This window comes from Halostella limicola, from assembly GCF_003675875.1.
GTDB lineage: Archaea > Halobacteriota > Halobacteria > Halobacteriales > Natronoarchaeaceae > Halostella > Halostella limicola.
This window is the reverse complement of the sequence record NZ_RCDI01000003.1, coordinates 1-446390: the sequence shown is the minus strand read 5'-3', so window position 1 is coordinate 446390 and position 446390 is coordinate 1. Positions and strand designations below refer to the sequence as shown.

The window sequence follows — 446390 nt, the reverse complement described above, 5'->3', positions numbered from 1 at the left end:
GTCCTCGCGATCCTCGACATCGACGGGAGCGGTGGCGAGGAGGTCAGCATCGGGATGAACGTCCCGAGCGACCGACTCGGCCGCAAGGACATCGTGAAGGTCGAGGGGCGCGAACTCAGCCAGGACGAGGTCGACGTCCTGTCGCTCATCGCCCCGGACGCGACGATCAACATCGTCCGCGACTACGACGTGGTCGACAAGCACCGCCTCGAACGCCCGTCCCACGTCAGCGGCGTGCTGGAGTGTCCGAACCGCAACTGCATCAGCACCGACGACGAGCCGATCGACTCGAAGTTCGAGGTGCTCCCCGACGGCGTCCGATGCGAGTACTGCGAGACGATCATTCGGGAGGACATCCCCGACCACATCCGGTCCGCGTGAGTCGTTCCCCCAGTAATTCTATATACTACCGTGGCGTAATTATCTCACATGTCACGAAAGGTCAAGGTCCTGCTGGCAGTCGCGCTGGTGATCGCCGCGGTCAAGTTCTACGGCGGCGGGAGCGCCCCCGCAGACGTGGAGTACGAAGACATCGAATAACAACTTCTTACCAACTCCGCCCCCTACGGGCGGCCATGTACGGCGTCGTCACGCGCAACGAGGAAGAGTTGGCCTGGTCGGAGTTCGACCGCGGGTTCTACGAGGTGAAAGACGTCACCGGCCGAGCGGCGGAACCGGTCGCCGACGGGGTGAACATGATCTCCTGCTTCGGCGACACCGCGGCCGGCGAGTCGAACCCAGAGCTCGTCCCCGTCAGCGAGGACGGCGCTCGCGCGACCCGCGACGAGCCGTACTTCGACTGGGGGTACGTCTGCCCGTCCCGCGAGCGCTACCGGGAGGGCCTGCTCGAGATGATCGACGACTGCGTCGACGTCAACCCCGACGTGCGCCTCGACGACGTCGGCTTCCCCCGGGCGGAGTACTGCCACTGCGAGGTGTGCGACGAGCGCTTCGCCCAGAGCGATTTCGACGACCGGTTCGCGTGGCGCGCCGCCGTGATCACCGACTTCGTCGCCGAGGCCGCCGACCGGATCCCGGGAAAGGCGTACTTCACGCTGTACCCCGACCCGTATCCCGGCCACCTCTACGAGCGAGCGGGTCTCGACCTCGACGCCCTCGCGGAACACGTCGGCGAGTTCGTCGTCCCGCTGTACGACATGGCCTACGAGACGACCTACTGGCTGGAGACCATCGCCAGCGGGTTCGAGGACGCGCTCGACCGCCCGTTCAGCGTCGAACTGTACGCCGTCGACGTCGACATCGACAACCTGATCCACGCCGCGGAGGTCGCCGCCGAGTACGGCGAGTCCGTCCTCTTCGGCTACGACGCCAGCAACGCCCGCGCGACGCTCCGCCGGATGCGCGCCGACGATCAGGACGGCGAGACGTTCGGTAACTGACCCCGCTCGCACCGTGGCGAGCGGCGACCGAATGAAACCCTTTTAGTCCGCGCCCGGGCTACGTCGAGGTATGAGCTTCGAAGAGGACGACCGCGTAGTCCTGAACGACGAGCACAGCGAGCACGACGGCGAGGAGGGTACGATCACGCAGGTGATGGACACGATGTTCGGCGACAGCACCTACACCGTCAGCTTCGAGGACGGCCAGGAGACGGGCGTCCCCGAGGACTCCCTCGAATCCGCAGAGGAGTAACCCAACCAGATGTCGAGCGTCCCGTTTCACTACGTCGACCTCCGCGCGTTCTGCTACGCCACCGAGGACGAGAAGCGCGTCGAGGCGGCGCTGCGGACGTTCCTCCCCGAGGAGTACCCCGTCGACCGCGTCGAGAGCGAGGGCCATCACGGCGACCGCATCGTCGTCCTGTCCGCCCGCGTCGAGAACGCCGACGACGTCCGGCACGCGCTCGACCGGGTCATGGAACTCGACGACATCGACACCGTCGTCGACGAACTCGACGAGCGCGTCACCGACAACACCGAACTGTTCATGCATCTCGACAAGCAGGCGGCGTTCAACGGCGACATCGCCCTCGGCGAGGGGATCACCTTCCGCGCGAAGGTCGAGGCCTACCCCGCGAAGAAGGAGGCCGCCGTCGAGAACGCCCGGGACGCGCTGACCGAGGACTGATCCCGCGGAAGCACCGTGCCGCCCTCTGCCACACAGCCACTAAGGGAGGGGGCGTGGAACGGTCCGACGCTATCTCATGGACCGACGCACGTTTCTGCGCAGCGCGGTAGTGCTTTCGACGCCGCTGATCGCCGGCTGTAACGACGGCGGCGGCGAAAACGACGACGAGAGCGACGGCGGCGGGAACCCGACGGTCACCGTCGGCGAGGAATCGTTCGATCCCCGCCGGCTCGACGTCGACGAAGGGACCGAAGTGGAGTGGGTCAACGAGACCGACACCGACCACACCATCGTGAGCGGCCGGTTCCGCGACGAGTCGGAGGAGTGGGACCTCGAACTCGAGGTCGAGAGCGGCGGGAGCGGCGTCCACAGCTTCGACTCCGCCGGTATCTACGAGTATCACTGCGACGTCCACGGCGCACAGTCGATGTGCGGCGTCGTCCTCGTCGGCGACGCGACGCTTGAGGGCGACCTGCCCTGCGAGTGACGGCGGCCGCGCTCCCGCAACGTTAACGCCCGCGGCCGCCGAATCGGCGGCTATGATCACGAGCGACAGGATGGCCGCCGTCGACGAGAACGCCGCGGCGCTGGGCGTGCCGCGCAAGCAGCTCATGGAGTCCAGCGGCAACGCGGTCGCCCGCGAGATCCGCGAGACCGCCGAGCCCGGCGACAAGGTCGTCGTCGTCGCCGGACGAGGCAACAACGGCGGCGACGCGTTCGTCGCCGCGCGTTTTCTCGACGAGTTCGACGTGACGACGCTACTGCTGGGCCGTGCCGACAACATCGGGACCGACATCGCCCGCGAGAACTGGGAGGCGCTGCAAAGCGCCGAGGCGGACGCCCTCGAGGTGAAAGACTCCACGGCGGTCGACCTGCCCGAGGCGGACGTCGTCGTGGACGCGATGCTCGGCACGGGCGTCACGGGCGCGCTCCGCGAGCCGATGGCGACGGCCGCCCGCGCGATCAACGCCAGCGACGCGACGGTCGTCGCCGTCGACGTGCCCTCGGGGGTCGACGCAGACACCGGCGAGAGCGAGGGCGTCGCCGTCGACGCGGACCGCGTCGTCACGTTCCACGACATGAAGCCCGGACTGGACGAGGTCGACGCCGAGGTGCGCGTCGCGGACATCGGCATCCCTGACGCCGCCGAGCTGTTCGTCGAGCGCGGCGACCTGCTCGCGCTCTCGCGGGACCCCCAGAGCCACAAGGGCGACCACGGCGAGGTGCTCGTGGTCGGCGGAGGTCCGTACACCGGCGCGCCGGCGCTCTCGGCGCAGTCCGCGCTCCGGGCCGGCGCCGACCTAGTTCGGGTCGCCGCTCCCGAGACGGTCGCGCGGGAGATCCAGGGCTATCAGGAGAGCCTGATCGTCCGCGGGTTGCCGGGCGACCGCCTCCAGCCGGGCCACGTCGACCGCCTGCTGGACCTCGCGGCCGACCACGACGCCGTCGTGTTCGGCCCGGGACTGGGCCACGCCGAGGAGACGAACGCGGCGGCCCGGGAGTTCCTGTCGTCGTACGACGGTACCTGCGTCGTCGACGCGGACCCGCTCCGGGAGGTCCCAGAGGTGGAGACCGATGCCGACCTCATCTGCACGCCCCATCAGGGCGAACTGGAGGCGATGGGCGGCGAGACGGCCGACGACTGGCGCGAACGCGTGGACCTCGTGGAGTCGTACGCCGCAGAACTCGGCGTGACCTTGCTCGTGAAAGGCGCCCACGACGTGGTGTCGGACGGCGACACGACCCGCGTCGGCCGCACGGGCAACCCCGGGATGACGGTCGGCGGCACCGGCGACGTGCTCGCGGGGATCACCGGCGCGCTGGCGAGCGGGCACGACCCGGTGACTGCGGCGGGCATCGCGGCGTTCGTCAACGGCCGCGCCGGCGACCTCGTCGTCGACGACCAGGGGTACGGCCTGCTCCCGACGGACCTGCTCGGTCGGATCCCCGAGGCGATGTGGGGCGAGGAGGTGAATCCCCGTGAGTGACGACCTGACCCACACGGACGACGAGGGCGACGTGCAGATGGTCGACGTCGGCGACAAGCCCGACTCGGCGCGGCGGGCGGTCGCACGCGGCCGGATACACCTTCAGCCGTCGACCGTCGACGCCGTCCGGGAGGACGGGATCGAGAAGGGCGACGTGCTGGCGACGGCTCGCGTCGGGGCGGTTCAGGCCGTCAAACACACCTGGGAGACGATCCCGATGTGCCACCAGATCCCGATCACGAACGTCGACACCGAGTTCGACGTGGAGGAGGACGGGATCGAACTGACAGTCGCGGTGGAGACGACGGGCAAGACCGGCTGCGAGATGGAGGCGCTTGAGGGGGTGACGACCGGACTGAACGTCGTCTGGGACATGGTGAAGGCCGCGGAGAAGGACGCGGACGGCCAGTACCCGGACACCGGCATCGAGGACGTGCGCGTCGTCTCGAAGGAGAAGCGGACGCCGGAGTAGGGGACGCACGGCTTCCCGAAGCGGAGATGGCGAACAGGCGACGCGGGCGTCCCGCGGAGCGGTGCGTCGCGCGACCGCTCGCCGCTCCGCGGCGGGTCTCAGGTCACGTCGGACGTCGCCGCCCGATCGCTTATAAACCGTCGGGCGCGCCGGCGGAAAATATTCCACTTCGGTCGCCGTGGGACGGAGCATGGACACCGAGTTGACCGATCTGCTGGGGATCGACCAGCCCGTCGTGCAGGCGCCGATCGGGAGCGCGACGTGTCCGGAACTCGCCGCGGCGGTGTCGGACGCCGGCGGACTGGGCCACCTCGCCGTGACGTGGCGGAGCCTTGCGGAGACGCGGCGCGTCGTCGAGCGCACTCGCGACCTGACCGACCGGCCGTTCGCGGTGAACCTCGTCCTCGACGAGGCGACGACCCGACATCCGACCGACGAACACCTCGACGCCGTCCTCGATGCGGGCGCTCGGATCGTCTCGCTGTCGTTCGGCGACGCGGCGGCGCACGTCGACCGAATCCACGACGCGGGCGGGATCGTCCTCCAGACCGTCGGGAGCGCGGCGGAAGCGGCGGCGGCCGAGGCGGCGGGCGTCGACGCTGTGGTTGCGCAGGGGTGGGAGGCGGGCGGCCACGTTCAGAGCGAGGTTGCGACGATGCCGCTGGTGCCGCGCGTGGCCGACGCCGTCGACGTCCCGGTCGTCGCCGCCGGCGGCATCGCCGACGGTCGCGGGATCGCCGCGGCGCTGGCGCTCGGGGGCGACGGCGCGTGGCTGGGGACGCGCTTTCTCGCCACGGAGGAGGCGAACGCCCACCGCGCGTACCGCGAGCGCGTGGCCGACGCCGACGAGACGGAGACGGTCTACACCGACCTCTTCGAGAAGGGGTGGCCCGGGACCCCGCACCGCGTCGTCGAGAACGAGACGGTCGAGCGCTTTCGGGCGGCGGGCGAACCATTGCCGGGCGACCGCCCGGGCGAGGAGGAGGTCGTCGCGAGATCGGCCGACGGGGACCCCATCGAGCGGTACGACGAGGCGCTGGCGACGCCCGGCGTAGAGGGCGATGTCGACCAGATGGCGCTGTTCGCCGGACAGAGCGCGGGCCTGACGGACGAGGTCCGATCGGCGGGAGACGTCGTTGCCGACCTCGTCGCCGAGACCGAGGCGGCGGTCGTCCGCCTGGCGGCGGACCGCGAGTGAGCGTCGACGGAACGCCCTTTCCCTCGCGCCGTCGAAGGCCGTCCCATGTCGACGCTGCTGGACACGTACATCGAGAACCGCAACCGCGTGCAGCCGAACCACGCGAACAACTACGGCACGGCCCACGGGGGCAACGTCATGAAGTGGATGGACGAGGTCGGCGCGATGACGGCGATGCGCCACGCGGGCGAATCCTGCGTGACGGCCAGCATCGACCACATGGACTTCCGCAAGCCCGTGCCGACCGGCGACGTGGTCGTGGTCGAGGCGTACGCCTACGAGTCGGGGCGCACGAGCGTGAAGACGCGCATCCGAGCGTTCCGGGAGAACCCGAGGACCGGCGAGCGCGAGCAGACGACCGAGTCGCAGTTCGTCTTCGTCGCCGTCGACGCGGACGGGTCGCCGACGGAAGTGCCGGAACTGACGGTCGAGAGCGAGCGGGGCGAGAAGCTACGCGACGCGGCGGTGAAAGCGGAGCGAGAAGAGAACGCGGAGTAGCTACGCCGACTCCGGGATCGACAGGTCGGACGCCTTCGCGCGGGACTGCTCGACGATTTCGGGCCGGGCCTCGAACTCGATCGCCACGTCGCCGTCGCCGTAGGTGACGTCCTCGACGCGGGCGTGGTCGTGGAGCCACGACACGACACTCATCGTCCCGTCGGTCATCGGCATGACGAGCGTCTCGCGCTCCCAGTCGGGGAGTTCGCGGTCGATGCGGTTCCGGAGTTCGCCCACGCTGATGCCCTCCTTGCCGCTGACGGCGACGGGGTTGGGAGCGAGCGCGGACAGCGCCTCGCGCTTCTCCGCGAGCTCCTCGTGGTCGACCACGTCGATCTTGTTCAGGACGGTGACGATGGGCGCCTGATTGCGCTCGTACAGCGTGTCGTGACAGGTGATGAGCTTCTCGCGGATCTCCTCGATCGGCTCGCTCACGTCGACGACGAGCAGGACGAGGTCGGCCTGGTACACCTCGTCCAGCGTGGACTTGAACGACTCGACGAGCCAGTGGGGGAGGTCGCTGATGAACCCGACCGTGTCGGTGAGGAGGACGTCCCGGCGGTCCATGTCCATCCGGCGCGTCGTGGTGCCGAGCGTCGTGAACAGCCGGTCCTCGGACTCGGCCGTCTCGTCCAAGTCCGGGTGGAGGTCCTCGTTCTCGTCGACGTCCAGGTCCGCCGCGAGGCGGCGCATCAGCGTGGACTTGCCCGCGTTCGTGTACCCGGCGAGCGCGACGAGGTCGAACCCGGACTCCCGGCGCTGGGCGCGCCGGTGCTCCTCGGTCTGCTCGATCTTCTCAAGTTCGTCCTTGATCCGGCTGATTCGGGCCTTGATGTCCTGCTCGCGGCTCTCGTCGTACTCGCCGAGCCCCATGAAGCCGGGGCGCTCGTCGCGCTTGGCGAGGCTTGCTTTCGCCTCCGCGCGCGGCAGTTCGTAGCGCAGTTCGGCGAGTTCGACCTGCAGCTGCGCCTTCCGCGTCTGGGCGCGCTGTCCGAAGATGTCCAGGATGAGCGTGAAGCGGTCGACCACCTCGACGCCCTCCGGGAGGTTCTTCCCGAGGTTGAACGTCTGGTAGGGGCCGAGGCGGTTGTCGAAGACGACCGTCCCGGCGCCGGTCCGCTCGACCTTCCGGGCGAGCTCCTCGACCTTCCCCTCGCCGAGTTCTAGCGCGGGGTCCTCCTCGCGTGTCTGGGTCACCTCGTCGACCACGGTGTACCCGGCCGCGCGGGCCAGGTCCCGGATCTCCTCGGTGTCGGCGGTGCCGGAGTCGACGCGTTTGGCGATTATCGCTTTCATTGTCCTCGTGCTCGCGATGTCGGGGTCACCCGTTCCCGGAGGTACGCGTTCGACGTATTTAAACTCGGGCCGCCGCCGTCTCCGGTCCCCGAACGGCCACAGTTCGGTCGAACGGCCGACCCGACGGCGCGCCTCGGGAGGCGCGACCTCTCGGCCTTCCCACAAAACTCATAACAACGAGGACACGTCCTATCAGATATGGAAGTACTCGATCCGCAGCAACTGGGCCTCGAGTTCGGGAGCGGGGCCGTCATCGGAGCCGTCATCGGCTTCGCGGCGAAGAAGATCGCCAAGCTCCTCGCCATCATCGTCGGCCTCGAACTGGCCCTGTTCAAGTTCCTCGAGGCGAAGGGGATCCTCTCGGTCGACTGGAACCGGCTCTCGAACGGCCTGCTGAAAACCGGCGAGAAGGTCGAGGACCCCGGCTGGATCCAGCCGATCATCTCGACGCTCTCGATCGGCGTCGGCTTCACCGGCGGCTTCATGGTCGGCTTCCGGAAGGGATAGTCGGACGACTCGGTCCCGCGTTCGCATTCGTTTTCGCTCGAAATATCGATCACCGACAGACCGGAGCGCCGTTCCGGCCGCCGGTCGCTCGCCTCAGCGCGTGCTGATCTCGTCCTCGTCGCGGACGATCTGGGTCTCCGCCTCGCCGCTCGTCAGCTCGTTCACGGTGTCGTAGAAGTCGTTCTGCAGGCCGGCGGGGAAGGTGAGCACGCCGATCCACGATCCGTCGGGCTGCCACTCCTCGCGTTCGAGGTCGCCGTACTGGCGGATCTGCGCCTGGGCGCTGCCGGCGTGGTCCGGCGGGACGTTGACCGCGACGGTCACCTCGTCGAACCGGATGGGGATGACCGGCCGCAGGTCGTCGAGCGCCTCGTCGACCTGGTTCTCGACCGGCTCCATCGGGTCGACGGTGAACCCTGCTTCCTCCAGCGCGTTCTCGATTCGCTCGGGCGGGTGGGGCGCGTCGTCCATCTGAGGGTTGACGGCGTTGCGTGCGATGCGCTGGACGAGCTGCTTGTGCTTTTTCTCCTGCATCTCCCGGCGCTGGTCGGCCGTGATCTGGATCTCCCCGCGCTTGATGACCTCCGGGATGATCTCCAGCGGGTCGGTCGTCCCGAACACGTCTTCGAGGTCGTTCTCGGCCGGACGGTCCCCCCGGCTCGCGTTCTCGAAGACGTCCTCCGCGGCGATGACGTCCTCCAGCTCCCCCTCGAACTCGTCGCGCTTTATCTCCAGCGCGGCGTCGGGGTCGACGAGCACCTCGAACCGCGCCCCGTGGGATTCGAGTCGTGCCGTCACCGCGTCCTCAAGCGAAATCATACCGTGGAGTAACGCGGCCCGGTTAAAAGGTGTTTCCCGCGAGACGGGTTCGACGGGCGGGCGTCGTCACTCCTCGTCCGCGTCGCCGCCGTCGGCCGCGTCGTCGGTCGCGTCCTCGTCCGCCAGCAGGTCGTTCTCGGTCAGGTACTCCTCGATCTCGTCGTCGGTGAGCTGGATGTAGCTCTCGGACTCGGCGTCGACCGTCGCCATGCCGAGGCCCTGCGGCGAGAGCTCGCCGTCGTTGACCGAGGCGAGGGCTTCGAGCGCGAGGGAGATGCCCGAGTCCAGGTCGCCGCCCTCCTCGTAGTTCTCCTCGAGGTAGTCCTGTATCTCGCCGCGGTCGGCACCGACGGCCAGCGCCTTCCACTCGTACGGCGTGCCGCTGGGGTCGGTCTCGAACAGGCGGGGCTCGCCGTTCTCGATGCCGCCGATGATGAGCGCGACACCGAACGGGCGGGCGCCGCCGACCTGCGTGTACTGCTGGATGTGGTCGGTGACGTCCTTCGTCAGCGACTCGACGCCGATCGGCTCGCCGTAGCGGAGCTGGTTCACCTGCGCGCGCCGGCGGGCGAAGTCGATGAGCTGGCGGGCGTCGGCCACGTGGCCGGCGCTCGCGATGCCGACGTGGTCGTCGGCCTTGTGTAGCTTCTCGACGCTCGTGCCTTCGAGCAACGGCGAGCGGATGCGCTTGTCGACCGCGAGCACGACGCCGTCCGCGGTCCGGACGCCGATGCTCGCCGTGCCGCGTTTGACCGCCTCGCGAGCGTACTCGACCTGATAGAGGCGACCGTCCGGGGAGAAGATGGTGATCCCCCGGTCGTATGCCTGCTGTTGGGCTTGTCCCTGCATAGTATCACTCGAAATCGAGTTCCGTCGCGCCCGCGAACGCAGCGTCGGTCCGGACGTCGTACGCGTCGGATCGCACGACTGCGGACCGCTCCTCGTTCTCGAACACGACCTTTCTCTCCGTGGATGGTTCCCCACGCCGTCCTAAATACTTTTCTTCACAGCCTCGGATGGTGCCGCTCTGGCCCCTGACGGCGACGCCGACGGGGTGGCCGTTCACCTCGTCGACGCAGGCGAGCGCCGCCCGCGCCGGGTCGACGTGGCCGTGGCGGACGCGGACGACGGTCTCCCCGACGCCGTCGGAGAAGTCGAAGCCGAGCACGGTGAGGTCGGCGTCGGCGCTGCCGGCGTCGCCAAGCAGGTTCTGGGCGGCGTACCAGAGCTCGCGCTGGAAGTCGCCGCGGTCGATGCCGGCGTCCGGCCAGGCCTCGATCCCGACGGCGAGGTAGCGCCACCGCGGGCGCAGGTGCTTCGGGAGGTGCTTCATTCGTCGGCGCTCGGGACGTCCGCGCCGTCGACCGCGGCGGAATCGGGGACCCGCTCCGCCGCGAGCACGCCCACCTGCTCGTGGACCATCTCGACGGCCGTCAGCGCGAACCCGGCGTCGGTCAGGGCGTCGGAGAGAACGCCGACCGTCGCTGGGTCGTCGACCTCGGGGCTGTAGAACGGGGCGTCGGGGTCGGGTTCGCCGAAGAACATCACGTCGCCGAGGACGAACCGGTCGGGGTCGAGGGCGGCGATCTCGTCGATCGCCTCCCGCTTCTCGGCGTCGCTCAGGTGGTGCATGGCGAAGTTCGTGGTGACGACGTCGACGTCGGTGGGCGCGTCCGGCTCTCTGAATCGGCCCTCGCCGAACTCGGCGTTGTCGAGGCCCCGGTCCGCGGCCTTCCGCTCGGCCTGCTCCAGCATCCCCTCGCTGATGTCGCGGCCGATCACGCGGTCGGCGTCGGGGGCCAGCGCCAGCGCGATAGCGCCGGTGCCACAGCCCAGGTCGAGGACCGTATCGTCGGCGTCCGGCGCCGCGTGTTCGACCACGAGGTCGGCGCAGGCGCGGTACTCCTGCGACTCGCTCTCGTCGTACTCCTCGGCCTTCTCGCTGAAGCGCTCGGCGTGCTCGTCAATCGTCTTCTTCATACTTGCCCCGTTCGACCCCGGGCTCAATGAACGACTCGGACTGGCGCTCCCGGTTGCGCTCGGCGAGGCGGCCCCACTCGCGGAGGCCCTCGGCGACCTGCTCGCGGGAGAACCCGACCACCTCACCGAGGGCGACCAGTTCCCGCGGCGCGCGGAGCTGGAGGTGCGAGAACGGGTCGGCGCTGACGACGTACGGCGCGTCGTAGTGCTCGACGACCTCCCGGAGCTTCCGGAGGTCGCCGAGCGCCTGCACGCGCTCGCCGCCGGTCGCGCGGAGGACCGGCGAGAGGTCGAACTCGACGCGGACGCCGTTGTCGCGGGCGGCCTTCGCCAGCACGTGGTTGAAGTCGCCGTTGCCCGCCATCGGGTGGGCCAGCACGTCGACCCGGGGGTGCTCGACGGCGAAGCGGTTCAGCGCCGCGGTCCCGCCGTGGAGCGCGAGCAGCGTCACCTGCCGGCGGTAGTTGCCGACGTAGCCGCTCGCCTGCTCGGGGTCGTCGGCGCGGACCTCCAGCCCCTCGACGACGTCGACGCCGTACTCGTCGGCGATACGCTCGGCGTCGTAGTCGGCGCGGGCGTCGCCGTGGTTGCGAACGACCACCCCCTCGAAGCCGTACTCGCCGGCCGTGCGGGCGTGGCGAGCGACGGTGCTGTCGCCGTCGGGGTGGGCGTGAACCGCCTCGTACATGCTCCGACAACCGCGGCGGCAGGCCTTTGCAGTTGCGGAACTGCGGGCCGGCCTCCTGTTACGGACAGGTCCCTGTTTCGTCCTGTCAGACCGTCGTCTCCGGCGTTTTTGGGCGTCCCCGTTGTCGATCGACCGTGACCGTTGCCCCCGATCCGTCCGAGATCTTCGACCGCGCGGCGGAGGAAGGCGAACGACGCCTCGACCAGTCGACCCTCGAACTCGTCTCGACGGGCGTCATCGCGGGGTTCACGATCGTCTTCGGCCACCTCGCGCTGGGCATCGTCGAGGGCGTAGTCCACCCCGAGTTCGGCGAGGTCGCTCACGTCGCCGGCGCGCTCGCGTTCGGCGTCGGCATGGTGTTTCTCGTCGTCGGTCGAGCGGAACTGTTCAACGACAACTTCTTCGATCCGATCGCGACGGCGGTCGAGAGAGACGACGGAGTCCGATCGACGACGGGGCCGATCCTCCGTCTGTGGACGCTCACCTTCGCGTTCAATCTCGTCGGCGGAGTCCCGTTCGTGCTCCTGCTGTCGGTCGAGGGTGCGCTCCCGGCTTCGGCGGCGGAGGTGCTCTCCACGACGGCGGAGGAGATCATCCACCGGCGACCACCGGCCGAGTTCGCCAAAGCGTTCGCGGGCGGCGCGCTCGTGTCGCTGATGTCGTTCATGCTGAACGCCGTCGACAGCGTCGGGAGCCGGATCTGGGTCGCCTACGTAGTCGGCGTCCTGCTGGCGCTCGGCCCGTTCGACCACGTGATCGTCACCGTCCTCCACGTCTGCTTCGGCATCTTCTTCGGCGCGCCGGTCGGCTTGACCGCGCTGGCCGTCACGACCGCGACCGTCACGGCCGGAAACCTCGCGGGAGGGCTCGGGCTCGTCACGCTCACCCACGTCGCACAGGCGAAGGGGGCGAACGAGTCAGACGACTGATCGCGGTCGGCGCGCGACTGCGACCGGGGAACTCACCGACGGATGCGAAAGCCCTCCTCGCCCTGCGGCTCCTCGTACTCCACCTCGACGTCCTCGACCTCCGCCATCGGGCTGCCCTCGTGGCAGAACTCCACCATCGACTCGACGGCGTCCTCCGACCCCTCGAAGGCGGCCTCGACGCGGCCGTCCTGCAGGTTCCGGACCCAGCCGTCGACGCCCTCCTCCTCGGCGGTGTCCCTCGTGGTCCCGCGGAAGTAGACGCCCTGCACGCGGCCGGAGACGAACACGTGTGCGCGACTGCGGTCGCTCATGTGCGGCGGATCGCCGCGGCGCGGCAAGAAGCTACCGCGTTCGGAAAGCGCGGCCGAGAGCGGCGACGGCGCGCCCTCAGGCGCTCCGCAGGTAGTGGAAGACGTACGTCTGGACGTACCCGGCGTAGTCGCTCCCGAAGCGCTCGCGGATCGCCCGCGAGGTATCGGCGTAGTTGCCGCGGTCGCAGTCGGGGAAGTAGTCCTCGATGGAGGTCCGGATCCATGTGTCGAGCGGGACCGCTTCGAAGAAGTCGAGCGAGAACAGGAGGACGCAGTCCGCCACCTTGTCGCCGACGCCGACGAACTGCGTCACGTAGTCGCGGGCCTCCTCGTACGGTAGCTCGCGGGCGTCGGCGGGGTGGGCCTCGCCGTCAGCGACCATCTCGGCGGTCCGCACGACGTACGGCGCGCGGTAGCCGAGGCCGAGGTCGCGCAGTTCTGCCTCCGTCGCTTCGGCGAGTTGCTCGGGCGTCGGGAACGCGCGGTAGGTCACGCCGTCGAACTCGACGGGGTCGCCGTAGGCTTCCGCGAGCGCCGTCACCATCGAGTGGATGCGCGAGACGCGCATCTGCGCCGAGCAGATGAAGGAGATCAGACAGCCGAACGGCGGGTCCCGGACCAGTCGCATCCCGCGGTAGGCGTCGTACGCCTCGCGGATCAGCTCGTCGTCCGGCGCGGCCGCGACGATGGCGTCGAGGTCGTCGTCGAGGCGGAGGAGGTCGAACAGGTACGGCTCCGCGTCCGTCGTCGCCTCCCACTCCAGCCGCCCGTCGACCTGCCGCGTCCGTATCACCTCGCCGTCGACGACGGTGTGGTACCACGCCGACCCGCCGAAGGCGCGCTCCGTCTCGTACATCCGCCCGTCCTCGCGCCGCCAGAGATACGACTGGCCGCTCTCGACGGTCGCCTGGAGATCCAGCCCACCGGGCAGCGCGCTCGCGTCGATGACGCCCGTTTCCATCGTTCTTCGGGAAGGCCGGTCGACCCTTGTTCGTTTCGTGTTCGGGACAGGGCTAACCTTCTTACTGTTGGCAATAGAAGAACAATATAGACATGAACTGCAGAGTTGTCGTAGAGGCCGCGGTGCCGGTGTACGACGTTGAGACCCCGGACGAGGCGGTGCGGATCGCCATCTCGAAGACCGGCGAGATGCTGAATCCGGACCTCAACTACGTCGAGATCAACATGGGGGAGCGGGACTGCCCGCACTGCGGCGAGGAGCTCGAACCGGCGTTCATCGCCGCCGACGAGAGCCTCGTCGCGCTGGAACTGGAGATGACCGTCTTCAACGTCGAGCGCGAGGAGCACGCCTCGCGGATCGCCCGCAAGGAGATCGGGCAGCGCCTGGAGAACATCCCGCTCGAAGTGGTCGAGGTCGAGGTCGTCGAGGAGGACGACGGGGAATCGTCCGAGGCCGACGGCGATTCCGACGACGCCCTCGACGAGGAGTCGTCCGGCTCCGACGGGGACGACGACGAGGTCCTCCCCGAGTTCGAGGACCTGATCGAGTAATCGGCGGCCGCAGCACCGCCGCGACCTGCAGTTTTCTGTCTTTCGTGCCCCGATAGCCCCGCGTCCGCGACGACCGCCGGCCGGCGAGGCGACGAGAGCAGTACCGGAGAACCCGACAGCGCCGTCGCTGGGGGACGTGAGATGCGGCAGAACGCGAAGTACCGTTCAGTCGGCGGTCGCGGGGACCGTCTCGGACTCTTCGCCCTCCATCTCGGAGGTGATACCGGTCGCCAGCGCGAAGACGGCAGCCTTGTGGTCGGTCTTGGACTTGTGGATCGATGTCGGTCGGACGCCCAGCGATTCGTATTCTTCGAGGTCAACGGGCGTTCCGTTTCGCTCCTCGTAGTGGTTGGATACCTCTGCAAGCAGGCCGTGAAGGTGGATAAGCTCCTGCTTTTTCATGGACAGCAAGTTCTTGCAACTGGAGGGTTATATTATTATCTTGAGTCCCGTTAACACATATCTCCCAATATGAGGGGTATGAGGCCCAATACCAATGATCTCGGTATCGCGGGCCGCGGATCGAGAGTGAAGTTTTTATTCGGCGCTCGGTTTGGGTGAGGTATGGACTACGACGAGCAACTGGATCGCGCGATCGAGGAGACGCCGGAGATAGAGGGGACCAGCGACCGCTTCGACGTCCCGGATCCGGAGGTTCGGCAGGAGGGGAAAGCGAGCGTCTACGAGAACTTTCAGGACACCGTCGACAGGCTCGGCCGGGACGAGGATCACGTCATGAAGTATCTACAGAACGAGCTCGGGACGAGCGGCCACATCGACGAGAGCGGCCGCGCTCGCCTGACCGGCGAGTTCGACGAGGACCGCATCGCCGAAGCGCTCGACGAGTACACCGAGGAGTACGTGCTCTGTGACGAGTGCGGCCTCCCCGACACGCAGATCGAACGGGAGCAGGGCGTGCAGGTACTTCGCTGCGAGGCCTGCGGCGCTCGCTCGGCGACGAGTTCGTGAGTTACTGGAGCGACTTCAGCGTCTCCAGGTCCCGGTCCGTCCGCGTAAACTCCGCGGTGCGGCGCGTGGCGTGACAGTTCGGACAGTGGAACATGTCGTCGTACTGCGGCAGTTTACTCGGTGAGGACTCCCAGTCTTTGGTACACTCGGGACAAACAAGTCGGACGAACGCTTCCTCCATGCGACTGAGAGACACGGGGAGCGTGAAAAGTCTTGCCGGGAACTGTCAGGCCATCGCGGCCGACGTGCCGGACGCTTCGAGAAGCTCTTTGTAGCGGTTGCGGATGGTGACCTCGCTGACGTTGGCGACCGTGCCGACCTCGGTCTGTGTCACCTTCTCGTTGGTGAGCAGGGAGGCGGCGTACATCGCGGCGGCGGCGAGACCGACGGGGCTTTTCCCGCTGTGGATGCCGCTGGTTCGAGCGTCGTCGAGCAGGCGGCGGGCCTGGCGCTCGACCTCGTCGGAGAGGTCGAGTTCGCTGGCGAACCGCGGGACGTAGCTCTCGGGGTCGGCGGGCTTGACTTCGAGGCCCAGTTCGCGGACAACGTAGCGGTAGGTGCGGGTGAGTTCCATCTTCTCGACGCGGCTGACGGTCGCGATCTCGTCGAGGCTCCGGGGGGTGCCGGCCTGACGGGCCGCGGCGTACAGCGAAGCGGTCGCGACGCCCTCGATGGACCGGCCGGGCAGGAGGTTCTCCTCCAGCGCGCGGCGGTAGATGACGCTGGCGGTCTCCCGGACGTTCTTGGGGAGGCCGAGCGCGGACGCCATCCGGTCGATCTCGCCGAGCGCCTGCTTCAGGTTGCGCTCCTGGGAGTCGCGGGTACGGAAGCGCTCGTTCCACGTGCGGAGGCGCTTCATCTTGTGGCGCTGGCGCGAGGACAGCGAGTTGCCGTACGCGTCCTTGTTCTGCCAGCCGATGTTGGTCGACAGCCCCTCGTCGTGCATCATCTTCGTCGTCGGCGCGCCCACTCGCGACTTCTGGTCACGGTCCTGGGAGTTGAACGCCCGCCACTCGGGGCCGTGGTCGATCGAGTCCTCCTCGACGACGAGGCCGCAGTCCTCGCAGACGGTCTCGCCCTGTGCGGAGTCCTGCCGGAGCGAGCCGGCGCACTCGGGACAGGCGTCGACGGCTTCCTGCTCTCGCTCCTGTTCGTCGGCGCGCTCGGTTTCCGTCTGGCTAGTGGTCGTGCGTATGTTTGAGTCGCTCATGATGGGGGATTGGGGGTGATGGAAACGGGACTCGGGGGTGGGGACCGAAGAAACCCGGGTCGTCTTCCTAACAAGAAGTAAGACCGATACTATTATAAGTCTTTCGGCGATCTATATAAAGCCCCATTCGGACACGTATGAATATATCGATTATTGATCGAGTATCAGTCATGATAATTACCTGGCTGCGACGCGGGGAACGGGACGCGTCGACCACGAAGCGATCCGGCGACACTTCGACGTCAGTCCCACGTGGCCCACGTGAGAACGCCGAGGGCCGCCGCCTCCGAGACGCGAAGGAGCGTCATCGCCCGCTGAGCGGGGGGAGGGACCTGCGCGATCCAGACGCTCAACACGGGGTCGAGCGTGTAGATGTACAGGGCGAATCCGTTCTCTACCAACAGTATCGCGCTGAACAGCAGCAGTCCGAGCGTGTGTTTCGACCGGAACTTTGCGTAGTTCCTGCCCCAGACGTAGCCCAACCCGAGCAGGAGAACGAGATTGATCACGATGGCGACACGGGCCACGTCGAACCAGAGGGTCATCTGGTACCACGTTGGCCGAGACGCCGGTTATACTCTTGCCCAAATTCGTACATACTCACTCCACCTTCTCCAGGATCGTTTCGACCGTGTCCCAGTGGCGTCGGACCTTATCGGACGGCAGGTAGACGGTTCCGTAGTCGTCGCCGCTGTTCTCGACGATCTCGTTGTCCCTCAGAACGTCGAGGTGGTGACGGATCGTCTTGTAGTCCAGGTCGAGATCCTCCGCGAGCTGGTTGGCGTTCCGCGGTCGTTCGTCGAGAGCGCGCAGAATACGGGCACGGTTCTCCCCACCGCGGGTGCCAGTGAACACGTACCACAGAACGGCCTCCATTACCGATATTGACCATCTCCCCGCTTGTAAACCCCAATCAAAGCAGACCCGAGATGAGGAGGCGACCGAAGCGCCAGCGGCGAGTGACGGAGGACGATCGAGCGGACGACCGAACTACCGCCACGAGGTCCGTCAGTGGTCGTCGTCGCCGTTCGAGGAGTCGTCCATCTCCATGCCGTCGGGACACTCGGTGATGAATCCGCCCGCCGCCTCGAGGATGTCCTCCATCGGGGCCGCCTCGTCGAACGCCGCCGGGAACGGGACCTCGCCGGTGAGCAGGTTGAGGTACGACGCGTGTCGCCCCTCCACCGTGGCGATGGTCGCACCGGTGGTCTGCAGGGCGGGGTCCTCGATCATCGCGAGCGCACCGTTGTACGCCTTCACGCCGGTATTTTCCAGCAGTGCGGCGGTGTCCAGGAACTCGTGAAAGGTGCTGTAGCCGAAGTCGTAGGTACACTCCGGCACCGGCTCCCCGCCGAGTTCCTCGATGGTGGCGGTCAGCGCCTCGACGTGCGTCGACTCGTGCTCGCCGACGAGTTCGAGGTTCGCGTACAGGTCGTCCTGGATGAACTCACCGAAGCGATGCTGATAGACGCTCGAATGCATCACCTCGTCCTTGGTGTAGCGCTCCAGCCCCTCCCTGTAGAACACGTCCTCCAGGTGCTCCAGCGTGAGTGCGTAGTTGAGGATGTCGACGTCAGTCATGCCGCTCATGCCGTCGTCGCCGTTGTCGCCGCCGTGTCCGTCGCCGTGCTCGTCGTCGTCTCCCCCGGCTAACGCCGTGCCAGAGAGCGCTCCCGCGCCCAGGATCGTCCCGGTGCCGGCGAGGAAGCTTCGGCGAGTGCTGCCGAAGTCGTCGAGCGTGTCTTTGACGTGTGCAACGATCTCGTGCGGGGGCGTGTGCTCCCCGTCAGAGGTGTCTCTCATGATGGTTCGGCGTCGGAATCCCCCCGACGCGTACAACGTACACAACTGTTAGCGTATTAACACTACTTTCCAGTTAGGGCCACAGTCGACCAGTTCCCACCCAAATTCGACCCCCGCTCTCTCGGAGCGGGAACAGGTCCGACGACCGTCAGACCGTGAAGAGGTGGCCCTCCGTCGGAACGTCGAACAGCCCGACGCGCGCGCCGGCGTCCAGCCACGCGTGACCGTACGAGAACGCGGCGAGCGCGTTGACGAGGTCGCCGTTCTCACGGAAGTGCCGGCCGTCGTCGAGGTAGGACTCGGCCATCTCCAGACACTCCGCGGCCGCCTCCCCCATCGGCGTGTCCGCGGGCGGCGCCACTTCGGCCGCGTCGAGCGCCTCCGAGAGTAGGTCGTGGTACCTGTTCGTCTTCTCCTCCAGATCGGCGGCCATATCGGGGCCGACAGGTGCCGGAGGGATAGGCCCTTCGACCGGCGTTTCAGCCGCCCTGTCGCCCGTATCACTCGTCCGAGATGCCGGAAACGCGTGATGACAACGCAAGCTAAATACGCCCCGCTGGCCAATCATTCCGCATGAGCGACCAGCCTCACGTGGAGATATATACGAAAGAGGACTGTTCTTACTGCGAGAAGGCGAAGGACCTGTTCGACGCCAAGGGCGTCGAGTACGAGGAGTACAACGTCACCGGCGACGAGGACCTGTTCGAGGAGATGCTCGAGCGCGCCGACGGCCGCCAGACCGCGCCCGAGGTGTTCATCGACGACGAGCTCATCGGCGGCTGGGACGACACCAGCGCGCTCGACGAGACCGGCGAGCTCGACGAGAAGCTCGGCATCGCCGACGAGAGCGGCGGTGACGACGGCGTCGAGCACCGCAAGCTGATCGTCGCCGGCACCGGCATCGCGGGGCTGACCGCGGCCATCTACTCCGCCCGCTCGAACAACGAGCCGCTGGTCGTCGAAGGCGACGAGCCCGGCGGCCAGCTCACCCTTACCACGGACGTCGAGAACTACCCCGGCTTCCCCGAGGGGATCAGCGGTCCGGACCTCATCAACGACATGAAGGAGCAGGCCCGGAAGTTCGGCGCCGAGACGATAAACGGCGTCATCGAGTCCGTCGACGACTCCTCGCGGCCATACCGCGTCGAGCTGACCAACGGCGACGTGTACACGACCGACGCCTTCATCGCCGCCAGCGGCGCGAGCGCCCGCACGCTCGGCGTCCCCGGCGAGGACGAACTGATGGGCTACGGCGTCTCTACCTGCGCAACCTGCGACGGCGCGTTCTTCCGCGGCGAGGAGATGCTGGTCATCGGCGGCGGCGACGCCGCGATGGAGGAGGCCGACTTCCTCACCAAGTTCGCCTCGAAGGTGTACATCGCCCACCGCCGCGAGGAGTTCCGCGCGGAGGACTACTGGGTCGACCGCGTACAGGAGAAGGTCGACGAGGGCGAGATCGAGATCCTGAAAAACACGGAACTGACGGAGATCCACGGCTCCGCCGAGGACGGCGTCGACCGCGCGACGCTCGTCGAGCACCCCGAGGGCCACCCCACGGAGAAGCTCGACGACCCCGAGACCGAGGAGTACGACCTCGACGTGGGCGCCGTCTTCCTCGCCATCGGCCACACGCCGAACACCGGGTATCTGGAGGAGACGGACGTCGAACTGGACGACACCGGCTACATCCAGACCGAGGGCGGCAAGGGCGGCGGCCAGACGAAGACCGGCGTTCCCGGCATCTTCGGCGCGGGCGACGTCGTCGACTACCACTACCAGCAGGCCGTCACCGCGGCCGGCATGGGCTGCAAAGCCGCCCTCGACGCCGACGACTACCTCGAAACGCTCGAACCGACGGGGGCGGAGGCGTCCACGGACGCGGCGGTCGAAGCGGACGACTGAACGGTCGAGGACTCGTGCCGAGACCGCAGTCGCCGCTTCGTTAGAGGCCGACGATTGAACGGTGCTGAGTGGGTCGAAGGCCCCGAGATGCCGCGGTCGCCGCTTCGTTAGACGCGGACGACTGAACGCTCTCCTCCGACGCAGAGTTCTTCGAGGGCCGTCGCGGCCGACGACCCCGGGAGATCCAAAGAGGGATTAGTCGCACCGCCGAACGTCACGGCATGACGGACACTATCACCGTTTCGCTCGAATCTTCGGACGGCGGCGACGACGAGATCGAACTCCCCGCCGCCCTCGTGGAGATGCTCTCGGAGGAGGACGACGAGGCGGCCGCGACGGTCGTCGGCGACATCGCCCTGTTCGGGTGCGCCCAGCGGATCCACGGCGCGATCCACCACAGCCAGGGTGAGCCGAGCGAGGAGATCCAGTCGGTCGAGGCGGACACGATGGAGATCTTCGAGGAGCGCTTCGGCGCGACGTTCGAGGAACTGACCGGCCACGACCACTGAGGTAGTACTACTTCTCCGACGGCGGCTCCGGCACCCAGCGCAGGAGGACGCCGTCGTCCAGCCGTTCGACGCCCGCGAGCGACAGCGCCGGGAAGTCCTCGACGAATCCTTCACCGTCGGCCAGCGTCGGCGCGTCGCGCCCGCCGATTATCGTCCCGCCGACGAAGACGGTGAGCTCGTCGACCAGGCCGGCGTCGAACAGCGAGAAGATGATCTCGCCGCCGCCTTCGACCATGAGCTGGTCGATCCCGCGGCCGGCGAGCTCGTCGAGCGCCGCGGGGAGGTCGACGCGGTCCCGGCCGGCCGTGACGACCGCCGCGCCGGCGTCCTGAAGGTCGGCGACGCGCTCTGTGGAGGCGGCCTCGCTCACGAGGACGTACGTCTCCGCGGCGTCGTCGAGGATCCGCGCGTCAGAGGGCGTTCGTCCGCGGGAGTCGGCGACGACGCGGGCGGGATGGTCCGGTTCGCCGCGAGCGGCGCGCTCGTCGACCAGTTCGGGGTCGTCGAGCGTCAGGTGCGGGTCGTCGGCGAGGACGGTACCGACGCCGACCATGACGGCGTCGCTCTCGGCGCGGAGGCGGTCGACCCGGTCGAAGTCCTCGGGACCGCTGATGGCGACCTGCTCGCGGCCGCGGTGCGAGAGTTTCCCGTCGGCGCTCGTGGCGGCGTTGACGACGACGCGCATGGGCGTCCTTGCCCCGCGGCGAGAAAACCGCTTTCGGTCGCTGCGGCGCACCAGAGCGACGGCTCGGCGGGTCCACGGGAATCATTTTTACCCCGCCCCCTCGAAGTGCCGGTGATGAGCTTAGACGATCATGCCGAGGATCTCGCCTCCGACCTCGGCGTTGACAAAGAGGAGGTCAAAGAGGACCTTGAGAACCTGGTGTCGTACAGCGTGCCGATGGACGAGGCGAAACAGAGCCTCCGCCGCAAGTACGGCGACGGGAGCGAGGGCGGCGGCGCCGCGCCCAGCGAGGCGGACGTCGCCGAGATAGAGACCGACGACGGCAACGTCACGGTGACGGCGAAAGTGCTCACCAAGGGCAAGCGCTCGATCCGGTACCAGGGCGAGGACAACGTCATCTACGAGGGTCGCCTCGCCGACGGGACGGGCGTCATCGACTACACCGCCTGGACCGACGTGGACTTCGAACCCGGCGACACCGTCACGCTGGGCAACGCCGGCGTCCGCGAGTGGGAGGGCGAACCCGAACTGAACGTCGGCGAGAGCACCACGGTCGCCCACGCCGACGAGGACCTGGCCGTCGACTACGAGGTCGGCGGCGACGCCGGCCTGATCGACGTGCAGGTGGGCGACCGCGGCGTCAACGTGGAAGCCCGCGTCGTCGAGGTCGAGACGCGGACGATAGACGGCCGCGACGGCGAGACGGACATCCTGAGCGGCGTGCTCGGCGACGAGAGCGGCCGCCTACCGTTCACCGACTGGGACCCTCACCCGGAGATCGAGGAGGGCGCGGACCTGCGGATCGAGAACGTGTACGTCCGCGAGTACCGCGGCGTCCCCTCGGTGAACGTCTCCGAGTTCTCCCGGGTCGACGCGCTGTCCCGGGACGTCGACGTCAGCGCGGCGGCGCCGCGAATGGACGCCGGCGAGGCCATCCGGAGCGGCGGCGTGTACGACGTCGAACTCGTCGGCAACGTCATCGCCGTCCGCGACGGCTCCGGCCTCATCCAGCGCTGCCCCGAGTGCGGCCGCGTCATCCAGAAGGGCCAGTGCCGAACGCACGGCGACGTCGACGGCGAGGACGACCTCCGCGTGAAGGCCATCCTCGACGACGGCACCGGCGCGGTCACCGCGGTGTTAGACGAGGACCTCACCGAGGAGGTGTACGGCGGCGACGTGGACGACGCCCGCGAGCAGGCCCGCGAGGCGATGGACCAGGAGGTCGTCGCCGACACCATCCGCGAGCGGATCGTCGGGCGTGAGTACCGCGTCCGCGGCCACCTCTCGGTCGACGAGTACGGCGCGAACCTCGACGCGACCGAGTTCGAGCGGTCCGACGACGACCCCGCCGACCACGCCCTAGCGCTGATCGAGGAGGTGGGAGCATGAGCGAGAGCGAGGACGGCAACGGCGACGACGGCGGCAGCCCCGGCAACCGCGAGATCGCCTACCGGATCTTCGCCGCGGAGTTCGACGACGCCGAACTGGAGTTCTCCGAGAGCGACGAGGAGCGCGCCCCGAACTACGTGGTGACGCCGACCGGCGCGCGCGTCAACCGCATGTTCGCGGTGGGCGTCCTCACGGAGATAGAGCAGGTCAACGAGGACGTGCTCCGGGCCCGCGTCGTCGACCCGACGGGCGCGTTCGTCGTCTACGCCGGCCAGTACCAGCCCGACGAGATGGCCGCGCTGGAGCGGATGGACCCGCCCGCGTTCGTCGCGGTGACGGGGAAGGCGAACACCTTCCAGCCCGACGACTCCGACGTGGTGTACACCTCCATCCGCCCGGAGAGCATCAACCGCGTCGACGCCGACACGCGGGACCGCTGGGCGGTGCGGACCGCCGAGCAGACCCTCGAACGGGTCGGCACGATGGCCGACGCGCTGGCGATGGACGAGCGCGGGGACGACCTCGAAGCCGCCCTGCTGGACCGCGGCGTCGACCGCGCGCTCGCGCAGGGGATCCCCCTCGCCGTCGACTACTACGGCACGACGCGCGGGTACCTCGGCGACCTCTGGGACGTGGCGATCGACGCCAGCCGGGTCGTCGCCGACGAGATAGACGCCGACGAGGTCGGCCCGCTCACGCTCGGCCCCGGCGACGGGGGCGACGAGACCGAGGTCGAGTTCACCCTCTCGCAGGTGGGCGAAGCCGCCGGGACGACCCCGAGCGCGGAGGCGGACACCGAATCCGACGCGGGCGGGGCGGCGTCCGCAGAAGCGGAGCCGGAACCGACCGGCGAGGAGACGACAGCGCCGGACGAAGGGGCCGACCCCGCCGAGGCCGCGTCGGCCGACGAACCCGGTGTCGACGAGGCGACCGCTGCCGACGCGGAGGCGGTCCGCGACACCGAGACCACCGTCGAGGACTCCGAGGACGCCGAGGAGGCGCTCGGCGACTGGGACGACACGGCGGACGTCGAACCCGGCCAGGAGACGGTGACCGACGAGGAGTTCGAGCCGGAAGACGACGACGCTGAGGACCTCGGCACCGGCGACGTCGGCGACGAGATGTACGAGATGGACGAGGAGGAGCGCCAGCGCATCGAGGAGGAGTACGGTACCGAGTTCTCGACGGGCACCGAGGTCGGCGAGCCCGGCGAAGCGGACATCGACATCGTCGAACCGGACGACGCGGCGGACGCCGACGGCTCGACCGAGGCGGAGCCGACCGAGGACGAACTCACCGGCGACCAGGACGAGGCGGGCGCCGACGCCGACCAGGAGGATGCGCTCGAAGCGACGAGCGACGAACTGCCGGACGACGACCTCGCGGAGGCGGCCGAGGCGGCCGGCGCCGAGGAGTCGTCGGGTGCGGCCGCAGAGGACGACGAGGCCGGCGCGGACGAGGAAGCGGAGGCCGACGAAGCCCCCGCGGCCGACGAGCCCCTCGACTCGGTCGTCATGGACGCCATGGAGGAACTCGACGACGGCGACGGGGCGCCGCGGGAGGAACTGGTCGCCGCCGTCGTCGACCGCACGGGCGCGGACCCCGGCGAGGTCGACGACGCCCTCCAGGACGCGCTGATGGGCGGGCAGTGCTACGAGTCCGGCGAGGACACGCTGAAGCCCATCTGATGACGGCGGTGGAGCCGGTCCCGGGGACGCCCGCCGCCGTCGCGGACCTGGGCGACGAGCGCGCGCTGGTGGTCGCGGACTACCACGCGGGCATCGAGGCAGGGCTCCGCTACGAGCAGGGCGTCGAGATAGACAGCGAGGCGGAGTCCCGTCGCGAGCGGCTGCTGGGCCTCGTCGCCGAGACGGAGCCCGACCGGCTGGTCGTGCTGGGCGACCTGATGCACTCCATCGGCGAGCCCGGCGGCGCGGAGCGCGGCGAGGTCGAGGTCCTCCTGGAGTCGCTGCCGGCGGACCTGCCGGTGACGCTCGCCAAGGGCAACCACGACGGCGACGTGGAGTCGTGGGTCGGCGACGCGACGGTGACGCCGGGCCACGGCGCTCGCATCGGAAACGTGGGGTTCGCCCACGGCCACACCTGGCCGTCGCCGGACGTGCTGTCGGCCGAGGTCGTCTGCCTGGGCCACGAGCACCCCTGCGTCCGGCTGGAGGACGAGGTCGGCGGGTCCCGCGTCGAGCGGGTCTGGCTCCGCGGGTCGCTCGCGCCCGGGCCGTTCGAGGAACGCTATCCGGAGCACGACGTAGCGGCGACCGAACTCGTCGTCTTTCCCGCGTTCAACGACCTGTCGGGCGGGACGTGGGTGAACGTCGCCGGACAGGAGTTCCTCTCGCCGTTCCTCCCGGCGGGGCTCGACGAGGGGCAGGCGTACCTCCTCGACGGGACGCGGCTCGGATCCTACCGCCGAGTGTAACTGAGCAGACACGTCGGGGCGGGGCTCGGTCGCCGGGAATCGACACCGATCCAACAGATTAGCACGCCCGACACTGTCGACCCACCAAAGTGATTTGGTGAAGGATTTACCCCACAGTCGATGCAATTGTCAGACGCCTTCGAAGGGGGCACTTGGGGGAGAACTCATGTACGATCTAACCGGATTCCAGCGTGACCTGCTGTACGTCATCGCTGGGGAAGACGACCCGCACGGACTGGCGATCAAAGAAGAGCTTGAGGAGTACTACGAGACCGAGATCCACCACGGGCGGCTGTACCCGAATCTCGACACGCTGGTGGACAAAGGGCTCGTCGACAAGGGGGAACTCGACCGACGGACCAACTACTACGCGCTCACCCAGCGCGGCGAGCGCGAGATAGAGGCGCGACGCGAGTGGGAGGAGCAGTACCTCGATCAGGAAGGGGAACTGCAAGTCGGGCAGATCGCGGAAGCAGAGTGACGCGGCCGCGAGAAACGCGACTGGCACCCCGCTGTTTTCCGGGTGTCGGCCGGCGCGCGCTCCGCGTTGACGGACGCGCCGGCCGCGGACGATGCGCTTAATCCCGTCGAACCGCTAGGCGGACGCGATGAGCGATAGTCAGGCCGCGCCCGATTCTGCGGCCTTCACGCACCTCGGCGACGAGGTGCGGGCGGCGCTCTCTGAGCGCGGCTTTCACACCCCGACGGAGCCACAGAAGCGGGCGATCCCGCCCCTAGCCGCGGGTGACGACACGCTCGTGGTCGCGCCGACCGGGACCGGCAAGACCGAGACGGCGATGCTGCCGGTGTTCGACGCGATCGCCCGCGCCGACCCCCGGTTCGGCATCTCCGCGCTGTACGTCACGCCGCTGCGGGCGCTGAACCGCGACATGCGCGAGCGCCTGGAGTGGTGGGGGGAGGAGCTCGGCATCGATATCGACGTCCGCCACGGCGACACGACGGACTACCAGCGCCAGAAGCAGGCGGAGGACCCGCCGGACGTGCTGGTGACGACGCCGGAGACGCTGCAGGCGATGTTCACCGGGAAGAAGCTCCGCAGGGCGCTCGAGGACGTCGAGCACGTCGTCGTCGACGAGGTGCACGAGCTCGCCGCCGCGAAGCGCGGCGCGCAACTGACGATCGGCCTGGAGCGCCTGCGCGACCTCGCCGGGCCGTTCCAGCGGATCGGCCTCTCGGCGACGGTGGGCGACCCCGCCGAAGTCGGGCGCTTTCTCACCGGCGGCCGCGGCTGTACGATCCGCTCGGTCGACGTTGGGAGCAAGGTGAGCGTGACGGTCAGGGAGCCGGCGATCACGGACGAGGACGAGGAGCTGGCCGGCGAACTCCTCACCGACGAGTCGATCGCGAGCCACGTCCGCGAGATACGCGACGTCGTCGCGGAGAACGAGTCGACGCTGATCTTCGTCAACACGCGCCAGACGGCGGAGGCGCTCGGCTCGCGGTTCAAGGAGCTCGACCTGCCGATCGGGGTCCACCACGGCTCGCTGTCGAAGGAGGCCCGCATCGAGGTCGAGGACCGGTTCAAGGCCGGGCGGCTCGACGCGCTCCTCTGTACGTCGTCGATGGAGCTGGGCATCGACGTGGGCCACATCGACCACGTCGTCCAGTACGGCAGCCCGCGGCAGGTGACGCGCCTGCTCCAGCGGGTGGGGCGGGCGGGCCACCGCATGGACCAGGTCTCCGAGGGGACCATCGTCACCACGCGCCCGGACGACACCCTCGAAGCCCTCGCCATCGCCCGGCGCGCGAAGGCGGGCGAGGTGGAGACGACCGCCATCCACGACGGGAGCCTCGACACCGTCGCCAATCAGATCCCGGGGATGGTGATGGCGAGCGAGGACGGCGTGAGCGCGATGCGCGCCTACGAGCTGGTGACGAGCGCCTACCCGTTCCGCGACCTCACGAAGGAAGAGTTCCGGTCGGTCCTGCGCGAGCTGAAGGGCAACCGCATCGTCTGGGTCGACGAGGAGCGGGACCGCATCGAGTCGTCGGGCAGCACCTGGCAGTACGTGTACGCCAACCTCTCGATGATCCCGGACGAGGAGACCTACAGCGTCGAGGACGTGGCCAGCGGCCGCCAGATCGGGACGCTGGACGAGCGCTTCGTCGTCAACTTCGCCGAGCCCGGCGAGGTGTTCATCCAGCGCGGCGAGATGTGGCGCATCACCGAGATCGACGACGAGGAGAGCGAGGTGACCGTGAGCCCAATCGAGGACCCGGCCGGCGAGGTGCCGTCGTGGGTCGGCCAGGAGATACCGGTCCCCCGCGGCGTCGCGAGCGAGGTCGGCGAGATGCGCGCCGTGGCGGAACCGCAGTTCGAAGCCGGCGCGGACGCGGCGGGCGTCGCCCGCGAGTTCGTGAACCGCTACCCGACGGACGAGTCCACGGCCGAGCGCGCGCTGGAGGCGATCGGCGAGCACGTCGAGGCCGGCGCGCCGATGCCCACCGACGACCGGATCGTCGTGGAGCACCAGGGCCGAACGATCGTCGTGAACGCCGCGTTCGGGCACAAGGTGAACGAGACGCTCGGGCGCGTGCTGTCGTCGCTGCTGGGCCAGCGGACCGGCTCCTCGATCGGCCTCGAAGTGGACCCGTACCGCATCGAACTCGACGTGCCGGGTGGCGTCACGGGGCCCGACGCCGTCGACGTGCTCGAAGAGACGGATCCGGGCCACGTCGCGACGATCATCGAACTGAGCCTCAAGCGCTCGGACACGCTGAAGTTCAAGCTCGCGCAGGTGGCCGCGAAGTTCGGCGCGCTGAAGCGCTGGCAGGGCACCGGTAGCTTCTCGCAGGACCGCCTGCTCGCCGCGCTCGAAGGGACGCCCGTGTACGACGAGGCGGTCCGCGAGGTGTTCCACGAGGAGCTAGACGTGGCGGGCGCGAGCCAGGTGCTGACCGCGGTCCGCGAGGGCGACGTCGAGGTCGTCTCCGTCGGCGGCCGGACGCCGATCGGCACCGGCGGGCGCTCCAGCGGGCGGGAACTGCTCTCGCCGGAGAACGCCGACGCGAGCGTCATCGACACCGTCCGCGAGCGCATCCGCAACGACCGCGTCATTCTGTTCTGCCTGCACTGCCAGGACTGGGAGGTCAAGAAACCGGTCCGCCGCGTCCGAGACCAGCCGCAGTGCCCCGAGTGCGGGTCGACCCGCATCGCGGCGCTGAACCCGTGGGCGGACGAGGTGGTGAAGGCGGTGCGCGCAGAGGAGAAAGACGAGGAGCAGGAGAAACAGACCGAGCGCGCCTACCGCGCCGGGAGCCTCGTGCAGGCCCACGGCAAGCGGGCGGTCATCGCGCTGGCGGCCCGCGGCGTCGGGCCGCACAACGCCGCGCGGATCATCAACAAGCTCCGCGAGGACGAGGACGCGTTCTACCGCGACATCCTCGCGCAGGAGCGGCAGTACGCGCGGACGCAGTCGTTCTGGGGCTGACTCTCCGTAACGCCCATACTCCTCCGCGTCGGCTACTTCGGTATGAACATCGCTCCGGGCGGGTGGCGGTACGCGGTCCCGCCGGCGCTCGCCGCCGTTCCCGCGCTCATCTTCAGCACCGGGCTCGCCGCGGGGCTGCTCGCCCTCGCGGTCGGCGTGGTCGCGTTCTTCCGCGACCCGGACAGAACGCCGCCGCTCACCGGCATCGTCTCGCCCGCCGACGGGAAGGTGTCCGTCCTCCGCGAGGAGGGCGACCGCGTCCGCGTCGGCGTCTTCATGAACGTCTGGGACGTGCACGTCAACCGCTCGCCGGTCGCCGGCACGGTGGAGGGAGTCGAGCACAGCCCCGGCGCGCACCGCCCCGCTTTCTCGAAGGAGTCGGACCGCAACGAGAAGGTCCACGTCCGGTACGAGGACTGCGAGGTGACGCTCATCGCGGGCGCGTTCGCCCGGCGCATCCACCCCTACGTAGAGGAGGGCGACGAGCTCAACCGCGGCGACCGCATCGGCCACATCGCGTTCGGCAGCCGCGCCGACGTGCTCCTCCCGCCGGAGGTCGACCGCGAGGACCTCGCGGTGGAGAAAGGCGACGAGGTGACCGCCGGCGAGAGCGTCATCGCGACCGGGCCGGAGGAGGAGATACTGACGTGAGCGGCGACCCGGTCCCCGCGGACGGCGAGAGCGGAGCGGGGGACGGCGACGGCGGCTCCGTCCGCGAGCGCGTCGGCGGGATCGAGATGACCCGCCGGAACGTCCTCGCGACCGTCGGCGGCGGCGCGACGCTCGGCGCGGGCAAGGCCGTCGACAACGTCCTGATCGGCTACGGCGTCCTCGTCGGCGAGAACCTGCAGACGCAGGACCTCGCCGCGGTCGCCGGCGAGCGCCTGGACGCGACGCTCGCGGCGTCCGCGCTCCCCGACGGCCACCGCGCGGTCGTCGGCGACGACTCGCTCTCGGTGGTCGACGCGGGCGGCGACGCCGTCGCGACGGTGTCGCTCCCCGGCGACCCGGCGGACGGGGCCGCCGTCGACGCGGACCTCGGCTTCGGCGACGGGGCCGTCGAGCAGCTCGTGCGCGACCTCTCGGACCTGCGGGCGGGCGAGTTCGAGTTCGCGTTCTCGCAGCGCGAGCCGTACTTCGACCGCGTCGACGCCGCGGAGGCGCGACCGTTCACGACGGGCGCGCTGCGCGGGCCGCACTACGACGGCGTCGCCCCCGAGACGGTCGAGGCGTTCGCGGGCGTCGACCCCGCCCGCCCGCGGGCGCTGCTCGACGGGCTCGTCGAGGCCTTCCGCGAGTACTCGTCGTACGACGTGCCGCGCTATCTGGCGGGGTCTATCGAGGACAACCTGCTGTTCGGCGCGGTCGACCTCCGTCGGTACTTCCAGACGCCCGCGGACTTCGACGCGGTCCGCGAGGACGACGGGACGGGGATGTTCTGCTGGGAGTTCGCCAACCGCTCGCTGGAGGCGCTCCACGCGGTGCCGGCGCACCGCCAGCGCCGCCCCGTCGTCGGCATGAAGGTCCACGACGAGCGCCACAAGCACATGTACACGGGCGTCGCGACGGCGGTCCGCGTCGGGGGCGAGCTCGTGATCCCCGCGACCTTCGTCGACTACACGCACTCGACGCTGTACGACGACTTCCACCTGACGGGCGTACTTGGCGAGGGATTGGAGGCGTACAACGAGCGCCACCGCGCGACGGATATCTACTGGCCCTGAGCGCGGCGCGCAACGGCGGCCGGGGATCGGAGCGCAGTCACCGAACGCCGCCGCTCGGCGACACCTGCTCGATCGCGGCCGCGAAGTGCTCCTCGCCGATCACGACCTCCTCGGCGCGCTCGTTTGCCTCGTCGGGGCCGAGCTCCTCCGCCAGTTCGCGGATGGCCCGCATCGAGGCGTCGCGCACGACCGCTTCGAGGTCGGCGCCGGTGTACCCCTCCAGGTCCCCCGCCAGCGCATCCAGGTCCACGTCATCGCCCAGCGGTTTGCCCAGCGAGTGGACCTCCAGGATCTTCCGGCGCGCCGCCTCGTCGGGTTCGGGTACCTCGACGTGGGTGTCGATCCGGCCGGGCCGGAGGATGGCGGGGTCGATGGCGTCCTTGCGGTTCGTCGCCGCGAGGACGACGACGTTGGGGTTCTCCGCGAGGCCGTCGAGTTCGGTCAGCAGCTGCGAGACGACGCGCTCGGTCACCTCGTGTCCCTCCCCCCGGCGGGCGGTGACGGCGTCGATCTCGTCGAAGAAGACGATGCTCGGGGCGGACTGACGCGCCCGGTCGAACACCTTGCGGACGGCCTTCTCGCTCTCGCCGACGTACTTGTCGATGATCTCCGGGCCGTTCACGTGGACGAAGTTCACGTCGGTCTCGCCGGCCAGCGCGCGGGCGAGCAGCGTCTTCCCGGTGCCGGGCGGGCCGTACAGCAGGACGCCGGAGGGCGGGTCAGTGTTGGTCACCTCGAACAGCCGGTCGTAGGCGAGCGGCCACTCGACGGCCTCCGTGAGCGTGTCCTTCGCGCCCTGGAGACCGCCCACGTCGTCGAAGCTCGTCTCCGGGGTCTCGGCGACGTACTCCCGCATCGCGGAGGGCTCGACGGCGGCCAGCGCCGCCTCGAAGTCCCTCCGCGTCACCGTCGGCTCGTCGTCGGACTCAGCCTCTCGGAACCGAGGGAGCGCGTGCATCGCCGCCTCGGTAGTGAGGGCGTGGAGGTCAGCGCCGACGAAGCCGTGGGTGCGGGCCGCGATCCGCTCGACCGAGACGTCGTCCCCCAGCGGCATCCCGCGGGTCTGCACTTCGAGGATCTCCTGTCGGCCCGCCTCGTCCGGGACGCCGATCTGGATCTCGCGGTCGAAGCGCCCGCCGCGGCGGAGCGCCGGGTCGATGGCGTCGACGCGGTTCGTCGCGCCGATGACGACGACGTCTTCGCGGGTATCCAGCCCGTCCATCAGCGAGAGCAACTGCGCGACGATGCGGTTCTCCGCGCCGTCGCTGTCCTCGCGCGACCCCGCGATCGAGTCGATCTCGTCGAAGAAGACGACCGCCGGCGCGTTCTCTGCGGCCCGGTCGAAGGCGTCGCGCAGGCGCTCCTCGCTCTCGCCCTTGTACTTCGACATGATCTCCGGGCCGTGGACGGTGATGAACTCCGCGTCGACCTCGTTCGAGACGGCCTCGGCGATGAGCGTCTTCCCGGTGCCCGGCGGCCCGTACAGCAGGACACCCTTCGGCGGCTCGACCCCGAGCTGGTGGAACAGCTCCGGCTCCGACAGCGGGATCTCGATCATCTCGCGGACCTGCTCCAGTTCCTCGTCGAGGCCGCCGATGTCCTCGTAGGTGACCATCGCGTCACCGTCGACGCCGTCGTCGCCCCCGCCGGAGCGCTCGGGGTCGTACGGGTCCGGCGCGACCAGCACCATCGTGGTCGGGGTGATGCGGACGGGGCCGGACGGGTCGGTGTCGACGACGCGGAACGGCCGGTCGGCGACGCGTTCGAGGCGGATCTGCTCGCCCTCGCTGACGGGCCGGTCGTTGAGGTCGCGAGTGACGGCCCGCTCGACGACGGTGCCGTCGACGTCCGCGAGCGACGGCGGCGGCGCGACCGTCACCGACTGCGCGTCCTCGATGGAGCGCTGAGAGACGGTCACCGAGTCGCCGATCTGGACGCCCGCGTTCGTTCGCGTGTCCGCGTCGACGAGGACCGAGTCCGGCGGCACGTCGCCGTCGGCGGGCCACACCTTCGCGACGGTGGTGCGCTCCCCACGGATGACGACCGTGTCGCCGGAGAGGACGCCGAGCTCCCGGCGAGCAGCCTCCGGGATGCGCGCGACGCCGCGGCCGGCGTCGCGCTTCTCCGCGCCGCGGACGGTGAGTTCGACGGCGGAACCCTGCGAGTTCATGCGCCGGGGTAGCGCCCCGACGGCCTTTATTCTTCTCTCATCGGCGGGGAAACGTCGCCGCCGCCCCCAGAGAAACGCATTTATCGACGGCCGTCACACGTTGTCACATGGTCGTACAAACGGAGCGCGACGACATGACCTGGTTCGAGTGCGAGGGCTGCGGGCTGATGTTCGACGACCAGAACGACGCGCGACAGCACGAGGAGAACTGCGACGCCGAGGAGCCGTCGTACATCCAGTAGCGCCGGCCGCGACCGCCGCATTTGGCGGTTACCGGCGTTCGCGGTGCTCGGCGGCGAGTTCCTCGGCGCGCTCTCTCGTGTTCGTCGCCTCCCACCGAACCTTCGTCCCGGACCCGTACGCGAGCGCCGTCTTCAGTTCGTCCCTGAGGACGCCGGCGCCGACCTCGACGACGGTCCCGTCGTCGTCGCCGAGTTCGTACACGCCGTAACGCTCGGGCGCTTTGCCGACCGTACTGCGCTCCAGCGGACGCCACTGTTTGGGGAGGGGCATTCGACTACTCAGGCGATCTCGTAGGACCGCTCGCTCACTTCGTCCTCGGCGAAGACGAACACCCGGCCCCGGGCGACCTCCGGGTCCGCCTCGACGACGACGGCGTGCCCGTCCATCCTCGCGGTGACGCCGGGGAACAGCTCCGTCTCGTCCTCGACGTAGATCCGCCCGACGCCGGTCGTCTCCAGGATGTCGTCGTGAGTGTTGTAGTCGTTGACGTACATCATGACGCCCTCGGTCTCCGTCGGGTCGGTGACCAGCACCTGCACCTGCTTGCCGGGCGGCGTGCGGACCGAGTCGTCGACCTTCTCCGGGACTCCGTGGTAGAGGACCTCCCGTCCGTCGAGGTACTCGACGTAGACGCCTTCCTCCGCGAGTTCGACGCCGAGCGTCGACGGCGAAACGTTGTTGCGGGCGCTCATGTGCGTACGTTTCCGGGGAACGCTCAAAAGCGGCCCGCTCTCGACGCGACGGCGCCGCGGCGGTCGGCGGGGCGACCGCGGCACCGCTCCGCCGATGCGGCCGCAAGGGGCCGCCGCATCGCCCGGCTATATCCGCGGGGACCGTCAGGGGTAAGTGCGTGATCTGACTCTCCCCTGTATGGACGGTCGGGCACGCGCGCCGGCGGCGGGGACGGTGCTGAACGCTCTGGCCTGCGGCAAGGGGTCGGCGTTCGCCATCGACGAGTACACGTCCGCCGAGGTGACGTTGGACGGGAGCGACGAGGTACGCGGCGAGATAGCCGGCGCGCCGGACGCGGACACGCGCCTGATCGAGCGCTGCGTCGAACTCGTCGCGGCGGAGTTCGGCGACGGCGAGGGCGGTACCGTGCGCACCGAGAGCGAGGTGCCGATGGCCTCCGGCCTGAAGAGTTCGAGCGCGGCCGCGAACGCGACGGTGCTCGCGACCCTCGACGCGCTGGGCGTCGAGGACGTCGACCGCGAGGCGGCGTGCAAGCTCGGCGTGCGGGCCGCCCGCGACGCCGGCGTCACCGTCACCGGCGCGTTCGACGACGCCAGCGCGAGCATGCTCGGCGGGGTCACCGTCACGGACAACGAGCGCGACGAACTGCTCGCCCGCGACGAGGTCGAGTGGGACGTGCTCGTGTGGACGCCGCCCGAGCAGTCGTTCTCGGCGGACGCCGACGTGGAGCGGTGCCGGCGGGTCGCCCCGGTCGCCGAACTCGTCGCCGACCTCGCGCTCGACGGCCGCTACGGCGAGGCGATGACCGTCAACGGCTTCGCCTTCGCCGCCGCGCTCGACGCCACCGCAGAACCGCTGCTCGAGGCGCTGCCCGACGTCGCCGGCGTCTCGCTGTCGGGCACCGGCCCGAGCTTCACCGCGGTCGGCGACCGAGAGACCTTAGAGGTGCTACGAGAGACATGGGAAACACGACCAGGAACGACATGGCTGACGACGACACAGACCGACGGCGCCCGGACGAGATGAGCCTCGACGAGCTCCGCGAGGAGATAGAGACCATCGACCGCGAACTGGTCGAACTCATCGCGCGACGCACCTACGTCGCCGACACCGTCGCGGAGGTCAAGGAGGAACACGACCTGCCGACCACCGACGAGGCTCAGGAAGAGGCGGTGATGGAGCGCGCTGGAAAGAACGCCGAACAGTTCGACGTGGACGCCAATCTCGTGAAGGCGATCTTCCGACTGCTCATCGAACTGAACAAGGTGGAACAAAGGAGCAACCGGTAGCCTTATTCGGGCGTTTCAGGGCTTCTATTGCTGATCGATTAGTCAAATCTTCTTCCGGCAGTTGCGCTTTCCGTCGGTGCTATTTGAGCGGAACACAAGACTACAGAACGTGTTCTCTACCATCCGTGTATACGCTCACTGACTCACTCCGTATCGATCGTCTCATTCGTAGATCGTTTGTCGACGGTCCTCGCTGCGCAGTCGGCCTAACCAGTGGCGAACCTCGTCACCGTCTGCTGTGACCCAACCCGGTCCTATTCTCTCCGGTGGCTTTGCCTACTGCCATCGTTGGGCGTAGTTCACGTTCAACACGATGTTAGTTGGGTATGATCGGCGGATGTGAAACCGGGGCTCATCAATTAGAATGACGGCCTCACGGTGAGAGACATCGCCAACCCCTCAAGCGGTTTTTCCTGAGAAACATACTGGGACATTCCGAAGCGAGAGTCGTCGCGAGCATATCGGGGCTCCATCGTGCTCTACGAGGCCCACCGACTCAACCGACGCGCCCGAGCAGCCTTGAGAAGATCGACTCCTCCGCGCTTAGAGACGCAAGCATATGTCAACTTTCCATCATAACCCGGAGCAGATGCTGGGAATTATTACGCGAGATAGACCATTGTGAGTGAGGAGTGGTACAATGGTGTCACTACTCGCCGTAGCTGGTGTCGTTGTCGCCGTCTTCGTCGGGTTCAACATCGGTGGATCATCGACGGGCGTGGCATTCGGTCCAGCAGTCGGTTCACGCCTCGTTCGGAAGCCGACGGCAGGGGTCTTGTTCGTCGGCTTCGCCTTTCTTGGTGCGTGGACTGTTGGTCGGAACGTCATCGCAACAATGAGTAGCAGCATCGTGCCTGCAACCCAATTCACACCTGTCGCAAGCGTCGCCGTCTTGTTTTTCACCGGCGCGTCGCTACTCATCTCCAATCTCTACGGCGTTCCAGCCTCGACCTCGATGACGGCTGTCGGCGCCATCGTTGGGCTCGGACTTGCGTCTGGAACACTCAACCAGGCACTCATGTTTACCATCCTTTCGGCGTGGATTATTGCGCCGCTATTCAGTTTGACCATCGGGGTCGTGGTCGGGCGCTACATCTACCCATATCTCGATCGCTATGTAGCGTTCACGACGTTCGATCTTCATCTCATCCAGCTCGACCGCTCGGAATCGATTCCACGTCCCCGATTGAATCGGAATGCATCATTACAGGACCTCGCTGGCTCGCTCTCGGTGGTCGTCATTGGCTGTTATATGGCGTTCTCCGCCGGTGCGTCAAACGCGGCGAACGCCGTGGCTCCCCTCGTTGGTGAGGGAGGATCACTCACGGTCAATCAGGGGGTCCTGCTCGCGGTGTTCGCCTTCGGGCTGGGCAGTTTCACCATCGCCCGCCGTACGCTGGAGACGGTCGGAGACGATATTACGGAGCTTCCTATCCTCGCGTCGCTGATTGTTTCCGTCGTGGGTGGCACAGTCATCACGATCCTCTCCTATTTGGGGATACCTGCGAGTCTTGCGGTGAGTACCACATCGACGATTATCGGGCTCGGGTGGGGTCGGGCAAGTCGAGCGGCGACACTGGCAGAACTGGTGACACCTGCGCCTGAAAATCCTGACCTAGAGGTCTCGACAGGAGCGTTACTCACCTCACGCGTCGAGGAAGCCCCTGCAAGCCCGACAATCGGAGATATTGCCCGACATGAGAAACCGATGGACGAACCGAAGGAGATACCGGACGTTCCCGATATCGGCGCGGAAGGACCGGCTGACCTCGACGAGCGAAGTCTCTTTGACCCGAGAGCAGCCAAGCGTATTGTTGTATTTTGGGTGTTGACACCGGCGCTATCGGTTACCGCTTCCTATCCGGTATTCGCATTCTTATTGTGAGCGAGAGTTGGAGAACTTGCAGAAGGTGAAGCTCGTAATCCCGACGGACAGCACACTACTGGCGGGGGCGTGGCGCGAATCGGCGAGGAACGCGCCGAAGAAGTGTCTGCCGAAAGTTTATTCCAGCAAGAATTGGCTTCCGCGCTCGAGATGTGTGGATTGAAAGACGCACCCACATCTCGCGGGCACTGTTCCCGACTTGACTCGGAACTGGACCGCCTCAACGCTAGCCGACCGACTTGGATCGGTGCGCGAGGCTGTGAAGTGCGCCCGATATATCTGCGATACTTTTTGTTTATACTCGGATGCGAATCAGCCACTCTACCGGCCAGTTCTAAGGACTTCACAAACGGCAGTAGACAAAATTCCAGGAGGATACGTGCTGGATTTCAGCGACCTGAACGAGGCCGAACAACGCGAGCAGCGGTAGACGGATCGGCCGCTGCAGCCGCAGACGAACCGCGTGGAGTCGGCGAGCGCGGCGCTAGCCGACGCCGTCCCGGATCACCATCACCTTCACCCGGCGCACGCCGTCGAAGTCGCGGAGCCGGTAGGTCAGCTCGCGGACCCGTTCCGCCGACCCGCGACAGAACAGCGATTCGAGGCACCACTCGCCCTGATGGGTGTGGCTCGTGTTGAGAATGACGTCCTGGTACTCGTGCTGGACGGCGTGGAGTTCCCGTATCACCTCGTGGTGGCGGTAGTCGAACGCGACGAGGGCGACGACCTCGCCGGTCGTCGCTTCGAGGCGGGAGTGGGCCTCGACGTACTCCAGCATCGCTTCCCTGACCGCCCGAGAGCGGTTATCGATCCCCTGCTCTCGCCACACCCGATCGAACGCCGCGACGACGTCGTCGGGGATGCTAAAGCTCGTTCGCATACGCAGAAGGTCGACGCGCCGCCACAAGATACCTCGCGTATGACGATCTCCCCGATTCGGTAGTAACAACCGTTATACAGCCCGTCGTCGGAGGCTCCGGTACCGCAATGTTGCACGACGAAGCCCTCGGACTGCTCCTCGGCGCGATCGCGCTCGGCGCGGTACACGGCGTGGAACCGGGGCACGGCTGGCCGGTCGCCGCGTCGTACGCGCTCGATCGGACGAACAAGTGGGCGTACGGGTTCGCGGCGAGTCTCATCCTCGGCATCGGCCACCTCGTCAGCAGCATCGCGATGGTGGCGGCCTTCTTCTACGCGAAGGACTACTTCGACCTCGCGCGGGTCGACGAGCCGATCACGGTGCTGGGGGAGTTCCAGATCGGCGGACCGGTCAGCCTCGTGGCCGGCGTCCTGCTCGTCGCGCTCGGCGTCCGCGAGTACTTCCACGGCCATACGCACGGGGGCCACGGCGGTCACGAACGCGGCGACGGGCACGAGCACAGCCACTCACGCGACCACGGCCACTCACACGACCGAGACGAGGGGGGACTGGGTTCCCGCCTGAAGGGCTTCGTGCCGTTCCTCGGCGGACACGCTCACGCGCACGACGACCCCGGCGAGGCCGCCGACCGGGGCCTCTTCGGCATCGCGTGGTTCGCCTTCGTCCTCGGGTTCGCCCACGAAGAGGAGTTCGAGATCATCGCGCTCTGTGCGGGGTCGAACCACTGCCTCGAACTGATGAGCGCGTACGCTCTCACCGTCGTCGCCGGCATCGTCGGGCTGACGATGCTCCTGATTGCGGGGTACCAGCGCTACGAGGAGCGAGTCGAGCGGTACGCGCCGTACCTCCCAGTGTTCTCCGCCGCCGTCCTCGTGACGATGGGACTCGGGTTCGTCGTCGGGCTGTTCTAGGCTGCCGGGGGCCGCACACTGCCGCGGGGCCGCAACGGGTATACGTTCCCTCGCACGATAGGTCGAGTAAGACCGGTATGAGTTCACAGGACAGGGCGATTTTGCTCTTCGCCGACGGGGACGCGTCGCGGATAGCCGACGCGCTGTCCCAGGACGGGGCGACGGTCGTCGTCGAGCGGGACGCGACGACCGCGGCGGGACCGCGGGAACCCTCGATCGACTGCGTCGTCTCTCACACCACTGGAGAGCGGCCGCTCGACGACATCGCCGCCGCGAGCGCGGCCCTACCCGGTGTCCCGCTCGTCGCGCTCACGGCTGACGACGGGCCGACACCGGCCGCTGTGCTGGAGGCGGGGGCGACGGACTGCGTCCAGATGCGGGGCGCAGTGGACGACTGGGCGCCGCTGCTGGCGCGACGGGTCGACGCCGCCGTCGACGCCGCGGAGACCGAGATGCGGTCGGCGTACCAGTCGGCGCTCGACTTCGCGGTCGGCGACCGCCCGGCGATAGTCGCGCTGTTCGACGCCGATCGCCGGCACGCGGCGGTCGTCGGCGGCTGGGAAGACGGGGGCGTCGACCCGGCGGACCTGGAGGGCTCGCGCGTGGACGACGCCCCGTTCGACCCCGCCGTAACCGCACACCTGCAGGCGCTCTACGAGGCCGCGCTCGGGGGCGAACGCCGCTCGACGACGCTCGCGGTCGAGAACCGACTCTGCGAGGTAGAGACGATGCCGGCCGAGGGAACGGACGAGTACGGTAAGGTCCGGTATCGTCCGGCGGGGAGCGCGACGGTGTTCGACGCGGGCGACGGCGCGGCCCTGCTGGGCGAGGTGGACGGCGGCATCGACGAGAAGGTCGAGCGCCTGCACGACGTCGCCTCGGTGCTCGAGGCGACGGACCGCGAGTCAGAGATCTACGAGATCGCGATCGAGAGCGCCAACAACGTCCTCGAGTTCGACGCCTGCGTCGTCGCGGAGCCCGTCGACGGGGAGTTCGTCCCGCTCGCGGCGACCGCCGACCGGCCGCAGTCGCTGAACGAGCGACTCGGCGTCGACGAGGGCGTCATCGGCCGGACGTACCGCGAGGGCCGAACCGTCCTCGTCGAGGACGTCCGGAAGGCGTCGGAGGCGGCGCCGACCGACTCGCGGTTCCGGTCGGCGCTGTCGATCCCCGTGGGCGATATCGGAGTGTTTCAGGCCGTGTCCGACGAGCCCGGCGCGTACACGGAGTCCGACCGGGAGCTCGCCGAACTCCTCGTCGCCCACGTCACCCACGCCGTCGAGCGCGTGCGGTACGAGCAGACGGTCACGCGGGAGCGCGACCGCTTCGCCGCGCTGTTTCAGAACATCCCCGACGCGGCGATCCAGTACGTCTTCGCCGACGGGGAGCCGCGGATCGAGCGCGTCAACTCCGCGTTCGTCCGTCTGTTCGGGTACGAACCGGACGACGCCGTCGGCGAGTCCGCGCTGGACCTGCTCGTTCGGAACGACGACCGGGACGAGGCACGGGAGCTGTACGCGTCCATCCGGAACGGGGAGCACCTCGACAGGGAGGTCGAGCGGCTGACTGTCGACGGCCCCGCGCCGTTTCTCCTCCGGAGCGTCCCCGTCTCCAGCGGCGACGACAGGCAGCGCGGGTACATCATCTACACCGACATCGGCGAGCTCGTCGAGCGGGAGCGCGAACTGGAGCGTCAGAACGACCGGCTCGACGCGTTCGCGTCGGTCGTCAGCCACGACCTCCGGAACCCGCTGTCGAGCGCGAGCGGCTACCTCGAACTGGCGCGCGAGACCGGAAACGACGAGCACCTGGCGGTGGTCGAGGAGGAGCACGAGCGGATGAGCCGCATGATAGAGGACATCCTCACGCTCGCCCGGGAGGGCGAGGCCGTCGGCGAGGTCGACCCGGTGGACCTCGCCGCCGTCGCCGAGGCGTCGTGGGAGAGCGCCGACACCGCGGACGCGACGGTGTCGATCGGGGACCTGCCGACGGTCGAGGGCGACGCCGAGCGGCTCCAGCAGCTGTTCGAGAACCTGTTCCGGAACGCCGCGTTCCACGGAGGCGACGACGTGTCGGTTCGCGTCGGCGCGTTCGAGGACGGGTTCTACGTCGCCGACGACGGCCCGGGCGTCCCCGACGACATGAAAGACGAGGTGACGGAGATGGGCGTCTCGACGGCGAAAGACCGGGGCGGAACCGGCTTCGGCCTCGCCATCGTCTCCGAGATCGCCGCCGGCCACGGCTGGACGGTCGAAGTGGCGGACGCCGCGGACGGCGGCGCGCGGTTCGAGGTGTACACGGACGCGAACGGAGGTAAGGCGACGTGATCGAGGTGGAGGTGGTCGACGCGACCGTCCGCGCGGTCGACCGCCGGAACAACGCCGCGGAGGTAGAGACCGTCGGCTGGGACGAAGTCGGGCGGACGCACTCGTTCCCGCAGCAGATCGACGCGGCAGTCGGAGGGCGGGTGACCGAACTGACGTTGCCGTCGAAGTACCCGCAGCTGGCCGAGGTCGACGCCGACGGGACGCTGGCGAACCGGACAGTCCTCGATTCGAAGGGTGAGCACCAGCTGTCCCGGGGGAACTACCAGCTTCGCGTGGAGCCGCCGATCCGTATCACGGTGCGGTTCGAGGGTCCAGCGACGGTCACGACGACGGACGACGACGAGGTCTCGCTGTCGTTCGAGCAGCCGGAGCGCGTCTCGATCGGGTTCCTGAGCTTCATTCGGGTCCCGCGGCAGACGATCACCGTCCCGCCGACGACGCGGGGACTCGCCGCCGCCGTCACGAACTTCTCCGCCGCGCTGCAGCGGACCGACTCCGCGCGAGCCATGGACGAGTTCAGGCGGCACCCGCCGCGGATCGCCTTCGGCGACGAGATCGACGTCCCCGCGGCCGTCACGGACTTCGTGCCGGAGACGGACCTCGTCGTCCGGGTCCCTGACAGGATGGACGCGCTGTTTCACGTCGCGCCGCTCGCGTACTACCTCGGCGCGCGGGTCGAGGTCGGAGCGGGAGACCCGCTACTGTACTCGCCGGGAACGGACTTCAGACACTCGCTCGCGCCGCCCCCGGAGTTCCGGTACGACGCCGCGACGCTGCTCAGGCGGGTGTTCCTCCTCGACAGCCTCGTGCAGTACGACCGGAACGCGACCGCGTCGCCGGAGCAGTCCGACCTGCTCTCCCTGGTGGACCTCGACACCGCGCGGTGCGACGACTACTCGGACGTCGAGCGGCTACGGGCGTACCTGGACGTCGACTTCGGCCGCATCAGCCCGGCGCTGCCCGAGTGGCACTTCGTGAGCTACGTCGAGCCGACCCCGGAGAACGCGACGGCGCTCCCGTACCTGCTCCGGTACCTGCCCGTGATCCTCCATCCGGACTCGGATCGGGGACGCGGGACGGACGGGGCGGCCGCGGCCGGCGAGGTCGCGGACCTCCTCCCCGACCGGCTCGCGACCGGCGCCCCGCACGGGAGCGCGATCGCCTGGATGGCGGACGACGCGGAGTCGGAACCGGTGGCGGACTGGTTCCGGCCGATCCCGGCGGCGTACGAGCACGCCTCCGCCTACCTCGACCGGAGCGACGGCACCGGGCGGGTGGTCGTCGTCTGCAACGACCCGTCGCGGCGCTCGGTCCGCGACGGCGCGGCGGCGCTCTTCCGGCGCCACGGGCCCGACTCCGTCGAGGTCGAGACGCGCGACGCGGTCCCCCGGGCGGACCTCGCCGCGCTGTTCGAGCGCGGGGCCGACTTCGTCCACTTCGTCGGCGACTGCGCGGGCGGGCTCGACTGCCCGGACGGCCGTCTGCGGCCTGACCGCCTCGAAGCGTCGAACGCCCGGCTGTTCTTCCTCGACGGCCCCGGCTCGGTCGAGACGGGCTTCGACTGCGTGCGAAGCGGGAGCGTCGGCGGGTTCGCGCTCGACGGCGACCGGCCGCTCGCGCCGGCGGTGCGCGAGCGGCTCCTCGGCCTCTTCGCCAGGGGGTTCACGGTCGACCAGGCACGTCGGTACGCGGTCGCCGCCGGGGAGTCCGATCCGGCCGACGGCGCCGGACTGCGAGCCGTCGGCGACGGGTTCCAGCAGCTGGTGCGGAACGTCACGCTCTACTGCACCCCGGCGACCGTCGAACCGATCGACGACAACCTGTTCGACGTGGAGGCGTACCCGTACATCCCCGAAGCGGGGTTCGTCTGGCGGCCGGAGCTGCGGGACCTCCCGGCGCGGTTCTGCGCCGCCCCCTCCCGGTTCGCGGCGACCGGGCCCGAACTGCGGGAGCTGATCGAGACCGAGAACCTCGTGCCGACGTTCGACGGTACCGTCCACTGGCGGGGCGACGAGGACCTCTTCTACCCGTTCGTCTGACGGCGCCGGGAGCGACGCAGTGGCGATGCGTAGCGCTCAATACGCTCAGTCCGGTAGCCGAGGGCAGTGGTACCGGAGTTCGTCGGAGCGCTGCTCGCCGACCCGTTCGCAGTGATGAACACGATCGGACTGGTCGCGTTCGCCCTCGTCGGGTCGACCAAGGCGATACGCGAGGAGTTCGACCTGTTCGGGATCGCCGTCGTCGGCCTCGTCACGGCGTTCGCCGGCGGGGCCACGCGGGACGTCCTCGTGAACCGCGTGCCGCTCGCGCTCAGGTCGATGGGCGAGATCAGCCTCGGGATGCTAGGCGTGGGGCTGGCCGTCGGGGCGAGCGTCGCGCTCGACTCGCCGGACGACCACCCACTCACGCTGGTCGCCGACGCCGTCGGGCTCGCCGCGTTCGCCACGGCCGGAGCGATCGTCGCGACCGACGCCGGCGTCTCGGCGTTCGGCGTCGTCGCGATCGCGACGATCAACGCGGTCGGGGGCGGCGCGTGCGCCGACGTCCTCCTCGACCGCTCGCCGTTCGTGCTGTTCGAGGACTTCTACGCGAGCCCCGCGGTGCTCGGCGGGACCGCGTACTGGGGAGTGACGGCCGTCGCCGGCGCGGAGGGCGTCGCCGCTGCCGCCTGCGCCGCCGTGACGGTCGGGACGCGGATGGCCGCCGTCGCCCGCGGGTGGACGCTGCCGACGGCGCGGGCGTTCGAACCGACGGGCGAGGAGCTCGGCGACGACGGGTAGCGCGGGCGGAGATAGCGGGCGGAACGGTCAGCGCTGTTCGGATTGCACGGACCGCCGCGGCGTCGCCGACGACTCCGAGTCCGACTCGCGGTAAAAGGAGAGGAGCTCTTCGAGCAGCACCGCGTCCCTGTCGACGGGGTCGTAGTGGTGGTCGATGAAGTCCTCCGCATCGCGGACGTTCCCGCGCAGCGCCTGCTTCCGGACGAACAGGAGGGATTCGAGGAAGGAGATGCTCTCCTCGTCCCGGCCGACGGAGTCCTCGATGAGCTCCGCCTTCAGGTCGTCGAAGTCGAGGGTCCGCGGCTCGTAATCGTCCAGCCGCTGGGCGAGGACGTACTCCGAGCAGAAGCGGTAGAACTCCGATTTGCTCTCCACGACGCCCTCGTCGACGAGTGCTTCGATTTCCTCGACGACCGCCTCAGGAAATCGAACGGTGCTCTTAACCATGCAACACTATTCAAAGCACCGTCAAATAAACCTTGTCACGACGTATCTAGGGCGCCGACGAGCCCGCGGCGCGGGCGAACGTAGAGAAGCGACCGCCTGTGACTGTGAGAGAAACGACCGCCCGCGACGGGTCGTCTAGGCGACGACCTCGTAGCCGGCGTCGCGCACCGCGTTCGCGAGGTCGTCGTCGCTCACGTCGTCGGCGACGACCTCGACGGTGCCGCCCTCGTGGTTCGCCTCGGCGCTCCGGACGCCGTCGAGGGCCTCCAGCGCGTCCTCGACGTTCTGTTCGCAGCCGTTGCAGGACATCCCCGTGACGTCGATGGTGCGGCTCTCGGACATGGTCGACCCTTGGGCGCTCGGACGTTTTACCCTTTTGACGACGCCCCGACCATCCCGACCGCCGCGCCCGGCGAAAACGCTTTGGCGGCGATGGCCGTCGGGACGACGCGATGGCCGACGCGATCGACCAACTGACCGCCCGCGCGAGAGGGCCGGGCGGCGCGACGGAACGGACGGTCCGACCGAAGGCGAGTCAGGAGGGGGTCCGAGCGTGACGGTGGAGGAGGCGACGCTGTGTCACCCGGTCGTCGACGGCGAACTCCTCCTCATCCGCAAGCAACGCGGCGTCGGCGAGGGGAAGCTCGTCGGCCCCGGCGGGAAGGTCGAACCCGGGGAGACGCCAGCGGAGGCCGCCCGGCGGGAAGTCCGGGAGGAGCTCCGCGTCGACCCGACGGGGGTGGAGAAGCGCGGCGAGTTCGGCTTCCACTTCCGCGACGGCGACCCGGACGACGACTCGATGCGCGTCCACGCGTTCGCCGCCGACGGCGTCGACGGCGAGCCGGTCGCGACCGAAGAGGCGGTCCCCGAGTGGCACCCCGCGGACGACCCGCCGTACGGGGAGATGTGGGTCGACGACCGGATCTGGTTCCCGCACCTCCTCGCCGGCGAGACGTTCGTGGGCGAGTTCGTCCTGAGCGACGACGGCGAGTCGCTGCTGCGGTACGAGGTGGACCTCGGCGTCGAGTTCTGATGGGGCGTACCGCTATGGCGGTAGCCGCCGTACGTCCCGCATGGCGCGTCCAACCTTCGCCGAGTACTGGAACGAGATCGAACCGTCGGTGCTGATCGTGGTCGGCTTCGTCCTGTTTATCGTCCCCGAGCCGCTCTCGTCCGCGCTCGGCGCCGGGCTGTTGCTGTGGGGGCTGAGCTGGTGGTTCTACGAGTGGCGACGGTAGTCGGCCCGCGGCGAAACCGTCATGCCTCCGGCGGTCGGTTCCCGCTATATGTCCTGGTACCTGCTGATCGTCGCCGGACTGTTCGAGATAGCGTGGGCCGTCGGGCTGGAGTACTCCGACGGACTGTCGAACCCCCTCCCGACCGCGGGGACCGTCGCGGCCCTCGCCATCAGCATGGTGTTGCTGGCGAAGGCAGTCGAAACCCTGCCCGTGGGGACCGCGTACGCCGTCTGGACGGGCATCGGCGCGGTCGGCACCGCCGCGCTCGGCATCGTCCTCTTCGACGAGCCCGCCGACCTCGCCCGACTGGCGTTCGTGGGCGTCATCGTGGTCGGCATCGTCGGCCTGCATTCGGTCTCCGGGACGCACTGATCCGCGACGACGGTCCGCGCGGCTCAGAACTCCGCCTCGCGGATCACGTCCACTGCAGTGAGGACGAACCAGCCCATCCACACGGCGAACGCCACGAGGAACGCGCCGTAGGTCGCCGTCCGGGAGGCGAGCAGGGCGGCGCAGCCGAAGGCAGCGGCGACCAGCAGCGCCGCGACGGCGTGGCGCCGCCAGTTGCCGAGGGCGCTCGCGATCGCGGTCCGCGCCGGTCTGTCCGTCACGGGCCCCGTTTGGAGCGGCGACGGCATATAGCTGGTCGCCGTTCAAACGATCGAGGCGTTTCCGCTGCGATTCACCAATAGTTTATTTCCCGATCGTTCGGAACGAACTGACATGACCGGCGTCACCGCGGTTCTGTTCGGCCTCGACGGGACGCTGTGCGAACAGCGCCGCCCGTCGAGGGAGGTCCTCGCGACCGCCTTCGACAGGGTCGGGGTCGACCCGTTCTTCACCGTCGAGGAGTACCGGCGGGAGGCCCGGGAGATCGGCGGGACGGGCAGCGTCGTCGACCGGCGGACGACCTGCTTCGAGCGGCTGGCCCGCCGGAAGGGACGGAGCCCGGATCTCGGGCGGCTCGTCGCGGACGCCTACGAGGTGACGCGGGACTACACCGACGTGCGCCTCCTGCCCGGCGCGGGGAAGGCGCTCGACGCGCTCGCCGACCGGTACGACCTCGGGCTGGTGACCAACGGGGGGCCGGACACGCAGTCGCCGAAGATAGACGCCTTGCGGCTCCGATCGGTGTTCGACGCGACGGTGCTGGCGGGGTACGAGACCGCGCCGAAGCCCGACCCCGAACCGTTCGAAGTGGCGATGGCGGCCCTGGACGCGTCGCCGGCCGAGACGGTCCACGTGGGGACATCGCCCCGCGCGGACGTCGCCGGCGCGGCGGCCAGCGGCGTCGAATCGGCGTGGATCGCGTCCGAGACCGACGGGAGCACGCCGAGCGGCGAGGAGCCGGACTACGTACGGCGATCGATCCGGGACCTGCTCCCGCCGCCGTGGCGACGGGAGTCCGCGCAGTCGACCGACCGGCAGGAGTGAGAGGACCCGCAGCGGGTCAGAGCGAGCGGGAGCCGCGTCGCCCCCGCCGGGTTCGCGCCGGCTACGTCGGGTCGGCGGTCGAGTCGGCCGCCGCGATCCCGGCCGAGGGCTCGGGCGGCGCGAGCGGGCTCGACGGCAGGTCCGCCGGGACCTCCGGGTCGTTGTAGCCGCCGGGCGCCACGTCGTTGGGCGAGTCGGGGTAGAACAGCGACGCGATCGCCTGTATCTGCCGGCGACCGACGCCGAGTTCGAACTGTCCGCCGCCGTACAGGCGGACGCCCCGCTCGCTCGCGTAGTCGAGGGTGTCGAACAGCAACTCGACCGACCCGAACCGCGACGGCTTGACGTTGAGCCAGTTCGGCTCGAACGGGAGCGACTCGACGCTGTCGACGCCGGTGATCGGGTAGTCCCAGGAGACGCGGTCGGCGACGTCGTCGACGACCGGCCGCGTCTCGTCGGTTATCGCGGGGTCCTCGATCACGGCCTCCGGGAACGCGTCGGCGACGAGGCGGTACAGCTCCGGGTCGGGCGACTGGTCGACGTCGGTCCCCTCGTACTTGCCCTTCAGGTCGAGCACTCGAACCGTCGCGACTTCGGCCAGTTCGTCGACCAGAGCGGCGTCCCAGTCGGATGTCGGGTCGAGCTTGAACGCCAGGTCCGGGACGACGTCGAGCAGGTCGCGCACGCGGTCCGCGGACGGCGGGTCGCCGAGGCGCGTCGACGCGACGAACTCGACGGGGTCGTACGACCGGTCGAGGGCGCTCCCGAGCGACTCGCCGGCCTGCTTCAGCGCCAGGTCGAGCGCCGCGCTCTCGACGGCCCACCGGCGGTAGTGCCGGGCCGCGGCCATCTCAGGGTCGCGGGCCGGGAACAGGTCGGCCGCGCCGACGGCGGTGGAGAACGAGTCGACCGTGTACTCGCCCGTCACGTCGAGGTCGGCGGCGTCGAACGCGTCGTGGTCCTCGGCGTCGTACGTCACGTCCTCGCCTCGGCCGGTCTCGCCCTCGCCCGAGAGGGCGACCTCGGTCGTCACGCGCGTGAACCCGCTCGACGTGTCCCGCTCGCGGCGGGTCAGCGCGACGTCGTCGATCCGAACCGGCAGGTCGGCGACGCTGTCGTAGGTTGTCACGACAGCGGATCCGCGGCGGACGGGCAAAACCGTACCGGCTATCGCCGCCGGGCGCCGAACTTCCGGCGCAGGTACCGGCAGAAGCGGAGCGCGGCGATCGCTCCGCCGGCGACGCCGACGAGCGGCGTCGCTGGAAGCGATACCTCCGCGACTGCGGCGAGGTCGACGGACACGATGGGGAAGCCGGCGAGCAGTATCGCCGTTCCCGCGGCGACGATACAGGCGAAACTAACGTGCGAGAACAGCTTTATTTTCGCCCTGGCTTCCATAGTTGTCCAGTTAGACAACTGATACTAAATAGGTTTCGGGGCGAAGCAAACGAACCGCCGGTGTCGACAGGGATTTAATCGTCTCGTACAACTATCGGTTATATGACAGCGATTCGCACCGAGCGGCTTCGGAAGTCCTACGGCGACCTCGAAGCTCTCTCGGGACTTTCCCTCTCGGTCGACGAGGGCGAACTGTTCGGCCTGCTCGGACCGAACGGCGCGGGCAAGTCCACGACGATCGGCATCCTCACGGGCCAGCTCCGGCCGGACGCCGGCGAGGTGTCCGTCCTCGGAAGCGACCCGGCGGTCGACCCGATCGAGACGCGACGCCGGGTCGGCATCCTGCCCGAGCGGGAGTCGCCGCCGAGCTTTCTGACGCCGCGGGAGTACTTCGAGTTCGTGGGGACCGTCCGCGGCCTCGATGACGAGACCCGCGAGGAGCGCGTCGCCGAGTGGGCCGACCGCCTCTCGTTCGCGGAGAAGCTCGACACGCTCTCGACGGACCTCTCGCGGGGGCAACAGCAGAAGGTGATGATCGCCGGCGCGTTCCTCCACGAGCCGGACCTCGTGTTCATCGACGAGCCGCTGGCGAACCTCGACCCCATCGTCCAGGAGCGCACCAAGCGCTACTTCGAGTCGTACGCGGCCGACGGGAACACGCTCTTCTTCTCGACGCACCACGTCGAGGTGGCCGAGGAGATCTGCACCCGCGTCGGCATCGTCAGCGGCGGCGAGCTGATCGCCGAGCGCGACCCGCGGGCGCTAGACGGCGAGGACTCCCTGCTCGACGCCTTCCTCGCGAACGTCGACGTGCCCGAGTCGACCGTGGACGAGGCGCTGGCCCCGGCGGGACGATGAGCCTGAACTGGACGCTGTTTCGCGGCATGCTCGCCGAGGAGTGGCGGCTCCACGCCGACCTGTTCGGCGGGCGGCGCTTCGCCGCGTTCCCGCTCGTCGTGGCGGCGCTCGGCGCGGCGACGACGTGGTTCCTCTCGCTGTCGGGCGTGACGGTCGCCACGGTCGTCGCGGGCGTCCACGCGCTTGCCTTCGCGTTCGGTCTGCACACGGGGTCGATCGGCTTCGTCGGACGCGACGCGCTGGAGAACCTGCTCGGCGACGTGACCCTGCTGGTGTTCTCGGCGCGGACGCTCCCCGTCTCGCGCCGCCGACTGCTCGGGGTCTTCCTCGTGAAGGACGTGGTCTACTACGCCGTGATCTTCCTCCTCCCGTTGACCGCGGCCGTCGCGCCGCTGGCGTACGCCCGCGACCCGGCGCTGCTCGGTCGCCTGCCGCTGCTGTGGGCGACGACGAGCGCCACCTTCCTGCTCGGGATCGCCGTCACGTTCGCACTCATCGGCCTCTCGACGCGTGGGCTCCCCGGCCGTGGCGTCGGCCTCGGCGCCGCCGCGGCGGTCGGCCTCGCGTGGGCGACGGGCGTCGATATCACGAGCGTCACGCCGTACGCGCTGTACGTCGACCCCTCGCCCGTCGCCGCCGCCGTCGCGGTCGTCCCCGCGGTCGCGCTCGCCGCGGTCGGCCTGCTGGCGTACGACCCGTCGACCAGGAGCGGCGCGCGCACCGCCGACGCGACGTTCGGCCGCTGGCGTCGCCGCCTGGGCGACGAGAACGGGCTGCTGACGAAGAGCCTGCTCGACGTGGCTCGCAGCAGCGGCGGCCTCTGGAAGGTGCTGTTCTCGGGGGGCGTCCTCTTCGCCGTCAGCGCCGCGCTCATCGGCCTCACTGAGACGATCACCGGGGTCGAACCGTCGACCGGGCTCTCGTTCGGGGCCATCCTCGGACTGACGGCCTTCACGACGTACAACTGGCTGACCCAGTTCGACGACCCCGACGAGTACCTCATCTACCCCGTCGACGTCGCCGACGCCTTCGCCGCGAAGTTCCGGGCCTTCCTCGTCCTCGCGGTTCCGAACGGGCTGGCGTACTTCGCGCTCGCCGTCGTCTGGTTCGGCGCCGAGACGGCCCACGTCGCGGTCGGCGCGGTCCTGCTGCTCGGCATCGAACTGTACCTGTTCGGCCTGACGGTGCTGCTCGCCGGGTTCTCGCCGAACGAGTTCCTCTTCGACAGCGTGCTGTTCGCCGGGTTCGGCCTCGCCGTGGCGGTCGCGCTCGTCCCGATCCTGATCGTCGCGCTCGTCGTGACGCCGGTGTCGGCGGCGCTACTCGGCGGCCTGGTCGCCGCGGGACTGGCGCTCGGCGGCGTCGGCCTCGGGCTCTACCGGCGCGCCGTCCCCCGCTGGGACCGGAAGCTGCTGGAGGGCTAAACGCTCAGTCCGGACCCCAGCTTACCGTCCTCGATGTTGGCGACGACCAGCGGTTCGTTGCCGTCCGAGAGCATCTCCCTGACGTTCTCCGCGTCGTCGCGCTCCTCGGCGGAGTTGAGCATCGCCTGCCGGTGGGCCGCTCGCGCGGCCGCCACGACGTCCTCGTCGTGCGATAGCTCGTCCCGGAACGTCGACCAGATGTGCTCGCTGCCGTAGAAGTAGTAGGCGTCGTCGTCCTGCCACCCGAAGTTGTGCTGCGTGGAGTATTCGTACTCGCCGCCCTCGCGCTCCATCGACGCCTGGATGTCGTCGAGACACGACTCCAGCGCGTCCAGGTCTACTGCGTGCTCGTCGGCGACGTCCGTGACGGTTGCGTCCGGGAGCGGGTGAGTCATACGCGACCCTACGACCGCATCCGGCGTAAGTCCCCTCTGTCGGTTACCCGACCCGTCGCCGAGCGAGCACCGCGAGCGAGAGCGCTAGCGCGACGAGCGCGCCGACCGGGCCGACGCCGGGTTGCCCGTCGCTCTCGGTGTCGGCGGCCGCGTCGCCGGTGGGGTCGCCGTCCCGTCCGTCCGTCCCCGTCGTCGCGTCCGTCGTCCGGTCGGGCGTCTCCGTCCCGTCCTGCGTCGCGTCGCCGACGGTGACGACCCCCGCGGTCGCGCTGCCGACGCGCAGTTCGTGGACGCCGGGGTCGAGCGCCGGCGCGAACGACACCGTCCGCGTCTCGCCGACCACGAGCGCGACCATCCGCTCGGCGACGACGGTGCCGTTCGCGGTGAGCGCGACCGTCCCGTTCCCGCCGGCCGACCCGACGTTGGTCACGGTCGCCTCGACGGGGACCGGTTCGCCGGCGGTGCGCGCCGCGCCGAGGGTCGCGTCCGAGACGGCGAACTCGGGGTGCGCGACGCCGACGACGAACGCCGAGAACCCCGGCGTCGTCGCGGCGTACCCGGACCCGTTCCGCGCCGTCGGGAGGTCGCGCCACTCGCCGTCGCGGTAGCGGTACAGCGTCACGTCGTCCGGGTCCGCGCCGTCCGGGAGCGCGGACGGGTCGACGTCGAACCGGATCGTCGCCCGGGCGATGGCCTCGTTCTCGATGCCGTCGCGCTCGACGGCGAGGTAGCCGAGCGCGGTCGACCGGTCGTACGCCGGCGCGCCCTCGGGCGGATCGGCGGACGCACCGACGGCGAGGCCGAACTCGTCGATACCGTCGGCCAGCGTGAGGTCGATGCCGGCCGCGCTCACGCCGCCGGTCCGGACGGTCGCCGGGAGGTCCGCCGAGGCGGTGTCGCCCCGCTGGCCGCGAACGACGGTGACCGTCGCTCCGTCGGGCGTGGCGTCAACGACTGCGTCGACGCCGAGCGCCGGATCGAGGTCGGAAGGGGGGCCTCCGCCGCCCCCGCCGCCTCCGCCCCCGTCGCCGCTTTCCGGCTTCGCCGCGACCGTGACCGGCACCGTCGTGGCGTTCGAGACGCCGTACTCGTCGGTGATCGTCAGGGTCGCCTCGTACCCGCCGGCCGCGTCGTAAGCGTGGGTGACGCGCTCGCCGGTCGCCGTCGCGCCGTCGCCGAACGCCCACTCGTAGGCGACGACTTCGCCCTGCACGACGCTGTCGGCGGCGTCGAACGTCACCGCCTCGCCGGCCGTAACCGTCGCGTCGGAGACGGCGGCGCGCGCGACGGGCGAGGGCTCGTCGAGCGCCACCGAGAGGTTCCACGGCCCGTCGACCGCGACGGTCCGCTCGACCGTCCGGCGCACCAGCGTCGTGTTCGCCGGTGGTGTCACGGCGACCGTCACGTCGCCGGCGAGTTCGATGCCGTCGGGCGGAAGGCGGCCGTCGGCGGTCGTCCGGAACTCGCCGACGGGGACCGTCGTCCCGTTCGCGGTCACGTCGACCGCGACGGACGCGTTCGCCACCGGCGCGCCGGACTCGTTCTCGACGCGGAGCGTCAGCGGGTGGCCCTCGGGGAGTGCGGTCTCCCCCAGATCGCGGTAAGTGTCTGCGGATACTGTTCCGACCGGATACGCGTCCGCCACGCCATCCTCGGGGTAGAATTTCCCCGCGGCCGCATCGTACTGGCGGTGGCCGACGGCGACTGTCTCGTTCCGCAGGACCTCGACGGCGAAGGTGCCGTTCTCGTCCGTCCGCGTGACGTTCGTCCGGCCCGCGGAGTCAGTCGCCGTCACGACGTCCGCGGCCGCAGCGGTCCCGTTCGGCCCGACGACCGCGCCAGAGAGCGTCGCCGTCGGTGAGTACGTCGACCGGAAGGCGTCGTAGACGGTCGACTGCGCGAGGTTGCCCGCCGCGTCGACCAGCGCCACGTCGAGGTGGAGGGTCGAGTCGTCGACGCGGGACCCGTTCAGCGCGACGGCGTACTCGCCGTCTGCGACGCGGGTGACGGTCGCCTCGTGCCACCCTGCCGTGGTGTTCGTGACGTTCTCGCCGCCGGGCGGGGCGTCGACGGACCCGTTCGCGTACCGGACGAGCACGGTCCCGTTCCGGAGGTCGCCGTCGTCGGTCGCGGTGAGCGAGAGCGTCACGGGGTCCCTGTACAGCGCGTTGCCCGAGGCGTTCTCGCCGGGTTCGATCCCGCGGAGTTCGGGCGGCGCGACGTCCGCGCCGGGGCGGTACGTCGCCGCGTAGCGGGTGACCGTTCGCGTCGAGAGATCGTCCGACCCCTCGCCGGTGAGCACCGCCTCGTAGGTCGCGTTCTCGACGACCGGGGCGTCGCTGGCGTAGTCGACGCGGCCGTCGCCAGTCGTTCCGTTGGCCAGAAGCGACCCGTTCCGGTACACCGCGTAATGGCCGTCCGCTCCGGATCGGTGACGGAATCTGGTCGGCGACTGGTCGGCCTGGAGGCGCGCGCCGACGCTGAGGTTGTCCTCGGTCGCGCTCGCGCCGAGGTGCCAGTCGGTCCGCTCGACCGTGAACGGGTGCGCGCGCACGTCGACCGCGCGGCGCTCGCCCGGCCCGAGCGACAGCATCGGCGAGACGAGCCGCCAGCTATCGTCCGCCGCGACGGCGGTGAGGCCGTACGCGGTCCGGTACTCGGTCGTCGCGGGCGTGACGTACACGGTCTGGCTCGTTCGGTCGCGCAGGTCCCAGCGGGCCGTCGTGAGCCCCCTCGTGGCGAACGCGTCGTGGGTGACCGTCCGGACGAGGTCGTACGCCTCGTCGCCGGTCCGGCCGTAGGTGACGTTCTGGACGGCGAGGTCCGACTCGTCCGGCACGAACGTGCGCGGGCCGTCGACGCCCACGGTCGGGAAGACGAGGTGGTACGCGGACGGCGCGTCGAGGTGGTGGGCGGGCGAGGACTCGTCGTACGCGTCCTCGGGCGCGAGCAGGTACGAGACGCTGGCGTTCGCCCCGCTCGCGCCGAACCGGACCGCGGTCGCGTCGCCGAACGTCCGGAACGACTCGTAGGTGATCGCGCGGCCGTCCGCGGTGGTCCGCTGGAGCTCGCCGGCGGTCCGCAGCGCGGTCAGGTTCGCCCTGTTCGCGAGGCCGCTCGCGTTCAGGTCGTGGGCGACCGCGTCGCCCTCGTCGAACGAAACGGTCGCGTCGCCGGTCACGTCCACCGTCTCCTCCATGAGGACCGTCTCCCCGGTCGACTCGTCGACGCCGCCGGTGACGACGGTGTAGGTGTCCTCGAAGACGAGGAACTCCTCGCGCCCGCCGGAGAGGGCGGCGACTTCCGTCGTCGATCCCTTACCGTGGCGGTAGAGGACGACCTCGTCGCCGCCGACGCTGGTCGACCCGGCGGGGTCCTTCGTGACGGTCAGGCGGTGCCCGATGGCGTAGCCGAAGCTCGCGCGGTACTCGCCGCCGTCGGCCAGCAGGCGGCCGGAGTAGACGCCCGCCGACGTGGTGCCGTTCACTCTGAGCGCCACGCACGCGGTCTCGTTCGGCGCGAGCGAGAGCGTCGTGCGGTTCAGCCGCAGGTCGCCGACGCCGTCCCCCTCGATCTCCGTCGCCGACGCGGAGAGGTTCAGCGTCTCGTTCGCCGCGCCGTCGTTCGTCACCTCGACCACGCGCGTCTCGTTCGTCGTCGGGCGCAAGACGCCGTAGTCGACCGTCGTCGGCGAGAGGGTGACGTTCGCGGTCAGCGCGGCGGTCGCGTTGGCGCGGCCCGACCCGGCCTGAAACGCGTCGTAGTCGCCGGCGAGGCGGTCGGTGCGGGAGACGAGCGCGCTCCGCACATCGGTCGGCGTCATGCCCGGGTCGCGGTCGAGCAGGAGCGCGGCCATCCCGCTGACCGCGGGCGTCGCCATGCTCGTCCCGCTGTAGCCGACGTACCCGTCGCTGCCGGCCTTCGCGCTGGCGACACCGACGCCGGGCGCGACGAGGTCCGGCTTGACTCCCACGCCCGGCGTCGGCCCGCGCGAGGAGAAGGAGGCGAGATCGTCCTCGTTGTCGCTCGCGCCCACTGTCAGGGCGGCGGGGACGACGCCCGGCGAGAGGACGGTGCCGTAGCCGTCGCGGCCGTCGTTGCCCGCCGCGACGACCACGGTGACGCCGTTGTCGACGGCGTACCGAACGGCGTCGTAGTACGGGTCGTTCTCGTAGACGGGGCCGCCGAGGCTCACGCTGATCACGTCGGCTCCGGTCCGGTCGACCGCGTACTCCATCGCGTCGATGACGTCCGAGCGACTGCCGTAGCCGTCGCTCCCGATGACCCGGAGGTTCAGGACGCTCGCGTTCGGCGCGACGCCGGTGTAGGTGCCGTCGCTGGCGGAGCCGTCGCCCGCGACGATACCGGCGACGTGCGTGCCGTGCCCGTGCGGGTCGTCCGTGGTCCCCTCCCCGGTGAAGTCGACCTGGTGGGTCACCGCGTCCCGCAGGTCCGGGTGGGAGTCGTCGACGCCCGTGTCGAGGACGGCGACGCTGACGTTCTCCCCGCTGACGCCGTAGCGCTCGCGGGCCGCGCCCGCGCCGGTCAGCTCCGAGACGTCGTCGAGGCTGACGCTCACGCGCGCGTCGAGCGAGACGCGCTCGACCTCGGTGCTGGTCCGCAGGCGCTCGTAGACCGCGGCGGAGCGGTCCTTGGCGACCGACGCGGAGACGGCGTTCGCCGAGTCGAGGGTGCGCTCCGCGGTCAGGCCGCGCGTCCGGTCCAGGTCGTCGCGCAGGGCGGCGGCAGGCGTCCGGTCGGCGTTACCGTCCGTGCGACCGACCTCGGCGGGACTCCCGCGGCGCTCCACGATGACGGGGAGCGCGTCGGCGCTCGCGTCCGTCAGGTTCTGTTCGAGCAGGAGGTCCACGTCGAACAGGCGCGCGTCGAACCGTTCCAGGTCGGCGTTCTCGGGGAACACGTACGTCCCGTCGGGCGTCGAGATCCGCCGCATCGGCTCCTCGGCGTCAGTGCTGTACACCGTTTCCTCCCCGCGCCGGTCGACGGTCACCGTCTGGCCCGTGATGAGCGTCACCTCGCGGACCGATCTGCTCGACGCGTCAGGGCTGGCGGTGCCGTCGCCGTCCTCGTGACCGGTCGGCCAGTCGAGGGTTCCCGCGCCGGCGGTATCGTTCGTGACCGACACGTTCGAGGTCTGGTCCGGGTTCCGAACCGACTGGTCGAACGACGCGTCGCCTGCCGAGAGCGCGACGGCGGGTACGGCCGTCGCCGAGACGAGGAGAAGGGCGACCAGAAACATCGCAGGGAGGGACGTAGCGAGGTGTTTCGGCGCTCCCGCACCGAAACCGTCCTCGGAATAATTATCAGATAACATTCTATTCCTAGATATCAGTTTTGGTAATCAGTACCGAAATTAGCTGCAAGCGACAAGTAAGTCTTGTGGTGATACCAGTTCGAACCAGTATTTGGAAATTTATGAATTCCGGATCGATACGGCCGGATCGAGTCCGAGAAACGGGGACCGGAGCAGGTGAACCGATCCTTCTCCCGGTTTCGAGAGAACTGGGTGACTTTCCCCGACGCCCCCTCGAAGCGGAGTTCAGATCGGTTAGTTATCCAAGCTATTCAAATTATAAATAGAAACTATGCTAGAAAATTCATTTATAATGTGGTAATGAACCGGATGTTACGTGGTAGTAATTACCACGTAGAGTACAATGAGTGGGGGTATGCACGATTCAGACCGATCAGTGGAACCGGAACCGAACGAAAACCAGAGCGGAAGCGACGAGGGAGACCCGTTCGAGGGCAGTCCCATCGATCGACGGACGTTCCTCGGCGTAGCGGCCGCGACCGGTGCATCGCTCGCGCTGCCGGGCGCCGTGTCCGCCGACGAGGCGGTCACCGACCCGGCGATGACCGACCGCTGTGAGTTCGTCGTCAACCACACGCCGGACGACTACGAGGCCTCCGTCGTTCTCGAGTTCGCCGACGCCGACGCGCTGGCGGCGTTCGCGGACGAGTACGAGGAACCGGTGGACGAGGAGGTACCGCGCCCGGCCAAGGCGGTGACGCGCGAGTCGCCGACGCTCGCGGGGCACGCACGTCTGACAGCCGACGAGCTCGCGGGGGTCCTCGACGCGGGCGGCGTCGAACACGTGGACTTCTCGCCCGGTGCGAACCCCTTCTGGAAGCTGGAGGAGCCGTACGCGGACGGCGTCTTCCCACCGGTGGAGGCGGCGCGCAACTTCGTCTCGTACCGGGAGACGGGACAGGGACTTCGCTATCTCGAGTCGGAGTTCCCCGACCGCGTCCGCGTCCACACCCTCGAGGAGTCGCCCGGCTGGGCCAACCGCTTCACCGGCGAGGACCCCGACCCGCAGGAGATCTACGTCGCCGACGTCACGAACGACGTCCGCGGCGACTCGTTCGCCGAGAAGGAGAAGGCGGTGTTCTCGCTCTCGATCCACGGCGACGAGCGGGCCGGCGCCGAGACCGGGTGCCGGCTCATCGAGGACATCGCGAGGGGCGAGGCGCCCGAGTTCGAGGAGCTGCTCGACGACATCGCCCTGGTCTTCGTCTTCACGAATCCCGACGGCTGGGTGTCACGGAAACTCGAGTACGAGATCCCCTGGGTCCCGGATGGCGTCACCAACTTCCAGCGGGGGAACGCCTCCGGCGTGGACACGAACCGCCAGTATCCGACGATGGGGTGGGTCGATCCGTCGTTCTGGCCGGCCGAACCCGACGGCGCGCCCGACGAGTACTACGACGTCGTCCCGGACTCGCTGGCGGTCGTCGACCACTTCCGCGGCTACGACAACGTGGAGTACCTCTGCGATTACCACGGGATGTACATCGCGGACTCGATGGTGTTCAACCTCGAGACGAACGCGCCGTTCGACCACGACGGCACGCACGACCTCGACGAGGTCAACATTCGGATCGGCGAGGGGATGGAGTCGCAGTGGGGCGGCGTCGACGCGATCGCCGACGACATCAGCCGCGCCGCCGGAGAGATGTACCCGTGGCCGTGGGCTCCCGACGACTACGCTCCCGACAGCCTGTTCGACTACGGCACGATATACGACTCGCTCGCGTACCAAGTCACCGGCGCGTTCCTCGGCTGGGCCGGCCAGCCCGAGGAGTTCGGCGGCCTCGGCGCGATCACGGTCGCACCGGAGATAATCCTCGCGAACAACCTCACCGCCGCTGAGATCGACTGGAAGCCGTACAGCGAGCGTCACCTCGTCACCGCCTACCGCATCTCGATGCGTGAGTACGCCCAGATGGCGGCCGCCGACACGGACGCGACCGTCGCCACCGGCGGTCAGGACACCGCGTACGTCACGACCGACGAACTCACGCGGTCGTCGGCCGACCTCTCGCACACCGACGAGAGCCCCGGAAAGGGGAACGGCCGCGGGCAAGACCGCGCGACCGAGGTGCGCCGGCGCCACGACGTCGTCCAACCCGGTCCGTCGGGACGGGCGAGCGTCGCCGAGGACGCGACCGGATCGTCGCACTCGCTGTCGGTGACCCTGTCCGGCGACGGAGACGCCGCCGAGGGAACCGTTCGTCTCGAAAACCCCGGCGGTCAGGTCGTCCGGGAGATCGACCTCGCCGAGAGGGCCGATCCCGACGCGGCGGGGAGACGACACGACTTCGAGGGCTGGTACGTCCGCCGCCCCGAGGCGGGGCAGTGGTCCGTCGAGGTCGAGGTCGAGGGCGACGCCGAGATCGAGGTCGAGATGACCGTCCTCGACTCCGACGAGGAGCACCCGGACCCCGAGGAGGTGCTCGGCTACTCGCAGCGGGAGTACACGGTCAACCCGATGCAGTTCTTCGCGGACCTCTCCGAGCACCTCGAAGACGGCGACATGGACGGCCTCCGGGTTCACGACGTTCGGGTCGGCCGGTTACTGCGCGGGAACTCGGGCGAGCGCCGCTACGACAAACTGGTCCTGTCCCACGACGGCGGCATCGACGATCAGCGGTACCTCGCTGCGATCGAGGCGTTCGTCGAGGCCGGCGGCGACCTCGTGCTGACGGACTCGGGTGTGAACCTGCTTTCGGCGCTCGACGTCGGCGACGCCGCCGATATCGAGGCCTCCGACGTTCGGGACGTCGACGTCCGGTTCGCCAACCTCGACGACAGGGACTTCGACCACCCGCTCCTCGACGGGATCAGGCCGAGACAGCAGGAGATGTGGAAGGGTCCGCAGCTGGGCTACACGACGGACGTCGACCAGCCCGCGACGGTCGTCGAGCCCGACGCCTTCGAGGCGGCCGGCGGTCGCGTCGCCGGCACCACCGGCGGCGGCGTCAGCGCCGGCACGCTCGCGGCCGGCGACGCCGAAATCAGCGTCCTCGGCTCGATCCTGCCGCCCGCCCAGCAGACCGAACTCCACCCGTTCGGCATGGGCGACTACGCCGTCTCGTTCATGGGTCACACCCTTCTGTGTAACGCGCTCGGCTTCGAGCAGCGGCGATACTACGAGGGGGAACTGATCAGGACGTACGGGGAGATCCGGTAGCGTCGCGATACGCGCGGCGCTCGCCGGTGAGAGTTGCGCGTAGAAGAGCCGGTGGAGGGGGATGTTGAACCACCCCGAGACTCGCTCCGCTCGTCTCGTCTACTCCAAATCCCTCACAGGCCGCTTCGCTCTTCACGTCCGTTCGTCGCAGAGGGCAAGCCGGTGGAGGGATTTGAACCCTCGACCTAATCCTTACGAAGGATTCGCTCTAGCCAGTCTGAGCTACACCGGCTGGGTGTAACGTAACTCAACATAGGCGCGATAATCGGTTTAAGGATTGCGAATTCCGCCGCCGTTAGCGAGACAGTCGCACGTCGAGACAGACGTTCACCTCGTGGGGCGCGTACGACCGGACGGTGCGTCCCGTCTCGACTGTCACCTCGTACTCGGGGGCGGCGGCGTCACGGATGGCCCGCTCGCCGGGACCGTACGGGTCGTCCTCGTGCTGGATGTCGTAGTAGTGGAGCACGCAGTCGTCGCCGGCGACGGCGACGGCCGCGTCGAGGAACTCGTCGGCGCTGTGCGGGAGGTTCATCACGACGCGGTCGGCCCAGTTCTCGTAGTCCGGTGCTACGTCTCTGACGTCTCCCGCGATCGCCGTCACGCGGTCGGCGACGCCGTTTCGCTCGGCGTTCTCCCGGAGGTACTCGACGGCGCGCTCGTTCAGGTCGACGCCGACGACCTCCGCGCCGCGCTTCGCCGCCGGAACGACGAACGGGCCGACGCCGGCGAACATGTCGAACACGCGCTCGCCGGCCTCGACCTGCTCGGTGACGCGGTGGCGCTCCGTGGCGAGTCGCGGGGAGAAGTACATCTCCGCGATGTCGAGGGCGTACTCGCAGCCGTACTCGCGGTGGACGGTCTCGGTCTCCTCGCCCGCGAGGACGTCCCAGTCCCGGATGCGGAGCTCGCCCTCGATCTTCGACGCGCGGTTGACGACCGTCTTCACCGGGATGTCAGACTCGACGACGGCGTCGGCGACGGCCCGCGCGCGCGCCGGGTCGTCCTCGTCGACGATGACGATGTCGCCCAGACGCTCGTAGCTCGGGTCGAAACCGAGCAGTTCGGTCGGCATCACCTGCACGTCGCGCTCGGCGACGTCGCGGACGACCACGTCGTACTCGTCCGGCACCGCCGCCGCGTCGGTGACGGGGATGTAGAGGTGGCCTTCCTCGAACTCGATCTCCAAGTCCTCGGCGACGAGGTCGTCGTCCGCGAGGGCGCGGCGGGTCGCCTCGCCGTCCTCCCGCGGGACGCGCACGCACGGCGCTTCCATACTACCCCGTCCGCCGGTTGCGGGGGTAAGCCTGACGCTTCCGCCGCCGAACCCGGAGCGTTAAGCGGGCGGGCGGCCGAGTCCGGGTATGCTCACGTTCATCGGACTCGGCCTCTACGACGAGCGGTCGATCACCGTGGAGGGACGGGACGCCCTCCGCGCGGCCGACCGCGCGTTCGCGGAGTTCTACACCAGCACGCTGGTCGCCACCACCGTCGAGGAGCTCGAAGAGTATCACGACACGCCTATCGATGTTCGGGAGCGCGCCGGCGTCGAGCAGGACCCCGCCGAGATCCTCGACGCCGCCGAATCGGCGGACGTCGCGTTCCTCACCGCCGGCGACACGATGATCTCGACGACCCACGTCGACCTCCGCCTGCGCGCGCACGACCGCGGCATCGAGACCAGAGTCGTCCACGGTACGACCGCCCAGGCCGCCGCGAGCGCGCTCACAGGGCTTCAGAACTACCGATTCGGCAAGGCGACGACGCTGCCGTTCGCGTACGCCCACGGGGCCGACGGCCTCCCTGCGAGCGTCACCGAGACGATCGACGCGAACCGCGAGCGCGGCCTGCACACCCTCGTCTACCTCGACATCAAGGTCGACAACGCGGCCGCGATCGCCCGCGCCGGCGACGAGGAATTAGAGGAGTACATGACCGCCGACACGGCCGCCGGGTATCTCGCGGAGGAGTACCCCGACGCGCTCGGCGTCGTCGTCGCGCGGGCCGGGAGTCCGGACCCGACCGTCGCGGCGGACCGGCTGGACGCGCTCGCAGACGGATCGTTCGGCGGTCCGCTACACCTCCTCGTCGTTCCGGGCGATCTCCATCACGTGGAACGCGACGCGCTCGCCGACCTCGCGGACGCGCCGGCGGAACTGCTCGACTGAGTACCGAAACGCGCTCTTTCTGCCGACAGCCGCGCTATCGGACGTAGCACGCGAAAGAATGGAACCGCGTCGAAAGCCGGCGTGAGCCGGTGGTTAGTTAACCGAGTTAGTCCTGACGGCGCAGGGCCAGCAGGGCAGCAGCGATGAGCGCCACGATGGCGACGCTGATGCCGAAGCCGGGCTGACCGCCGTCGTTGTCGGAGTCACCGTCACCGTCGCCGTCGGTGGCTTCGGTGGTGGTGGTCTCTTCGGTGGTGGTCTCCTCGGTGGTCGTCTCGGTGGTGGTGTCCTCGGTGGTCGTCTCGTTGTCCTCACCGGAGTCACCAACTTCGACGTCCGCGGAGTCGAGAACTGCTTCGTCGTTCTCGTCCGTGTACGGGACGTCTTCCTCACCCTCGGAGTCGACGAAGTCGTACTCCTGGTTGTCGTTGGTGTCCTGGTGGGCCATCGGGATCAGCGTCTGGGACTCGTTGAGAGCACCGTCGAGCTCGACCTGCACGTCGCTGTGCTGGCCGGCCTCGAGGTACTCGGAGGTGCCCAGGACGCTACCGAAGGCGTCGTCCTCGGAGACGAGGGTCTCGTCGTGGACCGTGACGAAGCCGCCGTTCGGCAGGAAGACCTCGTCAACCGTCACGACAGTACCGTCGTCGCTGATGCCGCCAGAGTAGGAGATCTGAGCGGGCTGAGCCTCACCGACGGTGCCGGCCTGGGCCTCGTCGAGGAGCGACGAGCCGCTCTCACGGACGTCGACGGTGAAGTTCGTGCCTTCCTCGGCCTCGCTGAAGTCGAAGTCAGCGCTGAAGGAGCCGCCGTCCTGGACCGTTGCGCGCTGCTCCAGGAGGAACGGGTTGGCGCTGGACTGGCTCTGGACACGGATGGTGACCTGGGAGCCAGCGGCGAGCGAGCTCTGACCCTGGATGGTCTGGCCAGCGTTGGCCTCGACCTCAGGCGGCTGGACGGTCGCCGTCGGCTCGACGAGGTTGAAGGAGTCGCTCACTTCCTCGTCGCTGCTGGCGAGGACGGTCTCCTCACCAACGGTCAGCGTCGTCGTGTAGCTGCCGTCGTCAACGTCGATGTTGTTCAGCTGTTCCGAGTCGACGACGATGTAGTACGAGTCGTTCGCGGTGTCGCTGTAGATCGTCGTGTTCTGACTACCGAGCGTCAGTTCCTTCTGGGGACGGTTCGGACGCTGGCGGTCCTGCTCGACCGTCAGCGTGATGTTACCGTTGTTGGCGATGGCGTTGAAGAGGCCATCGTTCTCCGCGGCGATGCCGGCGAGACCGCTGGCATCGAGCTCGTGGACGATGTAGTCGCCCTCGGCGACGGAGTTGTCGTCCGAGATGGCGCTAACGACGTCGGATGCTTCGCTGAAGTCCTCGCTACCGGGCGCGGTGCCGATGGTAAGCTCGTCGGTCGAGCGGCTGCGCAGGTTCAGCGTCGCCACGTCACTGGCGTCAGTGCTGACGTCAGTGCCGGAGCGGACGGACATGTCGTACGTGGTGTTCGCGAGGAGCGCGTTGGCGCTCAGTGCGGACTGGTTCTGAAGCGTCACGTCGTCGTCGCTGTCGGCTGCCTCAACGACGAACGAGTTGAGGTTGCCCGACGTGTTACCAGCCGTGTACGTGTTGAACCGGACGGTAACTTCGCCGTCACCGTCGCCGTCAGTGACAGTCGCGTTGGCCTGGTAGCCGTCGCTCTCGAAGTCACCGATGGTGATAGCGCCCTGGTCACTGTTCGAGAGTTCGACAGTAACCTCGGCGACGTCACCGACGTTCTCGGTAACGACGGACTGAGTGAACTCAGCCTCGCCCGTGTCCCGGGTGAGGTTCAGGTCGACGGTGTCTGCAGCGTCGGTGTCGTTGACCTCGACGTCGAGGGTGTACTCGCCAGCGCTGATCTGGCTGAAGTTGCCCTCGATGGTGGTGCCACCGGAAACCTGAATCTGGACGTTGTCACCGACCGCAGTTGCGCCCTCGCCCGCGAAAGCGGTCTCGAGTTCGCTTGCGTCGATGTCACCGTCAGCCTCGGAGACGTTCACCGTGAAGGAGCCACGGTTCGAATCGATGTTGAACGTCTCGTTGGTGTTGTCACCGGCGATGTTGACCTCGCCGTCGTCAGCGGTGACGTTGAAGTCCTGCACTGCGACCTCGAAGTCGACGCTCTTGTTCGAGCCGCTGCTCGACGTGGTGAGCGTGTAGTCGCCTTCGAGACCCGACGTGCTGATCAGCGCGGAGCCGTCGGAGTCGGCAGTACGTTCACGGACGAGGTTGCCGTCCTCGTCACGAATCTGATAGTCTTCTCCACCGTTCGCTGTATTGAATCCGTCCTCGTAGAGGACCTGACCTTGCCAGTACGTCTCTCCGTTATTCAGGTTCTCGTCGGCATCCACCTGGTTCGCCGCGGCGGCGGAACCAGCGAATGCGACAGAGCCTGCGAATACGGAGAAGACCATAAGCGCTGCAAGGAACAGGCCACGGAACTTCTCTGTGTTGCTTGTCATGTTTGTTGTTGTCGTGTTGCACCGGCAACAGCAGCTTTCTCTGACGCGAAAGCATCCGTGAACGGGATGCGGCCATCGATAATCGCTACTGTCACCATGGGTAGGGGTACGGTAGAAACCGATGTCCCGTCGTTATAAATGCTTTGTGGTGGTTGATGTGTGTGGTAATCCTTCACAAAGCCGGAGACAGCCACTAACGCCCGATATTTGCGAAATCAGTCGTCGGGGCCGGACGGAGGAGAGTATATAAACGAAACAGCGAGAATTCGTTCAAAGAATCCGACGGGTGTCTGACGCGGCGTCAGAGGTTCGTTCTGTCGGCCGTACTCACATGACGCGTTTCACCGTCCCGGGTGGCGAATTTCCCCTCGCGGGGACGGCCGACGGAATCAGTCTTCGGTAACTATCTCGACCTCGTGCCCGTCGGGATCTTCCGTGAAGGCGTACATGTTGTCGCACGACTCGGGGTCGCGGTAGTCCTCCGCGCCGCGCTCCATCGCAGTGTCCCAGAAGCCCTGCAGGTCGTCGACCTCGACGGCGACGTGCCCCCACGCGTCGCCCAGTTCGTACGTGCTGCCGTCGTAGTTGAAGGTGAGTTCGACGGACATCTGCTCGTCGGCGGCGTCGCGGGGTTTCATGAAGTAAAGCGCGAAGGTGTCGTGCTCGCTCCGGCGGAACATCTCGTAGTCGAGCACGCGCGCGAACCAGCCGATGGAACGCTCCACGTCCTCGACGCGGATCATCGTGTGGTCGAGACTCCACCGCGCGCCGTGGTCGCGCTCGACGATCTCGATCTCGTGGCCGTCCGGGTCCGTGACGAAGGCGTACTGCCCGCCGCAGGAGTCGGGGTCGCGGTAGTCCTCGACGCCCTGGTCCATCAGTTCGTCGTACGCCTCGTACACGTCCTCGACGCGGACGGCGATGTGGCCCCACGCGTCGCCCATGTCGTAGGAACGACCGTCGTGGTTGTAGGTGAGTTCGAGCAGCGCCCCCTCGTCGTGTTTGTCCTCGGGGCCGAGGAAGACGTTGGTGAAGGTGTCGGCCTCCCAGCGGCCCTTCTCCTCGTAGTCGAAGTGGGACTGGTACCACTCCAGCGATTCCTCCATGTCCTCGACGCGCATCATCACGTGGTCGAGCGGTGCGCTCATGGGCGAACGTTTCGCGGCCGGAGCGAAAAGAATACTGGAAGGAGCGGGCTGTTCCGCTTCGCCAGCGCGCGACACGCCGACTCAAGGGGCAGTGATCCGGCGGAGGTCGCCGGCGTGGAACCACCAGGCGACGAGGAGAAGCGCCGCGGGACCGACGGGGACCGACGTGATCCCGCCGTGGTCCGTCCCGACGGTGAACCGGAGGTGCGCCACGGCCGCGACCAGCAGGAGCGCCGCCGTGACTCGCCGGTCCTCCCGCCCCGTCGTCGTCCCGATAGCGGCGCTCACGACGGCGAACGCGTAGACGAGGGTCCCCACGCCCCAGGCGAGCAGGTGCGGCGGGAGGCCCTGCGCGTACGTGTGCGTAAAGTAATACTCGGTTATCGGCACGAGGCCGAACGTCGGCGACGTCGAGAGCAGTCCCCAGGGGAAGACGAGCCCGGTGCCGCCGGGGTATATCGTCGCGGTCCACGGAAGGAACGCGAGGAGACAGAGCGACGCGAGGCGGCGGCCGTCGCCACGGCCGGTCATTTCCGGGTCGTGATGCGGAGCACGTCCTCGTCGGCGAGTTCGTGGTCCAGTCCGACCTGCTGTTCGTCGTGTTTCGCGCTCGGGCCGCTGACGCGAGCGAAGCGGAACCGCTCCTCGAACTCGCCGCCGAGCTTGTGGCAGGCGTCCTCGATCGTGCTCCCCTGTTCGAGCACGAGCGGCTCCTCGTAGTCGACGCCGCGGCCGGGCTTGTCCATGTAGATGCGCATCAGGCCGAGTTCCTCCCAGATGCGCTCGGCCAGCGCGTCGAGGCCCTTCTGCTCCTCGGCGCTGATGAAGATGGCCTCGTCCGGGTCGATGTCGTGCTCGCGGAGGTTCTCGTTGACCGTCGGGAGGTAGTCGGGGTCGATGAGGTCCGCCTTGTTGACGGTGACGACGGAGGGCAGGTAGATCCGGTTGTCCATCACGCCGTCGATGAGCCGGTCGACGTCCATCCGCTCGCCGATGGCCACGTCGGCGTTGATGTAGCCCTGTTCGCGGAGGACCTCCTTGATCACGTCCTCGGAGACGTCGAGGTCGACGCTGGCGTTGACCTTCAGGCCGCCCTTCCCCTTCTTGTTGATCGAGACGCGCGGGGGCTCCTGGTCGAGGCGGATCTTGTTCTTGTACAGCTCCTCGCGCAGGCGCTCGTACTGGTCGATCTCGAAGGCGGAGAGGACGAAGACGACGAGGTCCGCGGCCCGAACGACCGACAGCACTTCCTGTCCGCCGCCGCGGCCGCTCGCGGCGCCCTCGATCAGGCCGGGGACGTCGAGCATCTGGATGTTCGCGCCGTTGTGCTCCAGCATGCCGGGGTTGACGTCGAGGGTGGTGAACTCGTAGGAGCCGACCTCGCTGTCGGCGTTGGTCATGGCGTTCAGAAGCGTCGACTTGCCGACGCTCGGGAACCCGACGAGGGCGACGGTGGCGTCGCCGTGCTTCTCGACGTGGTAGCCGGTGCCGCCGCCGGCGGAGGACTGGTTCTGGAGTTTCTCCTTCTTCTCCGCGAGCTTCGACTTCAGCCGGCCGATGTGGGCCTCGGTGGACTTGTTGTAGGGAGTGTTGGCGATTTCCTCCTCGAGTTCCTCGATCTCCTCTTCGAGCCCCATTAGGTGTGAATCGGCCACGGACGCCGAAAAACCCTTCCTTCCGCCCCGGTCCCCGCGGAACCGCTTCGGCACCGCCGTTCGAGAGGGAACTTCGATACGTTAATACGCCGGCCAACGCTCGCAACCACTAGAGGATGCCCGATCCGTCCAGGTTGCGTGACAGTACGCAGATCGTCCTCCCCCGAGACGACCTGGACGGGCGGGCCGAGGACATCAAGGCCGAGCTCCGCGAGCGGTTCGTGCTGACGATCTACGAGGAGGGCGAGTGCTACCGGATCATCGGCAGTCCCGTCGAGATTAAGGAGGCGAGCAAACACCTCTCGCGCCGCGGTATCAGCTTGCCCTGAGGCCGGCCGGACGACTCCGTCCGGTCACTCGCCGCGCACCGCTTCTATCGCTTCGAGGAACCCCGCAGCGTGTGCGCCGTCGGTTATCTCGTCTGCCGCGGTCCGCGCCGCATCGTCGGCGTTGGCGACGGCGAAACTCCGGCCGACCGTCGCGAACGTCGAGACGTCGTTCTCGCTGTCGCCGACCGCGACGAAGTCCTCGGGGTCGTGGCCGAGGAGGTCGCAGATGGCCTCCAGTCCGGCCCCCTTGCTCACGACCGGCGACTTCACGTGATAGGCGTAGCCCGTATCGACGACGGTGAGCCCGTGGTCCGCGGCGAGCTCTTCGAGCGGTTCCAGCGGAGCGGTCCGCCGGACCGCGATCTCGGTCTCCCGCCAGCGGTTGATCAGGTCGGCGTCGCCCCAGCCGAGGTCGTGGCCGAGCGTGACGAACTCCTCGGCGACCGCCCGCGCGGCCTCGCGGTCGCCCTCGACCGACACCTCGTCGCGGGTGCAGACGACGCCGCCGTTCTCCGCGATCACCCGCTCCTCGATGCCGACGAACTGACAGAGCGCGACCGGGTAGGGGAACGACTTGCCAGTGGCGACGACCACGTCCGCGGGCCAGTCCCGGATCGCGTCGAACGTCCGGGGGTCGATGCCGCCGTCCGGCCTGGTCAGCGTCCCGTCGATGTCCAGCGCGAGCGGGGGTACGTCCATACGCACCTCTCGCGGGGGGAGGCACTTAACCTCGTCAAAAGAGAGTCGCGGCGAAACCGGACGGCGTTACGGGAGCGGCACCCACACCGACGTGGGCAGCAGGCCGACGATGGCCATGATCCCGATGATGAACGTCCCGAAGACGATTGCCGCCGCGGGCGGGTCCCAGTGGGTGTCGCCGTGGGCGTAGAACACCCGCTGGAACAGTTCGCCGAACAGCGCGCAGACGACGCCCATGAGCGCACCGATGATCACCGCAGCGGGGTCCGAGAGCCCCGCGAGTGCGGCGTCGCCGCTCTCCACGACCGCGAGCGCGATCGTACTCGACGTGAGCGTCATGTGGTGGGTGACGGGGATCTGCTCGACGCCCAGGTTGAGGAACGTGAGCGACGCGGCGCTGATGCCGAACGCCAGGAACGCGCTCCCGGTCTGCAGGGCGGTGTACGCGCCCAGAATGCCGGTCACGAGCCCGATCATGGCGACGTTACCCCACTTGTACTGGTGGGGGAGCCACGGCTCGACGAGCAGGCGGTCCGACTGCACCGCGCCGCCGTCCGCCGCGCTCTCGGGACCGTCGGCGGCGCCGCCGCCGCCGGCGGCGGCCGTCCGCATCTCCTCGCGCTCGAACGGCGTCATGTCGAGGAGCCCGTTCTTCGTCACCCCGATAATGCTGTAGCCCAGGATGAGGCGATGGAACAGCGCCGAGAGCACGACGCCCATCGCGATCGGGTCCCAGGGCATGGCGAATCCGGCCGAGACTTGACGAATCACCATGCCGAGGATCCCGAAGAGCCCCCCGACGATCAGCACGTCGGGTTTCGTCCCCAGCGCGAAGGTGATGTTCTTGGCCTCGTGGTAGTCGAAGCCGGTGTCCATGTACCCTTTCTTCGCTGCGTAAGCCGCGGCCGCCGCGCCGCCCGCGAAGGAGATGTGCGGGCCGAACACCGGGCCGAACGCCACGGAACCGGTGATCCCGGTGCCGACCGCCTCCTCGATAGCGCCGGTCTGGGCGAGTTCGCCGGTGACGAGGTTGCTCGCCTCGCCGGCGATCACCATGAAGCCGGTGAAACAGAACGCGGGCAGCGCCCCGAGCGCCGCGCCGAACGCCCCGCCGGCGAAAGCGGCGATGATGAGCGACAGCGTGACGCTGTCGATGATCGCCTGGATACCCATCGGTCACTCACCCCCGTCGCGCGCCCAGTCGCTCGCGCGCTCGATCGCGTCGTCCCAGCGGCTGTACATCTTGTCGGCCTTCGAGTTCTCCATCTCCGGCTCGAACTCCCGGTCGATCTGCCAGTTGTCGCGGAGTTCGTCGACCGTCTCCCAGTAGCCCGTCGCCAGCCCCGCGGCGTACGCGGAGCCGAGCGCGGTCGTCTCGTCGACCTCGGGACGGACGATGCCGGTGTCGATGATGTCGGCCTGCAGCTGGCAGAGGAAGTTGTTCTTGACCGCGCCGCCGTCGACGCGCAGCTGACCCATCTCGATGCCGGAGTCCGCCTCCATCGCCTCGGCGACGTCGCGGGTCTGGTAGGCGATGCTCTCCAGCGTCGCGCGGACGATGTGCTCCTTGCGCGTGCCGCGGGTCATCCCCACGATGGTGCCGCGGGCGCGCTGGTCCCAGTGGGGCGCGCCGAGGCCCGTGAACGCCGGCACCATGTAGACGCCGTCCGTCGAGTCGACGCTGCGGGCGAGCGACGCCGTCTCGGCGGCGTCGTCGATGAGGTCCACGTCCTCCAGCCACTCGATCGCCGCGCCGGTGACGAAGATGGCCCCCTCCAGCGCGTACTGAACGGGTTCGCCGGAGCGCTGGAAGCCGATCGTCGTGAGGAGACCGTGGTCGCTCTCGACGGCCTCGTTGCCGGTGTTCATCAGGAAGAACGAGCCGGTCCCGTAGGTGTTCTTCGCGTCGCCCTCGTCGAAGCAGGTCTGGCCGAACAGCGCGGCCTGCTGGTCGCCGAGCGCGCCCGCGACCGGGATCTCGGCTTCGAGGAAGCCGTCGGGGTCGGTGTGTCCGTAGTAGTCGTCGTCGCTGGACGGGCGCACCTCCGGTAGCATCTCGCGGGGGACGTCGAACTCCCGGAGGAGGTCGTCGTCCCACTCCAGGTCGCGGATGTTGTACAGCATCGTCCGCGACGCGTTGGTCACCTCCGTCACGTGGTTGCCCGTCAGGTTGTAGATGAGCCAGGTGTCGATCGTCCCGAAGAGGATCTCGCCGCGCTCGGCGCGGTCCTCGATGTCCTCGGGACGGCTGCGCTCCATCTTGATCGGATCGGCGTTCTCGAGCAGCCACTCGGCCTTCGTCGCCGAGAAGTACGCGTCGGCCTCCAGCCCCGTCTTCTCGCGGATCTCCTCGACTTTCCCCTGATCTTCGAGTTCCTCGACGCGGTCGGTCGTCCGCCGGTCCTGCCAGACGATGGCGTTGTGGACCGGCTTGCCGGTCTCCGCGTCCCACAGGAGCGTCGTCTCGCGCTGGTTCGTGATGCCGAGTGCCTCCAGTTGGTCGGCCTCGAGGCCGGCCTCTTCGAGCGCGCGGGTGACGACTTCCTTCGTGTTCTCCCAGATCTCCATCGGGTCGTGCTCGACCCAGCCGGGTTCCGGGTAGATCTGTTCGTGTTTCTCGTACGCGTTCGCGACGACCTGCCCGCTGTGGTCGAAGACCATAAAGCGGGTCCCGGTCGTCCCCTGGTCGACCGCTCCTACGTATGTGTCGTTCGTCATTTGCTATCACCAGTGGTTAGCGCCGGCCACTGCCGGACGTACGGCCCCGCACTGTCTTTACGTGCAGTGCCGCTCTACGAATAAACAGTAAGCACTTTCATTATAAAACTTTCCCTGACACGCGTCTTCAGCGGGTTATATGGCCTTTCCCTCGCCCCAGAAGGTTATGAAATCGGATAATTTACTAGTTATCGAGTAGGGGCGGTAAAGTAAAGTGGTAGCATCACAACCTTCGATAAAACGGATGACTCACACAACTGAGGTACTGGTGATCGGCGGGGGGTCGACCGGCACCGGCATCGCTCGGGACCTGGCGATGCGCGGGGTCGAGGTCACCCTCGTCGAGAAAGGGAACCTCACGCACGGCACGACCGGGCGGATGCACGGCCTGCTCCACAGCGGCGGGCGCTACGCGGTCGCCGACCAGGCCAGCGCGGAGGAGTGCATTGAGGAGAACTACGTCCTCCGGGACATCGCGAGCCACTGCGTCGAGGAGACGGGCGGCCTCTTCGTCCAGCGGCCCGAGGACTCGGACGAGTACTTCCGGGAGAAACTGGAGGGCTGTCGGGAGTGTGGCATCCCGGCCGAGGAGCTCACCGCCGAGGAGGCCCGCGAGGTCGAACCGTACCTGGCGAAGGACGTGAAACGCGCCATCTGGGTGCCCGACGGGGCGATCGACCCGTTCCGTCTCTGCGTCGCCAACGCGGTCAGCGCCGAGAACCACGGCGCGCGGATCGAGACGCACGCCGAGGTCGTCGACCTGCTCGGCGACGAGGACCGCGTCACCGGCGTGACGGTGCGCCACGAGAGCGGGCCGGGCAAGCGCGAACACCAGAAAGTCGGGTCGACGGAGGACATCCACGCCGAGTACGTCGTCAACGCGACGGGCGCGTGGGCGGGACAGATCGGCGACATGGCCGGCGTCGACATCGAGGTACGCCCGTCGAAGGGCGTGATGACGATCATGAACTGCCGGCAGGTCGACACCGTCGTCAACCGGTGCCGGCCGAAAGGCGACGCGGACATCGTCGTCCCCCACGAGACGACGGCGATCCTCGGTACGACCGACGAGGAGGTGGAAGACCCCGAGAACTATCCCGAGGAGCAGTGGGAGGTCGACCTGATGATAGACACGCTGAAAGAACTCGTCCCCATCTTGGAGGAGGCCCGCACCATCCGGTCGTTCTGGGGCGTCCGACCGCTGTACGAGCCGCCGGAGGTCGGTAGCGACGACCCCACGGACATCACGCGGGACTACTTCCTGCTCGACCACGAGGACCGCGACGACCTGAACGGGATGACCTCCATCGTCGGCGGGAAGTTCACCACCTACCGGATGATGGCCGAGGAGATCAGCGACCACGTCTGCAACCAGCTCGGGGTCTCCGCGGAGTGTCGCACCGCGGACGTGCCGCTCCCCGGGAGCGAGGACGCGTCGGTGCTCGACGAGGGGATGGACCGCTTCGGCCTGCGCTCGCCGATCGCCCGCCGGAGCGCGAACCGCCTCGGCTCCCGCGCCGAGGAGGTGCTCTCCAGCGTCGACCCGAACCCCGTGGTCTGTGACTGCGAGGCCGTCACGCGCGCCGAGGTGCAGGACGCCATCGAGCAGTCCGGGACCGACCTGAACGCCGTCCGCATCCGCACCCGCGCGTCGATGGGCAACTGCCAGGGCGGCTTCTGCTGTCACCGGATGGCGGCGGAACTGCACCCCGAGTACGACGAGCCGACGGCCCGCCAGGCGCTCGACGAGCTGTACCAGGAGCGGTGGAAGGGCGAGCGCCACGCCCTCTGGGGCGAACAGCTCTCGCAGGCGATGCTGAACTACGCGCTCCACGCGACGACGATGAACCGCGACGCCGACCCCGCGGCGACCGGCGGCGTCGACTACGCTGCCTTCGACGACGGAACCGACGCGACGGCCGGCGGGGAGGGGGAGCGCGGCGTGGCGACCGACGGGGGCGACCATGGCGATTAGCGACGACGTGCTCGTGGTCGGCGGCGGCGTCGCGGGTGTCGCGGCCGCGCTCGCCGCGAGCGACCGCGCGGACGTGCGACTGATCTCTCACAAGCAGAGCACGCTCCGGTCCGCGAGCGGTCTCGTCGACGCGCTCGGCTACGCGCCCGACGGCGACGGCCCGATCGTCGACCCGTTCGACGCGATAGACGACCTCCCCGAAGGCCATCCCTACGAGCGCGTCGGGAAGACGGCCGTCCGCGAGGGGTTCTCGCTGTTCGACGACACGGTCGGCGATATGTATCGGGGGAGCCACACCGATACGAACGCCCTCGTGCCGACCCACGGCGGGACGGTGAAGCCGACGGCGCGCTACCCGGCATCGGCCGCGGCCGGCCTCGCCAGCGACGGACGGGACGCCCTGCTGGTCGGCTTCGAGGCGCTGACGGACTTCGACGCGCCGATGGCGGCGAGCCACCTCGACGCGGCGGGCGTCCCGTTCGACGCCCGCGGCGTCACGGTGCGGTTCCCCGGCGAGTTCCGCGCCGACGCGAAGGTGACGCGGTACGCCCACGCGCTCGACCGGGACGAGAACCTCGACGGAACGCCCGCGCGGACGGCGCTGGCGGAGACAGTGAAGCGGTACCTCGGCGACGAGGAGCGCGTCGGCTTCCCCGCCGTCCTCGGCGACGACGACCCCGCCGGGGTCCGTGCGGACCTCGAAGCCGAACTCGGCGCGGACGTGTTCGAGGTACCGATGGGGCCGCCGAGCCTCCCCGGCCTCCGCCTTGAGGACCGACTCTACAAAGCGCTGGAGGAGGCGGGCGTCCGCGTCGAGTCCGGAAACCCGGCGGTCGGCGCGGAGACGGACGGCGACCGGGTGGAGGCCGTGTACGTCGACCGGGGCCGCCGGAAGGTCCCCTACCACGCCGACCAGTTCGTCCTCGCGACGGGCGGACTCGTCGGCAAAGGGATCGACTCGGACCGGGACGGGGTGCGCGAAGCCGTCTTCGACTGCTACGTGCCACAGCCCGCGGACCGGTACGACTGGTTCGAGGACGACGCGTTCGACGACCACGCCTTCGCCCGCTTCGGCGTGGACGTCGACCGCGACCTGCACCCCCTGACTGCGGACGGGAGCATCGACTACGACAACCTCCGGGGCGCCGGGAGCGCGCTCGGCGGCTACGACTTCGCGGCCGAGAAGTCCGGCGGCGGCGTCTCCCTCGCGACCGGGTACGCCGCGGGGGACGCGGCGGGCGCGGCCGTCGCCGGCGCGACGGACGGAGCGACGATCCACGGTGATACACAATGAGCGACGCAGAATCTCCAGACGACGAGTTCGAACCGGTACAGGTGTTCGGCGACGAGACGGAGATGGACCTCCGCCCCGGCTCCGACGACTGCTACAAGTGCTCGACCTGCGATACGAACTGCCCCGTCGCGGAGGTCGACGACGACTTCCCCGGGCCGAAGTTTCAGGGCCCGGAGCAGTGGCGGCTCAAGCGCAAGGAGGACCGCGACATCGACGACTCCGTGATGAAGTGCTCGAACTGCATGCGCTGTGACGGCGCGTGCCCGTCGAACGTCCCCCTGAGCCAGATGCACAACACGGCCCGCGGGGAGTACGTCGACGAACAGATGGACAAGCTCTCGCGGGAGTACGTCCGCAACCGGATCCTCTCGAACTACCGTTTCTTCGCGAGCATCGCGAGCAAGATGCCCCGCGTCGCGAACTTCGTCGCCGGGCTCGGCGTCACGACGTGGCTCGGCGAGAAGGTGATGGGCATCTCCGGCGAGCGCGAGATGCCGGAGTTCGCCACCCAGACGTTCCGCGAGTGGTGGGAGGACCGCGGCGGCGCGCAGGTGTCGAACCCGGACAAGCGCGTCGCCTACTTCCACGGCTGTTACTCGAACTACAACACGCCGGAGGTCGGCAAGTCGATGGTCCGCGTCTTCGAACACTTCGGCTACGAGGTCATGGTGCCGCCCCAGCGCTGCTCGGGGACGCCGATGTTCGCGAACGGGATGCTCGACGACGCGCGCCGCGCCGCCGAGACCAACGTCGAGGAGCTCGTCGCGGCCATCGGCGAGGGCGCGGACGTGGTCGCCTCCTGCACCTCCTGCTCGATGTCGCTGCGCCAGGAGTACCCCGAACTGTTCGACATCCACGGGATCGAGGACCTGGCGGCGCACACCTACGAGGCCGTCGAGTACCTCCGCATCCACGAGGACCTGGACGGCGCACTGGAGGACGCCGACGCCGACTTCCCCGACCTCGCCTACCACGCCCCCTGTCACGCCCGCAACCAGGGGCTGGAGGGGCAGGCGGTCGAGGTCGCGGACCGGATCGACGGCGTCGAGGCGACCGACGTCGGCGACTCCTGCTCGGGCATCAGCGGCACGTACGGCTGGAAAGAGGAGAATTACGACACGTCTATGAAGATCGGGGAGGAGATGTTCGAGCACATGGAAGCCGCCGACGCCGAGACGGGGTTGACGGAGTGTCCGACCTGCGCGATGCAGATGGAACACGGGACGGGGTACGACGTCCGTCACACCCTCGAACTGCTGGACGCCGCCATCGTCGAGGAGTGACCGCGGAGCGATCCATGGACCTCACAGACCGCATCGCCAGGCGGCAGACGAGGACGCGAGAGGGCGGCCTCGTCGTCGACTGGAGCCCGTTGAACCCCGCCGTCCACATGGCCGAACCCGTCGGCCGCGGGCCCGTCCTCGAACGCCTGCTCGACGTGCTCGACCCCGTGTTCCACCAGGGGCTCCCCGACGACGTTGCGGTCTACGGTCCGAAGGGGTCCGGGAAGTCCGGGCTGGTCTCGGCGCTGTTCGCCGGCCTGAACGACCAGGTCGGCAGACAGCGCGAGCAGATCGGGACCACAACCCGCGCCGGGAGCGCGGAGCGGACCGTCCAGTTCGTCCGCGTCGACGCCTACGGCGCGACCAGCGAGTTCCGCTTCTACCACACGCTGCTCAACGCCGTCGTCGAGGAGTCGGTGCCAGAACGCGGCGTCGGCACCGATACGCTCCGCGAGCGCCTGCGCGGGCAGTTCCGCTCGCCGACGCGGCGGGCCGTCATCGCGGTCGACCACGTCGGTGAGACCGAGGACGTGTCCGTGAACGACGTCCGGGAGTGGCTCGCCCCCGTCGACGACGCGGTCGCCCTGCTCGCCATCGGCCGCGACGTCCCGGAGGACTGGACGGGCGAGACCGTCCACGTCCCCGAGTACCGACAGCACGCCCTCGTCGATATCCTGACGACCCGCGCCTCGCAGGCGCTGACCAGCGGCGCGCTCAGGCACGGACAGGCCCGGCGGATCGCGGAGTGGGCCGAGGGCGACGCCCACGACGCGCTGGCGGCCGCGTTCGGCGCCGCCGCCGTCGCCCACGGCGACGCCGCCGAGCGTATCCGCGCGAGCGACGTGGACGCCGGCATCGACGCCGTCCCCGAGAACTGCGTCCACGTCGGGCGCGTGCTCACACTTCCCGAGAACCGCCGGCGCGTGCTCTCGGAACTGCTGCGGCTCGACGGCACGCCGACGCTCCGCGAGGCCGCCGCCGCGGTCGCCGACGGGTCCGAACTCACCGAGGGCACCGTCGAGCGGTTCCTCTACGAACTCGCAGAGAGCGGGATCCTCGAACGCGTCCGTGCGGGCGACGCCGACGGGAGCGGCCGGCGACCCAGCCGCGTCGAACCGCGGTTCCCGACGCTCGTCTTCCGCCGCGTCGGGTAGGGTGAGTGCGGTGTGGTCGCGGTTCGAGAAAGGCGATCGGGCGGTTTCTACGCGTACTCCAGATCGTCAGTGAGGTGATCGACCGCGAACACCAGCGCCGCGCCGGCGACGAGACCGACGGCGACGAGCGTCGCGCTCGCGGACTCCGCGGCGAGTACCCGCTCGGCGGGCAGGCGAAGCCCGCCGACCATCAGGCTCACGAGGAAGGTCAGCGTCGCCGCCCGGTGGTTATCGAGCGCCCAGTCGACGACGTGCGCGAGCGTGAGCAGCCCCGCGAGCGCGCCGACCACGAACGTGACGACGGGCGGGGCGGCCCCGAGCACGTCCGCCGGCGTCCCGCCGCTTGCGAGGCCCACGATGGACCCGGTGAACCGGTTGAGCGCGCCGAGCATGTACTCGTACTGGCCGACCAGGATGAGCAGGAAGGAACCGGAGACGCCCGGCAGGATCATCGCGCAGACGGCGAGCGCGCCCGAGAAGAGGATCATCGGGAGCGCGTGGGAGACGCCCGCCGACGCCTGCCCCGTCACCGCGGCCGCGAACGCGACCCCGAAGACGGCGACGCCGAGTCGCCGCGGCGTGCTCACGTCGACCTGCTCGTAGAGGACCACCGCCGACGCGCCGATGAGGCCGAAGAAGAAGGCGTACGTCGGTGCGGGATACTGGTGGACGGCGCGCTCGAGCGCGTGCGCGAGGCTGACGAACGCGGTGATCATCCCGAGACCGAGCGTGAGCAGGAAGACCACGTCCATCCGCACGAGCTGGACTCGGACTCTCTCCCGCGCGTCGGCGTCGTGGGGGCGGACAACGTCGCGGAGTATCCGCGGGTCGATCGCCGTCAGCGCCGCGATGAGGCGCTCGTAGATCCCCGTTATCAGGGCGATGGTGCCGCCGGAGACGCCGGGGACGGTGTCGGCGCTCCCCATGAAGAACCCCTTCAGGTATATCGACGCCCACTCCCGGAGCGAGCCGACGGTACCCGAGACGGTGCTCTCGGCGTCGACGGAGCCGCGAACGCTCCGCTCGGAGTCCTCGGGGCCCCGGACCATCAGGCGATGAGCGTCCGGGCGCCGAGCGCCGCGTTCGTCCCGTCGTCCGAGGCGTTACCGTCGGTGTCGTTGCCGTCCGAGGTGTTACCGTCGCTGGTGTCGCCGTCCGTGGTGTTACTGTCGGTCGCGTTCCCGTCAGTGCCGTTCTCGGAGGCGTTCGGGACCATGTCCTCGCTGATCGACTCCATCTCGACCGTGACGGTGTCGCCCTCGTGGATGGCGGACTCGGGCACGTCGACGCGGCCGGTCTGGCCCGGCTGTTCGAGGTTCTGGAAGACCTGCCGGGCGCTGAGCGTCTGGACGTTCTGGTCGACGCTGCCGGTGAACACGGTGTAGTTAGTCGTCGCGCGGACGCTGGAGTTCGTGTACCCGTCGTCGGGGCCGAGCTGCTCCTCCGTGGCGTACGGCACGGTCACGTTGAAGTCGCCGTTCTCGTCCGTCTGAACGGTCTGGTAGTAGGTGAACTGGCGCTGGTCGTGAGTGCCGTTGAGGTGGACGAACGCCGTCACGTTGGTCGCGTTGTCGGCGTCGACGCTCCCCTCGATGGTGGCACCCTCGACGCGCTCGAAGGTCTTGACGCGCGACTCCTGCCGGACGTCGTAGTAGCCCAGGTCGGCGCGCTGGAGCAGGTTCGCGAGGCGGGTGGTGTACCGCCGGTTGATGATCCCCGTCGCCTGCGTCGTCGACTGGCCCCGCTGGGCGATGCTGAGGATGACCGAGTTGTCGCGGGTCTCGTGGACGAGGCGGTAGTGCGAGAGCCCCTGCGCGTCGTGGTAGTACAGTCGCGCGAGCATCGTGTTCTCGAACCGCTCGTTCATCGAGAGCACGTTGGCCTGCTGTTGGACGCCCTGGTTGGGGTAGGTGACGGTCTGCTCCTGTGTGCTGTAGTACTCGGAGCGGTCCGGGCCGGCCCATCGGGTGATCGGTCCGAACTTGTCACTCGCCATCTGGTCGTCGATCATCACGTAGCGGGTGTCCTCTCGCTGTTCGACCTCGTTCTGATTCTCGATTATCTGCCGGAGCTCGTCGTTGGAGAGGTTGCTGATGTGCTCGTCGCGCTCGTCGAGCGAGGGGAGCGCTTCGAGGACCAGTTCGGCGCGCTGTTCGGAGTTCGTCTGGAGGAACTCGGAGGCGGGCCGCGGGCCCTGCTGGAACGGGTTAGCGTTCGGGATACGCTCGCCCTCGACGGTGATCCAGTGCCCGTAGTCCCACCACGACATGACGCCGTAGGCGCCCTCGGGATAGTCGTAATCCTCGGTCTGCTCGAAGCCGTCGTTGTACTCCATCGGTTCGCCGTCCGGGTTCGCGTAGGTCCCCGGCGCGGGCGTGTTGTTCTGCATCCAGTCACCGCTCTGCGACCAGTAGACAGAGTCGCCGGGACCGGTGCTGTTCCCGGCGGCGACGGCCGTCGTCGGGGCCAGCGGCGGGGCCAGCGGGACGGTCACCAGCAGCAGGATGGCGAACAGCGTCAGCACCTGATAGCCCTCGACGTCCGAGAGGCGGTCGACGGTCGTCGGGAAGTCGATGAGGCGGATCGCCTGCCCGAACAGCCACGCGTTCAGCACGACGACGGAGATGGCGAGGTAGTAGTTGAAGCGCCGCTGGGTCAGCGCCATCAGCGTGAAGAAGACGGTGAGGACGACGAGGAACAGGTTCTCGGACCGGTAGCTGCGGCCGGAGAAGGCCACCTGTGAGGCCAGCCAGAACAGCGCGAACACCGCGGTGAGATACGTCAGGCCGTACTGGCCGGTCATGAAGTTACCGACGCTGTCGAGCGGCACGGACTGGACCTCGCCGACGGTTCGGGCGGTGTCGCTCTGGCCGAACGCGAGGACGCGAGTGACGTTTCGCTGGATGAGCGAGAAGGCGTCCGGGAGGACCACCGCGAACAGGCCGGTCCCGACGACCAGGATGCCGCCGATCGCGACCGGGTAGAGCAGGCGGTCGATCTCTCGGTCGTCCCACTCGCGGGCCAGCCACGCCATGAACGCCGTGCCCGCGGCGACCGCGAACACGATGAAGTACTGGATCAGCGAGATGGTCGTCGTCTCGAACCCGAGGGAGCCGGTCTTGAAGACCAGCAGCGGGAGGGTCGTCAGGAGGCTGACGACGCCGACGAACGCCGCGTGGTCCGGGCTCCGGCCGCGGACGTAGTCGAGAGTGAGCGCGACGGTGAAGAAGACGCCGAGGATGCCTACGAAGATGATCCCCGGCGGCCAGGTCCAGAGGTACAGCGCGATGGCGACGCCGGCCAGGACGCTGTAGAGACCGGGCTCGCGGAGCGCCGCCCAGTCGCGGTCCTCGACGAGTTCGTACACCGGCTTCTCGCGCTGGGCGACGCGGAGCGCCTTGACCACCGCGAGAATGGCGATAGAGACGAAGAAGGCCTCGGCGATGTGGTGGTCGCCGAACCCGACGGTCGAGCGGGAGAGGACGGTCCCCGGGAGCAGTGCGAGCACGAACACGCCGAAGACGCCGCCGATGCGCCCGGCGTAATGCTTGCCGAGATAGTAGATCGGAATCGCCATCAGCGTCCCGAAGACCGCCGGCGCGTACAGGAGAGTCAGTCGGACCGTCTCGGCGGAGGGGTCGCCGAGGCCGACCACCAGCGCGGCGGTCGCCACGATCTGGTCGAACAGCGACCCGAACTGACCGCCGGAACTGTTCCCGTAAGGGAAGTACGTCCACGGGTCGAAGCTCATCGTCCAGGGCCAGTTCGCGACCGTGTACTGAACCTCGCGGAGGTGGTAGTACGCGTCGTTACCTCTGAAAAGGACTTCGCCGGTTCGCGTGAAGTTATCGCGCGCCTGGATGCGGACCCAGAACATGAACGCGATAAGCACGGAGAGCACCGGCACGTGGTACCAGTCCTCCCAGATGTCGAGGACCGAGCTCTCGCTCGTGGACTCGTCCTCGACGGTTTCGGTCTCGCTACTCATTAGCTTGAGCAACTGCTAAGGCGCCTATAGGCCTTGTGATACGGACCAGAATTCCTGTACTTTATCTGGTACTGCAGCGGGGTCGGACGCGGTCGTCTCGGAGGGAAAACGACTACTGTCGCGGGGTCGAACCGAGTCGTAATGAGGGTTTCAGTCGTTCTGTGCACGTACTCCCTGGAGATGTACGACCACTTCCGGGAGGCCGCCGACGCCGTCCTCGACCAGACGCACGACGACGTGGAACTGGTCGTGGTCGTCGACGGCACCGAGGAGGTGTACGAGCGTGTGCGGGAGGACTACGGCGACCGCGACGGCGTCGTCCTCCACTGCAACGACGAGAACCTCGGGCTCCTGAAGTGCCGCAATCGGGGCGCCGAGATGGCCTCGGGCGACGTCGTCGCGTTCATCGACGACGACGCCGTGCCCGACGACGAGTGGGCCGCGGAACTCGTGGACACGTACGAGCGCCGCGACGCCGTCGCCGCTGGCGGGAAGATGACCCCCGCCTGGGTCGCCGGGAAGCCCGCCTTTCTCCCCGCGGAGTTCTACTGGCTGGTCGGCGTCACCCACCGCGGATTTGCTGACGGCGAAACCGAGGTGCGCAACACGTTCGGGTCGAACATCTCCTTCCGTCGCGACGCCTTCCTCGAACTCGACGGCTTTGACCCCGACATCGGTGGCCGGAAGGGCGACAAGAACCTGCAGGGCGGCGAAACGGAACTGTGCGCCCGACTGGAGCGCGAGTACGGCGAAGGCGTCTGGTACAACCCCGACGCAGAGGTCGCACACAAGGTGTTCGAATACCGCACCGACCCCGTCTGGCTCCTCGAACGGGCGTTCTGGCAGGGCTACTCGAAGCGCGCGATGGAGACGCTCGTGCCCGACTCGACCGGCGAGGAGAGCGAGTTCCTCGGCGACCTCTTGTTCCGGTTCGTCCCGGATCGGGCGAAGCGGACAGTGACGACGCGGTCGGGGACGGCGGTGCTCCAGTTGGTGATGCTCGGTGTCTTCACCGGCGTCGTCGGCCTCGGGTACCTCTACGGAGTGCTCAAATGGTGAGGAACGCACGCGGGGCGGAAGACGACCCGGGCGTCTGCGTCGTCACCCATCCACTCTCGGCTGCCGGAGAGAACGCAACCCGGACGCTTCTGGAGATCCTCGCCGCCGTGACGAGCGTCTCGCTGGTGACCGCCGATCTCCCGGCGGACTCGGTCATCCGCGACCGCCACGAAGTCGTCGAGATCACTCGCAAGGGCGCCGGCGACAACATCGCCGTCGCCGCCGGGCGGTTTCTGTTGAACCAGTTGCGGATGTGCCGCACGATCTCCTCCCGCGAGGAGGAGATCGTGCTCTTCTTCGGGGCCACATCCTACGTTCTGCCCGTTCTCGCCGCCAGGCTGCTCGGGAAGACCGTGGTCGTCGAACCGCGCGGCGACGTGCCGCTGACGCTCCGTCTCAACTGGGAGGAGTTGGTGCCGTCGCCAGTCGCCCGAACGCTCGCAGGGGGCGTTCGGGCGCTTGAGCGCTTGAACTACCGCCTCGCGGACGCCATCATCGCCTACACGCCGTCGATGGCCGAACAGTTCGACCTCGACGCGTATCGCCACAAGCTCTACCCGAACGGGGCCCGGTACGTCGACACGGACGCGTTCGACGTGACCGTCCCTTACGAGGAGCGCGATCGAACTGTCGGCTTCCTGGGTCGAATCGACGAGGAGAAAGGGGTTCGGGAACTCGCCGACGTCGCCCGCCGCCTTCCGGACGACGTGACGTTCCGGTTCATCGGCGACGGCGACCTCTCCGATTGGCTGGAGCGGGAGCTCGCGACGGAGATCGAGAGCGGGACCGTCGAACTTGCCGGATGGGTCGACCACGACGACGTGCCGTCGGAGCTGAACGACCTCCGCCTGCTCGTCATGCCGTCGCAACCGACGGAGGGGCTGCCGACGACGATCCTCGAGTCGCTCGCCTGCAGTACGCCCGTGTACGCGACGCCGGTGTCCGGCATCCCGGACGTCGTTCGGGATGGCGAGACCGGCGTCCTGATGACTGAGCAGTCGCCGCAGGAAATGGCGGCGGAGATAACCCAGGTATTAAACGAGGAGGACATCGCCGAGATGAGCGAGAACGGGCGGGAGCTGATAGAGGACGAGTACTCGTTCGAGGCCGCAGTCGAGCGGTACAAGGCGATCCTCGACGCTATCGCGCAGTGACATCTTCCGGGAGTAGCGCGACGGCCTTCTGTCGGACCCTATTCGAGAGCCCTACGAGAACGCCCGCGTATACGGCCCCGCCGACGAGGACGAGCGCGAGGGTTGTGTAGTGCGATCCCGGAAGCATTCCGGCCATCGCGTACACCGTACCCGCCATCACGAGACTCGCACTGAATTCGCGAGCGATCTCTCGGTATGGTATCTCCGGTCGACCGATGAGGGAGACGAGCGCAAGATAGCCGAGAGTCAGCGTTATCGTCGCAGAGAGTGCTGTCGCGGCGGCGGCGCCATACCACCCGAACTGCGAGATGAGGACGACGTTGAGGACGACGTTCGAGACGACGAAGACGAGGTTGATCCGAAAGGCGACATCGGGCCGGTCGATGGCATTGATAGCGCTGAGGAACTGCGTTCCGAACGCCGCGAGCGTGCGGGCGACGATGAGCACAAGTAGGATTGACGCACCGCGGGTGAACTCCGGCCGGTAGATCTTCAGGATTCGTGGGCCGATAACGGCGGCGCCGAATAGTCCGGGAATCGCGAATATCCCGGTGAACACCAGCCCCTCGTTGAGAAAGTGGTGAACGCGGTCGTAGTTTTCTTCGACGGAGAGTTCGCTCAGTTCCGGAAAGAGCGTCTTTTGGATCGAGTTGCTCACGAGCGCCAGCGTCGACGCGAGCGTCCACGTTACTTCATAGATGCCGATGAGGGCAGACGGTACGAAGAACGCGAGCACGATCGTGTCCATCCATCCGAACGCGCGGGTCTTGAGCGTACCGAGCCAGGAATACCGCGCGTACTTGAGCAGACTGCGTAGGTGCTCGCGAGCGGGCATCGAGGGCCGCACCTCGAATAGCACGACACCAAGGAGTGCCGCCACCGCGAGCGACGCGGCGTGGCCAACGAGGAGGCCGGTCAGGCCGTAACTGAGTAGGATGAGCGCCACCTGGAATCCCGTCCGACCGACGCGCTCGATGGCGCGGAGGACGCCGGTTTGGGCGACCTTCTTCTGACCGTTGAGAGCACCGACGACGGTTATCAGCGCGACGTTGCCGATGACGAGCGCGGCGACGAGATCACTGACTGACGCGCCGACGTAAGCATCCACCTGACCCGCGAAGATGACGATAGCGACCGCGACTACGGCCGCAATCGCGGCGTTCAGCACGAAGCCGGCCGTGAGATACGAGCCGCGGTCGATCCCCTCGCTGACGCGCTTGTTGATCGCGTTGCCGACGGCGCTCGCCGGCACGTTGAGCCAAAACAGGAGAGCGACGGCGATGGCGTACGTTCCGAGGCTCGAAGCACCGAGAAGGCGAGCGATCGCGAAGGTAGCAATAAATCCCGCGAGTGAAACCCCGACCTGCGACGCGAAGTGGATCAGCGTAGTTCTACCGAGGCGCATTATTCCATGTAGCCGAGATCCTGGAGTTGTTTCTGCATTTCGTCGGTGAGACGGGATTCTTCTCCGGTCGTTATCGGCTGACCGTCGGTAGCGAGCCACTCGGAGAGCTTGTTGTCGAAGTCGGCAGCCACGTCGGGGTACTGATCGGTAGTGTCGGTCGTCTCGTCGGGGAGTTCGAATAACTGCGAACTTCCGTTGCTCTTTTCATATCTGAACTCGCGAGTCCGTAGGCTCGTGAGCATGCCGGTGTGGTATCCGGACGTGTCGAAGTCGGGGTTGTGTTCCAGATAGGGATCGAAGTTCGCTTCTTGGCGTTGTGAGAGGACGTACTCGCGGGTTGTTTGTCGCATGTCGATCCCTTGCAGTCCGTCGGTTGACACCTCTGCGAACTCGGCGAGCGTCCGTACGAGATCAAGGTGTTGAATCAGTCCGTCGAACGGGTAGTCGACATCGGCGAGACCGTGTACCACGAGCGGTACGTGCGTCACCGCGTCGTTGATAGCGATGCGATGTGCGAGTAGACCGCGTTCACCGAACAACTCACCGTGGTCAGAGGTAATGACGACGACAGTGTTGTCGAGATCGAGTGACTGAACATGGTCGAACAGTTGACCGACCATCTCGTCGGTATAGGCGATTTCGGCGTCGTACATCGCTTCGATCGCACGCTGTTCCATCTCTGTGAGATCGTAGTCGTTCGCAACGATCTCATCCATCCGGTAGTGGACACGCATCGCGATATTAGCTGCCTCCTTGGCAGAGATCGCCAGGTCGTCAGTATACCTGCTGAGATACGGCAGAGGCGGATAGTATGGGCGATGTGGCTCGTTGTAGTGAAGGTAGAAGAAGAAGGGTTCTTCGCCTTCGAAGTCGGCGAGCCAGTTCTTCGTAACTTCGTTGAGCAAGTAGGGCGTCGCGTGTTTCGCCGTATCGGTCGTAACCCCGGCGGAGTGACGACGGATGTTTAGGAGGTACTTCGCTATCGTCATCGGATCTAGGACGTCGAGAAGCGTCGATGCGGCGAGCCATTCGAACCTGTCGAAACCCCTGTTGAGGCCGGTGCCGGAACTGACGTAGGAGTTACGGGAGAGACCGGCTGTCGCGTAACCGGCGTCCCGAAACCGTTCCGGAACCGTTTCGAGCACCTCGGGGATCGCCTCGTTGGAGATCTTTAACCCGTGGTGCGAGGGATACGTCCCGGTCAAAATCGAGGCGGCGGATAGCGCTGTCGCGTTTCCCGCAGCGAAGCAGTTCGAAAAGTACTCCCCACCCTCCGAATCGGCGATCCGCTGGAGGTTCGGCGTCGTGTCTCGATCGTACCCACCGACGGTGGTGTGGTCCGCGCGGACGCTATCGAGGGTTATCCAAAGGACGTTAGGGCGGGGCTGCATCATTGTCTACTGCACCGGGCCGTCATTTCCGTCTTTTCCTTCGGGATCATCCAGATCATAGGTAGCCCAGGTCGGAGAGTTGATCGCGCACGGCCTCCGCTTCGCCCGTCGTCGACGATGTCTCGCGGCGATAGGGGTCCCTGACCTCCGGAACGCCGGCATCGGTCCGAGATCGAGTAACCTCGTCGATGGCGGCCGCGACATCAAGGACGGTCTCCGTCTCCCGGGTCACGCCCTCGTCGTCGGCGCCGAAGAACGCGCTGTGGCTGTGGGTGCCGTCCTGAAGTCCGTGGTCGGACACGCAGAGCAACGTGTCCGCGTCGGTGAGATCGGATCGGACCTCTCGAGTCCACTTCGCCGCCTGTTCGTACGCCCGACGCTGCCATCCGTCTTCGTCGACAGTCGGAGCGAGATGGCCGACCGTGTCGAGGTAGCCGAGCCACACGAACACGAGGTCGTACTCCCGCTGGATCGCCGATCGAACCACGCCGAGTTTCCGCATCGCCTCGCTGACCAGCCGCTGCTCCAAGCGGTGGATCGGGACGGACGGCTCGTGACGTGTCCGCCCCTGCTCGTCGGTCGTGATGTTGAGGTACTCGCCGAGCTGCGCGCCGCGGTCGAAGTGCATATCCAACGCGTCGTCCGCGGTCGTTCGGTAGTTCGGAACGGCGAGCGACAGCGACTGACGCCCGTCGAACACCGTTTCGATCCCCCGGTCTCGGTAGTAGGCCGGCGTCTTGTAGTCGAGTTCGGCTCCGGCGTTTCGGATGGCCTTCCCTATCGAGGTCCGGATACGCTCTGGGACGACACCGTTGGTCAACCGCGCGGCGAGAGCGACAGTACGGCTGTTCCAGGCCGCACCTTCGTCCTCCGTCTTCGCGTAGATGCCGTGGTCTTCGGGCGGACGGCCGGTGATGATCGACGGCCATATCTCGTGGGTATGGGGTTTTCCGAGGAGGTCGTTGTCGAACGTTTCCAGTTCGCGAGTGTGTTCCCCGAACGCGCTGGCTACCTCCCACTCCGTGGCGAGTTCGTTGTCGATCCCGTCCCAACCGAGGACGACCGTCAGTCCGGAGTCGCTGCTCATTTGACGACCTCCAGCTTGAACTCGATCGGTCGCGACTTCCAGAACTGGAGGCGACGGACGCGCTGCGACCGACGGACGCGGAACTCGACGTCGAAGTACTCGAGGTCGCCGTATTCAGTCGTCGGATCCCAGTAGTCGAAGGTCCGCTCGTCGAAGAACCGCTTGTGAGTGGGGTCGATGTACGCGTTTCGATCCTTCCAGTGGGGAACTTTCCCCTCGACCACGGCGCCGTCCTCGGCGATTCGGTGGATCTTCTCCATCACGCTCGGCAAGTTTTCCATGTGTTCGAGCACCGAATACGTTAGAATCCGCTCGAAGCGATCGCTCTCGAACGGCAGTTCCTCCCGGTCGATGTCTGCGACCACGTCGACAGGGTCGTAGTCACGAATGTCGAGTCCGACCGCTTTCGGCTCCCGTTTGTTCTTCCCACAGCCGATATCGAGTATTTTTCGCGAATGGGCCTTAGACATAGTCTCCCTTGACGTAGCGAACGATACGCTCCTAATTATGACTGTTGACTCCCACCCTCTGCAGGAGAACGAAGTCGGAAACGAGTAAGCGGCCGGTCGTTCGCCCCCGTTACGGTCACTGGCCGATCGACGATAGCTCCCGAACGGCCCTGCCGACGACCCATCCCGCTGTCCGTCGGAGATGAGCGCCGGGATCACGACGAGTGAGGAGAGCGTACGGGACGTTGAGGGCGACGGTGTGGAACTGCGAGAGGTCGTACTTCCCGCCGAGGTACCCTTCGCACCACCCGATCGGATGACGGTCCTGGTTCGCGTGGTCGAACCGCGCTTGGTGGTTGAACACCCACAAGTAGCCACGGTCTTCCACGTACCGTCGCGTGTACTCGTCTTCGAGGACAGCGAGGTCGTCCGGATACGAGAGTCCGTCAACCGCCTCTCGGCGCACGAGCGTCGCGTGCGTTCCCCCGCGTCTCGACCGGCGCCGGACCCAGTCGGTGTTGCGCTCCGTTCGGGAGGACTTCCGGCCCTGTACCGCTCCGATCGTCGGTGCGGCCGTCGTCGTGAGCGTCCGAAGGTACGTCTCTCGGACTCGCGTGTCGTCGTCGAGAAACAGGAACCAGTCGCTCGTCACTCGATCGATAGCCATCTCACGCGCTTGGGGGAGGTTGCTGGACTCCGAGACGAAGTCGAGGTCCCAGTCGTACGTGTTGGTCCGTTCGCTCACGATCGCTTCGGTGTCGTCCTCGCTCTGGTTGTCGATGACGATTATTCGGACGATTCGACTGTCGCAGTTCCGTTCAGCGCACGCCAGCGAATCGAGCGTTCCCTTGAGAACGTCCCCCGAGTTGTACGTCGGTATTGCAACGTCGATCTCAGTGGGCACTGCCATTGATGGTATATTTCTGGGTCGACCGATAAACCTCTGGGAAAGACGGCAGCCGAAATTTGTAAGAGTCACGTTCGCGAGGACATACGTATGCAAGCCGTCATCCTCGCCGCGGGCAAGGGCACCCGGCTGCGCCCGCTCACCGACGACAAGCCGAAGGTCCTCGTCGAAGTCGACGGGAAGCCGCTGATCGAAGACGTCTTCGACAACCTCGTCGACATCGGCATCGACGAGTTCATCGTGGTCGTCGGCTACAAGAAAGAGCAGATCATCGAGCGGTACGACGACGAGTACCGCGGCGTGCCGATCACCTACGCCCACCAGCGCGAGCAGCTCGGCCTCGCGCACGCGCTCCTGCAGGCCGAACCTTACGTCGACGACGACTTCGTCCTCATGCTCGGCGACAACGTCTTCCGGGCGAACCTCGGCGACGTGGTCCGCCGCCAGCAGGAGGAACGCGCCGACGCGGCGTTTCTCGTCGAGGAGGTGCCGATGGAGGAAGCATCGCGGTACGGCGTCTGCGACACGAACGAGTACGGCGAGATAATCGAACTGATGGAGAAGCCGGACGACCCGCCGTCGAACCTCGTGATGACCGGTTTCTACTCGTTCACTCCCGCGATCTTCCACGCCTGTCACCTCGTCCAGCCCAGCGACCGCGGCGAGTACGAACTGCCCGACGCCGTGGACCTGCTGATCCAGTCCGGCCGCACCATCGACGCGATCCGGATGGACGGCTGGCGGATCGACGTGGGCTATCCCGACGACAAGGACGAGGCGGAACGGCGGATCAGCGAAGGCGAAACGCCGGAGCAGTAGGCCACGACCGATCGAACCGGAAATCACAAACCGGTCCCCGCCGAGGGTCCAGACATGAACGTTCTCGTGACAGGCGGTGCGGGTTTCATCGGCTCACACATCGCCGAGCGACTGCTGTCGGACGGTCACCGAGTAACGGTACTCGACAACCTCGATCCGTACTACGACGTCCGGATTAAGGAGCGCAACCTCGAGCGGTGTCGCGACACCGGCGGCGACCGGTTCCGGTTCGTCGAGGGATCGATCACGGACGAGGAACTGGTCCGTAGCATCGTGGCGGACGACGACGTTGAGTTCGTCTACCACGAGGCGGCGAAGGCGGGCGTCCGCACGAGCGTCGAGAACCCGCACGCGTACAACAAGAACAACGTCGGCGGCCTGCTGAACGTCCTCGAAGCGTCGGCCGACCACGGCGTCCGTCGAGTCGTGAACGCCTCCTCGTCGTCGGTGTACGGGAAAGACGACTACCTGCCGTACGACGAGGACCATGCGAACTATCCGCAGAGCCCCTACGCGATCACGAAGCTCGCCTCCGAACACTACTGTCGCGTCTGGGACAATCTCCACGACGTCGCGACGGTAAGCCTGCGCCACTTCACCGTTTACGGGCCCCGGATGCGGCCCAACATGGCGATCACGAACTTCACGTCGCGCTGTCTCAACGGGGAGCCACCGATCATCTACGGCGACGGTCAGCAGACGCGGGACTTCACGTACGTCGACGACATCGTCGACGCGAACCTCGCGCTGCTCGATACCGACGCGGCCGACGGCGAGGCGATAAACGTCGGGTCCAGCGGGAACATCACTATCCAGGAACTCGCGGAGCACATCGTCGCCGAGACGGGGGCCGACGTCGACATCGAGTACACGGAGCCGAACGAGGCCGACGCGCGACACACACACGCCGACGTGACGAAAGCCAGCGAACTCCTCGATTACGAACCGAGCGTGAGTATCCGGGACGGCGTCTCCCGCTTCGTCGACTGGTACGTCGAGAACCGCGAGTGGTACGAACCGCTGGTGATCGAGTCGTGAACGTCTCGATCGTCGGCAGCGGCTACGTCGGGACGACCGTGGCCGCCTGCCTCGCCGACCTCGGTCACGAGGTGGTGAACGTCGACATCGACGAGGAGGTCGTGGGGACGATCAACGACGGAGAAGCGCCGATCCACGAGGAAGGGCTGCAGGAGCGGATCGAGCGCAACGCCGGCGATCGACTGCGCGCGACGACCGACTACGGCGCGGTGGTCGACAGCGACCTCACGCTGCTGTGCCTGCCGACGCCCTCCCAGGAGGACGGCAGCATCGACCTCGCGGTGATGGAGGCCGGCGCGGAGGCGCTGGGCGACGCGCTGGGCGACAAAGCCGGGCGCCACGCCGTCGTCACCAAGAGCACAGTCGTGCCGGGGACGACTGACGAAGTGATCGGCCCCGCCGTCGAGCGGGCGTCCGGCAAGACCGTCGGGGAGGACCTCGGTCTCGGAATGAACCCCGAGTTCCTCCGGATGAGCACCGCGGTCGAGGACTTCCTCCATCCGGACAAGATCGTCGTCGGGTCCGAACAGGAGTGGGTTCGAGACCTGCTGCGGGACCTCTACGCCGACCTGCGCGAGCGGACGACGGTGGTCGACACCGGCCTGCGCGAGGCCGAGATGATCAAGTACGCCAACAACACGATGCTCGCGTCGAAGGTGTCGCTGGTGAACGAACTCGGCAACGTCTGCAAGGATCTCGACGTGGACGCCTACGAGGTGTTCGACGCCGTCGGCCTCGACGACCGCATCTCGGCGAAGTTCCTCCGGTCCGGCCTCGGCTGGGGTGGCTCCTGCTTCCCGAAAGACGTCGACGCCGTCCGCGCGCTCGCGCGGAAACAGGGGTACGAACCCGAACTGCTGAACGCCGTCGTCTCGGTCAACGACCTCCAGCCCCGACGGATGGTGGACCTGCTGGCGGGACACGTCGATCCCGAGGGCGCCCGCGTCGCGGTCCTCGGCGTCGCGTTCAAACCCGGCACCGACGACGTCCGCGGGTCCCGGGCGATGGACCTCATCGGCCACCTGCAAGAACGCGGCGCGGACGTCGTCGCGTACGACCCCGTCGCCACGGAGAACGCCCGCGAGAAGTACCCCGACGTGCGCTACGCCGCGTCCGCCGAGGCGGCGCTCGACGGGGCCGACGCCGCGATGGTCGCGACCGAGTGGCCGGAGTTCGCTGACCTCGACTTCTCGGGGATGGCCCGGAAGGTGCTGATCGACGGCCGCCGGATCGACGTGGATACGGACGCGCTCGACGCGTACGAGGGGCTGACCTGGTAGCGAGCGGGAAACGAGAAATCGAGAAACCGGCGGGGATCGCAGCAGTGAGGCGCGCTACTCGACGGTAACGCTCTTCGCAAGGTTCCGCGGCTTGTCGATGGAGCGGCCCTTCAGCTTCGCGACGTGGTAGGCGAACAGCTGCAGGTAGATGTTCGCCAGCAGCGGTTCGAGGCGGCCCAGGTCGGGAACCTCGAAGCTGGCGTCGAGGAACTTCTCCGCGGGGTCGTGCGAGGTGACGCCGATCACCGGCGCGCCGCGGGACTCGACCTCCTTCACGTTGTTGAGCGTCGCCTGCGGGTTCGCGCCCTCGGTGAGGACGGCGAGCACCGGCGTCTCGGGCGTCACCAGCGCGAGGGTGCCGTGTTTCAGTTCGCCGGCGGCGAACCCCTCGGCATGGGCGTAGGAGATTTCCTTCAGCTTGAGCGCCCCCTCCAGCGCGACCGGGCAGCCGAGCTTCCGGCCGATGAAGAAGAAGGCGTCGCCGTCGACGTACTCCTCGGCGACCGCCTTGATCTCGTCCTCGACGTCCAGTATCTGTTGGATCGCCCCCGGGAGGCCCCGGGCGTTCTCGAGCAGTTCGCTCGCCTCGTCGGCCGACAGCTTGCCCCGCTCGCGGCCGAGGTAGACGGACAGCAGCGAGAGCGTCGTCACCTGCGCCGCGAACGTCTTCGTCGCGGCGACGCCGATCTCCGGGCCGGCGCGGATGTAGACCACGTCGTCGGCCTCGCGGGCGGCCGTGCTCCCGACGGTGTTCGTGACCGCGAGCGTCCGCGCGCCGGCGCGGGCCGCCTCGCGCATCGCCGAGAGCGTGTCCGCCGTCTCGCCGCTCTGCGTGACGGCCATCACGAGCGTTCGCCACGGGTCGCGGCCCCCGTTGAACTCGTACTCGCTGGCGACGTGGACGGAGACGCGGACGTTCGCGAGCTCCTCGATCAGCTGCTGCGCGTAGAGGCCGGCGTGGTAGGACGTGCCGCAGGCGACGATCTGTATCTCCGTGACTGACTGGAGGTACTGCTCGGGCATGTCGAGGTCCAGGTCGACGTCGCCCTCGACCGCGTCGACGCGCCCGGACAGGGTCTGGCGGAGCGACCGGGGCTGCTCGTGGATCTCCTTGAGCATGTAGTGGTCGTAGCCGCCCTTCTCGGCGGCGTCGGCCTCCCAGTCGACGGTCTGGACCGCCCGGTCGACGACCCCCTCGGCGTCGTAGACGGTGACGCCGTCTGCGGTGACGGAGACGACGTCGCCGTCCTCCAGGTACGACACCTCGCGGGTGTGTTCGAGAAACGCCGTCACGTCGCTGGCGACGAAGTTGCCGTCCTCGCCGCGGCCGACGACCAGCGGGCTGTCCATCCGCGCGGCGACCATGCCGTCGTGGCCGGCGGCGGTCACCGCGAAGGCGTAACTCCCCTCCAGCCGTGGGAGGATGGCCTGCACCGCCCCGACGAGGTCGTCGCCGTCGTACGCCTCTTCGAGGAGGTGTGGGATGACCTCCGTGTCCGTCTCGCTGGTAAACTCGTGGTCGGAGAGCTCGTCCTTGAGGGCGTCGTAGTTCTCGATGATCCCGTTGTGGACGACGGCGATCCGGCCCGAGCAGTCGGTGTGCGGGTGCGCGTTCGCGTCGGTCGGCTTGCCGTGGGTCGACCAGCGGGTGTGGCCGATCCCGCAGGTCGCGTCCGACGATTCGGGGAGTTCGAGGTCGTCGATCTCGCCCTCCTGTTTGTACACCTCGATGCCGCCGTTGTTCAGCGCGATGCCCGCGGAGTCGTAGCCGCGGTACTCCAGGTTCTTCAGCCCCGTCGCGACAACCGAGAGCGGCGATTTCGTGCCGATGTAGCCGATGATTCCACACATGGTTATCCCCTCCGCACCTCCGCGTCCGTCGGGACGCGTCCCGAGACGGTCACCCCGTCCTGTACCGTCGCGCCGTCGCCGATGATGGTGCCGCCCACGAGGACGGACCCGCCGCCGACCGACGCGTTGTCGCCGACGACCGCGCCTAGATCGACCGACTCGCAGTAGGTGTCGTCGACGACCACGTCCGCCGGCCCGCCGGGCACCGTGGTGTTCGGCCCGACCGTCGCGTTCTCGGCGACGATGCAGTCACGCAGGACGGCGCCGTCGCCGATCGTCGCGTCGTCGAAGGCGACGACGTTCGACAGGACGGCGTTCGCGCCGACGGTGACGTTGTTCCCGAGCGCGGTCCCGCGGCGGATCGTCGCGTTCGCGCCGACGCGCGTGTCGGAGCCGATCCGGACGTCGTCGGCGACCCGCGCCCCCTCGTCGACGACGCCGTTCTGGATCGGGTCGTCGAGCTCGTCGAGTACCTGGGCGGTGACCGCAGTGACGTCCCAGAGGTAGGAGACGTCGACCCAGAGGCCGCGGTACCGCGCTGCCCGGACGGGTTCGTCGTCCAGATGGCGCTCGATGGCCGCGGTCAGCGCGAGCTCGCCCGCGGGATTGGGTTCGATCTCGCGGATGGCGTCGAACACGGACTGGTCGAAGGCGTACACGCCGGCGTTGACGATGTCCGACGGCGCGGCCGGCGCCCGCGGCTTCTCAGTGATCCCGGTGACGCGGTCGCCGTCGAGCGTGACGACGCCGTACTCCGTCGGGTCGTCGGCGCGGGTGACTGCCATCACCGTCTCGCTCGTCTCCGAGCGGGTCTCGACCAGTTGCTCGACCAGGTCCGCGGTGATGATCCGGTCGCCGTTGAGCACGAGGAACTCGTCGTCGACGTAGTCCTCGGCCTGCAGGACGGCGTGACCGGTGCCGAGCTGTTTCTCCTGGACCGCGTACTCGATGTCGACGCCCCAGCGGTGGCCGTCGCCGAAGTACGTCTGGATCCGCTCGCGCTTGTAGCCGACGACGAGGACGATCTCGTCGATCCCGGCGTCGGAGACGGAGTCGATGACGTACTCCAGCAGCGGCTGGTTCGCGATCGGCACCATCGGCTTGGGGCGGCGGTTCGTCAGCGGTTCGAGCCGCTGGCCCTCGCCGGCCGCCAGGATGACGGCCTTCATAGCGACTCACCCCTGTCTTCCATCACGCTCTCCCCGGGACGCGTCATGGCCCCGGCGCCGAGCTTCGTGCCGGCGTTGAGGCTGGTGTTGATGCCCGTCTTCACGCCGTCGGCGAGGACGACGCCGAGCTTCCGGCGGCCGGTGTCGACGCGCTCGCCTTTCACGTCCATCGCCACGTTCGCGTCGTCGTGACGGAGGTTCGCCACCGTGGTGCCGGCACCGAGGTTCGCGTCGCGGCCGATCACGGAGTCGCCGACGTACGAGAGGTGGCCCGCGGAGGCCCCCTCCATCATGATCGAGTTCTTCACCTCGACGGCGTTGCCGATCCGGACGTCCGGACCGATCACCGACGCGCCGCGCACGTAGGCGTTCGGGCCTACGTCCGCGCCGGACTGGATGACCGCCGGGCCCTCGACGTACGCGCCGTTGCGGACGCGCGCGCCCGCCTCGACCACGACGGACCCTTTCAGCGTCGCCCGCTCCTCGACCTCGCCCTCGATTCGGGGCTCCAGCCCCTCCAGTTCGGCCTCCGTGGCGTCTAACAGTTCCCACGGGCGACCGACGTCCAGCCAGCGGCCGTCGTGTTCGACGACGGCGACCGGGTGGTCGTCGTCGAGCAGCATCTCCAGCGACTCCGTTATCTCGTACTCGCCGCGCTGGCTCATCCCGGTGCGCTCGATGTAGTCGAAGATCACCGGATCGAACGCGTAGAGGCCGAGGTTGGCGAGGTTCGACGGCGGGTCGTCCGGCTTCTCGACGATGCTCGTCGCGCTCGGGCGGCCGTCGCCGGCGTCGTCCGTTCCGACCACGCCGTACGACGTGGGGTCGTCGACCCGCATCGTCGCGATGGCGGTCGTCCCCGTCTCGGCGAGCTGTTCGACGAGCTCGGGGTCGAAGACCACGTCGCCGTTCAGCGCGAGGAAGCGCTCGTCGACGTGCGCCTCGGCGCGCCCGATGGCGTGGGCCGTGCCCAGTTGCTCCTCCTGCTCGACGTAGTCGACGGGGAGCCCGCGAAACGACTCGCCGACGTGCTCGCGGATGGCGTCGGCGCGGTAGCCGACGACGAGCACGTAGCCGTCGACGACCCCCTCACAGGCGCTCATCACGCGTTCGAGCATCGGCGTCCCGGCGACCGGGAGCATCGGCTTGGGCCGCTCGGCGGTCAGCGGGCGCATCCGCGTCCCCTCGCCGGCGGCGACGACGACGGCCTTCATCGTACCATCTCCCTGACCGCGCGCTCGATGTCGTACTCCGGCTCGAAGCCGATCTCCTCGGCGGCCTCCGACGTGTCGACGGTGAAGTCGCTCACCTCCGTCTCGCTCTCGCGCGGGTTCTCGACCATCTCGATCGGCACTTCGTAGCCGCGCTCATCGGCGACGGTCTCCTGAACGACCTCCGCGATGTCGAGCACGCTCCGGTCGTCGCCGCTCGCCAGGGTGAACGTCGTCGCGCCGGGGTCGCTCCCGACGAGTTCGTCGAGCGAGAGCGCGTACGCGCGGGCGACGTCCTTCACGTGGATGAAGTCCCGCGCCTGCGTCCCGGGCTCGTGGACGGTCAGCGGCTCCTCGTTCAGCGCCTTGTCGACGAAGATGTTGATCACGGTGTTCTTGCCGATCGTCTGCCCGCCCAGCTCGTGGTGGCCGTAGAGGTTGGACTTGATGTACACGTGCGCGGGGAACTCACCCGCCGCGAGCTGGTGCACGTCGTCCTCCGAGAGCGCCTTGCTACGGCCGTAGAAGTTGAGCGGCTGTCGCGGGTGGTCGGCCGAGATAGGGAACTCGACGGGGTCGCCGACGGTCGCCATGCTACAGGGGAACACGAGCGGGACGCCCCACTCCCGACAGAGCCAGGCGGCGTTCTCCGTGCCGCCGACGTTCACGTCGAACGCGTGCTCGGGATCGTCCTCGCAGTCCGGCACGCCGCTTATCGCGGCCAGGTGCATCACGGCGTCGACGCCGGAGAGGGCCTCCCGGAGGGCGTCGCGGTCGCGGACGTCGACCGCCTCGACCGCGCGGCCGTCGATCTCCTCGACGGACCCCTCGGAGAAGTCGTCGACGGGGACCACCTCGTGGCCGTCGCCCTGGAGGATCTTGGCGACGCGGGAGCCGATGTAGCCGGCCGCTCCGGTCACGCCTACGGTGTACGTTTCTGTCATATCTTGTCCCTCAATGTGAGATCGGAAAGGCGTTCGGTCGCCGTCATTCTGTGATCTGCGAACGTGTCATCCATCGTGATCGAATCGTCGTTTCAGGTCGCGGATGCCGTCGTGGAGGCCGTACTCGGGTGCGAACTCGCGGTTCGCCATCCGGTCGAACGTCACGCTGTAGGACGGCCCGGGGTTCTCCTCTTCGAGGTAGTCCGTCTCGACGGGCGTGCCGACCACGTCGGAGACGGCCGCGGCGATCTCCTCGATGCGGTAGTTCCCCTCGCCGACGTTGTACACGCCCTCGGGCCAGTCGAGCGCGGCGGCGAACGCGCGGGCGGTGTCCTGGACGTGCAGGAACGGCCGCCAGTTCGACCCGTCGCCGTAGACGGTCAGGGGCTCGTCCATGACCGCCCGGAACACGAACGAGTTGACGACGAGGTTGAACCGGACGCCGGGGCTCCAGCCGTAGTTGGTCGCCAGCCGGAGCGCGACCGTCTCCACGTCCGCGTCGAAGCAGGCCTCCTCGGCGGCGAGTTTGGACTCGGCGTACGGGTTGCCCGGGTCCGTCGGGGACGACTCCGTCAGGTCCGTCTCGTAGGTCTCGCCGTACACGTTGCACGAGCTGGCGAGCACCACGCGCTCGACGCCCGCGTCCTCCGCGGCCGCGAGGACGGTCGCCGTCCCGCCGAGGTTGATGTCGAACGTCCGCTCCGGGATGTCGTGGGTCTGTGCCGCGCCGGTGACCGCCGCGAGGTGGATCACGGCGTCGACGCCGGCCATCGCCTCCCGGACCGGCTCCTCGTCGCGGACGTCGCCCCGGACGAACTCCACGGCCGGCGCGTCGATCAGGTTCCGCGGCGAGGACAGCGAGAAGTCGTCGAGGAGGGTGACCGCGTGGCCCTCCTCGCGGAGCACCGGGATCAGGGCGCTCCCGACGTAGCCCGCGCCCCCGGTGACCAGAACGTTAATCGAGCAACACCTCCGGCAGGAACCGGTCCTCGTGGGCGGTGATGCGGTCGCTGTGGCGGGTCAGCGTCGTCAGCACGTCCCGGATGCCCGCCTCGAGGGACTGCGGCTCGCCGACCAGGTCCTCGTACTTCTCGTTCTCCATCTCCATCTTGTGTTCCTCGTCCTCCTCGCGCGGGTTCTCGACGTGGGTGATCTCGACGTCGAGGTCGAACTCCTCGCCGACCTCCTGGATGGTCTCGGCGAGTTCGACGATGGCGACGGGGCGGGTGACCTGGTTGTACACCTCGACGCCAGCGTCGTCCCGGCCGCGCTCGACCAGCGTGGCGAGGCTCTCGACGGTGTCGCGGAGGCCGACCATCGGCTTGCGCTGCTCGCCCTTCCCGTAGACGGTCAGCGGGTAGCCCGCGACCGCCTGCGCGCAGAAGCGGTTGACGACGGTGCCGAAGTAGTAGTCGAAGTCGAACCGCGTCGGTAGCTCCGTCTCCTCGGTCTCCTCTGTCTCCGTACCGTAGACGATGGCGGTGCGGACGTCGCTGACGGGCTGGCCCCACTGCTTGGCGGCCAGCCGCGCGTTCGCGTTGTCGAAGGACTTGGTGACGTGGTACCAGGAGCCGCCCATCGCGGGGAACGGCACGTCGTCAGACTCGCCCTGGTTCTCCATCGTCGACCCGCCTTCAGGGATGGGGAACTGGGGCGCGCCGTAGACGCCGGTCGTCGTCGTCTCGATGAAGTGCGCGTCCTCCAGACCGGCCTCCTTCAGGCCGTGGAGCAGGTTGACGTTCATCGACACGTTGTTGCGCTGGGTGTACAGCGCGCGCTCCCCGTTGATCTGGGAGTAGGGGGCGCTCGGCTGGGCCGCCGCGTGGACGACCGTGTGGGGTTCGTGGACGTCGAGCAGTCGCGTCACCTCGTCGCGGTCGGCGAGGTTCGCGTAGACGAAGCTCAGGTTCGGCTCCGCGTCGAAGCGCCGCTCGGGGTCGTGGACGGGGACGGCGGAGACGCTCCCCGCGTCCTCCACCCAGTCGCGCCGCGCGAGGTTGTCCACGCCGACGACCCGCTCATCGAGTCGTCGCGCCAGTCTGAGAGCGGTCGGCCAGCCGACGTAGCCGTCGGCACCGGTGACGAGTACCGTCATAGTTACTCAGAAGGTGAGTAACTACCGGCATAAGCCTTTCGTCGCCGCGCTGATAGGCCGGGAAGACGGCGGTAGTCGACGCTACGGGATGAGGTGGCCGTCGGAACGCGTTCGACCCGGAAATAGCGGCTCAGCGCGCGTCGCCCGACCCGGTCCCGCTCACCGCGGGTACTCGTCCGCGCTCTCGTACTCCCAGACGAGGTCGAAGTAGCGCTTCATGCCGGCGACGAACGAGCCGTTCTCCGTGATGGCGGCCTGTCGCTTGTGGTTCGGCACGTCGCGCTCTTCGACGAGGAAGATGGCCTTGCCGGAGTCGTACTCCATGCTCGGGTCGACAAACGTCCCGCGCCAGGGGAGCCGCTCCTCCGAGAAGCGGACGCCGACCGACGGGTACTCGTCGATCAGGCGGTCGACGATCGCCGCCTGCTTCTCCCGTTTCTCCTCCGGGAGGTGTCGCGGGTGGAGGAAGAGCACGTCCACGTCGACCCGGTCGACGGCGTCGCTGAACGCCGGTTCGACCCCGTCGAAGTACTCGAAGCTGTTCGTGATGACGTGGACGTGCTCCTCGGCGGAGGCGTACAGCTGGCGGGTCTCGGACTCGCTCGGCTCGCCGACGTCGACGACGTAGAACAGCTCCGCCGTCGGCGAGAGGTCCTCCCCGGCCTGCTCGTAGCGCGGCTGGAACTCCGAGAGGAACTCCTCGCGCATGTCCTCGATCTCCTTTCGGAACTGCTCGTACTCCTGTCGCCGGTTCTCCTTGACTCGCTCCAGGATCGCCGCGGGCGACTTCGGCTGGTACTCCTTCGGCCGGCCCGGGTACACCTTGATGTAACCGAGGTCGGCGAGCGAGTCCAGCACGCCGTAGATCCGCGCCTTGGGGATCCCCGTCGCCTCCGAGATGTCCGGCGCCGTCGTCCGGCCGGCCGACAGCAGGTGGGTCAGTGCCGTCGCCTCGTACTCCTTCAGGTCGAGCCGTTCGAGGAGCTCTGACGGGTCGCGCGCGCTCATTGCTGGCGGGTTTCGGCCCCGATACCGTAAAACACGCGCCTCCACCCAAAGCCTTATTTCGAGCGGGTCCGATCGGTTACTCACGAACTGAGTAACTATGTCCGACGGTACACCCGAAGACGAATCGGAAGCGTGCAGGGTCGACGACCACGTCAGCGACGTCGCTGACGGTTGCGGGTGTACCGAGATTTGGGAGCATCTGAGCGAGCAGCGGGAGCAAGCCGACGACTGAGCGGTCGAGGGGTTCATCCCGAGACCGCGGTCGGCGGCTTGTAGTGGTCGACGACTGATCGGCCCAGACGATCATGTCGGCAATACGGCTATCGACTTTGCGGGGAAGACGTCTTCATGGAGCGCCGAATTTCACGTATCAGTTCTATCTCACTGGAACCACACACGTTATAAGATGTCAGCGTAATGTAACGGTAACCGTCCGGCCGGGCCCGGCGCCCGGCGCGGGGCGTCACCGAACACATGCAACTGAAACGACTCTTCACGGACGACGGTGCCGTCTCTTCGGTGCTGGCCGTCGTTCTCATGATCGCCGTCGCGATCGTCCTCGGATCGCTCGTCGGACTGTTCGTCTTCGACATCGCCGACAAGTTGCGAGCGTCGCCGCAGATGACGTTCGACTTCTCGCAGAACGAATCGGGCGGAACGCACGTCGAAATACTCTACGAGAGCGGCGACAACGTCGAGGAAGACCAGGTGAACGTGACGGTGAACGGGTACGACGCGGTCGACGACGCGGGCGCTCCCGTCTGGGACGGGGGCGGCGAAGTCGGGGCGGGAGACAGCGTCGTCGTGCACGGGTACGACGACGGAAGCGTCCAGAACCTGCAGTCGGACGACGAGATCCGTATCACGTGGACATCGAACGACGGCGACTCGTCCGCGACGGTCGGCGAGTACACCGTGGACTGACGCCGTCGCGGTCATCTGCGACGGCACAGTCCGGGCGAGCGGAGCGTTCGCGGCGGCCGTGAAAGCAAACCTTTTGCGCCTCTGCCGTGGAGTTCACGGCAATGGCGGACTACCGGGACGTCTGCGTCCTGATCCCGACGCTGAACGAGGCGGCGACCATCGGTGAGGTGATCGACGGGTTCCGCGAGCAGGGGCTCGACGACATTCTCGTCGTCGACGGCAACTCAACCGACGGCACGCGCGAGATCGCCGAGGAGCGCGGCGCTCGCGTCGTCGTCCAGTCGGGGTCCGGGAAGGGACAGGCGATCCAGGAGGCGATGGGCTACGTCGACAGCGAGTACGTGCTGATGCTCGACGGGGACGGCACGTACCGCCCGGAAGACGCGCCGACGATGCTCGAACCGCTGCTCTCGGGCGAGGCCGAACACGTCATCGGCAACCGGTTCGCCGACATGGAGGAGGGGGCGATGACCCGCCTCAACCAGTTCGGCAACGGGATCATCGACCGCGCGTTCCACTACATCCACGGCGAGGAGCGCTACGACATCCTGAGCGGCTACCGTGCGTTCACCCGCGACTCGGTGAGCCGACTCCGGCTGGAGTCGGAAGGGTTCGGCATCGAGACGGAACTCGCCGTCGAGTGCGTGAAAAACGGTATCGAGATGACTGAGGTGCCGATCACCTATCTGGCCCGGCCGGAGTCGTCCGAGACGAACCTCCACCCACTCTGGGACGGCGGGACGATCATCCTGACGCTGTACCGCCTCGCGAAGACGAACAACCCGCTGTTTTACTTCGGCAGCGTCGGGGCGACCGGCCTCCTCGTCGGCGGCGTCCTCGCCGCCTACGTCGGCGTCGAGTGGTTCACGCGGAGCGTGAGCCACGAGGTGATCGCCGTCGTCTCCGCGTTCTTCCTGCTGTTCGGCGTCCAGTTGCTCATCTTCGGCGTCCTCTCGGACATGATCGTGTCGCTGCACCGCGAGCAGATGCACCGCATGGAGCGCATCGAAGCGGAGCGGCGAGAACGCGTCGAGGCCGGCCGTCGAGAGACGGCGGAGGCGGAAGCCGACGGCTCCGGCGACTGACTCAGCGCGACAGCAGCGCCTTCACGCGGTCGATCAGCCCCATCGGCGACGAGCGGCGCTCCTCGAACACCGGGTGCAAGGCGTCGAGGAGGTCGCTCTCGGAGTCGAACTCCCGCCGACCGGTCCGCTCGATCGCGTCGTCGAACTGCATCGTCCTGCCGCGACCGTCGTACGGCACGCCGCCGTCGAGTTCCTCGACCAGATCCGCCCGAGTCGCCGGGAACGAGACGTCCGCCTCGTCGAGTCGGGCGTCCACAGCTGCGATACCGAACTCGATCGCCTCCGGGTCGTCCCCGCCGTCCGCCGGGGGCCGTACTCCCATACCCGCCGGTACGGGCAGGTGGTCCAAAAAACCTGTTCAGACGGCGATCGCCTCTCCCCGGCGGGGATCGTCACCGGTGACCGTGTCGCAAAGTCTTTCGGCCGGCCGTCCCCCAACACGGGTATGACCGAGTACACGACGGTCTCGATCCCGAAGGACCTCGCCGACCGCGTCGACGAGACGATCGAGGGGACGAGCTTCCAGAGCACGAGCGACCTCGTTCGCTTTCTCCTCCGGAGCATCGTCATCCAGCACCAGCAGGAAGGCGAGCTCACGGAGGCGGAGTTCGAGAACATCACCGCCCAGCTCAGGGACCTGGGCTATCTGGAGTGAGGAAGCGCCGCCGCGACCGGTGACCGGCGAACGCTCGCCCGCGGGAATGATCGCCCGTCCGCGGTGAATGACCGCCCGCAGTGAACGAACCCTCGCCTGCGGTCAGGCGAGCGACTCCTGCGGCGGTTCGGCGTCGATCACCGTCAGGTCACGGCGGCGGCCCCGGCGGTCGAACGCCGCGAGGTTCGACTCCTCCCACGGCGGCACGGCCACGAACACCGCCTCGTGGAGGTCGTCGGTCCGGGAGACTTCGAGGTTCCCCTGCGGGTGAGAGACGAACCGCCCCTGCGTCTGGCGCGACGGCGTCGAGAGGTCGACGCCGAAGACGGCGGTGACCGACTCCCCGCTGTCGGGGAGGTAGAAGTCCGTGAACACGGGCGCGTCCGCCGGGAGGTCCTCCGCGCCGTCGAGTTCGCCCGCCGGCGTGACCGCGATCCCGGCGGTGAGCGACGACGGTTCGGCGTCCACGGCCAGTTCCAGGAGGACCGTCACGAGTCCGCGCGTAGCGTATACCACGATCAGAGTTGGACGGGCGACGACAAAGGTGCACCGGCTCCGCGAACGAACGCGGCGGATAGGCGGGGATTACCCCGACCTCCGTCGCGGGCGGGAACGTTTTACGACGGATAACTACGTGTCTCACCGTCGGCATTGGATCCGTGATGACGACGATCGTCGCCGAGGTACTGGTCTGGGCGCTCCTCGCGGGAACGGTGTGGGTGATCGTGACCGCCGGGAACCGCCATCGCTGAGTCCGCTAACGGCGGCGTCCACGGCCGTCCAACCGCACGACCTCGGCGGAACGAATCCGAAAACCTATGTCCGACTGGTGACGGGAGTAGCGCATGGACCGCGCAACGCTCGTCGCCGTCGTCGCCGGCGCACTCCAGGGCGTCTTCGAGTGGCTGCCGATCTCCAGCGAGGGCAACGTCGCGGTCTTTCTCACCGCAGTCGGGGCCTCACCCGACGCGGCCGTCCGGTTCTCCCTGTTCCTGCACGTCGGGACGGCGTTCTCCGCCGCCGTCTACTACCGCACCCCGTTGCAGGACGCCCTCGCCGGGATCCCGTCGTGGCGACCGAGCGCCGCGTTCGACGACGAAACCGCTGACCTGTCCTTTCTCGGCATCGCGACCGCCGCCTCGTTCGCGGTCGGACTGGTCGCCTATCTCCTGATCGATCGCTTCGTGAGCGAACTCGGCGGCGGCGCGTTCGTCGTCATCGTCGGAATCCTGCTGATCGCCACCGGCGCGTTCCAGCGACTCGCCGACGACCGGTCGCTCGCCGGCCGACGGTCGCCGGATCTCGTCGACGCCCTGCTGGTGGGCGCGCTCCAGGGCCTCGCGGTGCTGCCCGGCGTCTCCCGCTCGGGGACGACCGCCGGGGCGCTCCTCCTCCGGGGCCACGACGGACCGGACGCGTTCCGACTCTCGTTCCTTCTCAGCGTCCCCGCGGCGCTTGGCGCCGGCGCCGTGACCGTCCTCGACGAGGGCGGCGTGCCGAGCGTCGACCTCGGCCCCGCGCTCGTCGCGCTGGCGACCGCCGCGGTCGTCGGCTATCTGACCATCGACGCCCTGATGCGGGTCGTCGAGCGCGTCGACTTCTGGGCCGTCTGCGTCGGCATCGGCGCGCTCGCCGTCCTCGGCGGCGCGCTGCTGGTCGTCTGAACCCGGAAGACATATCATCGATCCGTTGAGACTCGGCGGTATGACTCCGGCCGAACGCGGCGTCCTCGCGCTCGTCCTCCTCGGTGCCGTCTTCGGCCTGTGCGTCCACTACGACGCGACGGAAGAGCGGCGCTGGGCGTCGCCTACTGCCGAACAGGTCGCGGCGGACTACGAGGGTCAGGTCGGCGAAACCGCACTCCTGTTCGGGACCGTCGAGTCGGTCGACCGGGACGCGGGGACCGCGACGATCCGCGTCGAGCACGACGACGGCGAGTTCGCGATGGTGCTGGTCGGCTTCGACGCCGACGCGGCGCCCGGCGGCGTCGTTCAGGCGTACGGCACCCTCGAACCCGACCGACGGATGTCCGTCCGCGAGACGGTGGTCGTCAACGAGAGCGGCGGGGCGGAGCTGTACAAGTTCGTCGTCTCGATCCTCGGCGCAGCGCTCGTTCTGGTGCTGTTCTTCAGACACTGGCGGATCGATCTCGACTCCCCCGGATTCGAGGTGAGAGACGATGCCTGACCTGCTCTCGCACGTCCTCCTCGCGTACGCCGGTATGACGGCGGCGAGCTGGGTCGTCGACCCGCTGACCGACGAGTGGGTCGCGGTCGGCGCCGCCGGCGCGGCGATCCCGGACCTGGTCAAGGTCGAGATGGTGATCGGGTCCGGAACGGTCGGATCCCTGCTCGGCGTCCCGTTCGACTTCGGGGCGATCGGAACGCTAGGCGGGGTCCTCCTGGTCGCCGGCGTCATCGCGCTCTGTTTCGGCAGCCACCGCCGTCGCGCGTACGCGTGTCTCGTCGCCGGGGGCTTCACGGGGCTGTTCTTCGACGGGCTGCGAGCCTACGCCGGCGGCAGAGCGGGCTTCTGGCTGTACCCGGTCACGTGGCGGCCGCCGACGCCGAGCCTCTACGTCTCCTCGGATCCGCGCGTTCTGGGCGCGGCGATCGTCGTCGCTGCGCTCGTCTTCGTGCTGGACCGGCTCGCGCTCGACCGGCTCGCACTCGACCTGTGAAACGTCGGCGACGGCCGGTAGTCCGGGTCCGCGCCGGCGGCCGCGTGCGGAGTAGTTGGATTTAAGCGAGTGTGAGGACTCGCCGTGAACATGAGTCGATCGCGTGAGGAGATAGCAGCCCTCCTCACCGACCGCCCCGAGTTCGAACCCGCCCTCCGAGCGATCCTCGCCGCGAACGAGCGGCGCGAGACCTGGACGTTCGACGACGTGGACGTGGACTCCGGCACGTTCGGCGAGCTCGTCTCCCGCGGCGTCGTCGAGAGCGCGGGCGACGAGTACCGGCTGGCGGACCCCGACGCCGTCCGGGCGGCGCTCGACGGTGACGCCCGCGATCCCTCCGGAGGTGGTGCGGACGACGGCGCCGGGTTCGCCGCGGGACTCGGCGACAGAACGGGGCTCGCCGGGTCGTCATTCGGGCGCGCGCTCCCGACCGTCAGCCGCGACGCTGCGGTCGGCCTCGTCGCCGCGCTGGCGCTCGTCGCGCTCTTCCGGCTGATCGCCTACGCGAGCGTGTTCCGGAACGGCGACGTGGTGCTCCTCGCGAACGACCCCTACTTCTACCGACACTGGCTCCTCGTGCTCGCGGAGCGCAGCGCCGACGCGTTCGCCGTTCCTGACGGCATCCGGGAGGGGGAGCCCCTCCTCGTGGCCGTCCTGTGGACGGCCGCCCGAACCGTCGGTGCCGACGCGCGCGCCGTCGACCTGGTGCTCGCGTGGTACCCCGTCGCCGCCGCGCTCGGGACGGGGCTGGCGGTGTACGGCACCGCGAAGCGTCTCACGTCCGACGCACGCGTCGGCATCGCGGCAGTCGGTATCCTCGCCGTCACGCCGGTGCACGCCTACCGGTCGGCCGTCGGGTTCGGCGACCACCACGCGTTCGACTACCTGCTCGTCGGCGTCGCGCTGTACGCGCTCGTCGGTGCCGCCGCAGTGGACAGGGAGCTGTCGGGGCGGGAACTCGCGACCGCCGCCGGTCCGTGGGCGCTCCTGCTCGGCGCGAGCGTGGCGGCGCAGGTGCTCGCCTGGAACGCCGGACCGCTGCTCGTCCTGCCGGTCGGCCTGTACGCGGTCGGCCGCGCCCTTGCCGACGTTCGCGCCGGTCGGTCGCCGCTCCGCGGACTCGCGCCGACGGTCGTCGGCGTCGGCCTCGCCGCCGCGCTCGTCGCGGCCGCTCACGAGTCGTGGGGGTGGCAGGCCGACTACGTCGCGCTCACGCCCGCGCTGCTTCTCGCCGGCGTCGTCGCGGCGGCGCTGGTCGCGGAGGGCGCTCATCGCGCCGGGATCTCCTGGAAGATCGGCGGTGGCGGTCTCCTCGCGGCCGCGGGCGCGGTCTTCGCCGTCGCGTGGACGCAGTTCCCGGACTTCCGGGCCGAGTTCCGGCAGGAGGTCGAACGCCTCGCGACAAAGCCGGGACAGAGCGACATCACGGAGACTGCGTCTCTGTTCGACCCGGATCTGGGCGGCCCGCTCGCACCGATTTTCTACTTCGGGTTCGCGCTGTTCCTCGCGCTCCCGTACGTCGCCTGGGGCCTGTGGGCGGCCGCGTCGCGGGACCGGTTCGACTGGCTGGCGGCCTGCTCGTACGCCGCGGTACTCGTCGTCCTGGGCGGGATGCAGGTCCGCTTCGCGGGCGCGCTCGCCGTCGTCGTCGCCGTCTTCGCCGGTCTCGGGTTCGTCCACCTCGCGAGCGTCGTCGACCTCGCGCGGCGCCCTGCGGTGTTCGGGGAGAGTGAAGAGACGACGTCCGGATCGTCGTCCCGGGGGTCGTCGGGGTCATCTCGGAAGTCGACGGGGTCGCCCCGAGAGTCGACCGAGCGGTCGTTCCGGCTCGATCTTCCCGACAACCGCTCCCTGGGCCTGCTCGTCGCGCTCGCCGTCCTCGTCGCCGGTCTCGGGGCGGTGCTCACCCCGCCGCTCACCGACGACCTCACCGTCGAGGAGGAGTCCTACCGGGCGGCGTCGTGGATCCAGGACGACGTCGACGACCGCGGGCTGGCCGAGGACCGACGCTACGTGTTCAGCCGCTGGGACCGCAACCGTATGTACAACGCCTTCGCGAGCGGAAACTCGCTCTCCTACGGGTACGCCCGGTCGAGCTACGACGGGTTCCTCGCCGGGACGAACGAGACCGCCTGGTACCAGCGCCTCGACAGGCGCGGGGAGTACGTCGTCACCGGAGACAGGGAGACCGACGGCGCGCTCCGCGACGCGTCGCTGTACAACCGGCTGCACGATAACTACGGCGCGGACGCCGCGCACTTCCGCGCGGTGTACGCCACCGACGACGGCTCCCGGAAGGTGTTCACGCTCGTGCCGGGCGCGACGATCACCGGCGAGGCGGGATCGAACGAGACCGTGACCGCGACGACCGAAGTCGACATCGGCGGCACGACCGTCACCTACGAACGGACGGCGTCGGTCGAGAACGGGACGTACGCGGTGACCGTCGCCCAGCCCGGGGAGTACTCCGTCGGGAACGACACCGTTCGGGTGTCCGAAGAAGACGTGCGGAACGGTACGACCGTCGAACTACACCGGTAGCAGGTCGCGGACGGTTTTCGCGTAGAGCTCCGGTGCGGTCCGGCGCGCGTTGCGGAGCGCGGCGTCGAGCCGGGCACTCGCATCTGTGAAGACGCCCTCGCCGTGACCGACGAGAATGCGGTCCGCTGCCAGCCCGCCCAGCGCGGCGCGCGGCGGGAACGCCCGAAGCGCGGGATGGACGCCGAGCGTCGCGGCGCCCGCGGTGAAGTACTCCACTGTCCCCACAGCCTCGGGAACGACGAGGGTGGCCGAGTCGGCGTCGTACAGGGCGACTTCCGTCCAGAGCCTGTTGTCGACGACGGGGATCGTTCGGTAGCCCGTCTCGCCGAGCGTGTCCCGGAACGTTCGCGTCCGCGCGTCGACGTCGCCGGCGACGTCGCGGAGCCGCCGCGGGAGGTAGACGGAGGTGTCGTGTCGGCGCGCGATCGTCGCGGCGTCGCGCTTGTGGCGGTCGAGGAGGATGACGACGCCCGCCACCTCGCCGAACGGCGACACGAGATCGTCCAGCCCGTCGCAGTCGACCGGATCGACGAGCCAGACGCCGTCGTCACCCGCGAGGGCGTGGCTCGCGCGCTGCATCTGCTCGTCGGGATGAGCGATCCAGCCGACGCCGCCGTCCCAGCGATCGATCTCCATAATTTCGTCCCCCTCCGTCGTAGATTTGAACGGCATACTGTTGTCGAGGGGCTCGACAACTATAAACGTCAGTCTCGTGGGAAACGGGGCGAAAGCGTGCGTGAGGGATCGAGCGGCCCGCTCTTCGCCGTTCAACTTTCCCCGTGGCACGATCACGCTCGAAACTAAGTTCCTCCCGATAGTAGTCGAGGTATGCTCAGCGGACTGCGGTGGCTCGCCCTGGAAGTGAAGTCTCTGGACCGCGCTCGTCGGTTTTACGCGGACGCGCTGGACCTGACGGTCAAACGGGAGGGCGACCGCGAGGTGGTGCTCCGAGCGGGGGAAACCGAGCTGATACTCCGCCGGCCGCGAGCGGTCCCGCGCGGCGGGATACACACCCACTTCGCGTTCTCGATCCCCGAAGACGAGTACGACCGCTGGTGGGACCGACTCTCGCGGGACCACGACCTCGAGGAGCACCAGTTCGGTTCGGCGAAATCGCTCTACCTGTACGACCCCGACGGGAACTGCGTCGAACTGGGCCAGCGGCGGGTCGACGGCGAGGGGATCCGCGGCGTCTTCGAGGTCGTGCTCGAAGTGGCCGAGCTCGACCGTTCGGAGGCGTTCTACACGTCCCTCGGGTTCGAGGTGGTCGACCGCGGCGACGACAGGCGGCGGGTCCGACTCAGCGGTCCCGTCGACCTCGAACTCTGGGAACCGCAACTGGGGATCGCCGACGGCCGCGGCGGCGTCCACGTGGACCTCGGATTCGACACCGACGACAACCCCGGCGTCGCCGTCGACGCGGTGCTCGACCGCGCCTCGAAGGTGACCATGATAGGCGAGAACGTCCGGATAACCGATCCGGACGACCACGTTCTCACGTTCTGTTGACACAGCAACACGTAGACTGTTGATACAGTAACACGTAGACGCCGACGACGCGACGGCGAATCGGCCCGGTCGACCCCAGGCTTTTGCCAACTTCCGTAGAAGGGGCGGACACATGCGCGTGACTCTCTTGGGGACCGGTACCGCGTTGCCGACGAGCCGTCGAGTGCAAAGCGGCGCGCTCGTCGAGTCCGACGATCGGTCGCGACGGGTGCTCGTCGACTGCGGCAGCGGCGTCCTCCACCGGCTACCGCAGGCGGACACGGGCGTCGAAGACGTCGACGCGGCCCTCATCACACACACCCACCTCGACCACGTCGCCGACCTCGCTTCGCTCGTCAAGGCGCGAGTGCTCGCGGGAACGGCCGAGTTTCTGGTCGTGGGACCGCCCGGGATCGACGCCGCGCTCGACAACCTGCTCGCGGTCGACGACGTTCGCGAGCGGGCGGACCTGACCGTGCAGGAGATCGACGCCGGACCGGTCGACGTGGCCGGGTTCGACGTGACGGCGTTCGAGGCCGACCACTCGAAGCCGACGCTCGGCTACCGGTTCGACGGCGACGGGACGAACGACGGAGACGCCGCTGACGGGAGAGACGGCGGGGGCACGAGCGGTGGAGGAACGAAGGGCGGAGTCACGTTCAGCGGCGACACGACGCCCTCGGAGACCGTCGCGGAGGCGGCGGACGGGTCGGCGGTGCTGGTTCACGACTGCGCGCATCCGGACGGAGGGGACGTCGAGAACCACGCCACGCCGTCGGGGCTGGGCGGGGTACTCGCAGGTCGGGACGTCGGACGGGTCTACCTGACGCATCTCTATCCCGACACGCACGGGATGGAAGGCGCGATGACGGCTACCGTCGAGGGGCGGTTCGACGGCGAAGTGATGATCGCGAACGACCTCGAGACGTTCGAGGTGTGAGAGGCGTCGGAGAGAAAGTCTCCCGGGTAGTCGGAGGAAGGGAAACTAGAGACGTTGAGAGAAGGAAAGCTGGAGTCGTTGGGGCAAGGAACTCTGGGGAAGTCGGATAGCGAAGGCGGTCTGACGGGCGTACGAGGCGGCGATCACTCACCTTCGTCGTCGGCCCACTGCGACATCCGGGTGTCCTCGAGGAGGATCTCGCGGACGATGTCGGGGTCCTCGATGAGGCGGTTCTTCAGCGTGACACCGCCGGCGAGGCCCTGGTTCAGTTTCTCGACGTCGACGATGCCGAGGAACGCCTGCTCCTTGAGGATGTCCCGGAAACGCCGCTCGGAGAGGGTGTCCATGTCGATGGCCTCGCAGATGACGCGGTACTGCTTGAATACTTCGCGAGTGGGAAACGCCTCCGTGTCGTTGTTTAGGGACAGCTCGGCCAGCGCGAGCAGGGCCGTCTTCGCCTGCGTCGGCGCGCCGTCGATGAGTTCGCGGAAGCGGTCCTTCTCGGCGAGTTGCTGGGCGTCGCGGACGTGCTCTTCGGTGACCACGTCGGAGCCGTTCTTGTAGGCGATCTTCCCGGCGTGGCGGAGGATGTCGATGGCCTTGCGCGCGTCGCCATGTTCCTGCGCGGCGAACGCGGCACAGAGCGGGATCACGTCGTCGGTGAGCACGCCCTCCTGAAAGGCGTCCGCGCGGTTGCGCATGATTTCACGGAGCTGCGTGGCATCGTAGGGCTGGAAGAACAGCTCCTTGTGCTGGAGGCTGGACTTGACGCGCTCGTTCAGGTTCTCGGCGTACTGGATCTTGTTGCTGATCGCGATGACGCCGATGTGGCAGTCGACCTTGTTCGCCTCCTCCGCGCGGGAGAGCTTCATGAGGAGGTCGTCGTCGGCCATCAGGTCCACTTCGTCCAAGATCACCATCATCACGTCGTAGCGCCGGTCGAGGATCTGCCAGAGGCGCTTGTAGTACTTCGACGTGCTGAGGCCCGTCTGGGGCACGGAGATGTCGGTCTCGGCCTCGTCGTTGAGCGTCTTCGCGAGCGAGGAGACGGCCTGCGTCTCGGTGTTGTCCTCGGAGCAGTCGAGGTAGGCGGTGCCGACGGCGATGTCGGACTCCGAGAGGTCCTGCGCGCGACCCATGACGTACTTCGAGACGAGGGACTTTCCGGTCCCGGTCTTCCCGTAGACGATGACGTTGTCCGGGGAGTAGCCCTCGATGGCCCCCCGCAGCTGTTCTGCGAGGTCGCGGATCTCGTCGTCGCGGCCGACGATCCTGTCGGGCTCGGGGACGTGTCCGATGCTCAGGAGTTGCTTGTTCGCGAAGATCTGATCCTCCTGCTCGAACACTTCCTTCGCGATATCGGCTGACTCTCGACTTCCCATCGTATCCCTCGTTTGGACCCCCGGACATAAGTTGCGTGGTTTCTCCCACCCCGCGTTTCCGATGCTTCGGGCACGAAACCACTCGCTGAGGCTCCCTGTCCCTTCGCGACGGCACATTGCGCCACACAGTTCGGTCGGGACGACTCCGAATCCACCCTGGGTTTCCAATGCTGCCGACGGCCCGCAGGCCGCGTGAGAACCGGTTGCACCCACCCCGCGTTTCCGATGCTACCGGCGAGCGTTGCCGGCGCGTGCGGTAACGGGTTACACCCACCCCACGTTTCCGATGCTATTCGGCGCAAAGGAGGGACGCTTCCGTTCGGACCCTCTCGTTAGTGGTATCCCCTCACCCACCCCACGTTTCCGATGCTTTCCGGGTGAATAGGCGGGTGTCCGTGGCTTTACCGTACGCTTTGATATTGGTTAAATACGGATTCGGAGCAGCACTTATCAGACGAGCGGTAATAATTCGCCGACTGGGGCCGAATTTCGTCGAACTGTTTCATCGAACGCGTGCTCCGTCAGCACGCGCTCGAGCTGCGGAGTAAGTGAAATGATCTCAGTGATGCGATCGAACCTCATCTCGCGGATCACTCTTCCACCTCGATCTCGTGGCTGGGTCACGGACGAATTGCGATCTGATAACGATCAAATAGAGCCGATCAACTAGACGTCTGTTCCGATACTCCCACATTCTCTAGAATATCTCAATTAAGCTAGTGGACTGTTTCCTGACTGGGGTAGTAAAAGTTTTCTAAATAATATACGGATTATCGAGTTATTATCGGAAACCGGCGGTACTGCCGACCCATACGACTACGCGGCTCTCTACCCCCTCCCCTGCTATCGAGCAAAGCATCGGAAACCTCGGGTGGGGGAGTCGGCGGTAATCAGGAACAGTTAGAGCGACGGTCACAGCGTCGACCACTGCGAACTACGGGATCAGGGGCCGCAAACGACCTCAACTATCCGCTCGGATTCGGCGCTCGGCGTCCTCGATATCCGCTTCGGCGTTGACGTTCACCCGCCAACCGTCCAGTTCGACCGTCTCGACGCGGCGGCCGCTTCGCAACAGCAGGTCGATCGCGTCGGTGAGCTCGTATTCGCCGCGGTCGCTCGGCCGGACGAGGTGACAGGCGTGAAAGACCGCGGGCGAGAAGACGAAAAAGCCGGTCTGGACGAGCGTCGAAGGCGGGTCGTCGGGTTTCTCCACCAGCGAGACGACCTCTCCGTCCGGCGCAGTCTCGACGACACCGGTCGTTCCGGCCTCCGCTTCTGACACCTCTTCGACGAGCAGCGTCGCGTCCGCGCCGGTGTCGCGGTGGCGGTCCACCGCGGCCGTCAGATCCGCACGGAAGACGTTGTCGCCGAGCATCAGCGCGAAGTCGTCGTCGACGTGGGGTTCGGCCCGCAGGAGGGCGTGAGCGAGCCCGCGCTGCTCTCGCTGGTGGACGTACGTTATCGGCACGTCCCCGTACGCGTCGCCGTAACGGTCCACGATATCCGATTTCCGATACCCGACGACGACCACGAGTTCGTCGATCCCCAGTCCGTGCAGCGCGTCGAAGCAGTGGGTCAACAGCGGCTTCCCGGCGACCTCCACGAGTCCCTTCGGGCGCGTTTCGGTCTGCGGCCGAAGCCTCGTTCCCTCGCCGGCGGCGAGCACGACGGCGTCCATGAACGACAGACGGTCCTCGCGGGAGAAATAGGATCGGGGTAGGACGCGAGTTTCGGAACGAGAGCCTCGGATACTGGAACGCGAGCCTCGGATGAGGATACCGGAACGCGAGTTCCGGACGCGGATATCGGTACCCGGGTCGCGGCTATCCCAACCGGTCCGTGTCGATGCTGACGCCCGGCGGCGCGACGAGCAAGAACCCGCGGAAGTGAACGAGTTCGCCCCCACCGTCCTTCACGTCGCGCGCGAATCCCGCCGCCAGCTCGTTCACGTCGCCGTCCACGTTCAGCACGAGCACCGCACCTTCCTCGACGGTGTCGATCCACTCCCGGTCAGGCGTCGTTCCGTCGAGGACGCCGAGTTCGATCCGGTTCGGGCCCTCCCCCTCTTCCTCCTCCTCGATGTGGTCCTCGACCGACCGAAGGTCGAGACTGAAGTCGCTCATACACCACGGGTGCACCCCATCCGAGAAAAACCCTCGCCTCCGTGGAACGTTGCGGTGCGGGGCGCGTCGCCGCCGAACGACGAACCCGCTGTCCGCGGCGTCAGCCGTTGCGGTACTCCTTCCGGAAGCCGCGGAACTCGGTGCGGTGGGCCTCCTCGTCTGCCAGTATCGTCACGGCCAGGTCCTCCGTCACGGGGTCGTCCTCCTCGGCGGCGTCGATGAGCGACCGGTACGTCTCGATTGCGTCCTCCTCCGCCTCCAGAACGCCGTCGATGACCGAGAGGACGTCCGTCGAGTCCTCGGGCGGCTGAAGGCTCTGCTGGTTCGCCTGAAAGTCCATCGACGCGGGCGGCCGTTCGTCGAGTTGCTTCAGGCGACGACCGATGATCCGGGCGTGGTCGAGTTCCTCCTGGATGTCTGTCTCCAGGCTCTCCTTGACCTCCTCGGCGCTGACCCCGTCGAGCACGATGGAGTTGGTCAGGTAGTTCATCACCGTCTCGATCTCGTCCCCGTACGCCTTCTTGAGCAGTCGGGTGACCTCTTCGTTCGTCATGCCTCCGCGAGTAGCACGTCCAGCGGCTTATTTGCCGGCCCGACCTCCCGTCGCTCGAACAAAACGAACCCGTCACCGGTCGCAGCCGATCGATCGAAGCGGCGACGTCACCGCTCCGAACTCGTCATCACCACTCCGAACTCGTCATCACCACTCCGAACTCGTCACCACCGCTCCGAGCTTTTCCACCTCTTCGATCTCCCGATCACCACTTCGAGAGCGCCTGCTTCCCGTGGTCGTAGGTGAGGATGCCGACGAAGGCGGCGATCCCGCCGAACGCCGCGGCCGCGCCGACGTAGAATACCCACGCCATGCCGGCCCCGGTCATCAGCAACCCGCCGATCATCGGCGCGACGATGCTCCCCGGACGCCAGACGAGCTCGCGGACGCCGAAGCTGCTCGCGATGCCCCCGTTGTCGCTGCCCTCGTCCGCGAACAGCGCCATACTCGCGGGCTCGCGCAGGCTGTCGGCCGCCCCGAGCAGCCCGTTGAGCGCGACCAGCGGCAGGAACGCGGGGCCGAGTTCGCCGAGGAACGGTATCGCCGTAGGTACCGGCAGGAGCGCGCCGACGGCGGGCGAGAACGGCACGGCGAGCGCGACGAGACCGTAGAGGCCGCCGCCGACGAACACGAACCACGACCGACCGATCCGGTCAGAGAGCCGGCCGGTGTACGGCTGGCACAGCATGTTCGTGAACTTCTCCGCCGTGATCACGACGCTGACGGCGAGGGCGCTGTACGCGAGCCCGCCGCGAGCGGCCTCGACGCCAGCATAGATCGGTACCCACGTCCAACGAGCGTCACCGCGAGCGCGTACTGCGCGCGGAAGCTGGTAATGGTCAGGATGCGCCGGTTGAGTGCAAGATCCGTGAAGAGGAACCCGTGCACCCGCGTCTCGTCGTCCTCGACGAACAGCAGCACCGCGGCGAACGCTACGACGACGAGCGCGACGAGGACGCTGAACACGGCGTCGAACCGGAAGTTGTCGTAGAGGTACCCGGCGCTCAAGGTCCCGGCGATGGCGGCGGCGAACCGCCAGGCGTTCGCCGTCCCGATGTAGTTCGCGCGTTGACCCGACGGCGCGAATTGGCCGACCAGCGCGAGGCTCATCAGGCCCGCGCCGGTGACGGCGACGCCCTGCAGTCCGCGGGTCAGGACGAACCCGGCGCTCGACCCGACGAACGCGAATGCCGCGTAGGCCGCGGCGCTGAGGGCGAGACTCGAAAGCAGCACGAGGCGCTTGTCGTGCCGGTCCCCGGCCCAAGTGTATGGCACGACAGCGACCGTCTGGGCGAGGGTGAGACCGGTGGTGAACAGCCCGATGACGAATCCGGAGGGATCGAAGAGGTTGATGTACTTCGGGAGGAGCGTCAACAGCGTCACCAGACCGAAGCCGCTCGCGAACCGCGCGAGATAGAGCGCATGCAACTGTCGCTTCTCTGTTGTCACCGGAGGACTTCCCGATAGGGCGGAAAAAGTAGTTCTGGTCTCTCCGTCGGATGCCGTCTCTCACGGCGAACCCTCCCAGCACGTTTCAACTGATCACTCCCCGCCGGCCAGAGCGCGCGCGAGACCACGAACGGATTATTCTGGTTCACTCAGTGGAAAATATTCAATATCATCATCGACAACTCTGTTCATCGACCACTTATCCCCCGGTAGTGTATAAGGGGATATGCAGAACACAAGGGCGACTACGTCTTGCGATTAGCCGATATCGCGGTTCCTTGCGATAATATATATTAACATACATTTCCTGTCGCAGGGACAGGCTTATATACCGGAAAGGCCCCCAGTCCAGATACCATGCCTAAGCGCAACACGCAGTCCATGGGTTCGTCCTCCGGTACAAGCCGGGGGGATCGAGTTCTTCCAGGGCACGTTAGATTCCACTAGCGAGATCGACAGCGCACGAGTTTTCGACACGACGCTCCGCGACGGGGAGCAGTCGCCGCGCACGTCATTCTCCTACGAGGACAAACGCGAGATAGCCGCGGCCTTAGACCGGATGGGAACCCACGTGATCGAAGCCGGGTTCCCCGTCAACTCCGACGCCGAGTTCGAGGCCGTGAGCGACATCGCTAACAGCACAGACACGACGGTGTGCGGGCTGGCCCGCGTCGTCGACAAGGACATCGAGGCCGCCCTCGACGCGGGCGTCGAGATGGTGCACGTGTTCGCGTCCACCAGCGACGTCCAGATCGAGGACTCGATGCACGCGACCCGCGAGCAGGTCGTCACTCGCTCGATCGACGCCGTCGAGCGGCTGGCCGACGCCGGCGTCGAAGTGATGTACTCGCCGATGGACGCCACGCGGACGGACGAGGACTTCCTGATCGAGGTCATCGAGGCCGTCACGGAGGCGGGCACCGACTGGATCAACATCCCGGACACCTGCGGCGTGGCGACGCCGCGGCGGTTCCACGACCTGATCGAGATGGTCTGTGACCACACGACCGCCCGCGTCGACGTCCACACGCACGACGACTTCGGGATGGCGACCGCGAACGCCATCTCCGGCATCGAGGCCGGGGCCGACCAGGCGCAGGTCAGCGTCAACTCCATCGGGGAACGCGCGGGCAACGCCGCCTACGAGGAGTTCGTGATGGCGATCGAGAGCGTCTACCAGGTCGACACCGGCATCGACACGACCGGCATCACCGCGCTCTCGCGACTGGTCGAGGAGAAGTCGGGCGTCGACGTGCCGGGCAACAAGCCCGTCGTCGGCGACAACGCCTTCGCCCACGAGAGCGGCATCCACGCCGCGGGCGTCATCGAGAACTCCGACACGTTCGAACCGGGCGTCATGACCCCGGAGATGGTCGGAGCGAAGCGCGAGCTGGTGCTGGGCAAGCACACCGGCAACCACTCGGTACGGGAGCGCCTGCAGGACGCGGGCTTCGCCCCGACCGACGACGAGGTACGCGCCGTGACCCGCCGCGTCAAGGACTACGGCGCGGAGAAACAGCGCGTCACCATGAGCGACCTGAAGGAGTTCGCTCGCGAGGAGGGCGTCGAGCGGGACCAAGAGGAGGTCCGCGCCTAATGACGCCAGCCCGGTTCGCCCTCGCCCCGCAGCGGCAGGTAGACCGCACCGCAGTCGACGGGGAAGCGCGCGGATCGGGCCCGCGCAATCGTTGCACCTCGCACAAGAGTTATATCGCCGGCAAACATGAGAGGACTAACAATGAGGCGGCAACCGACCACCGTTCGCACGCAGTCGGCGAGCGGCGGGGCCGTCCTTCCGATCCTTCTCGCGATCATTGTAGGGGCTCACTAGCCCCTGCAACACCTCCTCTCCGACCCGCGTTCGTATCGATTTCCGACCCAGCACGCGCTCCAGCAATGTCCAGCACACATCCACTAACCCGGCAGTATCGACCGACGAGCAGCCACCCGGCAACAGCGGCCGGAGAACCACGATGACCGAGCAAGTTCCCCCGACGACCCAGACCGAAGCCGAAGCGGCCGCCGAGGACGCCGACGCCGAGGAGGTCGCCGACAGCTCGGCCGGCACCGGCGCGGCGTCGGTCGTCACCGCGCTCGAAAACGCCGGCGTCGAGTACCTCTTCGGCGTTCAGGGCGGGGCGATCATGCCCGTCTACGACGCCCTGTACGACTCCGAACTGAGCCACGTGACGATGGCGCACGAGCAGGGGGCCGCCCACGCGGCCGACGCGTACGGCATCGTCTCGGGCGACCCCGGCGTCTGCCTGGCGACGTCCGGTCCCGGTGCGACGAACCTCGTGACGGGCATCGCGGACGCGAGCATGGACTCCGACCCCATGATCGCGCTGACCGGGCAGGTCCCGACGGACTTCGTCGGCAACGACGCCTTCCAGGAGACCGACACCACGGGCGTCACCGACCCGATCACGAAGACGAACTACTTCGCCAGCGACGAGGACACCGTCGGCGACGTGGTCGGCGAGGCGTTCGCCGTGGCCGACGAGGGCCGACAGGGACCGACGCTGGTCGACCTGCCGAAGGACGTCACGCAGGCCGATACCGAACGGGAGCCCGGCGAGGCGAAGACGCCGGACACGTACAACCCGCCCGAGGAGGCCGACGCCGAGGCCGTCGAGGCCGCCGCGGACGCCATCGCGGCCGCCGAGAAGCCCGTCGTCCTGGCGGGCGGCGGCGTCATCAAGGGCGAGGCGACCGACGAACTGCGGGCGTTCGCCCGCGAGTACGAGATCCCGGTCATCACGACGATGCCGGGCATCGGCGCGTTCCCCGAGGACGACGACCTGTCGCTGGAGGTCGCCGGCATGCACGGCACCGGCTACGCCAACATGGCGATCACCCACTGCGACGTCCTGGTCGGTATCGGCACGCGCTTCGACGACCGCCTCACCGGCGGCGTCGACTCGTTCGCGCCCGAGGCCGAGGTCGTCCACGTCGACATCGACCCCGCGGAGGTGTCGAAGAACGTCCACGCGGACTACCCGCTCATCGGCGACGCCGGCCGCGTCATCGACCAGCTGGACGACGAGCTCGACCGGCGGCCGGACCCGTCCGACCGCTACGCCCAGTGGCGCGAGCAGGTGCAGGCGTGGAAGGCGGAGTACCCGATGGACTACGCCACGCCCGACGACGAGCCGCTGAAGCCGCAGTTCGTCGTCGAGGTGTTAGACGAGGCGACCGGCGACGACACCGTCGTCACGACCGGTGTCGGCCAGCACCAGATGTGGGCGTTCCAGTTCTGGAACTACACCGAGCCCCGGACGTGGGTCTCCTCTCACGGCCTGGGCACGATGGGCTACGGCCTGCCGGCCGCCATCGGCGCGCGCCTCGCCGCGGACGACGACCAGTCGGTCGTCTGCTTCGAGGGCGACGGCTCGTTCCTGATGACGATCCAGGAGCTCTCCGTCGCGGTCCGCGAGAACATGGACATCACCGTCGCCGTGCTCAACAACGAGTACGTCGGCATGGTCCGGCAGTGGCAGGACGGCTTCTTCGAGGGCCGCCGGATGGCCTCGGAGTACTCCTGGTGCCCGGACTTCGCAAAACTCGCCGAGGCGTTCGGCGCGCGCGGGTTCACCGTCGCGGACTACGACGGCGTCGAGGAGGCCGTGCAGGAGGCCGTCGACTACGACGGCCCGTCGGTCATCGACTTCCACATCGACCCCGAGGAGAACGTCTTCCCGATGGTTCCCAGCGGCGGGAAAAACGGGAAGTTCGCGCTGCAGACCGAACACCTGGACCAGCTCTAACCATGACAGGAGGACTACCCGGCCCGTCGCCAGACGAGCGACCACACCCCGACGGCCGCCGCAACTCCCAAGGCGTCCGCATCGACCCCGCAGTCGAGGCGGAGCCGGAGCCCCGGCGAGCGGTGCTGTCGGCGACGGTCAAACACGAGCCCGGCGTGCTGGCCGCCGTCTCGGGGCTGTTCTCCCGGCGGCAGTTCAACATCGAGAGCCTCACCGTCGGACCGACCGAGGAGGAGAACCGCGCCCGGATCACCCTCGTCATCGAGGAGCCCGAACCGGGCATCGAACAGGCGAAGAAGCAACTGGAGAAGCTCATCCCCGTCGTCTCGGTGACGGAACTGGAGACCGACGCGACCCAGCGCGAGCTCGCGCTGATCAAGGTCGAGGGCGACAAACCCGACCAGGTCCAGTCCGTCGCGGAGATGTACGGCGGCGAGGCCGTCGACGTCAGCCAGGAGACGGTCACCGTCGAGATCACGGGGAGCAGGCAGAAGGTAGAGGCAGCGGTCGAGACCTTCCGGCGGTTCGAGATCCTGGAGGTCGTCCGCACCGGCACCGCAGCGCTCGAACGCGGCGCGGAGGAGACGAAATGACGAACGCGTTCACCCCCTATCGACACCAATGACGGAAGAATTCACCACGACGGTATACTACGACGAGGACGCGAACAGTGCGGCGATCGAGGACAAGACCGTGGCCGTCCTTGGCTACGGCAGCCAGGGCCACGCCCACGCGCTCAACCTGCACGAGAGCGGCGTGGACGTGGTCGTCGGCCTGCGCGAGGACTCCTCCTCGCGCGAGGCCGCCGAGGACGCGGGACTGAACGTCGCGACCCCGGACGACGCGGCGGCGGCGGCGGACGTCGTCTCCGTCCTCGTGCCCGACACCGTCCAGTCCGCCGTCTTCGAGGCCATCGAGGACGAACTGGACGAGGGCGACACCCTGCAGTTCGCCCACGGGTTCAACATCCACTACAACCAGATCGAGCCGCCGGAGCACGTCGACGTGACGATGGTCGCGCCGAAGTCACCGGGCCACCTCGTGCGGCGCAACTACGAGCAGAACCAGGGGACGCCCGGCCTCATCGCCGTCTACCAGGACGTCACCGGCGAGGCCAAGGAGGAGGCGCTGGCGTACGCCGAGGGCATCGGCTGCACCCGCGCGGGCGTCATCGAGACGACGTTCCAGGAGGAGGTCGAGACCGACCTCTTCGGAGAGCAGGCCGTCCTCTGCGGCGGCGTCACCAGCCTCGTCAAGCACGGCTACGAGACGCTCGTCGACGCTGGCTACAGCCCCGAGATGGCGTACTTCGAGTGCCTGAACGAGCTGAAGCTCATCGTCGACCTGATGTACGAGGGCGGGCTCGGCGGGATGTGGGACTCCGTCTCCGACACCGCCGAGTACGGCGGCCTCGTCAAGGGCGACGAGATCGTCGACGACCACGCACGCGAGAAGATGGAGGAGACGCTCGAGGAAGTGCAGACGGGCGAGTTCGCCCGCGAGTGGATCGCGGAGAACCAGGCCGGCCGCCCGAGCTACACCCAGCTCCGGCAGGCCGAGAAGGACCACGAGATCGAGGACGTCGGCGCGCGCCTGCGTGACCTGTTCGCGTGGGCCGAGGAAGAGAGCGAATCAGACACCGAGAAAGAACAAGTGAGAGCCGATGACTGATATGAAAAACGTCGACCACACGCACCCGTACAACGACCGATCCGCCAGCACCGTGTTCCGGCGCGGACCGACCGTCGTCGCCGACGGCGGTGAAGCGGAAGCAGAACCAACGCCGGAGGAGGACGCACAGCCCGAAGACGAGATGCGCGACGTGAGCCACGACGACCCCCACGGCGAGGGCGCGAACCGCGTCTTCGAGCGGGGTCGGGAACACGACGACGGCACAGGAGACGTAGCCGAAGAATGAGTGACGGCACGCTGTACGATAAGGTCTGGGAGCGACACAAGGTGACCGAACTGCCGACCGGACAGGACCAGCTGTTCGTCGGCCTCCACCTCATCCACGAGGTGACCAGCCCGCAGGCGTTCGGCATGCTCCGCGAGCGGGACCTGGAGGTCGCCTACCCCGAACTCACCCACGCGACGGTCGACCACATCGTTCCGACCGCGGACCAGTCCCGCCCCTACGAGGAGGACGCGGCCGAGGAGATGATGGCCGAACTGGAGGAGAACGTCCGCGACGCGGGCATCGACTTCTCCGACCCGACGACGGGCGACCAGGGCATCGTCCACGTCATCGGCCCGGAACAGGGGATCACCCAGCCCGGCAAGACGATCGTCTGCGGCGACAGTCACACCTCCACCCACGGCGCGTTCGGCGCGCTGGCGTTCGGGATCGGCACCAGCCAGATCCGCGACGTCCTCGCGACCGGCACCGTCGCGATGGAGAAACAGAAGGTCCGCAAGATCCAGGTCGACGGCGAGCTCGGCGAGGGCGTCGAGGCGAAGGACGTCATCCTGGAGATCATCCGCCGCCTCGGCACCGAGGGCGGCGTCGGCTACGTGTACGAGTACGCCGGCGAGGCCATCGAGAACCTCGGCATGGAGGGGCGGATGTCGATCTGCAACATGTCCATCGAGGGCGGCGCCCGCGCGGGCTACGTCAACCCGGACGAGACCACCTACGAGTGGCTGAAGGAGACGGACTACTTCCGGGAGAACCCCGAGAAGTTCGACGAGCTCAAGCCGTACTGGGAGTCGATCCGTTCGGACGAGGACGCCGAGTACGACGACGTCGTCACGATCGACGCGAACGAGCTCGAACCGGTCGTCACGTGGGGCACCACGCCCGGACAGGGCATCGGCATCACGGACCCGATCCCGTCGCCCGAGGAACTGCCCGAGGAGAAGCGGGACACCGCCCGGCGCGCGCAGGAGCACATGCGCGTCGAGCCCGGCGAACGGATGGAGGGCTACGACATCGACGTGGCCTTCCTCGGGTCCTGTACCAACGCCCGCCTGCCAGACCTGCGCCGCGCGGCCCGCATCGTCGAGGGCCGCGAGGTCCACGACGACGTCCGCGCGATGGTCGTCCCCGGCAGCCAGCGCGTCCAGAAGGCCGCCGAGGAGGAGGGTCTGAAGGACGTCTTCGAGGAGGCCGGCTTCGAGTGGCGCAACGCCGGCTGCTCGATGTGTCTCGGCATGAACGAGGACCAGCTGGAGGGCGACGAGGCCTGTGCGTCCTCGTCGAACCGGAACTTCGTCGGCCGGCAGGGGAGCAAGGACGGCCGCACCGTTCTGATGAACCCCCGGATGGTCGCCGCCGCGGCGATCACCGGCGAGGTCTCCGACGTGCGCGACCTGAAGGAGGTGACGACGGCATGAGCGACGAGGTCGAGATCCCCGAGGTCGACTACGTCTCCGGGTCGGGCATCCCGATCCGCGGGAACGACATCGACACGGACCAGATCATCCCCGCGCGGTTCATGAAGGTCGTCACCTTCGACGGCCTGGGCGAATTCGCCTTCTTCGACCTGCGGTTCGACGAGGAGGACAACCAGAAGGACCACCCGTTCAACGAGGAGCGGTTCCAGGACTCCTCGGTGATGGTGGTCAACGCGAACTTCGGCTGCGGCTCCTCCCGCGAGCACGCCCCGCAGGCGCTGATGCGCTGGGGCATCGACGCCATCATCGGCGAGTCGTTCGCGGAGATCTTCGCGGGCAACTGTCTCGCCCTCGGCATTCCGACCGTCACCGCCGACAGCGAGACTATCGAGGACCTGCAGGACTGGGTCGACGAGAACCCGGACGGCGAGATCGCGGTCGACGTCGAGGCGGAGACGGTCACCTACGGCGACGAGACCGTCGACGTCACCGTCGACGACGCCCAGCGGAAGGCGCTGGTCGACGGCGTCTGGGACACCACCGCGCTGATGAAATCGAACGCCGGCGCGGTGCGCGAGAAGGCCGAGGAACTGCCGTACGTCGAGGACTCGGCCATCCCCGAGGCGGAGTAGCGCCGTACTACTTCGGTACCCACACCGTCGGCGCGTGCCGCCACGCCCACCGCTTCTCGGGCTTGTCGGTCACTTCCCAGAAGCTCCTCGGCCACGTGCCGAGCGCGTCGCGTATCCGCCGGTACGAGAGCGTGCTCTCCCCCTCGCGGACGAGTTCGAACCGCTCTCGACGGCGTTCCAGCGCCGCTTCGTCGGCCTCGTTCCCGTCGGCTTCGGCCTCGGCTTTTCGGAGGACGCGCCGGTGGTGCGCGCGGCGAGTCGGTTCATGTACCCGAGAACCAGATAGCCGCCGGGCGCGACGGCGTCGTACAGGTTCCGGAGCGCGCGCTCGGACTCGGAGACGTAACAGAGCGTGCCGTAACAGAGCACGCAGTCGAACGCCCGGCCGGGGTCGAACTCGGGGAGGACGGCGCGCTCGAACCGCACGTTTTCGACTCAGTCTTCGCGTGCCCGCTCGCGGTTCTCCGCCAGGATCGGTTCGGCGGCGTCGTACCCGACCACGGTCGTCGCGGGGTGGCGTTCGGCCACGTCGAAGGCGACGACGCCCGGGCCGCACCCGACCGACGCGAACGAGTCGGGGGCGCCCTTCTCGGCGAAGAAGTCGGCGAGCATCCCGCGCACGTGGTGCGCGCTCGGGACGGCGCTCTCGCGAGCGTCGTCGTCCGCCTCGCGCCAGAACTGGTTCCAGTCGATCGTGTCGTCGTGGGTGTCGTCAGTCATGAAAACGGGGGTGGAGTCGCTGGTCGTCGCGCAGTGCCGAAACGGCCCTCAGTCGAGGAACCGGGCGACGTCGTTCGCCGACTGCATCCCGGCGTTCGCGAGGTCTTCCGGTAGCTCCGAGAGCCAGGTCGCGGTCACGTCCGCGTCGAGGTCGGCCGCCGCCGAAGCGGCCGGTTTGGGGTTATCTGTCGCCGGCGTCGCCCGGAAGACGACGTGTCGCGTCGTCTCGTCGAGGGCGTCCTCGTCCTCGATCCTGTGGCGCACCGTGCGGACGTACACCGGCGCCTCGATACGGACGGGGACGCCCGTCGCCTCCTCGACGGCTCGCTCGCCGGCGGCGACGTAGTCCTCGCCGGGTTCGACCTTCCCGTTCGGGAGCACCGCGGCGGGTTCCTCGGCGTCGACGAGGGCGAGGACCCCGTCGTCGGTCACGACGCCGACGATCGCCCGGCCCGCGTAGCCGGCCTCGCAGTAGTCCTCGCTCTCGTGGACGAACGTCTCCTCGCTGTGCTCGACGGCGGGGAGGTCGGCGAGTTCGGCGGGGTCCGTGATCTCGTCGAGGAAGGCGGTATCGTCAGCGGGGCCGTCGGACGCGGATGTGTGTCGTTCCATGGGTTGTGAGTCGCGGGTCGTTCGGGGAGCGATACGCCTCGGCGGCCGACCGGCGCAGTAGCCGTCCCGGTCCGGTCCAGCGTCGCCACTCCGCGGTGGACAGCGCGGTCACTGAACGCTGCTCGACGGCCGATCGAGGCCGTGACGGGTCGGGTTTCGAGCGCCGGAGCAGTAGCTACAGGGAACTCCTACAAGAAAACACCGGTTTCATTCCGACTGCACTCTCTGTGTAATAATTCGGCACCCGGGGATAAATAGCTTGGGGTGAGATACCCGTTTCGACCGTCGCGGACGGGCGAGCGCTGCGGTGGCCAACCGAACCACCGCCGGCGACCCGCCCCGTCGCGGGCAGAACACCTGCCGATACCGAACCCCTTTCCAACCCCGAATGCGTCGGAGAGAGCAATGACCCACGAAATTGCCGTCATCCCCGGTGACGGGATCGGCCAGGAAGTGACGCCCGCGGCGGTCGCGGTGCTCGAAGCGCTCGACGTCGACTTCGAGTTCGTCGAGGGCGAGGCCGGTGACGCGGTGAAGGAGGAGACGGGCGAGGCCCTGCCGCAGGAGACGCGGGACCTCGCCGCGAACGCCGACGCGACGCTGTTCGGCGCGGCCGGCGAGACGGCTGCCGACGTGATCCTCCCGCTGCGCGACGTCGTCGGGTCGTTCGCGAACGTCCGCCCGGCGGTGACCTACCCCGGCCTCGACGCCGTGCAGGCGGACACCGACCTCGTGTTCATACGGGAGAACACGGAGGGCGTGTACTCGGGCATCGAGTCGGAGATAACCGAGGGCGTCACGACGCTCACGCGCGTCATCACTGAGGAGGCGTCCCGCGACATCGCCGAGTTCGGCTTCGACTACGCCGAGGAGAACGGCTACGACGACGTCACCATCGCGCACAAGGCGAACGTGATGCGCACCACCGACGGCCTGTTCCTCGAAACGGTGGAGGAAGTCGCCGAGGAGCGCGGCGCGGACTACGACACGGCACTGATGGACGCGCTGGCGATGCACCTCGTCATGCACCCCGAAGACTACGGCGTCGTCATCTGCCCGAACCTCGCGGGGGACGTGCTCTCCGACCTCGCCGCGGGGCTCGTCGGCGGCCTCGGCCTGCTCCCGTCTGCCAACGTCGGGTCGGACAACGCCCTGTTCGAACCGGTCCACGGTTCCGCGCCGGACATCGCCGGTCAGGGCGTCGCCAACCCCACTGCGATGATCCTCTCGGCCGCGATGCTGCTGGACCACCTCGGCCACGGGGACGCGGCCGAACGCGTCCGCGACGCGACCGAGACCGTCCTCGACGAGGGGCCGCGCACCCCGGATCTGGGCGGGGACGGGACGACCGAGGACGTGACGAACGCTATCGTCGACGAACTCTGAGCGCGCCGGCACCCGCGGACCGCTCGCGGAGACGAGAAAATACTACTTTCCTCAGGACGTAGTACGTCGTGGGTGTACGACAGTGATAGAGACAGCAATGCCACTGTTTGCGGCGCCCGGCGGCGTCGAACTCGTCGCGATACTGCTGCTCGCGGCGCTCCTGTTCGGTGCGCAGAAGATCCCGAAGCTCGCCCGCTCCAGCGGGGAGGCGATAGGCGAGTTCAAGAAGGGTCGCGAGAAGACCCGTCAGGAGCTGGAGGAGCTCCGCGAGGAGGAGTGACGCCGCCGCCGTTTTCGACGCCGGAACGCCCCGGCAGCGACGCCGCTCCTCGTCGATCCCCTCTCCCGTCGCCCGCTAACGCGGGCCACGCTTAAGGCGGTCCCCCGCGTTAACTCAACCATGCCCAAGGTGCATCTGGACGAGGAGACCGTCGAGCGTCTGGACGGCCTGCGCGTCGACGACGAGACCTACGACGACCTCGTCAACGAACTGATCAACATCTATCAGGCCGAGGAGCTGACCCTGTTTCACTCGGGCGACGGCTAGCGCTGGGCGACCGTCCGGATCTCCTCCCACTTCCCCCGCTGTTCGAGATGGGACTGTAACTCGTCCGCGTAGTCCTGTGCGAGCGACACGGCGGCCCGCTCGCGCTCGTCGTTCCCGCCGCTGCCGCCTCCGAGGCCGAGCGCGTTCTTGATCCCGTCGAGGAAGCCGCCGCCGGAGGAGGCCCCGCCGGCCCCCCCGCCGCCGGCGCCGCCCATCTGGCCCATCTTTGAGCGCGACTCCTCGATGGCCGGCAGCACCTGCCCGATTTTGCTCGTGTCGGCGACGATGCGGGCGGCCTCGGGGTCGTCCGGGTTCTCGATCTCCAGTTCGACGGCGGTCATGATCATCCCCCACTCCTGGTTGGAGAACTGAGAGTTGCGGACGTGCTGGGAGAACTCCTGATCGACCGTCATCCGATCGCCGACGATGCGGTCGGTCCACTCGCTGTCTGCCATACCCGTCGGTTGGGAGAGAAGCAGTATCAGGGTTTCCCCCGGCGACCGCCGACCGCTGACCGCGGACTTGCTCGCCGCGGTCGGCCGTTCGGCTATCCGGTCGGCAGGTCGGTCACTGGATCGTCACGTCGGCTTCGAGGCTCTCCTTGAGCGCGTCCCCGACCTTGCAGAGCTCGTGGGCGCGCTCGATCACGGCCTCCTTCTTGTCGCCGTCGAGGTCCCCGTCCGTGCTGACGTCGAAGCTGATCGACTCCAGCTTGTCGTCGTCGTTCAGTTCGCCCGTCGCGTCGATGTCGATCCGGCCGAGGTCGCCGGCGTCGCGCTGCTGCGCGCCGACGCGGAGCGCGGGCACGTAACAGGCGGCGTACGCGGAGAGGAGCGCCTCGAGCGTGTCCGGCCCGTCCTCCCCCTGCGCGTCGATGGTCGACTCGAAGTCTCGGATCTGGCTCGTCGTGCTGTACCCCTCTTCGGAGACGCTGTGGACTTCCTTCGCCATGGCAGTTCGAGTTGTCAACGGCGGCCGTCGTAAGCGTTGTTCCACCGGCGGTACCGGCAGGTTCGCGGCCTCAGTACCCCTCGCCCAGATCGAACGTCTCGTCGCCGTCGAGCACGTGGACTTCGGCGTCGCTGCCGGTGCCTTTGACCTCGTTCACGAAGTCCTGCGTGTCGATCTCGATCGGCGGGAAGGTGTCGTAGTGCATCGGGAACGCGTGGTCGACGTCGAGCCAGTCGACCGCGATAGCGGCCTGCATCGGCCCCATCGTGAAGTGGTCGCCGACGGGGACGGCCGCGGCGTCGGGTTCGAGGAACGGGCCGATCACGTCGCGCATCTCGGTCATCAGGCCGGTGTCGCCGGCGTGGTAGAAGGTCGTGCTCTCCTCGTCGGCGACCTGCGTCGGCTTCGTGTCGCTGATGACGAAGCCCGCGGGCATGCCGCCCGAGGTGCCGTAGCTCGTGTCCATGCCGTTGGTGTGGTCGGCCCGGTGCATCGTGACGAAGGCGTCGCCGACCTCGACAGTGCCGCCGAGGTTCATCCCCATCCCGCCGACCGCGTCGAAGTCGCCGTACTCGTCGCGGCAGTACTCGACGACCTCCGGCGAGGCGATCAGGGTGTTGCCCTCGTAACGGTCCACGTCGCCGATGTGGTCCGCGTGCCCGTGCGTGAGCAGGACGTAGTCCGGGTCCAGTTCCTCCGGATCGGTGTCCGTCTTGGGGTTGTCGAAGAACGGGTCGATCAGCAGCGACGTGTCGCCGACCTCGACGTGCCAGGTCGAGTGTCCGTACCAGGTGAGTTGCATGGTTCGTTTCGAGGTACGGTCGATCGACACTTAAAGCCGGACGGTGGCCGGAACGGTTTGCCGCGTCCGCTCGGCCCCGCCCATCGTTATACGGGCCCCCGCCGAAGACCCGGTATGCTCACGCTCCAGCTGGACGACTTCATGGTGGAACTGAAAGACGGCGCTATCAAGAACGTCGGCCCGGCGAACAAGTCGGCGTCCGCGAAGCTGTTCGACGTGACCGACGCTCGTGCGCGGGAGTTCGGCGACAAGCGGGTCAAGCTCGTCTTCGAGGACGAGGACGGCAACGAGGTGCAGGTGGCGCTGTTCCCGGAGGACGTCCGCTCGATAGTCGCAGACGTGGAGGCCATGGAGGACGACAGCCCGGTGTTCGAGTGAGGCGCGGCGGCGAACGCGTTTCGACAACCGTTTTAGGCCGGGGGTATTTATCTCCGGCAAATGGGTACCTGTATCATCTGCGGTACGCCCGCGGACGGGCGGATCTGCAGTAGCCACGAAGAAGACGTCGCTTTCGAGTTCAGAGGCGACGACGCGAACGAACTGACCACCGGCCGCTACTACCGCGGCACCGTCGACGGCTTCGCCGACTTCGGCGTCTTCGTCGACATCGGCGACAGCGTCACCGGCCTGCTCCACAAGAGCGAGCTCGACCAGCGCCTCGAGAGCCTCGACTGGGACTCGGGCGACACCGTCTACGTGCAGGTGACGGACGTCCGTGACAACGGCAACGTCGACCTCGGCTGGTCCATCCGCCAGTCCGAGGACGAGTTCCGCGGCTCCCTGGTCGACGACCCGAACGGCGACGCGCCGGAGGCGAGCGCGGCGGGAAATGAAGACGCGGCCGCAGAGCCCTCGGGGGGCGGTGCGGCCGCAGCGTCGGCGAGCGCGGTGACGGCCGAAACGGTCGACGATCCCGAGGCCGTCGAGGAGGAACCGGAGCCGGTCGACGAGCCGGAAACCGAGGAGGAGACCGAGGAAGCGCTCGAGGAGGCCGACCCCTCGCGGGTCGCCATCGGGTCGCTCTCCGACCGCGTCGGCGACGTCGTCCGCATCGAGGGCGAGGTCACCGGCGTCCGACAGACCAGCGGTCCCACCGTCTTCGAGCTCCGCGACGAGACGAGCACCATCGAGTGCGCCGCCTTCGAGGAGGCCGGCGTCCGCGCCTACCCCGAGGTCGACGTGGACGACTACGTCCGCTTGGAGGGCGAGGTCGAACTCCGCCGCGACGACCTGCAGGTCGAGACCGAGACGCTGGTCGTCCTCGAGGGCGAGGACGCCGCCGCGGTCGAGGGCCGCCTGACGGCCGCGATGACCGACAAGGCGCGTCCCGACGAGGTCGCGCCGCTCGCCGACGACGACCCCGTCGCGGTCATCGAGAGCGAGGTCCGCGACGCCGCAGAGGCGATCCGCCGGGCCGTCTTCGAGGCCCGTCCCGTCGTGATCCGCCACAGCGCCACGGCCGACGGGTACGCCGCCGGCGCGGCCATCGAGCACGCCGTCCTGCCGCTGGTCCGCGAGGAGCACGTGCAGGCCGACGCCGAGTACCACTACGTCGAGCGCCGCCCGCTCGACGGCGAGGTGTACGACATGGACGCCGCGACGAACGACGTCACGCAGATGCTGGAGGCGCGCGAGCGCCACGGCGAGCAGCTGCCGCTGGTCGTCCTCGTCGACGCGGGGAGCACGCTGGAGTCCCGCGACGGCTACCGCCTGCTGGACATCTACGGCGCGGGCCGCGTCGCCATCGACGCGAGCCACCCCGACGAGGAGATCGTCGACGAGGTCGACAGCATCGTCAACCCCGCGCTCGCCGGCGACGGCGAGGGCGACGGCATCACCACCACGGCGCTCGCCGCGAACGTCGCCGCGAACGTCTACGGCGACGTCCGCGACGACCTCCGGCACCTGCCGGCCGTGAGCTACTGGGCGGACGCCCCCGGGCAGTACGTCGACCTCGCCGAGGCGGCGGGCTACGACGAGACGGCCGTCCGCGAGCGCCGCGAGGCCATCGCGCTGGAGGCGTACTACCAGTCCTACGACGACAAGCGCGAACTCGTCGCCGACCTGTTGTTCGGCGACGGCGCCGACGCGCCCGGCGACGCCGAGTCGCTGGCCGCTCACGTCAGCGAACAGTTCCGCGAGAAGCTCGACACCGAGGTCGAGACCGCCGACCGGAACCTCTCGCTGCGCGGCGAGAACGGCGTCACCTTCGCGGTGCTCGACACCGACTCGTTCACCCACCGCTTCGACTTCCCGCCGACGACGCTGCTGCTCGACGAACTCCACCGTCGCCGCCGGGAAGACGCCGACGAGCCGTTCGTCACGCTCGGCATCGGCGACGACGAACTGCACGTCCGCAGCACCGCGCCCGTCGACGTCCGCGCGGTCGGCGAGACCGCCCGCGAACACGCCGACGAGGCCGGCATCACCGTCGTTGGCGGTCGCGACGGTCACCTCGAATTCCTCACGGGCGAGCGCGACGCCGTCGTCGACGGCGTGGTCGCCGCCGTCGCCGAGGAACTGGGCGAGTAACCCGCATCGCTTCTCTCGCGCGCAACGCCAGACAGCGGTAGCACCGTCCTCCGCCGAGCGACACGCTTAACCCCGAGACGCCGCGAAAACTCAGTAATGAGTATCGAGTCGGACGCCACGGAGTCCGAGGCGTTCAAGCGGGTCTGCGAGGAGCTCGTCGACCGCATCCTCGCGGGCGATCTGGAGCGCGACGACGTGGAGTCGGCGAAGCTGGAGGTCTGCTCGGAGTACTCCTCCCCGAAGGTGCCGAAGAACTCCGAGATCCTCGACTACGCGCCGCAGGAGCGCCGCGAGGAGCTCGAATCGGTGCTGCAGCGAAAGCCGGTGCGGACGGCGTCGGGCGTCTCGCCGGTCGCCATCATGACCAGCCCGCACAACTGCCCGCACGGGAAGTGCCTGTACTGCCCGGGCGGTCCCGACTCGGAGTTCTCCAGTTCCCAGAGCTACACGGGCAACGAGCCCGCCGCCGCCCGCGGCGTGCAGAACGACTACGACCCGTACGGGCAGGTCCGCCTCCGCCTGGAGCAGCTCCGGGAGATCGGCCATCCCGTCGACAAGGTCGAGCTCATCCTGATGGGCGGGACGATGACCGCCCGGAGCCACGACTACCAGGAGTGGTTCGTGAAGCGCGCCCTGCAGGCGATGAACGAGTACGACGTCGACAAGCAGCCCGAACCCGCGGAGGGCGAGAGCTTCGCGCAAGCGCCCGAGGAGTACGACTTCGAGTACGTCGAGGACGTCATCGCCCGCAACGAGACCGCGGACGTCCGCAACATCGGGACGACGTTCGAGACGAAGCCGGACTGGTGCGACCAGGAGCAGATAGACCGGATGCTCCGCCTCGGCGGGACGAAAGTCGAGGTGGGCGTTCAGACGACCTTCGAGCGGATCAACCGCGAGATGCACCGCGGTCACGGCGCGCAGGCCTCCATCGACGCGAACCGACGCCTCCGCGACGCCGCGTTCAAGGTCGGGTTCCACATGATGCCGGGTCAGCCGGGCATGACCAAGGAGATGTGCCTGGAGGACTTCCGCCGCCTCTTCGAGGACGAGAAGTGGAAGCCCGACTACCTGAAGATCTACCCCACCCTCGTCGTCCGCGGCACGCAGACCTACGACATGTGGCACGAGGGCGACTACGACCCGCTCACAAACGAGGAGGCAGCCGAACTCGTCGCCGAGATCAAGTCGATGATCCCGAAGTACACGCGCCTCCAGCGCGTCCAGCGGGACATCCCCGCGGACTTCATCGACGCCGGGGTCTGGAAGTCCAACCTCCGCCAGCTCGCCAGACAGAAGATGGACGAGCACGGATGGACCTGCGACTGCATCCGCTGTCGCGAGGTCGGCATGAACGACGAGGCGCCCGGCGACGTGGAACTCGACGTCACGACCTACGAGGCCGCGGGCGGCACGGAGCACTTCATCAGCTACGAGGACCCGGAGAAGGACCTGCTGATCGGCTTCTGTCGCCTGCGGTTCCCGGGCGACCCCCAGCGCGCGGAACTGCGAGACGCCGCGCTCGTCCGAGAACTCCACGTGTACGGCCCGATGGTAGAGGTCGGCGACGAGAGCTACGACTGGCAGCACAAGGGGTACGGGCGGAAGCTCCTCCGGAAGGCCGAGGAACTCGCCGCCGACGCCGGCTACGGGAAGGTGAGCGTAATCAGCGGCATCGGCGCCCGGGAGTACTACCGGGAGAAGCTCGGCTACTACCAGGACGGCCCGTACGTGAGCAAGCGGCTGTAGCCCACGTGAGCGGCCGGAGGTGCGGGCCGAGACCGCCGGCGACGAGAGCCTACTCCTCGTCGGGCGCCCGAACGACGACGCGGCCGTCGCCGTGGACGGTCACGTCGCAGCCGTTCAGTCGGAACGAGAGCGTCGCCCCGTCCCTGCTGTTTCCGCCGTACGAATCGGCGAAGAGCGCGTTGAGCGCGTCGGGATCGACGGTCTCGTTGAGCGCGTCGACCGACGTCGGTTCCAGGTCGCGAACCGCGGCGACCGCGGTGACCACCGTCGCGCTGAGAGAGTCGTCCTCTCCCCAGTCGTGACGGACGATGTGGACGTTCTGCCCGGTGAGCGTGTCTTCGGCATTGGCGTCTGTCATGTGTCGGAGTAGTTTCCTTACGGATCCGCGATCCCCTGTCCGCCGGCCCCGTCGTCTAGTCGGCTGCGAAAACAGTTAAGAATTATGGCAAATGTTAACGTGTGAAAATGATAGGTCGGTCGGCAGAGCGATCACACCGTGAACGTCGTGTCGATGAACGTCATCACGGCGAACCCGGCGATGAAGGTGAGCGTCGCCGCGTCGGCGTAGCCGTGGGCGTGGCTCTCGGGGATCATCTCGCGGAAGATCACGGCCATCATCGCGCCCGCGGCGACGCCCGCCGCGAGCGGGAAGGCGTCCACGACGAACTCGACGAGCAGGAAGCCGACGATCGCCGCGATCGGTTCCGGGATCCCGCCCGACAGCGTCGTGTAGAACACCGTCTTGAGCTTCGAGACCCCGGCTTGGTTGGCCGGCACCGCCATCGCGAAGCCGTCGGGGACGTTCTGGACGGCGATGGCGCTTGCGATGGCGAAGCCGATGCCCTCCTGTCCGCTCGCGAACGCGATGCCGACCGCCAGCCCCTCCGGGATGTTGTGGATGGTGATCGCGCTCCCGACGAGGATCGCCTTCCGTATCTTGTCGTCCACGTCGGGGTCTTTCGGGACGTCGACGACCGCCTCCGCGTCCATCGGCGTCGCGTCCGTCCCCCGGCCCTCCCCACGCTCCCGGTCGAACAGCAGGTGGATGTGGGGCACGAGGCGGTTCGCGGCGAGCAGGAACAGCCCCCCGATGCCCAGCCCGGCGAGCACCTCCGACATCGACCCGATCTCGAGGCCGGGGATGACGAGCGTGAACACCGCCGCGCCGAACATGATCCCCGCCGCGAACCCGAGCGCCGAGTCGTACATTTTGTGGCTGATCCGGGACGTGACGAGGACGGGCAACGCGCCGATACCGGTCGCGCTCCCGGCCAGAACCGCGACCACGACCACTTCGCCGAGCGTCGACATGAGTGCGGCAACGATAGCCACAGATAAAAAGGGCAACGGCACGGCGTTTGGAGTCCTCTCCGCCGCTCTACAGGCCGAACCAATTTCGACTCACAGGGAGAGAATGTTAGATGACTAACTCTAATAATTAATATTTTTATTCGTGACGTGGCACCCCCGCCTGTCTCTCGCGGGAGAGGCTGACTACCATGACAATTCAAAGACGAGACTTCATCAAGGGAATCGCCGCCAGCGGCCTATCGCTCGCGTTCACCGGCCTCGTCGGCGCGCAAGACGACGCGACGTTCCTCGTCGTCGCGGACGGAGACGTACGTCGGGGGATCGAAGACGCCGGCTTCGCGGTACGGCAGGAACTCGCAGACGGATCGGTGTACGTCGTGGTCGGGTCAGAAGACGACCGAGACGACCTCGACGCGGTCGAGGGCGTGAGCGAAGTGGCCCGCGACGTTCGGTTCGAGTTCGAGGGCCCTGAACGCGTGGAACAAGCTGATACCACCACTGACGAAGATCGCTATCCGCTGCAGTGGGACAAGCAAGTCACCGATGTGGCGGAAGCGCACGAAACGACAGCGGGCGAAGGAACACGTCTGGCTATCATCGACACCGGGATCGACTTCGATCACCCCGATCTCAAAGATAATGTCAACGCAGAAGTGAGTCGACTGTTCAGATACGGTGAAGTAACGAGTGACGCGGAAGACGTCCACGGGCACGGCACTCACGTCGCCGGTATCGCAGCGGCCTCGGACGAGGGAACTACGGGCATCGTCGGCACCGCACCGGACGCGGAGCTGGTGTCGCTTCGCGTGTTCTACTACGACGACGTAGACGGTGACGGCGATCAGGAACTCACCACCACTACCGCCGACATCCTCACGGCCATCGACCACGCGGCGTCGCTCGACGCCGACGCCGCGAACCTCAGCATCGGGACGCCGCCGCTGCCGCCGGAGACCAACGCCACCGGCATCAAGGTCGCCTACCAGCGCGTGGCACAGGACGCCGTCCGCCGGGGGACGCTCGTGGTCGTCAGCGCCGGCAACTCCGACGCGAACCTGCAGCAGGGCGGGTACTTCACCGTCCCGAACAGCGTCGCCGGGGCGATGAGCGTCAGCGCGACCGGCCCGAACGACGAGCGGGTGTTCTACTCGAACTACGGCACCAACGAGATAGACGTCGGCGCGCCGGGCGGCGGGTACGAGACGCTGGAGAAGACGCTCGCGGACGATACCGAGTGGCCGTTCCCCACGAATCTCGTGCTGTCGTCGGTGCCGCCCGAACTGTACGATGGCGACTACTACGCCTACTTCGCCGGCACGTCGATGGCCGCGCCGCAGGTGACAGGCCTCGCGGGTCTGATCCGCGCCGCGGACTCGGGCCTGAACGCGAATCAGGTGGAGCAGGCGATCAAGGATGGGGCGGAACTGGTGGACGGCCAGAGCGACCCGGACCTCGGCGCGGGCAGGATCAACGCTGCGAACTCGCTCGACGAACTGTAGATCCGCGCCGGCGACCGCCAGCGAGGCGTAGCGACACGCCTTTCTGCCGGCGAGCAGACCGATCCCGTATGGACCAGAAGCGGGAACTGACGAGCGTCGACCTCGCGGCGCTCGTCGGCGAACTCGGCAGTTACGAGGGGGCCAAACTCGACAAGGCCTACCTCTACGGCGACGATTTCCTGCGGCTCAAGATGCGCGACTTCGACCGCGGGCGGGTGGAGCTGTTGGTGGAAGTCGGCGACGTGAAACGCGCGCACGTGGCGGCCCCCGAGAACGTCCCGGACGCGCCGGGGCGGCCGCCGAACTTCGCGATGATGCTCCGGAACCGCCTGTCGGGGGCCGACTTCGCGGGCGTGGAGCAGTTCGAGTTCGACCGGATCCTCCAGTTCCACTTCGAACGCGAGGACGAGGACACGACGATCATCGCGGAGCTGTTCGGCCCGGGCAACATCGCCGTCCTCGACGGCAACGACGAGGTGGTTGACTCGCTGGACACCGTCCGGCTGAAGTCCCGCACCGTGGCGCCGGGGTCGCAGTACGAGTTCCCGGACACGCGCGTGAACCCCCTCGACGTCGACTACGAGGGGTTCGCGGCGCTGATGGACGACTCCGACACCGACATCGTGCGGACGCTGGCGACCCAGCTGAACCTCGGCGGCCTCTACGCGGAGGAGGTCTGCACCCGCGCCGGCGTCGAGAAGGCGACCGACATCGCCGACGCCACCGAGGAGCAGTACGAGGTCGTGTTCGACGCGCTAGAGCGCCTCCGCGACGAGATGGAGAACGCCGAACTCGACCCCCGGATCTACGTCGAGGGCGACCGGTACGTCGACGTGACGCCGTTCCCGCTTTCGGAGCACGAGGACCTGGAGAGCGAGTCCTACGACACGTTCAACGCCGCGCTGGACGAGTACTTCCACGAGCTCGACCGCTCCGACGACGAGGACGACGCGGTCACCGACGACTCGCCGGACTTCGCGGGCGAGATCGAGAAGAAAGAGCGCATCATCGAGCAGCAGGAGCAGGCCATCGAGGGGTTCGAGCGGCAGGCCGAGCAGGAGCGCGAGCGCGCGGAACTGCTGTACGAGCGCTACGAGCTGGTCGACGACGTGCTCTCGACGATCCAGGACGCCCGCGAGCGGGACACGCCGTGGGACGAGATCGAGGAGCGCTTCGAGGAGGGCGCCGAGCGCGGCATCGAGGCTGCGGAGGCCGTCGTCGGCGTGAACGGCGACGAGGGGACCGTGACGGTTCGGCTCGACGGCACGGACGTCGAACTCGACGCGAGCGAGGGCGTCGAGCACAACGCCGACCGCCTCTACACCGAGGCCAAGCGCGTCGAGGAGAAAAAGGAGGGCGCGCTGGCGGCCATCGAGGACACCCGCGAGGAACTGGAGGAGGTGAAAGAGCGCAAGCGCCAGTGGGAAGAGGACGGTCCCGAAAGCGGGAACGACGATGACGAGGACGGGGAGACGGAAGACGTCGACTGGCTCTCCCGTCCGTCGATCCCGGTCCGCCGGTCCGAACAGTGGTTCGAGCGGTTCCGCTGGTTCTACACGAGCGACGACTTCCTCGTGATCGGCGGGCGCGACGCCGACCAGAACGAGGAACTCGTCAAGAAGTACCTCGAACCCGGCGACCTGTTCTTCCACGCGCAGGCCCACGGCGGTCCGGTCACGGTCCTCAAGGCGACGGACCCGTCGGAGGCGGCGAAGGACGTCGACATCCCTCAGCGGAGCAAGGAGGAGGCGGCGCAGTTCGCGGTGTCGTACTCCTCGGTGTGGAAGGACGGCCGCTTCGCCGGCGACGCGTACATGGTGACCCCTGACCAGGTGAGCAAGACGCCCGAGAGCGGCGAGTTCCTGGAGAAGGGCGGCTTCGCCATCCGCGGCGACCGGACGTACTTCCGGGACGTGGCCGCCGGCGTCGCCGTCGGCATCACCTGCGAGCCGTCCACCCGCGTCGTCGGCGGCCCGCCGTCGGCCGTCCGCGACCAGGCCGAGACGCACGTCGAGGTCGAACCCGGCCAGTACGCCCAGGCCGACGTCGGCAAGAAGCTCTACCGCGAGTTCCGGGAGCGTTTCGCCGACACCTCCTTCGTCCGGAAGGTGGCGAGCCCCGACCGCATCCAGCACTTCCTGCCGCCGGGCGGTAGCCGGATCAAGGAGGACTGATGGCGGACGGAGGTGAGGCCCGATGATGGCCGAAGACGCCCTCAAGTTCCCGTTCCGCGGCGACCGGACGGCGGACACGTTCGCCGTCGGCGGCGTCCTCGGGATCGCGACGCTGCTCCTGCTTCGCGTCGCCGCCAGCCTCTACCCGACGTGGCCCACGCTCGTCGCGGCGGCGCTCGCCGCAGTCCCCGCGACGGCGTTGTTCGGCTACCTGCTCAGGGTCGGCGACGCCACGGTGCGCGGTGACGAGTCGGTGCCTGAGTTCGGGAGTCCAGGTGACCTTTTCCGGAGCGGTCTCCGTGCCTGGGCCGTGGCGGCCGTCTACCTCGGTCTGCCTCTGCTCATACTGCTGGTGACGGTGCAGGGAGTGCTCGGATCGGGGATCGGTCCCGACGCCGGCACCGGTCAGCGGACCGCTCTCCTCGTCGGGTCGACGATGACGCTGTTTCTCGCGCTCGCCGTCGCGTACGTGTTCCCGGCGGCCCTGCTCAATGTCGCGCGCGGCGGAAGCCCGGTCGCGAGCCTCGACCCGCGCCGGGTCAAGCCGCTGCTCTCCAGCGGCGCCTACTTCGCCGCCTGGATGGCGGCGTTCGTCGCGGGCGTGCTCGGCTGGGGGCTCACGCTCAGCGCGCTCCGGAGCCACAGTCTGGGCGGCGTTATCGCCGTCTTCGCCGCGTTCTACTTCCACCTCGTCGCCGCGCGGTACGTCGGTCTCGCCTACGCGCGGGCGGTCGGCAGGGACGGCGGGCCGCTGTGACCGACCGCCGGCCTCGAACACGGTACCGCGCGAAAAAAACCGCGGCGACGGATGCCTACGGACCGAACGGCGGTTCTGACTCGACGCCCGTCAGGTCCTCCCAGGCGACCGTACCCTGATCGAGGACGTTCCCCGGCTCGAGCTCCGGGGCGTCGAGGACCGTCTGGGCGATCTCCGACGGCCCCATCTCGCCCTCGCCGGGGGCGGCCGGCGCTTCCGGTGCCTCGCCGCTCCCGTCGTCGACGACGACACGCATCACCATCCCCAGGGTCTCGTGCGGGAGGCACTGGAGGTCGTACACGCCCGGTTCGTCGAACCGGTAGTACCAGGCGTCGTTCTCCACGAAGGGCGGGGACGTGAAGCCCGGGACGCCCTCGGGAACGCGCTGTTGCACGCCGAAGAACCGCGGGTGGTACGCGGTGACGGTGTGGAAGTCCTCCACGGTGACGAACTCGACGACGTCCCCCGACTGGAGGCTGACGCCGACCGGATCGAAGTAGAAGTCGGGGAAGCCGCCGGGGCCGGCGAGCGGCCCCTCTGGCCCTTCGCCCGCCGTCTCGTTGCCCGCGGTTTCGTTGCCGCCGCCCGGCCCGTCGTCGACGGTTTCGTTGCCGGCCGGAGTCTCGTTCCCGTTCGCGGTCTCGTTGGGGACGGTCTGGTTCCCCTCCGTCTGGTTGCCCATCGGCCCGCCCGGTTGCTCCCCCTCCTCTTCGACGAACACCACGTCCGCGTCGGTCACCCGGAGGTCGACCGTCTGCGCGACGTCGAACGGGACCTCTTGCATCTGCCCGTTCGTGTCCGTCTCGTTGTCGGCCCCGGTCTGGTTCTCGGCGGTCTGATTCGTTGTCGTCTGGTTCTCGGTGACGTTCCCGCCGTCTGCCGTTTCCGCGTCGGCTCCGGGGCCAGCCTCCATCGGTGCGGGCAGCAGGTAGCCCGAGTACGCGTCGATGCACGGGTCGCACCGTTCCGCGACCGGTCCGCCGCCTCCGCCGTCGCCCTCGCCGTCGTCCTGCGCACCGACCATCCCCTGGCCCGCGAGCCCGATGGCAGCCCCGCCGCCGAGCGCCATCAGCATCTTCCGCCTGTTTACGCTGCCGATACGCCGCCGGTCGCCGCTGTCGTCGCGGGACATTGCGTCGATTCCTTAGAACGTTCACATGAATAGGTATGTGCTAACTATTCGCATGAAATTCGTGGTTAGCGGGCGGCGGCGACGGGGGGCGACTTGCCCCCGGGCCGGTGTGATCGGGTGACGTGACAATCATGAATTTCGCCGGAGTATAGGGCTGTTTCGGACGCGAAGTCGCCACAGTTCGCTTCGATCGATGAAGTCCAGAGCGGCGGTGAGTTTCGTTTCTGAGACGGGGCACTGCCGAAAGCGGGGCGAATTGGTGAAACGCGGATTACAGGAAACGGGGCGCTAACCGGAGCGCGAACGCGCGGCCGGCGGGAAAGTCCACGCTATTCCGCGGACGGTCGGAGCGACCCCGGACGGAACCGCCCGCGCGGAATGGCAGGGCACTTATCCGGGTAGGCCGGAGGTGAGGACATGAAGATACAGAGCCGGAGCCCCGCCGAGGAGGGCAAGGAGCGGGTCTCCCTGGTCCCCGAGAGCCTCGACGACCTCTGGCACCTGCAGTACGTGCTGGAGCCCGGCGACCTCGTCGCGGGCGACACGACACGGCGGATTCAGCGCGACGACGACAAGATGCGCGACACGGGCGGCCAGCGCGAGCACATGCACGTCACCATCGACGTCGACACGGTCGAGTTCGCCAAGTTCGCCAACCGGCTCCGGGTCGGCGGCGAGATCGTCGACGCCTCCCGCGAGGACCAGCTCGGTTTCCACCACACGATCAACGTGGAGGAGCGCGACGAGATCACCGTCACGAAGCGGTTCAAGCCGGACCAGATGGAGCGACTGGAGGAGGCCGCTGAGGCGACCGACGCGCCGGACGTCGCCATCGCGACCGTCGAGGAGGGCGAGGCTCACATCCACACCGTCGCCCAGTACGGCACCGACGAGTACGGGTCGTTCACGGGCACGACCGGGAAGGGCGAGTACGCCCGCTCCCGCGACGAGCTGTTCGGCGAAGTCACCGCGGCGCTCGGCCGCATGGACGTCGACGCGATCATCCTCGCCGGCCCCGGTTTCACGAAGCAGGACGCCCTCGACTTCATCGAGGACGAGGCCCCCGAACTGGCCGAGAAGATCACGACCGTCGACACCAGCGCCGTCGGCGACCGCGGCGTCCACGAGGTGCTCAAGCGCGGCGCGGTCGAGGACGTGCAACAGGAGACCCGCATCGCCGAGGAGGCGGAGCTCATCGACGAGCTCACCCGCCGAATCGGCGAGGGCGCGAAGGCCGCGTACGGCCCCGTGGAGGTCGCGAAGGCGGCGGACTTCGGCGCGGTGGAGACGCTACTCGTCCTCGACGAGCGCCTCAGGAAGGAGCGCGGCGCGGTGAGCGAGGACGAGGAGGGCCGGGAGTGGGACGTCGACGTGAACGAGATCGTGACGAACGTCGAACAGCAGGGCGGCGACGTCACGGTCTTCTCCTCGGACTTCGCGCCGGGGGATCAGCTCGCCAACCTCGGCGGCATCGCGGCGCTGCTGCGCTACCGGATGGAGTAGACCGGCAGGGGGCGAACGCGCCGGTTACCGGTCCGTGAGCGTCTCCGCACAGGACCGCTCGAGCGACCCGACGCTGTTTTCCATCAGCTCGATGAGGACCGACGCGAAGTTCGTGCCGACGCTCCAGAACGCCGTCTCGCTGTCGATGCCGGGGATCTCACCTTCGCCGAGCACGGAGAGGAGGACGCCGTCGCCGTCGACGCGGACGATCCGACCCGTGCTCGACCCGTCTTTCTCGAACATCGCCGGCGGCGTGGTGACGACGACGTTCTCGTCGCCGGCGAACGCGCCGCGGACCTCGTCGTCGACGCTGACGACCGTCGTCGGGATCCCGTCGGCGGCCCGGTCGCGCAGCGCCGCCGCGATGTCGTCGGTGAGCAGGTCGGCGTGGGGGGTGCCGAAGACGACCGACTCCTCGGCGTCGCCGATCAGTTCGACGATCCGGTCCTCGACCTGGTCGCGGCCGCGGATCGTCCAGATGTCCTCCTGCTCCTCGCCGCCGTCGCTGTGTTGCTCGCGGACGGTCTCGACGTAGTCGAACGCCTGCTCCTGTTCCCGCTCGAAGCGATCGCGCAGCGTCGAACGGGCCGCGTCGATGCTGACGGGGCGGTACCGCATCGGGTTCGACTGCTGTACCTCGACGAGCCCGCGCTGCTCCAGGCTCTCGGCTGCGCTGTACACCTGCGAGCGCGGGACCTCGGCGACGCGGTGGACCTCGCGGGCCGTGCCCGCGCCGAGTTTCTGCAGCGCGATGAACACCTTCGCCTCGTAGCCGGTGAGGCCGAGGCGTTCGAGCGACTCGACGGCGTCGCTCTCGTCCATCAGTTCTCACCACCGTCGGCTTGCACCGTCGCGTCGGCGTCCCGCTCCTCGGCGCCGACCCCGTCGGGCGCGAGATAGCGCAGCCACACGACGAGCAGGCTCGGCAGGACGACGACGCTCGCGACGAACGCGTAGATGATCGTCAGCCCGGTGATGACGCCGAACTGCTGGAGCGCCGGGAAGATGGCGAGCGAGAGCACGCCGAACCCGCCGACGGTCGTCGCGGCGCTGCCGAGCAGCGCCCCGCCGGTCCCCGTGACGCTCCTGTCCATCGCCTCCCACACCGATCCGGAGCGGTCGAGTTCGAGGTTGAACCGCTCGCTCAGGTGGATGCTGTAGGCGACCCCCAGCCCGATCGTCAGGCTGGTGATCATCCCCGTCAGGACGTTGAAGGGCATCCCGATCAGGTACATCGTGCCGAGGATCCACGAGACGGACAGCGCGACCGGCAGCAGCGTCACGACGCCGAGCGTCGCGCTGCCCTCGGTGATCCGGTAGGCGACCATCAGGAACCCGAACACCGCGATGAGCGTGATGATCAGGCTCTCGATGACGGTGTTCAGCAGCTGTTCCTGCACGATCTCGTTGATGATGGGGCTCCCGGTCGCGGTCGCGGTCCAGGCGTCGCTCTCGCCGTCGTCGTCGACAGCGGCCGCGGCCGTGCGCATCCGGTCGGTGGTCTCCGCCGTGGTGAGACCGCCCCTGACCGAGACCTCTATCTGCACAGCCCGGTACTCGCCGCCGTCGCGGTAGATCACGGTCGACGCTTGCTCCGGCGCCACCTCGTACAGCGTGTCGTACACGGCGGTCAGGTTCTCGTCGGGGAGCCCGTCGCCGTCGGCGTCGGTCCGGTTCACGACCGCCGCCATCGTGTCGTTCTGGGCGGCCACGTCGCTGATGACGGTGTTGGGGCTCGTCACAGCCGGGTTGCCGCCGGAGGTGACGAACGCCACCTCGTTCTCCTTCACGCTCTCCTCCGCGCGGTCGACGCGTTCGAGCGTCTCCGGGTCGGTGACGTCGCCTTCCACCAACAGGTTGGCGGTCTGGTCCTCCCGCTGGAAGTTGTCGTTGATGTACTCCAGGTTCTGCTTCACGGAGTACTCGCCGGGCCGGAACGGCTCCGGCAGGTCGTACATGTAGTCCGGCGGGTCGTCCGCGATGAAGTCCTCGTTCGAGAAGCTGGTGTCGACCTGCGTCGCGCCGTACGCGCCGGCGACGCTGACCGCGAGCGCCAGCGCGATGACGACGACGGGAGCGACCTTCGCGGCGGACGACCCGACGGCGAGGACCTGGCTGAAGCGGCCGCCGCCGGTACCGAACGCTCGCTTCTTCCGGTCGAAGCCGCGGCGCTCGAGGAAGCCGTCGAGTTCCACCTTCAGCGCGGGGATGAACGCCCCGAACACGAGCAGGGCGACGGCGATGCCGAAGGAGCTCACGATCCCGAAGTCCTGGATCGGACCGAGGGGGCTGGTGAGGTTCGACAGGAACCCGATGACGGTCGTCGCGGTCACCCACACCAGGGCGATGCCGACGCCGGCGAGCGCGGCCCGCATCGACCCGCGGACGCTCTCGCCCTCGACGGCGACGTTCTCCTGGCGCTGCTCGCGGTGGCGCATGAAGATGTGGATCGCGTAGTCGATGGAGAGCCCGATGAGCAGGACGGGCACCGCGATCATGATCTGGTTGAAGGTGATGTCGAACCAGCCCATGAAGCCGAACGTCCAGATCAGCACGGTGAAGATGCCGACGAACCCGAGGACGATGTCGAGCAGGTCGCGGTAGGCGACGAGCAGCGTCACGAGGACGAAAAGCAGCGCCAGCGGGCCGACGATGGCCAGGCTGTCGCTCATCGACTGATCGGTCTCCTCGCTGATGATGCCGAAGCCGAAGACGATGTACTCCTCGTCGCCGGCCGCCGCCCCGGCCTGATCCTGGATATGTAGCTGCGAGTTCGTCAGGTCCTCGGAGACGGCTCCGGGCGCCGCGGCGGCCGAATCGGTCGACTGGAACACGACCATCAGCCGGGCGTCGGCGGTCGTCGACCCCGGATCGTAGCTCGCCGACATGAAGCCGAGCGGGCCGTCACCACCGCCCTCACCGTCGGAGAGGAGCGTCTCGACCACCGACTCGACCTCCGAGGCGTTCATCTCCTCCAGCTGGCTCGTCTGCTCGTCGAGCGGCGGCAGATCGCCGGACTGGATCGCCTGATTCAGGTCGCGGAGCTCTTCGCCCTGCGCCTGAACCTCCTCCTGTCTGTCTTCGAGTTCCGCGGAGCGCTCCTGCAGCGCCGCGTACTCCTCGCTGAGGACGCTCTCGTTGCCCGGTTCGGCGTAGGTCGCGAGGGCGTACGCCGCCCGCCGCTCCCGTTCGGACTCGGCGTCGCGGACCATCTCGGCCGCCCGCTCGAACGTCGCCGCGTCGTCGTCGGAGAGGTTCGCCGGCGCGTCACTTCGCACCTGTTCGAACACCGCCTGCGGGTCGGCGTCGGGGTCCTGTTCGACCCGACCGAGCCCGCGCTGCAGGCGGTCGGACGTCTCGTTCAGCGCCTCTTGCCGTGCCTGCAGGGCCGCGTAGTCCTCCCGGAGGCTCTCGTTCATCGACTCGAACTCCCGCCGTTCCTCCTGGAGCATCCCGAACGCGGCGACGTAGTTCGAGACGCCGACGATGGGGTTCTCCTCGGCGAGGGAGGCGTTTATCGACTCGTTCTCCCGGAAGGACTCCTGGAGGCGAAGCGAACGCAGCAGCGACGCCTTCGAGAGGACGTTGCCGCTCTCGTTCCGGACGATCACCTGTACCGTCGTCGTGTTCTCGCGTCCGGACGTGAAGTTCTCCTCGACGTAGTCCTGCTTCTCCTCCTCGACCGACCCGGTCTCGAACTGGTCCAGCGAGGACGACTGTTCGACCATCCCGGCGCCGCTACCCACGATCACCGTGAGAACGAGCATCACCGCGATCAGGGACTTCGTGTGGCCCGTGATCGCCGCGGTGAGGCGGTCAGTAACGCTCACGACGCGACACCTCCGTCGTCGACTGAATCGTTGTTTCTCTCATACGACAGTTCTGTTGTTATAGCTCTACTAACAGCATGCTGGACTTAAGGGTGATGGTTTCGGCCACCGATGACGGAGAATTATCCGTTCGTCTACTCTATCCGAAGGGTCGTCAGGTCCGACGCGATCCGCACGTCGCCGTCGTACCCCTCGCGGACGGCATTGATCATCTCCTCGTGGTGTCCCTCCGCGTGCGGGTAGAAGTGCGTGAGGTAGACGCGGCCGATCTCCGCGCCGGCGAGCGCCTCGCCGAGCTGGGTTGGCGTCGGGTGGTTCGACACGTCCACGTCGTCGGGGAACGAGCAGTCGTGGGCGAGCACCGCAGCGCCGTCGGCGAAGTTCGCCAGCCCCTCGAACGCCTCGGAGTCCCCGCTGAAGACGAACGCGTCGCCGAACCGGTAGGCGAGACACGGCATCGAGTGACGGGTCTCGTAACCCTCGACGTCGAACCCGGCGACGGTGAACTCCTGCGCTCCGATCTCACGCACCTGCAGGTCGACCTTCCCCTTGAGGTAGTCGTGAACGTCGAGCATGTCGTCGACAAGCGCCTTCGTCCCGGTCGGGCCGACCACCTCGAGATGCTCCTCGCCGGCCAGCCAGCGCGCCTTCAGCAGCGGGAGTAGGTCGGCGACGTGGTCGAGGTGGTGGTGCGTGAGGAGCACCGTGGAGACGCCCTCGTACCCGGCATCGGTCCGCGCGAGGCGGTTGAGGACGCCGCTCCCGCAGTCGACCAGCAGCCGCCGGTCGCCGTCCTCCAGGAGGATGCCGGTCTGGGCCCGCTCGCCGGTCGGCATCGCGCTCCCGGTTCCGAGAAAGGTCACGTGCATGCCCGTACCTGCGGCCAGACGGGCGAAAAGGGTTGCGTCGTCCGGCCGACGGGGTGTCTCGTCCGACCGACCCGGAGCGTCGTCCGGCGAGCGCCGTCCGCCGCGATCGCGCCGGAGGGCCGACCTCGTCCGTCGCCGCGCCGTTTCACTTTCACTCCGCCGTCCAAACCCTCTTGCCTGACGGGACCAAGTAACCCCTGATGGACGAGAACGGGGTGCCGGTCGACGAGAGCGATCTGCCGTTCGACCCCGCCGACGCGACGATCACGGACGGGGACGTTCTCGAACTGCTGGAGCCCGCGGTGCGGGAGTGGTGGGTCGAGGAGTTCGGCGAGTTCGTCCCCGAGAACGACGGCTTCTTCACGCCGCCGCAGGAGGGCGCGATCCCCCTCGTCCACGAGGGGACGAACGCGCTCATCGCCGCGCCGACGGGCAGCGGCAAGACGCTCGCGTCGTTCACGTCGATAATCAACGAGCTGTTCCGACGCGAGAAGACGGCGGGGCTGGAGAACTCCGTCTACTGCCTCTACGTCTCGCCGCTGAAGTCGCTGGCCAACGACATCCACCGGAACCTGGAGGTGCCGCTTGACGGGATCACCGAGATCATGGAGCGCCGCGACGAGTCGGTCGGCGAGGTGCGCCACGCCATCCGGCACGGCGACACCAGCGACAGCGACCGCCAGAAGATGCTGACGGAGACGCCGCACATCCTCAACACGACGCCGGAGACGCTCGCCATCCTCCTCAACTCGCCGAAGTTCCGCGAGAAGCTCCGCACCGTCGAGTACGTCGTCGTCGACGAGATACACTCGATCGCCGACGGCAAGCGCGGGACGCACCTCTCGGTCAGCCTCGAACGCCTCGAACGGATCGCGAACACGTCGCCGACCCGCATCGGCTGTTCCGCGACGATCGAACCGCTCTCGGACGTCGCGGAGTTCCTCGTCGGCCAGGGCGACCCCGGCGGCGATCACCGCGACTACGAGATCGTCGACGCCCGCTTCGCCCGGGAGTTCGACATCGAACTCCACTGCCCCACGGACGACCTCATCAACACGCCGCGGGAGGTGGTGCAGGGCCGGTTCTACGACGAACTGCACGACTTGGTGCAGGCGAACACGAACACGCTCGTGTTCACGAACACGCGGTCGGGGGCGGAGCGCGTCCTCCAGAACCTCCGGGAGCGATACGACGCCTACGACGAGGGGAACTCCGGCTGTCACCACGGGAGCCTCTCGAAGGAGGCCCGCCAGGACATCGAACAGCGGCTGAAAGACGGGAGCCTCGACGTGGTCACCTCCTCGACCAGCCTCGAACTCGGCATCGACATGCCCCACGTCGACATGGTGGTGCAGGTCGGCTCGCCGAAGAGTGTCGCCGCCCTGCTCCAGCGGATCGGTCGCGCCGGCCACCGCGTCGGCCAGACCGTGACCGGGCGGGTCGTCGCGCTCGACCGCGACGAACTCGTCGAGTGCGCGGTCATGCTGAAGAAGGCCGAGGAGGGGTTCGTCGACAGCGTCTCGATCCCGGAGAACGCACAGGACGTGGCCGCCCAGCACGTCTACGGGATGGCGATCAACGAGGTGATGCCCGAGGACGAACTCCGCGGCGTCCTCCGGCGGGCGTACCCCTATCGGAACTACGGCGACGACCGGTGGGAACAGCTCATGCGCTATCTCACGGCCGACTACGAGGGGCTGGAGGACAAGAACGTCTACGCGAAGGTGTGGCGCGACGAGAACGACCCGCCGGACGGCGAGCACCACTACGACGACTTCCCGGTAGGCGAGCCGCTGATCGGCAAGCGCGGCCGCCTCGCCCGCGTCATCTACATGACGAACATCGGCACCATCCCGGACTCGTTCACCTGCGACGTGTACACCCGCGGGAGCAACGAGTGGGTCGGCAACCTGGACGAGAACTACCTCGACACGCTGGAGAAAGGCGACGTGTTCGTCCTCGGCGGCCAGAACTTCCAGTTCAGCTATCGCCGCGGGTCGAAGGTGTACGTCGACCGGACGAGCGCGCGCCCGACCGTCCCCTCGTGGTTCTCCGAGCGCCTGCCACTGTCGTACGACCTCGGCAAGGAGATCCTGGCGTTCCAGGGCGAACTCGTCGAGCGCCTGGAGGCGGGTGGCGCGCCCGCCGTGCGGCGCTGGCTCCGGGAGTACCCGCTGGACGACGACAGCGTGCGGGCCGTCGCTCGGATGTTCGATCAGCAGACCCGCTACGCCGGGCGCGAGAGCGTCAGCACGGACGAGCGCATCGCGATCGAGGAGGAGAAAGACCGCGACGAGTACGAGCGCCACTACTACGTCCACTCGAACTACGGCCGGCGGTTCAACGACGGCCTCTCGCGGGTCCTCGCCTACCGGTGCGCGCAGGAGGCGAACGCCAACGTCTCGGTCGCCGTCGCGGACAACGGGTTCACGCTCTCGATGCCGCTCAACCGGAAGGTGAACGTGGCGGGCATCCTGCGGGACCTGAAGGCCGACGACGTGCGCTCGCTCCTGCGCGAGAGCATCGAGGACACCGAGTTGCTCCAGCGGTACTTCCGGATCAACGCGACGCGCTCGCTGATGATCCTGAAGCGGTACAAGGGGTACGAGAAGTCCGCCCAGGAGCAGCAGGTCTCCAGCGAGATGCTGCTCGGCTTCGCGGAGGACCTCGACGACTTCGCCGTCATCGAGGAGACCTACCGCGAGATACTGGAGGACAAGCTGAACGTCGCCGGCATCGAGGAGGTCGTCGCGGCGATCTCCGCGGGCGACGTGACGGTCGCCGAGCGGTCGGTCGCGTCGCCGTCGCCGCGCGCGTTCGGCCTCGCGACGCTGATGGCCAGCGACGTGGTCCTCGCGGACGACGAGAGCGCCGCCCTGCAGGCGTTCCACGAGCGCGTCGTCGACGCCATCGGCGAGGAGGTCGACACGACGAGCGTCCTCGCCGGCGACGAGTGAGCGGTCCGGCCGCACCCGACCGACCTCTAAATGCCTCGCGGCCCTTGTGACGGTATGGGACCGTCGCTGCTGTCCATGGAGTGGCGCGACCTCCTGTTCGCACACTACCCGCTCGCGCCGGACCGCCTCCGCGCGCGACTGCCCGAGGGCGCCTCGCTCGACACCTACGACGGCCAGGCGTGGCTGGGCGTCGTCGCGCTCACGATGGGCGACGTGCGGCCGCGGTTCGCCCCGTTGGGTCTCACGTTCCCGCAGGTCAACCTCCGCACGTACGTCACGATAGACGGGGAGCCGGGCGTCTACTTCCTCAGCATGGACGCCGACGAGCGCCTGGCGGTCACCGCCGGTCGCCGCGCGCTCGGCGTCCCGTACTTCCTCGCGGACGCGTCCGTCAGCAGGCGTGGCGCGGAGGTCCGTTTCGAGAGCGAGCGGATCCACGCGGGCGAGGCTGACGCAGCATTTCGCGCCACCTACGGGCCCGACGGGCCGCCGGAACCCGTCCGCTCGGGGACGCTGGCGGAGTTCGCCATCGATCGCTACCGGTTCTACCTCCCCGGGCGAGACGCCGTCTACACAGGGGTCGTCGACCACGACCCGTGGACGCTCCGGACGGCGTCGGTGACGATAGACGAGAACACGCTGTTCGCCGCGAGCGACATCGGCCGCCCCGCGGCGGAGCCGCGCTGTCACGTCGCGCCCGCCCGGGAGGTGACGCTCGGCGACGTCGGGCGACGCAGGATCGAAGCGGAGCCGCGACAGGAGCCGGTCAGGATCTGACTACGCGCGGGCCCACTCGACCATGCGGGCGTACACGTCGTCGGTCGCGAGCGCGTCGGCGTCGCCGACGAGCACGAGCGCCCGCTTCGCCCGGGTCAGCGCAACGTTGACGCGGCGGTAGTCCTCGAAGATCGGGCTGTCGAGGTCGCCGCTGGCGACGAAGGAGACGACGATGACCTCCTTCGAGGAGCCCTGAAACCGGTCGACCGTGTCGACGGTGACCGCGTCCGGGACCCGCCGGGAGATCTCGGCGACCTGCGCGCGGAACGGCGCGATGACGCCGACGTCGCCGCGGTCGACCCCCGCCGCGGCGAACGCCTCGACCGTCTCTGCGACGCGGTCCGCCTCGACGGCGTCTGTGTGGCGCGACCCGTCGCCGGGCACGTCGATCATGGTGACGGGGTCCCGAAGGTGGTCTGGGAGCGCGTTCACGTCCACGTCCGGGAGGTCCGCGAGACGCTGGGCGGCCACTTCTCCGGTCGCGGGCCGGAGTTCGCCGTCGTAGAACTCCCGGGAGGCGTACGCCTGAATGCGCTGTGCCATGCGGTACTGGCGGTCGAGCATCACGCCCGCGTCCGGGTGCTCGTCGATGAGGCGCTCGAACAGCGACTCCGTGAGGTCGTTCTCGGCGCGGACGACGGGCGGCAGTTGCTCGTGGTCGCCGACGAGCACGAACCGGTCGGCGAGGTTGATCGCGGCGAGCGTCTCCGGCTCGGTGAGCTGGGCCGCCTCGTCGACGACGGCCACGTCGAACGACTGCTCGCGCATCACCCGGGACCCGCAGGTCGCCGTGGTGGCGGCGACCACGGGAGCCTCGCGGAGCTCGCGGACGCGCTCGCCCGGGTCGCCGCGCTGTTCGAGGCGCACGTCCTGCATGTCCTCGCGGACGCCGGACTTCGTCCCGACCCGGAGGACGTCGGCGGTCGCACCGCCTCCGTCTCGTCGGTCCTCCGGACCGACGCCGTCTTCGAACCACTGGTCCCGCACCGCCTCCAGCGCGTTGTCAACCGCGCGGTTTGTGAACGCCGACAGCAGGACGCGGTCGCCGCGCTCGACGAGCGCCCGGATCGTCCGGGCGATGGTGTAGGTCTTCCCCGTCCCCGGCGGCCCGTGGACCAGCGCGAAGTCCTCCGCGGCGACCGACTTCGTCACGGCCTCGTCCTGCGCCGCGTTGTTGTCGATGAACGTCTCGCTCACGTCGCGGAACTCGGGTTCGGCGCGGTCGAACAGCACGTCCTTCCGGCGCTCGCTCCCCTTCAGCAGCCCGTCGTGCAGCGCCGTGAGCATCCTGTCTGCGGAGAGCTCCGAGGGGTAAACGTCGAGCCGGCACAGGTCGACCGGCTCGTCCGCGGTGACGACGACCTCCTCGTCGAGGCGCTCGACGCGGGCGAGTTCGGCGTGCCCCGAGACGGGGTCGCCGTCGCTGGCGAGCACCACGTCGCCCTCGCGGATCTTCGAGACCGCGTCGTCCGTGCGCTCGGCGCGGAGCTCCCACCGGCCCCCGTCGAGCTGGCGGCGGTCGGTCGGTTCGAGGTTGATCAGCGCGCGGTCGTCGTCCGCGCGCTCCGCGCCGGTCTGCTCCCACAGCTTCGCGTACTCGCGGTGGGTCTCCCGGCGCTCCTCCTCGATAGCCCGGTAGAAGCGGTCGAAGTAGTCGCGCTCCTCCTGCGGGATGGGCCGACCGATCTGGCCGGCCTTCGACTCCTGGTCGAGGCGGCCCGACACCACCTGGCAGGTGTCCTGCTCGAAGCAGTAGTCGCAGGTGGCGTCCGCCTCGTACCCCGTCGGCACGTCCATGTCGTGCTCCATCGCCGCGATCTCGTTGCGGGTACGGACGACGAACTTCAGCAGGCCGTCGCCGACGGAGAACTCCTTTGCCGGCGAGAGGTCGCCGGTCGCCTCCGAGCGGTCGAGCGCGGAGTTCTTCGTGTACAGCAGAGTGCCGGTGTCCGTGGGGACGCCACGCTCCCGCAGGATGAGCGCGTAGCAGGCCGCCTGTATCTTGTCGTGGAACCGCGGGTCGCGCTTCGTGTTCTTCCCGGTCTTCAGCTCCACGGGCATGCCGCGCCGGATGGCGTCGGCCCGGCCCTTGATGCCGAACGTCTGGCTGATGAGCGTCTGCTCGCTGCGCCACTCGCTCTCCGCGGGCGCGAACGCCCGCTCCGAGGATTCGTCGGCGGCGGCCGACCTCTCCTCGTCGGTGAGGACTCCCTGATTCAGCCATCCCTCGATCGCCATCGCGTTCTGTCGCACCTCGTCCGCGACCTCCTCGCGGGTCTTCCCGAGCAGGCCGAGTTCGAGGCCGACCTCCTCGACGCGGTCGGCGATGGACTCGTCGAGGTCGCGGCCGCGCAGGAGGTCGCCGAACACCTCGTGGACGATCGTCCCCTTCACGACGGGGTAGACCAGCGGAATGCCCGACAGCTTGTTCAGGTAGTACATCCGCGGGCACTGCACCCACGAGCGGACGTCGGTCACGTCCACGAGGAAGTCCGGTTCGAGCACGACGTAGGAGTCGCCCGTCGTGGCGTAGCCGCCGTCGTAGTCGTCCTCCTCGGCGTCCGTGACGCGGAGCTCCATCCCCGGTTCGACGAGTTCGGCCGTCTCGGTCCACTTGCCCCACAGCGTCACCGGCACGGGGTCGGCGCCCTCCTCGAGCCGCAGGTCGACCTCCGCGAGGTCGCTCTCGCCGTACTGCGTGGAGACTGTCCGTACCTCCGCCTCGCCGACGGCGGTCCCCCGTATATTCACAGTACCGATACAGACGCGGCGGTCGAAAAACGCTGTCGGTTGGGGCGAGCGCCGCCCGAGATAGCGGCAAAACCGCACGAGTGCGGAAGGGAATCCTTTTCCGACCGACCGGCCTGACGACGGGTCGTGTCGCGTTCGCTCGTCGCACTCGGACTGGCGCTGCTGGGAACCGCCGCCGTCGGACTGACCGCCGTCGGGGCAGTGGACGCGCTGACGGGCGCGTCGCCGGTCGCCCTCGGCGGCGTCGCCGGCCTGGCTGTGCTCGGCCAGCTCCGCGTCGTTCGCGCGGAGGGGGGCCGACTGTACCGGACGGGCACCCGTTCTGGGTTCGGCCGCGGCGACGCGTTGACCGCCGGCGCGGTCGTCGCCGGAGCGCTCGTGACCTACCCCCTCAGCGTCGACGCGGGCCTCGGACCGGTCGTCGCCGCGGCGCTGGTCGGCATCGTCGCCCCCTTCGTCACCGACTACGACGTGCCGGCGTACTGCGGCGCGTTCGTCGGGATGGCCTCGGAATCGCTCGTCGGCTACGGGGGACTGGCGCTCGCGGCCGTCGTCGCGGGCGTCGCGTACGTCGTCTCCGGCGACGCGTTCGGCGGGTTCGGCGGCAAGCTCGGCACCGTCGCGTTCGTCGGGTGCACGGCGGCCGTCGCGGCGACCGGCGCGGGGTACCCCGAGGTCGCGACCGACTGGCGCGTCGGCTGGCCGCTGCTGCTCGTCACGACCCTCGCGGCGGTCGCGACCTACCTCGCGCACGCCCGACTCGGCTACAGCGTCGTGCTGTCGTCGGGCGCGGTGGGACTCGCCGGTGGCCTCTTGCTCCCCGCCGCCCCGCGGGGCGGACCGCTGGCGGCGGCCGCCTTCTGTGCCACGTTCGCCGGGATGTCGAGCGTCCGCCGCCTGCCGACGGTCGTCCACGCCGCGACCGCCGGCCTCCTCTGCGGCGTGCTGTTCGCGGCCGTCGCCGCGCGGTTCCCGGGATCGGGCGGGAAGCTCGGCACCGTCGCGTTCGCCGCCTGCCTCGGCGTGTACGGGGTCGACGACCTCCGCTCGGACGTCCGGACGGGGTCGTAAGCGTCTCTCCGACCGATACGTTCTTTCCCGTCGATTCGCAACGTCCTGCTATGCGGGTTCGAGAGTGGGACGACATCATGGAGGACGTCGTGGAACAGGACGTCGACCCCGAGGGCTGGCGCGCCGTCGCCGGCGACCGGGCCGGCGGCGTCGGCGAGGACCTCTACCTCGGTCACCCCCGCGGCGGCGTGTTCCACGTGAAGACCTACGCCAAGAACCCATTCGACGTCAGGGGCGTCGGCGCGCGCGTCGCGCGGAAGCTGGACGACGAGATCGGGTCGTACCTGCCAGAGGAGTCCGAGACGGGCCGCTTCGCCGTCCAGTCGCCGCCGGAGGACGAGGACGAAGCGAAGGAGCAGGCGACGCACCTGAAAGGCGTCGTCGAGGCGCACAGGGACGCACCGACGACGCCCGGTGACTTCTTCGACGACGTGATGGAGGCGCTCGACAGCCCCGCGTTCGGACCGATGGAGTACGACCAGTTCGACCGTCCCGACGAGCTCGACGGCCTCTCGGAGACGTTCGAGGAGGCCGAGGACCTCCTCGAGGCCGAGTTCGAGGACATCGTCGAGGAGGACGGCGTCGGTCGCGGGTTCCAGTAGCCGCGCACCGCGGCGTGACTCGCTTCGGGACGCTCCGTCTCCCCCGGACGTTCCAGTGCGTTCAAGCGCCCCCGCGGCGTGGATACCCGTATGACCGCCGCCGACACCGTGCGCGAGTACTACGAGTCCCTGCGACGGGGGGAACCGCTGTACACCTACTTCGCGGAGGACGCCCAGACGACCAAGTTCGGCATCGCGGAGTCGCTGGTCGGCTACGACGACGTGGCCGAGGGGCTGCGGGAGCAGAGCCGAACCACGGAGGAGTGGACGGTGGACACCCGACGGCTCAGCGTCACGGAGCGCGACGACTTCGCGTGGTTCAGCGACGAGGTAGACCTGGCCTGGACCGACGCGACGACCGGGCAGCGCCGCGCCTACGCGACCCGCTGGAGCGGGGCGCTGGAGCGCCGCGACGGCGAGTGGCTGTTCGTCGAACTGCACGTCAGCGCGCCGGACCGAACTCTCGCGAACGCCGGGAACGGGGACGGCGACTAAGATGGTCGGCCCGTCGCTCTCCGACGAGGAACGGCAGCGGCGGCGAAACCGCCTGAAGGCGGCGTTCGTCCTGCTGGTCGGCGGCTCAGCCGGGATGATCGCGGTGCAGGGCGGCGCGGACCCGGTCAGCATCGCGGTCGTGACCCTCGCCGGCCTCCTGCTGGGCGTGGTGCTCATCTACTACCTGTCGAGCATCGCGCCAGACCCGCAGTCCGGCAGAAAGACGGCGGAGGAACGCCGGACGGTCGACTTCGGCAAAGACGAGGACGACCGGCGCGACGATCGCTGAGCGTTCCGCGGGGAGAGCGGCCCGCCGATACTCGCTCCCCGCCGTCCCGACCCCTACTTCTCAAGTGCTGCCAGGAAGAACGGCTTCTGCGCCCCCTCCTCGTCGGCGAGCGTGTCGTCGACGGCCCACTGGTCGAGCACGTCGAACCCGGCCGTCCGCAGGTGCTCGCGCGTCGCCTCCGCGCCGGCGATGTGCCACTCCATCGCCGCGCCGGAGTCGAGCCAGTCCGGGTTTCTCCCCTCCCACTCCGTCAGGCCCTCTGAGACGAGGACTCGCCCGCCCGGCCGGAGGACGCGGGCGAACTCGTCGACGACCGTCTGGTGGTCGTCGAGCGGGACGTGGATCAGCGAGTGAAAGGCGGTGACGGCGTCGAACGAGTCGGCGCCGAACGGGAGCCGGCCCATGTCGCCCCGCAGGAGGGCGGCGCCCGGGGCGTTCTCCGACGCCAGCCGTAGCTGCGCGGGGGAGAAGTCGAGCCCGACCGCCTCGACGTCGGCGCGGGCGAGCACCGGCGTCCCCTGTCCGCACCCGGCGTCGAGCAGTCGCCCGTCGTCCGGGAGGTCGGCGAGCAGGTCGTCGAGCAGCGTCGTTCCGAGCGTCTCGTCGTCCGACCGCTGCCCGGCGTACGTCTCCGCGAGGGCGTCGTACCCTTCGCGCACGGCGTTCCGTTCGTCCATTTCCGACGACTGCCGGGGGAGCGCGCAAGTATCTTGTGGGGCTTCGAGAACGAGTACCGCGGGGACCGCCGCGAGAGATGACCGGTTCCGGAGACGGGGCGTCGGGCACCGCGCCGACCGTCAGTCGTCCGCGGGGACCGGGGGGAGGGACGCGTCGGTCGCGGACTTCGAGCAGTCGGTAGCGTGCACGCGGGGGCGCCGGAGGACCGCCGGTCGCCGTCGGTTCCGGATCACTCGACGGAGGTGACGGACTCGGCTGCGGAGGAGACGGCCTCAGCCGGCGCGACGACCACGCTCCGATCGCCGCGGACCGTGACCTCGCACCCTTCGTAGGTGACCGTCACCCGGTCGACGGCGGCGTCGCCCGTTTCGCCGACGAACCGCTCCAGCGCGTCGGGGTCGACGCTCTCGTAGAGCGGATCCAGATCGAGCGGGTCGACGCCCTTGGCGTCCGCAACCGCGATCGCGATGCTCTCGGTGAGCGTTTCGTTTCGGGCGCTTCGTTCGACGGTGGAGGGGGAGTCCGGGGTCATCGTACGCTTTCACTTACGGTCCTTCCCGTATGGGTCCCGTGGCTACAGTGATATAGCTCCCGTCTCCGCACCTTCTATATGTATAACCCGCGGCGGGTGACGGCCGGCCGCCCGCCGGGGCGGAGAGAAACGAAAACGAGAGTCTACGGCCGTTTCAAGGGTCGACGCGTCGGATCCACGTTCGCGGCGAGTCGATCTCGTCGGGCGTCGGCAGGTGCTCCGGACGCTCCCACACCGCGCCGGCGGCGGCGACGCCGCGCTCGTCGGCGACCGTCTCGAAGAAGGCCTTGCCGCGCTCGTACTGGCGGCGCTTCAGCCCGAGGCCGAGCGCGCGGCGGACGAGGCGGGCGAGGGGGCCGCGGCCCTGCCGGCGCTGGTCGAGCTTCTGCCGGAGGTCGGCGTACTCGTCGTCGAACGCGTGGTCCATCAGGAGTTCGGCGTACCCCTCGACGACTGTCATCACCGCGTCGAGTTCCCTGAACGCGTCGCGGTCGAGCGACCCGTCGGCCACCGCGCCGATGCCCCGTTCCATGTGCTCCTCCAGGTGGTCGGAGAGCCACGGCGCCGCGCCGAACTCGGCCGCGTGGGTCACCTCGTGGAACGCGATCCAGCGGCGGAACCGGGCGTACTCGACGTTCAGCGTGTCGGCCGTCCGGCGGATGTTCGGGCGGACGAAGTACAGCGCGTGGTCGTCCGGCTCCTCGGCGAGCAACAGCGGGTCGTACTGCCCGAGGACGTTGCGGGCGAGAAAGCCGAGCATGAAGCTCATCGACCCGGTGTTGACGACGCGCGCCGCGCCGGGGAAGATCTCGGCCGTCTCCTCCTCCAGAGGCTTCATCAGGCGCCCGAACGTCTCGACGTTGGCGTCGATCCAGTGGTGGCGGTTCTGGATCTCGACGGCGCGGGGCACGTCGAACTCGAGGGCGGCCACCTCGCGGACGCGGTTGCGCGCGTCGCGAACGTCGTCCGCGTAGCCGTCGGCCTCGGCCTCCGAGACGTCGATCGACCCGGCTTCCGTCGACGCCTTCGCGGCCTCCGCGACGGCGCTCCAGTCTATCGGTCCCTCGCCGGAGGCCGACGTGACGGCCCGGACGCTACGGTAGAGATTCACGGTAGATTCAATTGCGTCCGAGAGGACAAAACGCTTCTCCCGGCGGGAGGCGAGGATCGCCGCCCTTGACGGCGGTTACGCCGGCTCTTCGACGGTGTACTCTGGCTCGGTCTCGAACTCCTCCTCGTCGTCGCCGCCGCGGACCTTCCGGACGACCGCGGCGACGAGCATCAGCGCGACGAGGCCGATCAGGACCTTGCCGCCGTTGCCGCCCCCGTCCTCGCTCTCGACGTCGACGGTCGTTCCCCCGTCGGCGTGGGACCGGTCGTCGTCGCCGCCCAGCCAGCGCGGTGAGAACTGCGGATTGCCGTCAACTTCCACCTTCAGCAGGGTAATGTCGACCATGTACCGACCTTGAACGGGCACGGCCTTAGACGTGGGGGACGCCGCGAGCGACCCGCGCGCCGGACGGAAAGCGTTTCGTTCGCGCGGCGGCAAGCCGCCGGCATGGACGATTCCCGACGCGCCTTTCTCGACGACCTGCTCTCGGCGTCCACTCCGTCCGGCTACGAGGCCCCCGGACAGCGGGTGTGGGTCGACTACGTAAGCGACTTCGCCGACGAGGTCCGCACCGACGATTACGGCAACGCGGTCGCCGTCAGCGAGGGGAGCGGCCCCGAGATAGCCGTCGCCGGCCACGCGGACCAGATCGGCCTGCTCGTCCGTGAGATAGACGACGAGGGGCACCTCCACGTCTCCCCCGTGGGGTCGATGGACGCGACGGTGACCCGCGGCCAGCAGGTGACCGTCCACGCGGACGACGGCCCGGTCCCCGGCGTCATCGGACAGACCGCGATCCACGTCCGCGAGGACGAGGACGGTGACGACGAGGGGGTCGCCGACCAGCACGTCGACGTGGGCGCGGCGGACGGCGAGGCGGCCGGCGATCTGGTCGCCGTGGGCGACCCGATCACGATCGACGGCAGCGTGACCGACTTGCAGGGTTCGCGCGTCGCGGCTCCGGGGTTGGACAACCGCGCCGGGATGTGGACAGCGGCCGAAGCGTTCCGCCGCGCGGTCGCGGCCGACGCCGAGGCGACGGTGTACGCCGTCAGCACCGTGCAGGAGGAGGTCGGCCTGCAGGGCGCGCGGATGGTCGGGTTCGATCTGGACCCGGACGCGGTCGTCGCCGTCGACGTCACGCACGCGCTCGACTACCCGGACGCGCCCGACGACCGCGCCAGCGACGTGGCGCTCGGCGACGGCCCGGTCCTCTCGCGCGGGAGCGCGAACCACCCCGCGCTCGTCGACGCGCTCCGCGCGACGGCGGCCGACACGGGCGTCGGCGTGCAGTTGCAGTCGTCGCCGACCACCACGCGGACCGACGCTGACGCGTTCTACACGTCGAGAAGCGGGATCCCGTCGACGTATCTCGGGGTCCCGAACCGGTACATGCACACGCCGGTCGAGGTCGTCGACGCCGCCGACCTCGCCGCCGCGGCCGACCTGCTCGCGGCGTTTCTCGCCGACGCGGGGGATCACGCCCCCTTCACCGTGGATATCTGACCGGTCTTTCCGGTACGTTTAAGCACGAGTCGAAAGCCGTTCAGGGTATGAGCGAACGTCCGCTCGACGTCCTCGAGGCGTCCGTCGGCGAGGAAGTGACCGTCCGTCTCAAAGATGGCGAGGAGTACGACGGCCATCTCACGGGCTACGACCAGCACATGAACCTCGTGCTCGAAGACGCCGAGGGCGAAGACACAACGATTATACGCGGCGATAACGTCGTGTCGATCATCCCATGACTGGTGCAGGAACCCCGAGCCAGGGCAAAAAGAACACCACGACCCACACGAAGTGCCGTCGGTGTGGCGAGAAGTCGTATCACGTCAAGAAAAAGGAGTGCTCGTCGTGCGGATTCGGCAAGTCGAGCAAGCGGCGCGGCTACGAGTGGCAGTCGAAGGCCGGCGAGTAACCGGCGTCTGACGAGCTCTCCCTTCTCTCGAACGCTGCCCGCGTAGCGACCGCTCCGTCGCGAGCCGGGGGCCAGTCTCGTTCTCGTTCAGTCCCTCGGCTCTCCGTCCGCACGCGGTATGAGACGCGCTAACCCTCCCCTCGGTATTGCACGATCGTGCGTATTATAACCAGAAGAGACGGACGATAGCACACGATTGCGAGGATTTATCCCCGGTGGCTCTCTACCACCGACTATGTCAGACGGGCATGCCGAGAGGCAGTCCCAGACCGGAATGACGGAAAAGTGCGGCGTGGTCGGCATCTCGCTCGCCGACCGCGACGCGGCGCGCCCGCTCTACTACTCCCTGTACGCGCTCCAGCACCGCGGACAGGAGTCGGCGGGGATCGTCACTCACGACGGGTTCCAGCAGCACAGCCACGTCGAGATGGGGCTCGTCGGCGACGTCTTCTCCGAGGACGACATCGCGGGTCTGAACGGGTCGACCGGCATCGGTCACGTCCGCTATCCGACGTCCGGCAGCGTCGACTCCTGTTGCGCCCAGCCGTTCTCCGTCTCGTTCAAGAGCGGGTCGCTGGGGCTCTCGCACAACGGCAACCTCGTCAACGCCGACGAGATACGGGACGAGCTGGCCGAACTCGGCCACGCGTTCACCTCCGACGGCGACACCGAGGTGATCGCCCACGACCTCGCGCGCAACCTGCTGGAGGAGGACCTGGTCCGCGCGGTCAAGCGCACCATGGGGCGCATCCACGGGTCGTACTCGCTGACGATCACCCACGACGACACCGTGATGGGCGTCCGCGACCCGCAGGGCAACCGACCGCTCTGCATCGGGAAGCTCGACGACGGCTACATCCTCGCCAGCGAGTCCGCGGCGATCGACACGCTGGACGGCGAACTCGTCCGCGACGTGAAACCCGGTGAGCTCGTCGTCCTCCAGACGGACGGGCAGGGGTTCGACACCTACCAGCTCGTCGAGGAGGAGAACACCGCGCACTGCTTCTTCGAGCACATCTACTTCGCCCGCCCGGACAGCGTCATCGACGGCAAGCGCGTCTACGAGGTTCGCCGCGACCTCGGCCGCAAGCTCTGGGAGGAGAGCGGCATCGACAGCGACGTGGTCCTGCCGGTGCCCGACTCCGGGCGCGCGTTCGCCTCGGGTTACGCCGAGGCCGCCGACGGCGTGGAGTTCGCCGAGGGGCTGATGAAGAACCGCTACGTCGGCCGGACGTTCATCATGCCGACGCAGGACGAGCGCGAGCGCGCGGTGCGCCTGAAGCTCAACCCCATCAAGAGCACGGTCGAGGGAAAATCCGTCACGATCATCGACGACTCCATCGTCCGCGGAACAACGTCGACCCAGCTCGTCAAGCTCCTCAAGGACGTCGGCGCGGAGGAGGTCCACGTCCGCATCGGCGCGCCGCCGATCGTCGCGCCCTGCTACATGGGCATCGACATGGCCAGCCGCGACGAGCTCATCGCGGCCGACCGGACGGTCGAGGAGATCGCCGACGAGATACGGGCCGACAGCCTCGCCTACCTCTCGAAGGACGCCGTCGCCGAGGTACTCGAACAGTCACGCGACGACCTCTGCATGGGCTGTGTCACCGGCGAGTACCCCTACGAGATCGAGGGCGAGGAGACCGATCGCGACGTGTCGCGGCCGACGGCCCCGAGCGACGACTGAACCCCGGTTCTCGACGACGCCCGTTCTCTCGATACGGTAGCACACCTCAAACACGGATTTAGTGCGAGCCGACCGACACCGTTCCATGCCAGGCCCGGCGTTTCTGGAGGGCGAGACAGTGACGCTCCGAACGGTCGAGGAGGAGGACGTGGAGTTCCTCCGCGACGGCGTGAACGATCCGGACGTGTGGCGCACCACGCTGATGGCGGAGCCGCAGAACACGGAACAGGAGCGGGAGTTCTTCGAGGAAATCGTCTGCGAGGACGGCTCGGTCGACCTCATCGTCGCGGACGACGAGGACCCGGTCGGCATGATCGGACTGAACGGTCTCGACGAGGGCAACGGCGTCGCGGAACTCGGCTACTGGATAGCGCCCGAGCACTGGGGGAACGGCTACGCGACCGACGCGGCGCGGACGGTGACCGAGTACGCCTTCGCGCAGCGCCGCCTGCACCGCGTTGCGGCCCGCGTCGTCGACTTCAACGAGGCCTCGGCCCGGGTGCTGGAGAAGGCCGGCTTCGAGCGCGAGGGCGTCCACCGCGGGGCGGCGTTCGTCGACGGCGAGCACCGCGACGTCGTCTGGTACGGCCGCCTCGCGACCGACGAGTGACCCGTCTCCGCCGGGGTCAGTAGATCACGTAGAGCATCGCGTACACCACCTCGCCGAGCGCGAACGACACCAGCCACAGCGCGGCGGCGGCGCGCCCGACGCGCGCGTGGCGGGTCTCCCGGAGTTCGCTCACCGACCGCGTCCACGCGAGCAGGAGGGCGTAGTAGACGAGCGGCAGCGTCAGGATCGCGAGCAAGATGTGGATCGCCAGTATCGGGAGGTAGACGTACGCGTAGACGCCGTCCGGTCCGGGGAACGGCGCCGGCCCCTCCAGCGTGATCCGGTACAGGTACAGCACGAGGAAGCCGAGAAACAGGGCGAACGAGGCGAGCATCAGCCGCCGGTGGCGGTCGACCCGGCCGCGCCGGATCGCCCGGACGCCCGTCAGGATCGTCCCGATCGCCGCCGCGCTGATGACCGCGTTGACGTGCGGGATCGCCGACAGCACCGCGTCGGGCGCTCGCGGGAGCGCCGCCCCCGGCACCGCGCCGAGCGCGGCCCCGAACACGAGCGCGAGCGAGACGACCGTGAGCAGGCCCGTGGCCGCGGGGACGTGTCCCCTCATTCGGCGTTGCATGGGCGGGAGTTGGGACCGTGCCCCCAAAGACGTTCCTTTCGCGGACGCCGCGGCCGGTCCCCGGCGGAGGATCCTCGGATTTTGAATAGTCGAGGCGTTCATCGCACTATGATTAAGATACGAAGAAAAACTGCTACGTCATTTGGCACGACCGCACCCATTTGGGCGACCGTATCGTCGTCCAAGGTATGGTACGCGGTCACCGTGTCGTGCTCGCCGCGCTCCTCCTCGTGTTCGCCGGATGCGCCGGGGTCGCGGCCCCCGATATCGGGGCGGGGTCGACCGACGGCGGGAGCGCGACGACGGCCGACGACGGCGCGGGCGGCAACGGCACCGACGGGACGCTGTCGGTCCACTTCATCAACGTCGGGCAGGCGTCGGCGACGCTCGTGGTCGGGCCGACCGGGGAGACGATGCTCGTCGACACCGGCGACTACAGCGACGACGGGGAACACGTCCTCGACTACCTGCGCGACCGGGGGATCGACCGGATCGACTACCTGGTGACGACCCACGCCGACGCCGACCACATCGGCGGGCACGCGGCGGTCATCGAGTACTACGAGACGCAGGCCGACGGCGTCGGGGCCGTCTACGACCCCGGTATCGCGGCCAGTACCGCCACGTACGACGAGTATCTCGACGCCGTGGAGGAGCACGACGTGAGGCTGTACGAGACCAGAGCGGGCGACGCGATACCGATGGAAGGCGCCGTCGTCGACGTGCTCGGTCCGCCCGACCCGTACCTCGACGGCGGCGCGCGCAACGAGAACAACGTCGCCCTCCGCGTCGCGTACGGGGACACGTCCCTGCTCCTGCCGGGCGACGCCGAGGACGACCAGGAGCGACACCTCGTCGAGACCTACGGCGACGACCTGAACGCGACGCTGCTGGCCGCCGGCCACCACGGATCGCGGACAAGTTCGAGCGGCTCCTTCCTCGACGCCGTCGACCCGGAGGCGGCCGTGATCTCGAGCGCGTACGACTCGCGATACGGCCATCCGAACAACGAGACGCTCCGACGGCTCGACGAGCGGCTGATCCCGACGTTCTGGACCGCGGTCCACGGCGACGTCGTGGCCGAAAGCGACGGGGCCGAGATCACCGTGCGGACGAGACAGCCGGCGACGACCGAACCCCTCCGCCTCCGTGGCGAACCCGCGGTCGCGCCGGGGAACGAGAGCGACTTCGTCACGCGCGCGACCCTCGTCGACGGAGGCGGAGGGGAGCGAACCGCGACGGAGACCACGACGACGGACGCAGCCACCACGACGGAGTCCGCCACGACCACTGCCGCCGACGGCGGGACGGACGTGCGGATCGCCGAGATCAACGCCGACGCCGCGGGCGACGACTGGGAGAACCTGAACGACGAGTACGTCGTCTTGGAAAACGCCGGCGACGAAACGCTGGACCTCTCCGGATGGACGATATCGGACGGGTCGGGAGAGACGTACAGGATCCCGGACGGCGTCGCGCTCGACCCCGGCGAGACCGTCACGGTCCACAGCGGCGACGGGACCGACTCCGAGACGGATCTCTACTGGGACGCCGGCCGCCCCGTCTGGAACAACGGCGGCGACACCGTGACGATCCGAAACGACGAGGGCGAGCGCGTGGTACGGAGGTCGTACGAATGACCGAGTACACCGGAGTCGTCGACCGGTTCGAGGAGGACCAGGCCGTCGTGTTGCTCGAACGCGACGGGAGCGTCGTCGGCGACGTCGTCCTCGACCGCGACCGACTGCCGTCGGACGCCCGACGCGTCGACGCCGTCCTGACGGTGCGCGTCGAGGACGACCGCGTCGTCGAACTCACACACCGACCCGACGAGACCGAGGATCGGAAAGAGAGCGCCCAGGACCGGTTCGATCGGCTGTCTAGCCGACCACCGGACGAGGAGGACGCCGACGAACCTTAATTACTCAATAGTTTCGACGACCAAATTATTAGTAACATAATACATTAATTTATAGGAAAGATTAAGATATATTGATATTATCGCCCACCGAGGTACGAAGTGCAATGTCATCCACTGACTCATTCAAGGCGTACCTCGCAGACCACCCGCGAATGATCGGCGCGCTCTTCACGATCACGCTGCTGTTATCACAGGCCGGCTCCGTTGCGGCCAGCGGCGCTCAGGCACAGCCCGGACCGTAGAGGTCAAAAGTCGAATTCCGACATCTCGTCGTTCCAGTGTAGTTCTGAACGGAACTGTATCGGGAACTGATGTGAGGAGAGATACTCCTTCAGTTCCGATTTAGTTAGTTCGATCGTCTTCGTTTTCCCGGGCAACAAGATATTCTCGTCAATGCCTTCTACCGTCGGAGTGACGAACGATCCCAGCTGATACTCTTGGGTAGGATACGCCGCGATCTGGAGGTCGTACGTCTCTTTTCCGTTCGCGCTGATATCGCAAATGATGGTCGCTCCTCCACCCGATTGGGCCATATCCGCGCTGCCGTCCCCAACGATGAGGTACTGATCGCCGATCGACGTGTGGTCTCGAACGAGTTGCAGCGCCACGCGGAGCGGGAACCCGACGTGCAGAAGCCGAGCCATCGCCTTTCCGATCTCGACCGCGTGCTCGTTGACGATGTCGCTCAACGTGCCGACGCCGCCTGTTGCACCGCGTTCTGCCAGCGCCTTCGCCTGATTGTACGAGCGACAGGCGTTGAGCAGGAACACCTCGACGTCGACGGAGTCCAGTTCTCTCACGTCGAGCTTTCCGTCGGCACAGCGCAGCCCGTCGGGCGTCGCGTGGCCGATGTAGTGGAGGAAGTCGTGACCGCCGTCCCGAAGCACTGCGGCCAACTCCTCTTTCGACAACTGGGTGTGCGATTCGACGTTGAACGGGAGCTCCTCCCGGCTGCCGTAGACGCCGTCGAGCGAATCGTACTCGTCGAGCATCCGTTCGTCGTTGCAGACGACCGCGATGTCGATCTGGTTCGTCCGCTCGTCCCGGGACAGGCGGTTCTCGAACGCCTCGACCGTCGCCTTCGTCGCGCCCCGCGGAACGTGGTCGCCGAACCAGGCGTGTTCGATCGACTCGTTCGTCGTCTCCGGCTCGACCAGGACATTCGAATCGGTCACGTCCTGAGCGTCGGAGCGCAACAGCGGTTTCGAAGCGGTCTGCTGTCCCGCGCCGGCCGCGTTCCCGGGCGAACGGGAGTACGACGCCACGGGCGTTCTCGGCTGGGAGATCCGCGTCCCGCGGGGCTCCCGAACGATCCCGAGATCGTTGACGACGAACGGTAGCGGCCGGATGCCGTCGGGGCTCGACGGGATGTGTGCCGTGAGACTCCAGTCCGGGACGTACTCTGTCACGAGGTCGTACGGGACCTTCAGATACTGCTGGATCTGCTCTCGCAGCGGACGGCCGTACAGGTCCGACAGTTCGAACGGCAGGTGGGGTTCGACCATCTGCCGCTCCCGGAGGTCGATCTGGTACAGGCCCTCGGTGCGAACGATGCAGTCGAGGAAGAAGATCTGCTTGAGGACGCGGGCCACCTCGTCCTCGAACCACCGCCTACTCGCGAGTTCCCACTCGAACCCGCCGGCGGTCTCGATGCGCGGGACCTCGCCGGGTACGACGTCGGCGCCGAGGTAAAACGCCAGCGACGAGACGGTGTAGATGTGCCTGTACTCGGGAGGGACGTAGATCCGGATCCCTGTGTTCGGCGATTCGAGTTCGTCGGGAACGTGGAGTTCCTCACCGGGTGTGAGAAGCGGGGGATGGCCCCGGAGCGTGGGGTACGACCGCTCGCAGGAGGTCGTCTTCAGTGCCGAGGACAGGGCGCTGACGGCGGCCATCAGGTCGTACGGGTCGTCGGGAACCGTGATCGTCGCCGCCGGGGTTTTGTGGTACGACCGCGAACCGAAGTCGATCGTCGGCGTCCCGCCGAAGTCGATGTAGAGGTGGTTGGCTCCGGTTTCGAGGACCATCGAGTCGGCGACGCGGAAGTACACTTTGACGGGGCCGCCGATATCGACGCTGTACGACCCCGAGTCGAACGCGTGCCGTTCGTGAGAGTTTACCGTCGCGAGGAAGTCGCCGTCCGCGTTGCGAACGCAAACGCCGTCGAGCCTGTCGAAATACAGGCCGCCCGTTTCGAACCGACAGGCGTGCGTGACGGGGAACCGGAACCCGTCCGTGTCGATCGTCGACGGATCGACGGGATCCGCGGTGCGGAAGGTGAACTGGCGCTGTTCGACGCGGTCGACGATCTTGACGCCAGTCGGGTCGGTCGTCGCGGAGTAATTGATAGTCATTGCCCGATGTACCTGCAGATACGTCTCCTATTGCAGCGCAACGATAAAAGACTATTCCAGACATGAAGACAAATTATCAGTAATGCCGATCCGGGACCGGCTCCCGTCCCCGAGTTGTTGTTTCGTGGATACCGCCGTCGGCAGTCGTGCGCGAGTGGCGTACCGCGACGGCCGGCACCGCGTCGGCTTTTCAGACAACGACAGCCGACCCATCAGTTGTCACTTATCGAGTAGCTCCGTCAGAAGTTGTGCGTGGGTGATGTCCGCGAAGGGAGATCACCTGCATCGACTTCGGCGGCAGAGCCGCCTCAGTTCTGGCGGGCTTCGCCCGCCCATGCGATGCGTGGGACCGGATTTGAACCGGCGGACCCCTACGGGACAGCGCCCTCAACGCTGCGCCGTTGGCCTAGCTTGGCTACCCACGCTCGCGGCGTCTTGCTGCATTCTCTCCTATCCGGTGAAGGAATTAAAGGGCTTTCGTTTCGCTCCCCGGCGTCGGCGGCGGAGGCCGACGGATTTCGGTCGCTGGTATCACCTGACACGGAAAAGCGGACACTTAAAAACGCCTCGGCGTTAATCCCCGGTATGGCAAAGTACTCGACGGGCGGATCGTCGGGCTCCGGCGACGGCGACGCCTGCGAACTCTGCGGTACCGAGAGCGGGTCGCTCCGCGAGGCGAACGTCGCGGGGGCGCAGCTGCAGGTCTGTCCCGACTGTGCGCCGCACGACGACAACGCCTACAAGGACGAGAAGAAGCGGTCCGGGGGCGGTAGCGACGGCGACCGGACGCGCGAGGCGGTCCGCAACGCCGCGAAGGCGAGCCCGGCCTGGAACGACGACTCTGAGCACTGGGAGGAGGAAGGCACCAACTACGACGACGACCAGTTACCGTACCTCGTCTCGAACTACGGCGACGAGCTTCAGGCGGCCCGGCAGGACGCCGGGCTGCAGCGGTCGGAACTCGCCGAGGAACTCGACGCCGACGAGTCCGACCTCCTGGCGATCGAACAGGGGCGCGCGACTCAGGCCGGCGTTGGGGGGAGCCTCGTCCGCGCGCTCGAACAGCGCCTCGACGTGACGCTGGTCGAGTCGACGTAGCGGTCAGGTTTTTGCCCGTCGGCCGCGTGGACCCGTCCGATGACCACGTTAGCCGCCGCGGAACCGTACACGACGCGGTTTCAGACGGAGATCGCGGCAGTCGACGGCAGAGACGTGACGCTGGAGACGACGTACTTCTACCCCGAGAGCGGCGGCCAGCCGGCCGACCGCGGGAAGATCGACGGCGTCGACGTCGAACACGTCCGCAAAGACGGCGAGGCGGTCGTTCACACGCTGGCGACGGCCCCGGAGTGGAGCGCGGGACACCGCGCGCTCTGCGAGGTAGACTGGACGTTCCGCATGTACTGCATGCGGGCGCACACGGCGAGCCACGCGCTCTATGGCGCGGGCCGTCGCCTGCTGGACGACCTCGGCTACGGCGGCTTCGGTATCGACGAGGAGAAAGTGCGGATCGACTTCCGCACGTCGTCCGACGTGACCGACGAGACGCTCGTGGAACTGGAGCGACTGGTCAACGAGGCCGTGTGGGACTCCCGCGACGTGTCGTGGGAGGAGATCCCGCTCGCGGAGGCGCGCGACCGCGACGACGTGGCGTTCAACACGAAGACCGAGGAGGGCGTGTTCGGCGAGGCCGACACTGTGCGGATCGTCACGATCGAGGACTGGGACGTGGCCGCCTGCGGCGGGACGCACGTCCGGAACACGCGGGAGGTCGGCCCGGTGACGCTGCTCGACCGATCGAATCCCGGGGAGGGGCTCACTCGCGTCGAATTCGCCGTCGGGGCCGCCGGTATCGAGCGCCGCGCGACGGAGAAGACCGCTGCGCTCGACGCGAGCGCGGTGCTGGGGACGAACGTCGACGACCTCCCGGCGGCGGCCGAGCGCCTGCGGGAGGAGAACGCCGACCTGAAGGACGAGGTCGAGCGGCTTCGAGCGGAGGCGCTCGACAGGCGGTTGGAGCGACTGTGCGAGGACGCGGTAGAACGGGAGGGACGGACCTGGGTCGTAGGTACGGTCGACGGCGTGGGTCCGAACGACGTCGACGACCGCGCGAGACAGTTGGCGGGCGACCGCGCGGACGTCGTGGCGCTCGTCGGGAGGGACGACCCTCCGTTCGTGGTAGTGGGTGCTACGTCGGGCGCTGACGCCGTCGTCGACGACGTCACCGCCGCGTTCGGCGGAGGCGGTGGTGGTTCGGACCGCGTCGCACAGGCTGGCGGACTGACGGGCGATCCGGAGACCGTGGTCGCCTACCTGAAGTCGGGCGAGATGCCCGACGGGTGAGGGCCGTTACGGCAGGGTCGGGCGGCATCGGTGCCGCCACCACCGCCACACTGCAGAGGCATGACCTGACAGCAACTGTTACCTCTTCGTCCCCCGTTCTAAATTTTTTTATTCCGGGAGCAGTAAAACGGTCCAACGCGATCGGAAAGAAACGGTAGCGCCGGTTACAATGAGGATCAGAGTAACGACACGATCATCGATGATGGTCCCGGGCGATCGAACGAACGTGCAACGTCCCTCCGATGGATAGCCTGAGTTTCGTCGTCGGTTCCGCGGCCCGCCGCGAGGTGCTGGCCGCGCTCGCCCCCGGCCCGGCGACCCGCGGCGAGGTGCTCGACGCCGCGCGGTCGAGCAAGTCGTCGGTGTACGACGCGCTGAACAAACTCGAGGAGCACGGTCTCGTCCACCAGCGCGCAGACGACACCTGGGCGACCACGTCGGCCGGACAGGTGCTCTCGGACGCGATAACGCGGTGCGAGCGGACGGGGGACGTGCTCGACAGCGAGGCCGCGTACTGGGAGGAACACGACGCCACCGATATCCCGGAACGGTTCCGCGCCGAGTTCCACGCGCTGGAGGGGTACGAGGTCGTCCGATCGCCCGATACCGACCCCTACCGAGCGTCGCGGGTCGTGGCCGACACGATCGCGTCGGTCGGTCGCGTCTCCGTCGTCGCGCCGGTGTATCACGACCGGTACGCGGACGCGATGAACCAGTCGCCGGACGCGGACCGCCGCCTCGTCATCACGCCGGACGTGCTCGAACAACTCGTCGAGGACGCGCCAGACGGCCCGGAAGGGGCGGACCACGTCGAGAGCAGGGTGTACGCGGCGGAGTTCGCGATGGTCGTCTCCGACGATACGCTCCTGTTGTCGCTCCCGACGCTCGACGGGTCCTACGACCCGCACACGGAGGTCGTCGCCGAAACCGACGCCGCGATCGACTGGGGAGAACGCCTCTTCGAACGGATCTGGGAGCGAGCCACCGACGCCGAGCGGTTCGTCGCGGACCGCTACGGCGAGGCCGCCCTCGACGAGTAACGTTCACCTTTTTTAATCCACCATCGAAGTGGGTGGTATGGAGCTATCCGAGGAGCAACGCGCGGTCCGGGACGTAGTCCGGGAGTTCGCAGAGGAGGAGATCCGTCCGCTGGCGCGCGAGGCCGACGAGACCCAAACGTTCCCCGAGGAGGTGTGGGACGGCCTGGCCGACCTCGACCTCACGGGCCTGACCGTGCCCGAGGAGTACGGCGGCTACGACGCCGGCCGCCTGACGTACAGCGTGGTGAACGAGCAGGTCGCCTACGGGATGCTGTCGGTCGCGACGGCGCTGTCGGTCCACTGCCTCGCGACCTCCTGCATCGCGACGTTCGGGAGCGAGGACCAGAAGGAGCGCTGGCTGCCGGAGATGGTCGACGGCCGACCGGTCGGCGCGTTCGCGCTCTCGGAGCCGGAAGCCGGGTCGAACCCGGCGGAGATGACCACCGAGGCGCGAAGGGAGGGCGACGAGTACGTCATCGACGGCGACAAGCAGTGGATCACGAACGGGGAGCGCGCCGGCGTCGTCGTCCTCTTCGCCAAGACCGACCGCGACGACCCGAACAGCGTCACGCAGTTTCTCGTCCCGAAGGACGCGGACGGGCTGGAGGTCGGCAAGAAGGAGGACAAACTCGGCCTCCGTGCGAGCGACACGACCTCGCTCACCTTCGACGGCGTGCGGATCCCCGCCGAGAACCGCCTGACTGAAGAGGGGAAGGGACTGAGCGCCGCCCTCGAGATCCTCACCGGCGGACGTATCGGCATCGCCTCGCAGGCGGTGGGCCTCGCACAGTCGGCGCTCGACGAGGCGGTCGAGTACGCGGGCGAGCGCGAGCAGTTCGGCAAGCCCATCGGCGACATCCAGACGATCCGCCACAAGCTCGCGGACATGCAGACGCAGGTGCGGGCGAGCCGCCTGCTGACCCGGGATGCCGCCGCCCGCGAGGACCGCGGCGACGACGTGCGTATGGCAGCGAGCATGGCGAAGTACTTCGCCAGCGAGGCCGCGATGGACGTGACCAACGAGGCGGTCCAGATCCACGGCGGCTACGGCTACGTCACCGAGGGCGACGTCGAGCGGCTCTACCGCGACGCGAAGATCACGACGATCTACGAGGGGACGAGCGAGATCCAGAAGACCGTGATCGCCCGCGAGATGCTGGACTAGTCGGGCGGAGAAGGGCCGTTCGGAGAGAGCGGCCTACTCGGAGACGGGCGATTCGTCGGGGTCGACGGGACCAGTGCCGATCTCACCGGACACCTCGGAGCCGTCGTCGGCCGACGACTCGCCACCCGATTCCGAGCTTTCCTCCGTCTCGGCCGACTCGTCGCCGCCGACCGGACTGGCGGGGACGCCGACCATCGTCTCGCCGGGGGCGACGTCGTCCACGACGACCGCGCCCGCGCCGATCGCCGCGTCCTCGCCGACGATGATGTCGCCGACGAGCGTCGCGTTCGCGCCCATGACGACCCCGTCCTCGACGGTCGGGTGGCGCTTCACCGGGCGGGGGTCGTTCCCGCCGAGCGTGCAGCCGTGGTGCATGTGCACGTCGTCGCCGACCTCGGCGGTTTCGCCGATGACGACGCCCGCGCCGTGGTCGATGAACAGGCGGCGACCGATCTCGGCGGCCGGGTGGATCTCGACGCCCGTGAGAAAGCGGCTGAACTGGGAGAGCACGCGCGCCGTCAGCCGGAACCCGCGGTTCCACAGCGCGTGGGCGATCCGGTGGAACCAGACGGCGTGTAGGCCGGCGTAGCAGAGCGCCACCTCCAGCCTGCTCTTGGCGGCGGGGTCGCGCTCAAGCGCGGCCCGCACGTCCTCTTGGGGGCCCTCAAGCATATCGGGTTCTCCGTCGGGGCGACGGCGTTCCGGCGCGCTGGGCGACCGCGACCCGTCCCGACGGCTGGCACCCGCAGCGACACCGCTTCCGGCGAGCGCTCTCGCGGTCGACGACGGTGCTCGCGGTGCGGGTGAACGACACCATGCGTTACGATCGACCGTTCGGCCCCAAAACCTGTTCGGTTCGTCGTGTCGACCGCAGTGCATTTGCGCCGGCGGCGCGTACGGGCGGACGTGCCGTACGAGGAGTACGACGGCGTCGTGTACGACCTGGACGGAACGCTCGTCGACCTGGTCGTCGACTGGGGCGTGGTCGCCGCTGACGTTGAAGCGGTGTACGAGGAGGCGGGGATCGACCCCGGGCGGCGGAGCCTCTGGGACCTGCTGGAGGCCGCCCGCGGGCACGACCTCTTCGACGAGGTGAACGAGGCGATCGCCGCGCACGAGCGCGAGGGGGCCCGCGAGTCGCGTCGCCTACCGCTCGCGGACGAACTGGCGGCGCTGGACCGGCCCGCGGCGGTCTGCTCGCTCAACTGCGCCGAGGCCTGCACCGTCGCGCTGGCCGAACACGGGCTGGAGGAGTACGTCGCGGCCGTCGTCGGCCGCGACACCGTCGCGACGTGGAAGCCCGACCCCGAATCGCTGCTGGCCGCCGTCGAAGCGACCGGGGCGGACCCGTCGCGCGCGGTGTTCGTCGGCGACTCCGAGCGCGACGCGCGGGCCGCCGAACGCGCCGGCGTCGACTTCGTCTACGTGGACTGAACCCGCCGGCGCTCGCGCAGGAACATGCCGATTCCGGTCGCGAGCCAGACGAACGCGCCGACCCGGACGGCGAACTCCGCGCGGGCGGCCCACGTGGGGAGCGTGACGAACAGCGACAGCGCGACGACGAGCGGGACGCCCGCGAGGATGGTCGTGACGAAGGTGAGCTGCATGACCCGCGTGTAGTCGACCTCGTCGGGGGGCGTATCGGACGCCGCATCGTCCGCGTCCGCGGTGTCGACGCGTTTTGGCACGCCGACAGCTTCGGAGCCAGCGGTATAATGCGTGGCGGTTCGCGGCGGGGACTCACAGCATCGGGCGGGCGAGGATGTACAGGCCGACGACGACGGCGGCCGCGCCGAACGCGCGGATAACGCGCGTGTACGTTGCGGGCGGCTCGTAATCCCGCCCGTACTCGCCAGGGTCTCTCGGCCCGCGGCCGACCATCTGCATCCTGAGGAACGCCTCGGGGAACCCGATCAGGATCAGTCCGAGGCCGACCGACAGCACGATAGCGAGGATCTCGCGAACGCCGTACATATTCGGGCGCTCGCGCCCCCGCACTGAAAAGGTATCCACGATGGAAGACGATGACTTTTATCGCGAGGGGGGCGAAGGTGGACGTATGCCAACCGTTCCGGAGGTCCGAGAGAAGGCCGGGTCGGAGCCGATCACGATGATCACCGCGTACGACGCGCCGACGGCGTCGCTGGTCGACCGGGCGGACATCGATATCGTTCTGGTGGGCGACAGCATGGGCAACGTCTCGCTGGGCTACGAGACGACGCTCCCGGTCACGGTCGAGGAGATGGCCAGCAGGACCGGCGCGGTCGTCCGCGGCACGGACGAGGCACTCGTCGTCGCCGACATGCCGTTCCTCTCTATCGGCGCGAGCCGCGAGCAGAGCGTCGAGAACGCGGGACGGATGATCAAAGAGGAGGGCGCGGACGCGGTGAAACTGGAGTGCGGACCCCACACCGTGGACCTGACCGAGCGCCTCGTCCAGTTAGGCGTCCCGGTGATGGCTCACCTCGGGCTCACGCCCCAGCACGTCAACCGGCTCGGCGGCTTCACGCGCCAGGGGACAAGCGACGACGCCGCGCAGGAGATCGTCGATCTGGCGGTCGAACACGAGAGGGCGGGCGCGTTCTCGCTCGTCCTCGAACACGTCCCGTCGAACCTGGCCGCGGAGGTCACCGAGGCGATCGACATCCCGACGATCGGCATCGGCGCGGGGCCCGAGACGGACGGACAGGTGCTCGTGTTCAACGACGTCATCGGCCTCAGCGAGCGCGCGCCGCCGTTCGCGGAGCAGTTCGGCGACGTCCGCAGCGAGATCGAGGGGGCGGTCGGCGACTACGCGGAGGCCGTGCGCTCAGGCGAGTACCCCGCCGAGGAGCACAGCCACGAGACGGAGTACGACGATCTCGGCTACTGACCGCGGATCGTCTGCGTCGACTACTCCAGACCGCTCAGGAAGTTCTTCACCGCGGCGTTGAACGACCCCGGCTGCTCCAGCATCGCGAGGTGCGCCGCGTCGTCGACGACGGCCAGCGCGGCGTCCGGCAGTTCGTCCGCGAGGAACTCGTGGAACCACGGTGGCGTGAGGCGGTCGTTCTCGCCGACGATCGCGAGCGCGGGGACCGCTATCTCGTCCACCCGATCCCTGACGTCGAACCCGTGGCAGGTCCGGAAGTCCCGCGCCGTCACCGCCCGGCCGCACTCGCGCATGGCGGCCTCGGAGAGATCGACCAGGTCGTCGTCGGGGTCGTCGAACAGCTTCCCGGGTTCGTGGAGGAACTCGACCGCGCGGTCGAAGTCGTCCGCGAGCCAGCCGAGCAGGTCCTCGTTGACCGAGAGCCGCGCGCCCGTCCCCGCGAGGACGAGCGCGTCGGGGTCGAAGTCGCGCTCCAGCGCGACGTGCATGACGACGGCCCCCCCGAGCGAGTTGCCGACGAGGACGCCGGCGTCGGTCTCCTCCGCGACGGCGATCACGTCGTCCGCGTACGCGGAGAGAGTACTGTACCCCTCGTCGGCGTCGATGTCGTCGGAGTCGCCGTGGCCGGAGAGGTCCATCGCGACGACGGGGCGGTCGTCCGCGAGCCGGAACTGCGACTTCCAGACGCCCTTGTTGCCGCCGCTCCCGTGAACACAGAGAAGCGGTACGCCGTCACCGCCCCTGTCGGAGCGCCGGTAGGCCGTCTCGCGGCCCTGATGCGTGACAGTTTCCATACCGATAGTTCGGCGGGGAACCCCTTAAATCTCGACGGGGATGCCCGGCCTGGGCGCGTGTGAACCGCAATTCAGCCGTTGTTCGGATATTCCGCCACGTAACGCGGTTTTCAGCGACAGGCTTATATACTACTAGAACTAACTTTGGGTTAGTCACATGAACATCAACCAACTTGCAGAGAAAGACGGGCGGGTCGTCCGCGAGTACCGCTACGACGACGGCGTGGTCGTCGCGGCCGACCTCGGCCCGTCGGTTGCCGACGCCCACGTCGACGTGCTGGCGGACACCGCTATCGTCGTCACCGGCGCGGACGACGAGGAGTCCCAGATCGAACTGGATCTGCCCGACGAGAACGCGGAAGTGTTTATCAAAAACGGCGTCCTCACTATCGAACTGGAGGAGGAGGAAGCATGAAACTCACTGTCAAACCACTCAAGCAGAAGGACGCGGGGCGGGGACTGGCGGCGATAGACCGAGGAACGATGCAGGAACTCGACCTCGAAAACGGGGACTACATCCTCATCGGTGCCGGCGAGGACCGCGCGGTCGCGCGCGTCTGGCCGGGCTACCCCGAGGACGAGGGCAAGGGCATCGTCCGAATCGACGGGCGCCTCCGGCAGGAGGCGAACGTCGGCATCGACGACCGCGTGAACGTCGAGAAGGCGGACGTGAACCCGGCGACCAGCGTGACGGTCGCGCTCCCCCAGAACCTCCGCATCCGGGGCAACATCGGACCGCTCGTCCGGGACAAGCTCTCCGGACAGGCCGTCACCGAGGGCCAGACGGTGCCGTTCCCCCTCTCGTTCGGCCCCATGTCCAGTAGCGGGCAGTCCGTCCCGCTGAAGATCGCGTCGACCGAGCCCAGCGGCACGGTCGTCATCACCGACTCGACCGACATCCAGATCAGCGAGAAGCCTGCCGAGCAGATCACCGGCGCGGAGGCGGGCGCCGGCGGCGGCGACACTCCCAACGTCACCTACGAGGACATCGGCGGCCTCGACGACGAACTGGAGCAGGTCCGCGAGATGATCGAGCTGCCGATGCGCCACCCCGAGCTGTTCCAGCAGCTCGGCATCGAGCCGCCGAAAGGCGTCCTCCTGCACGGCCCGCCCGGCACGGGGAAGACGCTCATGGCCAAGGCCGTCGCCAACGAGATCGACGCCTACTTCGACACCATCTCCGGCCCGGAGATCATGTCGAAGTACTACGGCGAGAGCGAGGAGCAGCTCCGCGAGGTGTTCGAGGAGGCCGAGGAGAACGCCCCCGCGATCATCTTCATCGACGAGCTCGACTCCATCGCACCCAAGCGCGAGGAGGCCGGCGGCGACGTCGAACGCCGCGTCGTGGCGCAGCTGCTCAGCCTGATGGACGGCCTCGACGAGCGCGGCGAGATCATCGTCATCGGCGCGACGAACCGCGTCGACGCCATCGACCCGGCGCTCCGCCGCGGCGGTCGCTTCGACCGCGAGATCGAGATCGGCGTGCCCGACAAGGAGGGCCGCCGGGAGATCCTGCAGGTCCACACCCGCGGGATGCCCCTGGTCGACGACATCGACCTGGAGCAGTACGCCGAGAACACCCACGGCTTCGTCGGCGCGGACCTGGAGTCCCTGACGAAGGAAGCGGCGATGAACGCGCTCCGGCGCATCCGGCCGGAACTCGACCTGGAGTCCGAGGAGATCGACGCCGACGTCCTCGACAAGCTGCAGGTCACCCAGGAGGACCTGAAGGAGGCGCTGAAGGGGATCGAGCCCTCCGCACTCCGGGAAGTGTTCGTCGAGGTCCCCGACGTCACGTGGGACCAGGTTGGCGGACTGGAGGACACCAAGGAGCGCCTCCGCGAGACCGTCCAGTGGCCGCTCGACTACCCCGAGGTGTTCGAGCAGATGGACATGGAGGCCGCCAAGGGCGTGCTGATGTACGGCCCGCCCGGCACCGGGAAGACGCTCATGGCCAAGGCCGTCGCCAACGAGAGCCAGAGCAACTTCATCTCCATCAAGGGGCCCGAGCTGCTCAACAAGTTCGTCGGGGAGTCCGAGAAGGGCGTCCGCGACGTGTTCAGCAAGGCCCGCGAGAACGCCCCGACGGTGGTGTTCTTCGACGAGATCGACTCCATCGCCGGCGAACGCGGCCGCGGCTCCGGCGGCGGCAGCGAGGTCAGCGAGCGCGTCGTCTCGCAGCTACTGACCGAACTCGACGGCCTCGAAGAGCTGGAGGACGTCGTCGTCATCGCGACGACCAACCGCCCGGACCTCATCGACAACGCCCTGCTCCGGCCGGGCCGCCTGGACCGTCACGTCCACGTGCCCGTCCCCGACGAGGAGGGCCGCGAGAAGATCTTCGAGGTCCACACCCGGAACAAGCCGCTGGCCGACGACGTCGAGCTCGAGTGGCTGGCCGGCGAGACCGAGGGCTTCGTCGGCGCCGACATCGAGGCGCTCGTCCGCGAGGCCTCGATGGCCGCGTCCCGCGAGTTCATCAACTCGGTCGACCCCGACGAGATCGGCGAGAGCGTCGGGAACGTCCGCGTCAGCCGCGAGCACTTCGAGCAGGCGCTCGACGATGTGACCCCCAGCGTCACCGAGGAGATCCGCGAGCAGTACGAGGAGATCGAGGAGCAGTTCGACCAGACGGAGGTCGAACCCGAAGAGAACGTCAGCCGGACGTTCCAGTAGTCCGACCTCTCCCCGTACGAGCGACCTCCGCAGTTCGCGGCGGCGATTCGGTTTCACCCGCCCCGCGTCTTTTTTGAGTCTGCGTCATAGAGCATAGAACATGAGCAGCACGAGCACAGACGCCCTCCTGAAAGCTATCGGCGCGGTCGTGGCCGCGCTGGTCCTCCTGAGCGTCGTGGGGACCATCGTCTCCGTCGTGATGGGGGTGGTCGCGACGGTCGTCTCGCTGGTCCTGTCGCTGATCGTCCTCGGGGTCATCGCGTGGGCCGTCCTCGGCCTGATCTCCTTTTTCACCGAGGACTCCGGGTCGTCGACCGGATACCGCGGGGAGCCGTGGGACGACACGGTGAGCCGGACTGGGGGATGGCGCGACCACCTCCCCGGCAGGACGGACTCGACCGCGTCCGGCCGCGCCGACCCGGCGGACCGGCTCCGCGAGCGCTACGTCGCGGGCGACATCGACGAGGCCGAGTTCGAGCGCCGGATGGACCGGCTGCTGGAGCGGGATTCCGCCGACAGCGCTGGTCGAAACGTCGGCTCCGGCCGGTCCCGGAGCCGCGACCGGAACTGGGAGCGATAGCCGCCGCGCGGGACCGCCCGTCGCTCGGGCCCGCTAGTCGTCGCTGGGAGCCGCCGCCACGTCCAGGTCCGCGAGGACGTCTTCGGCGTGGTCCTCGGGCGAGACGCCCTCATAGGCGCGCTCGACGGTGCCGTCCGGGCCGATGACGTACGTGTTCCGGAACACGCCGTCGAACGTGTTGCCGAACATCCGCTTCTCGCCGTAGGACTCGTACAGCGTCGACACCTCGCCGTACTCGTCCGACAGCAGCGTGTGCGGGAGGTCGTGGTCCTCCTCGAACTCCTTCAGGTCGTCGACGTCGTCGTCGCTGACGCCGAGGACGGCGACGTCGCGGTCCTCGAACGCGGCCCAGTTGTCGCGGAAGCTACAGGCCTGTTTCGTACACCCGTCGGTGTTGGCGCGCGGGTAGAAGTACAGCACGACGCGTCGGCCGCGGAAGTCGGAGAGCGAGACGAGGTCGCCGTTCTGGTCGGGGAGTTCGAACTCGGGGGCGGGTTCGCCTTCGTCGAGCATAGCCTCCGTCAGCGCTCGAAATTATAAACGAGTTGCGGTTTTCAGTCGAGGCGCTCGGCGGCGTCGCGCTGGACGAGCGGTTCCACGTTCTGCTCGGGGAGCGTGACCACGTCCTCGGCGGTGAGGTCGTACTCCCGCTCGTCGACGCCGAGGATCTGGCCGACGTCCTGCGTGATCCGGACGGTGGCCCGATCGGTCTCCGGTGCGACGCCTGATCCGCCGCCGGCCGCCGATCCGCCGGGTGCGTCGCCGCCGTCCCACTCGCCGTCCGCAACCGTCTCGTCGGCCGCGGGATCGCGTCCCGTCGGCGCGGGGCCGTCGGAACTGTCGGGGTCGGCAACGTTGGACGCCGTATCCGAGACCGGCGGCGCCTCGGACGGTGCGTCAGGGTCGGTCGGCACGCCGTCCGTCGGCGGTTCGGCACCAGCCGAGACAGGATCGTCCGAGGCCGAGTCGGTCGTTTCCGCGCCGGTCGCGTCCGCCCCGTCGTCCGCCGCGGCGCGCTGGCGCTCCGCCTCGGCGACGGGGTCCGGCACGTCGCTCCCGGCGTCCGACGTCGGGTCCGGCGGTGCCGGGTCGGGATCGCTCGCCGCGTCCGCCCCGTCGCCCATCAGGTCCGCGGCATTGACGCCGCCGTCGTCCGCCGCAGAGGGGTCGGTTGGGGGTGCGGCGTCGTCGGTACCGCCGCCGGACGCCGCATCCCCGTCGCCGGCCAGGACGTCGAGGACGCGGCCCTTGTTCGCCTCGATGCGGTCGACGATGTCCGCGAACAGCTCCTTCTCCTCGGTCGTCAGGCCCTCCTCGTCGGACGGCATCCCGGCGGCCGCGAGGCTGGCGCGTTTGACGATCTTGCCCATTCGGCGCTCGTACACCGCCTCGACGACCTCCTCGGCCGTCTCGATCTCGTCGGTGAGGCGACCGACCTCGGGGTTCGAGAACGGGTCGTCGGCCTCCTCGGCCGCGCGGTCGCGCTGGGCCTTGAGGTCGGCGACGTACTGCCCCACGTCCTCGTAGAACGAGTCGCGGAGATGCTGCAGGCTGTCCTTCTGGCGTTCCTTGTTCTGGACAGACCGCAGTTCGTCTAAGTTCATTCTTCACCTTTCTCCGCGGCGCCGCGGGCCATCAGGAAAACGCCCACGTGTTCTGGTACGGTCTGTGCACCCTCCGAAACCGTAAAAGTATCGCCGCCCAGAGAGACGTCGCCGTAGTCGGGGTTGCCGACCGGCGGCAGGTCGGTCACGTTCGTCACGTCGACGTTGATCGCGTTGCCCGTGAACGTCTCCGGGACGGCGTGGACCAGCGGGTCGAAGTCGTCGAGGTCGTCGCGGTCGATCCGCTGGACCTCCAGGCCGCTCCCGCCGTGGAGGCTCCCGGGCAGGCGGATGAGGCGGTTCGTGTCGGTGGTGACCGGCTCGTCGATGGGCGCGCTCTCCGTCTCCAGTACGTCCTCGGCGAGCGTCCGGGCGAGCTGAAAGAACGCGGGGTGGACGTCGACGTTGCCGGCCCGGATCTCGTCGGCGTTCGACTGCGCAGCCGTGAGCACCGCGTCGGCGCGGCCCTCGCCGATGCCGTCGAACTCCTGCAGGCGCTCCAGCGCCTCGCCCTCGTCCAGTTCGAGCAGGTCGTCGACGAACGCGCAGATCCGGTCGTTGACGCGCCTGCTCCAGCCGCCGCTCGGGTCGAGCGTCCGCTTCTGTGCCGGCGTCTCGCGACCCATCCCCGCGACCGCTTCCGTGTCGACGAGGTCCTCGAACTCGACGTCGATGCCGCGGACGTAGTCGACGATCTCGCGGCGGCGCTCGCTGTCGAGGCCGCGGACCCCATCGTCGCGGACGTGGACGTGGTAGCCGCGGCCGCCGGAGAAGACGACCGTCAGGTCCTCGAAGCCGAAGTCGTTCTCGAGGAAGTCGAGCAAGCGTACCAGGGCGTCCTTGCAGGCCGCGAGCATCTCCGGGTAACCGGTCTCCTCGGGGTCGACGCTCGGGAGGTGGTCGGCGTCCAGGTCGAAGACGAGGTCGGCGGAGCGCCACCCCTTCTCGCCCATCGAGTTCGCGCTCGGGTCCTCGTACCGCCCGGCGGAGAAGTAGACGTGCCGCGGGCGCTTGCGCCGGAGGAAGTCGTCGAGGGACCCCACGTCGAACAGCGACCGGTGGCGGACCATCGTCGTGCCCGGCCCTTCGGTCCAGGGGATGAACCCCCACTCGCGGTCGGGGGCGTCCGGCGGCGGGGTGATCGACGCGCGGCGGTAGTGGTCGCGGAACCGGCCGCGGAGATACCCCCGGGTGTGCTCCTCCATGTCGTCACCTCGGTTAACAGTGCGGCGATAAAACAGTGCCGAACCGGTCGTCGAACGGGGCCGTCCTCGGTGGTCGCCCGCGAGGAAGTCCACCGAGAGAATCGCTACCCGCGGATGATGTCCGAGAGGCGCTCCGCGATGCCGGCGTCGGTGCCGAGCTTCAGGTAGTACGCGTCACCGCCGTCCTCGTAGTAGTTGTCGATGCGGCGCTTGATCTCGAAGCCAAGGTGCTCGTAGAACTCCAGGGCGTTCTCGTTGGTCGTCCGCGCGTGGCAGGTGACGGTCGCGTGGTCGTCCGCGACGCGGGCGACCAGCTGCTCGCCCAGCCCCTCGTCGCGGTGTCCGGGCGCGACGGCGAGAAAGAGGATGTAGCCGTCGCGGCGGGCCGCGGCGAAGCCGACGAGTTCGTCGTCGGCGAAGGCGACGTGGACGGTCGAGCGGCGGTAGGCGTCGGTGAAGAAGCCGCGGCGCTGCTTGAGCACGCCGTCGCGGGTCCGGATCTGCTCTTTCAGGTCCCACGCGTCCTCGACGTACTCGTCGCTGCCGGCCCCGACGACCCGGATGTCGACCTTGACGCTCACTGCCTGCCACTAGTGGGCTCGCAAATATAATTCCACCGGCCCCCTCCCGCAGTCATGCGACAGCCAGCCCTCGACCGTCGGCGGCGAGACCCGAACCCACAAGCGGACGGCCCGGGAACCCCGACGTATGCCATACGAACTCCGTGACCACACCGCCGACGTCGCCGTGGCGGCCACCGGCGCGACGCTCGGCGATGTCTTCGCGGCCGTCGCCGACGGACTGGCGGCGGCGATGTGCGACGAGGTGCCGGCGAGCGGGGAGCGCTTCGACGTGACTGTCGCCGCCGAGAGCCGCGAGGCGCTCCTGTTCGACTACCTCGACGACCTGATCTACCAGCGCGACGTGCGGGGCGTCCTCCCCGTCGACCACGAGGCGACCGTCGAGCGCGCCGACGGTGCCGGCGGTGAAGCCGGCGAGACGCTGAACGGCGACGGCGAAAACGCCACCGAGTGGACGCTCTCCGGGAGCGCCCGCGGCGTCCCCCTCTCCGAGATCTACGCCCGGGAGATCAAAGCCGTCACCTACTCCGAGATGGACCTCTCCCGGACCGACGACGGCTGGCGCGCGTACGTCGTCTTCGACGTGTGAGCGAGGGGATCTTCGACGCGTGACGCGGACCGCGTGACCGCCCGAGACGAAACCTATTCCGGGCCAGCGGCGCGACTATCGCGTATGACCACCTACGACGCGGACGGCATCACCCTGCACAAGGTGCGGGACTACGTCTGGGAGATCCCGCAGGAGGGAGGCATGCGAGCGCCGGCGCGCGTGCTGGCCAGCGAGGCCCTGCTGGACGAGATCAGCGACGACGACACGCTCCAGCAGATCAAGAACACGACCCACCTGCCCGGAATCACCAAGTACGCCATCTGCATGCCCGACGGCCATCAGGGGTACGGCTTCCCCGTCGGCGGCGTCGGTGCGCTGGACGCCGAGAACGGCTGCATCTCGCCCGGAGCCGTGGGCTACGACATCAACTGCGGCGTCCGGATGATGACGACGAACCTCACGTACGACGACGTGAAGGGCAAGGAGGAGGAGCTCGTCGACTCGCTGTTCGCCAACGTCCCGTCTGGTCTCGGCGGCGGCGGCATCGTTCAGGGCGACGCCGAGACGGTCGAGCAGATCCTCGCCCGCGGCGTCGAGTGGGCCGTCGAGGAGGGGTACGGCGTCGAGGACGACCTGCGCGCCTGCGAGGACGAGGGCCGGCGGCCGGACGCCGACCCGTCGGCGGTCTCCCAGAAGGCGAAAGACCGCGGCCGCAACCAGATCGGCAGCCTCGGGAGCGGCAACCACTTCCTGGAGGTCCAGCGGGTCACCGACGTGTTCCGCGAGGACGTCGGCGCGGCGTACGGCCTCGAAGCGGACCAGATCGTCGTGCTGATCCACTGCGGGAGCCGCGGGCTGGGCCATCAGGTGTGCAACGACTACCTGCGGAAGATCGAGAAGGAACACGGCGACCTGCTCGCGCAGTTGCCCGACAAGGAACTCGCCGCCGCGCCCGCCGGCTCCGACCTCGCCGAGGAGTACTACGGCGCGATGTGCGCCGCAATCAACTTCGCGTGGGTGAACCGCCAGCTCATCATGCACCGCACCCGTCGGGTGTTCGAGCGCGTGTTCGACCGGACGTGGGAGCAGATGGAGATGGAACTGTTGTACGACGTGGCGCACAACATCGCGAAGAAGGAGACGCATAGCGTCGACGGCGAAGACAGGGAGCTGTACGTCCACCGCAAGGGCGCGACTCGGGCGTTCCCGGCCGGGCGACCGGAAGTGCCGGCAGCGTACCGCGACGTGGGGCAGCCCATCATCATCCCCGGGAGCATGGGCGCGGGCAGTTACGTCCTCCGCGGCGGCGAGGAGTCGATGGACCTCACGTTCGGGTCGACCGCTCACGGCGCCGGTCGCCTGATGAGCCGCACGCAGGCCAAGCAGGACTACTGGGGCGGCGACGTGCAGGACGACCTCGAACAGCAGGGCGTCTACGTGAAGGCCCAGAGCGGCGCGACGGTCGCCGAGGAGGCCCCGGGCGTCTACAAGGACGTGGACGAGGTCGTCCGCGTCTCGGACGCGCTGGGCATCGGCGACAAGGTCGCCCGGACGTTCCCGGTCTGCAACATCAAGGGTTAGCCGATCCGGAACTCGCTGATGTCGTCGTCACCGTCGCCGTCGTCCGACTCTTCTTCGAAGAGCTTCCGGGCGGTGAGCGACACCGTCGCCTCCGGCGAGTCGTCGTCCTCCCAGGGGCTCTCGTAGACGGACACCTCGGCCTCGGTGACGTCCCAGCCGGCGTCTTCCAGTAGCGATACGAGCTCGCGCTGTTCGTCGAGTACGTCGTCGTTCATGGGTTGAAGTCGAACCGCGGGGTGTCTTCGAGCGACGGACCGTCGTCGACCTCACGCCCGTCCTCGTACTTCACGTAGTTCAGGTAGAAGGTTCGCCCGCAGCCGTCGTCCGGATCGTCCGGATCACCGATACAGACGAACTCGATGCCGTCGGCGTCCTCGTAGTCGCCGGTCGTCGCGGCGTACTCGCGGTCGCCCTGCGGGTCCATCGTGACGGACTTGTCCCGCAGGTAGGGGTCCCGGTCGATGGACACGACGGCGTCGCAGTACGGGCAGGTGTAGGTGACGGAGACCACGACGACCCGTACGGGCCGCGCGAAGTTATCTCCGACGGGTCGGGTGCCGCTCGCAGACCGCTCCCTGACTGTAGTAGAAATTGAACGCGATGACACACTCGAACGGCACCCGGAGAGCCGTTCGATGTGTAACTGGTTTCAATTTCTACGATAGCGAACAGACGGCTCGTGAGTCCGCGAGGGGGATCGCCGTACACCCGCCTCGTCCGCCCTCGCGGCGGTTCGTCAGATCACGGCGGGTCTGGTCCCGGCCTCGTTGATAAACCCTCGGTGACCAGCACCCTCGAAGAGCCGAACGGCCGTGCTCGAGTGCGAAGGGTGGGAGGCAGTGACGCCGGACTATCCGAGTGCCTCGTGGTCCGACCGAAAACCCCGGCAGGGGGTCGCAAGGGCTTTGTCGGGCCGCGGTCAGGATCACGGTATGATCGACGAGACGGTCGAGGAGATCGAGGAGATGCAGACCCACAGCTCCTCCGTCGTCGCCGTCAAAGCGACGCGCGCGCTGGGGGAGCTGCTCGACCGGGAGTTCGCCACGGTCGAGGAGTTCCACCGCGACCTGGAGCGAAACAGCAGCACGCTCCGCCGGGCGAACCCCTCGCACGCCTCGCTTCAGAACGCCCTCCGCGAGGTCGAAGAGTCGGTGCTCGACGCCGACGACGAGACCGTCGGCGCGGCGAAAGATCGCCTCGCCGACGTGATCGAGCGGGTCGTCGACGACGTGGAGTCGGGCAAGAGACAGGCGGCGGCCAACGCCGCGTCGATGCTGCAGGACGGGACGACGCTGCTGACCCACGCCTACTCGTCGACGTTCCTCGAAGCGCTCGAACTCGCCGTGCAGGAGGGCAAGTACTTCGAGGTGTACGTGACGGAGGCGAGGCCCCGCTACCTCGGCCGGAAGACGGTGCGGACGCTGGCGCAGATGGACCGCGTCGATCCGACGCTCGTCGCCGACGCCGCAAGCGGGCACGTCCTGGAGAAGGTCGACCGGGTCGTCACCGGGATGACCTGCATCGCGGACGAGAAGCTGTACAACCGTGTCGGCACCTTCCCCATCGCGGCGACGGCGGAGCGGGTCGGCGTGCCGATGACCGTCGTCGGCTCCGGCGCGAAGATCATCGAGGAGGGGTTCGTCTTCGAGAACGAGTTCCGCTCCGCGAGCGAGGTGATCCGCGAGCCGACCGAGGGGTTCGACGTGGTGAACCCGAGCTACGACGCGACGCCGGTCGACCTGCTCGACGTGGTGATCACCGACACCGGTCGGCGCGAGCTTTAGGCCTCCTCCCTTTTCTTCCTGCCGCCCGTACACTCGAACGATGAGCGAAGCACTCGCGCGGACGGCCTGGACGCACGAACACGCGGCGGTCAACGGCGTTCGCCTGCACTACGTCGCTGCCGGGCCCGACGAGGGGACGCCGGTCGTGTTGCTCCACGGTTTCCCGGAGTTCTGGTACTCGTGGCGCCACCAGATCGACGCGCTCGCCGACGCCGGCTACCGCGTCGTCGCGCCGGACATGCGCGGCTACAACGTCTCCGAGAAGCCTCGCGGCGTGAGCGCCTACCGCGTCGGGACCTTGGCGCGCGACGTGGCGGCGCTGGTCGATCGGGTCGCGGGCGGCGAAGCCCACGTGGTCGGCCACGACTGGGGCGGCGTCGTCGCCTGGGAGACGGCGATCCGATACCCGGAGACGGTCGCCTCGCTGACGGCGATGAACGCGCCGCATCCCGGGCCGTTCCTGCGCGAACTCCGCACCCTCGACCAGGCGAAGCGGTCGTGGTACACGCTGTACTTCCAGCTGCCGCGGCTTCCGGAAGCGGGGTTCCGCGCAGGGGACTTCCGCGTGCTGGAGACGATGTTTCGCGATGGGGCCGTCCGCGCCGACGCGTTCACCGACGAGGACGTGCGCCGCTACAAGCGGGCGCTCGGCCGGCCCGGAGCGCTGACGGCCGCGCTGAACTACTACCGCGCCCTCGGCCGCGGCACGATACGGCAGCGGGTCCGGAAGGCCGTGTACGGCGGCGACGGCAGCGACGTGACGGACGCCACGCTGTCGCCGGTGCGGGTCGATCAGCCGTCGCTGGTGCTGTGGGGCATGGAGGACGAGGCGCTGTCCCCGCGGCTGCTCGACGGCATCGAAGAGTGGGTCCCCACCGTCCGGATCCAGCGGCTGGTCGACGCGAGCCACTGGGTGCAAAACGACGCGCCGACGGAGGTGAACGACCACCTCCTGTCGTTCCTCGACGGCGCGGCCGAGGCGTGACGAGCGTCGCCGTTCAGGCGACCTCAATCCACTCCCCGCTCTCTACCGAGAGTGGACCGGTGCGGTCGCCACTTAGGCGACCTCGATCCACTCCCCGCTCTCATCACTCCGCGCGATGGCGTCCAGCACCGTCTGCGCGGCGTAGCCCTCCTCGAAACCGGGAGTGAACTCGCCGTCGTTCGCGACGGCGGAGAGGAACTCGTAGTTCTCGTGGACGAACGTGTGCTCCCAGCCGATGACGTGGCCCGGCGGCCACCAGTGGTCGACGTAGGGGTCGTCCTCGTCCGTGACGAGGATCGTCTCGTACCCGCGGTCGCCCTCGCGGAGCAGTTCGAGTTCGTTCAGCCGCTCCAGCGAGAAGCGGAGGCTCCCCTCCGAACCGTGGATCTCGATCCGGTTGTCGTTCTTGTGCCCGGTCGCGAACCGCGAGGCCTCGAACGTCCCCATCGCGCCGTTCTCGAACGCCGCCTGCGCGCTGTAGGCGTCGTCGACGGTGACCGGGCGGGTCTCGTCTTCGCCCTCGACGGGCCGTTCGTCGACGAACGTCTTCAGGTGTCCGCTCACGCGCTCGACGTCGCCCACGAGGAAGCGCGCGAGGTCGACCGTGTGGGCGCCGAGGTCGCCAAGCGCACCGCTGCCGGCCATCTCCTCGTCGTTGCGCCACGACCACGGCGCTTCGGGGTCGACGAGCCAGTCCTGGAGGTACGTCCCGCGGAAGTGCCGTATCTCGCCGAGTTCGCCCGCCTCGATCAGGTTCTTCGCGTACTGGATCGCGGGGACGAAGCGGTAGTTGAACGCGCAGCCGGCCGGGACGCCCGCCTCGCGCGCGGCGTCGCGCATCTCGCGGGCCGACTCCAGCGTCGGCGCGAGCGGCTTCTCGCAGAACACGGGCGTGCCGGTGTCGAGCGCGGCGATCGAGGGCTCGGCGTGAACGTGGTTGGGTCCGAGGTTGTAGAAGACGTCGACCTCCTCGATCACGTCGCGCCAGTCCGTCGCGGTGCGGGAGAAGCCGAGGCGGTCTGCGGCGTCAGCAAGCGCCTCCTCGTCGCGGCCGACGATCACGTCGCGCTCGACGTCCGGCGCGTCCGGGAAGAACATCGGCAGGCGCGCCAGCGCGTTCGCGTGGGCCTTGCCCATGAACCGGTACCCGAGTACGCCGACCTGTAGGGTCATGGCCGTTGGTTCGGCGGGGCGGTCTTTCAGTGTTTCCTCGGTGGCTATCTGTGAGGATCGCACGCAGCGAGTGTAAGTCGCCGTGCCACGCGATCAGTCGGGGACGCACTCTACCGTTACTTCTCGTTCGAGGCCGACTCCCACGTTCGCGTCGCTCGCCTCGAAAGAGATGACGACCGTAGCGGCGGCTGATTGCTGGTCGCCACTGCCGAAACTACCGCTCGACGGACACCGGAAGTCACCGAGGACGACACGGAGCCCGTCTTGCGTCGACTCCGCGCGCACGCCGTCTCCGCCGGTGATGTCGTCGCCCGTTACCTGTACGTCGACGTTGTCGACCGACAGGTTCCCGGTCGGCGTCTGGTCAGAAAACAGGGCGACCTCCACATCGTCGTAGCGGTAGTTGAGGCAAATCCCGAAGAAACACCCCCCCGCCGCCGTCCGCGTTCTCGCTACGCAGTCGGACGGTTCTCGACTGGTCGGCCGCGGGATAGTCGACGCCCACGTACGCGCTCTCGTCGGGCACCGTCTCCACTGCCGTTCCCCGGTCAGCGGCCACGCCGTCGAACGCGCCGCTCCCCGCGACGATGCAGAGAGCACCGGCGAGCAGAAACGCCATGCCGATCGTTCGGAGAACTCTCATGGATCTATCTCCGTGTCTCCCGACGTCAGGGCGCCTGTGAGCGTCGTTCCGCTCTTGTCATTTTACTATCTTCTGTACCGCTCCCGTTATTCCTTTCGAGATGAGGATACTAAATAATACCTTAAGAATCAATTCCTCGTTCTGTTCAAAGGGAAAATAAAAAGTGCTAGTAGTTTCTGTAGTGACACAGGAGCGAGGTAATATTACCTTACCCGCTCGGCGAAATCATGAGAACGAATCGACGTAACCTTCTGATCGGACTGGCAACGGCAACGGTCGGCGGCGGCGCCGCGTTCGGCTCCGGCGCGTTCAGCCAAGTGGAGGCTGACCGAACGGTGAACATCTCCGTCACTGACGACAACAACTCGTCCACCCTGCTCCAGCTCAGCGCGAACGCGGACACCGCCCTCGTGACCAACGACGGCAACAGCAGTAGCGAACTGAAGTTCAATCTCGACAACCTGAACGACAACGCCGTCACGACCGTGGCCCCGGCCTTCACGGTCACCAACAACGGCGGCCAGAACGTCGCGGTCCGGGTCCGCGCGATGGACACCGACAATAATTCGGAGGTGTCGGCTTTCTCCTTCACCTCGAACACGAACAGCCATGACATGACCACCTACCCGGCATCGGGCGACGACAACAACCTCACCTCCGGTGGAAGCGTCACCGTCGACATGGAAGTCGACTCCGACACCGGGACGCCGACCAACGCGAACGTCATCCGGATCGAGGCCGACGAGTCGAAGTACCAGGCCTGACGGGACCGACTCGTCCGATCAGCGACCCGAGCAATGAAACGACGGCAACTCATCGTCGGACTCCTGGTTCTCGCGGGGATAGCCGCCGCCGTCGGCGGAGCCGTTTCCACCGGTGCGAGCAGCGTCGGCGAGGACCGAAACGAGGCGGTCACCCTCGCCCCGCACGACGGGCCGAACGGCGAGTACGCCAGCGTCGAGGACGGCGAGATCGCCGTCACGCTTGAGTCGCTGAACGACGAGGCGGAGACGACCGTCGACGACGTGTTCACGGTCACATCGACCTGCGACGAGAGGGCGCGGATCGCCGTCGTGCACGACGCCGAGGGCGTCACGTTCTACCGCGGCGGCGACCCGTCGCGGTCGATCGACGGCCGTTCGAACGCCGCTGGGGTGTCGCCGGGCGAGACGATAGCCGTCGGCGTTCGCGCGGACGCGCGCCACGGAGACGAACTCTCGCTCGATTCGGTCACCGTCGTCGCTCGGTGCGGAGAGCGCGACCCGGGCGACGCCGAGGACGAGGTCGACCGCGAGATAACGGTTGACGCGCGGTTCAACCGAACCGCGGTCCGGGCCGGCGAGGCCGTCGAAGTGACGGCGACGGTCTCGAACGTGGGCGAGCGGATCGTCCAGCACCCCGTCCGGCTCCGCGTCGACGGCGTCGTCGTCGACGAACGCCTGGTGTGGGTCGCGCCCGGCGAGACGCGCGAGGTGACCTTCGTCCGGCGGTTCCAGGGGGCCGGGGAGTACGAGGTCGGCGTCGTCGACGCAGACGCGACTGTCGTCACGGTGTCGCCGGCGAGCGACCCCGCGCCGTCGTTCTCGGTGACGAACGTCACGGTGAGCGACCGCGACCTGCGACCCGGCGACCGCCTCGCGGTCGCGGCGACGGTCGCGAACGAGGGGAACGCGAGCGGCGTCTTCACCGCGGAGCTGGCGGTCGCCGGGACCGTCGTGGAGACGAAGCGCGTCGCCGTGCCGGCCGGCGAGCGCCGCACCGTCGACTTCGAGCGTCGCGTCGAGCGGTCCGGGCGGTTCGCGGTGAGCGTGAGCGGGACGGACGCCGGGACGGTCGCGGTCGGGGACGACGCCCTGCTTCCGGCCGACGGACCGACGAGGTACGGGGCGTCGGCGCTCGCGCTCGTGCCGCTCGCGGCGTCCGGTTTCGCACTGGTGAGGTGGCGGAAACGATGACGGGGGGACGACCGTGACGCTCCGGTCGGCCGCGACCGCGGCGTTCGAGGCGGTCGCCGTCGTCGTGATCGTCTCGCTGCTCGTGGGGCAGGCGCTCGGCCAACCGATGCTGCTCGGCTACGTGGCGACCGACAGCATGGAGCCGACGATAGAGGCCGGCGACGGCTTCGTCGCCGTGCCGTCCGCGCTGGCGGGCGACGTCGAGGAGGGCGACGTGATCGTGTTCGAGGCACGGACCCTCCACGGCGGCGGCCTGACGACCCACCGCGTCGTGGACGAGACGCCGGAGGGGTACGTCACTCGCGGCGACGCGAACCCGTTCACGGACCAGGATTCCGACGAGCCTCCGGTCGGCGACGCACAGGTTCGCGCGAAGGCACTGCAGGTCGGCGGCAGCGTGGTCACGATACCGCACCTCGGAACCGCGATCATGGCCGTCGAGGGGGCCGTCGCGACCGTCGCCGGGCCGGTCGCCGGCGCCGGCGTCGGGGGAGTGCTCGTCGCGGTCGGTCTCCTGCTGTTCGCCATCGCCGGCGTCACCGGAAAGCAGGAGCGCGCCACGAGCAGGACGCGGCGCCGTCCCGGGGTGATCGACCGTCGCGTGCTGTTCGGCCTCCTGCTGCTCGTCGTGGTCGTTCCGACGACGGCGGCGATGCTGGTCCCCTCGGGCGCGACCGAGTACGGCGTGGTCGTCGGCGACCGGACCGAGGAGGACCCGCTGGCCGTCGAACCGGGGGAGCGAGCCACGGTGACCTACGAGGTGCACAACGACGGCGCGGTCCCGACCCTCGTCCTGCTCGAACCGGCGAGCGACGGGGTGTCGATCGAGACGCGCCGACACGGCGTCCCGGCAGGCGGGACGGCGGCGACGACCGTCACGCTGGACGGTGGCGACGCCGAGGGCGAGTATCGCCGGGCGGTGTCCGAGCGTCGTTACCTGGCGGTGCTGCCCGCGTCGACGCTGACGGCGCTGCACAGGGTCCACCCCCTGCTCGCCGTCGCCGCGGTCGACGCCGTGGTCGGGGCGCTCGCGGGCGTGCTCGCCGCGGCGGCCGTCGGCGTGGGGGACCAGCGACTCCGGTCGACAGCCGGGGCTCGGTCGGCGGTCGCGCGGCTCCGACGGAGGTTGATGTAACATGCTACGGGACGACACCGACACGACGGTTCGCAGTCCGCGCCGAACGGCGGACGCCGTGGTGATGCGATGAGCGGCGACCTCCCGCCGCGGGTTCGACTCCTCGCGGCGCGGTACGGGCGGGAGCTGGCGGTCGCGCTCGCCGTCGTCGCGCTCGTAGCGCTCGCCGCCGCCGGCGCGGCGGTCGCGAACTCGTCGACCACGGTGACGGAGGAACGGAACGTCCAGACGGTGTCGACGTCGGTGGAGACGAGCGCGGTCGTCACGGCCGAGGACTCCGCCTGGGAGACGGGGACGCGACTGGAGAACAGCCCGCGATACCTGCGGCGAGACGCGCCGGAGCTGACGCTGACGCCGACGACGCGTGCCCCCGATGGGACGAGCGTGACTCACGAGGTCCGCCTGGAGCTCCGCGCGACGGCAGACGGGGAGCCGTACTGGAACAGTTCGCGGGTGCTCGTCTCGGAGACGACGGAGGCGACGAACGGGACGGCCACCGCGACCGCCACCGTCGACGTGCCGGCGCTCGCCGAGCGCGTCAACGAGACCGCACACCGGCTCTCGCACGTCGGGTCGATGGAGGTCCGGCTCCGCGTGGTGACGACGTACGACACCGGCGACTACGTCGGCGAACTCGCCGCGAGCGCGCCCCTGCAGGTGACCGACCGCGCCTACTGGGTCGACGGCGACCTCGCGGCCGACAGAACCCACCGGACGACGGTTTCGCGTCGGGCCGACGCGGCCCCCGACTACCCGACCGTGCTGTCGCTCCTCGCGCTCGCCGGGGGCGCGGCCGCCGCCGCCGCGACCCTCTGGCGGCGCCGCGAGGCGGCGGTCGACGTCGACGCGATCCGACAGGAGATCCACCGGAAGCGTCACGCGGAGTGGATCTCCGCGGGGTCCATCCCGATGTGGATCGACCGGGACCGCGTCCGACTGAACACCTTGGAGGACGTGGTGGACGTGGCTATCGACGGCGACGGGCGGGTCGTCCACGACGAGCGGTGGGACCTGTTCGCCGTCTTCGACGGCGACGTGGTGTACTACTACTGCAGGACCGGCGAGTGGGAGGAGATCGCGTGGCCCAGCGTCGGCGCGACGGACGGCGTCGCCGGCGCTGGAGAGGGGCCGCAGGGGATCGGCGGCTCGGGGGGCGACCCGCCCGACGACGACTCTGACGACGGGCTCCCCGTCGACGAGGACGCGTGGGGACGGGTGTGAAACCGGGGAGCTGGCCGCGACTCACTCGGCCCAGTACGCGTCGCCGGGCTGTGTCTCGAAGACGGCCCGCCGGAGCACGTCGACCGCCTTCTCTAACCCCTCGGTCGAACTGGTGAGCGAGTCCTCGTGCTCGATCGAGAGCGCGCCGTCGTAGTCGACCATCCGGAGCGTCGAGACGACGTCCTTCCAGTGGCCCTCGCCGTGGCCGTAGCCGATGGAGCGGAACAGCCACGAGCGATTCGGTTCGTCGGTGTACGACGTCGTGTCGAGCACGCCCTTCTCGCGGGCGTTCGCGTCGTACACCTTCGTGTCCTTTGCGTGGAAGTGATGGATGGCGTCTTCCTCGCCGAGTAGGCGGATGGCGTCGGTCACCTCGATCCCCTGCCAGTAGAGGTGCGAGGGGTCGAAGTTCGCGCCGATGCGCTCGTTCGTCGCCTCCCGCAGGCGGAGCAGGCCGTGCGGTTCGTACACCAGCATGTTCGGGTGCATCTCGATGGCGACGTCGACCCCGCGGTCGGCGGCGTACTCGGCGATCTCCTCCCAGTAGGGGATGGCGACCTCCTCCCACTGGTACTCGTGGGCGTCGGCGTGCTCGCTCGGCCACGGCGCGGTGATCCAGTTGGGCACCTCGTCGTTCGGGCCGCCGGCGGGCAGGCCGGAGAAGGTCGTGACCGTGTTCACGTCGAGTTCGGCGGCGAGGTCGATCGCCTCGCGGAGCTCCCGGTCGGCCTCACTCGCCGTCTCCTCGTCGGGGTGGATCGGGTTGTTGTGGGTCGCGAGCGCGCTGACCCGCATGTCGTGCTGGGAGAGCAGCGCGTGCAGGTCCGTCTGGGCGTCCTCGTCGCCGAGGTACTCCTCGCGCGGCAGGTGGTCGTCGCCCGGGTGTCCGCCGCAGCCGAGTTCGACCGCGTCGACGCCGATGTCGTCCAGATACGCGAGCGCGTCGTCGAGGTCGCGACCGCCGAGCGGGACGGTCAGTACACCGATGTCCATGTGTACCCGTTCCGTCCGCGCTCAGCAAAAAGCAGGGGGGTGACGGCAGCGCTCTCAGCGGCTGCGGTCGGGCGCCGGGCGTTCGCCGAGGGTCACGGTCACAGTCGTCCTGTCCCCGTCGCGGATCACAGTCAGTTCGATCTCGTCGCCGGGCGAGGTCTCGGTAGCCAGGTAACTGCCGAGCTGCTCCTGCGAGGCGATCTCCCGGCCGTCGACGGCGACGATGACGTCACCACCCACCGGAGCCTCCTCGCCGGACACCGACGTGGTGCCGTTTATCCCCCGCAGCGTGCCGTCGGCGGGGCCGCCCTCGGTCGTCTCGATCACCATCACGCCCTCGCTCGCGTTCAGGTCGTTCGCCTCGGCGACGGTCGACGTCACGGGGACGGAGCGGATTCCGAGGTAGGGGTGGCTGTAGTTGCCTTCTTCGATGAGAGCGGGCACGACCCGCTCGACGAGTTCGGGTGAGATAGCGAAGCCGACGTTGTCCCCGCCACCGGCGCGGTTGACGCCGACGACCTCGCCCTCACAGGTCACCAGCGGTCCGCCGCTGTTCCCGGGGTTTATCGGCGCGTCGGTCTGGACCGTGTCGGGGATCGAAAAGCCGGCGCCCGTCGGCATGGACCGGTTGACCCCGCTGATGATGCCGTGCGTCATCGTCCCCTCCAGCCCGAAGGGGCTGCCGATGGCGGCCACGCGCTCGCCGATGGGCGGCCCCTCGTCGGCGACCGGCAGCGCGGCGGCCGACTCGGGCACATCGTCGACGCGCGCCACGGCGAGATCGGTGTAAACGTCGGTTCCGGTCAGGTTGCCCGTCCGCGTCGCGCCGTCGCTGAAGCGCACGTCGACCTGCTCGGCGGGTTGTCCCGACGCGGTTCGCTCGGGCCCGCCGGCGACGACGTGTTGGTTCGTCACTACGTACGCGGTGCCGTTGTCGAGTTCGTACACGAACCCTGACCCCTGCCCGCGGTCGGTCATTACCTGTACGACGCCGGGGCTCGTGTCGCGGTACAGGTCGGTGTAGTTGCAGGTAGCGGAGCCGTTCGTCGACTCGTTCTGTACGATGACTCGCTCGTCGGTCGACAGCTCCGCCAGCGCAGGCACAGCGACAGCGCCGAGGACGGTGAGAAGTACGACGGCTACGGCGACGCCGAGCGCCTTCCGTGACATAGTGACAACCCAGGGACGAAAGGGCGATAAACCGGGTCTATCGTTCCGTAGCGTTTCGGCCGTAACCGCGTCTTACCCCGCGGCGTCGGACAGCGTTGCCACTCTCGGGCGATCGAACGGCGTCCGAGAAGGCGGACGCCGGGTCTCACAGAGGCAGTCGCAGTCGTTCAGTCGGCCTGTACTTCGTCGGCCGCCCGGAGCTGGACGGCGCGGTTCTCCTCGCTGGAGCGGTAGATGGCGTCGATGACGCGCTGGACGGTCAGCGCCTGGTCCATGGTGTTGCGGTCGGGCGCCTCGCCGGCCTTGACGGCCGCGAGGAACGCCTCCTGCTCGGCCTTGTGCGCGTCGTTGGGGCGGGTCTCGACCTGCGTGTCGGTCAGGTGGTCCGTCCCGACGCCGCTGGACTCGTAGATGGTGAGGTCGCCGTTCGCCTTGTCGAACTTGGCGCCGGCCTCGGTGCCCCGGAGGATGAAGTCCTGGTTGTTCGTGCGATTCGTCGCCCACGCGGACTCGAGCGAGACCGTCGCTCCGTTCGCGCAGCGGATGAACGCGCTGGCGGAGTCGTCGACGTCGAACCCTTCAGGGCCGATGTCCTCCCCCCACATCTCGATGAAGGAGTACTCCTCGCGGTCGCCGAACTGGGCGCGGGTCTGGCCCGAGACCTCGACGACCTCGGGGAAATCGAGGAAGTACAGCGCGAGGTCGATCGCGTGGACGCCGATGTCGATCAGCGACCCGCCGCCGGCGACCTCCTTCGACGTGAACCACGACCCGCGACCGGGGATCCCCCGGCGGCGGATGTAGTTCGCCTCGACGTGGCGGACCTCGCCGAACCGGCCCTTCTGCTGGTGGCCCTTGATGACCTCGACGGGGCTCGCGAACCGGTTGTTGAACCCGGCCATGCAGAACGCGTCGGCCTCCTCGGCGGCGGCGGCGATGCGCTCGGCGCTCTCCATCGAGTGCGCGAGCGGCTTCTCCAGCAGCACGTCGATCCCGGCCTCGAGCGCGTCGGTCGCGTACTCCTCGTGGAACTTGTTCGGCGTGGTGATGATGACCGCGTCGGCCACCTCGAACAGCTCGTGGTGGTCGTCGTAGGCGGCGATACCGTACGTCGCCGTGAACTGCTCGCGGGCCTCGGCGTCGATGTCCATGCCGCCGACCACGTTCGCGCCGAGTTCGCGGAGCCGGTCGACGTGATACTGACCGATGTTCCCCAGCCCGATGATCCCGACCCGGGCCGACGTATTCTCGCTCATAGTTATGCTTCACCGATACCCGTGTTTAACTCTTTCACGTCGTCTCGTCGCGTCATACGTCGGTTCTGACAGGTCTTCGTCGGCATCTCAGTACAGTTGACGCTCCTGCTCCTCGCGCTCCTCCTCCTGCTCGGCCTGTCGCTTCAGTTTCCGCCGACCTCGCCGGTACTGGCGGATACCGGGGACGACCTTGTTTTTCAGGTCCAGAAAGAACGACACGATGCCGTAAATCCAGAAGAAAAACAGGATCGTCCCCCCGCCGAAGTAGACGAGTTCGGCGGTGCCGACCATCTCAGACGTCACCCCCGGTCTCACCGGTCTCCCGGCCGGCGCGCTCGCCGGTGACCTGTCGCGACGGCATTCCGTGGATGATCGCCTCGCCGGTGCCCGAGTCGAACAGGTGGACCTTCGACCGGTCGAGCACGACCTCGATGTCCTCCTCCTCGTGGACGTCGGAGTCCGGGTCGACGCTCATCAGCAGCTGGCCGGCGCCGCGGCCCTCCATGTCCATCGACGCGTCGCCGTCGCCGAGCAGGAGGTAGACGAATATCTCGTCGCCCATCGGCTCGAGGACGTCGGTGGTCGCGCCGATACGCTTCGTCGGCTCCGGGAGCGATCCCGCGGTGTCGATCGGGTACACGTCCTCCGGGCGGATCCCCATCGTGACGTCCTGCCCGGCCGCGATGCCGTCGACCGTCGCCGGGTCGAAATCGAGGTCGAAGTACTCCGTCTCCAGTCCCGTGTCGGTGATGGTGCCGCTCATGAAGTTCATCGAGGGCGACCCGATGAACCCGGCGACGAACAGGTTCGACGGCTCGTTGTAGCAGGTCAGCGGCGGGTCGATCTGCTGGAGTTCGCCGGCGTCCAGCACCGCGATGCGGTCGGCCATGGTCATCGCCTCCGCCTGGTCGTGGGTGACGTAGATGATCGTCGTGTCCAGTTCCTTGTGCAGGCGCTGCAGTTCCGTCCGCATGTGGACGCGGAGCTTCGCGTCGAGGTTGGCGAGCGGTTCGTCCATGAGGAACACGTCCGGCTCCCGGACGATGGCGCGGGCGATGGCGACGCGCTGGCGCTGGCCGCCCGACATCTCGTCCGGCATGCGGTCCAGCATCCCCTCCAGCTGAACGATGTCCGACGCCTTCTCGACGCGGCGGTCGATCTCGTCCTTGTCGTAGTCGCGGAGGCGGAGGCCGAAGCTGATGTTGTCGTACACGTCCATGTGGGGAAACAGCGCGATGTTTTGGAACACCATCGCGACGCCCCGGTCTTTCGGCGGCAGTTTCGTGACGTCCCTGTCGCCGATGTAGACGTTCCCCTCGCTGGGCTTGGTCAGTCCGGCGACCATCTCCATCGTGGTCGACTTGCCGCAGCCGGACGGGCCGACGAGACAGATGAACTCGCCGTCTCGCAGTTCGAGGTTCATGTCGTCGACGGCCGTGACGTCCTCGTACCGTTTCGTGATGTGTTCGAGTTTGACTTGTGCCATTGTGTATCACTCCTTGAGTGCTCCTGCGGTGAGGCCGCTGACGATCCGCTCCTGCGCGACGACGACCAGAATGACGACCGGGAGTACGCCGACGATGCTCGCCGCCGCCATCAGATTGAACGACGTGGTGTACTGCGTCTGGTAGCTCAGGATGCCGCCGACCAGCGGCGACCACTGGTCAGGCTGGTTGCCGAGCGCCATGATCGAACTGAAGAAGTACTCGTTGTACACCGAGATGAACGTCAGCACCGCCGCCGTCGCCACGCCGGGGGCCGACAGCGGGATGATCACCCGGAACAGCGCGCCGAGCCGCGTCGTCCCTTCGACGCGGGCGGCGTCCTCCAGTCCGTCCGGTATCTGCCCGTAGAACGTGGTGAGGATGAAGATCGACAGCGGCATGAACAGCGCGCTGAACGGTAGCACCATCGACGCCGGCGTGTTCACCAGTCGCGGGGGCTTGAACAGCTCTATCCCGAGGAACGGTATCTCGACGACGTTCCCGGTGAACGCGTTGAACAGCGGCACCAGGAACGCCGCCGGCGGGAAATAGGAGATGGCCAGGATCCCCAGCATCAACACCCCGCGGCCCGGGAACTCGAGCCGTCCGAAGACGTAGCCGGCGAGGCTAGCGATCGCTAGCACGATGATCGTCGTGATGATCGCCAGCACGAAGCTGTTGAAGATGTAGAGGTGGAACGGGATCTGCTGGAACACCTCGATGAACGCCTCCCAGTTGTACCCCTGCGGACGGAGGAACGGCAGGTCCCAGTTCCCGCTGGTGATCAGGCTGTTTGGCGTCAGTGCCAGCACGAGCAGCCAGTAGAACGGGAACAGCGTCGTCACGAGGAAGAAGGCGGTAACGACGTAGAACAGCGCACGGTACAGCCGCTTGCGCTTGTCTGCGTCGTTGACGACTCCCTGTGTCCACCGTGCGAGCGGTCCGTCGGACGTGTCTGATGACATCTCAGAATCCCTCCCTGTACTGCTGGTAGATCACGCCGGCCACCGCTATCGCGATGACGCCGGCGGTGACGAATGCGACGGCCGATGCCAGGCCGCGCTGTGTCGTGAACGTCGACACGACGATGCAGGACAGCGACGGGACCACGGTGCAGTCCGACGAGACGTCGATGAGTCCGTAGACCCGCATCGCCTGAATGGTCCGGAACAGCACGGCGACGCCGAGCGTCGGCAGGATCAGCGGGAACGTGATCAGTTTGAACTGCTGCCAGCGGGTCGCGCCGGCGACCCGCGCGACGTCGTAGAGGCTCCGGTCGATGCTCTGCAGCCCCGCCAGGATCAAAAGCGCCATGAACGCCGACGTCTTCCAGATGTCAGCGACGATCACGATGAGCAGGCCGCTCGCCGGGTCGTTGAGCGTGTTCCGTGCAGCCACGATGCCGTACGGCGCGAGGAACTGCGTCGCGAACCCGGCGCTCGGGTGGAACATCAGGTAGAAGATCATCCCCTGGATGACGATGGGGATGGCCCACGGGATGATGATCGCGACGCGCACCCAGCGCCGGCCGTAGAAGTCCTGATCCAGTACCAGCGCCTGTCCGAAACCGATGAGCGTCTCGAAGAAGACGCTCACGGCGGCGAAGATGAGCGTCACCGCGAGCGCGCTACTCAGGAGTCCCTGGACGTGGATGAACGGGAACGAGCTCTGTAGCGTCACCTCGCCCCAGAGGAAACGCGGTCCGCCGAAGTAGCGGTTGGCCTCGCCGGTGAACAGGTTCACGTAGTGCTGGAGGCCGACCCACTCCGGGTCGCCGGTGCCGATGATGTTCGTGTACAGCGACAGTTCGAACGTCCGTAACAGGGGGTACAGCGCCATCGCGCCCAGCAGGATGAACACGGGCGTCAACAGCAGGTACGCGAACCCCGTCTCCCCGAGGTTCTCCATCCAGCGTACGGCCGAGGCCATCGGCCCGGACTGCCGGGATTCGCGGGCGGTAGCCCCCTGTGGTCCTTCGGCGCTCATCGGTTACCCACTCTCGATGTCCTCGAGCTCACTTTGCAGGTCCGCCATCGCCTGAGAAGCGCTCTTCGAACCCGCGACCGTGGTGTTCGCCTGCTGGGCGATGACGCTCGCCTCGTTCGGCCACACCTGGGTTACGGGACGAGGCATCACGTTCTCGCCGGCGAGCTTCAGCGTGTCCATGTACTGCCCCATGGGTTCGATGTTGGTGGCCGTCTCCGACTCGAACAGTTCGGGCTTCGGCGGAAGCCAACCCCACAGCTCCAGCATACCGAGGTAGGTGTCGTCTTTCATCGCCGTCCGCATGACCTCCAGCGCCGCCTCCTTGTTCTCGGAGTTCGGATTGAGGACGATGTGCCATCCGCCGAGCGCGGAGGTGGTCCCTCCGGTGCCCGGTTGGGCCGCTTCGCTCTCGGGGACGGCGTAGGGTATCGGCATCGCGCCGTAGGCGTCCGTCCCGAGTTCGCCGGCGTTGAGGTTGATGGCGTACGGCCAGTTACGCTGCATCACCGCTTCTCCGTTGAGGATCCGCTGACGGGCGTCCTCCTCCTGCCAGGACGTTATCTCGGATGGAGCGATGTTGGTGGCGTAGTTCTGGAAGTTCTGGTCCACGCCCTCGGTGAACGTGCGCATCATCCGCAGCGAGTTGATCACTTCCGGCTCGTTGACGGTGACTGGCCGCTCGCCGACCGGCCCGAAGAGGTTGTCCCGGCCGCCGAAGTACGCCCCGCCCCAGGAGGACATCACCTCGTTGAACGTACAGCAGGAGGTGCCGTTGTAGTTCGCCCACTGCGTGGCTAAGCCGAACTGGGCGTCGGAGTTCTCCGTTATCTCCTTGGTGAGATGCGACCACTCCTCCCAGGTCATCGGCTCGGTCGCCCACTGCTCGAAGTCGGAGTCGGAGTATCCGGCCTGTCTGGCGAAGTCCTTCCGGTACTGCATCGTCGGGAAGTCGGGGAAGTACGGTACCCCGAACAGGTCACCGCTATTCGGGTCACGTGCCGTGGCGGTGAACCCCTCGAAGAACTGGTCCTCGATGGTCTGGAGTTCGCTTTCGTCGAGTTCCTCGCTCAGGTTCGCGATGAGGCCGTTCTGAATGAAGACGTTCACCCAGCCGTTGTCCATCAGCATCAGGTCGGGTTCGGTCTCGCCGGCGTTGAGGAGTTCCACGTAGTTGCTCCGACGCGCGCCGGTGTCGTTCGCGCCGGCGCGGAACTCGATCGTGATGTCGTCGCTGAGTCCGTTGTCGTGGTACAGTTGTTTGATGTCCTCGGACGCCTCCTGCACCGCGGTCGGGTCGTATCCCCAGACGACGGTGTTCCCGTCGCCGCCGCCGTCGTCGCCGTAGATACACCCGGCCAACCCCGTTGCGACGCCCGATGCCCCTGCAGCCTTCACGAACGTGCGTCGGGAGACGCCGCTGCGTCGCCCCGTGTTCTCGCTATTGCCAGCCATTGCCATGGAAATATGTGCTACATTGATACTTATAATTAATGGAGCAGATACTACAGGTGTTGTTAAAATATTCTAGGGGCGGACGGTTATCGAGGGAGGACTCCGGGGCGGATCGCCGCGACGGACCCGATCGAAGGAGCTCGGGGAGCGCGTCGACGCGAAAGGTAGCGGCCGCTGGGGAAGGTATCGATCCACGGGACGGCGACGATTCGGACGAGGATAGGCACCAAACCGGGCGGAACGGACGTCGACCCGGGCGAACCAGGTGCGGCGAAGCGGGCGGAACGCGGACTCAGGCGGAGACGTCGGTGACGGTGATCCGGACGGCCTCGATCTCCTCCAGCATCGCCCCCCAGCCCCCGACGACCCACTCGCGGTCGCCCGTGTCGACGACGACGTGCACCTGCCCGGCGAGTTGCGAGAGCGGCGGCTCGGTGGCGTCAGGCGACGAGACGCCGGCGTACTCCGTCTCGACGATCCGCCCGGAGAGCTGGACGCGTTCGTCGGTCGCGGTCTCGAACCCCTCGACGGCCACCTCGACTGTCGCCCCGTCGTCGAGCAGCGGCTCGACGTCGCGCACGCACTGCCGGATGTCGACGTACGTCATCGGCGGCCCGTCGCTGTTCTGCGCGTACAGGGGCTCCCACACCTCCCACAGGCAGGTGAGGAAGTACCAGTGAAAGACGTAGGTGTGCGTCCGGTCGTCGACGAGGATGCCGTACTCGTTGACGGATCTGGTGTGGGGCGTGAAGCACGTCCACGTCCGATCGACGAGGGCCACGAACGGCGAGGGGAGCCGCCTGTGGCGCGCCTGGGTACAGGTCTCGGCCAGGTCGGCCGCGTCGGGGAGGCTCGCGTCCGACCCGTCCGGCGTGTACAGGGAGAGCTTCACGTCGACGCCGTTGTCGAGGGCCGTCCGGAGCGCGGGCGCCAGTCGCTCGTACTGCTCGGGGTTCGCCGAGAGCTGGATCTGGTTCTCCGCCGTCTCGATCAGCGACTCCGCGTGGTCGAGCACGGTCTCGAACCGCTTGACGATGCTCACGCGGTGGTTCTCCATCGCCGGCTGGTTCCACCGCTCCTCTATCTCCTCGGCGGCCGACGAGAACCGCTCGGCGCGGGTCTGGAGGTCGTCCAGCACGTCGGCGGGGCTGTGCGCGCGGGCGTGGAGGCTCCCCTGCTCGTACGTCTCGATGTACCCCTTCCGTTCGAGGTCGCGAAGGACGTCGTAGATCCGCGGGTCCGGCACGGAACTCGCCTCCGCGATGTCGGTCGCGGGCGAGGCGCCGAGTTCCAGCACCGCGACGTACGCGTCGGCCTGATACGGCGAGAGGCCGGCGTCTTCGAGGACTTCGGTGAGTTCGTCGCTGTCCATTACCGTACGATTTCCAGCGGCGTTCGGTTCAAACCTCTGGTGGTTCGTCCCATCAGTCCTTCCCCTCCGCCGGCCACGAGGGCCGTTTCGGCTCCTCGATCCGGGCGATCTCCTCGTCGGTCAGGTCGACGTCGATCGCCGCGACGTTCTCCTCGAGGTGGTCGATCGTCCGCGGGCCGATGATCGGCGCGTCGACGACCGGCTTGTGCAACAGCCACGCGAGGCTCACCTGCGCCGGCGAGGCGTCCTTCTCGTCCGCGATCCCGCGGATCTCGTCCAGCACCGCCCAGTTCTCCTCGATGAAGCGGTTCCGCGTGTACTCGTCGGCGTCGGCCCGCAGGCCCTCCTCGGGGTCGGAGTCCCGCTCGTACTTGCCCGTCAGGAAACCCCCGGCAAGCGGCGACCAGGGGATCACGCCGACACCCTCCTCCTCGCAGACCGGCAGGAGGTTCGCCTCCTCGTGGCGGTCGACGGCGTTGTACTCCGGCTGCATGCAGACGAACCGCTCGTAGTTCTCCACGTCGGCCGCGTACAGCGCCCGCTGGAACTTCCAGTTCGGCATCGTGCTCGCGCCGATGTAGCGGACTTTCCCCTCGCTCACGAGGTGGTCCAGCGCGGACAGCGTCTCCTCGATCGGTGTGTTCTCGTCCCAGCGATGGATCTGGTAGAGGTCGACGTAGTCGGTGCCGAGGCGGTCGAGGCTCTTCTCGGCCTGTTCCAAGACGTGCTTGCGAGAGAGCCCCTGCCCGTTCGGCCCCTCGCGCATCGGCCCGTACACCTTCGTCGCGACCACCAGTTCGTCCCGTCGTCCGTCGATGGCCTCGCCGACGATCTCCTCGCTCTCGCCGCGCGAGTAGACGTTCGCGGTGTCGAGGAAGTTGATACCGAGGTCGATCGCGCGGTCGATTATCTCCCTGCTCTGCTCTCTGTCCCCGATCATCCACGGCTCCCCGGAGCCGAAGTTCATGCAGCCGAGGCAGAACCGCGACACCTCGAGGCCCGTGTCGCCGAGGTACGTGTACTCCATGTCAGTGTCTTGCACGAGATTAGGTACCACACCCGTAATTAAAAATTCTGCCGACTGGTACGCCGAGCGGGATCTCCGGCGTCGGAACGCTGAAAGGGCCGGGCTGACGAGTGAGAGAGCATGACGAGGTTACTCGACGCCGTCCGCCGGCCGGAGTACACCGGCGAGCGGCGGTGCTGGCCCTGCACGATCGTCAACGCGGCAGTCGTGGCGGTCGCGAGCGCCGCGGTGCTGGTCGTCTCGCTACCCGCGGCTGTAGTCGTCGCGGCGCTCGGCGGGGCGGCCGTCGCGCTGCGCGGCTACGTCGTACCGTACACGCCGCGGTTCGCGCCGAAACTCGCCGCCGCCCTGCCGGGCGACCTCTTTCACGAGGACGCCGGACCGAGCGACTCGCTCGGGGACGGCATCGACGGCGAGGCGGTGCTCGGCGCACTGGTCGACGCCGGCGTCGTCGTCCCAGAGGGAGATCAGCTGTTCCTCGACGACGAGTTCCGGGCGTCGTGGCGCGGGGAGACCGCCGCGCTCCGGGAGATGGACGACGACGCGCTCGCGGCGGCCGTCGACGACGCGGCGGTCCGGACCGACGGCGCTCGCGTCGACCGCCGTCGAAGGCGACCGACGGTCGTCCTCGAAGCGGACACGGGACAGACGATCGACCAGCGCCGGCTCTCCTACCCCGTCGCGCTCGCGGAGACCGGCGCGGCGAGGGCGCTCGCGGACCGGCTCCCGGACCCCGAACTCCGCGCGGCGGCCGCTGAACCGCTGCGGACCTTCCTCGAAGCGTGCCCCGCGTGCGGCGGCGACGTGGAGGAGACGACGGAGGCGAACTGCTGCGGGGGGCCGTCGCACCCCCGCGAGGGGCCGCGGGACGTGCTCGCCTGCGCGGACTGCGGCGAGCGGCTGCACACGTTCTGAACCGGAAAACAGCGAACTCCGAGCGGCGAGCCCCGCGCTCGGTCCTCAGGGCTCGTACTCCGGCGGCTCGTCGCGCCCGATCCGAATTTCGTGAGCCTCGACGTCCTCGAAGGCGGCGACCTGCCCGCCGATCTCGACCTCGCCAGCGTCCGTCTCGACGGTGAGCCCCGCGACCTCCTCGCTTGCCTCGAAGGCGATGTCGACGACTTTCCCCTCGACGAGGCGCGACTCGCCGGTCTCGACGTCACGCCCCTGGATCGTCGCGTAGAACTCGCCGCCGGACTCGATGAGGTGTTTCACGCACCGGCGGATGGAGGCGTAGCGCCGGGGGAACGGCCGGTCGTTGCCGTCCGCGGCCAGGGTCTCCTTCGCCGTCGTCCAGAGGACGGTGCCGAAGAACCCGCTGACGAGGAAGCCGAGCGCGGAGCGGTTGAAGATGACGCCGTAGCGGTCCTGGTCGTCCCGCAGCGCGTCCTGCGTGGCGTAGATGGAGTACTCGCCGTCGGCCACCGCGATGACCGGCGTCGTGATGCCGCGGCGCGCGCGGGCGGTCGTACAGACCTGCAGGTAGTCGAACTCGTCGGGGTCCGGCGCGGCCGCCGCCGGGGTCATCAGGAGCTCGATGCTCACACCCCGGCGCTGCGCGGCGACGAGGTCGTCCTCGAACCGCTCCAGCAGCTCCGGCGTCAGCGAGAGCGACAGCTCGTACTCGGCCTCCTCCACGATCTCCTCCAGGTAGCGAAGGATGGTCGAGCGGGACTTCACGAGCGACACCGCCTCGGTGTCGCGGGCGGGGGCGGTGTACCGGGATTCGAGCTCGGACACCATCTCCGACAGCGACGACTGGACGTCCGCGTAAGCGTCGTCCGGGTTCACCGCGATGATCTTCATCGGACGGGACTCGCGAAGCTCGACGAGGCCGCGGTCGCTCAGGCTCCGCACCGTGTCGTACACCCGCGGCTGGGGGATCTCCGTCCGGTCGGCGATCTCGCTCGCCGTCAGCTGACCGTGCTCTAACACCGTCAGGTAGGCCTCTATCTCGTACTCCCCGAGGTTGAAGCGTTCGCCGACCCGCTCCATCGTCGAGCGGAGGTCGTTCGTGGTCATGTCGCACACACCGTGCTCCCCCATTAAATGATTTACCGAAAATCGAGTAGCACGTCGTTTCGAAAACGAGTTTGTTCGGACCGATTACATGAACATCCGGTCGTCGGGCCGGTCCGCCTCGGCCTCCTTGTCGAGACGCTCCGAGAGGCCGGCGTAGTACTGCTTCACCCGGTCCGAGAACTCCCGGAGCGGGTCCGTGTCGAACTCCATCCCGTGGACCTCCTGGACGGTTTCGAGCAGGCGCAGCGCCGCGTCCGCGTCCGGTCCCTGAGCGTGGACCGGCGTGATGAGGACGCCCACCCGCATGTCGGTGGTCATCCCGTGCTCCACGAGCGCCGCTTCGACGCCGTCGAGGAAGCCGCTGCGCATCGGCGGCACGTCGGCGTCCGCGAGGCGCGCCTCGCGGTAGTCGTCGGCGGCGACGTGGAACGTCCTGTGGTCGTCCGGCCCGTGCGCGATCGGGATGCCCGACAGTATCGTCACCTCCTCGACGCCGGCGTCTTCGGTCCACTCGATGACGGCCTTCCCGAACCGCTCCGCCGCCCACACCGGGACGAACAGCTCCGACTTGAGCACCGCCGCGTCGAAGTCGTCGCCCGTCAGGATCTCCGTCGCGTGGCGCGGTCGCCCCTCCTCGAAGGGGGTGATCGTCGGGAGGCCCTCGGCCCGGACGTACCCGCTCGCCGCGAGGTCGAGGTGGTCCGCGAGGTAGTCGACGGCGGTCAGGCCGGCGAGGCCGAACGACGAGAAGCCGGCGATCACCGTCTTCGGTACGTCGCTGTCGGCTCGCACGTCGAAGCTCGGATCGCGTCGCGGTCCCGAAGGCATGCGTACCAGTACGGCGGGAACCCATATCAAGCGGTCGGGCCGTTTCCGGCGCTCCCCGGACCGTCCTCCGGAAGCGGCCGGAGCCGGGCATCTCGCCGGGATCGGACATCTCTTTTATCCCCCGGGTAGAGACGGTAGACGTGCGAACGTACGGCGTCCTCCAGTCGACCGTCGTCCGCTGGCTCCGGGACAACGTGCCGGGCTACCTCCTCGACACCGTGGCGGCGGCGCTCATCCTCGTCGCCGGCTGGTACGTCTCGAAGCTCGCGGTCCGCCTCCTCGGGCGCACGGTGGCGCGGCACTTCCGCCGCCCGAGCGTCACCCGGACCGTCCTCCGGTCGGTCCGAACCGCGATACTGCTCGTCACCGTCAGCGTGGCCGCCGTCCAGATCGGCTGGTTCCGCCCCGGCGACGTGCTCATCTCCGTCACCGTCTTCTCCGCGGTCATCGGTGTCATCCTCGCGCCCATCGTCGGGAGCATCATCAACGGCCTGTTCGTCCTCGCCGACCAGCCCTTCGAGATCGGCGACATGATCGAACTGGCCGACCGCGGCGAGCGGGGGTTCGTCGAGGACATCACGCTCCGGTACACGAAGATGTTCACGCTCGACAACACGTTCATCGTCATTCCGAACTCGACGGTCCGCGAGCGCGACGTGATCAACCACTCGGCGGAGGACGAGCGCACCCGACTCGCGCTGACGATACAGGTGACCTACGAGAGCAACGTCGAGCGCGCCCGAAACCTGATGGAACGCGCGGCCCGCGACGTCGACGACGTCATCTCCGGCGGCCCGAACATCCGCATCGGGGCCGCTCGCTACCCGGCCAGTCCGACCTGCTACATCGACGAGTACGCCGACAGCGGGGTGAACCTGACCCTCCGGTACTGGGCGAAGCAGCCGTACAAGCTCCTCACCGTCCGGTCGAAGGTCAACGAGCGCCTCCGGGCGTCGCTCGCGGACGCCGAGGACGTGGCGATCGCCTACCCCCATCAGCACCTCGTGTTCGACGAGACGAGCGGCACCGCGGACGTGCGTGTCAGCGGAGCGGAGGGCCCCGCCGACGGCGAGGGGCGCACGGACGACCCGACCGACGGCGAGCGATCGCCCCCGGGCGACGAAGTCGCAGACGGCGGTTCGGCGTCCTCACCGGACGCGGACTCTTCGGGCGACCCGAAGTGATCACCGCAGGCCGACGGTCACGATCTCGCAGGAGAGCCGCTGGTTGAGGTAGGTCTCGATGTCGGGTTCGCCGACGATCCGGCGGAGCATCCGCCGCCACCGGCCGACCTGCTTGTGGCCGATGACCACCACGTCCGCGTCCTCGGCGGCCACCTCCTCCAGGATCGACTCCTCGATGAGAAAGCCCGTCCGAACGGCGTAGCGCGCGTTCGGCAGGTCGCCGAACGCTTGCTCGACCGCGCGTTTCAGGTCTGACCGCCTGACGCTCTTCCCGTTCTGGTAGAGGTTGACATGAAGCACCGTCAGTTCGGCGTCGCGCTCGTCGGCGATCGAGACGGCCTCGGAGAGCGTCTTCTGTGAGTGTTCCGTGAGAGGGTAGCGAACGGGGACGACCACGCGATCCATTATGGAACAGTTCCGCATCGCAGTCGGTAAGTCTTCTCAATACTCGGCCGAGGCGACAGCATCCCGACGACCCGCGGCTCGCCGACCGCGTCGGCGTGCGCGTCACCGACCGGGCGTCGCCCAGTCGTCGAACAGCAGCGCGCAGAGCTTGCGCTGGGCGGCGCGCATGTGGTTGTTGAACGTCGGTTGCGAGACGTCGAGCGAGGCGGCGACCTCGCTCCCGGTGCGCTCGCGCGGCGACTCGAAGAACCCGCTGAAGAAGGCCACCTTCAGGACTTCGAGCTGGCGGTCCGTCAGCGTCTCCTCAAGGTCCGACCGGAACCCCCGACGCGACCGGAGGGTGCGCTCGCGCTCGCGCTTGCCCACGAGTTCGGACTCGGGATAGGCGTTTTCGAACGTCTCGACGAACCCGCGAACGTCGCTCTCGCTGCCGACGGTGATCGTGGCGGTGACCTCTCCGTCGGCGCCCTCGATCTCCTCGACGACGCCGCCGTGCTCGAGCACGGTCTCGAACACGTTGCCGCCGGTCAGCGTCGCCTCGAAGAGGCACTGGGGGCCGTCCTCGCCCGCGTACTCGGAGACGAGCGAGAGGTCGCGGACGCAGAGATCCGGGATGTGCTCCTCGACCGTCGCCGCCGGGACGCCGCGGGTCGAGAAGAACACGCGGAAGCCGCCGTCGGCCCCCGGAACGATCCGCTCGAAGGCGAACTCGCACCCGGTCTCCTCGGTCAGCGGGACGACGCCGAGCCCGGAGTCGCGGACGTCGAGTTCCAGCTCCACGACGCGCTCGCCGACCAGCGCCTTCTTGCTCTCGACGGCGTTGATGGCGTACGCGACGGTGTCCGACAGCTCCTCCAGGACGGCGCGCTCGATCCCCCGGAACGTCTCGGGGTCGGCGGCGTAGACGTTCAAAACGCCGTAGAGCGACCCCTCGTACAGGAGCGGGAGCGCGATGCTCGACCGAAAGCCGCGGTTCAGCGCCGCCTGCCGCCAGGGCTCGAACGGCGGATCGGTGAGCGCGTTCTCCGTCGCCTGCGGTTCGCGCGTCGCGACCGCCCGCCCGGTCGGGCCCTGTGCGGTCGGCTCGTCCCCGACCGTCACCGTGATCTCGTCCAGGTAGCCTCCGTTGGTTCCGGCCCACTCGGACGGCACCACCTCGCCGGTGACCTCGTCGTGGGTCCCGACCCAGGCCAGCTCGTACGGCCCCACGTCCGCGAGGTACTCGCAGACGACCCGCTCTATTTCCTCCCTGCTCGACGCGCGGACGAGCCCCTGATCGATGTTGCGGATGACGGTGTTGATTCGGTTCAGGCGCTCGAGCTTCTCGTTTTTCTCCTCCAGGGTCCGCTCTCGCTGCTGGATGAGCCGGGAGCGCTCCGAGCGCTCGAGCGCCGCCTGCAGGGTGGCGCCCGTCGTCTCGATGCAGTCGCGGTCCGTCGCGGCGAATCGCTCCCCCGTCGCGGTGAGGAAGGCGCCGTGCTTGCCCAGCGGGACGGCGACGAGTTCGCTGACGCCCTCGGGGAGCGACGCCTCGCCGTCGGTGACGGTGCGGACCTCGCTCGACACGAACGCGTCCCAGGCGAGCCCGTCGCCCGGGGCGCACAGCTCGGAGAGCGGCAGTACTTCGTCGCCGCACTCAGTCGTCGCGGCCGGTTTCAGGTCCCCGTCGTCGGGGTCGTACAGTACGACCGCCGACAGCGGCAGGTCGAGCGGCCCCGCGGCTCCCGCGATGACCCGTTCGCCGATCGCCTCCGACGTCTCGGCGCCCATCAGGTCGCGGCTCATCTCGTTGAGCGCGGCGAGTTGCGTCCGCCGGCGCTCGCGCTCCAGTCCCTGGCTCACCCACTGTCGCATCAGGTCGAGGAAGGTGATCTCGACCTCCGAGAACTCCCGATCCCGGGCGTCGTCGTCGGTGAACACGAGCGTCCCGTAGACGTCCTCGCTGACGGCGATTCCGGCGCCGAGGAAGCAGCCGAGGCCGTACTCTTCGGTCAGGGGGTCGTCCCCCCAGCCCGCCTCGCTCACGTCCTCAACGGCGACGGGGCCGTCCCCGCCGACGGTTTCGTGACAGTAGTTGCCGGGCGCGGGTCGAACCGTCGTGTCGCCCGCCTCGAACTCGTCCGGCGCGCCGCGGGAGTCGACGAGCCGGAAGCGGTCCCCCTCTTTTTTCCAGAGCATCCCCATCCCGAGGTCGAACATCTCGCAGCCGAGCGCCAGCACGCGGTCGAGTTGCTCCTCGAAGTCGAGGTCGGGATCGGACGTGATCTCGTACAGTTCGCGGAGGTGCTGCTCCCGTCGTCGCCGCTCGCGCGCGTCCTTCCGGAGTTCGGTCACGTCGCGGACGACGCAGACGAGCCCGCCGTCGTCGGTCTCCGCGAGCGAGTGGTCCTCCGGGAACGTGCTCCCGTCCGCGCGGAGACCGGTCGTCAGGCCGCGCCAGGTCCCCTGACCGTACACCTGCGGTAGCACGTTGTCGTGGATGTCGTCCGTGTGGCCCTCGGGGTACAGCGACTCCCAGGGCTCGCCGATCATCTCCTCGCGGTCGTATCCGTAGATGTCGGCGTACTCCTCGTTCACGTAGACGAAGTCGCCGTTCTCGTCGAGGATGCTGATCCCCTCCTGTGCCGTTTCGAGCGCGCGATACCCTCGCTGGAGTTCCCGCTCGGTCCGGTAGTTCTCGACGGCGCTGACGATCTTTCCGGCCAGTACCGTGACCTGCTCGTCGCTCCCGTCGCACGGGAGGTAATCGGTCACGCCGGCGGAGATGGCCCGGCTCGCTATCTCCTCGGTCCCGAACTGCGGCACGAGGATGAACGGGAGCTTCGGAACCCGTTTCCGGACCTCTTCCAGCAGCGACAGCCCGTTCTCGCTCCGGAGGCGGTACGGGCTGACGACGCAGTCCACGCCGAACTCCTCGAGGGCGGAGAGCGCTTCAGCCGCGGTCTCGACGCCGAGTACGTCGATGCCGCGGTCCCGCGCTACTGCCGTCGCCCCGATGCGAGCGGCGTGGTCGTCCGACCGGACGCCGTTGACGCAGACGACGGTTATCTCCTCGCCCGAACCAGGACGACGGAGACCGGCCCCGACGTTCTCCTGTACGACTGTCTCTGTAGTGGGTTGTGCGGTCATGGTACTTGTTCGCGGCGGGTCATTACCGTATCGGTCGATCCCTCCCCGTAAGCGACCGTTACGGCCCCGTAGTCCCTGAAACACCGCGCGAACGGGTAGTCGATGTGGGATTCAGTCCCCGGACAGGCATAAACTCGATGGTCGCGAAGACTGTCGAGACGCCGGTATTACCGGATATACGGACTCTTCCCGGCCTTCGGGGTCGGCGCGGCGTCGGCGGTAGTCGCCGCACAGGCAGGTCTTAAGCGACTGGCGCTCCTACCCCGGACCCATGGAGACGCGAACGACGCCGGAGGGCGACACCGTACACGTCGATCGGGAGGCGGCCGAGCGCGGCTCTGACGGCCCCTTCTTCGTCGCCTACCTGACGCCGGACCGCGAGCGCAAGTACGGCTGGTTCTGCGCCAACTGCGAGACGTTCGACAACGCGATGGACTCGATGGGGCGCATCGAGTGCAATGTCTGCGGCAACTTCCGGAAGCCGACCGAGTGGGACGCCGCCCACGAGTGATAGGGACTGCTGTAACTGTTCAGTGGTATTCGGCGACCCGGTCGCCGAAATACCGAAATGCCTTACAGCAGTCCCTATGACAGCCGTCGGATGCTTTCGACAGCTGTCGTGTGAGAAAACTTATTACCCGAGACGTGGTATCCGGTATCGAATGGGACCTGTTAGCACGCCCCTCGACGAACAGGCCAGATCGATCTTCAACGACCTGGGGTACACCGTCACCGGCGACGGCGAGGAGTTCCGCGCCGAACGCGAGTGGAAGTCCGTCCGCGTGACGGTAACCGAAGACGCCGACGAGACCCCCGACTCCGGACGACTCCGCTGTTTCGTCACCTACCGTGAACAGGCCCCGCGTCTCCGCGACCGCCTCCAGCGCTCGGAGCCGGAGTACGAGTGGGCGATCATCTGCGTCGAGGACGACGACGAGTACGAGGTCGTCCGCGCGCCGCCCTGCCGCGACACCGCCGTCTAGCCGAGGCGGTCGCTCGTCGCCGAGAGGCCGGCGTCGACGTCCACGTCCGCGCCTTTTCTGTCTAGCACGTCGCCCAGCGCGCTCATGAGGAACGAGACGTTCTTCGGGCTCGCGGAGTGACCCATACAGCCGATGCGGAAGATTTCGCCCGACAGGTCGCCGAGGCCGCCTGCTATCTCCAGGTCGTAGTCGTCGAGCAGGGCCTCGATCACCTCGCCGTCGGTGACGCCGTCGGGGACGCGCACGGCGTTGAGGCTCGGGAGCCAGTAGTCGTCCGGCGCGTTCATCTCCAGGCCCATCGCCTCGACGCCGGCCTTGAGCGCGCCGGCGACCTCCAGATGGCGCTCCCAGCGGCTCTCGATGCCCTCCTCGGCGACTAGCCGCAGGGACTCGCGGAGCGCATACACGTTCGTGATCGGCGCGGTGTGGTGGTAGGCGCGCTCGTCGCCCCAGTACCCCTCCAAAAGCGAGAGGTCGAGGTACCACGAGCGGGCGGGCTCCTCGCGGGAGAGCACCTTGTCCATCGCCCGGTCGTTCAGGGTGAGCGGGCTCGCGCCCGGGGGACAGGAGAGGCACTTCTGCGGCCCGGAGTACGCGACGTCGACGTCCCACTCGTCCACGCGCAGCTCGACGCCGCCCAGCGACGTGACGCAGTCGGCGATCACGTACGCGTCGTGCTCGTGGGCGATCCGGGTCAGTTCCGGGACGTCCGGCTGCTTCACGCCCGTGCTCGTCTCGGCGTGGACGAACCCGAACACGTCGGGCTGGTGCTCGGCGAACGCCGCCTCGACGTCGGCGGGATCGAGCGGTTCGCCCCACGGTGCGTCGACGTGGACCACCTCGCCGCCGGCGCGCTCGGCCATGCTCTCCATGCGCCCGCCGAAGTAGCCGTTCGTCGGGACGAGCATGGTGTCGCCGGGCTCGACGAGGTTGCCGATGGCCGCCTCCATCGACGCCGATCCCGTCCCGGAGACGGGGATGGTCCACTGGTTGTCGGTGCGGAACGTGTATCGGAGCAGTTCCTGCACCTCGTCCATGATCTCGACGAACGACGGGTCGAGGTGTCCGACCAGCGGGGTACTCATCGCCCGAAGCACCCGGGGGTGTACGTCGCTCGGTCCGGGCCCCATCAGCGTCCTGTCCGGCGGTGTGAGCTCACCGACCTCCGGCGGGTCGTCGGGATTGCGATCCATGCTCCCACGTGCGTCGGAGTCTGTCAAAAACCCTCGTCTCGCGGAAGCGATCGGGGCTTAACTGTCTGGCCCGCGACGCGTCCGGCATGGCCATCGCACAGACCGCCGGCGATCCGGCGGGCATCGTGGAGCAGGCGATCGAACGGTTCGTCGGCGATCTCGCGGCCGCGCTGCCGCGCGTCATGGGGGGACTGGTGTTCCTCGCGCTCGCCGTGGTCGGGGTGAAAGTGGTCATGATGGTCGTCCGCGCGTTCCTGCGGCGGGCGTTCGCGAGCGAGGATCCGGTGTACCGCCAGTTCCTCGCCCGCGTCGTCGGCATCCTGCTGTGGTTCGCGGTCGCGCTCGCCTTCCTCTCCGTGCTCGGCCTCGGTCGCATCGCCGCGGCGCTCGGGACGGCGAGCGGGTTCGTCGCGCTCGGCGTCTCCTACGCGCTCTCCGGGATGATCGAGGACGCAGTCGCCGGGATCTACCTGCTTCGCGACCCCGACTTCATGCCCGGCGACAGGATAACGTCCGGCGAGAAGACGGGCGAGGTGAAAGCGATCGAACTCCGCAAGACGCGGATCGAGGTCGACGGCGACACGCTGGTCCGGGCGAACGGGAAGATAGAGTCCGAGTGGACGAAACACGAGGGGGCAGCGCTGACCGCCGACGACTGACCCCGGTCACCTCTCGTTCAAGGGGTCCGACAGTGCGGCTTCGATCGGGTCGTCGTCCGAGAGCATCTCGAAGGTACGCCCGTACGTGCTCTCCATCGGGAGCGCCGCGACGAGCGTCCGGGCGACGTCCTCCCGGGGAACGTCGCCGTCCTTGCGCTCCAGGTCCGCGCCGGTCCTGATCCGGCCGGTCCCGTCCTCGTTCGTCAGCGCTCCGGGGCGGACGACCGTGTACGTCAGGTCGCTCTCCCGGAGCCGCTCGTCGGCCTCCGCCTTCGCCCGCAGGTACTCGCGGAGCGCCTCTGGGCTGTCCTCGGGCGCGTCGGCGTTGATCGAGCTCAGCATGACGAACCGCTCGGCGCCGGCCGCCTCCGCGGTCTCGACGAGGTTGATCGCGCCGTCGCGGTCGACGCCCCACACGTCCTCCCCGCCGGAGCCGGCGGCGAACACGACCGCGTCGCAGCCCTCCACCGCGTGCGAGACGTCCTCGGTGAGGTCGGCGACGACCGGTTCGACCCCGAGAGCTTCTACGTCCTCGACCTGCGACTCGTCGCGGACCATCCCGCGTGCGTCGTGGTCGCTCTCTCCGAGGATCCGTGAGACGTGCTGTCCGACCTGCCCGTGTGACCCCGCTACGAGAACTCGCATGGTCGCTAGTGGGGTCGGCGTCCCGAAGTGGTTTGCGACGACTCTTAGCCGGCGCCCCCCTCGCAGTCGGCCGACTCCCGCCGCGTCGAGCGAACGCCGACGCGAGCTAACCGCCCGACGGCGGGCGCGGCGTGTGCTATCAAGCCGCCGAGGCACTTATGCGTCGGCACCCCCAACTTAAACTGTCATGATGGTCGGTCACGCGCTGCTCGCGTTCGCCCTCGTCGCCGGAGCGCTGTCTCTGGCGGGGTACGACCGCGAGCGGGCGCTCTCGGTCGGCCTCGTCGCCGGCGGGTTCGCCGCCGCCCCGGACGCGGACATGGCGTACGCGCTCGTCGGCTTCCTCGGTGCGGACTACGGGAGCGTCTTCGCCGTCACGGAGTCGTTCTGGGCGACGAGCACCGTCGTTCACCGCTCGGTGACGCACTCGCTGGTCGTCGCGGTGCCCGCGGCGCTGGCGTTCGCCGGCTGGACCGCAGACGTGCGAGAGTTCCGTGCCGCCGGCGCGGCCCTCGCGCTCGCCCTCGTCGTCGCGGCGTACTGGGTCACCGGGCCGCTCGCGGCGGTCGTGATGGCCGCGTTCGTCGCCGCGGGGCTTCTCGTCGCGTCGGTCGCTGACGCCTACGGCGACCTCGGCCCGCGCGCGGTGCTCGGGGCCGCACTCGTCGGCCTCTGGTCGCACCCCTGGGGCGACCTCGTCACCGGCGAGCCGCCGCGAGTGCTCTACCCGCTCTCGGACGGCGTGCTGGTGGAGCGCGTCGCCCTGTCGGCGGACCCGACGCTGCACCTGCTCGGCGCGTTCGGCCTCGAACTCGCGGCGATCTGGCTGGCGGCGGTCGTCTACTGCCGCCTGTCCGAGCGGTCGCTCCCGGGCTACGTCCGCCGCCGGGCGGCCGTCGGCGCCGGCTACGGCGTCGCAGTCCTGCTGATCGACCCGCCGACGCTCGCCGTGTCCTACCACTTCGTGTTCAGCATTCTCGCGGTCGGCGTCGCCGTCGCGGCGCCGTACCGATGGCCGCGCTCGCCCCTGTCGCGGCTCCGGCGCGACGACTGGATAACCGGATCCGACGACATCCGCACCAGCCTCCACCCCGCCGCCTGGCCCGCGAGCACCGACGACGCCCTCGCGGCGTCGCTGACCGGCCTTGCGGGACTAACCGCGGCCCTCGTCGCCTACGCCCTGGCGTACGGGTTGCTCGCGTAGCGCGATTCCCCTCTGGAGCGTTCCCGTCGGCGAGAAATAGTAAATATCTCGTCAATATCGAGATACAAAACCTTTTACAGCGATCCGCGCCATGGGAGTGTATGGCAGATGCGGACATCGATCGGCTGTTCCGCGACCGCCGGCTCAACGCCGGCCTCGCGTGGGTGCTCGTCGCTTTCCTCGCCCTCGTCACCGTCGAGGAGGTCGTCGCCGGCGAACTCCTCTGGGCGGGGTTCGCGGGCGCCGTCTGCGTGCTCACGCTGCTTCCCATCGTCGCGTACCGCGACCCCGAGGTGATGCTTCCATGGGAGGTCGTCGCGGTCGCCGCGCTCCCGGTGCTCGGGCGCGCGGTGGCGACGGTGCCGGTGACGGGGAACCTCGCCACCTACCTCTCGGTGGCCGCCGTCGCGCTCATCATCGCCGTCCAGTTGCACGTGTTCACGACCGTCGAGATGACCTACGGCTTCGCCGTCCTGTTCGTCGTCGTCACGACGATGGCGGCCGCCGGAACGTGGGCGGTCGTCCGCTGGGCCGCCGACCTCCGCCTGGGAACGGGCTTTCTCGCCGGCCACGCCGACCCCGAACACGCGCTCATGATCGAGTTCGTCTACTCGTTCGTCGCGGGGATCCTCGCCGGCGTCGTGTTCGAGTTCTACTTCCGCCGCCGGGTTAAACCGGAGGAGCGTCTCCCCGAGGAAGTCATGGAGGAGATAGCATGAGGGTCCGCGACCGCCTGGGTATCACCGATCAGCGGCAGAACCAGGTCACCCACGTCATGGAGATCGGGCTGATCGTGCTCTTTTTCCTCGGGATGGAGCGCGGCAGCGTCGGCGTCATGGTCAACTGCGCCGTCGGCCTGCTCGTCATCCAGTTGCCGCCGCTTTTAGAGCGCGACTACGGCGTCCCGATGGACCCCGCGCTCACGCTGTGGATCACGTCCGCCGCGTTCCTGCACGCGCTCGGCACCGTCGGGATCCCGGGGACGGGCGCGACGTTCTACCGGACGATAGGGTGGTGGGACCACATGACCCACGCGCTCTCCTCCTCGCTTGTCGCGGGCGCCGGCTACGCCACCGTCCGGGCCATCGAGGAGCACAGCGAGACGATCTACCTCCCGGGGCGGTTCATGTTCGTGTTCATCCTCATGTTCGTGATGGCCTTCGGCGTGTTCTGGGAGGTCGTCGAGTTCGCCATCGCGGAGGTCGCGCTCGCGACCGGCGCGCCGCGCGTTCTCACGCAGTACAGCCTCGAAGACACGATGAAGGACCTGCTGTTCAACTTGATGGGCGGCGTCATCGTCGCAGTGTGGGGGACGGCACACCTCACAGACGTGGTCAGCGCCATCGAGCGCCGCCTCGACACCCGTTCCGGGACCGAGTGAGCGAGTCGTATTCGCGCGTATCGGCAAGGAAACAATCAAATAGCACCCGGTTTTTCGTTAGGCCATGGACGGATGCGGAGCTCTCAGTAGACGAGAGTTGCTTGCGGGCCTCGGCACAGCGGCCGCTGCAGGCTCCGCAGGATGCGTAACGGAGCTGTGGGCGAGTTCGACGCGGGACGCTCCGCAACAGATATCCCTCAACGTGAAGACGCTTCCGGCCGACGCCGACTCGGCGTCGGTCCAGCTGGCGAGACAGTACGCGGAGCGACTGCAGGACGTCGGCATCAACGCGAACATCGAACTGAAGGCGGAGTCGGAACTGCTCCAGGACGTCCTCATCAACCACGAGTTCGACATCTTCGTCACGCGCCATCCGGGCGTCGACGCCCCCGAGGAACTGTACCCTCTGCTCCACTCCGTGTTCGTGGAGGAACAGGGGTGGCAGAACCCCTTCGGGATCACCAACGTGACGCTCGACGACAGGCTTCAGCAGCAACGAACCTCGGAAGGGAAGACCCGCGAGATGGCGATCGCGAGCGTTCTCCGGGGCGCCGTCTCCGTGCAGCCGTTCTCGGTCGTCGCCTACCCCGAGTACCTCACAGCGGTGGACCTGGAGTTCGACTCTGAGTGGAACACCACGCCGCTCCAGACGACGCTCGACTACCTCCGCCTCCGCCCGGAAGACCCGATGGCGGAGGACCGCGAGGAACTCGGCGTGGCCATCATGGACGGCAACATCACGTCGAACCGGAACCCGATCGCCGTCGAGTACCACGACCGCGGCGAACTCGTGGGGCTGCTGTACGACCAGCTCGCCGAGCGGATCGACGGCGAGGTGGTTCCCTGGCTCGCCGAGGACTGGCGGTGGCTGGACGAGGAGAGCGAAGCGGACGACACCCCGACGGCGGTCGTCACGCTGCGGGAGGACCTGCAGTGGCACGACGGTGAATCGATCACCGCCGAGGACGTCGCGTTCACCTTCGAGTTCCTCTCGGACACGTCGATGGGGAACGCGAACGGCACGGTGCCCGCGCCGAAGTTCCGCTCGCAGTCGAGCCTGGTCGCGGAAACCTCGGCGCTCTCGGAGCGCGAGTGCCGCCTCGACTTCGAGCAGTGCAGCCGGGAAGCGGCGACCCACGCGTTCACGGTCCCCCTGCTTCCGAAGCACATCTGGTCGGAGCAGACCGAACTGATGCAGGAGTACCTGACCCGCGCGATGGTCTGGGAGAACCGCCAGCCGGTCGGGAGCGGCCCGTTCGCGTTCGAGAGCGCGACCCAGGGGGAGTCGGTCACTTTCCAGCGGTTCGACGACCACTTCCTCCGGAGCGAGGCGAACTTCGACGACCCCGTCGCGGAGTTCGCCGGCGCGCCGCGGTACGAGTCGCTCACGCTGACCGTGACGCCGTCCGGCGCGGCGGCGATCGAACTCGTCGAGGAGGGCGACATGCAGATAGTCGGGTCGACGCTGGAGTCCGGCGACGCGCCGCGGGCGAACCGCTCCGACTCCGTTCGGCTGCTCGTCGGCGACCCCCGTGAGTTCTACATCGTCGGGTTCAACACCCGGCGGTCACCCCTGACGAACCCCCGTTTCCGACAGGCGCTCGGTCGACTGTTCGACCGCGACGACATCGCACAGGAGATGTTCGACGGGTACGCCTTCCCGGGAGACACGCCGCTCCGCGGGTCCGGCTACGTTCCGGACGACCTGGAGTGGGACGGGACGAGCGCCGTCGGCGCGTTCCCGGGCGAAGACGGCGAACTGGAGGTCGAGGCGGCGAAACAGATGTTCAAGGACGCCGGCTATCGCTACAGCAGCGAGGGGGAACTGCTGATCCGAGGGCAATCGTGATACGGTATCACGTCGCAACCACCGGCCTTAACCGCTCGCAGGCGAACTGATAGATATGGGCTTAGCAGACGTCGTGATGCGGCTCACGGTGATGGTCGTCATCCTGCTGAGCGTTAGCGCCAGCGTGATGGTCGGCCCGCGCCGCATCGTCCGCGCCGTCAGGGACTACCGCTGGCGCCTCGCCGAGATCGGTCCGTACCTGTCGGTGCTGCTCGTCGTTCTGGCCGTACGCAAACTGACGATGGACTACACCGGGCTCCTCTCGTGGGCGCTCGACTGGAACATCACCCTGATTATCTACAGTCTGGAGGGGGCGCTCGTGGCGGACGTCCAGTCGCTTCGCTCGCCGCTGCTCACCGATTACTTCGTGTTCATCTACCTCTACGGCTACGTCTTCCTCCTCCTCTTCCCGTTCGTCGCGTACTTCGCTCGCAGCGACATGACCTCGATGAAGGAGCTCATCGTTGCCTACACGTTCAACTACGGCGTCGGGCTGGTCTGTTACGTCCTCTTTATCGCCTACGGGCCGCGGAACCTCATCCCCGACATCGTCGACTCACTGCTGTACGTCACGTACCCGCAGTCGCAACTGCTCACCGGCGAGGTCAACCACAACACCAACGTCTTCCCGTCGCTACACGCCTCCCTCTCCATGACGACCTTCTTCCTCGCGTGGCGGACGCGGGACGAGTACCCTCTGTGGGCCCCCGTCTCGTTCGTTCTGGGCGTCAGCGTTGCCCTCTCCACGATGTACCTCGGGATCCACTGGGCGACCGACGTGGTCGCCGGCACGCTACTCGCGGTGTTGAGCATCCTCGTCACCGAGTACGTCGTCGAGCACGACCTGCTCGCCGAGTGGGGCCCGTTCGGCCGGGAGTGGGACCTCTTCGACAAGGCGCGGCGGTAGTCACCCCGAGCCGCCGCCCTCCGCTTCGTCGTCCTCTATGATCCGCTCCCGTTGCGGCGCTGGTACTCGTCGTCCTCGCGGACCCTGTCGAGGTACTCCTTGTACACGAGCGACACCTCGCGCTTCTTCCCGTCGTACCAGCGCTGCGGCTTCCGTTCCTCACCCTCGTCGCGCTTGCGGCCGCCGGGGTACTTCGCGTACCGGAGGCTCCGCGTCCACCCCATCTGGAGGTACTTGCGCGCCATGTCCATGCCGACGAAGTCCCCGTCGGCCCGGTACTCCCGGTAGCGCTCGTAGATCGCTTCCGCCGCCTCTCTGGCTTCCGACAGCGACTTGATCCCCCACAGTGGGAGGAGCTCGTCCTTGTAGGGCTGCACTTTGAACACCCCTTGCTCGCCGCGGCCGATCTCGTACTCCTCGGGGTGCTCGCGGAAGTCCACGTCGTACGACGGGTCCTCGCCCATGCCCGGACGTGCGGACCGTACGCAGTTAGGGCGACCGGGAGCGCACTCGATCGCGTCGGGCGGCCTCGCCTACGCCCCCCGCTATTAACAGGGACGACGGTGAAGTGAAACGCGTCTATGGTCTTCAAGAAGATCACGCTCATCGGCACGAGCCCCGAGAGCTTCGACGCCGCGGCGGACGACGCCATCGACCGAGCGGAGGACACCCTCCAGAACATCCAGTGGATCGAGGTCGACGAACTCGGCGTCGAAGTGGCGACCGCCGAGAACCGCGAGTACCAGGCCGAAGTGACGGTCGCGTTCAGGCTGGAAGACTAACCGTATCGACGCTGTCGGGTCCGTCCCGCTGACGGGCCTTGCCCGCGCGGCCCCTCGGTTCGGACCCCGTCCGACAGCGTATTCCGATCAGCGACGGAAGTACCGACAATGCCTGTAGCTGCCGGCGGCGACCCGCCGAGCGCCGTCGCCGCGACGCGTCGCGGGCCGGACGAGCGTCGACCGACCGGTGAGCGATGAGCGCGGACGGCCCAGAGAGCGGCGATAGCGGCGGCGACGGACGCGACGGCGGCCGCGCCGTCGTCCTCGCGGTTATCGCCTGTACCTTCTTCGTCGGGTTCGGCGGCGGCGTCGTGTTCCCCATCCTCCCGAACCTCGGGGCCGTCCTCGGCATCTCGCCGTTCATGGTCGGCCTGATCCTGAGCGCGAACCGGTTCACCCGGCTGTTCGCCAACGCGCCGTCCGGCGCGCTGGTCGACAGGGTCGGGACGCGGACCCCCTTCATCGTCGGCCTGTTCGTCGAGGGCGTCGCGACCCTCGGGTACAACGTCGCCATCGCGTCCGCCGCGCCCGAGGTCTGGTTCCTCCTCGCCCGGATCGCGTGGGGCGTCGGGAGCGCGCTCGTGTTCGCGACGGCGTACACGATCACCGCCGACGTGAGCGAGGCCGGGTCCCGGGGAACGAGCATGGGTCTCGTCCGGGCCGGTATCACGTTCGGCTTTCCCGCCGGCCTCGTGCTCGGCGGCGTCGTGAGCGACCGCTACAGCGTCGCCGCGGCGTTCGCGCTGGCGGCGGCGTTCGCGTTGGTCGCCAGCGTGCTGGCGTACGTCACTGTCCCCGAGACCCACGTCGAGGGGGGCCAGTCGAGCGTGAAGCCGTGGAACGTCGACCGGAGTCTCCCGGCGCTGACTGCGGGGCTGGTCAACTTCGGACTGTACTTCTCGTACGTCGGCGTGCTGTTCGCGACGCTCGTGCTCTTTCTCGACGCCAGAGGCGTCGCGCTGTTCGGCTACACCGCGCAGGGAACCTCGGGGTTCCTGATGGCGATCACGGTACTCGCGGGGTCGGTGTTCATGCTCGTCGGCGGGAAGGCGAGCGACGTGATCGGCGCGCGGGTGCCCGTGCTGCTCGCCTTCCTCGGCACGGCCTGCGTCGGCTTCCTGCTGCTCGCGGACGCGAACTCCGCCGCGACGCTCGCGGTCGCCTGCCTGTTCGTCGGCGCGGGACAGGGCGGCGTCGGCGGCCCCCTGATGGCCCTGCTCGCCGACCTGACGCCCGAGGACCGGATGGGCCGCGCGACCGGGACGAACAACGTCCTCGGCGACGTCGGCGGCGGCCTCGGCCCAATGGTGTCGCTTCCCGCCGTCGAGGCCGTCGGCTTCGGCCCCGTCTACGCGGCCTGCGCGGTCATCCCGGCGGCGGCGGGGCTGGTGCTGCTCGCGGGCGTCTACTCGCATACGGGGTCGCTGAATCCGCGGGTAGAAACAGGGACGGAGACGGCCGACTAGGTCCGGAACGACTCGCCGCACCCGCACTCGCTGACGACGTTCGGGTTCTCCACGTTGAACCCCTCGCCCTGGAGGCCCGTCTCGTAGTCCAGTACGCTCCCCTCGATGTAGTTCATGCTAGCGGGGTCGACGAACACCTGCAGGCCGTGGTGCTCGTAGATGGTGTCGTCCTCCTCGGCCTCGTCGTCGAAGCGCATCCCGTAGGAGAGGCCGGCACAGCCGCCCTGCTGGACGAACAGCCGGAGGCCCGCCTCGCCGGTGTCCAGATCCTCCTGTTCGAGCAGTTCGATCGCGCGCTCGGCGGCCTGTTCCGTGACGGTGATCTCGGGGCGGCTCTGCCCCTCACCCGCGGCGTCCGTGCTCATGCGTTACACGACGTAGCCGAACGTGTTAACCCTGACGCCGGTTGCGGAACGACCGACGGTATCCCCCGCCGCGCTCGGGGACGCCGCTCTCACGAACAGTCGCAGTCGCCTGAACAGCCACAGCTCGGCATCTGCGCGTAGAGCAGCCCGCCAGCGACGAGTCCGACGCCGCCGACCGCGACGCCCGGTACCGTCCCGACGAGCGGGACGGCCACCGGGTCCGGCGAGAGCAGCGTGCCGACGCCGAGGCCGATGAGCGCCGCGGCGAGGAACTTGACGAGCGTCCCGGCGTTCGCCCGCTTCCGGATCGTTTCCATGAGCGGTCGTTTCACCGGATCCGTATTAAATTCTGCGCGGCGCGAACAGAGAACATAGCATTTCGAGCGGGGCGAGCCCTTACCGTTCCGGAAGCACCCGCCGCTCGACCGTCAGGAGCGTCGCGGCGACGAGCGCGTACGCGACACCGACCGCGAGCACGCCCGGGGCCGGCGGGTCGCGAAGCAGTCGCACCGCGCCGAACGCGTATCCCAGACCGAGCAGCGCGCCCGTCGCGGTCCGGACCGCGTTCCCGCCGTCGGCCCCGGCGAACGCCGACGCCGCCCAGTCGACCAGCGCGAACGCCGGCAGGACCGCGATCAGCGACAGCGGAGCCGCCCACCGACTCCCCCCGGCGATCCAGAGCCCGAGCGCGATGCCCGGGTAGATCCCCGCGCACCGCGCGCAGAGCCGAACCGTCCGGCCCCGGACGCGGAGCGCGTGGCACCGGTCGCGCTCGTCGGCGTCGTGGTGCGAGAGGAGGTACGGCGCGGTCCGTCGCAGTCCGGCGGCGAGTTCCCGACGGAGCGACGCCATCTCAGTTGACGTACTGCGCCTGGAACTCCGCGTCGGACTTCGTGAGGTAGATGATGCCCTCGACCAGCGCGACGAGGCCGGGGATGAGCGTCCAGGAGAAACAGAGGTACAGCAGCCCCATCTTCGTATCGCCCATGTAGAACTTGTGCGCGCCCAGCGCGCCGAGCAGGAGCGCCAGAACGGCCGCGGGCACCCGCTCGACGTCGTTGCTCGCGCTCGCCTGCCGGACGCCGCACTCGGGACAGATCTCCGCCGCCTCGTCGATCTGGTCGCCGCAGTTCGAGCAGTACTTCTTCCCCGGCGCTCTGCCGCCGGACGACCCGCCAGCCGTCTTCTGTTCCACGCCGCACGCGACGCAGACGTCCGCCTCGGGATCCATCTCCTCGCCGCACGAGTAGCAGTAAGCCGTGTCGGAGCTCATACCGTCCGCAACTGAAGGAACTGTGATAAGTTTTCTTCATCGGTCAGATCGCGTCGCGGGGGGCGACGCGCTCCGACCCGATCCGTCTCGCAACGCGACGAGAGTCGGATCGCTACCGCTCGTCAAACCGCTCCCGCACGCTCTCGGCGTGAGCGTCGAGGCCCTCCGCTTCGGCGAGCGTCGTGATCGTGTCGCGCAGGTCGCCGAGCGCCGACTCGTCGAGGCGCTGGACGGTCGTCGACCGCAGGAACGTGTCGACCGAGAGGCCGCCGTGGCGCTTCGCGCCGCCGTTCGTCGGAAGGACGTGGTTGGTGCCGCTGGCGTAGTCGCCCGCGGCGACGGGCGTGTGCGGCCCGAGGAAGGCGCTGCCCGCGCTGTCGATGCGATCGAGGACCGACTCGTCGTCCTCGGCCTGGATCGAGAGGTGCTCGGCGGCGTACTCCTCCGCGAACAGGATCGCCTCGCTCATCGACCGGGCGTGGAAGACGCCGCTGGCGTCGTTGTCAAGCGCCGCGCGGATCGTCTCCGCGCGCTCGCGCTCGTCGACGCGCGCCTCGACGGCGTCGGCGACGGCCTCGGCGGTCCCCTCGTCGTCCGTGACGGCGACGACGGAGGCGTTCTCGTCGTGTTCGGCCTGCGCGACGAGATCCGCCGCGACGTACTCGGGGTCGGCCGTCTCGTCGGCCACGACCAGGATCTCGCTCGGCCCGGCGAGGAAGTCGATGTCGACGTCGCCCCGGACCTCCGCCTTCGCGGCGGTGACCCAGCGGTTGCCCGGGCCGACGACCTTCTGGACGCGGTGGACCGTCTCCGTGCCGTAGGCCAGCGCCGCGATCCCCTGCGCGCCGCCGACGCTGTACACCGCGTCCGCGCCGGCCGCGTGGATGGCGGCGAGCGTGACGGGGTTCATCTCCTCGGCCGGCGGGGTGACGACCGACACCTCGTCGACGCCGGCGACCTTCGCCGGGACGACGCCCATGATGGCGCTCGAGGGGTACGCCGCGGTGCCGCCGGGGACGTAGACGCCGACGCGCTCGATAGGGCGGAACCGCCGACCGAGCTCCCGGCCGTCGAAGTCCTCGCGCCAGTCTTCCGGCACCTGCGCCTCGTGGAACTCGCGAACGTTCGCGGCGGCGCGCTCGATGGTCTCGCGCATCTCGTCGTCCAGTTCGTCGTACGCGCGCTCCGCGCGGTCCGTGACGTCGATGTTGGCGACCTCGACGTCGTCGAACTCCCGCGAGAACTCCCGGACGGCGACGTCGCCCTCCGTCCGGACGCGCTCGACGATGTCGCGGGCGTCGCTCCGGACGGCCTCGACGCCGGCGTCGCGGTCGAACAGCGCCGCGCGGTCGTCCGGCCCGAGGTCCGCCACGCTTCTGACGTTCATACGGCCCGTTCGGTCGGCCGCGCGAAAGAGCGTTTCCCTCTCAGCCGGCGGCGGCCGCGTCTGGCCGGTTCAGCCGGGGAACCGCATCGCGACGCTGTACATCGTCCCGACCGATTCCTCGCTGATCCGGTCCGCGAGGCGGTCGGCCGACGAGGCAAGCGGGTCGCCGAGTTCGTCCGGGAGCGCCGACGCCGATCCGCGCGCCGCATCGGCGTGGGCCTCGACGTGGCGCTCGGTCCACGGCACGGGGTCCAGCAGCGTCCGCTCTCGGTCGAACTCCCAGCCGTATCCGGCGAACAGTCGGCGGAGCGCCTCGGCCGGGTAGAACGTCAGTGCGGGGCGTCCGTCCGCGAGTTCGGCGGCCGCGTTCTCGACGGCGAACAGGTCGCGTACGGCGGCGTCCTCTGGCGGCGGTTCGTAGTCGTCGACGACGAGGTGACAACCCGGGGCCGCGACGCGTGTCAACTCCGCCGCGACGGCCGGGAGCGACGCGGGCGAAATCACGTTGAACAGCCCGTGGGCGGTGATCACGTCGACGGACCCGGTCGGAAGCGGCGTCTCGAGCAGGTCCGCTTCGATCACCGCCGCGCGGTCGGCCGCGTCGCGACCGACTCGCTCGCGGACGGTCCGGGCGTGGTCGCGGTCGTCCGTGACGGCGTACACGCGGTCGGCACCCGCGGCGAGCAGTCCCGCGGTCGCGTTGCCGACGCCGGCCCCCGCCTCGAGGCAGGTCTTCCCCGCTACGGGGCGGTCTTCGAGGGCCGTCTCGACCGTTCGCGGCACGTCCATGGTCAGATCGGTCGCCGCTTCTCGGCTCAGTGATGTAACTGTTCGGGAACGGGACTGTCGTCGTGGCGCAGCCGTTCGATCAGCGAGCGCTGGGCCGCCTCGTCCATCCCGTCGTAGCGGGCGGCGGCGTCGAGGACCATCGCGACGAGCTTCGGGTCCCCCGGACTGACGACGCTCGTCAGCCCCTGCGCGGCGGCGAAGTCGAACCGCTCGCGGACCTCGTCGGGGCGGTCGACCGGCTCGTACCAGTTCGCGTACGGCCGGTCCGCCTCCGGCAGGTCGTCCGTCGACGGCCACGGCCCCTTCGCGAACGCCTTGATGCCGAGCGTGCCGATGCCCTCGGCCTCGGCGCGCTCGTACACCGCCTCGTAGTCGTACTCGTCGCCGTCCTTGCCGGCGACGACCGGGTTCATCGGGAACATCAGCGATTCGAGGTCGTCGATACGGTCGATCGCGTCGAGGATGAGCCGGGGAGTCCCGTGACTCGTGAGGCCGATGTGGTCGATCAGCCCCTCCTCCCGGGCGTCGCGGAAGGCTTCGAGCGCACCGCCGTCACCCGTGATCGTCTCCAGTTCCTCCTCGTACTCCAGCCCGTGGACCTGGTAGAGGTCGATGCTGTCGACGCCGAGGCGGTCGAGCGACCGTTCGAGCTTCCGCCGCGCCCCCTCGTACTCCCGCTCCTGGGTCTTGCAGCCGAGGAATATCTCCTCGCGGTGCTGGCGGAGTTTCGGCCCGAGCTTCAGCTCCGCGTCGCCGTACGTCGGCGCGACGTCGAAGTGGTTGACGCCGCGGTCGAGCAGCAGTTCGACCATCTGGTTCGCGCCCTCCTGCTCCAGCCAGTTCAGCGCGATGGCCCCGAACGTCATCACGGTGCTCTCGTGCCCGGTGTCGCCGAGTTCGCGCGTTTCCATAGGAAGTGATCGGGGGTAACGAACAAAAGGGTGTGTCATCGACACGCAAGCAGCGGTTCCGCGAAGCGTCGCTCTGGGGTGTGAAATGTGGGCCCGGAACACTAACGACCGACGTCATCCCTGGCTGCGTGCCGAGTCCGCCGGGAAACCCTCGTGCCGGGCCAGCGTCGCGCGCTCGCGACGCCGAGTGTATCGCGCGCCTGGGTTCTCCGCGCTCTCATCGCTCCCTGACGGGACTGCTCGGGCGGGGACTTGTGGCGCGCGTGAGGGAGTTGGCGGCGAACGGGTTAACCGCTTTCGGACGCCCGCGGTGGATCAGACCGTGTACTCCGACTCCTCGAACTGGACGTACTTCCCGTCGCGGTACTTCCGCTTCGTCTTCTTGTACGTCGCGAAGAGCTTCGCGCCGCGGAGCCCGCTCCGGAACCCGGACTTGAGCAGGCTCCCCTCGTCGCTGGCGGCGAGCATGTCGTCGACCATCCCGAACGCGCGGTCCCAGTCCGCGGGCCCGTAGTCGGCGACGATGTCGGCGAAGGAGACGTTCCGCAGGATCTCGTCGCCGATGGCCGCCTTCCAGGCGTCGTTGTACCGGTCGAGCGAGTCGGTCGCGGCGAGCTCCCCGGCGATCTTCCCCGAGCGGATGGCGACGTGGTAGCCGCCCTCGTGGAACGCCGAGGTGGTGCCCATCGCGCCGCCGGCGACGGCGACGTTGGCCGCCGTCGGCGAGTCGATGGGGCGGGTCGAGGAGATGGGGTACGTCTCCGTGCCGCCGGACTTCCCGCGGTCCTCGACGAGGGGGAAGTCCGTCTCGACGTCGTACTCGTCGCCGTACTCGCGTTCGAGCAGGCGGCGGACGTACTCGCCGGCCCGGGGGAGTTCGTCGTCCTCGGGGCGCAGCAGGTCGTACTTCTCGGGGTTCGCCACGTCGTCGAGCGTCATCCCGATCGGCATCGTCAGGCCCACGCGGGCGACCGTGCCGTCGTTGGGGAACACCCACGGGTACGCCGTCTCGCCGGGCATCACGCCCCACCAGAACTTCAGCGTGTCGTCGTCGAAGACCTCCTCGGGGAACTCACGGTACTCCTGGTAGGCGATGTGGTTCGCCTCGGTCGATTCGAGCACGTCCGCGATCCGCCGGTCCTCGGGGGTGAACTGGTCCAGCACGCGACCGGTGACGGTCCGCTGCGGGCCGTCGGCGAGCACCAGGTACTCCGCCTCGAACTCCGTCCCGTCGGCGAGCGCGACGCGGTGGGTCGGGGTCCCGGAGAGGTCCGTCTCGACGCGCTTGACGCTGGTGCCGACGCGGTACTCCGCGCCGGCTTCTTCGGCCCGCTCGCGCCACCAGTCGTCCATCCGGGCGCGGTGGAAGGTGAAGCCGAAGCCGGGGTACGAGGACTCGATGCCGGTGCTGTCGAGCGTGCACGACTCGGTCGGCCCGAGGAAGTCGACGTCGTCCAGCTCCCGCAGGATCACGTCGTCGGGGATGGTCTCGTGGTCGACGTCCATGATGTCGACCCAGTAGTCCAGCATGCCCGCGGCGTCCGTCGAGTCCGGCCCGAGTTCCTCGCGGTCCTCCCGTCGGACGCCCTTTTCGAAGACGACGGCGTCCGCGCCGTGTCGCGCCGCCTGAAACGCCGCCGCGGTGCCGGCCGGGCCACCGCCCACGACGGCAACGTCTGTCCGTTCCATACGCCCACCCGACTGGTTGCCCGGTATTAAATTCCCCTGACTCCGCCGCGTTCGTCCGCTCGCATCGGTTCCCGGGCTGACTCACTGCTTTCCCCTCCTCCGTTCGCCGCGTCGGCGGGCGTCCGACGCCGGGACTTTTGTCGGTCGGCGGCGCAGGATCGCGCATGTCCGATCACGACCACGTCACCGTCGAGCGCGTCGACGGCGTCGGACGGATCGTCATGGACCGGCCCGACCACCACAACGCTCTGAACCGGGAGATGGCCGCGGAGCTCCGCGACGCCACGGCGGACCTCGTCGAGGACGACGACGTGCGGTGTCTCGTCCTCACGGGCGAGGGGACGGCGTTCAACACCGGGGCCGACCTCTCGACGCTGGAGGGGGACGCCTCGGACGGCCGCCGCCTCCGGGGGCTGGCGTCGCGTCTCCACGGCGCGGTCCGGAACCTCGCCGCCGCGCCGATGCCCACGGTGACGGGGGTGAACGGCGTCGCCGCCGGCGGCGGGTTCGGCCTCGCGCTCGCGGCCGATCTGGTGCTGGTCGCCGACGAGGCGCGCTTCGAGTTCGCCTATCCCGAGATCGCGCTCTCCGGGGACGGCGGGTCGACGTACTTCCTGCCGCGGCTCGTGGGGCACCGCCGGGCGCGAGAGATCGCCCTGCTCGACGAGCCGATCCCTCCCGAGGAGGCCGTCTCGATGGGCCTCGCGACCGAGGTCGTCCCGGCCGGCGACTTCGACGACCGGCTCGCGGAACTGGCGGCGACGCTCGCCGACGGTCCGACGCGGGCCTACGGCGCGACGAAGCGCCTGCTCAACAGGAGCTACTCGCGGGAACTCCCCGCACAGCTCGCCGCCGAGACGGACAGCATCTCGTCGCTGGCGAGCACCGGGGACTACGCTCGCGGTCACGCGGCGTTTTTCGAGAAGGAAGATCCGCAGTTCGAGGGCCGCTGAGCGCTCGTCGGGGACGACGGGCGCTATTCGAGCGTCTCGGGGAGGTCGGTCGGGTAGACGACCTTCCGGTCGACGTCGTAGGCGATCAGTTCGGCGTCGGCCAGCATCGGCAGGTGCTGGTGGTGCAGCGAGATCCGGATCCGGTCGACGGCGTCCGGCTCGCCGGGCGAGGAGGCGGCCCCTTCCTCGGTCCGGTCGGCGACGGCGTGAGCGAGTTCGGTCAGGCTCGCGGGGCCGTCGCGGTCGGACAGTTCCGAGAGCGCCGCGCGACGGCGCTCGTCGGCGAGCACGTCGTAGGGGTCGACCGACGATTCGTTCTCGAACTCGGGACCGCGGACGACGGCGAAATCGGGCTGGCTGCTCATTGTCGTTACCGTAGGAAGACCCCTGCAGGGGTTAAGATATATCCCAACGTGATTTGGGTCTCCGGAGCGGCGGAGCGGATCGAAAGAAACCGTCCGATGATAGGTTGGTGTCTGCGACGCCGTCTCACAGGGGCGACTTCCGTCAACGGAACCCTTACAAGCGCGAGTCCGTTGCGTCCCCCATGACCCCGGATGACGGTCGGGAGTCGGCGGAGGAGGCGCTCGGCGCGGTCGCGGCCGCGGGAGGCGAACCGCTGACGACGAGCGAGGTCGCGGACGCGCTCGACTGTTCTCGACGCACGGCGTACAACCGACTCGAACGGCTCGCCGAACGCGACGAGATCGAATCGAAGAAGGTCGGCGCGCGCGGGCGGGTGTGGTGGCTGCACCGGGACGCCGAGCCACGCGACGACGCGCGGCCGGACGACGCACGGCCGAACGACGACGGTCCGCCGTTCGAACCGCGCGGCGAGACGGACCCCGTTCGGTACCCGGAAGCCCTCATCGACGCCGTCGACGACCTGCTGTACGTGATCGACGATTCGGGGGCGCTCAAGTGGTGGAACCGCTCCACCGTCGACGTGGCGGGCTACGACGACCACGAGATCGAGTCGATGCCGGCGACGGCGTTCTTCGAGGGCGACGACCGGGAGCGGATCGCCTCGGCCATCGCCGAGGGGTTCGAGACGGGAAGCGTCCGCGTCGAGGCGGACATGGTGACGAGCGCCGGCGAGCGCATCCCGTACGAGTTCGCCGCCACGCGGTTCGACGACCCTACCGGCGACACCGTCCTCGCGGGGATCGGGCGGGACGTCACCGAGCGGCGGGAGCGCGAGCGCGAACTCGAACGCCAGCGCGAGCGCCTGGCCGTGCTGAACGACCTGAACGCGGTCGTCAGGCGGATCAACGAGGCGATCGTGGACCAGTCGACGCGGGAGGGGATCGAGCGGACGGTCTGTGAATCGCTCGCTGCCGCGGACACCTACGAGTTCGCGTGGATCGCCGAGGTCGACCCCCGGACGGACGCGGTGACGATACGGGCGGAGGCGGCGACCCGCGGGTACACCGACGAGGTAACGCTCTCCGCGGACCCGGACGACCCGGCGGGACGCGGCCCGACGGGGAAGGCGGTCCGGACGCAGGAGGTACAGGTCGTCAGGAACGCGTTCGAGGACGAGTCGTTCGAGCCGTGGCGCGAGAAGGCCCGAGAGTACGGCTTCCGAGCGTCCGCCGCGATCCCCATCGTCAACGAGGGAACGCTGTACGGCGTCCTCGGCCTGTACGTCGACCGCGGCGACGCCTTCGACGAGGCGGAGTGCGAGGTGGTGAGCCAACTCGGCGAGGTCGTCGGGCACGCCATCGCCGCGGGCGAGCGCAAGCGGGCGCTGATGAGCGACGAACTCGTCGAGGTCGAGTTCCGCGTCGAGGACGTGTTCGACCGCCTCGACGCCGACGTGCGCGCGGCGGGAGCGATCGACCTCGACAGGACGGTGCCGCTGGGCGACGACGACTTCCTGGTGTTCGGAACCGCGGCCGCCGACGCCGTCGAGACGCTGGAGGCCGTCGGCGCCGAACTCCCCCACTGGGAGGATGTGACGCTGGTCGACTCGGACGAGGGTGACGAAACCCGCTTCGAACTCCGCCTCACGGATCCGCCCGTGCTGACGGCTGTCGCCGCCCAGGGCGGCTACGTCGAGCGGGCGACCTTCGCGGGCAGCGACTATCACCTCTCGCTCCGGCTGCCCCACAGCGTCGACGTTCGGCGGGTCATCGACACGGTGCGGGAGACCTATCCCGGGGCCGAGATGCTCTCCCGGCGGCAGGTGCGGGCGTCCGACGACGCTCGGATACGGGCGGGCGAGACCGTCCACGAGGACCTGACCGAACGACAGCGGAGCGCGCTCGAAGCCGCGCTGTTCTCCGGGCTCTTCGAGTGGCCCCGCGAGAGCGCCGGCGAGGACGTCGCTGCGTCGCTCGACGTGGCGCCGGCCACGTTCCACCAGCATCTCCGCAACGCCCAGCGGAAGGTGTTCGAGTCGGTCCTGACCGATCCGGCGTCGCGAGGGGAGTGATCGGACCGTACGGGGCCGGACGGGGGGTGAGAAGAACCAGCGGCGATTGCCCGTCGCGACCGATTTAACCGGCCGCCCGAGGAGGTTCGACCATGAGCGACGCACCGGCAGTGCTCGTCCTGCGCAAGGGCACCCACGGCACGCCGATCGAACAGTACGCCGACGCGCTCCGGGAGCGGCTCCCCGACGCCACCGTGACGCTCGCGCGCACCCCCGACGAGGAGCGGGACCTGATCGGCGACGCGCGGTACGTCACCGGGATGGAACTCGACGAGGACCTGCTGGCGCGGGCCGACGCGCTGGAGGTGTTCGCCTGCGCCTACGCCGGGACGGGCCACCTGCCGCTCGACGCGCTGGAGGAGCGCGGCGTCGCCGTGACGAACGCCTCGGGCGTCCACGGCCCGAACATCGGCGAGCACGTCCTCGGCGCCGTCCTCTCGTTCGCCCGGCGGTTCCACGAGGGGTGGCGCCGCCAGCGCCGCAGCGAGTGGCGCCATTACCAGGCGCACGAGCTTCAGGGGAGCACCGTCACGGTCGTCGGGATGGGCGCGATCGGTCGGTCCGTCGTCGACCGGCTGGAGCCGTTCGGCGTCGACACGGTCGGCGTCCGCTACAGCCCCGAGAAGGGCGGCCCGACCGACGAGGTGGTCGGCTTCGACGACCTCGGCGAGGTCGCGGCCCGCACCGACTACCTCGTGCTCGCCTGCCCGCTGACCGACGAGACGCGGGGGCTGGTCGGCCGCGAGGAGTTCGTCACGCTCCCGCCGAACGCCGTCCTCGTCAACGTCGCCCGCGGGCCGGTCGTCGACACCGACGCGCTGGTGACGGCCCTGCGGAGCAACTGGATCCGCGGCGCGTCGCTCGACGTCACCGACCCCGAACCGCTCCCGGAGGACCACGACCTGTGGAACCTGGGCAACGTCCAGATCACCCCGCACAACGCCGGCCACACCCCCGAGTACTACGAGCGGTTGGCCGACGTGGTCGCCGGCAACGCCGAGCGCCACGCCGCGGGCGAGGACCTGGAGAACCGCGTGATCTGAGGGCGCGACCGATCCCCCGGATTCGCCGCGTCCGACCCTGACGACCCCCAACGATAACCCGATCGACGGCGTAGGGGAGTGCCATGGCCGTCGACCGGGAGTGGTGGAAGGAGGGGGTCGTCTACCAGCTCTACGCGCAGAGCTTCAACGACAGCGACGGCGACGGCATCGGGGACCTGCCGGGGATCACCGAGAGGGTCGACTACCTCGACGAGCTCGGCGTCGACGTGGTCTGGTTGACCCCCGTCTACGACTCGCCGCTCGCGGACAACGGCTACGACATCCGCGACTACCGGTCCATCCACGACGATTACGGCACGATGGCCGACTGGGAGCGCCTGCGCGACGCGCTCCACGCGCGGGACATCCGGCTGGTCATGGACCTCGTCGTCAACCACACCTCCGACGAGCACGAGTGGTTCGAGCGCTCCCGCCGGCGCGAGGGGAAGTACGAGGACTACTACTACTGGCGCGAGGAGCCGCCGAACGACTGGGAGTCGCTGTGGGGCGACTCCGCGTGGGCCTACGACGAGGAGCGCGGGGAGTACTACCTGCACCTGTTCGACGCGAAGCAGCCGGACCTGAACTGGCGCAACCCCGACGTCCGCGAGGACGTCCACGAGATGATGCGCTGGTGGCTGGAGAAGGGCATCGACGGGTTCCGGATGGACGTCATCAACCTGATCGGCAAGCCCGACCCCATCCCGGAGGACCCGAACGGGCCGCGCTGGGGCGTCGACCACTTCGCGACCCACGAGACCACCCACGAGTTCATCCGCGAGATGTACGAGGAGGTCCTGTCGGACTACGACGTCATGACGGTCGGCGAGACGCCGCGAGTCACGATCGAGGACGCCCGGAAGCTCACCACGGAGGACGGCCTCGACATGGTGTTCCAGTTCGAGCATATGCACGTCGACCAACACCCGGAGGACCCGTGGGCGCGCACCGAGTTCGACCTGCGCGAGTTCAAGCGGATCATGTCGCGCTGGCAGACGGGCCTCGGCGAGGGGTGGAACAGCGTCTACCTCGGCAACCACGACCAGCCCCGCATCGTCTCCCGGTTCGGCGACGACGGCGAGTACCGCACCGAGTCCGCGAAGGCGCTGGCGACGTTCCTGCTCACCCTCGGCGGCACCCCCTTCCTCTATCAGGGCGACGAGATCGGGATGACGAACGTCCCGTTCGACTCGCTTGACGAACACCGCGACGTCTGGACCCACGACGAGATCGAGACCGCGCTCGAGACCGGCCGGATCGACTCGTTCGACGACATCGCGGACCAGGTCAACTACTGGACGCGAGACAACGCCCGGACCCCGATCCAGTGGACCGCAGCGGAGAACGCGGGCTTCACCGACGGTGAGCCGTGGATCAAGGTCAACCCCAATTACCCCGAGATCAACGTCGCCGACGCGCGCGGCGACCCCGACTCAGTATGGCACTACTACCGCGACCTGATCGCCGTGCGGGCCGAACACGACGCCATCATCTACGGGGATTACAGCCAGATCGCGGCCGAGAACGAGGACGTGTTCGCCTACGTGCGCTCGCTCGACGGCGAGCGGATCCTGGTCGTGATCGACTTCATCGGGCGCAGCGGCACCTTCGAACTCCCGGACGGCGTCGACCGGGAGGGGCTCGAACTCCTCGTCGCCAACTACGGCGTGTCGGACCCCGACCCCGCGGAGATCGACCTGCGGCCGTGGGAAGCGCGGGTGTACCACGACGAGTAGCTACTCTCGCCAGGCGATCCAGAGGAAGAGGGCGTTCGAAACCGACTTCACCAACTGGCCACGCTGGCGTTTCATCGCCAGCGTACGGGGAAGGGCAGGCACTCAAAGCGTGTCCTCGCGACCACGAGGACTCGCGCAAACTTGCGGACCTGGAACGAGCGCCGGAGGCGCTCGTTGGCGGACATTGAAAGGGCGAAGCGAGCGCTGCCAAGCGCTCGCGAGGGCTTTCAGAGGTAACCTTGTTCGCTCAGCAGTTCCCCGTTCAGCACGCTCGCGCCGGCGGCGCCGCGGATGGTGTTGTGAGCGAGGCAGTCGTACTGGATGCCGTCGCTGGTCTCCTGAACCGGCCCGGCCGCGATCCCCTGGCCGCCGTCGATGTTGCGGTCGAGGCGGGGCTGGGGGCGGCTCGGGTCATCGAAGACGCGGATGAGGTTCTCCGGCGAGGAGTGGAGGTCGAGGCCGGGCATCTCGCGGAACGCGTCCTCGGCGTCCGCGGCCGAGACGTCCTCCTTCGTCTCGGCCCAGACGTTTTCGAGGTGGCCGTCGAGCGTCGGGACGCGGTTGCACGAGGCGGCGACGTCCATTCCGTGCCACGAGACCTCCGCGCCGTCGAACTCGCCCAGCAGCTTGCGCGACTCGGTCTCCATCTTCTCTTCCTCGCCGCCGATGTGCGGGAGGACGTTGTCGATGATCTCCATCGAGGTGACGCCGTCGTAACCCGCGCCGGAGACGGCCTGTAGGGTGGAGACGGTGACCTTCTCCAGGCCGAACTGATCGAGCGCGGCCAGCGTCGGCACCATCGTGATCGTCGAGCAGTTCGGGTTCTTGATGAGCGCGCCGTCCCAGCCGCGCTCGTCGCGCTGGACCTCGATCAGGTCGAGGTGGTCGTGGTTCACCTCGGGGATGACGAGCGGCACGTCGTCGGCTAGCCGCGCGTTCGAGGAGTTCGAGGAGACGACGTAGCCCGCCTCGGCGAACGCCGGTTCGACCTGTTCGCCGACGCTGGAGGGGAGAGAGGAGAACAGCAGGTCGACGTCGTCCGGTACCGAGTCGGGCTCCGTCGCGCCGACGGTGATGTCGGCGGCCCCCTCGGGGATGGGGCTGTCGACGCGCCACTTGGCGGCGTCGCGGTACGTTCGCCCGGCGGAGCTTTCGCTCGCGGTGAGCGCCGCGATCTCGAAGTCGGGGTGCGGGTCGAGCAGTTGGATGAGGCGCTGACCGACCGCGCCGGTCGCGCCGAGAACGCCTACGGATACAGACATTGGCGTACCTACGACAGCGACGACGCAAAACCATTTGGATCAGGCCACCTTTTGCTGGCGATTCCGTACCGAACGATCGTCGGTATCCGCCCGAGAGCTCCCGGAGAGGCAGTCGGCTCGCGTGGGGGAGCAGCGAGACGGTGCGCGGCCGCAGAGTTGCCGAGCGCAGCGGCTGGTCGGCGCTACGTTCGCGGAGAACGACGCGACCTTACGCCTCGACCGTGCCGCTTTCCTTCCGCGTGACCCAGCCGGCGATGCGGTTGCGAACGCCCTTGGCCTCGATGTTCGTGAGCTCCTGCACGCTCTTTTTGTTCTGCTCGAAGTCTTCGTTGAACGCGTCCGGGTACCGCTCCAGGAGGATGTTCCCGGTCTTCTTGACGTAGTCGGGTTTGATCGGCATACCGAACCCTTACCCGGACTGGCCCTAAAATGATTCGTTCTGCGATTTCCACTCGGACAGTTCCGTCACGCGCCGGATGGCGGCGCGCTCGCGCTCGCCGCCGCAGGTCTCGACCACCTCCTCGAAGTACGCGAGGCGGTCCCGCAGGGCGTCGGCGTCGTAGGCGTCGACGCCGAGGCGGGAGGCGGCGACGGTCGCCTCGACGACGGCGTAGTAGCCGCGGTTGGTCGTCGGCACGGTCGTACGCTCGATTGCCGAGTCGACCGGTCGGAGCGCCCACTCCTCCCACCGCGTGCCGCCGTCCTCGCCCGCGTCGACCCGCTCCGCGTCGACCTCGGCCCAGGCGTCCGCGGCGTCGAGCACCGGCGCGTCGGTCTCGCGAACGGAGAGCGCGGCCTCGGCGAACAGCAGCGGGTCGCGCGCGAACTGGACGTAGCCTCCCCCCTGCCGGCGGAAGTTCCGGCGGGTACGGGTGTTCCCCCACGTCGTCGCGGTGACGGGGTCGCCGGCGTGGAGGCCGAGCGGGGCGACGTTCCAGCGGTCGTTCGGGCCGAGCGTGGCGACGAGCGACTCCGTCACGCCCCGCAGCTCGACGGGCCAGTCGCCGTCGCCGCTCATACCTCGATCCCGTCGCGTTCGAGCGCGACGAACAGGCCGGCGGCGACGATATCCGCCGTCGTCCCGGGGTTGACGCCGGACTCGACGAGCGACTCCGCGAACGCGTCGACGAGCTGGGGGCCGTCCTCCCGCGCCTCCTGCGCGCGGACCATGACGCTCCGGGCCGCCTCCGGCCCGTGCTGCTTTGCGACGAACGTGTCCGGTCGGCGCGAGAGCAGCCAGAGGAACGTCTCGGCGGCGCGCCCCGGGACCGGCCCCTCGCCGTCGGCGATGCGGTCGGCCGCGCGGAACGTCCGCTCGAAGCCGTCGACCCACTCGCGGGCGACGCCGTCGCGGTCGGCGCTCTCCGCTATCACCTCGTACAGCGTCAGGCCGCGTTCGCGCACTTCGGGGACGGCGTCGCTCCCGCGGCGCACGTCCAGCGCGTCGGCGTCCGCCGGCAGGTCGCCGGCGAACACGTCGACGTGGTCGAACGCGCGGTAGAAGTTCGCGGCGTCCTCGACCGTCGTGTCCTCGACGACCGCGGTGACGGCGTCGGGAGTGAGGTCCTCCGCCGCGCGGACGAGCGGCGTCAGGAGCAGCAGCGCCCCGAACTGCGTGTTGCCGCCGCGCTGCTGGCTCATCCCCTCGACCGCGCTTTCGAAGGCCTCCCCGACGGGCGCGCCGTCGGCCGCCGCGTCGAGGCCGTCGCGGGCGCCCACTGCGCCCGCAAGGAAGTGTTCGAACCGCAGGTCCGGGTACTCGCGCTCGCGGTCGACGTTGCCCGGTTTCGGCGTCCCCGCGACTTCGAGCAGAAGGGCGAGTTCGGCGTTCTGCGCCGGCGTTCTCATGGCCGTGGGTTTTCTCCCGCGGCCACTTAGGAGTGGGCTTCCGGCGCGAGGAGGTCGTCCGCAGCCGCGCGGACGCGCGACAGCACCGCCGGGTCATCGCTCGGCCGGCCGACGCTGACGGCGTCCGCGCCGTGCTCGACGTACTCGGCGACGGTCTCCCGGTCGCGCACGCCGTTGTTGGCGATCACGAACGCGTCCGTCGCCTCGACCACGTCGGCGACGACGCGCTCGGAGTCCATCGCGTCCACGTGGACGACGTCGGCCCCCGCCTCGTCGATCCGGCGAGCGGTCTCGGGCAGGTCGACGCCGCCGACCTCGGTGCGGACTTTCACGCTCACCGTCGCGTCGGTCTCCGCCGCCGCGCGGACGTACTCGCAGACCCGGTCCGTGTCGCGCAGGAGCGTCTGGCCGCAGCCGGCGGCGCAGAGTTCCTCCTGCCGGCAGTGGGCGTTGACTTCGAGGACGGCGTCGTGGGCGGCACAGACCGCGGCCGCCTCGCGGACCGGTTCCGGGGTCGCGCTCCGGACGTTGAACCCCGTCAGCAGCGGCGCGTCGTCGAGCGCCGCCAGTTGCTCGTCGATGAACGCGAGCGGGTCCGGCGGCAGGAACTCGGTCCGGTCGCGGCTCTCGACCATGTCGCGGGCGGCCGCGCGGGAGCGCTCGTCCAGCGCGATGCCGCCGAGGAAGGCGGCGCCCGCGAACTCGTCGGCCGCGCGGGCCCACTCGGCGTCGGCCTCGCCGCTGAGGCTCGCCAGGGCGACGCGGGGCGAGAACACTACGCGACCTCCGTCGCCTTCGCCTCCTCCAGGGCCTTCGCCGTCGCCTTCGCGACCCGGGCGGCGTCCTCGCGCCCGTTTATCTCCGTGTCCGTGCGGACGACCGGGCGGTCGAACTCCGTGCCGTCGTCCTCGTCGAGGACGAACGCGTCGGCGAAGGGGTACGCCGTCGTCAGGCCCGCGGTCGACGGCTCGCCGCCGACGGCCTCCATGAGGTCCCCGGCGGGGCCTGAGAACACCTCGTCCTCGACGAACGGCGAGACGGCGACGACGGTCGTCTCCTGGAGCTTCCCCCCGATGCCCTCGATAGAGAGCATCGGTCCGATGCTCGTCACCGGGTTCGACGGGCCGATCACGACGTCGTCCTCCAGCGCGTCGAGGACACCCGGCGCGGGCTCGGCCGCCGACGCGCCGCGGAACTCCACCTGCTCGACCTCGGGTTCGCCGCGGCGAGCGACCCAGTACTCCTGAAAGTGCATCTTCCCGTCGGGCGTGTGGATGAGGCTCGCGACCGGGTCGTCGCTCATCGGCAGGAGGTCGACGGAGAGGTCGAACCCGTCCGCGAACGTCTCGGTCACCTCGGAGAGCGTCTCCCCCCGGTCGAGCAGGCTCGTCCGGGTGATGTGGACCGCGCGGTCGCGGTCGCCGATCGTCATGAACTCCGCGACGCCGGAGAACCTGCGCCACGCGGCCAGGTCCCTGCCGGCGGTCTGCAGGTCGTCGGGGAGGTACTGCGGCCCCGTTTCGAGGCCCATCGCGCCGGCGATGTCGCCGAGCGCGCTGTGCGTGCGCTCCGTGTCGCCGCCGATCCCCCACCAGCTTTCCCGGTCCAGGATCCCTGCCCCCTGAAAGAGGAGGGTGTCGAGGTCGGGACAGACCATCAGCCCGCCGAGTTCGACGTCGTCGCCCGTGTTCGCGACCACTGTCGTGTCGTCCGGCGAGAACGCGGCGGCGGCACCGTCGAGGAGCTTCGGCGTGCCGGTGCCGCCCGAGAGAAACGTCACCATATATCCCCGTATTTCACCCGGGTGCCATATCGCTTCCGGCTAGCGCGGTCTCAGCGGTCGTCCACCCAGTCGGCGAAGCTCCCGTCGATCAGGGAATCGCGCTGGCGGTCGACGTACTCGCGCTGCATCCCGTAGACGGCTGCCTCGAAGGTGTCGCCGTTGTAGAGGCGCTTCCGGACCTGCTCGTGCTTCCAGTCCGCGGGGGTCAGCCGGTGGCGGGCGCGCTGGCGGAGCGGCCAGAGGTACTTCGCCGCCTCCTCGTCCGACAGCCCGCGGGCCTGCAGGCCCGCCTCGGCGTGGTCGAACAGGTCGGCGTACATGGCGTCGAACTCCGTCGTCGGCTCGCCGTCGTTGGTGATCCAGCGGAGGTCCGCGTCGAGGCCGTCCCGCATCGCGGCGTAGAAGTTGTCCCGCGCCACGTCCCAGTCCATGTCGGAGACGGGGTGTTCGAGCCGCGGCAGGCTCTCCATGAGGCCTGCAAAGGTAGCGAGCACGGCGACGGAGTCCCGGACCGTCGGCTGCGCCGCGACGGGGCGGAACTCGATGCGCGCGTTCGCCGACGAGCGGTCCGGCCCGCCGAACACGGGGCGGACCCACCGCCAGAACGTCCCGTGTTTCAGCCGGAAGTGGGCGAACTTGTCGTCGAAGCGGTCACCCTTCTCGACGGGCATCGGGACGAACGTGTCGTCCTCGGCGATCCGCTGGACGGCCTCCTCGACGGTCGAGATGTCCCGGGGGAACCGCACCTTCCCGGCCGTGTCGTGCTCGGCGTTGAGCACCGTCTCGAACACGCTGATCCGGTGTTCCATCCACGCGTCCGAGAGGATCGCCTCCGGGTCGGCGTCCTCGTCGTACAGGTCCGGCGGGAAGAACGGCGAGTTGACGCAGAGCGCGAGGATGGGACCGGCGACCCGCAGCGCGTACCGGAAGTAGCCGGGGAGGTCGACAGCCTGCGGCACCTGGTAGTGGGGCTGGATCGACGTGATGAGGCTCTCGGGCATCACCGTCGACGCGTCGAGGGTGACGTGCGGGGCGTCGAGGCGCATCCCGGCGACGTCCGCCCGGTCGGTGTTCGCCATCGCGTGGTACCGGACCGAGTCGCTCATGTTCGAGGCGATGCGGACGCCGCGGTCCTCGACGCTGTCGGTGAGGTACGACGCGGCCGTCTCCCCGGCGGGCGGGATGGTCCACATCCCGTCGCTGACCAGCCGCATCCCCTCCGCACCCGCCGTCTCCAGCGCGGTTGACAGGCGCGCTTTCACCTCCTCTTCCTGCGCGGCGATGCCGTGGGAGTTCATCGGCTGGGGGCTGACGGTCATCTCCGCGTTGTGCAGCCCGAGCTCCTTCTCGAAGCCGATGAGTTCGAGCAGTCGCCGGGGGACCCGCATCAGCGCGCAGGTGTCGCCGGCGTCCTGCTCGGAGCGGGTCTGCCGGGACTCCGGGCGCGGGTCGGCGACGGCGTAGAACTCGTACTCCAGCCCCAGAATGGCCTGCGGGTTGTCGAAGGTGCCGTCGCGTAGCTCTTCGACGATGACCTCGACCTCCTCGTCGACTCGCTCCTGAAACCGCTCGGCGTCGGTCGCCAGCACGTCGTCGACCGCCGCGGCGAGGTCCTCGTTCATTACCGTCTCCTGCGCCCGCGACGCTCTTGAAACCCGCGGCTGGCGTAGTTCTACGAGGTACGGACGTGCAGGCCGCGTGCGGCGACCTGGAAGGCAAAGTTCACCTGCGCGCTTCGACTACGAGGTGGTGATGGAGTTCGACGAGTTCGCCGAGCGCGCCGGAGAGATAGAGGCCGAGGCGGCCGACCTCGAAACCGTCGACCTGGTGACCGACCTGCTCGCGGCGGCCGGCGACGACCTGCCGACCGTCACCCGGTTCGTCCAGGGCCGGGTCTTCCCCGCGTGGGAGTCGACGACGCTCGACATCGGCCCGAACTACTGCTACGAGGCCATCGCCCGGGCCGCCGGACAGAACGTCTCCGCGGACGACGTCGAGGACCGCCTGGCGGAGCGCGGCGAGATCGGGGACGTGGCCGCCAGCTACGACTTCGGCGGGCAGCGGGGGCTCGGCGCGTTCGCCGGCGGCGAGGAGGCCGGCCTCACGGTCGGCGAGGTGGCCGACGAACTGGAGACGCTGGCCACTGCCGAGGGGGAAGGGAGTCAGGACAGGAAGATCGACCTCCTGTTCGGCCTGTTCAACCGGTGCGATCCGGAGGAGGCCCGCTACGTCGCGCGCATCGTCCTCTCGGAGATGCGCATCGGCGTCGGGGAGGGCACCGTCCGGGACGCCGTCGCGCAGGCGTTCGACGTGCCGGTCGAGTCCGTCGAGCGCGCCCTTCAGGTGTCGAACGACTACGGCCGCGTCGCGGTGGTCGCCCGCGACGAGGGCGAGGAGGGGCTGGACGCGATGCACCTCGACGTCGGCCGTCCCGTGCAGTCGATGCTGGCGCAGGCAGGCACCGTCTCGGGGGCGCTGGAGGACTGGGAGGAGGCCGCGGTGGAGTGGAAGTACGACGGTGCGCGGGTACAACTACACCACGACCCCGAGGGCGAGACGTGCGTCTTCTCCCGCAACATGGAGGACGTGACTGGCGCGCTCCCCGAGGTCGTCGAGTTCGCCGATGAGCGCGTCGACGAACCGGTCATCCTCGACGGCGAAGTCGTCGCCGTCGACGAGGACGGCGATCCGCTCCCCTTCCAGGAGGTCCTGCGGCGCTTCCGACGCAAGCACGACGTCGCCGCCGCCCGCGAGGAGGTCGCGGTGCGGCCGGTCTTCTTCGACTGTCTGCACCGCGGCGGCGACGACCTGCTCGACGCGCCGCTGACGGAGCGTCACGCGGAACTGACCGAGGTGCTCGGCGGCGGCGAGGGTCTCTCGAAGCTCTGGGTCACCGACGACCCCGACGAGATAGCCGATGTCGAGGCCGACTCCCTGGAGTCGGGGCACGAGGGGATCATGCTGAAGAACCCCGACTCGGCGTACTCGCCGGGCCGCCGCGGGAAGAACTGGCGCAAGCGCAAGCCCGACGTGGAGACGCTCGACCTCGTCGTCACCGGCGCGGAGTGGGGCGAGGGGCGCCGCGCGAACTTCCTCGGCACCTTCCTGCTCTCGGCGCGGACCGAAGACGTGTCCGAACAGGGTTCGGACGCTCGTGAGACCTCGTCTCACGGTGGGTACGAGACGCTCGGCAAGGTCGCGACGGGCATCACCGACGAGGAACTCGAGGAGCTGACCGAGCTGCTCGAACCCCACGTTCTCTCCGAGGACGGGCAGGACGTGGACGTCGAGCCCGCGGTCGTCTTCGAGGTCGGCTACGAGGAGATACAGGAGTCGCCCACCTACTCATCGGGCTACGCGCTCCGGTTCCCGCGCTTTCTGGCGGTCCGCGACGACGTTGACCCGGACGACGCGGACTCGCTCGAACGCGTGGAGCGACTGGCCGAGCAGCAGTGAGGCCGCCCCCGAACCCTTCCGCTTCGATACCGAACCTCACCCATGGTCGACCGAACCGATCAGGTGTACGATCGCGAAGCGGAGGGGTGGCAGCGGGGACTGTACGACGACGTGAAAGCGACGTTCCGCGCGCCGGTCGTCAACTGGATATTCCGGACCGCGGTGGCGAACGTTCCGGAGGTCACCCGCTACGCGTGGGGACAGGTGAAGCCCGTCTTCCAGACGCGGGCGTTCGCGGAGTTCACCGCCGAGTACCGCGACGCCGTCCTCGGGCCGCTGGAGGTCGGGGACGGCCTGCCGTCGTACCGCCGGGTCGACGTCGACGTATCGCCGGCCGAGTTCCGCGAACTGCGCGGCCAACTGGCGTCGTTCGACGTCGTCGCCCCGCGGCTCGCGGTGCTGTTCGAACTGCTCGACCGCGGCCTGTACGGCGACCTCTCGCCCGAACCGTCGACGGAGCGGGCGGACACTGCGCCGTTTCCGGAACACGTCGACCGCGACCGCGGGCGGTCACCGACGATGATCGACCCCGGAGACGTGCCGGACGGGGCCGAAGACGCGGCGTCCGGCCTCCGGTCGTTCCACGGCCTCGACTCCCTGCCGAGCGTCTACCGCTGTCTCGCGCAGTGGCCCGCCTACTTCGACCGGGCGTGGGGCGACCTCGAACCGACGCTGACCGGCGACGCGTTCTCCGACGCGCGGGAGCGCGCGGACGAGACGACCGCCGTGTTCGTCGACGGGATCGCCTACCGCCCTCGCATCGCCCCCGACGACCTGCGCGGGGCGGGGTTCACCGACGAACAGGTCGACGACTGCCTCGAACTGTTCCGGCCGTTCGTCGACGGCCCCGTCGGGAGCGTCCTGCCGGCCATCCACGCGTTCGCGGCGACGGTGGGCGTCGTCGGGGACCGCGGGACGGACTGACCGTCCGCGTCTGGGTCGCGCCGGGCCGTCGCCGATCCGGATCGTTATGGGGCGCTCGTCCCTCCGTTCGGGTATGACCGTTTCCTACGACGACCTGACGATCGACTGGCTCGGCTACGCGACCGCCAGGATCGAGGCGGACGGGACGGTGGTCTACGTCGACCCAGGCCGGTACGGCGTGCTCACCGGCGAATGGGAGCCCTCCACGCCCGGCGTCGGGCACCCGGAACCCCGGGACTACGCGCCCGGCGACGCCGACCTCGTCTGCGTCACCCACGACCACCACTACGACTCCGACGGGATCGAACGCGTGGCGAACGAGGAGACGACCGTCGTCGTGTACGATGCGGTGTACCCGCCGGGGATCGACCGCGACGTAGCGCCTCTGGACGACCTCCCCGGCGAGGTGGTCCGGGTCGGCGAGCACGACGACGAGCTGTTCGCCGACGTGGTCGTGCGGACCGTCCCCGCGTACAACGACCCCGACGGGCCGCACACCCGGACCGACGGCGAGCCGTACCACCCCGAGGGGTTCGGCGTCGGGTTCCACCTGACGCTCGGCGACGAGCGGGTGTTCTGGCCGGGCGACAGCGACGCGCTCCCGGGACACGAGGAGCTCGACGTCGACGTGTTCCTCCCGCCGATCGGCGGGAGCTTCACGATGGACCGCCGCGAGGCGGCCGACCTCGCCGCGGCGCTGGCGCCCGACCTCGTCGTGCCGATCCACTACAACACGTTCGAGGCGCTGGAGGCCGACTCGCGCGCGTTCGCCGCCGACATCGCCGCGGCCGGGGTGCCCGTCGCGCTGGACGAGCGCGGCGGCCGGCGATAGTTTCAGCGCGCCGTCGGAACAACTAAGCGGGGGACGGGCGTTCCTCGACGTATGGAAGACGGCGGGAACGAACGGGCCGGCGCCGACCGGGCCGGACCGAACGAGGCGTACTGCACCAGCTGCGGCGCCGTCGTGAACGCGAAGGCCGTCATCTGCCCCGAGTGCGGCGTCGAACAGGGGCCGAACGCCGGGAGCGACGGCGACTCCGAGTTCCAGCAGCGCCTCGTCGACGAGCAACTGCGCGGCTGGGAGGTGCAGGACCGCTACCGCGACAGCGTGGTGCTCGTCAAGCGGTCCCCCGGCAGCCTCGGGATGCACGCGCTCGTGTTTTTCCTCACGATCTGGTGGACCGGCGGCCTCGGCAACGCCCTCTACGCGGCCTACAAGTACTTCGTCGACGTCGACAGGAAGGTGATCCGCCGCGACGCGGACTCGGCGAGCGACCTCTCGGTCGCCGACGAGATCCACTGTCGCTCCTGCGGCGAGCAGATAAACGCGAGGGCGGACATCTGCCCGCACTGCGGCGTCCGCACCGTCACCACGGGCGAGACCGACCGGAGCCGAGTCGACGAGACGCTGTCGCCCGCCGACATCGAGGACTCGTCGGACACCGACGTCGTCTCCTGGATCCTGGGCGTACTGCTCACGATCGGCGGGATCGGCGCGGCGACCAGCGCAGGGATCGGTTCGATCCTCACTGGCATCTTCATGCTCGCCCTCGGTCTCTATCTCATCCCGCCGATCCGCGAGCGGGTCCGGAGCACCTACCCCCCGTCCGCGTTCGGTCGTCACCAGCGGGTCGAGGAGACCGTCCTCCGCGGCGGCGAGCGTCCCTGCTCCATCTGTTTCGACCCCGTCGAGGAAGGCGTCGAGCGGGAGTACCACGACGAGTTCGTCCTCTTCGGCGTCCCCGTGTACACCTACGAGAGCGGGACCAACGAGTACTGCCGCGACTGCGTCAGCGGCCGTGCCGTCGACGCCGGCGTCGGGGACCTCTCGGACGCGACCACCGCGAGCGACGGCGAGCGCGCGGTCGAGTTCGAGACGGAGTAGCTCGACCGCGATCGGCAGCCTCGTCCAGTGGTAACGATTAACGTGATATGTGTCGCCGCGATAGATGTACGTATGTCGGAATTCGATCTCGTAGAGGAACTACGAGACAGCGTCGGGGACGAGTTACGAATGGCGCTCGTGTACGGAGAAACGGAGTACGAGAACCTCTACCTCCGGGACGACATCCGCGACGAGTACACGGAGGCGGACCTCGAAGGGCTTCGACGCGAGATCATCGTCTTCGGTCTCGGGAAAGAGCGGATCGGGGACGTCACGCACGTCGGGGAGCTCCGGCACATCATCTACGACACGGAGGGCGCGCTGTCGATCCAGTTCCCGCTCGGCGAGTACGAGGGGGTGTTCGTCAGCATCGGAAACGAGGCCCAGAGCGAACTGTTCGACGTCATCGAGGCGACGCGGGCGTGGATCGACGTGTAGTGATCCGCGACCCGTCTCGCGGCCCCGCCCGTCACTCGTATCCGCTTTCCCGCTCCGCCCGAATCCACCGGTAGTCGTACCCGTCGAGGTCGAACTCGTACCGGCCGTCGTTCCGCCGTCGCCCGCCGTCGCCGAGGATCGCGCGGACCGGGCCGGCGGCGCCCGGATCGACGGCGACGGTCGTCGGGTCGTCGGCGAGGTTGTGCACGGCCGCGACGGATGCTTCACCGCCCTCGCAACGGTGGGCGAAGACGTTCGTGGCGTCGACGTCCGCTACCGCGAAGTCCCCGACTCCGATCCCCGGTGCGTCGTTTCGCGCCTCGATCAGGCGCTCGAAGAAAGCCAGCAGCGAATCGTCGTCCGCCCGCTGGTCGGCGACGTTGACGCGATCGTAGGCGAACGGGCCGTCGGATACCACGGGACGGACGAGATCCTCCGGGTCCGCTGTCGAGAAGCCCGCGTTCTCGTCGTCGCTCCACTGCATCGGCGTCCGGACGGCGGTGCGCCCCGCGAGCGAGAGGTCTTCGCCCATCCCGATCTCGTCGCCGTACACCAGCATCGGCGCGCCGGGGAGCGAGAACAGCAGGCTGTACGCGAGCTCGATCCGCCGACGGTCGCCGTCGAGCATTGGTGCGAGGCGCCGGCGGATCCCTCGACCGTAGATCCGCATCGACGGGTCCGGGGCGAACGCCTCGAAGACGGTCTCTTTCGCCGCGTCGTCGAGCGATCCGATGTTGAGCTCGTCGTAGTTCCGAAGGAAGTTCACCCAGTCGCCGCCGTCGGGGAGGTCGGGCAGGCCGGCGAGCAGCTCCCTGATCGGATCGCCGGACTCCGCCGCCAGCGAGTGGTATAGCGCGGCGTTCAGCACGAAGTTGAGGAGGAGATTCAGCTTCTCTGGGCCGGCGAACGACGGCAGCTCCTCGGTCGGCACGTCGGCCTCCCCCAGCAGGACGGCGTCCTCGCGGTACGCGGCGGCGGCCGACCGGAGGGTCCGGAGGAGGTCCGTCGGGTCTTCCGGGGCCGGCATACCCGGGCGCTTCTCCTGCACCATCAGTCCCGCGGCGTCGACCCGGAACCCCGATACGCCCAGCCGGAGCCAGAATCCCATGATCTTCCGGATCTCCTCCCGGACGTCCGGGTTCGTCAGGTCGAGGTCGGGCTGGAACGGGTAGAACCGGTGATGGTAGTACGCACCTGCCTCGGCGTCGAACGACCAGACGCGCTCGTCGTCCACCTCTCCGGGGAACACCTGTCCCCGCGACGGGTCGGCCGGCGGCGGGTCCGTCGACCAGACGTAGTAGTCGCGGTACTTCGAGTCGGGGTCCTCCCGGGCCCGCTTGAACCACGGGTGCTCGTTCGACGTGTGGTTGACCACCAGATCGATCAGGACGCGAACGTCCCGCTTCTCCGCGGCGCGGACGAACTCGACGAAGTCGCCGAGGGTCCCGTGTCGGGGGTCGACCCCGTAGTAGTTGGCCACGTCGTACCCGTTGTCCCTGTTCGGCGTCGGGTAGAAGGGAAGCAGCCAGAGGCAGTCGACGCCCAGCTGCGTGAGGTGGTCCAGCCGGTCGGCGAGCCCCTGAAAGTCCCCGACACCGTCGCCGTCCGAGTCCTGAAACGCCTCGACGTCGACCGCGTACACCGTCGCGTTCTCGTACCAGCCGGATCCGTGTTCGGCCACGCTCGGTCGTCCACGCCGAGGGTGAAAAACGGTCGCCCGTCGCGACGCGCGGACGGCCGTCGACGCGTGCCGCGCGTCCTTACTGGACGCCCATCTGGCTGAGACGCTCGGGCATCACCTTCCGAAACCTCTACTCGGTGCGCGTCCTTACAGGACGCCCATCTCGCTGAGACGTTCCGGAAGGTACGTCTCCGTCACGAAGTCCAACCCCCTCGACGCGAGCGCCTGCTGCTCGGCCTTCTTCCCGATGTCTAACTGCAGTTCGATCTGCTCCTCCCAGTAGTCGGTCTGGAAGCGGGGATCCTCGAGTTCGCTCTCCAGAGCGTTGATGTCGGAGTCCGAGAGGGGGTCCGTCGGCAGGTCGTACTCCACGATGTCCTCCGGCTGGATGCCGATGAACTGGGCCTCCGGCGTGGCGAGGTACTCCGAGAGGTGCGCGCTCTTGATCGACCCGTAGGAGACCGACCCGAAGATGCGGTACGACCAGGGGTCGCCGTCAGTGAACACCGTGACCGGGAGCTCCAGTTCGTCGTGCAGGCGCTTGATGAGCCGCCGGGTCGCCCGGGCGGGCTGGCCGCCGAGGTGGACGACCAGCGCGTCGTACTCGTCGTCGAAGCCGTTCTCGACCAGCCGGTCGCGCATGCCGCCGGTCTCCACGCAGAGGACGAACTCCGCGTCGTTGTCGAGGAACTCGATGGTGTCCGGGTTGTTCGGGATCTGGTAACCGCCCTGCCCGACGTCCTTCTGGCAGTGGATCTCCCGGTCGCCGCGGTTCGTCTGCTCGCGGAGAAGCAGCGGCCCCATCACCTTGGCCCCGGACTCCTCCGGGCGCATGTGGAAGTCCTCGCGTTTCACCTCCGAGACGATCTCCAGGTCCTCGATGAGCTGGTTCGACTCGTCCTGGTTGTTGAACTGCGCTTCCTCGGTCTCCCACGACTCCGAGAGGTAGTAGAGTTCACGCAGGGTCGACGAGCGGTCCTCGTCCAGTTGCTCGGCGAGGAAGTCGATCGTGTAGATCGCCTTCAGCAGCTTGCGCGCCCCGCGGACGCTTTTCGCGGACCGGGTGCTCTGGCGGTCGCCGTACACCCAGACGTTCTCGTTCTCGTCGTACTCGATGTTGCTCTTCGTCCGGGTGGGCAGCGTCATCTCCGGGACGTCGCCCTCCTCGAACTGGTCGTAAAACTCCGCCGCGAGTTCGATGAGTTCCTCGCGCGCGTCCGCGTCTGTGTCAGTGCTCATTGTTGATAGTCAGTTTCTCCGTCTCGACCCCGTCCACGTCGAGGTCGAACGATGCGTCGTCGGCCGTCTCGTAGGCGAGCGTCGCCTCGTCGCCGCTGCCCACGTCGACCGACCACTTGACGAACCACTCGCCGTCCATCTCGACGGCGGTGGCGTCGTCCGGCAGGTCCCGCGGTTCGGCGGTGACGATGTCGGTCAGCTCCAGGGACTCGCTCGCGTTCGAGTGGTTCTCGACGGTCACCTCGACGACGTTCCCGTCGCCGTTGGCCTTCACGTCGCGGCCGACGCGGACGTTGTTCATGATCCGGGCCATCGCGTCGCTGATGTCCGGCTCCTCGTTGTCGGTCACCGAGGCCACCTTCTCCGCCATCTCCGGCAGGATGGTCGCGAGCACGTCCTGTTTCTTCCGGCGTTTCTCCATCGACCGGCGCTTCTTCAGGTAGCTCTTCAGGTCGCGGGCTGCCTCCCGGATGGCGAGTTCGATCTCGTCCTCGATCTCGGGGATGTTGGCGATGGCGTCCTTCGACTCGCTGGTGAAGGGGACGTTCGTCGAGGCGACGTGGACCATGATGACGACCGGGCCGTTCGGGATGCCGCTTCCGCCGGGCTGGTCGAGGTTGTAGTTCCGCCAGCCGATCTGCTTGACCACGTCGGTTGTCGCGCAGGCCCCGCGCTGGTAGACCAGCGGCACGCGGTTGGCGAAGCGCATCACCTCGGCCTTGCCCTCGTCGGGCAGTTCGCCGCCGTAGGCGATGCCCGCCTCGACGATGAACGGGTCGCCGCCGGTGACCTCCGCGTCGCGGGTCGCCGCGGCGTAGAAGTCCGCGTCGAACTCCTTTTTCAGGCCCGCCTCGACCAGTTCGTCGGTGATGGGCGCGAGGCAGTTCGTCGGCGGGGCCATGATGTCCGTCGCGCGCATCGCTTCGAGCAGTTCGCTCGCCGCGTCCCGGTCGTCCGCGAGTTCGCGGACCTTCGGCACGTCGTCGGGCACGGTCGCCATCACGGACCAGATCGCCTCGACGACGTTCTCGCGGGCCGTCTCGCCGATGCTCACGTCCTCTCGCTCGGCGGTTCGGTCGGCCGCCCAGCCGACGTACTCGGCCAGTTCCTCGCGGGTCAGGCGGTCGCGGGCGTCCTCGTCGTTGCGGAAGCGGTTGGCGATCCGCGAGGCGAGCGACTCGACCGTCGCGTCGTCTTTCCGCCTGCTCGTGGCCTCGTCGACGAGGCCGTAGAGGTCGGCCGCGCGCCGCCCCTCGGGCACCTCGTCGTCATCGTCCGCGCCCAGGATCGCCGACCAGGCCGCCTCGACGGCGTTTTCCTGCACCGTCGAACCGAAGGTCGCGGCGAAGCCGTCGCCGACCTGCTCGGCCGCCTCGGCGACCGCGTCCCGTAGCTGGTAGTGGGCGATCCGGTCGTGGCTCGCGACGCGTTCGGCGACGGCCGCGCCGAAGGCGTCGGTCGCGTCGGCTCCCTTGTTCGCCGTGGCGTTCGCGACAGCTTCGGCGACGTCGGCGTCTTCGTGGTCGCGAGGCGGTTCCCACGTCATCTCGCGGCCGAAGTGCCGGTCCCGGAAGTTGTCGATGACGCTGTCGGAGGTCTTGGCGCCGACGCGGGTGAACTCCTCCTGGAGGAACCCGGAGACGGAGTGGGAGTTCGTCGCCGCTAGCATCTTCAGGACGGTGCCGAGTTCGACGCCGTGGGGATGCGGGCGGATCTCCTCGGTCTCGTCCGGGAGCTGGTCGGTCGCGCGCTCGAACTTGAAGTGCTCCTGGGGCTCGCGGAGTTCGAGGCGGGCGTGCGGGTTGACGACTGCCGTGTGCTTGATGTAGTCGTGGAGCTGCTGCCGGGCGCGCATGTTCGCCTCCATCTCCATCTCGATGCGCGTCCCGTGCGGGCGGTCCCACGAGGTGGTCTCCTCGACGCTGATCTCCGGCTCGTTCTCGTCCGTGTCGATGATCAGCTCGAAGTACTCGGCCTCGCTGGACCCCTGGGTGCGGCTGGTGATCTTCGCGGGTTTCCCGCTCGTCAGCTGAGAGTAGAGGACGGCGGCGGAGATACCGATACCCTGCTGACCGCGAGACTGCTCCCGGGCGTGGAAGCGAGACCCGTAGAGGAGTTTCCCGAAGACCTTGGGCAGTTGCTCTTTCGTGATGCCCGGCCCGTTGTCCTCGACGACGAGCTTGTAGTAGTCGCCGACCTCCTCTATCTCGACGTAGATATCGGGGAGGACGCCGGCCTCCTCCGCGGCGTCCAGCGCGTTGTCGACCGCCTCTTTGACCGCAGTTACCAACCCTCGGGCCCCGCTGTCGAACCCGAGCATGTGCTTGTTCTTCTCGAAGAACTCGGCGATGGAGATCTGGCGCTGGCTCTCGGCCAGCTCCTCCGCGATCTCCGATTCCTCGCCGAGCGTCGACTGGAACGAGGTCATCGTGTGCCCTCTGTTAGTCGTGGGGAGTTTAAAACCTGTATGCTACCGCGGTGAAAGTGAAGCGGGGCGCCGCCGTCCCGGGCCGCACGCGCCGCGGTGGGATCGGCCGTCGTCTCGCAGTGGAGGACATACTTCGCGGCCGCCACGTCGAGGACCGGGCTCGGCTCGCTCGTTCGTGCCGTCGAGGAGACACGTCACGGCCGACCCCCGGGAGACGGCCCCGGTTCCGCGAGGTACGCGTCCTGTCACGAATCCGCGCACGCGCGAGCGCGTACGTGACTTTTATTACCCCCGCAGGCCTAACCGGAAACAGATTTTATGAGCGAAGAGACAGAGTACGGTGCCGGCCAGATCCAGGTACTGGAAGGCCTGCAAGCCGTACAGAAACGTCCCGCGATGTACATCGGTTCTACGGACTCGCGAGGCCTACACCATCTCGTCTACGAGGTCGTCGACAACTCGATCGACGAAGCCCTCGCCGGTCACTGCGACGAGATCACCGTCACGATCCACGACGACGACTCCGTCAGCATTCACGACGACGGCCGCGGCATCCCGGTCGACACCCACGAGGAGTACGACAAGCCCGCCCTCGAGGTCATCATGACCGTCCTCCACGCGGGCGGGAAGTTCGACAACAAGTCCTACCAGGTCTCCGGCGGCCTCCACGGCGTCGGGGTCAGCGTGGTCAACGCGCTGTCGAAGTGGCTCGAAGTCGAGGTGAAACGGGACGGCGCCGTCTGGAAGCACCGCTACGACCACGGCGAACCCGAGTACGACATCGAGCGCGTCCGGGACATGGAACCGGACGAGGACACTGGCACCACCATTCGCTTCTGGCCTGACGACGACATCTTCGAGCACACCGACTTCACGTACTCGACGCTGGAGAGCCGCCTCCGAGAACTCGCCTTCCTCAACTCCGGCGTGGCGATCACGCTCCGCGACGAGCGCGACGAGACCGAGGACACGTTCCGGTACGAGGGCGGTATCCGCGAGTTCGTCGAGTACCTGAACGAGACCCGGACCGCGCTCCACGAGGACGTCATCTACTTCGAGGACGAGGAGGAGGGCATCCAGGTCGAGGTGGCGCTGCAGGCCACCGACGAACTGCAGGGCTCGCTCCACGCCTTCGCCAACAACATCAACACGCGCGAGGGCGGCACCCACCTCACCGGGTTCAAGACGGCCCTGACCCGCATCGTCAACGACTACGCGAGCGACAACGGCCTCCTCGGCGACTTAGACGAGAACCTCAAGGGCGAGGACATCCGCGAGGGGCTGACCGCGGTCATCTCTATCAAACACCCCGACCCGCAGTTCGAGGGGCAGACGAAGACGAAACTCGGCAACAGCGAGGTCCGCGGCATCGTCGAGAGCACCATGCACGACGGGCTCGGCACCTTCTTCGAGGAGAACCCCGACACCGCCGAGGCCATCGTCTCGAAGGCCGTCGAGGCCGCGAAGGCGCGCAAAGCCGCAAAGAAGGCCGAGGAGCTCACCCGCCGCAAGAGCGCGCTCGAGTCCACGGCGCTGCCCGGAAAGCTCGCCGACTGCCAGACCAAGGACCCGAGCGACTCGGAGCTGTTCATCGTGGAGGGCGACTCCGCGGGCGGCAGCGCGAAGCAGGGCCGCAACCCCGAAATACAGGCCATCCTCCCGCTCGGCGGGAAGATCCTCAACGTCGAGAAACACCGCCTCGACCGGATCCTGGAGAACGACGAGATCCGGAACATGATCACCGCCATCGGGACGGGGATCGGCGACGAGTTCGACATCGAGGACGCCCGCTACGAGAAGATCATCATGATGACGGACGCGGACGTCGACGGGGCCCACATCCGGACGCTCCTGCTGACGCTGTTCTACCGGCACATGAAGCCGCTGCTGGAGGCGGGCTACGTGTACGCCGCCCAGCCGCCGCTGTACCGCGTCCGGTACCGCGGGAACACGTACGACGCAATGACCGAGGCCGAGCGCGACCGGATCGTCGAGGAGAAGTGCAACGGCAATCCCACGCAGGTCCAGCGGTTCAAGGGCCTCGGCGAGATGAACCCCCAGCAGCTCTGGGACACGACGATGGACCCCGAGAACCGCGTCCTCAAGCAGATCACCATCGAGGACGCGGCCGCAGCGGACAAGATGTTCTCCGTGCTGATGGGCGACGCCGTCGAGCCGCGAAAGCAGTTCATCAAGGAGCACTCCCCCGAAGCCGAATGGGTGGACATCTAACATGAGTTCGGAATCGCCAGATCCGACGGACGTAGACGCCGACGCGGCGCGCGTCGAGCGCGTCCGCATCGAGGACGAGATGGAGCAGAGCTACATCGACTACGCGATGAGCGTCATCGCCGGCCGCGCCCTGCCGGACGTCCGGGACGGCCTCAAGCCGGTCCACCGGCGCATCCTCTACGCGATGCACGAGATGGGCGTGACCAGCGGATCGAGCCACCGCAAGTCCTCGTCCGTGGTGGGCGAGACGATGGGTGACTACCACCCGCACGGCGACGGCCCCATCTACGACACGCTGACGCGGATGGCCCAGGACTTCTCGATGCGCTACCCGCTGGTCGACGGCCAGGGGAACTTCGGCTCGATGGACGGCGACCCCGCGGCCGCAATGCGGTACACGGAAGCCCGGATGAGCCCCATCTCGGAGGAACTGCTCGCCGACATCGAGAAGGACACCGTCGACTACCAATCGAACTACGACGACCGGCTCATGGAGCCCGAGGTGCTGCCCTCGGCGTTCCCGAACCTGCTGGTCAACGGCTCGTCGGGCATCGCCGTCGGGATGTCGACGAACATCCCCCCGCACAACCTCGGCGAGGTGATCGACGCGACTGTCCACCTCATCGACAACCCGGACTGCGACGTCGACGACCTGATGGAGCACGTCAAGGGCCCCGACTTCCCGACCGGCGCGAACATCGTCGGCCGCGACGCCATCTACTCCGCGTACTCGACCGGTCGCGGTCGGGTCCGCGTCCGCGCCGAGTTCGAGGTCGAGGACGACGAGCGCATCGTCATCACGGAGGTCCCCTTCCAGGCGAACAAGGCCCGCCTCGTCGAGCGCATCGCCGAGGACGTCAACGAGGGGAAGATCGAGGGCGTCCGCGACCTGCGCGACGAGTCCGACCGCAACGGCGTCCGCGTCGTCATCGAACTCAAGCGCGGCGCGAACGCCGAGGTCGTGAAGAACCAGCTGCTCGAACACCACCTCGAAACCACCTTCGGCGTCATCAACCTCGCGCTGGTCGACGGCCAGCCCCGGGTCCTGACGCTGAAGGAGACCCTCGAGGAGTACGTCGCGCACCGCAAGGAGGTCGTTCGCCGGCGCAGCCAGTACGACCTCGACGAGGCCGAGGACCGCGCGCATATCCTCGAAGGCCGCCTGACGGCGCTGGAAAACGTCGACGACGTGGTCGACCGGATCCAGGACGCCGAGGACCGCGACGCCGCGAAGGAGGCGCTGATCGAGGCGTACGACTTCTCGCAGGACCAGGCCGACCACATCGTCCGGATGCAGCTCGGCAGCCTCACGTCGATGGAGGCCGCCGAGATCAAAGAGGAGTACGAGCAGGTCCAGGAGCGCATCGAGCGCCTCGAAACCATCCTCGGCGACGAGGACGAGCTCCTCGCCGTGATCAAAGAGGAGCTCCGCGAGATCAAAGAGGAGTACGCCGACGACCGCAAGACGAGCATCGTCGAAGACGAGGGCACCGTCACCCACGAGGACCTCATCCCCGAGGAGGACGTGATCGTCGTCGTCACCGAGGACGACTACGTGAAACGGATGCCTCTCGACCGCTTCGACCCGCAGAACCGCGGCGGGAAGGGGATCATCGGCGTCGACGTGAAGGAGGGCGACCGCGTCTCGAAGGTGTTCCGCGCGAACACGCACGACTACCTGCTCTGCTTCACGAACCAGGGGCAGGTGTACCGCCTGAAGACCTACGAGATCCCCGAGATGAGCCGGACCGCTCGCGGCAAGTCCGCGGTCAACCTCATCGACTTCGACGACGGCGAGGAGATAACCGCCGTCGTCGCCACCGACGAGTTCGAGGCCGACGAGTGCGTCACGACCGTCACCCGCGACGGCTACATCAAGCGCACCGCCGCCGCGGAGTTCGAGAACATCCTCTCGACCGGCATCATCGCCGCGGACTTAGAGGACGGCGACGAGCTCGTCGACGTGGCGGTGACCGACGGCAGCGAGGACCTCGTCGTCGCCACGCGGAACGGCATGACGATCCGGTTCGACGAGGCGGAGGTCCGCGAGATGGGCCGCAACGCCCGCGGCGTCGGCGCGATCAAGCTGGAGGGCGACGACGAGGTCGCGGGCCTCGTCGCGACCGACGAGGGCGACGACCGCGCCCTGCTGACCGTCACCGAGAACGGCTACGGGAAGCGCACGCCGCTGTCGGAGTACCGCACCCAGTCCCGTTACGGCAAGGGCCTCATCGACATCAAGACCGGCGAGCGCAACGGCCGCGTCGTCTCGGTGAAGTCCGTCGGCGAGGCAGACGACCTCGTCGCCATGAGCGACCGGGGCCAGATCATGCGCACCCGCGCGAACGACGTCTCCTCGGTCGGGCGGAACACGATGGGCGTCACCGTGATGGACGTCGTCGAGGGCGACACGGTCGCGAGCGTCGACGTCATTCCGGGAAGCGACGAGTAACGACCGCCGTCTTTCCGTCCGTTCTTTTTCGCCTTCACTGCCGGTCGCGCGCCCGCTCTATCGCCACGAGCAACGCGTCCGCGTCGGCCGTACCGACGAGCAGGGCGCTTCGTTCCGAGCGCCTTTCCGCGAGGCGGTCGTAGCGCGCGCATGCTCGTGCTCGGCGACGCGCACGCGTCCGACCCGGAGAACCGCGAGGCGCTCCTCGCCGCCTACGACGCCGCCGGCGCGGACGTCGCGCTTCACGTCGGCGATCTGGAGCACTACGACCTGCCGGTCCCGACGTACTTCGTCGCCGGCAACAACGAGGACTTCGACGTGATAGCGTCGATGCGGGAGAACGCAACGCTCGGGGAGCGAAACGCCCGCCTGTTAGCGAGCACCGCGGCGGACGTGGAGGGCATCAGGGTCGCCGGCCTCTCCGGCAACTACGCGCCGACGCAGTACGAGAAGTCGCGCGACGACCTCGCCGGCGACCGGCGCCGGCACTTCACGCACGAGGACGTGCGGGCGGCGATGGCGCTCGACGACGTCGACGTGTTCCTCACGCACGAGGCGCCGCAGGGGCTCATGGGGCGGGGGAGCGCCCACGTCGACGACATCCTGCGGACCCTTCGGCCGGATCTGTGTCTCGTGGGCCACCACCACCGCCACGCAGAGGGACGGTTCGAGGAAACACGGCTCGTCGGCCTGGAACCGGTCTGGGAGAGCTACTACCGGCTCGATCCGGCGACGCTGGAACTGGAGCGCTTCGACGCGCCGGACTAGAGGATACGGTCGCCGAACGCGCTGGCCGCCAGTTCGACGGCGAGCTGCGCGGTCTCGTTGTGCTCGTCGAGGATGGGGTTGACCTCCACGAGTTCCATCGACCGGAGGACCCCCTCGCGCTCGTCGCGCTCGGCGACTTTCTCCATCGCAGAGTGGGCCTCGCGGTAGCTGACGCCGCCCCGGACGGGTGTGCCGACGCCCGGCGCTTCCTTGGGGTCGAGCCAGTCCAGATCGAGGCTGACGTGGACGCCGTCGGTGCCGTCCGTCGCCACGTCGAGTGCGTCCTCGACCACGTCGTTGACGCCGCGATCGTCGATGTCAGACATCGTGAACGCGGTCACGTCGCTCTCGCGGATCGCCTGGCTCTCGGCGTCGTCGACGCTCCGCAGACCGACGATGGCGACGTTCTCCTCGGTGAGGCCGGGCGCGTGCGCCCAGTCCGTCGCGCCGAGTTCGCCGTGGCCCAGCGCCGCGGCAAGCGGCATCCCGTGGACGTTCCCGCTGGGGGAGGTCGCCGGCGTGTTGAAGTCGCCGTGGGCGTCGAACCACACGACCCCGATCGACGCGTCGCGGGCCGCGCCGCCGATGGTCCCCATGGCGATGGAGTGGTCGCCGCCGAGAGCGAGCGGCGTGTCGCCGTCGGCGATCGCGTCGGCCGTGGCGTCGGCGAGGCGGGTACAGACCTCCTCGATCTCGTTGACGTACTTCGCGTCGCCCGTGTCGGGTTCGATGTGGTCGGGGTCGCGCTCCTCCGCTCGCGGCGCCGGGAGGTCGCCCGCGTCGGCGACGTCGCCGCCCGCTCGCTCGATCGCCTCGGCGAGGCCGGCGTACCTGATAGCCGAGGGGCCCATGTCGACGCCCCGACGGTTCGCACCGTAGTCGGCGGGGACGCCCGTCACTCTGACAGTGTCGTTCATGGAGAGTTCTCCGCCGGCGGAGGGATTAAAACCCGCGAAACGCGCGGGAGCCGTCGCCGGAATCGAACGGATTCAGCGGTACGGTTCGCAGACCTGGCGGACGCCGACCTAACCGAACTATTTTGCGCCATTGGTCTTGATTCCGTACTACGACAGCATCGTTCGAACCGCTTCGCACCGCGTGGGTTGCTGTGACGATTACGAGTCGAAGCGACTGCAGGGGTTCGTCGCCGTCGCCTCCGTGGTGCTTGGATTCCTCATGTCGTGGGTACTCAGCCTCATTTGGATAGAAATATTCGGATTCCCCCGGATCATGACGACGCTCACGAGGTACGTTGCTATCTTCACTTTCTTCTTCCTCCTGAGCTATCCGGTCAACGAAACGTCACTGCTTGAATGAACGACTCCGAAGAGCGTCGAGCGAGGAGTATTACTCGTAGTGCGAGCAGACCCGCTCGAGACCTTCTCCGAAGCTTATCTCGGGTTCCCACCCGGTCGCCGCTTTCATCTTCGAGATGTCGGCCATCGTGTCGTGGACGTACACCTTCTCGGGAATGGGGTTCTCGACGTACTCGGGTTCCACGTCCGTCCCGAGTTCCTCGTTCAGGCGCTCGACCAGCTCGTTGATACTGTAGGACTCGCCGGTGCCGAGGTTGTATATGCCGTCGAGTTCGTGATCGGCCGCGAGCTCGAGACCGCGGACGATGTCGTCGACGTGGGTGAAGTCACGGGTCTGCGTACCGTCGCCGTAGATGACCGGCGACTCGCCGTGGGCGATGTCGTCGGCGAACTGCGCGATGAGGTTGGCGAACTCGCCCTTGTGTTCTTCCGCCCCACCGAACCCCTCGTAAACGCTGAAGAAGCGCATCCCCGCCATCGACATGTCGTAGTGGTACGAGAAGTAGTCGCCGTACTGCTCGCGCGAGAGCTTCGAGGCCTCGTAGCCGGTTCGAGCGTTCACGTCCATGGCCTCGGGCGAGGGTTCGGTGCGGTCCCCGTAGATAGAGGACGTCGAAGCGTAGACCACCGTGTCACACCCCTCCTCGCGGACCTGCTCCACGGCGTTGACGAACCCCTCGACGTTGACTCGCGCTCCCCGTTTCGGGTCCTCCTCGTGCATCTTGTACGACGACAGCGCCGCGAGGTGGAACAGCACGTCCACTCCTTCGGTCGGCAGGTCCTCGTCCAGCACGCTCGCGTCGCGAAACTCCACGTCGTCTCTGAGGTTCTCGGGCGTGCCGAGATAGAGGTCGTCGACGACGACCACGTCGTTCTCCTCGGCGAGGTGGTTCGCCAAGTTCGACCCGATGAATCCGGCACCGCCGGTGACGAGCACGCGCTTGCCGTTCATACTTCCGACCCCGGCGACCAACCGCAAAGGAGTATCGTTTCGTCCCGGCGGCGGCCCGGCTCGCGTCCCGCATCAGAAAGATTCACTACGCCGGTAGTACCTTCATAGTTGTACAGGAAACCCGGTGTTACCGCGGGATTTAAGAATATCTATTACGAAGGATTCCCCATGTCATCGATCGAGCTCACCCCTAGTCAGAAAACTATCCTAAACGCTTTGATAAATCTCCACCGGGAGACGGAGGACGCTGTAAAGGGCGAGGACATCGCCGAGGAGGTCGACCGGAACCCCGGCACCATCCGCAACCAGATGCAGAGCCTGAAGGCGCTCCAGCTGGTTGAAGGCGTCCCCGGTCCGAAGGGCGGCTACAAGCCGACCGCGACGGCGTACGAGGCCCTGGAGATCCAGCAGATGGACGAGCCGGCCGCGGTCCCGCTGTTCCACGAGGGCGAGGAGGTCACCGAGGCCAACGTCGAGGAGATCGACCTGAGCAGCGTTCACCACCCCGAACTCTGTCGCGCCGAGATCCACCTCCAGGGCTCCGTCCGGGACTTCCACGAGGGCGACTCGGTGACGGTCGGGCCGACCCCGCTCTCGAAGCTGCTGATCGACGGCGTCGTCGACGGGAAAGACGACACCAGCAACATCCTCATTCTCCGGATCGAGGGAATGGAGGCGCCGGCCGGCGAACCCGATCACTGATCGTCTCCGCTCCTTTCTCTCTTCTCCCCGCCCGTGCAGCGGCGGCCGTCGCGGCCGCGGACCGAGCAGTGTGGTACCACTAACCACCGGATGCGTGTTTCAAAGGCTTTGTATCAGAGGGTGCCCGATTTCGAGTCATGACAACGAAGGTCGTCGTGCTCGGCGCGGGTTACGCCGGTGCGGGCGCTATCAAGCAACTCGAAGAGGAACTGGATAGCACTGCGGAGCTGACGTGGGTGTCGGAGACCGACTACCACCTCGTCCTCCACGAGTCCCACCGCTGCATCCGCGACCCGTCGGTCCAGGAGAACATCACGATCCCGGTCGACGAGATCAAGTCGCCGACGACCCGCTTCGTTCAGGACGAGGTCACGGGCCTGGACGTCGACGACCGAGAGGTGGAGCTCGCGAGCGGCGACACGATCGACTACGACTACGTCCTCGTCGGGCTCGGCAGCCAGACCGCGTTCTACGGCATCGACGGCATGCGCGAGAACGCGCTGACGCTGAAGAGCCTCGACGACGCCCTGGAGATCCACCAGTCGGTCAAGTCCGCCGCCCAGAAGGCGACGCGGAACGACCCCGCGCAGGTCGTCATCGGCGGCGCCGGCCTCTCGGGCATCCAGAGCGCCGGCGAGGTCGCGGAGTTCCGCGACAAGCACCAGGCACCCATCGACATCTACCTCGTCGAGGCGCTGGAGGAGATCTTCCCCGGCAACGACCCCGAGGTGCAGGGCGCGCTCCGCAAGCGCCTGCAGCAGGCCGACGTCGAGATCCTCACCGACGACCCCATCGTCGAGGCCAAAGAGGACGCCATCCACTTCGACGAGGGCGACCCGCTGGAGTACGACGTGTTCGTCTGGACCGGCGGCATCACCGGCCGCGACGCCCTGGACGACGCAGACCTCGACAAGGAGCACAACCGCGTCAACGCCGACGCGACGTTCCAGACCAGTGACGAGCGCGTGTTCGCCATCGGCGACTCCGCGATCATCGAGCAGAACGACAACCCCGCCCCGCCGACGGCCCAGGCCGCCTGGCAGGCCGCCGAGGTCGCCGGCGAGAACATCGCCCGCGCCGTCCAGAACCGCCCGCTCAAGTCCTGGACCCACAAGGACAAGGGGACGGTCATCTCCATCGGCGACAAGGCCGTCGCCCACGACGTGCAGGGCGTCCCGATCAACACCTTCGGCTCGTTCCCCGCCGAGACGCTGAAGAAGGGCATCGCCGCCCGCTGGATCGCCGACATCGCCGGCGTCGGCCGCGCGGCGAAGGCCTGGGGCGATCTTTAACGACCTTTTGCGCTGCGTGACGGGAAACACGGCGCTATCGCGCCGGTTTCCCGAGACTCGGCAAAAGCTCGACCAAAATCACTTCGTCACCGCCTCGCGACGGCTTCGCCGTCCCTCGACGGTTCCTCGGACCGTTCGTTCGCTTCGCTCACTCACGGGTCTATCGGTTATCCGTAGGCCTGCCCTCCCCCGACTCGGAACACGCTTCGCGCGGCGAAGCGGTTCCTCGCGGCCGAACGACGGTAGAAGAGCCGTCAGTCCAAACTCAGCTCGGCGTGCCACTCGTCGACGCCGGCTTCGGCCTTCTTCTCGTCCATCTTCGCGAGGAGTTTGACGGCGAGCGAGGCCGTCTCGGCGGCGCGGCTCTCGCCTTCGGTGCGGAACTCGCCGGTCTCGCGGTTGGCGTAGACGGAGCAGACCGCGCCGGCCCGGAGGCCGTAGATGTTCGCGAGCGTGAGGATGGCGCTCGCCTCCATCTCGAAGTTCGTGACGTTCGCCTCCTTCAGGCTCTCGATCAGTTCGTCGCTGCCGGCGGCCTCGAACCCCTCGAACCCGGGGCGGCCCTGGCCGGCGTAGAAGGAGTCGGTGCTCGTCGTGATGCCGGTGTGGTAGTCGTAGCCGAGGCGCTCGGCGGCGGCGACGAGCGCGGAGACGACTTCGTGGTTCGCGTTGGCGGGGTAGTCCTCGCGGACGTACTCCGCGCTGGTACCCTCCTGACGGACCGCGCCAGTCGTGATGACGAGGTCGCCGACCTCGGCCTCGGGCTTGATGGAGCCGCAGGAGCCGACGCGGATGTAGGTGTCGACGCCGATGCGGGCGAGCTCTTCGACGGCGATGGCCGCGGAGGGGCTGCCGATGCCGGTCGAGGTGACGCTGATCGGCGCGCCGTCGTAGGAGCCGGTGACGGTGCGGTACTCGCGGTGGTGGCCGCGCTCCTCGGCCTCGTCCCACAGGGCCGTGATCTTCTCGATGCGCTCGGGGTTCCCGGGCAGGAGAACGGCGTCGGCGACGTCGTCGGAGGCGACGCCGAGATGGTACTGTACGTCTTCGTTCGGGTCCTCGCTGTCCCCTGGCATGCGCGGGGTTTCGAGAGGGACCGCTAAATAGCCCTGCGGTCGACGCCGCGTCACTCGGCCGCCTGCGATTCCTCGGCCCGGCGGCGGTACTTCTCGCGGAACTCGTGGATGAGCTGGCCCATCTGCGCGTACCAGTCGTTCAGGAGCCGCTGCATCTCGTCGGCCAGCTCGTCGGGGTCCGTGGGGTAGAAGACGTGGTAGTAGCCGCCTTGCTTGTAGTTCACCTGCTCTTTCTGGACGAAGCCGGTGTTGACCAGCCGCTGGATCGACCGGTAGGCCGTCGACCGCTCGCGGTCGACCCGCTCGGCGACCTCGTCGACCGTCAGCGGCTCCGCGCTGTCGACGAGCACCAGAAAGCACTCGCGGTCGAGTTCCTTGAGGCCGTGGAGGCAGTGCAACAGCCCCTCGCACTCCATCTCCCGTTCGAGGTGGTCCGACATCGAACCAGCCATTTTACGCCGGGGATACGGTCCTGCCCGGTAAAGGACTTGCGACGAACGGGCACAACCACGCCCGCAGCGCCCCCGACGACTGCGATATTCACGCCCAAACGTCTCGACGGCGTCGTGTACCGATGCCCCCGGCACACCGACTGATCGCGTGTGGGTGCGGGAAGCAATACTCCGTCGCCGGGCGCCGTGGACTACGCTGAGCGCCGCAGTCGCCACGATACCCAGTCCGCCCGACGGCGGACGGTGACGGTCGTGCGCGAAAGCTTACCACCAGCGCGGTGCTTATACGTGGGCGGCCGCTTAGGATTATCTGAAGATATACTCTCACGGCAGAGTATAACTGATAGTATTAGAATGTTCGACGATGACCCCATCCCTGTTCGCGAAGAGCCCCCCGAGTACCCCGCCGAGTTCCGCGGTCAGCGGCTGCTCGGCGTCGACGCCTACCACTTCGCTCACTACTGGCGCGGCGACCGTATCGAGATCGTCGAGCGGACGAACGTCCTCCGCACCGAGGACGGCGACGCCCGGCTCGAAGCCGAGTTCGAGACGAAGGGGTTCGTCGCCGTCGACCGCATCCCCGGCGGGCCGGCGACGTACCTCCGCGAAATCGGGACCTACCTCGACGGCGTCGCGGACGACGCCGACCCGGTGTACGCCGCCGACGACTCGCAGTGGGAGCGAGTCACCGACTACGCCCGGTCACTGGCGTCGTCTTCGACCGATCCGAGTGCCGCCGACCGGTCGTACGGGGCCCGCTCGCGGTTCGGCCGGAACCACGGCTGAACGGGAACTCGCCGTCTCCCGACCGGTGGTCCGCGTCACGAAGGCAACGCACAGTGAACCGTAGCTATCCGGCCGGCAGGCGGTAACGACTCGGCGGTTTCGCATACGACCCTCGGCGTCGTAGTTCGACGGGCATGGTTCAGCACCTCACTCGCAAAGCGATACTCGCGGTCGCACTGTGCAGCGTCCTCGCCGTCGCCCCCGTCGCCGGGCTCGGAACGGCCGGTCCGGTCGACGCCGCGATACAGGAGGACGGTAACGAGACCGACGGTAACCAGACCGCCGCCAGCACCGAGGGCACGATTACGGTCACGGCGACCGGGGAGGCACAGGCCCAACCCGACGCCGCGGTCCTGTTCCTCGCGGTCGCCGCGACCGCCGAGACGCCGGAGAACGCCACCCGACAGGCTGCGGAGAACGCGTCTCGCCTCCGGACCGCGCTCACCGAGGCCAACGTCTCCGAGGATGCGGTCCGCACCACCGACTACAGCGTCTATCAGGAGGGGCGCTTCGACCCCCGTAACGCGTCCGGCGACTACGTGGCCGAACAGGGCTTCGCGGTCGAAGTGGACAACGTCAGCCGTGCCGGCGAACTCCTCGACGTGGCGACGTCGAACGGTGCGTCCGCCGTCCGGGGCGTGCAGCTCACCCTCTCAGACGAGACCCGCAGCGAACTCCGCAACGAGGCGCTCTCGAACGCCGTCGACAGCGCTCGGTCCCAGGCCGACGCTATCGCCGCGAGCGCCGACCTGCAGATCGACGGCGTTCACTCTGTCTCGACCGTCGAACCCCGGTTCGGGCCGTTCGAAGCGATGACCGAGGACGCGGCGCGTGAAGGCGCCAGTACCCAGATAGATCCTGGCCCGCTCACCGTCAGCGCGACGGTCGAGGTGACGTACCGGGCGACCAACGGAAGCGCGGCGTAACCGTCGGACGCCGCCGGCGTCGCGGCGTTTCGCTGCCGTCGCAGTTCACCCGCTGGCGCGGCCTTCGCGGCGCGTCGTGCGCCACCGACGCATTTCCTGCCAAGAATTAACACGCTTCTGGGCCGTAGTCGCGAGTATCAGATATGGATCTCGGGAGCTACTTCGAGGGGTTCACCCGCCGCGACTGGGAGACGACCGACGGGGGGACCGTCCGGATGGCGGTCGTCGGTCTCGGGGGGTTCGCGCGGAACCGCGCGCTGCCGGCGATCCGGGACGCGGAGTTCTGCGAGACGACGGTCCTCGTCAGCGGTTCGCCGGAGAAAGCCCAAACCCTCGCCGACGAGTACGGCGTCGCTCGGACGCTCACTTACGAGGCGTTCGAGGACGGGGAGGGCGCCGACGCCTACGACGCCGTCTACGTGTCGACACCGCCGGCGTACCACGACGACTACGCCGAGGCCGCCGCGCGGCTCGGCAAGCACGTCCTCTGCGAGAAACCGCTCGCGGCGGACGTCGACGCCGCAGAGCGGATGGTCCGGGCCTGTAATGACGCCGGCGTCGTACTGATGACCGCCTATCGACTCCGCACGGAGCCGTCGATCCGGCGGATGCGCGAGGCGATCCGCGACGGGGTGATCGGCGACCCGGTGCAGGTCCACGGCGGTTTCTCCACCCGATTGCTCGAAAACGTCGGGCGGGACACGTGGCGGCTCGACCCTGCGGTCGCTGGCGGCGGCGCGCTGATCGATCTCGGCATCTACCCGCTGAACACGAGCCGGTTCCTGCTGGATGCCACCCCGGTCAGCGTGCAGGCCGACACCACCTCGCCGGGCCCGCCGTTCGACCTCGTCGAGGAACACGCCGCCGTGCTCCTGACGTTTGTCGGGGGCACGACGGCCTCCTGTACCGCCAGCTTCAACGCGCACCCGGACAGCCGACTGCAGGTGCTCGGCACCGACGGCCAGGTCCTGATCCGCGACCCGTTCGGAGGTCACACCGCCCAGGAGATCGTGATCGAGCGCGGCGACTCGCGCACGGAGTACACCGGTCCGGTCGTCGACGAGGTGCGCGAGGAGTTCGACTACTTCGCCAACTGCGTCCTCGACGGCGGCGGCTGCGAGTCCGACGGCGAGGAGGGCCTCGCCGACCTCCGGATCGTACAGAACGCCTACCGGGCCGCCGAAACCGGCGAGGAACGACTGCTCTGAGTACTGCTTCTCCCGCCAGCCTACTCGGCCGCGGTGCCGCCCTCCGCGCGGGTCAGGTAGGTCACGTACAGCAGGGCGTCCGTCTTCAGTTCGTAGTCGACGTCGACGTGCAGGTCGTTGTAGTTGAACGGCTCGGCGACGACGTGGTAGCCGTTGGGCGTCTCCCGCCACGTGGCCACCGTCGTCCGCTCTGACAGCGCCGAGACGATCCGCTCGCGGTCCGCCGCCGACGCGTCGTCGAGGTCGAAGACGAACCGCGTCTCGTCTCTCGCCGCCGGCTTCTGCAGTTCGGACTTCCAGTACCCGTCCACCCGCTTGAACTTCCGCGGCGCGACCTCGTCGCCCTTGAACCGGTCCCGGACCCAGTCGTCGGTGCGCTCACGGAAGTTGAAGAAGGCGTCCACGGCGTTTCGCGCGTTGGCGGTGACGTACAGGCGGAAGGTCAGCGACTCGCCGAATTCGGTCTGGTATCCCCGCGTCAGGGTCCGGAGCCTGTCGTACTTGCGGCGGACGTCCGCCTCGTCCCTGACCACTTCGCGGAACGTGACCTCGGACCCGCCGTCGACGTGTGGGTTCTCCTTCGACCGCGCGATGGCGAGAAACAGGTACACGCGGTTCTCGTCGAACTCGCAGTACGCCTCCAGGTCGGCGACGGCGTCGTCGGCGTCCTCCATCGCTCGTCGGTTCCGGGCCGTCGGTCTTGAAGCTACCGCGGGGACGAGAGGCGGTACCACGCCGCGGCTCTCGCCGCCTCAGACCAGTTCGGGCTGGCTGAGCATGACGGCCATCTGCTGCTCGGCGACGTACTCGTCGTCGATCTTGTAGTGCGCCCGCCGGATCGCTTCGGTCTCCCAGCGGTGCTGCTCCAGGAACCGGACCGCCTCCTGGTTCGTCGCCGGCAGGCTCTGGTACACCTTCTCGTAGCCGCTCGACTCGGCCCACTCGAGGCCCCGCTCCATGAGGTGGCTCCCGATGCCGTGGCCGCGGTACTCGTCGAGGACCCCGATCGTCAGCTCCGCGGTGTGTTGCAGCTTCTCGAAGTTGGGCGACTGGAGGTGGACCCAGCCGACCACGTCGCCCGCGACGGTCGCGACGAAGAACGTCCGCGACTCGACGTCGTTGTTCCGGAAGACGACCTCCTCGTGGTCGAGCAGGTCCACCACGGTCTCGGCGGTCAGGTAGGCGTCCTCCTCCGCGACCTCGCGCATGACTCCCACCAGCCCCGTGAGGTCGGACTGCTCCGCCGGGCGGATGGTCACTTCGACCCCGTCGGCCTCGTAGGTCAGCTCCTCCCCGAGGTCGACCGCGATGCGATAGATCCCGTCGCGCTCTTCGAGGTATCCGTCCGCCTCCAGCGCCGAGAGCTCCTCGTCGATCCGGTCCCGGTCCATCCCGAACGCCTCGTCCAACTCGTCGCGCTCGACGGCCCCGTTGCGCTCGACGTGCTCGTACAGGCGCTTTCGGTCCTCGCTGTCGAACTGCAGTCGCTGTTGGGCCTGCATGGCGCGGGGAACTAGTTCGCGATGCAACATAGTCATTGTTGGTTGTTACCAAACACCAAGATTGCGGGCGGCGGGAACACAGAACGGGAGAAACGCTGTAGGGGGCCGACTCGAAGCAGAACTGATCGGCAGAAAGTGCGCCGGCCGGGGTTTGAACTCGATGGCGAGACTCGCTACGCTCGTCTCGCGTAGTTCAAATCACCGGCGTGACGGTGATGTCTCTCACGTCCGTTCGAGACAATCATGCGCCGGCCGGGATTTGAACCCGGGCCATGAGCTTGGAAGGCTCAGGTCCTGCCACTAGACCACCGGCGCTCGTTCGCTATGCTCACTCGCGCCGTGGATCGACGGACTCCGTCCGTCTCAACACCGGCGCGCTTCGCTCACTCGCGCACGCAAGCGCTCACCCACCGCTAAATCGCCCTGCAATAAGGGTGTTATCCTTTTCAGTCGTCGCCGTGGGCGCGGGCGGTCTCGCGGAGGTCCGGCGAGATGGCGGGGACCTCGGCCTCGTCAACCGCCTCGTCGAGTTCGTCCAGCGACTTCGGGAAGGTCCGGAGGTCCTTGTGGATCGCGATGCCGGCCTTCGCGCCCTGGCCCATCGCGACGGGGATCTGGTTGTGGCCGGGCGTCAGGTCGCCGACGGCGTAGAGGCCGTCGACGCTGGTGCGGCCGTGGTCGTCCACCGCGACGGTGCCGTCGTCGTTGATGTCGGCGCCGAGGTCGGCGGCGAGGTCGTTGTTGTAGTTCGACCCGTACATCGGGAACCCGCCGCGGTACTCGCGGGTGGTGCCGTCCGAGAACTCCAGTCCGCCGAGCCAGTCGGGGTCGTCCTCGTCCTGGAACGTGCCGGTGACTTCCTCCTCGACGACGTCGACGGGGTGGGCGCGGAGGAGTTCGTCCGTCTCGTCGCTCCACGTGGGGTCGTCGCCGTCGAGCAGGAGGTCCACCTCGTCGGTGAAGTTGAGCATGATCATCGCCACGTAGGCGGCGCTGTCGCCGTGGCCCATCACGAAGACGGACTCGTCGACGAACATGTAGGCGTCGCAGTGGAGGCAGTAGTGCAGGCCGCGTCCCGTCCGCGGGAGCGGCGGGTCGGGCCGGGCGTCCGTGAACCCCGTGGCGAGGACGACGCGGTCCGCGGCGTACTCCCCGTCGCCGGTCTCTAACCGGAACAGCGGGTCCTCCGAGCCCCCGCTCACGTCGGTCACGTCCGTGACGAGTTCCTGACGGATGTCCGCGCCGTAGCCCTCGATCTGCGCTCTCGCGCGACCGAGGAGGTCGTTGCCCGACACGTCCTCGGTGACGCCGATGACGTTGTGCGTGTCGAGCATCATCGCGGCGCGGCCGCCGCCCCGGTCGATCAGGACGGTGTCGTGGCCGAGTCGCGTCGCGTACAGCGCTGTCGTCAGGCCGGCCGGTCCGCCGCCGACGACCGCCACCTCGTACTCCCGGAGTTCCTGGCTCATAACTACCAGATCGTAGACGTTCGGGAGGGATAAACCCAGAGCGGTCGTGCGGCGAGCGCGACCGGCCGCCGCGGTCGGCCGCCGTCTCACTCGACGACGGCGTAGCAGTTCCCGCTGGAGACGAACGATCTCCGGACGCCGAGGGCGCTCTCGCGGAGGTCCGCCTCGAACTCGTCGGGCGCGTAGATGTGGTAGAAGCGCGGCACGGTCTCGCCGCCTGGGAGCGTCCAGTCGACCGTCGTGTCGAACCCCGCCTCGGCGTCGAAGCGGTCGTGGGCGGTGCTCCACGCGCTGACGAGCGCGCGCCCGCCGGGAGCGAGGACGCGAGCGAGTTCGTTCAGGCTCGCGACGCGGGCGTCGCGCTCGGGCAGGTGGTGGATCGTGGCGACGTACACCGCGACCGAGACGGCGCCGTCGCGGATCGGCAGCGCGCTCGCGTCCGCCTGCACGAGGTCGGCGTCGAAGCCGCGTTTCGACGCCCGCTCGCAGGCGGTTTCGAGGAGCCCCCGACTGAGGTCGCAGGCGAGGACGCGGTCGCGCCGCTCGGCGAGGAGTTCCGCGTGGCGGCCGTTCCCGCAGCCGAGGTCGAGCGCGACGCCGCCGTCGGGGGCGTCACCGAGGAACGACTCGACCTCCGGCCAGGGGTACTCGCGGGTCTCGGCGAAGTGGCCGGCGATACGGTCGTAGGTGTCGCGCACCGCGGCGGGGTCCCGGTCCATGGACGGCGTTCGGGCCGAAGGGGCCTAAAGGATGACGAGGAAGGCCGCGTACGCCAGCGCGAGCAGGATGGCGGCGTGTTTCGCCCCGTCGCGCACGTCTCCCCCGCTCATCTGGCCTGCGACCATGCCGGAGAGCACCCCCTGGATGAGCGTCGTGTGGAAGAACACGAGCGTGTACGCACCCTCGTCGATGCTGCCGAGATTGCTGACCGTCTGGATCGCGCCGATGTTGCCGGCCCGGTCGCTCGTGGCGTTCGGCACGACGCTCCCCTCGGGGAGGTTCGGGATCAGCACGTTGTTCAGCGCGGCGATGATGACGAGGAAGACGCCGAACGAGACGTACACGACCACGAGGTAGGTGAGCATCTCCTGTCGGCGCTCGCGCTTGAGCCGCCGGTCGGCCTTCGCCTGCGCGGCCGAGATCCGCAGCACCGTGCCGAGGTTGCCGCTGGCGTTCATCGCCTTCGTCGTGAGCGTGACGACCCGCGAGACGGTCGGCGTGCGCATCCGCGCCTCGAAGCGCCGCAGCGCGGTCTCGACGTCCGCGCCCCACTGGATGTCGGCCCACACGCGGTCGAGTTCACGGTTGAGCGCGCCGAGTTCGCTCGTTCGGACGCGGTTCAGGCTCTCGACGACGGTCATCCCGGCCTCGTTGACGCTCGCGAGGCGGTCGAGGAAGTCGGGGATCGACGCCTCGATCGCCTCGATGCGGCGCTTGTGGACCTCGTAGGCGAGCGCGAACGTCCCGATGACGAACAGCCCAGCCTGGATGAGCAGGTCGTCGACGGCGGCGGGCGTCAGCCCGCCGGCCGCGACCGCCTGCGGGAGTCGCCACGCCGTGACGGCGACGGCAAGGGGGACCGTCACCCACAGCAGCGCGACCGGGCGGTCGAGCACCGTCTGGAGCGGTTGGCCGAGCCGGGTTCGCACCCACCGGAACCGCTGGTAGGCCCGGAGCCGCTCGACGTTGGGGTCGGCGGTGCGACCCTCCGTCGGCCCCCGTCCTCCGTCGGTCCGGGGTCGCGGCCCCTCGACGCGGCGGATGCCCGAGAGGTCGGACAGCGCCGACTCGATCTTCTCGGGGGTCGTCGCGCCGGTCATCGAGGCCATCACCGTGTCGAGATAGAGGATGAACCCGAGGTTGGCGAGTGGCAAGAGGAAGTACGCGAGCAACTGCAACACCGGGAGCGTGTCGTTGACCGTGATCCCGATGATGACGAGGATGGTTATCAGAAACAGCGGGCCGGCGACGAGCACCGTCACGTACGCCTCGGCCATCGTCGCGAGCAGGTTGAGCAGCTGTTCTTGCTGGGCCTCGGCCTCCTCCCGGTACTCCTCGTACTGCTGGCGGAGGAACTCGGAGAGGCTCCGTCCGCTCTGGAGGACGCCGGTGAGGTTCTCGCCGAACTCCCTGAAGTTCTCGCTGGGCGTCCGGCGGGACATCGTCTTGATCGCGGAGATCATGTCCATGCCGAACATGTCCATGTTCCGGACGGCGACCTGGACCTCGTCCGCGGCGGCCCCGTACACCCGGCGGTTGTCCGAGAGGATCCGCAACACCTTCGGAAACGCCATTCCGCTCCGGGAAAGCGCGTAGACGAACGCCACGGTCTGGGGCATGCTGGCGTCGATCCGCTCCGCGCGCTGTTCGGCCCGGTGGCGCGGGAACCACCAGCGCGCCCAGTAGGTGAGAACGCCCCCCGCCGTCCCGAGGGTGAGACCGGCGATGAGCAGGAGGCCGAACAGCTGTTCCAGCGGGACGGTCGTCACGCCGCCGAACGTCGCCAGCACGGAGAGACGGTCGGGCAGCACCGCGCGGAGGGTCTCGGGGTCGAGCGCGAGCAGGCGAAGGATCGCCCAGATGACGTACGTCGCGAGGACGCCACCCGCGAGCGCGGCGAGCGCGGCGTACAGGGCGGTCTTCGCCGCGTACACGCGAAACGTCGTCGGCATGTGCGCCGCGCGGAGCATCTGTCGGCGGCGGGCGCGCTTGCGACCCGTGTCGCTGACGTAGTCGCCGAAAAGCACCATCGCGAACCGCGTGACGATCCGTTCGGCGCGGGCGCTCAGCGGCGCGAGCAGCGCGGGCAGGAACGCGGCGACGGCGACGACCAGCGGGAGGTAGTTCGCGAGCGCCATCAGTCGGTCGGGAGGAGCTCCGACTCGGCGCCGTCGTCGATCGAGGCCATCGCGGCGTCCGGGTCGGAGTAGTACTCGTTTATCATCGCGGTGAACCGCCGGTAGTCCGTCACGTCGTTGTCCCAGAGGTATCGCAGGAACTCCCGGCGTCGCTGCAGTTCGCGCAGGAGCTCGGACTGGTCCCACCCGTTGTCGTCGCGGATCTCGTCTAAGACCTCGCTGTCGCCGCCCTCGAACGAGTCGTCGTCGGGGTTCCAGGAGTAGGCGTTCGAGTAGTCGAGCTCGCCGGTCCGCTGGTCGATCCCCTCTATCTCGGCGATCGTCTTGTTCCGGCGGACGCGCTCGTCCTCGAAGCGGGTGAGCGTCTGGACGCAGAGGACGTCGAGGCTCTGAACCATCGCCCGCGGGACGTTGATCGGCTCGTTCTCCAGTCGGTTGATCACCGTCCGTACGCTGTCGGCGTGCATCGTCGAGTACGTCGTGTGCCCCGTGTTCATCGCCTGGAACAGGGTGATCGCCTCCTCGCCGCGGACCTCGCCGACGACGATGTACTCCGGGCGGTGGCGAAGCGCCGACCGCAGGAGGTCGTACATGGTGATGTCGCTGCCCTCGGACATGCGGTCGCGGGTGACGCTGGAGAGCCAGTTGTCGTGGTACAGCGCGAGCTCGCGGGTGTCCTCGATGGTCAGCACCTTCGAGCGCGGCGGGATGAACATCGAGATGGCGTTCATCGACGTCGTCTTCCCCGACGCCGTGCCGCCGGCGAAGATGAGGCTCTTGTTGTTCTCGATAGCGAGCCAGAGATAGGCCATCTGGTCGACGCTGAACGTGCCGTACTCCAGCAGATCGACGGGCGTGAACGGCTCGTCGGCGTACTTCCGGATGGTGAACGCGGAGCCGCGGGGCGTCACTTCCTCGCCGAGCGCGAGCTCCGCGCGGCTCCCGTCCGGCAGCGTCGTCTCGACCATCGGGTCGCCGATGGAAATGTGCCGGCCGGAGTGCTGGGCGAGGCGGATGACGAAGTTGTCGAGTTCGTCCTGTCCGAACGAGACGTTCGTCTCGATGTCTGTGTACTCGTCGTGGTAGACGAAGATGGGGAGGTCGTAGCCGTCACAGGAGATGTCCTCGATGTGGGGGTCCCGCATGATCGGGTCGATCTTGTTGAACCCGCGGAACGCCCGGTAGAGGTAGTAAAACAGCTTGTAGAACGTCTGCATGTCGACCTCGGCCCCGTAGCGTTCGAGGTGTTCACGGAGCTCGTCGGCGAGCACCGACTCCACGTCGCCGTCGTCGACGTCCTGCCGGTAGACCAAGGGGTCGCGGATGTCGTCGAACAGCGCCTCCAGGAGGGCGTACTCGTACTCCTCCAGCTGCGGTTCGACGGCGTGGTAGACGTGCTTGTTCTCCTCGGGGTCGCGGTTTATCGACACGAACGCGAAGGGGGCGTTCACCCAGTACCGGTCTATCTCCTCGTAGCCGTCGAGGCCGTCGAACGTGACGAGGTTGCCGTGGCGGTCGGGGTCGTAGTTCTCCGGGTCGACGTTCGACCCGCGGAGCATCTCGACCGCGCGTCGGATCCGTCGTCTGACGGCGTCGAAGCGGCCGTCGTCGGAGTCCCGCGGCTCGGCGGCGGTCTCGTCGCGCGACGGCGCGTCGCTCGGCTGGGAGTCCTGGGTGTCGTCCATCTGTATGATCCGTATCTGAGAGGTTGCTACCGGATATTGCAGCGAGAGGACTTAAATTAGGCGGCCGACCGCTCACCGGTCGATCGTCAACAGGGTGCCGGCGAAGACGAAGTACAGCGCGGGGCCGAGCGGGACGAACAGCCCCGGGTAGTTCCGCCAGAGGAGGACGGTCGCCGCCGAGTACAGGACCGCGGCGACGAGGAGGAGGACCCCCATCAACCGCACCACGTCGACCGGGGCGGCGTCGAGGGCGTCGACCTCGAAGTACATGAGCAGGCTCAGGACGACCGCGGCGAGCAGCGCGAGGATGCCGACGGTCCACGCGACGTAGGCCCAGACCTGTCCGGCGTTCCCCGTCCCGAGGGCGTCGACGAGCGTCTCCACGGTCAGGCCGGTGTCCGTGGACCCGTAACGCGACTCCAGTTCGGCGGCGGCGTACTCCTGCTGGAGGCCGAGTTCGACGGCCCGCTCCAGCGCGTCGAACGGCGTGATGAGCCGGGTGCCGTCGAACTGCTCGGAGAACCCGCGGAGGTTCTCGTAGAGGAGGACCGGAAACCTGATGACGACGAACCGGGAGCCTCCCGGCGACCCGTAGGTGAACGACCACGGCAGCAGGGCTGAGAGCCAGGCGAAAAGCACCGCCGCTTCCTCGGCGTACTCGGAGCGAACCAGTTCCATGGTGGGTGGGGATACCCGCCGGACAAAAAACCTTCGAGGCGTTTGCGCGGCCGCGGCCTCGTCGGCGACCGGGGACCGCCGTTCCCGGCGACCGACCGACTGGGTCGGTCCCGACTGCCGGATCGGGCGACGCCGTCGAACTGTCAGCGTTCCGCGAGTCGGGCGTTCCCACCTCGGGCGTTACGTTCATACCCGCTGAGACCGTACAACGTGGTAGGGAATGAGGCGCGATTATTTCACGCTTGACGTGAGCGACGTGGACTGGGTGGACGAGGACGGCGAACCCGCGCAACCGACGGTCGAGATCGACTTCGAGGGCCCGGCGTCGACGCTTCGGGAGCGCCTCACGGGGCCCGACGGGGAGTTCCTCGACGCGGAAGGGACGGACGTCGCCTACCGACTCCAGTCCTCGCTCGACGCCGACGACGCAAGCGGCGTCGTGAGCGTCACGAACCGCATCACCGGCGACTTCATCATCGAACTGAACGAGGACGCGGACGACGTCCTCACGTTCATCCGCGCCGCCCGGCGCTACGGCGAGGAGTCGTCGGAGTCCGACGGTCGCTACGAGGTCCGCATCTACGTCGACGGGGAGGAGCTCGTCGTCTACGACAAGCGGACCTTCCTCGTGTACAACAGCGAGGGGAACCTGCTCCGACAGCACAGCCTCATTCCGAGCGGCGTCGAACTCTAAAACGACGTCCACTCTCCGTCCGCGTCGCCGAGGCCTCGTAGCCGGAACGACCGGTCGCCGTCACCGTTTCTCGTCTCTATCACCCCGTCGAACAGCTGCCGGACCGTGTGGTCGGTCTGGTCGTCGTGTGCCTCGCTGTCGAGGGTACAGACGCCGAGCCCGTTCGCCGAGCTGATCCGCCCCGTGAGGATGTGCAGGAAGCGGAAGACGGTCTTGACGTCGGCGTACATGAGCAGCTGGGACAGCGAGTGTAGGCCCGTCCGGACACCCAGTCCGCGGTCGGCGAACGTCTCGATCAGCCCGGAGCTGGCCATCCCGATGCCCGTCAGGTCTGCCGGTGAGGAGACGTAGCGGATCCGGTCGTCCCCGGACCGGCCGCCTTCCCGACCGGTGCAGTCGACGACGCCGAGCTCGGCTACCGAGTCGACGCCGGCGCGATCGGTGACGTGTGCGTGCACGCGGTCCGGTCCCTCCTTCGTCGTGACGACGACCGCGCCGTCGCCGTGGCGGAATCCCTCGGCGAGCAGCCGGATCAGCAGGTCGTACTTGCCCGTCATCGGCGGCCCAGTGACGAGCAGGTTCGTCCCGGGGGGGATCGAGTCGACTGGAAAGTCAGCGTCGACGGTGTACATGCCAGGTCAGTCGCGTACCGACGGTGGTCGCTTACCGACCCCCTACTAACCACACCCGCTTAAACCCAGGTGGTACACGTTAACGGTAATACTGGCCGACGGCGTGGCGTCGTCGCGCGGAGCACACTGCCGTGCGGGCGAAGTGTCGCCGTGGACGTGCGGCCGCGAAATCGCCCCAACCTAAGTACTCGGGACCGAAACGGGCAGGTATGACTCTGTTCGGAACTGCAGGTATCCGTGGCCCCGTCCGCGACGACGTGACGCCGGAACTCGCGCTCGCGGTCGGTCGCGCCGCGGGCGTGGACGGCGAGACGTTCGTCGTCGGCCGGGACGGCCGCGTCAGCGGGCCGGCGCTCTCGGCCGCAGTGGAAGCGGGACTGGAGAGCGCCGGCGCCGACGTGCGACGACTCGGGCAGCTACCGACGCCGGCGGTGGCGTTCGCCTCGCAGGGGCGACGCGGTGCCATGATCACAGCGAGCCACAACCCCCCGCAGGACAACGGGATCAAGCTGTTCGTCGACGGCGTCGAGTACGACCGCGAGGCCGAGGAGGCCGTCGAGCGCCGCGTCGAGGAGGGGACGTCGCCGGCCCCCTGGGACGAGTGGGGCGACGGCGAGGACCTCGACGTGCTGGGCGCCTACCGCGACGCGGTCGTCGGCTACGCCCGGGAGGCCGTCACCGACGCGGCGGAACCGCTCGACGGCCTCTCCGTGGCCGTCGACTGCGGCAACGGGATGGCGAGCCTCGCCACCCCGCAAGTACTCCGCGAGCTCGGCGCGCACGTCGTCGCGCTGAACGCCAACGTCGACGGCCACTTCCCGGGCCGCGAGAGCAAGCCGACGCCGGAGTCGCTCGCCGACCTCCGGGAGTTCGTCGGCGACGACGACGCGTTCGACTTCGGGATCGGCCACGACGGCGACGCCGACCGCATCGTGATCGTCGGTCCGGGCGGCGACGTGATCCACGAGGACACGGTCCTGGCGATACTGGCGCACCACTACGTCGAGACGAGCAACGCCGACGACCCCGTCGTCGTGACGACGCCGAACGCCTCGGCCCGCATCGACGACCGGGTGCGGGAAGCCGGCGGCCGCGTCGAGCGGGTCCGCCTCGGCTCCCTCCACGAGGGGATCGCCCGCGAGCGGGAGGCGGGCGACGAGTCGACGGAGATAGCCTTCGCCGCCGAGCCGTGGAAGCACATCCACACCCGCTTCGGCGGGTGGATCGACGGCGTGACCAGCGCCGCGGTGTTCGCGAGCCTCGTCGCGAGGGAGGGCGGCACCGCGCCGCTTCGCGATCCTGTCACCGAGCGCCCCTACCGGAAGGTCAGCGTCGAGTGCCCCGACGACCGCAAGGCGGCCGCGATGGAGCGGCTGGCGGAGAGCCTCCCCGAGCGGTTCCCGGAGGCCGACGCGAACACCGACTACGGCGTCCGGGTCGAACTCCCGGACAGCTCCTGGGTGCTCGTCCGTCCCAGCGGGACGGAGCCGTACGTCCGCGTCTACGCCGAGAGCGACGACGTTGACGACCTGATCGATACGGCCACCGACGCCGTCGAGGCCGCGGTCGAGGACGCCGGCGCGGCCTGAACTTCGGGCCCGGCCGTCGGCGGACCACTCTTCACCCGGCAAGGCCGTCGCACGTCGGTGCCTACTTTTCCCCGGCCCGCGAACCCCGTCCCATGGACGAACTGATCGAGGCGGCCCGCGAGGCCCTCGACGAGGCGTACGTCCCGTACTCCGAGTACCGCGTCGGCGCGGCGCTCCGGACCGAGGACGGGACCGTGTACACCGGCTGCAACATCGAGAACGCGAACTACTCGAACAGCCTCCACGCCGAGGAGGTTGCGATCGGGTCGGCCGTCAGGGACGGCCACACCTCGTTCGACCGCGTCGCGGTCACGTCCGACCGGCGCGACGGCGTCACGCCCTGCGGGATGTGCCGGCAGACGTTCGCGGAGTTCTGCGACGAGTCCTTCGTCGTGATCTGCGACGAGGGCGGCGAGACGACCGAGTACGAGCTCGGCGAGCTCCTGCCGAACACCATCACGCAGGACATGCTCGACTGACGGTCGTCGCGCGCCGCGGCGGCCCGTGCCGCGGCTCGCCGTCGACCCGCTCCGTTACCCGGTCTCCGGCCTGACGGAGTCGACGGTCGGCGGCGCGTGCAGGTCCGCCAGCTCCCCGGGGTCCGCGTCGACGCAGTACGTCGTGACGCGCTCCTCGTCGGCGTCGAGGCGGCCGGTCCAGGCGATCCTGCCGCCGCCGACCGCCTCCCAGTCGCCGCTCCCGCGGTCAGCGAGCGCGACGCTCGCAGGCACGGTCTCCTCGATGCGGACCGTCACCGGCTCGTCGTGGAGCGAATCGACCGAGAGCGCGACCGCGGGCTCCGGAAACGCGTCGGTGACGAGGCTCTTCTCGACGCGGACCCCCGCGACGACCACCGTGATCGACACGGACGGTTCCGCGGCGTCCGTCAGGTCACTGCCGGAATCGCTCGTAACCCCCATGTACCCCGCTGCACCGACCACGACCATTGTTATGGAGCGTTTACGCCCCGGATCCGAGTTCCGTTTTGGTATCGAAAATGAACTCGTGAAACGCCGTATAGAACGAAAGAATTCGCGGAGGGAGGTTCGGTATCGGGACCGAGGCGGCCCGACGGCGGTCAGGCGATGTCCCGGCTGTTGTCGACCGTGACGCGCCGCCGGAAGTCGAGCTTGAGCGCGGCCCGCGGGGCGTCGCCGCGGCGGAACTTCGGCACCGTCAGCCGCGTCCGGAGGCGGTCGCGCTCCACCTCCACCGACAGGTCGAAGATCAGGTCGGCCATGTACTCGGTCACGTCCCGTCCCTCGGGGACAGCGCGACCGTCGACGCAGTGGAGGACCGCGGCGCTCCCCTTCTCCCGGAGCACCTTCCGGAGGTCGACCAGCGCGGCGCGGTACTCCGACTCGCGCTCCAGCGGTGCCGCGGGGTCGACGACGATCAGCGTCCCGTCGGCGACCGCTCGGGCCAGTTCCAGTAGCTCCCGCAGCGGGTCGTCACCGCCGACGCCGCGGACGCGGACGGCCCCGGGGTCGGCGGTCTCGCGCAGGGCCGCCTCGACGGGCTCCGGTGCCCGTTCGGTCGTCACGTACAGCGTCCGCTGCTCGTTCGTGAGTTCGTACAGCAGCCGTTCCGACTGGCTGGCCGGCGGCGCGGACAGCGCCGCGACGCTGCCCGCCGGTATCCCCCCGTCGAGTTCCCTGTCCAGCATGTCGACGCCGGTTGCGAAGCACCCTCCCATCTCTACCACCGGTACCACGAATGTTACTATAGTTACACGCCGTTTAACGGCGCCGAGGGCGCCGGTATCGTAGTGATGAAGCGAGTCGAGTGACCGCGAACCGGCGGCCCGGGACTGCAACGACCGCCAGCGTGAAACCGGGCGCGGACGAACGGCCGCCATGGAGTTCGAGGTCCTCGGCTGGCCGCCGGACGGTCCCACGCTCGATCTCGACCACCGGGAGTTCAGCTACGCCGGCAAGTTCGTCATGTCGAACACGGGGAAAGCCGTGGTTCGCGACGGCGGATCGGTGGTCGCCGCCGCGGCGTTCAACGAGGACCGGACCGACGACTCCGTCCTCTGGATCCGGTACATCACGGCGAGACAGGACCGGCGGGGCGACGGGATCGGCCCTCGACTGGCCGACTTCGTGGCGGACGCGGCGGCGGACCGCGGCTACGACCGGGTCCGGATCGCGGTGAACAACCCGTTCGCGTACCGCGCGCTGTACAAGGCGCGGTTCGGCTACACCGGCGAGACGACCGGCATCGCAGAGGTCGTGCTGGAGCGCCCCGGCGACCCGAGCGAGGAGCGCTACCGCGCCGGACTGGACGAGTTCCGCGGCCGCGAGTCCCTGTCCGAGAGCGAGCGGGCGCTGCTCGCCGACGCGTCGGGGCCGCCGGATCCGGTCGCGTGACGATCCATTACCATTGTTAACGCGTGACAAATTTTATGTCCGGCGAGGTGAAACAGGTCCGCACGCGCGCTGCGAGCCTCGCAGTCCGACCGGCGCTCGCGCGAGCGCTCCCCGAGGTGATCCCCGATGGCAAACGAGGACGACCTTCCACCGGCCGAGACCACGAAACCGCCCGACGAGTGCGTCGACAGCGCCTTCCGGCAGGAGGCGTCGGTGTCGCCGGCGGACCTGTTCGGCGTGCTCGCTGACGACCGTACCCGGTACGCGCTGTATTACCTGATCGAGAGCGACGGCGCCGCGTCGGTCGAGGAGATCGCGTCGCGGGTCGCGGAACGAGAGCGCGCCGCGAGGCCGGCGACCGCGGACGCGACTCGACGCGTCCACACGAGCCTCTACCACGCGAAGCTGCCGAAGTTAGAGGACCACGGGTTCGTCGAGTACGACGTCGACGCCGGGACGGTAGAGACGACCGACCGGGCCGCGGAGCTCACGCCCTACCTGCGCGTCGCCGAGCGGTTGGAGAGCGACGAGTTCACCGAGCGCCCGTAGCGGTCGCTCCCCGCGGACGGTTCCCGCCGCTCCGACGCCGTCAGAGGCGTTCCAGGTTGACCGCTCGCGGCCCCTTGTCGGCCTGCTCGATGTCGAACTCGACCTCCTGTCCCTCCTCCAGGTCCGGGCCGCCGACGTCCTCCATGTGGAAGAAGATGTCCTCCTCCTCCTCGTCCGTCTCGATGAACCCGTAGCCCTTCCGGTCGTGGAAGAAGGCCACCGTTCCTTGTGGCATGTGAACTTCGTGCACAGTTCTCGCCACGGACGTATATAGCCATCGCCGGAAGTGCGACCTTTCAAACCGTTCCCGCCCCTACCCCGGCACAATGGGTAACTCGGACCTGCGCGACCTCGCCGTCATCGAGCCGGTCCCGTTCGACGACCTGAGCGGGGCCGTCGTCGGCGTCGACGCGCACAACTGGCTGTACCGCTACCTGACGACGACGGTCCGCTGGACGAGCGACGACGCCTACACGACCGCCGACGGGACGGAGGTAGCGAACCTGATCGGTGTCGTCCAGGGCCTCCCGAAGTTCTTCGATCACGACGTGACGCCCGTGTTCGTCTTCGACGGCGGCCCCTCGGAACTGAAGCAGGCGGAGATCGAGGAGCGCCGCGAGGCACGGGCCGAGCGCGAGGAGCGCCTCGAAGACGCCCGCGAGCGCGGCGACGCGGTCGAGGCGGCGCGGCTCGACTCCCAGACCCAGCGCCTCACCGACGTCATCCACCGGACGACGCGGGAACTGCTCCGTCGCCTCGACGTCCCCATCGTCGAAGCGCCCGCCGAGGGCGAGGCGCAGGCCGCCCACATGGCCCGACAGGAGGCCATCGACTACGCCGGGACGGAGGACTACGACGCCCTGCTGTTCGGCTCGCCCGTGACGCTCCGGCAACTGACCAGCAAGGGCGACCCCGAGCGGATGGACTTCCAGGCGACGCTCGACCGACACGACCTCACCTGGGAGCAACTGGTCGACGTGGGCATCCTCTGCGGGACGGACTTCAACGAGGGCGTCACCGGCATCGGCCCGAAGACGGCGGTGAAAGCCGTCAAGGAGCACGGCGACCTCTGGGGCGTGTTGGAGGCCCGCGACGCCTACGTGGAGAACGCCGACGTGGTGCGGACGCTGTTTCTGAACCCGACGGTGACGGACGACTACGAGTTCGACCGGGAGATCGACCCGGACCTCGCGGCCGCCCGCGAGTACGTCACAGAGGAGTGGGGCGTCGCTCCCGACGAGGTCGAACGCGGGTTCGAACGGATAGAAGAGTCGGTCAGCCAGACCGGGCTCGACCGCTGGACCTAGATCTTCGGTTCGAGCGTCTCGACGGAGTCGAGGCGGCGGTTCCGCAGGGCCTCGCCGGTGTTGCCGTCGAAGATGTGGATCGCCTCCTCCGGGATGTGCGCGACCGCCGGCTGCCCGGCTTCGACGTGACGCATCCCGCTGACCGTCACGGTGAACGTGCGCGTGCCGGCGCTCCCGTCGAACGTGAGGTGGATGTTGTTCTCGTCGCCCATCGGTTCGACGACGTCCACCGTCGTCTGGAAGTAGTGGTCGCCGCTCCCGTCGGACGTGAGTTCGATGTCCTCCGGCCGGATGCCGAGCGTGAGGTCCTTCTTCCCCTCGACGGCCTGCGCCGTCTCGGTGGAGAGCGGGTACTCGAAGTCGTCGTGGACGAGCGTCCGGTCCCGCTTCTCGACGTCGAAGAAGTTCATCGACGGCTCCCCGATGAAGCCGGCGACGAACTCGTTGTTCGGCTCGTGGTAACACTCAAGCGGCGTGCCGACCTGCTGGAGCTGGCCGTCGTCGAGGACGGCGATCTGGTCGCCCATCGTCATCGCCTCCGTCTGGTCGTGAGTGACGTAGATCGTCGTCGTGCTCAGGTCCTCCTGGATGCGCTGGAGCTCCGTCCGCATCTGCGCGCGGAGCTTCGCGTCCAGGTTCGACAGCGGCTCGTCCATCAGGAACACCTCGGGGTCGCGCACGATGGCGCGGCCCAGCGCGACGCGCTGCTGCTGGCCGCCGGAGAGCTCGCTCGGCTTCCGGTCGAGCAGTTCGGCGATGCCCATCATCGAGGCGGCCTCCTCGACGCGCGCCTGTATCTCGTCGTCGGGCATGTCCGTCGACTCCTCCAGCCCGAAGGCCATGTTGTCGCGGACGGTCATGTGCGGGTACAGCGCGTAGGACTGGAACACCATCGCGATGTCCCGGTCCGACGGCTTCTTCTCGTTCAGCAGCGTGCCGCCGAGGCGGATCTCGCCGCTCGTGACGGTCTCGAGCCCGGCGACCATCCGCAGCGTCGTCGACTTACCGCAGCCCGAGGGGCCGACGAGCACGAGGAAGTCCCCGTCGTCGATGTCGACGGACACGTCGTCGACGGCGACGATGTCGCTGCCGTCGTCGTCCGTGAATACTTTCGTCAGGTGGTCCAGTGTGAGTTCTGCCATGGTTGTTATCTCCGAAGTTCGATTTCGTGGGTCATAGTCATGTTGCCGCTCCCTCGGCGAACTCCTCGCCGAACAAGACGTAGACGATCAGGGTGGGCAGCGCCGTGAGCAGCGCCCCGGCCATCCGGAGCGCGAAGTCCAGGCCTTCCTGGGACTCGCCGAGACCCGCCAGCACCAGCGTCACCGGCGCGGCCTCGCTGGTTCCGCTGGATATCAGGATGAGCGCGAACAGCAGCTCGTTCCAGATCTGGGTGAACTGATAGATGAGGACGACGGCGAACATCGGCGTGGACAGCGGCAGGACGATCCGCCGGTAGATCCGCCGGATGCTCGCGCCGTCGAGGCGCGCCGCCTCGATCATCTCCTCGGACATCCCCTTGTAGAACGACCTGAACAGGATCGTACAGATGGGGATCCCGTAGGCGATGTGCGTGATGATCAGCTTGAGCAGTTCGCCGTACTCCTCTGAAATGCCGAGGCCCGCCCACACGAACCACAGCAGGTCGGTCAGCGGGAAGTAGATCGACCAGAACTGGGTCAGCGGCACCAGCACTGCCTGGTACGGGATGAAGATCGCGGCCACGAACAGCGAGAGGATCGGGATCTGCCCCTTCCAGCTGATCTGCGTGAGGCCGTACGCGGCCATGCTCCCGAGCAGCGCCGAGAACACGGTCGCCGGCACGGCCATGATGACGCTGTTGAACAGGCCGGACGAGAGCGCCTCGAACGCCGTCCCCCACTTCTCGAACGTGAGCCCGCTCGCGGACGGCGGCAGGAACGGTACGCCCGCCGTCGGGTCGGATTTCAGCGAGGTGACCAGCCCCATCTCGATCGGCCCCAGGAAGAAGCCGACCAGCAGGGCCAGCGTCGCGTAGAGGCCGAGGCGCTTGGCGTCGAAGTCGAAACCGCTCTCGGTCCGTTCGTCGGTCGTCGTTTCCCCTGTCATAGGTTACCGTGTTTGTGCTGGTGGTAGAGGTACGGTGCGACGATGCCGAGCGCGAGCAGGAACAGCAGGATGGCGATCGCGGAACCGTACGCCCACTCGTTGTTCTGGTACGCCATACGCACCATCAGCGTCGGCAGGATGTCCGCCCCCTTGGGCGGCCGGTACCCGCCGACGAGCGCGTACAGGAAGTCGAACGCTTTGAGCGCGAACACCATCAGTACGACCGTCGCGCTGATCATCGCGTTTCTCAACTGCGGGATGATGACCCGCCAGTACATCTTGATCGTGCTCGCGCCGTCGACGCGAGCCGCTTCGTAGTGCGCGTTCGGGATGGACTGGAGCGTGGCGAGGTAGACGACCATCGTGTAGCCGCTGAACTGCCACACCAGCGCGAAGATCACCGCGCCGAGAATCAGTTCGGGGTTCCCGATCCAGTTGTAGGGCCCGAGGCCGACCAGGCCGAGGATCTGATTGATGATCCCGCTGTTGACGTTGTACATCCAGAGCCAGAACTGCGCGGTGACGACGAACGACAGGCTCATCGGCAGGAGGTAGATCGTCCGGAATCCGTTCTTGAACCGGATCTGGCGGTCGAGCAGGATCGCAAGCAAGAGCCCGATGACGAGACACACTCCGATGAACCCGACGATCAGGACGACCGTGTTCCTCGCCGCGAAGATGAACTGCGGGTCGCTGAACGCCCGCGAGTACATCTCGAAGTCGAGGCTCGAGTAGTCGATCTCGCCGAACCCGGTGTGGTCCGTCAGCGAGATGAGCAGGTTCCAGGCGATCGCGCCGTACACGAAAAAGCCCATCAGCAGGAACGGCGGCAGCCAGAACGGACTCGACTCTACGAGGTCGCTGTCGAACAGCCCGCTGCCGTCGTCCCGAGCGGCCTGCTCGGACCCCTCTACGGTACCGCCGTCCGCGCGCACCTCCTCGTTGCGTTTGCTTGCGAGTAGCCGTCGTATTGCTGTCAATAAATAACGCATTTGAGGTTTGTCCCCGTGTTACTGCTGGACGACGTCCAGCATTCCCTGGGTTGCTGCGTCGACGTTGTAGGGGCCGGTGAACTCCGACGTGATGACCTCCTTGAGGCTGGTCATCTGCGACGGGCTCACGGCGAGACCGTGCGCGAGCGTCGGCGGGAGCTCCTCCGCGTTGGCGAAGTCCTCCATCGTCTCGGTGAGGAACGGCCCGAACTCATCCGCGGAGACGTCCGTCCGCGTCGGGATCGACCCCTTGCGGCTGTTGAAGTCGATCTGGGCCTGCTTCCCGCCGGCGTAGCGGAGGAACGTCTTCGACACCTCGGGCGTGGGGTTCTCCTCCCCGTCGGTCGGGTAGATGAACGAGTCGATGTGGAACGTGTACATGCCCTCGGTGCCGGGGAACGGGACGAAGCCCCAGTCCTCGTCGTAGGTCATGTCGTCGTTCTTGTAGGCGCCGGCCGCCCAGTTACCCTGGTGGATGAACGCCGCGCTCCCGTCCATGATCATGCCGTTGGACTCGGTGAGACCGATGGAGGAAGCGTCGGAGTTGATGTAGTTCTCCAGGATCTCCCTCGTCGTCTCCAGCGCGCTGCTGACCGCGCTCTCGGCGTCGCCGCCCTCGACGAAGTTCATGTAGGAGTCGTAGCCTTCCTGCCCGAGCAGGACGACCGCGAACAGCTGCAGGGTCGTCCACGGGGCCTTCATCGCGTGGGCCATCGGCGTCGCGTCCGTCTCGGACGAGACCGTCTCCAGCGCATCGACGAGGTCGGAGACCGACGACAGCGAGTCGGGGTCGACGCCCGCGTCCTCGACGACGCTGACGTTGTAGAACAGGCAGTTCAGCCTGTGGGAGCCGATCGGGACGGCGGCGTAGTTGCCGTTATACTGGCAGAGTTCCGCCGCTTCGTCGACGTGGGCGTCGCCGATGTCGTTCCAGACGTCCTCGACGTCGCCGAGCACGCCATCGTACTGCTCCAGGTTACGACCGGGCCATCCGGCGAACGAGCTCGGCGGGTCGTTGCTGCTAAGCCGGTTGCTGACGACCGTGTCGAGGTTCTCGTTGCCGCCGCCGCCGATGGGCTCGATGTTCGTTTCGACGTCGGAGTGCTCCTCCTCGAATCCGCTGAACAGGGCCTCCGCGGCGGTCGCGCCGTCGCCACCGGTCCAGCCGTGCAGCACGTTGAGGGTGCCGTCGCCGCCGCCGTCGCCGCCACTGCCGGTGATGTTGCTGAGGCAGCCGGCGGTGCCGACGAGACCGACCGCACCCGCTGCTCCTGTCGTTTGTAGAATCCTACGCCGCGAAACGTCGTGATTTCCGTTGTCCTCTGTCATGCTCCTGCCTCTGTGAGAGACTCACAAGTAGCATCTTATGGCAATCACATAAAGGTTTCCCAAATTAATTCGTGAACGAGTGAACTTTCAACCCCGATACGGGCGCGTCGCTATCCGCCCAGATGAGCCGATAGAATGTTTCTGTCGGCGTATATCGGGACCTCTCGGATAAATGACTTTCGGCGAATCGCGGCGTGCGCGGCGAGCCGTTCCGGTGGCTTTTACCCCCCACCCGTCCCTGTCTCAGGTATGTCCGACGACTACCGCACCGAGCGGGACAGTCTTGGCGAGATGCGCGTGCCGGCGGACGCGTACTGGGGCGCACAGACCCAGCGCGCGGTCGAGAACTTCCCGATCAGCGGGCTGACGTTCGGACGGCGGTTCGTCCGCGCGCTCGGCGTCGTGAAGAAGGCTGCCGCGAAGGCCAACCTCGACCTCGACCTGATCCCCGAGGACAAGGGCGAGGCCATCGTCGAGGCCGCCGACGAGGTCATCGCGGGCGAGCACGACGAGCAGTTCCCCGTCGACGTGTTCCAGACGGGGTCCGGCACCTCGACCAACATGAACGCCAACGAGGTCATCGCCAACCGCGCCACCGAGATCTACGGCGGCGAGGTCGGCACCCGCGAGATCCACCCGAACGACCACGTCAACTTCGGCCAGTCCAGCAACGACGTGATCCCGACGGCGATGCACGTCGCCGCGCTCGAGGCCGTCGAGAAGGACCTGCTCCCAGCGCTGGACACGCTCCGCGAGGCGCTCGAAGCCAAGGAGGAGGAGTTCGACGGCGTCGTCAAGACGGGCCGCACCCACCTTCAGGACGCGACGCCCGTCCGCCTCGGGCAGGAGTTCGGCGGCTACCGCACGCAGGTCGCGAAGGGTCTCGCGCGCGTGGACAACACCCGGGAGCGCCTCGCGGAACTCGCACTCGGCGGCACCGCCGTCGGCACCGGGCTGAACACCCACGAGGACTTCCCCGGCCTCGCCGCCGAGTACATCACGAAGGAGACGGGCGTCCAGTTCCGTGAGGCCGACGACCACTTCGAGGCCCAGGCCGCCCACGACGCGATGAGCGAGGCCCACGGCGCCCTGCGGACGGTCGCCGGGTCGCTCAACAAGATCGCGAACGACCTCCGCCTGCTCGCGTCCGGCCCGCGCAACGGCCTCGGCGAGATCGAACAGCCGGAGAACCAGCCCGGCTCCTCGATCATGCCCGGCAAGATCAACCCCGTCGTCGCGGAGGCCGTCAATCAGGTCCACAAGCAGGTCGTCGGCAACGACGCCGCCGTCTCCGCCGGCGCGGCCGAGGGCCAGATCGACCTCAACCTGTACAAGCCGGTGCTCGCGTACAACTTCCTGCAGTCCGCGGAGCTGCTCGCGAACTCCAGCGAGGCGTTCGCCAACAAGTTCGTCGCCAAGCTGGAAGCCAACGAGGAGCACTGCGAGACGCAGGTCGAGCAGAGCATGGCGCTGGCGACCGCGCTCAACCCCGCCATCGGCTACGACAAGGCCAGCGACGTGGCGAAGACGGCGCTCAAGGAGGACAAGACGGTCCGCGAGGTCGTGCTCGAAAAGGGCTACCTCGACGAGGACGAGGTCGACGAGGTGCTCGACCCCGAGAAGATGACCCACCGCGGCATCCTCGGCGACGACGAGTAGCCCGACCCGACCGCCGGCCCGCGGTTCCAGTTCGACCGACTCACGCCTCGTGCTAGCCGTTCTCGGGGCGTAAACGAACAGGAGATGTTTTGAGTGATGACGTAATATCCACGAGTATGCACACCTGTCGCAACTGCAATCAGAGCTTCTCCACCGAACTCGCGCTCGACCTCCACCGGGACACCTGCGCCGACGCTGACCTGTTCTGCCGGGTCTGCGGCGACCGGTTCCGCGAGGGCGCGGCTACGCGAGACGGCTGGCACTATCGATGTCCGAACGAGGACTGCGAGGGCGAGGGCCGCGGCGAGGACGTCCTCGCCGTGGAGGACGCGAAGGTAGCCACTCACTGAGCGGGCTTCTGACCGCCGCCCGGGCCGCTACACGGCTCGCCTACAGGTATCCGTCGTCCCACTCGTCTGCGCGGTGCACGTTGCCGCACTCCGAGCACTCCAGTCGGCCCTGGTCGTCGCCCGCGGCGACGACGTTCTCGGAGTGCGAGCACCAGTAGGCGTAGAGGTCCTCCAGCGCCTCGTCCGAGTACAGTTCGAAGAACGGCCCCTTCTCCCCCGGTATCTCGTGGTCCCGTTTCACGTACTTCGTCTCCCCCTCGTCCTCCACCGTTTCCGGTATCTCGCCCGGGTCTAGCCGCTGGTCCCCGGCGTCGCTCTCTGACTCGTCCTCTGGCACGAACACGTTGACGGCGTGGTCCTCGCCGTCGATCTCCACGTCGGAGGTGTGGTCCTCGGCGTAACCGAACCGCTCGAAGAACTGCGCGCCCTCCATGTTGTCCGAGAGGACGTTCGCGCGGATCGACTCGCCGCCGCGGTCCTGTAATGCCGCCTCGATCTCCTCGAAGAGTTCCGTCCCGACGCCCTGGCCGCGCGCCTCGGGGGCGACGTGGTGCCAGTTCACCTCGCCGTGACCGTCGTCGGCCAGTTCTCCCTGGGCGAACCCGACGACCTCCTCCTCGCCCTCGAACTCGTCCTCGGCGACGACGAGCACGCTGTCCTCGTCGTCGATCAGTTCGTCGAGGCGCTCGTCGTCGTGGAACTGTCGGACCGTCGCGTCGATGGTGTCCGGACTGAGTCCGTAGGACGCGCGGAGCGACCGTCCCGCGATGTCCCTGATGACCTCGCCGTCGACCGAGTCGGGTTCGCGAACTTCCATACCCATCTGTAGCCCGTCCGGGCGAATAAACGCCCGTATCAGCCGACTTATACTCTCCCCGCGGCGACGAATGGCACGGTTTAATCATCCGTCCGCTGCCATGCCGTGACATGGAGAAGCTTCACTCGCGGGTCCGCGTCGTCTGGGCCGTGGGCGCGGCGGTCGGCGCGGCGGTGCTGGCCGGAGTTATCGCCCTCGTCGACCGGTTCCTCCTCGAACTCGGACTCGCGCTCCCCGTCGCGGCGGGCGCGGTCGTCCTCGTCCTCGGGATCGTCCACGCGCTGGCGCGGTACCGGATCTGGCGGTTCGACATACAGGACGACGCGCTGTACCTGGAACGCGGCGTCGTCACGCGGGTCGACACCGTCGTCCCGTTCGTCCGCGTCCAGCACGTCGACACCCAGCGGGGCCCCCTCGAACGCGCGACGGGGCTGGCGAGCGTCGTCGTCTACACCGCCGGCTCCCGCGGCGCGGACGTGACGATCCCCGGCCTGACCCCCGAGCGCGCACAGCGCATCCAGACCGAACTGCGCGAACTCGCCAGGGAGAGCGAGCGGACCGACGCCGTATGAAGCTCCACCCCATCTCCGTCCCGTACCGCGCGGTCTCCCGGGGCGTCACCTTCGCGTCCACGCTGTTTTTCGTCGGCGTGGTCGCGTCGGGGGCGTTAGACGCCGTCGACGCGGCGGCGACGGTCCCGCTGCTGATCGGGGGCTTTCTCGCCGGCGGCGCGTACGAGGTGGCGTACTACCGCCGGTTCGAGTACGACCTGACCCCGGACACGTTCGACATCAGGTCCGGCGTCCTCGGGCGACGCGAGCGGGAGATCCCGCTCCACCGGATCCAGAACGTCGACATCAGCCAGAACCTCCTCCAGCGCGCGCTCGGCGTCGCCGTCCTCACCATCGAGACGGCGGGCGGCGGCGAGACGGAGGCGTCCCTGCAGTACGTCGGCTACGACGAGGCCAAGCGCCTCCAGCGCGACCTCCGTCAGGACGCCGACCGCCGGGAGCCGGAGCCCGCGAAGGAAGGAGCGACGCCGGCGACCGGGGGCGCCGACCGAGAGCCGGGCGCCCCGGCGACGACCGCCGAGTGGTCGCGAGAGGAATCGGAGGAGCTGCTCTTCTCCATCAGGCCCCACGAGCTCGTCCTCCTGAGCGTCGCCTCCGTCAACCCCGGGGCGCTCGTGCTGTCGGTGATATTCTTCCCGTACGTCGAGCTCGTGGACGTCTCGACGCTGGTCGCGTTCATCGTGCCCGGCGGGGCGCGGCCGGCCATCACCCTCGTCGCCACGCGACTCGCCGCCCTCGTCCTCGGCGCGTGGCTCATCAGCGCCGCGATGACGCTGGCGCGCTACTACGACTTCACGCTGTCGCGTGTCGGCGACGAGCTCCGGTACGAGCGCGGCCTGCTCCAGCGCTACAGCGGCTCGATCCCGCTGGAGAAAGTCCAGACGATCACCGTCACCGACAACCCCGTCACCCGGACGGCGGGGTACGCCACCCTCGTCGTGGAGACGGCGGGCTACACGGCCGGGCAGAGCGGGGCGGAGTCGGCGGTCCCGCTGGCCGACCGCGAGCGGGTGTACAGCCTCGCGCAGTCGATCGAGTCGTTCGAGGACCCCGAGTTCACCCGGCCGCCGAAGCGCGCCCGCGAGCGGTACGCCGTCAGGTACTCGCTCGCCGTCGGGGCGCTGACCGCCACGCTGTACGCGCTCTCGCTCGCGTACGAGGGGTTCGAGCGGTGGTACGCGGCGGTCGCCCTGCTCGCGGTCGTCCCCGTCGCGGCCCACGTCGCCTGGCGCAACCGGGGGTACCAGACCCAGGGCGAGCACGTCCTCACGCGGGTCGGCTTCTGGACCCGGACGACGAAGGTGGTGCCGTACTACCGGCTCCAGACCGTCGTGCGTAGCCGGAGCCTCTTCCAGCGCCGGCGGACCCTCGCGAACCTCACGGCCGACACCGCGGGGTCGTTCAGCCTCCGCCAGCGCGACGCGACGGCGGTCGACATCGACGACGAGGACGCCGCCCGCCTGCGCGAACTGCTCCGCGACAGGCTGCAGGAGAGCCTACGCACCCGGCGCCGGAAACTGCGCTCGGCGGCCGAGCGACGCGAGCGGGACAGCCCCGAGACCGGCGACAATCCGCCACGCGACGCCGAACGGGACGACGAATCGCCGCGCGACGTCGACCCGGACGGCCTCCCCCCGCGCGACCGCGACGACGAGTCTGACGAGTCGCCGCCGAACTGAACGGTTTTTTACTCCTCGCCCTCTGACTGTCCGCCAATGACCGACTACGACTACGAGGACCTGGGTCTCGTGGCCGGCCTCGAGATCCACCAGCAGTTAGACACCGCGACGAAGCTGTTCTGCGAGTGTCCGACGGACCTGCGCGACCCCGCGGAGTCCGGGCGCTCGTTCACCCGCTACCTCCACCCCACCAAGAGCGAACTGGGTGAGATAGACGAGGCCGCTCTGGAGGAGAGCCAGGTCGAGCGCGAGTTCGAGTACCTGGCGTACGACACGACCTGCCTCGTCGAGGAGGACGACGAGCCGCCCCACCGCCTCGACGAGGAGGCGACGGAGGTCGCCCTGGAGATCGCACAGCTGCTCGACATGAACGTGGTCGACCAGGCCCACGTCATGCGGAAGATCGTCGTCGACGGGTCGAACACCTCCGGCTTCCAGCGGACGACGAAGGTCGCCAGCGACGGCGCGATCGAGACCGACGAGGGGACGGTCCGCATCGAGGACCTGATGCTCGAAGAGGAGAGCGCCCAGCGCGTCGAGGAGACCGGGGAGGGCGTCCGCTACAGCCTCGACCGCCTCGGCATCCCGCTCGTCGAGATCGGCACCAAGCCCGACATCCGCTCGCCCGAGCAGGCCCGCGCCGCCGCCGAGCGGATCGGCATGCTGCTGCGCTCGACCGGCGCGGTCAAGCGCGGCCTCGGCACCATCCGACAGGACGTGAACGTCTCCATCGCGGAGGGTGCCCGCGTCGAGATGAAGGGCGTCCAGAGCCTCGACGACATCGACGACCTCGTCCGCAACGAGGTGCGCCGACAGGTCGAGCTGCTGGATATCGCCGACGAACTGCAGGCCCGCGACGCGAGCGTCGGCGAGGTCGTCGACGTGAGCGAAACCTTCGCGGACACCGACAGCGGCGTCATCCGCGGCGCGCTCGACGCCGGCGGCGCGGTGAAGGCCGTCCCGCTGTACGGCTTCGACGGCCTCGTCGGCCGCGAGATCCAGCCCGATCGCCGCCTCGGAACCGAACTGTCGGACCACGCGAAGCGACACGGCGCGGGCGGCATCTTCCACACCGACGAGCTGCCGGCCTACGGCGTCACCGAGGAGGAGGTCGAGGCCCTGCGCGAGGCCGTCGGCGCGGGCTCGGAGGACGCCGTCGCAATCGTCGCCGACGACGAGGCGACGGCCGCCGGAGCCATCGAGGCCGCGGCCGAGCGCGCCGAGGTGGCCGTCGAGGACGTGCCCGAAGAGACCCGCGGCGCGAACGAGGACGGCACGTCGCGGTACCTCCGCCCGCTCCCCGGCGCGGCGCGGATGTACCCCGAGACGGACGTGCCGCCGGTCGAACCCGACGTCAGCGAGGTCGAGACGCCGGAGCTGCTCACCGAGAAGGTCGACCGCTACCAGGAGGAGTACGGCCTGGACGCCGGCCTCGCCGAGCAGGTCGCCTACGGCCGCCGGATGCCGCTGTTCGAGGACCTCGTCGCGGCGGGCGCGGACGCGACGCTCGCCGCACAGACGCTGGAGTCGACGCTCACGGCGCTCCGGCGCGACGACGTGCCCGTCGAGAACCTGACCGACGACCACCTCCGCGACGCCGTGACGCTCGTGGACGGGGGCGAGGTGCCGAACGAGGGGATGGAGGACCTGCTGACCGCGCTGGCCGAGGACCCCGACCTCACGGCCGAGGAGGCCGTCGAGGCCGAGGACCTGGGCGGCGTCGACGAGAGCGAGGTTCGCGACGCCGTCGTCGAGGTCGTGGACCGCAACGAGGAGCAGGTCGCCGAGGAGGGGATGGGCGCGTTCTCCGGCCTGATGGGCGAGGCGATGGGCGCGCTACGGGGGAAAGCGGACGGCGACCTCGTTAGCGAGGTACTGCGCGAGGAGATCCAGAAGCGGGCGTAATCACTCTTCTCCGTCGTCCAGCCGCGCCGCCGCCTTCCTGAACAGGCCGGTCATGCGTGACGCCTCCCGCTCGGTGGGGTGCGCGCGCCCGACGACCCGGCGGAGCATCCGCTCGGTCTTGGGGCGCTTCTCCTCGGGGTGGGAGACGGCGGCGAGGAAGTTCGAGAACTCGTCGTACAGGCGCTCGACGGCAGGCTGGGCGGCGCGCTCGCGCTCCCGGTCCGGAAGCTGCGTCTCGTCGAGGGTGAGGTCCCGCAGTTCGTACAGCGTCACCGTCGCTGCCTGCCCGAGGTTGAGCGACGAGTACTCCGCGCTTGCGGGGATCGCGCCGATCTGGTCGACGCGTTCGAGCTCGTCGTTCGCGAGGCCGTTGTCCTCGCGGCCGAACAGCAGGGCCGTGTCCGTCTCGACGGTCGCCAGCTCCTCGGCGAGTTCGTCGGGCGTGGCGAACGGGAACCGGGTGTGCTTCCGGCAGTCCTCGTTCGTGATGGCGGTCATCCCGACAGTGTGGTAGTTCTCGACGACCTCGTCGAAGGTGACCTCGTCCGCGTTCGGGAGCACGTCCTCGCGGGCCTGCCCGGCGAAGCCGTACGCCTCGCCGTCGCGGTCCAGTTCCGGCGGGTCGACGAGCTTCAGGTCGGAGAACCCGAAGTTCTTCATCGCCCGGGCGATGGTGCCGACGTTGCCGGGCGTCTGCGGCTCGACGACGACGACCGTCGGCGCGCTCATGACGACGGGTAGTCGGTCGAGAGGTCGAGGTCCCCCAGGTCCACCTCGTCGATGTCGCCCCCTCCGCCGTCGCGGTCGAGCCCCTCGCGGAGGTCGATCCGGTAGCGGTCCTCGTTGTCCTCGTTGGGGTTCGGCGGATCGGGCAGCGTCTCGGGGTCGGTGTCGACGTGGTCGACGCCGCCGTAGCCCTCGGGCGCGCGCTCGCCGGCGGCGAACCACTCGTGGAACTCGTCCTGCAGTTCGTCCTCGCCAACGTGGGCGTCGCCGCCCGCCTCGCGGAACCAGTAGAGGAAGTCGGCCTCGTGGTCGTCGCAGAGGACGACCTCGGAGTACGGTTCGCCGTAGACGATCGCCGCCTCGCGACAGCGTTCCATCTCCTCCTCGCCGTGGATCAGGAAACAGCAGTCGCAGGGCTTGTTCACGAGCGTCCGGAGCCGGATGAGCCGCTCACGCGTCTCGTCGGGTATCTCCTCGAACGGCCGCCAGTCGCCGTCCTCGGCGAACACTTCGGACTCCTCGAAGCGCCACCCGCGGAGCCCGATGCTGACCTTTGCCATGTCCGGCCCTTGCCGTCGGGAGGGTAAAAAGCGATTGAAACGACCGGCGACGAACCGCGAAGAGCCGTATCGTACGCGATGTCGAGAGCAATCTCACTCGAATTACAGCGATAACCAATCTGTTGAGGTAGGATACCTAATCCCGGGGACCGACTATTAGAAGGTACGATGGATCCCAAATCGTCGAAGAGGCAGGTGCTGTTTCTCGGGTTCCTGTCGATCGCCGTCGCCGGACTGACCGTCGCACTCACCGACATCATGGGCAAGTGGCCGACGGAGTTCGGACCCTGGGGGGCCGCCTTCTTCCTCGTGATCGGCGTCGTTCTCGTCGGACAGTACGCCGGAGCGTACACGACCGAGGACGAGACCGCCGTCAGCGACGCCGACTGACCGCCGCGTCCCGCCGGGAACGCACGCCTTTTGGTCCAGTAGTCCTGCGGTACAGCCATGCGAAACGTTGAGGCCGCGGGCCTCGGGATCGGGGACGACCACCCGCCGCGGATCATGGGCGTGCTGAACGTCAGCGAGGAGTCGCCGTACGACCCGAGCGTCTACGACGACCCCGGCGAGGCGGCCGCGTACGTCGACGACGAACTGGTCGGCGAGGGAGCCGACATCGTCGACGTGGGACTGGAGTCGGCGAACAAGCGCTTCGAGGTGCTCTCGGCCGAGGAGGAACTCGACCGCCTGGACACGGCGGTCGAGGCGATGGAGAGCGTGAGCGGCGACGCCGTCTTCTCGATCGAGACGCGCTACGCCGAGGTCGCCGACGAGGCGCTCGCGCGAGGGTTCGACATGGTCAATGACATCTGCGGCTTCGCCGACCCGGCGATGCCCGACGTGTGTGAGGAGTACGACGCCGCCGTCGCGAAGATGGCGAGTCCGCCGGACCTGGAGCGCCCCGGTGCGATCGAGGACGTCGACGACATCTACGAGGCGCTGCAGCGCAACGGCCTCACCGACAAGACGATCGTCGACCCCGCCTTCGGCGGGTGGAGCGAGGAGAAGACGCTCGAAGACGACCGCGAGACGCTCCGCCGCCTCCGTGAGTTCCGCGGGCTGGATCGTCCGATCCTCGTCTCGATCAACCGGAAGAACTTCCTCCGGGAGATCGCCGACCGCTCGACCGAGGAGGCCCTGCCCGTCAGCCTCGCGGCCACCTCGATGGCCGTCGAACGCGGCGCGCACGTCGTCCGGACCCACGACGTGGCCGAGACGCGAGACGCGGCGCTGATCGGCGACGCCTTCGCCTGCGAGCGCGTCCGCGGCGGCGACGGCGTCACCGTGGAGGAACTCGACGTCACCGGCACCGCGGAGGCGCGGCGTCACATCGAGCGCATCGGCGGCGATCCCGACGGGGCGGCGGACTGTGCGACCCGCGTGTTCGAACTCGGCGGCCTGACCCCCGACGTCCGGCGCGAACTCGCCGCCGCGGCGGACGAGCGCGGCGCAGCGTTCGTTCCGGGCGACGACGCCGCCATCATCGCCGGTCCGCCCGCGCGCGTAGAGGCCGTCGCCGCCGCCGTCGCGGAAGTTGCACCCGAGTTCCGATCGGTCGAAGAACAGATCAGAAACCCTCCGAATTAAGAGAAAACTTATGCCGGATGGGTGTCAAAGCACGCGTGGTAGCCGGAAGGGCCCCTCGGGTAGGGGTACTTGGAGGAGCCACTCCGGCTCACGAAACATCGGCGTTCTACCGACCCAAACTCACCAGCGACGGCCATGAACTTCGAGGAGTGGACCCCCGCCTACGAGGCGATCCTGGCGGACTTCGGATTCGACCGCGCGGCCGACGAGCGCGCTCGCGACCTGCTCGCCGACCTCGCGACGCCGTTCGACTGCGACCGCCTCGCCGCCTTCGACGGCGCGACGGTCGCCGTCGCCGGGGCCGGCCCCTCGCTTGACGAAGAGGCCGATCGGGCCCGCGACGCCGACCTCGTCGTCGCGGCCTCGACCGCCGCCGACGTCCTCGCGGACCGCGGCGTCGCCGTCGACCTGATGGTGACGGACCTCGACAAGAACGTCGACACCGCCGTCTCGCTCTCGGAGCGCGGCGTCCCCGTCGCGGTCCACGCCCACGGCGACAACGTCCCGGCGCTTCGCTCGGCGGTGCCGGAGTTCGACCCCGAGTACCTGCTCCCGACGACGCAGGCCGAACCGGCGGGTCCCGTCAGGAACTTCGGCGGGTTCACCGACGGCGACCGGGGGGCCTTCCTCGCGGATCACCTCGGCGCCGCGGAGCTCCGCTTTCCGGGCTGGGACTTCGACGACGAAGCGGTCGGGCCGACGAAGGCGAAGAAACTCGACTGGGCGGAGCGACTGCTGCGCTGGCTGGAAGTGCGCCGCGACGAACGCTTCGCGGTGCTCGACGGGCGGCGGGACGGCGTCGAACCGGTGCCGCGGCCCTAGCTACCGAGACGACGCGTCGTCCAGTTGCTCCTGGAGTGTCGCGCAGGTCTCGATCGCGCTTCCGTACTCCAGATGTTCCGCGTGTTCGCGAAGCGGCACCCACTCCAGTTCGGCGTACCGCTCCCCGTCCTCGACCGTGTGGTCCGGCACCGTCCCGTTCCAGTCGGTCACCGCGTAGGAGTGAAACCAGATAGCCGGCTCTTCGACCCTGTACTCGCACATCTTTTCGATGTCGGTCGCCCGCACTCGCCCGGCGAACTCTTCGTCGATCTCCCGGTGTAGCGCCGCCAGCACGTAGTCCTCGTGCCGGTCCGACGCCGTGTCCCGCTCCTCTATCGTGCCGTTCGGGATGAACGTCTCGGTGCCGTCGCCGTCGGGACGGTGCTCTATCAGGATCGACCCGTCGTCGTGGAAGAGGAAGATCACGCCCTCCTTGTACCCGTCTCGGTAGGAGTCCGTCACGACGACGGTTGTCGAACCGGGCCGACTAATACTTTCGCGAGAGGGCCTTAGCGAGCGAGAAAACTGAGTCTCCGCCTCCGCGGGCCGCTCAGGGCGTCAGGACGACCTTCCCCGTCGACCCGCGGTCCTCGATGAACTGGTGGGCCTCGGCGGCGTCCTCCAGCGCGAACGACTCGCCGACGATCACTTCCAGTTCGCCGGACTGCAGGCCCTCCTGCAGGTCCGGGACGGCCTTGAGTACCCGGTTGGGGTCCTCCACCATGGCGCGGCCGAGGTGGTAGCCGATGACCGACTTGTTGCCGAACAGGAGCGTCCCCGTGTCGACCTCGCCGGGTCGGCCGCTCGCCGCGCCGTAGGCGACGATGCGCCCGAACTGCGGGATCGCGTCGAGGCTGTCCGAGAACGTCTCGCCGCCGACGCCGTCGAGCACGAGGTCGACGCCCTCGCCGTCGGTTATCTCGTGCACCTCGTCGACGAAGTCCTCCTCGGTGTACTGGATGGGGTGGTCGCAGCCGAGTCGCTCCGCGAGGTCGAGCTTCTCCTCGGTGCTCGCGGTGCCGAACACTTCCGCGCCTGCGCGCGAGGCGAGCTGGACGGCCGCGGTGCCGACGCCGCCCGCGGCGGCCTGAATCAGCACGCGCTCGCCCTCCTCCAGCCCGCCCCACTCGAACAGGCAGCCGTGGGCGGTGAGGAACTGGACGGGGAAGCCGGCGGCCTCCTCGAACGACATCCCGTCGGGGATGGGAAACAGCGACTGCGGGTCGGCGATGGCGTACTCGGCGTACGCGCCGCCGTTCGTCATCGCGACCACGCGGTCGCCCTCGTCGAGGCCGACGCCCTCGCCGACGGCGTCAATAGTCCCCGCAGCCTCCATGCCGGGGACGTAGGTCGGCTCGGGGCCGCCCTCGTAGTGACCGCGGCGCTGCATGATGTCGGCGAAGTTGATCCCCGCGGCCTCCACCTCGACGCGGACCTCGCCCTCGCCAGGTTCGGGCGTCTCCCGCTCGACGACCGCCAGTTCGTCGCTCGTTCCGAACGCCTGAACCTCGATGGCCTTCATGAAACCTGGATACGGGCGGCACGTGGAAAAAAGTCCGTAAACCTCGTGGAACTCCTCTAGGGTTCTTTCAGGCGGTGAATTCGCCGCTCACGCCGTCGAGGTGGTCGATCCCGACCACGGCGACGACGTTTCCGTCGGCGCTCAGCTCCCGCAGGCGGGCGGCCATGCACTCCTCTCGGGTGGCGTCACGGAGGTGCATCGGCTCCGGCGTCTCAAACGCGCGAAGCAGCGAGAGGCTCTGGCTCGCCTGCTTCCGCTCGTCTTCGGCCTGTGCGGTCGGGGCGTCCCGGAGGGTGCACTCGTGGTCGACCGGGCGGTCGAGTTCGACGGTCCGGCCCGTCCACCGGGCGATACTCGCGCCGATCCGACACGTCAGCGCGTGCTTCGTGACGCTGGCGACGCCGCGCAGGACGCGTGCCACGGTATCCCGTTCGGGGCGTTCCTCCCGGATCCGGCCGAAGAGGCGGCGCAGGAACGAGAGGCTCGGCGCGTCGATACCGACGACGTCGCAGTCGGCGGCCTGGATCGCGGCGCTCATCTCGCCGCCGAGCTCGGGGGGCGTCTTCTCGTCCTCCGCGTACGCCTCGAACAGCGGGAGCGCGAGGGGGGAGAGTTCGAGCGCCACGGCGTCGGGCGCTCGCGTCTCGACGAGCGTCCGGACGCGGTGGACGCTCGCGGGGTGGTCGTGGACGACGCCGACGAGGGTCACGTCGCCGTTCTCGGTGGGGAGGGTCCGAACGTAGTCGTCGTTGATGCGGGGGTCGTCGGTGGAGGGTGCCATTCGCTACCAGCCTCTACGGTCGGAGGTTGATAATCCTTTCTTTCTCCCGGACCTTATCGTCTTTCGACACATATGGAATTGTGGAAATAAGCGAACTCGCCGTCGAACCGCCGGTAATCCCCCGTTACCGGCCGCCACGGTCCGTTCGGAGAGCGCCGCAGGAGCGGTAACGGACTGCTTCGTCGGCGAATGATCGGAAACGATTCTCGCCCCTTATTGGGTCACCCGTCGGCCTTCCGACCGTCATGCGAACGAACATCACCGACGACGACGAGGGGAAAAGCGTCGTGAACGCGGACGGCGACACGGTTGGGATGGTCACGGAAGTGAGCGGCGGCACCGCCCACGTCGACCCCGACCCCGGGATCACGGACAAGATCAAGTCCAAGCTGGGCTGGGGAGACACGACCGAAGACACGTACCCGCTTCAGGAGGCGAACGTCGACGCAGTGACGGACGACGAGATCCGCCTGAAGCGCGACCTGTAGGCGACCGCTGGCGACGACCGCCGCGATCTTTTCAGGGAGCGAGCGCGTCGAGCGTCTCGCGAGCCTCGTCGACGCTCGCGCCGCGCGGGAACCCGACGGCGATGGCGTCGACGCCGTCGATGTCGGCGAACGTCCGGAACCGCTCGCGCGCCTCCTCGGGCGTACCGACAGCGGCGAGGTCGTCGAGCAGTTCCTCGTCGACGAGTTCGTTCGCCCGCTCGCGGTCGCCGCTGGCCCACGCGGACGCCACCTCGTTGGCGACCTCCTCGTGGCCCTGCCGGGCCAGCGAGTCGCGGTAGTAGGTGCCCATGCCGCCGATGTAGAACGAGGAGTGCTGCGCGCCGAGTTCGCGGGCGCGCTCGCCGTCCTCCAGCGCACAGCAGGTCAGCGACAGCGTCACCCGGACGTCGTCGGGGTCGCGGTCGCCGAGGTCCGCCCCGCGGCGGAGGTCTTCGAGGCGGTCGCGCATGCCGTCCGGCGTGAACACGGTCGCGTGCCAGCCGTCGGCGAATCGCCCCGACAGCTCCACGGCTTTCGGTCCCATCGCCGCGACGTCGATCGGCGGCGTCGGCTCCGGTGCTTCGGACCGCAGACGGAAGCCGGCGAGGTTGAAGATGTCCCCGTCGTAGTTCAATTCCTCGCCAGCGAGCACCGTCCGCAGGATGTCGATGTACTCGCGGGTACGCCGGAGCGGCCGGTCGAAGTCGATCCCGTGCCACCCCTCGATGACGGCGGGGCCGCTCGGGCCGATGCCCATGCGGAGGCGGCCGTCGGAGATCTCCTGCAGCGTCGCCGCGGACTGGCCCATGAGCGCGGGGGAGCGCGAGTAGACGTTGAAGATGCTCGGCCCGATACCGATCTCCTCAGTCCCGTGGGCGATGCTCGTGAGCGCGGCGACGCCGTCGCGCCCCCACGTCTCGGGGAGCCAGGCTCGCTCGTAGCCCAGGTCCTCGGCCCGCCGCGAGAGGTCGACCAGCGTCTCGACGCTCGGCTGGGCGGCCACCGGCAGGTGGACGGTCCTGTCGGTCATCGGTTCCACCCGTCAGACATCGGGGTTCTCCATGATGTCGGGGACCCCGGCGGGGGTGATCGTCTGCCCGACGACGTACGACGAGGCCGGGCTGGCGAGGAACTGCGCCACGTCCGCGATCTCCTCGGACATCCCGATGCGGCGCTCGACCTCCGAGCGGTCGATCCCGTCGGCGGAGACGCCCATCTGGCTCTCGACGCCCGGCGTCGCGACGAACCCGGGCGAGATGCAGTTGACGCGGACGCCCTCGTCTGCCCACTCGTGGGAGAGCGTCTTCGTGAGGTTGACCACGCCGGCCTTCGCGGCGGCGTAGTGGCTCATGTACGGCGCGCCCTTCTCGCCGGCGACGCTCGCGAGGTTGACCACCGCGCCGCCGCCGTCCTTCAGGTGCTCCGCGGCGGCGTGGGTGCAGTGGTAGGTGCCCGTGAGGTTGATGTCGACGATGGTCTCCCAGCCGTTCGGGGAGATGTCGTCGAAGTTCGCCATGAACGACGCGCCGGCGTTGTTCACCAGCACGTCCAGGCCGCCGAACTCCTCGACCGTGGCGTCGACGAGCGCCTCGACGGCGTCGCGGTCAGTCACGTCGCACTCCACCGCGAGCGCCTCGCCGGGCCGTTCGCTCTCCTGGATACCGTCGGCGACCGGCTCGACGTTGTCGATGTCCCGCGAGCAGACAACGACGTCGACGCCGTCGTCCGCGAACCGCTCCGCGATCACCTTTCCGATGCCGCTCGACGCGCCCGTTACGATCGCCGTCTCGCCGTCGACGTGGAACTGCTCGACCGTCACGCCGATCCCTCCGGTTCTTTCGTGTGCATTGTTCGCACGGCATCGTACACAGTCAACTCACATAAAGTTGGACGATAGCGTGAAACGATAACCGTCCCGGAAGTTTATTCGGGATGCGCGCCTACCGGAGGGTATGGCGGACGACTACTACGAGCGCCTCGTCGACGAGGACGCGCTCCGGGCGTACCTGGAGTCGCAACTCGGCCCGGCGGACGAGTTCGAGGTGGAGCGCCACCGGGAAGGACACTCCAACGAGACGCTGTTCGTCCGGTGGGGCGACCGGGACTTCGTCGTCCGGCGGCCGCCGCCGGGCGAGACGGCCGACAAGGCCCACGACGTCCTCCGCGAGTACCGCGTCGTCGACGCGCTGCAGGACGGCCCCGTACCGCTCCCGACGACGGTGCTCGCCTGCGACGACCACGACGTGATCGGGAGCGACTTCTACGTGATGGAGCGGCTGGACGGCGACGTCATCCGCGACGAGGAGCCCGACCGGTTCGCCGCCCCGGACAAGCGCCGGCGCGTCGGCGAGGAACTCGTCGACGGCCTGGCGAAGATCCACGGGGTCGACGTCGAGGCGGTCGGCCTGGCGGAGTTCGGCTACCCCGAGGGGTTCACCGAGCGACAGGTGAAACGCTGGTCCGAGCAGTTCACGTGGGCGTTCTCGAAGACGGCCGACGAGCGCGAGGTGCCGGTCATCTACGACGTGATGGAGTGGCTGACCGAGAACGCGCCGGAGGACCACCCCCATACGCTCGTCCACGGCGACTACAAGCTCGACAACGTAATGTACGGCCCCGGCGACGAGCCGGAGCTGGACGGCGTCTTCGACTGGGAGATGAGCACGCTCGGCGACCCGCTCACGGACCTCGGCTGGCTGCTCTCGTTCTGGCGCGACCCGAAGGATCCGGCCCCCGCCGCGCCCGGCATGGGCACGCAGGTGATGGAGCGCGAGGGCTACCCGACGCGGCGCGACCTCGTGGAGCGCTACGAGGCGCACACGGGGATCGAGTACGAGAACGACCGCTTCTACCGGGCGCTCGCGGTGTACAAGCTCGCCGCGCTCGGCGAGATGTTCTTCGCGCGGTACCTGCAGGGCGACGGCGACGACCCGCTGTACCCGAAGATGGAGGAGGCGGTGCCGGCGCTCGGCGAGCGCGCGATGCGAATCATCGAGGGCGACGAACCGCTGTAGCGTCCGCTGCCCGTCCCCGCGACCGGCGCTGCGGACAGTCACCGGGCGTCGGCCGCGCCGACTGAACCCCGGCAGCCGCACCGATCACCGAACGTCCGCCGTCGCGGTCAGCGCGAGGTGCGGTTCGACCGCCGCCACCGCGTCGGTGGCGGAGACGACCCTGTCAGAGACCGTGACCAGCCCCGCGTCCTCAAGCTTCGGCAGGTCCACGTGGCGCAGTCCCGTCAGGAGGCGCTCGCGGCGCTCCCGGACCTCGGCCCCGTCAGACGCCGTTCCGGCGACGCCCGCCGCGAGCTCCTCGACGCGGAGAGCGTCGCCGACCCGCAGGAGGTGGCGGAGCGCCAGGCGGCGACGGCGCGTCGAGAGGACGTCGAACAGCTCGTCGGCCGAGGGGCCGCCCGGGTACTCGGCCGGCCGGGAGCGATCGGCGTCGAGTTCCAGCACCGCGTCGAACGCCTCGGCGACGGGGCGGAGGGTGCGCTCGTCGCGCCCCTCCGTCTCGAACGCCGCACAGGCGACGGCGTCGGCCGCCGCCAGCGTCGAGCGGAGGCGACCGAGAAACGCCGTGACGGACGGAAGCGGGACGCTGTCGAGGAGCGCCCCGCCCGCGTCGAGGTAGACGACCGTCGGCGTCGCGGCGTCCCAGGCGTCGAGGTACGCCGTTATCGCCTGGCGGACCGCGGGGAGGTCGGCGGCGTCGGGGACCGCTCGGATCCGGTCGAGCGCGGAGGGTTCGGACGCGGAGAGGTCGCCGTGCGCGGTGGGACGTTCGGCCGGCTCGCTGCCGACGTCGATCACGCCGCACCGGGCCGGCGCGGCGTCGGCGTGGGCGCGCCACCGGTCGACGAACTCGGGGGCGGAGAGGTCCCAGGTGACGGCGAGGACGTTGCGTTCACCCGGGGAGCAGCCGGCGACCACGTCGAAGCACGCCTCCCTGCTCCTCGGCTCCAACTTCCGAGTCAGGACGGCGGCGTGACGGCCCGTGGCGGAGAGCATCTGGTGGGTTACGGACATTGCTTCGATCGGCGTTATATTCTCCCCTATATGTCATAAAACTATCTGTACGAGGGGCGTATCGGATCTGTCGAAAGGGGCGTCCCGGGCCCAGCGCCGTCAGCGTCGCAGAGATCCGGACCGCGCGGTGGTCCGGTCGAGCGCTCGAGGCCACGGACCTTTTTGAACGGTCCGTCCTCAGCGGGCGTATGCGAGTTCACTGGCACCGGCGCGACCTCCGGACGGCGGACAACCGAGCGCTGTCTCGCGCGGCGGAGGAGGGACCGGTCGTCCCCGTCTTCGTGTTCGACCCGGACGTGCTGGCGTACGGGTCGTCGCCCCGGGTCGCCTTCATGCTCGACGCGCTGGCGTCGCTCAGGGAGCGCTACCGCGAGCGGGGGAGCGACCTGATCGTTCGCCGCGGCGACCCGCGCGAACTCCTGCCCGCGCTCGCGGCGGAGCACGACGCCGACGGCGTGACGTGGGCGAGGGATTACTCCGGACTGGCCCGGGAGCGCGACGCCGCGGTCAGGCGCGCGCTGGACGACGCCGGCGTCGCCCGCGAAGCGGTTCGCGATACCCTCCACCACGACCCGGGATCGATCACCACGGCCGACGGCGACTCCTACCAGACGTTCACCTACTTCGGACGGAAGTGGCTCGACCGCGAGAAGGAGTCGCCCTACGAGCCGCCGTCTCCGGGCGATCTGGCCGACGTGAGCGGCGACCCCCTGCCGACACTCGACGAACTGGGGTTCGACTCGCCCGAAGCCGACGTTCCGCCGGCGGACCCGGACCGCGCCCGCGAGCGCCTCGACGCGTTCACCGACGACGCTATCTACCGGTACGACGAGCGACGGGACTACCCCGCCGACGCGGCCACCTCGCGGCTGTCGCCGCACCTCAAGTGGGGGACGATAGGGGTGCGAGCGGTGTACGCCGCCACCGAGGCCGCGATGGCCGACGCCGAGAGCGAGGCGGACCGGGAGTCGGTCGAAGAGTTCCGGCGACAGCTCGCCTGGCGGGAGTTCTACGCGCACGTCCTCTTCTACGACCCCCAGACGGTGACGGAGAACTACAAGACCTACGAGAACCCGATCGAGTGGCGGGCGGACTCGACGGCCCTGCGGGCGTGGAAGGACGGCGAGACGGGCTACCCTATCGTCGACGCCGGGATGCGCCAGCTTCGCGAAGAGGGGTGGATGCACAACCGCGTGCGGATGATCGTCGCCTCGTTCCTCACGAAGGACCTCCTGATCGACTGGCGCGAGGGGTACGACTGGTTCCGCGAGCGACTCGTCGACCACGACCCGGCGAACGACGCCGGCGGGTGGCAGTGGGCCGCCTCCACCGGCACCGACGCGCAGCCGTACTTCCGGATCTTCAACCCGACGACACAGGGCGAGCGCTTCGACCCCGACGGCGAGTACGTGCGGGAGTACGTCCCGGAACTCGCCGACGCGACCGCCGAGGCGATCCACGACTGGCCCGAGCTCTCGCCGGCGGAGCGCGAGCGGGTCGCGGCGGACTACCCCGCGCCGATCGTCGACCACGCGGAGCGCCGCGAGGCGGCGCTCGCGACGTTCGAGGCGGCAAGGGGGGAGTGACCGAGGCCGTCGCTGCGCCTTTCCCGAAACCGCTGACAGGCTGGCCAAGCGTTAGGGTCTCGGAACCCCACGAAACCCCATGGGGGAAGGCGTTACCGACTCCACCGACCAGCGAAGCGTAGCATCGATCAACAGGCGGACGTTTCTCGCAGGCGTCGGAGCGACGGCAGGGGGTATCGGGCTGACGGCGGCAACGGCGGGGGCACAGGAATCACAGGGCCAGCGGGAAATGGTGATCGAGGAGCAGGGGGAACCCTGGGAGGGGAACTACCGGGACCAGTTCGTGGTCGTGACTTTCAAACCGGGCAACCAGACGAACGCTCCCGACTCGATCGCGAACTGCGACGTGGAGTGGGCCGACCGAGCGGTCCAGTACCACGGGATCCTGGTCGACCGCGTCAGCGATGACCCGCAGAAGACGAACGTGACGGTCTTCACCGACGGCGAAGCGCCGTCGATAGAGCGGGGGACCCCGTTCCGCGTTACCGCCGTGGGCGACTGCGGGGACACCTGGGTCCGTCTCACCGGAGAGCCGGTGCCGGAGGCGGAAAGCAGAGGAACCGAGACGACGACCGAGGGCGAGACTACGACGGCGACCGAGACGACCACGGACGAGTCGGAGGGCGAAGGGGGATCGCTTCGGACGCGGGAGCTGCTGATCGAGGAACAGGGCGGCCCCTGGGAGGGCAACTACGCCGGCCAGTTCGTGGTCGTCACGTACAGGCCGAACGACCAGCCCGACCCGCCGCAGTCGATATCGAACTGCACGGTGGACTGGTCCGTCGAGGAGTCGGTCATGTACAACGGACTGCTGATCGACAACCTCCGGGACGATCCCCAGCAGACCGAGGTGAACGTCTTCACCGACAGCGGTGCGGACGATATCGAGCGGGGAACGCCGTTCATCGTCTCGAAAACGGGTCCCTGCGAGAGCAGCATGATCCGGCTGACCGGGGAGGCGGTCCCGAACGCCCCGAGCGTCGAGGGGACCGCCGGTCCGGCCGTCGAGAACCCGAACGAGACCGACGACACCGACACGGGAACCGGTATGCCGGGGTTCGGCGCGCTCGTCGGACTAGGCGGGCTCGCGGGCGGCACGTTGCTCCGCGCGATGCGAGGCGACGGCGGTACCGACGACTGAGCGCAGGAGCACCGGAGGGGTTCGACCACTTGTAAAGTTATTTACTGAAATATATTTTCGGATAGGGTGACCGGTTCATGTAGTTTTAACAAGCGATGCGGAGAAGAGACTCGTGGAGGAATTTACTATGTCCGACCACGAACTACCACCACTGCCGTACGATTACGACGCTCTGGAACCGGCGCTCAGCGAGCAGGTACTCACCTGGCATCACGACACCCACCATCAGGGGTACGTCAACGGGCTCAACAGCGCCGAGGAGGAGCTCGAACAGAACCGTCAGGAGGGCGACTTCGAGTCGACGCCCGCCGCGATGGAGAACGTCACCCACAACGGCTGTGGCCACTATCTCCACACGCTGTTCTGGGAGAACATGAGCCCGGACGGCGGCGGCGAGCCCGAGGGCGAACTCGCCGACCGCATCGAGGAGGACTTCGGCTCCTACGAGGCCTGGAAGGGCGAGTTCGAGGCCGCAGCGGGCGCCGCGGGCGGCTGGGCGCTGCTCGTCTACGACCCCGTCGCCAAGCAGCTGCGCAACCTGAAGGTCGACCGCCACGACCTGCACGCGCTGTGGGGCGCGCACCCGATCATGGCGCTCGACGTCTGGGAACACTCCTACTACTACGACTACGGTCCGGACCGCGGTAGCTTCATCGACGGCTTCTTCGACGTGGTCGACTGGGACGAGGTCGCGAGCAACTACCAGGACGTCGCCCAGCTGTTCGAGTAAGCGACGAGTCGGTAACCTACGCTTTTTTTCGCGCCGGAGCGGTCGGTCGTCGATAGTCGGTTCGAGCGCGATCCGTGCTACCGGTAGGCATACTTTCATGACCGTGGACGGCGTGCCGCGACTATGGCCGCCGACGACCGCGCTCCAAGCTTCGCCGGTCCCGACGTCGACGAGTTCGCCGCGCTCGCTGAGGACCTGCGGGCGGCGGTGGACGGCGAGGTCCGCTTCGACGAGTACTCGCAGGTCCTGTACGCGACCGACGGCAGCGTCTATCAGGCCCGCCCCGCCGGCGTGGCGTTCCCGCGGGACGCCGACGACGTGGCGGCCGCCGTCCGGGTGGCCGGCGACCACGAGGTTCCCGTCCTCCCGCGGGGCGCCGGCTCCTCGCTGGCCGGGCAGGCGGTCGGTCCGGGCTGTCTCGTCCTCGACCTCTCCCGGCACATGGACGCCGTCGTGGACGTGGACCCCGAGGCGATGGAGGCGACGGTGCAGCCGGGGGTCGTCCAGGACGACCTCGACGCCCACCTCGCGCAGTACGGACTGAAGTTCGCGCCCGACCCGGCCTCGTCGAACCGGGCGACGGTCGGGGGCGGCATCGGCAACAACTCGACCGGCGCGCACTCCGTCCGGTACGGCATCACCGACGCGTACGTGGACGAACTCCGGGTCGTCCTTGCGGACGGGACCGCGATCCGGACCCGCGACGTCGCCCTCGACAGCGACGAGTGGGACGCGATCGTGGGAAAGGACGACCGCGAGGCGGCGATCTACCGGACCGTCCGCGCCGTCGTCGAGGACAACGCCGACGAGATCGCGGACCGCTACCCCGACCTGAAGCGGACGGTCAGCGGCTACAACCTCCAGAAGGTGATCCGCGAGGAGGACGGGGATCGGGTGATCAACCTCTCGAAGCTGCTGGTCGGCGCGGAGGGGACGCTGGGCGTCGTCGTGGAGGCGACGCTGTCGCTCGTCTCGAAGCCCGACGAGACGGCGCTGGCGCTGTACTGCTACGACGACCTCGTCGACGCGATGCGCGCCGTGCCCGAGGCGCTCGATCTCGACCCCAGCGCGGTCGAGTTGATGGACGACGAGGTGTTCCGCCTCGCCGGCGAGTCGGCGGAATACGCGGAGTACGCCGACCCGATCCCCGACCGCGCCGCCGCGGCGCTGATGGTCGAGTTCGACGACGAACTGCACGACGACCTCCCCGCGGCGGTCGACGCGGCCGACGAGCGACTCCTCGCGGGCGGCCCCGCGTTCGACGCGCTGGCCGCGTTCGAGCCCGACGAGCAGGAGAAGATCTGGAAGCTCCGGAAGGCGGCCATCCCGCTGCTGATGAGCCTCGACGGCGACCCGAAACCGTACCCGTTCGTCGAGGACGCCTCCGTGCCGCCCGACGACCTCGCGGAGTACGTCGAGGGGTTCCGGGAGATACTCGACGACCACGGAACCTCGGCGGCGTACTTCGCCCACGCCGGCGTCGGAACGCTCCACATCCGGCCGATCCTGAACCTGAAAGAGGAGGAGGGCGTCGAGACTATGCGCGCCATCGCCGAGGACGTCACCTCGCTCGTCGCCGAGTACGACGGCTCCTTCTCCGGCGAGCACGGCGACGGCCTCGCCCGGACGCAGTTCAACCCGAAGCTGTACGGGCCGCAGCTGTGGAACGCGTTCAAGGCGGTGAAGTCCGCGTTCGACCCGGACTGGCGGCTGAACCCCGGCAAGGTCGTGTTCCGCGACGACGACCCCACCGACATCCGCGAGCACCTCCGCTACGGCCCGGCGTACTCGACGATCGAACCGAAGACGGTGCAAGACTTCTCCGAGGAGGGCGGCTACGGCGAACTCGTCGAACTCTGCAACGGCTGCGGCACGTGCCGGCAGACGGAGTCCGACACGATGTGTCCCACCTACCGCGCCACCGACGAGGAGATCGCCACCACGCGCGGCCGGGCGAACCTCCTCCGGGCGGGCATCAGCGGCGAACTCCCCCGCGACGAGCTGTACAGCGACCGGTTCCAGGAGACGGTGCTCGACCTCTGTGTCGGCTGCAAGGCCTGCAAGAGCGACTGCCCGACCGGCGTCGACATGGCGAAGCTGAAGGCCGAACTGAAACACGAGCACCACGAGCGCGAGGGGACGAGCCTCCGCGAGCGCCTGTTCGCCAACGTCGACCGCCTCGCGGCGCTGGGGAGCAAGACCGCGCCGCTGTCCAACTGGCTCCAGAAGGCCCCCGGTGCGGACGCACTCGCGGAACGGGTCGGGCTGGCGAGCGAGCGTCCGTTCCCCCGGTTCCGCCGGAAGAGCCTCGAAGACTGGTACGAGGCGCGGGGCGGTCCGCGCGTCGACCCCGGCGACGCCGTCGACACCGTCGTCCTGTTCCCGGACACGTACACGAACTACAGCTATCCGGCGCCCGGGAAAGCGGCGGTGCGGGTCCTCGAAGCGGCGGACGTCAGGGTCGAGCTGACCACCGTCGGGCCGACCGGGCGGGCGGCCTACTCGCAGGGGGTGCTGGACGTCGCGGCCGACCGCGCCGGTGCGCTCGTCGACGCCGTCGCGCCGCGGGTCGAGTCCGGGCGGTCGCTCCTGTTCGTCGAACCGTCCGACGCCGCGATGGTACAGGACGAAGCCCCCGACCTGGTCGGCGACCGGCGGCGCGAGGCGGCGGAGGCGGTCGCCGCGAGCGCGCGCGGCGTCTGCGAGTACCTCGACCGGGCGCGGGTCGACGAACGGGTGGTGTTCGACGCGCCCGACGAGTCGCTCGCGTACCACGGCCACTGCCACCAGAAGGCGCTGGGGACGGACCACCACGCCGTCGGCGTCCTCCGCCGCGCGGGGTACGCCGTCGACCCGCTCGACAGCGGCTGTTGCGGCATGGCCGGGAGCTTCGGCTACGAGGCCGAGCACTACGACCTCTCGAAGGACGTCGGCCGGATCCTCTTCGACCAGGTCGCCGAGAGCGACGCCGACACAGTCGTCGCGCCCGGCGCGTCGTGTCGGACGCAACTCGGCGACCGCGAGGGCGAGTCTCGCCCGCCGCACCCCGTCGAGAAGCTCGACGACGCGCTGTGACTCCCGAGCGGATCCCCCCACTCCGTTGTCCTATATGGATTCTGACCGATATACTTATGCCGTCGAAACCGACTGGATCCGTGTGCGGACGCGGCGCACAACCGTCCGCCGGTGGTCGAGGTCGTCCGCCGACGTTCGGTCCCGCTCGCTACTGTCAGCCGCTCCGGGGCTGTCCGCCCCGGCTCCTGCCCTCGACATCGCACGATTTACCCGGACACCGCGCGTAGCCGGGTGCATGCCCGTTTCGAAAGACGAGTTCGACCAGCTCCACCCCTGTGACTTCTACACCGCCGAGGAACTGCTGGAGCCGGACCGGATGTACACCGTCTACGAGATCGCCCGCATGCTCCAGGAGCTCGACCCCGACGCCGAGATCGACGTCGAGACCGAGGACGTCCTGCTGGACTGGGCCATCCCGTGGATCATGCGCAACGCCGACGACCTCGTCGTCGGGGAGCCCCGCGACGAGGAGGAGCCGGGGTACTACGGCCTGAAGGAATGAGGGTCCTCGTCGTCGGAGGCGACCGCGTCGACGCCGGCAAGACGACGTTCTCGACCGCCCTCTTGGAGCGGATCGGCGGCGTCGGCTTCAAGCCCCGCGCCGGCAACGACTACTGGTTCGACCACGACGACGTCCGCCGAGCGGTCGCGGACGGCCGGCTCTACGGGAAGGACGCGAAGCGCCTCGCGGCCGCGAGCGCGGCCCCGGTCGCGCCGGAGGAGATAAATCCCGTCCACCGCCTGTGGCGGCCGTCACCGGGACCGGGAACCGGCCTCGTCGGGCGGGCCCGCAGGCGGTTCGTGCTCGACCGGGTTCGCCCGTCGTCAGCTGAGGGAGACCGGACGGACGGCGCGCGGGCCGACGAGTTCGTCGTCAACGCCGCCGCGGACGTCCCCGACCCCGTCGCAGCGGGACTTCCGGTGGGGGACGCCGCGGCGGTCGACTCGGTGGAGGCACTCGACGCCGTCACGCGCGAGCGATACCTGCCGTCGTTCGAGCGCCTCGCGGACCGCGTCCGCGACCGGGACCGCGCCGTCGTCGAGTCCTACGCCGACGTTGCCCGGCCCCTTACCGGCGTCCCCTTCGACGCCGTCGCGGCCGTCGAGCCCGCTCGGGTCCGGGTGTACGACGGCGACCGCTACCTGACGGCCTGCGATGTCGCCGGCGGCAGCGCGCGCGAGGGGTCTCTGGAAGAGACCGTCCCTGACGTGGTCGATCACCTCTCCCCCGCGGCGACCGTCTCGCTCCCTGCGCTCCCGGACGCCGAACGGTCGGATCCGGCGGCCGCCGCCGACGCCTACGAGGTCGCGCTCGATGCGGTGATCGCCGCCGCGCTGGAGTGAGGTTCCATCCTGACCTCGGAAAACAGTCAAATATCGGATATCGACGGAGGGAACCGCGCTCGGCGGCCCCGAAAACGCCGTTCAAGCACTGATTGTAGGTGGTCAGAAACCGGGAACGTTCAACTCATTTTAAACCCATAACCGTCGGTGTTGCTCGTAATGACGTCACGAAGCGACGCAGTCGCGCCGACCTCTCAGTCGCCGTCGAACATCACGGTAAGGCACGATTTCGAGAGCGCCCACTCAATCAGCACGACCGTCGTCACCGCGGTTTCCGATGCGGTGGACGTATCGGCGCTGGATCTACCGCCGCTCTCCGAGACGATCGACGCGGACGCCCTGAACGCCCTGTTCCGGACCGAACTGGACCGCACCCCGGACCGGGTATCGTTCACCTACGTCGGCTGCCGGGTCACCGTCCGCGGCGACGGGACGGTCGCCGTGACCGAAGCGTCGGAGTAATCAGGCACCCCTCGCCATCTTCGCCGCGAGTTCCACGTGGTTGTACGGGTCGTCGACGACGCTCGGCCCGTGTCCGGTGTGCATCTCGCGGAGGTCCTCGTCGACCGCCTCGACCACGCGGTCGATGCTCTCGATCAGCGCCGCGCGGTCCCCTTCTTCCAGATCCGTCCGGCCGAAGCTCCCGTTCTGGAAGATCAGGTCCCCGGCGAGCAGGACGCTCGCGTCCGCCGAGTAGAAACAGAGGTGGTCGTCCTTGTGGCCGGGCGTGTGCATCGCGTCGTACTCGTGGTCGCCGAGCGTTACCGCGTCACCGTCGGCGATGACGCGGTCCACGTCGTCGCGGTCGCCGTCGAACCCCCACACCTCCACATCGAACGCGTCGACGACGTCCGGAAGGTTGCCGACGTGGTCCGGGTGGGTATGAGTCAGGACGACGGCGTCCAGCCCGTCGACGCGCTCTCGCACCGTCGAGACGACGTCGAAATTCGCGCCGGGGTCGACCAGCACGGTCCGGTCGCCGACGACGAGAAACGCGTTGCTCGTGAACGCCTGTACGCCCTGAGCCAGGTTGTGGATCATGCGCCGAGCTACGGCCGTCGATCGCTTCGGTCTTCTGTTCGACGGCATACGGAAGCCTTCTTATCGAGAGAGTGCGACTCAGGAGGCAGTGATAGCATGGAAGTCGAACTCCTAGAGGCGACCGACGACCCCGAGCGCGTCATCTGCTCCGCGGCGCGCAACGACTACATGGGCGAGTTCGTGGGCGACCAGTCCTTCGAGGAGACGATGTCGACCATCGAGGGCGACGACGTGGAGGAGAAAAAGCGGACCCTCATCGGCCACCTGCTCGACCACGGCCACTTCGGCCCGTTCGAGCACCCGCAGGCCACGTTCGCGGTGAAGGGGATCAGCCGGTCCTGTATGGCCCAGATCACTCGGCACCGCCACGTCAGCTTCGACGTGCAGTCGATGCGGTACGTCGCCTTCGACGACGTCGACCCGGCCGACGTCGAGGAGGGAGCGATGGTGGTCACGCCGCCCTCCGCGTCGGACCCGGACTGGGTGGGTCGCAATCAGCAGTCCGGTCCCGTCGACGAGGAGACGGTGGAGCAGCGCGAGGAACTGTTCCGACGTTCGGTCCGCCGATCCGTCGAGGATTACCAGGAACTGCTGGAGATGGGGATGCCCCCGGAAGACGCCCGCTTCGTCCTCCCCATCGGGACGGAGGTGAACATGGTGATGTCGATGAACGCCCGGATGCTAATGCACGTGGCCGACATGCGGGCGGCCGCGGACGCCCAGTGGGAGATCCGCGAGATGACCGAATGCGTCCTCGACCTCGCCAGTGAGTGGTGCCCCATCACCTTCGACTACTACGAGGAGAACATGAAAAATCGGAAGAATCGGCTTGCACCGTAATTCCGACAGATTCCGGCCGGTCGGATCGAAAGTGACGGTTAACGTTTCGAGAAATTGAACCGACCGCGGTCGCAAGGCATTTGACAGCGCCCCGTTTGCACTTACACGAATGAAACGGGCGTTCGGTGTCGCTCTCGCGTTCGCGGTCTGCGTCGCGGTACTCGCCGGCGCGGGCGCGTTCGACCCCTCCCCCGCCGCTGATCGAACCCCCGTGAGCGCCGACACTAACACCGGCGCGGAGACCGCTTCGATCGGCGCGCAGCAGTTCGACTACACGGAGTTCCGAATCGAGGTGCACGCGAACGGCTCCGCGCGCTGGACGTTCCACTACGAACGCCGCCTGACGAACGACTCCGAAACCGAGCAGTTCCGGACGTTCGCCGACCGGTTCGAGGAGAACGAGACGCAGCTGTACGACGACTTCCGGCGGCAGGCGAACGCGCTCGCCGCCGCCGGCGAGAACGAGACGAACCGGACGATGGACGCCGTCGCCTTCTCGCGGACCGCCGCGGTCGAGGAGGAGCTCGGGACCAGCACGAGCTCCGGCGTCGTGGAGATGTCGTTCACCTGGACCGGGTTCGCCAGCGTGGACGGCGACCGCGTCGTCGTCGGCGACGTGTTCGAGGACGGCCTCTACGTCGGCCCCGACCAGGCGCTCGTCGTCGACGCGGGCGACGGCCTCGCGTTCGACGAAGTGACTCCCTCGGGGGAGCCGTCCGCCGGATCGCTCGAATCGAGCGACACCGTCACCTGGACCGGCGAGCGACGCTTCACCGACAACCGCCCGCGAGTCGTCCTCGCGCCGCCGGACGCGGTGACGACGACCGAGACTCCCGACGAGAACACGACCGCGGCGACCGGATCGGACGACGCGAACGACGGATCCGGCTCGGACACGCTGGCGAGCGACGCGCTCCCCGTTCTGGCGCTCGTCGCCGCGCTCGCGCTCGGCGCGGTCGCCGTCGTCGCGCTGCGGCGCAACGGCGCGATCCTCGGCGACGACGACTCCGCGTCGGCGGGCGCCGGCGGGACCGACTCGCCCGGCGCCGGCGGAGCGGCGGCGGCCGAACCGGCCGTCGAGGACGAGGAGATGCTGTCCGACGAGGACCGGGTCGTCAAGCTGCTGAACGAGAACGGCGGCCGGATGAAACAGGTCAACATCGTCGACGAGACGGGCTGGTCGAAGTCCAAGGTCAGTATGCTCCTCTCGGACATGGAGGACGAGGGGACGATCAGCAAGCTCCGGGTCGGTCGGGAGAACATCATCAGCCTCGACGGCGACGAGCCGGCCGCGGCGGGGTCGCCGTTCGACGAGGACGAGTGACGACAGTTGCGTAGGCGGGTTTTCGGGTGTTCTGCGGCGTGTTCTACCGCTTCCGATGGCGAGACGCATCGCCGTTTTCCGCGCGTCGTTCGGCCGAGTTCGGTCTCGCCGACCCTGTCCCGATAGAGAGTCGCTCTCGAACGGCAAACTGCCCCACGGCGTCTTCGAAACGCAACCGTTAAATTACCATACCTTCTTACAATCGAATGCGCTCTGGTGGTGTAGTCCGGCCAATCATCTTGCCCTCTCACGGCAAGGACCAGGGTTCAAATCCCTGCCGGAGCATTTCTGTCGACGCAACGCTCCGAAGCGACGCGTAGCGTCGCGAGCGTCGGTCACTGTCTCCTCCACCCGATCCGGACGGTAGCCGCTCGGCAAAGATGTAGGACCTCAGGTCCGAACGATCGAGTATGGCGGATGGAGGCTCAGAGACGGAGACTGAACCGGATCTCGTTCGGGAGTTTCGAAAAAACACGTCGGACACCGCTTCTCTAGTCGGCGACCCGTACCGCGGAGAGGTTGATCGGACTACCGCTTGACGAGCGCGGCTTGATCAGACGACTAACTGGGCGGTGGTCGTCGTCGCAGCGATCCTGACGTGGGCGTTCTCCAGCCCGGACAACCCCCACTATGTCTTGCTGGTCGCGATGATCGCGGTGACGGCGTTTCTCCTGACCGAAGCCCACCGGTTCCGTGAGTACAACATCTGGCGGTCGCGGGTGAGAACGCTGCAGCGGAATCTCTTCGTCGGCATTCTGACCCAGTCCGGAGCATCCGACGACGGCTGGCAGGCGGAGTTGAGCGACAGTCTGGTCACCCCGACGGTGACGATGCCGTTCTGGAAAGCGGTAGGGCATCGCCTCCGTCGCATGTACTTGGGGTTACTACTTCTCCTTCTGCTCGCGTGGACCGCCCGGATTACCCTCTTCGAACCGACGGATCACTGGCGGCAGACGGCCGCGATACCCGGAGTGGACGGGGAGACTGTGGTGATCGCTGTCGCTATCGTCTACGCGGCGTTCGTCGTCCTCGCCGCGTGGTCGGCTCGCGGCGCGGTGATTGGGGAGTCGCAAACCTGATCGGCGGTTACACCGGTCCAGACGAGTCGTCCTCCGGATCAGCGGACGCGCCCGTAAGGCGCAGTGCGAGCGGGAACAACAGTCCCTGCCCGACGATGCTGAGAAGGGCCACGCCGAAGACGAGGACGACGAGGTCCTCTCGGAACGGTAGTTCCCGCGGAACGCTCAACAGGAGAGCGATCGGAATGACCGTGTGCATTCCACCCCAGACGAGCACGTGCTGGAAGCGGAAGGGAATCGGATCGATTCCCGAAAAGGCCACCGAGTTCGTGATCCCGTAGATGATAATCGCCCGGACGAGGAGAACGAGGACGGTTGCGAGGACGATGGTCTGTGCGTTCCAGAGGAGCCGTCGCCAGGGGGCCTGGATCCCGATGAGGACGAACACGAGCGTGAAGACGAAAAACGCCGCCGTGTCCCACGTCTGTTCGATGAACTCCACGTTCTCGGCGGCGATCGCGTCATCCTTCCCGAACAACCCGATGACGAGTCCCGCGGCCACAGTCGCCAGGACACCGCTCACGTGGAGGTAGTGTTCGGCCAAGAGGAAGCTCCCGTATGCGAGGATGACGGTCGCGAGGAGTTCAGCCATCCGGTCCTCTATCACGTGGAGGGCCCCGTACGCTACCGCACCAGCGAGGAGACCGACGATAACACCGCCGAAGCTCACGACCGTGATCTCGACGGCGATGTCTACCAGATCCGCTAGTGACAACAGTTCTTCCAGGTCTTGGCCAGTGGTGAACCGATCCGAGACGACCGCGAGCATCACGCCGAACGTGACGACTGCGAACCCGTCGCTGAAGTGGCTCTCGATCTCCGCGATGACGGCGAGTCGTTCCGGGGCATCAGCCTCTCGAAAGAAAGCGACGATCGCGACCGGGTCCACCGGATAGATCATGACTGCGAACAGCAGTGTGACCACCAGGGGCAAGCCGAAGACTTCTGACCCCAGGAGACCCAGCAACCCGACCGCTATCGGCAGCCCGGCGATCGGAATCAGCAGCGATAGTGGTAGAACTTTGATAAACGTGTCAGACTTCGTTCTCTGTGCGCCCTGGAAGAGAACCGTAGGGACGAGGACTATCAAGATGAGCTCCGAGGAAAGCCGAAACTGGGGGTCCACCCCGCTTACTGTGGCGACGATGCCGATGAGAACTAACAACACCGGATAGGCGACTCCGCTGATCCGCGTAGCGATTACTCGTACGACGACTGCGGCAAACAGTATCAGGAGGACGCCGCCCAGCGTAACGATTATCTTGGCCATGGAACACGATGTACGTTTCCCTCACGAGGTTCGGTTCTCCCGCAGAGCTGTACCGACTGTACGGCAGGTCGATATCCTACGAACGATCACACCGTGATCCCACATAAGCCTCCAGAGCTTTCTCTCAAGAGACAGGAGACCGTAGTACCTCGTCGAACGCTGACGGTTAACGGGCCGCTGAACGGCGGAAACGCGGTCGTAGGGGGCATTCGCACCGTCTGGGAAGTTCTCTGCGCGTTACAGAACCCGGCTCACTCCGTGAACTGCCGCAGGCAGTGCTCGACGGCGGCGGGGTTGAGTGAGCACTCGATCGCACCCGTCGAGACGCCGAACGCGGAGAGGCGGCTGGTGACCGTCGCATCCCTCCCGACCTGCCGGCGGAACGCCCACTCGTAGGTCGCGAGCTGGAGCTGGTAGCGGGCCTCGGCGGCGTCGTCGTCCGCGAGCGCGACCTTGGCGTCCTCGATGGCCCACGAGCCGTCGGCGAACCGGAGGAGGAAGTCCGCCTGCCCGTGGACCTCCACTTCGACGCCGCCGACGGTCGCCAGCCCCTCCAGCGGCTCTTCGCGGTAGACGGCCTCGGCGCGTTCGAGGCGGTCGCGCAGCCCAGAGTCGGCGAACTGCGGGACGAGGGTACGTTCGAGGTACTCCCGGACGGCTCGGCGTTCCGCCGGCGCGGCGTCGTCGGCGTGGTAGTCGAGCTCGCGGTCGAGGACGTCGTCGACCGGGTCCGCTCCGGGCCGAAGCTCCGCGTCCGCGAGGTCGGTCCCGGCGAACGCCCCGATCACGTCGTGCGCGAGCCGACCGACGGCGTCGGGGCCGAGCGCGTCGAACGGCAGGTCCACGGTCGGGGCGTCCGTCTCGGTGTGGAGCGCGCGGCCCATGAAGTGGTCGACGGCGTGCTCGGCCGGGTTCCTGACGAGCGGGCGGAACGTGCTCGGTCGGACGAACCGCGGGGTCCACGACTCCTCGGGGCCGACGATCCGCGCTGTCGGCGGAACGGCGCGGTCGCGGGCGCCGGTGTCGACGCGCTCGGCGAACGCCACGTCGTTGACGGCGACGGAAAACGAGCGGTCCGGTGCCTCGCCGTCGGACGCCGCCGCGTCGGCGACGGCGTCCTCGTCGAGCGTCGCGGTGTGGGTCGCCCCCGGCGCGCCCCGGTCGAGGTCGAACGCGTCGTAGAGGACGGCGGCCCAGTTGTCCCGGGCGGACCACCGGGGACGCGAGGCCGGAAGCGGAACGACGAGGTGGTGCTGCGCGCGGCTCAGGGCGACGAACAGGAGCCGCCACTCCTCCGCGCGGCGCTCGGCCGCGGCGTCGCGGAGCACGGGGTCGTTGACGAGGTCGTTCCCGCCCCCCGGCCAGTGCTCGGCCGTCCAGCGCAGACCGGCGTCGCCGCCCTCGTCTGCGTCGGGGTCGTAGAGGCCGTTGTCGAAGCCGGGGACCGACGGCGGGTCGCCGGCGTCGACGTTCGTCGGCGGGGCCAGCCCGACCCCGTCGCCCGCCGTCACGAGGCGGTCGCTCCCTCTGGAGTGCGCGCCGACCGACGACGCCGGGTCGGCGAGGACGACGACCTCGTCCTGGTCCCCCTTCATCTGGTGGATCGTCTTGAGCACCACGTCGGCGTCGTCGTCGACGAGCGGGCGGACCGGGCCCTCGCTCGGCGACTCCAGGAACGGGGAAAGCAGCGAGACGAGTCGGTCGAGCGAGACGCGGTCGTCCCCCTCCCACTCCGCGACGGTCGCGACGAACGCGTCGAGCGTCGCCGTTCGCTGGGCGCGGTCCGTCCCGGAGTCGAGGCCGAGCGGGTCCCGCTCCAGCGCCAGCGCGTCGACGACCCGGCGGGCGACGACCGCGGCCGGTTCGGCGCGTCGCCGCGGCAGGTCGCTCGCCAGTTCGCGCAGACCGAAGAGGACGCGCGCCGCGCCGGACGCGGCGTCGTCGGAATCCTCGGCCGACGCGCCGTCGTCGTCGAGTTCCGCCGCGACGGCCGCGACGTCCCAGTCGGCTCCCCGGAACCGGTCGGCGTCGAGGCCGGCGGCGAGCGGCGAGTCGGTGACGAGGTCACGGGTCCGTTCGGGGTCGGTCGGGTTGACGAGCCAGTCGAGGACGGCGGCGGCCGCGCGGACGCTCGGCGTGTCGAACAGCGGGACGCGGGCGTTGCCGACGCTGATGTCACGGGCCTCGAGCGCCGCGCGGTAGTCGTCCATGTGCTTCGTCCGGCGGAACAGGAGCGTGACGCCGGGCGGGTCCGGTCCCGGCGTCTCGAAGGTCCCGTCCGCGAAGCCCCCCGCGAGGAGGGCGGCGACCGCATCGGCCTCGCCGCCGTCGTCGGTCACCCACGGCTCGCTGCCGGGGGTGCCGCCGTGGCGGAACTGCGCGACGTGGACGTTCGCCCCGTCGTCGGCCGAGAGCGTCGGCCGGAGCGGCGGGTACTCCACGTCCAGAGCGCCGACGCTCCCGCGCGCCGGGTCCGGGAGCGTCTCGGTCGCGACGGCGTTGATCGCGCCGACGACGTCCGGCCGGGAGCGGTAGTTCCGCGTCGCCCGCTCGGCGACGTGGTCGTCCCAGTCGACCCCGAAGTAGTCGCCGTCGCGGACCGCGGCCTCGAACAGCTGCGGGCGGGCGTTCCGCCACGCGTAGACGCACTGCTTCCGGTCGCCGACGAGCAGGACACGCATCTCCGGCGTGACGAGGTGAGAGAGCGCGGCGTGCTGGACCGTCGAGACGTCCTGCGCCTCGTCGACGACGACGCTCCGGACGGCGGTGTGGAACCGCTCCCTGACGCGCTCGCGGGCCGGGTCGTCGCCCCCGCGGGAGAAGTACCGGTCGACCCAGTGCGCGCAGTCGGTGTGGGAGATCACGCCGCGGTCCCGGCAGCGCTCGTCGTAGCGCTCGCGGTACGCCCCGAGGAGTTCGCAGAAGTCGTCGACGCACCGCACCCACGAGTCGTGGAGATCGCGGTCGGTTGCGGTCAGTTCGTCCAGTTCCGCGGTCGACAGCTCGTCCAGCCGGTCCGCCGCGTCCCGGTCGCGGAAGCGCCGCACCGAGTCCCGTATCGCCTCGACGGAACCGGGGTCGCCGCCCCGGTAGGCCTCCGCCACCGCAGTGCGGAGACGGTCGCGGAACTCGTCGACCGAGAGCCGCCGCTGTCGGCAGGTTTCGAGCGCGTCCCGGAGAAGTTCGCGGAGTCCGGCGTCGTACCGTCCCGCAGGATAGGCCGCTTCGAGCGCGCTGACGGCGGGACCGTGCTCGGGGTCGTCGGCGAGGTCGTCGTAGCAGTCGCGGCGGAGCCGCGCGAGCAGCGCCTCGTTCCCGACGGTCGGCATGCCGTCGAACCCGGCCGCGCCGGCGATCTCGCCGAACACCGACCGGAGCACGCCGTCGATGGTGCCGACGGTCCCGTCCCGCCGGAGGCGGCGTTCGAGCGTCCGCACGTCCTCGGGCGTCGCGGACTCGTCGGTCGGCGTCTCGCCGCGGTGGTACAGTTCCCGCAGCCAGTCGACGACGTCCGGGACGAGGACCGCGGCGTCGTCCCTGCCGAACGAGGTGACGAGGAGCCGGCGCTCGGGCGTCGGGTCGCCGCCGAGGTAGCGCTCCCACAGCAGGCGCGCGGCCGCCTTCCCGGTCGCGGTCGACTTCCCGGCGCCGGGGTGGCTGTCCATCGCGAACAGGCCGGCGTCCGCGGTGCAGAACCCGTCGACGACGCGGCGCTGCGTCTCGTCGAGCCGCGGGAGGTCGGGGGTCGGGACGGCGTCGTCGGCCTCTCGGCCGGGATCGAAGCTCATCGCGACGCCCCCTCCGCGGTCGCCGCCAGTCGCGGGGGAAGGCGACAGTCGGCGATCAGTTCGCCGACCGCCGGCCGGTCGACTGGCGTCGGATCGAGCGCCCGCAGGTACGGCGACGGGCGGCGCTCGACGCCGTCCGCGTCGTACTCGTGGCGGGTGACGACGAGGGCCTCGCTCGCCGCGGCGACCGCGTCCGCGAACTGGTCGAACTCGCGGCCCTCGGTCCAGCCCGACCGCGGGCGGACGTTCCTCGCCGCCCCGTCGGCGCCGCGCAGTCGCTCCCTGAAGGGCGCCGGGAACGCGCTCTCGGGCGGCCGCGGCCACTCCCCGTCGACCAGCCCCCCGGCGACGACGTACGGGAGGTCGAGCCCCCAGACGTCGTTGGCCTCCATCACGTCGACCGACCGCGCGGCCGGGTACTCGCGGCGCCCGGGGACGGTCGTCGCGAGCGCGTCGCAGAGGTCCCGGACCGTCGCCCACGACCGCTCGCCGTAGTCGGCGTCGAGCCACGACCCGTACTTGCTCGCGAGTTCGGGGACGAGACCCTCGTCGCCGTCGTGCAGGCGCGCGAGCGCCCTCGCCGTCCGCGCCGTCTCCGAGTACGTCGCGTCGTCCGCCGCCCGCCGCGCCGGCAGCACGCGCTCCCGGTAGGCGTCGAGCAGTGGGACGACCGCCACCGGGACGTCGTCCGGGTCCGGCCGCGCCGGAAGCCCGTCGAGCCAGTCGAGGTAGGTGCCCAACCGTGCGCCAGCGTCGCTGACCGCCGCGACGCGGTCACGCCAGGCGTCGATACCGCGACGCTCGCCGTCGACGCTGCGGGCCAGCGCCGCGACCGTCGCGGCCGGCAGCGGCCACCCTGCGTCCGGGTCGGAATCACCGGGGCCGGTGGTCCAGCCCGTCCCTCCACGCTCGACGGGCGGCACCCACTCGAAGCGAAGCGGGTCGAGGAGCGCGTCGGCCGGCACCGTACCGGATTCGCGGGCGACAAGGAGGTCGAGGACGGCGACCAGCAGCCGGTAGGGCAGCGTCCGCTTGAGCCGGAGCTGGATCCAGAAGTTCGGCCTGACGCCGTACCGGTCCGCGGCCCGCGACAGGGGCTCCTCGTACGGGTCGAGGTCCCGGACGACCACGGTCACGTCGCTCGGCGAGACGCCGCGGTCGACGAGCCCGGCCACTACGGCCATCGCCGCACGGGCCTCCGCGGCCCTGGTGCGCGTCGACAGCGCGAACGTCGGGACGCCGGGGGTTATCGCCGCCGCGCCGCCTGTCACGACACGTCCACCCCCGGATCGAACGCGGCGTCCGCCCGCCGGAGCTGGTCGGCGATGGCCGGCCCGGATCCGGCCCTGAGGTAGAGGGAGACGTCGACGGCCGTCCGGACGCTCACCGTCCGGAGGAAGTCCTCGACCGTCGCGGTGAGCATGCTCACGCCCGCGACAGACAGCGTCTCTATCTCGGGATACGCCGCCTCCCAGACGGCCGGCGTCGCGGCCAGATGTCGGGTCGCGACCCGCAGGAGTTCGGTCTCGGAGACCGCCGCGTCGGCGCGCTCGCCGAGCGCGGCCTGCAGGGCGACCAGCCCCTCCAGCAGGTCGCGGGCGTCGTCGCCCGCCGCGCCGCCGGTCTCCTCGGCGACGGCGCGCAGCGCGTCCAGTCGATCGGGGTGGTACCCGGTCACCATCCCGAGACTGGTTCGGGCCCGCTCGATCCGCTCCGCGTGGTCGGCGGCCGGTGCGCCGACGACCCTCGCCAGCGGCTCGCTCGGGAACGCCTCGTCGCGGAGGACCCGGCGGGTGAGCGCGAGCCGGTCGATGCGGTCGAGCGTCTCCGTCGTCGGCTCCGCGTCGGTCTCCTTTCGCGCGGCCCCCGCGAGGTCGCGGGCGACGTCGACGAGCCGGGCGAACGCGAACTCGCTCCGGGGGCGGGCGGCCTCCCTGAGCCGCCGCTTCACGTTCCGACGGTGGAGCCGGACCGGCGTGACCAGGAGGTGCCGCGGCGTCCGCGCACGGCTCGCGGTCTCCCACAGTGCGTCGGTCTCGCCGACGCGGACGGCGAACGGGAGGTCGTCCGACGGGCGAGGACGGGGGTCTTTCCGTGTCACGAGAGATCCGCGTTCGGAGTCCGCCGCCCGGCGGTCGACGGTCGCGACTGACGGCGGCGGCCGAACTGTTTCCGTGACTGACTCGCCTCCTCGCAGTTCAAGGTATCGGAAAACCTACCGAAACGAGGGCGACGGGGCGGTCCGCCGGTCGCCCGCCGTTCCCCGCGTGGCGGCCCGTCCTCAGCCCTGCTCGTTCCCGCAGTCAGTGCAAGTGAGCGCGAACTGCCCCTCGACCATGTCCACGTCCTGAGTCGTCTCCTCGTCGCACTCCGGGCAGTAGGCCCGCGACTGCAGTTCGTCCCAGTCGTGGCTCGCGCCGGGCGCGCCCAGCGCCCACCCGACGACGCCGTCGTCGCCGCCGTTGTACCCCTTCTGGAACTCGCCGGGCGGGAACCGGATCAACTCGCCGGCGTCGACCTCGACCTCCTCGCGGTCGACGCCCACCTCGAACGTCGCCGTCCCCTCCTCGACGTAGAACACCTCCTCCTGGTCGTGGTGCGCGTGGAGGCCGCCGGAGAACGACTCGCCCGGCTCGAGTTCGAAGTAGTTCATCGCGAACTCCTCGGTCCCGAGCTCGCGCGACACCGGCCGCCGGACGCTGTGGACCTTCATCGGGTTCACCTGGTTCTCGACCTCGTCGATGGCCACTTTCTCCATGTGCTGTGCCACGACCGCGGGGACGTAAACTTTTGCGTCGGTGAGAGTTTCCGGCCGGCCGTCGCTCGCCACGTCTCCCGTCGTCGTCGGTACCGCGGCGCTTAAGACCCGCGCCGGGACAGTACATCGCGAGAACCCCATGGCTGACGAGTACGGGTACGACCGGACGCGGCGGATCGTCGAGGGCGGCGTGATCGGGATCATGCGCGGCGTCGACCGAGAGAAGGCGGTCGACGTGGCGGCGGCGCTGCGGGACGGCGGCGTCACCGCGATCGAGGTGACCGCGGACACCCCGGGCGCGCTGGACATGATCGAGGACGTCGCCGGCGCGATGGGCGACGACGTGCTCGTCGGGGCGGGCACCGTCCTCGACAGCGAGACCGCCCGGGCGGCCCTCCTCGCGGGCGCGGAGTTCGTCGTCACGCCGTCGCTGAACGAGGGCGTCGTCGAGACGTGCAACCGCTACGGAGCGCCCGTCGCGCCGGGCGTCGCGACGCCGACGGAGGCCGTCCGGGCGTTCGAGGCCGGGGCGGACCTCGCGAAGGTGTTCCCGGCGGCGAGTCTCGGCCCCGACCACGTCGCGAGCATCGGCGGACCGCTCGGACAGATCCCGCTCGTCCCGACCGGGGGCGTCTCGCTCGACAACGTCGAGGCGTTCGTCGAAGCGGGTGCCGTCGCCGTCGGCGTCGGCAGTTCGCTGGTCGACGACGAGGCCGTCGCCGCGGAGGACTACGACGCGCTCCGGGAACGCGCGTCCGCGTTCGCCGACGCCGTCGCAGACGCGAAGTAGCGCCGAACGCCGGCGGCCGCGCCGCCCCGAACCGACCACTCTAAGAGGGTGCCCCCGCGAAGCGCCGGTATGGAGATCACCGACTACGAGCTGTTCGAGGTGCCGCCGCGCTGGCTGTTTCTGAAGGTGACGACGAGCGACGGGACGGTCGGCTGGGGCGAACCGGTCGTCGAGGGGCGCGCCAGAACCGTGCGGACCGGGGTCGAGGAGCTGATGGACAACTACCTGCTCGGCGAGGACCCCGCCGCCATCGAGGACCACTGGCAGACGATGTACCGCGGCGGGTTCTACCGCGGCGGCCCCGTCCTCATGAGCGCCATCGCCGGCATCGATCAGGCCCTCTGGGACATCAAGGGCAAGCGCTTCGGCGCGCCCGTCTACGAGCTGCTCGGCGGCAAGGCCCGCGACCGCATCCGCGTCTACCAGTGGGTCGGCGGCGACCGCCCCGCCGACGTCGGCGAGGCCGCCCGCGAGAAGGTCGACGCCGGCTTCACCGCCCTGAAGATGAACGCCACCCCCGAGATGGAGCGCGTCGACTCCCCCGCCGCCGTGCAGGCGGCCGTCAACCGCATCGCCGAGGTCCGCGAGGCGGTGGGCGACGACGTGGACATCGGCGTCGACTTCCACGGCCGCGTCGCGAAGTCGATGGCCAAGCGCCTCGCCGAGGCGCTGGACCCGTACGACCCGATGTTCGTCGAGGAGCCGGTCCTCCCTCAGAACAACGAGGCGCTGCCGAACATCGCTCAGCACACCTCGACGCCGATCGCGACCGGCGAGCGCATGTACTCGCGGTGGGACTTCAAGGAGATCTTCGAACAGGGCGTCGTCGACGTGATCCAGCCCGACCTCTCGCACGCGGGCGGCATCACCGAGGTGAAGAAGATCGCCTCGATGGCCGAGGCCTACGACGTGGCGATGGCCCCGCACTGCCCGCTCGGCCCCATCGCGCTCGCCTCCTGCGTCCAGGTCGACGCCTGCTCGCCGAACGCCTTCATCCAGGAGCAGAGCCTCGACATCCACTACAACGAGACCAGCGACGTGCTCGACTACCTCGCCGACCCCAGCGTCTTCGAGTACGACGAGGGGTACGTCGACCTCCCGGACGGCCCCGGACTGGGCGTCGAGATCGACGAAGCGGTCGTCCGCGAGCGCGCCGGCGACGTGAACTGGCACAACCCCGTCTGGCGCCACGAGGACGGCAGCGTCGCGGAGTGGTGAACCGCCGGAGAAAGGTTCGGGACCTCAGTCCATCACGACGAGCACGTCGCCCATGTCGACGCTGTCGCCCTCGCCGATGGCGACCTGCGTGACGGTGCCGCCCTGCTCGGCGACGACGTCGTTCTCCATCTTCATCGCCTCCAGTACGCAGATGACGTCGCCGGCGGCGACCTCGTCGCCCTCCTCGACGTTCACTTCGAGGATGGTCCCCTGCATCTCGGCGGTGACCTGCTCGCCCTCGCCGGTGATCTCGGTGCCGCCGCCCGAGTCCCCGCTCGACCCCGCGGACTCGGGGCGCTGCGCGGTTGCGCCGCCACCGCCGCCGCCCGACGCGGCCGTGATCGGCGCCGCGCCGCGCTCCTCGAGGTTGACCTCGAAGCGCTTGCCGTTGACCTCGACGGTGAACTCGCGCTCAACGACCTCCTCGTCCTCGTCGCCGCCACCGCCGACGTCCTCGGGGCCCCACTGCTTCTGGGCCTCCTCGATCCGGCTCTTGTCGATCTGCTCATCGAGGTACTTCGTCGTGTGCGTCCCGTTGGTGAACCGCTCGTCGGTGAGCATCAGGCGGTGGAACGGGATGATCGTGACGACGCCGTCGATGTCGTACTCACGAAGCGCCCGGAGGCTGCGGGAGATGCACTCCTCTCGGTCCGAGCCGTGGACGATCAGCTTCGCGATCATCGAGTCGTAGTCGGTGACGACCTCGTCGCCCTGCCGGAGCGCGTCGTCCATCCGAACGCCGATGCCGCCCGGCGGGTCGTACGTCTCCAGGTCGCCGCCCTGCGCGGGGGCGAACTCGTTGGCCGCGTTCTCCGCGTTGATGCGGAACTCCATCGCGTGGCCGTCGAACGTCACGTCGTCCTGGGAGAACTCCAGTTTCTCGCCCGCGGCGACGCGGATCTGCTCCTTGACGATGTCGATGCCCGTGATCTCCTCGGTGACGGTGTGCTCGACCTGGATGCGCGTGTTGACTTCGAGGAAGTAGAAGTTTGCGTCCGGGCCTAGGAGCTCGTCGCCGCTCCGGTCCTCCTCCTCGACGAGGAACTCGAACGTCCCGGCGTTGTAGTAGCCGGCCGCGTCCGCGCCGCGGCGGGCCGCCTCGCCGATCTTCTCGCGGAGTTCGTCCGACAGCGCGGGGCTCGGCCCCTCCTCGATGACCTTCTGGTGGCGGCGCTGGAGCGAGCAGTCGCGCTCGCCGAGGTGACGGACGTTACCCTGTTTGTCGGCGATGATCTGCACCTCGATGTGGCGGGGGTTCTCCAGGTAGCGCTCCAGGTACACCGAGTCGTTGGAGAAGTACGCTTCGCCCTCGCGGCGCGCGCTCTCCAGTTGCTCCTCGGCCTCGTCGGCGCTCTGGACGACCTTCATCCCGCGGCCGCCGCCGCCGCCCTCAGCCTTGATGGCGATCGGGTAGCCGTGTTCGTCGCCGAAGTCGGTGACTTCCTCGACGTCCGTGACGGGGTCGGTCGTCCCGGGGACGATAGGCACGTCCGCCTCCTGCATCACCTTCCGGGCCTTCGTCTTCTCGCCCATCTGCTCCATCGCGTCGCTGGCCGGGCCGATCCACGTGACCTCGCTCTCCTCGACGCGCTCGGCGAACTCGGCGTTCTCCGCCAGGAACCCGTAGCCGGGGTGGATGGCGTCCGCGTCGGCCTTCCGCGCGGCCTCCATGATCGCCTCCTGATCGAGGTAGGACTCGCTGGCCTTCGCGGGTCCGACGTTGTACGCCTCGTCCGCGTACCGCACGTGCCCCCCGTTCTTGTCGGCGTCGCTGTAGATGGCGACCGTGCCGATGTTCAGTTCCTCGCACGCCCGCATGACCCGAACCGCGATCTCACCGCGGTTCGCGACCAGAACCTTCCTGAACATTCCTACACGAAGCCTCAATAGGCGGGTACCTTACTTTTTCGCAACTCCCCCGCCCGTGGCGACGACGCGTCCGATGCGCGGGCGATCGACGTAGGCCCGTCACCAACCGACCGCCGCGTCGACGAGCGACGCCTGGGCCTTGCGCAGCAACGCGGACGCGGTGCTCTCCGAGCAGTCGAGGGCGGCCGCGACCTCGGCGAGCGACGCCTCGCGCGGCACCTCGTAGTAGCCCAGTTCGCGGGCGACCGACAGCGCCTCGAACTGGCGGCCGGTGAGCCGACCGGCGAGCGACCCGGCGAGGCCGCGGTGCGTTCCGACGCGCTCTATCTCGACGTCGACCCCGTCGGGCAGGCTCGCGACGACCTCGCGGAGCTCCCCGGGCTCGCCGAGGACGGTCATCGCCACCTCGCCGCCGGGGCCGAACACGACCGGCGGGACGACCACGACGCGTCGCCCGTCGAGCGTCTCGAACAGCGCGCGGTCGGCCGGCCTGAGGGCCATCTCGACGTAGGCGTAGAACGCGTCTCCGTCCACCGGCGCGACGTCGAACGACCGCACCGCGTCGATAGCCGCGAGCGCCTCGCGGCATGTCGCCCGCTCCCCGACGACGAGCGAGAGGAAACAGACCACGTCCCGCGACTCGTCGACGTTCCACGTCAGCAGCTCTTCGCGGACGAACGCCTCCTCGACGTCGACCCCCTCCGGCGAGGGCAACCGCATCGACTCGGGCAGGTAGACGGTGGCGTCGAGCGACTGCACGAGCGTACGGGCGACCGCCGTATATAAAAAAGCTCAGTACTTCGCGGCAACGCCGAGGGCGACGCGCCGGCAACGTCCACGTGATGGCGTCCACCGACCCACCGGCGAGCGAGGGCGAACCGCGGAGCGAGCGGCAGTCGCCGAGCGAGGCCTCCGACGACGGCGTCTCTCCCGAGAACGCGCCGCTCCCGCCGGGGCCGAACGGCCTCCCGGTCGTCGGCTCGACGTTCCGCGCGACCCGCGACGGCGTCGCGTTCGCCGAGTCGCTGGGGAAGTACGGCGACGTGGTCTCGTACGACGCGTTCGGCACCACGTTCGTCGCCGTCTCGCGACCTGACCTCCTCGAAGCGGTGCTCGTCTCGCGGAACGACGAGTTCTGGAAGGGGGAGTACGAGCGGGCGTTCGGCGAACTGATCGCCCCTGAGGGGCTGGCGTTCACGGAGGGCGAGCGGTGGCGGCGCCAGCGCACGCTCCTCCAGTCGACGTTCACCCCGGACCGCGTCCGGTCCTACGGGGACGTGATGGTCGACCTCGCCGCGGCGACCGCGGACAGGTGGGCCGACGGGGAGGTCGTGCGCGCCGACGAGGCGTTCGCGTCGCTCACGCTCCGGATCCTCACCCGAACGCTGTTCGACGTGGACCTCGGCGGGGAGCGCGGCCGGGCGGTCCGGGACTTCGCCGCGGCGCTGCGCGAGTACGTCGACGCGATGGGGGTCAACACGCTCCTCCCGGAGTGGGTGCCGACGCCGAGCAGGCGGCGACACGACCGCGCGACGGCGGCCCTCGACGACCTCGTCGAGACGCTGATCGCGGAGCGCGACGGAACGGGAGACGACCTCCTGTCGACGCTGGTCGACGCGGAGTTCCCGGACGGGACGACGATGGACCACGACACGGTCCGCGACCAGCTCGTCACCTTCCTCTTCGCCGGCCACGAGACGACGGCGACCGCGCTCACCTACGCGTGCTGGCTGCTCGCGGGTCGAGACGACGTCCGCAAGCGCCTCGACGCGGAACTGGACGCCGTCCTCGGCGACCGCGACCCGACGGTCGCGGACCTGCCGGAACTGGAGTACCTCGACAGCGTCGTCCGCGAGACCCTCCGCCTCTACCCGCCCGTCTACGCCGTCTACCGCGAACCCCGCGAGACGACAACGCTCGGGGGGTATCGGATCCCCGCTGACGCGACGCTCCAGCTATCGATCTACGGCGTCCACCGGGACGAACGCTGGTGGGACGACCCCGAGTCGTTCCGGCCCGGCCGCTGGACCGACGACGGAAGCGACGCTGACGCCGCGGGTGGCTCTGACTCCCGTCCGGAGTACGCCTTCTGCCCGTTCGGCGGCGGCCCGCGCCACTGCATCGGGATGCGCTTCGCGACGATGGAGTTAAAGCTCGCGATGGCGACGCTCGCCCGGCGTGTCGAGTTCGATCGCGTGACTGAGACCGTCGACCCGGAGATGAACGTCACGCTGGACCCCGGCGAGGTGCGGCTACGCGCGAGAAAGCGCCGCTGACCGGTGGCCGTCCACTCGTCGGTCGGCGCGGCCGAGCCGCTCAGAACCGGTCGGTCCGGCCGGTGGCCGTCCACTCGTCGGTCGGCGCGCTCGCGGGGACGCGGTCGCGCGCGCCCTGCGTCGCCTCGACGCGGCCGGCGAACCGCCAGCGCTTGCCCTCCCAGGTCGGTTCGCTGTCGGCGGCGGCGGCCGCCGCGGCGCGGTCGCGGTCGTGCAGGTGCGCGCCCACCGCGGCGACGATGGCCGCCGCCTCCTGCGTCGAGGCGTCGTTCGGGATGTCGACGGAGACGTCGTCCGGGAGCAGGTCCGGCACCTCGCCGTCGGCCTCCTCCGCGGTCGCCTCAGAGCGGGATGTTACCATGTTTCTTGTCCGGCTGGTCCTCGCGCTTCGAGCGCAGCATCTCCAGGTCCTGGATGAGCCGCGGCCGCGTCTCGGTCGGTTCGATCACGTCGTCGACGAACCCGCGGTCGGCCGCGGTGTACGGGTTGGCGAACTCGTCGCGGTACTCCTCGATGAGCTCCTGGCGGAGCGACTCGGTGTCCTCGGCGGCCTCCAGCTCGTCGTCGTACAGCAGGTTCACCGCACCCTGCGGCCCCATGACGGCGATCTCGGCGGTCGGCCAGGCGTAGTTGACGTCCGCGCCGAGGTGCTTCGACGCCATGACGCAGTACGCGCCACCGTAGGCCTTCCGCGTGATGACGGTCAGAAGCGGCACCGTCGCCTCGCTGTAGGCGTACAGCAGCTTCGCGCCGTGGCGGATGATCCCGCGGTGCTCCTGGTCCGTGCCGGGCATGTAGCCGGGCACGTCGACGAACGTGACGATCGGGATGTTGAACGAGTCGCAGAAGCGGACGAACCGCGACGCCTTCATCGACGAGTTGACCGTCAGCGTGCCCGCGTTCACGCGGGGCTGGTTGGCGACGACGCCGACGGAGTGGCCGTCGAGCCGGCCGAACCCGACGAGGATGTTCTTCGCGAAGTTGGCGTTCACCTCGAAGAAGGATCCCTCGTCCACGATCGAGTCGACGACGTTCTCCATGTCGTAGGGCTTTTGCGGGCTGTCCGGGACGATCTGCTTTAGCTCGTCGTCGCGGCGGTCGGGGTCGTCCCACGGCTCGACTCGGGGCGGGTCCTCGACGTTGTTCTGCGGGAGATACGAGAGGAGCCGCCGGATCCGGTCGAGCGCCTCCTCGTCGTCCTCGCAGGCGAACTGCGCGACGCCGGTCTCCGAGGAGTGGGTCATCGCGCCGCCGAGTTCCTCGTGAGTGACGTCCTCACCGGTGACCGTCTTCGTGACGCCGGGGCCGGTGATGTACATGTGGCTCGTGTCCTTCACCATGAAGATGAAGTCCGTGATCGAGGGGGAGTACACCGCGCCCCCCGCGCACGGCCCCATGATCCCGGAGATCTGCGGCACGACGCCGCTGGCCTTCTGGTTGCGGTGGAAGATCTCCGTGAACCCGGCGAGCGACTGGACGCCCTCCTGGATGCGCGCGCCGGCGGAGTCGTTCAGGCCGATGATCGGCGCGCCGACCTCCATCGCCATGTCCATCACCTTCGTGATCTTCTCGGCGAACACCTCGCCGAGCGACCCGCCGAACACGGTGAAGTCGTGGGCGAAGACGAACACCTTCCGGCCGTTCACCTCGCCGTAGCCGGTCACGACGCCGTCGGTGAGGATCTGCTTCTCCTCCATCCCGAAGTTGTGCGAGCGGTGCGTCCTGAACTGATCGAACTCGTTGAACGTCCCGTCGTCCAGGAAGTACTCGATCCGCTCGCGGGCGGTCATCTTCCCCTTCTCGTGCTGGGACTCGATGCGCGCCTCGCCGCCGCCTTTCTCGGCCTCCGCGCGCAGTTCGCGGAGCTCTTCGATGCGATCCTCCATCGTCATTGATAGGACCACCCGTGTGTCATCATTGACCGATCGCACTACCAGCGGAGGGAAAAGGTTTCTGTAAGCCGCAGACCGTTCCCCGCTACAGCACGGATCGAGACCGGCGCAGGGCGACGAACGCCGCGGCCGCCAGAACGGCGGTCAGGGCGACGACCACCGTCGACCCCAGCGAGACGTTCACGGCGCCGAGGATCCCGGTGACGACGGTGAAGATGAGGAAGACGGGGAGCGCGACGCCGACCACGTACAGCCACGGCGACCCGAGCGAGCGCCCGAGCGGCCCCGCGCCGTTCCGGAACTCCTCTACCGCCTCCGTCCCCAGCACCCACCCGGCGAACAGCAGGAAACAGAGCAGGCCGAGCGACAGGAGCAGGTCGACGAGCGTTGAGGCGACGAAGTCGAAGATCGCCGGGCGGAGCGCGTTGACGGTCCCGAACACGAGGAACGCGGACGACATCGCGGCGGTCGCCCGCCGCCGCCCGAACCCGTGTTCGTCCACGAGGTAGGCGACGGGCAGTTCCAGCATGCTGATCGAACTCGACAGCGCCGCGAGCGTCATCACGCCGAAGAAGACGACGGCGACGAGGCGGCCCGCCGGCAGCGTCGAGAAGGCGCTCGCGAGGCTGACGAACAGCGCGCCGGGGCCGCTCTCGCCGACGGGGAGGCCCTGCGCGAACAGCAGCGGGAAGACGACGAGGCCGGCCACGACGCCGACGCTCGTGTTGAACACGGCGATGACCGCGCTGTCGGCCGGGAGCGACCGGTCCTCGCCGATGTAGGAGGCGTAGGTGATCATCGTCCCCGCGCCGACCGAGAGGGTGAAAAGCGCTTGCCCGGTGGCAGCCCCAAGCACGTCGAAGAAGTTGTTCCGCAGGTACGCGGCGTCGAACGAGAGGAAGTAGGTCAGGCCGTCGCCCGACCCGGACAGGGTCGTCCCCCACGCCGCCAGGCCGACCAGGAGCACGACGATGGCGGGCATCATCACCTTCGTCGCCGCCTCGATGCCGCGCCGGACGCCCGCGACGACGATGGCCGCCGTCAGCAGCAGGAACACGACGTGGTAGGCGACGGCCGACGGGCCGAAGGCGACGGCGTCGAAGTACGCGCCGGGAGCGTCGAAGTACGCGCCGGTCGCGCTGGCGACGAAGTACCGGAGGATCCAGCCCCCGACGACGCTGTAGAACGAGAGCAGAAACACCGTCGTGACGACCGGGAGGAGGCCGACGATCCCCCACCGATCCGACTCCGAGAGCGTGGAGAGCGCGCCGACGGGGTTTCGTCTGGAGCGTCGACCGATGACGAACTCAGCGACCAGACCGGGGACGCCGACGAACAGGACCAGTCCGAGGTAAAGCACCAGAAAGGCGCTTCCGCCGTTCTCGGCCGTCATCCAGGGGAACCGCCAGACGTTCCCCAGGCCGACGGCGCTCCCGACGGCGGCGAGGATGAAGCCCGTCCGCGTCGTCCAGGATTCGCGTGTCACTGGTGATCAATCCCTCGGGTGCGTAAAAGAGAGTTCCGAACCGCGTTCCATCAACTACGTGATGGTATTATCCGATGTTATGCGTGTGAGTCCGGTTTCGGCGGTGCTATCGGCGAGGAATAGACATCAAAAATAGTGTGTTTACGTCAGATCGGCGGGAGGATGCCCGGGTCGTCCGCGAGCCCCTGCACGCCGAGCACGAGCGTCCCCAGCACGGCGACGAGCACGACGACGCGCACCGTCCACAGCCAGACGGGACCGAGCGTCGGGATGCCGGCCGTTCCCTTCTGGAGTTCGTCGAGCGCCTCGTCCGCCAGAACCCACCCGACGAACACGAGGACGAGGAGGACGGACAGCGGTAGCAGAGCGCCGTACGCCACCGCGTCGAACCAGGTGAACACCGCGATGTCAAGCGCCGACGGGACGCCGAGGAGGAACAGCACCAGGCCGAGACCGGTCGCCGTCACCGGCCGCGAGACGTCGTAGTTGTCGACGACGTAGGACGTGACGACCTCCAGCAGGCTGATCGCCGAGGAGAGCGCGGCGATGAGCACGACGCCGAAGAAGACGACGCCGAGGAACCGGCCGGCCGGCAACTCCGAGAACGCCTGCGCGACACTGATGAACACTGCCCCGGCGCCGCCCTCGCCGGGTTCGACCCCCTGCGCGAACAGCAGCGGGAACACGACGAGGCCCGCGAGGACGCCGACAAACGTGTTGAACACGACGATCGAGAGGCTGTCCTGTCCGAGGTTGTCGTCGGCGCCGAGGTACGAGGAGTAGGTGATCATCGCGCCCATCCCGAGCGACAGCGAGAAGAACGCCTGACCCACCGCGAACGGGACGATGTCGCGCCAGTTCTCGGCGATGTCGCTCAGGTCCGGCGAGAGGAAGAACTGGTAGCCCTCGGCGCCGCCCGGCAGCGTCGCCGCCCACGCCGCGAGGCCGAGCAGCAGGACGACGATGCTCGGTACCATCACTTTCGTCGCCTTCTCGATACCGTCCTCGATGCCGAACGCGACGATCCCGACGGTGATCGCCATGAAGGCGGCGTGGAAACCGACCGTCACCATCCCGGAGCTGATCGTCCCGAAGTACCCGGCGGGGTCGCCGAAGTACGCGCCCGTCACGCTCCCGAGGAGATAGCGGATCACCCAGCCGCCGACGACCGAGTAGTACGAGAGGATCCAGAACCCCGTCAACAGGCCGAGGACGCCAACGAACCGCCACTTCCGGTACCCTAACCCGCGGAACGCGCTCACGACGTTCAGGTTCGACCGCCGGCCGATGACGAACTCCGCGAGCATCGCCGGGAGGCCGATGGCGACCGCAGCGAGCAGGTACACGACGAGGAACGCCGCCCCGCCGAACGTTGCCGTCTTGAAGGGGAACTGCCAGATGTTGCCCAGCCCGACGGCGCTGCCGACCGCCGCCAGGATGAACCCGATCCGGGTGCCCCATACTTCTCGTTCTGCCATAGCTATACGAGAGAACCAGCGTTATCGGTGATATATCTGGCCTTCTCCGGGTGATTTGGTAATCAGGAACACACGACCACGCACCGCGCGCTCCGACGCGCCGGTAATCCGCCGGTACGGCGGCCGAGGGACAAGTTGTCGTAACGACCCCGGATTATTTTTAGTAAGGGCTGGGATCCTTCTGGGAGTGGGTATCGAACTGATCGAACTCGACGTCGGATCGCAGACGTACGAAGCGCGGCTGACAGCGCAGGAAGAGTCCGCCGACGAGGGGTCGTGATGCTCCCGGGCGCGGGTCACGGTCCGTTCGGCAACGTCTTCGACATCGTCGCGTACGAACTCGCCGGGGCCGGAAAGCGGGTCTTCCGGGTCGAGACCTGGGAGTCCCGCGAGGAACTGGAGGCGAAGTCCCTCGACGAGTTGCACGCGGAGGTCGACGCTGCCGTCGACTACCTCCGGTCGAACGGCTGTTCGACGGTCGACCTGATCGCGAAGAGCTTCGGGGGCGGCGTCGCGCTGAGCCACGACCTCGACGCGGTGGACCGGCTGCTCTTGTGGGCTCCCGCCGTCGAGGTCGGCGTCGATGCGGCCGCCGCGAACGATCCCGGAGAAGAGGTCGGCGAGAGCGAGGACGTCCTGATCGGTATCGAGGACCTCGACGTCGACGTTCTCGTCCGGATACTGGTCGGCGACGAGGACCGCGGCGTCTCGGTCGACGACTGCCGGCGGATCGCCGACGCGGTCGGGGACGGCGACATGACGGTGATCCCGGGCGAGAACCACTCGTTCAACGAGAACCGCACGGCCGTGGTCGAGCACACGCTGCGCTACCTGTCGTCGTAGGCGGCGAGACAGGACGTCGAGGCCGGACTCGACGGCCCCGGTCCTCGGGGGAACCTCGGATCCTCCCTGGGAGAACTACGCCTCTACGAAGCCTGAATCCCTCGGACTCACATTCGTTCGTCCGTGTGTCATTCAGGCTTCGCCGTACACGGGCACCGCGGCCCCGCTCGTCACGCTCGCGCCGTCGCTGCAGAGGAACGCGACGACGTCCGCGATGTCCGCGGGGTCGACCCACGACTCGTGGTCGGCGTCGGGCATCATCTCGCGGTTCATCGGCGTGTCGATGACGCTGGGCATGATAGCGTTGGCCCGCAGATCCCCCTCGTTCTCCTCGGCGACGGTCTCGGTGAGCAGGCGGATGCCCGCCTTCGAGATGCGATATGGGCCGTCGCCTTCACCGCCCTCCAGCGAGGAGCGGGCGCTGACGCTGACGATCGCGCCCTCCGACTCGCGGAGGTGGGGGATGAGGTGTTTCGACGCGAAGAACGCCGACTTCAGGTTCACGTCCAGCAGGAAGTCGAACTCGTCGGCGTCGGTCTCCTCGATCGGCGTGCCGCCGCGCCAGGTGCCGGCGATGTTGGCTAGCGCGTCGACGCGGCCGTGGTCGTCGATGACGGATTCGACGACCGACTCGACGGCGTCCTCGTCGGTCAGGTCGGCCTCGTAGAAGTGGGTGTCGTCGTCGGGGTCGAGCATCGCGTCCTCCTCGTCTGGCGCTACCACGTCGAGCGCGCAGACGGTCGCACCGGCGTCGCGGAAGCGGTCGACGACAGCGCTGCCCAGCGCGCCGCTCGCGCCGGTGACGACGGCGACGCGACCGTCGAAGTCGAAGCTCACGGACATGTCCTTCACGACGGCCGCGAGCGGAATAAAACGGTGGGCTCAGGGGGACCGTTGTAACTGTTCACCGGCATTCGCCGACATCGCGTCGGCGGAGTACCGGAACGACCTGGAACAGTCCCTCTCAGGGCTCGACGACGAGCTTGCCGAACACGCTGTCCTCGACCACGGCGCGGTGGGCCTCGCCGACCTCGTCGAGGTCGTAGATCCCGGCGATTTCGGCGGTGAGGTCGCCCCGCGCCATGAGCGTGGCGAGCCGGTCCAGCACGGCGCGGAAGTCCGGCGTGTTGAACATGCTCATCAGGTGGATCCGGAGTTCCTTCGAGCGCGCCGCGGGCGTGTTCGAGAAGCCGCTCTCGGGGCTGTTGCCGCCGATGCCGACCACGCGGGCGTGCTTCGCGGCGACGTCCGCGTCGAACTGCAGGTAGTCGTCGAGGCGGTGGTCGAGGATCGCGGCCGGTTCGCCGGCCGCCCGGACCGCGTCCGCGAGGTCGTTGCGGTCGTAGTCGAGCACGTCGTCCGCGCCGAGCGCTTCGATGCCGGAGTGGTACTCCGGCGCGGCGGTGGTCGTCACGCACGCGCCCGCCGCAGCGGCGATCTGGACGGCGACGTGGCCCACGCCGCCGCTCCCGCCGTGGACGAGGCAGCGCTCGGCCGGTTCGAGGCCGGCGTGGTCGATTAGCGCGCGCCACGCCGTCACGCCGACGAGCGCGACGCCCGCGGCCTCGCGGAAGCCGATACCGTCGGGCAGCGGGGCGACCCGGTCCGTCGGCGCGACGGCGTACTCGGCGCAGGTCCCCTGCCGGTCGTTGCCGAGGCCGGTGCCGAACACGCGGTCGCCCTCCGCGAACTCCTCGACGCCGTCTCCGACGGCCGCGACCTCGCCCGCGAAGTCCGATCCCGGTACCATCGGGAGTTCGGCGGGTTCGTACGAGCCCTCACGGAAGTAGGTGTCGACGGGGTTGACCGCCGCGGCCGACACCGCGACGAGCACTTCTCCCCGGCCCGGTTTCGGTCGCTCGACGCCCTCGTCGACCTGCAGTACGTCCCGACCGCCGTGCTCGTGATAGCGAACTGCGCGCATACCCGTGGATCTGTCGGCCATCCCGATAAGCGTGTGCGCATCGGCCGTCTCGGCCGTAGAAAAGCGACGAACGGCGCTATCGATCGACGACGTCGGCGTCGGCCGCGGTCCGCTGCACCGCGGCGATGCCTTTCTTCGCGTTCTGCTTCGACGAGTAGCCCTCGCCGCCGTCGGCGACGACGTTGCCGTTGCGGTGGCGGAGCCGCCAGCGGTACTCGCCCGCCTTATCGACGTACACCACGAAGCCGAGGGGGTCGAAGGTCAGCGTGTCGGCCTCGGGCGCGTACTCGCGGACGCGCTCGAAGCCGTTCTCCGCGCCGCGCTCGGCGGCGTACCCCTGGCTGCTGTCGGCGACGATCTCGCCGTTCCCGGCTTTCAGCCGCCAGCGGTACTCGCTCGCGGCGTCCTCGTAGAACTCGGGCTTGGCCTCGACCCGGTCCCGGACGCGGTCGACCGCCTCGGCGGCGTTGCTCCGGGAGGCGTAGCCCTCGCCGCCGTCGGCGAGGATCCGGCCGTTGCGGTGGCGGAGCCGCCAGCGCCACTCGTCGGCGTTGTCGCGGTAGATCTCGAACGCCGCGGGGTCGTGTTCGAGCGTGTCGGCGTCGGCCACGCGGCCGGTCAGGCGCTCGACCGCCGCTTCCAGCGCGCGCCGGGAGGCGTAGCCCTCGCCGCCGTCGGCGATGACGTTCCCGTTGTCGTGGCGGAGCCGCCAGCGCCAGTTGCCGCCGCGGTCCTCGTAGATCTCGACCGTCGACCCGTCGGACGGCGAGTCGTCGGGGTCCGGTAGCGCATCGGCCGGGTCCTCGGCGGCGTCGTCCTCGGTCGCGTCGCCCGTCGCGGCGTCGCCGGCGTGCGCGGCTTCACCAGCCGGCGCGTCGGTCGCGGCGCCAGCGTCGCTCGCCGCGGCGGGCGGTGACTCCAGGCGCTCGAGGTCCGCGCCCGGCGCGTTCCGTCGGACGCTCTCGATGCCCTTCTTCGCGTTTCGCTCGTCGGTGTACCCCTCGCCGCCGTCGGCGATCACGTTGCCGTTGTCGTGGCGGAGCCGCCAGCGGTACTCGCTCCTGCGGTCCTCGTACAGTTCGAACGTCGCCTTGCTCTCGGGGGGCGCCGCGGTCGTTTCGGCCGCCGTAGGGCCGGTCGCGGCCGCCGGTGCCGGTTCGTCCGAGACGGCGGGGAACAGGAAGGCGGCGACGACTTCGATGCCGATGCCGAGCGCGTACCCCGAGATGATGATCGGGCTCAGGTCCCCGGTGTCCACGTTCCAGCTGCTCGGATATGCGAAGAGGAAGCCGATCACCGAGAGGAGACTGACCGCCAGACCCAGATACGCCACTCGCGTCGCTCGCTCGCGCAGCGGGAGCACGACGATGAACCCGTACATCAGCACCGGCAGCGCGAGCGCGCCGATAGAGAAGGACAGCGACCGATACGTCCAGAACGCGCTGGTCCCTTTCGTCGCCGTCGTGGAGAGGAGGAAGAGGGCGAACCCGATCACCCCCAGCACCGACCCGACGACGAACGCCCAGTAGCCGTACGCCTCGTCGGAGGTGTGCGGCTCCGCGATGTTGTCCGTGTACCAGTCGACGAGCGCGCCGTCAGCGGGTCGATCCGTACTCATACGTACATTTATATCACCTTCGGATGGTAAGTGTTTGGGAAAAGATAACAAATCACTAATCACGGTAAGCTACAACACGCCGCCCGCCGAACGCCGAACCGATGGACCCCCGCTCGACGGCTGCGAGCGCCGCTCGCCGAGCGTTTTACCGGCTCCGACGCCTCGGATACGGGGCGTACTACGGGCTCGCCCGGCTGAACTACGAGCGGGAACTCCTCGCGACCCCGAAACGGACGGCAGCGGGCGAGATACGGACGTACGACCCGCTCAACCGCCACGGGCGCGATGCCGCGCTCGCCCGCCTCGCCGAGGCGGCCGGTCCTGACGACGTCGTCGTCGATGCCGGCGCGAACGTCGGCGCCTACGCGCTCGGCCTGGCGAGCGACCCGGGCTGTCGCGTCGCCGCGTTCGAACCCGCCCCGGAGACGTTCCGCCGGCTGGAGGCGAACGACGCGGCCACGGACCCCGTGGGGCGAGTGACTACCTACCGAGTCGGCCTCTCCGACGAGGACGGGACGGCGACGTTCTACCGCTCCACGTACCCCGAACTCTCCTCGTTCGAGCGGTTCAACGCGAGCCGCTGGGAGGCCGAAGCGCGCGACGCCGTCGAGGTGCCAGTTCGCCGCCTCGACGGACTGGTCGCCGACGGCACCGTCCCGCCGCCGGACTTCCTGAAAGTCGACGTGGAGGGCCACGCCCTCGAACTCCTCCGGGGCGCTCGCGAGACGCTGACCCGCCACCGGCCGACCGCGGTCGTCGAGGTACACCCCGTCGAGGGCGGGCCGGGGCCGCGGACGAGCGACCGCGAGGACGCGGTCCGGGCGCTGTTCCGCGATCGCGGGTACGCCGTCGACGCGGACGGCGACCTCTGGTTCTGCCGCCCCGACGCCGAAATTTAACACCGATCTCGTCGTACAGTAACGGGTGAGTGGATTCCGGAACCGCGACGCGTCACGCCGGTCCCGGCGCGCGTCGCTGTGGCTCCGCTGGACCGGAACGGCGGCCCTCGCGGCGTGCGCGCTCGGCGCGGCCGCGGTCGCCCTCGATGCCCTCTGGCCGTCGGGCCGCGTCGCGCGCTGGACCGCGGTCACGCTCGCGCTCGTCGCCGTCGAACTGGCACTGCTCGGTTACGGCCTCGGCCGGAACCGGCGCGGCCCGGGCGGGCCGTTGCTCCCCGACCTCGGCGTCGCCAACGCGGTGACGCTCGCTCGGGGGCTGCTCGTCGCCGGCGTCGGCGGCTTCCTCCTCGTCGACGCGCCCGGCGGCCTCGTCTGGGTCCCGGGGACTCTCTTCCTCGCCGCGGTCGCCCTCGACGGCGCGGACGGCGTCGCCGCCCGGCGGCTCGGCCGCGTGACGGAACTCGGCACCTTCCTCGACGTGGAGTTCGACTCGCTGGGGCTGCTCGTCGGCGTCCTCGTGGGGATCGTCTGGGGACAGCTGCCGCCGTGGTACCTTCTCGCCGGCCTCGCACGCTACGCCTTCGCCGCCGGCGCCGCGGCGCGACGCCGGCGCGGCCTGCCGGTCCACGACCTGCCCGACAGCGCCCGGCGGCGGGTCCTCGCGGTCGTTCAGATGCTCGTGGTGGGTGCCGTGCTCCTGCCCGTCGTCGGGCCGCCGGCGACGTGGGCAGTCGCGACCGCGGCGCTCGTCCCGTTCCTCTGGGGATTCTGGATCGACTGGCGCGCGCTCTGCCGGGGTGCGGACCGATGACCGACGGCGACACGGTCCGACGGTGGCTCCCGCTCCTCTTCCGCGCGGTCGTGCTCGCCGTGGTCGGCCCGGCCGCCCTCGAAAAGGCGATCGACTACGGCGGGCAGGTCGCCTTCTTCGAGAGCCTCGGCGTCCCCGCCCCGACCGCGATGGTCGCCGTCGTGGGCGCGACGGAGGCGGTGACGACGGCGCTCGTCGCCGTCGGAACGCTCGGGCGGGTCGCCGGCCTCGTCCTCGCCGTCGTCATGGTCTCGGCGGCCGCGTTCGGCGGCCCGAACGCGGCCAACCTCGCGGCGCTGGTCGCCGCCCTCGGCGTGGCCGCCCTCGGCACCGGCGCGTACTCGCTCGGCCCGTCGACCGCCGAACTGCTCGGGCGCGGGGACTAGAACAATGGTCGGCGAGGCCGTAGGACGGTGCGTGACGGGTTCGCACCGCCGCAGACGCCGCACCGGATACGACCGCCGTGCGCCGGAACGGGGCCGATGACCGGGACAGCGGCAACGAGGGGAGGGGGACCGATGACGGGAGAGAGACGACGGGAGAGGACGCGACGGGAAGAGACCGACGGCGGGGGCGTTCGATGACGGGCCGGTCGCTCCGTTTCACTGCGTCGCGGTCGGTCGAAGTGCGCGAGCGTCCGGTTCCCGACCCGGACGACGACGAAGTGCTCGTCGAGACGACCGCGTCGGCGATCAGCCCGGGCACCGAACTGCTGATCTACCGGGGCGAAGCGCCGACCGAGATGGAGGCCGACGAGACGATCGACGCGCTGGCGGGCGACCTCTCCTTCCCGCTGTCGTACGGCTACGCGGCCGTCGGTCGGGTCGCCGAGGTCGGCCGCGAGGTCGACGAGGCGTGGCGCGACCGCCGCGTGTTCGCGTTCAACCCGCACGAGAGCCACTTCGTCGCCGGCCCGGACGACCTGATCCCCGTGCCGGAGGAGCGCTCCGACGCGGAGGCGGCGATGCTGCCGAACGTCGAGACCGCGGTGAACTTCGCACTGGACGCCCGTCCGCGCGTCGGCGAGCGGGTCGCCGTCTTCGGCCAGGGCGTCGTCGGCCTGCTCACCACCGCCGTCCTCGCTTCGTTCCCGCTGGCGTCGCTTCGCACCGCCGACTGCTACGAGACGCGGCGCGCGACCTCGGAGGCGCTCGGCGCGGACGAGAGCGTCGACCCCGCCCGCGACGACGTGGTCGAGCGACTGCGCGGCGACGACGGCGAGGGGGCAGACGGCGCCGACCTCTCGGTCGAGCTGTCGGGCGACCCCGCCGCGCTGGACCGGGCGATCGACGTGACGGGGTTCGACGGGCGCGTCGTCGTCGGGTCGTGGTACGGCACCAAGCGCGCCGACCTCGATCTGGGCGGCCGGTTCCACCGCAGCCGCATCGAGCTAATGAGCAGCCAGGTGAGCACCGTCGACCCGGAGCTTCGCGGCCGCTGGACGAGCGAGCGCCGGATCGAGACGGCGTGGGACCGGCTCGACCGGATCGACGTGGACCGCCTGATCACGCACAGAGTGCCGATCGAGGACGCGTCCGAGGCGTACCGCCTGCTAGACGAACGGCCGGACGAGGCCATCGGAGTCCTCCTCACGTACTGATGTACACAGTCACCGTCTCCGAGACGTTCGTGGCACAGCACTACCTGACCGTTCCCGACCCCGGACCGGAGGGCGACCTCCACTCCCACACCTTCACCGCGGCGGTGGAGTTCGCCGGGTCGGAACTCGGCGAGTACGGCTACCTGCTCGACATCGACGACGCCGTCGAGGCCGTGGAGGCCGCCGCCGAACGCTACCGCGACGCGACGCTGAACGACCTCCCCGAGATAGAGGGGAACCCGAGCGCGGAGCGCCTCGCTGCCGCGTTCGGCGACCGCGTCGCCGACCGCGTCGACGCGCCGGCGGCTGAGACGATGACCGTCACCGTCCGCGAGGACGACGTCGCCGAAGTGAGCAATCGGCGAGCGCTCTGATGCGCGTCGGCCTCGTCGTCTACGGCGACCTCGGGGCGACCTCCGGCGGGTTTCGCTACGACCGTCGCCTCGCCGCGGCGCTCCGGGACGCGGGCCACGCAGTCGAGCCGATCGAACTCCCGTGGCGGCCCTGGAGCGCCGCGCTCGCGCACAACCTCTCGCCGCGGGTACGCCGCCGCCTCCGTGGGTACGACCTGCTGGTCGTCGACGAGCTCTGTCACCCGTCGCTCGCGGGCGTCGTCGCCCGGGTCGACGCACCGACTGTCGCCGTCGTCCACCACCTGCGCTCCCGGGAGCGACACCCGCGGCCGCTCCGGGCGGCCTACCGCGCCGTCGAGCGCCGGTTCCTCCGAGGAGTCGACGCCGCGCTCTGCGTCAGCGAGGCGACCCGGCGCGACGTGCGCGCCCTCGCGAACGTGCCGACGGCGGTCGCCCCGCCCGCGGTCGACCGGTTCGGCGACCTGCCCTCGCGCGAGCGGATCCGCGAGCGCGCCGGCGAGGACCCGTTTCGGATCGCCTTCGTCGGCAACGTCGTCCCGCGGAAGGGCCTCGACGCGCTCCTCAGGGGTGTCGCGCGCCTCCCGCGGGAGGGCTGGCGGCTCGACGCGGTCGGGGACCTGACCGTCGATCCGGCTTACGCCGAGCGCTGCCGCCGACTCGCCGCCGACCTCTCCGTCGCCGACCGGACGAGGTTCCGCGGCCGCCTGTCCGACCGCAACCTCGCCGGCGTCCTCGCGCGGAGCCACGTTCTCGCCGTCCCCTCCCAGTACGAAGGGTTCGGCATCGTCTACCTCGAAGGGATGGCGTTCGGCCTGCCGGCGCTGGCGACGACCGCCGGCGGCGCGTCGGCCATCGTCGAGCACGGCGAGACGGGGCGGCTCCTCCCGCCCGACGACCCCGCCGCGCTGGCGGCCGCACTCCGCGACCTCCGGGACGACCGCGGCCGCCTCCGCGATCGGAGCCTCGCTGCCCGCGACCGCTCCGAGGCCCATCCTTCGTGGGACGAGAGCATGGCTCGTGCCCGGGACTTCCTCCGTTGCGTCGCGAACGGGGAGGCGTCGACCGGGGAGACGACCGCGGACGCGGCCGGGGCATAGACATTTGCCGCCGCCGGTCGACGGACGCCTATGGACGACGCGCCCGCCGACGCGTCAGAGGACCGCCCGCGATACCTCGCCGCCAAGGGCCCCGTCGACGACCGGGCGCGCAACCGCCGCGTCGAGGAGCGACTGGTCGAGGAACTCGGCGACTGCGAGGACTTCACGACCCTCTCGGTCGGTGCGGGCCTCTGCAACGCGCTCGACCGCCTGCTGTCGCTCCCGCTCTCCGTCGGCGAGTACGTGGCGGTCGACGCGGACCCGGCCGTCGTCGACGCGGCCCGCGAGCGCGTCCCCCGGCGCCTCGCGGCGGCCGGGTTCGAGATCGCCGCCCGCGACCCCCTGCGGGTGCGCCGGGGGGACCGCGAGACGACCGTTCGCTTCGAGACCGCCGACGCGTTCGCGTTCGCCGCCGACAACCGGTCGCGGTTCGACCTGCTGGTCGGCCAGTCGTTCGTCGACCTCGTCGGCGCGGAGCGGGCGCTCACCGATCTGAGCGCCGCACTCGCGCCCGGCGGGTGCTGGTACTTCCCGCTCACCTTCGACGGCGGAACGATCTTTCAGCCGACCGTCGACCGCTCGCTGGACGACGCGATCGAGCGCTGCTACCACGAGCACATGGACCGGATCCGCGACGGCGAGGGGAGCAGTCGCGCCGGCCGGAACCTGCTCGACGCCGCGCGGCGGCGCGACGGCGTCACCCTGCTCGACGCCGGCGGGTCGGACTGGGTGGTCCGCCCGCGATCGACGGGCGAGCGGGCGACGTCCGGCGGCGCGTACCCCGACGACGAAGCGTACTTCCTCCGGCGCATCCTGGGGTTCGTCGACGACGCGCTCGCCGAGCACCCGGCGGTCGACGACGCCGACAGGGAGCGCTGGGGCCGCCGGCGCAGGGAGCAGGTCGCCGCGGGCGAACTGACGTACGTCGCCCACCAGATCGACGCGTTCGGGCGGGTCGAGTGACGGGACGCGCTGATTACTCCGCCGTCGCGACCGCCACCTCGCGCGTCCGCGGGCCGTCGCACTCCACCAGCAGTATCGACTGCCACGTGCCGAGTTCGAGGTCGCCGTCCGCGACGGGGACGCTCACGTCCGGGCCGAGGAGGGTCGCACGGAGGTGCGAGTCCGCATTGCCGTCCAGCCGGTCGTGGGCGTGGCCCTCGTCCGAGACGAGGTCCGACAGGAAGTCCTCGACGTCGCCGCGGAGCCGCGACTCGTCTTCCTGCACGACGAGCGCGGCGGTAGTGTGGCGCACGAACGCCGTGCACACCCCGTCGGCGTCGTCGGGCACGGCCGCGGCCACGCGGTCGGTCACGTCGACGGTCGTCAGGCGGGCGTCAGTCTCCACCGAGAAGCGGTCGGCCATGTCCGGGAGGACGCCCGGCGACGGGAAAAGGTTAGTTCAGGCCAGCCACTCGTCCGGCTTGGTGTCGTAGTCGACGTCGCTCGCGGCGATGTCCTCGACCTCCTCCCATGGGAGGTCCTCGACCGTGTGCTCCTCGCCGTCGTAGCGCAGCAGCTTCCCGGTCTCCTCGGGGTCGGGCTCCTTGTCGCGGCGCTTCGCGACCTCCACGTCGTGCTCGTCGACCTCCTTGACGATGGTCATGAGGTTGACCGGGCGACCCCACAGCTCGAAGACGCGTTCGAGCGTTCGCTTGGCCTGCTGGACGTCGAGCATGACGCCGTTGTAGTGATGCCCCAGCAGCAGCTCGTTCCGGTTGTTGTAGTTGCCGTCGTAGACGGCGATGGTCGGCTTGCCGAAGTTGGTGAACTGCAGCAGCAGCTTCTTCTTGACGTCCTCGTAGTCGGTGCTGGCGACGCGGTTCTGCCCCGCGGCCTGTGAGTACTCGTAGGTGAAGTACTCGTTCTCGTCGACGAACTCCTGGGTGAGGAACTCGTCGAGGAACGTCACGTCGTTGTGGCTCTCCCGGATCTCGCGCATCCGGTCCCAGCCCCGCGTGAAGTTCACGTCGGCGAGCGCCTCGTCGACGTCGTCGTACACCGCGTCGTCGAACATGTACCGCCCGATGTGTTCGAGGTCGCTCTGGCTGATCTGCCCGAGGAAGCCGCGGTACTGGCGCTTGACTAGCGAGTAGTGCCGCCGGGCCAGCCCTTCGTAGGTCAGCACCTTCCAGGGGTGGCGGTCGACGTCTATCTCCCCCTCGCGTGCGCGGTCGAGTGCCTCGCGGTCGACGTACTCGTCGGGCAGGTCGGCGACTTCGTCGAGCGAGTCCGAGGAGATCGAGTCCAGCGCTTCCGGCGGCTCTAAGGCCTCCAGCACGCGCCCGAAGTCGACGGTGTCGGTGAAGTTCCGCCAGGAGATGCCGTCGACGCGGAGCAGGGTCTCGACGACCTCGCGCCGGTTCGTCGTGTTCTCGATGTACTCCCACAGCTCCTTGCCGAGGCTGTACGGGTTGAGGCCGGGCGACCCGAGGACGCGGGCCTGGTGGTCGGCGTAGCTGATGAACTCGTCGGCGTCGGCGAACGCCTCCTCGCCCATCATCATCGACTCCCAGTAGGCGGCCCACCCCTCGTTCATCACCTTCGACATCTTCTGGGCGGCGAAGTAGTACGCCTCCGCCCGCAGCATGTCGAGCACGTCGCGCTGCCACGGCTCCATCTCGGCGGCCTTCCCCGCCTCCTCGTCGTACTGCTTCCCGTGGGCCCGGAGGAAGGCGAGCACGTCCTTCTCCGGCTCGTCCGGGAACGACACCGGCTCGCCGTCGTCGCTCTGGCGTTCGAGCCACTCGTCGCTGAACACCTCCTCGCGGACCTCGTCGGAGAGGTCGAGCTCCGAGAGCTGCTCGCTCAGGTCGCCGTCGGGGTCCGCGCCGGTGTCGGTCTCGGCGAGCACCTCGGGGTCGAACACCTGGTGCTGGTCGATGTTGTCCTCGAGCGTCAGCAGGTTGTCGATCCACTCCTCGACCGCCGCGCGGTCGATGTCGGGGTCCTGCATGTAGTCGCTGATGTTGCGCGCGTGGCGCTCCAGCATCGCCGCCGCGTCGAGGTCGTCGGCGAACATGCCGAACCACTCGTTGTTGGCGAAGAAGTCGGCGTGGGCCTCGACGTGGGTGATCACCGCCTTCTGGTCGGCGAGGTCGTTCGACTCCTGCAGGAACGCGTGCGAGGGGTTGTCGTTGTTGACGATCTCGAACGCCTTCCCGCCGCCGTAGCGGTCCTGCTTGCGCTGCTTGTCGTACTTCATCCCCCAGCGCCAGTGCGGGTAGCGGCGCTGGAACCCGTCGTAGGCGATGAGCTGGTTCATCTCGTCGTAGTCGACGATCCAGTAGTTCACCGGGTACGGGTCGAGGCCGAGCCGCTCGGCCAGTTCGTTGGCGTCGTCGACCGGCTGCTGGAGTTCGGCGGCGATCCGTCGCGCCTCGTAGCGGTCGAAGCTCATGGGTCCTCCGTGGTAGTCACGATTCTTCCTCCTCCGTGCTCAGGATCTCGTAGATGGCGTCGGTCACGTCGTCCGGTCCGGTGACGTACGCCACCGCGACGTCGTTGCTGTCCTCGCCGAAGTGGCGCTCGACCTCCTCGGCGTGGGTGGCGTTGATGGCGTTCCCGCTCGGCTGGGTCTCCACGTAGGCGTGGAGGTTCGCCGGGATCTGCTCCATCAGCGGGATGACGCCCTCCTCGGTGTCGTTCGAGGAGTTCTCGCTGTCGCCGGCCGCGAACACGTAGCGGTTCCAGTCGCTCCAGGGGTACTCCTCCAGGAGCTGGTCCGCCAGCTCGTAGGCCGACGATATCTTCGTCCCGCCGCCCGACCGGATGCCGAAGAAGTCGTCGCGCTCGACCTCCCAGGCCTCCGCGTCGTGGGCGATGTAGACGAACTCGGCGTTGTCGTACTTCCCCTGCAGGTACCAGTCCAGCGGCGTGAACGTCCGCTCGACCAGCTCGCGTTTCTTCTCGCGCATCGAGCCGCTCACGTCGCGGATGTTCACGACGACGACGTTCTTCTCCTTCTCCTCGATGATCTCGGGGTGGCGGTAGCGCTCGTCCTCGCGGCGGAACGGGACGTGGTCGATCCCGTCGCGGCGGATCTGCTCTTTGATGTCCTCGCGCTCGACGTTGGCCTCGACCTCCTCGATGCTCTCCCACTCGCCCCGCTCGCCCTCGGGGATGTCGGAGTAGCGCTCGTCCAGCCACGCCTTCGAGACGGGGATCGACTCGCCGCGGGCCCACTCGAACGCCCGCTGCGGGCCGACGCCTTCCACTTTTAGCACCTCGGTGATGAACTCCTCGTCGAAGTCCATCGCCAGCTTGCGCTTCAGCCCCTGTTTGAACATCCGCTCGAAGTCGAGCGTGCTGTCGGGGCCGGTCTTCGTGAGGTCCTTGTAGGGTCCCTCCTTCTCCTCGACGACGCTTTTCCCCTTGGGTTCGAGGTCGAGGCCGAGCTCCTCGTCGAGCTCCTCGGCGAACTTCTCGGGGTCCATCTCGTAGTACTCGTGTTCGCCGCCCTCTTCCCCGGGCTCTCCCTCCTCGTCGCCGTCGCCGGGCTGTGGCTGCGGCTGGCCGACGGGGTCGCCCACGTCGGCGTCGCCCTGCCCGACGCCGCCCTGGTCTCGCTGGTCGTACTGGAACTCCGGGAGGTCCACGATCTTGATCGGGACCCGGATCTCCGACGGCAGGCTCTGTCCGAGGTCGCCGTACTGGATGAAGTCCGCGAGGTCCTCGCGGCGCTCCTCCCCGACCTCGTAGAACCGTTCCAGGTCGTCTTTCAGTCCCATTTGTAGCTCACCTGTGCCATGACGTGTCTGCTCGTCAGCTCGGCCGACGCCTCGGTGTAGTCGAACATCTCGACCATGTTCTCGATCGTCTCCTCCTTGACCGCGGCCGTCTCGGTGCCGCTCGGCGGGTCGTCCCACTGCCGCGGGTCGAAGTCCTCGAAGATCCGCGCCACGTCGTCCCAGTCGTGGGACTCGAGGACGCTCCTGATGATCGGGATCTCCGTCAGGTCGACGTCGGCGACGGAGAAGTCCTCGTCGCGGTGCTCCCAGGCGTGGCGGTTCAGCGCCGTGATCACCTTGTCCGTGCGGAACTGTCGGACCGCCGGCGAGGGCTCGTTGCCGTCGTAGCTCTCCGGCGAGAACCGACCGAGGTGCTCGGTCTCGAACACCTTCATCGCCAGCGGGTCCGGGTCGACGCGCTCGCCGCGGTCGTTCTCCAGTTTCTCGTCGGTCGCCCACGCGTACACGTGCTCGACGTACTCGGCGACGGTCTCCTCGTCGACCCGCCGGTCGCGCATCATCGCGTCGACGACGTCGGTCTCCTGCTCCTGGAAGACGTGGTTCTTGACGGGCACGACCCGGTTCTCGAACTCGGTGCGCTCCCCCGGCGAGAACACCGGCGCGTCGGTCAGCCCCTCGGCCATCGCGTTCAGCACGTCGCGGGGCATGATCACGTCCTCGACGTTCAGCTCGGGGTGGTGCCGGTCGCGCACCTCGTGCAGCAGGTCGGCGATCGCGTCGCGGGTGTACGTGACCGGGATGCCGTGCTCGCCGTTCGTCGCGTCGTCCTCGAACTCGAAGTCCTCCTTCTCCAGGCGCTCGTCGCCGTCCTGGAGGTACCCGCGGTCGAACAGCATCGCCTTGTCCACGAGGTCGAGCCCGGCCGGGAGGTCCTCATCGTCGAGCCTAGTGACGACGCTGTACAGCGCAGCCGCCTCGACGGCGTGGGGCGCGAGCTCTCGCTCGCGGAGGGTCCCCTCGGCGTCTTTCACCTCGATCGTCAGTGGCTCCGCGATCTTCCGCTCGACGACGTCGTCGGCCTCGGCGTCCCAGACCTCCGTCTCGTTGGTCAGTTCGCGCCGGATCAGCTCGGTCTCCAGGCTGAGGTTCGTCAGGTACGTGAACTCGTGCTTGTCGAGGCGGCGCTTGAGCGCCTTCAGCGGGTCCATCCCGTTCTTCTCGGCGTGCTGGTTCAGCTTCGCCTCCAGGTCGGGGTTCGAGATGATGACCAGTTGCGTGTCGATGTCCATCCCGATCCCCTTGTCGAGCTTGACCGTGCGCTCGTCGGGCACGTTCAACAGCTTCTGGAGCAGGTCGGCGTGCTGAGCGGCGTCCTCGACGACCGTGAGGAGGCCGTTGCCCTGCGAGAGCACGCCGTCGTAGGAGAACGCCTGCGGGTTCTTCCGGCCGCGGGAGTCGAGTTCCTGGAGCATCCCGTGCATCCAGGTGCCGACCAGCCGCTCCTTGGGCTGGCCCTCGTCCTCCGAGTGGAGGACGCCGATCCCCTGCCCCACGTCGACGACGTAGTTCTTCACGCGCAGGTGCGACGAGTCCGCGACCGTCGAGAACAGCTCCGCGTCCCCGCGGCGGCGGTACTGCTCCTCCAGGTACTCGTACGCCTCCCGAGAGAACGGGTCGAGGCGCTGGTCGACCCGGATGTCGAGGTGATCGTCGTTGGACTCGTTGAGGTCTTCGAGCAGCTTCTCGCGGACCTCCGCCGGGAACACGGAGAGCGGGTGGGCCTGCACGGGGCTCTCGTACCAGTGGTCCTCGTCGACCGGCGAGTCGCCGCCGTAGCTCAGCCCGCGCGTGTCCTCGGCCGTGTCGACGTTCCACTCGACGGTGTAGCGCCGCCCCTCGGGCGTCTTGGAGTACTCCCGCAGGCCGTTGATCAGACACCGCTTGAGCTCGGACTTGCCGGTCGCGGTCGGCCCGTCGAACCAGACGATCTTCTCGTCTTTGGCGCGCTCGGCCGCGATGGAGCGGAGGTCGTCGACGAAGGCGTTCAGCACCTCCGTGTTGCCGAGCACGGCGTGCTCGCCGTCGTTGTGCGGGTCGTCGAAGAAGCGGTAGCGCTCCTTCTCCTCGCCCTCTTCGACGACGGTCCGGGTGCCGGCGGCCTCGATCGCTTCGAGGAGGTACTTGCTCGCGTGCGAGGCGATCCGCGGCGTCTCGAACACCGCGTCGACGTACTCGTCGAGGCTCATCGGCTCCTCGTACGTGTCCTCGAGCGCGCGGTCGGCCTCGCTGACGAACTCGTCGCCGCGACTCATCAGTCCTCCATCTCGGCTTTGGCGACCTCGGCGCCGGCGAACTCGAGCACTTCGCGAGCGCCCTCCTCGCTGTACCCCTGCTCGATGAGCGCGTCGATCCACTCGTTGCGCTCGTCGTCGTCGAACTCGTTGCTGGAGACCAGCGCCGAGAAGTTGATGTTGTGCTTCTTGTCCTCCCAGAGCTTCCGCTCCAGGGCGCGGCGCAGGCGCTCGTTGTCCTGCGGGTTGAACGCCTCGCCCTCGCGGGCGCGACGGGACACCCAGTTCGACACCTCCTGGCGGAAGTCGTCCTTGCGGTCCTCGGGCACGTCGAGCTTCTCCTCGACCGCGCGCAGGAACGTCTCGTCGGGCTCCTGCTCGCGGCCGGTGAGCTCGTCCTCGACGGTCTGGTCGTCGATGTAGGCCATCACGTGGTCCATGTACTTCTCGCCCTGGCGCTCGATCTCGTCGATGTCGTAGGCCAGCGCGTGGCGCACGTCCTCGATCGCCCGCTCCTTGTACTCCTCGCGGACGATCTCGAGGTAGCGGTAGTACGTATCGAAGTTCTCCTCGGGGATGGAGCCGTGGTGTTCGAGGTTCTCCTCGAAGAAGTTGAACACCGTCAGCGGCGAGAGGAACCCGCGCTCGCGGTGCTTCGAGTCCATGATCGCCTCGGCGATCTCGTCGCCGATGAACCGGGGCGAGACGCCCTCCATGCCCTCGCCGATCTCGGCTTTCGCCTCGGCCTCCTCGCGGAGTTTCTTCTCGTCGATGTCGTCGCCCTCGTCGACCTCGCCGTTGTACGCCTTCGCCTTCTGGAGGAGGTCGACGGTCTCGGTGTCCGGCTCCTCGATCCGGGTGAGGACGCCGAACAGGCCGGCCATCTCGTGGGTGTGGGGCTCCACGTTGATGTCGGGCACGTCCGCGTTCGACAGCATCTTCCGGTAGATCTCGGCCTCCTGCTCGTAGGAGAGGACGTACGGGAAGTCGATCCGCTTGGTGCGGTCGTTGAACGCCTCCATCTTCTCGTCGCCCTTCTTGTCCTTGTACTCGGGCATGTTCGTCCGCCCGACGATCACCTGGTCGATGTCGATCCGGGGGTTGTTCTTGGGCTTGATCGTCTGCTCCTGGGTCGCGTGCAGGAAGTCGTAGAGGAACTCCCGCTGGAGCTTCAGCAGTTCCTCGCCGGAGAAGATGCCGCGGTTGGCGTTACAGAACGCCCCCGAGTAGTCGAACGCCCGCGGGTCGGACTCGCCGTAGACGGCGATCTTCGAGTAGTTGACGTCGCCGGTCAGTTCCGTCTCGTCTTGGTTCTTCTTGTCCTTGGGCTCGAACGTCTCCAGCCCCTGGCGCTTGTTCTCGTCGGCGACGAGGCGGACGACCTCGACGTGGTTCGAGAGCACCTGCTGGAGGTCGTCCTCGTAGTGGGCCAGCAGCCGGTCCATGTAGAACTCCGACTCCGGATCGAGGCTCTGCTCGTTGCGGATGGAGTAGGGCGCGTCGAGGCGCTCGTTGAGGTCGTCGATGATCGACTCGCGCTGCTCCTGCGGGACGAGCACCAGCGGGTCCTGGTTCATCGGCGACCGGACCGTGTCGTCGGCGGGGTCCTGGTCGTCGATGACGTCGCAGAGGTTCGTCCAGCGGAACGTGTACATCCGGCCCTCGTCCCGCATCGTGTAGTCCTCGTAGTACTGGCGCACCTGCTGGTCGAACGCGGACTTGCCGGACCCGACCGGACCGAGCAGGAGTTTGATGCGGCGCTCCGGTCCGAGGCCGCGTGCCGAGGACTTCACCTTGTTGACGAACTCGTGGATCGCCTGGTGGATCACCTTCCCGTAGAAGGTGTTCTCGCCGTCGTTGACCGGGTCCTCGGACACCATCTTGTACTCGACGACGCCGGCTTCCTCGTCGTACTCGGTGCCGTAGTAGTCGAACATGTCCGCGACGCGCTGGTGTGCGTTGCGGGCGATCTTCGGGTCGTCGTACACCTCGTCGAGGTACCAGTCGAACGACTTCGTGTCGCGCAGGTCCTCCGGAACCGATTCCTGGTACTCCTCGCTCAACGCTTCGAGTGTGTCGATGTCTCCTGTCATTGTATCACGGTCGGTTGGTTGCCCACCCCGTTGCCGGCCGCCGCCGCGGTCCTCCGCGCGGTGTACCGACCCGTCGCCGTCGCCGACGAGGGGAGAGCGCGGGGCCGAACCCGCGGTGTCGGGACGCGTCCGCCCGGGTGACCACCGCTCCCCGACGCCGCAGTCGCGGCTCCCGCCAGGGGCGGACGCGGCGGGGCGACCGAACTTCGATCGGAGCGTGACATGTGTGGTCTTTTACCACACCCGTGCGCGTAACCGCTGCTTCTCCCGCGGGGAGCGACTGAGAACGTCGTCGACGACTGAACCGATGCGGGGCGCCAGGGTGGGTACGGCGGCGGACGGCCACCGATAGTATTTAATTAGTGAGTTTCCGATACACTTAAGCCTAACTCCAAAAGGTATTTGTCTGTATAAATATTCCGATATAGATCGGGTGAAACCGCAGGGCCGACGCCGGACGACGGACGGCGCCGGTCCGGAGAACTGGCCGTTTTTATATAGTCGGGGTGGATCTCGGCCACTTCGTAGCCTGCAATCGGGAGGTCCTTAATCGTCGGGGGGCAATCGGGCGCCATGACCGACGTCGACGCGCCCGAGGGCTGGGTCGTCTGGAACGAGGAGCCCGACGGGCGACTGATCCTCGCTTACCGCCCCGACGTGTTCGACTCGGACGCGTTCCCGGCCGAGTGCCTCCCCACACTGTACCTGACCCGAGGGCGGCGCAACGCGCGCCGGCCCGGGACCTCGCCCGCCGCGAACGCCGACTGGCACGTGACGCTGTACCTGGAGCCGGACGTCGACCACGGCGGCGACCGCTACGAGAGCCGCGACGCCGCGGTCGCCGGCGCGATGGACCTCGCCGAGTCCTTCGCCGACGGCGAGGTGGACTACCGCGACCTGTACCAGGTCCCCCGCGAGGACTACTTCGAGCGTCTCGACGAACTGACCGGACGAGAAACTTAACCACCGCGACCGCTTACGGGCGGCCATGAGCCAGGTCACGCTCGTCGGCACGCGCCTCGCGTCCGTCGGCGAGGAGTTCGTCTACCACGGGGAGGCCCCCGGCTGCGAGGGCTGTCCCTACCGCAGCCAGTGTCTCAACCTCGACGACGGCGTCAGGTACCGCGTCACGGGCCTCCGCGACAACGCCCAGACGCTGGAGTGCGCCGTCCACGACGGCGGCGTCCGCGCCGTCGAGGTCGAACCCGCGCCGGTCCGCGCGAACGTCCCGTCGAAGAACGCCTACGCGGGGAGCAAGGTGAGCCTCGCCGGCCCCTGCCCACACGTCGAGTGCCCGAGCCACGAGTACTGCGTCGCCGACGGTGCGAGCGACACCGAGGAGCGACAGATCGAGGAGGTCGTCGGCGACCCGCCGCACGACCGCTGCGAACTCGACCGCGACCTGACGCTCGTGGAGTTCGCGCCCGAGGAGTAGCCGACCGACGCGGCGTGACCGACGGGGTTCTCGCGTTTCATTCGATACCGTTCACCGGCCGCGCTCGGTTCGACATTGCCAAGCGGCCGCGCTGGCGTCTCGTCGCCAGCACCGTGACGCGTAGCGTCACGATCCTCGAGGCGTAGCCGCGAGACGCACGGGGAAGGGCAGGCGCTCCGAGAGCGTGTCGCCGCGACCACCGGCGTCTTCACGAGCGAAGCGAGTGAAGGCTCGTGAGGCCTTCGGTCTCACGGCGACTCGCGCAAACTTGCGGCCTGGAACGAGCTCCGGAGGCGCTCGTTGGCGTCTTCGCGAACGGAGTGTGGGACGGCTCGGAGCGGCGAAGCCGCTCCGGTGGACATTGAAACGGCGCAGCGCGCCAGCGGCGCGCAAGGTCATTCTCTTATAGGGTGTCTATCTTCTCCGCCGCGTAGCCGAAGACGTTGGTGTAGCCGTACGGCGACAGTAAGACGGGGTAGAAGTCGTCCTCGGCGGTGAGGGGGTCGCCGTCGGCCGCCGCGAACCGCTCGCCGGCGGCGACGCGCTCGAAGTTCTCCGCGAACACCTCGTACTCGTCGGCCGGCTCCTTGTTGATGGGGCGGAGCAGCTTGTACGCCGGAAGCTCGCGCCGCACCGTGTCGCCGGGGAGGACGCCGGTCGCGGTGAGGAACTCCCGGACGATCCGGAGCGCGTTCTCCTCGGACTGGTCCGACCCCTGCAGCCCGGTCTCGATCTCGATGGCGTCCGCGGCGACGAAGATGCGCCCCTGGATGTACTCGCTCGTCTCGACGACTGCCGCGACGGAGAGCTGCGGGCAGATCTCGCGGGCCATGTCGTCGATGCCGTCGACGACCGCGAACGGCTCGGCGTACGACTGCGTGGAGTGCAGCGCCAGCGTCAGACAGCCCTCGATCTCCTCCGCGATCGCCGCCGCGAGGCGGCGCTCGTGCTCGTCGGCGTCGGGGTCGCCGGGGAACGAGCGGTTCAGGTCCGCTTCGAGGTAGCGCTCGCCGGCCTCGATCGCCTCCTCGTTCGCGATGATGAACTTCACCGGCCGGTCGACGGTGAGCGGTTCGTCGAGCAGTCGTTCGACGGCGCGCACGCCGCCCAGTTCGTCGCCGTGGATGCCGGCGACGACCGCTATCTCCGGCGTCCCGTCGCCAACCTGTTCGACTCGCATTGGGTAGTGTCAGAACCCCCGGGGTAAAGTGCGTTGAGATTCAGTGCTCCATCGCCTCGACGAACGCGAAGTCCTCCTCGCGGGCGGTCGGGCGCTCGCCGTCGAGCGGGATCTTCCAGCCGTGAAGCGCTGTAGGGTCGTTCAGCGCGTTCGTCAGCGTAGTGCGCACGTCCAGCAGGTCGACGCCGTAGAAGTCGCTCGGCACGTCGTGGAAGTACTGGAGCGCGGTGTCGAACAGCGAGCGCATCCCGTCGTCGTCCTCGAAGTCGAAGTGCTTGTACGCGCCGGCGGCGACCTGCACCATCCCGTGGAGGAACGCGCTCTCCGTGGAGCCGCGGCCGTAGTTGTACCACTCGTCCTCGAAGCAGTCGTGCGACTCGTGGAACTCCCCGGCGTTGTAGAGGCGGACGCCGTGGACCGTCGCCCGGCGGAGCGTGGCGTGCTCCCACTGCCCGTCCTCGCGCCACCCCGTGGGGTCCCCCGCGGGCGGGCCGACGGAGGCGTCCCGCGTGTGGTCGTCCATGCCCCACACGACGTTCCGGACGCGTGTAACTCCGTCGGCGAGGGTCGGCGTCCCGTCAGTTCGCCTCCGCCGGCGGTCGCGGGCAACGCGCCGCCACGAGCGATCAGTACGCCTAAGTCACGGCGGGAGGACGTTGTATCAACTATCCGATGCGATACGACGCGATCCTCTTCGACCACGACGGCGTCATCACCACGCCGCCCGCGCTCGACCTGCTTCACGCCGCCGCTCGCGAGACGTTCGCCGAGGCCGGCGTCGAGTCGCCGCCGGACCAGCACGTCGAGGGCCTCGCGCTGGGCGTCACCGTCGACTGGCTGGACGGCGTCTGCGCGGAGTACGGGCTCGACCGCGACGAGTTCTGGTCGCTCCGCGACGGCACCGCCGCCGCCTTCCAGCGCGAGGCGATCCGCGACGGGGAGAAGACGCTGTACGACGACGTCCCGGTCATCGGCGCTCTCGACCACGACCTGGGCATCGTGAGCACGAACCAGCACGAGACGATCGAGTTCGTCCTGGAGCACTTCGACCTCGCCGACCGGTTCGAGACGTACTACGGGCGCGAGCCGACCGTCGAGAGCGTCCGCCGGAAGAAGCCGAACCCCCACTACGTGGAGCGGGCCATGTCGGACCTGAGCGCCGAGCGTGCGCTGTTCGTCGGCGACAGCGAGACCGACGTCGAGGCGGCCCGCAACGCCGGCATCGACTCGGCCTACCTCCACCGCCCTCACTGCGACGGCGCGCTGACGGTCGAGCCGACGTACGAACTCGACTCGCTGACGGACCTGCACGACCTCCCCGGCGTTCGGACCGCCGACGCCGAACGCTCCGAAACGGTCTCGGAGTCCTGACCTCCTTCCCCACCGTTTAGTGGCGCGGCGGCGTACTCTGGGTCATGAACGGTCTTCTCCGGCGGTGGTGCGGGTGGTAGATGTCGTCTTCTCGGCGGGGCGCGTCCTCGCCGCGCTGTTCCTGGTCGCGCTGAACGGCTTTTTCGTCGCCGCGGAGTTCGCCTACGTCCGGATCCGATCGACGGCCGTCGACCAGCTCGTCGAGGAGGGGAAGACGGGGGCGAAGCTGCTAGAGGACGCGATGAACAATCTGGACGACTACCTCGCGACGACCCAGCTCGGGATCACCATCGCCTCGCTGGGGCTGGGGTGGATCGGCGAACCGGCCGTGGCGGCGCTGATCGAGCCGGTGGTGGCGCCGTTCCTGTCGGAGAGCATGCTCCACCTCGTCGCCTTCGCCGTCGGGTTCGGCACCATCACGTTCCTCCACGTCGTCTTCGGCGAACTGGCGCCGAAGACGATCGCGATCGCGAGGGCGGAGCACGTCGCCCTGCTCGTCGCGCCGCCGATGAAGTTCTTCTACTACATCTTCATCCCCGGGATCGTCGTGTTCAACGGGACGGCCAACTTCTTCACGCGCCTTATCGGCATCCCGCCGGCCTCCGAGACGGAGGAGACGCTCACCGAGGAGGAGATCCTGACCGTCCTCACCCGCTCCGGCAGCAAGGGCCACGTCGACAAGGGAGAGGTCGAGATGGTCGAGCGCGTGTTCGCGCTCGACGACACGACGGTCCGCGAAGCGATGGTCCCGCGCCCGGACGTCGTGACCGTGGCGGCCGACCTCCCGCTGTCGGAGCTCCGGTCGCGAATAGTCGAGGCCGGCCACACGCGATACCCGGTGCTCGACGAGGACGACGACGACAGGGTCGTCGGCTTCGTCGACGCCAAGGACGTCCTCCGGGCGAACGAACCCGCCGGCGACCAGACGAAACAGGTCACAGCCGGCGACATCGCTCGCGACATGCCGGTCATCCCGGAAACTGGCAACGTCGACGACCTCCTCACCGAGTTCCAGAACGAACGCGTCCAGATGGCCGCCGTGATTGACGAGTGGGGATCGCTGGAGGGCGTCGCCACCGTGGAGGACGTCGTCGAACTGATCGTCGGCGATATCCAGGACGTGTTCGACGCCGCCGAGCCCGAGCCAGCGATCGACCGCATCGGCGCCGGCACCTACGTCGTCGACGGGAGCGTACCCCTCTCGCAGGTCAACGAGAACCTCGACGCCGAGTTCGAGGTCGAGGACTTCGGGACGATCGGCGGGCTGGTGCTCGACCGACTCGGGCGCGCGCCGGAGATCGGCGATACCGTCGACGCGGACGGCTACGCGCTGGAAGTGCAGGAGGTGGAGGGAGCGCGGATCGCGAGCGTCATCGTCCGCGAGGGGACGGCGAACGACGGGGCGGCGGACCCGGACGACCGGGAGTCCGCGACCGAGTGAGACGCCGCTTCACCCGTTCCCGTCGCGCCACTCCTCGCGGAGGAGCCCGTACTGCACCATGTCGCGGTGCGCGCCGTCGACGAACATGAACTTCCGGCGGCGCCCCTCTTCGGCGAAGCCGAGCGACTCCAGCAACCCCCGGGAGGCGTCGTTGAACCCGAACGCCCCCGCGCCCACGGCGGGCGCGTCGTACGTTCGGAACGCGTAGTCGACGAGGAGCGAGACGGCCTCCGTCCCGTAGCCCTCGCCGTGGACCTCCGGGACCAGCCAGTAGCCGAGCTCCGGGCGCTTGTAGTCGGCGTCCTGCACGGCGACCATGCCGATCCGCCGCACGGCGGCGTCTTCGGCGTGGTCGTCGGGCGACTCCCCGAACTCCACTACCTCGTCGGGCTGGCCCGGCCCTGTCTCGTCACCGTCGAGACAGACGATGAATCGGTCCGACCCGGCGTCGTCGTCCCAGATCTCGATCTCCTCCTGATTCCTGACCGGTGTGCCGAGCGGATAGCGGATCTCGGGGTCGGTACAGCCGCGCTGGAGGAAGGGGACGTCCTCCTGCTCGGCCGTCCGGAGCGTGACTCGCTCGCCGCTCGCGACGCGTGCTCCAGGCATGTGCCGGGGGTCGCGGAGACCCGAAATATGCTTTGTGTCTCGTCGCGGGCGGGAGACACTCGGGTCGCCGGCGGCCGGGTCTCGACCGGTCGGCACGGCTCCGAGACCCACCGAGCGCAAATCGGAGCCTTCAACCCCTCCAAGGGCGTCAGCCCGAGTTGCGTGCGAGGGTAGCCAAGCCTGGAAACGGCGGCGGACTCAAGATCCGCTCCTGTAGAGGTCCAAGGGTTCAAATCCCTTCCCTCGCATCGCCGGGGACCCAACCCCGAGATGCGGAGGGCGCTCTCGGAGCGCTCTTCCCTCGCAAAACTTCTCACGACGCCGCGCCGTCAGCGACGGCCTCAGTCCGGACACTCGCAGGCGAACACGTCCTCGTGGAGGCGCTCGCACACCGTCTCCATCAGCGTTTCGAGGTTGACGGCGTCCTCTCGGTTGTAGGAGACGAGCGTCTCCAGCGCCTCGTCGTCGCCCGCCTCGTACTCCCGCCAGAGGCGGACGGCGTCCTCGCCGGAGATATCGGGGCGGTCGCGTTCGAGGCCGATGTCGCGCTCGACGGCCTTCAGGCCGCCCGAGAGGCCGAGGCGCTTGCAGGGGTACATGAGGTCGACGTGGGGCACGTCGATAGAGAGGTCGAACGACTGCTCCAGGAAGGGGACGTCGAAGCGCTTGCCGTTGAACGTGGCGACGAGCGACGCGCCCTCGAACTGTTCGCGGACGCGCTCGGCGGTGAGGTCCTCGCCGCGGACGAGCGTGGTCGTCTCGCCGTCGCGGTGGAAGCTCACGGTCGTCACGTCGTTGTAGTCGGCGCTCAGGCCGGTCGTCTCGATGTCGAAGTAGCAGGTCTCGTCTCGGAAGTTCTCGTAGAGCCTCCAGTGCTCGCCGCCGGGGAACTGCTCGGCGAAGAACTCGGCGTTCCCGTCGTCCAGGTGCTCCCAGGCGTCGGCGATGAACGACTCGACGCGCTCGCCCGTCGTCGGGCCGAGGGCGTCGGGGTCGAACTCCTCCCAGCGCGTGATGCCGTCGCGCCAGAGGCGTCGCTCGGTCGTCTCGCCCACGCCGCGGACGGGGATGAAGCTGTTCTCGATTCGCACGTGTCGGTGAGGGAACCACGGCGACTAAATCCTTTCTACCGGAGGGCGGACGGGCGGCAGTATCGTTATGGTGATGGATCGTCATGGGACGGACGATGGAAAACGCACTCCTCGCCGACGAGTCGGCCGACCGGATCGTCACGCTCTGTCGCACGGCTATCGGGGACAGCCTGCGCTCGATCACGTACTTCACCCGCGACGACTTCGAGCAGCTGTACCTCCGGGACGACCTGGAGCAGGACGCGGACCTGACGGGCTTCATCGGCCACGAGTGGCAGGACTTCAAGAACACGCAGACCGCCTACGAGGGCTCCGAGCTCGGCGACTACGAGTACACCATCCGCGCGTTCGAGAACGGCTATCTGGTGCGCGTGACGACCGACCGCGAGGGCGTGTTCGCGACGACCGGCAGCCTCACGCTCCAGCAGTACGAGGAGGTCGCGGCGGCGATCTCGAAGGTCCTCCGGGAGCGGTAGCGACCGCCGGCACGCCTTTCGGGTGCGGCGTCGACAGGGGCGATATGGACGATCAGGCCAGAGCGGAACTCGCGGAGCGGGCGGCGGCCGCCGGCGCGACGGTCGCCCGTGACGCGTTCCGCACGGCGGTCGAGGTCGAGACGAAGGCGGACGCCGAGCCGGTCACGCAGATCGACAGGGACGCCCAGCGGCGCGTGGCCGAGGTGATAGGCGAGGAGCGTCCCGGCGAGACGGTCGTCGGCGAGGAGGGCGAGACGCCGAAGTCGATCCCCGAGGGCGAGCCGGCGTGGGTCGTCGACCCCATCGACGGGACGAAGAACTTCGTCCGCGGCGCGCGGACGTGGGGGACGAGCGTCGCGGCGGTCACCGCCGACGGCGTCGCCGGGGCCGCGAACGTCTTCCCGGCGCTCGAGGACGCGTACGTCGCCGGCGGCAACGACCCGATTGCCGGGAGCGCCGGGGCGACGCGCAACGGCGAACCGATCTCGGTGAGCGACGTGTCGACGCCGGAGCGCGCGCTCGTCGGCCCGCTGATGCTGTGGACCCGGGACCGTCGGGACGAGTTCGCGACGGCGCTCGGCGAGGTCGCGCGGCGGTTCGACGACGTCCGCCGCGTCGGCTCCGCGCAGGCGATGCTATCGAGGATCGCCGCCGGCGAGATCGATGGGACGTTCACTAACCTCTCGCCGCCGCCGTGGGACACGGTCGCCGGCGTCGCGCTGATCCGGGCGGCGGGCGGCCGCGTCACCGACCTCGACGGGGACCGCTGGTCGCCGGGCGACCGGGGTCTCGTCGCCTCGAACGGCGACCTCCACGACGCCCTGCTCGACGCGGCGCAGCAGCTTCCGCGGGGCGTCGACCAGGGGTAGATTCACGGGGACGGGGTCTGAAGCCGGCGTATGGACCTCGACGACACAGATCGGGAGATCCTGCGGATCCTGCAGGCCGACGCTCGGACGCCGTTCAGCGAGATCGCGAGGGAGATCGACATGTCCAGCGCGACGGTCCACGACCGCGTCTCGCGGATGGAGGAGGCCGGCGTCATCGAGGGGTACCACGCGAGCGTCGACCCGCGGACGGTCGGGCTCGGCATCTCGGCCATCGTCGGGCTGCGCGTCGAGCAGGGGCGGGAGCAGGACACCCTCGACCGCCTCGCGGCCATCGACGGCGTGCAGGAGGTCCACCTGACCACCGGCGAGTGGGACGTGATGGCGCGGGTGTACGCCGAGGACGCCGACGAACTGCGTGAGATGATGTTCGAGCGGATCGCCCGGATGGACGGCTTCGCCCGGTCCCAGACGATGGTCATCCTCGGCACGCACCACGAGGACGAGCGGCTGCCGGTCGAGTGAGAGGCGGTGCGAGAGCCGGCGGCGGTCGTCGAACATCGGAAACGTGAAACCGTCCCGCCCCGCGTGTTCCCGCTATGGACGAGGTCCTCGACAGGGTCGACCCCGAGCGAGCGTGGGCCGCGCTCGTCGCAGGCGTCGTCGCGATACTGGGCGTCGGATCGGTCCTGTTCCCCCGGCGACTGTACGCGAACTTCATCTGGCACTACTTCTGGGGACCGGTGTACGCCGACTCCGAGGGCGCGAGCTGCGTCGCCTGGGCGAACGGGGAGCGCCGCCTGCTCGGCGGCAGCGAGTGCGCGTCGCTCAAGAACGACCCCGAGCGGCTGTCGGAGCTCGGCCCGGTCGCGGAGCCCGGCTACACCGTGGTGTCCGAGATCGGGTACGTCGTCATCCTGCTGGTCATGCTCATCGGCGTCATCTTCCTGCTCCGCCGGCTCGACCTGGAACGGTACCGGTCGCTGTTCTACGCGCTGTTCCCCTTCATGCTGTTCGGCGGGGCGCTCCGCGTCGTCGAGGACGCGAACGTCGCCGCGATCCGGGCCGGCGTCGGCCAGCCGATCAGCTACCCGCTCAACACCCTGCTCATCAGCCCGCTCATCTACTTCACGATGTTTTTCATCGCGCTCGGCGCGCTCGTCGTCGCGGTGTGGCTCGAACGCGGCGACTACGTCGACCGCTACGAGTACCCGCTCGCGGGCATCGGGACGGCGGCGCTGGTCGCCTGCGTCGGCTACCTCGCCGCGCTCGCCGCGACGACCGACTACGTGTACTTCTACCCCGCCATCCCCGCCGTCGTCCTCGTCGGCGCGACGGCCGCGGCCGCCGCGACCTGGCTCGCCGTCGAGCGGTACGTCCCCGAAGTCAACCGCGGAACGGGCCTGATCGGTCTCGTCGTGATCTGGGGACACGCGATAGACGGCGTCGCGAACGTCGTCGGCCTCGACTGGGCCGCCGAACTCGGCGTCCACTACGGCGACCTCGGTCCGAAACACCCGGTCAACGCCGGCATCGTCGACCTGACTGCAGCGGTGTTGCCGGCCAGCATCACCCACTACACCGGCACGGCGTGGCCGTTCCTGCTGGTCAAGCTCGTGGCCGCGGTGCTCGTGGTCTGGGTGTTCGACGACGAGATATTCGAGGAGAGCCCGCGCTACACCACGCTCCTACTGATCACGGTGCTCGCGGTCGGCCTCGGACCCGGGACCCGCGACATGCTCCGCGCGACCTTCGGCATTTAGCCGCTCCAGCGCGCTCTCGGGGAAGTACCGGCTCCCGCAGTCCGCACACACCGCGACCTGTACCGGTTCCGTCACGTCGACGCCTGCCACCTCCGCGCCCACCGACCGCTCTCTGAGCGCGCCCCCGCACGTGGCGCACCCGAGGTCGAACTCCGTCGTCATACTCGCACCGTCGAGATAACACAGTCGTTCATGATAATTGTTGGCACACCGCTAGATTGTACGGCGCTCCGCGCTATAAAACTACGGTATCAGTGCCCACACCGGACGCGAGGCGGTTCGAATCCGTCGAGATCGACTGTCCCTTCGGCGATCAGGGGTACGGGTGGTGCTCGCGGTCCAGGCGGGGCTCGAAGCCGAGGTCCGCCGGGACCGTCCGCGCGCGCTCGCCGAAGACGGGGTCGCCCGTGAACAGCGGCTGGGCGCCCGGGACGAGAACGCGGACCGCCTCCAAGTCGACCGCCGCCACGTCCCGCGGCGTCAGGCGGGCCGCGTACGGCGTCAGGTCCGCCTCGCCGAGGCGGTCGATCAGGGCGTCGAGTTCGGCCTCGCCATCGGGAGCGTTCGCGGGCCCAACGCGCTCGCTCGGCACGGCACCGCCGGGGTCGACGAACGCCTCGGCCGCCGGCGGGTACTCCGCGTAGCGGGCGATGGCGCTCGGGTCCTCGGCGGACTCCTCGGGTCCCATCGACCGCAGTTCCATCCAGTTCTGGACGGCCTCCGCGAGCGCCGCCGTCGCCGCCCGGTCCGGGTCCAGATCCGCGTCCGACCCGACGGCGAAGCGCGGCCACTCGCCGTCGCGGTGGACCGCCACGCTCACCACCGGCACGTCCACGTCCTGCGTGACGAGCAGCGGCGTCACCGAGAGCCCCTCCGAGCGCGCCCGCCTCGCCAGCGTCTCGAAGCGCTCGTCCTCGACCCGCAGTTCGAGCGGGTCGAACGTCGAGTACCACGCGAGCATCGTCGCGTCGCGCTCGACGACCTCGTACAGGCCCGACAGCAAGGCGCCGACGCCGGAACTCCCGAGGCCGAGCCCGGTGGTGATAGACCGGAAGTGCCGCTCCTCGGGCGGCGGGAACTGGACGGCCTCGGCGGGCAACTGCGCGGCCTCGCCGGTCGCGAGATCCTCGCCCGGCACCCACGGGATCGGCTCGTCGACCGGGTCGTCGCTCCCCCGGACCAGGTCGACGGGCCGGACCGCCCCCTCGACCGCTTCCGGCCGGGCGACCTCGAACTCGCTCTCGCGGTAGACGCCCGCGGCGTAACGCTCGATCGCCTCCCCCAGCGCCTTCATGAACGCGCCGTCCCAGTCGGCGTCGACGCCCGCCGCCTTCCGCGCCGCCGTCGCGTCGCTGAACCCGCTCGTGTCGCAGTTGGTCGCGAGGTAGTACGGTGCCGGGAACGACTCGAACTCCCCGACGTTGCCGACGATCCCGAGGCGCTCGTCCAGCGCACGCTCGGCGCGGGCGAGCGCCTCGTCGAGGTCGATCGACTTGTACCCCTGCCGCAGGTCGCGGTCCCGCCCGTCGTCGCACTCGCAGTGCGGCACCGGCAGGAACTCCCGACGAGCGTGGGGCACCTCGACGACCCCGCCGAGCACGGACGAGTTCTCGCCCGAGAGCAGGGCGACCGCCTCGCGGCCCGCCACCGCGCCGGCGACCCGGACGGCGCTCCGGTCGGCCGACGGCGAGTCGGCGACCGCCGCTTCCTCGGCGTTCGCGACGACCCGCTGGGAGAGACACCGAAAACAGCCGGTCGACGCGCCGAACCCCGAAACCGCCGCGTCCACGTCGGTCAGCGGCACGCCGCCGACGCCGCCGACTTCGACGGCCAGCCACGGCGTCTCGCCCTCGCGGGCCGCGCTGTTCGCCGCCGCGAAGACCTCGTCGCCGGTGACCCCGCTGACGACGGCGAAGTCGGCGTCGACAACGTCGTCCGGGTCGCCGGCGGCCCCGTCGACTCCGACGTCAGAGAGCGCGGCCTCGACGGCGTCTATCCCGGGACCGCTCCCGACGAACGTGACGTTCATGCCCGAGAGGTTTCGGGGAGGGAGCAAAAACGCGGCGGCTTCGCGGCGGCGGTCGGGTAGCGGAGCGGCGGAGTCGCTCCGGAGGACATAAAAAGAGCGAAGAGAGTAGCGAGGCGGCTTCGCCGCCTCGGACAATCGATCGCCTCGGCCCGCAGAAGCGCCCGCCAGGCGCTCGCGAGGGCTCTTTAGTTGAGGATAGACTGCGCGACGCTCGCGACCTGGTCGTCGTCGGCGCCGGTCAGGCGCTCGTCGCCGAGTTTGAGGCGCAGGCGCGGGCGGCCGACGTCGATCGGGACCTTCTCGGTGTCGATGAGGCCCATGTCTTCGAGCTTCGTCTTGGTGCGGGAGAACGTCGCCTTGGAGGCGATGCCCACGTCCTCGCCCCACTTGCTGATGTCGTACAGGAGGGCCTCGTTCTTGGCCGCGACGAGGAGGCTGATCGTCACTTCGTCGAGCCCGTCGCCGTCGCCGCGGGCGGTTTCGAGGGTGTCGAGGATGCCCGTGAAGTCGTCTCTGGCCTCGGGGCTGATCTCCTCGGCGAGGGTCTCCCGGACCTGCGTGATCGGGGGCGTCCGGAGGTGGAAGTCGTCGGCCTCCTCCCACTGCGTGTTGTAGGTGTCGTAGGCGGCGTCGACGAACTCGTCGTCGTCGGCCGTGAGGCCGCCGACGTGGCTGCCGGCGTCGACGAGCGCGACGACCGTCTCGCCCGTGACGAGCAGGGAGTTCTGCTGGGCGTCCTCGGTCGTGCGCAGCGTCATCGTGCCGGCGTCGATGAGGTCGGCCGCGTGACTGGCGACGATGAAGTCGTCCATCACGCCCTTGAGCGTCCGCTCGTCGGCGAGCATCCGGATCTCGGGGGCGTCGCCCTCGAAGTCCGTCGCGACGCGGATCACGTCTTCGATCGCGTCCGACGACGGGTTGACGACGATGACTTCGTCGTCAGCGTCCGCCAGCACCTGTGTCAACAGATCGCCTAGTTGTTTGTCGAGTAAATTTGAGGTCATGCCTGTAAGAGAGAAAAGGCGTTCGGCGTACTTAATTTTACTGGCCGTTCCGAAAGCAAATCTTGCTTGTGTACCGCTAACGCGATATTTTAGACGAAGAATTGCTAACATATCTCCGGGAAAATAAAGTTGGTGGGCACTGTTACCGCATATCGAGATGTCGCCCAGTGCCCTCCACCCGTCAAGCGCCCGCATCGCTTCCGCCCTGGCTCCGTCGCCACCGCTTCTGCGTTCCGGTGGCGGGGGTTACACGGGGCCCTAGATCGCGCTGCAGAGTTCGCCGGACCAGTAGAGGTCGCCGTCGTAGACGACCGGCATCTCGGCCCGGCACAGGAACGACCGCGTCGTCTCCCGGTCCAGGGCGAACTCCGACTCGTTGCCACAGAGGTAGGAGTAGTCGTTGCCCTCGATGTACGGGCGGTAGAACGCGCCCAGGTTGCCGGCCGAGAACTGGTCGTAGGTGAGCAGGAAGCCGCCGTCGCCTGTCTCCCGGAGCGTCACCGTCGCGGGAAGGCGGTTGCTGCTCTGGGTCAGGACGTGGGTCCCGTCGCCGACGACGGCGTAGTCCTTCCCCATCATGATCCGCCGGCGCGCGAGCCGCATCGCCCGTTCGATGCTGAACCCGTGGACCAGCAGCCGGGCGAACATCGACCCGACCTTGACCGCGTGGTCGTTGAGCACGCCGGAGAACGTCACCGCGCCCGCGACGCTGCCCTTCTCGACGAGCTCCATCCCCTGGTGGAAGGAGCCGCAGGCGTTGAGAAAGAACGTCTCGGCGTTGCACTCGTCGAGGCTGCTCGCCGAGAGGTAGCCGTCGGGGCAGCGCAGCCCCTGCTCCTCGCAGTGCCCGATGTAGTGGACGAAGTCGGTGTGGGACTCGAACTCGCGGGCGAGTTCGGCGCGCGGGAGGTGCTCGCGCACCGTCACCTCGAGGGAGATGTCCTCGCCGCGCTCCCGGTAGATACGCTCGACGTCGGCGTGCTCCGCGGCCATCTCGTCGTCGTTGAGGACGACGGTCACCGAGGTCTCGTCGCTCTCGCGCCGGAGGTACGACAGCCGGTTCTCGTACGCCCGGCGGGAGGACTTGAACACGTCTATCGGCGTGCCCTCGGCGAGCCAGCCGTGGATCCGCCCGCCGCGCAGTTCCGGCTTGACGACGTCGACCGACGCGACCTGTCCCGCCCCGCCCGGGACCGACGGGCCGCGGTAGAAGTCGTCGAGGGAGCGCTCTATCAGTTCGCTCCCCTCCAGCTCGGAGGTGCGGGGGCGGTAGACCAGACTCATGTCGTCGAGCAGGAACGGCAGGCAGTCGACGCGGTCGGGCACGGGGTCGACGTACGTCGAGAGATGCCAGTCTGGGAGCCGGTGTTCGATCGCGCCGTAGGGAACGTCGAGATACGCCGCCAGCCGCGCGGCCGGCGAGCGGTCGTACAGCGCGTCGGCGTCGAGCCCGAGGGCGTCGAGCAGGCTGGCCTCCGCGAGGTTCGTCGCGTACGGACCGGCGTTGCGGACCAGGCAGTCGAGGAAGAACACCTTGCGGAGGAGCCAGGTCGCGTCGCGTTCGAGGTCGGGCAGGGGGTCGAGGGCCCTGGAGACCCCCTCGGACGGCGCGCGGAGGACGGGCGACTCGCGGTCCTCGGTCACGACCGACGCCTGCAGGTAGTACGCGAGCGGGGAGAGGACGAACAGCTCCTCGAACGAGGGCGGGACGGCGAGCTCGATCCCCGTGTCGGGCGTCTCGGCGGCGATGGCGTCGGGGACCGACGCCTCCTGCTCGTCGGTCTCCACGAGTGGCGGATGACCTCGGAGCGTCGGAAACGAGCGGTCGGTCCCCGTGGTCTTGTGCGACGACGGGAGGTGGGTGAGCGCCGTCGCCAGCCCCTCGGGCGTCGGCGGCACCGTGATCACGCCCACCGGCCGCTCGTGGCGGCTCCGGAACCCCGCGACGCAGCGCTGGGTCTCGGAGAACGAGACGACGATCTCGTCGAACTCGTCGGTCGTCCGGACGGTGACCGACCCCTCGAACTGGAGGTACACCTTGATCTGGGCGTCGATGTCGGCGACGTACTCGTCCTCGGGGAGCTCCAGCGGCGAGGTGGCGTCGCCGAGCTCGTAGCGCTCGTCGCCGGTCACGGAGGTGAGATAGACGATAGACACCGGAAAGCGGAGCTCGTCGGCCGCGAACTCGACCGCCGTGTCCACCGGCCGGGGGAGGTCCGCGTCGCCGGACCGGAGCTCGAAGCCCGACGTTTTCACCGAGAGTTCGGAGTTGTCGTTGCCGAACACCCGGAGGCCCGTCTCCGTCACCTCCCACTCGATCATTCGACTGAGAACATGACGTAAAGACAGGTTATTCTTTCGGAGAGACACTGGTTACCACGCTGACTCGTCCCACGGCAGTGGCCGACGCAGGAAAGGTACACTTATGGACGGCGCAGACGGCGAATGAAACATGAACTACGACCGCGTCCGCGAGGTCGATCCGGCCGTCGCCGACGCCCTCGGCGGCGAAGTAGAGCGCCAGCAGGACACGCTGGCGATGATCGCGAGCGAGAACCACGCGAGCGAGGCAGTCATGGAAGCCCAGGGGAGCGCGCTGACGAACAAGTACGCCGAGGGGTACCCCGGCTCCCGCTACTACGCGGGCTGTGAACACGCCGACGAGGTCGAGGAGCTGGCGATCGAGCGCGCGAAGGAGCTGTGGGGGGCCGAGCACGTCAACGTCCAGCCCCACAGCGGCACGCAGGCCAACATGGGCGTCTACCTCGCCATGCTCGAACCCGGCGACAAGATCCTCTCGCTGGACCTGAACCACGGCGGCCACCTCAGTCACGGCCACCGCGCCAACTTCACCGGCCAGCTCTACGAGGTCGAGCAGTACGAGGTCGACGAGGAGACCGGCTACATCGACTACGAGGGCCTCCGCGAGCAGGCCGAGGAGTTCGATCCGGACATCGTCGTCTCGGGCTACTCCGCGTACCCGCGCGAGGTCGACTTCGAGCGCATCCAGGAAGCCGCCGACGCGGCCGACGCCCTCCACCTCGCCGACATCGCCCACATCACCGGGCTGGTCGCCGCCGGCGTCCACGAGTCGCCGGTCGGCGTCGCCGACTTCGTCACCGGCAGCACGCACAAGACGATCCGCTCCGGCCGGGGCGGCATCATCATGTGCGACGAGGAGTACGCCGACGACATCGACCCCTCCGTCTTCCCCGGCGCGCAGGGCGGCCCCCTCATGCACAACATCGCGGGCAAGGCGGTCGGCTTCAAGGAGGCGCTCGAACCGGAGTTCGAGGACTACGCCGAGCAGGTCGTCGAGAACGCCGAGGTCCTCGGCGAGACGCTGAAGGACCGCGGGTTCAGCCTCGTCTCCGGCGGGACCGACACCCACCTCGTCCTCGCGGACCTGCGCGACTCCCACCCCGACGTCACGGGCAGCGACGCCGAGGAGGCCTTAGAGGAGGTCGGCATCGTCCTCAACGCGAACACGGTGCCCGGCGAGACGCGCTCGCCGTTCGTCGCCAGCGGCATCCGCGCCGGCACCCCCGCGCTCACGACGCGCGGGTTCGGCCCCGACGAGATGGAACAGGTCGGCGCCTGCATCGCTGACGTCGTCGACAACATCGGCGACGAGGACGTGATGGCCGAGGTCAGCGAGCGCGTGCAGGACCTCTGCGAGGAGCACCCCCTCTACGAGTAGGCCGGCCGACGGACTACGCCTTTTTTCGCCGTCGCCCCCGTAGCGTCCGGTGTGACCTCCAGACGCGCTCTCCTCGCCGGCGCGGCGGGGCTTCTCGCCGCGCTCGCTGGCTGTTCGACCGGCGACGGCGGTAGCGGCGGGGACGACAGCGACGGCGGCGACGATACCGACGCGACGACGGAACCGGGAAGCGGGACGGACGAGGCGTCGAACGGCGGGTCGAGTGACGAGGAGGACGACGCGGACGGCGCGACGTCCGCCGATCCGGACGACCTCGACCTCCGCGAGGCGAACGTCACCGGCGTGGCGGTCGCATCGGAAGGCGACGGCGAGTACCGCTTCGACGTGACCCTCGTTCACGATGACGACGGCGAGGACGGCTACGCGAACTGGTGGCAGGTCGAGACCTGCGGCGGCCAGCGCCTCGGCCGACGCGACCTCGCGCACGCGCACGGGACGGAGGGGTTCACCCGGTCGACCACCGTCTCGGTGCCGGACGACGTCGACCGAGTGGTCGTCCGCGGCCACGACCAGACCCACGAGTACGGCGGGCAGGCGGCCGTCGTCGCGGTCGAGAACGGCGAGACGCGGTTCGTTCGGCAGGGTGCCGACCCGGAGCGGAACGTCTGTTGACGGCTCGGCCCGTCGCGGCCGCGACAGATCCGATCCACGATCGAGTATAGAAGGTGGTTTTTGGCGTTGAATATGAGCACGAACCCGAGGGTTGAAGGGCTCCGCGCTCCCTCGTTCACCCAATGACGCACGTCATCGACGGCAACGCCGTGGCCGACGATATCCGCGACGACCTCTCTGACGCCATCGACTCGCTCGCCGACGGGGGCGTGACGCCCGGTCTCGCCACCGTCCTCATGAGCGACGACGGCTCCAGCGAGACGTACGTGAAGATGAAACAGCGCGCCTGCGAGGACGTGGGCATCAACGGCATCCACGTCGAGATCGGCGCCGACGCCCCCGCCGAGGAGCTGTACGAGACCATCGACGACCTCAACGACGACCCCGAGGTCCACGGCATCCTCGTCCAGATGCCCGTCCCCGACCACGTCGACGAGCGCGAAGTGCTCCGGCGGGTCGACCCGATGAAGGACGTGGACGGCTTCCACCCCGAGAACGTCGGCCGCCTCGTCGCGGGCGACGCCCGGTTCAAGCCCTGCACGCCCCACGGCATCCAGCGCCTCCTCGCCGCCGCCGACGTGGACCCCGAGGGGAAAGACGCCGTCGTCGTCGGCCGCTCGGAGATCGTCGGCAAGCCGATGGCGAACCTCCTCGTACAGAAGGCCGAGGGCGGCAACGCGACCGTCACGGTGTGTCACTCCCGCACCGACGACCTCGCCGAGAAGACCCGGAACGCGGACATCGTCGTCGCGGCCGCCGGCGTCCCGGAGATGATCGACGGATCGATGATCGGCGAGGGCGCGGTCGTGGTCGACGTGGGCGTCAACCGCGTGGACGCCGACAACGACAAGGGGTACGAACTCGTCGGCGACGTGGAGTTCGAGAGCGCGAAGGAGAAAGCGAGCGCCATCACGCCCGTCCCCGGCGGCGTCGGCCCGATGACTATCGCGATGCTCCTCTACAACACGGCGAAGGCGGCGGGGATGCAGGAAGGGGTCGAAGTCGAACTCCCCTGACCGCCGCCGCCCAGTCCGCGACGCCCCTGCGCCTTTTCCCCCGCAGCCCGTAGTGCGGAGTAGATGGCGCCGAAACTCGAAACCGACGACCTCACCAGAGTCGTCGACGGCGAGCGCATCGTCGACGGCGTGGACCTCCGGATCCGCGAGGGGGAGGTGGTGGCCGTCATCGGCTCGTCGGGAGCGGGCAAGTCGTCGTTTCTCCACCTGCTCAACCGCCTCGACGAGCCGACCGCGGCGGCGTGGATCTCCCGCGAGCACGGCGACGCGATCCCGGGGGCGTTCAGCGCCTCCGCCGCGGGCTATCGGCGAGTACGTCTCGCCCAGCGTCTACGCTGCCCTGATACCGGGCTCGACCGGATCAAGAGCCTCGGCATCGTGACGATCCCGGGGCTGATCATCGCGGGGGAGAACCCGGTGTACGCGGCCCAGTACCAGTTCGCGATCATGCTGCTGCTGTTCGCCGCCGGCGGCCTGACCAGCGCGGCCAGCATGCTGCTGGTGCGGCGCCGCGTGTTCACCGACGCGAAGCAACTCGACGACGCGGTCCTCGACGCCATCGACGCGTGAGGCGCCGGCGTCCCCGCCGCTCGGTCCGGACCGTCGAAGCGGCGCGACCTGTACGACAGAAAATGTAAGCCGAGGTTATTTTCTAGAAGAAGCTCAACAATATTTATTGAGGGGTACGTTGGTTCATCTTACACAGAGAGATGCGAGACGTTCGATCAGCTATATTACTGTTGGAGCGGTAACAGATAGCGCCAACACGTGGAACTATGAGCGACTCGATCGACCCCGGACGAGGCGGAGAGCGGTCGGCGGCGTCCCCCGGGCCCCGGGCGGTGATCCACAAGAAGATCCTGGAGGCCGCCGAGGCGCGACCGGACGCGTCGTACGACGAGCTCGCGGACGCCGTCAGCGGGGCGTCCGCCGACCTCGTCGAGCGGGTCATCGACGAGTACGGCGACCCAGCGGACGAGGACGGGCAGGCGGACGAGGACGGCGACCCGACGGCCGAGGGCGGACAGGACGACGCGAACGACCACCAGAACGGCTCGGCGGAGCCGCCGACGGACACCGACGAAACCATGAGCACGACAGACGCCCACACCACCGACGACGCCCACCCGGACCTCGAACAGCTGACCGACCGACAGGAGCGCGTCTTTCGCGCGGTCTACGACCGGCCGGACGCGACCCAGGAGGAGATCGCGGCGCAGTTCGACGTCAGCGCCGCGACGATCAGTCAGCGAGTCAACGCCATCGACGGGTTCGACTGGTCGCGCCGGCGGGCGTTCGTGGAGTCGCTGTTCGAAAACGGCACCGACGCGCCGCCCGAGGGCGGTTCGGCGTCCCGGTCCGCGGCCGAGTCGGAGTCCATTGAGGCCCGGCCGGGGACCGAGGCAGGGACGGAAGCCGACTCCGACCCGGCGTCGCCCGGTTCCGAACGAGAGTCAGCCGGTTCCGAAACCGCAGCCGCTGATCCCGAACCGCACTCGGACGACTCCGAAACCGCACCCGCCGGTTCCGAAGCGCAGCCCCGAGATCCCGAACCAGCGTCCGTCGATCCCGAAACGCACCCGAACGGCGACACCTCCGCGGACGCGGACGCTATCGCGGATCTGTCCGCACAGGTCGACGACCTCGCCGAGCGGGTCGCCGCGCTAGAAGGGCGGATAGCGGAGCGGTCGCCACCCGAGGGAGCCTTCTCCGACCCGGACCTGGTGAGCAAGATGGTGCACGCGTGCATGGAGTCCGAGCGCGTCACCGAGGAGGAGGAACTCCGGATACTCCGCGGCGTCATGACGACGGCGGAACCGACCGACTCCTGACCGGCGCCTCGCCGGGGGAGTCGGTCACTCCGCCAGCCGGTCGAGCCGGTCCCGCGCGTTCGTCAGGGCCAGTTCGTCGTCGTCCCGCAGGTACCGCGCGAGGTCCCGAATCGCGGCCGCGAGCGCGTCCGCCGTGCTCGGTTCGACGTCACCGCCGAGGGCGCGCAGGCGCTTCTGGTGCTCGCGAACGCCCTCCAGCGCGTCCTCCGCCGCCGGGTCCTCGCCGTCGTACCACCGGCGGAGCTCGCTCCGGTACTCCTTCACGGCGTCGGCGACGCCGAGCCCGCGCGCCTCGCGCATCGAGTCGGGCACGTCGACCGGGTCCGGCCGTTCGCCCCGGTCCGCGCTGCGGAGCAGTTCGAGGAAGTAGTACTCCTCCTCGTCGGTCGGCTGGAACGACCGCCCGAACAGGTCGGCCGCGTGCAGGAGTTCGTTCGCCGCCAGGTACGTGTCGTCGAGGTCCTGGAGGTCGCCGGCGTGGACGAACCCCCGGCTGCGCACGTACTCCCGGCACGTCTCCTTCGCCGCCGTCGCGACCCGGTGAAGCGGGTCCGCGTCCACCCGCTCGCGCGCCTCGGTCAGGTCGAGGTCGACGGGGGCCGCGGTGTGGAGGGTGCGCTCCTCGTCGACGCCGACGCTATGCATGCTCCCGCAGTCGGGACAGGTGACGCTCCCGGTGTCGTAGTACGACCACCGCGTCCCGCAGTTCTGACACTCGCGCTCGCCGCGGATCTCCATGGTCGCGGGTTCGCGTCGCTCGGTCAAAACTCCGGCGACGGCGAGTGCGGTCCGACAGGCCGACCTGCGCGACCACCGGGGTTTATGCGCCGCGACCCGCTAACTCCGGGCGCAATGTCGTCTCACACTGCGTCCGACGGGGATAGAGTAAGTCGCCACGCGGCGGCTGGTCGAGAAATTCTCGACCAACAGTGACCACTCGGTAGACGGTGACTCGTTCTCGCGCGAACGCCGCGCCGACCAGCGACCGGTGTCGGTCGCGACGGACGGCGACGCGGTCGTGCTCGACGCCGGCGGCGTCAGCCGCGAACTGACCAGGGAGCAGGCCAGAGAGTTGCGCGCGGCGCTCGGGGACGCGCTCACGGAGCGCCGCGAGTTCGTCCGCACGGTCGGTACCCGCCGGGACGACGGCGCGTACGTCGTCGAACGGCGGGGCGCGGACTCCGCGGGCCACCGGAAGGTGTTCGACGGCTTCGCGGAGTGTCGCCGCCTGTACGACCGGCTTCCCGACGAGTTCACGGCCGACGACGTGCGCCACGCGGGCGTGACGGGCGGCCGGCGACACATGCTCGTCTGGCACTTCGCAGAGCACGACGCCTTCGACTGCGCGCTCGTCTCGCGACAGCCGCTCACAGCGAGAAAGGGAGGGGAGTAGGACCGGGGTTCTTACCGCAGGGGTCCGTACCCCCGGCCATGCGATCGGAAGAGGAGATCCGGGAGCAGTACGAGTTCCTGAAGGAAGAACTGGACGACGAGGAGATGAACCACGAGGGCGTCCGGCAGATGTTCAGCTACTACCGCCGCGCCCTCGGGTGGGTGCTCGAAGAGGAGCACATGTAACCCGCCCGGAACCTACCAATCGCTCGTCCTGTGTCGTTACATTTAAGGTATCGTGGCATCTTCGTTCAGGTGACGCTTCGCTTGGAGGGCCGAAGCGTCAGCGGGGACCAATTCAGGGCGGCAAGCGACCCACGCGCGCTTTTCACTCGCGTGGGTCGCTTTCCATTTCCTATTCGAATCACTACGTCGCGAGCGACGGCCGCTCGTACTGTCGATCCATCTCACCGGAGAGCGGTCGCGCTGCGAAAAGAGCTGTCGGCTACCTCGTGGCGCGCGTCACTCGATGCGTAAGTCGCCGTCGGAGCCGTCGCCGCCGCTCTCGTTCTCGTCCCACTCCAGTTCGAACTCGATGCTCATCTCGTCGGGGCCGGACCCCGTCTCCCGCTCGGCTTTGACCTCGAACGTCGGCGAGGACGGCGGGTCGACCGTGATCGAGCGGTCGCCCTCGGAGACCGTCACCGGCTCGCCCGCTTCCAGTTTGTCCGCGACGCCACGGAGCATCGCCGCCACGTCCGATCGGCTACGCTTCCCCTCGGATTCGAAGAGTACTTCCTCTGCCATACCTCGCCTACGTCGTCCGTCGAGATAAGCGTACGTGCCCGCCCGGAGAAACGGCTCGCGCGTTGTAAACGACGTGTTACCGCTCGCTCTACGCGCTTCAGTCAGATACGTTAGGGTTGATACCCGCGCAAAACTCGGCGTAAGAAGCCCTATCGACCCGATCTCGGGGAAGAGTCGTTATACTTATTTTATTCCAATAACAACATCAGTGCGTACTTAACCAATGTACGACCTGACAGGATTCCAGCGAGACCTGTTGTTCGTCATCGCGGGGGAGGAGGAACCACACGGGCTCGCGATCAAAGAAGAACTCGAAGCGTACTACGAGAAGGAGATACACCACGGGCGCCTGTACCCGAACCTCGACACGCTCGTCGACAAGGGGCTCGTCGAGAAGGGACAGCGTGACCGGCGCACCAACTTCTACACGCTCACCCGCCGCGGGCGGCGCGAGATAGAGGCGCGTCGCGACTGGGAGAGCCAGTACGTCGACGTATAGGCCCGGTTTCCGCGGTGGCGGTCGGCGATCGCGAGAGACGGGGAGCGGCCATCCCGGCGCTCCGACGGGGGCGGCAGTCGCTCGGGACGGATCGACGCTCAATACTTAACTTTCCGAACACTGTAGGGCCAACAGTGTCGGTACTCGTCGCTCAGGTCGCGTCCGATCCGCTACAGAGCACCGTCGCTCGTATCGTGCTCGCCGGAGCGCTCGGGCTGTTCCTCGGTCTCGAACGGGAGTGGTCGCACAAGTCGGCCGGTATCCGGACGTTCTCGCTAGTCGGCCTGCTCGGCGCGGTGTTCACCGTGCTCGACCAACCGGCGCTGCTCGTGGTCGGCGGCGTCCTCGTCATCGTCCAGGGGATACTGCTCGCCTCGCAGGGGCTGCTCACCGACCCCGAGGAGGCGGGCCTCTCGCTGACAACGTCCGTCTCGATGCTCGTCGCCTACGGCGTCGGCGTGCTGGTCACCGCGGGCCACGTTCTGGAGGGCGTCACCGTCGCCGTCCTCTCCTCGCAACTGCTCGTGTTGAAGCGGGAGCTCCACCGCTTCGCGGGGAACCTCTCCCGCGAGGAGATGCAGTCCGCGACGGAGTTCGCCATCCTCGCGTTCGTCGTCTACCCGCTGCTCCCGTCCGGCGAGGTGACGGTGGGCTACGACCCCGTCACGGTGGCGTTCGAACCGCGCGTGGTGTGGCTGATGGTCGTCACCGTCGCCGCCATCGGCATCGTCAACTACGTCGTGGTGCAGACGTACGGCGGCCGCGGCATCGCCGTCACCGGCTTCTTCGGCGGCCTCGCCTCGTCGACGGCCGTCGTCGGGACGATGCTCGACCACGTGCGACAGACGCCGAGCGCCGCCTCGTACGCGGTGGCCGCCATCCTGCTCGCCGACGCGGCGATGGCGGTTCGCAACCTCGCCATCGCCGTCGCGTTCACCTTCCCCGACGTGCTCGTCGACGCGGTGTTGCCGCTCGGGGCCGTGATCGTCGGCAGCTTCGCCATCGCGGCGTACACCGCCGACTGGTCCGAGTCGGTCGAGATGGACCTGGAGGACCCGTTCTCCCTGCGGAACGCGCTCGGGTTCGGCGCGATCTTCGCGCTCGTCATCGTCGCCGGCGCCGTCGGCCAGCAGCAGTTCGGCTCGGCGGGGTTCTACGTCGCGACGTTCATCTCCGGGCTGGTCTCCAGTGCGGGCGGCACGACCTCTGCCGTCGTGCTCTACCGCGGCGGCACGGTCGACCAGACGACGGCCGTGTTCGGCATCCTGCTCGCCACCGCGTCGTCGATCATGGTCAAGGCGTTCCTCACGCTGATGGGCCCGAGCCGGTCGTTCGCCTACCGCGTCGCGCTCTGGAGCGCCGTGTTGCTCGTCGGCGCCGGGGCCGTCTCGCTCGTCGCGGTGCTGTAAGAATTGCGGGAACCGTAACGAATTATTTAAAAGATACCTCCCTGTACTGGGACCTATGGACCGCCACACCGCGGAGCCCCAGGTCACGGAGATGCCGGGCGAACGAGCCCGAGAGTGGGCAGCACACCATCGCGACGCCGCCGCGACCACGACGTACGTCTACGACTTCGTCTGGGACGTGACGGCCGACGCGGAGGGTCCCTTCTGCACGGACGTCGACGGAAACGTGCTGCTCGACTTCACGAGCCACGTCGCCGCGGCGCCGCTCGGGTACAACAACCCCAAGATCATGGACAAACTGCGAGAGTTCGACCTCGTCGACCCCCTCAAGTTCGCCGGGCAGGACTTCTACGCCAGCGGCGGGTGGCCGCCCGAGGACCCGGAGTTCCCCGGTCCCACCCAGCTGATGCACCGGCTCACCGACCTCACGGACCACTACGACATGGACACCGTGTTCCTCTCGAACTCCGGCGCCGAGGCGGTCGAGAACGCCATGAAGGTCTGCTACGACAACCGGGACGGCGCGAAGTACGCGATCACCTTCGACGGCGCGTTCCACGGCCGCACGCTCGGCGCGCTCTCGCTCAACCGCTCGAAGGGGAAGTACCGGCGCGATTTCCCCGAGGTCTCGACGGTCCACGACGTTCCCTTCTGCGGCGACGAGGACTGCGCGCCGGGTAACTGCACGTGCGGGTTCTTCCCCGGCGAGGCCGACGACCCCTCCGTCCTCCGCCGGAAGCTCGACCCCAGCACCGGCCACATCGACCCCGACGAGGTCGCCTTCCTCATCATGGAGCCGATCCAGGGCGAGGGCGGCTACCGCTTCCCCAGCGACGCGTTCATGCGGGAGGTCCAGGCGGTCTGCGACGAGCACGGCATCCCGATCGTCGCCGACGAGATCCAGGCCGGCGTCGGCCGTACCGGCGAGATGTGGGGGTCGGACCACTACCCGATCGAACCCGACGTCATCTCCAGCGCGAAGGGTCTGCGCGTCGGCGCGACCATCGCGAACGACGACATGTTCCCCGACGAGCGCGGCCGCCTCTCCTCGACGTGGGGCGCGGGCGACGTGGTCGCCGCGATGCAGGGCGTGCTCACGCTCGACGCCATCGAGGAGCACGACCTCATGGACAACGCCGTCGAGCGCGGCGATCAACTGCAATCCCGGCTCCGCGAGGCCGACGGCGAGGTCGTCACGGACGTCCGCGGCAAGGGCCTGATGGTCGCCGTCGACTTCGACAGCGAGGGGTGCCGCGACGACGTGATGGAGGCGGCGCTGAACCGCGGCCTCCTCACGCTCGGGTGCGGTCACCGCACGCTCCGCCTGCTCCCGCCGCTCGACGTGACCGAACGGGAGATCGACATCGGCGCTGACCTGCTTCACGAGGCCATTGCGGCCGCGACGCCGGCGGCGAGCGTCTGAGACCGGGGCGCCGAAGAGTCGCTCCGCGATCGCCGGCTCGGTCCGTCTCGGCGGTCACTCCGCGCCGTTCGCCGTAGCGGGCTCGTCCTCGTCGTGGTCGAACAGCCAGTACAGCGCGACCGCGAGGACCGCTTCTAGCGGGCCGATAAAGACCGCAGCGATCAGGAACGCGACGTAGGCGAGGACCCCCGCGTCCCCATCGGGATTTCGGTCAGGCATCGTCCGCCGGACAGACGCGGGACGGCTTCGCGTTTTCGGTTCGGGACGTTCGATCGCGCCCTCACCGGTCGGCCGTCTGCGAGAGCACGATCAGATTCGCCACGAACCCACCGACGGTCAGCGTGACGACGCCCGTGCCGAGCACGAGCAGCGCGAACCCGACCGTCGCGAGGGTGCCCCCGACGTACCGGTCGCCGAGGACGCCGACGAGGCCGAGCGCCATCGCCGGCGCGCCGACGATCAGGCCGGCGCGGAAGGCGGCGTCGACGCGGCCGTCGAGGCGGTTGACGCCCTTCTCGTCGTGCGCGAACACGCGGTACGCGAGCACTGCGCCGACGACCACGAGGGCCACGAGCAGCGCGAACAGCGCGAGGCCGCCCTCGACCGCGTTCAGTTCGGGAAAGTCGGGGTGGAACACGCCTAGAACTGGTAGCGCCGCTCGTCTTTCTGCTGGGGCTGGGGGAAGCTCCCGCCGGTCATCTCCTCGAACGTCATGCCGGAGAGGTACTCGTCGTACGTCACGTCGTAGGTGCTCCGCAGGTGGAAGTCGAGCTTGCCCGACTCGACCGTCGACTGGAAGAGCAGGTGGACGGCGCGGCGGACCAGGTCCTCGGGTTCTTCGGGGTCGAGGGCGGCGACGAGCATCGTGAGTTCGCGCTTGGTCTCCTCGTCGAGCGCGACGTCGAGGCCCTCGTCGATGTCGGCGTAGGCGGCTTCCACGTCGTCGTTCAGGTCGTCGAGGCTCATACCGGGGGAGTAGGGGGCGCGCGGCATACGGTTTTCGAGTCCCCGCGACCGCCGACGCTACGCGTCGAGCGAGCGCCCGCAGTGGCCGCAGGCGTCCGCGTCCGGGTCGTTCGGACTGCCGCACCCGGGGCAGTTCGTCGGGGTGACTCGGTCCGCGCCGTCCGTCTCGCTGGCTACTTCCGTCAGGATGCCCGCGACGACGAGCGCGCCGCCCAGGCCGATCCAGAGGAGCGGGCCGGCCGCGAGAAACAGCGACAGGGCGAACGGGAGGATGGCGACGACGAGGCCCAGAACGATCAGGTCGGTGCCTTCCATAGCCGTATGAGGTCAGCGACGTGAAATAAACGTTCCTCCCGGCCGCGACCGGCAGGCGTATGCCGGTCGCGTCGTAACTCGACGCCGATGAGCGAGGCCGACGAGTCCCCGTTGTCCGCGGACGTCGACGCCGTCCGGGACGCCCTGATCGAGTGGTACGAGGCCGACCATCGGGACTTCCCCTGGCGGCGGACCGAGAACCCCTACGAGATCCTCGTCTCAGAGGTGATGAGCCAGCAGACCCAGCTGAGCCGCGTCGAGACGGCGTGGGCGGAGTTCCTGGAGCGCTGGCCGACCGCGGCCGACCTCGCGGCGGCCGACCGCGCGGACGTGGTCGGGTTCTGGACCGACCACAGCCTCGGGTACAACAACCGGGCGCGCTACCTCCACGAGGCGGCCGACCAGGTGACGGAGGCGTTCGGCGGCGAGTTCCCGCAGACGCCCGAGGAGCTACAGGAGCTGCAGGGCGTCGGGCCGTACACCGCCAACGCCGTCGCGAGCTTCGCGTTCGACAACGGCGACGCCGTCGTCGACACCAACGTCAAGCGGGTGCTGTACCGCGCGTTCGACGTGCCGGACGACGACGGCGAGTTCGAGCGCGTCGCGCGGGAGCTGATGCCGGCCGGCGAGTCCCGGGTGTGGAACAACGCCGTCATGGAGCTCGGCGGCGTCGCCTGCGAGAAGACGCCCGCCTGCGACGCGGCGGGGTGTCCGTGGCGCGACTGGTGTGCGGCCTACGAGACGGGGGATTTCACCGCGCCGGACGTGCCGACCCAGCCCTCGTTCGAGGGGAGCCGCCGGCAGTTCCGCGGGAAAGTCGTCTCCCTGCTCGGCGAGTACGACGAACTCGCGCTGGACGAGCTGGGGCCGCGCGTCCGCGTGGACTACAACCCAGACGGCGAGGGCGAGGCCACGCGGGAGTGGCTCCGCGACCTCGTCCGCGATCTGGAGGACGACGGCCTCGTCGAGTTCGACGCGGAGCGCGGTGTCGCGCGGCTGCGGCGGTGACCGCTCAGAGCTCGCGGGCCATCATCACCTCGTCGACGAGGTCGCCGTCAAGCGTGTAGTGGTTCCGGCGGATCCCCTCGGTGTGCCAGTCGTGGGCCTCCAGAAACGCCATCGCCTCGTCGTTGACGGCCGGCACGCTGTTGTACACCTTGCGGTAGCCGTTGGCCCTCGCCCACTCGGCGGCACGCTCGAGGAGATGGCTGCCGATGCCCATCCCCCGATACGCCTCGCGCACGCCGACGGTCAGCTGCGCGACGTTGTCGAGTTTCTCGAGCTGGGGGAGGTCGAGGTGCGTCCAGCCGATCACGTCGCCGCCGTCGACCGCGACGAAGAACACGCGGGACTCGACGGTGTTGTGCCGGGTCACGGTGTCCTCGTAGAGGAGCTGTTCGGCGACGGTCTCCGCCACGACGTAGTCGGACGTCTCCGTCACGTCGCGGATGGCGTCCACGAGCGGCTCGAAGTCCTCGCCGTGCGCGGGGCGGATCGCGTACGTGACGTCGTCGGTCGCGTACTGCTCGGCGGTCCCCGCGTCGACCGCGATCCGGAGCGTCCCGCCCTCCTCCGCGACGTACCCGCTGTCGGTGAGCCGCTCCAGTTCCTCGCGGAACTCCTCGGCCGGGAGCGAGACCATCTCCCGCACTCGGTGTCGGGCCGCGGTGCCGTGACGCTCCACGAACTGGTAGATCTCCTTGCTTTCCTCCGTCTCGAACGAGAGGCGGTCGAGGGTCCGCATGTCCGGTGAGTACGAGCACCACCGCCTTAGCGTTGGTGCGATCCGGCGTCCGAAGCCCGGCGTCGTGACCGACCCGCTCACCGACACCGATCCGTCGGGGTCGGTGCCTCTTAGTGCGTCTCCGTCGAACTCCCGGCCATGTCCGAAGACGTACGCGTCGTCGGTATCGCCGGGAGCCTCCGCGAGGCGAGCGCGTCGCGCAGGGCGCTCGACAGCGCGCTGGACGCGGCCGACCGCGCCGGCGGGACGACGGAACTGCTCGACCTCCGGGAGTACGACCTACCGATGCTCGATCCGGACGAGGCCGACCCCGAGGACGCGAAGCGGCTGAAGGCGTCGGTGCGAGAGGCCGACTCCATCCTGCTTGCGAGCCCGATGTACCACGGCTCGTACTCGTCGCCGCTGAAGACGGCGCTCGACTACTGCGGGTTCGACGAGTTCGAGAACAAGACCGTCGGCCTGCTCGCGGTGGCGGGCGGGAGCTTCCCCATCACCGCGCTGGAGCACCTCCGGTCGGTCTGTCGCGCGCTCGACGCCTGGGTCATCCCCCATCAGGCCGCGGTGCCGAAGTCCCACAGCGCGTTCAGCGACGGCGCGTTCGTCGACGACGGGGTCGAGGAGCGTGTCCGCGAACTCGGGGAGCAGGCGGTGCAGTACGCGAACATCGAACCGGACCCCGAGTCGTTCGAGAGCGAGGAGAACGTCGGCGCGGTGAACCGGTAGGCGGTCGACGAGGGCGCTTCGGCGGCATCCTCAGCGCGGCGAGTGGTCACTGAATCGCCGTTTCCCGACCCTTTCGGCCGTCCGCGTCCTACGACGTTACGTGACCGAGCTAACGAGCGACGGCGAGCGGTCGCTCCGCGACCGCCTCACCCAGCAGGTGTTTCTCGATCTCCATCGGGAGACCCTCGCGGCAGCGCTCCTCGTCGGCGTCGTCCTGCTCACCCGCGGGCTGATATGGATCGACCTCCTCACGGTCGATCCGAAGAGCCTCGCCGGGACGGCGTTCGGCAGCGGCGCTGTCGCCGGTCTGTTCACTCTGATCACCGTCGTGCTGTCGATCAACCAGCTCATCCTCTCGCGGGTGTTCGGGTCGCCGAAGGGGCTCCGCGACGAGTTTCAGGGGACCCGCGAGGTTCGCGGGACGGTAGCGGACATCACGTCCGAGGCCGCGATCCCCACCGACCCGGGGCAGTTTCTCGCCCGGATCGGCGAGGGGCTGATGGCCCACGCCGATCGGCTCGGCGGGGACTACGCGCCCGACCTCCAGTCAGAGGTAGACGAGTACGGATTGGCGGTCGCGGAATACGGCGAGCGGATCGCCGCCGTCACGGAGAACGACAGGGCGACGAACGTCCTGACGAGCATGCTCGGGGCGCGGTACGCCGACCTCGTCGCCGAGACGGAACGACTCCAGCGGGCCCGCGGCGACGACCTCGACGACGCCGACCGTGAGACGCTTGACGAGGCGCTGCAGCTCCTGGAGGCGACCTCCATCGTCCGGCAGTACTTCAAGACGCTGACGATCCAGCAGAACCTCGCGAAGGTGTCCCGGCAGGTCGCTATCACGGGATTCGTCGCGCTTCTCGCGGCGTTTTACGTGGGGTTCGTCTATCGGACGGGGGCGGACACGTCAGTCAACCCGACCGCGCTCCCCTGGGTGGTGAGCATCGCGCTCGGGGTGGTTCTGAGCCCCCTGATAGTGCTGCTCGTCCACATCTTCCGCATCTCGACGATCATGTGGTACACCGTCTCGGTCGGTCCGTTCGTCCGCCCGGAGCGCTGAAGGGGAACGGCTTTACTCCCCGCCCCGACGTGTGTCACTATGGACGTGTTCGCCGCCGGACCGCACTCCCGCGAGGTGGTCTCGTGACCCAGTGGATCGAGAACCCGACGGGCGGCCGGGACCGCGGCCCCCGGGCGCTCGTCCGCGCCTGGGCGGAGGTGCTGACGCGCCCGAAGCGGTTCTTCCGGACCGCCGTCGCGCCGGGGGATCAGGCTCCCGGACTCGTGTTCGCGATGGCCGTCGTACTGGTCGAGGAGTTGCTTCGATACGCGCTGGTCGCGGACCCCTACCCCGTCGTCGCCGGCCAGCGGGCGCTGTCGGCGGTGCTGTGGCTCGGCGTCGCCGTGGTCCTCGTCGCCCCGGCGGCGCTCCACCTGACCGCGGCGCTGGAGACGGTACTGCTGATGCCGTTCGTCCCGGACCGGGCCGGGATCAGCCAGACGGTACAGACCATCGCCTACAGCGCCGCACCCTGCGTCTTCGCGGGCGTCCCGATCCCCGAGGTGCGGGCGCTCTGTGGCTTCTACGCCGCCACGCTGCTGGTCGTCGGGATCGCCACGGTCCACGACGCGAGCACCGACCGGGCGGCGCTCGCGAGCCTGGTTCCGGCCGCGCTCGTCTTCGGCGTCGGGTTCCGTACGTTCGACGCCGTCGAGACGCTGCTCAGGCAGTGGTACATCATCTAGCCGACACGGGTCGCCGCGGACCGCCCCGGGGGACGGCCGTTCCGTCCGTCAGAACGGTTCGTGCGTCGCCGCGTACCCCGTCTCCGTCTGCCGGACGTCCGCGGCGGAGTACAGCCGGATCTCCCGCTCCTGTTTCGTCCGTACCGGCGCGTCGTAGTGCTCGGCCTCGTAGCCCAGCGAGTCGCCGTCCGCCCGGACCTCCGCGACGAACTCGCGGTGGTCGGCGAGGCGGCGCTCGTTGATCGCGTTCGAGAGCGCGGGGACGTCGTCGACGTAGTCGTCGAACGCCTCGACGAACGACGGCGAGAGCTCGTAGCCGACGGAGTTCCGCGCGCTCGCCATCGCCGCCGCGGTCGTCGTGCCCGTGCCCCAGAAGGGATCGAGCACGGTGTCGCCGCGCACGGAGTACATGTTGACGAGGCGGTACGGGATGGCGAGCGGGTAGGCGCCGGAGCGCTCGCGCAGTTCCGGATCGACCGCGTCGTCGAGCTCCTGCGTCCGGCCGCGCACGTCGGTCCACACGTCGGAGAACCACTCGTTGCGCTCCTCCCAGAAGTAGGCGCTTTCGTAGCGCCGCGTCGCGTTCGGCTCGAACCGCCGGGAGCCGCCGTTGCGGAACACGAGGACGTACTCGTGCTCCAGGGTGACGTAGGCGTTCGGCGGCAGCATGCCGGAGCCCATGAACTTGCTCGCCTTGTTCGTCGGCTTGCGCCAGAGCACGTCCGGGAGCGCCTGAAAGCCCAGATCGCGGAACGTCTCCGTGACCTGCACGTGGTTCGGGAACTGCTGGAAGCTGTCGCCGATAGAGCGGGTGGCGTCGCCGACGTTGACGCAGGCGATGCCGCCCGGGACGAGCACGCGGGCGACCTCCGCCCACACCTCATCCAGCAGGTCGTGCATCAGGTCGAACGCCCGGTCGCCGTCGGCCGCGTCAAGCGCCTCGCCCACGGCCGGGTCGAGGCTGGCGAACGTCTCGTCCCACATCTCGATCATCGGGTACGGGGGCGAGGTCACCACCAGTTCGACGCTGTCGTCCGCAAGCTCCGCCATCGAGCGGGCGTCGCCGACGTGCACCTCGTGTGTTGTCTCCACGTCGTCACGTCCGACGCCGCGCCGCCCCGTAAAACGGTCGGTTCGCGAACCACTCGGTGCGGCCGGTATCAGAGCCGGTCGTCTAGGCCCGTCATCGCGGACATCGCGGCCTCCAGCACCTTGCGTTCGCCGCGCCGGAGGTTGGTCGAGACGGCCGTCTTCGAGACGTCGAAGTGGTCAGCGAGGTCGCCGAGCGTCGTCTCTCGGGGGGACTGGTAGTAGCCGCGTTCCGCCGCCGTCTGCAGGGTTTCGAGCTCCGTGTCGGTGAGCGACCGGCAGCCGTCGAGGAGGTTGAGCGCGCTGTCGGAGTTCTCGATCAGGTCGAACAGCGTCGTCGCGTCGAAGTGGTCCCTGGTCTCGACCCGGAAGTCGTTGTGTCGGTCGAGTTCCGCGAGGGTCTCGTCCTCGGTGGCGTCGTCGTCGAAGCCGACGTGCCAGTGCTCGCGGCCGTCCTCGATCTGGAACGGCCCGGTGATGTAGCCGCCGTTGCGCTCTATCGTCCGCATCGCGTTCGTCTCCTCGATCGCGGTCGCTATCTGGGCGACGTTCTCCCGCTTCGAGAGGATGGAGCACTGCTTCATGTTCCGGTGGTCCCGGAGGGTGTGCAGCCCCTTGTCGAGGGCGCCCCGCGAGTCGGCCTTGGCCACGAGACGGGTCTCCAGTCGCTCGGCGTCCGTGTCCAGTTGCCACTGCACGGCGGAGAACGCGATGTCCTCGTCGTCCGTCGTGTCGATGAACGGGCAGTCGTACTGCCGCATGTCGATATCGAGGTCTATCATCGCGCTATGGCCCGTGGTACCGTCTTACACTTTATAACGTTTGTCATTATTTACCGGAACTGAAACGCGGGAGGGAACGCGCCCGGCGAGGTCGAACGGCAAGCGTTAAACGGCTGAATGAACGTTTATTCAACAATGGGGACGGACCTGTTCGAGGACGCGCCCGACGACACCCGGGCGGCCATCATGCAGGCGACCTACCGAGCGCTCTGCGAGCACGGGTACGCGGGCCTGACGATCCAGCGGATCGGCGACGAGTTCTCGAAGAGCAAGTCGCTGCTGTACCACCACTACGACGGCAAGGACGACCTCCTGCTCGATTTCCTCTCGTTCATGCTCGACCGTTACCGGGAGACGGTCCCGCGGTGGGAGAGCGAGGATCCCGAACCCCGGCTCCGGTCGCTGATCGACTACGTGGTCCCGGTCGACATCGACGACGAGCGCCGCGAGTTCCGCAAGGCGATGGTCGAACTCCGGGCGCAGGCCGCTCACGACGAGGCCTACCGCGACCACTTCACCGAGAGCGACCGGTTCTTCCGGTCGGAGGTGGCGAAGGTCGTCGCCGAGGGGATAGAGCGCGGCGACTTCCGCGACGTCGACCCGGACGCCGCCGCGGCCCACCTCCAGACGACGTTCGAGGGGGCGATGGTCCGCGGGGCGACGACCGAGTTCGGCGACGAGGCGGCGGCCGTCCGCGAGGAACTGCACCGCTACGTCGATAGGCTGGTCGCGGAGGACGACGAATGAGCGGGGCCGGCGACGACCGCGCCGTCGACGTGGTGAACGGCGCGCTGGTGAAGCCGCTCGTCCTCCTCTCGCTTCCCATCGTCGTCACGAACCTGCTGCAGGTGGGGTACAACCTGGCCGACACCTTCTGGGTCGGCCGCCTCGGGCAGGCGGCGGTGAGCGCCATCTCCTTCTCGTGGGCGATCGTCTTCCTCGTCATCGCGCTCGCGGCCGGCTTCACCGTCGCGGGGACGGTGCTGGTCGCCCAGAACAAGGGCGCGGGGAACACCGACCGGATCGCGAGCGTGGCGGGCCAGACCATCACCTTCGTCGTCGTCGTGTCGGCCGTCCTGTCGGTCGTCGGATACGCCGCCGCGCCGTGGCTTCTCCAGTTGGTCGGCGCGCCTCCCGGCTCCGAGGAGTTCGCGCTGTCGCTCGCGTACACCCGGACGATGTTCCTCGGCCTGCCGTTCGTCTTCGGCTTCTTCATCTTCCAGGCGCTCCTGCAGGGGTGGGGCGACACCCGGACGCCGCTGTACCTGATGGCGTTCGGCGTCTTCCTCAACGTGGTCGCCGACCCCTTCTTCATCCTCGGGTTCGAGGGGAACGTCCTGTTCGCGTGGACCGGCCTCGAATCGCTCGAAGCGTCGCTGTACGCGGCGACCGGCTTCTCGGGGTTCGGCGTCCGCGGCGCGGCGCTGGCGACCATCATCACCCGCGGGATCGGGGCCGCGATCGGCGTCGCCCTGCTGCTGTCCGGCCGCGTCGGCATCAGCCTCTCACCGTCCGACTTCGTGCTCCGGTCCGACACCGTCCGGAAGATCGTCCGGATCGGCGCGCCCGCAAGCGTCGAGCGGAGCATGGTCGCCGTGAGCACCACCGTCGTGACCGCTCTCGTCGCGCTCGTCGGCGCGGACGCCGTCGCCGGCTACGGTATCGGCACCCGCGTCACCTCGATGGTCGTCCTGCCCGCGCTGGGACTGGCCCGCGGCGTCGAGACGGTCGTCGGGCAGAACCTCGGGGCCGACCAGCCGGACCGCGCCGAGCGCGGCGTGTACGCGGCGACGGCGATCATCGTCGTCTGTCTGCTCGCGCTGTCCGCCGGCGTCTACGCCTTCGCCGAACCGATCGTCGGCGTGTTCATCACCGGCGAGAGCGCCGCCGAGGTGATCGCCATCGGGGGCGACTACCTCCGGGTGGTCGGCGCGTCGTACGTCTTCATGGGGGTGTTCTACGTCGTCCAGGGGGGCTTCCGCGGCAGCGGGAGCACGCGCCTCGCGATGGTGTTCGCGTTCTTCGGCTTCATCGTCTTCCGGGCGTCGCTCGCGTACGCGCTCGTCGGGCCGCTCGACATGGGCGCGATGGGCGTCTGGTACGGCGTCGCCGCGGCGAACGCGCTCATGGCCGCCGCGGCCGGGCTGTACTTCCTCCGGGGCACGTGGGCCGACGGCGTCGTCGACCCGACCAGTCCGAACGCGGCGCCGAGCGACGACTGATCGGACGGCCGCTCGCGGCCGCTACCTCCCGCGGCCGATCACTCGCCGCAGCCGACTCGGCCAGCCGCTCCCCGCCCCGGTCCACTGAAACCCCTGCTTGTCCAAGGGGACGTATGGGATTTCACACGTACGACCCCGAGAACGCCGACCGACTGGAGGACGCCGCCTTCCGCTACCGCCACTGCTCCGTCGAGGAGCTGCTGGGTCCGATCCCCGACGGCGGGACGGTCGTCGACCTCGGCAGCGGCACGGGCTTCTACACCGACGACGTCGCGAAGCGCGCCGACCGCGTCCACGCCGTCGACGTGCAGGAGGCGATGCACGACCGCTACCGGGAGAAGGGCGTCCCGGAGAACGTCGACCTCGTCACCGCCGACGCCGCGGACCTGCCGTTCCCGGACGACGAGGCCGCAGCCGTCGTCTCGACGATGACGTACCACGAGTTCTACGGCGCTGCGGCGCTGTTCGAACTCCGGCGCGTCCTCCGGCCGGAGGGCCGACTGGTGCTCGCGGACTGGTCGGCCGACGGCGCCGGCGAGTCCGGCCCGCCGACCGACGAGCGCTACGGTCCCGACGAGGTTCGCGGGCACCTCGACGCGGCCGGCTTCGTCGTAGAGCGCCTCGACGAGCGGCCCGAAACGTGGTTCCTCGTGGCGGCTTCGCCGTAGCGATGCGAGCGCGGCGGCGGAGTCGCCTGCGGCGGATGGTCGGTCGCGCGGCGAGAGAAAGGGCGTGGGAGAAGAACGGCGGTTGTCGAGAGAGCTGAAGAGAGGCGTCAGCGGGGAGCGGGCGGAGCGGCGCGGTGGGGAGGGCGGAGGGAGGGGAGACGGCGTCAGCGAGGGCGGATCGGGGGGCGAAAGCGTCAGCGGTGTGGACCGGGGAGGGGACGGTCGGGGGAGCGCGGAGGGCGCAACGGCGTGGTGGAGGGCCGGAAGCGTCAGTGGGGGAGGGGAGCGGGCGTCAGCGGGCCTCGGAGGGCAGCGTCAACGGGGAGCGGTGACCGAATCTCGGTCGACGCGGGGGCGGCTCAGTCGGAGATGACCGCTCGCGCGGCGCCGGCGGTCTCCTCCGCGACCGGAACGACGTCCACGGTCCCGTCGGCGTGGACGCTCACCTCGCAGCCCGCGTACGCGAACTCGAAGCGGCCGCCGAGGCGCTCCGTCCCGTCGATCCGGTCGGCGAAGAGCTTGTCCAGCGCGTCGGGGTCGACCGTGTCGAACAGCGGGGGGAGCTCCAGCGGGTCGTCGCCGGTCGCGTCTGCGACGGCGAGGACGACGGTTTGGCTGACGGGATCGTTCTCGGCGGTGCGTTCGGTGTGGGTAGGCAGTTCGACGCTCATCGTCTACTACCTCCAACGATCCCTCTCGGTATGGGCCGAGTGGCTAGAGACATTCCCTCTCCGGGACGGGGGAGCTATGTGTATTCAGCGGCTCGGTCGTCATATCAGCGATACCGACGAGTCGCCGAACGGCCACAGAACCGCGTGGTGTGGCCGGAAGCGGCCGTTTCCGATCACGGTGCCGCTCCGCCGCCTCGATCCGCCGCGGCGATCGAACGCCGACAGCCGTCCCCGCGGCAAGCGATCGAGCGCGCGGGCGGAAAGCGGGAGGATTCGCGGTGATGGGGACGGCGCGGGCGCCGCGGAACGTCGACTCAGCTGGCGCGACCGAGAGAAAGGGAGGCGGCGAACAGTGCGGCGAGGCAATAACGAGAGAAAAAGCTCGGAGAAAAGCGGCCGGAACGGGAGCAGGAGAAACTCAGTCGGAGGTGACAGCGGGTGACGCGGCGGCGGTTGATTCCGCGCCGGGGACGACCGTGACGCGGCCGTCCGCGCGGACGCTCACGTCGCAGCCAGCGTACGCGAACTCGACGGTACCGTCTCCACGCTCGGCGCCGAACGCCGACGAGTCGAAGAGCTTGTTCAGCGCGTCGGGGTCGATCGCGTCGTAAAGCGGGGGAAGCTCGAGCGGGTCGTCGCCGATCGCTTCGGCGACGGCGAAGAGGACGGTCTGGCTGACGGGGTCGGCGTCCGCGGTTCGCTTCGTGATGAGATCGTTCATCGTATACCTCCTCTAACGATCTCTTTCGGTATGGGTCAAGTGGCTACACGCATATACTCGCCCCGTCCGCGCGGGTTATATGTATTCAGACGAGGCCTGCTATATCAGCCGTAAAACAGGTTCTCGGGTCGATTTCGGCCGGTTAGAGGTTTCGATGGCGTTTTCCGACGCGTGAGGATCCGCAGACCGAAACGAGTCGGATCTGAGATATGCGGTCCGCGTTGCCACGCGGGCGCCGACCGCTGGCGGAGTCCGACGGCTCGCGATCGGTCGTGAGAGATAGAGTGGGGGAGTGTTCCTCGGCGATCGGAGAGTGACGGGCGCGGCAAGCGGTGCGCGCAGAGACTGGATGGCTCGAATCAATCGGAGGAGATCGTCGGCGCGACGCGGGCGGACTGTTCCGCGACGGGGGAGACGGCGACGCGCTCGTCACCGCGGACCGTCACGTCACAGCCAGCGTAGGTGAACTCCACCTGTCCCTCCCGCCCGTCCGCCCCGAACGCCGACGAGTCGAAGAGCTTGTTCAGCGCGTCGGGGTCGATCGTGTCGAACAGCGGGGGAAGCTCCAGCGGGTCGTCGCCGGTGGCTTCGGCGACGGCGAGGACGACGGTCTGACTGACGGGCTGGGAGTCGGCGGCGAGTTCGGTGGTGGTGAGTGTGGAGTTCATCGTCTACTACTTCCAACGATCCCTCTCGGTATGGGTCAAGTGGCTACAGGCATATCCTCGACCGGCCGTCGCGGGTTATATGTATTCAGCGGGCGCCGTAGTGTCGACATCGCGAACGGTATCGCCGCCACTGGCCCGAACATGTGCCGGGAAACTGCCTTTATGAAGGGCTGAAAAACGGCCCCGCATGGCATCGACGTCGGTACAACTCGCTCTAACGGCGGTTACCGGACTCTTCCTGTTTCTCGTCTTTCGATGGATCGGAACGATCGAAGAGTGGCGGTCGTACAACCCTGCGCGGTCCGGCGGCGGCGGAGCGACGGAGCGCGAGCACGTCGAGAAGCCGGGCGGTCTCGTCCGGTGGCTGACGACGGTCGACCACAAGGACATCGGCCTCCTGTACGGGGCCTTCGCGCTGCTGTCGTTCGCGTGGGGCGGCATCGCCGTCATCCTGATGCGGACGGAACTGACCACGCCGGGCTCCGCGGTGCTCTCGACGGGGACCTACAACGCCCTGCTGACGAGTCACGGCATCACGATGCTGTTCCTGTTCGGGACGCCGATCCTCGCGGCGTTCTCGAACTACCTCATCCCGCTGCTCATCGGCGCGGACGACATGGCGTTCCCGCGGATCAACGCGATCGCGTTCTGGCTGCTGCCGCCCGGCGCGCTGCTCATCTGGGGCGGCATCCTCCTCGAACCGTTCACCGGGATCGAGGGCGCGCAGACGGCCTGGACCATCTACCCGCCGCTGTCGGCCGAACAGACGAACCCCGGCGTCGACCTGATGCTGCTCGGCCTGCACCTCACCGGCGTCTCGGCGACGATGGGCGCGATCAACTTCGTCGCGACCATCTTCACCGAGCGCAGCGAGGACGTCGGCTGGAGCAACCTCGACCTGTTCTCGTGGACCGTGCTCGTCCAGTCCGGACAGATCATCTTCGCGTTCCCGCTGTTGGGTAGCGCGATCGTCATGCTGCTGCTGGACCGGAACTTCGGGACGACCTTCTTCGCCGCGGAGGGCGGGGGCACCATCCTCTGGCAGCACCTGTTCTGGTTCTTCGGCCACCCCGAGGTGTACATCCTCGTCCTCCCGCCGATGGGCCTGATAAGCCTCATCCTGCCGCGCTTTTCGGGCCGGAAGCTGTTCGGGTTCAAGTTCGTCGTCTACTCGACGCTGGCGCTCGGCGTCCTCTCGTTCGGCGTGTGGGCCCACCACATGTTCGCGACGGGCATCGACCCGCGGCTCCGCGCCAGCTTCATGGCCGTCTCCATCGCCATCGCCATCCCGAGCGCCGTGAAGACGTTCAACTGGATCACGACGATGTGGAACGGGGCGCTGCGACTGACCGCGCCGATGCTGTTCTGCATCGGCTTCATCGCGAACTTCATCATCGGCGGCGTCACGGGCGTCTTCGAGGCGGCGATCCCCGTCGACCTCGTGCTCCACGACACGTACCACGTCGTCGCGCACTTCCACTACGTCATCATGGGCGCCATCGCGTTCGCCGTCTTCGCGGGGATTTACTACTGGTTCCCCCTGGTCACCGGCCGCTGGTACCAGCGGACGCTCGCGAAGTGGCACTTCTGGCTCTCGATGGTCGGCACGAACCTCACGTTCTTCCCCATGGTCCTGCTCGGCTACGGCGGGATGCCCCGCCGGTACGCGACGTACGAGCTGACGACGGGCCCGCTCGGGTACTTCGTCGACCTGCACCAGGCGGCCACGCTCGGGGCGTTCGTGCTCGCGATCGGCCAGATAATCTTCGTCTGGAACCTCGTCCAGTCCTGGCTCGAAGGCCCCCGCGTCGGCTCCGGCGACCCGTGGGACCTCGGCGAGCACGGCCTCCGCACGAAGGAGTGGGACTGGTTCGAGGAGCGCCGGGAGACGATGCTCGCGGACGGCGGCGAGCAGTCGGACTGACCGCAGTCGTTTCGCGCCGCGGTCGTTCTTATTTCGAGACGGTCCGCAGCATGCTCGTCAGTGACTTGCCGAGGAAGAAGCCGAACAGCGCACCGAAGGCGGCGTAGTCGGTCCCGCCGACCGCGCCGCCGGCGGCGAGGCCGACCGCCGCGATCGCGTACTCGGAGCGGCCGCTGACGATTCGGCGGAGCGACGAGAGATCTTCGCGAGCGGTTTCGGACCGACGGGACATGGATCCGGTGAGACGCCACGTCCCCGGGCTGCTTTCGCCGAACCGGTTCGGTCGGTCAGTCCATCCGCGACAGCACCGCGTCGAGGATGCGCACCGTCGCGGGCGAGTGCAGCGGTTCGTTGCCGTTGCCACACTGCACGTCCATCAGGCAGGCGGGACAGCCGTTGACGCCGTCGCAGTCGCAGGTGGCGACCCGCTCGCGGGTGCGGGCCATCACGGCCTCGGCGTGCTCGTAGATGCCCTTCGCGAAGCCGATGCCGCCCTCGACCGTGTCGTGGATGAACCACGTCGGCACCTCAGTCTCGGGGTGGCGATTGATGCTCAGGCCGCCCATGTCGCCCTTGTCCATCCGCAGTTCCAGCGGCGCGAGCTTGATCATGCCGTGCTCCGCGCCGTGGAGGCCGCCGAGGAACGTCCACTCCTTCGTGCCGAGCGACGCGGAGCCGGAGGGCTCGGCCAACTGCTCGTCCGGGATGTCGTCGACGACGCGCCGGAACAGGTCCCGCGGCGTCTCGATCCACATCAGTTGCGTCCGGAGGTCGATCGGCGGGAGGCCGGTCGGCTCCGGCGGGCCCTTCGTACGACCCGTCGCGATCTCGATCCGCTTGTAGTGGCTGTAGTGGATCCGCACCGTCCCGGTGCCGAAACAGAGCCGGTAGCCGTCGCCGAGGTCGCGTTCGCGCTGCACGTCGAGGTCGGAGACGGACTTCTCGGAGAGGGTCTGCGTGTACTCGTTGGTGCGGGCCTCGCGCACGGTGACGTAGGGGTGGGGAACGTCCTCCTCCAGTTCCACCACCTCGTACTCGGTGCCGTCGTGGAGCGTGATCGCGCCGGGGTGGAAGTCGCGGTACGCGCGCTCGCGGTCGATCGGCTCCATGTCTATCTCGCCGTCCTCACACCGGACGTCGAACTGCTCGCCGGAGGTGGCGTACATCGAGATGTCGGCCTGCGGTCGCGGCGCGCCGTCGTACTGGACGCCGTGGTCGAGGTGGCCGACGAACCGGCCGGCGTCCTTCCACATCTCGACGGCGCGTTCGAGGCGCTCCTCGCCGCCGAACCAGCGCGAATCGTCGCGCGTGAGCGGCAGTTCCTCGGCTGCGCAGAGCAGGTGGCGGGCGTACACGACGTTGTTGTCGAGGTCGACGACCGCGTCCTCCATCGCGTCGCCGAGGAGGTAGTCGGGGTCGTCGAGGACGTACTGGTCGATGGCGTCCGCGCGGGCGACCAGCACGGAGAGCGCGTCCGCCGTCCCGCGGCCGGCGCGGCCGACCTGCTGCCAGAACGACTGGCGCGTGCCGGGGTAGCCCGCGACCACCGTCGCGTCGACGGAGCCGACGTCGATGCCCAGCTCCAGCGCGTTCGTCGAGACGACGCCGTCTACGTCGCCGGACTTGAGCCGGTACTCCGTGCTCCGCCGGCTCTCCTTGCCGTGGCCGGCGTGGTACGGCTCGACCGAGAGGTAGCCGCCGGAGGGGTGCTCGCCCGCGGCGCGCTCCGCGGACTTCGCGGCGAGTTCGGTGCCCTGGCGCGACCGCGCGAACATGAGCGTCTGGACGCCGTTCAGCCCGAGGTGCGCGAGCACGTCGCTGGCCTCGCTGTTGGCGCTGCGCTTCGCGCCGAGGAACTCCTCCATGTCGAACTCCTCGGCGAGGTCGTCGTCGAACGGCGGGTCCCAGAACACGATGCGGCGCTCGCCGCGGGGGCTGCCGTCGTCGTCGACCACCGAGAACGCCTCGCCGGTGAGCGCCTCGGCGTGCTCGGCGGGGTTGCCGATGGTCGCGGTGGTACAGACGAGGCGGGGGTCGCTCCCGTAGTAGTCGAGCACGCGGCGGAGGCGGCGGAGCGTCCACGCGACGTGCATCCCGTGGACGCCGGTGTAGGTGTGGGACTCGTCGACCGCGAGCAGCTCGCAGTTCGCGAAGGCGTCGCGCCACTTCTCGTGGTGGCCGAGGTAGACGTTGATCCCGGCGAAGTTCGAGACGATCACGTCCGCGTTCTCGCGGACCGCCCGCCGGCGGTCCCGCGGCGTGTCGCCGTCGTAGGTCGCGACCGTCACGTCGACGTTCAGGTCGTCGTAGAGGTCGTTCAGCGCCTGCTCCTGGTCTCGCGACAGGGCCTTCGTCGGGTAGCAGAAGAGCGCCCGCGCGTCGGGGTTCTCCCGCTTCAGGAGCGCGAAGTACAGCGCGTAGACGTAGGTCTTCCCGGAGGCCGTCGACGTGGCGACGGCGACGTTCTCCCCGTCCAGCAGGCGCTCGATCGCCTCGGCCTGGTGGGTGTAGAGGTCGTGACCGAGGTCCGCGGCCAGGTCGGGGCCGAGCACCGACGCCGCGTCGACGTACTCCGCGTCCTCCGCGGGTCTCGTCGCCGCGTGGACGATCTGGTCCTCGTACTCGGGGAACTGCTCGCGGAGGCGGTCGGGCGACAGGACGTCGACCTGCTCGCTCCAGCCGATGGGGTCGTTCTCGGACATGGTCAGAAGTCGGTGAGGGTGCCCTGCGAGGTGTTCCCGCCCGTCGACGGGCCGGACTCGCGGCCGGGCGCGTCCCCGCCCGCGTCGGCGAGCGCGTCGTACACGAACGCGAGCGACCGGACGTCGTCCTCGCAGTAGCGCTCGTGGCGGTCCCAGTCCGGTTCGCTCTCGGGCGTCCGCTCGCGCATCCACCGCCGGTACGCCCGGCCGACGGCGGCGCCGGTCAGGCCCGTTCCGGCGGCGTCCCACCCGAGCGCGGCCGCCACGTCGCCGAGTTTGTTCGTGCGACCCGGGAGGACGGCGTTGTCCTGCCGGGACGCCCAGTCGTACGGGTCGAAGGTGTACGCGCTCTCCCAGTCTTCCGCGTACTGCGGACAGTGGCGCTCGGCGTGTTCGGCGATGGCGGGGAAGTCGAAGTTCAGACCGTTGTACGCGACGACCGGCCGCCCCCTCGCGTTCGCGGCGTACCACGATAGGAAGGCCTCGACCGCCCGGCCGGGGTGGTCCGGGTCGCGGTTCAGGAACGACATGTACGTCTCCTCCCCCTGCCTGTCGAGGACGCCGATCAGCCAGATCACCGTCGGCGTGAGGCCGTCCGTCTCGATGTCGACGAAGACGGGCTCGCCGTTCGGGAAGTACTCGTCGCCGTAGCGGACGACCTCGCCCTCGACCAGCGCCCGCGCGTGGTCACTGATCGTCTCGGCGGTGTCCCGGCCGACGCGGGGAACGTCGAGGAGGTCGGCCGCCGTCGCGTCGGCGACGGCCGCCCGGTCGGGGTAGCCCGCCTCGCGGAGACGCTTCGCCGTCGCCTCGCCGACCCCCGAGAGCGCCCGGAGGCCGAGCCGCGACGTTCGGATGGAGGTGGTGCAGACGGTGCCGTCCGGATGGAGGTAGAGTGTCGATACCGCCGCGCCGCCGCGGTCGCCCCCGCCCGCGTCGTCGGCGTCCGGGCCGGCCCCGGCGACGGTCAGGCGGTCCCACTCGCGGTAGTAGTCCACGGGGGCCGTCGTCGAGAGGTGAGTGTAGGACCCGTCGAGCGAGTCCGGCGACAGCGCCGCGCGGTAGCCGTCCGCGCCAGAGAGCGTCGCGTCGAGACTCGTCAGGCGGACGCTCACGTCGAGCCGGTCGGTGAGGACGTACGTCTCCGTCGCGGTGTCGAGCGTCTCGTCCGCCTCCAGCGCGGCGATGGCGGCGAGGCCGTCGTCGCTCGCGGGAACGACGACGTCGACGCCGCCGGACGCCGTTCCGTCGGTCGGCGGGCGGCGCTCGCCGTCGCCGCCGAGGCGGTAGTGCTCGGGGTCCGATCCGCGCGAGTCGTCGCCCGGGACCAGGACCGGTCCGTACGCATCGACCAGATCCGGCGCGACGGCCCGGAGGCGGACCAGCGCCCCGGGGTCAGTCAGGAGGAGGGCGTCCGGGTCGGCGTAGTCGAGCGCGTCCCGCAACTGCGCGGCGCGACAGCGCTCGACGAGGCTGGGGGACAGAACCGTCACGCTGACCGGGGGCGACATGAGTGTTCAGTCAGGTTGAGGATCCGGGCGTGTAAAAAACGTCCGTCGGCGGTCTTTCGCTCAGTCCTCCACGACGGTCCCGTGGTTCGCCTCGATCAGGCCGAGGCGTCGGCTTGTCTCCCGATCTACCTTCGAAGAGATGTCGTACGGTTCGAACTCGTCGTCGAGGATCCCGTCGAACCGCACCGATTCGAGCAGCGCGTGAAGCAGCGCCGCTTTCCGCTCCGTCAGCCGCTCGTAGTTCCAGAACCCGTCGAGCGATTTGGGCGGGTCCTCGCTCCGAAGCCTGTCGATGTCCGTCTCTGTCAGTTCACCGCGCCCCATGGTGAAGTACTCGTTGACACTGATCGCCTCGAAGTCCGTCTCCTCGTAGTACGTGAGGATCTTCTCCGAGAAGGGCTTGTTGCCGAGGCTGAGGTTGTCCTCCGATTCGAGAAGGACCATGTTGCCCAGGTCGTGGATGAAGTAGTCCGCGATCTCCTGGAGTTGCGAATCGCGGTTCTCGATCGCATCGTCGGCGATCAGTCGCTCGATGATCGTCGCGACGGCCGAATCCCCGTCGTCGGTCCGGAAGAAGTGTTGGAGCCAGTCGTACCGCTCGTCTGCGGGCGCATCGCTTCGGATCGGGGACTGCGGCAACACGTGTTCGAGGTGAATGGTACCGACGTTCAGCCGGTTCTCGACGGCACCGTCTTCCGAGTAAAACGTTTCGGACGTCATCTTCCAGAGTAGGACCCGGGCGTACGTGTTGCTCCAGTCGTAGTTCTCGTTGACAGTGTCGACGAACGACTCGAAGAAAAGCTGTTGCGCCCGGTCCTTGACGTCGTCGACGATCTCCTCAAACAGGGATCGGTCGAACGGTCGCTGTCTGAACGACTGGCACGCCGCGACATACACCGGGTCCTGTTTGCTCGGGTAGACGTTGGTCAGGGAGATACGACAGCTCACGTTCTCGATCACCTTGAGGAGGTCCACGAAGAAGGCCTCGTTCTCGTCGGTCGCGCTCTCTCGGACGCGGGAGTAGACGAGAAGTACCAGCGGCCGCCACTGCTCGTACCCCAGCTTGTTCAACCGTGTTATGATCTCGTTCACCTGCTCCTCGCGGGTATCGTCGCGAAGCTGGATGCGTCGGTCCGGGTCGATGATCCGGTGGTAGTAATCGGAGTACGTCTCGACGTCGTTCAGGAACTCTCGAGTTTCCTCTTTGGTCGTCAGCAGCGGGTCGATAGTTCGGTTCCCGTTGGCGCCCTGTTCGAACGCTTCTAACAGGTTCTTCGTGACGTCGGTTTTCGACCTGATACCGTCCTCGTTCGCGGTGATGTAGTCGGTCAGGAAGTCCTCGACGTCGCCGTAGTCGTTGTCCAGGGTCTCGATCATCGCCTCGAACTTCTCCACGTCCTCCGCGTCCTCGTTCCCGTTTTCACGGAGTCGACTCACGATCCGGGCCCTGATGATGTCGACTTTCTTCAAATTCATCCCGCGGTCGTTGAGGATCTGGAACACGTTCATCATGAGCGACGACCGGTTGGACGTGATCTCGAAGTATCCGACGATAAACGAGTTGAGAACGTAGTTTACGACGTTCGTGAGCGCTCGCACCCGCTCGTCGTCGGTTTCGAACGTATCGGCCAAGGTCTCGGAGAGACGCTCGTAAAAGTACTCGTACGCCCGGAGTATTCGGTCGTTCGCGTTGTCGAAGTGTTTGTTGTCGTTTTCGTACGTCTCGTACAGTTCCGGCGGGAGGTTCAGTTTGTCGGCGTAATCGTGAACCCGGATGGCGTGTCGCTTTCGATTCCCGTGGACGCTTTCCCGTTCCTGGATGAACGAGAGCCGCGTCTCCGCGTCGCCGACGAGCGCCGCGTAGAACTCGCTGTTGTGTTCGTTCAGGTTCAGCGCCGGCCGCTGTCGTCCCGGAATACTGGAGGGGAGATACAGCACGCTCTGGATGGTGTTGCGGAGCGCGTCCGCCATCCCGCGACAGTCACCGCTCTCCGGGTCGAGCGTGTCGAGAATGTCGGTGATGACCTTGAAGAAGATAGACAGCGTCGTGAGCCGCTGTTGACCGTCTATCACCTCGACGACGTCCGTGCTACCGCCCTCGGACGTTCCGCGCTTCGCGAAGAACATCGATCCGAAGAAAACGTCGGCGGTCCGCTCTCCCTCCGTCGAGAGCGACGCGCTGAACAGTTTCTCGATCTCGATCCAGAGGTCCTCCCACTGCGGCTCCTCCCACTCGTAGTTGCGTTGGTACTCCGGGATCTGGAACTCGTACTCGTCGATGAACTTCGCTAGCTTGTACTGATTGATGTCGATCTCGTTTTGCGCAAGCAGATCTATCACCGAACCGTAGTAGATCAGCTCCTCGTTATAATTCTCCTCGTCGTAGTCGATGAGGCGGTTTCCGATAGTGTAATCGCTATCCGGCATACCGCTCCTGTTATCCCTACAGTGACATAACTCCACGTCTATCAGTGCGGCCACGTTCCGCGGACAACAGTGACCAATCCGTCGACAGATTTTATTACGACGGTTAGCTAATTAGTAGCGTTGCTCACAGAACGGCTCGTAGACGGCTACACGGTCTTCCTGGCCGGCGCGATAGCGACGCACGCGCTGGTCGGCTACGTCCTCGGCCGCTCGGCGTTCGGGGCCGGAGCCGCGGGACTGGTCGGCGGCGTCCTCGCAGACGCCGACTTCCTCTTCCCCGGCGCGTGGGGGTTCCCGCTGGTCCACCGCGGGATCACCCACTCGGCGCTGGCGCTCGGCGTCGCGGCGGCCGCCGTCGCCGTCGCGCGGGACCGGCGGGCGGGGGCGGCGCTCGCACTGGGATACGCCTCGCACCTCGCCATCGACGCGACGACGCCGAAGGGCGTCCCCTTGCTGTACCCGGTCGCGGACGCGTCGTACGCGGTGACGATCAACCTCCACTCCGCGCCCGCCACCGCGGCGCTGTGGATCTGCTGTCTGACGGCGCTCGCGGCGGGACGTCTGTGCGGGCGACCGACGCCGTCCTGATGGATCTCGCCGCTCAGCGGTACTCTTCCCGGGGCGACGTGACCGTCACGTGGACCGTTTCCCGGTCGTCGCCGCGGAGGTCGACGCGGAGGTCGCCGACTTCGAAGGACAGGGCCGTCCCCCGACGCCGCCCGCGGGCGAAGACGGCGTCGAGCGCGTCCGGGTCGACGCTCTCGTAGAGGACGAACTCCGTCTCTCTCGGGTCGTCGCGGGCGGCCGCCGCGATGGCGTCGATGACGGCGTCGCTGAGCGTCCCGTCGTCGTCCGTCCGGTACACCTTCTCGACCCTCCCCGGGCGATCCTCTCCCGATATCACGTGACCGAATTGCACGCCACGGGGGATAAACCGACTACCGGAACAGTGGGGTCCCGGTTGCGGAGGTGGGACCACTCCGAAGTAATTTGGTGGTAGATTCAAGCGGTTGATGTGAGTAATGTTACCAAGGATGGAGCCAACGGTGTGCGAACCGGGCGGCATCAGGGTGGTGAAACTGTACGAGAGCGACCGCGAGCGGGAACGGGTGGCGTCTATCGAGGCCGCTATCGAGCGCGTTCGGGAGGCGCGTTCGGAGGACGCGGTCAGCGTGAAGATCGTCGCGCGCGACGGGTCGGTCGTCTACGACTCGGCGACGACTGGCGACATCGACGCCTGGGCGGCGGAGTGGCGACTGGCGAAGCGGCGTCTGGACTCCGCGGACCCCGTCCACGAGTGTCCGCACGGGAACCCCGGCTGTACCGAGGAGGGCCTCTGCGTCGAGTGCAAGATAGACAAGGAGAAGGAACGGGCGGCCCCCGCGTAGCGGACGGCGACGGACCGGCGGATTTCTCTCCTCATCGCGATCGACCGCGTCGGGCAGCGACGCCGACGGTCGGTTCGTCGGTCTCGCGGCGTCAGTCTCAGATTCTCCCTCGGAGGTGCTTAAAATAGGTCCGCAGTTTCGCTGTCTGTAACTCCGACAGTTTTTTTTTAACCACTCCGTCCACCGGTCGTACGTGTTCGACCGACAGACGCCTTCCACCGTCCGAGCCGAGGGTTCGCCGTCCCCGCACAGGATCGCCTTCTCGCCGGACGCGACGCGGAGAAAGAGACCATGACGAGAAACCCGCTCGACGGACTGATCGAGTTCGTCACGACCCACAACCGGATCGTCATCCTCCTCGTGCTGGCGCTGACCGGCGCGGTCGCCGTCGGCGTGACGGACCTCCAGACAGGGAGCGAAGCCGCGGACGACGATACGTTCAACGATACGGAAGTCCGCCAGAAGCAACAGTACATCGAGTCGAACTACGACGCCCGCGGGTCGGAGAACGTCTCCGTCTCGTCGGTGTTCGTCAGGGAGGAGGGCGGCAACGTCCTCTCGAAGGCCTCGCTGCTCGACTCGCTGCGGTACCAGCGGTCGGTGCGAGAGAACGACTCGGTCAGCGAGGCCCTCGCCGACGACCGCGGAACCGTCGGCGTCGCCAACGCCGTCGCGAAGCGCGCCGCCGAGAACCCGAACGCGAGCCTCGGCGAACAGATCGAGACGCTCGAATCGATGGACGAGAGCGAGGTCCGCGAGGCCGTCTCGGCGACGCTCACAGAGGGCTCGCCGGCCCTGCAACTGCTGCCGAACGACTACGAACCCGGCACGGCGAGCGCGGAGAGCCGGCGGATCGTCTTCCGGTTCGACGCGCCAGCCGAGTCGACCGACGACGACGCGGTCACGGCCGCACAGTACGCCCTGCACGACGAGGCCACACAGCGCGACTCGGCCGAGTACTTCACCCTCGGTGAGGCCGCGCGGATGGACGCCAACGACCAGTACATGCGGAACACGACCGAACTGATCCTCCCGGTCGCGCTGGCGCTCATCCTCGCCGTCCTCGCCTTCTCGTACCGGGATCTGACCGACGTGATCGTCGGGTTCGCCGGCGTCCTCCTCTCGCTCGTCTGGATGTTCGGCATCCTCGGCTGGCTGCGGGTGCAGGCGGGCATGACGCTCATCATCGGGCCCGTGCTCATCGTCGGGCTGAGCATCGACTACGGTCTCCACGTGTTCATGCGCTACCGCGAGGAACGAGCGGAGGGCGAGGCCATCCGGCCGCCGATGTTCCGCTCGCTGCGTTCCGTCGCCGTCGCCCTCGCGCTGGTGACGGTCACGACCAGCATCGGGTTCCTCGCGAACGTGACGAGCGCGTGGCCCTCCATCCGGAACCTCGGCATCGGCATCACGCTCGGCGTGGCGTCGGCGTTCGTCATCTTCGTGACGATCGTTCCGGCGCTGAAGGTCAGCGTCGACGGCCTCCTCGAGCGCGTCGGGTTCGACCGGCGCAAGCGAGCACTGGGCCACGGGGACTACCTCCGACCGGTCCTCGCCAGCGGGGCCGCGGCGGCGCGGAAGGCCGCCCCCGTCGTCATCGTCCTCGCGCTGGTCGCCGGCACCGCCGGAGCCGCCGCTTGGTCCTCGCTCGACAGGCAGAGCTTCCAGCAGCAGACCGACGAGGTCGCCGAGTGGAAGCAGGACCTGCCGGAGCCGCTGGGCTGGGAGCGCACGGCGCTCAGCGAGCGCTCCGAGTACGTCGACGAGCGCTACCGCGTGGCCGACGAGGCCGACCGCCGGCAGTCCCAGGTGCTCGTCGAGGGCGACGTGACCTCGCCGGCGGCGTTACAGCGGGTGCAGGAGGGATCCGAGGTCGCCCGCGACAGCGACGTCGCCTTCGAGCAGTCCGGGTCGGTGCCGGTCGTCACGCCGCTCACCGTCATGGAGTCGGTCGCCGCGGAGAACGACGAGTTCGCGGCGACGCTCGCCGAGGCCGACACCGACGGCGACGGCGTCCCCGACCGGGACGTCGAGGCGGTGTACGACGAACTGTACGAGGTCGCGCCCGAGGAGGCCGGCCGCGTGATCGAGCGGACCGACGGCGAGTACCGCACCCTCCGGATGATCGTCCCGATCGAACAGCGCGCCACGGTCGACGCGCAGGCCGACGCGATGTACGAGGTCGAGGACGCGGTCGACGGCGGCGAGGTCTCCGCGACGGCGGTCGGCGGGGGGACCATCTCGCGGACGATCGCCTTCCGGATCGCGGACAACATCCTGGAGACGATCGTCCTCGCGCTGTCGGCGGTGCTGGTCATGCTGATGGTCGTCTACCGGTTCGCGACCGGTCACGCCTCGCTCGGCGCGGTGACGGTCGTCCCCATCGCGCTGGTGACGGCGCTGGTCGTCGGCGGGATGTACCTGCTCGACGTCCCGCTGACCCTGCTCACCGCGCTGCTGATGAGCCTGGTGATCGGGCTGGGGATCGACTACAGCATCCACGTCAGCGACCGGTTCGCGCACGAACTCGACCGCGGGCTGGAGCCGGCCGCCGCCCTCCGCACCGCCGTCACCGGCACCGGCGGGGCTCTGCTCGGGAGCACGCTCACCTCCTCCGGGGCGTTCGCAGCGCTCACGCTCCACCCGCACCCGCAGTTCCAGAGCCTCGGCACGCTGGTCGTGCTCGCGCTCGTCACGTCGTTCCTCGTGGGCGTGTTCGTCCTGCCGAGCCTGCTGTACGTCTGGGCGCGGTACGTCTACGCCGACCCGGCCGACGCCGACGCGACCGGGACGCCGGCGTCGACCGACTGAGCGGTCCGCCGCTCAGTCCCCGCCGTACCCGCCGTAACCGCCATCTGACCCGTCGTCGGAGCCGTCGTCGTCCGAGCCGCCGCCCCCGGACTCGTCCCCGTCGTCCGGCTTGACGAGGCTCCCGTCGGGGCGGAGCAGCCACCAGACGTCGTTTGCCCCCTGCCCGTTCGCGTCTCCCGGTTCCTCGTCGGCGGCGAAGTAGTACAGCGGCCAGCCGGCGGCTGCGACCTGCGTCGATCCGTCCTCGCGCTCGAACGTCGAGAGGTCGGCGATCACGTCCTCGCCGGCGGTCGGCTCGCCGTCGACGGTGAGCGGCGGCCAGTTCTCCGCGCAGCCGTCGTAACAGGCGCTCTCTCCCGTGCCCCGCGCGTCCTGATCGAAGTTGTACAGCGACATCCCGTCCGGCCCGACGAGGACGTCGCCGTGCTCGTCGTGCGCACGGACCTGCACGGTCGCGTCGCCGTCGCTTCCGTCGTCCCCCTCTGCGGCCATCTCGTCCGTCCCGTTCTCGCTCCCCGTTTCCTCCGTCGTCTCGGTCGCCGCCGTCGTCTCGTCGCCGTCCCCCTCCCCGCCGCCGAGACAGCCGGCGAGGGCGGCGACCCCCGCGCTCGCGCCGATGAGTGTGCGCCGTGTTAACTCCATACGTGGATGGTCGTCCAGTCGGTAGTTGAGGGTTTTCCGAACTGCGTCCGAAATTCGTCCGAGGTCAGCGCCAGGTGACCCGGACGAGAAAGAGCAGCGCCGCCAGTTCCAGTCCGCAGAGGAAGGTGACGCCGACCTGTACGTCCGTTCCGGAGGCGAGGAACCAGCCGACGAAGTCGTCGTGGAGCACGTAGAAGTAGAGCCACAGCGCGTTCTCGACGGCGAGGAAGCCGGCGAACACGAGCAGACCGAGCGTGTGACTGGCCCCGTGGCTGCGGTAGTTCCGGAGCCAGACCGACCCGAGCGCCAGCAGTAGCGCCAGGTTCGCCGCCGCGGCGACTCTAGCCGCCTGCAGCCAGAGCTCCATCGTGTCCCCCTTCGGAACTCGCCGTTATAGCTCCTGTCCAAACTTCGTCCATCATTCCCCCTCCGCGTCGCTCTCGACCGCGTCGAGCACCTCCTCGGCCGTCTCCCAGTTCGCCCGCACCTGGTCGGTGAGCAGGTAGACGGCGGCGTACTCGTCGCCCGACTTCTCGACGACGTTGTTCTCCATGAGGACGTCCATGTGGTGGCGGATCGTCGTGTAGTCGAAGCCGAGATCGTCCGCGAGCTGGTTCGCGTTCCGCGGCCGCTCGTCTATCGCCCGGAGGATGCGCGCCCGCGTCTCCCCACCGCGGGAACTCGCGAGCAGATACCACAGTACACCCTCCATTCACGGCGGGCTTCACCGGGCGGGATTGTAAACACTCGGTGGACGGACAGGGACTCCGACGGCGCCGGCGTCACTCGTCCCGATCTCCACCGCCGTTCGCGCTCCCGCCCTCGTTCTCGCCCGATAGCGACAACTCGCGGCCGACGCCCGCCCCCTGCGCCCGTTCGTACACCGCGGTCGCGGCCGCCAGATCGAGCACCGCGCTCCCGACGCTCTCGACGACGACCAGGTCGCCCGCTTCGCCCGTCAGCGCGGCCGCGAGCGGCACGAGGTCGTCGGGGCCGAGGTCCGTGGGAAGCACGTCCCCGGTCTCGGCCGCCTCCACCGGCACGCCCGCGAACACCGTCGCGGCGCGTTCCAGCACGGCGGCGTCGAGCTCCCGCGTGTCTGCGTCGTACGCGCCGACCGCGATGACGAGTTCGGCGGTCAGCGCGTCCGGCGGGAACACCGGTTCCGCCGCGGTCGTCGCCGTCACCACGACGGTCGCGCCGCGGACGGCGTCCGCCGCGGAGTCGGCCGCCGACGCCGGGATCCCCTCGTCGCGGAGGTCGGCGGCGCACTCGAACCGCGAGTCGCTCGGTGAGTAGACCCGCACGTCCTCTACCGTCGCCGCGGCCGCGATAGCGCGCGTCTGCCAGCGCGCCTGGGCGCCGGCGCCGATCACGGCCAGCCGAACCGGCTCCGACGCCAGCGCCCGGACCGCCAGCCCGCCGACACAGCCCGTCCGGGCGTTCGTGATTCGCGTGCCGGCCATGTACGCCGCCGGACGGCCCGTCCGCGCCTCGGTGAGCACGATCTGGGCCTGCACGGCGGGGAGACCCCGCTCCGGGTTCTCCTCGTGGACGCTCGCCAGTTTCGTCACGTAGTGCTCCTCGCCGTGCACGTAGGCCGGCATCGTGAGCGCCGTCCCGTGCGGTTCGTCCCCGTCAAGCCCCGCGCCGACCGGGAAGTGCGGGCGCTGGGGACGTTCGACCGCCCCGGCGGCCTGCTTGACGAGGGCGTCCCGCACCGGATCGAGCAGCGACCCGACGTCGAGGAGCGAGCCGATCTCGCCGTCGTCGAGGATCAGGACCATACCGATCGGTTTTCCCGGGGGAGTATGAGTGTACGTCCCGACGCATGCGGACGCACCGCCTGTGAGGGAGTCTGATAAACCCATCCCGCACGTCCGGGGAAATCGCTATGCTGCGTCCCGTCGTACGCTGATCCATGCAAGAGACCGCCGAGCACGAGCACTCCTCCGTCTCCGACGGCTCCGATCGCATCGACCGCCGGCCGATGTCGCTCGACGAGATCCGGGGGATCTACGCCGACCAGGCGAAGTGGATGGCGCGGATGGACTGGGTCAACCGCCTGTTCACCGGGCGATACCGACGCCGCCTCTTCTGGAACGCGCGCGGCCGCGTCCTGGACGTCGCCTGCGGGACCGGGACCAACCGCCGCTATCTCCCCGATGCCGTCGACTACATCGGGGTCGATCTGAGCCCGGCGATGCTCCGGGAGGCCGAAGCGCGCTTCGAGGAACTGGAGCGCGGCGAGTCGCTGTTCGAGATGGACGCCGCGGCGCTCGAGTTCCCCGACGACAGCTTCGACACGGTCGTCTCGTCGCTCTCGACCTGCACGTTCCCGGACCCCGACGCGGCGCTCGGGGAGATGGCGCGGGTCTGCAAGCCCGACGGCCGAGTCCTCCTGCTCGAACACGGCCGGAGCGACGTCGGCGCGATCGCCCGGTTCCAGGACTGGCGGGCCGACGCTCACTACGAGAAGCACGGCTGCCGGTGGAACCAGGACCCGGCCGCCGTCGTCGCGGGGACGGGACTGGAGATCCTCTCGACGCGGTCGGCTGCGCTCGGGATCGTGACGGCGATCGAGGCACGGCCCGGTCGGTGACGCCCGGACGACCGGATCGCGGTCTGGGGCGGACGCAGACCGACGATAGCTCGACGCCGGGTTTATCCTCCGTCCACGCGAATTGCTACCATGGTAGACCAGGGCGTCGATGCAGAGACGACGGGTCGGAACGTCGCCGGGGAGACGCCCGCGGAGGAGCCGGAGGCGGTGACCGACGACGTCACCATCCACGACGAGGGCGTCGAACTCGAACGGACGATCGGCCTCGTCGGCGGGTTGGCGATCGGTATCGGTACGATGATCGGCGCGGGTATCTTCGTCTTCCCCGGCCTCGCGGCCAGTAACGCCGGCCCCGCGGCGGCGCTCTCGTTCGCCATCGGCGGCGTGATCGCGTTGCTCGTCGCCCTTCCGACGTCGGAACTCGCCACGGCGATGCCGCGAAGCGGGGGCGGCTACTACTTCATCTCGCGGGGGATGGGCACGGCCTACGGCGCGGTCGTCGGCCTCGGCCTGTGGCTGGGTCTGGTGTTCGCCTCCGCGTTCTACCTCGTCGGGCTGGGCCACTACGCGACCGCCGTTCTCGACGAGGTCGGCGTCGCGATCCCGTTCGACCCGGTCGTCGGGATCGGGCTGTTGTTCGGTGCGGGACTGACGGCGTTGAGCATCGGCGGCACGGAAAACACCGCGAAACTGCAGAACGGAGTGGTGGGGATCCTCCTCCTGGTCCTGACGGCGTTTCTCTCGTACGGCGTCCTCGACGCCGTCGGGATCTTCGGCGGCGGGAGCGTCCCGGAGGCGTTCTTCTCCCGGGGGTACTTCCCGGTGCTGACGACCGCCGCGCTCGTCTTCACCTCGTATCTGGGGTTCGCCCAGGTCGCGACCGTCGCCGGGGAGATCAAGCGACCCGGCCGGAACCTCCCGCTGGCGATGGTCGGGTCGGTGCTCGTCGTCACCGGGTTCTACGTCGTGACGATCTTCGTCGCGACGAGCGCGTTCGGCGCGGAGCGGCTCGGCGACTTCGGGGAGACGGCCATGGTCGAGGTCGCCCGCGACTTCCTCGGGTTCCCCGGCGCGGTCGCGATCCTGTTCGCGGGGCTGCTGGCGACGTTCTCCAGCGCGAACGCGTCGATCCTCAGCGCCTCGCGGGCGGTGTACGCGCTGAGCCGCGACGCCTTGCTCCCGCGGAAGGCGAGCGAGATCAATCTCCGGTACGGAACGCCCCACGTCGCCCTGCTCACCGCTGGCGGCCCGATCCTCGTCCTCGTCGCGACCGGACAGGTCGAACTGCTCGCCGAGGTCGCCTCGTTCCTCCACCTGATCATGTACGGCCTGATCTGCGTCGCGATGATCGCGTTGCGCCGGTGGGACCCGGCCTGGTACGATCCCAGCTTTCGATCGCCCGGCTATCCGCTGGTACCGGCCGTCGGCGCGCTGGCCAGTTTCGGCCTGATAGCGTTCATGCGTCCCGCTTCGATCGCCATCGGGTTCGCAGTCATGATCCTCTCGTACCTGTGGTACCGGTACTACGCCGGCGACGTGACGCTCAAAGGAGACATCTGACCATGACAGACCGACCATCGATACTCGTCCCGGTTCGCGTGCTCGAAGGAGAATCGATCCCGGAGGGAGTCCCCGAACTCCTTGCGAACGCCCACGTCGTGCTGCTGGGGTATCACGTCATCCCGGACCAGACCGCTCCGGGACAGGCCCGGATGCAGTTCGAGGAACGGGCGACCCAGCGCCTCGACGAGTACGAGACGATGTTCGAGGACGCGGGGGCGACCGTCGAGCAGCGACTCGTGTTCACCCACGACGGACAGAAGACGATCGACCGGACTATCGCCCAGTACGACTGCCTGGCCGCGCTCGTCCCGAACGCGACGGGACCGCCCGACGACGTGCTCGTCGCCGTCCGCGGCGCGGTCGGGATCGACCGCCTCGTCCGCGCCGTCGCCGGCCTCTTCGCCGACACGGGGACAGCCGTGACGCTGTATCACGCCGCCGATGCGGACGAGACGGACGACGACGTCCGAACCATTCTCGACGGAGTGGTGGACCGCCTGGTCGACCTCGGGATGGACGGATCGGCGATCCGGACGCGGATCGAGCGCGACCGGGAGCCCCTCGACGCGATTGTCGACGCTGCCGAAGCGTTCGACGCCGTCGTCATGGGCGAGTCCGACCCGTCGCTGGCGACGTTCGTGTTCGGAATGCCCGCGGAACAGGTCGCCGAGCGGTTCCTCGGCCCGGTGCTCGTGGTGCAGCGCGAACCTGCTGCCGCCGACGAGGAGCAGTAAGCGACCGTCTGACTCCGCTCGTCTCGACGAACGCGGCGGCGGCGGATGTATCCGCTCGGAACGGCCGCCGCGTCGATCACCGGTGGGCGGCGTCGGACGCCGGCAACGGACGACCGGTGGTGGAGAAGCGGGAGACTCGGTGGCGACCGGTCGACCCCGGGCGAGAGCGGGGTTCGACTAACTGATCCGAGTTTCGATCACTCGGCGTCGCCGAGCGTCCCCGTGTCTTCGCAGGACTGGACGGCATCCGAGAACTCGCCCGGTCCGATCGGCTTCCTGATGTAGGCGTCGGCCTCCGGGATATCCGCTTCGAGGTCGGCGCCCTCCTTCAGCGACCCCGTGAGCAGCACTACCGGGATGTCGTCGAGTCCGTCGGTTTCCTTCACCGTTTCGACTACCTCGTCGCCGTTCATCCGGGGGAGGTGCATGTCGAGCAGGACGGTGTCCGGCCGCGGCGCGTCGGCGTATTCGCCGCGCCGGTGGAGGAAATCGAGCGCCTCCGTGCCGTCCGTCACCACGTGAAACGTGCCCCGGTATCCACCCTCTTCGAGCATCTCCTTCGTGAGACGGATATCGCCCGGGTTATCCTCTACCAAAAGTATGTCGCCCAGATGCTTTGGTATACCCATTACCGTCCGCAGGAGACGGAGAGGGATGAATGATGCGCCACCTGTACGCCGCTAGTTGAACGGAGCCTTTCATAAGGCGGTTGTACGGGCCGGGAATGTCCGATTTCGGGTTTCGCCGCGCCCGTCGGTACCAACTACCACAGAGAGATGATAGCTACGAACCGAAAGCTCTCGCTTCGCTCGTCGTTGCGAGGAATCAGAAGTGGGTTGGGGCGGATTCGAACCGCCGGCCTGCTCGCCGCCTTCGGGCGATTTCGTCGCCCTTCGGCGGCAAAATGAGGAAGGAATTCACACGTAATCGCCCAAATTCGGTGGATCGTTGCCCGCTGTCCGAACCCCCAGGGCGTGTGGTTCAGAGTAACCATGAGTCGAAGTATGCGCCCTCAGCGAGCAGTCGAACGGTATCTGAAAGAACGAAAGCCCGAAGTCTCAGAATCCACTTATCGCAATCACAAGTACGCGCTCAAACGCTTTGTGGAGTGGTGCGATGAGGCCGGCCTCGAGGATGTGACCGAACTGGACGGTTTTCACATCCACGATTTTAAGATTCACCGCCGGGAGAACGGTGGGGTCAACGAGGTTACGCTCTACAACAATCTCTGCGCACTCCGAGTTTTCATCCGATGGATGCAATCTATGGATCTTGTAGAGGTGGGGCTTGCAGAGAACATGATTCTCCCTAACCCCGATGACGACGCTCGGAATACTAAGATAGAGGCCGATACTGCCGAGGCAATCCTGGAATATCTGGAGAAATTCGAATATGCTACGCTTCGCCATTCACTATTTGCCTTATTGTGGGATACCGGCTTCCGACTCGGTACAATACGTGCCATTGATCTCCGAGACTACTATCCCAAGGAACAGTATGTGGAGATCCATCACCGGCCGAAGACCGGAACACCACTAAAGAATAAGCAAAACGCTGAACGTGAGGTGAACCTACACGAGTGGGTTTGCGAGATACTGGATGACTACATAGCGATACACCGCGAAGAAGTCAAAGACGATGAGGGACGAAAGCCACTTCTCACGACTCGATACGGTAGGCCTGCCGGAACCAATTTGAGACAAAACATCAACGCACTCACGCGACCTTGTCACTACTCCCAGGATTGTCCTCATAATCGAGACGAAATCAATTGTGAAGCTGCACAGAACCACGATTATGCACAACGATGTCCTTCCTCGGTTCCACCACACGCACTTCGCCGTAGTGCAATCACGGCATGGTTGAACAAAGGACACTCAAAAGAGTTGCTCTCAGACCGGATGAATGTTAGTACGAAAACATTGGAGAAACACTACGATGCACGGACAAAGAGCGAAAAACGCGTTTTGCGCCGTGAAGCCTTTGAGATGAGCAGAGACTAATTCGATGACGCGAAAGGAAAAATAGACATAGCAAGACAGTATTTTTTCTTCTAACACACTGAAAACAATCCTTAGGCACAGTCCTGCAACTACATCACTAATCACATTATGCGGGGAGAATCTGAGGATGATTATCGGCGTTTAGTTTTTATCCTTTTCCTCTGTTCTATCACCTATGTCGTATCCAAAGAGAGAAAATGACCTCCAAGATTACTTACAAAGTGCATATGAATTTAGGTATGATGAAATAAAGGAAGTTCATACTCGTGTCAATCTTGGATCACATGACATTAGTGGTCATATGGGTGAATGGTTTGGTAGGAATGCGTTCGTATCCAGTGAGATAGATCTACTTGTCATCTATAATGATAGGAATATTGAAGCGATAGAAACAAAATATTTCGATTCAAAGGAAAGTGGTATAGAGCCGCATTTTTACGATGGAATAGGGCAGGCTACGTCTCTCAGTTATCTCGGTGTAGACTATATCAGCCTTCAGCATTATTTCTCCCCGAATGTTGAAGAGAAATTTATAGTTGATTATGCCGGTCTTGTACGAAAATTGACTGAATATCATAACTTACCTTTCCGATACGAAGTTTTTCGACTATCAGAGGATTGTGTATCGGATAGAGGAGAGTTTGTAGATATTAGTCCAGAAATAGTTAGGGCATTAAATAAAGAGAAGGGTGAATACAAATCAGGCGGTACGGCATCATTACGGTGGAGCGATGAAGACTGGAATAGACGGGGGAAACCTAATCCCCTTCTGGAGAACGCAACATCGGGAAAGGATATTGAAAGGGTGAAAGATTTCATTCATCATAAATTCGGAGTTCCTACAGTTGACTAAACAGAGTCAACTCAATAGAGGATGCAATTTGCAACATTTTAAAAAGGATTCATTACGCACAATCTGACAATGGATCAGGACGAGATAAACGAGTATGTTCAGCGATGTAAGCAACTTATCGAATCTTCACCGCAAATGGACGAGGAAAATACGAAGGTAAAACTTGTCCAGCCGTTTCTTGAACTTCTTGGTTGGGACCTCTATTCAACTGAAGTCGCATTGGAGTACACTATCCCCATGGCATCGGGAAGTACCCATGTTGATTACGCCCTTCTTGTTGGGGACTCCCCCGTGGTGTTCGTTGAGGCAAAGCCGATCCGATCTACTCTCACCGATAGCGAAGTTCAGCAGTTGCGAAGTTACATGAGACAGGAACTCGACGTAGACTGGGGTATCCTAACCAACGGCAAATCATTTGAGGTCTTGACCAAGAATCGACACCAGAATGGCGGAGAGGAGGTATCCGTCGTACAATTCAACCTTGATGACCTCGCTGATAATCCAGGTGTACTTGAACTACTCACAAAAGAGTCAATTCGATCAGGGAAATCTGACGAGATCGCCGAGCAGGTCGCAGAAACTAACCGAGCCATTCGCCATCTAAAAGAAAAGGAAAACAATGTCACCCAGGCAGTCACTGAAGCTGTAGAAAACGAAGTTGGACACCTTACAATAGATCTCGAAGAACAAGCCCGTGAATTCGTGCAAAGTCTCATCTCAGTCCTTCGTGAACAGCGCCAATTTGTTAGCGAAAACACACCATCAGAATTCGATGAGGCCGCGGGACAAGCACGGAATGAGCAAGATACTACTGTCCATTCGTCAGATATTGTTAAAGAATCTCACGAGTGGCAAGGTTATGTCATTCGATTTTCTGACGGTAAAATAATCCCAGAAAATGGTAGTGGAGCCCACACGCTACAAAAACGGAATATGGGATCAGCAGTTGATTATTTGATAGAAGAACACGATTTAATGGATACCATAGAGATCCCGCATTTTCCACCACGTGCTCGGAAGAATTGCTCTATCAACAGTAAACCAGAACACCCCAATGGGGAGGATATGAGGAGTCCGTATGAACTGATCAACGGAAACTATCTCCACACATCACTTAACACCGAGAATAAGAAGAACCGGGTGAGAGATCTTACAGAGAAAGTAGATCTCTCGGTTGAATTCTTAGGAGAGTGGTAATATATTGGAATTGGTGAGGATATATTCTGTATTGTTGTAAACATAAAACAGAGATCAATATTGGAGGCCGTACAGGAGGCAGAGCGTTTATCGGTCACCGGCCGAGGCAAGACTCGCTACTCACCTTGGGTTGAACTTATGCTACTACTCACGGTTCCTTTCCAATATGCCAAGTAATCATGGTACTGTAACTCTGGGGATGGACTTCTTCAAATCGCTAAATTCTAACGACAAGGGCTATTTTGGCGAGAAAATTGTCGGTTTTTATCTCCGTGATCAGTTGAACGATTCCCCAGAAAAACTCTTTCCGATCTTCGCTGATATAGATCCCACCTCTATCTACCTCCCAACACCACAGCAGTACAACTACTCATTTTTAGAACACGGTGACGAGGTAATCGAGCTGGAAGCCCGCGAAGATTGGGATATCAACCAGTACCTCATTGATGAAGACGGTAATCGGGAATCTATTGGTGTGCTAAAAGAGTGGCCCGACGAAAACAAGCCTTGGATGCCAGATATTACACTGAAAATCACGAATCTCTATGGCGACGACGATATCGAACGAACAGTGCTCTGTGAGGTGAAGACGGGTCCATATGCTGAATTTCGAGATGACCAACGAGACGTGATGGAAATTCTCAATCGAAGTCCAGACCGATTGCTCCTCCGAGCGAGAGTCATCTTTGATACTGACGAAGGGGCGATCAAAATCCAATTTCAAAAACTCGAATCAACGGATCTTGATAACAAGATACATTGGACCGCCTGGTGATTCGAAATCCGAGATTCCAATTATCTGTATTCGTGCTATCGCTGGGGAGAAATATCTACATCAATTGGTTTGATCAGTTGTTACACCAGCGAACTTCCCCAGGGACAATTATTGGTAACCCGCCCCGCAATGAGTGGGCTGTTTTGACTGAATTCTTCCCTGAACCGTCGAAAACCACCTCGTGTAGATAAAGAAACGTAATGTATGGAAGAATAACTGGAACGAAACATTTATTGTCGTACGTCTTCTTTAATTGAGTGAAGGCAACTACCTGAGAGAGGAATTGCCGCTTTTCTCATAATAGAGGAGATACAGCTTCTCTGGGCCGTTCAGTGGCGAACGCTCCTTCCGCAAAGTAATTAATTGGTGAGTGGCATCTCGTTCGTCCTTCATCAGGTAGTTGTCTGATCAACTCAACCATGAGTAACTCCAATGAAGAGAACCATGCGTATAGCGACTTGCAGAATTGTGATACAAACAACGCTACACGAATAGGTTGGTATAGATGGCAGTGTGAGGATGAGTGGCCTGCTGATTTCCGTCCTCAAAATAAGCGTGCGTACTTCTGTCATCTTGACCGCCATAACTCGGGCTTACAGAACGGACATGAACGACAGAATAAATCTTACAACACCTACGTAATGAATCGGCATCTCATCTTATGTCTCGGTAATAGGCTCAAGATGGATGAATGGGAGAAAAAGAAAGCAACGAGACTATTTGACGGACTTCAGCGAAATAATATGGGCCACTCATCAGATATTGTTGGGTTCTCCACATGTGCTTACGTTGTACATCAGTACCACGACCGTCGAGAATGTCATCCTCAAACGGAGTCAGATGATCTTGACCCCTTCTTCCAAGAATTAAGACAGGATCTCGACATCACCAAGGAACAGTTTGAAAGTGTGTACGGAAAAGTAGCTCATCGCGTAAGAAATAACGATCTGAAAATGTTGAGGCATGACAAATATGAAACTGATGTTAACTCTCAGCAGACTTGGCGGTCATCAGATAATGGAACTATGGAATGGCTCTGATCGGGGGAGGGGGGTATATAAACCTCTTTCCATTTAATTGGGTAGGAACCCCGAGGAGAAACACAGTGTGATTGAAAGGAAGATCTCTACGAGTCCAATCATTCTGGGTTTAACCGCGATGACGCCAGGCAGCGAGACAGCCCGGCATCGGAACGACCGAGGAGCGTAGCGACGAGGGAGTGAGAAGCCCGGAACTCGCCCAGTACGCCCTAACAAGGTACCACAGGAGACACTTTCACACCGCGTCGTCATCGGTATTAAACGCGGCAGAGTGAAACGACCTAACTTAAGAACGAAAACGAATAAAGGACGACAAAGGAGACATAGAGTATATCACATGGAAGGAAAACAATCTCTTAGAGAATATGTTCCGGATAGTTGTCGAGATCTATTAGATAAATCGAGTATTGAACTACGATCTGAAATCCCTGAGCTTGCACGTGATAAAAAACGAATGAGAGATGTGGAAGAAGCTGTTAAATCGATCCCGTCTCACCATAATCTCTATCAAGCAGATTCTCGAGATTTGAGTATGGTTGAAGACGAGAGCGTCCACCTTGCCCTCACGAGTCCACCTTATTTTAACCTAAAGGATTACGGAAATGCATCGGATGGACAGTTAGGTGAGGTAGACGAGTACGCTCAATTCAACCAACTTGTAGATCAAGTTTGGGAAGAAGTATATAAGAAACTCATTCCCGGAGGTCGTCTCTGTATCGTTGTGGGTGATGTCCTTCGGTCACGAAGTGAACATGGACGACACCGTGTCCTCCCCCTTCACGCGACAATTCAGGAACATGCCACACAGATAGGATTCGATAACCTTGCCCCGATTATATGGTATAAGATAGGGAATGCTTCTCTTGAAGCAGGAGGAAATGCTCGGTTCCTCGGTAAGCCTTATGAACCGGGTGCAGTAATCAAGAATGATATTGAATATATTTTACTGTTCCGGAAGCCCGGTGGATATCGGTCTCCCTCCGTAGAAGAAAAAATATTGAGTGTTATTGAAGCTGATAAACATCAAATGCTCTTTAGGCAGATATGGGACGATATAAAAGGTGAATCTCGAGAACAACATCCTGCTCCTTATCCAGTGAAACTGGCCAAGCGATTGATTCGTATGTTTTCTTTTGTAGGAGATACCGTTTTAGATCCCTTTGCAGGTGTAGGGACAACAAGCATAGCAGCTTCCCGTATAGGTCGAAATTCAGTCAATGTAGAGATTGAAGAAAAGTACATCGATATTGCAAAAGAAAGACTGGAAAAAGAGCAAGGATCTATTCCCCATATTTCTTTGAATAGTGGGAAAATTATTTAAAAGACTGGTATCCTTTTATCAATCAATAGTACCCCTCTTCTTCTAACTTTTCTTTTGTCAAATGTTCTATAGCCTCTCGTTCTGTCACTCCTCTTGTTTTAGCGTATTTCTTTACCGCTTCAGCATCGTCACCGACTAAGTATACTCTCTCTTGTACATGATCTCTACTCTTTGTGACTTTCTCTTGCATTTCGTCTAATTTTTCATCGAATTCATCGGCATTAGAAGCCCGAGAAGCTGCCTGCTTTACAGCTTTGGTCGGGATCTTTTCTTCAATAATTCGAATCGCGAATTCTTCTGCACGTTCTCCTTCTGTTACCTTTCGAATAGTTCTCAAAAGCTCATCGGATAATTGTTCAGGATCAACTTCTCTCTCTCCTTCATACTCGGGGTGAAATATGGTGTTTTTCCATTCATCTCTATAGGGTTCGAGCCAATTACGAACGGTTCCGGGACTTAACCCAGTGGCATCAGCGACTTCCTTTTTTCCTCCTTGTTGTTCAACCAGCCATTGTATTGCTTTTGCCCGGTCCTCTCGAGATACCTCTTTTTTCAGTTGAGTAGTATTCTCAACTATAGATTCTATCAACGCATCCTCATCATCAAGATCCTTAATTAATACTGGTACCTTATCTATTTGCTCCGCTTGAGCAGCCAATGTGCGACGTTGACCAGCATACACCTTCAGCTCTCCATTTCCGTCTTGACGAGCTTTTATTACCTCTGTTACACCTAATTCTCGGATTGACTCGCGCAAGGAATCATTTGAATCTGGATCAGCCCCGATATCAGAACGGCGTTCATTCTGTTCATCAATCGTTAATTCATTAGGGTCAACAAGCGCAAAATCCATGGAATCCCTTTTACCCTTCCTGCACCCACTCTTCGTCGGCCTCCCAGATGAACGTCTTCGTGGACGTCATATCAGTGGAATGTAGGTTCCTCCATCGATTAATGAAGTCTGCATTATGCATGAGTCCTACGTATGATTCTTCCTCATTGAAATAGTTCATAATATAGTCCTCTAACCGGCGAGGCGTCCAATCATACTCTCGGTCTCCGTCTCGAGTTGTAAGAATAGGGTTCCGTTTATCGATAAAGCCTTGATATGAATATATTGCTTCTAAGTCAAGGGATCGGACAGTCCAACCTAATCCGTCGTGACCATCAGCAACGTGACTCTTGGGAATATAGTAAAATTCCTCGTGAGCATCACGGATGTGGTCTCTTGCGTCCGCTTCTCCGGGGTCCTTAGAATTCAATATTGCATAGAAAGGCCCCTCAATCCACTCCGTAGGGAAGGGATCATGATCTATAGCCTCTACTATTGCCTCCTCCCAATCGCTCTTAAACTCCTCTGATTCAAACCGGACAACCATTCTCCGAATGGGGACGTCGTAAACCGTGGAGGGACGATTGAGGAGATCATTTACCCCAGTCCAAGGGAACGAGGAGTGGCTCCCGCCGTGTTCAGCCCGGTCATAATCAACATCGAAAATCATGCCCTCGGTTTCTTGTGCTGTAACGACGTCAGACACGCTGGAACTTGCTACTGCGGGAATATCCTCTCTATTTGTGCGAAAGTTTCGCTCTGCCTTCAATTCCTGTATTTGTACCGGGTCGAGATACGACATAGATTTCCGTAGGCCCTGCGAGAAAGAATATCCCTTGTAACGTCGAGTACTCTTATCTGATTGGTTTCTAAAATGACTATCCGTCACGATGGTCCGTAGCACGTTCGTAGGCAGGGGATCACTCATAGGTTATCGTTATGTTTCCCTATTCACATCCCCCTTTGATAAAACCACCTACAGCGGGGTGGAAGTAATAGCCCGCCTGCTATAGATATCCTTCTCTCTTGAGATAATCCTCAATAGCCTCCCGAACTATCTGATCTTCAGAAGTTCCTCGGGTCTTTGCTGCTGATTGCAGGCCTTCTGCATAGTCCCCAGTGAACGTTACTTGTGTACTCACTCGCATATCGCCTTCTGCAGATTGTTGCGAGTGAACCTCTTCAATCGCTTTCTCGAAATCTTCACCTCGGTCTGCTCGCTTTTTTGCCTCTAATACTTCTCGCTGGCTGATGTCATCTTCTGATACTTTCTTTACTAATTTTTCTCCTTCCTCCCCTCCTCCAGTAGCACGACGGATAGCAGAAAGCTTCTTGTCGTCTACTTGATCAACCTTTGCCCGTGTTTCAGAATCAGTCTCACCATTACTGGAAACGTGAACGTCTGTTCCCTCCCATGCGTCACGGGTCCGTTCTAACCACTCTCCTACTTGAGCACTGCTGATACCTAACTGTTCAGCAGCTTCTTCTTGCGTCCAATCATTGATTTTCATCAATTTCAAGAGAGCCTCGGAACGGTCTGTTCGGGAAACAGATTTCCGAAAGGCATCTACGTTTTCCGTGATCGAGGCCTCGATCGCCTCTGCGTCATCCCAGTCTACGATCCTGACAGGAATCTCATCCAAACCTGCTGCCTGTGCTGCAAGCGTTCGTCGTTGGCCGACGATCACCTTGTAATTACCATCACCTGAGTTTCGAACAATAGGAGCTTCAATAACCCCTTGCTGACGAACACTTTCTTCAAGCGACTCTATCCCCTTATGCGGACCAACGTCTTCTTTCCGTTCGTTCAATTCATCAATTTCCAGCTCGTTTGGGTCTATTTCAGTATATTCGACCATGATTATTTGTCACCCATCAGTCGGAGAGCGATATTCTGCCAAGGCATTTCAGCAATCGTCCAGTCTTCTCCTTCAACAGATACCTCGATAAGCGAAACCTCATCGTTTTCGGGATCGAGGTTCTCCGCATTCTCCTTTAAATGATTGATTGCTGCATCTTCAGATTCGTGTAACGTCTTTTCCTCCGGTAACTGTACCAGGTAGAACGTATTGTCCTCTATCTGGAGACTCATCTCGATGTATTGTCGTCACGGACCTCTAATCAATTTTTGGCATAAGTCGGAACTCAATCCAGCACTGTATGAGCAAGACACATTAGATAGATACCGATCGAAGGGGGAAAACCATGATGTTAGCAAGGGTTAAATTCTAATATCCTTAGCACGTCCTTCTGAATGAACCCCGCGGCCTCATCGGGTTTGGACACAAACGACCGCCGAACGTGTGGGTCCAAACTAATCTAAAGCGAAAAATCGCAGGAAGGCTGCTTGCCCATCAACTTGCGAGGCAACCGCCGAGCAAGTGGGTTGGGGCGGAGTCGAACCGCCGACCTGCTCCGTGTGAAGGAGCCGTCATAACCGGGCTAGACCACCAACCCGCACGAGGACGTACCGCCGGCGCAATAAAAAGCGTTCCGAAAGGTGCTGATCAGTTGCGGAGCCGGCGTCGGGCCCCGGAGACGGCGCGCTTCGCTCGGTACTCGGCGCGGTCGCCGAGGGCGCCGAGTTCGCGGCGGACCTTCTCCGCGCGGTTCGGCTCGGGTTCGGCCTCGCGGCCGGTCAGTTCCCGGACGCGGCGTTCGACGGGATCGAGTTCCTCGCCGAGACCCTTCTTCACGTGGTAGCCGGCGCGCTTCAGGTAGTACCGTGCGTCGTCGAAGTGACGGTTCATGTATGTCTGTTGTCTCTGAGAGGTTATAACCTTTTCGCGAGGTCAGAATGAGTGATGTTTTAGGACGACCAAAATCGGTGGTTTTAACAAGTTCTTAGGCATACCTAAAACTGCGCGGGGCGCGAAGGTGAGATGCGCCAGCCGAGGTCACGCCGCCCAGTACTGCGTTCGTCCCGCCACCGTCCCGCCATCTCTGTAAGGGTACCAGACCGTGGGCATCGGTTCGGTGCCGACAACTCGTATTTTGGCGTTCCCGGTTGCACAACCGTTTAGCCGGGGCCGGTCGTACGCTGGGGTAATGTTCTCACGGCTCTCGATCCCGACGCCGTTTCAGGTCGGGCCGGTCAACGCCTACCTCGCCGGCCGGACCCTCGTCGACCCCGGTCCCGACAGCGAGGAGGCGTGGTCGCAGTTGCTCGAAGAACTGGAGAAGCGGGACCTGACGCCCGCGGACGTGGAGCAGGTGCTGGTCACGCACCCGCACCCGGACCACTTCGGCCTCGCCCGGCGGTTCCGCGACGAGGGAGCGCGCGTCCTCGCCAGTCCGGCGTCGTCCCGGATCATCGAGGACTTCGCGGCCAGACTGGAGTACGAGCAGACTTTCTTCGTCGACTGCTTCGAGCGCCACGGGATGGCGCGCTCGACCGCGAAGACCGTCACAGAACTCCCGGAGGCGTACCTCCAGTACGCGCCGGACTGCGACACCGACCGCCTGCTAGAGGCCGGCGAGGAGGTCACCGTCGACGACGAACCCATACGGATGCGGGAGGCCGAGGGCCACGCCCCGGGCGAACTCGTCTTCGAGTACGACGGGGCGGAGGGGCGCGAGGCGATCGTCGGCGACCAGGTGCTCCCCGACATCACGCCCAACCCGCTCCTCCAGCCCCCAGCGGAGGAGGGCCGCGAGCGCCCGCGCGTCCTGCCGGCGTTCAACGACTCGCTGGACGCGCTGCGCGAGGTCGGCTACGACCGGCTGCTCCCCGGACACCGCGAGATCATCGACGACCCCGGCGGCCGCATCGCCGAGATCCGGGCGTCCCACGAGGAGCGCACCGAGAACGTCCGCGACCTCGTCGACGGGAAGACGACGGCGATGGAGGTGATGGAGGAGCTGTTCGGCGACCTGCCGGCGACGGAGCTGTTCCCCGGGATGAGCGAGGCGATCGGTCACCTCGACGTGCTCGAAGCGCGCGGCGAAGTCACCCGGTCCGAGCGCGGCGGCGTCGTCGTGTACGAGCGAGCATGAACGGGATACAGGCGGTCGCGCTTGGCGCGGGAACCGCCGACCTGGTCGTGAGGAACGGCCGCGTCCTGATCGCGCACCTCGGCGAGTTCCGCGAGCGCGACGTGGCGGTCGTCGGTGACCGGATCGCCGCCCTCCCGGCCGACGCGAGCGGGGTCGTCGGCGACGACACGACCGTGATCGACGCCGACGGGCGGGCGGTCGTCCCGGGCTTCGTCGACGCGCACACGCACGCGGACTTCTTCCAGACGATCGAGACCGCGTACCACCGCCTCCTCGAGGGCGGGACGACGGCGGTCGTCACGGAGACGTCCGCGCTCGGCGGCGCGTTCGGGGCCGATGGCGTCCGCGAACTGCTCGCGGCCGCCGAGGACCTGCCGCTCGCGGTCCGGGCGACCGTCCCGGCACAGCCCTTCTTCGACACGTTCGACGAGCCCGCCGACGAGGCGACCCGGGAAGCCGTCCTCGACCTGCTCGGCGACGACCGCGTGGTCGGCGTCGGCGAGTCCGACTGGATCCACGTCGTCGGCCGGGACTCGCCCGCGGAAGAGGTCTACGAGCGCGCCCGGTCGCTCGGCAAGCGGGTCGTCGGCCACGGCGCGGGCTGTTCGGACGAGAAGCTGACCGCCTACGCCGGGGTCGTCGACAACGACCACGAGGCGATCGCCGCCGACGAGATCCTCGACCGAGTGGAGCGCGGGATTCACCCCGTCGGCCGCACCGGGTCGGTCCGCGACGACAGCGACGCCTTCGCCGAAGCGCTGCGGGAGCGCGACTTCGACGCCTCGCTCTCGACCGACGGCGTCTGGCCGGACGCCCTCGTGGAAGGGGAAGCGATGGACGGCGCGGTCCGCCGGGTGATCGACGCCGGCGTCGACCCTGCGACCGCGCTCCGCACCGCGACGCTCGGGCCGGCGCGGCACTTCGGCCTGGACGACCGCGGCGCAGTCGCGCCCGGTAACGCGGCGGACCTCGTAATCCTCGGCGACGTCGAGACGGTCGCCGTCGACGCCGTCGTGGCCGGCGGCGAGGTCGTCGTCAGCGACGGCGAGGCGACCGTCGGCCCGCGCGAACACGGCTACCCCGCCGAATACCGCGACTCGGTGTCGGTCGACGCGCCGCCGGAGCGGTTCCGCGTCCCGGCCGGCGCCGCCCGCGACGGGGCGGTGCGCGCTCTGGAGTACCGTCACGGCCTCATCACGACGGAGACCGCGGTCGAACCGGCCGTCGACGGCGACGCGCTCGCCGCCGCGCCCGACGACGACGTGGCGAAGGCCGCCCTGCTCGACCGCCGGCCGGGGGTCGACGACGGGTTCGTCGGGTTCCTCACGGGGCTGGGGATCGAGGAGGGCGCGGCCGCGACCACGCTCACCTGGGAGGCCTCGGCCGTCGCCGCGGTGGGCGTCGACGACGAGGCGATGGCGGCCGCCGTCGACCGCGTCGCCGAGATGGGCGGCGGCTGGGCGGTCGTCAGCGGCGGGGAGGCGACGCCGGAGTCCCGGAACGCGGCCGGCGCCGCGACCGGCGACGTCGTCGCGGAACTGCCGACGCCGATCGCCGGCTTCGCGACGGACGCCCCCGTCGCAGAGACGGCTACGAGACTGGACGACGTTCGAGACGCGCTCCGGTCGATCGGGGTCGGCGTCGAGCGGCCGCTGCTCGCGGTCCAGACGCTCTCGTTCGTCGGCGTCCCGTCGCTGAAACTGACCGCGCGGGGCTACGCGGACATCTTCGACCGGTCGGTCGTCGGCCTGACGCCCGACGCCGAGTGACGACGGCCCCGTCGGGATCCGGCCGGACGGGTCAGTACGACGGGTTCTCCTCGCGGACGCCCTCGCGCTTGTTGACGACCCGGCCGAGGGTGAACAGCGCGTCCGAGAGGCGGTTCAGGTACTCGACGGTCTGCCCGTTTATCTCCTCTTCTTCGGCGAGCGCCACGACGCGGCGCTCGGCGCGCCGGCAGACCGTCCGCGCGTGGTGGAGGCGCGCGCCCGGCTCCGAGCCGCCGGGGAGGACGAACTGCTCCAGCGGGTCGAGCTCGTCGTCGTAGGAGTCGATCCAGTCCTCGACCTCGTCGACGTGTTCGGCGCGGACGACGGGGTCGCCCTCGTCGGGGTCCGGGTTCGCGAGGTCCGCCTGCACCACGTGGAGGTGGTTCTGCATCCCGGAGAGCTGCTCGTCCACGTCGTCGTGGCCCGTCGGCACGACGGTCCCGATCAGGGCGTTGAGCTCGTCGACCGTCCCGTACGCCTCGATGCGGGGGCTCGTCTTGGAGACGCGGGTCATGTCTCGCAGGTCGGTCTTCCCCTCGTCGCCGCGACCGGTGTATATCTTCATGGGGTGACCGTCGTCCCCGGCCCACTTAGTCTTCAATGCGAACGCCCATCGCCGGGCCGCTGGGCGCCCCGCCGGCGGCTACTCCTCGTCGTGGTAGGCGCTCTGCGGGACGATCCGCGGCCCGTTCATGCAGTAGTTCACGGTCGCCTCCACGCGGAACACGTCCCGCAGCAGCTCCTCCGTGACGACCTCCTCCGGCGGGCCGCGGGCGAGTATCTCGCCGTCTTTCATGGCCAGCACGTGGTCGGCGTGGCGGGCCGCCTGGCTGATGTCGTGGAGGACGAGGACGACGGTGGTGTCGCTCTCGTCCCTGAGCGTCTCGACGATCTCCATCACTTCCAGCTGGTGGTGCAGGTCGAGAAACGTCGTCGGCTCGTCGAGCAGGAGGACGTCCGTCTCCTGTGCCAGCGCCATCGCGATCCACGCGAGCTGCTTCTGTCCGCCGCTGAGACTGCCCACCTCGGCGTCGCGGAGGTGGTCGATCCCGGCCAGCGAGACGGCGCGGTCGACCGCGGCCACGTCGTCCTCGTCCACCGACTCGAACGTCCCGCGGTGAGGGTAGCGCCCGTGCGCCACCAGGTCCTCCACGGTCAGGCTCCCCGGCGCGACGTTCTCCTGGGAGAGCAGCCCGACCTTCCGCGCGAGCTCCTTCGTCCCCATGTCGTGCACTTCGCGGCCGTCCACCCGGACAGTCCCGGACTCGGGGGACAACTGGTCGGCGAGCGCCTTCAGCAACGTGCTCTTCCCGCTCCCGTTCGGCCCGACGAGCGCCGTCACCTCGCCGGCCGGAACGGCGACCGACTCCCCGTCGACGACGGGGTCGTCGCCGTAGCCGACGACGAGGTCCTCGCCCTCGAACTCGCTCCCGTCGGTCGATCCGGTCGCGTCCGTCGTTTCGCGGTCGTCGCTCCCCTCCGTCCGCCGTGGTATGATTCGTTCGCTCATCTTAGAGTTCACCCAGTTTCTCTTGACTCCGCATCAGGTAGAGGAAATAGGGCCCGCCGAGCAGCCCCGTCACGATGCCGACGGGCATCTGCACGGACCCGAGCGCGAGGCGCGCGCCGACGTCCGCCGTGACCGTCAGCGCGGGGCCCGCGAAGGCGCAGCCGACGATCAGTCGCCGGTAGTCGCTCCCGACCAGCGTCCGGACGACGTGGGGGACGATCAGGCCGACGAAGCTGACGATGCCGGCGACGGCGATCGCCGCCGACGCCGCGAGGATGGCGACGCCCGAGAGCGCGAACCGCATCCTCTCGACGGGCATCCCGAGCGAGGACGCCGTCTCCTCCCCCAAGAGCAACACGTTCAGCTGTCGCGACCCGGCGAAGGCGAGAAGGACCGAGATGGCGGCCCACGGGGCTGCGAGTCGCACCTCCTCCCAGTCGGTCCCCGTCAGCGACCCCGTCGTCCACGCGATGGCCTGCCGGGCGACGCCGACGTCGTCGACGAAGAAGAACACCCCCATCTGCAGGGAGTGAAACACCATGTTGACGATGACGCCGGCGAGCACGAGGCGGACGGGGCTCGTCCCGCCCTTCCAGGCGATCGCGTAGACGACGATGAACGCCGCCGCGCCGCCGAACGCGGCGAACAGCGGGAGGTACGCCGCCAGGCTGCTGAACACGACGAGCACGAGGAGCACCGCGAACCCCGCGCCGGAACTCACCCCTAGCACGAACGGGCTGGCGAGCTCGTTCCGCGTCACGGCCTGGAAGATCGCGCCCGACACCGCGAGCGCCGCCCCGACGACGATCGCGACGAGCACCCGCGGGAGGCGCATGTTCCAGGCGATGACGCTCTCTTTTGACATCGGTGGGAGCTCCGTTCCGAACGCGAACGCCCGCCACGCGTCGGGGTTGAGGATCACCTCGCGGGCGAAGACGGCGCGCCAGGCCTCGACGACCGTCATCGAGAACGGGCCGAAACTGACCTGCACGAGGCCGGCCGCGACGATGAGAGCCGTGCTGACCGCGACGACGACCGCGAGCGAGCGGTCGAACCAGCCGAACCGCTGCTCGCGCACCGCCGCTCCGGCCCCGGTTTGCGAATCGCTAGCCATGACCCGTTAGCCCTCGCTCGCGACGATTTCGGCGCCCTCGGACGACGTCTCGACTGCCCGCGGTGTCCCGCGGCGACGCCGCGCCGTCTCCCTGATCTCACTCATGCGTTATCTTTAGGCTTGCCTAAACCGGGATAAAAGTTGCTATTCGTGGCAGTCCGAAACATCCGACGGTGGACGTAGGCTGGCGGGGCGACCGCGGACGTTACTCCGCCTCGTCGTCGACGGACACTTTCCCGGACGGCTCCTCGCCCTGCGGGTTGGAGTCCTGCGCTTCCACGAACACCGCCTGCTCGACGTACTCGACGCCGCCGCCGAGGCGGAGCTGGATCGTCTTTCCGGGGAGGTCCGGATCGTCGTCCTCCGTCGGCTCTCTCGGGACGGAGACGGCGGTGACTCCGGAGACCGTCACCTGCCGGCGCTGGATCGGATCCCCCTCGTGCTCGACGGTCTCCCAGGTGTCGCCGTCGAACTGTTCGACGTCCTCGCCGAAGTACTCTTCCGAGCCCTTGTCCAGCGAGTCCTCGGTCTGGGACTCCCCGGCGGTCCGCTCGTCGTCGAAGTCGGCCTCCTCGCGCTTGTACTGATAGAGATCAACTAACATGACTATCCGGTACGACGAGGAACGGCTAAAGCCTTGACGAGACCCCCAGCGGACCGATACGTTTATGCGAACGAGGCGTCGCTGCCCGACCGCCTAGGGGGCCTCGGAACCAAGATTGCATATATCGAAATGTGATTTACCAGGGGCGGATCGCCGTCTGAAACCAGTATGTTAAACATCGCGCCGCCTGAACGCCCGGACATGGCCCAAGAACTCGACCACTACTGTCCGTCGTGCGAGGAGGACCACACCTTCTGGCGAGCCGCGAGCACGAACCTGCACCTCGGCGAGAAGAAGAAGTGGCGCTGCCCCGAGTGCAACTACGCGTTCGTCACGATCAACGGCATCGACTCCAGCGAAGCCGACACCGAAGCGTAACCGGATCACGAGCGGATATTCTCGCGTCCGTACCGTCGATCCCCAGGCGAGGGCTTGGTTTTCACGTCCGATCAGCCTCGCCTTCTTCTTCGGTGCGACGCCGTTCGGGGACGGCACGCCTCGGATCGCAGGCCGGTTTCGGGCGGTCGAACCCCCGGGGACACGCGTTCAGAGTCCGTTCGATCGAGGGCGGGGTCGTCGTCGCGACGCGTTCCGCTCGCTTTTCGGTTGCTCCGGCAGCTGCCAGGGCCGGTGATCGTTTCGAACTGTCGGACGGCGAAGCGGTTCCGGTTCCGACGCCGGCCAGACGACGAGTTCCCCCGATCGAACCTAGAGCACGCTCCGAGAGCCGTTTTTCCCGATACACTCCGCGATCGCGCACAGCCTATCGGCATTCGCTTTCGCTGTGACCTCGATCGACGACCCACAGCCACCTGATGAATTGAATATAGCTATATCAAATTAGACCGCCACGCCGAACCCCGGAGCTCCAAACGAACACTCGGTTCAGCGTCCCTGATGGCGGTTAGCTGCAACTGGAGAGCGCTGCAGGTCGGTCCGTCGCGTCCCTAGCCTTCCGCCTCGCCCGCCCGCCGTTCGCGACCGTGTCGCTCGCAGAGTATCTCGCCGGCGTCGGCGTCGAAGAAGAACGAGTCGCCCGCCGCGACGGCCTCGTCACAGACCGCGCAGCCGTCGCCGTGGCGGAGGAAGTACTTCCCCTCTTTCTGTCCCGTCACCAGCCGGTCGGCCTCGACCGCGAATCGGACCAACCCCTCGCCGATCTGCGTTCGATCGTCGCGGTCCGCGGTCTCGAAGCGGATGATCGGCACGGCGGAATTACGTGGGGGATCGAGATAAACGATCGCGGGCGATAGCGAACAGTTCCGGAGAACGGGCGCGGCCGGCGGTTCGGCCGCGCTACTCCTCCAGCGACTGCCAGGAGAGACGCAGGTCCCGCGCCGCGGAGGTCTGATCGATGCGGCGAGCGGTGGTGCGCTCGGGCGCGGCGGCGAGCGTCCCGTCGTCCTCGACGCTGACCGCGTTGAACGCGGCGGCCAGTTGGTCGAGCGTCTCGCGGTTCTCGATCTCCGTCGGCTCGGTCATCAGCGCCTCGGGGACGATCTCCGGCCACTTCGTGGTCGGCGGGTGGACGCCGTAGTCGAGCATGCGCTTCGCCACGTCGGCGGCGTCCTGGTCGCCGGCGCTGGCGACGAACTCGTGGTGGTACGGGCCGTACGGCACGTCGTAGTCGACGCGCTCGCCGAGGTAGTTCGCGTTCAGTACGGCCTTCGCGCTCGCGTCGCGCAGGCCGGGGTCGCCGAGGCGGGCGATGTAGGCGTAGGCCTTCACGAGGACGAGCCAGTTGCCCTGGTACCCGTGGACCTTCCCGACGGTCTCCTCGGGTTCGAACAGCTCGTACCCGTCGTCGGCCTCGCGAACCCGGGGCGTCGGCAGGAACGGTTCGAGGTCCGCGACGACGCCGACCGGGCCGGCGCCGGGTCCGCCGCCGCCGTGGGGCGTGGCGAACGTCTTGTGGACGTTGTAGTGCATGATGTCGAAGCCCATGTCGCCGGGGCGGGCGCGGCCGAGCAGGGCGTTCAGGTTCGCTCCGTCGTAGTACAGCAGGCCGCCCACGTCGTGGACCATCTCGGCGATCTCCTCGATGTCGCGCTCGAAGAGCCCTAGCGTGTTCGGGTTCGTGAGCATCAGCGCGGCGGTGTCCTCGGAGAGCGCCGCTTCGAGCGCGTCGAGGTCCACCCGGCCGTCGTCGCCGCCGGGGAGTTCGACCACGTCGTAGCCCCCCAGCGCGGCGCTGGCGAAGTTGGTGCCGTGGGCGCTCTCGGGGACGATAACCTCGTGGCGGTGGCCCTCGTCGTTGGCCTCGTGGTACGCCTTCGCGACGAGGATTCCGGTGAACTCCCCGGCGGCCCCCGCGGGCGGCTGGAGCGTGACCGCGTCCATCCCGCCGATGCGCGCGAGGTAGTCCTGCAGGCCGTGGAGCAGTTCGAGCGTCCCCTGCACGGAGCCCTCGGAGCGGTCCGGGTGGACCGCGGCGTCGGGCAGGGCCGCCACGTCCTCGGTGAACTTGGGGTTGTACTTCATCGTGCAGGACCCCAGCGGGTAGGGGCCGCTGTCGATGCCGTAGTTCATCTCCGAGAGCCGGGTGTAGTGGCGGGCGAGCTCCGGTTCGGAGAGTTCCGGCAGTTCGAGCGAGTCGCGAGTGAGGTCGTCCGGGAGCGGCGAGTCGCCGTCGATCTCGACCTCCGTGGAGTCCTTCTCCGAGAGCAACGGCTCGTACTGGTCGTCCTCTTCATTCGTCCAGCGCGCTTGATCGAATTTGGTCATCGCGCCACCTCCTCGAGCGCCGCGACCAGTTCGTCCGCCCGCCCGGCGTTAGCGTCGGTGACACAGATCTGCAGTTCGTGGTCGCCGACCGCGTGGACCGCGTACCCCTCGGCTTCGAGGTCGCCGGCGACGGCCGGCGCGGGCTGGTCGGTGTGCGCGACGAACTCGCGGAAGTGATGGCGATCGTGAACCGGAGCCTGCACGCCGTCGACGTCGTCGACGGCCGCCGCGAGGTCCCGCGCTTCCGTCACGCAGGTCTCCGCGAGGTCGACCAGGCCGGACGGGCCGAGGTCGGCCGCGTGGATGGCGGTGCGGAGCGCGACCCACGCCTGGTTCGTGCAGATGTTGCTCGTGGCGCGCTCCTTGCGGATGTGCTGCTCTCGGGTCTGGAGGGTGAGCGTGTAGGTCCGGTTGCCGGCCCGGTCCTCGCTCGCGCCGACGAGCCGGCCGGGCACCTGCCGGACGAAGTTCTCCCGCGTCGCGAACAGGCCCAGCCCCATCCCGTAGCTCGTCGGGAGGCCGAGGACGCTCGCGTCGCCGACGACCACGTCGACCCCCACGTCCGCCGGGCGCTTGAGTAGCGAGAGCGCCACGGGGTCGGTGCCGAGCGTGAACAGCGCGTCGCGCTCGTGCGCGAGGTCGGCGATGCGACCGAGCGACTCCTCTATCGTGCCGCGGACGGTCGGGTTCTCGGCGTACACCATCACCACGTCGTCGTCGATCCGGTCCGCCAGGGCGTCGATGTCGAGGTTGCCGTCGTCGTCCGGGACGGTCTCGACGGTCATCTCGGTGCCGGCGACGTAGTTCTCCAGCACGTCGCGGCGCTCCTCGCGGAGCAGTTCCGGGACGAGCACGCGGTGGCCGTCGGTGCTGCGGACCCGGTCGGCGAGCGTCGCGGCCTCGCCCAGGGCCGTCGCGGCGTCGTACATCGAGCAGTTCGCGATCTCGAGGCCGGTCAGTTCGACCAGCAGCGACTGGTACTCGAACAGCACCTGCAGGAACCCCTGGGTGATCTCGGGCTGGTACTGGGTGTACGAGGTGAGAAACTCCGAGCGCAGGGAGAGGTGGTCCACGAGCGACGGCACGTAGTGGTCGTAGTGGCCGCGGCCGAGAAACTCCGTCAGGTCGGCGTTCTCGCCGAGCGTCTCGCGCAGTTCGCGCTTGATCGCGCGCTCGCTTCGCTGCTCGATCCCGAACTCGCCGTCGAAGCGGACGGGGTCGGGGATGTCGAACAGGTCGTCGACGTCGTCAGCGCCGACGACCGAGAGCATCTCAGCCGTCTCGTCTGGCGTATGCGGCGCGAACGGACTGCCGGTGGCTGTGTGGTGTCCGGTCATGGTTACGGTCGGGCCCCCTCTGTCGGGGGAGAATGCGGCGTCACCCGCGGCGACCCGCGGGAAGTAGTCGAAAGCACGGGTAGGCAGTAATTGCGTCCGCCCCCTTATCACATCCCCGGTTCGAGGGGTGTTCGACCCGTGGATCGGCCGAGCGGACGCCCGGGCCTTGCTTCCCAAACGCATAAGTCCGTAATCATCGTGGGGGAGCGTATGATCCGGCAACGTTCGCCTGAAGCGGATCCGAACCCGATCGTTCGCGAAGCGTACGACGAACTCGGCGAACTGCTGGCGGAGGGCGACGACGCGTTCGTCGAGGAGGGCCCCGCTCTGCTGGCGGACGCCGTCGAGCGCGACGGGTTCTTCGAGAACGTCACCACCGACCCCGCCGCGCCGGACGAGTACACCCGCGAGAAGGTCATCGGCGACCCCGGCGAGCACGTCATCCGATTCATGGAGTGGCCGCCCGAGTACACCCTGATGCCCCACGAGCACCACGGTCGCCCCTGCTTCGAGGTGCTCGTCGAGGGCCACCTCATGCTGGCGAACCTCGAACGCACCGAGGTCGGCGACGGCGAGTACACCTTCGACGTGGTCGACTCGGAGGTCACCCGCCCGGGCGAACCCGCGGTCGTCGACCCGCGGGAGAACGAGATCCACGCCGTGTACAGTCCCGTCCGGAGCAAGTCGCTCCACGTCTACCCCAGCGACAACTGGCGCGCGTTCGGCTACGTCCCGAAAGACGACAGCGCCGACAACGACGTGTACGAGCGCCGCGAGTTCCAGCTACGGGACCCGGCCGAGTGAGGTGTCGCCACACGACAGTAGTCATCACGCGACAGTAGTCGGTCATCACGCGAGCGTACAACGGCCTCGGCGCCGTTTCACCGCGGGTGAGTGGAGCGAACGAGGCCCTTTTTTCGTCGACATCTTTCGGCCGAGCGGTTCGCTCGCAGGGCGAGCGAACCCGAGGCGAGAAGAGGTCGCGCTACTCGACCTGTTTCCGGTACTGGTCGGCGGACATGAGGTCGTCGAGTTCTCCGGGGTCGCTGGCCTCGATCTCCATCATCCAGCCCTCGCCGAACGGGTCCTCGTTGACGAGTTCGGGCGCGTCGAACAGCTGCTCGTTGACGGCCGTCACCTCGCCGGAGACGGGGGCGTAGAGGTCGGAGACGGCCTTGATGCTCTCGATGACGCCGAACTCGTCGTCCTTCGCGACGTCGTCGCCGACGTCGGGGAGTTCGACGAACACGACGTCGCCGAGTTCGTCCTGGGCGAAGTCCGTGATGCCGACGCGGACGGTGCCGTCGTCGTTGCGCGCCCATTCGTGCGATTCCATGTAGCCGAGGTCGTCAGGTACGTCGAAGCTCATTGGTCGATGAAAGGTGTGGTGGTGATTTCCGCGCGCTTCGGTCGGTCCCGGACGACGACGTTGACGTCGGTGCCGGGATCGTCGTACTCGACGGGGACGTAGCCGAGGCCGATCGGCTCGTCGAGCGTGGGACTCATCGTCCCGCTGGTGACGGTGCCGATGCGGTCCCCGTCGGCGTTCGTGATGTCGTAGCCGTGCCGCGGGACGCCCCGCTCGGTGAGCCGGAAGCCGACGAACGTCTCGTCGACCCCGTCTTCCTTCGCACGGGCGAGCGCGTCGCGCCCGACGAACTCCGTGTCGAGTTTGACGGTGAAGCCGACGCCGGCCTCGTAGGGGTTCCGCGGGTTCTCCTCGGGGTCGAAGTCCTGCCCGGAGAGCAGGAACCCGGCCTCGATGCGGAGCGTGTCGCGTGCGCCGAGGCCGCAGGGCTGACAGTCGAACGCCGCCCAGACGGTCTCCGTCTCGTCCCACGGGACGATAAGTTCGAAGCCGTCCTCGCCGGTGTAGCCGGTGCGGGCGACCCAGCAGTCGACGCCGTCGACGGCGGCCCAGCGGGCCTCGAAACGCGAGAGGTCGGCGACCTCGTCGCTGGCCGCCGCCGTCACGAGCGACTCGGCCTCGGGGCCCTGCACGGCGAACATGCCGTACTCCTCGGTGCGGTTCTCGACAGTCGCGTCGAGGCCGCGCTCGTCGCGGTAGCCCGTCCAGCGGTCGTACGCCTCCTCGTCGTGGCCGGCGTTGGGCACGAAGAGGTACGACTCGCCGTCGTCCTCGGCGGTCGCATCGCTCTCGTCAGCGAGGCGGTAGACGACCGTGTCGTCGAGGACGACGCCGTCCTCGTCGGTGATCATCGCGTACTGCGAGTCGCCGACGTCGAGGGCGGTCACGTCGTTGGTGACGAGCCGCTGCATCAGCGCCGTCGCGTCGGGGCCGCTGACGGTGATCTCGCCCATGTGCGAGACGTCGAAGATGCCGGCGGACTCCCGTACCGCGACGTGTTCCGTCTTGATCGAGTCGAACTCGACGGGCATCTCCCACCCGCCGAAGTCCGTGAACGACGCGCCGCGGTCGTCGTGCGCCCCGCGCAGAGGCGGCGTCCGTAGGGGCATACGCCTACGGTCGACCGCCTGTAAGTAATGTTTTGGTATTACGGATGCGCGGCGACGGGTCGCCCGCTCCGGTCGGACGGCATGTCGTCGCCGTCGTGCGAAAAAAACGGCCGCCGTCGCGGAGATAGCCGAGTCCTGCAGACCGCGTCGGCGATGCCGGGGCGCGTTCGCCCCGGCCGGCGCTCACTGGTGACGCGACGAGGGGAACGCGGCGATCAGCTCTTCTCAGTGATCGTCAGCGTGTACTCGCCGCTGCCGCTGTAGGAGTCGACGAGGACGTGCAGGTCCGTCGACGTGTCGGGGTTGTCGACGGTGATCGACTCCTGGCTGTCGGTGGTCCACGAGCGGTAGTCGTAGTCGCTCGTGGTCGGGCACTCGGCGCGGCCGTCGTTGACGTACAGGTCGAAGTCGGCGTCGCTGGGACCGTCCAGTTCGACGACGACCTGGCTGGGGTCCGAGAACTCCCAGGGGTACGTCCAGCAGTCGGAGTCCGCGTAGCTGGAGAGCGAGTCCGTGACCGACGACGTCGTCGAGTCGCCGCCACCGCCCCCGCCGGGTTCGGTGTTGACGGCGTTGTCGGCGTCGACGCGGCCCGACCCCTGCTGGTTCTCGGGGAGGCCGACGTCGACCGCCGTGCTCTTCAGGTGGCTCCGCAGGTCGGCGGCCGAGAGGTCCCACGCCGAGAGCGCGAGGCCGGCGACGCCCGAGACGACCGGCGTCGCCATGGACGTGCCGGAGAGCCGCTCGTAGTTGCCGAACGGCACCGTCGACAGCACGTCGGTGCCGGGCGCGCAGAGTTCGATCTCGTCACCGTAGTTGGAGTAGTTCGCGAGCGACTCGTCCTGATCGAGGGCGGAGACGGCCAGGCACTCGCTGTACGCGGCCGGGTAGGAGACGGCGCTCCCGTAGTCGTTGCCCGCCGCGGCGACGGGCAGCGAGCCGTTGTCGTAAGCGTACGAGACGGCGTTTTTCATCGTGTCTGTGTAGCCACCGCCCCCGAGCGAGAGGTTGATAACCTCGGCCCCCTGGTCGGCCGACCAGGTGATCGCGTCGGCGATGTCCGAGAGCGACCCGCTGCCGCTCTCGTCGAGCGCGCGGGCGCTGAGCATCGAGACGTTGCTGATGCCGGCGTGACCCGTGCCGTTGTCGGTGCCCCCGGCGGCGATGCCGCCGACGTGGGTGCCGTGGTTCTCGTCGGCGTTGACGGGGTAGGGGTCGCCGTCGCCGTCCGCGAAGTCCCGGCCGTAGTTGGAGACGCTCCCGTCCATGTTCTCCTCCAGGTTGGCGTGGTCGTACTGCACGCCCTGGTCGACGACCGACACCGTCACGCCTGGGTCGCCGAGCGTCGAGTCCCACGCGCCCTCGCAGTTGACCTGCTGGGGGGCGTACTGGTCGCCGTACCGCGGGTCGTTCGGCGTGTACAGCGCCTCGAACGTCGCGTTCGGCTCGGCGTACTTCACCTCGTCCTTCCGCGTGACCGCCTCGATGAAGTTCTCGCGCGCGTGATCGGGCGCCTGGCTCGGGAACCGCACCGCGACGTAGCGCAGCGTCTCGTTCTTGTGAACGACGCGTGCGTTACCCGGGACGGCCGTCCGGACCGGCCGTTCGAGGTCGTCGGCGCTCGCCGCGACGCCGACTAACACCTCGTCTTCCTTCGGGCCGGGCGGCCTGCCCGGCGTCGCGGCGGTGACCCCACCGAGAGCGCCGACGGCTCCCGCGGCGCCGGTTGCTTTGATGAACGTACGTCGTGACCATGATGTAATGCCATCATCTGACATGGCAATCGGAAATTATTGACAATGAGTAATTTAAACATTTCTTTTCTGTGCTAAAAGTTATAATATTTCTAAATATTAACTCACGGTGGCGTGCAACACGGGTCCGGACCCACGATCGGCGAAAAAGAAACGGAATGACAGTTGGAGGACGTGAACGAGCCGGCGTTACCGGCCGACCTCCTCGATGGAGAGCGTGTAGCTACCGCTCCCGCTGTAGGAGTCGACGAGGATGCCGAGTTCGGTGCTGCTGTCGACGTCGTCGACGACGACGGTCTCCTGACTGTCCTGCGTTATCGACCGCTTGTCGTAGTCGCTCGTCGTCGGGGTGCGGCCATCGAGCGTGACGTACAGGTCGAAGTCGGCGCCGGACGGGCCGTCGAGCGAGACGGTGATCTGGCAGGGAGCGCTCGTCCGCGCGGCGTACGAGTAGCTGTCCGAGTCGTAGTACCCGGACAGGGTGCCGTCGGCGCTCCCGCCGTCGGTCTCGGCGCCGCAGTTCCCGCCGCCGTCGCCGACGGTCACGGCGACGGAGTCGGTGGTGGACGCGCCCTGGTCGTCGGTGACCCTCAACGAGACGGTGTACTCGCCGGTGGCGTCGTAGATCTTCGTGACGACCTCGCCGGTCGCGCTGGTGCCGTCGCCGAAGTTCCACTCGTAACTGACGACCGTGCCGTCGGGGTCGTCGGAACCGCTCCCGTCGAACGTGACCTCCTCGCCGACGGCGACGGACGCGGAACTGGCGTCGATGGACACCGTGGGCGACTCGTTGCCGCCGCCGGTACCGACGATGTTGGCGGCGTCGACCCGCCCCGCGCCCTGTCGGTCCGCGGAGAGACCCACGTCGACCGCGGTTTCCTTGAGGCGCTGGCGGAGTTCCGTCGCGGACAGCGACGAGTCGACGGCCTTGCCGAGCGCGGCGACGCCCGCCGCGGCGGGACAGGCCATCGACGTGCCGGAGATCCGGTTGTAGTCGCTCGTCGTCCAGGCGGAGAGGACGTCGACCCCCGGCGCGGCGACGTCGACCTTGTCGCCGTACTGCGAGAAGTCCGCGAGGTCCTCGTTCTGGTCCAGCGCCGAGACGGCGACCGTCTCGTCGTACGCGGCCGGGTATGAGACGCCGCGGGAGCCGTCGTTGCCCGCCGCGCAGACGACGAGCGAACCGTTGCTCGTCGCGTACGAGACGGCGTTTTTCATCGTGCTCGTGTAGCCGCCGCCGCCCAGCGACATGTTGATCACGTCGGCGCCCTGGTCGGCCGCCCACTGCACGGCGTCGGCGATGTCCGCCGTGGACCCGCCGCTCTGGGGGCTCAGCGCGCGGGCCGAGAGGAGGCGGGAGTTACTCATCCCCGCGATTCCGGTCCCGTTGTTCGTCGTCGCCGCGGCGATCCCGGCGACGTGGGTGCCGTGGTACTCGTTGCTCATGTCCGTCGGGTACGGATCGCCGTCGTCGTCGACGAAGTCCCGTCCCTTGTTCGCGCCGAACTGGTCGGCCAGGTCGGGGTGGTCGTACTTGACGCCCTGGTCGACCACGGCGACGGTGACGTTCTCGGAGCCGAGCGTCGTGTCCCAGGCCGCGGGCGCGTTGACCTGCTGGGGGGCGTACTGGTCGCCGTACCGGGGGTCGTTCGGCTGGGCCAGCGCGTGGTATGTCGCGTTGTCCTCCGCGTAGCGGACGCCGTTTCGGTTCGCCATCGCGGACTTGACGGACTCCCGCGCCTGCGTGCTGGCGCGGTCGGGCAGGCGAACCGCCATATAGCCAAGCGTCTCGTTGCGGTGGACGACCTCCGCGTCGTCCGGTATCTCGCGTTCCACCTGCGCCTGCACGTCGTCCATCGTCGACGCGGCGGAGACGCCGACGAGGATCTCGTCTTCGCGTGGACCGGGCGGTCTGCCCGGAGTCGCCGACGCGACTCCGCCGAGAGCGCCGGCCGCTCCCATCGCACCGGTGGTTTTGAGAAACGAACGTCGTGACCATGAGGGGGTGCCATCGTTTGACATGGCGTCGGCAATTTTTGCTATCTATTAATTTAAAATTTTCTAATTCATATATAAAATGATAATGGGAATAAAAATTACCTGTATGTTTACCAGAATCCCGCTCGTGTACGACGGACGTCTCCGACTGTGAACGGGGGGTGCGTTTTTAACCGCGCCAAGGTGTTCGGGGAGCGGTCGTCGGGTGCGGACGACGCGACATCGCTACGCCTATCGTGTTCAGCGGTCAACCGCGAATCATGAACGGACTACTGCGTCGGCTGGTGGGGGAGGGCGACGGCCGGACGCGCGTCGGCCTGTTCGTGGACGGGCCGAACGTGCTCAGAGACGAGTTCGACGTCGACCTGGACGACGTGCGCGACGCCGCCGCGGCGGAGGGGGACCTCGCGATCACGCGACTATACGTGGACGAACACGCGACGCCCGGCCTCATCCAGGCCGCGGAGGCGCGGGGGTACGAGGTGGTCGTCACCAGCGGCGACGTGGACGTGAAACTCGCCGTCGACGCGACCGCGGCGGTGGTCGAGGGCACCATCGACGCGCTGGCCGTCGCCTCGCGCGACACGGACTTCAAGCCGGTCGTGGAGACGGCCGGCCGGCACGGGGTGCAAACGCTCGCTATCGCGCCGGGCGAGCACGGCCGGTCGGACGCGCTCGGCAACGCCGCGGACGAGGCGGTCGTCGTCGAGGGCTGACGGGCGGCCGCCGCGGGCCGACCGAAACTGAATCTTTTCGGCGCTCGAACGCGGAGGGAGAAGCGATGACGGATCTCGACACCCCGGTGCTGGACAACCACCTCCACCTCGACCCGGACAACGCCCGCGGCGTCGAGGCGGCGAAGGACTTCGGGCGCAGCGGCGGCACCCATCTGCTCGTCGTGAACAAGCCGTCCTGGCACCTCGGCGTCGAAGCGCAGGTCGGCGAGGACTTCCGGGCGGTGTTCGAACGGACAATCGAGGTCGTCGAGCGGGCGAGCGAGGAGCTCGACGGCACCGCGTGGCCGGTGCTCGGCGTCCATCCCGGCCTGATCTCTCGCCTCGTGGACGAGCGGGACTTCTCCCCCGACGAGGCCCGCGACCTGATGCAGGCGGGTATCGACGTCGCCGCGGAGTACGTCGCGGACGGCCCCGCCGTGGCGCTGAAGTCCGGTCGCCCGCACTACGACGTCTCGGACGCGGTGTGGGAGGCCTCGAACGCGGTCATGCGCCGCGCGTTCGAACGCGGGGCGGAGGTCGGTTGCGCCGTCCAGTTGCACACCGAGGCCAGCGAGGACCTCACCGAGGTCGCGGAGTGGGCCGAGGACGCCGGCCTCGCGCGCGAACGCGTCGTGAAGCACTACGCCGCGGGACGGCTGGCCGGGCCGACGCCGAGCGTGATGAGCGAGAAGGACCGTCTGGAGGTCGCCGCCGAGTCCGGCGCCCCGTTCCTGATGGAGACGGACTACGTCGACGACCCGGACCGCCCGGGCGCGGTGATGGGGCCCCGGACCGTCCCCCGCCGGGTGCGCTGGCTGCTGGAGGAGGGGTACGACGACGCCGTCCGGCGCGCCCACGTCGAGACGCCGAAGCGCGTGTACGGAATCGACACGGAGGCGACGCTCGACGGCGACTAAGGCGGAGCGAAGCGGCGCGTGACGACGAGAAACGCCGATCGCCGAATTTTGTTGCCCGCCGTCCGACACACCGCTGAGAGAGAAAGGCATTTCAGGCGGCCAATGTACCCTCAAGTATGAGCGAGCCCCCGCAGGAGTTCTACTCCGAGGACCGCTGGCAGAACTGGGTAGACCGCATCAAAGACGAGGAGATCGACCCCGAGGACGAGGACTCCGCCCGCCTGCTGCTCAACCTGCAGGACGACGCGGCCATCGCCGTCGCGAAGGTCGTCGCCGCGTACGACGACGGCACCCTCAGCGAGGAGGAGGCCCTCGAGGAGATCGCCGACATCCGCGACATCGTCCTGAGCGAGGTCGAGTTCGATGACGAGGAGAAGCTGATGCTCATCGACGGCGTCCAGACGAGCCTCGTCTGCGTGTTCTACGCCGCGGAGGAGTTCGTCGCCGACGGTCCCGCCGAGGGGGCGAGCGTCGAGGAGTACGTCCGCGCGGCCGCGGACGCCGAGGCCGAGGAGGACGTGGACGCCGCGCTGGGCTACGTCGCCCAGGCCGGCACCCTCATCATCGACGGCGAGGAGCTCGACATCTCGATCGCCGAGGAGGTCGACTACGGACTCGTCACCGAGTGGGTGAACGGGCTCGACAGCCTCCAGAGCGCCATGAGCGACCCCGAGGTCGTCGAGGAAGAGGACGAGAGTTAACTCCTCGTACTGACCTGTCTCGGCAGCAAGGGTTTTTACAGCTCCATTGCTAGGGGCGGGTATGCAGTTCGGGGACGACGAGCGCGCCGCGGCGATGCAGGTCGGAGCGGTGCTTCTCTTCGGTATCCTCATCATCTCGATGGCGACGTATCAGGCCACCGTCGTCCCCGACCAGAACAAGGGCGTCGAGTTCAACCACAACCAGGAGGTGCAGGGCCAGATGCAGGACCTGCGAAACTCGGTCGTGTCGGTGCCCCGCGGCGGCGGAGGCTCGGTCACCGTCGACCTCGGCACGACGTACCCCTCGCGCACGCTGTTCGTCAACCCCGGGCCGCCGTACGGGTCCCTGCGAACCGTCGGGACGAACGAGGAGCGCGTGAACGTCAGCATCGAGAACGCGAACGCGACGGACGCGGAGGTACAGGACTTCTGGAACGGGTCCACTCGCGCGTTCGAGACCGGCGCGATCGTCTATCGACCCAACTACCACGAGTACGAGAACCCGCCGACGACGGTGTACGAGCACTCCCTCCTGTACAACCAGTTCCGCAACGCGAACCTGACTATCACCGACCAGAGCCTCGTCAGCGGCGACGAGATAACGCTAGTCACCATCGACGGGAACCTCTCGGAGAACGGGATGGGGGCCGCGTCGGTGACGGCCGACCCCGTGAGTGCGTCGACGAACACGGTCACGGTGCGCAACGACAGCGCACCGATCAACGTCACCGTCGCGACGCGGCTCAACAGGAGCACGTGGAACGAGACGCTATCCGACGAATTCGACGATGGGAACGTCGTCGGTATCGATTATGACCCCGACGGACCCGGCGAGTTCGCGTTGCTGACGATCTCACTTAATCAGAGCCGGACGTACGACCTCCGGATAGCGAAAGTCGGTGTCGGATCGGGGGCGAGCGACTCCACCGACGAGCTATACCTCGCCGACCCGATGCTACAAGGAACAACAGCCTCCGCGGAGGTGCGCGACCGGTACAACAACCCGGTGGGCGGAGCGAACGTCACGGTGTACGTGGACGGTACTGAAACGGCGACGAAGGAGAGCGGTTCTGATGGACGCGTCAGTTACGAAGCTAACAGCGGCGACACGGTCAAATTCTCGATCGGACACAGTGAGGCCGACAACGTGACGATAACCGTTCCCAGCGGTGGCAGCGGAAGTGCGTACAGCATCGACTGGCAGGACCCGGAACTTAACTCCTCGAACGTCGGACTGGACCTACGTAACTGTACGGACGAGCAGTGTACCTGGGACGTCGGTGCGAGCGACGACAACGTGATGGCTCTGACTGGGATCGCGAATGACCAGATTGACAACGTCGACGTCGACTTCCGGGTGAACGACAGCAATGTTGCCACGGTCGACCCGTCGAGTACGTCTGACACGGGCGACGGGCGGGTCTGGACGAACCTGACCGCGAGTGCGAACGGCACCGTCAGCGTGTACGTCCTCAGTAGCGGGAGCAGCGACCGGATCGACGTCGCGGTTGAGAACGTTAGCGGCGGGACGAATTCTCCGCCGACAGCCGACTTCACGTATTCGCCGTCGAGCCCCTCGACCGCGGACGTCGTGAACTTCACGGACCAATCGAGCGATCCCGACGGATCGATCGTCTCGTGGTCATGGAGCTTCGGCGACGGTACGAGTTCGACGGCGCAAAACCCCGACCATAGTTACGCCGACGACGGCACGTACACAGTGACGCTGACTGTCGAAGACGGCAACGGGTCCACCGACAGTTACAGCGACACCGTCACCGTTTCGAATCAAGCGCCGAACGCGACGTTCACGGCGGACTGTAACGGCGACACCTGCCAGTTCGACGCGTCGAACGCCAGTGACCCCGACGGCAACGTCCAGTCCTACGACTGGGAGTTCGGCGACGGGACCACGGCGACGGGCGAGACGGTGAACCACACCTACAGCAGCGGCGGCGATTACACGGTGAACCTCACCGTCACCGACGACGACGGCGCGACGGATACGGCGTCGAAGGTCGTCTCCGTGTCGTCCAACAGTCCGCCGACGGCCGACTTCACGTACTCGTGCACGGGTCGCGACTGCGTGTTCAACTCGACCGCGACCGACGACAGTGGCGTGACTGGATACGAGTGGGACTTCGACGGCGACGGCACCGTCGACGCCACTGGCGAGAACACCACGCACACGTACTCCACCGGCGGCACGTACGACGTGAACCACACCGTCTACGACCAACAGGGCCTGTCTGACTCGGTCGTGAAGCAGGTGAACGTCACGGGCGAAGTGGTCATCAACGCCGACGCCACCGCGTCGTCGGGGAGCAAGAACAAGAACTCCGTCGTCACCTTCAGCATCGGGAACAACCGGGGTGGAGCGGTCGACGTGACCGACGTGACCCTTAATAGCACTAGCAACGGTAAGGTCGTCGAACTGGAGGACAGCGCCTACGGCTCGAATGGCGAAGTGGAGGTCGATGTCGGCGAGACAGGCACCGTCGACGCCGTCGCTGACGCAGCGAGTTACCCGATCGGAACGGCGATGACACTCGGCAACGCGGCGACCGTCTCCAGCGGAACGAACGCTTCGATCCAACTCGCGGAATTCGACAGCGACGGTCGTGACAACAAAGTGAACGTCGAATCGATGACGGGCGAGACGATCACCGTCACAGTCCACTACACGTACGACGGTCAACGGTACACGGTGACAAAAACGCTCACCGTCTCGTAACGCTTCCTTCGACGTCCGTCGAACTCATAGACGACAATAACTTATACGGTCCCCCCGTTGGTCGGCGTATGACTTCAGTCGGCATCGACGCCATCGAGATCCGAACGGGGAGCCTGAAACTCGACCTCCCCGGCACCTTCGCGCCGGCGAAGGACGAGGACCCGGGGAAGTACACGAAGGGCCTCGGACTGAACGCGAGCTCGTTCCCGGACAGCTACGAGGACATCGTGACGATGGCGGCCAACGCCGCCCACCGCCTGATGGAGCGCAAGGGGCTGGTCCCCGAGGACGTCGGCCGCATCGACGTCGCGACCGAGAGCGCGTTCGACAACTCCAAGCCCGTTTCGACGTACGTCGCGGGCTGTCTGGAGCAGGTGTACGACGGTGACTTCCACCACGCGAACAAGGGCGAGCGGAAGTTCGCCTGCGTCGCCGCGACGCAGGCGGTCGACGACGCGTACAACTGGATCCGCGCGGGGCGCAACCGCGGCCGCGCGGCGCTGGTCATCGCGACCGACACCGCGCTGTACGCCCGCGACGACCCCGGCGAGGCGACCCAGGGGGCCGGCGCGGTCGCCATGCTCATCGACGAAGACCCGTCGGTCGTCGAGATCAGCACGGAGCAGGGGTACGGCAGCGCCGACGAGACCGACTTCCTCAAGCCACAGCAGCAGTTCCCGAGCGTCGACGGCAAGCGCTCGATGCAGGTGTACCTCGCACGCATGCGCGAGGCGCTGGAGGACTTCGAGAGCGTCGCCGGCGACACGCACCCCGACGACTACGCGTACATCCCGTTCCACACGCCGTTCCCGGGCATGGTCCGCAAGGCCGGGCTGCTGGGCTATCGCCACATGATCCGCGATACTCCCGTCGAGGACGACCTCGCCGAGGAGATCGGCCGCCAGCCCCGCCGCGAGGCGTTCGACGACGACGAGGCCTACGAGGACGCCGTCCGCGAGTACATGGACGCGCTGAAGGAGACCGACGCGTACCGCGAGTGGTACGGCAACACGATCGAGCCGACGCTCACCATCTCTCGGGAAGTCGGGAACTGGTACACCGGCTCCGTCCACGTCGCACGCGCTAGCGCGCTCCAGCACGCGCTCGAGAACGACGTCGACCTCGCCGGGCAACGCCTGCTCGTCGGCTCCTACGGGAGCGGCGCGCAGGCCGAGATCCACGCCGAGACGGTCGTCGACGGCTGGGAGGACGAGGTGCGCGCGTTCGACGTCGACGAGCAGCTCGCCGACCGCTACGACCTCGCCTTCGAGGAGTACGAGGAGATCCACGACGCCCACAACCACGAGAAAGACACCGACGTCGACCCGCTCACCGTCCCCGAGGGCGAGTTCGCCTTCACCGGCTGGGGCCGCATGGGCGAGCGCCAGTACGAGTACGTCGAGTAGCGCGGTCGCCGACGGACGCGGTTTCTCGGGTTTTTGTCGACGGTCGGCGAGCACGCGGACCCGTTCGACCGGACGGCGTGCTCGGTCCTCCGCCACGAAGGATCTCGCAATCGTTATACCGTCCGATAATGGCTTCTTACGCCATCAATGGAACGGGAATTAGGACCCCTCGCCCGAGAGCTGTCGGAGCCGTACTACGAACCCGCCCTCCCGGCACACGACCGCTTCCACGCGAAGCGGGTCCGCGATCTGGCGGTCCGGTTGGCGAACGAGTCGGACGCCCGCGTCGACGAGGGCGTTCTGTCCGCCGCAGCCTGGCTGCACGATATCGGTCGGCCGCTGGAGCGAACGGGTGCGATCGACGACCACGACAGGTGGGCTGCGACGGAAGCGGCGGACTTACTCGAAACCGAGGGCGTGGACCCCGACAGGGTCGACGCCGTGACGCGCTGCATCCGAGCCCACAGCATCCGGTCCAGCTCTCCGGAGCCCGAGGCCCCGGCGGCGAAGTTCCTCTTCGACGCGGACAAGCTGGACGCGACGGGGGCGGTCGGTATCGTTCGCATGGCCTGTATCGTCGGTGAACGGTCGGGGAGGGCAGGCGAGAGCTACGCCGTCCTCGATAACTCGGCGGAGTCCGCGGACCGTCCCGACGTCACGCTGCTCCGAGAGTGGGCGCGGGAGCGACTCGACGCGCTGTACACCGTTCCCGGCCGCCGACTCGGAGAGTCCCGGTGGGAGTTCATGGGCCGGTTCTTCTCGCAGTACGACGCCGAGATAGGGGTCGGCGCGGAGCGGTAACTCGGCGCGATCTCCGTGTCCCGCGCAGACAGACTCCGTTCGCCGGGGAGTCCACAACGGAGCGACCGGCGGGACGAACGACGGCGCTACGGGAGCTCCCGCATCGCGTCGAGCATCGCGTCGAGGTCCATGTCCGTCACGGCGAGCGAGAAGTCGTCGATGGTGGCGAGGTCGGGCGCGTGCTCCCACAGTTCCTCTTCGGTGATGCCGTGGAGGACGACGGCGTTTGGCGTCGGGTTGACGACGCGCATGGCGACCAGCGGCGACTCGCCGCGGGTGATCCCCGTGAACACGAGCGCGCGGTTCGTGCTCTGACCGTAGAGGCGGTAGAACTCCTCGCTGGAGAGAGTGGTTATCGCCCCGATGGAGTCGATGACCGTGTGTCCGCTGATGCGGTCCTGCGTGCCGCGGACGAGTTCGGTCGCCCCGACGGCGTCGTAGAAGCGCTCCATCGGGATCATCGTCGAGTACTCGCGGAGGTCCTGGACGATTTCGCTCTCGAACCCCGCGGAGAGGACCCGAGCGTACTGCCGGATGCGCCCGCCGCCGCGGCGCTCGTCGATGTCGAGCAGGCCGGTGACCACACGCTCAATGACGCCGATCCCGGGGCTCTCCCGGCGTCCGCTCTCGTAGTCGCTGATGACCGACGACGAGACGTCGAGTTCCTCCGCGAGGTCCGTCTGCGAGACGTCGAAGTCGGTGCGCCACTTCCGTAGCGTGGCCCCGGGGTCGTCGCTCAGCGTGATCTCGCCGGCGATCTTCTCCGCGAGGTCGCGTCGCGGCCCGTCCGTCCCATCCATGGTCCGCAGGTCGGAACTGCGGGTATTAGAACTACCGAAACGAGAGTTCGACGCCCGTCGAAGACACGCGAACGCTGATAGGTCCGCGGACCGTCCGTTTCGGACATGCCATCGACCGTCTTCCACGCGGCGCTGGCCGGGCTCGTCGCCGCCGCCCTCCTCGGCGACGAGTTCGACGCCCGCGCCGTCGCCGTCGCCGCGGGTGCGACGGCCCTTATCGACCTCGACGTCTTCCTGGGGTGGTACGTCATCGGCGCGCACCGCGCGGCGTTTCACACGCTCCTCCTCCCGGGCGCGGCCGCGGCGCTGCTGTACTACGACACCCGGATCCGCCGGGAGTCGCGACTCCGCTCCAAGTGGGGCACCTACGGGAGCCGCGTCGCCTGGACGGCCGTCGCGGCCGTGACGTTCGCCGGTATCGGCCCGGACCTGACGTTCAACGGCGCGAACCTGTTATACCCGCTGCACGACCAGTTCTACGCGTTCGACGGCGAACTGTACTACTCGACCGACCGGGGGATCGTTCAGACGTTCGTCGACCTCGAAGAGTCGGCGCGCGGGACGACCCGGGAGACGCAGTTCTACACCGGCGTCGACCCCCAACCGGGGAGCGCGGGCGCCGACGCCGGCGGCGAGCGATCGCCCGAACGCATCTTTCCGGTCGTCGCGAACGGCGACCAACTGATCGTCGTCGTGACGAGCCTCGTCGCGGTCGCGGGGCGGTTGCTGGGACAGCAGGGGTGACGGGTCCGACCGCCACCGAACCTGCGAATCGGGCTATGCGACGTATCTCGCGGGGATTGACAGCCCGAACTCTTCGGCCGTTTCCGCGACGATCCCTTTCGTCGTGTAGATGTCGGGTTTGTAGTACAGCTCGTGAGTTACGCCGTACTCGTTACGGAGGTGCTCTCTGACGCGGTCGACGTCCCGTTTCTCGAAGTAGTTCGGCGTGTAGACGGTCAAGACGTACTCGTCGTACATCGGCAACTCCGCGTGTCCGAACGCGGTCATCGCCTTCGCTCCCCAGACCACTCCCGCCTCCGCGTCGGCAACCAGTTCGGGCCAGAGTTCCTCGATCCGTTCCGCTGACCCCGTTACCTGCCATTTACCGATGAGCTTCCCCCGTTCAAGCGCCTCCCGATCGATCTCACGAACCGCCGCGTCGTCAGCGGGCGGGAGGTCATCCGCCGTGACCGCATTCGGTCTCGCCACGCTGTGTTCCGTGAAGTACTCGTCTCCGCCGATCATCGGCGAATCGCTGACATCTCTACTGCGTAACCAGTACTTCTCCTCGTCGGTGATTTCGACCGGTGACTGCATGATTTCGCTTCGGCGATGGCGTACTTATTGGTCCGCCACGCGGGGCGAAAGTGAAACATCCAGACGCCGGTCGACACCTCGCACTGGTGCCGAACGGTCCATCAGAATCGGCCGAGTAAACAGGGACGAGCGACGAAGAGGAGGCATGGAAATCAGATCCTACGACCCCGACACCGACGGGAGCGACCTGTGGGAACTCAAGCGCGCCTTCGAGCGCGGCCTCGGCGCGAACACCGGCGGCGAGGAGAAGGAAGCCGCCTACGAGGGCAAGCTCACCGACGACTACCGCGTGCGGTACCTCGACTGGGTCGAGCGCTGCACTGACAGCGATCCGGACTGCGTGACCGTCGCGTCGACCGACGACGGCCTCGCGGGCTACGCTTTCCTCCTGCCCGAGCGCCTGTCGATGATCTGGGACGCCGCCGTCCTCAACGAGATATACGTCGACCCCGACCACCGCGGAACGGGCGTCGCCGACGACCTCATCGAGGCGGTTCTGTCGACCGCCCGCGAGCAAGATCTGCCACTCGATCGGATCGTACTCGACGTCGACCCGAAGAACGACCGCGCGCAAGCGTTCTACGACCGTTACGGCTTCGAGCAATGGGGCGAGATGGTCGCCCGCTCGCTGTGACGGCTCCCCTCGTTCGATAGCGCGGTCGGCCGACGCGGCTGCCGCTACGTCGTCGCCTCGCGGTAGTCCTCTCTGCGGATCGTGTAGCGGCGCTGGTCGCGCGCCTCGCCCGCTTTGACGGCCCAGTTACGGAAGGTACCGTCGTAAGTTCCTCCGAACCTGTCGACGTACTTCTCGATCGCGCGCCGGGACTTCTCGTTTCCTGCCTGGTGCTCGACCGCGACCACGTCGAGGTCGAACCGGTCGAAGGCGAGTTCCACGAACGCCGCCGCGCGCTCGCCGGAGTAACCCCGCCCCCAGAAACGCTTTCGCAGCCACACGCCGAGGGTGCCCGTCTTCTGTTCCCAGTCGAACGTCATCCCGGCGCCGCCGGCGATGTCGCCGGCCCCGTCCTCCGACCCACGCGGTCGAAGCAGATAGGCGGCGCTCTCCCCGTTCTCCCACTGGCGCTCGACCATGTCGACGAACTCCTTCGTCTCGCGGACCGACTCGTGGGGGTCCCAGGAGAGGTACCGCGTCACCTCGTCTATCCCCTCGTCCGACGAGCAGATCCGGTAGTACTTCAGGAGGTCCACGGTGTCGTGACTGAGCCGCTCGATGCGCAAGCGCTCGGTCTCGATCGCCTCCGGAAACAGCGCGCTCCGGTCTGGATGGAGGAGTTCACTCATCCCCGAACACCACACGGTCGTCCGGCCGGTTCCGCTCCCACTGCTCGCGCGTGACCGTGTAGCGGTGGAGGTCGAGCACCTCGTCGCCGTGAGGCACCCAGTTTCGCAGGCGGCCCTCGTACTGACCGCCGACGCGGTCGACGTACCGCTCGATCGCCTTCCGCGAGTTCTCGTTCCCCTCGAAGTACCCCGTCGAGACGAGGTCGAGGTCAAGGTGATCGAACGCCAGCCGCATGAACGCGATCGCGCGCTCGCCGGCGTACCCTCGCCCCCAGAAGCGCTCCTTGAGGACGAGGCTGAACCGGGCGCTCCGCCGGTCCCAGTGGGGCGTGAGCGCCGCCATTCCGGCGAACTCGCCTGCGCCGTTCTCCCCCTCGCGAGGGTAGACGGCGTACCGGGCTTTCTCTCCCTCGTCCCACCGCCGTTCCGCCTCGACGAACCGGTCCCACGTCTCCTTCAGCGTGTCGTCCGGCGACTTGGTCACGTGGGCCAGCTCGCGCTCGGTCTGCTCGTCGCGGGAAAGCGCCTCGTGGACCGCGTCCAGATCGACGCGGTCGCGGCTAAACCGCACGAGGCGCAACCGTTCCGTCTCGATCGTCTCCGGAAACATCGGCTGATTTCGGGGGTTCACCGCCCGGTGTGTTAAACGTTCGGGAGGTGAAACGACAGCGAAACGATGCGAACGGGTACCCTGCCGTCCGCGGGTTTCGACGGGACCCCCGCCCAAGTGAAAACGAGGTAGACGCGTCGTTGGCGGGCTCTGCTGAGCGCTATCGTTCGACGTTCGTACACGCGCGTCGCGCCCCCGACAGGCACCGATTACCGCTCGTTCGGGCTGCAAGTATACTAATTCGTACGTGTGCGAAATCACGGGACGGGGCCGCGCCCGCGTCACGGGGTCTCTACCGAATGTCACTCGTGGTATCGCGTATCGAACGCCGTTCGATTCGACGGCCTTTTATGCACATGCCCCATTCGATGTGATGTGACGAAGATGCTGCCCGTCGAGGGCGGCAGGAAATGAGGATTCCACCCCTGCGGTCCGCCGTACACGATGGAATCTGATGTTAGCCTTGGTAGTTCGGTGACACCCGGCCGTTCAGACGGCGCGGTGGTCGCCGAATTACGGACCACGCAATAGGTGTACACTCTTACGAGTGTACCCGCCAGACCCCCCGGCCCACAGTGGCCGGGAGCATTCCGGTTGATCCTGCCGGAGGCCATTGCTATCGGGGT

Annotated in this window: 442 protein-coding genes, 6 tRNA genes and 3 pseudogenes (1 of these 451 running past the window's edge); 225 read left to right on the top strand and 226 right to left on the bottom strand. The window is 68.0% G+C overall.

Annotation, left to right across the window (positions count from 1 at the left end; all coding sequences use genetic code 11):
* The 9 genes from pyrI to D8670_RS15465 form a co-directional block, all read left to right on the top strand.
* A protein-coding gene (pyrI, locus tag D8670_RS15505; protein WP_121819029.1) for an aspartate carbamoyltransferase regulatory subunit crosses the window boundary here: on the top strand, positions 1-381 show its 3' portion. It extends 81 nt beyond the left edge of the window; 381 of the gene's 462 nt are visible here — the last part of the coding sequence; its start codon lies beyond the left edge, outside the window; it ends in the stop codon at positions 379-381.
* A gap of 194 nt (positions 382-575) precedes the next feature.
* Positions 576-1400 carry a hypothetical protein gene (locus D8670_RS15500; RefSeq protein WP_121819028.1) on the top strand — a complete coding sequence of 275 codons (825 nt, stop codon included), beginning with the start codon at positions 576-578 and terminating at the stop codon, positions 1398-1400.
* Positions 1401-1470: 70 nt separating this feature from the next.
* Entirely contained in the window at positions 1471-1653 is a 183-nt protein-coding gene (locus D8670_RS15495; RefSeq protein WP_121819027.1) for a tudor domain-containing protein, read from the top strand.
* 9 nt (positions 1654-1662) lie between these two features.
* Positions 1663-2088 carry an RNA-binding protein gene (locus tag D8670_RS15490; RefSeq protein WP_121819026.1) on the top strand — a complete coding sequence of 142 codons (426 nt, stop codon included), beginning with the start codon at positions 1663-1665 and terminating at the stop codon, positions 2086-2088.
* A gap of 76 nt (positions 2089-2164) precedes the next feature.
* Positions 2165-2575: a cupredoxin domain-containing protein gene (locus D8670_RS15485; RefSeq protein WP_121819025.1), complete on the top strand. Its 411-nt coding sequence runs from the start codon at positions 2165-2167 to the stop codon at positions 2573-2575.
* Between the two features lie 52 nt (positions 2576-2627).
* Complete coding sequence (locus D8670_RS15480; RefSeq protein WP_121819024.1) at positions 2628-4076, top strand: NAD(P)H-hydrate dehydratase; 1449 nt, start codon at positions 2628-2630, stop codon at positions 4074-4076.
* Between the two features lie 37 nt (positions 4077-4113).
* Positions 4114-4548 carry a cyclic pyranopterin monophosphate synthase MoaC gene (moaC, locus tag D8670_RS15475; RefSeq protein ID WP_121819299.1) on the top strand — a complete coding sequence of 145 codons (435 nt, stop codon included), beginning with the start codon at positions 4114-4116 and terminating at the stop codon, positions 4546-4548.
* 178 nt (positions 4549-4726) lie between these two features.
* A complete protein-coding gene (locus tag D8670_RS15470) occupies positions 4727-5746 on the top strand; it encodes an NAD(P)H-dependent flavin oxidoreductase (protein WP_259370043.1) in 1020 nt (339 codons plus the stop codon).
* Positions 5747-5791: 45 nt separating this feature from the next.
* Complete coding sequence (locus tag D8670_RS15465; RefSeq protein WP_121819022.1) at positions 5792-6244, top strand: acyl-CoA thioesterase; 453 nt, start codon at positions 5792-5794, stop codon at positions 6242-6244.
* Here the strand turns inward: D8670_RS15465 and hflX are convergent, their stop codons facing one another.
* Entirely contained in the window at positions 6245-7540 is a 1296-nt protein-coding gene (hflX, locus tag D8670_RS15460) for a GTPase HflX (RefSeq protein WP_121819021.1), read from the bottom strand.
* A 198-nt stretch (positions 7541-7738) separates the two neighbouring features.
* Between hflX and D8670_RS15455 the strand changes: the two genes are divergently transcribed.
* Positions 7739-8047: an FUN14 domain-containing protein gene (locus tag D8670_RS15455; protein ID WP_121819020.1), complete on the top strand. Its 309-nt coding sequence runs from the start codon at positions 7739-7741 to the stop codon at positions 8045-8047.
* A gap of 93 nt (positions 8048-8140) precedes the next feature.
* Here D8670_RS15455 and D8670_RS15450 read toward each other — a convergent pair whose 3' ends face one another.
* From D8670_RS15450 to D8670_RS15430, 5 genes are all read right to left on the bottom strand, one after another.
* Complete coding sequence (locus D8670_RS15450; RefSeq protein WP_121819019.1) at positions 8141-8866, bottom strand: ribosome assembly factor SBDS; 726 nt, start codon at positions 8864-8866, stop codon at positions 8141-8143.
* Between the two features lie 66 nt (positions 8867-8932).
* On the bottom strand, positions 8933-9715 hold the full coding sequence (psmA, locus tag D8670_RS15445; RefSeq protein ID WP_121819018.1) for an archaeal proteasome endopeptidase complex subunit alpha: 783 nt from the start codon (positions 9713-9715) through the stop codon (positions 8933-8935).
* A gap of 4 nt (positions 9716-9719) precedes the next feature.
* On the bottom strand, positions 9720-10199 hold the full coding sequence (locus D8670_RS15440; RefSeq protein WP_121819017.1) for an Rpp14/Pop5 family protein: 480 nt from the start codon (positions 10197-10199) through the stop codon (positions 9720-9722).
* Positions 10196-10846 (bottom strand): class I SAM-dependent methyltransferase, encoded by a 651-nt coding sequence (locus D8670_RS15435; RefSeq protein ID WP_121819016.1) that lies wholly within the window; start codon positions 10844-10846, stop codon positions 10196-10198. The genes D8670_RS15440 and D8670_RS15435 overlap by 4 nt, the downstream gene beginning before the upstream one ends.
* Positions 10830-11534: an RNase P subunit p30 family protein gene (locus tag D8670_RS15430; protein ID WP_121819015.1), complete on the bottom strand. Its 705-nt coding sequence runs from the start codon at positions 11532-11534 to the stop codon at positions 10830-10832. The genes D8670_RS15435 and D8670_RS15430 overlap by 17 nt, the downstream gene beginning before the upstream one ends.
* A 134-nt stretch (positions 11535-11668) precedes the next feature.
* Between D8670_RS15430 and D8670_RS15425 the strand changes: the two genes are divergently transcribed.
* Positions 11669-12463, top strand: a complete 795-nt coding sequence (locus D8670_RS15425) for a formate/nitrite transporter family protein (RefSeq protein ID WP_121819014.1) — start codon at positions 11669-11671, stop codon at positions 12461-12463.
* A gap of 32 nt (positions 12464-12495) precedes the next feature.
* Here the strand turns inward: D8670_RS15425 and D8670_RS15420 are convergent, their stop codons facing one another.
* Together D8670_RS15420 and D8670_RS15415 are read right to left on the bottom strand one after the other, a co-directional pair.
* Positions 12496-12774: an acylphosphatase gene (locus tag D8670_RS15420; RefSeq protein ID WP_121819013.1), complete on the bottom strand. Its 279-nt coding sequence runs from the start codon at positions 12772-12774 to the stop codon at positions 12496-12498.
* Positions 12775-12850: 76 nt separating this feature from the next.
* A complete protein-coding gene (locus D8670_RS15415; protein WP_121819012.1) occupies positions 12851-13735 on the bottom strand; it encodes a DNA-3-methyladenine glycosylase family protein in 885 nt (294 codons plus the stop codon).
* A gap of 92 nt (positions 13736-13827) precedes the next feature.
* Between D8670_RS15415 and D8670_RS15410 the strand changes: the two genes are divergently transcribed.
* Positions 13828-14286, top strand: coding sequence for a DUF555 domain-containing protein (locus D8670_RS15410; protein WP_121819011.1), 459 nt, complete (start codon positions 13828-13830; stop codon positions 14284-14286).
* 165 nt (positions 14287-14451) lie between these two features.
* On the opposite strand, the gene D8670_RS15405 is transcribed toward D8670_RS15410, so the two are convergent.
* Entirely contained in the window at positions 14452-14688 is a 237-nt protein-coding gene (locus D8670_RS15405; RefSeq protein WP_121819010.1) for a UPF0058 family protein, read from the bottom strand.
* 162 nt (positions 14689-14850) lie between these two features.
* On the opposite strand from D8670_RS15405, the gene D8670_RS15400 reads away from it, so the two are divergent.
* Complete coding sequence (locus D8670_RS15400; protein WP_121819009.1) at positions 14851-15255, top strand: translation initiation factor IF-2 subunit beta; 405 nt, start codon at positions 14851-14853, stop codon at positions 15253-15255.
* A gap of 1 nt (position 15256) precedes the next feature.
* Here the strand turns inward: D8670_RS15400 and D8670_RS15395 are convergent, their stop codons facing one another.
* The 6 genes from D8670_RS15395 to D8670_RS15370 form a co-directional block, all read right to left on the bottom strand.
* Entirely contained in the window at positions 15257-15436 is a 180-nt protein-coding gene (locus tag D8670_RS15395; RefSeq protein WP_121819008.1) for a DUF7836 family putative zinc-binding protein, read from the bottom strand.
* A 45-nt stretch (positions 15437-15481) separates the two neighbouring features.
* Complete coding sequence (locus tag D8670_RS15390; protein ID WP_121819007.1) at positions 15482-16465, bottom strand: transcription initiation factor IIB; 984 nt, start codon at positions 16463-16465, stop codon at positions 15482-15484.
* A gap of 242 nt (positions 16466-16707) precedes the next feature.
* Positions 16708-17010, bottom strand: coding sequence for a DUF8036 family membrane protein (locus D8670_RS15385; RefSeq protein ID WP_121819006.1), 303 nt, complete (start codon positions 17008-17010; stop codon positions 16708-16710).
* Positions 17011-17065: 55 nt separating this feature from the next.
* Positions 17066-17341, bottom strand: a complete 276-nt coding sequence (locus tag D8670_RS15380; RefSeq protein WP_121819005.1) for an ArsR/SmtB family transcription factor — start codon at positions 17339-17341, stop codon at positions 17066-17068.
* Positions 17342-17473: 132 nt separating this feature from the next.
* Positions 17474-18268: a ferritin-like domain-containing protein gene (locus tag D8670_RS15375; RefSeq protein WP_121819004.1), complete on the bottom strand. Its 795-nt coding sequence runs from the start codon at positions 18266-18268 to the stop codon at positions 17474-17476.
* Positions 18269-18416: 148 nt separating this feature from the next.
* Positions 18417-18701, bottom strand: a complete 285-nt coding sequence (locus tag D8670_RS15370; RefSeq protein WP_121819003.1) for a DUF357 domain-containing protein — start codon at positions 18699-18701, stop codon at positions 18417-18419.
* 140 nt (positions 18702-18841) lie between these two features.
* Between D8670_RS15370 and D8670_RS15365 the strand changes: the two genes are divergently transcribed.
* Both D8670_RS15365 and D8670_RS15360 read left to right on the top strand, forming a co-directional pair.
* Positions 18842-20170: an FAD-dependent oxidoreductase gene (locus D8670_RS15365; RefSeq protein ID WP_121819002.1), complete on the top strand. Its 1329-nt coding sequence runs from the start codon at positions 18842-18844 to the stop codon at positions 20168-20170.
* Between the two features lie 221 nt (positions 20171-20391).
* A complete protein-coding gene (locus tag D8670_RS15360; protein WP_121819001.1) occupies positions 20392-20679 on the top strand; it encodes a DUF7545 family protein in 288 nt (95 codons plus the stop codon).
* A gap of 7 nt (positions 20680-20686) precedes the next feature.
* Here the strand turns inward: D8670_RS15360 and D8670_RS15355 are convergent, their stop codons facing one another.
* Positions 20687-21364, bottom strand: a complete 678-nt coding sequence (locus D8670_RS15355) for a 2,5-diamino-6-(ribosylamino)-4(3H)-pyrimidinone 5'-phosphate reductase (protein WP_121819000.1) — start codon at positions 21362-21364, stop codon at positions 20687-20689.
* Positions 21365-21478: 114 nt separating this feature from the next.
* Between D8670_RS15355 and D8670_RS15350 the strand changes: the two genes are divergently transcribed.
* The 7 genes from D8670_RS15350 (at position 21479) to D8670_RS15320 (ending at position 30366) form a co-directional block, all read left to right on the top strand.
* On the top strand, positions 21479-22753 hold the full coding sequence (locus D8670_RS15350; RefSeq protein ID WP_121818999.1) for a Single-stranded DNA binding protein: 1275 nt from the start codon (positions 21479-21481) through the stop codon (positions 22751-22753).
* Positions 22750-24441, top strand: a complete 1692-nt coding sequence (locus D8670_RS15345; RefSeq protein ID WP_121818998.1) for an RPA family protein — start codon at positions 22750-22752, stop codon at positions 24439-24441. The genes D8670_RS15350 and D8670_RS15345 overlap by 4 nt, the downstream gene beginning before the upstream one ends.
* Positions 24441-25190 (top strand): metallophosphoesterase, encoded by a 750-nt coding sequence (locus tag D8670_RS15340; RefSeq protein ID WP_121818997.1) that lies wholly within the window; start codon positions 24441-24443, stop codon positions 25188-25190. The genes D8670_RS15345 and D8670_RS15340 overlap by 1 nt, the downstream gene beginning before the upstream one ends.
* 166 nt (positions 25191-25356) lie before the next feature.
* On the top strand, positions 25357-25671 hold the full coding sequence (locus tag D8670_RS15335) for a PadR family transcriptional regulator (RefSeq protein ID WP_121818996.1): 315 nt from the start codon (positions 25357-25359) through the stop codon (positions 25669-25671).
* Between the two features lie 127 nt (positions 25672-25798).
* Entirely contained in the window at positions 25799-28642 is a 2844-nt protein-coding gene (locus D8670_RS15330; protein WP_121818995.1) for a DEAD/DEAH box helicase, read from the top strand.
* Between the two features lie 42 nt (positions 28643-28684).
* Positions 28685-29293: a protein sorting system archaetidylserine decarboxylase gene (locus D8670_RS15325; RefSeq protein WP_121818994.1), complete on the top strand. Its 609-nt coding sequence runs from the start codon at positions 28685-28687 to the stop codon at positions 29291-29293.
* Positions 29290-30366 carry a hypothetical protein gene (locus D8670_RS15320; RefSeq protein WP_121818993.1) on the top strand — a complete coding sequence of 359 codons (1077 nt, stop codon included), beginning with the start codon at positions 29290-29292 and terminating at the stop codon, positions 30364-30366. Before D8670_RS15325 ends, D8670_RS15320 begins: the two co-directional genes overlap by 4 nt.
* A gap of 37 nt (positions 30367-30403) precedes the next feature.
* Here the strand turns inward: D8670_RS15320 and D8670_RS15315 are convergent, their stop codons facing one another.
* The gene (locus D8670_RS15315; RefSeq protein ID WP_121818992.1) at positions 30404-32536 is read right to left on the bottom strand and encodes a CDC48 family AAA ATPase; all 2133 of its coding nucleotides are present in this window, start codon (positions 32534-32536) and stop codon (positions 30404-30406) included.
* A 107-nt stretch (positions 32537-32643) separates the two neighbouring features.
* Between D8670_RS15315 and D8670_RS21670 the strand changes: the two genes are divergently transcribed.
* A complete protein-coding gene (locus D8670_RS21670; protein ID WP_255459051.1) occupies positions 32644-32778 on the top strand; it encodes a DUF7128 family protein in 135 nt (44 codons plus the stop codon).
* A 28-nt stretch (positions 32779-32806) separates the two neighbouring features.
* Here D8670_RS21670 and D8670_RS15310 read toward each other — a convergent pair whose 3' ends face one another.
* Positions 32807-33049: a DUF7508 domain-containing protein gene (locus D8670_RS15310; protein ID WP_121818991.1), complete on the bottom strand. Its 243-nt coding sequence runs from the start codon at positions 33047-33049 to the stop codon at positions 32807-32809.
* A gap of 8 nt (positions 33050-33057) precedes the next feature.
* Positions 33058-33471: a DUF5796 family protein gene (locus D8670_RS15305; RefSeq protein ID WP_121818990.1), complete on the bottom strand. Its 414-nt coding sequence runs from the start codon at positions 33469-33471 to the stop codon at positions 33058-33060.
* Between the two features lie 178 nt (positions 33472-33649).
* Here D8670_RS15305 and D8670_RS15300 point away from each other — a divergent pair, with 178 nt between their 5' ends.
* The 3 genes from D8670_RS15300 to D8670_RS15290 all read left to right on the top strand — a co-directional run bounded on the left by D8670_RS15300 (position 33650) and on the right by D8670_RS15290 (position 36646).
* Positions 33650-34498 (top strand): shikimate kinase, encoded by an 849-nt coding sequence (locus D8670_RS15300; protein ID WP_121818989.1) that lies wholly within the window; start codon positions 33650-33652, stop codon positions 34496-34498.
* Positions 34456-34761, top strand: coding sequence for a chorismate mutase (locus D8670_RS15295; RefSeq protein ID WP_121818988.1), 306 nt, complete (start codon positions 34456-34458; stop codon positions 34759-34761). Before D8670_RS15300 ends, D8670_RS15295 begins: the two co-directional genes overlap by 43 nt.
* Positions 34762-35401: 640 nt before the next feature.
* Positions 35402-36646: an inorganic phosphate transporter gene (locus D8670_RS15290; RefSeq protein ID WP_121818987.1), complete on the top strand. Its 1245-nt coding sequence runs from the start codon at positions 35402-35404 to the stop codon at positions 36644-36646.
* A gap of 484 nt (positions 36647-37130) precedes the next feature.
* Here the strand turns inward: D8670_RS15290 and D8670_RS15285 are convergent, their stop codons facing one another.
* Entirely contained in the window at positions 37131-37526 is a 396-nt protein-coding gene (locus D8670_RS15285) for a CopG family ribbon-helix-helix protein (RefSeq protein ID WP_121818986.1), read from the bottom strand.
* A gap of 107 nt (positions 37527-37633) precedes the next feature.
* Here D8670_RS15285 and D8670_RS15280 point away from each other — a divergent pair, with 107 nt between their 5' ends.
* The 4 genes from D8670_RS15280 (at position 37634) to D8670_RS15265 (ending at position 43544) form a co-directional block, all read left to right on the top strand.
* The gene (locus D8670_RS15280; RefSeq protein WP_121818985.1) at positions 37634-38437 is read left to right on the top strand and encodes a hypothetical protein; all 804 of its coding nucleotides are present in this window, start codon (positions 37634-37636) and stop codon (positions 38435-38437) included.
* A 77-nt stretch (positions 38438-38514) separates the two neighbouring features.
* The gene (locus D8670_RS15275; RefSeq protein ID WP_162994316.1) at positions 38515-40764 is read left to right on the top strand and encodes a sensor histidine kinase; all 2250 of its coding nucleotides are present in this window, start codon (positions 38515-38517) and stop codon (positions 40762-40764) included.
* Entirely contained in the window at positions 40761-42803 is a 2043-nt protein-coding gene (locus tag D8670_RS15270) for a hypothetical protein (protein WP_121818983.1), read from the top strand. The genes D8670_RS15275 and D8670_RS15270 overlap by 4 nt, the downstream gene beginning before the upstream one ends.
* A gap of 114 nt (positions 42804-42917) precedes the next feature.
* Positions 42918-43544 (top strand): trimeric intracellular cation channel family protein, encoded by a 627-nt coding sequence (locus tag D8670_RS15265; RefSeq protein WP_121819298.1) that lies wholly within the window; start codon positions 42918-42920, stop codon positions 43542-43544.
* 27 nt (positions 43545-43571) lie between these two features.
* On the opposite strand, the gene D8670_RS15260 is transcribed toward D8670_RS15265, so the two are convergent.
* Together D8670_RS15260 and D8670_RS15255 are read right to left on the bottom strand one after the other, a co-directional pair.
* A complete protein-coding gene (locus tag D8670_RS15260; protein ID WP_121818982.1) occupies positions 43572-43991 on the bottom strand; it encodes a hypothetical protein in 420 nt (139 codons plus the stop codon).
* Positions 43992-44126: 135 nt separating this feature from the next.
* Positions 44127-44333 (bottom strand): heavy-metal-associated domain-containing protein, encoded by a 207-nt coding sequence (locus D8670_RS15255; RefSeq protein ID WP_121818981.1) that lies wholly within the window; start codon positions 44331-44333, stop codon positions 44127-44129.
* 211 nt (positions 44334-44544) lie between these two features.
* Here D8670_RS15255 and D8670_RS15250 point away from each other — a divergent pair, with 211 nt between their 5' ends.
* From D8670_RS15250 to D8670_RS15245, 3 genes are read left to right on the top strand one after another with little or no spacing between them, the layout of a single operon-like run.
* Positions 44545-45024: an 8-oxo-dGTP diphosphatase gene (locus D8670_RS15250; RefSeq protein WP_233752249.1), complete on the top strand. Its 480-nt coding sequence runs from the start codon at positions 44545-44547 to the stop codon at positions 45022-45024.
* Positions 45025-45064: 40 nt separating this feature from the next.
* The gene (locus D8670_RS21045) at positions 45065-45229 is read left to right on the top strand and encodes a hypothetical protein (RefSeq protein ID WP_162994315.1); all 165 of its coding nucleotides are present in this window, start codon (positions 45065-45067) and stop codon (positions 45227-45229) included.
* 48 nt (positions 45230-45277) lie between these two features.
* Positions 45278-45601 carry a DMT family transporter gene (locus D8670_RS15245; RefSeq protein WP_121818980.1) on the top strand — a complete coding sequence of 108 codons (324 nt, stop codon included), beginning with the start codon at positions 45278-45280 and terminating at the stop codon, positions 45599-45601.
* A gap of 23 nt (positions 45602-45624) precedes the next feature.
* Here the strand turns inward: D8670_RS15245 and D8670_RS15240 are convergent, their stop codons facing one another.
* Positions 45625-45840, bottom strand: coding sequence for a hypothetical protein (locus tag D8670_RS15240; RefSeq protein ID WP_193569435.1), 216 nt, complete (start codon positions 45838-45840; stop codon positions 45625-45627).
* Positions 45841-45952: 112 nt separating this feature from the next.
* Between D8670_RS15240 and D8670_RS15235 the strand changes: the two genes are divergently transcribed.
* Positions 45953-46663, top strand: a complete 711-nt coding sequence (locus D8670_RS15235) for an HAD family hydrolase (protein ID WP_121818979.1) — start codon at positions 45953-45955, stop codon at positions 46661-46663.
* A gap of 61 nt (positions 46664-46724) precedes the next feature.
* Here the strand turns inward: D8670_RS15235 and D8670_RS15230 are convergent, their stop codons facing one another.
* Positions 46725-47792, bottom strand: a complete 1068-nt coding sequence (locus tag D8670_RS15230) for an enolase-like domain-containing protein (RefSeq protein ID WP_121818978.1) — start codon at positions 47790-47792, stop codon at positions 46725-46727.
* A 38-nt stretch (positions 47793-47830) separates the two neighbouring features.
* A complete protein-coding gene (locus D8670_RS15225) occupies positions 47831-48061 on the bottom strand; it encodes a hypothetical protein (RefSeq protein ID WP_121818977.1) in 231 nt (76 codons plus the stop codon).
* Positions 48062-48163: 102 nt separating this feature from the next.
* On the opposite strand from D8670_RS15225, the gene D8670_RS15220 reads away from it, so the two are divergent.
* Both D8670_RS15220 and D8670_RS15215 read left to right on the top strand, forming a co-directional pair.
* A complete protein-coding gene (locus D8670_RS15220; protein WP_121818976.1) occupies positions 48164-48919 on the top strand; it encodes an ABC transporter ATP-binding protein in 756 nt (251 codons plus the stop codon).
* Positions 48916-50343 (top strand): hypothetical protein, encoded by a 1428-nt coding sequence (locus D8670_RS15215; protein WP_121818975.1) that lies wholly within the window; start codon positions 48916-48918, stop codon positions 50341-50343. Before D8670_RS15220 ends, D8670_RS15215 begins: the two co-directional genes overlap by 4 nt.
* Here the strand turns inward: D8670_RS15215 and D8670_RS15210 are convergent.
* Together D8670_RS15210 and D8670_RS15205 are read right to left on the bottom strand one after the other, a co-directional pair.
* Complete coding sequence (locus tag D8670_RS15210) at positions 50340-50738, bottom strand: DUF8048 family protein (protein WP_121818974.1); 399 nt, start codon at positions 50736-50738, stop codon at positions 50340-50342. The genes D8670_RS15215 and D8670_RS15210 overlap by 4 nt on opposite strands.
* A 43-nt stretch (positions 50739-50781) precedes the next feature.
* Complete coding sequence (locus D8670_RS15205) at positions 50782-55998, bottom strand: S8 family serine peptidase (RefSeq protein ID WP_162994314.1); 5217 nt, start codon at positions 55996-55998, stop codon at positions 50782-50784.
* Between the two features lie 418 nt (positions 55999-56416).
* Here D8670_RS15205 and D8670_RS15200 point away from each other — a divergent pair, with 418 nt between their 5' ends.
* Positions 56417-59236: a M14 family metallopeptidase gene (locus D8670_RS15200; protein ID WP_121818972.1), complete on the top strand. Its 2820-nt coding sequence runs from the start codon at positions 56417-56419 to the stop codon at positions 59234-59236.
* A gap of 157 nt (positions 59237-59393) precedes the next feature.
* Here the strand turns inward: D8670_RS15200 and D8670_RS15195 are convergent.
* Positions 59394-59468: transfer RNA gene (locus tag D8670_RS15195), tRNA-Thr, on the bottom strand.
* Positions 59469-59531: 63 nt separating this feature from the next.
* A complete protein-coding gene (locus tag D8670_RS15190; protein ID WP_121818971.1) occupies positions 59532-60512 on the bottom strand; it encodes a class I SAM-dependent methyltransferase in 981 nt (326 codons plus the stop codon).
* A gap of 88 nt (positions 60513-60600) precedes the next feature.
* Between D8670_RS15190 and dph5 the strand changes: the two genes are divergently transcribed.
* Positions 60601-61404: a diphthine synthase gene (dph5, locus tag D8670_RS15185; protein ID WP_121818970.1), complete on the top strand. Its 804-nt coding sequence runs from the start codon at positions 60601-60603 to the stop codon at positions 61402-61404.
* A gap of 106 nt (positions 61405-61510) precedes the next feature.
* Here the strand turns inward: dph5 and D8670_RS15180 are convergent, their stop codons facing one another.
* From D8670_RS15180 to D8670_RS15165, 4 genes are all read right to left on the bottom strand, one after another.
* On the bottom strand, positions 61511-63904 hold the full coding sequence (locus D8670_RS15180) for a DUF7282 domain-containing protein (protein ID WP_121818969.1): 2394 nt from the start codon (positions 63902-63904) through the stop codon (positions 61511-61513).
* A 389-nt stretch (positions 63905-64293) separates the two neighbouring features.
* A complete protein-coding gene (locus D8670_RS15175) occupies positions 64294-65052 on the bottom strand; it encodes a VOC family protein (protein ID WP_121818968.1) in 759 nt (252 codons plus the stop codon).
* An 81-nt stretch (positions 65053-65133) separates the two neighbouring features.
* Positions 65134-65583, bottom strand: coding sequence for a TIGR04206 family protein (locus D8670_RS15170; RefSeq protein WP_121818967.1), 450 nt, complete (start codon positions 65581-65583; stop codon positions 65134-65136).
* Complete coding sequence (locus D8670_RS15165; RefSeq protein ID WP_121818966.1) at positions 65580-66689, bottom strand: OBG GTPase family GTP-binding protein; 1110 nt, start codon at positions 66687-66689, stop codon at positions 65580-65582. Before D8670_RS15165 ends, D8670_RS15170 begins: the two co-directional genes overlap by 4 nt.
* A gap of 134 nt (positions 66690-66823) precedes the next feature.
* Between D8670_RS15165 and D8670_RS15160 the strand changes: the two genes are divergently transcribed.
* Positions 66824-67036, top strand: coding sequence for a VNG_1110C family protein (locus tag D8670_RS15160; protein ID WP_121818965.1), 213 nt, complete (start codon positions 66824-66826; stop codon positions 67034-67036).
* 24 nt (positions 67037-67060) lie between these two features.
* On the opposite strand, the gene D8670_RS15155 is transcribed toward D8670_RS15160, so the two are convergent.
* The 3 genes from D8670_RS15155 to glpK form a co-directional block, all read right to left on the bottom strand.
* Entirely contained in the window at positions 67061-67735 is a 675-nt protein-coding gene (locus D8670_RS15155; protein WP_121818964.1) for a phosphoglycolate phosphatase, read from the bottom strand.
* Between the two features lie 66 nt (positions 67736-67801).
* A complete protein-coding gene (locus D8670_RS15150) occupies positions 67802-68908 on the bottom strand; it encodes a DUF7973 family transport facilitator (protein WP_121818963.1) in 1107 nt (368 codons plus the stop codon).
* Positions 68909-68911: 3 nt separating this feature from the next.
* Entirely contained in the window at positions 68912-70453 is a 1542-nt protein-coding gene (gene glpK, locus D8670_RS15145; RefSeq protein WP_121818962.1) for a glycerol kinase GlpK, read from the bottom strand.
* A 244-nt stretch (positions 70454-70697) separates the two neighbouring features.
* Here glpK and glpA point away from each other — a divergent pair, with 244 nt between their 5' ends.
* Genes glpA through D8670_RS15125 form a run of 4 tightly spaced genes read left to right on the top strand, consistent with a single transcriptional unit; the run spans position 70698 to position 76159 of the window.
* The gene (gene glpA, locus D8670_RS15140) at positions 70698-72428 is read left to right on the top strand and encodes an anaerobic glycerol-3-phosphate dehydrogenase subunit GlpA (RefSeq protein ID WP_121818961.1); all 1731 of its coding nucleotides are present in this window, start codon (positions 70698-70700) and stop codon (positions 72426-72428) included.
* Positions 72418-73722, top strand: coding sequence for a glycerol-3-phosphate dehydrogenase subunit GlpB (glpB, locus tag D8670_RS15135; protein ID WP_121818960.1), 1305 nt, complete (start codon positions 72418-72420; stop codon positions 73720-73722). The genes glpA and glpB overlap by 11 nt, the downstream gene beginning before the upstream one ends.
* Entirely contained in the window at positions 73719-75005 is a 1287-nt protein-coding gene (locus tag D8670_RS15130; RefSeq protein ID WP_121818959.1) for an anaerobic glycerol-3-phosphate dehydrogenase subunit C, read from the top strand. Before glpB ends, D8670_RS15130 begins: the two co-directional genes overlap by 4 nt.
* Positions 75006-75019: 14 nt before the next feature.
* Entirely contained in the window at positions 75020-76159 is a 1140-nt protein-coding gene (locus D8670_RS15125; protein ID WP_121819295.1) for a Cdc6/Cdc18 family protein, read from the top strand.
* A gap of 47 nt (positions 76160-76206) precedes the next feature.
* Here the strand turns inward: D8670_RS15125 and D8670_RS15120 are convergent, their stop codons facing one another.
* Positions 76207-77208, bottom strand: a complete 1002-nt coding sequence (locus D8670_RS15120) for a DUF368 domain-containing protein (protein ID WP_121818958.1) — start codon at positions 77206-77208, stop codon at positions 76207-76209.
* Positions 77208-80147 carry an oligosaccharyl transferase, archaeosortase A system-associated gene (locus D8670_RS15115; RefSeq protein WP_121818957.1) on the bottom strand — a complete coding sequence of 980 codons (2940 nt, stop codon included), beginning with the start codon at positions 80145-80147 and terminating at the stop codon, positions 77208-77210. Before D8670_RS15115 ends, D8670_RS15120 begins: the two co-directional genes overlap by 1 nt.
* A 141-nt stretch (positions 80148-80288) precedes the next feature.
* Here D8670_RS15115 and aglG point away from each other — a divergent pair, with 141 nt between their 5' ends.
* Entirely contained in the window at positions 80289-81206 is a 918-nt protein-coding gene (aglG, locus tag D8670_RS15110) for a glucosyl-dolichyl phosphate glucuronosyltransferase (protein ID WP_121818956.1), read from the top strand.
* Positions 81200-82360: a glycosyltransferase family 4 protein gene (locus D8670_RS15105; RefSeq protein WP_121818955.1), complete on the top strand. Its 1161-nt coding sequence runs from the start codon at positions 81200-81202 to the stop codon at positions 82358-82360. Before aglG ends, D8670_RS15105 begins: the two co-directional genes overlap by 7 nt.
* Here the strand turns inward: D8670_RS15105 and D8670_RS15100 are convergent.
* The 5 genes from D8670_RS15100 to D8670_RS15080 all read right to left on the bottom strand — a co-directional run bounded on the left by D8670_RS15100 (position 82347) and on the right by D8670_RS15080 (position 87602).
* Positions 82347-83765, bottom strand: coding sequence for a lipopolysaccharide biosynthesis protein (locus D8670_RS15100; RefSeq protein WP_121818954.1), 1419 nt, complete (start codon positions 83763-83765; stop codon positions 82347-82349). The genes D8670_RS15105 and D8670_RS15100 overlap by 14 nt on opposite strands.
* Entirely contained in the window at positions 83765-85159 is a 1395-nt protein-coding gene (locus D8670_RS15095) for a sulfatase (RefSeq protein WP_233752247.1), read from the bottom strand. The genes D8670_RS15100 and D8670_RS15095 overlap by 1 nt, the downstream gene beginning before the upstream one ends.
* A gap of 52 nt (positions 85160-85211) precedes the next feature.
* Positions 85212-86243: an alkaline phosphatase family protein gene (locus D8670_RS15090; RefSeq protein ID WP_121818952.1), complete on the bottom strand. Its 1032-nt coding sequence runs from the start codon at positions 86241-86243 to the stop codon at positions 85212-85214.
* Positions 86240-86713, bottom strand: a complete 474-nt coding sequence (locus D8670_RS15085) for a methyltransferase domain-containing protein (protein WP_121819294.1) — start codon at positions 86711-86713, stop codon at positions 86240-86242. Before D8670_RS15085 ends, D8670_RS15090 begins: the two co-directional genes overlap by 4 nt.
* 115 nt (positions 86714-86828) lie before the next feature.
* Positions 86829-87602: a glycosyltransferase family A protein gene (locus D8670_RS15080; RefSeq protein WP_205254098.1), complete on the bottom strand. Its 774-nt coding sequence runs from the start codon at positions 87600-87602 to the stop codon at positions 86829-86831.
* 87 nt (positions 87603-87689) lie between these two features.
* On the opposite strand from D8670_RS15080, the gene aglF (D8670_RS15075) reads away from it, so the two are divergent.
* Genes aglF (D8670_RS15075) through aglM form a run of 3 tightly spaced genes read left to right on the top strand, consistent with a single transcriptional unit; the run spans position 87690 to position 90736 of the window.
* Positions 87690-88418, top strand: a complete 729-nt coding sequence (gene aglF, locus D8670_RS15075; protein WP_121818951.1) for a UTP--glucose-1-phosphate uridylyltransferase AglF — start codon at positions 87690-87692, stop codon at positions 88416-88418.
* 54 nt (positions 88419-88472) lie between these two features.
* Positions 88473-89456, top strand: a complete 984-nt coding sequence (locus D8670_RS15070) for an SDR family oxidoreductase (protein WP_121818950.1) — start codon at positions 88473-88475, stop codon at positions 89454-89456.
* Positions 89453-90736: a UDP-glucose 6-dehydrogenase AglM gene (gene aglM, locus D8670_RS15065; protein WP_121818949.1), complete on the top strand. Its 1284-nt coding sequence runs from the start codon at positions 89453-89455 to the stop codon at positions 90734-90736. Before D8670_RS15070 ends, aglM begins: the two co-directional genes overlap by 4 nt.
* 54 nt (positions 90737-90790) lie before the next feature.
* Here aglM and glmS read toward each other — a convergent pair whose 3' ends face one another.
* The 7 genes from glmS to D8670_RS15030 form a co-directional block, all read right to left on the bottom strand.
* On the bottom strand, positions 90791-92587 hold the full coding sequence (gene glmS, locus D8670_RS15060) for a glutamine--fructose-6-phosphate transaminase (isomerizing) (RefSeq protein ID WP_121818948.1): 1797 nt from the start codon (positions 92585-92587) through the stop codon (positions 90791-90793).
* 2 nt (positions 92588-92589) lie between these two features.
* Positions 92590-93756, bottom strand: coding sequence for a bifunctional sugar-1-phosphate nucleotidylyltransferase/acetyltransferase (glmU, locus tag D8670_RS15055; protein WP_121818947.1), 1167 nt, complete (start codon positions 93754-93756; stop codon positions 92590-92592).
* Entirely contained in the window at positions 93753-94970 is a 1218-nt protein-coding gene (gene glmU, locus D8670_RS15050) for a bifunctional sugar-1-phosphate nucleotidylyltransferase/acetyltransferase (RefSeq protein ID WP_121818946.1), read from the bottom strand. The genes glmU (D8670_RS15055) and glmU (D8670_RS15050) overlap by 4 nt, the downstream gene beginning before the upstream one ends.
* Positions 94967-95911 carry an NAD-dependent epimerase/dehydratase family protein gene (locus tag D8670_RS15045; RefSeq protein WP_121818945.1) on the bottom strand — a complete coding sequence of 315 codons (945 nt, stop codon included), beginning with the start codon at positions 95909-95911 and terminating at the stop codon, positions 94967-94969. The genes glmU (D8670_RS15050) and D8670_RS15045 overlap by 4 nt, the downstream gene beginning before the upstream one ends.
* A 66-nt stretch (positions 95912-95977) precedes the next feature.
* Entirely contained in the window at positions 95978-96871 is an 894-nt protein-coding gene (locus tag D8670_RS15040) for an NAD-dependent epimerase/dehydratase family protein (RefSeq protein WP_121818944.1), read from the bottom strand.
* Positions 96867-98006 carry an NAD-dependent epimerase/dehydratase family protein gene (locus D8670_RS15035; protein WP_121818943.1) on the bottom strand — a complete coding sequence of 380 codons (1140 nt, stop codon included), beginning with the start codon at positions 98004-98006 and terminating at the stop codon, positions 96867-96869. Before D8670_RS15035 ends, D8670_RS15040 begins: the two co-directional genes overlap by 5 nt.
* Before the next feature lie 159 nt (positions 98007-98165).
* Complete coding sequence (locus D8670_RS15030; protein ID WP_121818942.1) at positions 98166-99014, bottom strand: TrmB family transcriptional regulator; 849 nt, start codon at positions 99012-99014, stop codon at positions 98166-98168.
* Positions 99015-99111: 97 nt separating this feature from the next.
* On the opposite strand from D8670_RS15030, the gene D8670_RS21665 reads away from it, so the two are divergent.
* The 3 genes from D8670_RS21665 to aglJ all read left to right on the top strand — a co-directional run bounded on the left by D8670_RS21665 (position 99112) and on the right by aglJ (position 101023).
* Positions 99112-99246, top strand: coding sequence for a hypothetical protein (locus D8670_RS21665; RefSeq protein ID WP_255459048.1), 135 nt, complete (start codon positions 99112-99114; stop codon positions 99244-99246).
* Between the two features lie 242 nt (positions 99247-99488).
* Positions 99489-99938 (top strand): type IV pilin domain-containing protein, encoded by a 450-nt coding sequence (locus D8670_RS15025; protein WP_121818941.1) that lies wholly within the window; start codon positions 99489-99491, stop codon positions 99936-99938.
* 101 nt (positions 99939-100039) lie between these two features.
* Positions 100040-101023, top strand: coding sequence for an S-layer glycoprotein N-glycosyltransferase AglJ (aglJ, locus tag D8670_RS15020; RefSeq protein WP_121818940.1), 984 nt, complete (start codon positions 100040-100042; stop codon positions 101021-101023).
* Position 101024: 1 nt separating this feature from the next.
* On the opposite strand, the gene D8670_RS15015 is transcribed toward aglJ, so the two are convergent.
* Positions 101025-101345 carry a hypothetical protein gene (locus D8670_RS15015; protein WP_121818939.1) on the bottom strand — a complete coding sequence of 107 codons (321 nt, stop codon included), beginning with the start codon at positions 101343-101345 and terminating at the stop codon, positions 101025-101027.
* A gap of 123 nt (positions 101346-101468) precedes the next feature.
* Here D8670_RS15015 and D8670_RS15010 point away from each other — a divergent pair, with 123 nt between their 5' ends.
* Positions 101469-101678 (top strand): ribbon-helix-helix domain-containing protein, encoded by a 210-nt coding sequence (locus tag D8670_RS15010; RefSeq protein WP_121818938.1) that lies wholly within the window; start codon positions 101469-101471, stop codon positions 101676-101678.
* Between the two features lie 102 nt (positions 101679-101780).
* Here the strand turns inward: D8670_RS15010 and D8670_RS15005 are convergent, their stop codons facing one another.
* A complete protein-coding gene (locus D8670_RS15005; protein WP_121818937.1) occupies positions 101781-102194 on the bottom strand; it encodes a JAB/MPN domain protein-containing protein in 414 nt (137 codons plus the stop codon).
* Between the two features lie 329 nt (positions 102195-102523).
* Here D8670_RS15005 and D8670_RS15000 point away from each other — a divergent pair, with 329 nt between their 5' ends.
* The 4 genes from D8670_RS15000 (at position 102524) to D8670_RS14985 (ending at position 106899) form a co-directional block, all read left to right on the top strand.
* Positions 102524-103342, top strand: a complete 819-nt coding sequence (locus D8670_RS15000) for an undecaprenyl-diphosphate phosphatase (RefSeq protein WP_121818936.1) — start codon at positions 102524-102526, stop codon at positions 103340-103342.
* Between the two features lie 40 nt (positions 103343-103382).
* A complete protein-coding gene (locus D8670_RS14995) occupies positions 103383-103865 on the top strand; it encodes an OB-like fold-containing membrane protein (RefSeq protein WP_121818935.1) in 483 nt (160 codons plus the stop codon).
* Positions 103858-104358 (top strand): hypothetical protein, encoded by a 501-nt coding sequence (locus D8670_RS14990; RefSeq protein ID WP_121818934.1) that lies wholly within the window; start codon positions 103858-103860, stop codon positions 104356-104358. The genes D8670_RS14995 and D8670_RS14990 overlap by 8 nt, the downstream gene beginning before the upstream one ends.
* Before the next feature lie 90 nt (positions 104359-104448).
* A complete protein-coding gene (locus D8670_RS14985; protein ID WP_121818933.1) occupies positions 104449-106899 on the top strand; it encodes an STT3 domain-containing protein in 2451 nt (816 codons plus the stop codon).
* On the opposite strand, the gene D8670_RS14980 is transcribed toward D8670_RS14985, so the two are convergent.
* Entirely contained in the window at positions 106888-107571 is a 684-nt protein-coding gene (locus D8670_RS14980; protein WP_121818932.1) for a hypothetical protein, read from the bottom strand. The two genes, D8670_RS14985 and D8670_RS14980, sit on opposite strands and share 12 nt — an antisense overlap.
* A 156-nt stretch (positions 107572-107727) precedes the next feature.
* Between D8670_RS14980 and D8670_RS14975 the strand changes: the two genes are divergently transcribed.
* Both D8670_RS14975 and D8670_RS14970 read left to right on the top strand, forming a co-directional pair.
* Entirely contained in the window at positions 107728-108408 is a 681-nt protein-coding gene (locus D8670_RS14975) for a VOC family protein (protein WP_121818931.1), read from the top strand.
* A gap of 112 nt (positions 108409-108520) precedes the next feature.
* Positions 108521-109327 (top strand): MBL fold metallo-hydrolase, encoded by an 807-nt coding sequence (locus tag D8670_RS14970; RefSeq protein ID WP_121818930.1) that lies wholly within the window; start codon positions 108521-108523, stop codon positions 109325-109327.
* Positions 109328-109470: 143 nt separating this feature from the next.
* On the opposite strand, the gene D8670_RS14965 is transcribed toward D8670_RS14970, so the two are convergent.
* From D8670_RS14965 to D8670_RS21850, 5 genes and pseudogenes are all read right to left on the bottom strand, one after another.
* The gene (locus D8670_RS14965) at positions 109471-110709 is read right to left on the bottom strand and encodes a Cdc6/Cdc18 family protein (protein WP_121818929.1); all 1239 of its coding nucleotides are present in this window, start codon (positions 110707-110709) and stop codon (positions 109471-109473) included.
* 961 nt (positions 110710-111670) lie between these two features.
* Entirely contained in the window at positions 111671-112387 is a 717-nt protein-coding gene (aglF, locus tag D8670_RS14960) for a UTP--glucose-1-phosphate uridylyltransferase AglF (protein WP_121818928.1), read from the bottom strand.
* Between the two features lie 145 nt (positions 112388-112532).
* Positions 112533-112832, bottom strand: a complete 300-nt coding sequence (locus tag D8670_RS14955) for a DUF5779 family protein (protein ID WP_121818927.1) — start codon at positions 112830-112832, stop codon at positions 112533-112535.
* Positions 112833-112932: 100 nt separating this feature from the next.
* Positions 112933-113385, bottom strand: coding sequence for a ferritin-like domain-containing protein (locus D8670_RS14950; protein WP_121818926.1), 453 nt, complete (start codon positions 113383-113385; stop codon positions 112933-112935).
* Between the two features lie 205 nt (positions 113386-113590).
* Positions 113591-114834, bottom strand: a pseudogene (locus tag D8670_RS21850) (MFS transporter).
* Positions 114835-115186: 352 nt separating this feature from the next.
* Here D8670_RS21850 and D8670_RS14940 point away from each other — a divergent pair.
* The 7 genes from D8670_RS14940 to leuD all read left to right on the top strand — a co-directional run bounded on the left by D8670_RS14940 (position 115187) and on the right by leuD (position 122569).
* Entirely contained in the window at positions 115187-116431 is a 1245-nt protein-coding gene (locus D8670_RS14940) for a LeuA family protein (RefSeq protein ID WP_121818925.1), read from the top strand.
* 376 nt (positions 116432-116807) lie between these two features.
* The gene (gene ilvB, locus D8670_RS14935) at positions 116808-118601 is read left to right on the top strand and encodes a biosynthetic-type acetolactate synthase large subunit (RefSeq protein WP_121818924.1); all 1794 of its coding nucleotides are present in this window, start codon (positions 116808-116810) and stop codon (positions 118599-118601) included.
* Between the two features lie 2 nt (positions 118602-118603).
* Positions 118604-119194, top strand: a complete 591-nt coding sequence (gene ilvN, locus D8670_RS14930; protein WP_121818923.1) for an acetolactate synthase small subunit — start codon at positions 118604-118606, stop codon at positions 119192-119194.
* 28 nt (positions 119195-119222) lie between these two features.
* Positions 119223-120272, top strand: coding sequence for a ketol-acid reductoisomerase (gene ilvC / locus D8670_RS14925; protein ID WP_121818922.1), 1050 nt, complete (start codon positions 119223-119225; stop codon positions 120270-120272).
* Positions 120265-120519, top strand: a complete 255-nt coding sequence (locus D8670_RS14920; protein WP_121818921.1) for a DUF7989 family protein — start codon at positions 120265-120267, stop codon at positions 120517-120519. The genes ilvC and D8670_RS14920 overlap by 8 nt, the downstream gene beginning before the upstream one ends.
* Positions 120516-121937 (top strand): 3-isopropylmalate dehydratase large subunit, encoded by a 1422-nt coding sequence (leuC, locus tag D8670_RS14915; protein ID WP_121818920.1) that lies wholly within the window; start codon positions 120516-120518, stop codon positions 121935-121937. The genes D8670_RS14920 and leuC overlap by 4 nt, the downstream gene beginning before the upstream one ends.
* Complete coding sequence (gene leuD / locus D8670_RS14910; protein WP_121818919.1) at positions 121934-122569, top strand: 3-isopropylmalate dehydratase small subunit; 636 nt, start codon at positions 121934-121936, stop codon at positions 122567-122569. Before leuC ends, leuD begins: the two co-directional genes overlap by 4 nt.
* Before the next feature lie 69 nt (positions 122570-122638).
* Here the strand turns inward: leuD and D8670_RS21345 are convergent, their stop codons facing one another.
* The 3 genes from D8670_RS21345 to D8670_RS14900 are packed head-to-tail and all read right to left on the bottom strand — an operon-like array spanning position 122639 to position 123901.
* Complete coding sequence (locus tag D8670_RS21345; protein WP_205596927.1) at positions 122639-122995, bottom strand: class I SAM-dependent methyltransferase; 357 nt, start codon at positions 122993-122995, stop codon at positions 122639-122641.
* Between the two features lie 9 nt (positions 122996-123004).
* Positions 123005-123289, bottom strand: a complete 285-nt coding sequence (locus tag D8670_RS21340) for a class I SAM-dependent methyltransferase (protein WP_205254097.1) — start codon at positions 123287-123289, stop codon at positions 123005-123007.
* Between the two features lie 48 nt (positions 123290-123337).
* Entirely contained in the window at positions 123338-123901 is a 564-nt protein-coding gene (locus D8670_RS14900; protein ID WP_121818918.1) for an NUDIX hydrolase, read from the bottom strand.
* 405 nt (positions 123902-124306) lie between these two features.
* On the opposite strand from D8670_RS14900, the gene D8670_RS14895 reads away from it, so the two are divergent.
* From D8670_RS14895 to D8670_RS21040, 3 genes and pseudogenes are all read left to right on the top strand, one after another.
* Positions 124307-125287 carry an isocitrate/isopropylmalate dehydrogenase family protein gene (locus D8670_RS14895; protein WP_121818917.1) on the top strand — a complete coding sequence of 327 codons (981 nt, stop codon included), beginning with the start codon at positions 124307-124309 and terminating at the stop codon, positions 125285-125287.
* Positions 125288-125384: 97 nt separating this feature from the next.
* Positions 125385-125558 (top strand): annotated as a pseudogene (tatA, locus tag D8670_RS14890) (twin-arginine translocase TatA/TatE family subunit); the annotation flags it as partial.
* A 129-nt stretch (positions 125559-125687) separates the two neighbouring features.
* Positions 125688-125834, top strand: a complete 147-nt coding sequence (locus D8670_RS21040; RefSeq protein ID WP_162994313.1) for a DUF7557 family protein — start codon at positions 125688-125690, stop codon at positions 125832-125834.
* On the opposite strand, the gene D8670_RS14885 is transcribed toward D8670_RS21040, so the two are convergent.
* The 3 genes from D8670_RS14885 to D8670_RS14875 all read right to left on the bottom strand — a co-directional run bounded on the left by D8670_RS14885 (position 125831) and on the right by D8670_RS14875 (position 127587).
* On the bottom strand, positions 125831-126289 hold the full coding sequence (locus D8670_RS14885) for a DUF5799 family protein (RefSeq protein ID WP_121818915.1): 459 nt from the start codon (positions 126287-126289) through the stop codon (positions 125831-125833). The two genes, D8670_RS21040 and D8670_RS14885, sit on opposite strands and share 4 nt — an antisense overlap.
* Positions 126290-126401: 112 nt before the next feature.
* Positions 126402-126785 (bottom strand): OsmC family protein, encoded by a 384-nt coding sequence (locus D8670_RS14880; RefSeq protein ID WP_121818914.1) that lies wholly within the window; start codon positions 126783-126785, stop codon positions 126402-126404.
* Between the two features lie 70 nt (positions 126786-126855).
* On the bottom strand, positions 126856-127587 hold the full coding sequence (locus D8670_RS14875) for a metal-dependent hydrolase (protein WP_121818913.1): 732 nt from the start codon (positions 127585-127587) through the stop codon (positions 126856-126858).
* Between the two features lie 114 nt (positions 127588-127701).
* Here D8670_RS14875 and D8670_RS14870 point away from each other — a divergent pair, with 114 nt between their 5' ends.
* The 3 genes from D8670_RS14870 (at position 127702) to D8670_RS14860 (ending at position 131868) form a co-directional block, all read left to right on the top strand.
* Positions 127702-127965, top strand: coding sequence for a hypothetical protein (locus tag D8670_RS14870; RefSeq protein WP_121818912.1), 264 nt, complete (start codon positions 127702-127704; stop codon positions 127963-127965).
* 60 nt (positions 127966-128025) lie between these two features.
* A complete protein-coding gene (locus D8670_RS14865; protein WP_121818911.1) occupies positions 128026-130119 on the top strand; it encodes a DHH family phosphoesterase in 2094 nt (697 codons plus the stop codon).
* Between the two features lie 96 nt (positions 130120-130215).
* Entirely contained in the window at positions 130216-131868 is a 1653-nt protein-coding gene (locus D8670_RS14860; protein ID WP_121818910.1) for a tRNA uridine(34) 5-carboxymethylaminomethyl modification radical SAM/GNAT enzyme Elp3, read from the top strand.
* Between the two features lie 49 nt (positions 131869-131917).
* Here D8670_RS14860 and D8670_RS14855 read toward each other — a convergent pair whose 3' ends face one another.
* Both D8670_RS14855 and D8670_RS14850 read right to left on the bottom strand, forming a co-directional pair.
* Positions 131918-132226 (bottom strand): DdfA family disk-determining factor, encoded by a 309-nt coding sequence (locus D8670_RS14855; RefSeq protein ID WP_121818909.1) that lies wholly within the window; start codon positions 132224-132226, stop codon positions 131918-131920.
* A gap of 131 nt (positions 132227-132357) precedes the next feature.
* Positions 132358-133179 (bottom strand): ZIP family metal transporter, encoded by an 822-nt coding sequence (locus D8670_RS14850; RefSeq protein ID WP_121818908.1) that lies wholly within the window; start codon positions 133177-133179, stop codon positions 132358-132360.
* Positions 133180-133367: 188 nt separating this feature from the next.
* Between D8670_RS14850 and D8670_RS14845 the strand changes: the two genes are divergently transcribed.
* The 3 genes from D8670_RS14845 to D8670_RS14835 all read left to right on the top strand — a co-directional run bounded on the left by D8670_RS14845 (position 133368) and on the right by D8670_RS14835 (position 137609).
* Positions 133368-134678 carry a S8 family peptidase gene (locus D8670_RS14845; protein WP_121818907.1) on the top strand — a complete coding sequence of 437 codons (1311 nt, stop codon included), beginning with the start codon at positions 133368-133370 and terminating at the stop codon, positions 134676-134678.
* 68 nt (positions 134679-134746) lie between these two features.
* Positions 134747-136852: a ribosome rescue protein RqcH gene (gene rqcH, locus D8670_RS14840; RefSeq protein WP_121818906.1), complete on the top strand. Its 2106-nt coding sequence runs from the start codon at positions 134747-134749 to the stop codon at positions 136850-136852.
* A gap of 22 nt (positions 136853-136874) precedes the next feature.
* Entirely contained in the window at positions 136875-137609 is a 735-nt protein-coding gene (locus tag D8670_RS14835) for a DUF4013 domain-containing protein (protein ID WP_121818905.1), read from the top strand.
* Positions 137610-137664: 55 nt separating this feature from the next.
* On the opposite strand, the gene D8670_RS14830 is transcribed toward D8670_RS14835, so the two are convergent.
* On the bottom strand, positions 137665-138741 hold the full coding sequence (locus tag D8670_RS14830) for a cupredoxin domain-containing protein (RefSeq protein ID WP_121818904.1): 1077 nt from the start codon (positions 138739-138741) through the stop codon (positions 137665-137667).
* 417 nt (positions 138742-139158) lie between these two features.
* On the opposite strand from D8670_RS14830, the gene D8670_RS14825 reads away from it, so the two are divergent.
* On the top strand, positions 139159-140244 hold the full coding sequence (locus tag D8670_RS14825; RefSeq protein ID WP_121818903.1) for an mRNA surveillance protein pelota: 1086 nt from the start codon (positions 139159-139161) through the stop codon (positions 140242-140244).
* A 24-nt stretch (positions 140245-140268) separates the two neighbouring features.
* Here D8670_RS14825 and D8670_RS14820 read toward each other — a convergent pair whose 3' ends face one another.
* From D8670_RS14820 to D8670_RS14810, 3 genes are all read right to left on the bottom strand, one after another.
* Positions 140269-141066, bottom strand: coding sequence for a TrmB family transcriptional regulator (locus tag D8670_RS14820; RefSeq protein WP_121818902.1), 798 nt, complete (start codon positions 141064-141066; stop codon positions 140269-140271).
* Positions 141066-144074: an MMPL family transporter gene (locus D8670_RS14815; RefSeq protein ID WP_121818901.1), complete on the bottom strand. Its 3009-nt coding sequence runs from the start codon at positions 144072-144074 to the stop codon at positions 141066-141068. The genes D8670_RS14820 and D8670_RS14815 overlap by 1 nt, the downstream gene beginning before the upstream one ends.
* 134 nt (positions 144075-144208) lie before the next feature.
* Entirely contained in the window at positions 144209-144943 is a 735-nt protein-coding gene (locus D8670_RS14810; RefSeq protein ID WP_121818900.1) for an MBL fold metallo-hydrolase, read from the bottom strand.
* Positions 144944-145143: 200 nt separating this feature from the next.
* Here D8670_RS14810 and D8670_RS14805 point away from each other — a divergent pair, with 200 nt between their 5' ends.
* Together D8670_RS14805 and D8670_RS14800 are read left to right on the top strand one after the other, a co-directional pair.
* Positions 145144-147900, top strand: a complete 2757-nt coding sequence (locus D8670_RS14805) for an ATP-dependent helicase (RefSeq protein WP_121818899.1) — start codon at positions 145144-145146, stop codon at positions 147898-147900.
* Between the two features lie 54 nt (positions 147901-147954).
* Positions 147955-148677 carry a YqjF family protein gene (locus tag D8670_RS14800; RefSeq protein ID WP_162994312.1) on the top strand — a complete coding sequence of 241 codons (723 nt, stop codon included), beginning with the start codon at positions 147955-147957 and terminating at the stop codon, positions 148675-148677.
* On the opposite strand, the gene D8670_RS14795 is transcribed toward D8670_RS14800, so the two are convergent.
* A complete protein-coding gene (locus tag D8670_RS14795; RefSeq protein WP_121818897.1) occupies positions 148678-151428 on the bottom strand; it encodes an AAA domain-containing protein in 2751 nt (916 codons plus the stop codon). It abuts the gene before it with no gap.
* Between the two features lie 126 nt (positions 151429-151554).
* Between D8670_RS14795 and D8670_RS14790 the strand changes: the two genes are divergently transcribed.
* From D8670_RS14790 to D8670_RS21335, 4 genes are all read left to right on the top strand, one after another.
* Positions 151555-152499, top strand: a complete 945-nt coding sequence (locus D8670_RS14790; RefSeq protein ID WP_121818896.1) for a hypothetical protein — start codon at positions 151555-151557, stop codon at positions 152497-152499.
* Positions 152500-152549: 50 nt separating this feature from the next.
* Positions 152550-153101, top strand: a complete 552-nt coding sequence (locus D8670_RS14785; RefSeq protein ID WP_121818895.1) for a hypothetical protein — start codon at positions 152550-152552, stop codon at positions 153099-153101.
* Positions 153102-153191: 90 nt separating this feature from the next.
* Entirely contained in the window at positions 153192-153596 is a 405-nt protein-coding gene (locus tag D8670_RS14780) for a nuclear transport factor 2 family protein (RefSeq protein ID WP_121818894.1), read from the top strand.
* Between the two features lies 1 nt (position 153597).
* Positions 153598-153885, top strand: coding sequence for a hypothetical protein (locus D8670_RS21335; RefSeq protein WP_205254096.1), 288 nt, complete (start codon positions 153598-153600; stop codon positions 153883-153885).
* A 53-nt stretch (positions 153886-153938) separates the two neighbouring features.
* Here D8670_RS21335 and D8670_RS14770 read toward each other — a convergent pair whose 3' ends face one another.
* The 4 genes from D8670_RS14770 to D8670_RS14755 form a co-directional block, all read right to left on the bottom strand.
* Positions 153939-154562, bottom strand: a complete 624-nt coding sequence (locus D8670_RS14770; RefSeq protein ID WP_121818893.1) for a class I SAM-dependent methyltransferase — start codon at positions 154560-154562, stop codon at positions 153939-153941.
* A gap of 230 nt (positions 154563-154792) precedes the next feature.
* Complete coding sequence (locus D8670_RS14765; protein WP_121818892.1) at positions 154793-155095, bottom strand: HalOD1 output domain-containing protein; 303 nt, start codon at positions 155093-155095, stop codon at positions 154793-154795.
* 154 nt (positions 155096-155249) lie between these two features.
* Positions 155250-156206, bottom strand: a complete 957-nt coding sequence (locus D8670_RS14760) for a zinc-dependent metalloprotease (RefSeq protein WP_121818891.1) — start codon at positions 156204-156206, stop codon at positions 155250-155252.
* Between the two features lie 75 nt (positions 156207-156281).
* Complete coding sequence (locus D8670_RS14755; RefSeq protein WP_121818890.1) at positions 156282-156551, bottom strand: hypothetical protein; 270 nt, start codon at positions 156549-156551, stop codon at positions 156282-156284.
* A 102-nt stretch (positions 156552-156653) separates the two neighbouring features.
* Between D8670_RS14755 and D8670_RS14750 the strand changes: the two genes are divergently transcribed.
* From D8670_RS14750 to D8670_RS14730, 5 genes are all read left to right on the top strand, one after another.
* Entirely contained in the window at positions 156654-157712 is a 1059-nt protein-coding gene (locus D8670_RS14750; protein WP_121818889.1) for a M20/M25/M40 family metallo-hydrolase, read from the top strand.
* A 47-nt stretch (positions 157713-157759) separates the two neighbouring features.
* The gene (locus D8670_RS14745) at positions 157760-157951 is read left to right on the top strand and encodes an LSM domain-containing protein (RefSeq protein WP_121818888.1); all 192 of its coding nucleotides are present in this window, start codon (positions 157760-157762) and stop codon (positions 157949-157951) included.
* The gene (locus D8670_RS14740) at positions 157948-158121 is read left to right on the top strand and encodes a 50S ribosomal protein L37e (protein ID WP_121818887.1); all 174 of its coding nucleotides are present in this window, start codon (positions 157948-157950) and stop codon (positions 158119-158121) included. The genes D8670_RS14745 and D8670_RS14740 overlap by 4 nt, the downstream gene beginning before the upstream one ends.
* A gap of 274 nt (positions 158122-158395) precedes the next feature.
* Complete coding sequence (gene purF, locus D8670_RS14735) at positions 158396-159811, top strand: amidophosphoribosyltransferase (RefSeq protein WP_121819293.1); 1416 nt, start codon at positions 158396-158398, stop codon at positions 159809-159811.
* 85 nt (positions 159812-159896) lie between these two features.
* The gene (locus D8670_RS14730) at positions 159897-160421 is read left to right on the top strand and encodes a GNAT family N-acetyltransferase (RefSeq protein ID WP_121818886.1); all 525 of its coding nucleotides are present in this window, start codon (positions 159897-159899) and stop codon (positions 160419-160421) included.
* A 16-nt stretch (positions 160422-160437) separates the two neighbouring features.
* Here the strand turns inward: D8670_RS14730 and D8670_RS14725 are convergent, their stop codons facing one another.
* Positions 160438-160998 (bottom strand): DUF420 domain-containing protein, encoded by a 561-nt coding sequence (locus D8670_RS14725; protein WP_121818885.1) that lies wholly within the window; start codon positions 160996-160998, stop codon positions 160438-160440.
* A gap of 188 nt (positions 160999-161186) precedes the next feature.
* On the opposite strand from D8670_RS14725, the gene D8670_RS14720 reads away from it, so the two are divergent.
* From D8670_RS14720 to D8670_RS21035, 3 genes are all read left to right on the top strand, one after another.
* A complete protein-coding gene (locus D8670_RS14720) occupies positions 161187-162638 on the top strand; it encodes a lamin tail domain-containing protein (RefSeq protein WP_121818884.1) in 1452 nt (483 codons plus the stop codon).
* The gene (locus D8670_RS14715; RefSeq protein WP_121818883.1) at positions 162635-162919 is read left to right on the top strand and encodes a DUF3006 domain-containing protein; all 285 of its coding nucleotides are present in this window, start codon (positions 162635-162637) and stop codon (positions 162917-162919) included. Before D8670_RS14720 ends, D8670_RS14715 begins: the two co-directional genes overlap by 4 nt.
* 104 nt (positions 162920-163023) lie before the next feature.
* On the top strand, positions 163024-163161 hold the full coding sequence (locus tag D8670_RS21035) for a DUF7503 family protein (RefSeq protein WP_162994311.1): 138 nt from the start codon (positions 163024-163026) through the stop codon (positions 163159-163161).
* A gap of 3 nt (positions 163162-163164) precedes the next feature.
* On the opposite strand, the gene D8670_RS14710 is transcribed toward D8670_RS21035, so the two are convergent.
* Together D8670_RS14710 and D8670_RS14705 are read right to left on the bottom strand one after the other, a co-directional pair.
* Positions 163165-165273: a hypothetical protein gene (locus tag D8670_RS14710; RefSeq protein ID WP_121818882.1), complete on the bottom strand. Its 2109-nt coding sequence runs from the start codon at positions 165271-165273 to the stop codon at positions 163165-163167.
* Positions 165274-165613: 340 nt separating this feature from the next.
* Positions 165614-165698: transfer RNA gene (locus D8670_RS14705), tRNA-Leu, on the bottom strand.
* Between the two features lie 160 nt (positions 165699-165858).
* Between D8670_RS14705 and D8670_RS14700 the strand changes: the two genes are divergently transcribed.
* From D8670_RS14700 to D8670_RS14685, 4 genes are all read left to right on the top strand, one after another.
* The gene (locus tag D8670_RS14700; RefSeq protein WP_121818881.1) at positions 165859-166371 is read left to right on the top strand and encodes a helix-turn-helix domain-containing protein; all 513 of its coding nucleotides are present in this window, start codon (positions 165859-165861) and stop codon (positions 166369-166371) included.
* A 39-nt stretch (positions 166372-166410) separates the two neighbouring features.
* A complete protein-coding gene (locus D8670_RS14695) occupies positions 166411-167616 on the top strand; it encodes an alanyl-tRNA editing protein (protein WP_121818880.1) in 1206 nt (401 codons plus the stop codon).
* Positions 167617-167858: 242 nt separating this feature from the next.
* Complete coding sequence (locus D8670_RS14690) at positions 167859-168656, top strand: helix-turn-helix transcriptional regulator (RefSeq protein WP_121818879.1); 798 nt, start codon at positions 167859-167861, stop codon at positions 168654-168656.
* 37 nt (positions 168657-168693) lie between these two features.
* On the top strand, positions 168694-169821 hold the full coding sequence (locus tag D8670_RS14685) for an acyl-CoA dehydrogenase family protein (protein WP_121818878.1): 1128 nt from the start codon (positions 168694-168696) through the stop codon (positions 169819-169821).
* 33 nt (positions 169822-169854) lie between these two features.
* Here the strand turns inward: D8670_RS14685 and cysE are convergent, their stop codons facing one another.
* A complete protein-coding gene (gene cysE, locus D8670_RS14680) occupies positions 169855-170493 on the bottom strand; it encodes a serine O-acetyltransferase (RefSeq protein WP_121818877.1) in 639 nt (212 codons plus the stop codon).
* A gap of 234 nt (positions 170494-170727) precedes the next feature.
* Here cysE and D8670_RS14675 point away from each other — a divergent pair, with 234 nt between their 5' ends.
* A complete protein-coding gene (locus tag D8670_RS14675) occupies positions 170728-171255 on the top strand; it encodes an HAD family hydrolase (RefSeq protein ID WP_121818876.1) in 528 nt (175 codons plus the stop codon).
* Here D8670_RS14675 and D8670_RS14670 read toward each other — a convergent pair.
* The gene (locus D8670_RS14670) at positions 171243-171509 is read right to left on the bottom strand and encodes a DUF5822 domain-containing protein (protein ID WP_375137279.1); all 267 of its coding nucleotides are present in this window, start codon (positions 171507-171509) and stop codon (positions 171243-171245) included. The genes D8670_RS14675 and D8670_RS14670 overlap by 13 nt on opposite strands.
* 52 nt (positions 171510-171561) lie before the next feature.
* Positions 171562-171795, bottom strand: a complete 234-nt coding sequence (locus D8670_RS14665) for a DUF6199 family natural product biosynthesis protein (protein WP_121818875.1) — start codon at positions 171793-171795, stop codon at positions 171562-171564.
* A gap of 85 nt (positions 171796-171880) precedes the next feature.
* On the opposite strand from D8670_RS14665, the gene panB reads away from it, so the two are divergent.
* Positions 171881-172693 carry a 3-methyl-2-oxobutanoate hydroxymethyltransferase gene (panB, locus tag D8670_RS14660; protein ID WP_121818874.1) on the top strand — a complete coding sequence of 271 codons (813 nt, stop codon included), beginning with the start codon at positions 171881-171883 and terminating at the stop codon, positions 172691-172693.
* Positions 172694-172713: 20 nt separating this feature from the next.
* On the opposite strand, the gene D8670_RS14655 is transcribed toward panB, so the two are convergent.
* On the bottom strand, positions 172714-173487 hold the full coding sequence (locus D8670_RS14655) for an alpha/beta fold hydrolase (protein ID WP_121818873.1): 774 nt from the start codon (positions 173485-173487) through the stop codon (positions 172714-172716).
* Positions 173488-173644: 157 nt separating this feature from the next.
* Between D8670_RS14655 and D8670_RS14650 the strand changes: the two genes are divergently transcribed.
* From D8670_RS14650 to D8670_RS14640, 3 genes are all read left to right on the top strand, one after another.
* Positions 173645-173902 (top strand): DUF7127 family protein, encoded by a 258-nt coding sequence (locus tag D8670_RS14650; protein ID WP_121818872.1) that lies wholly within the window; start codon positions 173645-173647, stop codon positions 173900-173902.
* Positions 173899-176163, top strand: coding sequence for a CDC48 family AAA ATPase (locus D8670_RS14645; RefSeq protein WP_121818871.1), 2265 nt, complete (start codon positions 173899-173901; stop codon positions 176161-176163). The genes D8670_RS14650 and D8670_RS14645 overlap by 4 nt, the downstream gene beginning before the upstream one ends.
* 100 nt (positions 176164-176263) lie before the next feature.
* The gene (locus D8670_RS14640; protein ID WP_121818870.1) at positions 176264-176743 is read left to right on the top strand and encodes an SHOCT domain-containing protein; all 480 of its coding nucleotides are present in this window, start codon (positions 176264-176266) and stop codon (positions 176741-176743) included.
* A gap of 33 nt (positions 176744-176776) precedes the next feature.
* Here the strand turns inward: D8670_RS14640 and bcp are convergent, their stop codons facing one another.
* From bcp to D8670_RS14620, 4 genes are all read right to left on the bottom strand, one after another.
* Positions 176777-177256 carry a thioredoxin-dependent thiol peroxidase gene (bcp, locus tag D8670_RS14635; RefSeq protein ID WP_121818869.1) on the bottom strand — a complete coding sequence of 160 codons (480 nt, stop codon included), beginning with the start codon at positions 177254-177256 and terminating at the stop codon, positions 176777-176779.
* Positions 177257-177297: 41 nt separating this feature from the next.
* Positions 177298-178347: a DNA replication complex subunit Gins51 gene (locus tag D8670_RS14630; protein WP_121818868.1), complete on the bottom strand. Its 1050-nt coding sequence runs from the start codon at positions 178345-178347 to the stop codon at positions 177298-177300.
* Positions 178344-179552 (bottom strand): DNA primase small subunit PriS, encoded by a 1209-nt coding sequence (gene priS / locus D8670_RS14625; RefSeq protein ID WP_121818867.1) that lies wholly within the window; start codon positions 179550-179552, stop codon positions 178344-178346. Before priS ends, D8670_RS14630 begins: the two co-directional genes overlap by 4 nt.
* A gap of 104 nt (positions 179553-179656) precedes the next feature.
* Entirely contained in the window at positions 179657-180133 is a 477-nt protein-coding gene (locus D8670_RS14620) for a GNAT family N-acetyltransferase (protein ID WP_121818866.1), read from the bottom strand.
* A 127-nt stretch (positions 180134-180260) separates the two neighbouring features.
* Here D8670_RS14620 and D8670_RS14615 point away from each other — a divergent pair, with 127 nt between their 5' ends.
* Entirely contained in the window at positions 180261-180722 is a 462-nt protein-coding gene (locus D8670_RS14615; protein ID WP_121818865.1) for an archease, read from the top strand.
* A gap of 84 nt (positions 180723-180806) precedes the next feature.
* Positions 180807-182264: an RtcB family protein gene (locus D8670_RS14610; RefSeq protein WP_121818864.1), complete on the top strand. Its 1458-nt coding sequence runs from the start codon at positions 180807-180809 to the stop codon at positions 182262-182264.
* Here D8670_RS14610 and D8670_RS14605 read toward each other — a convergent pair.
* Positions 182261-182479: a hypothetical protein gene (locus D8670_RS14605; RefSeq protein WP_121818863.1), complete on the bottom strand. Its 219-nt coding sequence runs from the start codon at positions 182477-182479 to the stop codon at positions 182261-182263. The two genes, D8670_RS14610 and D8670_RS14605, sit on opposite strands and share 4 nt — an antisense overlap.
* Positions 182476-182775, bottom strand: a complete 300-nt coding sequence (locus D8670_RS14600; RefSeq protein ID WP_121818862.1) for a DUF7969 family protein — start codon at positions 182773-182775, stop codon at positions 182476-182478. Before D8670_RS14600 ends, D8670_RS14605 begins: the two co-directional genes overlap by 4 nt.
* A 421-nt stretch (positions 182776-183196) precedes the next feature.
* Here D8670_RS14600 and D8670_RS14595 point away from each other — a divergent pair, with 421 nt between their 5' ends.
* Positions 183197-184048, top strand: coding sequence for an eIF2B alpha/beta/delta subunit family protein (locus D8670_RS14595; RefSeq protein WP_121818861.1), 852 nt, complete (start codon positions 183197-183199; stop codon positions 184046-184048).
* Between the two features lie 40 nt (positions 184049-184088).
* Positions 184089-185033, top strand: a complete 945-nt coding sequence (locus D8670_RS14590) for an alpha/beta fold hydrolase (protein ID WP_121818860.1) — start codon at positions 184089-184091, stop codon at positions 185031-185033.
* 72 nt (positions 185034-185105) lie between these two features.
* Here the strand turns inward: D8670_RS14590 and D8670_RS14585 are convergent, their stop codons facing one another.
* The 3 genes from D8670_RS14585 to D8670_RS21030 form a co-directional block, all read right to left on the bottom strand.
* Complete coding sequence (locus tag D8670_RS14585; RefSeq protein WP_121818859.1) at positions 185106-186206, bottom strand: Gfo/Idh/MocA family protein; 1101 nt, start codon at positions 186204-186206, stop codon at positions 185106-185108.
* 93 nt (positions 186207-186299) lie between these two features.
* The gene (locus D8670_RS14580) at positions 186300-186593 is read right to left on the bottom strand and encodes a hypothetical protein (protein ID WP_121818858.1); all 294 of its coding nucleotides are present in this window, start codon (positions 186591-186593) and stop codon (positions 186300-186302) included.
* The gene (locus D8670_RS21030) at positions 186571-186849 is read right to left on the bottom strand and encodes a hypothetical protein (protein ID WP_162994310.1); all 279 of its coding nucleotides are present in this window, start codon (positions 186847-186849) and stop codon (positions 186571-186573) included. The genes D8670_RS14580 and D8670_RS21030 overlap by 23 nt, the downstream gene beginning before the upstream one ends.
* A gap of 227 nt (positions 186850-187076) precedes the next feature.
* Between D8670_RS21030 and D8670_RS14575 the strand changes: the two genes are divergently transcribed.
* The 4 genes from D8670_RS14575 to D8670_RS14560 all read left to right on the top strand — a co-directional run bounded on the left by D8670_RS14575 (position 187077) and on the right by D8670_RS14560 (position 191160).
* Positions 187077-187613: a hypothetical protein gene (locus D8670_RS14575; protein ID WP_121818857.1), complete on the top strand. Its 537-nt coding sequence runs from the start codon at positions 187077-187079 to the stop codon at positions 187611-187613.
* Positions 187614-187646: 33 nt separating this feature from the next.
* Entirely contained in the window at positions 187647-188804 is a 1158-nt protein-coding gene (locus tag D8670_RS14570) for a CARDB domain-containing protein (RefSeq protein WP_121818856.1), read from the top strand.
* 13 nt (positions 188805-188817) lie between these two features.
* Entirely contained in the window at positions 188818-189939 is a 1122-nt protein-coding gene (locus D8670_RS14565; RefSeq protein ID WP_121818855.1) for a signal peptidase I, read from the top strand.
* Between the two features lie 69 nt (positions 189940-190008).
* Positions 190009-191160: a DUF5305 family protein gene (locus tag D8670_RS14560; RefSeq protein WP_121818854.1), complete on the top strand. Its 1152-nt coding sequence runs from the start codon at positions 190009-190011 to the stop codon at positions 191158-191160.
* A 21-nt stretch (positions 191161-191181) separates the two neighbouring features.
* Here the strand turns inward: D8670_RS14560 and D8670_RS14555 are convergent, their stop codons facing one another.
* The 10 genes from D8670_RS14555 to D8670_RS14510 all read right to left on the bottom strand — a co-directional run bounded on the left by D8670_RS14555 (position 191182) and on the right by D8670_RS14510 (position 201900).
* A complete protein-coding gene (locus D8670_RS14555) occupies positions 191182-192153 on the bottom strand; it encodes a sugar phosphate isomerase/epimerase family protein (protein WP_121818853.1) in 972 nt (323 codons plus the stop codon).
* A gap of 54 nt (positions 192154-192207) precedes the next feature.
* On the bottom strand, positions 192208-193323 hold the full coding sequence (locus D8670_RS14550; RefSeq protein WP_121818852.1) for a S1C family serine protease: 1116 nt from the start codon (positions 193321-193323) through the stop codon (positions 192208-192210).
* Between the two features lie 167 nt (positions 193324-193490).
* The gene (locus tag D8670_RS14545) at positions 193491-194579 is read right to left on the bottom strand and encodes a Gfo/Idh/MocA family protein (RefSeq protein WP_121818851.1); all 1089 of its coding nucleotides are present in this window, start codon (positions 194577-194579) and stop codon (positions 193491-193493) included.
* 87 nt (positions 194580-194666) lie between these two features.
* Entirely contained in the window at positions 194667-194870 is a 204-nt protein-coding gene (locus D8670_RS14540) for a DUF8005 family protein (protein WP_121818850.1), read from the bottom strand.
* A gap of 1 nt (position 194871) precedes the next feature.
* The gene (locus D8670_RS14535) at positions 194872-196065 is read right to left on the bottom strand and encodes an ABC transporter ATP-binding protein (RefSeq protein ID WP_121818849.1); all 1194 of its coding nucleotides are present in this window, start codon (positions 196063-196065) and stop codon (positions 194872-194874) included.
* 6 nt (positions 196066-196071) lie between these two features.
* Positions 196072-197028, bottom strand: a complete 957-nt coding sequence (locus D8670_RS14530; protein WP_121818848.1) for a carbohydrate ABC transporter permease — start codon at positions 197026-197028, stop codon at positions 196072-196074.
* A gap of 1 nt (position 197029) precedes the next feature.
* Positions 197030-198049 carry a carbohydrate ABC transporter permease gene (locus D8670_RS14525; protein ID WP_121818847.1) on the bottom strand — a complete coding sequence of 340 codons (1020 nt, stop codon included), beginning with the start codon at positions 198047-198049 and terminating at the stop codon, positions 197030-197032.
* A gap of 3 nt (positions 198050-198052) precedes the next feature.
* Complete coding sequence (locus D8670_RS14520; protein ID WP_121818846.1) at positions 198053-199501, bottom strand: substrate-binding domain-containing protein; 1449 nt, start codon at positions 199499-199501, stop codon at positions 198053-198055.
* A gap of 292 nt (positions 199502-199793) precedes the next feature.
* The gene (locus tag D8670_RS14515) at positions 199794-200873 is read right to left on the bottom strand and encodes a TrmB family transcriptional regulator (RefSeq protein ID WP_121818845.1); all 1080 of its coding nucleotides are present in this window, start codon (positions 200871-200873) and stop codon (positions 199794-199796) included.
* Between the two features lie 52 nt (positions 200874-200925).
* On the bottom strand, positions 200926-201900 hold the full coding sequence (locus D8670_RS14510; RefSeq protein WP_121819291.1) for an aldo/keto reductase: 975 nt from the start codon (positions 201898-201900) through the stop codon (positions 200926-200928).
* 120 nt (positions 201901-202020) lie between these two features.
* On the opposite strand from D8670_RS14510, the gene D8670_RS14505 reads away from it, so the two are divergent.
* A complete protein-coding gene (locus tag D8670_RS14505) occupies positions 202021-202815 on the top strand; it encodes a DUF8054 domain-containing protein (protein WP_121818844.1) in 795 nt (264 codons plus the stop codon).
* Between the two features lie 45 nt (positions 202816-202860).
* On the opposite strand, the gene trmB is transcribed toward D8670_RS14505, so the two are convergent.
* Together trmB and D8670_RS14495 are read right to left on the bottom strand one after the other, a co-directional pair.
* A complete protein-coding gene (trmB, locus tag D8670_RS14500) occupies positions 202861-203922 on the bottom strand; it encodes an HTH-type sugar sensing transcriptional regulator TrmB (RefSeq protein WP_121818843.1) in 1062 nt (353 codons plus the stop codon).
* Positions 203923-204006: 84 nt separating this feature from the next.
* Positions 204007-204750, bottom strand: coding sequence for a proteasome assembly chaperone family protein (locus tag D8670_RS14495; protein ID WP_121818842.1), 744 nt, complete (start codon positions 204748-204750; stop codon positions 204007-204009).
* Between the two features lie 140 nt (positions 204751-204890).
* On the opposite strand from D8670_RS14495, the gene D8670_RS14490 reads away from it, so the two are divergent.
* A complete protein-coding gene (locus D8670_RS14490; RefSeq protein ID WP_375137277.1) occupies positions 204891-205934 on the top strand; it encodes a mechanosensitive ion channel family protein in 1044 nt (347 codons plus the stop codon).
* On the opposite strand, the gene D8670_RS14485 is transcribed toward D8670_RS14490, so the two are convergent.
* Positions 205935-206339: a universal stress protein gene (locus D8670_RS14485; RefSeq protein ID WP_121818840.1), complete on the bottom strand. Its 405-nt coding sequence runs from the start codon at positions 206337-206339 to the stop codon at positions 205935-205937. It lies immediately after the preceding gene.
* 102 nt (positions 206340-206441) lie between these two features.
* Positions 206442-209468 carry a bacterio-opsin activator domain-containing protein gene (locus D8670_RS14480; RefSeq protein ID WP_121818839.1) on the bottom strand — a complete coding sequence of 1009 codons (3027 nt, stop codon included), beginning with the start codon at positions 209466-209468 and terminating at the stop codon, positions 206442-206444.
* Positions 209469-209739: 271 nt separating this feature from the next.
* Here D8670_RS14480 and D8670_RS14475 point away from each other — a divergent pair, with 271 nt between their 5' ends.
* Positions 209740-209979: a DUF5816 domain-containing protein gene (locus tag D8670_RS14475; protein ID WP_121818838.1), complete on the top strand. Its 240-nt coding sequence runs from the start codon at positions 209740-209742 to the stop codon at positions 209977-209979.
* A 151-nt stretch (positions 209980-210130) separates the two neighbouring features.
* On the top strand, positions 210131-210451 hold the full coding sequence (locus tag D8670_RS14470) for a DUF7116 family protein (RefSeq protein ID WP_121818837.1): 321 nt from the start codon (positions 210131-210133) through the stop codon (positions 210449-210451).
* On the opposite strand, the gene D8670_RS14465 is transcribed toward D8670_RS14470, so the two are convergent.
* Positions 210448-211644 carry a pyridoxal-phosphate-dependent aminotransferase family protein gene (locus D8670_RS14465; RefSeq protein WP_121818836.1) on the bottom strand — a complete coding sequence of 399 codons (1197 nt, stop codon included), beginning with the start codon at positions 211642-211644 and terminating at the stop codon, positions 210448-210450. The genes D8670_RS14470 and D8670_RS14465 overlap by 4 nt on opposite strands.
* An 86-nt stretch (positions 211645-211730) precedes the next feature.
* On the opposite strand from D8670_RS14465, the gene D8670_RS14460 reads away from it, so the two are divergent.
* Positions 211731-212303, top strand: a complete 573-nt coding sequence (locus tag D8670_RS14460) for a mechanosensitive ion channel domain-containing protein (protein WP_121818835.1) — start codon at positions 211731-211733, stop codon at positions 212301-212303.
* A gap of 6 nt (positions 212304-212309) precedes the next feature.
* Here the strand turns inward: D8670_RS14460 and D8670_RS14455 are convergent, their stop codons facing one another.
* Positions 212310-212948 (bottom strand): SDR family oxidoreductase, encoded by a 639-nt coding sequence (locus tag D8670_RS14455; RefSeq protein ID WP_121818834.1) that lies wholly within the window; start codon positions 212946-212948, stop codon positions 212310-212312.
* Between the two features lie 187 nt (positions 212949-213135).
* On the opposite strand from D8670_RS14455, the gene D8670_RS14450 reads away from it, so the two are divergent.
* From D8670_RS14450 to D8670_RS14430, 5 genes are all read left to right on the top strand, one after another.
* Complete coding sequence (locus D8670_RS14450) at positions 213136-214152, top strand: metal-dependent hydrolase (protein ID WP_121818833.1); 1017 nt, start codon at positions 213136-213138, stop codon at positions 214150-214152.
* Between the two features lie 101 nt (positions 214153-214253).
* Positions 214254-214871: a hypothetical protein gene (locus D8670_RS14445; RefSeq protein WP_121818832.1), complete on the top strand. Its 618-nt coding sequence runs from the start codon at positions 214254-214256 to the stop codon at positions 214869-214871.
* Positions 214868-215533: a DUF2238 domain-containing protein gene (locus D8670_RS14440; RefSeq protein ID WP_121818831.1), complete on the top strand. Its 666-nt coding sequence runs from the start codon at positions 214868-214870 to the stop codon at positions 215531-215533. The genes D8670_RS14445 and D8670_RS14440 overlap by 4 nt, the downstream gene beginning before the upstream one ends.
* 202 nt (positions 215534-215735) lie before the next feature.
* Positions 215736-217382 carry an ABC transporter substrate-binding protein gene (locus D8670_RS14435; protein WP_162994309.1) on the top strand — a complete coding sequence of 549 codons (1647 nt, stop codon included), beginning with the start codon at positions 215736-215738 and terminating at the stop codon, positions 217380-217382.
* Positions 217383-217437: 55 nt separating this feature from the next.
* A complete protein-coding gene (locus tag D8670_RS14430) occupies positions 217438-218289 on the top strand; it encodes a phosphatase PAP2 family protein (protein ID WP_121818829.1) in 852 nt (283 codons plus the stop codon).
* Positions 218290-218324: 35 nt separating this feature from the next.
* Here D8670_RS14430 and D8670_RS14425 read toward each other — a convergent pair whose 3' ends face one another.
* The gene (locus D8670_RS14425) at positions 218325-218753 is read right to left on the bottom strand and encodes a DUF4385 family protein (RefSeq protein ID WP_121818828.1); all 429 of its coding nucleotides are present in this window, start codon (positions 218751-218753) and stop codon (positions 218325-218327) included.
* Between the two features lie 117 nt (positions 218754-218870).
* Between D8670_RS14425 and D8670_RS14420 the strand changes: the two genes are divergently transcribed.
* A complete protein-coding gene (locus tag D8670_RS14420; RefSeq protein WP_121818827.1) occupies positions 218871-219071 on the top strand; it encodes a dodecin in 201 nt (66 codons plus the stop codon).
* A 194-nt stretch (positions 219072-219265) separates the two neighbouring features.
* Positions 219266-220537: an MFS transporter gene (locus tag D8670_RS14415; protein ID WP_121818826.1), complete on the top strand. Its 1272-nt coding sequence runs from the start codon at positions 219266-219268 to the stop codon at positions 220535-220537.
* Here the strand turns inward: D8670_RS14415 and D8670_RS14410 are convergent.
* The 8 genes from D8670_RS14410 to D8670_RS14375 all read right to left on the bottom strand — a co-directional run bounded on the left by D8670_RS14410 (position 220534) and on the right by D8670_RS14375 (position 226951).
* The gene (locus D8670_RS14410; protein ID WP_121818825.1) at positions 220534-220902 is read right to left on the bottom strand and encodes a HesB/IscA family protein; all 369 of its coding nucleotides are present in this window, start codon (positions 220900-220902) and stop codon (positions 220534-220536) included. The genes D8670_RS14415 and D8670_RS14410 overlap by 4 nt on opposite strands.
* A gap of 89 nt (positions 220903-220991) precedes the next feature.
* Positions 220992-221219, bottom strand: coding sequence for a hypothetical protein (locus D8670_RS14405; RefSeq protein WP_121818824.1), 228 nt, complete (start codon positions 221217-221219; stop codon positions 220992-220994).
* Positions 221220-221298: 79 nt separating this feature from the next.
* Entirely contained in the window at positions 221299-221754 is a 456-nt protein-coding gene (locus D8670_RS14400) for a DUF2085 domain-containing protein (protein WP_121818823.1), read from the bottom strand.
* Position 221755: 1 nt separating this feature from the next.
* Positions 221756-222175, bottom strand: a complete 420-nt coding sequence (locus D8670_RS14395; RefSeq protein ID WP_121818822.1) for a TM2 domain-containing protein — start codon at positions 222173-222175, stop codon at positions 221756-221758.
* Between the two features lie 112 nt (positions 222176-222287).
* A complete protein-coding gene (gene hisD, locus D8670_RS14390) occupies positions 222288-223562 on the bottom strand; it encodes a histidinol dehydrogenase (protein ID WP_121818821.1) in 1275 nt (424 codons plus the stop codon).
* A 69-nt stretch (positions 223563-223631) separates the two neighbouring features.
* Positions 223632-224351: a class I SAM-dependent methyltransferase gene (locus D8670_RS14385; RefSeq protein WP_121818820.1), complete on the bottom strand. Its 720-nt coding sequence runs from the start codon at positions 224349-224351 to the stop codon at positions 223632-223634.
* 26 nt (positions 224352-224377) lie between these two features.
* A complete protein-coding gene (locus tag D8670_RS14380; RefSeq protein WP_121818819.1) occupies positions 224378-225262 on the bottom strand; it encodes an aldo/keto reductase in 885 nt (294 codons plus the stop codon).
* Positions 225263-225577: 315 nt separating this feature from the next.
* Positions 225578-226951 (bottom strand): NAD(P)/FAD-dependent oxidoreductase, encoded by a 1374-nt coding sequence (locus D8670_RS14375; protein WP_121818818.1) that lies wholly within the window; start codon positions 226949-226951, stop codon positions 225578-225580.
* A 164-nt stretch (positions 226952-227115) separates the two neighbouring features.
* Here D8670_RS14375 and D8670_RS14370 point away from each other — a divergent pair, with 164 nt between their 5' ends.
* The gene (locus D8670_RS14370; protein ID WP_121818817.1) at positions 227116-227904 is read left to right on the top strand and encodes an enoyl-CoA hydratase/isomerase family protein; all 789 of its coding nucleotides are present in this window, start codon (positions 227116-227118) and stop codon (positions 227902-227904) included.
* A gap of 23 nt (positions 227905-227927) precedes the next feature.
* Here the strand turns inward: D8670_RS14370 and D8670_RS14365 are convergent, their stop codons facing one another.
* Positions 227928-228269 (bottom strand): DUF7344 domain-containing protein, encoded by a 342-nt coding sequence (locus D8670_RS14365; protein ID WP_121818816.1) that lies wholly within the window; start codon positions 228267-228269, stop codon positions 227928-227930.
* 182 nt (positions 228270-228451) lie between these two features.
* On the opposite strand from D8670_RS14365, the gene D8670_RS14360 reads away from it, so the two are divergent.
* The 3 genes from D8670_RS14360 to D8670_RS14350 all read left to right on the top strand — a co-directional run bounded on the left by D8670_RS14360 (position 228452) and on the right by D8670_RS14350 (position 233120).
* Positions 228452-230341 carry a bacterio-opsin activator domain-containing protein gene (locus tag D8670_RS14360; protein WP_121818815.1) on the top strand — a complete coding sequence of 630 codons (1890 nt, stop codon included), beginning with the start codon at positions 228452-228454 and terminating at the stop codon, positions 230339-230341.
* Positions 230342-230433: 92 nt separating this feature from the next.
* Entirely contained in the window at positions 230434-231384 is a 951-nt protein-coding gene (locus D8670_RS14355) for a D-2-hydroxyacid dehydrogenase (protein ID WP_121818814.1), read from the top strand.
* An 83-nt stretch (positions 231385-231467) separates the two neighbouring features.
* Positions 231468-233120, top strand: coding sequence for a glycoside hydrolase family 13 protein (locus tag D8670_RS14350; protein WP_121818813.1), 1653 nt, complete (start codon positions 231468-231470; stop codon positions 233118-233120).
* Positions 233121-233347: 227 nt separating this feature from the next.
* Here D8670_RS14350 and asd read toward each other — a convergent pair whose 3' ends face one another.
* The 7 genes from asd to D8670_RS14315 form a co-directional block, all read right to left on the bottom strand.
* Positions 233348-234382 (bottom strand): aspartate-semialdehyde dehydrogenase, encoded by a 1035-nt coding sequence (gene asd, locus D8670_RS14345; protein ID WP_121818812.1) that lies wholly within the window; start codon positions 234380-234382, stop codon positions 233348-233350.
* A gap of 208 nt (positions 234383-234590) precedes the next feature.
* Positions 234591-234782 (bottom strand): 30S ribosomal protein S17e, encoded by a 192-nt coding sequence (locus D8670_RS14340; protein WP_121818811.1) that lies wholly within the window; start codon positions 234780-234782, stop codon positions 234591-234593.
* A gap of 24 nt (positions 234783-234806) precedes the next feature.
* A complete protein-coding gene (locus tag D8670_RS14335; RefSeq protein ID WP_121818810.1) occupies positions 234807-235400 on the bottom strand; it encodes a DUF447 domain-containing protein in 594 nt (197 codons plus the stop codon).
* Positions 235397-236230: a triphosphoribosyl-dephospho-CoA synthase gene (locus D8670_RS14330; protein ID WP_121818809.1), complete on the bottom strand. Its 834-nt coding sequence runs from the start codon at positions 236228-236230 to the stop codon at positions 235397-235399. Before D8670_RS14330 ends, D8670_RS14335 begins: the two co-directional genes overlap by 4 nt.
* A gap of 26 nt (positions 236231-236256) precedes the next feature.
* On the bottom strand, positions 236257-237006 hold the full coding sequence (locus tag D8670_RS14325) for a tRNA-dihydrouridine synthase (protein ID WP_121818808.1): 750 nt from the start codon (positions 237004-237006) through the stop codon (positions 236257-236259).
* The gene (gene cofD / locus D8670_RS14320; protein ID WP_121818807.1) at positions 237006-238013 is read right to left on the bottom strand and encodes a 2-phospho-L-lactate transferase; all 1008 of its coding nucleotides are present in this window, start codon (positions 238011-238013) and stop codon (positions 237006-237008) included. The genes D8670_RS14325 and cofD overlap by 1 nt, the downstream gene beginning before the upstream one ends.
* A gap of 50 nt (positions 238014-238063) precedes the next feature.
* Positions 238064-239635 carry a glutamate-cysteine ligase family protein gene (locus D8670_RS14315; protein WP_121818806.1) on the bottom strand — a complete coding sequence of 524 codons (1572 nt, stop codon included), beginning with the start codon at positions 239633-239635 and terminating at the stop codon, positions 238064-238066.
* A gap of 130 nt (positions 239636-239765) precedes the next feature.
* On the opposite strand from D8670_RS14315, the gene ligA reads away from it, so the two are divergent.
* From ligA to D8670_RS14290, 5 genes are all read left to right on the top strand, one after another.
* On the top strand, positions 239766-241469 hold the full coding sequence (gene ligA / locus D8670_RS14310) for an ATP-dependent DNA ligase LigA (RefSeq protein WP_121818805.1): 1704 nt from the start codon (positions 239766-239768) through the stop codon (positions 241467-241469).
* Between the two features lie 42 nt (positions 241470-241511).
* Positions 241512-242393, top strand: a complete 882-nt coding sequence (locus tag D8670_RS14305) for a halocarboxylic acid dehydrogenase DehI family protein (RefSeq protein WP_121818804.1) — start codon at positions 241512-241514, stop codon at positions 242391-242393.
* 73 nt (positions 242394-242466) lie between these two features.
* A complete protein-coding gene (locus tag D8670_RS14300; protein ID WP_121818803.1) occupies positions 242467-243225 on the top strand; it encodes an MBL fold metallo-hydrolase in 759 nt (252 codons plus the stop codon).
* 51 nt (positions 243226-243276) lie between these two features.
* Positions 243277-244278, top strand: a complete 1002-nt coding sequence (locus D8670_RS14295) for a DUF8108 domain-containing protein (protein WP_121818802.1) — start codon at positions 243277-243279, stop codon at positions 244276-244278.
* Positions 244279-244350: 72 nt separating this feature from the next.
* Positions 244351-244716, top strand: coding sequence for a DUF7522 family protein (locus D8670_RS14290; RefSeq protein WP_121818801.1), 366 nt, complete (start codon positions 244351-244353; stop codon positions 244714-244716).
* Positions 244717-244747: 31 nt separating this feature from the next.
* Here the strand turns inward: D8670_RS14290 and D8670_RS14285 are convergent, their stop codons facing one another.
* The 3 genes from D8670_RS14285 to D8670_RS14275 all read right to left on the bottom strand — a co-directional run bounded on the left by D8670_RS14285 (position 244748) and on the right by D8670_RS14275 (position 250064).
* On the bottom strand, positions 244748-246397 hold the full coding sequence (locus tag D8670_RS14285) for an alpha-amylase family protein (protein WP_121818800.1): 1650 nt from the start codon (positions 246395-246397) through the stop codon (positions 244748-244750).
* Between the two features lie 147 nt (positions 246398-246544).
* Positions 246545-247636 (bottom strand): DNA topoisomerase IV subunit A, encoded by a 1092-nt coding sequence (locus D8670_RS14280; protein ID WP_121818799.1) that lies wholly within the window; start codon positions 247634-247636, stop codon positions 246545-246547.
* The gene (locus D8670_RS14275) at positions 247626-250064 is read right to left on the bottom strand and encodes a DNA topoisomerase VI subunit B (RefSeq protein WP_121818798.1); all 2439 of its coding nucleotides are present in this window, start codon (positions 250062-250064) and stop codon (positions 247626-247628) included. The genes D8670_RS14280 and D8670_RS14275 overlap by 11 nt, the downstream gene beginning before the upstream one ends.
* 318 nt (positions 250065-250382) lie before the next feature.
* Here D8670_RS14275 and gyrB point away from each other — a divergent pair, with 318 nt between their 5' ends.
* From gyrB to D8670_RS14260, 3 genes are all read left to right on the top strand, one after another.
* A complete protein-coding gene (gene gyrB, locus D8670_RS14270) occupies positions 250383-252296 on the top strand; it encodes a DNA topoisomerase (ATP-hydrolyzing) subunit B (protein WP_121818797.1) in 1914 nt (637 codons plus the stop codon).
* A gap of 1 nt (position 252297) precedes the next feature.
* On the top strand, positions 252298-254748 hold the full coding sequence (gyrA, locus tag D8670_RS14265; RefSeq protein ID WP_121818796.1) for a DNA gyrase subunit A: 2451 nt from the start codon (positions 252298-252300) through the stop codon (positions 254746-254748).
* Positions 254749-254898: 150 nt separating this feature from the next.
* The gene (locus tag D8670_RS14260) at positions 254899-255516 is read left to right on the top strand and encodes a metallophosphoesterase family protein (RefSeq protein WP_121818795.1); all 618 of its coding nucleotides are present in this window, start codon (positions 254899-254901) and stop codon (positions 255514-255516) included.
* Here the strand turns inward: D8670_RS14260 and rocF are convergent.
* Positions 255513-256433 (bottom strand): arginase, encoded by a 921-nt coding sequence (rocF, locus tag D8670_RS14255; RefSeq protein ID WP_121818794.1) that lies wholly within the window; start codon positions 256431-256433, stop codon positions 255513-255515. The genes D8670_RS14260 and rocF overlap by 4 nt on opposite strands.
* Positions 256434-256563: 130 nt before the next feature.
* On the opposite strand from rocF, the gene D8670_RS14250 reads away from it, so the two are divergent.
* A complete protein-coding gene (locus D8670_RS14250) occupies positions 256564-256833 on the top strand; it encodes a hypothetical protein (RefSeq protein WP_121818793.1) in 270 nt (89 codons plus the stop codon).
* 30 nt (positions 256834-256863) lie between these two features.
* On the opposite strand, the gene D8670_RS14245 is transcribed toward D8670_RS14250, so the two are convergent.
* Positions 256864-257784: an NAD-dependent epimerase/dehydratase family protein gene (locus D8670_RS14245; protein WP_121818792.1), complete on the bottom strand. Its 921-nt coding sequence runs from the start codon at positions 257782-257784 to the stop codon at positions 256864-256866.
* Positions 257785-257952: 168 nt separating this feature from the next.
* On the opposite strand from D8670_RS14245, the gene D8670_RS14240 reads away from it, so the two are divergent.
* On the top strand, positions 257953-258486 hold the full coding sequence (locus tag D8670_RS14240) for an Rrf2 family transcriptional regulator (RefSeq protein WP_121818791.1): 534 nt from the start codon (positions 257953-257955) through the stop codon (positions 258484-258486).
* 137 nt (positions 258487-258623) lie between these two features.
* On the top strand, positions 258624-259778 hold the full coding sequence (locus D8670_RS14235; RefSeq protein WP_121818790.1) for an NAD(P)/FAD-dependent oxidoreductase: 1155 nt from the start codon (positions 258624-258626) through the stop codon (positions 259776-259778).
* Positions 259779-260032: 254 nt separating this feature from the next.
* On the opposite strand, the gene D8670_RS14230 is transcribed toward D8670_RS14235, so the two are convergent.
* Both D8670_RS14230 and D8670_RS14225 read right to left on the bottom strand, forming a co-directional pair.
* Complete coding sequence (locus D8670_RS14230; RefSeq protein ID WP_121818789.1) at positions 260033-260854, bottom strand: nucleoside phosphorylase; 822 nt, start codon at positions 260852-260854, stop codon at positions 260033-260035.
* A 50-nt stretch (positions 260855-260904) separates the two neighbouring features.
* The gene (locus D8670_RS14225; RefSeq protein ID WP_121818788.1) at positions 260905-261306 is read right to left on the bottom strand and encodes a helix-turn-helix domain-containing protein; all 402 of its coding nucleotides are present in this window, start codon (positions 261304-261306) and stop codon (positions 260905-260907) included.
* A gap of 354 nt (positions 261307-261660) precedes the next feature.
* Here D8670_RS14225 and D8670_RS14220 point away from each other — a divergent pair, with 354 nt between their 5' ends.
* The 3 genes from D8670_RS14220 to gfo6 all read left to right on the top strand — a co-directional run bounded on the left by D8670_RS14220 (position 261661) and on the right by gfo6 (position 264226).
* On the top strand, positions 261661-262092 hold the full coding sequence (locus D8670_RS14220) for a hypothetical protein (protein WP_121818787.1): 432 nt from the start codon (positions 261661-261663) through the stop codon (positions 262090-262092).
* 134 nt (positions 262093-262226) lie between these two features.
* Positions 262227-263018 (top strand): SIMPL domain-containing protein, encoded by a 792-nt coding sequence (locus tag D8670_RS14215; RefSeq protein WP_121818786.1) that lies wholly within the window; start codon positions 262227-262229, stop codon positions 263016-263018.
* A gap of 143 nt (positions 263019-263161) precedes the next feature.
* Positions 263162-264226, top strand: a complete 1065-nt coding sequence (gene gfo6 / locus D8670_RS14210) for a D-xylose 1-dehydrogenase Gfo6 (protein ID WP_121818785.1) — start codon at positions 263162-263164, stop codon at positions 264224-264226.
* A gap of 20 nt (positions 264227-264246) precedes the next feature.
* Here the strand turns inward: gfo6 and D8670_RS14205 are convergent, their stop codons facing one another.
* From D8670_RS14205 to D8670_RS14170, 8 genes are all read right to left on the bottom strand, one after another.
* Positions 264247-264900 (bottom strand): hypothetical protein, encoded by a 654-nt coding sequence (locus D8670_RS14205; RefSeq protein ID WP_121818784.1) that lies wholly within the window; start codon positions 264898-264900, stop codon positions 264247-264249.
* Between the two features lie 78 nt (positions 264901-264978).
* Complete coding sequence (locus D8670_RS14200) at positions 264979-265728, bottom strand: GNAT family N-acetyltransferase (RefSeq protein ID WP_121818783.1); 750 nt, start codon at positions 265726-265728, stop codon at positions 264979-264981.
* Positions 265729-265972: 244 nt separating this feature from the next.
* Positions 265973-266043, bottom strand: a tRNA-Gly gene (locus tag D8670_RS14195).
* A gap of 131 nt (positions 266044-266174) precedes the next feature.
* The gene (locus D8670_RS14190; RefSeq protein ID WP_121818782.1) at positions 266175-267197 is read right to left on the bottom strand and encodes an NAD(P)/FAD-dependent oxidoreductase; all 1023 of its coding nucleotides are present in this window, start codon (positions 267195-267197) and stop codon (positions 266175-266177) included.
* An 86-nt stretch (positions 267198-267283) separates the two neighbouring features.
* A complete protein-coding gene (locus tag D8670_RS14185) occupies positions 267284-267916 on the bottom strand; it encodes a class I SAM-dependent methyltransferase (protein ID WP_121818781.1) in 633 nt (210 codons plus the stop codon).
* 24 nt (positions 267917-267940) lie between these two features.
* Positions 267941-270055, bottom strand: a complete 2115-nt coding sequence (locus tag D8670_RS14180) for a type II secretion system F family protein (protein WP_121818780.1) — start codon at positions 270053-270055, stop codon at positions 267941-267943.
* On the bottom strand, positions 270055-271740 hold the full coding sequence (locus D8670_RS14175) for a type II/IV secretion system ATPase subunit (protein ID WP_121818779.1): 1686 nt from the start codon (positions 271738-271740) through the stop codon (positions 270055-270057). Before D8670_RS14175 ends, D8670_RS14180 begins: the two co-directional genes overlap by 1 nt.
* Positions 271741-271812: 72 nt before the next feature.
* Positions 271813-272418, bottom strand: a complete 606-nt coding sequence (locus tag D8670_RS14170; protein WP_121818778.1) for a DUF7549 family protein — start codon at positions 272416-272418, stop codon at positions 271813-271815.
* 220 nt (positions 272419-272638) lie between these two features.
* Between D8670_RS14170 and D8670_RS14165 the strand changes: the two genes are divergently transcribed.
* Positions 272639-273112 carry a DUF5793 family protein gene (locus D8670_RS14165; protein WP_121818777.1) on the top strand — a complete coding sequence of 158 codons (474 nt, stop codon included), beginning with the start codon at positions 272639-272641 and terminating at the stop codon, positions 273110-273112.
* Here the strand turns inward: D8670_RS14165 and D8670_RS14160 are convergent.
* On the bottom strand, positions 273109-273744 hold the full coding sequence (locus D8670_RS14160; protein ID WP_121818776.1) for an RAD55 family ATPase: 636 nt from the start codon (positions 273742-273744) through the stop codon (positions 273109-273111). The genes D8670_RS14165 and D8670_RS14160 overlap by 4 nt on opposite strands.
* Before the next feature lie 209 nt (positions 273745-273953).
* Between D8670_RS14160 and D8670_RS14155 the strand changes: the two genes are divergently transcribed.
* Complete coding sequence (locus tag D8670_RS14155; RefSeq protein ID WP_121818775.1) at positions 273954-275333, top strand: phosphohexomutase domain-containing protein; 1380 nt, start codon at positions 273954-273956, stop codon at positions 275331-275333.
* A 92-nt stretch (positions 275334-275425) separates the two neighbouring features.
* Positions 275426-275812, top strand: a complete 387-nt coding sequence (cdd, locus tag D8670_RS14150; protein ID WP_121818774.1) for a cytidine deaminase — start codon at positions 275426-275428, stop codon at positions 275810-275812.
* A gap of 54 nt (positions 275813-275866) precedes the next feature.
* Here the strand turns inward: cdd and D8670_RS14145 are convergent, their stop codons facing one another.
* Both D8670_RS14145 and D8670_RS14140 read right to left on the bottom strand, forming a co-directional pair.
* Positions 275867-276280: a hypothetical protein gene (locus tag D8670_RS14145; RefSeq protein ID WP_121818773.1), complete on the bottom strand. Its 414-nt coding sequence runs from the start codon at positions 276278-276280 to the stop codon at positions 275867-275869.
* Between the two features lie 131 nt (positions 276281-276411).
* Positions 276412-277029 carry an RAD55 family ATPase gene (locus D8670_RS14140; protein ID WP_121818772.1) on the bottom strand — a complete coding sequence of 206 codons (618 nt, stop codon included), beginning with the start codon at positions 277027-277029 and terminating at the stop codon, positions 276412-276414.
* 160 nt (positions 277030-277189) lie between these two features.
* Here D8670_RS14140 and D8670_RS14135 point away from each other — a divergent pair, with 160 nt between their 5' ends.
* Positions 277190-277705 carry a GNAT family N-acetyltransferase gene (locus tag D8670_RS14135; protein WP_121818771.1) on the top strand — a complete coding sequence of 172 codons (516 nt, stop codon included), beginning with the start codon at positions 277190-277192 and terminating at the stop codon, positions 277703-277705.
* 126 nt (positions 277706-277831) lie between these two features.
* Positions 277832-278254 (top strand): DUF7344 domain-containing protein, encoded by a 423-nt coding sequence (locus D8670_RS14130; RefSeq protein WP_121818770.1) that lies wholly within the window; start codon positions 277832-277834, stop codon positions 278252-278254.
* 40 nt (positions 278255-278294) lie between these two features.
* On the opposite strand, the gene D8670_RS14125 is transcribed toward D8670_RS14130, so the two are convergent.
* Positions 278295-278489: a cold-shock protein gene (locus D8670_RS14125; RefSeq protein WP_121818769.1), complete on the bottom strand. Its 195-nt coding sequence runs from the start codon at positions 278487-278489 to the stop codon at positions 278295-278297.
* Between the two features lie 91 nt (positions 278490-278580).
* Here D8670_RS14125 and fen point away from each other — a divergent pair, with 91 nt between their 5' ends.
* Positions 278581-279561 carry a flap endonuclease-1 gene (fen, locus tag D8670_RS14120; protein WP_121818768.1) on the top strand — a complete coding sequence of 327 codons (981 nt, stop codon included), beginning with the start codon at positions 278581-278583 and terminating at the stop codon, positions 279559-279561.
* Here fen and D8670_RS14115 read toward each other — a convergent pair.
* From D8670_RS14115 to D8670_RS14100, 4 genes are read right to left on the bottom strand one after another with little or no spacing between them, the layout of a single operon-like run.
* Positions 279558-280703, bottom strand: coding sequence for an ABC transporter ATP-binding protein (locus D8670_RS14115; RefSeq protein WP_121818767.1), 1146 nt, complete (start codon positions 280701-280703; stop codon positions 279558-279560). The genes fen and D8670_RS14115 overlap by 4 nt on opposite strands.
* Before the next feature lie 37 nt (positions 280704-280740).
* Positions 280741-281649: a carbohydrate ABC transporter permease gene (locus tag D8670_RS14110; protein WP_121818766.1), complete on the bottom strand. Its 909-nt coding sequence runs from the start codon at positions 281647-281649 to the stop codon at positions 280741-280743.
* Positions 281646-282641: a carbohydrate ABC transporter permease gene (locus D8670_RS14105; protein ID WP_121818765.1), complete on the bottom strand. Its 996-nt coding sequence runs from the start codon at positions 282639-282641 to the stop codon at positions 281646-281648. Before D8670_RS14105 ends, D8670_RS14110 begins: the two co-directional genes overlap by 4 nt.
* A gap of 18 nt (positions 282642-282659) precedes the next feature.
* The gene (locus tag D8670_RS14100; protein ID WP_121818764.1) at positions 282660-283970 is read right to left on the bottom strand and encodes an ABC transporter substrate-binding protein; all 1311 of its coding nucleotides are present in this window, start codon (positions 283968-283970) and stop codon (positions 282660-282662) included.
* Between the two features lie 249 nt (positions 283971-284219).
* On the opposite strand from D8670_RS14100, the gene D8670_RS14095 reads away from it, so the two are divergent.
* Positions 284220-285629, top strand: coding sequence for a class II fumarate hydratase (locus D8670_RS14095; protein WP_121818763.1), 1410 nt, complete (start codon positions 284220-284222; stop codon positions 285627-285629).
* A 116-nt stretch (positions 285630-285745) separates the two neighbouring features.
* Positions 285746-285979 carry an HVO_2901 family zinc finger protein gene (locus D8670_RS14090; RefSeq protein ID WP_121818762.1) on the top strand — a complete coding sequence of 78 codons (234 nt, stop codon included), beginning with the start codon at positions 285746-285748 and terminating at the stop codon, positions 285977-285979.
* 40 nt (positions 285980-286019) lie between these two features.
* Here the strand turns inward: D8670_RS14090 and D8670_RS14085 are convergent, their stop codons facing one another.
* Positions 286020-286796, bottom strand: coding sequence for a GNAT family N-acetyltransferase (locus D8670_RS14085; RefSeq protein ID WP_162994308.1), 777 nt, complete (start codon positions 286794-286796; stop codon positions 286020-286022).
* A 110-nt stretch (positions 286797-286906) separates the two neighbouring features.
* Between D8670_RS14085 and D8670_RS14080 the strand changes: the two genes are divergently transcribed.
* The 3 genes from D8670_RS14080 to gatE are packed head-to-tail and all read left to right on the top strand — an operon-like array spanning position 286907 to position 290952.
* Positions 286907-287368: a PH domain-containing protein gene (locus tag D8670_RS14080; RefSeq protein WP_121818760.1), complete on the top strand. Its 462-nt coding sequence runs from the start codon at positions 286907-286909 to the stop codon at positions 287366-287368.
* A complete protein-coding gene (locus D8670_RS14075; RefSeq protein ID WP_121818759.1) occupies positions 287365-289047 on the top strand; it encodes a PH domain-containing protein in 1683 nt (560 codons plus the stop codon). The genes D8670_RS14080 and D8670_RS14075 overlap by 4 nt, the downstream gene beginning before the upstream one ends.
* Positions 289048-289083: 36 nt before the next feature.
* Positions 289084-290952 carry a Glu-tRNA(Gln) amidotransferase subunit GatE gene (gatE, locus tag D8670_RS14070; protein WP_121818758.1) on the top strand — a complete coding sequence of 623 codons (1869 nt, stop codon included), beginning with the start codon at positions 289084-289086 and terminating at the stop codon, positions 290950-290952.
* On the opposite strand, the gene D8670_RS14065 is transcribed toward gatE, so the two are convergent.
* On the bottom strand, positions 290953-291681 hold the full coding sequence (locus D8670_RS14065) for an RNA methyltransferase (protein ID WP_121818757.1): 729 nt from the start codon (positions 291679-291681) through the stop codon (positions 290953-290955).
* Positions 291678-292238: a DUF8114 family protein gene (locus D8670_RS14060; RefSeq protein ID WP_121818756.1), complete on the bottom strand. Its 561-nt coding sequence runs from the start codon at positions 292236-292238 to the stop codon at positions 291678-291680. The genes D8670_RS14065 and D8670_RS14060 overlap by 4 nt, the downstream gene beginning before the upstream one ends.
* A gap of 168 nt (positions 292239-292406) precedes the next feature.
* On the opposite strand from D8670_RS14060, the gene D8670_RS14055 reads away from it, so the two are divergent.
* The 3 genes from D8670_RS14055 (at position 292407) to D8670_RS14045 (ending at position 294647) form a co-directional block, all read left to right on the top strand.
* The gene (locus tag D8670_RS14055; protein WP_121818755.1) at positions 292407-292628 is read left to right on the top strand and encodes a hypothetical protein; all 222 of its coding nucleotides are present in this window, start codon (positions 292407-292409) and stop codon (positions 292626-292628) included.
* A gap of 57 nt (positions 292629-292685) precedes the next feature.
* Positions 292686-293825: a dihydropteroate synthase gene (gene folP, locus D8670_RS14050; protein ID WP_121818754.1), complete on the top strand. Its 1140-nt coding sequence runs from the start codon at positions 292686-292688 to the stop codon at positions 293823-293825.
* 135 nt (positions 293826-293960) lie between these two features.
* Positions 293961-294647 (top strand): 6-hydroxymethylpterin diphosphokinase MptE-like protein, encoded by a 687-nt coding sequence (locus D8670_RS14045; protein ID WP_121818753.1) that lies wholly within the window; start codon positions 293961-293963, stop codon positions 294645-294647.
* On the opposite strand, the gene D8670_RS14040 is transcribed toward D8670_RS14045, so the two are convergent.
* The 3 genes from D8670_RS14040 to D8670_RS14030 form a co-directional block, all read right to left on the bottom strand.
* A complete protein-coding gene (locus D8670_RS14040; RefSeq protein WP_121818752.1) occupies positions 294648-295109 on the bottom strand; it encodes an NUDIX hydrolase in 462 nt (153 codons plus the stop codon).
* Positions 295110-295197: 88 nt separating this feature from the next.
* Positions 295198-296169 carry a quinone oxidoreductase family protein gene (locus tag D8670_RS14035; protein ID WP_121818751.1) on the bottom strand — a complete coding sequence of 324 codons (972 nt, stop codon included), beginning with the start codon at positions 296167-296169 and terminating at the stop codon, positions 295198-295200.
* A 67-nt stretch (positions 296170-296236) separates the two neighbouring features.
* Positions 296237-296950 carry a TraB/GumN family protein gene (locus D8670_RS14030; RefSeq protein ID WP_121818750.1) on the bottom strand — a complete coding sequence of 238 codons (714 nt, stop codon included), beginning with the start codon at positions 296948-296950 and terminating at the stop codon, positions 296237-296239.
* A 245-nt stretch (positions 296951-297195) separates the two neighbouring features.
* On the opposite strand from D8670_RS14030, the gene D8670_RS14025 reads away from it, so the two are divergent.
* On the top strand, positions 297196-297438 hold the full coding sequence (locus D8670_RS14025) for a PRC-barrel domain containing protein (RefSeq protein ID WP_121818749.1): 243 nt from the start codon (positions 297196-297198) through the stop codon (positions 297436-297438).
* A gap of 31 nt (positions 297439-297469) precedes the next feature.
* Here the strand turns inward: D8670_RS14025 and D8670_RS14020 are convergent, their stop codons facing one another.
* Together D8670_RS14020 and D8670_RS14015 are read right to left on the bottom strand one after the other, a co-directional pair.
* Positions 297470-298468 (bottom strand): TIGR04024 family LLM class F420-dependent oxidoreductase, encoded by a 999-nt coding sequence (locus D8670_RS14020; RefSeq protein WP_121819290.1) that lies wholly within the window; start codon positions 298466-298468, stop codon positions 297470-297472.
* A 12-nt stretch (positions 298469-298480) separates the two neighbouring features.
* Positions 298481-299257, bottom strand: a complete 777-nt coding sequence (locus D8670_RS14015) for an SDR family NAD(P)-dependent oxidoreductase (RefSeq protein ID WP_121818748.1) — start codon at positions 299255-299257, stop codon at positions 298481-298483.
* A gap of 133 nt (positions 299258-299390) precedes the next feature.
* Between D8670_RS14015 and D8670_RS14010 the strand changes: the two genes are divergently transcribed.
* Positions 299391-300452: a phosphotransferase family protein gene (locus D8670_RS14010; RefSeq protein WP_121818747.1), complete on the top strand. Its 1062-nt coding sequence runs from the start codon at positions 299391-299393 to the stop codon at positions 300450-300452.
* Positions 300453-300536: 84 nt separating this feature from the next.
* On the opposite strand, the gene D8670_RS14005 is transcribed toward D8670_RS14010, so the two are convergent.
* A complete protein-coding gene (locus D8670_RS14005; RefSeq protein ID WP_121818746.1) occupies positions 300537-301466 on the bottom strand; it encodes a DUF7504 family protein in 930 nt (309 codons plus the stop codon).
* Positions 301467-301654: 188 nt separating this feature from the next.
* On the opposite strand from D8670_RS14005, the gene D8670_RS14000 reads away from it, so the two are divergent.
* The 7 genes from D8670_RS14000 to D8670_RS13970 all read left to right on the top strand — a co-directional run bounded on the left by D8670_RS14000 (position 301655) and on the right by D8670_RS13970 (position 309804).
* Positions 301655-303052, top strand: coding sequence for a cryptochrome/photolyase family protein (locus tag D8670_RS14000; RefSeq protein ID WP_121818745.1), 1398 nt, complete (start codon positions 301655-301657; stop codon positions 303050-303052).
* A gap of 79 nt (positions 303053-303131) precedes the next feature.
* The gene (locus D8670_RS13995) at positions 303132-304193 is read left to right on the top strand and encodes a hypothetical protein (protein ID WP_162994307.1); all 1062 of its coding nucleotides are present in this window, start codon (positions 303132-303134) and stop codon (positions 304191-304193) included.
* Positions 304194-304320: 127 nt separating this feature from the next.
* Positions 304321-304923, top strand: coding sequence for a superoxide dismutase (sod, locus tag D8670_RS13990; protein WP_121818743.1), 603 nt, complete (start codon positions 304321-304323; stop codon positions 304921-304923).
* 123 nt (positions 304924-305046) lie between these two features.
* Positions 305047-307998, top strand: a complete 2952-nt coding sequence (locus D8670_RS13985) for an FAD-binding and (Fe-S)-binding domain-containing protein (protein ID WP_121818742.1) — start codon at positions 305047-305049, stop codon at positions 307996-307998.
* A 235-nt stretch (positions 307999-308233) separates the two neighbouring features.
* Positions 308234-308500, top strand: a complete 267-nt coding sequence (locus tag D8670_RS13980; protein WP_121818741.1) for a DUF5827 family protein — start codon at positions 308234-308236, stop codon at positions 308498-308500.
* Entirely contained in the window at positions 308497-309342 is an 846-nt protein-coding gene (locus D8670_RS13975) for an ATPase (protein ID WP_121818740.1), read from the top strand. Before D8670_RS13980 ends, D8670_RS13975 begins: the two co-directional genes overlap by 4 nt.
* Before the next feature lie 159 nt (positions 309343-309501).
* Positions 309502-309804: a DdfA family disk-determining factor gene (locus D8670_RS13970; RefSeq protein WP_121818739.1), complete on the top strand. Its 303-nt coding sequence runs from the start codon at positions 309502-309504 to the stop codon at positions 309802-309804.
* Here D8670_RS13970 and D8670_RS13965 read toward each other — a convergent pair whose 3' ends face one another.
* Positions 309805-310383 carry an MBL fold metallo-hydrolase gene (locus tag D8670_RS13965; protein WP_121818738.1) on the bottom strand — a complete coding sequence of 193 codons (579 nt, stop codon included), beginning with the start codon at positions 310381-310383 and terminating at the stop codon, positions 309805-309807. It abuts the gene before it with no gap.
* A 96-nt stretch (positions 310384-310479) separates the two neighbouring features.
* Between D8670_RS13965 and thyX the strand changes: the two genes are divergently transcribed.
* The 4 genes and pseudogenes from thyX to D8670_RS13945 form a co-directional block, all read left to right on the top strand.
* Positions 310480-311223 carry an FAD-dependent thymidylate synthase gene (gene thyX, locus D8670_RS13960; protein WP_121818737.1) on the top strand — a complete coding sequence of 248 codons (744 nt, stop codon included), beginning with the start codon at positions 310480-310482 and terminating at the stop codon, positions 311221-311223.
* Between the two features lie 109 nt (positions 311224-311332).
* The gene (locus D8670_RS13955; protein WP_121818736.1) at positions 311333-312547 is read left to right on the top strand and encodes a helix-turn-helix transcriptional regulator; all 1215 of its coding nucleotides are present in this window, start codon (positions 311333-311335) and stop codon (positions 312545-312547) included.
* 210 nt (positions 312548-312757) lie between these two features.
* Positions 312758-312832, top strand: a tRNA-Glu gene (locus tag D8670_RS13950).
* Between the two features lie 266 nt (positions 312833-313098).
* Positions 313099-313626 (top strand): annotated as a pseudogene (locus D8670_RS13945) (DUF2270 domain-containing protein); the annotation flags it as partial.
* A gap of 7 nt (positions 313627-313633) precedes the next feature.
* Here D8670_RS13945 and D8670_RS13940 read toward each other — a convergent pair.
* From D8670_RS13940 to D8670_RS13920, 5 genes are all read right to left on the bottom strand, one after another.
* The gene (locus D8670_RS13940) at positions 313634-314896 is read right to left on the bottom strand and encodes a cation:proton antiporter (protein ID WP_121818734.1); all 1263 of its coding nucleotides are present in this window, start codon (positions 314894-314896) and stop codon (positions 313634-313636) included.
* Between the two features lie 251 nt (positions 314897-315147).
* A complete protein-coding gene (locus tag D8670_RS13935; protein ID WP_121818733.1) occupies positions 315148-318684 on the bottom strand; it encodes a UvrD-helicase domain-containing protein in 3537 nt (1178 codons plus the stop codon).
* Positions 318681-319955 (bottom strand): PD-(D/E)XK nuclease family protein, encoded by a 1275-nt coding sequence (locus tag D8670_RS13930; protein WP_121818732.1) that lies wholly within the window; start codon positions 319953-319955, stop codon positions 318681-318683. Before D8670_RS13930 ends, D8670_RS13935 begins: the two co-directional genes overlap by 4 nt.
* Positions 319952-320785: a hypothetical protein gene (locus tag D8670_RS13925; protein WP_121818731.1), complete on the bottom strand. Its 834-nt coding sequence runs from the start codon at positions 320783-320785 to the stop codon at positions 319952-319954. Before D8670_RS13925 ends, D8670_RS13930 begins: the two co-directional genes overlap by 4 nt.
* A 180-nt stretch (positions 320786-320965) precedes the next feature.
* A complete protein-coding gene (locus tag D8670_RS13920; protein ID WP_121818730.1) occupies positions 320966-321442 on the bottom strand; it encodes a cupin domain-containing protein in 477 nt (158 codons plus the stop codon).
* 139 nt (positions 321443-321581) lie between these two features.
* Between D8670_RS13920 and D8670_RS13915 the strand changes: the two genes are divergently transcribed.
* Positions 321582-322232 (top strand): bifunctional 4-hydroxy-2-oxoglutarate aldolase/2-dehydro-3-deoxy-phosphogluconate aldolase, encoded by a 651-nt coding sequence (locus D8670_RS13915; protein WP_121818729.1) that lies wholly within the window; start codon positions 321582-321584, stop codon positions 322230-322232.
* 69 nt (positions 322233-322301) lie between these two features.
* Positions 322302-323450, top strand: a complete 1149-nt coding sequence (gene dgoD / locus D8670_RS13910) for a galactonate dehydratase (RefSeq protein WP_121818728.1) — start codon at positions 322302-322304, stop codon at positions 323448-323450.
* Between the two features lie 24 nt (positions 323451-323474).
* Here dgoD and D8670_RS13905 read toward each other — a convergent pair whose 3' ends face one another.
* Together D8670_RS13905 and D8670_RS13900 are read right to left on the bottom strand one after the other, a co-directional pair.
* The gene (locus D8670_RS13905; RefSeq protein ID WP_121818727.1) at positions 323475-325319 is read right to left on the bottom strand and encodes an acetyl-CoA carboxylase biotin carboxylase subunit; all 1845 of its coding nucleotides are present in this window, start codon (positions 325317-325319) and stop codon (positions 323475-323477) included.
* Between the two features lie 99 nt (positions 325320-325418).
* On the bottom strand, positions 325419-326078 hold the full coding sequence (locus D8670_RS13900; protein WP_121818726.1) for a helix-turn-helix domain-containing protein: 660 nt from the start codon (positions 326076-326078) through the stop codon (positions 325419-325421).
* A gap of 83 nt (positions 326079-326161) precedes the next feature.
* Between D8670_RS13900 and D8670_RS13895 the strand changes: the two genes are divergently transcribed.
* Positions 326162-327595, top strand: a complete 1434-nt coding sequence (locus D8670_RS13895) for a cytochrome P450 (protein WP_121818725.1) — start codon at positions 326162-326164, stop codon at positions 327593-327595.
* A gap of 40 nt (positions 327596-327635) precedes the next feature.
* On the opposite strand, the gene D8670_RS13890 is transcribed toward D8670_RS13895, so the two are convergent.
* The 4 genes from D8670_RS13890 to D8670_RS13875 form a co-directional block, all read right to left on the bottom strand.
* Positions 327636-327956, bottom strand: a complete 321-nt coding sequence (locus D8670_RS13890) for a DUF8022 family protein (protein WP_121819289.1) — start codon at positions 327954-327956, stop codon at positions 327636-327638.
* Positions 327937-329481: an acyl-CoA carboxylase subunit beta gene (locus tag D8670_RS13885; RefSeq protein WP_121819288.1), complete on the bottom strand. Its 1545-nt coding sequence runs from the start codon at positions 329479-329481 to the stop codon at positions 327937-327939. Before D8670_RS13885 ends, D8670_RS13890 begins: the two co-directional genes overlap by 20 nt.
* Before the next feature lie 91 nt (positions 329482-329572).
* Positions 329573-330973 carry a sodium-dependent transporter gene (locus D8670_RS13880; protein WP_121818724.1) on the bottom strand — a complete coding sequence of 467 codons (1401 nt, stop codon included), beginning with the start codon at positions 330971-330973 and terminating at the stop codon, positions 329573-329575.
* Positions 330974-331119: 146 nt separating this feature from the next.
* Positions 331120-332451 (bottom strand): sodium-dependent transporter, encoded by a 1332-nt coding sequence (locus D8670_RS13875; protein WP_121818723.1) that lies wholly within the window; start codon positions 332449-332451, stop codon positions 331120-331122.
* Positions 332452-332730: 279 nt separating this feature from the next.
* Here D8670_RS13875 and D8670_RS13870 point away from each other — a divergent pair, with 279 nt between their 5' ends.
* Positions 332731-333294, top strand: coding sequence for an alpha/beta fold hydrolase (locus tag D8670_RS13870; RefSeq protein ID WP_121818722.1), 564 nt, complete (start codon positions 332731-332733; stop codon positions 333292-333294).
* A 132-nt stretch (positions 333295-333426) separates the two neighbouring features.
* Here D8670_RS13870 and D8670_RS13865 read toward each other — a convergent pair whose 3' ends face one another.
* The 3 genes from D8670_RS13865 to D8670_RS13855 form a co-directional block, all read right to left on the bottom strand.
* A complete protein-coding gene (locus tag D8670_RS13865) occupies positions 333427-334137 on the bottom strand; it encodes an SDR family oxidoreductase (protein WP_121818721.1) in 711 nt (236 codons plus the stop codon).
* Positions 334138-334258: 121 nt separating this feature from the next.
* Entirely contained in the window at positions 334259-335218 is a 960-nt protein-coding gene (locus D8670_RS13860; RefSeq protein WP_121818720.1) for an NADPH:quinone reductase, read from the bottom strand.
* A 76-nt stretch (positions 335219-335294) separates the two neighbouring features.
* A complete protein-coding gene (locus D8670_RS13855) occupies positions 335295-336836 on the bottom strand; it encodes an HVO_2922 family protein (RefSeq protein WP_121818719.1) in 1542 nt (513 codons plus the stop codon).
* A 101-nt stretch (positions 336837-336937) separates the two neighbouring features.
* Here D8670_RS13855 and D8670_RS13850 point away from each other — a divergent pair, with 101 nt between their 5' ends.
* The 7 genes from D8670_RS13850 (at position 336938) to D8670_RS13820 (ending at position 342580) form a co-directional block, all read left to right on the top strand.
* Positions 336938-337735: an FkbM family methyltransferase gene (locus tag D8670_RS13850; protein ID WP_121818718.1), complete on the top strand. Its 798-nt coding sequence runs from the start codon at positions 336938-336940 to the stop codon at positions 337733-337735.
* 25 nt (positions 337736-337760) lie between these two features.
* The gene (locus tag D8670_RS13845; protein WP_121818717.1) at positions 337761-338546 is read left to right on the top strand and encodes a CDP-alcohol phosphatidyltransferase family protein; all 786 of its coding nucleotides are present in this window, start codon (positions 337761-337763) and stop codon (positions 338544-338546) included.
* Positions 338543-338932: a DoxX family protein gene (locus tag D8670_RS13840; RefSeq protein ID WP_121818716.1), complete on the top strand. Its 390-nt coding sequence runs from the start codon at positions 338543-338545 to the stop codon at positions 338930-338932. The genes D8670_RS13845 and D8670_RS13840 overlap by 4 nt, the downstream gene beginning before the upstream one ends.
* 194 nt (positions 338933-339126) lie before the next feature.
* A complete protein-coding gene (locus D8670_RS13835) occupies positions 339127-340146 on the top strand; it encodes a zinc-dependent alcohol dehydrogenase (protein ID WP_121818715.1) in 1020 nt (339 codons plus the stop codon).
* Positions 340146-340520: a 6-pyruvoyl trahydropterin synthase family protein gene (locus D8670_RS13830; RefSeq protein WP_121818714.1), complete on the top strand. Its 375-nt coding sequence runs from the start codon at positions 340146-340148 to the stop codon at positions 340518-340520. The genes D8670_RS13835 and D8670_RS13830 overlap by 1 nt, the downstream gene beginning before the upstream one ends.
* Positions 340520-341617, top strand: coding sequence for a glycosyltransferase family 4 protein (locus tag D8670_RS13825; RefSeq protein ID WP_121818713.1), 1098 nt, complete (start codon positions 340520-340522; stop codon positions 341615-341617). The genes D8670_RS13830 and D8670_RS13825 overlap by 1 nt, the downstream gene beginning before the upstream one ends.
* 30 nt (positions 341618-341647) lie before the next feature.
* Positions 341648-342580, top strand: coding sequence for a class I SAM-dependent methyltransferase (locus D8670_RS13820; RefSeq protein ID WP_121818712.1), 933 nt, complete (start codon positions 341648-341650; stop codon positions 342578-342580).
* Between the two features lie 13 nt (positions 342581-342593).
* Here D8670_RS13820 and D8670_RS13815 read toward each other — a convergent pair whose 3' ends face one another.
* The 5 genes from D8670_RS13815 to D8670_RS13795 are packed head-to-tail and all read right to left on the bottom strand — an operon-like array spanning position 342594 to position 350692.
* Positions 342594-342983: a secondary thiamine-phosphate synthase enzyme YjbQ gene (locus D8670_RS13815; RefSeq protein WP_121818711.1), complete on the bottom strand. Its 390-nt coding sequence runs from the start codon at positions 342981-342983 to the stop codon at positions 342594-342596.
* Positions 342984-343019: 36 nt separating this feature from the next.
* Entirely contained in the window at positions 343020-345017 is a 1998-nt protein-coding gene (locus D8670_RS13810) for a SpoVR family protein (RefSeq protein ID WP_121818710.1), read from the bottom strand.
* 16 nt (positions 345018-345033) lie between these two features.
* Positions 345034-346347: a YeaH/YhbH family protein gene (locus D8670_RS13805; protein ID WP_121818709.1), complete on the bottom strand. Its 1314-nt coding sequence runs from the start codon at positions 346345-346347 to the stop codon at positions 345034-345036.
* The gene (locus D8670_RS13800; protein ID WP_121818708.1) at positions 346338-348620 is read right to left on the bottom strand and encodes a PrkA family serine protein kinase; all 2283 of its coding nucleotides are present in this window, start codon (positions 348618-348620) and stop codon (positions 346338-346340) included. The genes D8670_RS13805 and D8670_RS13800 overlap by 10 nt, the downstream gene beginning before the upstream one ends.
* Positions 348620-350692, bottom strand: a complete 2073-nt coding sequence (locus tag D8670_RS13795) for a PrkA family serine protein kinase (RefSeq protein ID WP_121818707.1) — start codon at positions 350690-350692, stop codon at positions 348620-348622. The genes D8670_RS13800 and D8670_RS13795 overlap by 1 nt, the downstream gene beginning before the upstream one ends.
* A gap of 573 nt (positions 350693-351265) precedes the next feature.
* On the opposite strand from D8670_RS13795, the gene D8670_RS13790 reads away from it, so the two are divergent.
* Positions 351266-351655: a DUF5820 family protein gene (locus D8670_RS13790; protein WP_121818706.1), complete on the top strand. Its 390-nt coding sequence runs from the start codon at positions 351266-351268 to the stop codon at positions 351653-351655.
* A 25-nt stretch (positions 351656-351680) separates the two neighbouring features.
* Positions 351681-352127, top strand: coding sequence for a UPF0179 family protein (locus D8670_RS13785; protein ID WP_121818705.1), 447 nt, complete (start codon positions 351681-351683; stop codon positions 352125-352127).
* A 403-nt stretch (positions 352128-352530) separates the two neighbouring features.
* On the opposite strand, the gene D8670_RS13780 is transcribed toward D8670_RS13785, so the two are convergent.
* Positions 352531-353307: a M14 family metallopeptidase gene (locus tag D8670_RS13780; RefSeq protein ID WP_121818704.1), complete on the bottom strand. Its 777-nt coding sequence runs from the start codon at positions 353305-353307 to the stop codon at positions 352531-352533.
* Between the two features lie 40 nt (positions 353308-353347).
* Positions 353348-353830, bottom strand: a complete 483-nt coding sequence (locus D8670_RS13775; RefSeq protein WP_121818703.1) for a DUF309 domain-containing protein — start codon at positions 353828-353830, stop codon at positions 353348-353350.
* 149 nt (positions 353831-353979) lie between these two features.
* On the opposite strand from D8670_RS13775, the gene D8670_RS13770 reads away from it, so the two are divergent.
* Both D8670_RS13770 and D8670_RS13765 read left to right on the top strand, forming a co-directional pair.
* Positions 353980-354678 carry an HAD family hydrolase gene (locus D8670_RS13770; protein WP_121818702.1) on the top strand — a complete coding sequence of 233 codons (699 nt, stop codon included), beginning with the start codon at positions 353980-353982 and terminating at the stop codon, positions 354676-354678.
* 73 nt (positions 354679-354751) lie between these two features.
* Positions 354752-356119: a hemolysin family protein gene (locus tag D8670_RS13765; RefSeq protein WP_121819287.1), complete on the top strand. Its 1368-nt coding sequence runs from the start codon at positions 354752-354754 to the stop codon at positions 356117-356119.
* A 9-nt stretch (positions 356120-356128) separates the two neighbouring features.
* Here D8670_RS13765 and D8670_RS13760 read toward each other — a convergent pair whose 3' ends face one another.
* Complete coding sequence (locus D8670_RS13760) at positions 356129-356728, bottom strand: GNAT family N-acetyltransferase (protein WP_121818701.1); 600 nt, start codon at positions 356726-356728, stop codon at positions 356129-356131.
* A gap of 164 nt (positions 356729-356892) precedes the next feature.
* Between D8670_RS13760 and D8670_RS13755 the strand changes: the two genes are divergently transcribed.
* Positions 356893-356976, top strand: a tRNA-Leu gene (locus D8670_RS13755).
* A gap of 93 nt (positions 356977-357069) precedes the next feature.
* Here the strand turns inward: D8670_RS13755 and D8670_RS13750 are convergent.
* Positions 357070-357819 carry a ribonuclease H-like domain-containing protein gene (locus D8670_RS13750; RefSeq protein WP_121818700.1) on the bottom strand — a complete coding sequence of 250 codons (750 nt, stop codon included), beginning with the start codon at positions 357817-357819 and terminating at the stop codon, positions 357070-357072.
* Between the two features lie 95 nt (positions 357820-357914).
* Between D8670_RS13750 and D8670_RS13745 the strand changes: the two genes are divergently transcribed.
* The 4 genes from D8670_RS13745 (at position 357915) to D8670_RS13730 (ending at position 360885) form a co-directional block, all read left to right on the top strand.
* On the top strand, positions 357915-358295 hold the full coding sequence (locus D8670_RS13745; protein WP_121818699.1) for a DUF7522 family protein: 381 nt from the start codon (positions 357915-357917) through the stop codon (positions 358293-358295).
* Positions 358296-358339: 44 nt separating this feature from the next.
* On the top strand, positions 358340-359164 hold the full coding sequence (locus D8670_RS13740; protein ID WP_121818698.1) for an inositol monophosphatase family protein: 825 nt from the start codon (positions 358340-358342) through the stop codon (positions 359162-359164).
* A 30-nt stretch (positions 359165-359194) separates the two neighbouring features.
* Positions 359195-359647 (top strand): Lrp/AsnC family transcriptional regulator, encoded by a 453-nt coding sequence (locus D8670_RS13735; RefSeq protein ID WP_121818697.1) that lies wholly within the window; start codon positions 359195-359197, stop codon positions 359645-359647.
* Positions 359648-359721: 74 nt separating this feature from the next.
* Positions 359722-360885 (top strand): DUF63 family protein, encoded by a 1164-nt coding sequence (locus D8670_RS13730; protein ID WP_121818696.1) that lies wholly within the window; start codon positions 359722-359724, stop codon positions 360883-360885.
* 313 nt (positions 360886-361198) lie between these two features.
* On the opposite strand, the gene D8670_RS13720 is transcribed toward D8670_RS13730, so the two are convergent.
* The 3 genes from D8670_RS13720 to D8670_RS13710 form a co-directional block, all read right to left on the bottom strand.
* The gene (locus D8670_RS13720) at positions 361199-362914 is read right to left on the bottom strand and encodes a YcaO-like family protein (RefSeq protein ID WP_121818694.1); all 1716 of its coding nucleotides are present in this window, start codon (positions 362912-362914) and stop codon (positions 361199-361201) included.
* A 185-nt stretch (positions 362915-363099) separates the two neighbouring features.
* Positions 363100-363918: a transcriptional regulator TbsP gene (gene tbsP, locus D8670_RS13715; protein ID WP_121818693.1), complete on the bottom strand. Its 819-nt coding sequence runs from the start codon at positions 363916-363918 to the stop codon at positions 363100-363102.
* Between the two features lie 258 nt (positions 363919-364176).
* Positions 364177-366240 (bottom strand): hypothetical protein, encoded by a 2064-nt coding sequence (locus D8670_RS13710; protein WP_121818692.1) that lies wholly within the window; start codon positions 366238-366240, stop codon positions 364177-364179.
* A gap of 130 nt (positions 366241-366370) precedes the next feature.
* Between D8670_RS13710 and glyA the strand changes: the two genes are divergently transcribed.
* The 5 genes from glyA to D8670_RS13680 all read left to right on the top strand — a co-directional run bounded on the left by glyA (position 366371) and on the right by D8670_RS13680 (position 371099).
* Positions 366371-367618: a serine hydroxymethyltransferase gene (glyA, locus tag D8670_RS13705; protein ID WP_121818691.1), complete on the top strand. Its 1248-nt coding sequence runs from the start codon at positions 366371-366373 to the stop codon at positions 367616-367618.
* Positions 367619-367669: 51 nt separating this feature from the next.
* Positions 367670-368251 carry a hypothetical protein gene (locus tag D8670_RS13700; RefSeq protein ID WP_121818690.1) on the top strand — a complete coding sequence of 194 codons (582 nt, stop codon included), beginning with the start codon at positions 367670-367672 and terminating at the stop codon, positions 368249-368251.
* A 122-nt stretch (positions 368252-368373) separates the two neighbouring features.
* The gene (locus D8670_RS13695; protein WP_121818689.1) at positions 368374-369267 is read left to right on the top strand and encodes a tetrahydrofolate dehydrogenase/cyclohydrolase catalytic domain-containing protein; all 894 of its coding nucleotides are present in this window, start codon (positions 368374-368376) and stop codon (positions 369265-369267) included.
* A gap of 63 nt (positions 369268-369330) precedes the next feature.
* Positions 369331-369837: an ABC transporter permease gene (locus D8670_RS21745; RefSeq protein WP_310732531.1), complete on the top strand. Its 507-nt coding sequence runs from the start codon at positions 369331-369333 to the stop codon at positions 369835-369837.
* 206 nt (positions 369838-370043) lie between these two features.
* Positions 370044-371099, top strand: a complete 1056-nt coding sequence (locus tag D8670_RS13680; protein ID WP_121818688.1) for a sigma factor-like helix-turn-helix DNA-binding protein — start codon at positions 370044-370046, stop codon at positions 371097-371099.
* A gap of 24 nt (positions 371100-371123) precedes the next feature.
* Here the strand turns inward: D8670_RS13680 and D8670_RS13675 are convergent, their stop codons facing one another.
* On the bottom strand, positions 371124-371837 hold the full coding sequence (locus tag D8670_RS13675) for a DUF7117 family protein (RefSeq protein ID WP_121818687.1): 714 nt from the start codon (positions 371835-371837) through the stop codon (positions 371124-371126).
* Positions 371838-372087: 250 nt separating this feature from the next.
* On the opposite strand from D8670_RS13675, the gene D8670_RS13670 reads away from it, so the two are divergent.
* Entirely contained in the window at positions 372088-372492 is a 405-nt protein-coding gene (locus D8670_RS13670) for a DUF7528 family protein (protein ID WP_121818686.1), read from the top strand.
* 38 nt (positions 372493-372530) lie between these two features.
* Positions 372531-372677, top strand: coding sequence for a hypothetical protein (locus D8670_RS21025; protein WP_162994306.1), 147 nt, complete (start codon positions 372531-372533; stop codon positions 372675-372677).
* A gap of 276 nt (positions 372678-372953) precedes the next feature.
* Here the strand turns inward: D8670_RS21025 and D8670_RS13665 are convergent, their stop codons facing one another.
* A complete protein-coding gene (locus tag D8670_RS13665; RefSeq protein ID WP_121818685.1) occupies positions 372954-373238 on the bottom strand; it encodes an amphi-Trp domain-containing protein in 285 nt (94 codons plus the stop codon).
* A gap of 223 nt (positions 373239-373461) precedes the next feature.
* On the opposite strand from D8670_RS13665, the gene D8670_RS13660 reads away from it, so the two are divergent.
* From D8670_RS13660 to D8670_RS13650, 3 genes are all read left to right on the top strand, one after another.
* Entirely contained in the window at positions 373462-373737 is a 276-nt protein-coding gene (locus D8670_RS13660) for a PadR family transcriptional regulator (protein ID WP_121818684.1), read from the top strand.
* A gap of 134 nt (positions 373738-373871) precedes the next feature.
* Positions 373872-375146, top strand: a complete 1275-nt coding sequence (locus D8670_RS13655) for an MgtC/SapB family protein (RefSeq protein ID WP_121818683.1) — start codon at positions 373872-373874, stop codon at positions 375144-375146.
* Positions 375147-375201: 55 nt separating this feature from the next.
* Positions 375202-376569: a class-III pyridoxal-phosphate-dependent aminotransferase gene (locus tag D8670_RS13650; RefSeq protein ID WP_121818682.1), complete on the top strand. Its 1368-nt coding sequence runs from the start codon at positions 375202-375204 to the stop codon at positions 376567-376569.
* A gap of 54 nt (positions 376570-376623) precedes the next feature.
* On the opposite strand, the gene D8670_RS21020 is transcribed toward D8670_RS13650, so the two are convergent.
* The 4 genes from D8670_RS21020 to D8670_RS13635 all read right to left on the bottom strand — a co-directional run bounded on the left by D8670_RS21020 (position 376624) and on the right by D8670_RS13635 (position 377850).
* Positions 376624-376788: a hypothetical protein gene (locus D8670_RS21020; RefSeq protein ID WP_162994305.1), complete on the bottom strand. Its 165-nt coding sequence runs from the start codon at positions 376786-376788 to the stop codon at positions 376624-376626.
* Positions 376789-376849: 61 nt separating this feature from the next.
* A complete protein-coding gene (locus D8670_RS13645; protein ID WP_121818681.1) occupies positions 376850-377206 on the bottom strand; it encodes a hypothetical protein in 357 nt (118 codons plus the stop codon).
* A gap of 2 nt (positions 377207-377208) precedes the next feature.
* A complete protein-coding gene (locus tag D8670_RS13640) occupies positions 377209-377535 on the bottom strand; it encodes a ribbon-helix-helix protein (RefSeq protein WP_121818680.1) in 327 nt (108 codons plus the stop codon).
* A 57-nt stretch (positions 377536-377592) separates the two neighbouring features.
* Positions 377593-377850 (bottom strand): zinc ribbon domain-containing protein, encoded by a 258-nt coding sequence (locus tag D8670_RS13635; RefSeq protein ID WP_121818679.1) that lies wholly within the window; start codon positions 377848-377850, stop codon positions 377593-377595.
* Between the two features lie 87 nt (positions 377851-377937).
* On the opposite strand from D8670_RS13635, the gene D8670_RS13630 reads away from it, so the two are divergent.
* Complete coding sequence (locus D8670_RS13630; RefSeq protein ID WP_121818678.1) at positions 377938-378858, top strand: HhH-GPD family protein; 921 nt, start codon at positions 377938-377940, stop codon at positions 378856-378858.
* Between the two features lie 4 nt (positions 378859-378862).
* On the opposite strand, the gene D8670_RS13625 is transcribed toward D8670_RS13630, so the two are convergent.
* Positions 378863-379594, bottom strand: a complete 732-nt coding sequence (locus D8670_RS13625; protein ID WP_121818677.1) for a GNAT family N-acetyltransferase — start codon at positions 379592-379594, stop codon at positions 378863-378865.
* A 138-nt stretch (positions 379595-379732) separates the two neighbouring features.
* Here D8670_RS13625 and D8670_RS13620 point away from each other — a divergent pair, with 138 nt between their 5' ends.
* From D8670_RS13620 to D8670_RS13610, 3 genes are all read left to right on the top strand, one after another.
* Positions 379733-380317 carry an NADPH-dependent FMN reductase gene (locus tag D8670_RS13620; protein WP_121818676.1) on the top strand — a complete coding sequence of 195 codons (585 nt, stop codon included), beginning with the start codon at positions 379733-379735 and terminating at the stop codon, positions 380315-380317.
* Positions 380318-380417: 100 nt separating this feature from the next.
* The gene (locus D8670_RS13615; protein WP_121818675.1) at positions 380418-381380 is read left to right on the top strand and encodes a DUF7972 family membrane protein; all 963 of its coding nucleotides are present in this window, start codon (positions 380418-380420) and stop codon (positions 381378-381380) included.
* A gap of 83 nt (positions 381381-381463) precedes the next feature.
* A complete protein-coding gene (locus D8670_RS13610; protein WP_121818674.1) occupies positions 381464-382066 on the top strand; it encodes a YIP1 family protein in 603 nt (200 codons plus the stop codon).
* 48 nt (positions 382067-382114) lie between these two features.
* On the opposite strand, the gene D8670_RS13605 is transcribed toward D8670_RS13610, so the two are convergent.
* Complete coding sequence (locus D8670_RS13605; protein WP_121818673.1) at positions 382115-383158, bottom strand: DNA-methyltransferase; 1044 nt, start codon at positions 383156-383158, stop codon at positions 382115-382117.
* 68 nt (positions 383159-383226) lie between these two features.
* Positions 383227-383937 carry a helix-turn-helix domain-containing protein gene (locus D8670_RS13600; protein ID WP_121818672.1) on the bottom strand — a complete coding sequence of 237 codons (711 nt, stop codon included), beginning with the start codon at positions 383935-383937 and terminating at the stop codon, positions 383227-383229.
* A gap of 135 nt (positions 383938-384072) precedes the next feature.
* On the opposite strand from D8670_RS13600, the gene D8670_RS13595 reads away from it, so the two are divergent.
* The 3 genes from D8670_RS13595 to D8670_RS13585 all read left to right on the top strand — a co-directional run bounded on the left by D8670_RS13595 (position 384073) and on the right by D8670_RS13585 (position 386827).
* A complete protein-coding gene (locus tag D8670_RS13595; protein WP_121818671.1) occupies positions 384073-384684 on the top strand; it encodes a TetR/AcrR family transcriptional regulator in 612 nt (203 codons plus the stop codon).
* Positions 384681-386159, top strand: coding sequence for an MATE family efflux transporter (locus D8670_RS13590; protein ID WP_121818670.1), 1479 nt, complete (start codon positions 384681-384683; stop codon positions 386157-386159). Before D8670_RS13595 ends, D8670_RS13590 begins: the two co-directional genes overlap by 4 nt.
* 113 nt (positions 386160-386272) lie before the next feature.
* Positions 386273-386827, top strand: a complete 555-nt coding sequence (locus tag D8670_RS13585) for a class I SAM-dependent methyltransferase (RefSeq protein ID WP_121818669.1) — start codon at positions 386273-386275, stop codon at positions 386825-386827.
* A 359-nt stretch (positions 386828-387186) separates the two neighbouring features.
* Here D8670_RS13585 and D8670_RS13580 read toward each other — a convergent pair whose 3' ends face one another.
* From D8670_RS13580 to D8670_RS13570, 3 genes are all read right to left on the bottom strand, one after another.
* Entirely contained in the window at positions 387187-387498 is a 312-nt protein-coding gene (locus tag D8670_RS13580) for a DdfA family disk-determining factor (protein WP_121818668.1), read from the bottom strand.
* A gap of 418 nt (positions 387499-387916) precedes the next feature.
* On the bottom strand, positions 387917-388219 hold the full coding sequence (locus tag D8670_RS13575; protein ID WP_121818667.1) for a DdfA family disk-determining factor: 303 nt from the start codon (positions 388217-388219) through the stop codon (positions 387917-387919).
* A gap of 359 nt (positions 388220-388578) precedes the next feature.
* Positions 388579-388887 (bottom strand): DdfA family disk-determining factor, encoded by a 309-nt coding sequence (locus D8670_RS13570; protein ID WP_121818666.1) that lies wholly within the window; start codon positions 388885-388887, stop codon positions 388579-388581.
* Between the two features lie 187 nt (positions 388888-389074).
* Here D8670_RS13570 and D8670_RS13565 point away from each other — a divergent pair, with 187 nt between their 5' ends.
* Positions 389075-390811, top strand: coding sequence for a cbb3-type cytochrome c oxidase subunit I (locus tag D8670_RS13565; protein WP_121818665.1), 1737 nt, complete (start codon positions 389075-389077; stop codon positions 390809-390811).
* A gap of 28 nt (positions 390812-390839) precedes the next feature.
* On the opposite strand, the gene D8670_RS13560 is transcribed toward D8670_RS13565, so the two are convergent.
* From D8670_RS13560 to D8670_RS13545, 4 genes are all read right to left on the bottom strand, one after another.
* On the bottom strand, positions 390840-391043 hold the full coding sequence (locus D8670_RS13560; protein ID WP_121818664.1) for a hypothetical protein: 204 nt from the start codon (positions 391041-391043) through the stop codon (positions 390840-390842).
* 55 nt (positions 391044-391098) lie between these two features.
* Positions 391099-393513: a DEAD/DEAH box helicase gene (locus tag D8670_RS13555; protein ID WP_121818663.1), complete on the bottom strand. Its 2415-nt coding sequence runs from the start codon at positions 393511-393513 to the stop codon at positions 391099-391101.
* A gap of 2 nt (positions 393514-393515) precedes the next feature.
* Positions 393516-395006 carry a ribonuclease H-like domain-containing protein gene (locus tag D8670_RS13550; protein WP_162994304.1) on the bottom strand — a complete coding sequence of 497 codons (1491 nt, stop codon included), beginning with the start codon at positions 395004-395006 and terminating at the stop codon, positions 393516-393518.
* A gap of 78 nt (positions 395007-395084) precedes the next feature.
* On the bottom strand, positions 395085-397451 hold the full coding sequence (locus tag D8670_RS13545; RefSeq protein WP_121818661.1) for a DUF262 domain-containing protein: 2367 nt from the start codon (positions 397449-397451) through the stop codon (positions 395085-395087).
* 120 nt (positions 397452-397571) lie between these two features.
* Here D8670_RS13545 and D8670_RS13540 point away from each other — a divergent pair, with 120 nt between their 5' ends.
* Complete coding sequence (locus tag D8670_RS13540; protein ID WP_121818660.1) at positions 397572-398039, top strand: metal-dependent hydrolase; 468 nt, start codon at positions 397572-397574, stop codon at positions 398037-398039.
* A gap of 13 nt (positions 398040-398052) precedes the next feature.
* On the opposite strand, the gene D8670_RS13535 is transcribed toward D8670_RS13540, so the two are convergent.
* On the bottom strand, positions 398053-398355 hold the full coding sequence (locus D8670_RS13535) for a HalOD1 output domain-containing protein (protein ID WP_121818659.1): 303 nt from the start codon (positions 398353-398355) through the stop codon (positions 398053-398055).
* Positions 398356-398485: 130 nt separating this feature from the next.
* Between D8670_RS13535 and D8670_RS13530 the strand changes: the two genes are divergently transcribed.
* Together D8670_RS13530 and D8670_RS13525 are read left to right on the top strand one after the other, a co-directional pair.
* On the top strand, positions 398486-398839 hold the full coding sequence (locus D8670_RS13530) for a hypothetical protein (RefSeq protein ID WP_121818658.1): 354 nt from the start codon (positions 398486-398488) through the stop codon (positions 398837-398839).
* A gap of 291 nt (positions 398840-399130) precedes the next feature.
* Positions 399131-401650, top strand: a complete 2520-nt coding sequence (locus D8670_RS13525; protein ID WP_121818657.1) for an efflux RND transporter permease subunit — start codon at positions 399131-399133, stop codon at positions 401648-401650.
* A 12-nt stretch (positions 401651-401662) separates the two neighbouring features.
* On the opposite strand, the gene D8670_RS13520 is transcribed toward D8670_RS13525, so the two are convergent.
* From D8670_RS13520 to D8670_RS13505, 4 genes are all read right to left on the bottom strand, one after another.
* Entirely contained in the window at positions 401663-402292 is a 630-nt protein-coding gene (locus D8670_RS13520; RefSeq protein ID WP_121818656.1) for a COG4315 family predicted lipoprotein, read from the bottom strand.
* A 64-nt stretch (positions 402293-402356) separates the two neighbouring features.
* Positions 402357-402659 carry a DUF8036 family membrane protein gene (locus D8670_RS13515; protein WP_121818655.1) on the bottom strand — a complete coding sequence of 101 codons (303 nt, stop codon included), beginning with the start codon at positions 402657-402659 and terminating at the stop codon, positions 402357-402359.
* A gap of 51 nt (positions 402660-402710) precedes the next feature.
* A complete protein-coding gene (locus tag D8670_RS13510) occupies positions 402711-403004 on the bottom strand; it encodes a winged helix-turn-helix domain-containing protein (RefSeq protein WP_121818654.1) in 294 nt (97 codons plus the stop codon).
* Between the two features lie 70 nt (positions 403005-403074).
* A complete protein-coding gene (locus D8670_RS13505; RefSeq protein WP_121818653.1) occupies positions 403075-404079 on the bottom strand; it encodes an ornithine cyclodeaminase family protein in 1005 nt (334 codons plus the stop codon).
* 134 nt (positions 404080-404213) lie between these two features.
* On the opposite strand from D8670_RS13505, the gene D8670_RS13500 reads away from it, so the two are divergent.
* From D8670_RS13500 to D8670_RS13490, 3 genes are all read left to right on the top strand, one after another.
* Positions 404214-404894, top strand: coding sequence for a class I SAM-dependent methyltransferase (locus tag D8670_RS13500; protein ID WP_205254094.1), 681 nt, complete (start codon positions 404214-404216; stop codon positions 404892-404894).
* Between the two features lie 90 nt (positions 404895-404984).
* On the top strand, positions 404985-406415 hold the full coding sequence (locus D8670_RS13495; protein WP_121818652.1) for an APC family permease: 1431 nt from the start codon (positions 404985-404987) through the stop codon (positions 406413-406415).
* A gap of 2 nt (positions 406416-406417) precedes the next feature.
* Positions 406418-407152 carry a universal stress protein gene (locus D8670_RS13490; protein WP_121818651.1) on the top strand — a complete coding sequence of 245 codons (735 nt, stop codon included), beginning with the start codon at positions 406418-406420 and terminating at the stop codon, positions 407150-407152.
* Positions 407153-407349: 197 nt separating this feature from the next.
* Here D8670_RS13490 and D8670_RS13485 read toward each other — a convergent pair whose 3' ends face one another.
* Positions 407350-407781 carry a response regulator gene (locus D8670_RS13485; protein ID WP_121818650.1) on the bottom strand — a complete coding sequence of 144 codons (432 nt, stop codon included), beginning with the start codon at positions 407779-407781 and terminating at the stop codon, positions 407350-407352.
* Positions 407782-408144: 363 nt separating this feature from the next.
* Between D8670_RS13485 and D8670_RS13480 the strand changes: the two genes are divergently transcribed.
* The 6 genes from D8670_RS13480 (at position 408145) to D8670_RS13465 (ending at position 414341) form a co-directional block, all read left to right on the top strand.
* Entirely contained in the window at positions 408145-409155 is a 1011-nt protein-coding gene (locus D8670_RS13480; protein WP_121818649.1) for a tyrosine-type recombinase/integrase, read from the top strand.
* 175 nt (positions 409156-409330) lie between these two features.
* On the top strand, positions 409331-410008 hold the full coding sequence (locus D8670_RS21015; RefSeq protein WP_162994303.1) for a hypothetical protein: 678 nt from the start codon (positions 409331-409333) through the stop codon (positions 410006-410008).
* A gap of 69 nt (positions 410009-410077) precedes the next feature.
* Entirely contained in the window at positions 410078-411205 is a 1128-nt protein-coding gene (locus tag D8670_RS21545) for a type I restriction enzyme HsdR N-terminal domain-containing protein (protein ID WP_233752246.1), read from the top strand.
* A gap of 166 nt (positions 411206-411371) precedes the next feature.
* On the top strand, positions 411372-411980 hold the full coding sequence (locus D8670_RS13470; protein WP_162994302.1) for a hypothetical protein: 609 nt from the start codon (positions 411372-411374) through the stop codon (positions 411978-411980).
* 683 nt (positions 411981-412663) lie between these two features.
* Complete coding sequence (locus D8670_RS21010) at positions 412664-413020, top strand: P1 family peptidase (RefSeq protein ID WP_162994301.1); 357 nt, start codon at positions 412664-412666, stop codon at positions 413018-413020.
* Positions 413021-413357: 337 nt separating this feature from the next.
* Positions 413358-414341 carry a DNA-methyltransferase gene (locus D8670_RS13465; protein WP_121818647.1) on the top strand — a complete coding sequence of 328 codons (984 nt, stop codon included), beginning with the start codon at positions 413358-413360 and terminating at the stop codon, positions 414339-414341.
* 22 nt (positions 414342-414363) lie between these two features.
* Here the strand turns inward: D8670_RS13465 and D8670_RS13460 are convergent, their stop codons facing one another.
* The 6 genes from D8670_RS13460 to D8670_RS13440 form a co-directional block, all read right to left on the bottom strand.
* Positions 414364-415194 carry a ParB/RepB/Spo0J family partition protein gene (locus D8670_RS13460; protein WP_121818646.1) on the bottom strand — a complete coding sequence of 277 codons (831 nt, stop codon included), beginning with the start codon at positions 415192-415194 and terminating at the stop codon, positions 414364-414366.
* Positions 415195-415204: 10 nt separating this feature from the next.
* Positions 415205-415975 (bottom strand): hypothetical protein, encoded by a 771-nt coding sequence (locus tag D8670_RS21005; RefSeq protein ID WP_162994300.1) that lies wholly within the window; start codon positions 415973-415975, stop codon positions 415205-415207.
* A 205-nt stretch (positions 415976-416180) separates the two neighbouring features.
* Complete coding sequence (locus tag D8670_RS13455) at positions 416181-417032, bottom strand: ParB/RepB/Spo0J family partition protein (RefSeq protein ID WP_121818645.1); 852 nt, start codon at positions 417030-417032, stop codon at positions 416181-416183.
* 2 nt (positions 417033-417034) lie between these two features.
* Positions 417035-417265, bottom strand: coding sequence for a hypothetical protein (locus D8670_RS13450; RefSeq protein WP_121818644.1), 231 nt, complete (start codon positions 417263-417265; stop codon positions 417035-417037).
* A 290-nt stretch (positions 417266-417555) separates the two neighbouring features.
* Positions 417556-417630 (bottom strand) — tRNA-Val (locus tag D8670_RS13445).
* A gap of 50 nt (positions 417631-417680) precedes the next feature.
* Positions 417681-417923, bottom strand: coding sequence for a DUF7553 family protein (locus D8670_RS13440; RefSeq protein WP_121818643.1), 243 nt, complete (start codon positions 417921-417923; stop codon positions 417681-417683).
* Between the two features lie 298 nt (positions 417924-418221).
* Between D8670_RS13440 and D8670_RS13435 the strand changes: the two genes are divergently transcribed.
* Both D8670_RS13435 and D8670_RS13430 read left to right on the top strand, forming a co-directional pair.
* Positions 418222-419169 carry an MBL fold metallo-hydrolase gene (locus D8670_RS13435; protein ID WP_121818642.1) on the top strand — a complete coding sequence of 316 codons (948 nt, stop codon included), beginning with the start codon at positions 418222-418224 and terminating at the stop codon, positions 419167-419169.
* Complete coding sequence (locus D8670_RS13430) at positions 419166-420938, top strand: adenine deaminase C-terminal domain-containing protein (protein ID WP_121818641.1); 1773 nt, start codon at positions 419166-419168, stop codon at positions 420936-420938. The genes D8670_RS13435 and D8670_RS13430 overlap by 4 nt, the downstream gene beginning before the upstream one ends.
* A 31-nt stretch (positions 420939-420969) precedes the next feature.
* On the opposite strand, the gene D8670_RS13425 is transcribed toward D8670_RS13430, so the two are convergent.
* From D8670_RS13425 to D8670_RS13410, 4 genes are all read right to left on the bottom strand, one after another.
* Complete coding sequence (locus D8670_RS13425) at positions 420970-421503, bottom strand: cob(I)yrinic acid a,c-diamide adenosyltransferase (protein WP_121818640.1); 534 nt, start codon at positions 421501-421503, stop codon at positions 420970-420972.
* Between the two features lie 78 nt (positions 421504-421581).
* Positions 421582-422448: an ABC transporter ATP-binding protein gene (locus D8670_RS13420; protein ID WP_121818639.1), complete on the bottom strand. Its 867-nt coding sequence runs from the start codon at positions 422446-422448 to the stop codon at positions 421582-421584.
* A gap of 1 nt (position 422449) precedes the next feature.
* Complete coding sequence (locus D8670_RS13415) at positions 422450-423562, bottom strand: FecCD family ABC transporter permease (RefSeq protein ID WP_121818638.1); 1113 nt, start codon at positions 423560-423562, stop codon at positions 422450-422452.
* Positions 423563-423767: 205 nt separating this feature from the next.
* On the bottom strand, positions 423768-424166 hold the full coding sequence (locus tag D8670_RS13410) for a hypothetical protein (RefSeq protein ID WP_121818637.1): 399 nt from the start codon (positions 424164-424166) through the stop codon (positions 423768-423770).
* A gap of 201 nt (positions 424167-424367) precedes the next feature.
* Between D8670_RS13410 and D8670_RS21000 the strand changes: the two genes are divergently transcribed.
* Complete coding sequence (locus D8670_RS21000) at positions 424368-424544, top strand: DUF7838 family putative zinc beta-ribbon protein (protein WP_162994299.1); 177 nt, start codon at positions 424368-424370, stop codon at positions 424542-424544.
* Positions 424545-425113: 569 nt separating this feature from the next.
* Here D8670_RS21000 and D8670_RS13405 read toward each other — a convergent pair.
* From D8670_RS13405 to gcvPA, 3 genes are all read right to left on the bottom strand, one after another.
* The gene (locus D8670_RS13405) at positions 425114-425374 is read right to left on the bottom strand and encodes a DUF8075 family protein (RefSeq protein WP_121818636.1); all 261 of its coding nucleotides are present in this window, start codon (positions 425372-425374) and stop codon (positions 425114-425116) included.
* Between the two features lie 88 nt (positions 425375-425462).
* The gene (gene gcvPB, locus D8670_RS13400; protein WP_121818635.1) at positions 425463-426890 is read right to left on the bottom strand and encodes an aminomethyl-transferring glycine dehydrogenase subunit GcvPB; all 1428 of its coding nucleotides are present in this window, start codon (positions 426888-426890) and stop codon (positions 425463-425465) included.
* On the bottom strand, positions 426887-428227 hold the full coding sequence (gcvPA, locus tag D8670_RS13395; RefSeq protein ID WP_121818634.1) for an aminomethyl-transferring glycine dehydrogenase subunit GcvPA: 1341 nt from the start codon (positions 428225-428227) through the stop codon (positions 426887-426889). The genes gcvPB and gcvPA overlap by 4 nt, the downstream gene beginning before the upstream one ends.
* A gap of 210 nt (positions 428228-428437) precedes the next feature.
* On the opposite strand from gcvPA, the gene D8670_RS13390 reads away from it, so the two are divergent.
* A complete protein-coding gene (locus D8670_RS13390; RefSeq protein WP_121818633.1) occupies positions 428438-429031 on the top strand; it encodes a cupin domain-containing protein in 594 nt (197 codons plus the stop codon).
* 181 nt (positions 429032-429212) lie between these two features.
* On the opposite strand, the gene gcvH is transcribed toward D8670_RS13390, so the two are convergent.
* The 4 genes from gcvH to D8670_RS13370 all read right to left on the bottom strand — a co-directional run bounded on the left by gcvH (position 429213) and on the right by D8670_RS13370 (position 434481).
* The gene (gene gcvH, locus D8670_RS13385; protein ID WP_121818632.1) at positions 429213-429596 is read right to left on the bottom strand and encodes a glycine cleavage system protein GcvH; all 384 of its coding nucleotides are present in this window, start codon (positions 429594-429596) and stop codon (positions 429213-429215) included.
* Entirely contained in the window at positions 429593-430705 is a 1113-nt protein-coding gene (gene gcvT / locus D8670_RS13380; RefSeq protein ID WP_121818631.1) for a glycine cleavage system aminomethyltransferase GcvT, read from the bottom strand. The genes gcvH and gcvT overlap by 4 nt, the downstream gene beginning before the upstream one ends.
* A 215-nt stretch (positions 430706-430920) precedes the next feature.
* Positions 430921-432483, bottom strand: coding sequence for a S8 family serine peptidase (locus D8670_RS13375; protein WP_121818630.1), 1563 nt, complete (start codon positions 432481-432483; stop codon positions 430921-430923).
* A 165-nt stretch (positions 432484-432648) separates the two neighbouring features.
* Positions 432649-434481, bottom strand: a complete 1833-nt coding sequence (locus D8670_RS13370) for a S8 family serine peptidase (RefSeq protein WP_121818629.1) — start codon at positions 434479-434481, stop codon at positions 432649-432651.
* A gap of 236 nt (positions 434482-434717) precedes the next feature.
* Here D8670_RS13370 and D8670_RS13365 point away from each other — a divergent pair, with 236 nt between their 5' ends.
* From D8670_RS13365 to D8670_RS13340, 6 genes are all read left to right on the top strand, one after another.
* Positions 434718-435173: an NYN domain-containing protein gene (locus D8670_RS13365; protein WP_121818628.1), complete on the top strand. Its 456-nt coding sequence runs from the start codon at positions 434718-434720 to the stop codon at positions 435171-435173.
* 65 nt (positions 435174-435238) lie between these two features.
* On the top strand, positions 435239-436090 hold the full coding sequence (locus D8670_RS13360; RefSeq protein ID WP_121818627.1) for a TatD family hydrolase: 852 nt from the start codon (positions 435239-435241) through the stop codon (positions 436088-436090).
* Positions 436091-436206: 116 nt separating this feature from the next.
* Positions 436207-436791 carry a DUF2150 family protein gene (locus tag D8670_RS13355; RefSeq protein WP_121818626.1) on the top strand — a complete coding sequence of 195 codons (585 nt, stop codon included), beginning with the start codon at positions 436207-436209 and terminating at the stop codon, positions 436789-436791.
* Positions 436792-436852: 61 nt separating this feature from the next.
* Positions 436853-439525: a PKD domain-containing protein gene (locus D8670_RS13350; RefSeq protein ID WP_121818625.1), complete on the top strand. Its 2673-nt coding sequence runs from the start codon at positions 436853-436855 to the stop codon at positions 439523-439525.
* Between the two features lie 68 nt (positions 439526-439593).
* A complete protein-coding gene (gene hmgB / locus D8670_RS13345; protein ID WP_121818624.1) occupies positions 439594-440931 on the top strand; it encodes a hydroxymethylglutaryl-CoA synthase in 1338 nt (445 codons plus the stop codon).
* Between the two features lie 147 nt (positions 440932-441078).
* On the top strand, positions 441079-441732 hold the full coding sequence (locus D8670_RS13340) for an HD domain-containing protein (RefSeq protein ID WP_121818623.1): 654 nt from the start codon (positions 441079-441081) through the stop codon (positions 441730-441732).
* 86 nt (positions 441733-441818) lie between these two features.
* On the opposite strand, the gene D8670_RS13335 is transcribed toward D8670_RS13340, so the two are convergent.
* Positions 441819-442532, bottom strand: a complete 714-nt coding sequence (locus D8670_RS13335) for a helix-turn-helix domain-containing protein (RefSeq protein ID WP_121818622.1) — start codon at positions 442530-442532, stop codon at positions 441819-441821.
* A gap of 105 nt (positions 442533-442637) precedes the next feature.
* Between D8670_RS13335 and D8670_RS13330 the strand changes: the two genes are divergently transcribed.
* Entirely contained in the window at positions 442638-443276 is a 639-nt protein-coding gene (locus D8670_RS13330; RefSeq protein WP_121818621.1) for a metal-dependent hydrolase, read from the top strand.
* A gap of 33 nt (positions 443277-443309) precedes the next feature.
* Here D8670_RS13330 and D8670_RS13325 read toward each other — a convergent pair whose 3' ends face one another.
* Complete coding sequence (locus D8670_RS13325; RefSeq protein WP_121818620.1) at positions 443310-443852, bottom strand: putative phosphothreonine lyase domain-containing protein; 543 nt, start codon at positions 443850-443852, stop codon at positions 443310-443312.
* A gap of 145 nt (positions 443853-443997) precedes the next feature.
* On the opposite strand from D8670_RS13325, the gene D8670_RS13320 reads away from it, so the two are divergent.
* Positions 443998-444486 carry a GNAT family N-acetyltransferase gene (locus D8670_RS13320; protein ID WP_121818619.1) on the top strand — a complete coding sequence of 163 codons (489 nt, stop codon included), beginning with the start codon at positions 443998-444000 and terminating at the stop codon, positions 444484-444486.
* Between the two features lie 44 nt (positions 444487-444530).
* On the opposite strand, the gene D8670_RS13315 is transcribed toward D8670_RS13320, so the two are convergent.
* Both D8670_RS13315 and D8670_RS13310 read right to left on the bottom strand, forming a co-directional pair.
* Entirely contained in the window at positions 444531-445121 is a 591-nt protein-coding gene (locus D8670_RS13315) for a GNAT family N-acetyltransferase (protein WP_121819285.1), read from the bottom strand.
* A 25-nt stretch (positions 445122-445146) separates the two neighbouring features.
* Entirely contained in the window at positions 445147-445785 is a 639-nt protein-coding gene (locus D8670_RS13310; RefSeq protein WP_233752245.1) for a GNAT family N-acetyltransferase, read from the bottom strand.
* Positions 445786-446390 lie beyond the last annotated feature (605 nt).

Coding starts and splice junctions, on each gene's coding strand:
- D8670_RS15500 (WP_121819028.1), top strand. CDS start 576: ATGTACGGCGTCGTCACGCGCAACGAGGAAGAGTTGGCCTGGTCGGAG.
- D8670_RS15495 (WP_121819027.1), top strand. CDS start 1,471: ATGAGCTTCGAAGAGGACGACCGCGTAGTCCTGAACGACGAGCACAGC.
- D8670_RS15490 (WP_121819026.1), top strand. CDS start 1,663: ATGTCGAGCGTCCCGTTTCACTACGTCGACCTCCGCGCGTTCTGCTAC.
- D8670_RS15485 (WP_121819025.1), top strand. CDS start 2,165: ATGGACCGACGCACGTTTCTGCGCAGCGCGGTAGTGCTTTCGACGCCG.
- D8670_RS15480 (WP_121819024.1), top strand. CDS start 2,628: ATGATCACGAGCGACAGGATGGCCGCCGTCGACGAGAACGCCGCGGCG.
- moaC (WP_121819299.1), top strand. CDS start 4,114: ATGGTCGACGTCGGCGACAAGCCCGACTCGGCGCGGCGGGCGGTCGCA.
- D8670_RS15465 (WP_121819022.1), top strand. CDS start 5,792: ATGTCGACGCTGCTGGACACGTACATCGAGAACCGCAACCGCGTGCAG.
- hflX (WP_121819021.1), bottom strand. CDS start 7,540: ATGAAAGCGATAATCGCCAAACGCGTCGACTCCGGCACCGCCGACACC.
- D8670_RS15455 (WP_121819020.1), top strand. CDS start 7,739: ATGGAAGTACTCGATCCGCAGCAACTGGGCCTCGAGTTCGGGAGCGGG.
- D8670_RS15450 (WP_121819019.1), bottom strand. CDS start 8,866: ATGATTTCGCTTGAGGACGCGGTGACGGCACGACTCGAATCCCACGGG.
- psmA (WP_121819018.1), bottom strand. CDS start 9,715: ATGCAGGGACAAGCCCAACAGCAGGCATACGACCGGGGGATCACCATC.
- D8670_RS15440 (WP_121819017.1), bottom strand. CDS start 10,199: ATGAAGCACCTCCCGAAGCACCTGCGCCCGCGGTGGCGCTACCTCGCC.
- D8670_RS15435 (WP_121819016.1), bottom strand. CDS start 10,846: ATGAAGAAGACGATTGACGAGCACGCCGAGCGCTTCAGCGAGAAGGCC.
- D8670_RS15430 (WP_121819015.1), bottom strand. CDS start 11,534: ATGTACGAGGCGGTTCACGCCCACCCCGACGGCGACAGCACCGTCGCT.
- D8670_RS15420 (WP_121819013.1), bottom strand. CDS start 12,774: ATGAGCGACCGCAGTCGCGCACACGTGTTCGTCTCCGGCCGCGTGCAG.
- D8670_RS15415 (WP_121819012.1), bottom strand. CDS start 13,735: ATGGAAACGGGCGTCATCGACGCGAGCGCGCTGCCCGGTGGGCTGGAT.
- D8670_RS15410 (WP_121819011.1), top strand. CDS start 13,828: ATGAACTGCAGAGTTGTCGTAGAGGCCGCGGTGCCGGTGTACGACGTT.
- D8670_RS15405 (WP_121819010.1), bottom strand. CDS start 14,688: ATGAAAAAGCAGGAGCTTATCCACCTTCACGGCCTGCTTGCAGAGGTA.
- D8670_RS15400 (WP_121819009.1), top strand. CDS start 14,851: ATGGACTACGACGAGCAACTGGATCGCGCGATCGAGGAGACGCCGGAG.
- D8670_RS15395 (WP_121819008.1), bottom strand. CDS start 15,436: ATGGAGGAAGCGTTCGTCCGACTTGTTTGTCCCGAGTGTACCAAAGAC.
- D8670_RS15390 (WP_121819007.1), bottom strand. CDS start 16,465: ATGAGCGACTCAAACATACGCACGACCACTAGCCAGACGGAAACCGAG.
- D8670_RS15385 (WP_121819006.1), bottom strand. CDS start 17,010: ATGACCCTCTGGTTCGACGTGGCCCGTGTCGCCATCGTGATCAATCTC.
- D8670_RS15380 (WP_121819005.1), bottom strand. CDS start 17,341: ATGGAGGCCGTTCTGTGGTACGTGTTCACTGGCACCCGCGGTGGGGAG.
- D8670_RS15375 (WP_121819004.1), bottom strand. CDS start 18,268: ATGAGAGACACCTCTGACGGGGAGCACACGCCCCCGCACGAGATCGTT.
- D8670_RS15370 (WP_121819003.1), bottom strand. CDS start 18,701: ATGGCCGCCGATCTGGAGGAGAAGACGAACAGGTACCACGACCTACTC.
- D8670_RS15365 (WP_121819002.1), top strand. CDS start 18,842: ATGAGCGACCAGCCTCACGTGGAGATATATACGAAAGAGGACTGTTCT.
- D8670_RS15360 (WP_121819001.1), top strand. CDS start 20,392: ATGACGGACACTATCACCGTTTCGCTCGAATCTTCGGACGGCGGCGAC.
- D8670_RS15355 (WP_121819000.1), bottom strand. CDS start 21,364: ATGCGCGTCGTCGTCAACGCCGCCACGAGCGCCGACGGGAAACTCTCG.
- D8670_RS15350 (WP_121818999.1), top strand. CDS start 21,479: ATGAGCTTAGACGATCATGCCGAGGATCTCGCCTCCGACCTCGGCGTT.
- D8670_RS15345 (WP_121818998.1), top strand. CDS start 22,750: ATGAGCGAGAGCGAGGACGGCAACGGCGACGACGGCGGCAGCCCCGGC.
- D8670_RS15340 (WP_121818997.1), top strand. CDS start 24,441: ATGACGGCGGTGGAGCCGGTCCCGGGGACGCCCGCCGCCGTCGCGGAC.
- D8670_RS15335 (WP_121818996.1), top strand. CDS start 25,357: ATGTACGATCTAACCGGATTCCAGCGTGACCTGCTGTACGTCATCGCT.
- D8670_RS15330 (WP_121818995.1), top strand. CDS start 25,799: ATGAGCGATAGTCAGGCCGCGCCCGATTCTGCGGCCTTCACGCACCTC.
- D8670_RS15325 (WP_121818994.1), top strand. CDS start 28,685: ATGAACATCGCTCCGGGCGGGTGGCGGTACGCGGTCCCGCCGGCGCTC.
- D8670_RS15315 (WP_121818992.1), bottom strand. CDS start 32,536: ATGAACTCGCAGGGTTCCGCCGTCGAACTCACCGTCCGCGGCGCGGAG.
- D8670_RS21670 (WP_255459051.1), top strand. CDS start 32,644: ATGGTCGTACAAACGGAGCGCGACGACATGACCTGGTTCGAGTGCGAG.
- D8670_RS15310 (WP_121818991.1), bottom strand. CDS start 33,049: ATGCCCCTCCCCAAACAGTGGCGTCCGCTGGAGCGCAGTACGGTCGGC.
- D8670_RS15305 (WP_121818990.1), bottom strand. CDS start 33,471: ATGAGCGCCCGCAACAACGTTTCGCCGTCGACGCTCGGCGTCGAACTC.
- D8670_RS15300 (WP_121818989.1), top strand. CDS start 33,650: ATGGACGGTCGGGCACGCGCGCCGGCGGCGGGGACGGTGCTGAACGCT.
- D8670_RS15295 (WP_121818988.1), top strand. CDS start 34,456: ATGGCTGACGACGACACAGACCGACGGCGCCCGGACGAGATGAGCCTC.
- D8670_RS15290 (WP_121818987.1), top strand. CDS start 35,402: ATGGTGTCACTACTCGCCGTAGCTGGTGTCGTTGTCGCCGTCTTCGTC.
- D8670_RS15285 (WP_121818986.1), bottom strand. CDS start 37,526: ATGCGAACGAGCTTTAGCATCCCCGACGACGTCGTCGCGGCGTTCGAT.
- D8670_RS15280 (WP_121818985.1), top strand. CDS start 37,634: ATGTTGCACGACGAAGCCCTCGGACTGCTCCTCGGCGCGATCGCGCTC.
- D8670_RS15275 (WP_162994316.1), top strand. CDS start 38,515: ATGAGTTCACAGGACAGGGCGATTTTGCTCTTCGCCGACGGGGACGCG.
- D8670_RS15265 (WP_121819298.1), top strand. CDS start 42,918: ATGAACACGATCGGACTGGTCGCGTTCGCCCTCGTCGGGTCGACCAAG.
- D8670_RS15260 (WP_121818982.1), bottom strand. CDS start 43,991: ATGGTTAAGAGCACCGTTCGATTTCCTGAGGCGGTCGTCGAGGAAATC.
- D8670_RS15255 (WP_121818981.1), bottom strand. CDS start 44,333: ATGTCCGAGAGCCGCACCATCGACGTCACGGGGATGTCCTGCAACGGC.
- D8670_RS21045 (WP_162994315.1), top strand. CDS start 45,065: ATGGCGCGTCCAACCTTCGCCGAGTACTGGAACGAGATCGAACCGTCG.
- D8670_RS15245 (WP_121818980.1), top strand. CDS start 45,278: ATGTCCTGGTACCTGCTGATCGTCGCCGGACTGTTCGAGATAGCGTGG.
- D8670_RS15235 (WP_121818979.1), top strand. CDS start 45,953: ATGACCGGCGTCACCGCGGTTCTGTTCGGCCTCGACGGGACGCTGTGC.
- D8670_RS15225 (WP_121818977.1), bottom strand. CDS start 48,061: ATGGAAGCCAGGGCGAAAATAAAGCTGTTCTCGCACGTTAGTTTCGCC.
- D8670_RS15220 (WP_121818976.1), top strand. CDS start 48,164: ATGACAGCGATTCGCACCGAGCGGCTTCGGAAGTCCTACGGCGACCTC.
- D8670_RS15215 (WP_121818975.1), top strand. CDS start 48,916: ATGAGCCTGAACTGGACGCTGTTTCGCGGCATGCTCGCCGAGGAGTGG.
- D8670_RS15210 (WP_121818974.1), bottom strand. CDS start 50,738: ATGACTCACCCGCTCCCGGACGCAACCGTCACGGACGTCGCCGACGAG.
- D8670_RS15205 (WP_162994314.1), bottom strand. CDS start 55,998: ATGTTTCTGGTCGCCCTTCTCCTCGTCTCGGCGACGGCCGTACCCGCC.
- D8670_RS15200 (WP_121818972.1), top strand. CDS start 56,417: ATGAGTGGGGGTATGCACGATTCAGACCGATCAGTGGAACCGGAACCG.
- D8670_RS15190 (WP_121818971.1), bottom strand. CDS start 60,512: ATGGAAGCGCCGTGCGTGCGCGTCCCGCGGGAGGACGGCGAGGCGACC.
- dph5 (WP_121818970.1), top strand. CDS start 60,601: ATGCTCACGTTCATCGGACTCGGCCTCTACGACGAGCGGTCGATCACC.
- D8670_RS15180 (WP_121818969.1), bottom strand. CDS start 63,904: ATGACAAGCAACACAGAGAAGTTCCGTGGCCTGTTCCTTGCAGCGCTT.
- D8670_RS15175 (WP_121818968.1), bottom strand. CDS start 65,052: ATGAGCGCACCGCTCGACCACGTGATGATGCGCGTCGAGGACATGGAG.
- D8670_RS15170 (WP_121818967.1), bottom strand. CDS start 65,583: ATGACCGGCCGTGGCGACGGCCGCCGCCTCGCGTCGCTCTGTCTCCTC.
- D8670_RS15165 (WP_121818966.1), bottom strand. CDS start 66,689: ATGGGGCTCGAAGAGGAGATCGAGGAACTCGAGGAGGAAATCGCCAAC.
- D8670_RS15160 (WP_121818965.1), top strand. CDS start 66,824: ATGCCCGATCCGTCCAGGTTGCGTGACAGTACGCAGATCGTCCTCCCC.
- D8670_RS15155 (WP_121818964.1), bottom strand. CDS start 67,735: ATGGACGTACCCCCGCTCGCGCTGGACATCGACGGGACGCTGACCAGG.
- D8670_RS15150 (WP_121818963.1), bottom strand. CDS start 68,908: ATGGGTATCCAGGCGATCATCGACAGCGTCACGCTGTCGCTCATCATC.
- glpK (WP_121818962.1), bottom strand. CDS start 70,453: ATGACGAACGACACATACGTAGGAGCGGTCGACCAGGGGACGACCGGG.
- glpA (WP_121818961.1), top strand. CDS start 70,698: ATGACTCACACAACTGAGGTACTGGTGATCGGCGGGGGGTCGACCGGC.
- glpB (WP_121818960.1), top strand. CDS start 72,418: ATGGCGATTAGCGACGACGTGCTCGTGGTCGGCGGCGGCGTCGCGGGT.
- D8670_RS15130 (WP_121818959.1), top strand. CDS start 73,719: ATGAGCGACGCAGAATCTCCAGACGACGAGTTCGAACCGGTACAGGTG.
- D8670_RS15125 (WP_121819295.1), top strand. CDS start 75,020: ATGGACCTCACAGACCGCATCGCCAGGCGGCAGACGAGGACGCGAGAG.
- D8670_RS15120 (WP_121818958.1), bottom strand. CDS start 77,208: ATGGTCCGGGGCCCCGAGGACTCCGAGCGGAGCGTTCGCGGCTCCGTC.
- D8670_RS15115 (WP_121818957.1), bottom strand. CDS start 80,147: ATGAGTAGCGAGACCGAAACCGTCGAGGACGAGTCCACGAGCGAGAGC.
- aglG (WP_121818956.1), top strand. CDS start 80,289: ATGAGGGTTTCAGTCGTTCTGTGCACGTACTCCCTGGAGATGTACGAC.
- D8670_RS15105 (WP_121818955.1), top strand. CDS start 81,200: ATGGTGAGGAACGCACGCGGGGCGGAAGACGACCCGGGCGTCTGCGTC.
- D8670_RS15100 (WP_121818954.1), bottom strand. CDS start 83,765: ATGCGCCTCGGTAGAACTACGCTGATCCACTTCGCGTCGCAGGTCGGG.
- D8670_RS15095 (WP_233752247.1), bottom strand. CDS start 85,159: ATGATGCAGCCCCGCCCTAACGTCCTTTGGATAACCCTCGATAGCGTC.
- D8670_RS15090 (WP_121818952.1), bottom strand. CDS start 86,243: ATGAGCAGCGACTCCGGACTGACGGTCGTCCTCGGTTGGGACGGGATC.
- D8670_RS15085 (WP_121819294.1), bottom strand. CDS start 86,713: ATGTCTAAGGCCCATTCGCGAAAAATACTCGATATCGGCTGTGGGAAG.
- D8670_RS15080 (WP_205254098.1), bottom strand. CDS start 87,602: ATGGCAGTGCCCACTGAGATCGACGTTGCAATACCGACGTACAACTCG.
- aglF (WP_121818951.1), top strand. CDS start 87,690: ATGCAAGCCGTCATCCTCGCCGCGGGCAAGGGCACCCGGCTGCGCCCG.
- D8670_RS15070 (WP_121818950.1), top strand. CDS start 88,473: ATGAACGTTCTCGTGACAGGCGGTGCGGGTTTCATCGGCTCACACATC.
- glmS (WP_121818948.1), bottom strand. CDS start 92,587: ATGTGTGGAATCATCGGCTACATCGGCACGAAATCGCCGCTCTCGGTT.
- glmU (WP_121818947.1), bottom strand. CDS start 93,756: ATGAAGGCCGTCATCCTGGCGGCCGGCGAGGGCCAGCGGCTCGAACCG.
- glmU (WP_121818946.1), bottom strand. CDS start 94,970: ATGAAGGCCGTCGTCGTCGCCGCCGGCGAGGGGACGCGGATGCGCCCG.
- D8670_RS15045 (WP_121818945.1), bottom strand. CDS start 95,911: ATGACAGAAACGTACACCGTAGGCGTGACCGGAGCGGCCGGCTACATC.
- D8670_RS15035 (WP_121818943.1), bottom strand. CDS start 98,006: ATGACGGTACTCGTCACCGGTGCCGACGGCTACGTCGGCTGGCCGACC.
- D8670_RS15030 (WP_121818942.1), bottom strand. CDS start 99,014: ATGAGCGCGCGCGACCCGTCAGAGCTCCTCGAACGGCTCGACCTGAAG.
- D8670_RS21665 (WP_255459048.1), top strand. CDS start 99,112: ATGTCCGACGGTACACCCGAAGACGAATCGGAAGCGTGCAGGGTCGAC.
- D8670_RS15025 (WP_121818941.1), top strand. CDS start 99,489: ATGCAACTGAAACGACTCTTCACGGACGACGGTGCCGTCTCTTCGGTG.
- aglJ (WP_121818940.1), top strand. CDS start 100,040: ATGGCGGACTACCGGGACGTCTGCGTCCTGATCCCGACGCTGAACGAG.
- D8670_RS15015 (WP_121818939.1), bottom strand. CDS start 101,345: ATGGGAGTACGGCCCCCGGCGGACGGCGGGGACGACCCGGAGGCGATC.
- D8670_RS15010 (WP_121818938.1), top strand. CDS start 101,469: ATGACCGAGTACACGACGGTCTCGATCCCGAAGGACCTCGCCGACCGC.
- D8670_RS15000 (WP_121818936.1), top strand. CDS start 102,524: ATGGACCGCGCAACGCTCGTCGCCGTCGTCGCCGGCGCACTCCAGGGC.
- D8670_RS14995 (WP_121818935.1), top strand. CDS start 103,383: ATGACTCCGGCCGAACGCGGCGTCCTCGCGCTCGTCCTCCTCGGTGCC.
- D8670_RS14990 (WP_121818934.1), top strand. CDS start 103,858: ATGCCTGACCTGCTCTCGCACGTCCTCCTCGCGTACGCCGGTATGACG.
- D8670_RS14985 (WP_121818933.1), top strand. CDS start 104,449: ATGAGTCGATCGCGTGAGGAGATAGCAGCCCTCCTCACCGACCGCCCC.
- D8670_RS14980 (WP_121818932.1), bottom strand. CDS start 107,571: ATGCCGTTCAAATCTACGACGGAGGGGGACGAAATTATGGAGATCGAT.
- D8670_RS14975 (WP_121818931.1), top strand. CDS start 107,728: ATGCTCAGCGGACTGCGGTGGCTCGCCCTGGAAGTGAAGTCTCTGGAC.
- D8670_RS14970 (WP_121818930.1), top strand. CDS start 108,521: ATGCGCGTGACTCTCTTGGGGACCGGTACCGCGTTGCCGACGAGCCGT.
- D8670_RS14965 (WP_121818929.1), bottom strand. CDS start 110,709: ATGGGAAGTCGAGAGTCAGCCGATATCGCGAAGGAAGTGTTCGAGCAG.
- aglF (WP_121818928.1), bottom strand. CDS start 112,387: ATGGACGCCGTCGTGCTCGCCGCCGGCGAGGGAACGAGGCTTCGGCCG.
- D8670_RS14955 (WP_121818927.1), bottom strand. CDS start 112,832: ATGAGCGACTTCAGTCTCGACCTTCGGTCGGTCGAGGACCACATCGAG.
- D8670_RS14950 (WP_121818926.1), bottom strand. CDS start 113,385: ATGACGAACGAAGAGGTCACCCGACTGCTCAAGAAGGCGTACGGGGAC.
- ilvB (WP_121818924.1), top strand. CDS start 116,808: ATGACCGAGCAAGTTCCCCCGACGACCCAGACCGAAGCCGAAGCGGCC.
- ilvN (WP_121818923.1), top strand. CDS start 118,604: ATGACAGGAGGACTACCCGGCCCGTCGCCAGACGAGCGACCACACCCC.
- ilvC (WP_121818922.1), top strand. CDS start 119,223: ATGACGGAAGAATTCACCACGACGGTATACTACGACGAGGACGCGAAC.
- D8670_RS14920 (WP_121818921.1), top strand. CDS start 120,265: ATGACTGATATGAAAAACGTCGACCACACGCACCCGTACAACGACCGA.
- leuC (WP_121818920.1), top strand. CDS start 120,516: ATGAGTGACGGCACGCTGTACGATAAGGTCTGGGAGCGACACAAGGTG.
- leuD (WP_121818919.1), top strand. CDS start 121,934: ATGAGCGACGAGGTCGAGATCCCCGAGGTCGACTACGTCTCCGGGTCG.
- D8670_RS21340 (WP_205254097.1), bottom strand. CDS start 123,289: ATGACTGACGACACCCACGACGACACGATCGACTGGAACCAGTTCTGG.
- D8670_RS14900 (WP_121818918.1), bottom strand. CDS start 123,901: ATGGAACGACACACATCCGCGTCCGACGGCCCCGCTGACGATACCGCC.
- D8670_RS14895 (WP_121818917.1), top strand. CDS start 124,307: ATGACCCACGAAATTGCCGTCATCCCCGGTGACGGGATCGGCCAGGAA.
- D8670_RS21040 (WP_162994313.1), top strand. CDS start 125,688: ATGCCCAAGGTGCATCTGGACGAGGAGACCGTCGAGCGTCTGGACGGC.
- D8670_RS14885 (WP_121818915.1), bottom strand. CDS start 126,289: ATGGCAGACAGCGAGTGGACCGACCGCATCGTCGGCGATCGGATGACG.
- D8670_RS14880 (WP_121818914.1), bottom strand. CDS start 126,785: ATGGCGAAGGAAGTCCACAGCGTCTCCGAAGAGGGGTACAGCACGACG.
- D8670_RS14875 (WP_121818913.1), bottom strand. CDS start 127,587: ATGCAACTCACCTGGTACGGACACTCGACCTGGCACGTCGAGGTCGGC.
- D8670_RS14870 (WP_121818912.1), top strand. CDS start 127,702: ATGCTCACGCTCCAGCTGGACGACTTCATGGTGGAACTGAAAGACGGC.
- D8670_RS14865 (WP_121818911.1), top strand. CDS start 128,026: ATGGGTACCTGTATCATCTGCGGTACGCCCGCGGACGGGCGGATCTGC.
- D8670_RS14860 (WP_121818910.1), top strand. CDS start 130,216: ATGAGTATCGAGTCGGACGCCACGGAGTCCGAGGCGTTCAAGCGGGTC.
- D8670_RS14855 (WP_121818909.1), bottom strand. CDS start 132,226: ATGACAGACGCCAATGCCGAAGACACGCTCACCGGGCAGAACGTCCAC.
- D8670_RS14850 (WP_121818908.1), bottom strand. CDS start 133,179: ATGTCGACGCTCGGCGAAGTGGTCGTGGTCGCGGTTCTGGCCGGGAGC.
- D8670_RS14845 (WP_121818907.1), top strand. CDS start 133,368: ATGACAATTCAAAGACGAGACTTCATCAAGGGAATCGCCGCCAGCGGC.
- rqcH (WP_121818906.1), top strand. CDS start 134,747: ATGGACCAGAAGCGGGAACTGACGAGCGTCGACCTCGCGGCGCTCGTC.
- D8670_RS14835 (WP_121818905.1), top strand. CDS start 136,875: ATGATGGCCGAAGACGCCCTCAAGTTCCCGTTCCGCGGCGACCGGACG.
- D8670_RS14830 (WP_121818904.1), bottom strand. CDS start 138,741: ATGTCCCGCGACGACAGCGGCGACCGGCGGCGTATCGGCAGCGTAAAC.
- D8670_RS14825 (WP_121818903.1), top strand. CDS start 139,159: ATGAAGATACAGAGCCGGAGCCCCGCCGAGGAGGGCAAGGAGCGGGTC.
- D8670_RS14820 (WP_121818902.1), bottom strand. CDS start 141,066: ATGGACGAGAGCGACGCCGTCGAGTCGCTCGAACGCCTCGGCCTCACC.
- D8670_RS14810 (WP_121818900.1), bottom strand. CDS start 144,943: ATGCACGTGACCTTTCTCGGAACCGGGAGCGCGATGCCGACCGGCGAG.
- D8670_RS14805 (WP_121818899.1), top strand. CDS start 145,144: ATGGACGAGAACGGGGTGCCGGTCGACGAGAGCGATCTGCCGTTCGAC.
- D8670_RS14800 (WP_162994312.1), top strand. CDS start 147,955: ATGGGACCGTCGCTGCTGTCCATGGAGTGGCGCGACCTCCTGTTCGCA.
- D8670_RS14785 (WP_121818895.1), top strand. CDS start 152,550: ATGCGGGTTCGAGAGTGGGACGACATCATGGAGGACGTCGTGGAACAG.
- D8670_RS14780 (WP_121818894.1), top strand. CDS start 153,192: ATGACCGCCGCCGACACCGTGCGCGAGTACTACGAGTCCCTGCGACGG.
- D8670_RS21335 (WP_205254096.1), top strand. CDS start 153,598: ATGGTCGGCCCGTCGCTCTCCGACGAGGAACGGCAGCGGCGGCGAAAC.
- D8670_RS14770 (WP_121818893.1), bottom strand. CDS start 154,562: ATGGACGAACGGAACGCCGTGCGCGAAGGGTACGACGCCCTCGCGGAG.
- D8670_RS14765 (WP_121818892.1), bottom strand. CDS start 155,095: ATGACCCCGGACTCCCCCTCCACCGTCGAACGAAGCGCCCGAAACGAA.
- D8670_RS14755 (WP_121818890.1), bottom strand. CDS start 156,551: ATGGTCGACATTACCCTGCTGAAGGTGGAAGTTGACGGCAATCCGCAG.
- D8670_RS14750 (WP_121818889.1), top strand. CDS start 156,654: ATGGACGATTCCCGACGCGCCTTTCTCGACGACCTGCTCTCGGCGTCC.
- D8670_RS14745 (WP_121818888.1), top strand. CDS start 157,760: ATGAGCGAACGTCCGCTCGACGTCCTCGAGGCGTCCGTCGGCGAGGAA.
- D8670_RS14740 (WP_121818887.1), top strand. CDS start 157,948: ATGACTGGTGCAGGAACCCCGAGCCAGGGCAAAAAGAACACCACGACC.
- purF (WP_121819293.1), top strand. CDS start 158,396: ATGACGGAAAAGTGCGGCGTGGTCGGCATCTCGCTCGCCGACCGCGAC.
- D8670_RS14730 (WP_121818886.1), top strand. CDS start 159,897: ATGCCAGGCCCGGCGTTTCTGGAGGGCGAGACAGTGACGCTCCGAACG.
- D8670_RS14725 (WP_121818885.1), bottom strand. CDS start 160,998: ATGCAACGCCGAATGAGGGGACACGTCCCCGCGGCCACGGGCCTGCTC.
- D8670_RS14720 (WP_121818884.1), top strand. CDS start 161,187: ATGGTACGCGGTCACCGTGTCGTGCTCGCCGCGCTCCTCCTCGTGTTC.
- D8670_RS14715 (WP_121818883.1), top strand. CDS start 162,635: ATGACCGAGTACACCGGAGTCGTCGACCGGTTCGAGGAGGACCAGGCC.
- D8670_RS21035 (WP_162994311.1), top strand. CDS start 163,024: ATGTCATCCACTGACTCATTCAAGGCGTACCTCGCAGACCACCCGCGA.
- D8670_RS14710 (WP_121818882.1), bottom strand. CDS start 165,273: ATGACTATCAATTACTCCGCGACGACCGACCCGACTGGCGTCAAGATC.
- D8670_RS14700 (WP_121818881.1), top strand. CDS start 165,859: ATGGCAAAGTACTCGACGGGCGGATCGTCGGGCTCCGGCGACGGCGAC.
- D8670_RS14695 (WP_121818880.1), top strand. CDS start 166,411: ATGACCACGTTAGCCGCCGCGGAACCGTACACGACGCGGTTTCAGACG.
- D8670_RS14690 (WP_121818879.1), top strand. CDS start 167,859: ATGGATAGCCTGAGTTTCGTCGTCGGTTCCGCGGCCCGCCGCGAGGTG.
- D8670_RS14685 (WP_121818878.1), top strand. CDS start 168,694: ATGGAGCTATCCGAGGAGCAACGCGCGGTCCGGGACGTAGTCCGGGAG.
- cysE (WP_121818877.1), bottom strand. CDS start 170,493: ATGCTTGAGGGCCCCCAAGAGGACGTGCGGGCCGCGCTTGAGCGCGAC.
- D8670_RS14665 (WP_121818875.1), bottom strand. CDS start 171,795: ATGTACGGCGTTCGCGAGATCCTCGCTATCGTGCTGTCGGTCGGCCTC.
- panB (WP_121818874.1), top strand. CDS start 171,881: ATGCCAACCGTTCCGGAGGTCCGAGAGAAGGCCGGGTCGGAGCCGATC.
- D8670_RS14655 (WP_121818873.1), bottom strand. CDS start 173,487: ATGGAAACTGTCACGCATCAGGGCCGCGAGACGGCCTACCGGCGCTCC.
- D8670_RS14650 (WP_121818872.1), top strand. CDS start 173,645: ATGAACATCAACCAACTTGCAGAGAAAGACGGGCGGGTCGTCCGCGAG.
- D8670_RS14645 (WP_121818871.1), top strand. CDS start 173,899: ATGAAACTCACTGTCAAACCACTCAAGCAGAAGGACGCGGGGCGGGGA.
- D8670_RS14640 (WP_121818870.1), top strand. CDS start 176,264: ATGAGCAGCACGAGCACAGACGCCCTCCTGAAAGCTATCGGCGCGGTC.
- bcp (WP_121818869.1), bottom strand. CDS start 177,256: ATGCTCGACGAAGGCGAACCCGCCCCCGAGTTCGAACTCCCCGACCAG.
- D8670_RS14630 (WP_121818868.1), bottom strand. CDS start 178,347: ATGAACTTAGACGAACTGCGGTCTGTCCAGAACAAGGAACGCCAGAAG.
- priS (WP_121818867.1), bottom strand. CDS start 179,552: ATGGAGGAGCACACCCGGGGGTATCTCCGCGGCCGGTTCCGCGACCAC.
- D8670_RS14615 (WP_121818865.1), top strand. CDS start 180,261: ATGCCATACGAACTCCGTGACCACACCGCCGACGTCGCCGTGGCGGCC.
- D8670_RS14610 (WP_121818864.1), top strand. CDS start 180,807: ATGACCACCTACGACGCGGACGGCATCACCCTGCACAAGGTGCGGGAC.
- D8670_RS14605 (WP_121818863.1), bottom strand. CDS start 182,479: ATGAACGACGACGTACTCGACGAACAGCGCGAGCTCGTATCGCTACTG.
- D8670_RS14595 (WP_121818861.1), top strand. CDS start 183,197: ATGATCGACGAGACGGTCGAGGAGATCGAGGAGATGCAGACCCACAGC.
- D8670_RS14590 (WP_121818860.1), top strand. CDS start 184,089: ATGAGCGAAGCACTCGCGCGGACGGCCTGGACGCACGAACACGCGGCG.
- D8670_RS14585 (WP_121818859.1), bottom strand. CDS start 186,206: ATGACCCTACAGGTCGGCGTACTCGGGTACCGGTTCATGGGCAAGGCC.
- D8670_RS21030 (WP_162994310.1), bottom strand. CDS start 186,849: ATGAGAGTTCTCCGAACGATCGGCATGGCGTTTCTGCTCGCCGGTGCT.
- D8670_RS14575 (WP_121818857.1), top strand. CDS start 187,077: ATGAGAACGAATCGACGTAACCTTCTGATCGGACTGGCAACGGCAACG.
- D8670_RS14570 (WP_121818856.1), top strand. CDS start 187,647: ATGAAACGACGGCAACTCATCGTCGGACTCCTGGTTCTCGCGGGGATA.
- D8670_RS14560 (WP_121818854.1), top strand. CDS start 190,009: ATGAGCGGCGACCTCCCGCCGCGGGTTCGACTCCTCGCGGCGCGGTAC.
- D8670_RS14555 (WP_121818853.1), bottom strand. CDS start 192,153: ATGGACATCGGTGTACTGACCGTCCCGCTCGGCGGTCGCGACCTCGAC.
- D8670_RS14550 (WP_121818852.1), bottom strand. CDS start 193,323: ATGTCACGGAAGGCGCTCGGCGTCGCCGTAGCCGTCGTACTTCTCACC.
- D8670_RS14545 (WP_121818851.1), bottom strand. CDS start 194,579: ATGAGCGAGAATACGTCGGCCCGGGTCGGGATCATCGGGCTGGGGAAC.
- D8670_RS14540 (WP_121818850.1), bottom strand. CDS start 194,870: ATGGTCGGCACCGCCGAACTCGTCTACTTCGGCGGGGGGACGATCCTG.
- D8670_RS14535 (WP_121818849.1), bottom strand. CDS start 196,065: ATGGCACAAGTCAAACTCGAACACATCACGAAACGGTACGAGGACGTC.
- D8670_RS14530 (WP_121818848.1), bottom strand. CDS start 197,028: ATGTCATCAGACACGTCCGACGGACCGCTCGCACGGTGGACACAGGGA.
- D8670_RS14525 (WP_121818847.1), bottom strand. CDS start 198,049: ATGAGCGCCGAAGGACCACAGGGGGCTACCGCCCGCGAATCCCGGCAG.
- D8670_RS14520 (WP_121818846.1), bottom strand. CDS start 199,501: ATGGCTGGCAATAGCGAGAACACGGGGCGACGCAGCGGCGTCTCCCGA.
- D8670_RS14515 (WP_121818845.1), bottom strand. CDS start 200,873: ATGGACAGCGACGAACTCACCGAAGTCCTCGAAGACGCCGGCCTCTCG.
- D8670_RS14510 (WP_121819291.1), bottom strand. CDS start 201,900: ATGGAGTACACGTACCTCGGCGACACGGGCCTCGAGGTGTCGCGGTTC.
- D8670_RS14505 (WP_121818844.1), top strand. CDS start 202,021: ATGACGAGGTTACTCGACGCCGTCCGCCGGCCGGAGTACACCGGCGAG.
- trmB (WP_121818843.1), bottom strand. CDS start 203,922: ATGACCACGAACGACCTCCGCTCGACGATGGAGCGGGTCGGCGAACGC.
- D8670_RS14495 (WP_121818842.1), bottom strand. CDS start 204,750: ATGCCTTCGGGACCGCGACGCGATCCGAGCTTCGACGTGCGAGCCGAC.
- D8670_RS14485 (WP_121818840.1), bottom strand. CDS start 206,339: ATGGATCGCGTGGTCGTCCCCGTTCGCTACCCTCTCACGGAACACTCA.
- D8670_RS14480 (WP_121818839.1), bottom strand. CDS start 209,468: ATGACCGCACAACCCACTACAGAGACAGTCGTACAGGAGAACGTCGGG.
- D8670_RS14475 (WP_121818838.1), top strand. CDS start 209,740: ATGGAGACGCGAACGACGCCGGAGGGCGACACCGTACACGTCGATCGG.
- D8670_RS14470 (WP_121818837.1), top strand. CDS start 210,131: ATGGGACCTGTTAGCACGCCCCTCGACGAACAGGCCAGATCGATCTTC.
- D8670_RS14465 (WP_121818836.1), bottom strand. CDS start 211,644: ATGGATCGCAATCCCGACGACCCGCCGGAGGTCGGTGAGCTCACACCG.
- D8670_RS14460 (WP_121818835.1), top strand. CDS start 211,731: ATGGCCATCGCACAGACCGCCGGCGATCCGGCGGGCATCGTGGAGCAG.
- D8670_RS14455 (WP_121818834.1), bottom strand. CDS start 212,948: ATGCGAGTTCTCGTAGCGGGGTCACACGGGCAGGTCGGACAGCACGTC.
- D8670_RS14450 (WP_121818833.1), top strand. CDS start 213,136: ATGATGGTCGGTCACGCGCTGCTCGCGTTCGCCCTCGTCGCCGGAGCG.
- D8670_RS14445 (WP_121818832.1), top strand. CDS start 214,254: ATGGCAGATGCGGACATCGATCGGCTGTTCCGCGACCGCCGGCTCAAC.
- D8670_RS14440 (WP_121818831.1), top strand. CDS start 214,868: ATGAGGGTCCGCGACCGCCTGGGTATCACCGATCAGCGGCAGAACCAG.
- D8670_RS14430 (WP_121818829.1), top strand. CDS start 217,438: ATGGGCTTAGCAGACGTCGTGATGCGGCTCACGGTGATGGTCGTCATC.
- D8670_RS14425 (WP_121818828.1), bottom strand. CDS start 218,753: ATGGGCGAGGACCCGTCGTACGACGTGGACTTCCGCGAGCACCCCGAG.
- D8670_RS14420 (WP_121818827.1), top strand. CDS start 218,871: ATGGTCTTCAAGAAGATCACGCTCATCGGCACGAGCCCCGAGAGCTTC.
- D8670_RS14415 (WP_121818826.1), top strand. CDS start 219,266: ATGAGCGCGGACGGCCCAGAGAGCGGCGATAGCGGCGGCGACGGACGC.
- D8670_RS14410 (WP_121818825.1), bottom strand. CDS start 220,902: ATGAGCACGGACGCCGCGGGTGAGGGGCAGAGCCGCCCCGAGATCACC.
- D8670_RS14405 (WP_121818824.1), bottom strand. CDS start 221,219: ATGGAAACGATCCGGAAGCGGGCGAACGCCGGGACGCTCGTCAAGTTC.
- D8670_RS14400 (WP_121818823.1), bottom strand. CDS start 221,754: ATGGCGTCGCTCCGTCGGGAACTCGCCGCCGGACTGCGACGGACCGCG.
- D8670_RS14395 (WP_121818822.1), bottom strand. CDS start 222,175: ATGAGCTCCGACACGGCTTACTGCTACTCGTGCGGCGAGGAGATGGAT.
- hisD (WP_121818821.1), bottom strand. CDS start 223,562: ATGAACGTCAGAAGCGTGGCGGACCTCGGGCCGGACGACCGCGCGGCG.
- D8670_RS14385 (WP_121818820.1), bottom strand. CDS start 224,351: ATGGACGTGCCGCGAACGGTCGAGACGGCCCTCGAAGACCGCCCCGTA.
- D8670_RS14380 (WP_121818819.1), bottom strand. CDS start 225,262: ATGGAAACGCGCGAACTCGGCGACACCGGGCACGAGAGCACCGTGATG.
- D8670_RS14375 (WP_121818818.1), bottom strand. CDS start 226,951: ATGGAACGGACAGACGTTGCCGTCGTGGGCGGTGGCCCGGCCGGCACC.
- D8670_RS14370 (WP_121818817.1), top strand. CDS start 227,116: ATGTCCGATCACGACCACGTCACCGTCGAGCGCGTCGACGGCGTCGGA.
- D8670_RS14365 (WP_121818816.1), bottom strand. CDS start 228,269: ATGAGCAGCCAGCCCGATTTCGCCGTCGTCCGCGGTCCCGAGTTCGAG.
- D8670_RS14360 (WP_121818815.1), top strand. CDS start 228,452: ATGACCCCGGATGACGGTCGGGAGTCGGCGGAGGAGGCGCTCGGCGCG.
- D8670_RS14355 (WP_121818814.1), top strand. CDS start 230,434: ATGAGCGACGCACCGGCAGTGCTCGTCCTGCGCAAGGGCACCCACGGC.
- D8670_RS14350 (WP_121818813.1), top strand. CDS start 231,468: ATGGCCGTCGACCGGGAGTGGTGGAAGGAGGGGGTCGTCTACCAGCTC.
- asd (WP_121818812.1), bottom strand. CDS start 234,382: ATGTCTGTATCCGTAGGCGTTCTCGGCGCGACCGGCGCGGTCGGTCAG.
- D8670_RS14340 (WP_121818811.1), bottom strand. CDS start 234,782: ATGCCGATCAAACCCGACTACGTCAAGAAGACCGGGAACATCCTCCTG.
- D8670_RS14335 (WP_121818810.1), bottom strand. CDS start 235,400: ATGAGCGGCGACGGCGACTGGCCCGTCGAGCTGCGGGGCGTGACGGAG.
- D8670_RS14330 (WP_121818809.1), bottom strand. CDS start 236,230: ATGAGAACGCCGGCGCAGAACGCCGAACTCGCCCTTCTGCTCGAAGTC.
- cofD (WP_121818807.1), bottom strand. CDS start 238,013: ATGGTGACGTTTCTCTCGGGCGGCACCGGCACGCCGAAGCTCCTCGAC.
- D8670_RS14315 (WP_121818806.1), bottom strand. CDS start 239,635: ATGAACGAGGACCTCGCCGCGGCGGTCGACGACGTGCTGGCGACCGAC.
- ligA (WP_121818805.1), top strand. CDS start 239,766: ATGGAGTTCGACGAGTTCGCCGAGCGCGCCGGAGAGATAGAGGCCGAG.
- D8670_RS14305 (WP_121818804.1), top strand. CDS start 241,512: ATGGTCGACCGAACCGATCAGGTGTACGATCGCGAAGCGGAGGGGTGG.
- D8670_RS14300 (WP_121818803.1), top strand. CDS start 242,467: ATGACCGTTTCCTACGACGACCTGACGATCGACTGGCTCGGCTACGCG.
- D8670_RS14295 (WP_121818802.1), top strand. CDS start 243,277: ATGGAAGACGGCGGGAACGAACGGGCCGGCGCCGACCGGGCCGGACCG.
- D8670_RS14290 (WP_121818801.1), top strand. CDS start 244,351: ATGTCGGAATTCGATCTCGTAGAGGAACTACGAGACAGCGTCGGGGAC.
- D8670_RS14280 (WP_121818799.1), bottom strand. CDS start 247,636: ATGAGCACTGACACAGACGCGGACGCGCGCGAGGAACTCATCGAACTC.
- D8670_RS14275 (WP_121818798.1), bottom strand. CDS start 250,064: ATGACCTCGTTCCAGTCGACGCTCGGCGAGGAATCGGAGATCGCGGAG.
- gyrB (WP_121818797.1), top strand. CDS start 250,383: ATGAGCGAAGAGACAGAGTACGGTGCCGGCCAGATCCAGGTACTGGAA.
- gyrA (WP_121818796.1), top strand. CDS start 252,298: ATGAGTTCGGAATCGCCAGATCCGACGGACGTAGACGCCGACGCGGCG.
- D8670_RS14260 (WP_121818795.1), top strand. CDS start 254,899: ATGCTCGTGCTCGGCGACGCGCACGCGTCCGACCCGGAGAACCGCGAG.
- rocF (WP_121818794.1), bottom strand. CDS start 256,433: ATGAACGACACTGTCAGAGTGACGGGCGTCCCCGCCGACTACGGTGCG.
- D8670_RS14245 (WP_121818792.1), bottom strand. CDS start 257,784: ATGAACGGCAAGCGCGTGCTCGTCACCGGCGGTGCCGGATTCATCGGG.
- D8670_RS14240 (WP_121818791.1), top strand. CDS start 257,953: ATGTCATCGATCGAGCTCACCCCTAGTCAGAAAACTATCCTAAACGCT.
- D8670_RS14235 (WP_121818790.1), top strand. CDS start 258,624: ATGACAACGAAGGTCGTCGTGCTCGGCGCGGGTTACGCCGGTGCGGGC.
- D8670_RS14230 (WP_121818789.1), bottom strand. CDS start 260,854: ATGCCAGGGGACAGCGAGGACCCGAACGAAGACGTACAGTACCATCTC.
- D8670_RS14225 (WP_121818788.1), bottom strand. CDS start 261,306: ATGGCTGGTTCGATGTCGGACCACCTCGAACGGGAGATGGAGTGCGAG.
- D8670_RS14220 (WP_121818787.1), top strand. CDS start 261,661: ATGTTCGACGATGACCCCATCCCTGTTCGCGAAGAGCCCCCCGAGTAC.
- D8670_RS14215 (WP_121818786.1), top strand. CDS start 262,227: ATGGTTCAGCACCTCACTCGCAAAGCGATACTCGCGGTCGCACTGTGC.
- gfo6 (WP_121818785.1), top strand. CDS start 263,162: ATGGATCTCGGGAGCTACTTCGAGGGGTTCACCCGCCGCGACTGGGAG.
- D8670_RS14205 (WP_121818784.1), bottom strand. CDS start 264,900: ATGGAGGACGCCGACGACGCCGTCGCCGACCTGGAGGCGTACTGCGAG.
- D8670_RS14200 (WP_121818783.1), bottom strand. CDS start 265,728: ATGCAGGCCCAACAGCGACTGCAGTTCGACAGCGAGGACCGAAAGCGC.
- D8670_RS14190 (WP_121818782.1), bottom strand. CDS start 267,197: ATGAGCCAGGAACTCCGGGAGTACGAGGTGGCGGTCGTCGGCGGCGGA.
- D8670_RS14185 (WP_121818781.1), bottom strand. CDS start 267,916: ATGGACCGGGACCCCGCCGCGGTGCGCGACACCTACGACCGTATCGCC.
- D8670_RS14180 (WP_121818780.1), bottom strand. CDS start 270,055: ATGGCGCTCGCGAACTACCTCCCGCTGGTCGTCGCCGTCGCCGCGTTC.
- D8670_RS14175 (WP_121818779.1), bottom strand. CDS start 271,740: ATGGACGACACCCAGGACTCCCAGCCGAGCGACGCGCCGTCGCGCGAC.
- D8670_RS14170 (WP_121818778.1), bottom strand. CDS start 272,418: ATGGAACTGGTTCGCTCCGAGTACGCCGAGGAAGCGGCGGTGCTTTTC.
- D8670_RS14165 (WP_121818777.1), top strand. CDS start 272,639: ATGAGGCGCGATTATTTCACGCTTGACGTGAGCGACGTGGACTGGGTG.
- D8670_RS14160 (WP_121818776.1), bottom strand. CDS start 273,744: ATGTACACCGTCGACGCTGACTTTCCAGTCGACTCGATCCCCCCCGGG.
- D8670_RS14155 (WP_121818775.1), top strand. CDS start 273,954: ATGACTCTGTTCGGAACTGCAGGTATCCGTGGCCCCGTCCGCGACGAC.
- cdd (WP_121818774.1), top strand. CDS start 275,426: ATGGACGAACTGATCGAGGCGGCCCGCGAGGCCCTCGACGAGGCGTAC.
- D8670_RS14145 (WP_121818773.1), bottom strand. CDS start 276,280: ATGGTCGTGGTCGGTGCAGCGGGGTACATGGGGGTTACGAGCGATTCC.
- D8670_RS14140 (WP_121818772.1), bottom strand. CDS start 277,029: ATGGGAGGGTGCTTCGCAACCGGCGTCGACATGCTGGACAGGGAACTC.
- D8670_RS14135 (WP_121818771.1), top strand. CDS start 277,190: ATGGAGTTCGAGGTCCTCGGCTGGCCGCCGGACGGTCCCACGCTCGAT.
- D8670_RS14130 (WP_121818770.1), top strand. CDS start 277,832: ATGGCAAACGAGGACGACCTTCCACCGGCCGAGACCACGAAACCGCCC.
- D8670_RS14125 (WP_121818769.1), bottom strand. CDS start 278,489: ATGCCACAAGGAACGGTGGCCTTCTTCCACGACCGGAAGGGCTACGGG.
- fen (WP_121818768.1), top strand. CDS start 278,581: ATGGGTAACTCGGACCTGCGCGACCTCGCCGTCATCGAGCCGGTCCCG.
- D8670_RS14115 (WP_121818767.1), bottom strand. CDS start 280,703: ATGGCAGAACTCACACTGGACCACCTGACGAAAGTATTCACGGACGAC.
- D8670_RS14110 (WP_121818766.1), bottom strand. CDS start 281,649: ATGACAGGGGAAACGACGACCGACGAACGGACCGAGAGCGGTTTCGAC.
- D8670_RS14105 (WP_121818765.1), bottom strand. CDS start 282,641: ATGCGTTATTTATTGACAGCAATACGACGGCTACTCGCAAGCAAACGC.
- D8670_RS14100 (WP_121818764.1), bottom strand. CDS start 283,970: ATGACAGAGGACAACGGAAATCACGACGTTTCGCGGCGTAGGATTCTA.
- D8670_RS14095 (WP_121818763.1), top strand. CDS start 284,220: ATGTCCGACGACTACCGCACCGAGCGGGACAGTCTTGGCGAGATGCGC.
- D8670_RS14090 (WP_121818762.1), top strand. CDS start 285,746: ATGCACACCTGTCGCAACTGCAATCAGAGCTTCTCCACCGAACTCGCG.
- D8670_RS14085 (WP_162994308.1), bottom strand. CDS start 286,796: ATGGAAGTTCGCGAACCCGACTCGGTCGACGGCGAGGTCATCAGGGAC.
- D8670_RS14080 (WP_121818760.1), top strand. CDS start 286,907: ATGGAGAAGCTTCACTCGCGGGTCCGCGTCGTCTGGGCCGTGGGCGCG.
- D8670_RS14075 (WP_121818759.1), top strand. CDS start 287,365: ATGAAGCTCCACCCCATCTCCGTCCCGTACCGCGCGGTCTCCCGGGGC.
- gatE (WP_121818758.1), top strand. CDS start 289,084: ATGACCGACTACGACTACGAGGACCTGGGTCTCGTGGCCGGCCTCGAG.
- D8670_RS14065 (WP_121818757.1), bottom strand. CDS start 291,681: ATGAGCGCGCCGACGGTCGTCGTCGTCGAGCCGCAGACGCCCGGCAAC.
- D8670_RS14060 (WP_121818756.1), bottom strand. CDS start 292,238: ATGGCAAAGGTCAGCATCGGGCTCCGCGGGTGGCGCTTCGAGGAGTCC.
- D8670_RS14055 (WP_121818755.1), top strand. CDS start 292,407: ATGGATCCCAAATCGTCGAAGAGGCAGGTGCTGTTTCTCGGGTTCCTG.
- folP (WP_121818754.1), top strand. CDS start 292,686: ATGCGAAACGTTGAGGCCGCGGGCCTCGGGATCGGGGACGACCACCCG.
- D8670_RS14045 (WP_121818753.1), top strand. CDS start 293,961: ATGAACTTCGAGGAGTGGACCCCCGCCTACGAGGCGATCCTGGCGGAC.
- D8670_RS14035 (WP_121818751.1), bottom strand. CDS start 296,169: ATGAAGGCCATCGAGGTTCAGGCGTTCGGAACGAGCGACGAACTGGCG.
- D8670_RS14030 (WP_121818750.1), bottom strand. CDS start 296,950: ATGGCACCCTCCACCGACGACCCCCGCATCAACGACGACTACGTTCGG.
- D8670_RS14025 (WP_121818749.1), top strand. CDS start 297,196: ATGCGAACGAACATCACCGACGACGACGAGGGGAAAAGCGTCGTGAAC.
- D8670_RS14020 (WP_121819290.1), bottom strand. CDS start 298,468: ATGACCGACAGGACCGTCCACCTGCCGGTGGCCGCCCAGCCGAGCGTC.
- D8670_RS14010 (WP_121818747.1), top strand. CDS start 299,391: ATGGCGGACGACTACTACGAGCGCCTCGTCGACGAGGACGCGCTCCGG.
- D8670_RS14005 (WP_121818746.1), bottom strand. CDS start 301,466: ATGTCCGTAACCCACCAGATGCTCTCCGCCACGGGCCGTCACGCCGCC.
- D8670_RS14000 (WP_121818745.1), top strand. CDS start 301,655: ATGCGAGTTCACTGGCACCGGCGCGACCTCCGGACGGCGGACAACCGA.
- D8670_RS13995 (WP_162994307.1), top strand. CDS start 303,132: ATGGGGGAAGGCGTTACCGACTCCACCGACCAGCGAAGCGTAGCATCG.
- sod (WP_121818743.1), top strand. CDS start 304,321: ATGTCCGACCACGAACTACCACCACTGCCGTACGATTACGACGCTCTG.
- D8670_RS13985 (WP_121818742.1), top strand. CDS start 305,047: ATGGCCGCCGACGACCGCGCTCCAAGCTTCGCCGGTCCCGACGTCGAC.
- D8670_RS13980 (WP_121818741.1), top strand. CDS start 308,234: ATGCCCGTTTCGAAAGACGAGTTCGACCAGCTCCACCCCTGTGACTTC.
- D8670_RS13975 (WP_121818740.1), top strand. CDS start 308,497: ATGAGGGTCCTCGTCGTCGGAGGCGACCGCGTCGACGCCGGCAAGACG.
- D8670_RS13970 (WP_121818739.1), top strand. CDS start 309,502: ATGACGTCACGAAGCGACGCAGTCGCGCCGACCTCTCAGTCGCCGTCG.
- D8670_RS13965 (WP_121818738.1), bottom strand. CDS start 310,383: ATGATCCACAACCTGGCTCAGGGCGTACAGGCGTTCACGAGCAACGCG.
- thyX (WP_121818737.1), top strand. CDS start 310,480: ATGGAAGTCGAACTCCTAGAGGCGACCGACGACCCCGAGCGCGTCATC.
- D8670_RS13955 (WP_121818736.1), top strand. CDS start 311,333: ATGAAACGGGCGTTCGGTGTCGCTCTCGCGTTCGCGGTCTGCGTCGCG.
- D8670_RS13940 (WP_121818734.1), bottom strand. CDS start 314,896: ATGGCCAAGATAATCGTTACGCTGGGCGGCGTCCTCCTGATACTGTTT.
- D8670_RS13935 (WP_121818733.1), bottom strand. CDS start 318,684: ATGAGCTTCGATCCCGGCCGAGAGGCCGACGACGCCGTCCCGACCCCC.
- D8670_RS13920 (WP_121818730.1), bottom strand. CDS start 321,442: ATGGAGAAAGTGGCCATCGACGAGGTCGAGAACCAGGTGAACCCGATG.
- D8670_RS13915 (WP_121818729.1), top strand. CDS start 321,582: ATGGCTGACGAGTACGGGTACGACCGGACGCGGCGGATCGTCGAGGGC.
- dgoD (WP_121818728.1), top strand. CDS start 322,302: ATGGAGATCACCGACTACGAGCTGTTCGAGGTGCCGCCGCGCTGGCTG.
- D8670_RS13905 (WP_121818727.1), bottom strand. CDS start 325,319: ATGTTCAGGAAGGTTCTGGTCGCGAACCGCGGTGAGATCGCGGTTCGG.
- D8670_RS13895 (WP_121818725.1), top strand. CDS start 326,162: ATGGCGTCCACCGACCCACCGGCGAGCGAGGGCGAACCGCGGAGCGAG.
- D8670_RS13890 (WP_121819289.1), bottom strand. CDS start 327,956: ATGGTAACATCCCGCTCTGAGGCGACCGCGGAGGAGGCCGACGGCGAG.
- D8670_RS13885 (WP_121819288.1), bottom strand. CDS start 329,481: ATGGAGGATCGCATCGAAGAGCTCCGCGAACTGCGCGCGGAGGCCGAG.
- D8670_RS13875 (WP_121818723.1), bottom strand. CDS start 332,451: ATGGCAGAACGAGAAGTATGGGGCACCCGGATCGGGTTCATCCTGGCG.
- D8670_RS13870 (WP_121818722.1), top strand. CDS start 332,731: ATGCTCCCGGGCGCGGGTCACGGTCCGTTCGGCAACGTCTTCGACATC.
- D8670_RS13865 (WP_121818721.1), bottom strand. CDS start 334,137: ATGTCCGTGAGCTTCGACTTCGACGGTCGCGTCGCCGTCGTCACCGGC.
- D8670_RS13860 (WP_121818720.1), bottom strand. CDS start 335,218: ATGCGCGCAGTTCGCTATCACGAGCACGGCGGTCGGGACGTACTGCAG.
- D8670_RS13855 (WP_121818719.1), bottom strand. CDS start 336,836: ATGAGTACGGATCGACCCGCTGACGGCGCGCTCGTCGACTGGTACACG.
- D8670_RS13850 (WP_121818718.1), top strand. CDS start 336,938: ATGGACCCCCGCTCGACGGCTGCGAGCGCCGCTCGCCGAGCGTTTTAC.
- D8670_RS13840 (WP_121818716.1), top strand. CDS start 338,543: ATGACCGACGGCGACACGGTCCGACGGTGGCTCCCGCTCCTCTTCCGC.
- D8670_RS13835 (WP_121818715.1), top strand. CDS start 339,127: ATGACGGGCCGGTCGCTCCGTTTCACTGCGTCGCGGTCGGTCGAAGTG.
- D8670_RS13830 (WP_121818714.1), top strand. CDS start 340,146: ATGTACACAGTCACCGTCTCCGAGACGTTCGTGGCACAGCACTACCTG.
- D8670_RS13825 (WP_121818713.1), top strand. CDS start 340,520: ATGCGCGTCGGCCTCGTCGTCTACGGCGACCTCGGGGCGACCTCCGGC.
- D8670_RS13820 (WP_121818712.1), top strand. CDS start 341,648: ATGGACGACGCGCCCGCCGACGCGTCAGAGGACCGCCCGCGATACCTC.
- D8670_RS13815 (WP_121818711.1), bottom strand. CDS start 342,983: ATGGCCGACCGCTTCTCGGTGGAGACTGACGCCCGCCTGACGACCGTC.
- D8670_RS13810 (WP_121818710.1), bottom strand. CDS start 345,017: ATGAGCTTCGACCGCTACGAGGCGCGACGGATCGCCGCCGAACTCCAG.
- D8670_RS13805 (WP_121818709.1), bottom strand. CDS start 346,347: ATGGGACTGAAAGACGACCTGGAACGGTTCTACGAGGTCGGGGAGGAG.
- D8670_RS13800 (WP_121818708.1), bottom strand. CDS start 348,620: ATGAGTCGCGGCGACGAGTTCGTCAGCGAGGCCGACCGCGCGCTCGAG.
- D8670_RS13795 (WP_121818707.1), bottom strand. CDS start 350,692: ATGACAGGAGACATCGACACACTCGAAGCGTTGAGCGAGGAGTACCAG.
- D8670_RS13790 (WP_121818706.1), top strand. CDS start 351,266: ATGACCGACGTCGACGCGCCCGAGGGCTGGGTCGTCTGGAACGAGGAG.
- D8670_RS13785 (WP_121818705.1), top strand. CDS start 351,681: ATGAGCCAGGTCACGCTCGTCGGCACGCGCCTCGCGTCCGTCGGCGAG.
- D8670_RS13780 (WP_121818704.1), bottom strand. CDS start 353,307: ATGCGAGTCGAACAGGTTGGCGACGGGACGCCGGAGATAGCGGTCGTC.
- D8670_RS13775 (WP_121818703.1), bottom strand. CDS start 353,830: ATGGACGACCACACGCGGGACGCCTCCGTCGGCCCGCCCGCGGGGGAC.
- D8670_RS13770 (WP_121818702.1), top strand. CDS start 353,980: ATGCGATACGACGCGATCCTCTTCGACCACGACGGCGTCATCACCACG.
- D8670_RS13760 (WP_121818701.1), bottom strand. CDS start 356,728: ATGCCTGGAGCACGCGTCGCGAGCGGCGAGCGAGTCACGCTCCGGACG.
- D8670_RS13745 (WP_121818699.1), top strand. CDS start 357,915: ATGGAAAACGCACTCCTCGCCGACGAGTCGGCCGACCGGATCGTCACG.
- D8670_RS13740 (WP_121818698.1), top strand. CDS start 358,340: ATGGACGATCAGGCCAGAGCGGAACTCGCGGAGCGGGCGGCGGCCGCC.
- D8670_RS13735 (WP_121818697.1), top strand. CDS start 359,195: ATGGACCTCGACGACACAGATCGGGAGATCCTGCGGATCCTGCAGGCC.
- D8670_RS13730 (WP_121818696.1), top strand. CDS start 359,722: ATGGACGAGGTCCTCGACAGGGTCGACCCCGAGCGAGCGTGGGCCGCG.
- D8670_RS13720 (WP_121818694.1), bottom strand. CDS start 362,914: ATGAACGTCACGTTCGTCGGGAGCGGTCCCGGGATAGACGCCGTCGAG.
- tbsP (WP_121818693.1), bottom strand. CDS start 363,918: ATGACCTCAAATTTACTCGACAAACAACTAGGCGATCTGTTGACACAG.
- D8670_RS13710 (WP_121818692.1), bottom strand. CDS start 366,240: ATGATCGAGTGGGAGGTGACGGAGACGGGCCTCCGGGTGTTCGGCAAC.
- glyA (WP_121818691.1), top strand. CDS start 366,371: ATGAACTACGACCGCGTCCGCGAGGTCGATCCGGCCGTCGCCGACGCC.
- D8670_RS13695 (WP_121818689.1), top strand. CDS start 368,374: ATGACGCACGTCATCGACGGCAACGCCGTGGCCGACGATATCCGCGAC.
- D8670_RS21745 (WP_310732531.1), top strand. CDS start 369,331: ATGGCGCCGAAACTCGAAACCGACGACCTCACCAGAGTCGTCGACGGC.
- D8670_RS13680 (WP_121818688.1), top strand. CDS start 370,044: ATGAGCGACTCGATCGACCCCGGACGAGGCGGAGAGCGGTCGGCGGCG.
- D8670_RS13675 (WP_121818687.1), bottom strand. CDS start 371,837: ATGGAGATCCGCGGCGAGCGCGAGTGTCAGAACTGCGGGACGCGGTGG.
- D8670_RS21025 (WP_162994306.1), top strand. CDS start 372,531: ATGCGATCGGAAGAGGAGATCCGGGAGCAGTACGAGTTCCTGAAGGAA.
- D8670_RS13665 (WP_121818685.1), bottom strand. CDS start 373,238: ATGGCAGAGGAAGTACTCTTCGAATCCGAGGGGAAGCGTAGCCGATCG.
- D8670_RS13660 (WP_121818684.1), top strand. CDS start 373,462: ATGTACGACCTGACAGGATTCCAGCGAGACCTGTTGTTCGTCATCGCG.
- D8670_RS13650 (WP_121818682.1), top strand. CDS start 375,202: ATGGACCGCCACACCGCGGAGCCCCAGGTCACGGAGATGCCGGGCGAA.
- D8670_RS21020 (WP_162994305.1), bottom strand. CDS start 376,788: ATGCCTGACCGAAATCCCGATGGGGACGCGGGGGTCCTCGCCTACGTC.
- D8670_RS13640 (WP_121818680.1), bottom strand. CDS start 377,535: ATGAGCCTCGACGACCTGAACGACGACGTGGAAGCCGCCTACGCCGAC.
- D8670_RS13635 (WP_121818679.1), bottom strand. CDS start 377,850: ATGGAAGGCACCGACCTGATCGTTCTGGGCCTCGTCGTCGCCATCCTC.
- D8670_RS13630 (WP_121818678.1), top strand. CDS start 377,938: ATGAGCGAGGCCGACGAGTCCCCGTTGTCCGCGGACGTCGACGCCGTC.
- D8670_RS13625 (WP_121818677.1), bottom strand. CDS start 379,594: ATGCGGACCCTCGACCGCCTCTCGTTCGAGACGGAGGAAAGCAAGGAG.
- D8670_RS13620 (WP_121818676.1), top strand. CDS start 379,733: ATGTCCGAAGACGTACGCGTCGTCGGTATCGCCGGGAGCCTCCGCGAG.
- D8670_RS13600 (WP_121818672.1), bottom strand. CDS start 383,937: ATGATAGACCTCGATATCGACATGCGGCAGTACGACTGCCCGTTCATC.
- D8670_RS13595 (WP_121818671.1), top strand. CDS start 384,073: ATGGGGACGGACCTGTTCGAGGACGCGCCCGACGACACCCGGGCGGCC.
- D8670_RS13590 (WP_121818670.1), top strand. CDS start 384,681: ATGAGCGGGGCCGGCGACGACCGCGCCGTCGACGTGGTGAACGGCGCG.
- D8670_RS13585 (WP_121818669.1), top strand. CDS start 386,273: ATGGGATTTCACACGTACGACCCCGAGAACGCCGACCGACTGGAGGAC.
- D8670_RS13580 (WP_121818668.1), bottom strand. CDS start 387,498: ATGAGCGTCGAACTGCCTACCCACACCGAACGCACCGCCGAGAACGAT.
- D8670_RS13575 (WP_121818667.1), bottom strand. CDS start 388,219: ATGAACGATCTCATCACGAAGCGAACCGCGGACGCCGACCCCGTCAGC.
- D8670_RS13570 (WP_121818666.1), bottom strand. CDS start 388,887: ATGAACTCCACACTCACCACCACCGAACTCGCCGCCGACTCCCAGCCC.
- D8670_RS13565 (WP_121818665.1), top strand. CDS start 389,075: ATGGCATCGACGTCGGTACAACTCGCTCTAACGGCGGTTACCGGACTC.
- D8670_RS13560 (WP_121818664.1), bottom strand. CDS start 391,043: ATGTCCCGTCGGTCCGAAACCGCTCGCGAAGATCTCTCGTCGCTCCGC.
- D8670_RS13555 (WP_121818663.1), bottom strand. CDS start 393,513: ATGTCCGAGAACGACCCCATCGGCTGGAGCGAGCAGGTCGACGTCCTG.
- D8670_RS13545 (WP_121818661.1), bottom strand. CDS start 397,451: ATGCCGGATAGCGATTACACTATCGGAAACCGCCTCATCGACTACGAC.
- D8670_RS13530 (WP_121818658.1), top strand. CDS start 398,486: ATGGAGCCAACGGTGTGCGAACCGGGCGGCATCAGGGTGGTGAAACTG.
- D8670_RS13525 (WP_121818657.1), top strand. CDS start 399,131: ATGACGAGAAACCCGCTCGACGGACTGATCGAGTTCGTCACGACCCAC.
- D8670_RS13520 (WP_121818656.1), bottom strand. CDS start 402,292: ATGGAGTTAACACGGCGCACACTCATCGGCGCGAGCGCGGGGGTCGCC.
- D8670_RS13515 (WP_121818655.1), bottom strand. CDS start 402,659: ATGGAGCTCTGGCTGCAGGCGGCTAGAGTCGCCGCGGCGGCGAACCTG.
- D8670_RS13510 (WP_121818654.1), bottom strand. CDS start 403,004: ATGGAGGGTGTACTGTGGTATCTGCTCGCGAGTTCCCGCGGTGGGGAG.
- D8670_RS13505 (WP_121818653.1), bottom strand. CDS start 404,079: ATGGTCCTGATCCTCGACGACGGCGAGATCGGCTCGCTCCTCGACGTC.
- D8670_RS13500 (WP_205254094.1), top strand. CDS start 404,214: ATGCAAGAGACCGCCGAGCACGAGCACTCCTCCGTCTCCGACGGCTCC.
- D8670_RS13495 (WP_121818652.1), top strand. CDS start 404,985: ATGGTAGACCAGGGCGTCGATGCAGAGACGACGGGTCGGAACGTCGCC.
- D8670_RS13490 (WP_121818651.1), top strand. CDS start 406,418: ATGACAGACCGACCATCGATACTCGTCCCGGTTCGCGTGCTCGAAGGA.
- D8670_RS13485 (WP_121818650.1), bottom strand. CDS start 407,781: ATGGGTATACCAAAGCATCTGGGCGACATACTTTTGGTAGAGGATAAC.
- D8670_RS13480 (WP_121818649.1), top strand. CDS start 408,145: ATGAGTCGAAGTATGCGCCCTCAGCGAGCAGTCGAACGGTATCTGAAA.
- D8670_RS21015 (WP_162994303.1), top strand. CDS start 409,331: ATGTCGTATCCAAAGAGAGAAAATGACCTCCAAGATTACTTACAAAGT.
- D8670_RS21545 (WP_233752246.1), top strand. CDS start 410,078: ATGGATCAGGACGAGATAAACGAGTATGTTCAGCGATGTAAGCAACTT.
- D8670_RS13470 (WP_162994302.1), top strand. CDS start 411,372: ATGCCAAGTAATCATGGTACTGTAACTCTGGGGATGGACTTCTTCAAA.
- D8670_RS21010 (WP_162994301.1), top strand. CDS start 412,664: ATGGATGAATGGGAGAAAAAGAAAGCAACGAGACTATTTGACGGACTT.
- D8670_RS13465 (WP_121818647.1), top strand. CDS start 413,358: ATGGAAGGAAAACAATCTCTTAGAGAATATGTTCCGGATAGTTGTCGA.
- D8670_RS13460 (WP_121818646.1), bottom strand. CDS start 415,194: ATGGATTTTGCGCTTGTTGACCCTAATGAATTAACGATTGATGAACAG.
- D8670_RS21005 (WP_162994300.1), bottom strand. CDS start 415,975: ATGTCGTATCTCGACCCGGTACAAATACAGGAATTGAAGGCAGAGCGA.
- D8670_RS13455 (WP_121818645.1), bottom strand. CDS start 417,032: ATGGTCGAATATACTGAAATAGACCCAAACGAGCTGGAAATTGATGAA.
- D8670_RS13450 (WP_121818644.1), bottom strand. CDS start 417,265: ATGAGTCTCCAGATAGAGGACAATACGTTCTACCTGGTACAGTTACCG.
- D8670_RS13440 (WP_121818643.1), bottom strand. CDS start 417,923: ATGAACCGTCACTTCGACGACGCACGGTACTACCTGAAGCGCGCCGGC.
- D8670_RS13435 (WP_121818642.1), top strand. CDS start 418,222: ATGTTCTCACGGCTCTCGATCCCGACGCCGTTTCAGGTCGGGCCGGTC.
- D8670_RS13430 (WP_121818641.1), top strand. CDS start 419,166: ATGAACGGGATACAGGCGGTCGCGCTTGGCGCGGGAACCGCCGACCTG.
- D8670_RS13425 (WP_121818640.1), bottom strand. CDS start 421,503: ATGAAGATATACACCGGTCGCGGCGACGAGGGGAAGACCGACCTGCGA.
- D8670_RS13420 (WP_121818639.1), bottom strand. CDS start 422,448: ATGAGCGAACGAATCATACCACGGCGGACGGAGGGGAGCGACGACCGC.
- D8670_RS13415 (WP_121818638.1), bottom strand. CDS start 423,562: ATGGCTAGCGATTCGCAAACCGGGGCCGGAGCGGCGGTGCGCGAGCAG.
- D8670_RS13410 (WP_121818637.1), bottom strand. CDS start 424,166: ATGTTAGTTGATCTCTATCAGTACAAGCGCGAGGAGGCCGACTTCGAC.
- D8670_RS21000 (WP_162994299.1), top strand. CDS start 424,368: ATGGCCCAAGAACTCGACCACTACTGTCCGTCGTGCGAGGAGGACCAC.
- gcvPB (WP_121818635.1), bottom strand. CDS start 426,890: ATGACCAAATTCGATCAAGCGCGCTGGACGAATGAAGAGGACGACCAG.
- gcvPA (WP_121818634.1), bottom strand. CDS start 428,227: ATGACCGGACACCACACAGCCACCGGCAGTCCGTTCGCGCCGCATACG.
- D8670_RS13390 (WP_121818633.1), top strand. CDS start 428,438: ATGATCCGGCAACGTTCGCCTGAAGCGGATCCGAACCCGATCGTTCGC.
- gcvH (WP_121818632.1), bottom strand. CDS start 429,596: ATGAGCTTCGACGTACCTGACGACCTCGGCTACATGGAATCGCACGAA.
- gcvT (WP_121818631.1), bottom strand. CDS start 430,705: ATGCCCCTACGGACGCCGCCTCTGCGCGGGGCGCACGACGACCGCGGC.
- D8670_RS13375 (WP_121818630.1), bottom strand. CDS start 432,483: ATGTCAGATGATGGCATTACATCATGGTCACGACGTACGTTCATCAAA.
- D8670_RS13370 (WP_121818629.1), bottom strand. CDS start 434,481: ATGTCAAACGATGGCACCCCCTCATGGTCACGACGTTCGTTTCTCAAA.
- D8670_RS13365 (WP_121818628.1), top strand. CDS start 434,718: ATGAACGGACTACTGCGTCGGCTGGTGGGGGAGGGCGACGGCCGGACG.
- D8670_RS13360 (WP_121818627.1), top strand. CDS start 435,239: ATGACGGATCTCGACACCCCGGTGCTGGACAACCACCTCCACCTCGAC.
- D8670_RS13355 (WP_121818626.1), top strand. CDS start 436,207: ATGAGCGAGCCCCCGCAGGAGTTCTACTCCGAGGACCGCTGGCAGAAC.
- D8670_RS13350 (WP_121818625.1), top strand. CDS start 436,853: ATGCAGTTCGGGGACGACGAGCGCGCCGCGGCGATGCAGGTCGGAGCG.
- hmgB (WP_121818624.1), top strand. CDS start 439,594: ATGACTTCAGTCGGCATCGACGCCATCGAGATCCGAACGGGGAGCCTG.
- D8670_RS13340 (WP_121818623.1), top strand. CDS start 441,079: ATGGAACGGGAATTAGGACCCCTCGCCCGAGAGCTGTCGGAGCCGTAC.
- D8670_RS13335 (WP_121818622.1), bottom strand. CDS start 442,532: ATGGATGGGACGGACGGGCCGCGACGCGACCTCGCGGAGAAGATCGCC.
- D8670_RS13330 (WP_121818621.1), top strand. CDS start 442,638: ATGCCATCGACCGTCTTCCACGCGGCGCTGGCCGGGCTCGTCGCCGCC.
- D8670_RS13325 (WP_121818620.1), bottom strand. CDS start 443,852: ATGCAGTCACCGGTCGAAATCACCGACGAGGAGAAGTACTGGTTACGC.
- D8670_RS13320 (WP_121818619.1), top strand. CDS start 443,998: ATGGAAATCAGATCCTACGACCCCGACACCGACGGGAGCGACCTGTGG.